General features: G+C 58.3%; 343 protein-coding genes, 10 tRNA genes and 5 pseudogenes (1 of these 358 running past the window's edge). 168 read left to right on the top strand and 190 right to left on the bottom strand.

Annotated features, from left to right (window positions below):
* Positions 1-76: 76 nt before the first annotated feature.
* Together BUB72_RS06075 and BUB72_RS18770 are read right to left on the bottom strand one after the other, a co-directional pair.
* A complete protein-coding gene (locus BUB72_RS06075) occupies positions 77-976 on the bottom strand; it encodes a recombinase family protein (RefSeq protein WP_073141635.1) in 900 nt (299 codons plus the stop codon).
* On the bottom strand, positions 960-1232 hold the full coding sequence (locus tag BUB72_RS18770; RefSeq protein ID WP_073141633.1) for a hypothetical protein: 273 nt from the start codon (positions 1230-1232) through the stop codon (positions 960-962). The genes BUB72_RS06075 and BUB72_RS18770 overlap by 17 nt, the downstream gene beginning before the upstream one ends.
* Before the next feature lie 441 nt (positions 1233-1673).
* On the opposite strand from BUB72_RS18770, the pseudogene BUB72_RS19260 reads away from it, so the two are divergent.
* A pseudogene (locus BUB72_RS19260) lies at positions 1674-2744 on the top strand (recombinase family protein); the annotation flags it as partial.
* 510 nt (positions 2745-3254) lie between these two features.
* Here the strand turns inward: BUB72_RS19260 and BUB72_RS06050 are convergent.
* A tRNA-Ser gene (locus BUB72_RS06050) sits at positions 3255-3344 on the bottom strand.
* 179 nt (positions 3345-3523) lie between these two features.
* On the opposite strand from BUB72_RS06050, the gene BUB72_RS06045 reads away from it, so the two are divergent.
* Positions 3524-4345, top strand: a complete 822-nt coding sequence (locus BUB72_RS06045) for a DUF2059 domain-containing protein (protein WP_073141629.1) — start codon at positions 3524-3526, stop codon at positions 4343-4345.
* Here the strand turns inward: BUB72_RS06045 and BUB72_RS06040 are convergent.
* Complete coding sequence (locus tag BUB72_RS06040; RefSeq protein WP_073141627.1) at positions 4342-4734, bottom strand: hypothetical protein; 393 nt, start codon at positions 4732-4734, stop codon at positions 4342-4344. The two genes, BUB72_RS06045 and BUB72_RS06040, sit on opposite strands and share 4 nt — an antisense overlap.
* A gap of 141 nt (positions 4735-4875) precedes the next feature.
* Between BUB72_RS06040 and BUB72_RS06035 the strand changes: the two genes are divergently transcribed.
* The 7 genes from BUB72_RS06035 to BUB72_RS06005 all read left to right on the top strand — a co-directional run bounded on the left by BUB72_RS06035 (position 4876) and on the right by BUB72_RS06005 (position 10576).
* Positions 4876-5580, top strand: a complete 705-nt coding sequence (locus tag BUB72_RS06035; RefSeq protein ID WP_073141624.1) for a 50S ribosomal protein L21 — start codon at positions 4876-4878, stop codon at positions 5578-5580.
* A gap of 11 nt (positions 5581-5591) precedes the next feature.
* Entirely contained in the window at positions 5592-5861 is a 270-nt protein-coding gene (gene rpmA, locus BUB72_RS06030; RefSeq protein ID WP_073141622.1) for a 50S ribosomal protein L27, read from the top strand.
* An 81-nt stretch (positions 5862-5942) separates the two neighbouring features.
* Positions 5943-6542 carry a LysE family translocator gene (locus BUB72_RS06025; protein WP_073141620.1) on the top strand — a complete coding sequence of 200 codons (600 nt, stop codon included), beginning with the start codon at positions 5943-5945 and terminating at the stop codon, positions 6540-6542.
* On the top strand, positions 6542-7078 hold the full coding sequence (locus BUB72_RS06020) for a GNAT family N-acetyltransferase (RefSeq protein WP_073141618.1): 537 nt from the start codon (positions 6542-6544) through the stop codon (positions 7076-7078). The genes BUB72_RS06025 and BUB72_RS06020 overlap by 1 nt, the downstream gene beginning before the upstream one ends.
* A gap of 55 nt (positions 7079-7133) precedes the next feature.
* Positions 7134-8171 carry a GTPase ObgE gene (obgE, locus tag BUB72_RS06015; RefSeq protein WP_073141616.1) on the top strand — a complete coding sequence of 346 codons (1038 nt, stop codon included), beginning with the start codon at positions 7134-7136 and terminating at the stop codon, positions 8169-8171.
* Positions 8159-9277, top strand: coding sequence for a glutamate 5-kinase (proB, locus tag BUB72_RS06010; protein ID WP_073141614.1), 1119 nt, complete (start codon positions 8159-8161; stop codon positions 9275-9277). The genes obgE and proB overlap by 13 nt, the downstream gene beginning before the upstream one ends.
* 33 nt (positions 9278-9310) lie before the next feature.
* Positions 9311-10576 (top strand): glutamate-5-semialdehyde dehydrogenase, encoded by a 1266-nt coding sequence (locus tag BUB72_RS06005; protein WP_073141612.1) that lies wholly within the window; start codon positions 9311-9313, stop codon positions 10574-10576.
* On the opposite strand, the gene BUB72_RS06000 is transcribed toward BUB72_RS06005, so the two are convergent.
* A complete protein-coding gene (locus tag BUB72_RS06000) occupies positions 10573-10974 on the bottom strand; it encodes a hypothetical protein (protein ID WP_139250614.1) in 402 nt (133 codons plus the stop codon). The genes BUB72_RS06005 and BUB72_RS06000 overlap by 4 nt on opposite strands.
* A gap of 138 nt (positions 10975-11112) precedes the next feature.
* Between BUB72_RS06000 and BUB72_RS05995 the strand changes: the two genes are divergently transcribed.
* The 9 genes from BUB72_RS05995 to BUB72_RS05955 all read left to right on the top strand — a co-directional run bounded on the left by BUB72_RS05995 (position 11113) and on the right by BUB72_RS05955 (position 20374).
* Positions 11113-12138, top strand: a complete 1026-nt coding sequence (locus BUB72_RS05995) for a sensor histidine kinase (protein WP_073141608.1) — start codon at positions 11113-11115, stop codon at positions 12136-12138.
* Between the two features lie 141 nt (positions 12139-12279).
* On the top strand, positions 12280-13260 hold the full coding sequence (locus BUB72_RS05990; RefSeq protein ID WP_073141606.1) for a PstS family phosphate ABC transporter substrate-binding protein: 981 nt from the start codon (positions 12280-12282) through the stop codon (positions 13258-13260).
* Between the two features lie 61 nt (positions 13261-13321).
* The gene (gene pstC / locus BUB72_RS05985) at positions 13322-14698 is read left to right on the top strand and encodes a phosphate ABC transporter permease subunit PstC (RefSeq protein WP_073141604.1); all 1377 of its coding nucleotides are present in this window, start codon (positions 13322-13324) and stop codon (positions 14696-14698) included.
* Positions 14699-14718: 20 nt separating this feature from the next.
* Positions 14719-16488: a phosphate ABC transporter permease PstA gene (gene pstA / locus BUB72_RS19240; protein ID WP_083588594.1), complete on the top strand. Its 1770-nt coding sequence runs from the start codon at positions 14719-14721 to the stop codon at positions 16486-16488.
* A 2-nt stretch (positions 16489-16490) separates the two neighbouring features.
* Positions 16491-17294: a phosphate ABC transporter ATP-binding protein PstB gene (pstB, locus tag BUB72_RS05975; protein WP_073141600.1), complete on the top strand. Its 804-nt coding sequence runs from the start codon at positions 16491-16493 to the stop codon at positions 17292-17294.
* Positions 17295-17305: 11 nt separating this feature from the next.
* The gene (phoU, locus tag BUB72_RS05970; RefSeq protein WP_073141598.1) at positions 17306-18025 is read left to right on the top strand and encodes a phosphate signaling complex protein PhoU; all 720 of its coding nucleotides are present in this window, start codon (positions 17306-17308) and stop codon (positions 18023-18025) included.
* A gap of 1 nt (position 18026) precedes the next feature.
* Positions 18027-18713: a phosphate regulon transcriptional regulator PhoB gene (phoB, locus tag BUB72_RS05965; RefSeq protein ID WP_073141596.1), complete on the top strand. Its 687-nt coding sequence runs from the start codon at positions 18027-18029 to the stop codon at positions 18711-18713.
* A gap of 459 nt (positions 18714-19172) precedes the next feature.
* The gene (gene aroQ / locus BUB72_RS05960; RefSeq protein ID WP_073141594.1) at positions 19173-19616 is read left to right on the top strand and encodes a type II 3-dehydroquinate dehydratase; all 444 of its coding nucleotides are present in this window, start codon (positions 19173-19175) and stop codon (positions 19614-19616) included.
* On the top strand, positions 19613-20374 hold the full coding sequence (locus BUB72_RS05955; RefSeq protein ID WP_073141592.1) for a LuxR family transcriptional regulator: 762 nt from the start codon (positions 19613-19615) through the stop codon (positions 20372-20374). The genes aroQ and BUB72_RS05955 overlap by 4 nt, the downstream gene beginning before the upstream one ends.
* A 396-nt stretch (positions 20375-20770) precedes the next feature.
* Here the strand turns inward: BUB72_RS05955 and tsf are convergent, their stop codons facing one another.
* Positions 20771-21646 (bottom strand): translation elongation factor Ts, encoded by an 876-nt coding sequence (tsf, locus tag BUB72_RS05950; protein ID WP_073141590.1) that lies wholly within the window; start codon positions 21644-21646, stop codon positions 20771-20773.
* Positions 21647-21725: 79 nt separating this feature from the next.
* Complete coding sequence (gene rpsB, locus BUB72_RS05945; RefSeq protein ID WP_073141588.1) at positions 21726-22535, bottom strand: 30S ribosomal protein S2; 810 nt, start codon at positions 22533-22535, stop codon at positions 21726-21728.
* A 292-nt stretch (positions 22536-22827) separates the two neighbouring features.
* Between rpsB and BUB72_RS05940 the strand changes: the two genes are divergently transcribed.
* The 5 genes from BUB72_RS05940 (at position 22828) to BUB72_RS05920 (ending at position 26267) form a co-directional block, all read left to right on the top strand.
* Positions 22828-23244 carry a hypothetical protein gene (locus BUB72_RS05940; RefSeq protein WP_073141585.1) on the top strand — a complete coding sequence of 139 codons (417 nt, stop codon included), beginning with the start codon at positions 22828-22830 and terminating at the stop codon, positions 23242-23244.
* 45 nt (positions 23245-23289) lie between these two features.
* A complete protein-coding gene (locus BUB72_RS05935; protein WP_073141583.1) occupies positions 23290-24165 on the top strand; it encodes a PfkB family carbohydrate kinase in 876 nt (291 codons plus the stop codon).
* Entirely contained in the window at positions 24162-25079 is a 918-nt protein-coding gene (locus tag BUB72_RS05930) for a pseudouridine-5'-phosphate glycosidase (protein ID WP_073141581.1), read from the top strand. The genes BUB72_RS05935 and BUB72_RS05930 overlap by 4 nt, the downstream gene beginning before the upstream one ends.
* Before the next feature lie 84 nt (positions 25080-25163).
* The gene (locus tag BUB72_RS05925) at positions 25164-25868 is read left to right on the top strand and encodes a DUF502 domain-containing protein (protein ID WP_073141579.1); all 705 of its coding nucleotides are present in this window, start codon (positions 25164-25166) and stop codon (positions 25866-25868) included.
* A gap of 54 nt (positions 25869-25922) precedes the next feature.
* A complete protein-coding gene (locus BUB72_RS05920) occupies positions 25923-26267 on the top strand; it encodes a VOC family protein (RefSeq protein WP_073141577.1) in 345 nt (114 codons plus the stop codon).
* Positions 26268-26405: 138 nt separating this feature from the next.
* On the opposite strand, the gene BUB72_RS05915 is transcribed toward BUB72_RS05920, so the two are convergent.
* Both BUB72_RS05915 and BUB72_RS19175 read right to left on the bottom strand, forming a co-directional pair.
* Positions 26406-28217: an extracellular solute-binding protein gene (locus BUB72_RS05915; protein WP_073141574.1), complete on the bottom strand. Its 1812-nt coding sequence runs from the start codon at positions 28215-28217 to the stop codon at positions 26406-26408.
* Positions 28218-28454: 237 nt separating this feature from the next.
* Positions 28455-29342, bottom strand: a complete 888-nt coding sequence (locus tag BUB72_RS19175; protein ID WP_083588579.1) for a calcium-binding protein — start codon at positions 29340-29342, stop codon at positions 28455-28457.
* A 128-nt stretch (positions 29343-29470) separates the two neighbouring features.
* On the opposite strand from BUB72_RS19175, the gene BUB72_RS05905 reads away from it, so the two are divergent.
* From BUB72_RS05905 to BUB72_RS05890, 4 genes are read left to right on the top strand one after another with little or no spacing between them, the layout of a single operon-like run.
* Entirely contained in the window at positions 29471-30256 is a 786-nt protein-coding gene (locus BUB72_RS05905; protein ID WP_073141571.1) for a 3-hydroxybutyrate dehydrogenase, read from the top strand.
* A gap of 16 nt (positions 30257-30272) precedes the next feature.
* On the top strand, positions 30273-31301 hold the full coding sequence (locus tag BUB72_RS05900) for a patatin-like phospholipase family protein (RefSeq protein ID WP_425435153.1): 1029 nt from the start codon (positions 30273-30275) through the stop codon (positions 31299-31301).
* 60 nt (positions 31302-31361) lie between these two features.
* Positions 31362-31826 (top strand): arsenate reductase ArsC, encoded by a 465-nt coding sequence (locus BUB72_RS05895; protein ID WP_073141567.1) that lies wholly within the window; start codon positions 31362-31364, stop codon positions 31824-31826.
* Positions 31823-32476, top strand: a complete 654-nt coding sequence (locus BUB72_RS05890) for an aquaporin (protein WP_073141565.1) — start codon at positions 31823-31825, stop codon at positions 32474-32476. The genes BUB72_RS05895 and BUB72_RS05890 overlap by 4 nt, the downstream gene beginning before the upstream one ends.
* A gap of 53 nt (positions 32477-32529) precedes the next feature.
* Here the strand turns inward: BUB72_RS05890 and BUB72_RS05885 are convergent, their stop codons facing one another.
* Entirely contained in the window at positions 32530-33153 is a 624-nt protein-coding gene (locus tag BUB72_RS05885) for a helix-turn-helix domain-containing protein (protein WP_073141562.1), read from the bottom strand.
* A 57-nt stretch (positions 33154-33210) separates the two neighbouring features.
* Here BUB72_RS05885 and BUB72_RS05880 point away from each other — a divergent pair, with 57 nt between their 5' ends.
* Genes BUB72_RS05880 through BUB72_RS05855 form a run of 6 tightly spaced genes read left to right on the top strand, consistent with a single transcriptional unit; the run spans position 33211 to position 37990 of the window.
* On the top strand, positions 33211-34698 hold the full coding sequence (locus BUB72_RS05880; RefSeq protein ID WP_073141560.1) for a class I adenylate-forming enzyme family protein: 1488 nt from the start codon (positions 33211-33213) through the stop codon (positions 34696-34698).
* Positions 34691-35335 (top strand): DsbA family oxidoreductase, encoded by a 645-nt coding sequence (locus BUB72_RS05875; RefSeq protein WP_073141558.1) that lies wholly within the window; start codon positions 34691-34693, stop codon positions 35333-35335. The genes BUB72_RS05880 and BUB72_RS05875 overlap by 8 nt, the downstream gene beginning before the upstream one ends.
* Positions 35332-35808: a metal-dependent hydrolase gene (locus BUB72_RS05870; RefSeq protein WP_073141556.1), complete on the top strand. Its 477-nt coding sequence runs from the start codon at positions 35332-35334 to the stop codon at positions 35806-35808. The genes BUB72_RS05875 and BUB72_RS05870 overlap by 4 nt, the downstream gene beginning before the upstream one ends.
* Positions 35805-36992 carry a multidrug effflux MFS transporter gene (locus BUB72_RS05865; RefSeq protein ID WP_073141554.1) on the top strand — a complete coding sequence of 396 codons (1188 nt, stop codon included), beginning with the start codon at positions 35805-35807 and terminating at the stop codon, positions 36990-36992. The genes BUB72_RS05870 and BUB72_RS05865 overlap by 4 nt, the downstream gene beginning before the upstream one ends.
* 42 nt (positions 36993-37034) lie before the next feature.
* Positions 37035-37571 carry a peroxiredoxin-like family protein gene (locus BUB72_RS05860; protein ID WP_073141552.1) on the top strand — a complete coding sequence of 179 codons (537 nt, stop codon included), beginning with the start codon at positions 37035-37037 and terminating at the stop codon, positions 37569-37571.
* Between the two features lie 20 nt (positions 37572-37591).
* Entirely contained in the window at positions 37592-37990 is a 399-nt protein-coding gene (locus BUB72_RS05855) for a hypothetical protein (RefSeq protein ID WP_073141550.1), read from the top strand.
* Between the two features lie 237 nt (positions 37991-38227).
* Here BUB72_RS05855 and mfd read toward each other — a convergent pair whose 3' ends face one another.
* Both mfd and BUB72_RS05845 read right to left on the bottom strand, forming a co-directional pair.
* Complete coding sequence (gene mfd, locus BUB72_RS05850) at positions 38228-41674, bottom strand: transcription-repair coupling factor (RefSeq protein ID WP_073141549.1); 3447 nt, start codon at positions 41672-41674, stop codon at positions 38228-38230.
* Positions 41675-41705: 31 nt separating this feature from the next.
* The gene (locus BUB72_RS05845; protein WP_073141548.1) at positions 41706-42227 is read right to left on the bottom strand and encodes a component of SufBCD complex; all 522 of its coding nucleotides are present in this window, start codon (positions 42225-42227) and stop codon (positions 41706-41708) included.
* 173 nt (positions 42228-42400) lie between these two features.
* Between BUB72_RS05845 and hemB the strand changes: the two genes are divergently transcribed.
* From hemB to BUB72_RS05825, 4 genes are all read left to right on the top strand, one after another.
* Entirely contained in the window at positions 42401-43405 is a 1005-nt protein-coding gene (gene hemB / locus BUB72_RS05840) for a porphobilinogen synthase (protein WP_073141764.1), read from the top strand.
* Positions 43402-43788 carry a hypothetical protein gene (locus tag BUB72_RS05835; protein ID WP_073141547.1) on the top strand — a complete coding sequence of 129 codons (387 nt, stop codon included), beginning with the start codon at positions 43402-43404 and terminating at the stop codon, positions 43786-43788. The genes hemB and BUB72_RS05835 overlap by 4 nt, the downstream gene beginning before the upstream one ends.
* Positions 43789-43916: 128 nt before the next feature.
* Positions 43917-44474, top strand: a complete 558-nt coding sequence (locus BUB72_RS05830) for a lipid-binding SYLF domain-containing protein (RefSeq protein ID WP_073141546.1) — start codon at positions 43917-43919, stop codon at positions 44472-44474.
* Between the two features lie 64 nt (positions 44475-44538).
* Entirely contained in the window at positions 44539-46176 is a 1638-nt protein-coding gene (locus BUB72_RS05825; RefSeq protein ID WP_073141545.1) for a caspase family protein, read from the top strand.
* Between the two features lie 41 nt (positions 46177-46217).
* Here the strand turns inward: BUB72_RS05825 and BUB72_RS05820 are convergent, their stop codons facing one another.
* The gene (locus BUB72_RS05820; RefSeq protein WP_073141543.1) at positions 46218-47093 is read right to left on the bottom strand and encodes an NAD(P)-dependent oxidoreductase; all 876 of its coding nucleotides are present in this window, start codon (positions 47091-47093) and stop codon (positions 46218-46220) included.
* A 101-nt stretch (positions 47094-47194) separates the two neighbouring features.
* Between BUB72_RS05820 and BUB72_RS05815 the strand changes: the two genes are divergently transcribed.
* Together BUB72_RS05815 and BUB72_RS05810 are read left to right on the top strand one after the other, a co-directional pair.
* Complete coding sequence (locus BUB72_RS05815) at positions 47195-49657, top strand: penicillin acylase family protein (protein WP_073141541.1); 2463 nt, start codon at positions 47195-47197, stop codon at positions 49655-49657.
* Complete coding sequence (locus tag BUB72_RS05810; RefSeq protein ID WP_073141540.1) at positions 49654-50190, top strand: histidine phosphatase family protein; 537 nt, start codon at positions 49654-49656, stop codon at positions 50188-50190. Before BUB72_RS05815 ends, BUB72_RS05810 begins: the two co-directional genes overlap by 4 nt.
* Positions 50191-50202: 12 nt before the next feature.
* Here the strand turns inward: BUB72_RS05810 and BUB72_RS05805 are convergent, their stop codons facing one another.
* The 12 genes from BUB72_RS05805 to dusB form a co-directional block, all read right to left on the bottom strand.
* The gene (locus BUB72_RS05805) at positions 50203-50649 is read right to left on the bottom strand and encodes a hypothetical protein (RefSeq protein ID WP_073141538.1); all 447 of its coding nucleotides are present in this window, start codon (positions 50647-50649) and stop codon (positions 50203-50205) included.
* Complete coding sequence (locus BUB72_RS05800) at positions 50646-51674, bottom strand: agmatine deiminase family protein (protein ID WP_245814731.1); 1029 nt, start codon at positions 51672-51674, stop codon at positions 50646-50648. Before BUB72_RS05800 ends, BUB72_RS05805 begins: the two co-directional genes overlap by 4 nt.
* A gap of 114 nt (positions 51675-51788) precedes the next feature.
* A complete protein-coding gene (locus tag BUB72_RS05795) occupies positions 51789-52196 on the bottom strand; it encodes a DUF2177 family protein (protein WP_073141533.1) in 408 nt (135 codons plus the stop codon).
* Between the two features lie 67 nt (positions 52197-52263).
* Entirely contained in the window at positions 52264-53550 is a 1287-nt protein-coding gene (gene hflX, locus BUB72_RS05790) for a GTPase HflX (RefSeq protein WP_073141531.1), read from the bottom strand.
* Positions 53534-53773, bottom strand: a complete 240-nt coding sequence (gene hfq / locus BUB72_RS05785) for an RNA chaperone Hfq (protein WP_021100213.1) — start codon at positions 53771-53773, stop codon at positions 53534-53536. Before hfq ends, hflX begins: the two co-directional genes overlap by 17 nt.
* A gap of 153 nt (positions 53774-53926) precedes the next feature.
* A complete protein-coding gene (locus tag BUB72_RS05780; RefSeq protein ID WP_073141529.1) occupies positions 53927-55474 on the bottom strand; it encodes a potassium transporter TrkG in 1548 nt (515 codons plus the stop codon).
* A 2-nt stretch (positions 55475-55476) separates the two neighbouring features.
* Entirely contained in the window at positions 55477-56853 is a 1377-nt protein-coding gene (trkA, locus tag BUB72_RS05775) for a Trk system potassium transporter TrkA (RefSeq protein WP_073141527.1), read from the bottom strand.
* A gap of 76 nt (positions 56854-56929) precedes the next feature.
* Positions 56930-58354, bottom strand: a complete 1425-nt coding sequence (ntrX, locus tag BUB72_RS05770) for a nitrogen assimilation response regulator NtrX (RefSeq protein ID WP_073141525.1) — start codon at positions 58352-58354, stop codon at positions 56930-56932.
* 25 nt (positions 58355-58379) lie between these two features.
* On the bottom strand, positions 58380-60638 hold the full coding sequence (locus BUB72_RS05765) for a sensor histidine kinase NtrY-like (RefSeq protein ID WP_073141523.1): 2259 nt from the start codon (positions 60636-60638) through the stop codon (positions 58380-58382).
* Positions 60639-60724: 86 nt separating this feature from the next.
* Positions 60725-62095 (bottom strand): response regulator, encoded by a 1371-nt coding sequence (locus tag BUB72_RS05760; RefSeq protein WP_073141520.1) that lies wholly within the window; start codon positions 62093-62095, stop codon positions 60725-60727.
* Positions 62096-62121: 26 nt separating this feature from the next.
* Entirely contained in the window at positions 62122-63198 is a 1077-nt protein-coding gene (locus tag BUB72_RS05755; protein ID WP_073141518.1) for a two-component system sensor histidine kinase NtrB, read from the bottom strand.
* Positions 63195-64172 (bottom strand): tRNA dihydrouridine synthase DusB, encoded by a 978-nt coding sequence (dusB, locus tag BUB72_RS05750; protein ID WP_073141516.1) that lies wholly within the window; start codon positions 64170-64172, stop codon positions 63195-63197. Before dusB ends, BUB72_RS05755 begins: the two co-directional genes overlap by 4 nt.
* A 171-nt stretch (positions 64173-64343) precedes the next feature.
* On the opposite strand from dusB, the gene BUB72_RS05745 reads away from it, so the two are divergent.
* The 8 genes from BUB72_RS05745 (at position 64344) to BUB72_RS05710 (ending at position 70196) form a co-directional block, all read left to right on the top strand.
* Entirely contained in the window at positions 64344-65483 is a 1140-nt protein-coding gene (locus tag BUB72_RS05745; protein ID WP_073141514.1) for a bifunctional 2-C-methyl-D-erythritol 4-phosphate cytidylyltransferase/2-C-methyl-D-erythritol 2,4-cyclodiphosphate synthase, read from the top strand.
* A gap of 4 nt (positions 65484-65487) precedes the next feature.
* Positions 65488-65976, top strand: coding sequence for a phosphatidylglycerophosphatase A family protein (locus BUB72_RS05740; protein WP_073141511.1), 489 nt, complete (start codon positions 65488-65490; stop codon positions 65974-65976).
* On the top strand, positions 65969-66439 hold the full coding sequence (locus BUB72_RS05735; RefSeq protein WP_073141509.1) for a CinA family protein: 471 nt from the start codon (positions 65969-65971) through the stop codon (positions 66437-66439). Before BUB72_RS05740 ends, BUB72_RS05735 begins: the two co-directional genes overlap by 8 nt.
* Positions 66440-66596: 157 nt before the next feature.
* The gene (locus BUB72_RS05730) at positions 66597-67778 is read left to right on the top strand and encodes an ammonium transporter (protein ID WP_073141507.1); all 1182 of its coding nucleotides are present in this window, start codon (positions 66597-66599) and stop codon (positions 67776-67778) included.
* Positions 67779-67917: 139 nt separating this feature from the next.
* Positions 67918-68331 (top strand): DUF2852 domain-containing protein, encoded by a 414-nt coding sequence (locus BUB72_RS05725; RefSeq protein WP_073141505.1) that lies wholly within the window; start codon positions 67918-67920, stop codon positions 68329-68331.
* Between the two features lie 75 nt (positions 68332-68406).
* Positions 68407-68856, top strand: a complete 450-nt coding sequence (locus tag BUB72_RS05720) for an RDD family protein (RefSeq protein WP_073141762.1) — start codon at positions 68407-68409, stop codon at positions 68854-68856.
* Positions 68857-68979: 123 nt separating this feature from the next.
* Complete coding sequence (locus BUB72_RS05715; RefSeq protein WP_073141502.1) at positions 68980-69807, top strand: arginyltransferase; 828 nt, start codon at positions 68980-68982, stop codon at positions 69805-69807.
* Positions 69804-70196: a VOC family protein gene (locus BUB72_RS05710; RefSeq protein ID WP_073141500.1), complete on the top strand. Its 393-nt coding sequence runs from the start codon at positions 69804-69806 to the stop codon at positions 70194-70196. Before BUB72_RS05715 ends, BUB72_RS05710 begins: the two co-directional genes overlap by 4 nt.
* Here BUB72_RS05710 and BUB72_RS05705 read toward each other — a convergent pair.
* The 4 genes from BUB72_RS05705 to BUB72_RS05690 form a co-directional block, all read right to left on the bottom strand.
* The gene (locus tag BUB72_RS05705) at positions 70193-70885 is read right to left on the bottom strand and encodes a Crp/Fnr family transcriptional regulator (protein ID WP_139250613.1); all 693 of its coding nucleotides are present in this window, start codon (positions 70883-70885) and stop codon (positions 70193-70195) included. The two genes, BUB72_RS05710 and BUB72_RS05705, sit on opposite strands and share 4 nt — an antisense overlap.
* Positions 70886-71125: 240 nt before the next feature.
* Positions 71126-73480 carry a TRAP transporter large permease gene (locus tag BUB72_RS05700; RefSeq protein WP_073141495.1) on the bottom strand — a complete coding sequence of 785 codons (2355 nt, stop codon included), beginning with the start codon at positions 73478-73480 and terminating at the stop codon, positions 71126-71128.
* Positions 73481-73492: 12 nt separating this feature from the next.
* Positions 73493-74419, bottom strand: coding sequence for a TRAP transporter small permease subunit (locus tag BUB72_RS05695; protein ID WP_073141493.1), 927 nt, complete (start codon positions 74417-74419; stop codon positions 73493-73495).
* Between the two features lie 130 nt (positions 74420-74549).
* Positions 74550-75635 carry a TRAP transporter substrate-binding protein gene (locus BUB72_RS05690; RefSeq protein WP_073141491.1) on the bottom strand — a complete coding sequence of 362 codons (1086 nt, stop codon included), beginning with the start codon at positions 75633-75635 and terminating at the stop codon, positions 74550-74552.
* Positions 75636-75860: 225 nt separating this feature from the next.
* Here BUB72_RS05690 and BUB72_RS05685 point away from each other — a divergent pair, with 225 nt between their 5' ends.
* From BUB72_RS05685 to BUB72_RS05675, 3 genes are read left to right on the top strand one after another with little or no spacing between them, the layout of a single operon-like run.
* Positions 75861-77300, top strand: a complete 1440-nt coding sequence (locus BUB72_RS05685) for a cache domain-containing protein (RefSeq protein ID WP_073141488.1) — start codon at positions 75861-75863, stop codon at positions 77298-77300.
* Entirely contained in the window at positions 77297-77941 is a 645-nt protein-coding gene (locus tag BUB72_RS05680) for a response regulator transcription factor (protein ID WP_073141485.1), read from the top strand. Before BUB72_RS05685 ends, BUB72_RS05680 begins: the two co-directional genes overlap by 4 nt.
* 60 nt (positions 77942-78001) lie before the next feature.
* Positions 78002-78493 (top strand): ClbS/DfsB family four-helix bundle protein, encoded by a 492-nt coding sequence (locus BUB72_RS05675; protein WP_073141482.1) that lies wholly within the window; start codon positions 78002-78004, stop codon positions 78491-78493.
* Between the two features lie 184 nt (positions 78494-78677).
* On the opposite strand, the gene BUB72_RS05670 is transcribed toward BUB72_RS05675, so the two are convergent.
* From BUB72_RS05670 to BUB72_RS05640, 7 genes are all read right to left on the bottom strand, one after another.
* Entirely contained in the window at positions 78678-79487 is an 810-nt protein-coding gene (locus tag BUB72_RS05670; protein WP_073141480.1) for a MauE/DoxX family redox-associated membrane protein, read from the bottom strand.
* A gap of 18 nt (positions 79488-79505) precedes the next feature.
* On the bottom strand, positions 79506-80027 hold the full coding sequence (locus BUB72_RS05665) for a DUF305 domain-containing protein (protein WP_245814729.1): 522 nt from the start codon (positions 80025-80027) through the stop codon (positions 79506-79508).
* A 176-nt stretch (positions 80028-80203) separates the two neighbouring features.
* On the bottom strand, positions 80204-80566 hold the full coding sequence (locus BUB72_RS05660) for a Lin0512 family protein (protein ID WP_073141478.1): 363 nt from the start codon (positions 80564-80566) through the stop codon (positions 80204-80206).
* Positions 80563-80910 (bottom strand): Lin0512 family protein, encoded by a 348-nt coding sequence (locus tag BUB72_RS05655; protein WP_073141476.1) that lies wholly within the window; start codon positions 80908-80910, stop codon positions 80563-80565. The genes BUB72_RS05660 and BUB72_RS05655 overlap by 4 nt, the downstream gene beginning before the upstream one ends.
* 38 nt (positions 80911-80948) lie before the next feature.
* Positions 80949-81440, bottom strand: coding sequence for an isoprenylcysteine carboxyl methyltransferase family protein (locus tag BUB72_RS05650; protein ID WP_073141474.1), 492 nt, complete (start codon positions 81438-81440; stop codon positions 80949-80951).
* Between the two features lie 10 nt (positions 81441-81450).
* The gene (locus tag BUB72_RS05645; protein ID WP_073141758.1) at positions 81451-82491 is read right to left on the bottom strand and encodes a type III polyketide synthase; all 1041 of its coding nucleotides are present in this window, start codon (positions 82489-82491) and stop codon (positions 81451-81453) included.
* A gap of 82 nt (positions 82492-82573) precedes the next feature.
* Positions 82574-82951, bottom strand: coding sequence for a bleomycin resistance protein (locus BUB72_RS05640; protein ID WP_073141472.1), 378 nt, complete (start codon positions 82949-82951; stop codon positions 82574-82576).
* A gap of 297 nt (positions 82952-83248) precedes the next feature.
* Between BUB72_RS05640 and BUB72_RS05635 the strand changes: the two genes are divergently transcribed.
* From BUB72_RS05635 to ilvN, 4 genes are all read left to right on the top strand, one after another.
* Positions 83249-85009 carry an acetolactate synthase 3 large subunit gene (locus BUB72_RS05635; protein ID WP_073141470.1) on the top strand — a complete coding sequence of 587 codons (1761 nt, stop codon included), beginning with the start codon at positions 83249-83251 and terminating at the stop codon, positions 85007-85009.
* A 42-nt stretch (positions 85010-85051) separates the two neighbouring features.
* A complete protein-coding gene (locus BUB72_RS05630; protein ID WP_175549126.1) occupies positions 85052-85645 on the top strand; it encodes a hypothetical protein in 594 nt (197 codons plus the stop codon).
* Positions 85645-86013 (top strand): hypothetical protein, encoded by a 369-nt coding sequence (locus BUB72_RS05625; protein WP_073141466.1) that lies wholly within the window; start codon positions 85645-85647, stop codon positions 86011-86013. Before BUB72_RS05630 ends, BUB72_RS05625 begins: the two co-directional genes overlap by 1 nt.
* Before the next feature lie 90 nt (positions 86014-86103).
* Positions 86104-86667, top strand: coding sequence for an acetolactate synthase small subunit (gene ilvN / locus BUB72_RS05620; protein ID WP_073141463.1), 564 nt, complete (start codon positions 86104-86106; stop codon positions 86665-86667).
* Between the two features lie 102 nt (positions 86668-86769).
* Here the strand turns inward: ilvN and BUB72_RS05615 are convergent, their stop codons facing one another.
* Positions 86770-87006: an EF-hand domain-containing protein gene (locus BUB72_RS05615; protein ID WP_073141461.1), complete on the bottom strand. Its 237-nt coding sequence runs from the start codon at positions 87004-87006 to the stop codon at positions 86770-86772.
* Between the two features lie 350 nt (positions 87007-87356).
* Between BUB72_RS05615 and BUB72_RS05610 the strand changes: the two genes are divergently transcribed.
* The 3 genes from BUB72_RS05610 to BUB72_RS05600 all read left to right on the top strand — a co-directional run bounded on the left by BUB72_RS05610 (position 87357) and on the right by BUB72_RS05600 (position 89573).
* Positions 87357-88511 (top strand): aromatic ring-hydroxylating oxygenase subunit alpha, encoded by a 1155-nt coding sequence (locus tag BUB72_RS05610; protein WP_073141460.1) that lies wholly within the window; start codon positions 87357-87359, stop codon positions 88509-88511.
* Entirely contained in the window at positions 88508-88714 is a 207-nt protein-coding gene (locus BUB72_RS05605) for a hypothetical protein (RefSeq protein ID WP_073141458.1), read from the top strand. The genes BUB72_RS05610 and BUB72_RS05605 overlap by 4 nt, the downstream gene beginning before the upstream one ends.
* 274 nt (positions 88715-88988) lie before the next feature.
* A complete protein-coding gene (locus BUB72_RS05600) occupies positions 88989-89573 on the top strand; it encodes a hypothetical protein (RefSeq protein ID WP_175549125.1) in 585 nt (194 codons plus the stop codon).
* Between the two features lie 211 nt (positions 89574-89784).
* On the opposite strand, the gene BUB72_RS05595 is transcribed toward BUB72_RS05600, so the two are convergent.
* The 5 genes from BUB72_RS05595 to pdxH form a co-directional block, all read right to left on the bottom strand.
* Positions 89785-93474 (bottom strand): vitamin B12-dependent ribonucleotide reductase, encoded by a 3690-nt coding sequence (locus BUB72_RS05595; protein ID WP_073141454.1) that lies wholly within the window; start codon positions 93472-93474, stop codon positions 89785-89787.
* Between the two features lie 705 nt (positions 93475-94179).
* Positions 94180-94256, bottom strand: a tRNA-Pro gene (locus tag BUB72_RS05590).
* A gap of 45 nt (positions 94257-94301) precedes the next feature.
* On the bottom strand, positions 94302-94832 hold the full coding sequence (locus BUB72_RS05585; RefSeq protein WP_083588577.1) for a DUF192 domain-containing protein: 531 nt from the start codon (positions 94830-94832) through the stop codon (positions 94302-94304).
* Positions 94768-95298 (bottom strand): cold-shock protein, encoded by a 531-nt coding sequence (locus tag BUB72_RS05580; RefSeq protein ID WP_073141754.1) that lies wholly within the window; start codon positions 95296-95298, stop codon positions 94768-94770. The genes BUB72_RS05585 and BUB72_RS05580 overlap by 65 nt, the downstream gene beginning before the upstream one ends.
* 159 nt (positions 95299-95457) lie before the next feature.
* Positions 95458-96063, bottom strand: a complete 606-nt coding sequence (pdxH, locus tag BUB72_RS05575) for a pyridoxamine 5'-phosphate oxidase (protein WP_073141452.1) — start codon at positions 96061-96063, stop codon at positions 95458-95460.
* A 222-nt stretch (positions 96064-96285) separates the two neighbouring features.
* Here pdxH and fabI point away from each other — a divergent pair, with 222 nt between their 5' ends.
* From fabI to trpE, 6 genes are all read left to right on the top strand, one after another.
* Complete coding sequence (gene fabI, locus BUB72_RS05570; RefSeq protein ID WP_073141752.1) at positions 96286-97089, top strand: enoyl-ACP reductase FabI; 804 nt, start codon at positions 96286-96288, stop codon at positions 97087-97089.
* Entirely contained in the window at positions 97086-97700 is a 615-nt protein-coding gene (locus tag BUB72_RS05565) for a LysE family translocator (protein ID WP_073141450.1), read from the top strand. The genes fabI and BUB72_RS05565 overlap by 4 nt, the downstream gene beginning before the upstream one ends.
* A 13-nt stretch (positions 97701-97713) precedes the next feature.
* Positions 97714-98214 (top strand): xanthine phosphoribosyltransferase, encoded by a 501-nt coding sequence (gene gpt, locus BUB72_RS05560; protein ID WP_073141448.1) that lies wholly within the window; start codon positions 97714-97716, stop codon positions 98212-98214.
* Positions 98215-98251: 37 nt separating this feature from the next.
* Positions 98252-99424, top strand: a complete 1173-nt coding sequence (locus tag BUB72_RS05555; protein WP_073141446.1) for an aminotransferase — start codon at positions 98252-98254, stop codon at positions 99422-99424.
* Between the two features lie 67 nt (positions 99425-99491).
* Entirely contained in the window at positions 99492-101348 is a 1857-nt protein-coding gene (locus tag BUB72_RS05550) for a peptidylprolyl isomerase (RefSeq protein WP_073141444.1), read from the top strand.
* 2 nt (positions 101349-101350) lie between these two features.
* A complete protein-coding gene (trpE, locus tag BUB72_RS05545; RefSeq protein WP_073141441.1) occupies positions 101351-102862 on the top strand; it encodes an anthranilate synthase component I in 1512 nt (503 codons plus the stop codon).
* An 18-nt stretch (positions 102863-102880) separates the two neighbouring features.
* Here trpE and BUB72_RS05540 read toward each other — a convergent pair whose 3' ends face one another.
* Positions 102881-104422: a divergent polysaccharide deacetylase family protein gene (locus tag BUB72_RS05540; protein WP_073141438.1), complete on the bottom strand. Its 1542-nt coding sequence runs from the start codon at positions 104420-104422 to the stop codon at positions 102881-102883.
* A 183-nt stretch (positions 104423-104605) separates the two neighbouring features.
* Here BUB72_RS05540 and BUB72_RS05535 point away from each other — a divergent pair, with 183 nt between their 5' ends.
* The 6 genes from BUB72_RS05535 to lexA all read left to right on the top strand — a co-directional run bounded on the left by BUB72_RS05535 (position 104606) and on the right by lexA (position 109449).
* A complete protein-coding gene (locus BUB72_RS05535) occupies positions 104606-105199 on the top strand; it encodes an anthranilate synthase component II (protein WP_073141750.1) in 594 nt (197 codons plus the stop codon).
* On the top strand, positions 105196-106215 hold the full coding sequence (trpD, locus tag BUB72_RS05530; RefSeq protein ID WP_073141435.1) for an anthranilate phosphoribosyltransferase: 1020 nt from the start codon (positions 105196-105198) through the stop codon (positions 106213-106215). The genes BUB72_RS05535 and trpD overlap by 4 nt, the downstream gene beginning before the upstream one ends.
* The gene (gene trpC, locus BUB72_RS05525; protein WP_073141432.1) at positions 106212-107027 is read left to right on the top strand and encodes an indole-3-glycerol phosphate synthase TrpC; all 816 of its coding nucleotides are present in this window, start codon (positions 106212-106214) and stop codon (positions 107025-107027) included. The genes trpD and trpC overlap by 4 nt, the downstream gene beginning before the upstream one ends.
* The gene (gene moaC / locus BUB72_RS05520) at positions 107028-107510 is read left to right on the top strand and encodes a cyclic pyranopterin monophosphate synthase MoaC (RefSeq protein WP_073141430.1); all 483 of its coding nucleotides are present in this window, start codon (positions 107028-107030) and stop codon (positions 107508-107510) included. It abuts the gene before it with no gap.
* Positions 107507-108679, top strand: a complete 1173-nt coding sequence (locus BUB72_RS05515; RefSeq protein ID WP_073141428.1) for a molybdopterin molybdotransferase MoeA — start codon at positions 107507-107509, stop codon at positions 108677-108679. The genes moaC and BUB72_RS05515 overlap by 4 nt, the downstream gene beginning before the upstream one ends.
* A gap of 83 nt (positions 108680-108762) precedes the next feature.
* Positions 108763-109449 (top strand): transcriptional repressor LexA, encoded by a 687-nt coding sequence (gene lexA, locus BUB72_RS05510; protein WP_073141426.1) that lies wholly within the window; start codon positions 108763-108765, stop codon positions 109447-109449.
* Here the strand turns inward: lexA and BUB72_RS05505 are convergent.
* A complete protein-coding gene (locus BUB72_RS05505; protein ID WP_245814727.1) occupies positions 109443-111455 on the bottom strand; it encodes a ComEC/Rec2 family competence protein in 2013 nt (670 codons plus the stop codon). The genes lexA and BUB72_RS05505 overlap by 7 nt on opposite strands.
* Before the next feature lie 209 nt (positions 111456-111664).
* On the opposite strand from BUB72_RS05505, the gene gltX reads away from it, so the two are divergent.
* Together gltX and BUB72_RS05495 are read left to right on the top strand one after the other, a co-directional pair.
* Positions 111665-113068, top strand: coding sequence for a glutamate--tRNA ligase (gltX, locus tag BUB72_RS05500; protein ID WP_073141424.1), 1404 nt, complete (start codon positions 111665-111667; stop codon positions 113066-113068).
* A 116-nt stretch (positions 113069-113184) separates the two neighbouring features.
* Positions 113185-114474: a citrate synthase gene (locus BUB72_RS05495; protein WP_073141422.1), complete on the top strand. Its 1290-nt coding sequence runs from the start codon at positions 113185-113187 to the stop codon at positions 114472-114474.
* Positions 114475-114535: 61 nt separating this feature from the next.
* On the opposite strand, the gene BUB72_RS05490 is transcribed toward BUB72_RS05495, so the two are convergent.
* From BUB72_RS05490 to BUB72_RS05450, 9 genes are all read right to left on the bottom strand, one after another.
* On the bottom strand, positions 114536-115312 hold the full coding sequence (locus BUB72_RS05490; RefSeq protein ID WP_073141420.1) for an enoyl-CoA hydratase-related protein: 777 nt from the start codon (positions 115310-115312) through the stop codon (positions 114536-114538).
* Between the two features lie 84 nt (positions 115313-115396).
* Complete coding sequence (locus BUB72_RS05485) at positions 115397-115873, bottom strand: holin family protein (protein ID WP_073141418.1); 477 nt, start codon at positions 115871-115873, stop codon at positions 115397-115399.
* A complete protein-coding gene (locus tag BUB72_RS05480) occupies positions 115864-116475 on the bottom strand; it encodes a holin-associated N-acetylmuramidase (RefSeq protein ID WP_073141416.1) in 612 nt (203 codons plus the stop codon). The genes BUB72_RS05485 and BUB72_RS05480 overlap by 10 nt, the downstream gene beginning before the upstream one ends.
* 57 nt (positions 116476-116532) lie before the next feature.
* Complete coding sequence (ccmE, locus tag BUB72_RS05475; protein WP_073141413.1) at positions 116533-116979, bottom strand: cytochrome c maturation protein CcmE; 447 nt, start codon at positions 116977-116979, stop codon at positions 116533-116535.
* A 12-nt stretch (positions 116980-116991) separates the two neighbouring features.
* Positions 116992-118023, bottom strand: coding sequence for an N-acetyl-gamma-glutamyl-phosphate reductase (gene argC, locus BUB72_RS05470; protein ID WP_073141411.1), 1032 nt, complete (start codon positions 118021-118023; stop codon positions 116992-116994).
* Between the two features lie 55 nt (positions 118024-118078).
* Complete coding sequence (locus tag BUB72_RS05465) at positions 118079-118891, bottom strand: glutamate racemase (RefSeq protein WP_073141409.1); 813 nt, start codon at positions 118889-118891, stop codon at positions 118079-118081.
* Between the two features lie 71 nt (positions 118892-118962).
* Entirely contained in the window at positions 118963-119904 is a 942-nt protein-coding gene (speB, locus tag BUB72_RS05460) for an agmatinase (RefSeq protein ID WP_073141407.1), read from the bottom strand.
* Entirely contained in the window at positions 119904-120872 is a 969-nt protein-coding gene (gene speB, locus BUB72_RS05455) for an agmatinase (RefSeq protein WP_073141405.1), read from the bottom strand. The genes speB (BUB72_RS05460) and speB (BUB72_RS05455) overlap by 1 nt, the downstream gene beginning before the upstream one ends.
* On the bottom strand, positions 120872-122254 hold the full coding sequence (locus BUB72_RS05450) for an aminotransferase (RefSeq protein WP_073141403.1): 1383 nt from the start codon (positions 122252-122254) through the stop codon (positions 120872-120874). The genes speB (BUB72_RS05455) and BUB72_RS05450 overlap by 1 nt, the downstream gene beginning before the upstream one ends.
* A 118-nt stretch (positions 122255-122372) precedes the next feature.
* Here BUB72_RS05450 and BUB72_RS05445 point away from each other — a divergent pair, with 118 nt between their 5' ends.
* On the top strand, positions 122373-122876 hold the full coding sequence (locus BUB72_RS05445) for a flavin reductase family protein (RefSeq protein ID WP_073141401.1): 504 nt from the start codon (positions 122373-122375) through the stop codon (positions 122874-122876).
* On the opposite strand, the gene BUB72_RS05440 is transcribed toward BUB72_RS05445, so the two are convergent.
* Complete coding sequence (locus BUB72_RS05440; RefSeq protein ID WP_073141399.1) at positions 122873-124033, bottom strand: M20 aminoacylase family protein; 1161 nt, start codon at positions 124031-124033, stop codon at positions 122873-122875. The two genes, BUB72_RS05445 and BUB72_RS05440, sit on opposite strands and share 4 nt — an antisense overlap.
* 58 nt (positions 124034-124091) lie before the next feature.
* On the opposite strand from BUB72_RS05440, the gene mazG reads away from it, so the two are divergent.
* Entirely contained in the window at positions 124092-124901 is an 810-nt protein-coding gene (gene mazG, locus BUB72_RS05435; protein ID WP_073141745.1) for a nucleoside triphosphate pyrophosphohydrolase, read from the top strand.
* Here the strand turns inward: mazG and BUB72_RS05430 are convergent, their stop codons facing one another.
* Positions 124902-126458 (bottom strand): helicase HerA-like domain-containing protein, encoded by a 1557-nt coding sequence (locus BUB72_RS05430; RefSeq protein WP_073141397.1) that lies wholly within the window; start codon positions 126456-126458, stop codon positions 124902-124904.
* Positions 126459-126883: 425 nt separating this feature from the next.
* On the opposite strand from BUB72_RS05430, the gene BUB72_RS05425 reads away from it, so the two are divergent.
* On the top strand, positions 126884-127570 hold the full coding sequence (locus tag BUB72_RS05425; protein ID WP_073141395.1) for an invasion associated locus B family protein: 687 nt from the start codon (positions 126884-126886) through the stop codon (positions 127568-127570).
* 81 nt (positions 127571-127651) lie between these two features.
* Here BUB72_RS05425 and BUB72_RS05420 read toward each other — a convergent pair whose 3' ends face one another.
* Both BUB72_RS05420 and BUB72_RS05415 read right to left on the bottom strand, forming a co-directional pair.
* Positions 127652-127924: a hypothetical protein gene (locus tag BUB72_RS05420; RefSeq protein ID WP_175549124.1), complete on the bottom strand. Its 273-nt coding sequence runs from the start codon at positions 127922-127924 to the stop codon at positions 127652-127654.
* A 50-nt stretch (positions 127925-127974) separates the two neighbouring features.
* Positions 127975-130749 carry a bifunctional [glutamate--ammonia ligase]-adenylyl-L-tyrosine phosphorylase/[glutamate--ammonia-ligase] adenylyltransferase gene (locus tag BUB72_RS05415; protein WP_073141743.1) on the bottom strand — a complete coding sequence of 925 codons (2775 nt, stop codon included), beginning with the start codon at positions 130747-130749 and terminating at the stop codon, positions 127975-127977.
* Between the two features lie 78 nt (positions 130750-130827).
* On the opposite strand from BUB72_RS05415, the gene BUB72_RS05410 reads away from it, so the two are divergent.
* Positions 130828-131298: a YbaK/EbsC family protein gene (locus BUB72_RS05410; protein ID WP_073141392.1), complete on the top strand. Its 471-nt coding sequence runs from the start codon at positions 130828-130830 to the stop codon at positions 131296-131298.
* Between the two features lie 7 nt (positions 131299-131305).
* Here BUB72_RS05410 and lpxB read toward each other — a convergent pair whose 3' ends face one another.
* The 16 genes from lpxB to pyrH form a co-directional block, all read right to left on the bottom strand.
* Positions 131306-132484 carry a lipid-A-disaccharide synthase gene (gene lpxB, locus BUB72_RS05405; protein ID WP_073141390.1) on the bottom strand — a complete coding sequence of 393 codons (1179 nt, stop codon included), beginning with the start codon at positions 132482-132484 and terminating at the stop codon, positions 131306-131308.
* The gene (locus tag BUB72_RS05400; protein ID WP_073141388.1) at positions 132481-133344 is read right to left on the bottom strand and encodes an LpxI family protein; all 864 of its coding nucleotides are present in this window, start codon (positions 133342-133344) and stop codon (positions 132481-132483) included. Before BUB72_RS05400 ends, lpxB begins: the two co-directional genes overlap by 4 nt.
* The gene (gene lpxA / locus BUB72_RS05395; RefSeq protein WP_073141386.1) at positions 133344-134129 is read right to left on the bottom strand and encodes an acyl-ACP--UDP-N-acetylglucosamine O-acyltransferase; all 786 of its coding nucleotides are present in this window, start codon (positions 134127-134129) and stop codon (positions 133344-133346) included. Before lpxA ends, BUB72_RS05400 begins: the two co-directional genes overlap by 1 nt.
* Positions 134126-134581: a 3-hydroxyacyl-ACP dehydratase FabZ gene (fabZ, locus tag BUB72_RS05390; RefSeq protein ID WP_083588575.1), complete on the bottom strand. Its 456-nt coding sequence runs from the start codon at positions 134579-134581 to the stop codon at positions 134126-134128. The genes lpxA and fabZ overlap by 4 nt, the downstream gene beginning before the upstream one ends.
* A 67-nt stretch (positions 134582-134648) precedes the next feature.
* A complete protein-coding gene (locus BUB72_RS05385) occupies positions 134649-135242 on the bottom strand; it encodes an OmpH/Skp family outer membrane protein (protein ID WP_175549123.1) in 594 nt (197 codons plus the stop codon).
* A 32-nt stretch (positions 135243-135274) separates the two neighbouring features.
* Positions 135275-137626 (bottom strand): outer membrane protein assembly factor BamA, encoded by a 2352-nt coding sequence (bamA, locus tag BUB72_RS05380; RefSeq protein ID WP_083588574.1) that lies wholly within the window; start codon positions 137624-137626, stop codon positions 135275-135277.
* Positions 137627-137765: 139 nt separating this feature from the next.
* Positions 137766-137891 carry a hypothetical protein gene (locus tag BUB72_RS19170; RefSeq protein WP_281250184.1) on the bottom strand — a complete coding sequence of 42 codons (126 nt, stop codon included), beginning with the start codon at positions 137889-137891 and terminating at the stop codon, positions 137766-137768.
* Between the two features lie 64 nt (positions 137892-137955).
* Positions 137956-139290 carry an RIP metalloprotease RseP gene (gene rseP / locus BUB72_RS05375; RefSeq protein WP_073141379.1) on the bottom strand — a complete coding sequence of 445 codons (1335 nt, stop codon included), beginning with the start codon at positions 139288-139290 and terminating at the stop codon, positions 137956-137958.
* 32 nt (positions 139291-139322) lie between these two features.
* The gene (gene dxr / locus BUB72_RS05370) at positions 139323-140498 is read right to left on the bottom strand and encodes a 1-deoxy-D-xylulose-5-phosphate reductoisomerase (protein WP_073141377.1); all 1176 of its coding nucleotides are present in this window, start codon (positions 140496-140498) and stop codon (positions 139323-139325) included.
* Positions 140498-141292, bottom strand: a complete 795-nt coding sequence (locus BUB72_RS05365) for a phosphatidate cytidylyltransferase (protein ID WP_073141375.1) — start codon at positions 141290-141292, stop codon at positions 140498-140500. The genes dxr and BUB72_RS05365 overlap by 1 nt, the downstream gene beginning before the upstream one ends.
* A gap of 32 nt (positions 141293-141324) precedes the next feature.
* On the bottom strand, positions 141325-142050 hold the full coding sequence (gene uppS, locus BUB72_RS05360) for a polyprenyl diphosphate synthase (RefSeq protein WP_073141373.1): 726 nt from the start codon (positions 142048-142050) through the stop codon (positions 141325-141327).
* An 86-nt stretch (positions 142051-142136) separates the two neighbouring features.
* On the bottom strand, positions 142137-142700 hold the full coding sequence (gene frr, locus BUB72_RS05355; RefSeq protein ID WP_073141371.1) for a ribosome recycling factor: 564 nt from the start codon (positions 142698-142700) through the stop codon (positions 142137-142139).
* Positions 142701-142769: 69 nt separating this feature from the next.
* A complete protein-coding gene (locus BUB72_RS05350) occupies positions 142770-143516 on the bottom strand; it encodes a hypothetical protein (protein ID WP_073141369.1) in 747 nt (248 codons plus the stop codon).
* Between the two features lie 12 nt (positions 143517-143528).
* A complete protein-coding gene (locus tag BUB72_RS05345; protein ID WP_175549122.1) occupies positions 143529-144257 on the bottom strand; it encodes a Tox-REase-5 domain-containing protein in 729 nt (242 codons plus the stop codon).
* Positions 144258-144367: 110 nt separating this feature from the next.
* Positions 144368-144631 (bottom strand): hypothetical protein, encoded by a 264-nt coding sequence (locus BUB72_RS05340; RefSeq protein WP_073141365.1) that lies wholly within the window; start codon positions 144629-144631, stop codon positions 144368-144370.
* A gap of 58 nt (positions 144632-144689) precedes the next feature.
* Entirely contained in the window at positions 144690-145415 is a 726-nt protein-coding gene (gene pyrH / locus BUB72_RS05335) for a UMP kinase (RefSeq protein ID WP_073141363.1), read from the bottom strand.
* 135 nt (positions 145416-145550) lie between these two features.
* On the opposite strand from pyrH, the gene miaA reads away from it, so the two are divergent.
* From miaA to BUB72_RS05305, 6 genes are all read left to right on the top strand, one after another.
* A complete protein-coding gene (gene miaA / locus BUB72_RS05330) occupies positions 145551-146429 on the top strand; it encodes a tRNA (adenosine(37)-N6)-dimethylallyltransferase MiaA (RefSeq protein WP_073141361.1) in 879 nt (292 codons plus the stop codon).
* Positions 146430-146535: 106 nt separating this feature from the next.
* Positions 146536-147318, top strand: a complete 783-nt coding sequence (locus BUB72_RS05325) for an AraC family transcriptional regulator (protein WP_073141359.1) — start codon at positions 146536-146538, stop codon at positions 147316-147318.
* A 274-nt stretch (positions 147319-147592) separates the two neighbouring features.
* A complete protein-coding gene (locus BUB72_RS05320; RefSeq protein ID WP_073141357.1) occupies positions 147593-149266 on the top strand; it encodes an ABC transporter substrate-binding protein in 1674 nt (557 codons plus the stop codon).
* 134 nt (positions 149267-149400) lie between these two features.
* On the top strand, positions 149401-150450 hold the full coding sequence (locus tag BUB72_RS05315) for an ABC transporter permease (protein WP_073141355.1): 1050 nt from the start codon (positions 149401-149403) through the stop codon (positions 150448-150450).
* Positions 150450-151910, top strand: a complete 1461-nt coding sequence (locus BUB72_RS05310) for an ABC transporter permease (protein WP_073141353.1) — start codon at positions 150450-150452, stop codon at positions 151908-151910. The genes BUB72_RS05315 and BUB72_RS05310 overlap by 1 nt, the downstream gene beginning before the upstream one ends.
* An 89-nt stretch (positions 151911-151999) precedes the next feature.
* The gene (locus BUB72_RS05305) at positions 152000-154087 is read left to right on the top strand and encodes a dipeptide ABC transporter ATP-binding protein (RefSeq protein ID WP_073141351.1); all 2088 of its coding nucleotides are present in this window, start codon (positions 152000-152002) and stop codon (positions 154085-154087) included.
* A 73-nt stretch (positions 154088-154160) separates the two neighbouring features.
* Here the strand turns inward: BUB72_RS05305 and BUB72_RS05300 are convergent, their stop codons facing one another.
* The 3 genes from BUB72_RS05300 to BUB72_RS05290 are packed head-to-tail and all read right to left on the bottom strand — an operon-like array spanning position 154161 to position 157599.
* Positions 154161-155630 (bottom strand): carboxypeptidase M32, encoded by a 1470-nt coding sequence (locus BUB72_RS05300; RefSeq protein ID WP_073141349.1) that lies wholly within the window; start codon positions 155628-155630, stop codon positions 154161-154163.
* 4 nt (positions 155631-155634) lie between these two features.
* Entirely contained in the window at positions 155635-156771 is a 1137-nt protein-coding gene (ctaA, locus tag BUB72_RS05295) for a heme A synthase (RefSeq protein ID WP_073141347.1), read from the bottom strand.
* A gap of 54 nt (positions 156772-156825) precedes the next feature.
* Positions 156826-157599 carry an RNA methyltransferase gene (locus tag BUB72_RS05290; RefSeq protein ID WP_073141345.1) on the bottom strand — a complete coding sequence of 258 codons (774 nt, stop codon included), beginning with the start codon at positions 157597-157599 and terminating at the stop codon, positions 156826-156828.
* 114 nt (positions 157600-157713) lie between these two features.
* Between BUB72_RS05290 and BUB72_RS05285 the strand changes: the two genes are divergently transcribed.
* Positions 157714-158355, top strand: coding sequence for a thiamine phosphate synthase (locus BUB72_RS05285; protein ID WP_073141343.1), 642 nt, complete (start codon positions 157714-157716; stop codon positions 158353-158355).
* Here BUB72_RS05285 and olsA read toward each other — a convergent pair.
* From olsA to BUB72_RS05270, 3 genes are all read right to left on the bottom strand, one after another.
* Positions 158315-159166, bottom strand: coding sequence for a lyso-ornithine lipid O-acyltransferase (gene olsA / locus BUB72_RS05280; protein ID WP_073141341.1), 852 nt, complete (start codon positions 159164-159166; stop codon positions 158315-158317). The genes BUB72_RS05285 and olsA overlap by 41 nt on opposite strands.
* Complete coding sequence (gene olsB, locus BUB72_RS05275) at positions 159163-159945, bottom strand: L-ornithine N(alpha)-acyltransferase (RefSeq protein WP_073141339.1); 783 nt, start codon at positions 159943-159945, stop codon at positions 159163-159165. The genes olsA and olsB overlap by 4 nt, the downstream gene beginning before the upstream one ends.
* 79 nt (positions 159946-160024) lie before the next feature.
* The gene (locus tag BUB72_RS05270; protein ID WP_425435152.1) at positions 160025-160174 is read right to left on the bottom strand and encodes a DUF3553 domain-containing protein; all 150 of its coding nucleotides are present in this window, start codon (positions 160172-160174) and stop codon (positions 160025-160027) included.
* A 25-nt stretch (positions 160175-160199) separates the two neighbouring features.
* Between BUB72_RS05270 and BUB72_RS05265 the strand changes: the two genes are divergently transcribed.
* The gene (locus BUB72_RS05265) at positions 160200-160850 is read left to right on the top strand and encodes a histidine phosphotransferase family protein (RefSeq protein ID WP_083588573.1); all 651 of its coding nucleotides are present in this window, start codon (positions 160200-160202) and stop codon (positions 160848-160850) included.
* Here BUB72_RS05265 and BUB72_RS05260 read toward each other — a convergent pair.
* The 3 genes from BUB72_RS05260 to BUB72_RS05250 are packed head-to-tail and all read right to left on the bottom strand — an operon-like array spanning position 160847 to position 162899.
* On the bottom strand, positions 160847-161374 hold the full coding sequence (locus BUB72_RS05260) for a gamma carbonic anhydrase family protein (RefSeq protein WP_073141335.1): 528 nt from the start codon (positions 161372-161374) through the stop codon (positions 160847-160849). The genes BUB72_RS05265 and BUB72_RS05260 overlap by 4 nt on opposite strands.
* On the bottom strand, positions 161371-162012 hold the full coding sequence (gene gmk / locus BUB72_RS05255) for a guanylate kinase (RefSeq protein ID WP_073141333.1): 642 nt from the start codon (positions 162010-162012) through the stop codon (positions 161371-161373). Before gmk ends, BUB72_RS05260 begins: the two co-directional genes overlap by 4 nt.
* A 2-nt stretch (positions 162013-162014) precedes the next feature.
* A complete protein-coding gene (locus BUB72_RS05250; protein ID WP_073141331.1) occupies positions 162015-162899 on the bottom strand; it encodes a YicC/YloC family endoribonuclease in 885 nt (294 codons plus the stop codon).
* A 188-nt stretch (positions 162900-163087) separates the two neighbouring features.
* Between BUB72_RS05250 and BUB72_RS05245 the strand changes: the two genes are divergently transcribed.
* Positions 163088-163786 (top strand): PAS domain-containing protein, encoded by a 699-nt coding sequence (locus BUB72_RS05245; protein WP_073141330.1) that lies wholly within the window; start codon positions 163088-163090, stop codon positions 163784-163786.
* Positions 163787-163835: 49 nt separating this feature from the next.
* Here BUB72_RS05245 and BUB72_RS05240 read toward each other — a convergent pair whose 3' ends face one another.
* Entirely contained in the window at positions 163836-165206 is a 1371-nt protein-coding gene (locus BUB72_RS05240; RefSeq protein ID WP_073141329.1) for a class II 3-deoxy-7-phosphoheptulonate synthase, read from the bottom strand.
* A gap of 172 nt (positions 165207-165378) precedes the next feature.
* Here BUB72_RS05240 and BUB72_RS05235 point away from each other — a divergent pair, with 172 nt between their 5' ends.
* Positions 165379-166380, top strand: a complete 1002-nt coding sequence (locus tag BUB72_RS05235) for a GlxA family transcriptional regulator (RefSeq protein ID WP_073141327.1) — start codon at positions 165379-165381, stop codon at positions 166378-166380.
* Here the strand turns inward: BUB72_RS05235 and BUB72_RS05230 are convergent.
* The 4 genes from BUB72_RS05230 to BUB72_RS05215 all read right to left on the bottom strand — a co-directional run bounded on the left by BUB72_RS05230 (position 166373) and on the right by BUB72_RS05215 (position 170641).
* Complete coding sequence (locus tag BUB72_RS05230) at positions 166373-167584, bottom strand: beta-ketoacyl-[acyl-carrier-protein] synthase family protein (protein ID WP_073141325.1); 1212 nt, start codon at positions 167582-167584, stop codon at positions 166373-166375. The genes BUB72_RS05235 and BUB72_RS05230 overlap by 8 nt on opposite strands.
* 3 nt (positions 167585-167587) lie before the next feature.
* The gene (locus BUB72_RS05225; RefSeq protein WP_073141323.1) at positions 167588-167854 is read right to left on the bottom strand and encodes an acyl carrier protein; all 267 of its coding nucleotides are present in this window, start codon (positions 167852-167854) and stop codon (positions 167588-167590) included.
* A gap of 66 nt (positions 167855-167920) precedes the next feature.
* Positions 167921-168985 carry a UDP-3-O-(3-hydroxymyristoyl)glucosamine N-acyltransferase gene (locus BUB72_RS05220; protein ID WP_073141320.1) on the bottom strand — a complete coding sequence of 355 codons (1065 nt, stop codon included), beginning with the start codon at positions 168983-168985 and terminating at the stop codon, positions 167921-167923.
* A gap of 72 nt (positions 168986-169057) precedes the next feature.
* Positions 169058-170641: a L,D-transpeptidase family protein gene (locus BUB72_RS05215; RefSeq protein ID WP_245814726.1), complete on the bottom strand. Its 1584-nt coding sequence runs from the start codon at positions 170639-170641 to the stop codon at positions 169058-169060.
* 359 nt (positions 170642-171000) lie between these two features.
* On the opposite strand from BUB72_RS05215, the gene mepK reads away from it, so the two are divergent.
* Positions 171001-171570, top strand: a complete 570-nt coding sequence (mepK, locus tag BUB72_RS05210; RefSeq protein ID WP_175549121.1) for a peptidoglycan L,D-endopeptidase MepK — start codon at positions 171001-171003, stop codon at positions 171568-171570.
* A 140-nt stretch (positions 171571-171710) separates the two neighbouring features.
* Here the strand turns inward: mepK and BUB72_RS05205 are convergent.
* The 10 genes from BUB72_RS05205 to iscR form a co-directional block, all read right to left on the bottom strand.
* Positions 171711-171787: transfer RNA gene (locus BUB72_RS05205), tRNA-Arg, on the bottom strand.
* Between the two features lie 72 nt (positions 171788-171859).
* Entirely contained in the window at positions 171860-173080 is a 1221-nt protein-coding gene (locus BUB72_RS05200) for a cysteine desulfurase (protein ID WP_073141316.1), read from the bottom strand.
* Complete coding sequence (locus BUB72_RS05195; RefSeq protein WP_073141314.1) at positions 173073-173669, bottom strand: Yip1 family protein; 597 nt, start codon at positions 173667-173669, stop codon at positions 173073-173075. Before BUB72_RS05195 ends, BUB72_RS05200 begins: the two co-directional genes overlap by 8 nt.
* Positions 173669-174157: a YIP1 family protein gene (locus tag BUB72_RS05190; RefSeq protein ID WP_073141312.1), complete on the bottom strand. Its 489-nt coding sequence runs from the start codon at positions 174155-174157 to the stop codon at positions 173669-173671. The genes BUB72_RS05195 and BUB72_RS05190 overlap by 1 nt, the downstream gene beginning before the upstream one ends.
* 3 nt (positions 174158-174160) lie before the next feature.
* A complete protein-coding gene (locus BUB72_RS05185; RefSeq protein WP_073141310.1) occupies positions 174161-175438 on the bottom strand; it encodes a SufB/SufD family protein in 1278 nt (425 codons plus the stop codon).
* A complete protein-coding gene (sufC, locus tag BUB72_RS05180; RefSeq protein WP_073141308.1) occupies positions 175438-176193 on the bottom strand; it encodes a Fe-S cluster assembly ATPase SufC in 756 nt (251 codons plus the stop codon). The genes BUB72_RS05185 and sufC overlap by 1 nt, the downstream gene beginning before the upstream one ends.
* Positions 176194-176272: 79 nt before the next feature.
* Positions 176273-176839, bottom strand: a complete 567-nt coding sequence (locus BUB72_RS05175; protein ID WP_073141306.1) for a hypothetical protein — start codon at positions 176837-176839, stop codon at positions 176273-176275.
* 112 nt (positions 176840-176951) lie between these two features.
* On the bottom strand, positions 176952-178478 hold the full coding sequence (sufB, locus tag BUB72_RS05170) for a Fe-S cluster assembly protein SufB (RefSeq protein ID WP_073141304.1): 1527 nt from the start codon (positions 178476-178478) through the stop codon (positions 176952-176954).
* A gap of 17 nt (positions 178479-178495) precedes the next feature.
* A complete protein-coding gene (locus tag BUB72_RS05165) occupies positions 178496-179539 on the bottom strand; it encodes a cysteine desulfurase family protein (RefSeq protein ID WP_073141302.1) in 1044 nt (347 codons plus the stop codon).
* A gap of 2 nt (positions 179540-179541) precedes the next feature.
* Positions 179542-180003: a Fe-S cluster assembly transcriptional regulator IscR gene (gene iscR, locus BUB72_RS05160; protein WP_073141299.1), complete on the bottom strand. Its 462-nt coding sequence runs from the start codon at positions 180001-180003 to the stop codon at positions 179542-179544.
* 173 nt (positions 180004-180176) lie between these two features.
* On the opposite strand from iscR, the gene BUB72_RS05155 reads away from it, so the two are divergent.
* The 7 genes from BUB72_RS05155 to BUB72_RS05125 all read left to right on the top strand — a co-directional run bounded on the left by BUB72_RS05155 (position 180177) and on the right by BUB72_RS05125 (position 185210).
* Positions 180177-180833 carry an alpha/beta hydrolase gene (locus tag BUB72_RS05155; protein WP_073141297.1) on the top strand — a complete coding sequence of 219 codons (657 nt, stop codon included), beginning with the start codon at positions 180177-180179 and terminating at the stop codon, positions 180831-180833.
* Positions 180834-180849: 16 nt separating this feature from the next.
* Positions 180850-181980, top strand: a complete 1131-nt coding sequence (locus BUB72_RS05150) for a glycosyltransferase family 2 protein (protein ID WP_217653841.1) — start codon at positions 180850-180852, stop codon at positions 181978-181980.
* 1 nt (position 181981) lies between these two features.
* A complete protein-coding gene (locus BUB72_RS05145; protein WP_073141293.1) occupies positions 181982-182230 on the top strand; it encodes a hypothetical protein in 249 nt (82 codons plus the stop codon).
* A 27-nt stretch (positions 182231-182257) separates the two neighbouring features.
* The gene (locus tag BUB72_RS05140; RefSeq protein ID WP_073141291.1) at positions 182258-182836 is read left to right on the top strand and encodes an HD domain-containing protein; all 579 of its coding nucleotides are present in this window, start codon (positions 182258-182260) and stop codon (positions 182834-182836) included.
* A gap of 115 nt (positions 182837-182951) precedes the next feature.
* A complete protein-coding gene (locus BUB72_RS05135; protein ID WP_073141289.1) occupies positions 182952-184160 on the top strand; it encodes an NADP-dependent isocitrate dehydrogenase in 1209 nt (402 codons plus the stop codon).
* Between the two features lie 124 nt (positions 184161-184284).
* Complete coding sequence (locus tag BUB72_RS05130) at positions 184285-184620, top strand: DMT family transporter (protein WP_073141287.1); 336 nt, start codon at positions 184285-184287, stop codon at positions 184618-184620.
* Positions 184617-185210, top strand: coding sequence for a nucleotidyltransferase family protein (locus BUB72_RS05125; protein WP_073141286.1), 594 nt, complete (start codon positions 184617-184619; stop codon positions 185208-185210). Before BUB72_RS05130 ends, BUB72_RS05125 begins: the two co-directional genes overlap by 4 nt.
* A gap of 27 nt (positions 185211-185237) precedes the next feature.
* Here the strand turns inward: BUB72_RS05125 and BUB72_RS05120 are convergent, their stop codons facing one another.
* The 3 genes from BUB72_RS05120 to BUB72_RS05075 form a co-directional block, all read right to left on the bottom strand.
* Complete coding sequence (locus tag BUB72_RS05120) at positions 185238-187022, bottom strand: Hint domain-containing protein (RefSeq protein ID WP_073141284.1); 1785 nt, start codon at positions 187020-187022, stop codon at positions 185238-185240.
* Positions 187023-187269: 247 nt separating this feature from the next.
* On the bottom strand, positions 187270-194340 hold the full coding sequence (locus BUB72_RS18510; RefSeq protein WP_083588569.1) for a cadherin-like domain-containing protein: 7071 nt from the start codon (positions 194338-194340) through the stop codon (positions 187270-187272).
* A 1055-nt stretch (positions 194341-195395) separates the two neighbouring features.
* Positions 195396-195479, bottom strand: a tRNA-Leu gene (locus BUB72_RS05075).
* A gap of 157 nt (positions 195480-195636) precedes the next feature.
* On the opposite strand from BUB72_RS05075, the gene BUB72_RS05070 reads away from it, so the two are divergent.
* On the top strand, positions 195637-196155 hold the full coding sequence (locus tag BUB72_RS05070) for a glutathione peroxidase (protein ID WP_073141283.1): 519 nt from the start codon (positions 195637-195639) through the stop codon (positions 196153-196155).
* Here the strand turns inward: BUB72_RS05070 and BUB72_RS05065 are convergent.
* The 3 genes from BUB72_RS05065 to ypfJ form a co-directional block, all read right to left on the bottom strand.
* The gene (locus BUB72_RS05065) at positions 196152-197504 is read right to left on the bottom strand and encodes a TRAP transporter large permease (RefSeq protein WP_073141282.1); all 1353 of its coding nucleotides are present in this window, start codon (positions 197502-197504) and stop codon (positions 196152-196154) included. The genes BUB72_RS05070 and BUB72_RS05065 overlap by 4 nt on opposite strands.
* Positions 197501-198085: a TRAP transporter small permease gene (locus BUB72_RS05060; protein WP_073141281.1), complete on the bottom strand. Its 585-nt coding sequence runs from the start codon at positions 198083-198085 to the stop codon at positions 197501-197503. Before BUB72_RS05060 ends, BUB72_RS05065 begins: the two co-directional genes overlap by 4 nt.
* 125 nt (positions 198086-198210) lie before the next feature.
* Complete coding sequence (ypfJ, locus tag BUB72_RS05055; RefSeq protein ID WP_073141280.1) at positions 198211-199071, bottom strand: KPN_02809 family neutral zinc metallopeptidase; 861 nt, start codon at positions 199069-199071, stop codon at positions 198211-198213.
* A 119-nt stretch (positions 199072-199190) separates the two neighbouring features.
* On the opposite strand from ypfJ, the gene BUB72_RS05050 reads away from it, so the two are divergent.
* The 6 genes from BUB72_RS05050 to gluQRS all read left to right on the top strand — a co-directional run bounded on the left by BUB72_RS05050 (position 199191) and on the right by gluQRS (position 206066).
* Positions 199191-199766 (top strand): YqaA family protein, encoded by a 576-nt coding sequence (locus tag BUB72_RS05050; protein ID WP_073141278.1) that lies wholly within the window; start codon positions 199191-199193, stop codon positions 199764-199766.
* Complete coding sequence (locus BUB72_RS05045; RefSeq protein ID WP_073141276.1) at positions 199763-200227, top strand: disulfide bond formation protein B; 465 nt, start codon at positions 199763-199765, stop codon at positions 200225-200227. The genes BUB72_RS05050 and BUB72_RS05045 overlap by 4 nt, the downstream gene beginning before the upstream one ends.
* 132 nt (positions 200228-200359) lie before the next feature.
* The gene (gene gyrA, locus BUB72_RS05040) at positions 200360-203116 is read left to right on the top strand and encodes a DNA gyrase subunit A (RefSeq protein WP_073141274.1); all 2757 of its coding nucleotides are present in this window, start codon (positions 200360-200362) and stop codon (positions 203114-203116) included.
* 89 nt (positions 203117-203205) lie between these two features.
* Positions 203206-204564: a methylenetetrahydrofolate--tRNA-(uracil(54)-C(5))-methyltransferase (FADH(2)-oxidizing) TrmFO gene (gene trmFO / locus BUB72_RS05035; protein WP_073141725.1), complete on the top strand. Its 1359-nt coding sequence runs from the start codon at positions 203206-203208 to the stop codon at positions 204562-204564.
* 21 nt (positions 204565-204585) lie between these two features.
* On the top strand, positions 204586-205197 hold the full coding sequence (locus tag BUB72_RS05030) for a class I SAM-dependent DNA methyltransferase (RefSeq protein WP_073141272.1): 612 nt from the start codon (positions 204586-204588) through the stop codon (positions 205195-205197).
* On the top strand, positions 205194-206066 hold the full coding sequence (gluQRS, locus tag BUB72_RS05025; RefSeq protein WP_073141270.1) for a tRNA glutamyl-Q(34) synthetase GluQRS: 873 nt from the start codon (positions 205194-205196) through the stop codon (positions 206064-206066). Before BUB72_RS05030 ends, gluQRS begins: the two co-directional genes overlap by 4 nt.
* 47 nt (positions 206067-206113) lie before the next feature.
* Here gluQRS and hisI read toward each other — a convergent pair whose 3' ends face one another.
* Entirely contained in the window at positions 206114-206476 is a 363-nt protein-coding gene (gene hisI / locus BUB72_RS05020) for a phosphoribosyl-AMP cyclohydrolase (RefSeq protein WP_073141268.1), read from the bottom strand.
* A gap of 79 nt (positions 206477-206555) precedes the next feature.
* Here hisI and BUB72_RS05015 point away from each other — a divergent pair, with 79 nt between their 5' ends.
* Positions 206556-207008: an iron-sulfur cluster assembly scaffold protein gene (locus BUB72_RS05015; protein WP_073141266.1), complete on the top strand. Its 453-nt coding sequence runs from the start codon at positions 206556-206558 to the stop codon at positions 207006-207008.
* Positions 207009-207183: 175 nt separating this feature from the next.
* On the opposite strand, the gene BUB72_RS19165 is transcribed toward BUB72_RS05015, so the two are convergent.
* From BUB72_RS19165 to sciP, 5 genes are all read right to left on the bottom strand, one after another.
* A complete protein-coding gene (locus BUB72_RS19165; protein ID WP_281245115.1) occupies positions 207184-207306 on the bottom strand; it encodes a hypothetical protein in 123 nt (40 codons plus the stop codon).
* Positions 207307-207427: 121 nt separating this feature from the next.
* Positions 207428-209518, bottom strand: a complete 2091-nt coding sequence (gene recG, locus BUB72_RS05010) for an ATP-dependent DNA helicase RecG (protein ID WP_073141264.1) — start codon at positions 209516-209518, stop codon at positions 207428-207430.
* Positions 209519-209523: 5 nt separating this feature from the next.
* A complete protein-coding gene (gene ligA, locus BUB72_RS05005) occupies positions 209524-211665 on the bottom strand; it encodes an NAD-dependent DNA ligase LigA (RefSeq protein WP_073141262.1) in 2142 nt (713 codons plus the stop codon).
* A gap of 149 nt (positions 211666-211814) precedes the next feature.
* Positions 211815-212534: a response regulator transcription factor CtrA gene (gene ctrA / locus BUB72_RS05000; protein WP_073141260.1), complete on the bottom strand. Its 720-nt coding sequence runs from the start codon at positions 212532-212534 to the stop codon at positions 211815-211817.
* Positions 212535-212616: 82 nt separating this feature from the next.
* A complete protein-coding gene (sciP, locus tag BUB72_RS04995) occupies positions 212617-212910 on the bottom strand; it encodes a CtrA inhibitor SciP (RefSeq protein WP_073141258.1) in 294 nt (97 codons plus the stop codon).
* 131 nt (positions 212911-213041) lie between these two features.
* Between sciP and mnmA the strand changes: the two genes are divergently transcribed.
* Complete coding sequence (gene mnmA, locus BUB72_RS04990; RefSeq protein WP_073141256.1) at positions 213042-214190, top strand: tRNA 2-thiouridine(34) synthase MnmA; 1149 nt, start codon at positions 213042-213044, stop codon at positions 214188-214190.
* A gap of 274 nt (positions 214191-214464) precedes the next feature.
* On the opposite strand, the pseudogene BUB72_RS19035 reads toward mnmA, so the two are convergent.
* A pseudogene (locus tag BUB72_RS19035) lies at positions 214465-215034 on the bottom strand (glycosyltransferase); the annotation flags it as partial.
* A gap of 131 nt (positions 215035-215165) precedes the next feature.
* Entirely contained in the window at positions 215166-215621 is a 456-nt protein-coding gene (locus tag BUB72_RS04980; RefSeq protein ID WP_073141253.1) for a type II toxin-antitoxin system RatA family toxin, read from the bottom strand.
* 76 nt (positions 215622-215697) lie between these two features.
* Between BUB72_RS04980 and hpt the strand changes: the two genes are divergently transcribed.
* From hpt to BUB72_RS04960, 4 genes are all read left to right on the top strand, one after another.
* Positions 215698-216234 (top strand): hypoxanthine phosphoribosyltransferase, encoded by a 537-nt coding sequence (gene hpt, locus BUB72_RS04975; RefSeq protein ID WP_073141252.1) that lies wholly within the window; start codon positions 215698-215700, stop codon positions 216232-216234.
* Positions 216231-216410 carry a hypothetical protein gene (locus BUB72_RS04970; RefSeq protein WP_073141251.1) on the top strand — a complete coding sequence of 60 codons (180 nt, stop codon included), beginning with the start codon at positions 216231-216233 and terminating at the stop codon, positions 216408-216410. Before hpt ends, BUB72_RS04970 begins: the two co-directional genes overlap by 4 nt.
* A 99-nt stretch (positions 216411-216509) precedes the next feature.
* On the top strand, positions 216510-216974 hold the full coding sequence (locus BUB72_RS04965) for a cytochrome c (protein WP_073141250.1): 465 nt from the start codon (positions 216510-216512) through the stop codon (positions 216972-216974).
* A gap of 3 nt (positions 216975-216977) precedes the next feature.
* On the top strand, positions 216978-217880 hold the full coding sequence (locus BUB72_RS04960) for a cytochrome c (RefSeq protein ID WP_073141249.1): 903 nt from the start codon (positions 216978-216980) through the stop codon (positions 217878-217880).
* Here the strand turns inward: BUB72_RS04960 and lipA are convergent.
* The 5 genes from lipA to BUB72_RS04935 all read right to left on the bottom strand — a co-directional run bounded on the left by lipA (position 217877) and on the right by BUB72_RS04935 (position 222068).
* Complete coding sequence (gene lipA, locus BUB72_RS04955) at positions 217877-218836, bottom strand: lipoyl synthase (protein ID WP_073141248.1); 960 nt, start codon at positions 218834-218836, stop codon at positions 217877-217879. The two genes, BUB72_RS04960 and lipA, sit on opposite strands and share 4 nt — an antisense overlap.
* Positions 218837-218949: 113 nt before the next feature.
* The gene (locus BUB72_RS04950) at positions 218950-219309 is read right to left on the bottom strand and encodes a hypothetical protein (RefSeq protein ID WP_139250610.1); all 360 of its coding nucleotides are present in this window, start codon (positions 219307-219309) and stop codon (positions 218950-218952) included.
* A 107-nt stretch (positions 219310-219416) separates the two neighbouring features.
* Positions 219417-220118 (bottom strand): hypothetical protein, encoded by a 702-nt coding sequence (locus BUB72_RS04945; RefSeq protein ID WP_073141246.1) that lies wholly within the window; start codon positions 220116-220118, stop codon positions 219417-219419.
* A 3-nt stretch (positions 220119-220121) separates the two neighbouring features.
* A complete protein-coding gene (locus BUB72_RS04940) occupies positions 220122-221072 on the bottom strand; it encodes a DUF4123 domain-containing protein (RefSeq protein WP_073141245.1) in 951 nt (316 codons plus the stop codon).
* Positions 221073-221156: 84 nt separating this feature from the next.
* On the bottom strand, positions 221157-222068 hold the full coding sequence (locus BUB72_RS04935) for a DUF6456 domain-containing protein (RefSeq protein WP_425435149.1): 912 nt from the start codon (positions 222066-222068) through the stop codon (positions 221157-221159).
* A gap of 495 nt (positions 222069-222563) precedes the next feature.
* Between BUB72_RS04935 and BUB72_RS04930 the strand changes: the two genes are divergently transcribed.
* Positions 222564-222887 (top strand): DUF6477 family protein, encoded by a 324-nt coding sequence (locus tag BUB72_RS04930; RefSeq protein WP_073141243.1) that lies wholly within the window; start codon positions 222564-222566, stop codon positions 222885-222887.
* Positions 222888-222894: 7 nt separating this feature from the next.
* Here BUB72_RS04930 and BUB72_RS04925 read toward each other — a convergent pair whose 3' ends face one another.
* On the bottom strand, positions 222895-224436 hold the full coding sequence (locus BUB72_RS04925) for a trimethylamine methyltransferase family protein (RefSeq protein WP_073141242.1): 1542 nt from the start codon (positions 224434-224436) through the stop codon (positions 222895-222897).
* Between the two features lie 176 nt (positions 224437-224612).
* On the opposite strand from BUB72_RS04925, the gene guaA reads away from it, so the two are divergent.
* Positions 224613-226190: a glutamine-hydrolyzing GMP synthase gene (gene guaA, locus BUB72_RS04920; protein WP_073141241.1), complete on the top strand. Its 1578-nt coding sequence runs from the start codon at positions 224613-224615 to the stop codon at positions 226188-226190.
* 1 nt (position 226191) lies between these two features.
* Here guaA and BUB72_RS04915 read toward each other — a convergent pair whose 3' ends face one another.
* Complete coding sequence (locus tag BUB72_RS04915; RefSeq protein ID WP_073141240.1) at positions 226192-227616, bottom strand: FGGY family carbohydrate kinase; 1425 nt, start codon at positions 227614-227616, stop codon at positions 226192-226194.
* Between the two features lie 293 nt (positions 227617-227909).
* Here BUB72_RS04915 and BUB72_RS04910 point away from each other — a divergent pair, with 293 nt between their 5' ends.
* The 14 genes and pseudogenes from BUB72_RS04910 (at position 227910) to BUB72_RS04850 (ending at position 241032) form a co-directional block, all read left to right on the top strand.
* On the top strand, positions 227910-228419 hold the full coding sequence (locus BUB72_RS04910) for a TRAP transporter small permease subunit (protein ID WP_073141239.1): 510 nt from the start codon (positions 227910-227912) through the stop codon (positions 228417-228419).
* Positions 228419-229744 carry a TRAP transporter large permease gene (locus BUB72_RS04905; RefSeq protein ID WP_073141238.1) on the top strand — a complete coding sequence of 442 codons (1326 nt, stop codon included), beginning with the start codon at positions 228419-228421 and terminating at the stop codon, positions 229742-229744. Before BUB72_RS04910 ends, BUB72_RS04905 begins: the two co-directional genes overlap by 1 nt.
* Before the next feature lie 69 nt (positions 229745-229813).
* Positions 229814-230854: a twin-arginine translocation signal domain-containing protein gene (locus tag BUB72_RS04900; protein WP_073141237.1), complete on the top strand. Its 1041-nt coding sequence runs from the start codon at positions 229814-229816 to the stop codon at positions 230852-230854.
* A gap of 126 nt (positions 230855-230980) precedes the next feature.
* Entirely contained in the window at positions 230981-231844 is an 864-nt protein-coding gene (locus BUB72_RS04895) for a DMT family transporter (protein ID WP_073141722.1), read from the top strand.
* Positions 231845-231994: 150 nt separating this feature from the next.
* On the top strand, positions 231995-233119 hold the full coding sequence (locus tag BUB72_RS04890; protein ID WP_073141236.1) for an OmpP1/FadL family transporter: 1125 nt from the start codon (positions 231995-231997) through the stop codon (positions 233117-233119).
* Between the two features lie 106 nt (positions 233120-233225).
* Entirely contained in the window at positions 233226-234137 is a 912-nt protein-coding gene (locus tag BUB72_RS04885) for a DMT family transporter (protein WP_073141235.1), read from the top strand.
* A 53-nt stretch (positions 234138-234190) separates the two neighbouring features.
* Positions 234191-235054 carry an ATPase gene (locus tag BUB72_RS04880; protein WP_073141234.1) on the top strand — a complete coding sequence of 288 codons (864 nt, stop codon included), beginning with the start codon at positions 234191-234193 and terminating at the stop codon, positions 235052-235054.
* A 41-nt stretch (positions 235055-235095) separates the two neighbouring features.
* A complete protein-coding gene (metA, locus tag BUB72_RS04875; protein ID WP_073141233.1) occupies positions 235096-236016 on the top strand; it encodes a homoserine O-acetyltransferase MetA in 921 nt (306 codons plus the stop codon).
* Positions 236009-236971, top strand: a complete 963-nt coding sequence (locus tag BUB72_RS04870; RefSeq protein WP_175549118.1) for an alpha/beta fold hydrolase — start codon at positions 236009-236011, stop codon at positions 236969-236971. The genes metA and BUB72_RS04870 overlap by 8 nt, the downstream gene beginning before the upstream one ends.
* Positions 236972-237016: 45 nt before the next feature.
* Positions 237017-237892 carry a polyphosphate kinase 2 gene (ppk2, locus tag BUB72_RS04865; protein WP_073141232.1) on the top strand — a complete coding sequence of 292 codons (876 nt, stop codon included), beginning with the start codon at positions 237017-237019 and terminating at the stop codon, positions 237890-237892.
* Positions 237885-238502 (top strand): TetR/AcrR family transcriptional regulator, encoded by a 618-nt coding sequence (locus BUB72_RS04860; protein ID WP_073141231.1) that lies wholly within the window; start codon positions 237885-237887, stop codon positions 238500-238502. The genes ppk2 and BUB72_RS04860 overlap by 8 nt, the downstream gene beginning before the upstream one ends.
* Positions 238503-238615: 113 nt before the next feature.
* Positions 238616-238951 (top strand): calcium-binding protein, encoded by a 336-nt coding sequence (locus tag BUB72_RS04855; RefSeq protein WP_073141230.1) that lies wholly within the window; start codon positions 238616-238618, stop codon positions 238949-238951.
* Positions 238948-239118: pseudogene (locus tag BUB72_RS19255) on the top strand (calcium-binding protein); the annotation flags it as partial. The gene BUB72_RS04855 and the pseudogene BUB72_RS19255, both read left to right, overlap by 4 nt.
* Before the next feature lie 15 nt (positions 239119-239133).
* Positions 239134-241032: a calcium-binding protein gene (locus BUB72_RS04850; RefSeq protein WP_073141229.1), complete on the top strand. Its 1899-nt coding sequence runs from the start codon at positions 239134-239136 to the stop codon at positions 241030-241032.
* Positions 241033-241111: 79 nt separating this feature from the next.
* Here BUB72_RS04850 and rpsI read toward each other — a convergent pair whose 3' ends face one another.
* From rpsI to BUB72_RS04830, 4 genes are all read right to left on the bottom strand, one after another.
* Positions 241112-241606 (bottom strand): 30S ribosomal protein S9, encoded by a 495-nt coding sequence (gene rpsI, locus BUB72_RS04845; protein WP_073141228.1) that lies wholly within the window; start codon positions 241604-241606, stop codon positions 241112-241114.
* Between the two features lie 2 nt (positions 241607-241608).
* Entirely contained in the window at positions 241609-242070 is a 462-nt protein-coding gene (gene rplM / locus BUB72_RS04840; protein WP_021100505.1) for a 50S ribosomal protein L13, read from the bottom strand.
* Between the two features lie 153 nt (positions 242071-242223).
* The gene (locus BUB72_RS04835; RefSeq protein ID WP_073141227.1) at positions 242224-242520 is read right to left on the bottom strand and encodes a hypothetical protein; all 297 of its coding nucleotides are present in this window, start codon (positions 242518-242520) and stop codon (positions 242224-242226) included.
* Positions 242521-242525: 5 nt separating this feature from the next.
* Positions 242526-242951, bottom strand: a complete 426-nt coding sequence (locus tag BUB72_RS04830) for a PaaI family thioesterase (RefSeq protein WP_073141226.1) — start codon at positions 242949-242951, stop codon at positions 242526-242528.
* Between the two features lie 69 nt (positions 242952-243020).
* Here BUB72_RS04830 and BUB72_RS04825 point away from each other — a divergent pair, with 69 nt between their 5' ends.
* The gene (locus tag BUB72_RS04825) at positions 243021-243806 is read left to right on the top strand and encodes an enoyl-CoA hydratase (RefSeq protein WP_073141225.1); all 786 of its coding nucleotides are present in this window, start codon (positions 243021-243023) and stop codon (positions 243804-243806) included.
* On the opposite strand, the gene BUB72_RS04820 is transcribed toward BUB72_RS04825, so the two are convergent.
* From BUB72_RS04820 to BUB72_RS04795, 6 genes and pseudogenes are all read right to left on the bottom strand, one after another.
* Positions 243803-244762 carry a DUF3179 domain-containing protein gene (locus BUB72_RS04820; RefSeq protein ID WP_073141224.1) on the bottom strand — a complete coding sequence of 320 codons (960 nt, stop codon included), beginning with the start codon at positions 244760-244762 and terminating at the stop codon, positions 243803-243805. The two genes, BUB72_RS04825 and BUB72_RS04820, sit on opposite strands and share 4 nt — an antisense overlap.
* 75 nt (positions 244763-244837) lie before the next feature.
* A complete protein-coding gene (locus tag BUB72_RS04815; protein ID WP_139250620.1) occupies positions 244838-245398 on the bottom strand; it encodes a peptidylprolyl isomerase in 561 nt (186 codons plus the stop codon).
* Between the two features lie 55 nt (positions 245399-245453).
* Positions 245454-245957: pseudogene (locus BUB72_RS04810) on the bottom strand (peptidylprolyl isomerase); the annotation flags it as partial.
* Positions 245958-246053: 96 nt separating this feature from the next.
* Positions 246054-246545, bottom strand: coding sequence for a pantetheine-phosphate adenylyltransferase (gene coaD, locus BUB72_RS04805; RefSeq protein ID WP_073141223.1), 492 nt, complete (start codon positions 246543-246545; stop codon positions 246054-246056).
* 149 nt (positions 246546-246694) lie between these two features.
* Positions 246695-247129: a CBS domain-containing protein gene (locus BUB72_RS04800; protein WP_073141222.1), complete on the bottom strand. Its 435-nt coding sequence runs from the start codon at positions 247127-247129 to the stop codon at positions 246695-246697.
* Positions 247130-247199: 70 nt separating this feature from the next.
* Positions 247200-248099, bottom strand: coding sequence for a LysR family transcriptional regulator (locus tag BUB72_RS04795; RefSeq protein ID WP_073141716.1), 900 nt, complete (start codon positions 248097-248099; stop codon positions 247200-247202).
* A 98-nt stretch (positions 248100-248197) separates the two neighbouring features.
* Here BUB72_RS04795 and BUB72_RS04790 point away from each other — a divergent pair, with 98 nt between their 5' ends.
* From BUB72_RS04790 to mmsB, 4 genes are all read left to right on the top strand, one after another.
* Positions 248198-249697, top strand: a complete 1500-nt coding sequence (locus BUB72_RS04790) for a CoA-acylating methylmalonate-semialdehyde dehydrogenase (protein WP_073141714.1) — start codon at positions 248198-248200, stop codon at positions 249695-249697.
* A gap of 77 nt (positions 249698-249774) precedes the next feature.
* A complete protein-coding gene (locus BUB72_RS04785; RefSeq protein WP_073141221.1) occupies positions 249775-250914 on the top strand; it encodes an acyl-CoA dehydrogenase family protein in 1140 nt (379 codons plus the stop codon).
* Positions 250911-251942 carry an enoyl-CoA hydratase/isomerase family protein gene (locus BUB72_RS04780; protein ID WP_073141220.1) on the top strand — a complete coding sequence of 344 codons (1032 nt, stop codon included), beginning with the start codon at positions 250911-250913 and terminating at the stop codon, positions 251940-251942. Before BUB72_RS04785 ends, BUB72_RS04780 begins: the two co-directional genes overlap by 4 nt.
* Positions 251939-252811 (top strand): 3-hydroxyisobutyrate dehydrogenase, encoded by an 873-nt coding sequence (gene mmsB / locus BUB72_RS04775; RefSeq protein WP_073141219.1) that lies wholly within the window; start codon positions 251939-251941, stop codon positions 252809-252811. Before BUB72_RS04780 ends, mmsB begins: the two co-directional genes overlap by 4 nt.
* A 116-nt stretch (positions 252812-252927) precedes the next feature.
* On the opposite strand, the gene BUB72_RS04770 is transcribed toward mmsB, so the two are convergent.
* The 9 genes from BUB72_RS04770 to BUB72_RS04730 all read right to left on the bottom strand — a co-directional run bounded on the left by BUB72_RS04770 (position 252928) and on the right by BUB72_RS04730 (position 257200).
* Positions 252928-253004: transfer RNA gene (locus BUB72_RS04770), tRNA-Asp, on the bottom strand.
* Between the two features lie 34 nt (positions 253005-253038).
* A tRNA-Asp gene (locus tag BUB72_RS04765) sits at positions 253039-253115 on the bottom strand.
* A 37-nt stretch (positions 253116-253152) separates the two neighbouring features.
* On the bottom strand, positions 253153-253728 hold the full coding sequence (locus BUB72_RS04760) for a GNAT family N-acetyltransferase (protein ID WP_073141216.1): 576 nt from the start codon (positions 253726-253728) through the stop codon (positions 253153-253155).
* 47 nt (positions 253729-253775) lie between these two features.
* Positions 253776-253851 (bottom strand) — tRNA-Val (locus BUB72_RS04755).
* Positions 253852-253928: 77 nt separating this feature from the next.
* Positions 253929-254510, bottom strand: coding sequence for a histidine phosphatase family protein (locus BUB72_RS04750; protein WP_073141214.1), 582 nt, complete (start codon positions 254508-254510; stop codon positions 253929-253931).
* Positions 254511-254569: 59 nt separating this feature from the next.
* Positions 254570-254644, bottom strand: a tRNA-Val gene (locus BUB72_RS04745).
* 19 nt (positions 254645-254663) lie between these two features.
* On the bottom strand, positions 254664-255119 hold the full coding sequence (locus BUB72_RS04740; protein ID WP_083588565.1) for an HU family DNA-binding protein: 456 nt from the start codon (positions 255117-255119) through the stop codon (positions 254664-254666).
* Between the two features lie 87 nt (positions 255120-255206).
* A complete protein-coding gene (locus BUB72_RS04735; protein ID WP_073141211.1) occupies positions 255207-256397 on the bottom strand; it encodes a class I SAM-dependent methyltransferase in 1191 nt (396 codons plus the stop codon).
* Complete coding sequence (locus tag BUB72_RS04730) at positions 256394-257200, bottom strand: heme-dependent oxidative N-demethylase family protein (RefSeq protein ID WP_245814723.1); 807 nt, start codon at positions 257198-257200, stop codon at positions 256394-256396. The genes BUB72_RS04735 and BUB72_RS04730 overlap by 4 nt, the downstream gene beginning before the upstream one ends.
* An 84-nt stretch (positions 257201-257284) precedes the next feature.
* Here BUB72_RS04730 and dddP point away from each other — a divergent pair, with 84 nt between their 5' ends.
* Together dddP and BUB72_RS04720 are read left to right on the top strand one after the other, a co-directional pair.
* A complete protein-coding gene (gene dddP, locus BUB72_RS04725) occupies positions 257285-258625 on the top strand; it encodes a dimethylsulfonioproprionate lyase DddP (protein ID WP_073141209.1) in 1341 nt (446 codons plus the stop codon).
* A gap of 101 nt (positions 258626-258726) precedes the next feature.
* Positions 258727-259935, top strand: coding sequence for a bifunctional alpha/beta hydrolase/OsmC family protein (locus BUB72_RS04720; RefSeq protein ID WP_073141207.1), 1209 nt, complete (start codon positions 258727-258729; stop codon positions 259933-259935).
* Positions 259936-259946: 11 nt separating this feature from the next.
* On the opposite strand, the gene BUB72_RS04715 is transcribed toward BUB72_RS04720, so the two are convergent.
* The 9 genes from BUB72_RS04715 to BUB72_RS04675 all read right to left on the bottom strand — a co-directional run bounded on the left by BUB72_RS04715 (position 259947) and on the right by BUB72_RS04675 (position 273246).
* A complete protein-coding gene (locus BUB72_RS04715) occupies positions 259947-260312 on the bottom strand; it encodes a hypothetical protein (protein WP_073141203.1) in 366 nt (121 codons plus the stop codon).
* The gene (gene uvrA / locus BUB72_RS04710) at positions 260309-263191 is read right to left on the bottom strand and encodes an excinuclease ABC subunit UvrA (RefSeq protein WP_073141201.1); all 2883 of its coding nucleotides are present in this window, start codon (positions 263189-263191) and stop codon (positions 260309-260311) included. The genes BUB72_RS04715 and uvrA overlap by 4 nt, the downstream gene beginning before the upstream one ends.
* Positions 263192-263280: 89 nt before the next feature.
* The gene (locus BUB72_RS04705; protein ID WP_073141710.1) at positions 263281-264417 is read right to left on the bottom strand and encodes an MFS transporter; all 1137 of its coding nucleotides are present in this window, start codon (positions 264415-264417) and stop codon (positions 263281-263283) included.
* Between the two features lie 129 nt (positions 264418-264546).
* The gene (gene lpdA, locus BUB72_RS04700; RefSeq protein WP_073141199.1) at positions 264547-265944 is read right to left on the bottom strand and encodes a dihydrolipoyl dehydrogenase; all 1398 of its coding nucleotides are present in this window, start codon (positions 265942-265944) and stop codon (positions 264547-264549) included.
* 112 nt (positions 265945-266056) lie between these two features.
* On the bottom strand, positions 266057-266752 hold the full coding sequence (locus BUB72_RS04695; RefSeq protein ID WP_073141197.1) for an SGNH/GDSL hydrolase family protein: 696 nt from the start codon (positions 266750-266752) through the stop codon (positions 266057-266059).
* A 12-nt stretch (positions 266753-266764) separates the two neighbouring features.
* Positions 266765-267343 (bottom strand): DUF924 family protein, encoded by a 579-nt coding sequence (locus tag BUB72_RS04690; RefSeq protein ID WP_073141195.1) that lies wholly within the window; start codon positions 267341-267343, stop codon positions 266765-266767.
* A gap of 87 nt (positions 267344-267430) precedes the next feature.
* Positions 267431-268726 carry an MFS transporter gene (locus BUB72_RS04685; protein ID WP_073141193.1) on the bottom strand — a complete coding sequence of 432 codons (1296 nt, stop codon included), beginning with the start codon at positions 268724-268726 and terminating at the stop codon, positions 267431-267433.
* 109 nt (positions 268727-268835) lie between these two features.
* Entirely contained in the window at positions 268836-269873 is a 1038-nt protein-coding gene (gene queA / locus BUB72_RS04680) for a tRNA preQ1(34) S-adenosylmethionine ribosyltransferase-isomerase QueA (RefSeq protein WP_073141191.1), read from the bottom strand.
* Positions 269874-269883: 10 nt separating this feature from the next.
* On the bottom strand, positions 269884-273246 hold the full coding sequence (locus tag BUB72_RS04675) for a YhdP family protein (RefSeq protein WP_073141189.1): 3363 nt from the start codon (positions 273244-273246) through the stop codon (positions 269884-269886).
* A 113-nt stretch (positions 273247-273359) separates the two neighbouring features.
* Between BUB72_RS04675 and bcp the strand changes: the two genes are divergently transcribed.
* The 5 genes from bcp to BUB72_RS04650 all read left to right on the top strand — a co-directional run bounded on the left by bcp (position 273360) and on the right by BUB72_RS04650 (position 278168).
* Positions 273360-273821: a thioredoxin-dependent thiol peroxidase gene (gene bcp / locus BUB72_RS04670; RefSeq protein ID WP_073141187.1), complete on the top strand. Its 462-nt coding sequence runs from the start codon at positions 273360-273362 to the stop codon at positions 273819-273821.
* A 2-nt stretch (positions 273822-273823) separates the two neighbouring features.
* Positions 273824-274636, top strand: a complete 813-nt coding sequence (locus tag BUB72_RS04665) for a ferritin-like domain-containing protein (RefSeq protein WP_073141185.1) — start codon at positions 273824-273826, stop codon at positions 274634-274636.
* A 174-nt stretch (positions 274637-274810) separates the two neighbouring features.
* Positions 274811-276157 (top strand): M23 family metallopeptidase, encoded by a 1347-nt coding sequence (locus tag BUB72_RS04660; RefSeq protein ID WP_073141183.1) that lies wholly within the window; start codon positions 274811-274813, stop codon positions 276155-276157.
* Positions 276147-276686, top strand: a complete 540-nt coding sequence (locus BUB72_RS04655; protein WP_073141181.1) for a bactofilin family protein — start codon at positions 276147-276149, stop codon at positions 276684-276686. Before BUB72_RS04660 ends, BUB72_RS04655 begins: the two co-directional genes overlap by 11 nt.
* 84 nt (positions 276687-276770) lie before the next feature.
* Positions 276771-278168, top strand: coding sequence for an MFS transporter (locus tag BUB72_RS04650; protein WP_175549116.1), 1398 nt, complete (start codon positions 276771-276773; stop codon positions 278166-278168).
* Between the two features lie 7 nt (positions 278169-278175).
* Here the strand turns inward: BUB72_RS04650 and prfB are convergent, their stop codons facing one another.
* From prfB to BUB72_RS04630, 4 genes are all read right to left on the bottom strand, one after another.
* Complete coding sequence (gene prfB / locus BUB72_RS04645) at positions 278176-279303, bottom strand: peptide chain release factor 2 (RefSeq protein ID WP_073141177.1); 1128 nt, start codon at positions 279301-279303, stop codon at positions 278176-278178.
* Positions 279304-279412: 109 nt separating this feature from the next.
* Positions 279413-281935, bottom strand: coding sequence for a penicillin-binding protein 1A (locus tag BUB72_RS04640; RefSeq protein ID WP_073141708.1), 2523 nt, complete (start codon positions 281933-281935; stop codon positions 279413-279415).
* Positions 281936-282056: 121 nt separating this feature from the next.
* Entirely contained in the window at positions 282057-283253 is a 1197-nt protein-coding gene (locus BUB72_RS04635; RefSeq protein ID WP_073141174.1) for an N-acetylmuramoyl-L-alanine amidase, read from the bottom strand.
* Positions 283254-283314: 61 nt separating this feature from the next.
* A complete protein-coding gene (locus BUB72_RS04630) occupies positions 283315-284451 on the bottom strand; it encodes a pyridoxal phosphate-dependent aminotransferase (protein ID WP_073141705.1) in 1137 nt (378 codons plus the stop codon).
* Positions 284452-284531: 80 nt separating this feature from the next.
* Between BUB72_RS04630 and BUB72_RS04625 the strand changes: the two genes are divergently transcribed.
* On the top strand, positions 284532-285875 hold the full coding sequence (locus tag BUB72_RS04625; RefSeq protein WP_073141172.1) for a M48 family metalloprotease: 1344 nt from the start codon (positions 284532-284534) through the stop codon (positions 285873-285875).
* Positions 285876-285923: 48 nt separating this feature from the next.
* On the opposite strand, the gene BUB72_RS04620 is transcribed toward BUB72_RS04625, so the two are convergent.
* The 8 genes and pseudogenes from BUB72_RS04620 to purC all read right to left on the bottom strand — a co-directional run bounded on the left by BUB72_RS04620 (position 285924) and on the right by purC (position 295526).
* On the bottom strand, positions 285924-288707 hold the full coding sequence (locus BUB72_RS04620) for an Rne/Rng family ribonuclease (RefSeq protein ID WP_073141703.1): 2784 nt from the start codon (positions 288705-288707) through the stop codon (positions 285924-285926).
* A 453-nt stretch (positions 288708-289160) separates the two neighbouring features.
* Entirely contained in the window at positions 289161-290492 is a 1332-nt protein-coding gene (locus BUB72_RS04615; protein WP_073141170.1) for a sigma-54-dependent transcriptional regulator, read from the bottom strand.
* A 27-nt stretch (positions 290493-290519) separates the two neighbouring features.
* A pseudogene (locus BUB72_RS04610) lies at positions 290520-292360 on the bottom strand (sensor histidine kinase).
* 52 nt (positions 292361-292412) lie between these two features.
* Positions 292413-293081, bottom strand: coding sequence for a phosphoribosylformylglycinamidine synthase subunit PurQ (gene purQ, locus BUB72_RS04605; protein WP_073141168.1), 669 nt, complete (start codon positions 293079-293081; stop codon positions 292413-292415).
* Positions 293082-293095: 14 nt separating this feature from the next.
* Positions 293096-294133, bottom strand: a complete 1038-nt coding sequence (locus BUB72_RS04600) for a zinc-dependent alcohol dehydrogenase family protein (RefSeq protein WP_073141166.1) — start codon at positions 294131-294133, stop codon at positions 293096-293098.
* Positions 294133-294363 (bottom strand): phosphoribosylformylglycinamidine synthase subunit PurS, encoded by a 231-nt coding sequence (purS, locus tag BUB72_RS04595; protein WP_073141164.1) that lies wholly within the window; start codon positions 294361-294363, stop codon positions 294133-294135. Before purS ends, BUB72_RS04600 begins: the two co-directional genes overlap by 1 nt.
* Before the next feature lie 13 nt (positions 294364-294376).
* The gene (locus tag BUB72_RS04590) at positions 294377-294751 is read right to left on the bottom strand and encodes a ribonuclease E inhibitor RraB (RefSeq protein WP_073141162.1); all 375 of its coding nucleotides are present in this window, start codon (positions 294749-294751) and stop codon (positions 294377-294379) included.
* 13 nt (positions 294752-294764) lie between these two features.
* Positions 294765-295526 (bottom strand): phosphoribosylaminoimidazolesuccinocarboxamide synthase, encoded by a 762-nt coding sequence (purC, locus tag BUB72_RS04585; RefSeq protein WP_073141159.1) that lies wholly within the window; start codon positions 295524-295526, stop codon positions 294765-294767.
* Between the two features lie 195 nt (positions 295527-295721).
* Here purC and BUB72_RS04580 point away from each other — a divergent pair, with 195 nt between their 5' ends.
* Positions 295722-296036, top strand: a complete 315-nt coding sequence (locus BUB72_RS04580) for a DUF1476 domain-containing protein (protein WP_073141157.1) — start codon at positions 295722-295724, stop codon at positions 296034-296036.
* Positions 296037-296247: 211 nt separating this feature from the next.
* Complete coding sequence (gene bmt / locus BUB72_RS04575) at positions 296248-297261, top strand: betaine--homocysteine S-methyltransferase (RefSeq protein ID WP_073141155.1); 1014 nt, start codon at positions 296248-296250, stop codon at positions 297259-297261.
* An 11-nt stretch (positions 297262-297272) separates the two neighbouring features.
* Here bmt and BUB72_RS04570 read toward each other — a convergent pair whose 3' ends face one another.
* A complete protein-coding gene (locus BUB72_RS04570) occupies positions 297273-298376 on the bottom strand; it encodes a PA0069 family radical SAM protein (protein ID WP_073141153.1) in 1104 nt (367 codons plus the stop codon).
* Positions 298377-298533: 157 nt separating this feature from the next.
* Here BUB72_RS04570 and BUB72_RS04565 point away from each other — a divergent pair, with 157 nt between their 5' ends.
* From BUB72_RS04565 to BUB72_RS04555, 3 genes are all read left to right on the top strand, one after another.
* Complete coding sequence (locus tag BUB72_RS04565; RefSeq protein ID WP_073141150.1) at positions 298534-299238, top strand: corrinoid protein; 705 nt, start codon at positions 298534-298536, stop codon at positions 299236-299238.
* 114 nt (positions 299239-299352) lie between these two features.
* Positions 299353-299544: a hypothetical protein gene (locus BUB72_RS04560; RefSeq protein ID WP_073141149.1), complete on the top strand. Its 192-nt coding sequence runs from the start codon at positions 299353-299355 to the stop codon at positions 299542-299544.
* Positions 299534-300163: a DUF1638 domain-containing protein gene (locus tag BUB72_RS04555; protein ID WP_073141147.1), complete on the top strand. Its 630-nt coding sequence runs from the start codon at positions 299534-299536 to the stop codon at positions 300161-300163. The genes BUB72_RS04560 and BUB72_RS04555 overlap by 11 nt, the downstream gene beginning before the upstream one ends.
* Here the strand turns inward: BUB72_RS04555 and BUB72_RS04550 are convergent.
* A complete protein-coding gene (locus BUB72_RS04550) occupies positions 300160-300567 on the bottom strand; it encodes a SufE family protein (protein ID WP_073141145.1) in 408 nt (135 codons plus the stop codon). The two genes, BUB72_RS04555 and BUB72_RS04550, sit on opposite strands and share 4 nt — an antisense overlap.
* A gap of 138 nt (positions 300568-300705) precedes the next feature.
* On the opposite strand from BUB72_RS04550, the gene BUB72_RS04545 reads away from it, so the two are divergent.
* Positions 300706-301164 carry a hypothetical protein gene (locus tag BUB72_RS04545; protein WP_073141142.1) on the top strand — a complete coding sequence of 153 codons (459 nt, stop codon included), beginning with the start codon at positions 300706-300708 and terminating at the stop codon, positions 301162-301164.
* Positions 301165-301173: 9 nt separating this feature from the next.
* Here the strand turns inward: BUB72_RS04545 and rnd are convergent, their stop codons facing one another.
* From rnd to BUB72_RS04525, 4 genes are all read right to left on the bottom strand, one after another.
* Positions 301174-302334, bottom strand: coding sequence for a ribonuclease D (rnd, locus tag BUB72_RS04540; protein WP_073141701.1), 1161 nt, complete (start codon positions 302332-302334; stop codon positions 301174-301176).
* 113 nt (positions 302335-302447) lie between these two features.
* Positions 302448-303038 carry a phosphoribosylglycinamide formyltransferase gene (gene purN / locus BUB72_RS04535; RefSeq protein ID WP_073141141.1) on the bottom strand — a complete coding sequence of 197 codons (591 nt, stop codon included), beginning with the start codon at positions 303036-303038 and terminating at the stop codon, positions 302448-302450.
* Entirely contained in the window at positions 303035-304087 is a 1053-nt protein-coding gene (gene purM, locus BUB72_RS04530; RefSeq protein WP_073141139.1) for a phosphoribosylformylglycinamidine cyclo-ligase, read from the bottom strand. The genes purN and purM overlap by 4 nt, the downstream gene beginning before the upstream one ends.
* A gap of 60 nt (positions 304088-304147) precedes the next feature.
* Positions 304148-304606, bottom strand: coding sequence for an ABZJ_00895 family protein (locus tag BUB72_RS04525; protein ID WP_073141138.1), 459 nt, complete (start codon positions 304604-304606; stop codon positions 304148-304150).
* Positions 304607-304719: 113 nt separating this feature from the next.
* Between BUB72_RS04525 and BUB72_RS04520 the strand changes: the two genes are divergently transcribed.
* Positions 304720-304796: transfer RNA gene (locus BUB72_RS04520), tRNA-Ile, on the top strand.
* 8 nt (positions 304797-304804) lie between these two features.
* Here BUB72_RS04520 and BUB72_RS04515 read toward each other — a convergent pair.
* A complete protein-coding gene (locus BUB72_RS04515; protein ID WP_073141135.1) occupies positions 304805-306124 on the bottom strand; it encodes an ATP-binding protein in 1320 nt (439 codons plus the stop codon).
* A gap of 41 nt (positions 306125-306165) precedes the next feature.
* On the opposite strand from BUB72_RS04515, the gene BUB72_RS04510 reads away from it, so the two are divergent.
* Together BUB72_RS04510 and BUB72_RS04505 are read left to right on the top strand one after the other, a co-directional pair.
* Entirely contained in the window at positions 306166-307077 is a 912-nt protein-coding gene (locus BUB72_RS04510) for an MBL fold metallo-hydrolase (RefSeq protein WP_073141133.1), read from the top strand.
* 60 nt (positions 307078-307137) lie between these two features.
* Positions 307138-307212, top strand: a tRNA-Asn gene (locus BUB72_RS04505).
* Between the two features lie 74 nt (positions 307213-307286).
* On the opposite strand, the gene BUB72_RS04500 is transcribed toward BUB72_RS04505, so the two are convergent.
* The 3 genes from BUB72_RS04500 to BUB72_RS04490 all read right to left on the bottom strand — a co-directional run bounded on the left by BUB72_RS04500 (position 307287) and on the right by BUB72_RS04490 (position 324494).
* Positions 307287-308276 carry an MBL fold metallo-hydrolase gene (locus BUB72_RS04500; RefSeq protein ID WP_073141132.1) on the bottom strand — a complete coding sequence of 330 codons (990 nt, stop codon included), beginning with the start codon at positions 308274-308276 and terminating at the stop codon, positions 307287-307289.
* A gap of 63 nt (positions 308277-308339) precedes the next feature.
* Complete coding sequence (locus tag BUB72_RS04495; RefSeq protein WP_083588563.1) at positions 308340-311897, bottom strand: porin family protein; 3558 nt, start codon at positions 311895-311897, stop codon at positions 308340-308342.
* A 12-nt stretch (positions 311898-311909) separates the two neighbouring features.
* Entirely contained in the window at positions 311910-324494 is a 12585-nt protein-coding gene (locus tag BUB72_RS04490; protein ID WP_073141131.1) for a DUF7507 domain-containing protein, read from the bottom strand.
* Between the two features lie 558 nt (positions 324495-325052).
* On the opposite strand from BUB72_RS04490, the gene BUB72_RS04485 reads away from it, so the two are divergent.
* Positions 325053-325382 (top strand): TfoX/Sxy family protein, encoded by a 330-nt coding sequence (locus BUB72_RS04485; protein ID WP_073141129.1) that lies wholly within the window; start codon positions 325053-325055, stop codon positions 325380-325382.
* Positions 325383-325448: 66 nt separating this feature from the next.
* Here the strand turns inward: BUB72_RS04485 and ndk are convergent, their stop codons facing one another.
* Positions 325449-325871, bottom strand: a complete 423-nt coding sequence (gene ndk / locus BUB72_RS04480; RefSeq protein WP_073141126.1) for a nucleoside-diphosphate kinase — start codon at positions 325869-325871, stop codon at positions 325449-325451.
* A 106-nt stretch (positions 325872-325977) separates the two neighbouring features.
* On the opposite strand from ndk, the gene BUB72_RS04475 reads away from it, so the two are divergent.
* Positions 325978-327819: an ABC-F family ATP-binding cassette domain-containing protein gene (locus tag BUB72_RS04475; RefSeq protein WP_073141697.1), complete on the top strand. Its 1842-nt coding sequence runs from the start codon at positions 325978-325980 to the stop codon at positions 327817-327819.
* Here the strand turns inward: BUB72_RS04475 and BUB72_RS04470 are convergent.
* Positions 327816-328862, bottom strand: a complete 1047-nt coding sequence (locus tag BUB72_RS04470) for a zinc-binding dehydrogenase (RefSeq protein WP_073141124.1) — start codon at positions 328860-328862, stop codon at positions 327816-327818. The genes BUB72_RS04475 and BUB72_RS04470 overlap by 4 nt on opposite strands.
* Positions 328863-328927: 65 nt before the next feature.
* On the opposite strand from BUB72_RS04470, the gene BUB72_RS04465 reads away from it, so the two are divergent.
* Positions 328928-329554: a MarC family protein gene (locus tag BUB72_RS04465; RefSeq protein ID WP_073141123.1), complete on the top strand. Its 627-nt coding sequence runs from the start codon at positions 328928-328930 to the stop codon at positions 329552-329554.
* A 21-nt stretch (positions 329555-329575) separates the two neighbouring features.
* Positions 329576-330154, top strand: coding sequence for a retropepsin-like aspartic protease family protein (locus tag BUB72_RS04460; protein WP_073141121.1), 579 nt, complete (start codon positions 329576-329578; stop codon positions 330152-330154).
* A gap of 1 nt (position 330155) precedes the next feature.
* Here BUB72_RS04460 and BUB72_RS04455 read toward each other — a convergent pair whose 3' ends face one another.
* Both BUB72_RS04455 and BUB72_RS04450 read right to left on the bottom strand, forming a co-directional pair.
* Entirely contained in the window at positions 330156-330617 is a 462-nt protein-coding gene (locus BUB72_RS04455; RefSeq protein ID WP_073141119.1) for a DNA polymerase III subunit chi, read from the bottom strand.
* 2 nt (positions 330618-330619) lie between these two features.
* Positions 330620-332092 carry a leucyl aminopeptidase gene (locus BUB72_RS04450; protein ID WP_073141117.1) on the bottom strand — a complete coding sequence of 491 codons (1473 nt, stop codon included), beginning with the start codon at positions 332090-332092 and terminating at the stop codon, positions 330620-330622.
* A 123-nt stretch (positions 332093-332215) separates the two neighbouring features.
* On the opposite strand from BUB72_RS04450, the gene lptF reads away from it, so the two are divergent.
* The 6 genes from lptF to rsmA are packed head-to-tail and all read left to right on the top strand — an operon-like array spanning position 332216 to position 339675.
* Complete coding sequence (lptF, locus tag BUB72_RS04445) at positions 332216-333343, top strand: LPS export ABC transporter permease LptF (protein ID WP_073141115.1); 1128 nt, start codon at positions 332216-332218, stop codon at positions 333341-333343.
* Complete coding sequence (gene lptG / locus BUB72_RS04440) at positions 333340-334437, top strand: LPS export ABC transporter permease LptG (protein WP_073141114.1); 1098 nt, start codon at positions 333340-333342, stop codon at positions 334435-334437. The genes lptF and lptG overlap by 4 nt, the downstream gene beginning before the upstream one ends.
* 1 nt (position 334438) lies before the next feature.
* Positions 334439-336595 carry an LPS-assembly protein LptD gene (locus BUB72_RS04435; protein WP_073141112.1) on the top strand — a complete coding sequence of 719 codons (2157 nt, stop codon included), beginning with the start codon at positions 334439-334441 and terminating at the stop codon, positions 336593-336595.
* A 17-nt stretch (positions 336596-336612) separates the two neighbouring features.
* Positions 336613-337869, top strand: coding sequence for a peptidylprolyl isomerase (locus BUB72_RS04430; protein ID WP_073141110.1), 1257 nt, complete (start codon positions 336613-336615; stop codon positions 337867-337869).
* Complete coding sequence (pdxA, locus tag BUB72_RS04425) at positions 337866-338831, top strand: 4-hydroxythreonine-4-phosphate dehydrogenase PdxA (RefSeq protein WP_073141108.1); 966 nt, start codon at positions 337866-337868, stop codon at positions 338829-338831. Before BUB72_RS04430 ends, pdxA begins: the two co-directional genes overlap by 4 nt.
* A gap of 1 nt (position 338832) precedes the next feature.
* Positions 338833-339675, top strand: a complete 843-nt coding sequence (gene rsmA, locus BUB72_RS04420; protein ID WP_073141106.1) for a 16S rRNA (adenine(1518)-N(6)/adenine(1519)-N(6))-dimethyltransferase RsmA — start codon at positions 338833-338835, stop codon at positions 339673-339675.
* On the opposite strand, the gene BUB72_RS04415 is transcribed toward rsmA, so the two are convergent.
* The 3 genes from BUB72_RS04415 to prfA form a co-directional block, all read right to left on the bottom strand.
* Positions 339676-340320, bottom strand: coding sequence for a DUF4167 domain-containing protein (locus BUB72_RS04415; RefSeq protein ID WP_073141105.1), 645 nt, complete (start codon positions 340318-340320; stop codon positions 339676-339678). It abuts the gene before it with no gap.
* A gap of 222 nt (positions 340321-340542) precedes the next feature.
* Positions 340543-341319 carry a peptide chain release factor N(5)-glutamine methyltransferase gene (prmC, locus tag BUB72_RS04410; protein WP_073141102.1) on the bottom strand — a complete coding sequence of 259 codons (777 nt, stop codon included), beginning with the start codon at positions 341317-341319 and terminating at the stop codon, positions 340543-340545.
* Complete coding sequence (gene prfA, locus BUB72_RS04405; RefSeq protein ID WP_073141100.1) at positions 341316-342368, bottom strand: peptide chain release factor 1; 1053 nt, start codon at positions 342366-342368, stop codon at positions 341316-341318. The genes prmC and prfA overlap by 4 nt, the downstream gene beginning before the upstream one ends.
* Positions 342369-342421: 53 nt before the next feature.
* Here prfA and BUB72_RS04400 point away from each other — a divergent pair, with 53 nt between their 5' ends.
* Positions 342422-342655 (top strand): hypothetical protein, encoded by a 234-nt coding sequence (locus tag BUB72_RS04400; RefSeq protein WP_073141098.1) that lies wholly within the window; start codon positions 342422-342424, stop codon positions 342653-342655.
* 3 nt (positions 342656-342658) lie between these two features.
* Here BUB72_RS04400 and BUB72_RS04395 read toward each other — a convergent pair whose 3' ends face one another.
* The 5 genes from BUB72_RS04395 to BUB72_RS04375 form a co-directional block, all read right to left on the bottom strand.
* Positions 342659-343108, bottom strand: coding sequence for a DUF1499 domain-containing protein (locus BUB72_RS04395; RefSeq protein ID WP_073141096.1), 450 nt, complete (start codon positions 343106-343108; stop codon positions 342659-342661).
* A complete protein-coding gene (ispG, locus tag BUB72_RS04390) occupies positions 343109-344239 on the bottom strand; it encodes a flavodoxin-dependent (E)-4-hydroxy-3-methylbut-2-enyl-diphosphate synthase (RefSeq protein ID WP_073141094.1) in 1131 nt (376 codons plus the stop codon). It lies immediately after the preceding gene.
* A gap of 93 nt (positions 344240-344332) precedes the next feature.
* On the bottom strand, positions 344333-345538 hold the full coding sequence (locus tag BUB72_RS04385) for a helix-turn-helix domain-containing protein (protein ID WP_073141695.1): 1206 nt from the start codon (positions 345536-345538) through the stop codon (positions 344333-344335).
* A gap of 116 nt (positions 345539-345654) precedes the next feature.
* Positions 345655-346878, bottom strand: a complete 1224-nt coding sequence (gene hemA / locus BUB72_RS04380; protein ID WP_073141093.1) for a 5-aminolevulinate synthase — start codon at positions 346876-346878, stop codon at positions 345655-345657.
* Positions 346879-346995: 117 nt separating this feature from the next.
* A complete protein-coding gene (locus BUB72_RS04375) occupies positions 346996-347460 on the bottom strand; it encodes a 5-aminolevulic acid synthase (protein WP_139250609.1) in 465 nt (154 codons plus the stop codon).
* Positions 347461-347760: 300 nt separating this feature from the next.
* Here BUB72_RS04375 and BUB72_RS04370 point away from each other — a divergent pair, with 300 nt between their 5' ends.
* Positions 347761-349134 carry a M20/M25/M40 family metallo-hydrolase gene (locus tag BUB72_RS04370; protein WP_073141089.1) on the top strand — a complete coding sequence of 458 codons (1374 nt, stop codon included), beginning with the start codon at positions 347761-347763 and terminating at the stop codon, positions 349132-349134.
* A 35-nt stretch (positions 349135-349169) separates the two neighbouring features.
* On the opposite strand, the gene BUB72_RS04365 is transcribed toward BUB72_RS04370, so the two are convergent.
* Positions 349170-349631 carry an Lrp/AsnC family transcriptional regulator gene (locus BUB72_RS04365; protein WP_073141087.1) on the bottom strand — a complete coding sequence of 154 codons (462 nt, stop codon included), beginning with the start codon at positions 349629-349631 and terminating at the stop codon, positions 349170-349172.
* Between the two features lie 137 nt (positions 349632-349768).
* On the opposite strand from BUB72_RS04365, the gene cysG reads away from it, so the two are divergent.
* The 6 genes from cysG (at position 349769) to BUB72_RS04335 (ending at position 355149) form a co-directional block, all read left to right on the top strand.
* Positions 349769-351148, top strand: coding sequence for a siroheme synthase CysG (cysG, locus tag BUB72_RS04360; RefSeq protein ID WP_073141085.1), 1380 nt, complete (start codon positions 349769-349771; stop codon positions 351146-351148).
* Complete coding sequence (locus tag BUB72_RS04355) at positions 351145-351447, top strand: DUF2849 domain-containing protein (protein WP_073141082.1); 303 nt, start codon at positions 351145-351147, stop codon at positions 351445-351447. Before cysG ends, BUB72_RS04355 begins: the two co-directional genes overlap by 4 nt.
* Positions 351447-353111: a nitrite/sulfite reductase gene (locus BUB72_RS04350; protein WP_073141081.1), complete on the top strand. Its 1665-nt coding sequence runs from the start codon at positions 351447-351449 to the stop codon at positions 353109-353111. Before BUB72_RS04355 ends, BUB72_RS04350 begins: the two co-directional genes overlap by 1 nt.
* Positions 353101-353820 carry a phosphoadenylyl-sulfate reductase gene (locus BUB72_RS04345; protein ID WP_073141079.1) on the top strand — a complete coding sequence of 240 codons (720 nt, stop codon included), beginning with the start codon at positions 353101-353103 and terminating at the stop codon, positions 353818-353820. The genes BUB72_RS04350 and BUB72_RS04345 overlap by 11 nt, the downstream gene beginning before the upstream one ends.
* Positions 353817-354230 (top strand): DUF934 domain-containing protein, encoded by a 414-nt coding sequence (locus BUB72_RS04340; RefSeq protein ID WP_073141077.1) that lies wholly within the window; start codon positions 353817-353819, stop codon positions 354228-354230. The genes BUB72_RS04345 and BUB72_RS04340 overlap by 4 nt, the downstream gene beginning before the upstream one ends.
* Positions 354231-354303: 73 nt before the next feature.
* Positions 354304-355149, top strand: a complete 846-nt coding sequence (locus BUB72_RS04335; RefSeq protein ID WP_073141075.1) for a ferredoxin--NADP reductase — start codon at positions 354304-354306, stop codon at positions 355147-355149.
* A 107-nt stretch (positions 355150-355256) separates the two neighbouring features.
* On the opposite strand, the gene BUB72_RS04330 is transcribed toward BUB72_RS04335, so the two are convergent.
* Positions 355257-356189, bottom strand: coding sequence for a hypothetical protein (locus BUB72_RS04330; protein WP_073141074.1), 933 nt, complete (start codon positions 356187-356189; stop codon positions 355257-355259).
* A gap of 232 nt (positions 356190-356421) precedes the next feature.
* Between BUB72_RS04330 and infC the strand changes: the two genes are divergently transcribed.
* On the top strand, positions 356422-356937 hold the full coding sequence (gene infC / locus BUB72_RS04325; RefSeq protein WP_245814721.1) for a translation initiation factor IF-3: 516 nt from the start codon (positions 356422-356424) through the stop codon (positions 356935-356937).
* A gap of 66 nt (positions 356938-357003) precedes the next feature.
* Here infC and BUB72_RS04320 read toward each other — a convergent pair whose 3' ends face one another.
* From BUB72_RS04320 to BUB72_RS04300, 5 genes are all read right to left on the bottom strand, one after another.
* Complete coding sequence (locus BUB72_RS04320; protein ID WP_073141070.1) at positions 357004-358002, bottom strand: molybdopterin-binding protein; 999 nt, start codon at positions 358000-358002, stop codon at positions 357004-357006.
* Positions 358002-358967 carry an XdhC family protein gene (locus BUB72_RS04315; RefSeq protein ID WP_073141069.1) on the bottom strand — a complete coding sequence of 322 codons (966 nt, stop codon included), beginning with the start codon at positions 358965-358967 and terminating at the stop codon, positions 358002-358004. Before BUB72_RS04315 ends, BUB72_RS04320 begins: the two co-directional genes overlap by 1 nt.
* Entirely contained in the window at positions 358957-359421 is a 465-nt protein-coding gene (locus tag BUB72_RS04310) for a DUF1203 domain-containing protein (protein WP_073141067.1), read from the bottom strand. The genes BUB72_RS04315 and BUB72_RS04310 overlap by 11 nt, the downstream gene beginning before the upstream one ends.
* A 68-nt stretch (positions 359422-359489) precedes the next feature.
* On the bottom strand, positions 359490-360740 hold the full coding sequence (locus BUB72_RS04305; RefSeq protein ID WP_073141064.1) for a vWA domain-containing protein: 1251 nt from the start codon (positions 360738-360740) through the stop codon (positions 359490-359492).
* A gap of 71 nt (positions 360741-360811) precedes the next feature.
* On the bottom strand, positions 360812-361717 hold the full coding sequence (locus BUB72_RS04300; protein ID WP_073141061.1) for an AAA family ATPase: 906 nt from the start codon (positions 361715-361717) through the stop codon (positions 360812-360814).
* 110 nt (positions 361718-361827) lie between these two features.
* Here BUB72_RS04300 and BUB72_RS04295 point away from each other — a divergent pair, with 110 nt between their 5' ends.
* Both BUB72_RS04295 and BUB72_RS04290 read left to right on the top strand, forming a co-directional pair.
* A complete protein-coding gene (locus BUB72_RS04295; RefSeq protein ID WP_073141059.1) occupies positions 361828-363048 on the top strand; it encodes an acyl-CoA dehydrogenase in 1221 nt (406 codons plus the stop codon).
* A 183-nt stretch (positions 363049-363231) separates the two neighbouring features.
* Complete coding sequence (locus BUB72_RS04290; protein ID WP_073141057.1) at positions 363232-364254, top strand: extracellular solute-binding protein; 1023 nt, start codon at positions 363232-363234, stop codon at positions 364252-364254.
* A 50-nt stretch (positions 364255-364304) separates the two neighbouring features.
* Here BUB72_RS04290 and BUB72_RS04285 read toward each other — a convergent pair whose 3' ends face one another.
* From BUB72_RS04285 to BUB72_RS04275, 3 genes are all read right to left on the bottom strand, one after another.
* A complete protein-coding gene (locus BUB72_RS04285; RefSeq protein ID WP_073141055.1) occupies positions 364305-365954 on the bottom strand; it encodes an ABC transporter permease in 1650 nt (549 codons plus the stop codon).
* Positions 365955-366019: 65 nt separating this feature from the next.
* A complete protein-coding gene (locus tag BUB72_RS19250; RefSeq protein ID WP_425435151.1) occupies positions 366020-367111 on the bottom strand; it encodes a glycosyltransferase family 2 protein in 1092 nt (363 codons plus the stop codon).
* Between the two features lie 1168 nt (positions 367112-368279).
* Positions 368280-369311, bottom strand: coding sequence for a glycosyltransferase family 2 protein (locus BUB72_RS04275; RefSeq protein ID WP_073141053.1), 1032 nt, complete (start codon positions 369309-369311; stop codon positions 368280-368282).
* A 138-nt stretch (positions 369312-369449) separates the two neighbouring features.
* Here BUB72_RS04275 and BUB72_RS19030 point away from each other — a divergent pair, with 138 nt between their 5' ends.
* The 3 genes in view from BUB72_RS19030 to BUB72_RS04260 are tightly spaced (each overlapping or abutting the next) and all read left to right on the top strand, a layout consistent with a single transcriptional unit that may run on beyond the window.
* A complete protein-coding gene (locus tag BUB72_RS19030) occupies positions 369450-370985 on the top strand; it encodes a class I SAM-dependent methyltransferase (protein ID WP_245814719.1) in 1536 nt (511 codons plus the stop codon).
* A complete protein-coding gene (locus BUB72_RS04265; protein WP_073141051.1) occupies positions 370982-371992 on the top strand; it encodes a glycosyltransferase family 2 protein in 1011 nt (336 codons plus the stop codon). The genes BUB72_RS19030 and BUB72_RS04265 overlap by 4 nt, the downstream gene beginning before the upstream one ends.
* On the top strand, positions 371989-372787 hold the 5' portion of the coding sequence (locus BUB72_RS04260) for a hypothetical protein (protein ID WP_073141048.1). It continues 164 nt past the right edge of the window; only the first 799 of its 963 coding nucleotides appear in the window; it begins with the start codon at positions 371989-371991; its stop codon lies beyond the right edge, outside the window. Before BUB72_RS04265 ends, BUB72_RS04260 begins: the two co-directional genes overlap by 4 nt.

Genomic DNA, 372787 nt, shown 5'->3' with positions numbered 1-372787 from the left:
GGCCACTCGCGCAGCTGATCCGACCGTCAGTCTTGAAAATGACCACAAAATCCATCAAAATCCGTCAGAACAGGCATCACTTGGGAAATGTCAGCCGAGGATTATTTCTCTTGAGCCGCTGCTGAACTTGCTCGAACAACTCTGCATCAATGATTGCGGGCACCTCGACTATGATCTGGTCATCTGCAGCCTTACCTTTTCTGAAAATGAACTCGCCAATGTAGACTGTATCATGGAGAACAAGGTGAACTTGGCCTGTTGTCCATTTCGCGCCGCCTCGTCTCGAGAACGTGTTTTCGTTCAGGTAACAGGCAATTTTTTTGATGCCCATTGGCCCATTTTTACCGTCACCTTCGAGATAAAGATTGTAGATCAATCTCACGTCTTCGGCTTCGGCTGGGTGCACCGCTAACTTTTTTTTTACAGTTTGCCCGCGATGCCCAGCTTCAACGGCGCGATAACCGAAAGGTGGAGTTCCGCCGTTCCAGAATCCTTGGCGAGCGTTTTCACCCATACTTCGAATGACATGTTTTGATGTCTCGAGCGAGAACTGCTCGTCCATCAAGTTGATTATTTTTCGAAAAATGCTCGCGCCGGCCGTGTCTCCGACATCTTGAGTAATGCTTATAAGCTTTACACCCAGCCTTTGAAGTTCTCTTCGGAAAAGTTCAAATTCAACGGAATCGCGACCCAAACGGCTGAAAGAGTGAACCAAAACGACCGAGATTACGCCTGGATTAGCTTGGATAAGCTCTCTCATTTCGTGCAACCCGGGACGGTCAAAACTTGTTCCGGTATAGGCATCACTAAACTCACGTATGCATTCGAGCCCGTTCGCACTGCAATACCCGTGCATCTTGAGGAACTGATCAGGTATCGACAGATCTTTCTCAGCCTGCCTTCCTGTCGAAACCCGTGCATACAGAACTGCGCCGCCTAAAGGAGCAGACTTGGTCGGTTCAGACTCGCGCTTCATATTCACTCTCCTGCTCGTTCCGAACCGCTTCACGCTCATCGCAGGGGGTCCCTTTAGGAGTGTCTTTAGTAGTGAGAAGCTGGCTGAGCTCAGCCCAGAAGTGCGCTTCAATTGCGCGAATTTCATCATTCGAAATTTGTGTGACAGCTTTCAGCCCGTTGACTACGACGAACCGAGATTGACTGCCCAAAGTGGATGAGGACTTCGAAATCTCCGAACGAAGGCCGCCCGGCTGTTTGATTGGTGGTTGCATCATTGCATCTCCATACGAATGGCAATGTCGCTGCACGCGATTTTGCCGATTGTCGTAGAGTTTGAGCAGACACTCAAACCCGCCCAAGCAATGCGTCGCACAGCTTGGCACAAGAGATGGAATCGAGACCTGTCCCGATCATCTGATGGTTAGAACATACTCAGGCCCCCGCGAATTTCAACCTATAAGCATCTGTTTTATTTTATTTTTTATCCCTTCTGATTTCGTCGAAAGAGCCAATGTTATCCGAGTCAAAGTCGCGCAGTTCGTTTGTGATCAGGGTGTTCAACGGAAATCACCCTGGTCAGAAACGGACTGACCGAACTCAGGCGCCAACGGGAACAAAGGTGAACAAATGCTTGAAAATTCGTCGCCCATATCGATAATCAAGAGACTGCTATTTCGTTGTTACCAACGCTGCAGGGCTCTTTGAAAGGTTGTTTAATGATAGCTGACAATTCAGCGGCACCTGCCGGTAGCCGCGCTGTAACTTACACTCGGGTCTCCACAGGGCGGCAAGCGGAAAAAGATTTGTCCGTTCCCGATCAGCGGAAGCAAATCAATCGACATTGCAAAAACCACGCATACATCGTTGTTGCCGAATATAGCGATGCGCGAAGTGGGCGGACAAGCAACCGACCTGGCTTTCAAACGATGATCGACGACATCATCTCCGGTGCCCTGCCTTGTGATGTCATCGTTGTTCATTCTTTCAGCAGGTTCTTTCGAGACAACGCCGTATCCGAACTAACGATACGCGCACTCGCTAAGCGCAAAGTCCGCGTGATCAGCATCACTCAAAGAATTGAAGAGAGTCCGGAAGGCAGACTACTTCGCCAACTCATTTCCTTATTTGATGAGTTCACCTCGAATGAGATTTCTAAACATGTCACTCGCGCACACCACGAAAATGCGCTGCAGGGGTTCCATAATGGCTCGGTTCCGATTTACGGATATCGATCTGTAACTGCGGAAATTCGGGGCGGAACTCACAAGAAAATATTGGATCTGGAGCCAGACGAAGCCGCGGTCATGCGCATGATTTTCGATCTGGCACTGGAGGGCGACGGCACGACCGGTCCGATGGGGGTCAAGGCTATTGTGAAATGGCTGAACGATCGCGGATACAAGACGCGCCAAGGAAATGCTTGGGGCGTCAGTGCGCTCCACAGACTTTTGAGTTCCAAAACCTACGCAGGGATAAGGACTTTTAATAGCAATTTCGACGGTGGGCGAAAAATAACTACAAAAGTGAATTCGATTATCTCGGAAGCGGAATTCGAGCAACTCCGAGAAATGATGGATGCCAAAAACCCAAAAAGTATGCCGCCGCGCGTTGTCACCGGCGACGTTCTTCTGACAGGTTTGGTTACCTGCCCAGAATGCGGCAATGGAATGACGACAAGCACTGGCAAGGGCGGACGCTATCGCTACTACGCTTGCTCAAACAAGATGCGGACGGGAACTTGTAAAGGCCGACGTGTTCCTATGGAGGAGTGCGATGCCTTAGTCGTTCAGCACTTGAACGACGAATTCTTGAACATCGAAAATATCGACGGCTTACTGAAGCCATTGCGAACCCGTCAGGAGCGATCTTCCAATGCATTGAAGAAACGACTCGTGGCCCGTGAGAAGGAAGTTCAGTCAGCAAAGCGGGCGCTCGATAATCTTTATTCATTGCTTCAAGCGGATCTCGTCGATTTAGATGATCCAGAGTTCAAGGAGCGCTTTCTTGCGGCTAAGGAAAATCACAAACGCGTTCACAAAGAGCTGGATCAAGTGACGGCCGAACTATCGCCGGAAGCAAAGGTAACTCACGAAAGCGTTGCCCGATTTGTAGAGACACTGAAGAACGCACTTTCAAACTCGACCACGTTGGAAAAGCGAAGCTATCTTCGTTCGATCGTTGATGAAATTGTCGTCGGAACAGATAAGATCACGATATGTGGTCGTCATGCTCAGATTGAAAAGGCCATCGTTGCCCGACAAGTTGAGCGTTCAGCGGTGCCCACTTTTGTTCGGGAATGGCGGAGAGACAGGGATTCGAACCCTGGGAACCCTCTCGAGCTCAACGGTTTTCGAAACCGTCCCGTTCGACCACTCCGGCACCTCTCCGCAAAGGCTGACATGTGATCAGGTGCGCGGGGTTTAGCGGGCAACTTGGCCCGCTGCAAGCCCATCCGTCAGGTTTTCCGCGCAAGACGCCGCCGGTCGCGATAAATTCAACGGCGCGGGCATTGTAGCGCAAGGGATGGAGGCTTATCGTCAAGGGAACTTGACCAAAAGGAAACGTAATGCGCCTTCTGACTGCAACCTTCACTGCCTTGATGATTTCTGCCGCTGCGGTGTCTGCGCAAAGCGCGTCGATGCTGGACCGGTATTTCACCGCATTGGACATGGAGACCGTTTTTGAGGTGCTGCGCGACGAAGGCGTGACTGCGGGGCAGGATATGTCCGGCCCTGAAGGCGTCAGCCCGTCCCCTGCATGGACCGCGCGACTGGAACGGATTTACGAGCCGGAAAAGGCAAAGCAGTCGTTCCTTGAGGGGATGTCCTCAATTGACGATCTGGAAGCTTCGGAAGAGGCGCTGGCGTTTTTCGAGACCGATCTTGGCGCGCGCATCGTGCAAATCGAGATCGAGGCACGCAAAACGCTGAATGAAGAAGGCGGGGAAGATGCGGCGGCCAGGAATGTCGCGACGATCCGCAAGGAAGATCCGGCGCTGTATCTGATGTATCAGGAGTTCATCAAAGTGAATGATCTGGTGGAAAGCAATGTCGCGGGGGCGCTGAATTCCAATCTGGCGTTTTACCGTGGCATGGCAACCAGCGAGAGCTATGCCGAAGGGCTGTCGGAGAGTTTCATGCTGAATTCGGTCTGGGAGCAGGAGCCGGAAATCCGTCAGGAGATGGAGGAGTGGACGATCAACTTTTCCTCGGTGGCCTATAGCGGGCTGACCAAAGCCGAGTTGCAGCGCTACATTGACATCTCGAAAACGCCTGCGGGGCAGCGGTTGAACAGTGTGCTGTTCGCGGGCTTCGACAAGATGTTCGAGCAGCAGAGCTATGAGTTGGGGCGGGCGACCGCCGAGTTCATGATCGGTGAAGACACCTAAACCCCGTGCACCATGAGACTCACGGTGAACGCTTCGGGGTCTTTCGCGAGGTTCGGCTCCTCCGCAAGCATACGGGTCAGGGCAGGGCGCGTTTCGGCCTTAACTCCTGCCAGTTGATAGGCCATTTCCAGAACTGGCCCGCCGCCGTCTCGAAGGTCTTGATGCAGTGCCTCAAAGTTCTGCGACACGTAGGTTTTGACCTTCGAGCGGCGCGCGTTGTAACTGGCGTTGTGAATGGCATTGCCAACCGCATAGGCTGGCAAAAGAACCGGATTGGGCAGGTGTGACGGGGCGCTCGGACTACATCCCGCGAAGGCCAACACAATAAAGCCGATCGCGGTGCGGATATTCGGCCAGAGCCTGTTGACAGAGGGGCGCAATTCCAACATAAGCCCGCATCTGCGCATGATGCGTGGATTTTTGCAATGACGTCCCGATCCGGGGGCGCGCTGTCCGAGGTGGCCCAATTGGGCCCATGAACGCCGCGAAATGCGGGGCCACAGGGCGCGGAAGATAAAAGGGTATGCGATATGTTCGCGGTTCTAAAAACCGGCGGCAAGCAGTATAAAGTCGCCTCAGGCGATGTTCTGCGTGTCGAGAAACTGGATGCCGCCGCTGGCGACAAAATCCAATTCAATGAAATTCTGATGGTCGGGGGCACTGTAGGTGCTCCGTTGGTCAAAGACGCAGGCGTTCAAGCCGAAGTCATCGACCAGATCAAAGGCGTGAAAACGATCAACTTCGTTAAACGTCGCCGTAAGCACTCTTCGAAGCGCACCAAGGGCCACCGTCAGCAACTGACGCTGCTCCGCATCACGGACATCCTTGAAAAAGGCGCAGACAAGTCCGGCGTGAAAGCTGCCATCAATGGCGCTGGCGTATCGGTTGCTGCAATCGAAGCGGCTGCTCCGGCCAAGAAAAAAGCCAAAGCCGCTGCCAAGCCAGCTGCGAAAGCTGAAAAAGCTGCTGCTCCGAAAAAAGAAGCTGCACCAAAGAAAGCCGCTGCTCCTAAGAAGGCCGCAGCGAAATCCGAAGGCGCAGATGATTTGACACGCATCAGCGGTGTTGGTCCGGTTATCGTGAAGAAACTTCACGCGCTGGACGTTACCACATTCGCCCAGATCGCAGCATGGACCCCAGAGGACATTGCTGATATGGACGAGAAACTGAATTTCAAAGGCCGCATCGACCGGGACAACTGGCTCGAGCAGGCTGCAGAACTCGCTAAAGGTTAAGGAGAAGCACAATGGCACATAAAAAAGCAGGTGGTTCATCCCGGAACGGTCGCGACTCAGCGGGTCGTCGTCTTGGCGTGAAAAAATATGGCGGCGAGCTCGTCATTCCCGGCAACATCATCGTGCGTCAACGCGGCACTGTTAAGTGGCCTGGCGAAGGCGTCGGCATGGGCAAGGATCACACGATCTTCGCGAAAGTCGAAGGCAACGTGAAGTTCCACAAAGGCCTGAAAGGCCGCACCTTTGTCTCTATCGTCCCGATGGCCGAGGCCGCCGAGTAACCGAGACCCACAAGGTTTGAAAAATTTGAGGGATCGGTTGAAAGACCGGTCCCTTTTTCTTTTGCTACGTTAGGGCTGACCATGAGTGTCGCCGCCGCATCATTTGCCATATTTGCCGCCTCTCAGGTTGGCACGCCGGGGCCAGCCAACATGGCCCTGCTGGCAACAGGCGCGCGCTATGGCCTGCGTCGTGCATTGCCGTTCGTGGCAGGCGTGGCGCTTGGCAAGCAATTGGTCATCTGGCCTGTGGGTTTCGGGTTGATGCAGCTGGCAGACAGCGCACCTTGGGTGTTCCAAGCGCTGAAATGGATGTCGGCGGCCTACATCATCTGGTTGGCATGGCGGGTCGCAAATATGCGCCTGAATACCAATATAGAAGCAAAGGCCCCGGGTTTTGCGGCTGGATTGATCGTCCATCCCTTGAACCCGAAAGCATGGGCGATGATCACGGCGGGCTTCACCGCGTTTACGGAGCCCGGGACACCAAGTCTTGAAGCGACCGTGACAATCGCCCTGATATTGCTAGGAGTGCAACTTATTTTGCACCCGATTTGGACTTATGGCGGGGAGCGCATAGCGCGCAGCGTGGCTGGAACGCCCGCCGAGAAATATTTGATGTGGACCTTGGCGGCGCTGACCGTTGCAAGCGTCTTTTTTGTACTATTTGCGGGAGGCAAATAATGAGTTTTGAAGGAACCTACACACAGCCGATCATTGAGGCTGATGGTTTTGTGCTACGCCCTGTGAGCCAATCCGATACCGGCCAGATCGGCCTTTATGCGGCGGATGAGCGGATTGCAAAGGCGACATCGTCGATCCCGCACCCGCTGCCCCCCGGCACGACTGAAGGCTTCATCAAGCGCTCGCTTGCCGAAGGCCGCGCGGAAGATGTGTGGGTCATTGACCCGTCGGATGACGGCTCTCAAGTGTTGGGTCTGATCGGCTTGAACCGCATGGACCGCGAGCAGTCGGAGATTGGTTATTGGGTGGCACCGCAGCTGTGGAACAACGGCTTGGCCTCCAAGGCGGTCGAAGCACTGGTTGCAGCGAACCCGCAGGCCTGCCGCACGCTGTTCGGCTCGGTGTTTCAGGACAATCCCGCTTCGGCGCGGGTTCTGAGCAATGCGGGTTTCGAGTATATCGGTGACGCGGAGACGTTCTCGGTGGCACGGAATACGAATGTGCCGACTTGGACCTATATCAAGAAGCTGGATTGAGCGTAGCGGACGGGTGCGGTAAGGCTGCGCCACTCCGCTTGAAAGGCCAAAGACTATGAAATTTCTCGACCTCACAAAGGTATATGTCCGCTCTGGCGGCGGCGGGGGCGGAAGCATCAGCTTCCGGCGCGAGAAATATATCGAATATGGTGGCCCCGATGGCGGCGACGGCGGCAAGGGCGGCGATGTGATCGCCGAAGCGGTGGAGGGTCTGAACACCCTGATCGACTTCCGCTACCAGCAGCATTTCTTTGCCAAGTCCGGCCAAGGCGGCATGGGCCAGCAACGCACCGGCAAAAGCGGGGAGGACATCATCCTGCGCGTACCCGTAGGCACCGAAATCCTTGATGAAGACGAAGAAACCGTCATCGCGGATGTGACCGAAGTGGGCCAGCGCGTCGTGCTGGCGCAAGGCGGCAATGGTGGCTGGGGCAACCTGCACTTCAAGTCCGCCACCAACCAAGCACCACGCCGCGCCAATCCGGGCCAGCCGGGGGTGGAGCGGACCTTGTGGCTGCGCCTGAAGCTGATCGCGGATTCCGGCCTGTTAGGCTTACCGAATGCGGGTAAGTCTACGTTCTTGGCCGCGACGTCGAACGCGCGCCCGAAGATTGCCGATTACCCGTTCACCACACTGCACCCCAATCTGGGCGTGGTTGGCGTAGACAACGCCGAATTCGTCATGGCCGATATTCCGGGCCTGATTGCTGGGGCCTCCGAGGGCAAAGGCATCGGGGACCGCTTCTTGGGCCATGTGGAGCGTTGCGCGGTGCTGTTGCATCTGGTCGATGGCAGCTCGGACACGGTGGCCGAGGATTACCAAACGATTATCACAGAGCTCGAAGCCTATGGCGGCGAGTTGGCGGACAAGCCGCGTGTGACTGCGTTGAACAAGATTGACGCGCTGGATGACGACGAGCGGGCCGAGAAGAAAGCCGAGCTGGAAGCTGCGTGCGGTGGTCCGGTGATGATGATGTCCGGCGTTTCCGGCGAAGGTCTAACCGAGGTGCTGCGCGCGGTGCGCTCCGAGATTCAGGAGGATCGTCTGCGCATCGCCAAAGCCAGCGAGGAGCCTGAGCCATGGCGCCCGTAGCGACAGATCTGCGCAACGCAAAGCGTGTCGTCATCAAAATCGGCTCTGCCTTGTTGGTGGACCGCGACACAGGCGCGCTTCGCGAAGACTGGCTTCTTGGCCTTGCACAAGATGTTCTGCGCCTGAAACGGCGTGGGCAGGACGTGGTTCTTGTCTCCTCCGGCTCCATCGCGCTTGGGCGCACGGTGCTGGCGCTTGGGGCGGGGCCGTTGCCGCTGGAACAATCGCAGGCCGCCGCTGCCGTCGGTCAAATCCGCTTGGCCCGCGCGTATGAAGAGGCGCTTGCCCCGCACGAGATTACCACGGCGCAAGTTTTGGTGACGTTGGAAGACAGCCGCGATCGCCGCCGCTACCTCAATTCCCGCGCGACGCTGGAGCAGCTTTTAAGCATGGGGGTCGTGCCGATCGTGAACGAGAACGACACCATCGCGACGGACGAAATCCGCTATGGCGACAATGACCGCTTGGCCGCACAGGTGGCGGTGACCGTCGGGGCCGATCTGGTGGTGTTGCTGTCCGATGTGGACGGACTTTACACCGCTAACCCCAGTGAGGATGCGACCGCCACGCGGCTGGAGGTGATCACCGAGATCACCCCCGAGATCGAAGCCATGGCAGGGGACGCAGGGTCCGGCCTGTCCAAAGGCGGGATGAAAACCAAAGTCATGGCGGCGAAAACCGCAATGGCTGGCGGGGCCGCGCTGGTGATCACCGAGGGCTCCATCATGACGCCGCTGGATGCGTTGGAAAACGGTGCCAATGCCAGCTGGTTTGTCCCGCATACCGATCCGCAACTTGCCCGAAAGCGCTGGATTTCCGCGATGAAACCGCAAGGCGCACTTATACTGGATGATGGTGCGGTCGCAGCCTTGGGTCGCGGGAAATCCCTGCTACCAGCAGGGGTTACGCAGGTCTCGGGCCAGTTCGACCGCGGTGATCCTGTATCGCTGCAACGACCGGACGGCACGAATATCGGCGTCGGCCTGTCGCGCTACACTGCCGAGGAGGCGGAGCTTCTCAAGGGCCATCAGTCCTCCGAGATTGCCGACCTGCTTGGCTACCCCGGTCGCGCCGCTCTTGTGCACCGCGATGATATGGTGCTCTAAACGCACTCGAAATTTCCCCGAAGGTCCCACCCCATGACCCAAGACGTGAACATCCCTGCAATGATGGCCGAGATAGGCCAACAAGCCCGTGCCGCCGCCGCCGAACTGTCCTTTGCCAGCGCCGAGCGCAAACATGCTGCCCTGATCAGTGCCGCAGACGCCGTTTGGGCCAACCGCGACAAAATCATCGCGGACAACAAGCTGGATCTCGACTATGGCCGCGAAAAAGGTCTGTCACCCGCCATGATGGACCGCTTGATGCTGGACGAGGACCGTATCCGCGCGATGCAGGACGGGCTGCGCGCGGTGGCCGATCAAAAGGATCCTGTGGGCGAAGTGATCACCGAATGGGATATGGCGTCTGGTTTGCACATCAAGCGGGTGCGCACGCCTTTGGGGGTCATCGGCGTGATTTATGAAAGCCGTCCTAACGTAACGGCCGATGCCGGCGCGCTGTGCCTGAAGGCCGGAAATGCGGTGATCCTGCGCGGCGGCTCGGAAAGCTTTCATTCCTCCGGTGCCATTCACGCCTGTCTGGTGCAGGGCCTGAAAGATGCAGGGCTGCCAGAGGCCGCAATCCAGCTTGTGCCAACCCGCGACCGCACGGCGGTGTCGGAAATGCTGACGATGACCGACTATATCGACGTGATTGTCCCGCGTGGTGGCAAGGGGCTGGTCGGCCTCGTGCAACGCGAAGCCCGTGTTCCGGTTTTTGCTCATCTCGAAGGCATCGTTCACATCTACATCGACAAGGCGGCAGACCCTGTGAAAACGCTGAACGTAGTGCTGAACGCCAAGATCCGCCGCACCGGGATTTGCGGCGCGGCGGAGTGTTTGTTGATCCACGAAGATGTGGTCGACACGATCGGGCAAGGCGTCATCCGCGCGTTGCTCGACAAGGGTGTGACCGTGGATGCCGATATGAAGCTGGCGAAAATTGATGGCACCAGTCCGGCGAACTCCGAACACTGGGGCCGCGAATTCCTCGACATGGAGATCGCCGCCAAAACGGTGGGCAGCGTCGAAGAGGCGATGGATCATATCCGGCAATACGGCTCCAACCACACCGATTGCATCATGACCGAGGATCAGGCGACCGCTGATCTGTTCCTGACGCGGCTGGACAGCGCAATCCTGATGCACAATGCCTCGACCCAGTTCGCCGATGGCGGGGAGTTCGGGATGGGCGCTGAGATAGGCATCGCGACGGGCAAAATGCACGCGCGCGGCCCTGTCGGGGCGGAGCAGCTGACGTCGTTCAAATATATCGTCACCGGTGACGGAACGATCCGCAGCTAAACACCGGATTGCACGGGGATTTCGAGCAGTTGCACATCAATATCGGGTGCGACGCTTGATATCTCTGCGCGAACCATGGCGGGGCGAGGCAGGGCGGTCGTCAGCACCTGATATTGGCCCTCGTATTTCAGGTCCGCCAATCGTCCCGCAAGATCAACAGCGTCAGAGCCACGTGACACCAGCCCAGAGATGATCGTCGTTGGCTTCAACTCGGCCAGAACTTCGCCATCCAACGCGCTAACTGGCGCGAAATGCACCAGTGCGTTCGGTGGTATCGTGCCGGATGGCAAGCGGATCAGGTCAACGTGGTTCAGCCCCAAGACAAGTATCACAGGCGGGTATTTGGGATGCCTGTTCGGGGATACCTGGCAGGCCGGTTGCGAAAGTCTGCTGTCCAATATGCGTCCTCCCGGGTGGTTTTGTACGCTACACGTCACCTCTCTAGGCTATCAGCGTCGCCAAACCGCACAAGACAGGTTTCCCTGTCCTCGGGCTGCGGTTAGATGTAGCGATGGCGGCGTGATCAAGAGGCCAGAATGACACTCGAAGCAGTCCTGGAAGGCATCCCGATGCCTGTGTTGCTGATTGGCGATGACAGCCGGATCAGGTTGGCAAACTCTGCCGCGTCGGAGATGTTCAACCGTGATCTGGGGGGTGCAAGTGTCGTGTCGCTGGTGCGGCAAGCGCCTGTGCTGGCCGTGATCGACGCAAGCTTGACCGCTGCCCAAGCGGGGCAGGCACGGTTTCTGCTGTCCGGCTTATCGGGTGAAAACACCTATATCTGTCGAGCGAACCCGTTGCCGGATGGCGGTGCGATGCTGAGTTTCGAAGACCAAACGCAGCAAGAAGACAGCGAGATAATGCGGCGTGATTTCGTCGCCAATATCAGCCACGAGCTGCGTACGCCGCTGACCAGCCTCATTGGGTTTATCGAAACCCTGCGAGGCCCTGCGCGCGGAGATGTCGATGCTCATGACCGTTTTTTAACCATCATGGACCGCGAAGCGCAGCGGATGAACCGGATGGTCTCCGACCTGCTGTCGCTTAGCCGCGTCGAGGTGGATGAACGTATCCGCCCGCGCGATCAGGTGGATTTGGCGGCGGTGCTGCGTTCGGTGGTCGCGACGCTGGAAGGTAAGCTGTCAGATGCGTCAGTGACCGTTTCTGCGGACGCTTTGAGGGACAGCTTTCCCATCCTTGGAGACCGTGATCAGCTGACCCAGTTGTTTTTGAACCTGATCGAGAACGCGATCAAATATGGTGGCACAGGGAAAACCATCCATATTGGCGTTGAAAATCTGGATCGGGACCTGGCTTTGCGTCAACCGGCGGTGCGGGTCGACATTCGCGACGAGGGCGAGGGAATCGATGCGATACATTTGCCCCGCCTGACCGAACGCTTTTACCGCGTGGACGACCACAGAAGCCGCGATCAGGGCGGAACGGGCCTTGGTTTGGCGATTGCCAAACATATCGTCTCCAGACATCGAGGTCGGCTGAAAATCACGTCAGAACAAGGCATTGGAAGCTGTTTCTCGGTGTTTTTCCCGCGCGCGCAGTGACATTTCTTCGGAACGGCTGCCCATTGTCATGAAACTGTTACGAAAGCTTCACAAAAGGTCAGCACGGCGTCTTTAGACCGCCGGTCATGCGCTGCCACCAAGGGGGTGGGGGCGCGCACATGACACCAAAGGAGTGACCTTATGTCGTTCGTCAAAACCGTGGCCTCTGCCGCAATCCTCGCTGCAGCTGCAAGTGCTGCCGATGCTCGTGATCAAATCCGCGTCGTCGGTTCGTCCACCGTATTCCCGTTTTCCACCACAGTTGCCGAGCAATTTGGCCGCTCGACCGACTTCCAGACACCTGTTGTCGAATCTACCGGCTCCGGCGGCGGTCTGAAGCTGTTCTGCGCAGGCGTCGGCACCGAGCATCCCGACATCACCAACGCATCGCGTCGCATGAAGGCGAAAGAGTTCAAACTTTGCGCCGACAATGGCGTGACCGAAGTGACAGAAGCCATCATCGGCTATGACGGCATCGTCATTGCCAACGCCAAGGGCGGACCCGTCCTGAACGTCACCCGCGAACAACTGGTCACAGCACTTGCTGCCCAAGGCCCGCTGCCCGAGATGTGGTCCGACGTTGACCCGTCGCTTCCCGTGATCAAGATCGAGGTACTTGGCCCGCCCCCATCCTCCGGCACCCGTGATGCGTTTGAAGAACTGGTCATGCATGAGGGCTGCGAAGGCGCAGGCATCGCATGTGAAGGCATCACCATTCGCGAGGACGGCGCCTATATCGAGGCTGGCGAGAACGACAACCTGATCGTCTCCAAGCTGGAAGCCAACCCCAACGCGATCGGCGTGTTCGGCTTCTCGTTCCTCGACCAGAACTCGGACGTGCTGCAAGGCTCCAGCGTGGACGGGGTCGAGCCCACCTTCGACAACATCGCGGATGGCGCCTATCCGGTGTCCCGCTCGCTCTACTTCTACATCAAGAACGCGCATGTGGGTGTGATTCCCGGCCTGCAGGAATTCGCGGACGAGTTCATGTCCGACGCGGCTGCCGGTGAAGAGGGTTATTTGGTCGACAAGGGTCTGATCCCGCTGCCCGAAGACGTGTTCGAGACGATCTCGGGCAATGTCAAATCGTTGAGCCCGATGACGGGCAACGAGTGGAACTAGACGCAAACTCAGGGCAGGGGCAGCAACTCGCGGCCCCTGCACCAGTCCTTCGGGGGAACGGATGCTGACACTGACTTTCTTTGCGATCCTTGCACTGGCGCTGGCGTTTTTCGTCATCGGGCGCAGTCGTGCGGTGGCTGTGGTGCACGGGGACGTGCGCCTTTTGCATTCGCGTCCGAACTTCCACGGCATCCTCGCACTTCTGCTCTCGGCGATTTGCGGCATCGCAGTGTTGCTGCTGCTGGGAACCATGGGGGCGGTGTGGATCGAGACGCATCTGCTGTCCGCGATCCTGTCCGCCCAACCCGACATGTCCCCGATCGAGGCCGAGTTGGTTCTGTCCGACGCCCGTGCGCTGGCCTCCGGTGGTATCGCCTCAAAATCCGATCCGCTGCGGTTGGAGATCGCGCAGCAGGTCGCACGTCTAGGCGCGCTGCATCACTGGGGCACAGTCATCGTTTCGCTTGTCGCGACGCTGGTTGCCGGGCTTTGGGCGCTTGGCAAGATTTCATCCGACTGGCGGGCGCGCAATCGGTCCGAGACGATCATCCGCCGCATCCTGATGCTCACCGCCGCCATTGCAGTGCTGACCACGGTCGGCATCGTCCTGTCGCTGATCTTCGAGACGATCAACTTCTTCAACAATATCGACTGGCAGGTCCACAAATTCTTGTTCGGCACCACATGGTCGCCGCTGTCAGGCGTGCAGGCGGGCAAGCTGGACCCCGACAAGGTTGGTGCGGTGCCCCTGTTCGCAGGCACCCTGATGATCACCGTCATCGCCATGTTGGTCGCTGTCCCTGTGGGGCTGTTTTCCGCAGTCTACCTGTCCGATTTTGCCAGCCCTCGCGTCCGTGCGTGGGCCAAGCCAATGCTGGAGTTGCTCGCCGGTATTCCCACGGTCGTCTACGGCTTCTTCGCTGCGATCACGCTGGCACCATTCATCCGCAACTCTGGCGAGGCGATCGGGCTGACTATCGCGTCCGAGAGCGCATTGGCGGCGGGCATCGTCATGGGGATTATGATTATCCCCTTCATCTCGTCGCTCAGCGATGACGTGATTAACGCCGTGCCGCAGAGCTTGCGTGATGGCTCCTACGGGTTGGGGGCGACCAAGGCGGAAACCATCCGTCAGGTCGTGCTGCCCGCCGCCTTGCCCGGCATTGTCTCCGCCGTGCTGCTGGGCGTGTCCCGCGCGGTGGGTGAGACGATGATCGTGGTCATGGCCGCAGGGCAGGGGGCGAACCTGACCGCCAACCCGCTGGAGGCGGTGACGACCGTGACCGTGCAAATCGTCATGCTGATTACCGGCGACACAGAGGCGTCCACCGCCGCAGGCCCTGCCTTCACCTTGGGATTCACGCTGTTCTGCGTGACCCTGCTGATGAACATCGCGGCGCAGCGTGTGGTGCGCAAATACCGCGAACTGTATGACTAGGGGCTTGGCAAATGGTTGACATGACAACACTCAGCGCGCGCCACGGGGATGCGGCCTCGACCAAGCGCGTGCGCAAGCGCCGCGCCGCCGAGACGCGGCTGAAGGCTTACGGCATTATCGCGCTGTCACTGGCGGCAGCGGCGCTGGTTGCGCTGTTGGGGTCGGTGTTCACCAAGGCGGGCGGGGCTTTGACCGAGACCTATCTGACGATGCCGATCACCTTGGAGGCGTCCGAGATTGATCCCGACGGCACGGGCGATCCCAAGATTATCCGCCGCGCGGACTTCTCGGGGCTGACCAAGGATATGCTGAAAGAGCAGTTTCCAAACGCCAAGGGCCGCACGACGCGACGCGAGCTATACGACCTGACCTCGTCGGGTGCCGCGTTCGAGTTGGCCGACAAGGTCGCCGCCGACCCGTCGCTGGTGGGCCAGACCATCGACTATCCGTTCCTCGCCTCTGACGTGACCGACCTGTATCTGAAAGGTGCGTTCGGGGAGTTGGTGTCGAAGCCGGTCACAGGCAATCTGACCCTTTCCCGAGATGGCGACACCTACATTGTGTCCTCGACCGCCGATGATTTCGGCAAAGCACTGGACCGCGTGAAAGAGGGTCTGACCGTCGAGGCCGCCAAACTGCGCGGTCAGGCGCGGTTGCAAGATAACGGCGTGGTTGAATTCACCCGCCGCGCCGAAGCGGCAGACACCGCCGAGGAGCGCGAAAAGAACGAAAAGCTGGCAGACGCTCGCGCCGCCGCCCGCGACGCGCTGTTGGCCGAAGCCGATAAGCTGGAAGCCCGTGCAGCTGCACAAGGCGGCGACGAGGTGCTGGACGAAAACAACCGCTCGGTGCTGATCAACGTCGCCGGTGGCTGGCTGAAGATGACCCGCATTACACCGAACGGTGGTCTGGCCGAAGCGGTCGTGCCGATGGAGCGCGCGGTGAATGCTACGAATTCCTGGGGGCTTCACACCACCGACCTGCCGGAAGCCTCGCGTAAAGTGTCTGATAACCAGATCATCTGGATCGAGCAGCTCAAGGCGCAGGGCAGGGTAGATGTGGTCTTCAACACCCGCTTCTTCACCGCAGGCGACAGCCGCGAGCCGGAGCTGGCGGGCATCTGGGGGGCGGTCGCGGGCTCGTTCTGGACCATGCTGGTGACCTTCCTGCTGGCCTTCCCCACGGGCGTTCTGGCGGCGATCTACCTTGAGGAATTCGCGTCGAAAAACAAGCTGACCGACTTCGTGGAGGTCAACATCAACAACCTCGCCGCCGTACCGTCCATCGTGTTCGGCTTGCTTGGTCTGTCGGTGTTCTTAGGTGTGCTCGGCGTACCACGGTCCGCGCCCTTGGCGGGCGGCATCGTGCTGGCGCTGATGACGCTGCCCACGATCATCATCGCCGCACGAGCCGCGATCCGCGCGGTGCCGCCGTCAATCCGCGACGCCGCCGTGGGCCTTGGCGCGTCACCGTTACAATGCACCTTCCATCATGTGCTGCCGCTCGCCATGCCCGGCATCCTGACCGGCACGATCATCGGCATGGCGCAGGCTCTGGGCGAGACCGCGCCGCTGATCATGATCGGCATGGTGGCGTTCATCGTGGATATCCCCGGCTCCATCACCGACAGCGCGTCGGTGCTGCCGGTGCAGGTGTTCCGCTGGTCCGACTTCCCCGAACGCGCGTTCGAGGCCCGCACTTCTGCGGCGATATGCGTGCTGCTTTTCTTCCTCGTGGTGATGAACGCCATCGCCGTGATCCTGCGCAAAAGATTTGAAAGACGGTGGTAGACATGCTCGATACAACCCAGACCCTTTTGACGGAGCGGACCATGTCCAAGGATATCAAGATCAGCGCAAAAGGCGTGGACGTGTTCTACGGCGATACCCATGCGATCAAGAACGTCGACCTTGAGATCGAAAACAAGGCGGTAACTGCTTTTATCGGGCCGTCGGGATGTGGCAAATCCACCTTCCTGCGCTGCATCAACCGGATGAACGACACGATCGATATCTGCCGCGTGACGGGGGACATCCTGCTTGAGGGGCAGGACATCTACGCCAAGTCCGTCGACCCTGTGCAGCTGCGCGCCCGCGTCGGCATGGTGTTTCAGAAGCCGAACCCGTTCCCCAAGTCGATATACGATAACGTGGCTTATGGCCCAACCATTCACGGCTTGGCGAAGAACAAGGCGGAACTTGATGAAATCGTTGAACAATCCTTGCGCCGCGCCGCGATTTGGGATGAGGTAAAAGACCGCCTGCACCAGCCCGGCACTGGCCTGTCCGGCGGCCAGCAGCAGCGCCTGTGCATCGGCCGCGCCATCGCCACAGCGCCGGAGGTTTTACTGATGGACGAGCCATGCTCTGCCCTAGACCCCATCGCCACGGCGCAAGTGGAAGAATTGATCGACGACCTCCGGCAGAACTACACTGTAGTCATCGTGACCCATTCCATGCAGCAAGCCGCGCGGGTCAGTCAGAAAACCGCGTTCTTCCACTTGGGAAACGTCGTAGAATACGGCGATACGAATAAGATTTTCACCAACCCCGAAGACAGCCGGACCGAGAGTTACATCACCGGACGGATCGGGTAGGGAGCAGGGATATGATGGACCAGGAACATATAGCCTCCGCCTTTGACCGTGATCTTGAGGGCGTTCAGGCGCTGATCATGCAGATGGGCGGACTGGTGGAGACGGCGATTTCCGACGCCGCACGGGCGCTGGAAATGCGTGACACAGAGCTGGCCGAGCAAGTCCGGCGCAACGACAAGCTGATTGATGCGCTGGAAGAACAGGTGGCGTCCGAGGTGGCCCGCGTGATTGCCGTGCGCGCGCCGACAGCGGGTGATCTGCGCACGGTGCTGTCGGTGCTCAAGATTTCCGGCAACCTCGAACGCATGGGCGATTATGCCAAGAACCTTGGCAAACGCACCTCGGTCCTGTCAGAAATGCCCGCTATAACGGGAACGGGCGGTGCGCTGCGCCGGATGACGCAATTGGTGAATGTGATGCTGAAAGACGCGCTGGATGCGTATATCCAGCGTGATGTGGAACTGGCCGAGGATGTCCGCCAACGCGACAGCGAAGTGGATCAGATGTATAATGCGCTGTTCCGCGAATTCCTGACCCATATGATGGAAGACCCGCGCAACATTACGGCCTGTATGCACTTGCATTTTATAGCAAAAAACGTGGAACGCATGGGCGATCATGTAACTTCAATATGCGAGCAGGTGGTCTATCTGGTGACCGGTGACATGCCGGACGAAGGTCGCGAAAAACAAGATCGGACATCGACAGACAGCGCGCTAGGTAAGGTTTAGGATTGTGCCGCAACCTGTTGTTCTTGTTGTTGAAGATGATCCCGCGCAACGCGAGGTTCTCGCGTATAATATCCGCGCCGAGGGCTATCTGGTCGAGACTGCCGAAAACGGCGATGAGGCACTGTTGATGGTGCAGGAACACGCGCCGGATGTGGTCGTGTTGGACTGGATGTTGCCAAACGTGTCGGGCATCGAAATTTGCCGCCAGATCAAGGCAAAGTCTGAAACCAGAGACATTCCGGTGATTATGTTATCTGCGCGCTCCGAGGAAACAGACCGCGTGCGCGGGTTGGAGACGGGCGCGGATGACTATGTTGTTAAACCATATTCTGTCGCAGAGCTGCTGGCGCGCATTCGCACGCAGTTGCGTCGCTCACGGCCCTCGGCGGTGGGTCACAGGCTTGAGTTCGAAGACGTTGTCATGGATGTCGAAGAACATCGCGTGTTCCGCAGTGATGTAGCGCTGAAGCTTGGCCCGACGGAGTTCCGGCTTCTGGCGACATTCATGGAGCGGCCGGGACGTGTGTGGTCACGCGAGCAGTTGCTGGACCGAGTTTGGGGCCGCGATATCTATGTCGACACACGCACGGTCGATGTTCACGTCGGCAGATTACGAAAAGCGCTGTGTGCGAACGGTGGCAGAGATCCGGTGCGAACGGTCCGTGGTGCGGGCTATGCCTTGGGGTGAGGCACAGCGCTGTCCGGTAACTTGATATTAGTATCAAGCACTTAAAGGTTATAGCTATCAGGTCGCCGTTTCTACATTAACTAATTATTTACATAATACTGATTATAGGTAAATCGTTTGTTAGGAAGTGAACCCCTGCAAACCGTATATCCTTACCGAAACGTCCGTCTGTCACATTGCACCCCTGCCGATGTCTCGACTTGCACCCGCGACTTATATTCACCCGATGCGCGCAATTGGAATGACATATGACCAACGTCAAGCGCACCGCTCGGAAGATCGGACCCGATGACGAGCACAATTTAGCGGTCCCTAGCCTTATTCGGCAGCGTGAAACGTGCGTTTGACAACACGACCTACAGCGTGGTCTTGTGAAGTATTGGAAGTTTAGCTGTAAAATACTCGACAGGGCCTGTTTCGCGTCCTAGGTAGTTGTTCGGTATTCTTAAGGAACCGTCGATGACGTCTGTGCTAGTCCTCAATGGGCCAAATTTGAATTTGCTGGGAACCCGTCAGCCGGAAGTATACGGCTCCGTCACATTGGCTGACGTGGAGGATTTGTGCGAAACGCACGGTAAGTCCTTGGGAATAAAGGTAAGCTGCCTGCAATCCAATCACGAAGGTGTGTTGATCGACGCGATCCATGATGCCAAGGGTACCCATGGCGGTATCGTCCTGAATGCAGGCGCGTTCACCCACACGTCGGTGGCGCTGATGGATGCAATCGCCTCGGTCGAGCTGCCGGTGGTCGAAGTGCACCTGTCCAACATTCACGCCCGCGAGGCGTTCCGGCACAAATCCTTTATCGCCCCCGTCGCATTGGGCCAAATTGCCGGCTTCGGTGCGAAAGGATATGTGCTGGCGCTTGACGCGCTTGCAGCCCACCTTGGTACGGGATCATGATACAAGAGCATCTCAGCGCTCTCATTGCCAGCAACTCGCTGGAGGACGTCTGGTCGCTGCACACGGCTAAAATGGCGGAATTCGGCTTTGACCGCATCGTCTACGGCTATACGCGATTTCGCACCGGCACCACGCTGGGCGATCTGCAAGATGCGTTGATCCTGACCAATCACGACCCCGCCTATGTCGAGCATTTCGTTGGTGACGGTGCCTATTATCAGGGTCCGATGGTCGCTTGGGCGGCAGAAAACGTGGGCGCGTGCAGCTGGCGGATGATGCAAGAGCTTGCCATGACGGGAAAACTGTCCCCTGGCGAGATGGAGGTCGTCGCACTCAACCAACGGCTGGACGTCACCGCGGGCTACACTGTCAGCTTCCACGATGTGTCCATGCGCGCCAAAGGGGCAACCGGTCTGACGGCGCGGCGCGGGCTGTCACAAGACGACGTGGACGCGGTTTGGGACAAATACGGGGATGATCTGGAACTGGCCAATAAGGTCATGCATCTCAAGGTAACGCAATTGCCCCACACAACCGGACAGCGCCGCCCCCTCACCGCGCGTCAACGCGAAGTTCTGGAATGGGTGGCCGACGGCAAGACCATTCAGGACACGGCGACGATCATGGGGCTGAACCCCGCAACGATCGAAAAGCACCTCAGGCTGGCTCGCGAAACTTTGGACGTTGATACGACCGCGCAAGCGATCCTGAAAGCGTCGAGCCAGAACCAGTTCTTCCTGATCGAAAACTCGTCCTAACGCCCCCCTGCTCTGCCGAAATCCCTGCCTGTTTCCCCGGCGTCGCTTGGTCGACAGGGTCGGCGAATTTTGATGGTGTGCGGGTGCGCAATGTCGAGGTATGGAAAGCCGTACTTTGATTTTCCGCACCGCGGCGTAATAGTTTTGCTATGCCTTAGAGTGACGGTTTCGGCCGTGAGGCATATGTTAGGGTGCACCTTGCATTTCCAAGGGTTGTTGCCGCTCGGGGTTGCCCCGTTTGGCGCACGTTCGCAGAAGGTCTCGACAGCCTTCGGTGAATGCTACTCTCCTCCCTGTCGGGCCCGCATCATCCCCAGCGTGGGGGTCTGACCATAAAGAAACGGCGCGTCGGGTTTGTCCCGCGCGCCGTTTTCAATTTCAAAGATTGGAAAAGGCTTAGCCTTTCAGCGTTGCCGCCACTTCTTCTGCGAAGTTCTCTTCTTTTTTCTCGATGCCCTCGCCCACTTCCAGACGCACGAAACCGGTGATTTCCACGCCAGCTTCTTTGGCCGCCGCAGCGACGGTCAGGTCAGGGTTCACAACAAACTGTTGGTTCAGCAGGGTCACCTCGGCCATGAACTTCTTCATGCGGCCAACGATCATCTTCTCGATTACCGCTTCAGGCTTGCCGCTCTCACGAGCGATGTCCATCTGAACGGTTTTCTCTTTTTCAACAACAGCCGGGTCCAAATCAGCTTCGGACAGCGACGCAGGGTTCACAGCGGCCACGTGCATGGCGACCTGCTTGCCGAACGCTTCGTTCTCGCTGGACAGGGCAACCAAAACGCCGATTTTGCCCATGCCGTCCGCAGCAGCATTGTGCACGTAGGACACGACCGAAGGGCCTTCCAGACGGGCCATGCGGCGCAGGGACATGTTCTCGCCGATGGTGGCGATCTTGGCGGTGATGACGTCGGCGACAGATTTGCCACCCATGTCGGCAGCAGCCAGCTCTTCGGTGTTTGCAACGCCGATCGCCACGTCAGCCACGCCAGCAACCATGGCCTGGAATTCGGAGTTCTTACCAACGAAGTCGGTTTCCGAGTTCACTTCCACAGCAACGCCAACGCCGTTTGCAACTTTGACGGCCACAAGGCCCTCGGCGGCGGTACGGCCGGATTTCTTGGCAGCTTTCGCCAAACCTTTGGTGCGCAGCCAGTCTACAGCGGCTTCCATGTCGCCATCTGTTTCGGTCAGCGCTTTTTTCGCGTCCATCATGCCTGCGCCTGTCGAGTCGCGCAGTTCTTTCACCATTGCAGCGGTAATCGCCATCTTGGTTCTCCTGAATAGAGGTGGGTTGATCCCGAAGGCCGCGATCGGCCTTCGGGCAATAGATTAGCGTGCGAAAGCTTTAGGCTTTTGCAGGGGCCTCAGCGGCGGCAGCTTCAGCAGCAGGTGCCTCGGCAGGCGCAGCAACAGCTTCCTCAGCCGGAGCTTCTTCCATAGCACCTAGATCAACGCCAGCAGCGCCCATTTGCGCTTGCATGCCGTCGAGCGCCGCACGGGCCACCAGATCGCAATACAGGCCGATGGCGCGCGATGCGTCGTCATTGCCCGGGATCAGGTAGTCGATGCCGTCTGGCGAGCAGTTGGTGTCGACCACGGCAATCACCGGAATACCCAGCTTTTTCGCTTCCGCGATGGCCAGATCTTCTTTGTTGACGTCGATCACGACCAGCAGGTCAGGAACGCCGCCCATTTCGCGGATGCCGCCGAGGGAAGCCTGAAGCTTGCCTTGGTCACGTTCCATGCCCAGACGCTCTTTCTTGGTCAGGCCGGTGAAGCCGTTTTCCTGAGCTTCGTCGATGGACCGCAGACGGTTGATCGAGTTGGACACGGTTTTCCAGTTGGTCAGCGTGCCGCCAAGCCAACGGTGGTTCATGTAGTATTGGGCGCATTTCTCTGCGGCTTCGGCTATCGGGCGTTGTGCCTGACGCTTGGTGCCGACGAACAGAATGCGGCCGCCTTTTGCTGTGGTGTCGCGCACAACTTGCAGCGCTTGATCCAGCATGGGGACGGTTTGGGTCAGGTCCATGATGTGGATACCGTTCTTGGCGCCGTAGATATACGGGGCCATACGCGGGTTCCAGCGTTGGGTTTGGTGACCAAAGTGAACGCCAGCCTCAAGTAGCTGACGGAGCGAAAATTCTGGCAAAGCCATGTCCGTTTTCCTTTCCGGTTTAAGCCTCAGCGGGGTGTCAGAGGCGTTTGCCTCAACCGGTGGACGTCATGGGATTTCTCCCCCAATCGGCCCGACCCCGCCTGCGAAGTGAGCGCCAGATACCCCAAGCCCCCCTGTGCTGCAAGCCCCAAAGGCCCGTTTGGGGACCAAAAGGTGAGTGATGCGTGAGAACAGGGTGAAAATGCCATGCATTCGACGCCCGCACCCTAGTCAACGCAGCTGTGCGGGCGCAGCGTGATTGGGTTCTTAACCCGTATTTGGAGTAATTATAATGAAAACTGTCATTCTCGCGATCTTCGCCGCAGCGGTCTCCACCGCTCCTACCTTTGCCGTGGATGCCATGCGTTGCAATGTCCAAACCAGCCCCGGCGTCTACGAGCCAGTGCTCCGTATTGTCACCCAAGGCAGCTCTCGGGATATCCGCTTGGGCTCGGAAGGGCTGACCCGTAAAATCTTCTACCGTGACCGACGTGTTGTGGCCTATCTGGCCAGCACTGTGGGCGTCGCGCCACATGATCTGCCAAGCCATGTCTCCCGAGTCTGTGGCGCGGTCGAGGAAGCTGCGTCGCGCGCGGCCCCTACCGCGGCTGCGATTGCAGCGCCTCCTCCTCCGGCAGCGAGCGAAACTGTGGCAGAAGCGGTATCTGAAGGCCCGACCGACGACCCGACTGACGAGCCGGTTTACTAAGATGCCCTCTTGAACCCCCGCTCATGGCCTGATTTGAAGATGGCCATGAGCAAGACACCTGACATCCTGTGCATCGGTGCGGTCCTGTGGGACATCATCGGACGCCACGACCACGAGATGGAGCGCGGTCACGACCGCCCCGGCCGCATCACCCGTGTGCCGGGCGGTGTCGCGATGAATATCGCCATGGCGTTGCAAGCCTATGGCATGACCCCTGCCCTGTTGACCGCGATCGGGCGTGATGCCGAAGGCGACGAGCTTCTGCGCGCCTGTGCGGGTATGGGGATGGTCACCGACCACATCCACCGCCCCGACGATTTGCCCACCGACCGCTACATGGCCATCGAAGGCCGCAACGGGCTGATCGCCGCCATCGCCGACGCCCATTCACTGGAGCAGGCAGGTGATGCGATCCTCGCTCCGATGACTTCTGCCTTGTCCGGCTGGACCGGGCTTGTGGCGCTGGACGGAAACCTGACCGTCGACCTGCTCACCCAGATCGCTGCGGATGCTGCGTTCGCCAAGGCCGATCTGCGCCTCGCGCCCGCCTCCCCCGGCAAGGCCGAACGCTTGCGCCCGTTTCTGGCCCATCCAACCGCCACGCTTTATGTAAACCTTGAAGAAGCGGGGCTGCTGCTCGACACCACCTTCACCGACAGTGCGACCGCTGCCACGGCCCTGCTTGCCCAAGGGTTGCACCGCGCGCTGGTCACCAACGGCGCAGAGGCCGCATCGCTGGCCATGGGCAACAAACTGTTAACCTTCACGCCGCCCAAGGTGCAGGTGAAGCGCATCACCGGCGCGGGCGACACTTTCATGGCGGCGCATATTTCAGCCGAAGCCAAAGGCGCTACACCCGAAGCGGCGCTGCAAAACGCCATGACCGCAACCGCCACCTATATTTCCGGAGATAGCTATTGATCCCCTTGCATTACGCCCCCGAGGTTGAAGCCGCCCAAGCCGCAGGCACGCCGGTCGTGGCGCTTGAAAGCACGATTATCACCCACGGCATGCCCTACCCGCAAAACGTGGAAACCGCGCGCAAGGTCGAGCAAACCATTCGCGACCAAGGGGCCACGCCCGCGACCATCGCGGTTATCGCAGGCCAGCTGCATATCGGGCTGACCTCCGACGAGCTGGAGACGCTGGGCCAAGCCAAGGATGTTGCCAAACTGTCCCGCGCCGACATGGCCGCCTGCATCGCCACGGGTGGAACAGGCGCGACCACCGTCGCCGCCACGATGATCGCCGCCCGCCTCGCCAGTATCGAAGTGTTCGCCACGGGCGGCATCGGGGGTGTGCATCGCGGTGCGGAAAACAGCTTCGATATCTCCGCTGACCTGCAAGAATTGTCCCAAACCGCGGTCACCGTGGTTGCTGCGGGGGCGAAGGCCATTCTTGACCTGCCGAAAACGCTGGAGGTCTTGGAAACCCTCGGGGTGCCGGTCATCGCTTATGGTCAAGACACCCTGCCCGCGTTCTGGTCCCGCGAGTCCGATCTTGCGGCGCCCCTGCGCATGGATAGCGCCGCCAGCATCGCCAAAGCGCATCGGATGCGGGGTGCTCTGGGGTTGCCCGGCGGGCAGCTGGTAGCCAACCCGATCCCCGCCTTCGCCGAAATCCCCGCCGCCACCTTGGCGCCGATCATCGCGCAAGCATTGCAAGAGGCCGCAGAGCAAGGGATCGACGGCAAGTCCGTCACGCCGTTTTTATTGGGACGCATTTTCGAGCTAACCAATGGCGCGTCGTTGGAGGCAAATATCGCACTTGTGCTCAACAATGCGCGTTTGGCAGCGGAAATAGCGCGCAACCTGACCCAAATCGGGGCGAATTGACGACTTGTTTCACTGGCTGCTTGTCGGATGGCATGCGGAACCATACATACGTTAACGCAACACTAAGAAAGACCTGACGCGCCGATGCTGCTGGACGATTTGGACCCTGACCACAAAAAGCCTCCTCGCAAGGCGAGTTTGTTCGCGCGCATGCGCGGCAACTTTTTGGCCGGGCTGGTGGTGATTGCCCCTATCGGGCTGACCATGTGGCTGACTTGGAGCGTCGTGGGCTGGATCGACAGCTGGGTTCTGCCCTTCGTCCCCTATCACTACCGCCCCGAGCAATATATCGGCATCAACCTGCGCGGTGTCGGGGTGGTATTCTTCTTGCTGTTCACCATGGTGATCGGCTGGATGGGCAAGGGCATTCTGGGCCGGTCCCTGCTGCGGTTCGGCGAGAACCTCGTGGACCGCATGCCCGTCGTGCGCTCCATCTATAACGGTCTCAAGCAAATCGCCGAGACGGTGTTCTCGCAGCGCGAAACCTCGTTCGAGAAGGCCTGTCTGGTCGAATATCCCCGTCGTGGCATCTGGGCGATTGCCTTTATTTCCACGAGCGCCAAAGGCGAGGTTGCCCGTGGCATCCCGACCGAGGGCGGGCTGATGTCGGTCTTCCTGCCGACCACGCCGAACCCGACCTCAGGTTTCCTGCTCTTCGTGCCGAAATCGGATATCATCGAGTTGGACATGAGTGTGGAAGACGCGGCGAAACTGGTGATCTCGGCGGGGCTGGTCTATCCGAACAAGGAAGACCCGTCGAAGCCTCCGGCGGAACTGGCGGCGCAGTAGATAGTCTGAGGCCGGGCAAGGCCGTCGCCCAATTGAGAGTGAAGGGCGAAAAGCATGGAAATTGCACAACCAACCCCAGAATTATCTGTCCCGGACGTTCTTGCGGCGCAAGAATACTACCGCGACTATCTGGGTTTCGAAATATCTTGGCATGACGAAGCAGGCGGCATTGGCGCAGTAAGCCACGGAAACTGTGCCAACTTTTTTCGAAAAGAAGTCGGGAATATCCAAAACGGTGTGTTCTGGATATTCACCGAGGACGTTGATGCGGCCTTCGCGGAGCTTACGCGCTCAGGTGCCAAAATCACCGATCCAATTCGGAATACGACGTGGGGTATGAGGCAGTTTACCGTGGAGGATGCCTACGGCAACGTCTTCTACTTTCACCACGATCTTTAGGGGCTTTTAGGACTGACCATTTCTAAACGCGACAATTAGAGCTGTCAGCGGCTAAGCCCTACAAATTCTCTAACGCTCACAAAGTCATCTGTGTCAGGACAGTCCTTCCCGGTTAGCAAAAGTCTTTTATAATTCGTCCTACTCCGACCACCACACATCCGGCTGGAACCCGATCCAGTCGCCGTAAACCGGCAGCTTGTCAGGGAACTTCAGGTTCGCGTCATGCGCCAGCATCGAGACGTTGGAATACCACAGCGGCACCACATAGCGCCCTGCCGTCAGGATACGGTCCAATGCTTTGACCGCCGCGCGGTAGTCCTCTTGGCTCTCGGAGGTCAGCATGGTCTGGATCATCGCCTCCGCCGCAGGGCTATTCATCCCCATCAGGTTGCGCGATCCGGGGCTGACCACCCCGTCACTGCCCCAATATGACATCTGTTCGTTGCCGGGGCTTAGGGACAAGCCGCGAATAAAGTGCGTCATATCAAAATCATAGGCGTCGGTACGCTCTCGATATTGCGCGCTGTCGACCACGGTGATCGTCGGGAAGACGCCCAAGCGTTCCAGATGCTCTTTGTAGATATTGGCGATGGACTGATGCTCCGCGCTGCCTTGCTTGAGCAGGATATCAAAGACGAACGGGTGGCCGTCCGGCCCCGTCAACACGCCGTCTTTCACCACCCAGCCCGCCTCTTCCAGCAGGCGGGACGCCTCGCGGATGCCAGCGCGGTTGCGGGCTGATCCGTCGCCTGTCGGCAGCGCGTAGCCTTCATATGTCCCCGGCAACAGCGTGGTTTTGTAGGGCTCCAGAAGTTCTGCGACCTTGCCGGTCGCCTCGCCGTTCTCCATCGCCAGGACGGAGTTGTGGAAATAGGACGCGATGCGTGGCAGCCCCTCTTCGCCGTTCAGCTTCTCGTCGATGAACTCGTAGTTGAACGCCTGCAACATCGCCTCGCGCACGCGCCAGTCCTTGAAGATGTCGCGACGGGTGTTCATCACAAAGCCGTTCATGCCCGTGGGGCGCTGATGCGGGATCTCGGATTTCACCACCTGCCCGTTGGTGACACGTGGGAAGTCGTATTGTTGCGCCCATTTGGCGGTGCTGGTCTCGCGAATGGTGTTCAGCTCGCCCGCCTTGAACGCCTCGAACATGGCTGTGGCGTCGCCGTAGAACTCCATCCGCAGCTCGTCGATATTGTTGGTCCCACGCCGGAACGGCACATCATTGCCCCAATAGTCGGGGTCACGCTTGAGCGACACGAAGCGGCCCGCCTCGAAGTCGTCGATAATGTAGGGGGCGGAGGAAATCGGGATCGTATCAAGCCCGCTTTCTTCAAAGCTGACACCGTCCCATTGCGCTTTCTTCAGGATCGGACGCATGCCCATGATCAGGGCAAGTTCGCGGTCCGGCTCTTTGAAGGTGAAGCGGATTTTGCCGTCCGGCGTTACTTCCGATGTCTCGATTTTGGCCCAGGTTCCGGCATAGCGCGGATGGCCAATGGTGCCCAAGGTCTCGTAGGACCAGATCACGTCCTCGGCGGTCACGGGGCTGCCATCCGAGAATCGGGCCTCGGGCCGCAGCTTGAATTCCACCCAGAGATTCGTCGAATCGGTCTCCACGGTTTCCGCCAGTAGCCCGTAAAGGGTGAAAGGCTCGTCCCAAGACTGACCCATCAGGCTTTCAAATGCGAGGAAGCGAAGCTGCCACGGCACCCGTCCTTTGCGGATAAACGGATTGAGCGAATCGAATCCGCCGACCTCGCCGGTGACGATCTTGCCGCCTTTGGGCGCATCGGCATTCGCGTAGGGCAAAGACACAAAGTCTGGTGGAAGCGCGGGGTCGCCATACATAGCTATGCCATGCTGTGGCTCGGCAAATGCGGCGCTGGCCGCAAGGATCGCGGCGCTGGCCAGTCCATTGCGCACGGTTTGGAAATAGTTTGACTTCATTTCGGTAACAATCCTTCGACGCCCTGCTCTGATTGAGGATCATGCTACGCAGGGTTTCCAACCTTTTCAAACTTTTAGCTTGGCGGGTGGCGGTCAAATGCTTATAAAGGTGTCACTGCTCGATAGGTTTCTTGCCTGTATGAAACCTGCCTCAATAACTTAACGCCAGCTTCGTGCTGGCGTTTTTTTTTGGCTTTGCCTAGGCGGAGCGATGTGGATGGAGCAGTTGGCTGCAGGTCAGAACAGGCTGGTCTCCAGCCCTAGAAAATCATCCACCGTTAGCGCGTCCAGTTCAACGCCGCGCAGGCGGATGGTCAGGCTGGTGTTCGGTGCCAGCAATTCGCCCGGCATCTCGAAGACCACGCTGGGGCCCTGCTGCGTGGCATGGGCCATAAACAACGCCATCACATCGACCGCCGCTTCGTCCATGGTAATTTCCAGCGCCAGCCGGTCCTCGCCATGGGTGAAGTCGTTCACGATCATTTCGCTGTCACCTGTCAGCCCGTCGCTGACAAAGATGAAATGATCCGCGCCCGCACCGCCTGTCAGGGTATCGCGTCCGCCAAATCCGTAAAGCGTGTCGTCGCCAGCGCCGCCATTCAGCCGGTCATTCCCTAACCCCACGCGCAGCACGTCATCTCCGGCGCCGCCGTTGAGGCGGTTATTTCCCGCCGTGTCGGTCAGTACGTCGTCGCCTGCCTGCCCGTACAGGCTGTCATCGCCGCGGTTGCCTTCCATCGTGTCATTGCCCGACCCGCCATACAGCCGGTCATCACCCGATCCGCCGCGCAGCGTGTCGTTGCCCGCGCCGCCTGCCACAAGGTCGTCTCCGTCGCCGCCATCAAGGTTGTCATCGCCATTTCCACCATTCACACGATCGTGGCCGGTCCCGCCTTGGATACGGTCATTGCCGTTCTGACCCCAAATCTGGTCATCCCCGGCCAAGCCGCCAATCACGTCGTTGCCATCACCGCCACGGATCGTCTCGCCAGCCTCGGTTCCGGTTAGAATGTCGTCATCGCCCCCGCCAGTTTGCGTGACCCCCGCGCTGCGCATTTGCGCTATCGAAGGGATTACATCAGGCACCAAAAGCGCGGTGAAGTCGGGATCAAACGGGTTTTTCATGCCCGCATCTAACAAGGCAAAACTCCAAGATTCGGTAAACTCCGCGAGACCACCGCCTTTCGCCCTTCATTTCGCAGGTGCAGCAATATATGTCAGGGGCAACACATTGCGCCAAAAGGACCACGCCCATGACCCTCCCTGCCCCGCTCCAAGGTAAAACCGCTGTCATCACCGGCTCCAACTCCGGCATTGGTCTGGGAATTGCCCGCGAACTGGCCAAGGCCGGCGCGAATGTGGTTTTGAACTCCTACACCGCCAACAAAGAAGATCACGCGCTGGCCGACGAGATCACTCAAGTCACCGGCAACGAGGCCCGCTATATTCAAGCCGATCTGTCCAAAGGCGACGATGCCCGCCGCCTGATCGAGACCGCAGGCAAGTGCGACATCCTCGTGAACAACGCAGGCATCCAGCATGTCGCCCCCATTGACGAGTTTCCGGTGGAAAAATGGGACGCCATCATCGCCATCATGCTGAACTCCGTGTTCCACACCACCGCTGTCGCTCTGCCGATGATGCGCGCGGCGGGCTGGGGCCGGATCATCAACATTTCCTCGGCCCACGGCCTGACCGCCTCGCCGTTCAAATCCGCCTATGTCGCCGCCAAACACGGCGTTGTCGGCATGACCAAGGTCGTCGCACTTGAAACCGCCCGCGAGCCGATCACCGCCAACGCCATCTGCCCGGGCTATGTGATGACGCCATTGGTGGAGTCGCAAATCCCCGACACGATGAAGAAATACGACATGGACCGCGAGACCGTGATCAAAGAGGTCATGCTGGAACGCCAGCCGTCCAAAGAGTTCGCCACCACTGAACAGTTGGGCGGTGTGGCGACCTTCCTGTGCTCGGACGCGGCGACGCAGATCACAGGCACCACGATTAGCGTCGATGGTGGCTGGACGGCACTTTGATAAAAGCCACCTCATGATCCCCAAACGCATCAACCTCGCCCTGCAAGGCGGCGGCGCTCATGGCGCCTTCACATGGGGCGTTCTGGACCGCATTCTGGAGGACGAGCGGCTGGAGATCGCTGCGATCACCGGTACCTCTGCTGGCGCGCTGAACGGTGCCGCGTTGAAATCCGGTCTGATAGAAGACGGCGCGGACGGGGCCAAGGCCAAACTCGACTGGCTATGGGCCGAAATCGGCGGCTCGGACCAGTCACATCTGCACAGCTGGATGCACGGTGTCACGCCCGGCTCGGTCAGCCACGCCGTTGAATCCTCGCCGTTTTATCAGGCCATCGACATCTTCAGCCGCATGGCCAGCCCATATAGTTTGGGGCTGCTTTACAGCCATCCTTTGCGCCCGATTGTCGAGCAGATGAATTTCAACGAAATCTGCGCCACCGAAGGGCCGGACCTGTTCATCTGTGCGACCAATGTTCGCTCCGGCAAGATCCGGATATTCGACCGGCACGACACCGATACCGACGCTATTCTGGCCTCCGGCTGCCTGCCGACGATCTTTCAGGCGGTGGAGATATTCGACCCCAAAACCGACCGTGTCGAGGCCTATTGGGATGGCGGTTATATGGGTAACCCTGCCCTGTTCCCGCTGTTCGAGCCGGAGTTTCCGGCGGATGTGGTCATCGTCAACATCAACCCGCTCTACCGCGAAGCGCTGCCGCGCAAGGCGACGGAAATCCAGAACCGCATCAACGAGATCAGCTTCAACGGCTCGTTGTTTCGCGAATTGCGGGCGGTGCAGTTCGTGCGGGACCTGATCGCCAGTGGCAAGGTCACGCGCGGCACGATGAAAGACGTGCTGGTGCATATGATTTCCGATGACGCGCTGATGAACAAGCTGTCGGTGGCCACCAAAACCGTGCCAACCCCGTTTGTGCTGCACGAGCTGAAACAGGCAGGGCGCGACGCCGCACACGGCTTCCTTGATACGCATTTCGATGATCTGGGCGACCGGTCCTCCGTCGATTTGCGGGCGATGTTCGACTAGTCTTGATCGCGTTACAGGCGCAGGGTACGCCATAGCGACTGATTTCGGAGGCTCCATTCCATGAACATCCTCGTCCTGTGTACCGGCAATTCCGCACGCTCCATCCTGCTGGAGGCAATTCTGGCCGATCTGGGCTATAACAGCTTTTCTGCCGGCTCCAGGCCCGCAGGTCAGGTGCATCCCGTCGCTTTGGAGACGCTTGAACGCCACGGCATCACGCCGAAGCACCCGCGCTCCAAAAGTTGGGACGAATTTGCCATACCGGATGCGCCGGAGATGGATCTGGTCATTACAGTTTGCGGCAATGCGGCAGGGGAAACTTGCCCTGTCTGGCCCGCCAAAGACGGGGTTGTGCCCTTGCGAACACATTGGGGCGTTGAGGATCCCGCCGCCGCCAGTCCGAAAGATCAGCCCGGTGCGTTTGAGACCGCGTTTCAAGTCCTGCGGCGTCGCGCCTTGGCATTTGATGCGCTGGACGACAAACGCGACAGACGCGCACTGGCCGCGATCGGAACCCTGCCATGATCGCGCGCCAAATTGCCGCCGAGGCGCTCGGCACCGCGCTGTTGCTGATCTCCGTCGTGGGCTCCGGCATCATGGGCGAAAGCCTCGCGGGCGGAAATACTGCCATCGCGCTGCTGGCCAATGCCATTGCAACAGGCTGCATGCTCTATGCGATCATCACCGTGCTCGGCCCGATCTCGGGGGCGCATTTCAACCCGGCGGTGACGCTGGCTTTTCTGATGCGGTGGGAAATCACCCCGAAGCTGGCGTTGGCCTATGTCGTCGCACAAGTTGCGGGGGGCATACTCGGCGTCTGGATCACCCATCTTATGTTCGACCTGCCAATCTTGCAGCTCTCTACAACGGCACGCGCAGGCATTGGCCAATGGAGCGCCGAGGCGGTCGCCATGTTCGGCCTGCTCTTTGTGATTTTCGGTGGTTTGGCCGCCCGCGCGGACTCGGTGCCGACGCTTGTGGCCCTCTACATCACCGGTGCCTATTGGTTCACGGCCTCCACCAGCTTCGCCAATCCGGCGGTCTCCGTCGCGCGCAGCCTGACGGACACCTTCGCAGGCATACTGCCCTCTCACGCGCCGGGGTTTGTTGCGGTGCAACTGCTCACCACCCTGATCGCCATTCCCCTGCTCGGCTGGCTCTTCGGGCGCAAATAAGACCACCATATAGTTTCATCTTGGCAAAAATATTCCCCCCGGAGGGTCCGACCTCACCCCAGCGACGTCACCCAGAGGATCAGCGCGTCCTCCGCACTGGTCGACACCACGTTGTGCCCCATTGACGCGTCATAATACGAACTGTCGCCGCGCTTCATCTCCACCGGCTCATAGAACTCGGTGAACAGGCGCACGGAGCCTGTCAGCACATACAGAAACTCTTCCCCGTCATGGCGTACCCAGCCGTCGAATTCGTCCATGCTGCGCGCGCGGATGCGGGCGCGATAGGGCAACATTGCTTTCTTGGTCAGCCCGCTCGCCAGCAGCTCGTGCTCATAAGTCGGGGTCACATGGGTGGCTCCGGTATCCGACCGCGTCACATCCATCCGGCCATTGACCTGCGCCTTTTGCGGCGGGGTGAACAGCTGCGGCATCCCGATGCCCAGACCTTCGGCCAGCTTCTTCATCAATTCGAAGGTGGGCGACATCTGCTCGTTTTCGATCTTCGACAGGGTCGAGCGCGCCAGCCCCGCCTGCTGCGCCGCCTGCTCCAGCGTCCAGTTGCGCGCCTTGCGCAGCTCTCGCACCCGTGCGCCAAGGTTCAACGGCTCCACGGGGCTGTTCTCGCCGCTTTCGCGGGCAAGGCGGATCAGGCTGGGTTCTTGTTTTGCTGTCATGGGCGATCTCATAGCGCCCCCTTGCGGCTTCTGGCAATGGGGGCTAGCCCTCTGCCCATGCAATTCTCTGTCTTTGATCACGGCCCGCCAACGCCCTGCCCGTCGCCGTTCAACATGGCTGCTTATGTGCTGTCCCATGCCACCGCTTTGGGCGACAAAACCGCGCTGGAAGTCGTCGGTGGAGCGCCTGAAATCCTGACTTACCGCGCGCTGCTGACCCGTGTCACCCGCGTGGCAGGCGGGCTGCGTGCGCAGCGCCTCAGAGAGGGCGACCGCATCTTGTTCCGTCTCGGCAACACGCCGGACTTCCCCGTGGCCTATCTGGCCTGTCTCTGGGCGGGTCTCATTCCCATTCCCGCTTCGTCGCAACTGACAGTCCCCGAGGCGACGGATATCGCGCAACAAACCGATCCCGCGCTGATCCTGCACCAAAGCGGCGTGTCCCTGCCCGACCACCCCGCGCCGGTCCTGACGACGCTGCCCGAGGCCGACCCGATCTCACCCGTCATGGGTGATCCGAACCGGCTGGCCTATATCATCTTCACCTCCGGCACCTCGGGCCGGCCCAGCGGTGTGCGCCATGCCCATCGCGCCATCTGGGCGCGGCGGATGATGTGGCAGGGCTGGTATGGCCTGACGCCTGACGACCGGATGATGCATGCAGGCGCGTTCAACTGGACCTATACGCTCGGCACCGGCCTGATGGACCCGTGGAGCATCGGGGCCACGACGCTGATCCCCGCCTTGGGGGTGCTGTCCTCCGCCTTGGGCGATCTGGCGTCTGAACACAGCGCCAGTATTTTCGCAGCGGCACCGGGCGTTTACCGGCAAATGTTAAAGTCACCCTTGCCATCCTTGCCTCAACTGCGCCACGGGCTGTCCGCGGGTGAAAGCCTGCCCGACGCGCTGCGCACGCAATGGCGCACGCAGACCGGCACCGACATTCACGAGGCGCTCGGTATGTCGGAATGTTCCACCTTCATCTCCGGTTCGCCCGCTCTGCCCGCCAAACCAAGCACGTCCGGCAGGCCCCAACAGGGCCGTCGCATCGCCGTGCTGCAAGACGGCAAACCGGTGCCGCCCGACACCCCCGGTCTGCTGGCCATCCACCGCGACGATCCGGGCTTGATGCTGGGCTATCTCGACGCGGACCTGCCGGACGGCGACTGGTTCACCACCGCCGACACCGTGAGCATGAGCGCCGAGGGTGACATCACCTATATGGGTCGCAACGATGACATGATGAACGCGGGCGGCTACCGCGTGTCGCCACTGGAGGTCGAAGCCGCCTTCAACGACTTTCAGGGCCTCACCGGATGCGCCGCCACAGCCGTTGAAATCAAGGCCGACACGCAGGTGATCGCCCTGTTCTATACCGCAGAAACACCCATCGACGAAGACACTCTGCGCGCCCATGCACAGAGCCTGCTCGCTCGCTACAAGCAACCGCGCCTTTACATCCATCGCGACACGTTGCCTAAAGGGGGAAACGGCAAGCTGAACAGGCGCTTGCTGCGCGACGCATTTGAGGCCCCCAATGATTAAACTCGACATAATTTCCGACGTCATCTGCCCGTGGTGCTATATCGGCAAGGCCCATCTGGACCGCGCGCTGGAGGCCGCTCCGGACCACCCGTTCACCATCGAATGGCACCCGTTCCAGCTGAACCCTGCGATGCCCGAGGGCGGCATGGACCGCCGCGAATATCTGGAGCACAAGTTCGGTGGCAAGGAAGGCGCTGTGCGCGTCTATGGCCAGATTGCGGAGGCCGCAGAGGCCGCAGGTCTCGATATTGATTTCGGGGCCATTCAACGGACGCCCAACACCATCAACGCCCACCGCCTGATCCATTGGGCAGGGCTGGAGGGGCGGCAAACGGCCGTGGTCTCCAAACTGTTCAAGGCCTACTTCAAAGAAGGCCGCGACATCGGCAACACCGAAGTGCTGCTCGACATTGCCGAGGCCGCCGAGATGGACCGCGAGATGGTCGCTCGCCTCATGGCGACCGATCAGGACGTGGACGACATCCGCGCCCGTGACGCCAACGCCCGCGAGCGCGGTGTCACCGGCGTGCCGACCTTTGTCGTCGCAAACCAGCACGTCCTGCCCGGCGCGCAGCAGCCCGACCTGTGGGCCAATGTGATCACCGAGTTAAACACGCAGCTTGCTGATCAGGCATGATCACCGCCCATCTCCCCTCCGGCTATATCCTTGGCCGCACGGCACAGCGTTACGGCGTTCACCCGTGGTTGATGCCCGCGGCATTGCTCGGGGCGGTGCTGCCTGATCTGGACCTGATCTGGTTCTACCTTGTCGACAACCGCGCCATTCACCACCACCATTATTGGATCCATATCCCCTTCTTCTGGTTTGTCGTCTGGCTGCCCACAATGCTGGCCCTGCGCCGCTGGAAGCCGCGCTGGCTACCACCTGCCCGCGCCTTCTTTGCGGGCATTTTGCTGCACCTTCTGCTCGACACCGTTGCGGGCGATATCGCGTGGGGGGTACCCTTCACCGACCAGCTGTTCCATCTGTTCACCGTCCCCGCCACGCAAAGCCACTTCGTCATGTCGTTTATCCTGCACTGGACCTTTTCGTTCGAGCTGATGATCTGGGCGCTGGCAATCTACCTCTATGCAAAGGCCAAGCTATGAACCGCCCCACACGGCGTCTGTCGCAGCCCGAATTCATTGCGATGATCGCGGCGGCCATGGCCCTGACCGCGTTCAGTATCGACTCGATGTTGCCCGCCCTGCCCGAAATCGCGCAGGCCCTGACCCCCGACGCGCCCAACCGCGCGCAGCTGGTGCTGACCAGCTTTGTGCTGGGCATGGGAATCGGAACCATTTTCACAGGGCCGCTCTCTGACAGCTTCGGTCGCAAGCCGGTGATCCTTGGCGGCGCGCTGCTTTATGTCATCGGGGCCACGCTGGCGGGGCAAGCCGAAAGCCTCGAGACCATGCTCGCCAGCCGTATCATCCAAGGCTTGGGCGTCGCAGGCCCGCGCGTCGTCGCCATCGCCATCGTGCGTGACCTGTATCAGGGCCGACCAATGGCTTCGATCATGTCCTATGCCATGATGATTTTCACCTTGGTGCCAGCCGTCGCGCCGCTTCTGGGCAGCTACATCATCGTCAGCTTCGGCTGGCGCGCTGTGTTCTACAGCTTCGTGTTGTTCGCCACGCTGGTGATCGGCTGGATGATGATCCGCCAGCCCGAAACCCTGCCCTTAAAGGCGCGGCGTCCGTTCCGGCCCACGGCAATTGTCGCGGCGACCAAAGAGTGCTTTTCGCACAAGGTTTTCACCCTCTCGACGCTGTTGCAGGTCCTGTCCTTCGGGATGCTGTTCGGCTGCCTCAGCTCTACCCAGCAAATCTTCGAGACCAGCTTCGGGCGCGCCGACACCTTCCCGCGCTGGTTCGCCCTCATCGCCCTTATCGCCGGCACTGCGTCGATCCTGAACGCGCGGCTGGTGGTGCGTTTGGGCATGCAGCGGATGATCTCGGTGGGCTTCGGGATGCAAATCTTCTTTTCGGTGTCCGTCCTGATCGCGGGCTTCTTCGCCACCGTTCCCTTCGCGCTCTATGTGCTGTGGACTACGTCGCTGTTCTTCATGGCGGGGTTGGTGATCGGCAACCTGAACGCCTTGGCGATGGAGCCTGTCGGCCATATCGCGGGCTTGGCGGCGTCGGTCATCGGGGCTGTCGCGACAGTCCTTGGCGCGGCCATTGCGGCCCCCATCGGCCTTGCCTTTGACGGCACCCCCTTGCCCTTGGCCATCGCCACCTCGACGCTGTCGGTCCTCGGTTACGTAATTGTGAAACGTGGTCTGCGCTAGGGCTGCTAACCAATCCTAAACACACTTCAAAAGGAAAAACCCATGCTGATGCCACGCCAGAAGACCCCCAACCTGACCGTCCCGCTTGCGGGTGGCGGACAGTTCGATCTTGCCAGCGAAGGGTCCGAGCGCGGCACCGTTATCTGCGTCTATCGCGGCCTGCACTGCCCGCTTTGCGCGACCTACCTCAAGGAGCTGGAGAAGCTGACACCGGAGTTCAACGCCCGTGGCGTCGGCACCGTCGGCATCTCCACCGACCCGCAGGACCGAGCGGAGGATATGGTGACCAAGATCGACGCCAAAAACCTGCGCATCGGCTACAACCTGCCTTTGCAAGACGCCCGTGACTGGGGCCTCTATATCTCCACCTCGAAAGGCGCGTCCTCCATCGGCATCGTGGAGCCTGATCTGTTTGCCGAGCCCGGCTTGTTCCTCGTCCAGCCGGACCGGTCGCTGTATTACATGTCCGTGCAGACCATGCCCTTCGTGCGCCCCCATTTCTCCGAGCTTCTGTCCGCCGTCGATGGCGCGATGAAATCCGGCTACCCTGCGCGCGGTGAATACACAGGCGCGGTCTGAGACTTGTTAAGAAATTAACCGTGCTGGCGGCGATCTTCGTGGCGCCGCCCGCACTCCTGTTCGGCATGTTCGTCTACGCATTCTACGAGAACTACGCGATCTGGCCCTACAGCCCCGTCTCCTATCTGGTGATGGCCCCCGCCCTGCGTTCGATTACGCCCATCGCGCAATGCAGCCCCTTGGTCTACCAGCGTTATTTTCAGGAATGTGGCGGCATCTGCGGCGAACAGCAGCGCGTGTGGTTCGGCACCACCGCCACGCTGGACATCTTGCAAAACACTTACGATCTCGACGATCTACGCGCGCAGCTGGATGGTTTCGACGAGGTGTCCTTGCACATGTCCACCGGTCGCCCCGGTTTGCCTGAAGGCTGCTCCGAGGCCTCCATTTCCGCCTATGACGATTACGCAATCGACTGAGCAGCGCACGCAGGGTTAACGCGCTTGAAAGCCTTGGTGGCTTAAACCCCCGCTCGGATATCCAACGACGACAGAAGATCAGGGTCTCCCGATTTCCCGAAGATCACCCCGAGACAGGGTGCAGGGGGTAAGGGCCGATCCGTTTTGCGCAAGACGGTATATGATCCGCCTCAAACCGGCGGCCGCCGACCTCTCTTTCAGATCAACGCATTACCGAGACGCAAAACCCCGCAAGGATCAGGCTTTCGCCTTCTTCGCCGGTTTGAACGTGCCCGCATGTTCCGCCAGATCGCGGGCAATGGCGAAGGCACCCTTGATCTTGTCCGCTTCCTTGCTCCAGTCCCGCTGCACCACGACCTTGTTGTCGCGCAGCTTGGCGTTGTTCTTGGCGTCTTGCAGGTACTCCACCAGCCCTTCCGGCTTGGCGAATTTGTTGTTGTGGAACTCGATCGTCGCCCCGCGCTCGCCCGCGTTCAGCTTGGCGATACCGGCGCGTTTGCACATCGCCTTGATCCGCACCACCAGCATTAGCGTGTTCACCTCGCGCGGCAGCTTGCCGAAACGGTCGATCAACTCGGCGGCGAAGCCTTCCAGCTCCACCTTGGTGGTCAGGCCCGACAGGCGACGATAGAGGCCCAGTCGCACATCCAGATCAGGCACGTAATCCTCTGGGATCAGCACCGGCACGCCAAGGTTGATCGTCGGTGCCCATTGGTCGTCATCGTCGGTCAGACCTTCCATCTGGCCGGAGCGTATCTTGGCCACGGCCTCTTCCAGCATCGACTGATACAGCTCATAACCAACCTCGCGCATATTGCCGGACTGCTCCTCGCCCAGAACATTCCCTGCGCCCCTGATATCAAGGTCTTGGGAGGCGATGTTAAAGCCCGCCCCTAAGCTGTCAATCGACCCCAGCACCCGTAACCGTTTCTCGGCAGTCGGCGTCAGTTTCTGGCGCGGCTTGGTGGTCAGATAGGCATAGGCCCGCGTTTTCGAGCGCCCCACCCGTCCGCGTATCTGGTAAAGCTGGCTCAGGCCAAACATATCCGCGCGGTGGATGATCATCGTGTTGGCGGTCGGAATGTCGATGCCGGATTCGATGATCGTGGTCGCCAGCAGAACGTCATACTTGCCGTCGTAAAAGGCGTTCATCCGGCTATCCAACTCGCCCGGCGCCATCTGCCCGTGGGCGACCAGATAGGTCACCTCCGGCACATGCTCTTTCATCCACGCCTCGATATCCGGCAGATCGGTGACGCGCGGCACGACGTAGAAGCTTTGCCCGCCGCGATAGTGTTCGCGCAACAGCGCCTCGCGCATGGTGACGGTGTCAAATTCCGACACATAGGTGCGGATCGCCAGCCGGTCGATGGGCGGCGTGCCGATGATCGACAACTCCCGCACGCCCGACAGGCTCAGCTGCAACGTGCGCGGGATCGGGGTGGCCGACAGGGTCAGCACGTGAATGTCCGAGCGCAACTGCTTCAGCCGCTCTTTATGTTGCACGCCAAAGTGTTGTTCTTCATCAATAATCAGCAGGCCAAGGTTCTTGATATTGACCTGTTTCGACAGCACTGCATGGGTGCCGACGACGATATCCACGGTGCCATCCGCCAGCCCTTTACGGGTCTCGGCGGCCTCCTTGGTCCCGACAAAGCGCGACAATTGCCGCACGTTGATCGGGAAGCCGCGGAAGCGGTCTTTGAAGCTTTGCGTGTGCTGGCGCGACAGCAGCGTCGTGGGCGCGACAACCGCCACCTGCAAGCCCGACGCCGCCGCGATGAAGGCCGCGCGCATGGCGACTTCGGTTTTTCCGAAGCCCACATCGCCGCAGACCAAGCGGTCCATCGGGCGGCCCTTTGCCAGATCGTCCATCACCGCCTCGATGGTGGTCAACTGGTCCTCGGTTTCCTCGTAGGGGAAGCGGGCGCAGAAGGCTTCCCACATATCCGCAGGGGCTTCCAGAATTGGCGCACGGCGCAGTTCGCGTTCGGCGGCGATGCGGATCAGGCGGTCGGCCATATCGCGGATGCGCTGTTTCAGGCGGGCCTTCTTGGCCTGCCACGCACCGCCGCCCAGCTTGTCCAGCAAGCCTTCCTCGTGGCCGTAGCGCGACAGAAGTTCCACGTTCTCGACCGGCAGATACAGCCTGTCCCCGCCCGCATATTCCAGCAGGATGCATTCGTGCGGCGCACCGGCGGCGGTGACGGTTTCCAAGCCGATATAACGCCCGATGCCGTGGTCCACATGAACGATCAGCTCTCCCAGCGACAGCCCTTGCGCTTCGGTCAGGAAGTTCTCCGCCCGCTTGGTTTTCTTGGCGCGGCGGATCAGACGGTCGCCCAGTACGTCCTGCTCCGAGATCACGGCAAGACCCGCAGCGGTGAAGCCCTGTTCCAACCCCCAGACCGTCAGATGAACGCCGCTTTTGCGCACATCCTTGAACGACGAGACCAGCTTGACGTCGTGGATATCCTGATCTTGCAGCAACCCGTGCAGCCGCTCCCGCGCCCCGTCCGAGAAGCTGGCGATGACCACTGCACGCTCTGCCTTGAGCGCATTTACATGATCCGCCAAGGCGCTGAATATGTTGCGGTCTTCGGCTTGGCGCTCCGGCGCGAAGTTGCGCCCGATGCGCCCGCCTGCATCCACGACACCTGCGCCCGTCGCTTGCGGCAGAACCGCCAGTTGCAGCACGCGGGTATTGGATAACGCTTTCTTGAACGCAGAGTCGTCCAGATACAAAAGCTGCGGCGGCACGGGTTTATAAACACTGTCCATCCGCGCTTTGGATTTCAGCGCCTCGGTGCGATTTTCATACTGGTCGGCAATGCTCTCCCACCGCGCCAATCGTGCGGGCGCAGTCTGGTCGTCCAGCGCCACAACGGCGTCGGGCAAATAGTCGAAGATGGTTTCCAGCTTCTCGTGGAAGAAGGGCAGCCAATGCTCCACGCCCTGATGCTTGCGCCCCGCCGAGACTGCTTCATACAGCGGGTCATCCGTCCCCGCCGCGCCGAATTCAATCCGGTAGTTCTGGCGGAACCGCGTGATCGCCGCCTCGTCCAGAATGATTTCGGAGACAGGCGCTAGCTCCACCCGCGTCAGCTTCTCGGTCGTGCGTTGCGTCGCCGGATCAAACCGCCGCGCGCCGTCCAGCACGTCGCCGAACAGGTCCAGCCGCACAGGGCCGGATTCGCCGGGCGGGTAGATGTCGATGATGCCGCCGCGAATGGCGTAGTCGCCCGGCTCCATCACCGTGGGGCTTTGCGAGAACCCCATGCGCACAAGGTATTCGCGCAAGGCGGTTTCGTTGATCTGGCGGTCCACCTCGGCCACGAAGGACGCGCCCGCTAACACCTCCCGCGCAGGCACATATTGGGTCGCGGCGTTCAGCGTCGTCAGCAGGATGAACGGCCCCGGAATGCCACCCGCCAACCCCGCCAAAGTCGCCATCCGCGCGGCGGCCACATCGGCGTTGGGCGACACGCGGTCGTAAGGCAGGCAATCCCAGGCGGGGAAATCCAGCACCGGCACCTCGGGTGCGAAAAAGGCCAAGGCCGTGCGCATCGCGGCCATGCGCTTGTCGTCGCGGGCCACATGCACCACGGGGCCGCGCTTCAACTCTTTGAGCAAGAGTTGCGCGTCAAAGCCCTCGGGGGCGCCGGAAATTGTGATCATATCCATGGCGGCTGACCTAAGTTATCGGGGGCGGGTGTCAACCGCCCAGCACGCCCACGGACAGGTTGTGGAACATCCCCCACATCGACGTCACAAGGATCGACAGCATCCCGATCACCTGAATGGTCAGCCTCTGGCGGCGCAGTTTCAGGCGAATATCGGCAAGCGAGCTGTGGTTGATCCGCCGCGCGCAACGCACCGACAGCGCGAACACCAGCGACATTGGCGCAAAGATCAGGAACAGCGCCTGCGAGAACTCCAGCCCGTAGTAGAAGCCCAGCAGGGCCAGTGCGGTCAGGGCGAAAAAACCAAACCCTACCAACCAGTTACCAGCCGTGTCTGCGATATAGGTCAGACGGTTGGCGTTGACGCGGACAAGGTCTTTCAGGTCCTGTTCCACCTGCCCGCCATATTTCACAGCGCGGGCAACCACGTCATAAGGCACACCGATCACGTAATGCGACGCAGCGCTCCACGCGTAGGCCAGCATGATCCAGAACCACAGGTTGGAGAAAGAGCGCATGTCGATCAGCTCGAAAGCGGTTGAGTAAAAATCCACGCTTGAGGCGCCTCTTTGGTCGGAGTTGTCGTGAGCGCGCACCCTAGTCGCGGATTAAGGCGATGGAAAGACCAAGGCTGCGGGTTTTCAGGCACCGATTGGGGCGTGGGGCTTGAGGCGGTACGGATATCATGCGACCACTGGCGAAATCCCACGACGAAAGCCGTTCTGCCATGTCCCTCACCCCCATCAACGCGCCCTTCCCGTCCACCCGCTTGCGCCGTTTGCGGCGCAATCCTGCCTTGCGTGGGCTGGCCGCCGAGAACGTGCTGTCGGTGGATGATCTGATCTGGCCGATCTTCGTGATGGAGGGCGACAACGACGCCCATCCCATCCCCTCCATGCCCGGCGTGTCGCGCCTGACGATTGACCGCGCGGTGAATGCGGCCAAGGAAGCCCGCGATCTGGGTATCCCCGCAATCTGCATTTTTCCCTATGTGGAAGCGTCGTTCAAAACCGAAGACTGCAAGCTCGCATGGTCCGCCGACAACCTGTCCAACCGCGCCACGGCAGCGATCAAATCGGCGGTGCCGGAGGTCGTCGTGATGACCGACGTGGCGCTGGACCCGTATAACGCCAACGGCCATGACGGCATCGTCCGCGACGGGGTGATCGTCAATGACGAGACCGTAGAGGCCTTGGTGAAAATGGCGCTGGCACAGGCGGCGGCGGGCTCGGACATCCTCGGCCCGTCCGACATGATGGATGGCCGCATTGGCGCCATGCGCCGCGCGCTGGAGGCTGACGGTTTCCAAGACATAGCGATCCTCAGCTATTCGGCCAAATACGCCTCTGCCTTCTATGGTCCGTTCCGGGATGCCGTGGGCGCGTCCGGCGCTTTGGTTGGGGACAAGAAAACCTACCAGATGAACCCCGCCAATTCCGACGAGGCCCTGCGCCTTGTGGCCCGTGATCTGGCGGAGGGCGCGGATATGGTGATGGTCAAGCCGGGCATGCCCTATCTGGACATCTGCCGCCGTGTGAAAGACCAGTTCGGGGTGCCGACCTATGCCTATCAAGTTAGCGGCGAATACGCGATGATTGCGGGGGCCGGGGCCAATGGCTGGATCAATGAAGAACAAGTGATGATGGAAAGCCTGATCGGCTTCAAACGCGCAGGGTGCGACGGCATCCTGACCTACTTTGCCCCCCGCGCCGCAAAGCTGTTGAACGGATGAGTTATGCTGTCGGTCAGGTCTGGACTTTCCCCGAGACGCAAGAGCACCCGCAACTGATCGTCACCATCGGGCGCATCGACACCGCCACCGATCTGGGGGCGGATGCGTCCAACTCGGCGGTGCTGTCGGTCTCCATGACCCCCGACGAGGACGCGCGCAAGCTGGACTGGCCGGACGTCGACCACACACCGATTGCCGAAACCGCCTTCAACGCGGATGGCACGGGCGAGTTGGTGATGGACGGGGTCTCGCCCTCCGAGGGGTTCGCCGAAGGCTACCAGACATGGCGCGCCGCGTTTGATGCGGGCAATGCGGGCGTATTCACGATTGCCCCGCCCGAGGCCTACGCCGCGATCTTGCAAATGTTCGCGGACCGCGACTAAGCACGCTCGGCGGTCCCCCGCCCATAAGGGGCGCAATTTGCGTGACATCGCGCACGGCTTGCCGTAATTTATCCACAAGGCCCGAATTTCAGAGGTCAACGGCAGTAAATTAAATATAGGCGGATCCCATGAGCATTCTCACTCGGCGCAATTTTCTTGCGACTTCCGGCAGCGCAACCATGTTGGCGGCCTGCGGCAATGGCGTAAACTCCCAAGGTGGCTCGAAAATCGACGCCCGCGTGGATAGCGCGTTTGACTTTATGTATAACAATGTCGGCGGAACGACCGACCTGTCCAACAAGGCCACCGGCATTTTGATGATGCCGCTGGTCTCCGAGGCGGGCTTTGGCGTTGGCGGCTCCTACGGGCGCGGCGCGCTGCGGGTCAATGATGTGACCGTGGATTACTACTCGACCACCGCCGCCAGCTTCGGCTTCCAGATCGGGGCGCAGCAATATTCTCACGCCCTGTTCTTCATGACCGAGCAAGCCCTGTCCGACTTCCGCCGCTCTCCCGGCTGGACCCTGGGCGCGGATGCGCGGTATGCGGTGGCCAATGACGCGGGCAATCTGGGTGTCGACACGACAACTGCCCTGACCCCGGTGATTGCCGTGGTCTTTGGCCAATCCGGCCTGATCGCCGGCGCACAGGTTGAAGGCAACAAGTACAACCGCATCATTCCGTAAGCGGTTAAACCCTCCGGAATTAAGGTTCTTGGTGAGATATGGCCTAGCGTGTTACGCTAGGTCAATGAGGACCGGCGTTACCCAGTTTGCACGACATTTCACCCGCGCGCTTCGGCGCGTGCGGCTTTTGGCTGTTCTGGCGCTCGCCCTGTTGCTGTCGTCGCAAGCCCAAGCGCAGGACGGCAGCGCCGAAAAACGCATTGCGCTGATAATCGGCAACGCGGCCTACAAGAACGTGGCGGAGCTGAAAAACCCGCGCAACGACTCTCAGGATATGGCCGCCGCCCTCAAGCAGGTCGGCTTCGAGGTGCTGCTGCACACCGACCTGACCCAAGGCACCATGCTCGACACGCTGCGGGGCTTTCGCCGCCGCGCCAGCGAGGCAGATGTGGCCCTGATCTATTTTGCAGGCCACGGCATCGAGATCGACCGTGTGAACTACCTGCTGCCGGTGGATGCCGTTCTGGAAACCGATTCCGATATCAATTTCGAGGCGGTGAAGTTGGAAACCATGATCTTTGCCGCCAGCGGCGCGGACCAGTTGAGCATGGTCATCGTGGATGCCTGCCGGAACAATCCATTTGCCGCGTCGATGAAACGTAACAATCCCAACCGCTCCATCGGGCGCGGGCTGACGGCTGTTGAGCCGTCGAAGAACACCCTTGTCGCCTACGCCGCCAAGGAAGGCACGACCGCCGCCGACGGCAAAGGGCGCAACAGCCCCTATGCGGATGCGCTGATCTCCTCGCTGAAGACGCCCAAGCTGGAAGTCGGGCTGATGATGCGGCAGGTGCGCGATAAGGTGCTGGCCTCGACGGGCGGGCAGCAGGAGCCTTTTGTCTACGGCTCGCTTTCTGCCGACGAGATTTATCTTAATGATCCGGATGGCGGGAACGCCACGCAACCCGCCTTTGTGATCATGGAAGATGTGGTGGAGGACGTGCCGGATACCAGCGCCGCCGAGATTGTGTTCTGGAAATCCATCTCCGACCAGCATGCGGTGGAAGAGCTGCAAACCTATCTACAGAAATACCCCGAGGGCTTCTTTGCCGAATTGGCCCGTGCCCGTATCGCGCGGGCGGGCGGCGAGGTTCTGACGCCCGAGGAGCCGCAAGTTCGGCTTCAGCCGAAGGCGCAAGAGATCGACCGCGCCCTGACCCGCGACGAGATCGTGGAATTGCAGGAACGCTTGTCGGCCCTCGGACACAGTCTGGGCCGCGCCGACGGGGTGGCCGGCCGCAAGACCAAGGCCGCGATCCGCGTGTTCGAGCGCGAGGAAGCGTTGCCGGTGCGGGGGCAGCCGACATTGTCGCTGATAACGGCGTTGCGTGCGCGGATCGGGGAAGAAGAGCTTGCCATCTGGCGCAACACCCAGGCCTCGCGGGTAACCCCGCCGAAACCAGCCGCGACGCGGACCAAAACCAAGGCGAAAACGCCGGTCAGAACCCGCCCGAAACCCGTGGCGGCGGCACCCAAGGCGGCCCAGCCTGCGCCAGCCCCGGCTCCCAAGGTGGTCCAGCCAGCGCCCGCCCCGGCCCCTGCGCAAACGAAAGTCTCCAAGCCTGCGGCCAAGTACAAGCAATTCTGCGCCGCCAACCGCCAATGCGCCACCCGCACCTGCCGCCGCGGCTCGCAGGGCAACTTCTTCAGCAATGCCCGCAATTGCAAATTCTGCGATCTGTATGTGCAGCGTTGCCAGTAGGCGTGGAAAACAGTCACGGTTAAGTTGCACGACCGAGGCCCCTACCCGTCCAGCGCCCTTAGCCGCTTGATCAGCGACGACGTGTCCCAACGTCCGCCGCCCAGCTTCTGGACGTCCTTGTAGAACTGGTCCACCAGCGCCGTCACCGGCAGGGACGCGCCGTTTTCATCCGCCGTGTCGAGGCAAATCCCCAAATCCTTGCGCATCCAGTCGACCGCGAAGCCGTGGTTGAATTCGTCGTCGATCATCGTCTCGAAGCGGTTCGACATCTGCCATGATCCTGCCGCGCCTTGGGAGATCACCTCGACCACCGCTTTTCCGTCCAGCCCCGCCTTGTCGGCGAAATGCAGCGCCTCGGACAGGCCTTGGACCAGTCCCGCGATGCAGATCTGGTTGACCATCTTGGTCAACTGCCCTGCCCCGTTTTCGCCCAGTCGCTTGCAGGCCTTAGCATAGGCGTCGATCACAGGCTCCGCGCGGTCATAAGCGCCTTGGTCGCCGCCGCACATGACACCCAGCTGGCCGTTCTCGGCTCCGGCTTGCCCGCCGGACACCGGCGCATCGACAAAGCTGATCTGCTTGGCGTCTGCCACGGCATACAGCTCGCGGGTGACTTTGGCGGACACGGTGGTGTGGTCCACAAAGATCGAGCCGGCGGACATGCCTGCGAACGCCCCGTCGTCGCCCAGACACACCGCGCGCAAATCGTCGTCATTGCCGACACAGGCCATCACGAAATCCGCACCCTCTGCCGCTTCGCGCGGGGTGGCTGCAAAGCTGCCGCCATGCTCGGACGCCCATTTCTCGGCCTTGGCCGAGGTGCGGTTGTAAACGGTCACCTCATGGCCCGCCTTTGCCAGATGCCCCGCCATCGGGTAGCCCATGACGCCCAACCCTAGAAAACTAACTTTGGCCATGTGAGGGCCCTCCCTGTTTCATCTGTTTGATTATGCCTGCCAACCGATGTAACGACAGGGGCTGAGGCGTCAATAGCAAGGCGCATAAGCATGGCGGGTCAATGGGTCTGATATTCAAATGGTCGTTGCGGCTTTTCATGCTGCTTGCGCTGCTGGCGGGACTTGCTCTGGCGGCGGTGTACTACCTCGCGTCGCGGTCTCTGGTGGACTACAACGCCGAGTATTCCGTGCCTGCGATCAGCGGTGAGGTCGAGATTATCCGCAACAATTCCGGTGTTCCGCATATCTTCGCCGACGCGGATGAAGATGTGTATTTCGGCCTCGGCTTTGCCCATGCCCAAGACCGTTTGTGGCAAATGGTCATGCTGCGCCGCACCGCACAAGGTCGCCTGAGCGAGCTGTTCGGGGAGCGTACGTTGAATGTCGACAAGCTGATCCGGCGGCTTGATCTTTACGGCCTCGCGCAACGCTCGGTCGCCGCGCAGGATGCGGATACCACGGCCGCGCTTGAGGCGTATTCGGCAGGTGTCAACGCATGGCTGCGCACGGTGAACCAACAGGCCTTGGGCCGTGGCGCACCGGAGTTTTTCATCTTCTCGCCACAGATTGCCCCGTGGCAGCCCGCCGACAGCATCGCCGTCATCAAGATCATGGGGTTGCAGCTGTCCGGCCATCTGGAGGAAGAAGTCATTCGCGCCCGTGCCTCGCTGCTGCTGACACCGGAACGGGTGCGTGACCTGCTGCCCGACACCCCCGGCAAGGGCATTGCCGCGCTGGATTACGCGGGTCTGATGCAAGGGCTTGGCCTGCCGCGTTATGCCGCCAATACCAGCGGGCCGAAAGACCCGCTGTCGCCTTTCCCCGAGCGTGAACTGGCCGGCGCATCGAACGCCTTCGCCGCTGCACCGGAGCGGTCTGCTGCGGGTGGCACATTGCTGGCCAACGATCCGCATCTGGGCCTGTCGGCCCCGTCGATCTGGTATCTGGCGCGGCTGGATCTGGCCTCGGGCGGCGTGATTGGCGGCACCATTCCGGGGATGCCAGTGGTGCTCACGGGGCGCTCCGACAAGGTGGGCTGGGGGCTAACCACGGCCTATGTCGACGATCAGGACCTGCTGATCGAAAAGCTCAACCCCGACAACCCGAACGAATACCTGACACCGGACGGCTACAAGCCGTTCCGCACCGGCCAGTCGATCATCGAGGTCAAGGACGCGATGTCCGAGACCATCAGCCTGCGCTGGACCGATAACGGCCCCGTGCTGCCGGACACGCATTACAACCTTGGCACGATCACACCCTTGGGCCATGAGGCTGCGCTAAGCTGGACCTTGCTGACGGACGAAGACACCTCCATTCAGGCCGCGCTCCGGATCATGCGGGCGGGTAGCGCTGCGGAGGTGATTTCAGCGGCGTCGGACTATGTCGCCCCGGCGCAGAACCTGACGATCGTGGACCAGAACGGCATCGCGCTGAAAACCATCGGCCATGTGCCGCGTCGCACCCCCGCGCACCAGTCGCGCGGGCGCATCCCTGCGCCGGGCTGGCTGGAGCAGAACCGCTGGCTGGGGGTCATGCCCTACGCGTCGAACCCCGAGTTTACCCGTCCGGCGGGCGGCATTCTGGGCAACACCAACAACAAGGTGATCGAACGCCCCTTCCCCGACCATGTCAGCTACACCTATGGCGACACGCAGCGCGTGCAGCGCTGGCGGCGGCTGATGCTGAACCGTCAGGTGCATACCCGCGACAGCTTCGTCGAGGCGCAACTGGACACGGTCTCGTTCACCGCGCGCTCCTTGTTGCCGCTGATCGCCGCCGATTTGTGGTTCACCGGCGAGGCTGCGCCCGATGGCACGCCGGAACGGCAACGGCAGCGCGCGCTGGACCTGATGGCCGAATGGAACGGCGAGATGTCAGAGCATTTGCCCGAGCCCTTGATCTACGCCGCGTGGCTGCGCGCGCTGCAATCGCGGCTGATCCGCGACGAGCTTGGCCCGCTTGAGTCCGAGTTCACCCATGTGGAGCCGCTGTTCATCGAACGCGTGTTCCGCGATGCGGACGGGGCCTCGGTCTGGTGCGACGTGTTGCAATCGGCGCCCGTCGAGACCTGCAGCGATATCTCGCGTCTGGCCTTGGACGATGCATTGGTGTGGCTGAGCGACAAATACGGCACTGCCATTGAAAGCTGGCGGTGGGGCGACGCGCATGAGGCGACCCATGATCACCAAGTGTTGGGCAGTATTCCGTTGCTGTCGGCCTTCGTGAATATCCGTCAATCGACCTCGGGCGGGGACAACACATTGCTGCGCGGGCGGACCTCCGGCAAGGGGCCGGAGCCGTTCCAGAACGTGCATGCGGCGGGCTATCGCGGGGTCTATGATTTCGGCGACCCTGACAGCTCGCTCTTTGTAATGGCGACGGGTCAATCCGGTCACCCGCTGTCACGCCATTACGACGATCTGGGCGTGCTGTGGCGGCGCGGGGAATACATTCCCATGTCGCTGGACCCCGAACTGGCGCGCGCTGGCGCAGTCGGCACGATCACATTGCAGCCGGAATGAGCATTCACCTGATCCGCCACGGGCAGTCAGCCTTTAATGCGGTCTTTTTCGGCGGTGCCGACCCGATGATCTTTGACGCCCCGCTGACGCAGCTAGGCGCAAGCCAAGCGCAGGAAGCACGTCACAAAGTGGTGGAGTTGGGTATCCGAGAGGTGGTCTGCTCGCCCCTGACCCGCGCGCTCCAAACCGCGCGGCTGATCTTCCCGACCGAGGATATTCATGTGGTCGCCGAGACGCGGGAGCATCTGGGGCATAGTTGTGACGTGGGCCGCGCACCTGCCGAATTGCAGGCGGTGTTTCCGGATATTCCTTTCGCGCATCTGCCTGATATCTGGTGGCATCAAGGGGAGCTGAATGCCGTCGGGGTGCCGGTTGAGCCCGCGGATGTGTTCGAGGCGCGGATGGTGCTGCTTGCAAGCGCTCTGCGCGCCCGCGATGCCCGCCCGCTGGCCGTGGTCTGCCACGGTCATGTGATTGAAGCGCTGACAGGCACGCATCCCGACAATTGCGGCATTGTGGAACTACGGGACTAGATACGCTGCCCGCTAGCAGGACGGCGTTGCAGGACAGTTCGCCGCGCGGAACTGGTTGAGCAAGGTCGACATGGCATCCGTCTCGCCCAGATGCTGGCCCACGGCGCAGATCGCGGCCTGATGCGGCATAAGCGCGTCGGTGAAGGTGGCCTCCCAGCCTTCGCTGACCTCCAGCATCTGCTCGGCTGAGTAAAGCAAGTGATCCACGAAGGCGCGATAGGCCCCTGCCGTGTTGCCCTCCATCAAGGCACAGGCATCGACGGGCGCTGCAAAATCCGGATGGCTGACTGACAACGTGAGGTGGCTGCGATATGCCTCGCGGGCAGAGGTCGCGGCGGCGATGCGGTCGGCCTCGTCCAGTTGCACTTTCACGCCGATCAGCGCGATCACTGCAACGCAGGCGGTGACGATTGCCGCCCCCGCCTCGATCCCTTCGGCGTTCCGTTTGAACCAGCTCATATCGCGGGCATCTGCTGGGTCGCGCAGTGGATGCCGCCGCCCAATTCGCCCAACGGATCAACATTCAGCGTGATGATTTCCCGCCCCGGATAGTGCCGCTTCAGAGCCGCGACCGCCTCCGCATCAGCTTGCTTGTCGCCGAACTGTGCGGCGACCACACCGCCGTTGCAAACGTAGTAATTGGCATAGGACGCAACGAAGTCGGCGGATTTGACCCGACGGCGGTCCGGCTCGTAGATCACGTCCACATCCAGCCCTGCGGCTTCCAGCGCGTCATGGGTGTCGAGGGCGGCCATGTGGAACGGGTCGGACTTGTCCGGTTCTGCGGGCAGGTTGATCAGGACCCTGCCCGGTCCGGTGAACCGTGCCAGACTGTCGATATGGTAGTCGGTGATATCCTCGCCCCAGACGCCTTCGGACCAGATCATCCGGTCGGCTCCGTAGGCGTCCAGCAACGCGGCTTCGATCTGGTCGCGGCTCATAGCGGGGTTGCGGTTGTCATTCACCCACGAGCTTTCATGGGCGGCCAGCAGCCCGTGCCCGTCCTGCTCCACGCCACCAGCCTCGCCCTTCAAGGGCGTGGGCAACAGCGGCAGGTCGAGGCGAGCGGCCACGGCTTCGGCAATACGGGCGTCGCGGGTGTTGACCTGCTTTTCACCCCAGCCGTTGAACTGGATATGGCGGATGGCCAATTGCTTGCCATTGGTGACGAAGATCGGGCCTGCGTCGCGGCACCACAAATCCTCGGTCGGGATGTCCCAAAGTTCGACCTTGGCGGACAGCATCTTGCGCGCGCGGGCATGGTCAGATTTCGCTGCCAGCATGGTCACAGGCTCGAATTCGGAAATGGCGTTGGCGATCCGTGCGATTGCGTCTTGCGTCATGTCCAGAAAGACCGGATCGGGATGGACCTTCCGGCTGACGGGCCATTGCATAAACGTCCGTTGATGCGGGCTTTCCTCTGGTGGCAAGTAGAAGCCGTCGCCGGCCAGAACGGATGTGGGCAATGAGGCGGCGAGAGTCATGGCGGCCCCTCCTTTAAGTGCTTGGCGTCGGTTCATAAATCATACCCTCAAGATCATTTTCGACCGTAGGGCTGACCAGTTTCCGCGTCAAATACTCCCGTGCGAGAATGCCCCCTAGCCGACCGCCCGCGTGATCATGACGCCAAGGGTGGCAGAGGTCGCGGTCAGCAGCGTGCCCCAAGTCAGATCGGTGGCGACCATGGTCCATGTCCAGCCCTTCATCACCGCCAACGAGGTGAATTCGTAGGTGCCATAGCCGAACGCCCCCAGAAGGGCGGCGGTGCCGAAGACCCAAAGCAAGGATTTGTCCTCTGACAGCGCGGGGATGGAGACGAACCACAGCAAGGCCACGATGTAGAACGCATAGAACAGCAGCGCGGGGCCGTAGCGGGGCTGATCCAGAAGCAGGTCAGGAATATAGCGCTCGAAGACGGGTTTAATGAGGTAGCTCAATCCGATGTAATCAAGGATCAAGAACAGCCCGAAGGTTGCTGCGTAGAGGATCAGGTAGGTGCTGGCCATATGAGAAAATGCTCCTTTGCGTTACCTGACGCATATAGAGCGGGAAACGGACAGGGCCACGCTTGGGCTACAGTTTTTCGAACTGGCCTTTTTGGGCCGCATTCCATGTCACCGTCAGGTTGAATCCGGTCTCTGTCTGCTCCTCGTTGTCCACGACTTCCTGCCCGAACAACCATGCGCGCGCCTTGCCGTCGGCGAAGCCCAGCTCGATCACTTCGGTGGTTGAGCCTGCGCGCAGCAAGGCCGTGACCGCGTCCAGCAGCCCGTCGACCCCTGCCCCCGTGATCGAGGAGGTCAGGAAGATATGCTCGTCACGGTCCGCCTTGTTGGTCGCAGCTTCCAGCGCGTCGGTCGCCAGCTTGTCGGACTTGTTCCAGACCTCCAGCACCGGCACGTCCTTGTCGACGCCCAGATCGGTCATGATGGCGCGCACGTCGCGGGCTTGGCCTTCGCTTTCAGGATGCGAAATATCGCGGACATGGAGGATCAGATCGGCTGATAACACTTCTTCCAGCGTGGCGCGGAAGGCGGCGACAAGCTGCGTCGGCAGGTCCGAGATGAAACCCACCGTGTCGGACATGATAATTTCCAGCCCGTCCGGCAGCTCGACCGAGCGCATGGTCGGGTCCAGCGTGGCGAACAGCATGTCTTTGACCAGCACCTCCGCCCCTGTCAGGCGGTTGAACAGCGTGGATTTGCCCGCGTTGGTGTAGCCCACGAGGGCCACCACCGGATAGGGCACCTTGGCGCGGGCGGCGCGGTGCAACTCGCGGGTTTTGACGGTTTTCTCTAGCTGGCGGCGGATGCGCACGATGGCGTCGTCGATGGCGCGTCTGTCGGCCTCGATCTGTGTCTCGCCGGGGCCACCGACGAAACCGAGCCCGCCGCGCTGGCGTTCAAGGTGGGTCCAGGCGCGGACAAGGCGGGTGCGCTGGTAGCTGAGGGCGGCCAGTTCGACCTGCAACACGCCTTCGCGGGTAGCTGCGCGGTCGGAGAAGATTTCCAAGATCAGGCCGGTGCGGTCGAGGATCTTGACCCCCCATTCCTTTTCCAGATTGCGTTGTTGCACGGGCGAGACAGGGCCGTCGATCAGAACAAGCTCGACCTCGGCCTCTTTCAGGCGGTTCTTCAACTCGACGATTTTGCCGGTGCCGAACAGCGTGCCAGCTTTGACCTTCGGCAAAGGCACAATTTCAGAGCCCGCGACTTCCAGTCCGGGCAAGGCGTCGGCCAAGGACACGGCCTCAGACAGTGCCATGCTGGACAGCCTGCGGGCCTTAACGTCTTTAATGTCGGGGTGGATCACCCAAGCGCGGGTGAGGCCAGCTTCCTCGGTTTCAAGAATTCTCTTCACCGTCGTAAAGGTTGATGGGCTGCGATGGCATGATCGTGGAGATCGCGTGCTTGTAGACAAGCTGCGACTGTCCATCGCGACGCAGGAGCACGCAGAAATTGTCAAACCACGTGATGACGCCCTGCAATTTGACGCCGTTGATCAAAAAGATCGTAACTGGAATTTTGGTTTTCCGAACGTTATTCAAAAATGCGTCTTGAAGGTTTTGCTTATCAGCGGCCATTTTTTATTGCCTTTGTTTTTGCGCTTGCTGTGCGAGTGCCTGTGAAGTGGGCACACTGTCCCTGATGAATTGGCAGTATGTCTTGGGATTTCTGAGAGGTCCAGCCCCGAAATAAAGGTTTTCCGGCAGGTTGTTGCCCAAAAATCCCTGACCTTAGCGCCGCCAGAAGTCGGGGTTGAACAGCGCGATGATGGCAAGGGTTTCCATCCGGCCCAAGACCATCGCCGCGATCAGGATGGATTTGGCCTGAACGGACAGGTCGGCGTAGCTTGCGCCGTTATCCAGCGCCACGTTCACCAGCGGCCCCGTGGTCGATAGCGCCGCGATGGCGAAAATCACCGCGTTCTCGAAGCTGAGGCCTGCAAAGGCCAGCGCCACGACTACGGCGGCAATCGACAGCGCGAACAGCATGAAGAATATCCACGCGATAAATGCGCCCTCGCGGCGCATACCCCGCCCCAGCCTGCCGCCGCCACCGACTGATGACGGGTGGACCAGCCGCTCCATCTCGCGCAGCCCGTGTTTGTAGAGCGCGTAGAAGCGCAGCAGTTTCACCCCGCCCGCCGTGGTGGCCACCCCGCCCCCCATGATCGCCAACCCTGCAAGGATCAGCCCCGGTGTGGGCAGCGCGGACCAGTCCCGCGCGGCTTCCCAATCGGTCGAGACGAAGCCGGTGGTGGTCAGGAAGGATAGCACGGTGAACATGGCGCCCCAGAAGGCCCGCACCGAGGCGAGCACGTCGGCCTCCTCGTTGACTTCAATCGCGCCAATGAAATGGCGAAACCACAGGGCCAGCGGAACGACGACCACGAACACCAGCGCCACCCGCATTTCGGCGTCTTCCTTGAGGCTGGGCAGGTAGTGCTTGTCCAGCGGCAGGGCGATGGCCTGACGGGTGACGGCAACCAGCATGAAGGCAAAGATCACCACCTCGCCCGGCACCGACATTCCGACGTCAATCATGGTTTTCAACGGCAGGATGCCACTGGTCGACATGGTCGCCAGCGCGATCATCAACCCGTGGAAACTGCCGGTGCCGCAGATGACTTGCAGGAGCCAGATGATCACGGTCAGCGACAGATAAATCGGCAATATCTTCGCGGTGTAGCGCGCGATGCGCTGATTGGGTTCGGTCGCTTTTGCAAGTTGCGCGCCGGAGCCCGGACGCCCGCCGCCAGAGGCCGTCGGGCGCAGAACCTCAAACCCGCCTAGGGTCATCGGGGCCAGCACGGCGACGGCGGCCACAATCACCAGAAAACCGCCCATCCAGCCGACCAACCCGCGCCACAGATGCACCGGATCAGGCACGACGCGCGGGGTGTCCAGAATGGACGCGCCGGTGGTGGTGATACTGGAGACCATCTCGAAATAGGCGTTGAAGAATGACATCGAGGGCCGCGCCTCGTGCAGCGGGATGGCCAGCATGACGGGCAACACCAAAAACGCGGCGACAAGGGTCAGAAGCTGGCTGCGGGCGACGTTGCGGACGGGCTGGCGAAAGGTGGCCAGCGCGATCAGCGCGGATAGGGTCAAAAACAGGATGGCCCCGTAGAAAAACGGCTGTGCCACGCGGTGCTGGTTCAGCGAAAAGGCGTGGATGGCGGGGATCAACATGGCTGTGGCCCCTGCCCCCATCAGCTGCACAAACAAAGGCAGGCGGAGCAGCACGGGGATTGTTGAGGCTTTGGAAGTCTGGCCCATGATCAGAAGAAGTCGACCGAGACCTGCAACAGCCGCTCCACCTCCGGCACGTCGGCGGCCAGTGCGAAAATCACGATGATGTCGCCCTCCTCGATCCGTGTGCCACCTTCGGGGCGCACGATCTTTTGGCCCTTCTGGATCGCGCCGATCAGCACGCCTTCAGGGAAGTTCATGTCACGGATGCGCTGGCCGGAAATTGGCGATGTGGACAGCACTTGCGCTTCGATCACCTCGGCCTCGGCGTCGCCGATGGAGTAGATCTGGCGCACGCGGCCATGGCGGATATGGCGCAAGATTGACGACACGGTGGTGGCACGCGGGTTGATATAGGCGTCGACGTTCAGCGGCTCCATCAACGGCACCAGCGTCGGGTCGTTGACCAGCGCGATGGCCATGGGACAGCCTTCGGCCTTGGCGCGCACGGCGGCCAGCAGGTTGGTCTTGTCGTCATCGGTCACGCAGAGCACGGCGTCGGCGCGTTTGATGCCGGCCTCGTTCAGCAAGTCGGCGCTTAGCCCGTCGCCATGCAGCACGATGGTGCGCTCCAGCAGGTTGGCGGCGCGTTCGGCGATGGTGCGGTTCTTCTCGATCATCTTGGCGCGGATGCGGTCGGTGCGCGCCTCTAGTGCCTGAGCGACCGCAAGGCCGACATTGCCGCCGCCGATGATGACCACACGCTCTTGTTTGGACTGGGTCTTGCCGAAGATTTCCATGGTGCGCGGCACGTCTTCACGATGGGCGCAGACATAGACCTGATCGCCGTCAAACAGCTGGTCATTGGGGTCTGGCGAGAACAGCGTACCTTCACGCCGTACACCGACGACCACCGCGCGCAGGGTCGAGAACAACTCCGTCAACTGGCGCAGCGGCGTGTTAAGAACGGGGCAGTCTTCTTCAAGCTGGATGCCCAGCAATTGTGCCTGCCCCGACAGGAAGTTTTCGGTGTCAAAGGCCGCGGGGTCGGCAAGGCGTTGCAACGCGGCCTCGGCCACTTCCTTTTCGGGGCTGATCACCACGTCGATGGGCATGTGATCGCGGCGGTAGAGGTCGGAATAGATCGCGGTCAGATAGCTTTGCGAGCGCAGACGCGCGATCTTGCGGGGCACGGAAAAGGCCGAATGCGCCACCTGACAGGTGACCATGTTGACCTCGTCCGAATGGGTCGCGGCGATGATCATGTCGGCGTCGCGCGCGCCTGCACGGTCCAGCACGTCGGGGTAGCTGGCAAAACCGGTGATGCCTTGCACGTCCAGCGTCTCGGTGGCGCGGGCGACCAGTTCCGGGTTGTTGTCCACGACGGTGACGTCGTTTTTCTCGCTCGACAGGTGGCGGGCAATTTGCCAGCCGACCTGACCGGCCCCGCAGATGATAACCTTCATCAGATAAACCCCGTTAATTCGAGTGCCAAGGCATGGCAGATGGCCGAGCGCCGGTCAATTGGATAGCGCATGGCCGTTACGTGTCGGAACCCGTATCGGCCATGTCTTCGTCCTGTACCTGAGCCACCCGCGCCCCCGCTTTATTGGAGGTCACGACGCCCAGGGATTTGAGCTTGCGGTGCAAGGCGCTGCGCTCCATGCCCACAAAGGCGGCGGTGCGGGAGATATTGCCGCCAAAGCGGTTGATCTGGGTCATCAGATACTCGCGCTCGAACAATTCGCGGGCCTCGCGCAGGGGCAAGGTCGCCAGATTGCCGCCAATGGTCACGCCACTTTCGCTTGCGGGCGCGCCTTCGGATTGCGGCAGTTCCTTGGCTTCGATTTCGCCCTTGTCAGGGCCAAGGATCAGCACCCGCTCGATCACGTTCTTGAGTTGGCGGATGTTGCCGGGCCATTGCATGGTTTGCAGCAGGGTAACCGCGTCGTCGGCCAGTTTGCGCAGGGGCAATCCTTGCGATTTGTTGAAGGTCTCGATGAAATAGGAGGCCAGCGTCGGGATGTCCTCGCGACGCTCCTCAAGGTTTGGAACGGCGATCGGAACCACGTTCAGGCGGTGATACAGCTCCTCACGGAAGGTGCCTTCCTTGATCGCCGTCTCAAGGTCGCGGTTGGTCGAGGAAATCACCCTCAGATCGACGCGCACCATGTCGTTGCCGCCGACGCGCTGGAACTGCTGCTCCACCAGAACCCGCAGGATTTTGGACTGGGTGCCAAGGGGCATGTCCGCCACCTCGTCAAAGAAGATGATGCCGCCATGGGCTTGTTCCAACAGGCCCGGCTCGATGCCGCGTTCCTTGCTTTCGCGGCCGAATAGCACCTCTTCCATGCGCTCGGGCTCGACCGTTGCGCAGTTGACGGTGACGAACGGTGCCTGCGCACGGTTGGAATTGGCGTGGATATAGTGGGCGGCCACATCCTTGCCAGCCCCTGCCCCGCCGGTCAGCATCACGCGGCCATTGGAGCCTGTGACCTTGTCGAGCTGTGCCTGAAGTGTCTTGAAGGCGGAGCTTTCGCCGATGATTTCAGCCGATGCGACTTCGCCGCGTTTCAACTGGTTGTTCTCGCGACGCAGCCGCGAGGTTTCCATGGCGCGGGTGATCACGACCATCAGCTGGTCAATGTTGAACGGCTTTTCGATAAAGTCGTAAGCGCCTTGCTTGATGGCGGCGACGGCGATCTCGATATTGCCATGGCCGGAGATGATCACCACCGGCACATCTGGATTGTCGCGTTTGACGTGCTTGAGAATGTCGATCCCGTCCATGGCGCTGTCTTTGAGCCAGATGTCGAGGATCATCAGCGCCGGAGGCTCGGCGTTGATTTCGGCCATGCACGCCTCGGACGTGCCAGCCAGCCGCGTGGTAAACCCTTCATCAATGAGGATGTCCGAGATCAGCTCCCGAATGTCCCGCTCGTCGTCTACGATCAGAATATCGCCCATATTTCTGCTCCTTAATAAACGGCCCTCAGGCCACGTTTTTGCGTTTAGCGGCTGACAGGCGCGGCAGTTTTACCACTGCCTTTGCGCCCTGATGGCCTGTGTCGTCGAAGGGATCGGCGTCGCGCAGCACAAGACTGCCACCATGCTCTTCGATAATCTTCTTCACGATGGGCAGGCCAAGGCCGGTGCCCTTCGCGCGGGTGGTTACATACGGCTCGAACAGCCGCGCGCGGTCTTCCGGCAGACCGACGCCATTGTCCGAAATGGTCAATGTCACGTCCTTCTCGCTGGTTTTGACCGCCAGTTTGATTTGCGGCGTGTGGCCCTCCGGCGCGCCCGCTTCCTGATAGCTCTCGATCGCCTCGCCGGCGTTCTTGATCAGATTGGTCAGCGCCTGCCCGATCATCGTCTGGTCCAGTTCCGCGAGAATTTCTGGCTCGCTGCTGTCCAAAGTGATTTCAACGCCGGGCTGGCCGGACTGTTGAAGCACCACAGCGTCCTTGATCAGTTTCATCAGATCAGTCTCGCGCAGTTCGGGTTCCGGCATTCGCGCGAATTTCGAGAATTCGTCAACGATGCGCCGCAAATCGTTGGTTTGGCGGATAATCACGTCGGTGTATTGCTCTAGGCTTTCCAGTTGATCACCTGCAAGCGGGGTAAACTTACGCTTGAGCCGCTCGGCGGACAGCTGGATCGGAGTGAGCGGGTTCTTGATTTCATGGGCAATCCGGCGGGCCACATCGCCCCAGGCCGCCATCTTTTGCGCGCTGACCAGCTCCGACACGTCGTCAAAGGCCAACACGTAGCCTTCCAGATCGCCGTATTCGGAAGTCCGTGTGGCAATGCGCACAAGCAGGCTTTCCAACTGGCCCCGGCGGGTGACCTTGATCTCTTCTTGCGCTGTTTCAGCACCGGTTTCGATCAGGTTGGTCAGCACCGATCCGAATTCCGGCACCACGTCATCCAAGGTCGATGAAAGGTCGGTCTCGTCCTCCAGATCAAGCAGGCGCAAGGCGGACCGGTTCATGAATGTGATCTGGTTGTCTGCGTCGAGGCCAATCACCCCGGCGGTCACCGAGGATAGCACCGAGTCAAACAGTCGGCGGCGACGCTCAATTTGTTCGTTCGTGCTGAGCAGCGTGTCTCTTTGGACTTTAAGTTCGCGGGTCATCTGATTGAAAAGACGCCCCAAAAGGGCAATCTCGTCGTCGCTTTTCGCCTCGATGACCTGCACATCCAGATCTCCCGCGCCGACCCTTTGCGCGGCACTTGCAAGCTGGCCAACAGGCCGCGCAAGGCGTTCCGCAAACCACAGGCCAAGCCAGATTGCGGCGAGGATCAGGATCAAAGCAAAGCCCAGATAGATCAGACCGAACTCGAACAGCAGCCTGCCCCGGTCGTTTTCCAATTGCTGATACAGACGGACGGTTTCTTGCGTTTGATCCAGCAAGCTGAGGATTTCGCCGTCCACCGTGCGACTGATATAGAGATAGCGGTCGGGATAGGCGGTCAGGCGCAACAGGGACCGGAACTCGTTATTCGGCCAGTCTTCGATGACCACGGGTTTATTGTTCTGCGCTTCCTTGAACGCGGCTTCCGGCACCGGCTCGAAATCGAAGCGGTACGATCGGTTGCCGCGCGCTTTGAGGTTGCCGGCCCCGTCGACAATAAACGCTTCTTTCAACCCGCGCTGCACTTGTTCCTGCGCTTGGGTCAACACCTGCCGGAGGTCAGAATCTGAAATGAAATTCGTGGTTTGCTTGGCGATATTCATGTAACCCGCCAGACGCAATGCGTCCTCGCTGAGGTCGTCATGCTGCTCTTGCTCATAGGCCTGCGCGGCAGATAGTGAAGTGCCGACGACGTTTCTTACACGATCCGAAAACCAGCCCTCCAAGCCGAAATTGAGGGTCACCACTGCAAAAATTGCCACCAGAATGGTCGGGATCAGGGCGACGAGGGCAAAAACCCCTGTGAGGCGCAAATGCAACTGCGATCCGGCAGAATTGGCACGGCGGGAAGCGACAATTTTCCCGACCTTCTGCGCCACCAGCGTGGCCACGGCGAGGACGTAGACCAGATCGGCCAAAAGGATCAGGCGGATGCCGTGGGATGTCGGGTCCAACTCGAACGGGCCAAGACCCATATAGGTCAGAACGGCCAGCACAGGACCCATTGCAACAAGCCCGAAGGTGGCAAAATTCTGCACCCGGCGTTGCTTGCGCAACCGATTCAGCCTGTCCCAAGTCGCAGCGCGACTGTGGTTCCCGTTTTGGGTTTTCATCTGTTTTCTTACCGCCTTGCCACGTCTTGTTGATGTGATCGTTGGACCGTCCATGCGGCTCAATCGTCACGGTGACTGTTGCGGTTTTACATCAACTTGCGGCGCCGTGTCACGCGAATATCGAGGTCTGTCACCTTTTTTCTCAAGGTATTGCGGTTGATGCCAAGTAAATCGGCACATTTAGCCTGATTTCCACCTGTGGCTTCCAAGGCGATTTCCATCAATGGCAGCTCCACCTCGCGCAAAATGCGCTGGTACAGGCCGGGTGGTGGCAGCACGCCGCCATGCAGATCGAAGTAGCGCCGCAGATGGAGGGCGACCGACGCAGATAACTTGTCGGCCGTGGCACCACCCATCAAGGGTTCGGTCTCGGGCTGACTGCCGAGAACCTGCTCGACATCGCTGCGCCCGATCTCGTCCTCGGCGGCGGTGACCATCAAACGGCGCACGGTGTTTTCCAGCTGCCGCACATTGCCGGGCCAGCTGTAAGTGCGCACCATTTCCAACGCATCGTTGGAAAATTGTCGCGAAGGTGTGCCGTCGCGTTCAGCTTTCAGCAAGAAATGCTGGGTTAGAAGCGGAATATCTTCGACTCGTTCGCGCAAGGAGGGCACGTTCACAGTCACGCCGCAAAGGCGATAAAACAGGTCTTGCCGGAAGTCACCGGATTCCATTTTGGCCATCAGGTCCTGCTGTGATGTCGCCAGAATGCGCGGTGCGTCATCCGTTAAGCTGTCGAGCATCCGTACGATGCGCGCTTGGGCGTCGCCATCAAGATCGGACACTTCGTCAAACAGGATCGAGCCACCACGGGCGCGGCTGAGCATGGTTGCAGGCCCCTCCATCGCGGCCAGATCACTGGGCGTGGCGGTCACCAGCGGCAGATTGCGCCTGTCGGAAAAGTCATGAATGGCGCGGGCGATCAGGCTCTTGCCAGTGCCGTTTTCGCCGGTGATCATCACCGACAGATCGGTGTTCATCACGCGGGCCACCAGACGGTAGAGCTCCTGCATGGCCGGTGTACGGCCCACCAAGGGCAAGTCGCTGCCTTCGCTGCTGGGCTCGTCCGCGTTGCGCGGTTTGGAGACGACCCGCTTGCGGTCCAGCGCACGCGCCGAGCGCTTCATCAGATCTGGCAGGTCGAATGGTTTGGGTAGATAGTCATAGGCATCAGCCTCGGTCGCCTGAATGGCGGTCATGATCGTGTTTTGAGCCGAGATAATGATCACCGGCAAGGACGGACGCTGGTCGCGAATGGCGGGTAGCATTTCCAGTCCGTTCCCGTCCGGCATCATCACGTCGGAGATTACCAGATCGCCCTTCCCCTCTCCGACCCACCGCATCAGCGTGGTCAGCGACGAGGTGGCGTGAACCTTGCACCCTGCCCGCGTCAGCGCTTGGGTTAAAACAGTGCGAATGGTGCGGTCGTCATCTGCGACAAGTACGGTGCCGTCCATGGGTCAGGTGCTCTCTTTCGGGTGGGTCATAGGTCGTGCTGTTTCGGGGCGACGGGCAGCGAGATGCGGAACACTGTGCGCCCGGGAACGGAGGAGACGGAAATCCAGCCGTCATGCTCCGAGATGATTTTCGAGACCAGCGCCAGCCCAAGGCCGGTTCCGTTTTCGCGGCCAGAGACGAATGGCTCGAACACCTCGCCTACAAGGTCTTGCGGCAGTCCGGGGCCGTCGTCGATGATTTCGACCTGTAACGGCACTGCGGCGCGGGTGCCGTCGGGGCGCTCCACGCGCAGGGACATCTCGTAAAAGGTGCGGATTTCGATCGTGCCGCCGGATTTGTCTGCGGCCTCCGATGCGTTTTTCAGCAGGTTCTGGAAGACCTGAAGCAGTTGGTCGGAATCGGCAAAGGTGGACGGCAGCGACGGGTCGTAGTTTTCCTTGATCTTCATATGTGCAGCAAAGCCTACGGCGGCGCTTTTTTGCGCGCGATCAAGTACATCATGAAGGTTAACGGCGGTGCGCATGGGCGGGCGCAGATTGCCGAACTGTTCGACTTGTTCGAGCAGTTTCACCACACGGCGGGATTCCTCGACGATCAGATCGGTCAACTCAACGTCATCGCCGCTCAGGTTCATACCCAGCAACTGCGCGGCACCGGTAATGCCAGCCAGCGGGTTCTTGATTTCATGGGCCAGCATTTCGGCCATGCCGATGGCAGAACGGGCCGCACTTTTGGATTGCAGGTCGCGGCCCATTTTATGGGCGATCTCGCGCGGCTCAAGCAGGATCATGATGTAGCCGGGGCGATCGACGATGGTGGTCAACTGCACGTTGCATTGCACAGGGGGCTTTTCGCCCGACCCGACATCGACCGTGTTCACAAACAGGGCAGAATTGTCTCGACGCACACGGGTGACGGCTTCGTCCAGTGGCGCGTCGACATGCAGCTTGTCCCAGACCGGAGCGCCGCGCAGGGATTTGGCGGAGGCGTTCATGAAGGTCTCGCCCGCCGGATTGATCTCGGCGATGTTGCTTTGGCCGTCGATGACCAAACACGGGATCGGAAGCGAAATCCACAAGGTGTCAAAGAAGCTGGCGGTCATGCGGCGGCCCCGTTTTGCAGTGCCAGCGGCAGCAACTTGAGGACATGTGCGGCGGATTTTGCGGTGAGCACCTCGCGGCGCTGCGGGGCGGCGGTTCCTGCCACGTCCATATACCAGCCTAAATGCTTGCGGGAGACGCGCAGCCCAAGCTCGGGGCCGTAGAAATCGAGCATGTCCTCGTAATGTGCCGCGACCATATCGGCCAGCGCGGTGCCTTTCGGGACGTTCGGCGCGTCGGTGCCATGAAGCTTGTGCGCCACCTGTGCCAAAGCCCAAGGGCGGCCCTGTGCGCCCCGCCCGATCATCACCCCGTCCGCGCCGGACGCGTCGAGGGCGGTGAAAGCCGTGGCGGCATCTGTTATATCGCCATTTGCCACGACGGGGATGGTGACCGCGTCCTTTACCGCGCGGATGGCTGTCCAGTCAGCGCGGCCTTTGTAGAACTGGCAGCGGGTGCGGCCATGGATTGTGATCATCTGGATCCCTGAATCCTGTGCACGGATCGCCAGCGTCGGCGCGTTCAGCAGCGCGTCATCCCAGCCAAGGCGGGTTTTGAGCGTCACGGGAATGTCCACCGCCGCGACCACCGCGTCGATCAGCGTCAAGGCGTGGTCGAGGTCTTTGAGCAGCGCGGAGCCGGAATAGCCGTTGGTGACCTTCTTGGCGGGGCAACCCATGTTGATGTCGATAACGCGGGCGCCGTTTGCGGCGACGACACGGGCGGCCTCGGCCATCCAGCGGGCTTCGCGGCCCGCGAGTTGCACGGAGGTGTTGGCAAATTCCATGCCCAGCTCGGCCTTTTCGCGCACGCCCGGTTTGGCCTGCACCATTTCCTGACTGGCGACCATTTCCGACACCACCAGCCCCGCGCCGAAGCTCGACACAAGCTTGCGGAACGGCAAATCGGTGATCCCCGCCAAAGGGGCGAGCAATACCGGAGGGTCGATCTGATGATTTGCCAGTTGGATGTGCAAACGCCTAATCCTTGTGCATTTGATCACTTGGCTACCCGCTTCGCAGGGTGCTGGCAACGTGTGGGGCAAGGGAATTCGCGATAACACGCCGCTTTATTTGAGTTTGCCTAAAAATTAGGCGGTGGTAACGGGGGCATTGTTCTCCGGACGCGCACATCATAGACAAATTTCATGGATTTGAACCGCCCCTCTGTGGCCGCCGTGATCGTGGCGGCAGGTCGTGGCACCCGCGCGGGTGGCGAAATTGCCAAGCAATGGCAAGCGCTTGGGCGTCGTCGCGTCATCGACTGGACCTGCGCCGCCTTCGCCGCGCACCCGTTTGTGGACGAAATTGTCTTGGTCGTCCCTAACGACGCGCCTGCGGACTGGATGCCGGACGGGGTTTGCGTGGTCGTTGGTGGGGATACCCGTGACGCCTCGGTCCTGAACGGGTTGCAGACTGTCGAGGACCGCTTTGATCTGGTGCTGATCCATGACGGCGCGCGGCCTTTGGTGAGCGCTGACGTTATTGACGGCGTGTTAGATGCGTTGGGCGAAGCACAAGGCGCGGCCCCTGCCTTGGCGGTGACGGATGCGCTGTGGCGCGGTGACGGCGGCAAAGTTTCCGGTACGCAGGACCGCACCGATTTATACCGCGCACAGACCCCGCAAGGGTTTCATCTGGCGGACATTCTGGCGGCGCACCGCGCACATACCGGAGGCGCGGCCGATGACGTGGAAATCGCCCGCGCGGCGGGCTTGGACGTGGTCATCGTGGCAGGCAGCGAGCGGAACCTGAAGATTACCACGCCCGAGGATTTCGCGCGGGCCGAGCAATATATGGAGAACACCGTGGATATACGGGTTGGCAACGGGTTTGATGTGCACCGCTTCGGAGACGGCGATCATGTGATGCTGTGCGGGGTCGAGGTGCCGCATGGACGCGGGCTGCAAGGCCACTCGGACGCCGATGTGGGACTACATACCATCACGGACGCGATTTACGGCGCCTTGGCGCAAGGCGACATCGGGCAGCACTTCCCGCCAAGCGATCCGCAATGGAAAGGCATGGCCAGCCATGTGTTTCTGGAACACGCGCGGGATCTGGCGGGCGAGATGGGGTTTGCGATCTCCAACGTGGATTGCACGCTGATCTGCGAGGAGCCGAAGATCGGGCCGCATGCTTTAAAAATGCGTCAGAAGGTGTCGGAACTGCTGGATATTTCGCTGGACCGTGTAAGTGTCAAAGCCACCACCTCCGAGCAGCTGGGCTTTACCGGCAGGCGCGAGGGCATTGCCTGCATGGCGTCTGCCACGCTGATTAAAGGATAGCTGAATGTTCTCTGTCTCGAAATTCTGGGCGACCTTCTTCTATGTGGGCCTGTTGCGCCCTGCCCCCGGCACTTGGGGCTCGGCGGCAGCGGTGATCGCGGCGTGGGGCATCGTGGAATGGCGTGGCTACACGGCGCTGGCGGCGCTGACGGTGATCATGTTCGTTCTGGGCTGGTACGTCACCGCGCTGGAGACCAAAGGCAAGGACGACCACGACCCCTCCGAGATTGTGATCGACGAGGTCGTGGGACAGTGGATCGCGCTTTTGCCCCTCGCCGTCGGCCTGAGCCATTCCGGCGCGTCGTTCTGGACCCTGTGGCCCGGCGTGGTGACGGCGTTTATCGCGTTCCGGTTGTTCGACATCTGGAAACCCGGCCCCGTGGGTTGGGCGGACCGCAAGGAAGGGCCGTTGGGCGTGATGCTGGACGACGTGATTGCGGGCCTGCTGGCGGCCATCGTCGTGGCAATTGGCGCGTGGCTGGCCCATGGCTGACGCGGCACAGGTCTTGCAGGCGGCGCGCGCCAAAGGCTGGCGCATCGCCACAGCGGAAAGCTGCACGGGCGGCCTGATCGCGGGGGCTTTGACCGAAATTGCAGGATCATCGGACGTGGTGGAGTGCGGGTTTGTGACCTATTCCAACGCGGCCAAGCAAAAGATGCTGGGCGTGACCGAGACGTCGCTGGAAGCGCATGGCGCGGTGTCCGAACAGGTCGCGCGGGAAATGGCGGAAGGCGCGTTAAGGGCCTCCGGCGTAGAACTGGCGGTGTCCGTGACGGGGATTGCGGGACCGGGTGGCTCGGAGTTCAAACCCGAAGGCATGGTGTGCTTCGGCGTGGCAACGGCGCGTGGTGTTGTGACCGAAACCGTGCAGTTCGGCCCGCTTGGACGGGCGCAGGTGCGACAGGCGACTGTGACACACGCGCTGGATTCGTTGCTGAAAGCTGCGCTTTCGTAACCGCCCTATTTCAAAGCATCGCCCGTGGTTTCAGCCTAAAAATGTAGCACTACTGGAATCGCTCAGGTTTTCAGCAGTGCGCGGGCCACTTGCCTCTTTATGTCGCGCCCGCTGCCCTGTTTCTCCCCTGTAACGGATAAATACGAGGGATGAACTCATGAACGGAGCGGATACCGCCTGGATACTCGTCGCAACAGCCTTGGTGTTGTTTATGACCCTGCCGGGGCTTGCCTTGTTTTATGGCGGGCTTGTGCGGGCACGAAACGTGCTCAGCGTCTTTATGCAATGTTTCTCGATCGCCTGTGTGATGAGCATCCTGTGGCTCGTCGCCGGTTATTCCATCGCTTTCGGCGAAGGCAACGCGTTTTGGGGTGGCTTGGATAAGGCGTTCCTGAACGGTGTGACAGCGGACAGCCTGTCGGGGACGATCCCCGAAGTGCTGTTCTTTGCGTTTCAGATGACCTTCGCCATCATCACCCCTGCCCTGATCGTCGGCGCCTATGTGGAACGGATCAGCTACGCGTTCATCATGGTGTTCTCGTCGCTGTGGATGCTGATCTGCTACGCTCCGGTGGCGCATTGGATCTGGGGCGGCGGCTTGCTGGCAGGCGCGGAATGGTCGCTGTTTGAAGACGGCGTCAACGATTTTGCGGGCGGCATCGTGGTGCACCAGACCGCAGGCATTGCAGCGTTGATCCTTGCGGTCTTCCTTGGGCCGCGCCGCAAGGCCACCACCCCGCCGCATAATCCCGGCATGGTGATGATCGGGGCGGCGATGTTGTGGGTCGGCTGGTTCGGCTTCAACGGCGGCTCGCAACTGGCGGCGGATGGCGGTGCGGCGATGGCGATCACGGTCACGCATATCTCGGCAGCGATGGCGTCTATAACTTGGGCCGCTTGGGAGCGGTTCCGGTTTGGCAAAGCGTCGCTGGTCGGCATGGTGACCGGTACGATTGCGGGGCTGGCGTCGATCACGCCTGCCTCCGGCTCGGTCGGGCCGATGGAGGCCATGCTGATTGGCGGCGTCGCGGGTATCATGTGCCAAGAGCTATGCGGCGTGGTGAAGAACCTCCTCAAAATCGACGATACGCTGGACGTTTTTGCGGTGCATGGTGTGGGCGGTATCTTCGGCATCATTATGCTGGCGGTGTTCGGTCACGCAAGCTGGACCGCGCAACTGGGCGGGTTGCTGGTCGTTGGCATCTGGACGGCTGTTGTGACCGCCGGTTTGGTGGTTCTGGTCAGGATGATCCTGCCAATCCGCGTGTCGGAAGAGGACGAAATCACCGGTTTGGACCTCGCGTCGCATGGGGAACGGGCTTACGAGCTGACCTCCTAAGCTGAAATATCTAAACAAATTCAATGAGGGCGCGGGAAACTGCGCCCTTTTTTGTGTTTTTCGACTGATAATACTTGAAAGCGCGCCAGCAATACCCAAATATGTAAATGTAAATAACATTCACATAAAGGAGCGACAGATGACCCCTACCCCAACAGCCACCCACACGATGCCCCGCATGGGCTGGTTCGCCCGGGCTGAAGCCTGGCTGGACGAGCGCGGTAAGGGCGCATGGATCGCAGCCATGGTCTTTGGCTTTATCTTCGTGTGGCCCGTTGGCCTCGCCATTCTTGCATATATGATCTGGAGCAAACGCATGTTCAACTCTTCCTGCCGCAGCCGCGCCATGGCGCACCGTTCTAGCCACGGGTTCAAAACCTCCGGCAACACAGCGTTTGATTCCTACAAGGCAGACATGCTGAAACGCCTTGAGGATGAGCAGCACGCGTTCGAGACCTTCTTGGAGCGTCTGCGTGAGGCCAAGGACAAATCTGAGTTCGACGCCTTCATGGATGAGCGTGCAGACGCCGCTAAATCCAGCGAAGACGCCTGAACCTACCCGCTGCGCCCCTGTTCGGGGCGCGGCACCCCCTTTTAAATCCGGAGACGCACCCCCATGTCTTTCACTATGAATGACACCTTCGACGCCCTGCCCGACCCGCACACCCAGCCCGCCTTTTATGAAGGCGTCGGCGTTAAACGCCTGTTGGCGTGGGTCGTGGATACGGTTCTGATCGGCATAATTGCTGCCGTGATCGCCAGCATCCCGCTGTTTTTGCTATGGTTCGTGTTCCCGCTGGTGTTTTTGGTGGTGTCTCTGGTCTACCGCATCGGCTCGATCCGGGCGGCCTCGGCCACACCGGGCATGCGCTTGTTCAACATTGAGTTGCGCGCCCATGACGGCCAGCGACTGGACGGGTCTGCGGCGGCTTTGCACACCATTGCCTTCATGATCGCCAGCGCCTTCTTCATCCCGCAAATTGCATCGGTGTTTTTGATGCTGATGACCGAACGCGGGCAAGGTCTGCATGACATGTTTACCGGCGTCGTGGCGATCAACGCGCCCAGCCGGTACTAAAGAGACCTTTTCTCCGCACAGTTCAAAGAAATGACGGCTGTGCGGAGACCCTCCCCAAAAAGCATTTGTGAGTCGCGAGGGGCATTGGTAGGCTCTGGTCGAACTGCTCTTGCCCGAGGCTCCATGCGCCACACACTACCCATTGCCCCCCAGTTCTACGTAACGGCCCCGCAGGCCTGCCCGTATCTGGACAAACGCCGCGAACGCAAGTTGTTCACGGCGTTGCAGGGCGAGCACGCGAATACCTTGAACAATACCCTGAGCAAGCAAGGCTTCCGGCGGTCCCAGAACGTGCTGTACCGCCCGTCTTGCGCTGATTGTTCCGCCTGTTTGTCGGCCCGCATCCGAGTGGCCGATTTCAAGCCAAGCCGGAGCCAGCGCAGGTGCCTGAACCGCAACAAGGTGCTGGAGCGCGAAGCGACATCGCCTTGGGCCACGGAAGAGCAATACGAGCTGTTCCGCCGCTATCTGGATTCGCGTCATGCCGATGGCGGCATGGCAGATATGGATATTTTCGAGTTCGCCGCGATGATCGAGGAGACGCCGGTCAAAAGCCGCGTCATCGAATATTGGGACCGCTCCGGCGATAGTCCCGAGCTGATTGCGACCTGCTTGACTGATGTGCTCGATGACGGGTTGTCGATGGTCTATTCGTTCTACGACCCCGATTGGGCGCGCAATTCGCTTGGCAGCTATATCATTCTGGATCATGTGCGGATCGCGCAAGAAGCGGGCCTGCCCTATGTCTATTTGGGCTACTGGGTGCCCGGCTCCCCGAAGATGGGCTACAAGGCCGGTTTCGGCGCGCTGGAGATTTTCCGCGGCGGGGCATGGCAGTCGATGACTGACGCCGAGGACTATGACGAGGACACGCACCCGCTATCCGTGGACCCGATCGCCGAACAGGTCGCCCGCATCAGCCTGCCCGACACCCGCGCCCCGAAAGAATGAGCCGGCATATCTCGGCCTTCGCCATTGTGGTGCCGAGCTATGATGACGGGATTGCATTCTATGTGAAGCGCGCTGGCTTTTCCCTGATTGAAGACACCAACATGGGCGACGGGAAGCGGTGGGTGTTGATTGCCCCCTCGCCCGACGCCGAGACCCGCATTTTGCTGGCGGAGGCCAAGGGAGACACGCAGGTCGCTGCCATTGGCAACCAAACCGGCGGGCGTGTCGGGTTCTTCCTGCACAGCGATGATTTCGACGCCGACTTTCAACAGATGTCAGCCGCAGGCGTCATCTTCGAGGAAGCCCCGCGTGACGAGCCTTACGGCAAGGTTGCCGTGTGGCGGGATCCTTGGGGCAACCGGTGGGATTTGCTCCAGCTGAAATCCTAGCCCGTACCGGTGGCTTTGGGATCGCCCAATTCCGAACAGCGATCCGACAGGGCATTGATATCCAGTATCGTGATGCCCGCTTTGGTCAACTCGATGATCCCGCGATCACGCAAACGCCCGAGCTCCTTGTTCACGGTTTGACGCGAACAGCCCGTGACATCCGCCAGATAACCTTGGCTTTCCGTGAACACGGTGCCGTCTTGCGACAGCTTTTCCAGATAGACGCAGATTTTCTGCTCTGCGCTGAAGAACTGGTCGACAGACTTGAACCGGTTGTCATGGGAAAGGACGTCGTGCAAATCGGCTGCAAAATTCCGGACGAACACCTTGGAGGTCATTTTCTTGATCAGGTCGGAGCGTCGGCAAACAAGAACTGTGGTGTCGGACAGTGCTTTACAGGTTCCCGCACAGGGGCGCTCTGACAGGGTTTCGACCATCCCCAAAACATTGCCGGAAAAGGCGTGGTAAATGATCGAGTGATGCCCCGTTTCATTCACATAGCTGACCTCGATGCGACCCTCCGCGACGATCAACATGCTATCGGTTTGCTCGCCTTGGCAAAGCATGGTTTCGCCAGCTTTGAAGGTACGGCGTTTGCAGCTGTCGAGAAAAAACTCCTGCGTTTCGCGCGGCAGGTCGCAAAGGAGGTTGGCGTTTAGCAGATGCGGGAAGCGAGCAGAATTTCTCAAGGCCAATTGCTACCTTTTAGGGTCCTATCCCGCTCAAAATGCCTGACTTGACGCATCCGAAGCAAGAAAATGGGGAAACAAATCACTCGTTACCGAACAGTTTCAGCATATACGGGTCTCAATGCAAGGCGTTGTCGGCTAGTTGACAGGAGCAGCCCGTTTTCTAAGCAATTCCAAGGAATTAATCATTCCGTTGTGTCACATCTGCCACCTCGGCCCAAGGTGGCAGATGCGCAAGCATTAGTTCCCGATCAGGTTCGGAAGGATAGTCACGACCGACGGGAACAAGGCCAAAAGGCCCAATGCCATCACCTGGATCAGCACGAAGGGGATGATGCCACGATAGATATGTCCCGTCGTGACCTCTTTCGGGGCGACGCCGCGCAGGTAGAACAGCGCGAAACCGAAGGGCGGTGTCAGGAACGACGTTTGCAGGTTCACCGCGATCATGATGGTCACCCATTTCGGGTCCATCGTACCGCCGTAGATCACCGGCCCGACAATCGGGATCACGATGTAGATGATCTCGAGGAAGTCGAGCACGAAGCCCAGCACGAACAGCACCAGCATGACGATGATGAAGACCTGAAGCTCGCTGTCAAAGGACTTCAGGAACTGCTGGATATAGTGCTCCCCGCCGAAGGAAATCACCACAAGGTTCAACAGCTGCGAGCCGATGAGGATGGTGAAGACCATGGATGTGACCTTGGCCGTCTCCCGCACCACAGGGCTCAGCACGCCGTAGTTCCACAACACGTAGCAGGCGAAGAACAACCCGAACATGGCGAACAGATAGGCGGCTTGGGCGACGAGGAAGGCCAGCGTGTTCTCGAAGCTGACCACCTCGATGTTAACGCGCAGGTCAAAGTTCACCCCGACAAGGATCATGATGATGATCGCGAAGGTCGTCAGGATCACCATGCGCCCCGACCGGCCCTCGTCTTGCAGCTTGCGGTAGGCGGCGAGCATGATTGCCCCGCCTGCCCCGAGTGCCGCCGCGGGTGTCGGGTTGGTAATCCCGCCAAGGATCGAGCCCAGAACGGCGACGATCAGAACCAGCGGCGGGAACACCACGCGGATCAGGTCGTTGCGCCCGAGGATTCCGGCGGCGTATTTGGCCCCGTACAGCATCAGGCCCAACGGGACGAGCAACAGCAAGAAGGTCGTGCCGGGTGATGTCGTTGGCGCAATCAACAGCGTGTCGACCAGCATCGCCAGCAAGACACCCGCGACACCCACAATCAGCGGCACCGGATCGGCGGTCGGGGATACGCCACGTGCCACGACGATCATCAGGCTGATCAGAAGCAAGCCCACAGCGATACCTGTACCAATGGGGGCAGCTGCGGCGACTTTGGTGTCGATGGCGGTGGCCAGCTCTTCCTCGGTCAGTTTGACCGATTGGGCGACACCGCCAGCGGCGTTGATGACCTCTTGTTCGGCCAGCGCGGTGGCCCACGCCTCTTCGCCGTGCAGCTCGATCATCGCCCCTTGGCATTGCTCCGACACATTGGTGCGCAGCGATGCTGTTTCACCGGCGTCAGAGAAGCTGTCCACCTGGAAGTTCTGCGACCCGATCACATTCACCTGCATCAGCAGGATCAGGCCGACAATCAAACCGATAGGCGCGAACAGGAACCATGTCAGGGCCTCGGACCGGCGGATCGGCTCGGCATTGGCAGCGCCAAGCTCGACCGCGGGGGCCTTGGACGGGTTCAGCACCGCGTACCCGAAGGCGTATAGCGCATAAAGCAAGGCCAGCATGATGCCGGGCAGAAGCGCTGCTTGGAACAAGGTGCCGACGGACACCACCGCAGGCTCGCCCAGATAGGTCAGCGCGTCGGAGCAGCCGACCTCTTGCGCGCGGGCTTCCTGTGCGGCGGAATAAAGATCACCGGCCAATGTGCCCAAAAGCACAATCACGATGGACGGCGGAATGATTTGCCCCAGCGTACCGGAGGCCGCGATCACACCCGTGGCAAGCTCCGGCGAATAGTTGTTTTTCAACATGGTCGGCAGCGACAGCAGGCCCATGGTGACAACCGTGGCCCCCACGATCCCGGTGGACGCCGCAAGGAACGCGCCCACAACAACCACGGACACGGCCAGACCGCCGGGCAGCGGGCCGAAGACGCGGGCCATCGTTGTCAGCAGGTCGTTGGCGATCTTGGAACGTTCCAGCGTGATGCCCATCAGCACGAACATCAACACGGCCAACAGCGTTTCGATGGACGCCCCTGCCAGCACACGCTCGTTGATGCGGTTCACGATGAACGACACGTTGCGGTCCAGTGCGACTTCCCAGCCTTGCACGAAAACCGGCTCCGCCAGTCTTGGCAAGTCGGGGTATCGGAACATGGATATGGTTTCGGGTTTCAGCCCTTCCGCCACCAAGGCGGCGTATTCGGCGGAGCCTGTGTCAATCGCTTGGTGGATCAACAACCCGCCCGAGTCGAGCGCCGCGATGATCGCGAAGGAAATGATCCCCGCGCCACCGATTGCAAAGGCCACTGGAAAGCCAGACAGGATCCCGCCAAACAGGCAAAGGAACACGATAATCAGGCCGATTTCGACGCCATCTAATCCGAAAAGCATTGGTTCAGCCCCTTAGTGAATATTTGCGACAAGCTCGGCGTCTTCGTCGCCCAGCAGGTCTTTGTCGAGGTATTTGCCCTCACTCTCCGGACCTTCCTTGCGTTCCAGATAGGAGCGCATGAAGAAGGCGATCGCTTGCAAGAACACCAAGGCGGTGAACATGCACAGCAGGATCTTGAAGAGGAAGTATGCGTTGAAGCCGTTGGGCGAGAACCCGATGGTCTCGATATTCCAGCGCAAGGCGCGCGATTTCAGCATCAGCTTCTCCAGCGCGTCGGAGGCCGACGGGTTCGGCACCACCAGATGCCGCCACAAGAAGAACCAGCCATAAAGCCATGTCAGCGCCGCGACGGGCATCATGAACAGCAGCGATCCGACCATGTCGATGGTCTTTTTGGTGCGGTAGCTGACGGCGGAATAGACCAGATCAACCCGCACATGCCCGCCTTGGACAAATGTATAGGTGACGCACAAGGCCACCACGAGGGCGTTGTAGAGCTTCAGCTCCTCCGCCCACCAGCTGATGTCCTTGGAAAAACTCATACCGAAGCCCATGGAGATTTCGGCGCGCGCAAAAATGCGCTGCATGAAGATGATGACGATTTGTTGCAGGACCATGATCAGGCCCGCCCAAGCGGCGATCCGGCCGATGAAATTGGCAAAACCTTCCAAGGCCCGCACGCAGCCCCACATGAACGCGTTGCGCCACAGCCCGATGGCCAGCAGCACAAGAAACGCGGTGATGACAACGAAGAACAGCTCCACCGAGGCACCGTAATAGATGAAGCGCATCAGCGCTTCCTTATGCTCGGTCGTTGGCAAGGATTGGTTGATATAGGGCACCCAAGACAGCCATTGCCCGGGATGCGTAACCGCATAGGCAAAGTTGTAGAATGACATGGCGATGTTGGTGAAAAACCAGACGATTGCGTCCAGCATGGCGTGCCCCCCCTGATGTCCCCGTACCCGCCAATCCCCATGGCGGCTTGGTTGGCGTTTCGGCCCGTTCTCATGACAAGAACGGGCCGAAACAATATTTAAATCAGTGCCTTATGTGGCAATGCTGACCTTAGCCCAATACGCGGTCGCGCTGCGAACGGTAGGCGCTTTCAGATTTCTGGATCCAGCCCGAAGAGGCTTTCATTGACGCTTGGTAGTCGTCGAAGATCTTCTTGTAGAGCTCGTCGCCCATGTTTTCCTGATGCACTTCATCGGACGCCTTACCAAACGCATCCCAAACGCTGTCAGGGAATTCCAGCGTTTTCACGCCGGCCGACTGCAGGCGCTGCAAAGCCGCACCGTTGTTGTTGAGGAACTGCGCGAGGTTCCACTGGTGGGCCTCGGCGGATGCGATCTCGACGATCTTCTGATGTGCAGGCGACAGCGAGTCGTAGACTTCGCGGTTGGTTGCGATCGACAGACCTGCACCCGGCTCGTGGAAGCCTGCGGTGTAGTAGGTCTTGGTGATCTCTTGGAAGCCGGCTTTCTCATCCGCCCATGGGCCGATCCACTCGGTGCCGTCGATAGCGCCGGATGCCAGCGCTTGGTACACTTCCGCGCCGGGAAGGTTCTGCACGGATGCGCCGAGTTTACCCAAAGCCAGACCGCCAAGGCCGGGCATACGGAATTTCAGACCGTTGAAGTCTTCGGGGCCGTTGATTTCCTTGCGGAACCAGCCACCAGCCTGCGCGCCGGTGTTGCCGCCGAGGAAGGATTTCAGGCCGAAAATTTCGCCCAGCTCGTCATGCAAAGCTGCGCCATTGCCGTGGTAGTACCAGTTGGCCAGCTCTTGCGCCGTCATGCCGAACGGCACGGAGGTGAAGAACGCATAGCCCGGGTGCTGGCCTACGAAGTAGTAGTCCGCGCCGTGATACATGTCAGCCTGACCGGAGGTCACGGCGTCAAACACCTCGAACGCGCCAACCAGCTCGCCTGCGGCTTTCACGTCGACGGTCAGGTTGCCGTCGGACATCGCGGTGATGCTGTCAGCAGCGTGCTGAGCGGCGTCGAACACGCCTGCAAGGCCACGTCCCCACGTGGTGACCATGGTCAGCGTGCGCTTACCTTGCGCATAGGCCGGTGCGGCCAGCGCAGTCGTTGCTGCCGCTGCGGTGCCGCCAAGTGCGGATGTTTTCAAAAAAGAACGACGATCCATAGGTGTCTCCTCCCAAAGGTTTCATCGGGTCACAGGCTACGCGGTGACTCGACGGATCGTTACAAGTGTCGCGACCTTACGCAGGCTTTTCAGGAAGCTAAATACCCATCGCTGGGTAGATTGAAAAAATAATTCGCTGAATGCGCAGGCTTATCGCCCCTCATTGACGCGAATTGCGCCGTGGCGCATCTTGCAATGGCCATCTCAGGGAGGGACGGTCAGCAAATGTCCCGATTGTGGACCTCTATCAAAAAGCGTTTTGCGCTGTCTTACCGTCAGAAGATTTTTCTGCTGACCAGCCTGCCGCTTGTGCTGGCCATGGCTGCGATTTCGGTCATGGTGACCGTGCAGTCGCGCCAGCTTGCAGAGCGCGAAATCCGCGAGCTTGAAAGCCAGCTGATCGAGGCAAAACGCGCGGAGCTGAAGAACTACCTGTCATTGGCACGCACCGCCATCGGGTCGATCTACGGCAACGCAGCCCCTGACGACGAGGCGGCTAAACTTCAGGTAACCCAGACACTTAGCGCGATGATCTATGGTCAGGACGGGTTTTTCTTTGTCTATGATTACGACGGGAACAATCTGGTCTCGCCCCGCCAGACCTTCCTGATCGGCAAGAACTGGAAAGGGCTCAGCGATCTGAACGGCGTGCCTGTGGTCGACACGATTATCGACACCGCGCGCTCCGGCGGGGGCTATCATGCCTATGACTGGGCCAAGCCCTCGACCCGCGAGACGGCGCGGATGGTCACCTATGTTATCGGGCTTCAGGATTGGAAATGGGCTCTTGGGACGGGTATCTTCATCGACGATGTCCTCAGCACGGTGGCCGCCGCCGAGGCCGAGGTGCAGGCCCGCATCCAGAAAACCTTTGTCTATATCGTGCTGATCACCAGTCTTGCTCTGTTCGGGGTGTTCGTTGCGGGGTTATTGCTGAATTTGCGCGAACGCCGCCTTGCGGATGCCAAGCTGCGGGCGCTGACCGAACGGATTATCGACACGCAAGAGGAAGAGCGCGGCCGCGTGGCGCGGGAGCTGCATGACAGTATCAGCCAGATTCTGGTCGGCGTGCGCTACACGCTGGAGCTGGCCGCAAAGCGGGTCATGGGTGGCGATCCGCGGGCGTCGGAAAGCCTCGACAAAGGCATTGGCGGGCTGACCGAGGCCATTCACGAGGTGCGCCGCATCTCTGCCGACTTGCGCCCCGGCGTGCTGGATGATCTGGGGCTTGGTCCGGCGCTGAAATCGCTGATCGAGGAGTTTTCCCGCCGCACCGGAACCGAGGTCGAGTTCAAAACCGTGGTGTTCCGCAACCGGCTGGACAAGGACGCCAAAATTGCTTTGTATCGGATCGCGCAGGAAGCGCTGACCAATGTGGAGCGTCATGCGGATGCCAGCCACGTGTCAATCGAAGTGTTCGGTCATAGGTCGGGGGCTACCATGCGGATCACCGACAACGGCACCGGCATCGCGGCGCGCCCCAGCTCAGAGACCATCGGCGGGCTTGGCCTGCGCAACATGCAAGAACGGATCGACCAGCTCAAAGGCACGCTGCGGGTCCTGTCGAGCGATAAGGGTACGATTATCGAGGCCTCGGTCCCGCTGACCCATATGCTGTCGCCCGAGGCCAAGCCCCCTGCCCTCAAACCAAGGAAATCTGCATGAGTGACGCTGTAAAAGTGCTGGTGGTCGACGATCACCCGATGGTGGCCGACGGGATATGCGCCATTCTGGAAAGCTATGACGACATCGAGGTGGTCGCGACCTTAAGCAACGGTCAGGAAGCGCTGGACCGTGTGGACGAGCTGTCGCCGGACGTGATTTTGATGGATCTGAACATGCCGCAGATGGGCGGACTGACGGCGACGGAGTTTTTGCTGGAGCGCAAACCCGATATCCGCATTCTGATCCTGTCGATGCATGATGCGCCGGAATATGTTTCCACAGCAATGTCGCATGGCGCGCGCGGCTACCTGTTGAAAGACGTGCCAACGGATGAAATCCACCGGGCCATTCAGGCGGTAATGCGCGGGGAGACATATCTGTGTGGCGGGGCAACCGCCTCGCTGTCCCCGAACACGAACGACGGGCGCGAGTCGCTGACGGCGCGCGAGCAAACGATCCTGCTGCAACTGGCACAAGGCAAGTCGAACAAGGAGGTCGCGGTCGATCTGGATATTTCGGTTCATACCGTCGAGACGCACCGCAAGAATATCAAGCGAAAGCTGGGCATCAACTCTACGGCCGGACTGACCCGCTACGCGATGGAACATGGCGTTCTGCAAGGAACGGGCGTGGAGTTTTGACCAAGGTCAACGCGGATTGAGGGGGATTGTGGCTAGGATGGTCGTCAAAGGAGACGGATCATGCCAGCAGCAACCGACAAGGCGGCGCTTCTTGCCGTCACTGAAAAAGAATACGAAAAACTTGAAAAACTGATCGCGCCGTTGGATGCGGATCAGGCGGCGGCCGGCGAGGATGGCACGTCGATCAAGGATGTAATCGGCCATCGCGCACATTGGATCGCGCTGTTTCTGGGCTGGTATGGCGACGGTCAAGAGGGCAAGCCGGTGTTCTTTCCCGCCGAAGGCTACAAGTGGAACGATTTAAAGCGCTACAACGCGGATTTGCGGATGCGGCAGGCGGGGTTGAGTTGGGATGAGGTCAGGACACTGCTGACAGATCGAAAGCGCGCATTGGTGGGGCTAATCAACAGCTTGTCCGAGGGCCAGCTTTATGGCGGGCCGATGAAAGGTGGCAATAACGCATGGACGACGGGACGCTGGGCGGAAGCTGCCGGAGCGAGCCATTTCCGTTCTGCCGCGAAGTTCATTCGGGCGGTGATGCGCGCGGGGTAGCTGTATGGGTTTGGCCATATGTCGCCGTGCCTTCGGCCCGTCGATCCGCCGGGGAGGCGCTGCCTCCCCGGACCCCTCCGAGGTATTTTTGAAGCAATGATGGGGTTGGTTGGGGTTTCCGGCGTTTGATATGGCGGATTTAGGTGGTCTCGGCAGTATGTCGGCTTTGAGGACAGGCCGCGCTTTACGTGGGCAGCATCCAGACACCCATCCCCAGCATGATCAGGTTTTCACTCAGCGAGATGGCCCCTAAAGGCACGTTCGACGCGCCGCCGACACACGCACAGGTCGGCTCTCGCCCGTCGATATACACCGCCTTGATGACAGAGACCGCGCCGATGGCACCGATTGCAATGCTCACCGGTGCAACAAGCCAGATCAACGGACTGCCTGCCCCGATTAGAGCCATCATTCCGACGCCTGCGTAAAGTTCCAGAAACGGGTATGCATATCCATAAGGCACGTAGCGCCGCGCCAGCAGGTCATAACCCAGAAAGCCGTTCACGAAACTGCCGACATCCTGTAATTTCTGAATGGCCAGCGCGACCATCGACATGGCGAAGAACCATTTGAGCCAGATGAGCGGCGCGAAGCTGTCATACAGGTTGATCATCAGGGCCAAGGCCATGAGGGCGGTCGCGCCGAAGATGGCCATGACCGGGCGATAGGTGGTCTCGTCCTTGCCTAAAACGCGCAGGCCGAGATGCTTTTTCAGCGCGGCGTACCCGCCGACCCGTGTGCCCGAGATAAATGTCTGGGGCGTCGTATCCACATCATGCCGGAGCATGAAGGCGTCCACCGCGTCGCGGGTGGTCAGCAGGTGGTCTTCGACGGTGTAGCCCTTTCGTGTCAGCAGAGATTTGCTTTTGAGGCCGAACGGGCAGAGGTGGCCTGGCATCGCCATGCGGTAAAGCGTAGCCCGCTTCGGGCTATCGCGGGTTGATTTTTTTCGACCGTCGCTTTGGACAACGGTACTGGCGCTGGTGTCGGTCATGCTGTCCTCCGTGCCATTTTAGTTGTCTGTTGTGCGTGGCGTACCCGGTGCGGCGTCGCCATTGGTTTCGATGTCGGCGATGTAGCGCTTCATCTCGGCGATCTCACCGCGTTGCGCCTCGATAATCGCGTCAGCCAGAGCTTGCACCCGTGGATCCGAGATTTCGGCGCGCTCGCTGGTGAGAATTGCGATGGAGTGATGCGGGATCATCGCACGCATCCACGCGAGGTCGTCGACGGTCTGCTGGCTACGGACCAGCCAAAGCGACAGGGCGAACACAATCGCAGCACCGATAAAGATTGCCCCGTTCACAGCGCGGTTGGTATACATGCCCAACATGAAGGCAAGCATGATGATCGCCATCACCGCCCCCATGTAAAGGGCCATCCACATGCGTGTTTGCGAGTAGAAGACGTGATCAAGCGCGTAGGTGTTGAGATACATCAAGGCGTACATCACGATGGTCGAGGTGCCGATCATCGCGAAGAATCGCCCGTATTTCATGGAATTGCCGTGCTGTTTCGGATCGTGTTCGGGCATGTTGCCTCCGGTCGGTCGCGGGTGTGCCTCTCCGGTTAAACGCGGCAAATGCGGTCTTTGTTCCTGATGGCGTAGTGGCAGGGTTGAGATTATCGCCGTGCCTTCGGCCCGTCGATCCGCCGGGGAGGCGCTGCCTTCCCGGACCCCTCCGAGGTATTTTTGAAGCAATGATGGGGTTAGGAGAGTTTCCAGTCTTTCGCGTTTATTGGCACGAAAGCCTCGATCGCGGCTGTGGCGATGACATGGGTTTGGTTGTTCTGGGCATCGTGCACGTCGAGGCCGCCTTTGACCGCTGTGACTTCGGCGCGGCCTCTTGGTAATTCGGCGGTGAGCGCCTTGAGGTCAAGCTGGTCGGGCTGTTGCACCGCGATTGTGACCTGCACCCGCATCTCGGTGTGATCTATGCCGAGGGATTTAAACATCACGATGGAGGAATGATGCAGCGCGTCCTGAATGGCACGCTTGGCGGCTCTGGTATAATCGCGGCCGTAGAGGTCGTTGCCGGTGCCCATTTCCAAGATGATGCGATGCTCCATCACGCGGCCTCCATGTCCAAGCTGACCATGATGGCGGCGTTGACGATGACTGTGACGCCGGAGCCGTCTGGCTTCGGGATATCGAGGCCGCCGTGTTTGACCGTGATCGCGGGTGTGCCATAGGGAAAGATGCCCAAGAGTTTTGACGTGTCCACCGCGTCGGGATCCTGTGCGCCGATTTCCACGTCGATGATCATGTCGGATTTGTCGAAACCAAACGCCTCGGCCAGATTGACCGAATTGTGCCATAGCGCGTCACGGATGGCGCGGGCGGCGGCCTCGGTATAGTCGCGACGGCGCAGCGACGTGCCCATGCCGAATTCATGGATCATGCGGGTTTTGGGCATGGCTCTGCTCCTCAATTAGGTCTTTGGCGGTTGTGGCCCTAGTCCCGTTGTGGCGCAAGCCCTGCGTTCTCGGCGCTGATCCGGACATAGAGCATGGCCGCGTTCAAGGCCGTCCAGACCACGGCCACCCAGACCAGGCCCAGCACCATCGGGGCGACGATAATTTCGGCCACCACCAGCGTATAATTGGGGTGACGCAGGTAACGGAATGGGCCAGTGGTGACCAAGGGCGTGTCGGTGAGGATGATGCGCGTGGTCCAGCGCGACCCAAGCGTGGCGAGGATCCAGAGCCTGAGCCCTTGCAGGGCCACAAAGACCACCAGCCACGGGATCGAGACGGGGTTTTGCCAGCCGAAAACCACCAGCGCCGCGATCCACGCGGCGTGCATCGTGACCATCGCCGGATAATGTGCCGCGCCGATCTCGGTGGCACCGTCCGCCATAAGCCGCGCGGTATTGCGCTTGGCGATGACCAGCTCGGACAGGCGTTGTGCGATGATGAAGGCAAGGAACAGAATGGCGGGGCTCATGTGACCTCCCTCATTTGATCTTCAGTGGCAGGAAGGCACCGGTAAAACCGGGACCGAGGGCGGCCAACATCATCTGGCCTGATTGATTGCGCTCCAACACCTGCTTTAGCACAAACAAAACCGTCGGCGCGGACATATTGCCGAAATCGCGCAGCACGTCCCGCTCTGCCGTCAGGCTATCGGGCGCCAAGGACAGCGCTTGCTCGATGGCCGTGACGACCTTCGCGCCGCCCGGATGGCAGACGAAGCGTGTGATGTCCTTCTCGCTCAGGCCGCTGAGGCCCAACGCCTTGAGCGCGGCTTCACGCAGGTTAGACGTCACGAAGTCAGGGATAGAGCGGTCGAAGATCACGCCAAGGCCCACCTCGTCCACGTCCCAGCCCATGATGTCCAGCGTGTCGGGCCACAGGATCTGGCGCGCAACTCCAAGCTCTGGCCCCTGCCCGTCTGTGGACAACACCGCGGCGGCGGCCCCGTCGCCAAACAGCACGGTTGCGATAATATCGGCCTTTTGCATCCGGTCGGTGCGGAACGACACCGAACAGGCCTCGACCGAGACCATCAGCACGTTGGAGCCGGGGCTGGCCGCGGCCAGTTGCTGCGCAATACCAAGCCCGCTGACGCCACCCGCGCAGCCGAGGCCGAAAACCGGCACGCGCTGGATGTCGCGGCGAAAGCCCATGCGGGTGAAGGCGCGCGCCTCAAGCGTTGGCGTGGCGATGCCGGTGGTCGAGACTGTCACCACGGTGTCTACCTGATCCGCACGCAGCCCTGCGTCGTCAAGGGCTGCACGGGCGGCGTTGATGAACAGCTCGGTGGCCCCTTCGACATAAGTAGCGCTGCGCTCGCGCCAGCCTTTGTCATGGGTGAACCAGTCGATGGGCACCACGGAATAACGCGTCTCGACGCCGGAGGTGGCGAAGCTGGGTGCCAGTCGCTCGAATTGAGAATAACGCGGGCCCAACAGACGCCGTGCGGTGTCTTCAGCGAGTGTCTGGGGCAGGATGTGGGGCGGCACCGCTGTGCCAAGCCCGTTAAGATATACCGTCACGCACACTTGTCCTCTTTAGGTCATTAACTACCTAACGCGCCGGACACGAAAGGGTTGCGGTTTCACAGGAATGTGCGCGGCTCTACGCCGAAGGCTCGATGCCCTGACCGAACAGAAACAGGCACGCGCCTTCGTCGCTAACGTGAAATTCGCGTTGGTTATAGGGCTGGTTGAACGGCGCGCGCGCCCTGCCCTCTGGCAGCTTGGACAAAGCCGGTTCCAACTCCGCCCAAAGCGCGTCGACATCATCGACGTCTATATACACCATCTGCTGGCGCGCCGGATCGTCGAGGTTGAAATCGACCTCCAGCAAGCGTACGGCCACATTGTCGCGCCGAAGGAATGCGTAGTTGTCCGCCTGAAAGCCGCAGGTGAAGCCGAGCATGTCCTCGAAGAAGCGCCTTTGCGCCGCAAGGTCACGGCAGTTTACGAACGGGGTGATCTGGGTCATTTCGGCCATTTTGCGCCTCTCGTTTTGCGAACCTTCCCCGTTGAGGGGTGTTTGTGAAAGAAAAATACCAAAAAACCGCACCCAGAGACACAAAATTCAGCCAATTGGCGGTTGACCCCCCTGAATCGGCTGGTAATGTCCCCGCACACTCACGAAGGAGCATCTGGCATGGCCGATGTAGTCGTCATTCTAGTCAAACGGTGCATGGGTCGGTAACGACACTCCATACTGGACCCCATGCGCCCCCGCCAAACACGGGGGCTTTTTTGTGAGCAGATGAAAAGATGGATAGCTAAGGACAGCACGATGGCGAACAAGCAAATGACCGGCGCGGAGATGGTGGTTCAGGCCCTGATTGATCAAGGCGTGGACACGGTATTCGGATATCCCGGTGGCGCCGTGCTACCGATCTATGACGAGATTTTCCAGCAGGAGAAGATCAACCACATCCTCGTGCGCCACGAACAGGGTGCGACCCATGCCGCCGAAGGCTACGCGCGCTCCACTGGCAAGCCGGGCGTTGTTCTGGTGACCTCCGGTCCCGGCGCCACCAACGCGGTAACCGGCATGACCGACGCGCTGATGGACAGCATCCCGATGATCGTGCTGACCGGTCAGGTGCCGACCTTCATGATCGGCAATGACGCCTTCCAAGAAGCTGATACCGTCGGCATCACGCGGCCTTGCTCCAAGCATAACTGGCTGGTGAAGGACACCGACCAGTTGTCCAACGTGATCCATCAGGCGTTCCATGTGGCGACCAGTGGCCGCCCTGGTCCCGTTCTGGTGGATATTCCAAAGGATGTGCAATTCGCCAAAGGCACCTATACGCCACCGAAAGCCGCCAGCACGCAGCACTATGCGCCCAAAGTGAAGGGCGACATCGAGAAGATCACCGAGCTGGCAGAGATGATGGAAAAGGCGCAGCGCCCGATCCTCTATACCGGCGGCGGCGTGATCAACTCCGGCGACAGCGCGACCGCGCTGCTGCGCGAGTTGGCGAAGGAAACCGGCTTCCCCGTGACCTCCACTTTGATGGGTCTGGGTGCATATCCTGCGTCCGGTGACCAATGGCTGGGCATGCTGGGCATGCACGGGCTTTACGAGGCTAACATGGCGATGCATGGCTGCGATCTGATGATCAATATCGGCGCGCGGTTCGACGACCGGATCACGGGCCGCGTGGATGCGTTTTCGCCCCAGTCCAAGAAGGCGCATATCGACATCGACGCGTCCTCCATCAACAAGATCATTCATGTGGACGTGCCAATCATCGGCGACGTGGCGCATGTGCTGGAAGACCTGCTGCGGGTGTGGAAATCACGCGGGCGCAAGACCCATAAAGAAGGGCTGGCCAAGTGGTGGACCAAGATTGAAGAGTGGCGCACAAAGCGTTGTTTGGAATACAAAAATTCCGAAACCATCATCAAGCCACAATACGCTCTGCAACGGCTGGAGGCCCTAACCAAGCACCGCAAGGACCGCTTCATCTGCACCGAAGTGGGCCAGCACCAGATGTGGGCGGCGCAGTATCTGGGCTTCGAGGACCCGAACCACTGGATGACCTCCGGCGGCCTCGGCACCATGGGCTATGGCCTGCCCGCCTCCGTCGGCGTGCAGGTGGCGCATCCCGACGCGCTGGTGATCAACGTGGCGGGCGAAGCGTCATGGCTGATGAACATGCAGGAAATGGGCACCGCGCGGCAGTATAACCTGCCGATCAAGCAGTTCATTCTGAACAACGAGCGCCTTGGCATGGTCCGCCAGTGGCAGCAATTGCTGCACGGCAACCGCTACAGCCATTCATGGTCCGAGGCCCTGCCCGATTTCGTCGTTCTGGCGCAGGCTTTTGGGGCGAAAGGCATCAAGTGCACCGACCCGTCCGATCTGGATGACGCGATCATGGAGATGCTGAACCATGATGGGCCAGTTGTGTTCGATTGCGGCGTCGAGAAGCACGAAAACTGCTACCCGATGATCCCCTCGGGCGCACCTCATAACGAGATGCTCATGGGCGAGGACACCGGCGAGGACGCCATAGGCACCAAAGGCGCGGTGATGGTGTAATCCATGCTCGAACCGGCTGACGGAGTGACATTTCGCCAGACCTTGGACACCTATGAGCTGGTGTTCGAGGATGGCGAAGTCTTGTCTGCTCCCAAGGAAGGTTTGAAAATAGTCACTCCTAAAAAGAGCGGGCCATGGGACAAGATTTATGCGGCCGCGTCCTTTAGACGCAATGGCGAGCGTTGGCGCTGGTTTTACTTGTGGACGGACGGAGCCGTGACCGAGGAAGGTTGTCTTGCTTGTGAGTGTGGGCTGCCGTTGACCCGCGCCACGCTGAGCAAAAATGGCTATCGGGATGAGGCAGGAAAGCTCACCGAAGGCGCGAGACAAGGCTGTTTTCAGTTGGTGAAAGCCCTATACCTACCCGTACGAGAAGAAGACATCGAAGCCGCATTGGATGAACTGATGGCACAGTTCCCGAGCGACAAGTTTCTGGGCAATGATTTGGTGTCTCACACATTCGAGTGCCAGACCTGCAAAGCTATGGTCGACATTGGTGCAAACACATATCGGGGACCGGCATTTGTTGAACGCACGACAGTTGAGGAGGCTAAGTTGCAAGCCAGAGAAGAACTCGAAAGGTTCACCACTCATAAAAGCGAACAGAAATTCTACGAGCCGGGCGGGTTTAACTGATGTTCGAGTGGCTCACCTCCCTCTTCGCTGCCGCCCTGCCCCCGGCGGTGGTGCCGGACTTCGACCTGAACCGCGACGTCTACCAGCAGGAATTGCGCTTCGCTCAGGCCGCCGAGGTCTGCGTTTGCGGCGTGGGATGTCAAGATGCACCCGACGGCGGCTATCTGGTGACGGCCACCGCAACGGGCTCGGGGGATGCGCAAGTGTTGCATTTCTCGGACCGGATCGAAATTGACGGCCTGCCCGTGACCGTGAGGCCCGCGAGCATCTGCCTCGACAAGCCAGCGCAAGAACCGCTGCGCCTGACACTCCTGACACAAGCGGGCTATCCGGCCAAATCCGGCACCCCCGTGATCGACATAAGATAGAAAAATGCGACGCACACACAGACACACTTCATGCCATACGTTTTGCAGACGCATTGCAGACAGAAATCAGACACCGAAAAGAGGCCCAAAATGTCCCCGCTGAAAATCAAAAAAGGCTCGTCCAAGCATTCGGCCTATGACCTCAAGGACCCAAACGCCGACTATATCGAACGCCACACGCTAGCTTGCGTCGTCACCAACGAGGCCGGGGTTCTAGCACGGGTAATCGGGTTGTTCTCGGGACGCGGCTACAACATCGAAAGCCTGACCGTGGCGGAGGTGGACCATGAAGGTCACCGCTCCCGCATCACGATCGTAACCGTGGGGACACCCGCCGTGATCACCCAGATCAAGGCGCAGCTGGAGCGGATGGTGCCCGTCCATGACGTCCACGATCTGACCGAAGAAGGTGCCAGCGTCGAGCGTGAATTGGCGCTGTTCAAGGTCACTGGCACTGGCAGCGACCGGATCGAAGCGCTGCGTCTGGCCGAAATTTTCCGCGCCAATGTGGTGGACAGCACACTGGAAAGCTTCGTCTTCGAGATGACGGGTCATTCCGAAAAAATTGATGCTTTTGCTGACCTTATGCGCCCTTTGGGCTTGGTCGAGCAGGCCCGTACCGGCGTCGCGGCGCTGTCGCGCGGCGCCAAGTAGAGCGATCCGCGCCCCTGCAACCCGAGGCAGATCGAGTAAGTACAGGGGCACGGACCTTTCGCCACGACGAACAGTGCTGGCTCTCGCCGTGGCGAAATTTGGTTAGGCCTCGGGGATCAGGCCGCCTTCTGTTGCTGCTGTCAGCTCCTCTTCGTCCACAACGCCGTCACCATTGGTGTCGACTGCGGAAAAGCCTTCCTCGGTCAGGGTTGGATACACGGCCAGCATCTCGGTGAAGGACACGACGCCGTCGCCGTCGCTGTCCAGATCAGCCACAGCGGCGAATGCCGAGGTGCCCATTACAGTTGCGGTAGTCAGTGCAATAAGAGCGGTTTTCATTGAACTCTCTCCATTTGGTCGTTTCAGGTTTAGGCCCGTCCTTCTGGGCCGAGCCACCTCGTTGGTGGTCTCGGGACTGTAGATGGACCCTGCCCCGTCCGATGGGGAGAGGTCCGTGCTAAACCGCTGAAAACAAGCCATTCGCTGCCGTTTCGCTGCGTGGACGCAGGCATGGGATTGCCGAGCAAGCCCCCTCATAAGCCGTTCGGCGGGAACCTTCCTACGGCTCGCACCAGTTTCGGCAGGAAGCCGTTCACGCGTCGCGGTGAGGCAAACCATGTCGCAGTGATACAAGTGATCTGGCCCCGAATCTGGGAGGGTTTTCCAAATTCAGTTGTTGGGAGGCCGCTATGTCTACTGATCTCACCGCCGTTATAGCACCCATTGAACAGGCCCGGGGCCTGCCGAACGCCCATTACATCGACGAGGCGACTTTTGCCGAGGAAACCGCCGCTGTCCTGCACGCCACTTGGGCGGGATTGGCCGTAGGGGCTGACGTGCCGGAAAACGGCGATGCGAAACCGATGGAGTTTCTGGGCCTGCCGCTGCTGCTGATCCGCGACAAGGACGGCGATGTGCGGGTGTTCCAGAACACCTGTCGCCATCGGGGGATGATTTTGGTCTCCGAGCCACGCAAGATCGAGGGCGCCATCCGCTGCCCCTACCATTCCTGGTGCTATTCGACCAAAGGCAAACTGGTGGCGACCCCGCATGTGGGTGGACCGGGGATGAATACCCATGAGGCGATAGACAACGCCACGCTGGGGCTGATCGAGGTCCGCTCCCATATTTGGCGCGACGTGGTGTTCGTGAACATCTCCGGCACCGCCGCCCCGTTCGAGGAGATGCATGCCGACCTGATCGCCCGTTGGTCCGAGTTCGACCAGCCGATGTATCACGGCGGTGCGGACAGCAGTTTCACGCTGGCGGCCAACACCAACTACAAGCTGGCGGTGGAGAACTACTGCGAAAGCTACCACCTGCCTTGGGTCCACCCCGGCCTGAACAGCTATTCGCGGCTGGAGGACCATTATAATATCAACGAACCGGACAAGTATTCGGGCCAAGGCACCTTGGTCTATCGCCAGTTTGAAGGCGAAGGTGGCAAGCGGTTCCCAGATTTTAAAGGCCTGAGCGAGATGTGGAACGAGGGCGCGGAATATATCACGCTCTACCCCAACGTGCTGCTCGCCGCACAGCGCGATCATGGCTACGCGATCATTCTAGAGCCGAAGTCGATCAACCAGACGCTGGAGCATGTTCATATCTACTACGCCGCCCCTCAGGTGGATGATGCGATGCGGGTGAAGAACACCGCGCTTTGGAAGGAGGTGTTCGAGGAGGACATCTTCGTGGTCGAGGGTATGCAGCGCGGCCGTTACGGACCGGGCTTTGATGGCGGGCGGTTCTCCCCCGCGATGGACGGCCCGACCCATTGCTTCCACGCATGGGTGGCGCAGCGGATACTGGATTACCGGCAAAGCCACGCCGTCGCGGCGCAGTGAGCCTTGATGCCGAGTTGCTCGCCGCGCATGCGGCGGGTGATGTTGAGGCATTGATCACGCTATATACGCGGGCCTCGGAAGAAGCTGTGAAAGACGTCGCACAGGGGTTCTACTTGACCCACGCCTATGTGTTTGCGCTGGAGGCAGGTGACGCGCGGGCCGAGGGGCTGGCGGAGAGACTTCGTGTGCAGGGGCGGTTGTAAACCTAACGCTCCCCCCGCGTGTTTCGAAAATCTCTGAAATTGACGTAGGGCAACGCGGGCGATCTGTTTTTCTTGTATCCTATTCCCATCGTTCTTGCCACGAATCCCATGGATACTCAAAAAAGAAAACAGGAATTCGTGAGGCTAAACAGAAGAAGGGATTGTAAGAAACGCGAGGTTATTGATGCGACGAGGTCTATATTGCTGGGCTCTTCTTGTTCCGTTTCTGGCGTCTATCGCTGTGTCGGAAACGCTCCTTTGCGATAACCCCAACGTGAGTGTCAGATTCCACCAACGAGACATTGCCGAACTGACCTGCAACGCCGTTGAACAAGCTGAAGCATTATTTGATCAATGTGACCTGCCACCGCTCAGTCGACCTTTGAGAATAGACATTGTTGAAGACCTGAAACCGGGATGCGTCGCGCTATATCATTGCGGGAAAGACCGGATTGAGGTGCTTGAGCCTCAGAAGATGCAAGCCCGGCGAAGCCCCAAAGATGCCTTTGCGTTTCTCGAGATCACCCCATATTTTCAGAGCGTTATAGTGCATGAACTAGCGCATTCGAACTTTGACGATGCGCCCTGCCCGTTTGAATCGTGTATCGCTGCGGACGAATATATCGCTTATTCCATGCAGATCATGTCGCTGACTCCCCAGCAAAAAGCCGAATTCGTAGCGAATTCTGACTTGGACCGGAAGATTACACGCGATGAATTAAGTGCGATAATTCTCTTTATGGCCCCTACCCTGTTCGCCCGAAAGTCATGGGCGCATCTCTCACAACGCAATGATCAGTGTGGGTATCTTCGAAAAATTCTCGATGGGACAATTTTGTTCGACTACGAACGGTTCTAGCGGACCGCGCCGACAAATTGCGGCGCAATCGAGCGCGAACAACTACCTAATAAGAAAAAGGCCCCTTCCGAAGAAGGGGCCGAGGTTCACTGATCAGGCTCGTAATTATACCGCTCAAGTTTTTTTGCCTGCGGCCTGATCTGCGTCAGGGGCGAGCGCACCCGCCCCGGAACCCGAGCACCGCCCCGCAGGGGCAGCGCCGGTATCTTGTTTAGCTACAGCCGGATGTCCCGCCGCAGGTGTTGCACTTCATGCAGGTGCCGTTGCGCACCAGCGTGTAGTTGCCGCATTCGCCACAGGCTTCGCCTTCATAGCCTTGCATCTTCGCTTTGGTCCGTGCGTCCAAGGACGTGGCTCCAGAGGCGATTGCGTTCGTGACTTCCGGCACCAGCGTTTGCAGGGCTGCAACCGGATCGGCCGCACTATCGAGCGCTGTGGCCCCCATCGTCGCGTGCCCCATGCCCATGCCGCCTTGCAGCACTTTCAACTCTTGCGGCACGCGCTTGCGCAGGTAGCCGGTGGAGCTGATTTGCTTCAACACTTCAAGCGATTTGGACGCTGCACTTTCCGACAGATCGTCGATGTTCTGCAGGTTCTCGTTCTCGCCGCGACCGATGTCATCGAAGGTAGCGCCCGTTGGCTTCACATGGGCCAGATCGGTGCGGTCCAGATAGGACACCGCCAGTTCGCGGAAGATGTAGTCAAGGATCGACGTGGCGTTCTTGATGCTGTCATTGCCTTGGACCATGCCCGCAGGCTCGAACTTGGTGAAGGTGAAGGCGTCCACGAACTCCTCCAGCGGCACGCCGTATTGAAGACCAACGGACACCGCGATGGCGAAGTTGTTCATCATGGCGCGGAAGCCCGCACCCTCTTTGTGCATGTCGATGAAGATTTCACCCAACTGGCCGTCCTGATACTCACCGGTGCGCAGGTAAACCTTGTGCCCGCCAACGACAGCCTTTTGGGTGTAGCCCTTGCGGCGCTCCGGCATCTTGGTGCGTGCAGTGGCTTTTTCGACTTCGCGGATGATGATCTTCTCGATCACCTTCTCGGCCAGCACGGTGGCTTTCTCGTGGTTTGAGCCGCTCTCGAGGATTTCGGCTGCCTCGTCATCGTCTTCGACAAGTGCTGCGGCCAGAGGTTGCGACAGTTTGGAGCCGTCACGGTAGAGCGCGTTGGCCTTGATGCCCAAGGACCAGGACAGCTCGTAGGCTTTCTGGCAGTCCTCGATATTGGCGTCGTTCGGCATGTTGATCGTCTTGGAGATCGCACCCGAGATGAAGGATTGCGCTGCTGCCATCATGTAAATGTGGCTGTCGACGGACAAGAAGCGTTTGCCCTTCTTGCCGCATGGGTTGGCGCAGTCGAACACTTTGTAGTGCTCTTCTTTCAGGTGCGGTGCACCTTCCAATGTCATCGTGCCGCATACGTGGTCGTTGGCGTGCTCGATCTGCTCTTTGCTAAAGCCCAAGTGGCGCAGCATGTCGAAGCTGGGGTTGTTCAGCTCTTTCGCCGGGATGCCGAGGGTCTGCGTGCAGAACTCCTCGCCCAAGGTCCACTGGTTGAACACGAAGCGGATGTCGAAGGCACTTGGAAGTGCTGCTTCGATCTTCGCCAGCTCGGCCTCGCCGAAGCCGTGACCGACCAGCGAGGTGTGGTTGATGCCCGGCGCGTTGCCGATTGTGCCATGGCCCACTGCGTAGGACACGATTTCTTCGATCTGATTGCTGGCATAACCGAGGTTTTCCAGCGCGCCTGTCACACCGCGGTTGATGATCTTGAAGTAGCCACCACCGGCCAGCTTCTTGAACTTCACCAGTGCGAAGTCAGGCTCGATGCCCGTAGTGTCGCAGTCCATGACCAGACCGATGGTGCCGGTCGGCGCAATCACGGTGGATTGGGCGTTGCGGTAGCCGTGCTTCTCGCCCAGATCCAGTGCTTCGTCCCATGCGGCCATTGCGAGGTTGACCAGGTCTTGGTCAGGGCAGTTCGCGTGGTCCAGCGCCAGTGGCTTGATGTCCAGCTTCTCGTAGCCTTCATCATTGCCATAGGCCGCGTTGCGGTGGTTGCGGATCACTTTGAGCATATGCTCGGAGTTTTTCGCGTAGCCCGGGAAAGGCCCCAACTCTTTGGCGATCTCGGCGGAGGTGGCGTAAGACACACCTGTCATCAGCGCGGTCAGGGCACCGCACATCGCGCGGCCCTCTTTGCTGTCGTAGCCGTAACCCATGTTCATCAGCAGACCGCCGATATTGGCGTAGCCCAGACCCAAGGTGCGGAAGTCGTAGGAGCGTTGCGCGATCTCCTTGGACGGGAATTGCGCCATGGTGACGGAGATTTCCAGCGTCAGTGTCCACAGGCGGCTGGCGTGCATATACAGCTCTGCGTCGAACTTCTGGTCCTTTTGGTAGGTCAGCAGGTTCATCGAGGCGAGGTTACAGGCCGTGTCGTCGAGGAACATATACTCGGAGCACGGGTTGGAGCCGCGGATCGGGCCATCTTCGGGGCAAGTGTGCCACGCGTTGACGGTGTCGTGGTACTGGATGCCCGGATCGGCGCAGGCCCATGCGGCATGACCGACTTGTTCCCACAGGTCGCGAGCCTTGATGGTTTTGCAGACCTTGTTGTCCTTGCGGTTGATCAGGTCCCAGTCGCCATCGGCCTCGACCGCCTTCAGGAAGGCGTCGGTAACGCGGATGGAGTTGTTGGAGTTCTGACCGGAGACCGAGTTATACGCTTCAGAGTCCCAATCGGTGTCGTATGTCGGGAACTCTATCGACGTGTAACCCTGCTTTGCATAATCCAGAACGCGTTTGACGTAAGTTTCTGGGATCGCGACTTTCTTCGCTTCGCGAATTGCGTCTTTCAGCTGCTCGTTTGCCTTCGGGTCCACGGCGTCTTCTAGCTTGCCGTCCCAACCTTTGATCGCCTGGAAGATCACATTGAGCTTCTGCTCGTGCATTTTAGAGCCTGCGACGATGGACGCCACTTTCTGCTCTTCAAGAACCTTCCAGTTGATGAACTCTTCGATATCGGGGTGATCCGCATCGACGATCACCATCTTGGCCGCGCGGCGTGTTGTGCCGCCAGATTTGATCGCCCCTGCTGCGCGGTCACCGATTTTCAGGAAACCCATCAGGCCGGAGGATTTCCCCCCGCCTGACAGGCTTTCGCCAGCAGCACGCAGGGAGGAAAAGTTTGTGCCAGTGCCGGAACCGTATTTGAACAGGCGCGCCTCGCGGACCCACAGGTCCATAATGCCGCCGTCATTGACCAGATCGTCAGAAACGGACTGGATGAAGCAGGCGTGTGGCTGCGGATGCTCGTAGGAGGATTTCGACTTTGTCAGCTTGCCGGTCTGGAAGTCGACATAGTGGTGGCCTTGAGCCGGACCGTCGATGCCGTAGGCCCAGTGCAGACCTGTGTTGAACCATTGCGGGGAGTTCGGAGCGGCCATCTGTTTGGCCAGCATCACGCGCATTTCGTCGTAGTAGGCAGACGCGTCGGCTTCGGTGGTGAAGTAGCCACCTTTCCAGCCCCAGTAGCACCATGCGCCAGCCAAGCGATCGAACACCTGCTTGGATGAGGTCTCGCCGCTAAAACGTTGATCTTCGGGAAGTTTATTGAGCGCAGCTTCGTCAGGGACGGAGCGCCACAAGAACTCGGGGACGTTCTTTTCTTTGACCTTCTTGGTGGCCGCTGGAACACCTGCTTTGCGGAAGTATTTCTGTGCGATGACGTCGGAGGCGACCTGGCTCCATCCTGCGGGGATTTCGACGCTATCAAGCTTGAAAACGATCGTACCGTCTGGGTTGCGAATCTCGGACGTTGTGGTGGTAAATTCCAGCGCCGTGTAGGCGTCTTGTCCGGCTTTCGTAAGCTTGCGGTCGATCTTCATTCGTCTGTTCCCCGATACCCAGGCGCAACATTGCGCGTAATAAATCCGTTTGACCTGCCTCATGCGGGCCGTGGTGCCGGATCGGAGACAAACTCTCTCGTCCCATGCATGAGCATGGGCTGACATCTTGCGATGTAATGTGTCTGGAGTGTTGCCCCGTCCCGTTGCTGCTACCCGCCACTATATGTGGTGGCTTGGGCATCAGCCTGCACAACCTGACGTATCGACCCCCATCGGGTCAACGGAATTTTTACCAGTTTAGGGGACAAAAATCTGTTGACCTTTGGCTGGTCGGGGTTGCCGCGATTCTCTGGCTCCATGAGGCCCAAAAATGTGCACAGGCGTGCCAAAAAGAAAAACCAATCAAATTGGCCAACTTACCACTTTAAGCTAGGGTATTGAGTGAACTATCCACAGGCTTATCCACAGCGCTCGGAACACATTTCGATGCAATGGCCCCACATGTAGGGGGTGATGAAAGAATTTGCATCTATATGTAGCTGAGTGGAGTTTTTTGCGATTATGTCACGCCCAATTGGGGTTAAACGGCATTTGGAAACAGAATCGCTCCGGACGCGTGGAGGCACCAGATCGCGCCACGTGACTGTCACGCCAAACATGACGCTAGGGAAGCCTCCGAAACGGGCTCTAGTATTGATGCTTGAATATGGGGGTAATTTTACTCTGATGTTTCAGAGCTTTAGATGGTCGGGGCGAGAGGATTCGAACCTCCGACCCCCTGTACCCAAAACAGGTGCGCTACCAGGCTGCGCCACGCCCCGACGATCTGAGGGCTTCCTAAACACCTTCTTCGGGTTTGAAAAGCCCTAACCGCAGGGCCAAAGCGCTTCATTTTGATTAAAGCTCGAATGCTGCAAAATATCGCCTGTCGAAATGCCAAATTTAGCAGCCAGACCGCCGCCGATCTCCAGAACATGAGTCAAACCATCCCCACCTTGAATGGGCGTTTCATCATGCGGAACCGCGTTGGCATGTATATGCGCAATGCGACCTGTCGGTTCGACGAAAATGAGATCAAGCGGAATCAGCGTGTTTCGCATCCAGAACGCCAGAGGTTGAGGGCGCTGGTAAACAAACAGCATTCCGGCGAGCTTGGGCAGCGTTTCGCGGTTCATCAAACCAACAGCCCGTTCGCGTGCGTCGTCTGCGATTTCGACACGGAACGAGATTGAACCGAAACCACCCTTGATGCTGACGCGGTTTTCCGAGCATGCGGCCGCAACAGAGCCTACACCGATAAAACCGGTTAGGATGATCGCAAATGCGGCAGCTTTAGTTGTGGTTGATAGCGTGGTCCCAAGCGTGGATTTCCGCAGCCATCTGGCCACGTTCTCCATCGACGACCCGAACGCAGACGGCTTCACCCGCCAGAAGATCGGCAAGGCCGCATCTGCGCAGAACCTCGACGTGAAGGAAAATGTCCTCGCTTGAACCATATGCATTGGCAAATCCGAAGCCTTTGCCCTTGTCAAACCATTTCACCCGGGCCGGTATCATTTCTACGTTATCATAGTCGGCGATGACGTTGGCGATGCCCGTGTCGTTCGGATCTGTTTCCGGTGGCGTGAGCGACAAAACTTCGACGGCTTGCAGCCCGCGATCGGTTTCCTGCACGCGCAGCTCTACCTTGCTGGCATCCGCGACGGAGCCTTGGCCAAAGTTACGCAGCACATTTGCATGGAGCAAAATGTCGGGACCACCCTCGTCGGCGACAACAAAGCCAAAGCCTTTCACCGCGTCGAACCACTTAACCTGACCCACGACAAATCGCGTGGTATCAGCAACTTCACTATTCTGTGTCATCCACACTGCGTCGAATTTTTCGACGCCTCCAAGACTGCCCATGGAGTACTCCCAACTAATGTTGGGTCCACGTTCTCACATCGAGAGGTTTCAAGATAGGTAAGGGTTTCCTGCCCTCACCCCTTACGTGTACGTCAATTTTGTATATTTATGACGTAGTTACGGGCTCAACCGCGAGGTTTTCCACGGACTTTCCGGATCATTGCGTGTCCAGCGGAATCGGTCGTGGAGCCGCGCAGGCCCATCAGCCCAGAATTCAATTTCAACGGGTTGGATTCGAAACCCGCCCCAAAACGGCGGCCTGTCGGGGTTTAAACCCTTCTCCGCCGTCACTTTCGCAACTTTTGCCATCAAAGCGCCACGCGATGACAAAGGTTGAGATTGCTTCGATGCCCAAGCCCCCAACCGGCTTTTGAGCGACCGCGACTTGTAATAGACGTCCGCTTGTTCACCGTCTTCGCGCGACACTATACCACGAACACGCACCTGACGGCGCAAAGATTTCCAATGCATCACGAAAGCAGCGGTGCCGGAACTGTCCAACTCGCGCGCTTTTGCACTTTCAAAGTTGGTATAGAAGACGAAGGCGTCGCTTTCGATGTCCTTCAAAAGCACCATACGTGCGTTCGGCAGCCCGTTTGCATCCACGGTCGCCAACGCTATTGCGTTTGGATCGTTGGGCTCGACCTTCTCGGCCTCAGTGAGCCAATGACGTGCGATCTCAAAAGGATCTTCGCCTGCGAATATTCCTGATCTGTCAGTCACTCTATATTCCCACCGTGTTTCATCGCCGCACTATCGCCAATGAATTAAGGGCTCAACCCTGACGCGGCGTCGTTTTTGACCAATTGGCAAAATTATGCCTACGCCAGCAATGACGCAGTTCTGTTTCATATCTGCGCCTGAAGGCTCTGCCGCGACTTGATGCAGCCTGTGCTTTCGCCTAAACCATCCCAAACAAAACAAGAAGTGGCCCTGGGGGACAATATGTCAAATGGATTGATGGCAGGCAAACGCGGCCTGATCATGGGGGTGGCCAATGACAAGTCCATCGCATGGGGAATCGCGAAAGCTTGTGCCGACCAAGGCGCCGAGATCGCATTCTCGTACCAAGGGGATGCGCTGCTTAAGCGGGTCCGCCCGTTGGCCGACAGCATCGGATCGAAACATGTCCTGCCCTGCGATGTGGGCGATGGCGCGTCTATTGACGCCTTGTTTTCAACGCTGGAAAAAGACTGGGGCGGCTTGGACTTCGTGGTTCACGCCATCGGGTTCTCCGACAAAAACGAACTGCGCGGCCGTTATGTCGACACCAGCGCCGACAACTTCCGCATGTCGATGGATATCTCTGTCTACTCTTTCACAGCAGTCGCGCAACGTGCCGAGAAGCTGATGAAAAACGGCGGATCTTTGCTGACGCTCACCTATTACGGCGCCGAAAAGGTCATGCCGCATTACAATGTCATGGGCGTGGCCAAGGCTGCGCTGGAAGCGTCGGTCAAATATCTGGCCGAGGATCTGGGCAAAGACAACATCCGCGTTAACGCGATTTCAGCCGGTACGATCAAGACGCTTGCTGCCTCGGGCATTGGCGACTTCCGCTACATCATGAAGTGGAACGAGTATAACTCGCCACTGCGCCGCACAGTGACACAAGAAGAGGTCGGCAAGTCCGCCCTGTATCTGTTGTCTGATCTCAGCTCGGCGGTCACCGGCGAGGTTCACCACGTGGACGCGGGTTACCATGTCGTCGGCATGAAGGCCGTAGACGCGCCGGACATCGAGAAATGACATTAGCGGGCTTCGTTAGCGTCGCCCTTATCCATTTGCTTGCGGCGATCTCGCCGGGGCCGTCTTTCGTGTTGAGCGTCCGGTCCGCCGCGTCCGAAGGTCTGCGAACGGCGATGGGGCTTGCTGTCGGGTTCGGCCTTGCAGCGACACTTTGGGCGGCGGCTGCCTTGCTTGGCCTGTCCTTGCTGTTTGAAGTGGTCCCTGCCCTGTTCACCGCGCTGAAAGTCGTGGGCGGGTTGTTCCTGACCTATATCGCATGGAAGATGTGGCAACACGCCTCCGAGCCTTTGCCCGTTATCGCCGAAGGCACCGCGCCACGGTCTGTATTCGGGGCGGTTTGGCTGGGTCTCATAGCGATGCTTGCCAATCCCAAGCCAGCCGTGTTTTTCGGTGCAGTTTTCGTCGGCTTGGTGCCGGTTGAGGCCTCCTTGGCGGACAAGCTTTTTGTCTTGTTCAATATCTTCTGGGTCGAAACCGCGTGGTATATGTTTGTGGCGCGCGTCTTCTCGCTGCCCCGCGCCCGCACGGCTTACGGCCGCTTCAAATCGAAACTGGATCGCAGCTTTGGCGGTCTGATTGCCGTTCTAGGCGCCAAAATTGCCATCACCTGAGGGAACCTGACCAATGACCGACCGCCTGCCCCACGAAAAAGGCTTTCACATCAGCTGGGATCAAATCCATCGCGACAGCCGCGCGCTTGCGTGGCGTCTTGACGGGCATGGACCGGATAACGGCGCATGGAAGGCCGTGGTCGCCATCACCCGAGGCGGCATGGCCCCTGCGATGATCGCCGCGCGGGAGTTGGACATCCGCACGGTGGACACGATTTCGGTGAAATCCTACGACAACCAGACCCAGTCCGAGGCCAGCGTTCTGAAGAAGCCGGACGACGCCTTGATGGGGGACGGCACAGGTATCCTGATCATCGACGATCTGGTCGACAGCGGCAAAACGCTGGAGATCGTTCGCGACCTCTATCCCAACGCGCATTTCGCCACCGTTTACGCCAAGCCAAAGGGTCGCGCGCAGGTGGACACGTTCATCACGGAGGTCTCGCAGGACACATGGATTTTCTTCCCGTGGGACATGGCGATGCAATATGTGAAGCCCTATCGCGGCGAATAAGCTTTCGGCTCTAACCCTCTATACGGAATGTTAAATCATGCGTCTCAATCCGAATATGGCCGCCACCTTTCCGCCTCCGGTGATGGAGGCGCGGCGCTGGATTGACGGGGTTGAATTCCCGGCAGATCGCCCGCTGATCAACGTCTCGCAGGCCGCACCTGTCGATCCGCCCCCTGCGCCCTTGCGCGAAGCGATGTCGAAGTTCGTCCTCGAGGATGACGGCACGCATCTATACGGCCCCGTTCTGGGGTTGCCAGAACTGCGGGCGGAGGTCGCATCGCAATGGACTACGGCCTATGGTGGGAAGGTCGCAGCCGAGCAGGTCGCAATCACCTCCGGCTGCAATCAGGCGTTTGCGTCGATGATCGCGACCCTCTGTGCTGCGGGGGACGAGGTGATCATCCCGACCCCGTGGTATTTCAACCATAAGATGTGGCTTGATATGGGCGGAATTTCTTCGGTGGCGTTGAAGACAGGTGCCGGATTGCTGCCGTCGGTCGATGAGGCCGCAAAGCTCATCACATCAAAGACGCGCGCTATCACGTTGGTATCACCAAACAATCCAGGTGGCGTGGAGTATCCATCCGACCTGCTTGGCGCATTTTACGACCTGTGCGAGGCGCACGGCATCGCGTTGATCGTAGATGAAACCTATCGCGACTTTGACAGCCGCAGCGGTGCACCACATGACCTGTTTACCCGTCAAAACTGGGACGAGACGCTGATCCAGCTTTATTCCTTCTCCAAGGCCTACCGGCTGACGGGGCACCGTGTCGGAGCGATGGTGGCCTCGGTCGCCCGTCTGGCAGAGGCGGAGAAGTTTCTGGATACGGTGACGATCTGCCCCAACCAGTTGGGGCAACGGGCCGCTTTGTGGGGGATGCAGAACCTTGCCGCGTGGCTGGGGGAGCAGCGTGCCGAAATTCTCGCCCGCCGCGCGGCAATCGAGGACCAATTCCCCAAGCTCGCCGCCAAAGGCTGGACGCTTCAAGGCAACGGCGCGTATTTCGCTTATATGACCCACCCGTTCGACGAGCCGTCCAATGAACTGGCCCAGCGAATGGTGCGTGACATCGGCGTTTTGTGCCTGCCCGGGACGATGTTCGTTCCCGAAGGCGATCCGTCCGGCGCGACGTCGCTGCGCATCGCGTTTGCCAATATCGACGCGGACGGCATCGCAGAGCTGTTTACACGCATGGAAACCCTCTGATCCGCTTGCCCCTTTGGGGGGGACGGTTTAACAGGTTCCAACTGGTTTTCTTCTAGGAAGGTGAGACATGGCCAAGTCAGGCAAATCTAGCGCATCGCGCATCGCGGTGTGGGGTATTTTGCTTCTGTTGGTGGCAGGGTTGGCGGGCTTTGGCTCCGGCGGTCTTGGCGGCAACATTCAGACCGTCGGCAGTGTTGGCGATACGCCAATCACCGTTCAGGAATACCAACGCGGTCTGCAACAGGAGCTGGATTTCGAAACCCGCCGTCGCCAGCAGCCGGTCTCGATGCAAACCGCTTTGCAAGAAGGTCTGGATATCCGCGTTCGTGAACGTCTGGCGGCCTCCACCGCGTTGACCGAGGAAGCCCGCGTGATGAGCCTGTCCGTTGGTGACGCCGAAGTGCTGCGCCAATTACAACAGGTTCCCGCGTTCCAAGGGCCAAGCGGCGCGTTTGACCGCGACGCCTACGAGTTTGCGCTGGAACGGAGTAGCCTGCGCCCTGCCGACTTTGAGGACGACCTGCGCAAGACTGCCGCACGCGAGTTGTTGCAGCAAGCGGTGACCGGTGGGCTGACCCTGAATAAATCCTACGCCGAAACGCTGTATGGCTATCTTGGCCAGCGCCGGTCTTTCCGGTGGGCCGAGTTGAATGCCGATCTGCTGGCATCCCCGAACGCCGCGCCGACCGATGCCCAATTGCAAGCGTTCTATGACGAAAACGGAACCCAGTTCGAAACGCCAGAGGTGCGGAAGATCAGCTATGCTTGGCTGACACCGGATATGCTGGTTGACGACATCACCCCTAACGAGGACGAGCTGCTTGCGCTTTATGAAGAGCGCTCCGGCGAGTTCAACCAGCCCGAGCGCCGTATTGTGGAACGTCTGGGCTTTGCCGACACAGATGCTGCGACGGCCGCCAAAGCGGCGATTGATGCGGGTGAGACCAGTTATGACGACCTCGTGACAGAGCGCGGCCTGACCTTGGAAGATGTGGACCAAGGCGAAGTATCGCGCGACGATCTGGACGGGCCGATTGCCGACGCGGTTTTTGCACTGACGGAACCGGGTATCACCGATCCGGTCGAAACCTCGCTTGGTCCCGCGCTCTACCGTGTGAACGCCGTTTTGGAAGCACAAGAAACCAGCTTCGAGGAGGTCCGCGATGATTTGGTCGCCGAAGCTGCAGAGGATCAGGCACGTCGCGCAGTTCTTGATAAACTGACCGAAGTGGAAGACCTGCTGGCCGGTGGTGCGACTTTGGAAGAACTGGGCACGGATACGGAACTTGAGTTTGGCCAAATCAACTTCTCTGACGACGAACACGAAGGGATCGCGGGCTACGACAACTTCCGCGAAGAGGCTTTGTTGTTGCGCGAAGGTGACTTCCCCGAGGCGCGCGAGCTGTCTGATGGCGGCATCTTTGCTGCGCGTCTGGACGAGGTGGTGCCACCCGCCCTACCCCCGTTGGCCGATATCCGTGACGATGTTGCGGCGGCTTGGGATGCGGCGGAAACCAAGCGCCGGTTGAGCGAGTTGGGCGAGAGCTTGAAAGCGCAACTGGATGCAGGCACCGCGATGGAAGCTTTGGGCCTTGTGGGCCGCACAGAAACCGACCGTGGCCGCACAGAGTTCATCGAAGGCACGCCCCCAGCTTTGCTGGTCACTGCGTTTGATCTGGAAAAAGCCTCCGACACGGCCCTGATCCCGACGGATGATGGCGCGATATTGGTGGAGCTGCTGGACATCTCGGCTGCCGACCTTTCGGCTGATGAGGCGCAAAACTTCCTAACACAGCTGTCCCAACAGGGCAGCGCGGGCCTCGCGGCGGATGTGTTCGAGTTGTACGGTCAAGCGGTGCAAGCACGCCACGGCCTGAGCCTTGACCAAGTTGCGATCAATGCCGTGAACGCGAGCATGCGCTAAGCATGGCCTTGTTTCCGGAATATGACGGTTTCGCCGAGCGGTACGAGGCAGGCGAAAATCAGGTGGTCTACACGCGGCTTGCCGCTGATCTGGATACGCCGGTCTCTTTGATGCTGAAGCTGACCGCTGCGCAGCCCGACAGTTTCGTGCTGGAATCGGTGACTGGCGGCGAGGTGCGCGGACGGTATTCGATTATCGGCATGAAGCCCGACCTGATCTGGCGTTGTCGTGGCGAGACGAGCGAGCTGAACCGCTCCGCCCGCTTCGACCCCGATGCGTTCGAGCCATGCGCAAGCGATCCGTTGACCGCGTTGCGCGAAGTGCTGGCCGAAAGCCGGATTGATCTGCCGGAAGGTTTGCCTGCGGCCTCTGCAGGGCTGTTCGGCTATCTGGGCTATGACATGATCCGGTTGGTCGAACATCTGCCCGATGTGAACCCCGATCCGTTGGGGCTGCCCGACGCGGTGATGCAGCGCCCGTCGGTCGTGGTGGTGTTGGACGGTGTCAAAGGCGAAGTGATCGTCGTCAGCCCTGCGTGGGTGGCCTCCGGCTTGTCCGCGCGCGCAGCCTACGCGCAAGCGGCTGAACGGGTGATGGATGCGGTGCGTGATCTGGACCGCGCGGTGCCCACAGATGCGCGCGATCTGGGCGAGGAGACTGCGGTCGCTGATCCGGTCTCGAACTTCACCCATAGCGGCTATCTGGATGCGGTCGAGAAGGCCAAGGATTACATCCGCGCGGGCGATATTTTCCAGGTTGTCCCGTCACAGCGCTGGACGCAGGATTTCCCGCTGCCGCCGTTTTCGCTGTACCGCGCGTTGCGGCGCACCAACCCGTCGCCCTTCATGTTCTACTTCAACATGGGCGGGTTCCAGATCGTCGGGGCCAGCCCTGAAATTCTGGTGCGGGTCTTCGGGCGCGAGGTGACCATCCGACCGATCGCAGGTACGCGACCGCGCGGAGCCACGCCGGAGGAAGACCGCGCGTTGGAAGCCGATTTGTTAGGTGATCCGAAAGAATGTGCAGAGCATCTGATGCTGTTGGACCTTGGGCGCAACGATACCGGCAAGGTCTCGAAGATCGGCACGGTGACACCTACAGAAAAATTCATCATCGAGCGCTATAGCCACGTGATGCACATCGTCTCCAACGTCACCGGAGAGCTGGCTGACGACCAAGACGCCCTGTCTGCGCTGCTGTCAGGACTGCCTGCGGGCACCGTGTCCGGTGCGCCGAAGGTACGTGCGATGGAGATCATCGACGAGTTAGAGCCGGAGAAGCGCGGCATCTATGGCGGCGGCTGCGGATATTTCTCGGCCAATGGTGACATGGATATCTGTATCGCGCTGCGCACGGGCATCGTGAAGGACGAGAAGCTCTATATCCAAGCGGGCGGTGGTGTTGTGTATGACAGTGACCCGGAGGCGGAGTTTCAGGAGACCGTCAACAAGTCCAAGGCACTACTTATGGCGGCGAAAGAAGCCGGATTGTTCCTGCGCGACGGCAATGGCTAACCTTTAGGGACTTAAGCCCTACGAGCCTTCACCCGCCAGCATCACAGCCGAGACCGGAACCATGGCGATCCCCGCCTCTTTCTTCTCGAGCACCCATTCCACCAGCCCTTTGATCGTTTCGGGGTAGCTGCGCCCGACAACCACGACCGCGCCATCGCGGTTGGCATTAAAGGCGGCGCGATCCAGATAGCGTTTTATTCTGGGGCTTTCTTCCAGCTCTGCGTCCAGCACGCGGAAAACCGTGGCGGCAGGAATATCCTCGCGGCGGGCGGCTTGTTGCGCGGTATTCAGCCCGCGATCATATGTGACCAAGCCGTGGCCGCTGTTGCGGATGGCCCCAAGGACCGGTTGCAGCAAGGATCGGTTGGACTGGATGCGCCCGTCGAGCGGATCCATCAGGCCGACCGCCTGATCCAGAATCGAGAAATACGCCTCGACCGCTACCGCGACATCGCTTGGCGACGAGGCTGTGGGCAGCTCGTTGGCAATCGCGATGACTTCTATTCCGGCCGCGCGGTAGTCCGCCATGATGCGGGCGGCGTCAGGCGCTGTGGGGTCTAGCGCGATGGTCACGGGAATGGACAATTTCATCAGGTCCGCGCGCGGGATGCCGTCCTCACCGCTATCAATCAGGATAACGCCGAAAAGGGATTTACCCTCTGCCCCTTCAACCTTGGTGCCAAACGCCTGCAATGCGCCAAGATCGGTCGGCGCGGCGGCGGGCTCGGTCGGGGTGTCGTCTTGCGGGGCGGGTGTGACAAGCGATGTTGCCCCGCCAGTGCCAACGCTTGGAAGACGGTTTGTCACCACGCCCGCATCAACCTGCGGCAGCGTGATGGGCGTGTCTGCGGAGGCCACTTCGACCGCTTCCTCTTGGGCGTTGCCAATCGTTGGCAGGCTGGACACGCGCGGTTTTGCAGGCGCTTCGCTGTCCACGACCTTTTCGGTACCGGTGATCGTTGGCGAGGGGAGTTCAGACGGCTGCACGGTTGTTGTTTCCGCGTCGACGGTCGGCTCTACATTCGGCGACGCATCCGCGGTTGGGGTCTGAACCCCGGGATTCACCTGAGTGACCGGCTCCGGCATGGGATCGGCGCTGGCAATGATAATTTCGTCATTGCCTTCGGCCTGAACGGTTGGCGCTTGCGGGATAAGCTGGGCCACCTGAGCGTCGGAGGTCGCGATCTCGGCGGTGGGGCTGTCGGTATCAACTGCGCTGCTGCTGTCCAGCTGCGGCGTGGTTGCTTGCACGACGGGCGCGTCTTGCTGCTGTTCGGGGACAGTGACGCTTTCGCTTTCGGTAACGGCGCTGTTCTCCGTGACAGGAGTTACAGTGTCGGAACTGGTGGTAGTTGCGGCGACTGACGGCACTTCATTTGCTTGCGGAGTGGTCTCGGTTACTTGCGGAGTGACGGCCTCCGAGGGCGTGGTTTCAACCTCGAGTTTCGGGGCGGCGTCAATCCGGTCCTGCGGCAGCGGCGCATAAAGCGACAACATCGTCATCACCACCACGCCTACAAACCCACCTGACACAATACCCGCGCCTATACCTTTGCCCATCGTTCTGATCCTCGCCCGACCACTTGTCGTTTTCACCCCAAAGCGCACTTCTTACGAGGCTTTTGCCCGTCTTGTTGTATGTGGGGTCCAGATAAGCGGCCTTGACCCCGGCGCGCAGCTCTGGGCATTTATACCGCGACACGGAAGGCGGTGGAAAGCCCTTTCGGAGCAAAGGGTAAGATGATGCTGCTATTGATCGATAATTACGACAGTTTCACCTACAATCTGGTGCATTTCTTCGGCGAACTGGGCGCGGATATGAAGGTTGTGCGCAATGACGCCATTGATGTGCAAGCTGCGATGGCTCTGAATCCCGAGGGTATTGTTCTAAGCCCCGGCCCCAAGACGCCTACTGACGCGGGTATTTGTCTGGCGCTGACGGCGGCGGCCGCAGAGACCCGAACCCCGCTGTTCGGGGTGTGTCTGGGGCACCAGACCATTGGCGAGGCCTTTGGCGGCAAGGTGGTTCGGCATACCGAAATCGTTCACGGGAAAATGGGCAGCTACATTCATGAAGGCAAAAGCGTTTTCAAAGGCTTACCCTCTCCCTTCGACGCGACGCGCTATCATTCACTGGTGGTCGAGAAAGACACGCTGCCGGACTGTCTGGAGGTGACGGCAGCACTGGAAAACGGGACAATCATGGGATTGCAACATCGCGAATTGCCCATCCATGGTGTCCAGTTCCACCCCGAGAGCATCGCCTCGCAACACGGGCATCAGATGCTGCAAAACTTCCTTGATGTTTTGCCCAGCAAAACAGGAGTTGCCGCATGAGTGAGAGGCTGAAACCACTGATCGGAATTGCCGCCGAGCGCGCATTGACCCGCGACGAAGCGGAGGTCGCTTTCCAAGCGCTGTTCGAGGGCCGCGCGACGCCCAGCCAGATCGGCGGATTTTTGATGGCGCTGCGCACGCGGGGCGAAACGGTCGAGGAATATTCGGCCGCGGCGGCTGTGATGCGGTCCAAATGCAACCCTGTCGTCGCACCCGAGGGCGCAATGGATATCGTCGGCACAGGCGGTGACGGGAAGGGCACGCTGAACATCTCGACTGCGACTGCGTTTGTCGTGGCTGGTGCGGGCGTGATTGTGGCCAAGCATGGCAACCGAAACCTGTCGTCCAAATCCGGTGCTGCGGATGCGCTTGGGGCCATGGGGATCAACGTCATGGTGGGCGCCAATGTTGTAACCCGCGCGATCCGCGAGATTGGTATCGGCTTTATGATGGCGCCAATGCACCACCCCGCCATCGCGCATGTGATGCCAACCCGTGCAGAGCTTGGCACGCGGACGATCTTCAACATCCTTGGGCCATTGACCAACCCTGCAGGGGTCAAACGTCAACTCACCGGCGCGTTTTCGGCTGATTTGATCCGACCCATGGCGGAAACACTGTTGGCGCTCGGCTCCGAGAAAGCGTGGCTGGTCCATGGTGGCGACGGAACCGACGAGCTGGCCATCTCTGCGCCGTCGAAGGTTGCGGTGCTGGAAAATGGCGCAGTGCACGAGATGGAAATCGCCCCTGAAGACGCAGGCCTGACGCCACACCCGTTCGAGGACATCCTTGGCGGCTCGCCGTCCGAGAACGCCATCGAGTTCCGTGCGCTTCTTGAAGGCGAGAAGTCCGCATACCGTGACGCGGTGCTCCTAAACTCCGCCGCGGCTTTGGTCGTGGCTGACAAAGCGGCCAACCTGCGCGAAGGTGTGGACATGGCCCGCGCCAGCATCGACAGTGGCGCAGCCAAAGCCAAGGTTAATGCCTTGGCAAAACTGACATCGGAGGCCGTATGAGCACCCCAACCGTTCTGGAAAAGATCAAGGCCTACAAGCTGGAGGAAATCGCGGCGCGCAAAGCCGAGCGGAGCCTCGCTGACCTTGAGGCCGACGCGGCAAACGCCCCGGCACCGCGCGGCTTTGCCGACGCCTTAACCGACGCGGCTATCAGCGGGTACGGCTTGATTGCGGAAATCAAGAAAGCCAGCCCGTCAAAAGGCGTGATCCGCGAAGATTTCGACGTCCCGGCCTTGGCCAAAGCCTATGCGGATGGCGGGGCGACCTGCCTGAGTGTGCTGACCGACGGGCCCTCGTTCCAAGGGGCTGACGACTATCTGGTGCAAGCGCGCGAAGCCTGCTCCCTGCCCGTCTTGCGCAAGGATTTCCTTTATGACCCGTATCAGGTTGTCGAATCCCGCGCGCTTGGTGCCGATTGCATCCTGATCATCATGGCCTCTGTCGATGACAGTCTGGCTCACGAGTTGGAAGACACGGCGATCCGGCTGGGCATGGATGTGTTGGTTGAAGTCCATAATGACGAAGAACTCCAGCGCGCCTTGCATTTGAAAAGCCCGCTTCTGGGGATCAACAACCGTGACCTGCACACCTTTGATGTAACCTTGGACACCACCCGAAAGCTGGCGCGCCAAGTGCCGGAGGACAAGCTGATCGTGGCCGAGAGCGGTTTGTTCGAGCCAACCGACCTGTCCGATCTGGCCCGCTATGGCGCACGCTGTTTCCTGATCGGCGAAAGCCTGATGCGGCAGGAAGACGTGACTGCCGCAACACGCCACATCCTCAGTGATAAACCAATGACTGGCGGGCTTTAAATGTCGGAGCTGACCCATTTCGACGGCGACGGCCATGCGCATATGGTGGACGTATCCGACAAGCCTGTGACCTCTCGTGTTGCGGTGGCAGAAGGCTGTGTGAAAATGCAGCGCGAGACGTTTGATCTGATCACCGAAGGTCGCGCCAAGAAGGGCGATGTTCTCAGCGTTTCACGGCTGGCGGGGATCATGGGGGCGAAGAAATGCTCTGAGCTGATCCCGCTGTGCCATCCCTTGCCCATCACCAAGGTCGCCGTCGAGCTGACGCCTGATGCGTCCTTGCCGGGCATTCGCATTGAAGCGACGGTCAAGACGACGGGTCAGACCGGTGTGGAAATGGAGGCGCTTACCGCTGTGTCTACCGCTGCGCTGACGATCTATGACATGGTGAAGGCTGCCGAGAAAACCATGGAAATCAGTGATATACGGCTGGTTCTGAAAGATGGTGGCAAGTCAGGCTTGTTCGAGGCCCCGCGCGGATGATTTCGGTTGCTGATGCTTTGGCAGCGGTGCTGAAACTCGGATCGCCCGTTGACGTTGAACTTGTCCCGCTCATTGATGCTGACGGGCGCGTGTTGGCGCAAGACGTCGCTGCGACACGGGACCAGCCCCCCTTTTCCGCCTCCGCAATGGATGGCTACGCAATCTCGACCGTTGATGTCGCCGCGGGAGATACCTTCACGGTGATTGGAGAAGCCGCGGCGGGCCACCGCTTTGACGGCAAGATCGACGACGGGCAAGCCGTGCGGATATTCACCGGCGCCCCGCTGCCCGTTGGTGCCCAGCGGGTTATCATTCAAGAAGACGTCACCCGCGCAGGATCGTCGATAACGTTGAGGGAGAATATCGACAAGGGCCACCACATCCGGCCTTCCGGCGGCGACTTCAAAGTCGGTGATCTGCTAACCGCCCCGCGCCGTCTTGGCCCGTCGGATGTGGCATTGCTGGCGTCGATGAATGTCGCCCTAGTCCCCGTGCGCCGCCGCCCTGTTGTGGCGATCATCGCCACGGGGGACGAATTGGTTAGCCCCGGAGAGACACCGCGCGACGACCAGATCATTGCCTCCAATTCGCTTGGCCTCGCCGCGATGTTCCGCCGCGCGGGCGCGCAGACGCGGTTGCTTCCAATCGCGAAAGACACCGCCTCCTCACTGGAAATGGACCTGTCACTGGCCGAAGGCGCTGACCTGTTGGTGACCATTGGCGGTGCGTCTGTCGGTGACCGTGATATCGTGGCCGAAGTTGCCGGAACGATGGGGCTTGAGCGGGATTTCTATAAGGTCGCGATGCGGCCCGGAAAGCCCTTGATGGCCGGGCGTATCGGCAAAATGGCGATGATCGGTCTGCCGGGCAATCCGGTCTCGTCCATGGTGTGCGGGGAGCTTTTCATTCGCCCCTTGCTGGATCACTTCCTCGGCTTGCCCGCAGGACCACGAGCACGGATCAGTTTGCCCTTGGCTCAGCCGCTCGACGCCAACAGCCAGAGGGAGCATTATATGCGTGCGAACATCGAAGACGGCGCGGTGCGGGCTTTTGATCGCCAAGACAGTTCGTTGCTGACTGTTCTGGCCCAAGCCAACGCCCTGATTGTCCGGCCACCGAATGATCCGGCCCGTGCGGCGGGTGAGCGGACCGAGGTCATTGCGCTCTAAGCGTTGACACAAAACAGGAACAGCGGTAGAACATCGGAGAACATGGCGCGAATAATGCGCCGCCATCAGGGAGTTCTTAGCCGATGCTGACCAAGAAACAGCTGGACCTGTTGAAATTCATTCACGGACGTATTCAGCGTGACGGGGTGCCGCCCTCGTTCGATGAAATGAAGGATGCGCTGGATTTGCGTTCCAAGTCAGGCATTCACCGCCTGATTACGGCGTTGGAAGAACGTGGCTTCATCCAACGGCTGGCCCACAAGGCGCGGGCGCTGGAGATCGTGAAGCTGCCTGACGCGATGGAGAATAGCGGCTTTAGACCGCGTGTGATTGAGGGCGACCGCCCTGCCCCGAACCCTGCCGCCATGGCGCTTGAAGGGGTTCACGCACTGGAATTGCCTGTGATGGGACGGATCGCCGCCGGTACACCGATCGAGGCGATCAGCGAAGTGTCACACCATGTGGCTGTTCCGGGCTCGATGCTTGCGGGCAGTGGTCACCACTACGCGCTTGAGGTGAAGGGTGATTCGATGATTGAAGCGGGCATCAATGACGGCGACGTCGTTGTGATCCGCGAGCAAATCACTGCAAATAATGGCGATATCGTTGTGGCATTGGTCGAAGATCAGGAAGCCACGCTGAAACGCTTCCGGCGGCATGGCGCCTCCATCGCGCTGGAGCCCGCGAACTCTGCCTACGAGACGCGGGTTTTGCCGGACCATATGGTGAAGGTCCAAGGTCGTCTGGTCGGATTGATCCGCTCTTACTGAGTGCGTTTGCGCTGATGTGAGACCCACAGCCGGTTGCCTTGTCGCGATCGGCTGTTTTCGTATCTGAGACCCGTTTCGGTCGTGTAAATCGCGACAGCCCCGCCTTCGCTGAAATCTAGGGCGGTCCAGCCCGCGCAATCTTCCGGCAGCTTGGATTCGACACGTGGCAGCACAACGATGTCATGTGACGCGCAGGCCTCCGAGATGTCGATTTTCTCGGGGTTGGCGGCGTTAAAACCCAACGTGCTTCCCGCGACCTGCGTGCGAATGTGATTGGGGCTAAACCCTGCGCGCGTTGCGGCTTGTGCCTGATCAGCAGTATCTCCATCGTTTTCCAGCCAAACTCTGGCAGAAAACCCGTCACCCTTGGGCTTGTTCAAGGCCCGTTCCTCATTTTGCACGATCCCAATCAGGCGGCCAGTTTCGGAGATGAGCACCTCAGGGCGCTCAACATTTTGCCAAAGACCGAACGCCACGATAACGGGCACAAGCCCGACCAATCGCCCTGCTCCTTGCCAGATGCAAAGCATCAAGCCGCCCAGCGTCACCAAGGGGAGCACTGCCGGACCCGGCGCGACAATCGCGCGGGTGCTGCCGTCCAAACCTGATACCAAGTCCGCGACGCGCAGTATCCACGCCAAACCAAGCTCCATTCCCCATAGACCGATGCCCTCCAGTCCCAAGGGCGCCAGACATCCGGCCAGAAGCGCGCCGGGCATCACGACAAGTCCCATCACCGGCACCGACAGCAAGTTCGCCAAAAGGCCGTACTGTGCCACTTGGTTGAAATGCGCCGCCCCGTAAGGTGCGGTCGCAGCCCCTGCAATAAACGACGATAGCAGCAAGGCCGCCGCGCCCGAGAGCCATTTCGGGAGTATCAGGAACAGCCCCCGATCGCGGATCACAGCGAAGACAGCAACCAAGGCTGTGGTCGCCGCGAACGACATTTGAAATCCCGGGCCGACAAGTGCCTCTGGCGTGATGATCAGAACGATAAACGCCGCGATCGCAACCGCCCTGAGGGACAATGCAGGCCGCTCCACGCAGATCGCGAGCAACATGACGGTGACCATGATGAACGCCCGCTGCGTTGCGACATTTGCGCCGGATACTCCGAGGTAAAGCACGGCGGCGAACAACGCGCCTACAGCCGCAACCTTTCGAAGATTGAGCCGGACAGCCAGTTGAGGCACCGTGGACAGACCAATGCGGATCAACGCGAATACCGCGCCCGTCAACAACCCCATATGCAGGCCGGAGATGGCCAGAAGATGTGCCAGATTTGACGCCCGAAGGCGGTCTAGCAACTGGGGATCAAGATCGGCCCGATCCCCGGTAATGATCGCGGCGGCAAACGGCCCTTCTTCGTCGGACATTCGGGCCTTGATCGCGGCGGAGAGGCTCAATCTAAAGGTGTATAGCCACAGTGAAAATCCTTGTGCGCGCCCTGCGGGTTCCAGTCGCAACATGGGATTGCGGGTGTAGCCGAGCGCGCCGAGTTGCTGGAACCACAGATGCCGCTGGAAGTCGAAGCCACCGGGCTCCACCGGCCCGGCGGGTGGCCCCAGATGTCCGGTCGTAAGCACCGTGTCGCCGGGCGCAAAGTCGATCCCAAGATCATCCCCGTGAAGCGACACGCGGACGCGGAGTGGTGTGCGGTGCGGCGGCACCCGTGACAGACGGACGTGATCAAGCGTCAGGCGCATTTTCTCTGACGCGGATTTGTCGATCGAGACAATGCGCCCCTCGATCGGCCCGTAATAGCGATAGGACAGCACCGGAGCGGCCACGGCTTTTGCCCGAAGGCTTGCAACCGTGGTTCCAACGAGGACCAAGGTCAGCAGCCAGAGCGTGACGGATACCCAGCGGCCTCTGTGTTGGCCGAAAGCGTAGGCTACAAGCCACAGCGCGCTTAAGGTTGCGGCGAGCATTATCAGGTGCCACGTCACCGGCTCTGACGAGGCCGCGAAATACAGCCCGATCCCTGCGCCTAAACATACGGGCACCCATGGAAACAAATGCGATTGCTGCCGTGCAAAGGTCGCGAAAACAGCTGGCCCTAGGCGCGGTGATTTGGGCTCTGCCCTGACGTTACCCGCCCTTGTCTCCATCACTGTGATTGCCTAAACCTGAGCGCAAATGGGCCAGTACGACTGGTCCAGCCTGAATTGGGCCGATCCTGCCCGAACATGCTTTCCAAAAGGTTAAACATCCTATGACAGACGCCCCTGTGGTCACCCGCTTCGCCCCTTCTCCGACCGGATACCTGCACATCGGTGGCGCACGCACCGCGCTGTTCAATTGGCTCTATGCACGCGGACGTGGCGGGAAGTTTCTGCTTCGGATCGAGGACACCGACCGCGCGCGCTACACGCCTGAGGCGACGCAAGCCATTCTGGATGGCCTGACATGGCTGGGGCTGGATTGGGACGGCGACGCAGTGAGCCAGTTTGAAAGCGCCGACCGGCATGCCGCTGTTGCGCATGAAATGTTAGCTGCGGGGACGGCGTATAAGTGTTTCGCCTCGCAAGACGAAATCGAGGCGTTTCGTGAGGCCGCACGGGCAGACGGGCGCTCGACCCTGTACCGCTCCCCGTGGCGCGACGTGCCTGAAAGTGAACATCCCGACGCGCCTTTCGCCATCCGGATAAAAGCGCCGCAGGAAGGCGATATCACCATTCAGGATGCCGTGCAGGGCGACGTGACCTGGAAGGCTGACGCGCTGGATGACATGGTTTTGCTACGTTCTGACGGCAGCCCCGTTTATATGCTGGCCGTTGTGGTTGATGACCACGACATGGGCGTCACCCACGTCATTCGCGGCGATGACCACCTTGCGAACGCGGCGCGTCAATCGATGATTTACACGGCGATGGGTTGGGACTTGCCTGTCTTCGCCCATATTCCGTTAATCCATGGACCAGATGGCAAAAAACTCTCCAAACGTCACGGGGCGTTGGGGGTCATGGAATACGCAGCCATGGGCTACACGCCCGCCGGAATGCGCAATTATCTGGCGCGTCTGGGCTGGAGCCATGGCGATGACGAGGTGTTCACCACCAAGCAGGCTCTGGAATGGTTCGATCTGGACGGCATCGGCAAAGCGCCTGCGCGGCTCGATTTTAAGAAAATGGAAAACATTAACCGTCATCAGATCGGGATAAGCGATTCTGAAACCATGGTGCGAGACGTACAAAGCTATCTGACTGCAGTTGGTCAGCCCGTGTTGTCGGATGACGAGGCAAAGGCGTTTGCAGATGCGTTTGATAAACTCGACGTCACGGACAAAACCGTGGGGGATTTACTGGCAAAATTTGCGTTTGTGCTCGATAAGCCACCGTTCACCTTGGATGAAAAAGCGGAAAAACTGCTTGATCCGGTATCCCGTGGTATACTGACGCAATTGACGCCGCAGTTGCAAACTGCTAGCTGGAACCGTGAAGCGTTGGAGCAAACCGTGATGGAGTTCGCCGAGGCGCAAGATCTCAAATTCGGGAAACTTGCTGGCCCCCTACGGGTCGTGCTTTCAGGCCGTGCAGTTTCACCCAGCGTCTTTGACATGATGATGATCATCGGACGTGACGAGACCCTCGCGAGGCTGGCGCATGTCGTCGGTTAATACCCTCGCCGCGCCGCGGCCGGGAGCTTAAAAGAACAAAACGACATGGCATATCATGCCATATATAACAGGAGGTTACGACCGCGTTACCCTCCAGACACACGAAAGGTGAATGTATGTCCGACAAATCCGCACGACTGATTATTGGCAACAAGGAAATCGAGTTGCCAATCCATACCCCGACTGCTGGACCCGATGTCATCGACATCACCAAACTCTACGCCCAAGGCGATGTGTTTACCTATGATCCGGGCTTCACCTCCACGGCGGCTTGCGACAGCACGATCACCTTCATCGACGGTATCAAGGGTGAATTGCTGCACCGCGGCTATCCGATCGACCAATTGGCTGAAAAATCCCACTTCCTCGAAGTCTGCTACCTGTTGCTTTACGGTGAACTGCCATCGGCAACCGAGCTGGAAGACTTCGAAGCCCGTGTTACCAATCACACGATGGTGCACGAACAAATGCACAACTTCTTTCGTGGTTTCCGGCGTGATGCGCATCCAATGGCGACGCTTGTGGGCGTCGTGGGTGCCATGTCCGCATTCTATCACGACAGCACCGACATCAATGATGACTGGCAGCGTGAAGTGGCCGCCATCCGACTGATCGCAAAATTGCCAACAATTGCTGCGATGGCTTACAAGTATTCGGTGGGCCAGCCCTTCGTCTATCCGCGCAATGACCTCGATTATGCCGCGAACTTCCTGCACATGTGCTTCTCGGTTCCAGCCGAGAAATACGAGGTTGATCCGATCCTTGCCCGCGCAATGGACCGTATCTTCACTTTGCATGCCGACCACGAGCAGAACGCGTCGACATCGACGGTTCGTCTGGCATCATCATCCGGTGCAAACCCATTTGCGTGTATCGCGGCTGGCATTGCGTGCTTGTGGGGTCCCGCACATGGCGGCGCGAACCAGGCTTGCTTGGAAATGCTTAAAGAGATCGGCACGGTTGACCGCATCCCCGAGTTTATCGCGCGCGCTAAGGACAAGAATGACAGCTATCGCCTGATGGGCTTTGGCCACCGCGTTTACAAAAACTTCGACCCGCGCGCGACAGTACTTAAGCAATCCGCCGATGAAGTTCTTGAGTTGCTGGGCGTTGAAAACAACCCGCTGTTGCAGGTCGCCAAAGAGCTTGAAAAACAAGCCCTGAATGACCCGTATTTTGCAGAGAAGAAATTGTTCCCGAATGTCGATTTCTATTCGGGTATTATTCTGGAAGCGATGGGTTTCCCGACCTCGATGTTCACCCCGATCTTTGCCCTTGCACGGACCGTCGGGTGGATTTCGCAATGGAAAGAGCAGATTTCGGACCCGAACCTGAAAATCGGGCGTCCGCGCCAGTTGTATACAGGTGCGACGAAGCGTGATTACACAGACATCGAAAACCGCTAACAAAAAAGGCCACCCTCGGGTGGCCTTTTTCTTAACAAACGCGGTTTAAAGCATTCCCCCTTTAACGCCCTTCGTAATTCGCGGCACGCTTGTCCAGAAATGCCAGAACACCCTCCCGAAAATCATGGGTCTTTCCGCATTCACCTTGGAGCTTGGCCTCTAATAGAAGCTGCTTTTCCAAGTCGTTCTCGAAGCTGGAGCGAATGATCTTTTTAACCCGCGTGTAGGCCTCGGTTGGACCATTCGCCAGATAAGTTGCGCGGTCCAGCCAATGCTGGGCAAACTCCTCGTCGGCAACGGCCTCCCAAATCATTCCCATTGCGCTGGCCTGATCCGCCGTTATCGGCTCTGCAAACAATGCGGCCCCCATCGCTTTGGCCATACCCACCTGTCGCGGAAGGAAGTAGCTGCCGCCTGCATCAGGAATAAGCCCGATGCGAGTGAACGCCTGTAAGAACACCGCGGATTTTGTGGCTATCACGACGTCGGCGGCCAGTGCCAGATTGGCCCCTGCCCCGGCGGCCGGACCGTTTACAGCGGAAATCGTCGGGATGCGGCAATTGTAGATGGCCATCAGCATCGGCACATATTCGTCGCGCAAAGTTCGCTCCAAATCGGTCGACGCAACACTGGCACGGTCGCCAAGGTCCTGACCGGAACAGAAGGCCCGCCCCTTTCCGGTCAGAACCAAGACCCGTGCGCTTGCCTCTGCGGCTTTAACGGCATGCAATATTTCGGCGCGCATTTGCGTGTTAAGCGCGTTCATCACCTCGTCGCGGGTGAACTCGATCACCGCCACGTTGTTGCTGACAGTCAGTCGCAGGGTTTCGTATTGCATCGCTGGTCTCCAATTCGCGTGTTGAGCGACACGATAACGAACCGGTCAGTTTAGAAAAGCGAAACGCGCCGTCATTTCAGACTTTTATCCACCGCGCTTTGCCCGCCATGCCTCCAGTGCCGGATTCGTGCTGGGCCGCTGCGGTCGCGTGGCGGGTTTCGGTGGTACAAGCGGCGCGCGCCGGTAGTGCAATTCCCGTGCGCCGAAATAGAAACTCACAATGGCCCCCAAAAGCCACCAAAGCGGTTCCGGCACATAGGCTAGCCCACGCATACGCTCGGCAAATTCCAGCGGATTCACCATCGCGTAGATGAACAATCCCAAAGTTCCGAGAGCCAGCATCGGGCGCGGCAAACGGTTCAAGCCGTTCATGGCTCGGTCGAACCATCCGAGCCGCCCGTATTGAAACTCCGCCCCGTGTTGCGTCAGGGCTGCGGTGAACGCCTCATGGCCAAGCTCCATCTGGCGGGTCGCATTGGGGCGAAACACTTCGGCCACGTCCACGACCGCACCAGCGACCCCAGTGACGCCACCCCTGAGCACTTGCGAGATCAGCCCCATGCCGCCACCCGTTTGCGGTGTTCGGTGGCCGACAGGCGGTAATGCGGTGACAAGAACTCCTCGGCCCGCTTGATCCAGCCGCCTTTGCTGCCGTCCCGTCTGCGCGCGTATTTTCGCGAGGCAGGTCGGCGATCTGCTAGCGCGTAATAGTAGTCGCGCCGCGCGATGCCATAGGCGTCAGCCATGTGGTCAGGCGCATCCTGAAAGGCGGCATAGGTCGCGCGGATCGTGTGCGGTCCGATCCTGCCATCAACCGACACGTCCTGCCCCATGTCGTTCAGCAGGCGTTGCAGCAGTTTGATGGCATTTGCCCCTGCGTTCACATTCATATCGAACACGCTCGCCTGTAGCGGTTGCGGCAGGGCGTCGATGCGCGGCTCACGAAAGTAGTGGTCAATGAAGATCTCGACCGCCTGAGCCTGCGTTAACGCCCGCACATCTGCGCGGGTTACGGTCCCGTCGCCATTCAGATCAAGGCCCAGCCGGCGCATGGTGTGAATGGTAACACCGTGATTGGTTGGGCCACCGGGATCGTCGGGATCGTTCACATAGCCGCCTTCACGGCGAACAATGTCTTGCGCAATTTCGAGAACTGTTTGCATCTTTGGCCTCCGCTGCAACACGGGGCCAAAGTTGCGCTTATTTGGTTAACGGAGCCTCTAGCTACCGTTCGCCTCTTTATACACGCCTTGTTCTTTCAACGCGTCGATGACTTCGACCGGCATGTATTTTTCGTCATGTTTGGCAAGGATTTCCGAGGCTTGGAAGACGCCTTCAATGTAGCGTCCGGTGCCGACCATCCCCTGACCTTCTTCGAACAGGTCAGGCAAGATACCCTTGTAGGTGACCGCGACAACCGCGTTTCCATCGGTCACATTAAAGGTGATCTCTTGCGACTCGTTGACTTTCAGGCTGCCGTCTTCGACCAACCCGCCAATACGAAACGTCTCGCTCTCGCGCGGCGGGGTTTCGACAACTTCCGTGGGCGAGCGGAAGAAGTTGATCCCGTCTCGCAGGGCGTATCCGATCAACGCGGTAGACACGAGCAGCGCCACCGCAGCGACTGCGATGACCTGAATGCGGCGTTTTTTCTTGAGGCCTTTCATGGCGCGGATCCTTTACGGGAACAGCGGGGCCATCATCAGCCCCTCGGTCTCTTCTAGACCTAACATCAGATTAGCATTTTGCAACGCCTGACCGGATGACCCTTTCGTAAGGTTATCAAGGGCTGCGATCACAATGGCGCGGCCTTCTATCCTGTCACCAGTGACGCCGATATGCACGAAGTTGGAGCCGCGTGTCTCATGGGTCGATGGCGCTTGCCCAAAGGGCAGAACCTCGATGAAGGGCTCGTCGCTATAAGCCTCGGCCAGCGTCGCGTGAATTTCTGCGGCGTCACCTTTGACATAAACGGTCGCAAGAATACCGCGGTTCATTGGCACCAGATGCGGGGTAAACTGCACCTTAACAGACCGACCGGAGATGGCAGAGAACTCTTGGTCGAACTCGCCCAGATGCCGGTGCGTGCCACCGATTGCATAGGCGTTGCTACCCTCGGACAGTTCCGCATGCAGCAGGTTTTCCTTCAAGGACCGACCTGCCCCAGACACACCGACTTTAAGGTCAAGGATGATGTCGTCCAGATCAATCACCCCGCCCGCAATCAGCGGCCGCAGGGCGAACTGGCCCGTCGCCGCATTACAGCCGGTGCCGGCCACGAGCCGTGCCTTGGCGATATCATCGCGGTAGAATTCCGTCAGGCCGTAGACCGCTTCGCCCTGCATATCCAGCGCTGCGTGGTCGTTTCCGTACCATGTCTTATAGGCCTCAGGGTCGCGCAGCCGGAAATCAGCGGACAGGTCGACAATTTTCAGGGTCTTAGGCAACAATTTGGCGATGACCTCTTGCGACGTCTTGTGTGGTAAGGCGCAAAAGCATAGGTCAATGTCCGAGAAGTCGATCTCGTCGATGGTCACCAAAGTGGGCAGGTCCAGATGCCGAAGATGGGGGAACACCTCGGCCATCTCCATGCCTGCTTTGCGGTCAGCCGACAGGGCCGCGATGGAAAGAGAGGGGTGCGTTGCAATCAACCGGACGAGTTCCGCTCCGGTATAACCGGACGCACCAAGGATGGCGATTTTATGGGTCATGACAGACTCCGTTTGAATTCACAGATGGTTTAGAAGAAAGACAGGCGCGCGGCAATCATGCCGCTTCGAACTGGATCTTTCGTCGCAGGAACTGCGTGGCGCGGTCGGTGACCTGTGCCGGATCGCCCGTGGTCAGGAACTTGGTCTCGGACCCTTGGCCCAGCATATTAGGGTGCCGCTTGAGATAATCAGCAAGGCTCGCCGAAACCAGATTGGCTTGCGAAAATACCTTTACGTCTTCTCCCAAAGCATCCTGAAACGCCTTTTGCATCAACGGATAATGCGTGCAGCCCAAGATCGCCGCCTGCGGATGGGGCATCCGCCGCTTCAGCGCGTCGACATGCGAGCGTACCAAGGCCTCCGCCAGCATCTCGTCGCCGTCTTCAAGCGCATCCACCAGACCGCCACAGGGCTGCGTTTCGACATCGACGCCAATGGCACGGAACGCCAGTTCACGCTGGAACGCCCGCGACGCAACGGTCGCAGGGGTGGCGAATAGGGCCACGTCCCGCACGTCCACTTCACGCGGCGGGGAATTGTCGCCCCAGTTGCGCTCGGTCAGGGCTTCGATCATCGGCACGAACACACCAAGCACGCGCTTGTCGGTTGGTACCCAGTTTTCCTGCATCCGCCGCAAAGCCGCAGCAGAGGCGGTGTTGCACGCAAGGATCACCAGATCACAGCCCGCATCGAACAGCGACTGCGTGGCCGCACAGGTGAGGTTGTAGATGTCGTCAGCGGTGCGCACGCCGTAAGGTGTGTTCGCACTATCGGCAAAATAGCATACTGGCAGATCGGGCATATCAGCCGCGATCTGGTCATAAACGGTCAAACCGCCCAACCCGCTATCAAAGATACCTACTGCCATTCGTCTGCGCCATTTCCACGATTTGCCACGTTGTCGTTCAATTCTCGCCCATAGTCCACTGCGATTTGTGGTTAGCGATACGGAACTCCGGGCAACACCGACAGCATCTCGAACATGATATTCGCCGCGGTTAGCGCGGTGTTGCCGGAAGTGTCGTAAGGTGGTGCAACTTCGACCAGATCGCAGCCCACAATGGGCAACCCGCGCAGCCCCCGGATCAACTCCAACGCTTGCGGCGTTGTCAGCCCCCCTATTTCAGGCGTGCCTGTGCCCGGTGCGATGGAGGGGTCAAGACTGTCGATATCATAGGTGATGTATACCGGCCCCGCGCCCATGTTCTTTCTGATCTGCGCCGCCAGCGGCACCGTTGATTTATGCCAAACCTCCTGCGCGAGCGTTAGGTTGAAACCCCATTCGCGCGGCTCGTCGAAATCTTCGGCGGTGTAGCCTGTTCCCCTCAGACCGATCTGGTAGACGTCCGTTGGGCGAAGCAGCCCTTCTTCATAGGCCCGGCGGAACACCGTTCCATGGCACTCGCGCTCGCCAAACATCTCGTCATTTACATCCGCATGGGCATCCACGTGTACAAGGCCCACTGGCCCGTGTTTCTTGGCGATGGCGCGCAGGATTGGCAGGGTGATCGTATGATCCCCGCCGATGGTCATTGGAATGACATCTTGCTTCAAGAGTGCGTCGTAATACTCTGTAATAATACGAATACTTTCGCGAAGGTTGAATGTGTTGATGGCCACATCACCAATATCCGCACATTGCAGCGCATCAAACGGGGCGGCACCCGTCTGGACCGCATAGGGCCGGATCATCGAACTTTCGTTTCGAACTTGGGCCGGTCCGAACCGCGTACCGGATCGCCAGCTGGAGCCGTGATCCATTGGGATGCCAACAAACGCCACGTCGAGCCCTTCGGCATTTTCAACCTTTGGAAGACGCATAAATGTGCCCTGTCCGGCAAAACGCGCAAGGTCGTTCCCTGAAACCGGTTGGTTTGGCATCACGCGCGCTCCCGTTTGTTATAGCAGTAAAGGCACATCAATTCGGTCGCCACATGTGCACCCGCAACAGCGGTGGCGTTGCCAACGTCGAACGGTGGGGAAACCTCCACGACATCGCCGCCGACCATATTCAAACCCTTAAGGTCGCGCAGGATGTGAAGCGCTTGCGCCGAACTCAACCCGCCCGAGACAGGCGTACCGGTTCCCGGCGCGAAGGCAGGGTCGAGGCAATCAATATCGAAGGTCAGATAGGTTTGATGGTCACCGATGATGGATTTGATCTTCTTCACCACAGCCGCCGTCCCGTCTTCATGCACTTCGCGGGCATCTATGACGTTCACGCCCATATAGTCCTCGCAAACGGTCCGGATGCCGACCTGCACCGAGCGTTCCGGCACGATCAGACCTTCCTTCACCGCCTTATAAAACATGGTCCCGTGGTCAACACGGGCCATGTCATAGTCGGGCCAGGTGTCGGAATGGGCATCGAACTGCAACAAGGATAGAGGCCCGAATTTCTTCACATAGGCCCGCAAAATCGGGAATGTGATGTAGTGATCGCCACCAAGACACAGAGAACCTGCTCCTGCGTCAAGAATACCGGATATGTGGTTTGTAACTGCTTTAGGAAAGGCAGGTATGTCTGCGTAATCAAACGCTAAATCTCCGTAGTCTGCAACATTGAAATCCACCATTGGATCAATGTCCCAGCCATAAGGCGGATCGCAGGCCTGCAACGTCGAGACCTCCCGAATGGCGCGCGGCCCAAGACGCGTGCCGGGACGGTGCGTGACGGCTTGGTCGAACGGAATTCCTGTTACGGCTAGGTCAACATCCGTGAGGTCCTTGCTATAGGTTCGGCGCAGGAAGCTGAGCGCACCGCCAAAGGCGTTCTCGAAGCTATGCCCCCGAAAACCGTCGCGCGTTAACGCATTGTCTACGTCGTTTGCTGCATCAGTAAGTGCCATTATCCGATCCTTATCCCATCGCGCACCAGCTGGTCCGTCACTTCTTTGATCGCCAATTCAAGGGTTTCCGCGACGAAGTCCACCTGCGATTGCGTGATCACCAATGGCGGTGACATGACATTCAGATGCCCCATCGGGCGCACCATCAACCCGCGCGCCTCTGCGGCGTCAGCGATGCGCTTGCCCACGTCAAGATCGTCCGGCAACAATGCTTTTGTGGCTTTGTCAGCTACGTTTTCGACACACAGCATCAGCTTGCGCCCGCGAACATCGCCAACCATCGGCAGGTTTTCCAGTTGCCCTAAGCGATCTTCGAAATACTGGCCGACCTTTGTGGCATGCGCGAGAAGGCCCTCGCGCTCGATAATCTCGATATTCTTCAGCGCCGCCGCACAGGCTACCGGATGCCCCGCATAGGTAAAGCCGGATGCGTACCAGCGATCCCCTTGCATCGCGTCCCATATCCGGTCGGAAAAGATCATGGCACCAATGGGTTGGTAGCCGGAGCTAAGGCCCTTGGCGCAGCAAATGATGTCCGGCTGCACCCCGAATTCGTCCCACGACGCGAACCAGTGACCCAAGCGCCCGAACCCCGTTACCACCTCATCCGCGATGAACAGAATATCGTGCTTCTGGCAAACCTCTGCCATGCGTTTCAGGTAGCCTTTGGGCGGCACCACGACGCCTCCGGACGCTTGAATGGGTTCCGCGAAGAAACCACCCACTTTGTCGGGGCCGATTTCGTTAATCTTGGCTTCGAACTCCACAACCAGATCATCGCAGAACTCCGCCTCGCTCCGCTCCCCTATCGCGCGGTAGCAGTCTGGTGCGCTGACGTGGTGAATTCCCTCTGATAGGTATTCAAACTCCGGCATCTTGTCGCCGGACCGTTTGCCGATTGAAATCGTCGCAAAGCTGGAGCCGTGGTAAGAACTGTCACGCGCGATGACATGGGTTTTGTCCGGCCGACCGGAGCAGCGCTGATAATACGCAACCATGCGGTAGGCGCTGTCGACAGCGGTGGAGCCGCCAGTTGTCAGATGGACGTGGTTCAAATCACCCGGAGCCAGTTCCGCCAGCTTGGCGCTTAGCAAGGCGGACGGTCCGTTGGTCATGTCCACGAAGGTGTTGGAGAAGGCCAGTTTCTCGGCCTGTGCGGCGATGGTTTCGGCCATTTCGCGGCGACCCAAACCGATATTTGTGCACCAAAGCCCACCGACCGCATCCAGATATTCCCGTCCATCGCTATCCCACAGGGAACAGCCGGATCCGCGCTCGATCACCAAGGGTCCGTCGCGGACGAAGCTCTCGAAATGGGTCCAAGGATGCAGCGCGTGGGCCTTGTCCAGCGCTGCAATGTCGAGGTTGGTGTCAGCGCTCATGATCGCTCCTTCGTCAATTATATCGCCAACCTGCCCCCGCGTTCGTGACAATGCAAGACTTGCGCCTAAGTTCATGCACAGGCAGACAGGAACTACAGCGCGAACCAAGAAGGCGACCATGACAACACCTGAACGACTCCAACTTCGCGACAAGTTTGTGGATGCGATGAGCCAGCTGGTCTCCTCGGTGACAATCGTGACGACCGATGGTCCTGTTGGTCCCGCTGGGGCGACCGTTTCGGCGATGACATCCGTGTCCGCGGACGGGGATGCGCCGACCATGCTGGTGTGTTTGCACCACGAAACCACCGCGGCACCTGCCATCCTGAACAACCGCTGTTTTTGCATAAACCTCTTGGGGGCGGATCAGACCGACATCGCCAATGTCTTTGCCAGCCGCACCCCTGCGCCGGGCGGTGACAAGTTCACCGCCGGACAGTTCGAACCTATGCGGAGCGGCGCGCCGGGGTTGGTCACAGCATTGGCACGCTTCGATTGCAAACTGCTGTCAGACGAGCGTATCGGCACCCATCACGTCATGATCGGCTCGGTCTTGCAGGTGGCCTGCCTTGACGGGCCACCTTTGTTATACGGCAATCGGGCGTATCAAAACCTCGCCTAAAGCGGCTGTGCGGTTTCCACCAGTTTCGCAAAGAAGGACGCACCGATCGGGGCGACCTCGTCGTTGAAATTGTAGTTGGGGTTGTGCAGACCTGCGTCGGTGCCTTGGCCAAGGAACAGGTAAGCTCCGGAGCGTTTTTCCAGCATGTAGGAAAAATCCTCAGCCCCCATCTCGCGACCGCCTTCGTCATTCACCGCCGTATCGCCCGCGATCTGGCGCGCAACATCTGCAGCAAACGCAGTTTTGCGCGCATCATTTACCGTCGCAGGATAGCCGCGTTCATATGTCAGACGCGCCGCCACACCATAGCTTGCCGCCTGCCCGGCCACGATCTCTGTCAAGCGACGCTCGACCATATCCTGCACGGTTGGATCGAAGGTACGCACGGTGCCGTTGATATAGGCTGTATCTGGAATGACATTGTCAGCCGAGCCAGTGTGGATTTGCGTCACCGAGACCACCAGATCATCTAGCGACTTATGGTTCCGCGATACGATGGTCTGGATTGCGTTGCAGATGCCCAATGTCGCGACCACAGGGTCTTTCGTCTCATGCGGGTAAGCGCCGTGCCCGCCAACGCCGTCGATATGAATGTGGAACGTATCAACCGCCGCCATGATCGGGCCGGGCGTTGTCACAAACTCGCCAAACGGAACGCCGGGGTTGTTGTGCAGCGCGTAGACTTCGCTGATGTCAAAGCGCTCCATGATGCCTTCCTCGACCATGACGCCCGCACCGCCGCCGCCTTCCTCCGCAGGCTGGAAGATTAACGCGACTCGGCCCTTGAAATTCCGCGTCTCGGCCAGATACCGCGCCGCCCCAAGAAGCATCGTCGTATGCCCGTCGTGACCACAGGCGTGCATTTTGCCTTCTACGGTAGACGCATAGTCCAGCCCCGTGGCTTCCTGCATCGGCAAAGCATCCATGTCTGCGCGTAGTCCAATCGTTGGACCGTCACCCTGCCCTTCGATGATCGCCACGACGCCGCTTTGCGCGATGCCTTCGTGAATTTCCGTGATCCCGAACTCTTTCAGGCGCGCCACCACGAACGCCGCCGTTTCGTGGCACTCGAACTGCAATTCGGGATGCTGGTGCATCCATCGGCGCCAGGCTTTCATATCTTCAGCGTAGTCGGCGATGCGGTTCACGGGTGGCATGCGGGCGTTCCTTCTGGTTATCTGCGCGCAACGATCCTCCAAACGTAAAGACACTGCAATGCCTGATCTTGTCCATGACGCCTCACAGCCCATGCCCCGCCTGATTGAAATCATGCGCCGTCTGCGGGACCCGAAATCGGGCTGTCCTTGGGACATCGAACAGGACTTCGCTTCCATCGCGCCCTACACCATCGAAGAAGCCTATGAGGTCGCTGACGCCATCGAACGCAGTGACTGGAAAGAACTGGAGGGGGAGTTGGGCGATCTGCTGCTCCAGACGGTTTACCACACTCAAATGGGCACCGAGGCAGGGCTGTTTGACTTCGCCTCCGTCGCCAACGCGATTTCGGACAAGATGATTGCCCGCCATCCCCACGTTTTTGGCGATGAAAGCCGTGATAAATCCGCCGAACAACAAGTGGCGGACTGGGAGCAGATCAAAGCTGCGGAGCGCGCGGGCAAAGCGCAAGGCGGCACGCTGGATGGCGTCGCTGTGGGCCTTCCCGCCTTGTTGCGGGCTTTGAAGTTGCAAAAGCGGGCCGCACGGGTCGGCTTCGATTGGCCTTCAACGGATGAAGTGCTCGACAAGATTGTCGAGGAGGCCCGCGAATTGGTCGAAGCACGCGATACCTTCACCCAAACCGAAGTCGAGGAAGAGTTCGGGGATTTACTCTTTGTCATGGCAAATCTTGGCCGCCATCTGGGGCTGGACCCCGAAGCAGCTTTGCGGGCCGCAAACGCGAAATTCACCCGCCGGTTTGAAGCGGTCGAGGCGAAGCTGGCAGCGCGTGGCAAAACCCCGTCCCAGTCGGACTTGTCCGAAATGGACGCCCTGTGGGACGAAGTGAAGGCGGAAAGCAGACGGTAGTTATCGTGCCTTGAACAGGCTTCCCATAATCCCGCGCACAAGTGCTGTGCCGGTCTTTGTCCCAAGCGAGCGCATCATGGATTTGGCAAACGCCTCCCCCACACTGTCGCCGCGGCGCTTTCGCGTTTTCGTCTTGGAGGTGGACCTTTTGACGCGCGTGCCCGAATACCGGCGACCTGTTTGATATTCCCGCTCGCGGGCTTCCAACTCGTCTTCTTTGGCCTCGGCCTCTTCAGCGGCTTTTGCTGCCGCTTCTGCGCGTTGTGCCAACATCTCGAACGCTGATTCACGGTCCAATGCAGTCTCGTATTTTCCTGCGACTGGGGAAGCCGAGAGGATCGCGCGACGCTCTTTGCTGGTGATCGGTCCAAGTTGCGAGGACGGTGGGCGGATCAAGGTGCGCTCCACCACGCCCGGAACGCCTTTTTTGATCAGGAACGAGGTCACGGCTTCACCGACCCCAACTTCCTTGATCGCATCCTCGACATCAAAACGCGGATTTTCGCGATACGTATCCGCTGCCAACCGCAAATCTTTTTGATCCTTGCGGGTAAAAGCCCTCAATGCATGCTGCACGCGGTTGCCCAGCTGCCCCAGAATATCTTCCGGCACATCGGCGGGCTTTTGCGTGATAAAATAGACCCCTACGCCCTTGGAGCGGATCAGGCGCGCGACTTGCTCGACCTTGTCGACCAAAGCTTTCGGCGCGCCGTCAAACAACAAATGCGCCTCGTCAAAGAAAAAGACGAATTTCGGCTTGTCGGGATCCCCGATTTCCGGAAGCGTCTCGAACAGTTCCGACAGCATCCAGAGCAGGAAGGTTGCGTACAGTTTCGGGGCGGACATCAGCTTGTCGGCGGCAAGGATGTTGATCTGCCCGCGCCCGTCCGCGTCGACATGGAACATGTCCTCAAGGTCCAAAGCTGGCTCCCCGAAGAAATCGGCAGCGCCCTGGTTTTCCAATACCAACAGTCGACGCTGGATCGCGCCAACCGATCGCGAGGAAACGAAGCCATAGCGCAGCGCCAGCGATTTCGCATTCTGCCCGATCCAGACCAGTAAGGACTGCAAATCCTTGAGGTCCAACAATGGCAGACCTTCTTCATCGGCCACGCGAAAGGCAATGTTCAAAATGCCTTCCTGCGCCTCCGAAAGCTCCAAAAGGCGGGACAAGAGCAGCGGGCCCATTTCGCTGACCGTTGTGCGAACAGGATGCCCACTTTCACCATACATGTCCCAAAAAGTCACCGGGAAGGAATCGTAGCTAAAATCCGAGAAGCCGATCTTGGCTGCACGTTCCATGAACGCACCATGCAGCTTGTGAGTGTCTTTTCCTGCAACCGCCAGACCGGACAGGTCCCCTTTTACATCGGACATGAAAACCGGAACACCTGCGTTGGACAGGCTTTCCGCCAAAATCTGCAAAGTCACGGTTTTGCCCGTCCCCGTGGCGCCCGCGATGAGGCCATGGCGGTTGGCGTATTTCAGCAAAAGCTCTTGCGGATCCGCGTAACTCTCGCCGCCACCGCCTACAAAAATGCTACTCGTTTCTGCCATGTTCGCCCCTAACTGCACTCGATCGGTTTTTATGTCGTGCCACAATAGCTTGTTAACGTCTATGTGCCAGTATCATCGTCATGCTGATGTGGCTGTCTTGGCAGCACATTGCATGACTTCCTCCCTGTCGACTGGGCCGTGTCTTCGCGACACGGCCTTTTTTTGCCGATAGGAATGTGAACAAATTGTCGCAGGTTTACAGTTGACCGAAGCGCTTTGGACGCCTAAAGTTTGCCTCATAAGTCGGCCTAGTCCGACGGGGAGAAAAATTCGGAAGAAGGGCCTGCTTGCGGGCCCTTTTTTCATTGGCGCTGATTCTCGGCGGAAATTCCCCTGCTCAGAGGCAGAATTGCGTTTTCCGACCTGACACCCCTGCACGCGCGTGTTAAACCCCTGCCAATATCAAAATTGAGTAGCAGGATCACATGTCTGAGTATTTGAAATCCCTGATGATTGGCGCCGCATTGAGCGCTTTTGTTGCTGGCGGCGCGTTGGCGCAGACTGCAACCGATACAACCACCGAAGCCGCAGAAGAAACTGCGACCGAGGCCCCCGCAACCGAAGCTCCGGCAACTGACGCCCCGGCGGCCGAAGCTGAGGCCGAGACCCCGCGTGCTGACGGCCTGAATACGGGTTCCGAAGTGGTGGAAGTTGGCAAGACCTATAAAATCTCCGATCACGGTGATTGGGAACTTCGCTGCATCAAAGCCCCCGAAGGCACCAAAGACCCTTGCCAGCTGTACCAGCTGCTGGAAGACCAGCAAGGCAACTCGGTGGCCGAGATCAATCTGTTCAACCTGCCCGATGACGACAAGCTCGCCGCGGGTGCAACGATTGTGACGCCTCTTGAAACCCTGCTGACGCAAAATGTTCTGCTGTCGGTGGATGGTGGCAAGGCCAAGGTCTACCCGTTCACCTTCTGCACCACGATTGGCTGCTTCTCTCGCGTTGGCTTCACGGCTGGTGATGTCGCGGCCTTCAAGGCAGGCAACTCCGCGAAAATTGTTGTGGTTCCGGCACAAGCGCCAGACCAACGTGTAGAGCTGACCATGTCCCTGAGCGGGTTCACCGCTGGTTTCGACGCTGTGAAAGCCGCAACCGAAGCTGAGTGATCGCCAGATCATCTGAAAAACTGAAACGCCGCCGCTCCGGACTGGAGCAGCGGCGTTTTCTTTTGGGCCGTGCGTGTCGGCCTACGTTTCTTTCAGCCGTGCCTTTCGACCACCCCGCCGCTTCGCTTCCGGCTTTGCCGCCAGTCCTTCACGAAGGACGAGCGTCATCGGGTGCGTCTCCGGCATGGCGCTATAGGCATCCAGCAGTCCGGCAATCGCGGCGGAGCTGTCTTGCCCGTCAGGCAAGTTGAGTGCCCAGTCCAGAAAGATCGAGCGGCACTCGCTTTCGGTGATCCCCTCGATCCGGTAGGCCTCGCGGATCAGGCCCTTCCGGTCGATCATTTTCAAATCCATCTGGTGCTCCATCAGATCATTGGTAACGCCCAGTTAACCCGAAACCTGCGTCATTGCAGAAGCTGTTCTACGACTTCGGCGGCTCTTTTGCGACACTCGGCGACGTCGTCAGCAAGAATATCTACCGTCTCGCGGTTACAATCGCGCAAAAGCATGGCAATCCCGCCTGCGCCCATGTCTTCCGGTGTCAGTGATTTGGTGGACATCAAACGTGCGGCCATCTGGATTTTGGAGAACAGCGCGTGGGCGCTCAGAAGATGCTCATACTGCTCGTCCGATAGTAATCCCGCCTGTTTGGCATCGCTCAATTGCAGGTCAATCTTGCGCGCGGTGCCATGGCTAATGAGACTGAGCGCCTGACTGAGCAGTTCGATATCCTGCCGCCCGCCAGCGCCTGATTTCACATCCCAAGGCTGGGGCGCGCCAGACGCCTCGGCCAGCCTCACCCGCATCTCCCGGGTTTCGCGTTTCACCTGCTCTGCTTCAAATTTGCTGGCGAGTGCCTGACAGCGCACTGCCTCCACATCCGCTTGTAGCGACGCATTACCAGCAACCGCCCGTGCGCGAGTCAGCGCCAGATGTTCCCACACCCATGCATCGTTCATTTGGTAGTTTCTGAATGCCTCCAGCGACGTCGCGACGGGCCCAGACTGGCCGGACGGACGCAAACGCAGGTCGACCTCGTATAACCGCCCTTCCGCCATCGGGGCCGTCAAAGCCGTCACAAAGGCCTGTGTCAGGCGGGCAAAATAGGTGCGCGTTTCCAGCGGGCGGCGACCCTCACTTTGCTCGACGCCTTCGGGGTCATAGATGACGATAAGATCAAGGTCCGAATCCGCCGTTAAGGACGCCGCACCAACAGAGCCCATTCCCAACACAACAGCCCCGCGCCCGGGTGCTGGTCCATGTTTGCGGGCGAACTCCGCTTCGACCACGGGCAATAGTGCTGCCAAGGTCGCCTGAGCCAAGTCGGCATATTGAGCGCTCGCGTCTTCAGGGCTGAGCAATCCTTGCAGATGATGCACACCAACGCGGAAATGCCATTCCTTCTGCCAGCGCCGCGCTGCATCCAACTGCCCTTCGTAATCGCCGATTTCCTGCATCTTTTCGATCAGGTGTTCCGTGAGGCTCTCCACATCTGGCCAATCAGCGAAGAAATCCCCCCCGATCACCGCGTCCAGCACGCCTGCGTTCCGCGACAGATAGGTCGCCAACGCAGGAGACGTGGCGCAGATATCCACGATCAGCTTGGTGAGTTGCGGGTTGGAGTCGAACAACGAGAAGACCTGAACACCTGCGGGCAACCCCGACAGGAAGCGCTCGAATTCGGCCATCGCCTCGGCGGGACGTGTCGCCTGCCCCATCTGTCGCAGGATGGTCGGGAACACCCGTTTGAACAGCGAGACCGAGCGCTCCGAGCGCAAGGCAGGCAAGCTGCGCCATTGCTCCAGATATGTGCTGGGCGGTGCCAGCCCTTCAGTCTCCGGCGCTTCTTCGGCGTCGTCGGGGGCGAAAAAGCTGTCGGTGACTTCTGCAACTTCTTCAAGCCGTGCAAGCAAGCCCGCGCGAAACTTCGCGATGTCCTCTTCCCCCATGAAGCGCGCCAACCGCTGGAACCCTTCTTCGTTCTTGGGCAATTCATGGGTTTGGCTGTCGCCAATCATTTGCAGCCGATGTTCCACCTCGCGATGCGCCACATAAGCTGCCTGCAACCGGTCCGAGGCGTCTTTGGGCACCCAGCCCGCTTCAACCAGTTGATCCAAACCCTCCCGCGTGCCGCGGACCCGAAGATGCGGGTCGCGGCCCCCCGCGATAAGCTGCCGGGTTTGCGTAAAGAACTCGATCTCGCGAATACCGCCTGCCCCCAGTTTCATGTTGTGCCCATCAAGCTGCATTTGCCCACCAAGCCCTTTATGGCTGCGGATCTTCAGCCGCATGTCATGAGCATCCTCGATGGCTGCGAAATCCAGATGTTTGCGCCAGATGAACGGGCTCAGGCGATCAAGGAACCGCTCTCCCGCCTCCAGATCACCCGCACAAGGCCGCGCTTTGATGAATGCCGCGCGCTCCCATGTCCGGCCAACGCTCTCGTAATACCGCTCCGCTGTTTCCATCGCGATACAGACGGGCGTCACCGACGCATCGGGGCGAAGTCGCAAGTCCGAGCGGAACACGTACCCGTCAGCCGTGACATCCGACATCAGGCTCATCAAGGCGCGAGTGATTTTTATAAAGGTCGTCCGCGCCTCAAGGTAGTCGTCAGGCTGGAAACGGGTTTCGTCAAACAGACAAATCATGTCGATGTCGGACGAATAATTAAGCTCGTAGGCCCCCATCTTCCCCATCGCCAAGATACACATACCCGCCCCGATTTTGGCATCGGCTTCAGTTTGGCCGGGCAGCTTCCCGCGTGCGATTTGCGCGGCGGTCAACTCGGTCAAGCCACGCTGCAAACACCGATCTGCCAGCTCCGTGAGGGCATGGGTCACCATCTCAAGCGGCCAGACACCGCCAATGTCCGCAACAGCTGCCAGCAATGCAATCCGGCGCTTGGCCTGCCGAAAGACGACTTTCATATCCCCTTCGCTCTGCTCGATATCCTGCCAAACCCCGTCGCGCAGGTCTTCTGCCTCACGGGTTGCAAGCTGGGCAATCCAGTCCGCTTCGCGCTCCATCAGCCCCGCCAGATACGGGCTGCATCCTGCCGTGGTTTCCAGAAGCGTTACCAACGCCTCAGGCAGTTCCCCAAACAGGCGACGCACGTGTGCACACCGTTCGGTGTTATGGGGAAGCGGGTGACGGGTGATGCGATCATGAAATGCCATATCGCCACGATGAAAGGCCCAGCGTCCGCCGTCAACAAGCGCTTGCAGCAATGCCCGCTATGCGTAAGGTCGCACCCCATGAGTAAAAGCCTAAAACGCGTGACCAAGGCCCTCGCCGATGCGGGGATCGACGCGCAGATTGTTGAAACCTCGGATCAAACCCGCACCGCAGAACAAGCCGCCGCGCAGGCTGGCTGCGTGGTGGATCAGATCGCGAAGTCCATTATTTTCAAAGGTGAAGACAGCAATCTGGCTGTGCTTTTCATCACCGCCGGCGGTAATCAGGTGGATGCGGCCAAGGCCAGCACCGTCGCGGGCGAGGTGTTGGGAAAGGCAGATGCAGTTCTCATTCGCGCCCAGACCGGATTTGCCATTGGCGGGGTGTCACCTGTCGGGCACCTCAACCCCATCCGCACATTCATCGACCCGCGCTTGACGGAATTCGATGTGATCTGGGCCGCCGCCGGAACGCCAAGGCACATCTTCTCGCTCGCGCCTTCTGATTTGATCGCCCTGACAAACGGCCAGTTGGCTGACTTCACAGGTTGATCCGCGATTACACCTGATCTTCAAACCCGGCGATCCGCGCGACCACTTTAGCCGCCCGCAAGCCCGGTGGTTCGTCGCCGCGGCCAAGCCGCTCCATGGTGATCTCTGCCGCCGCAGCTTGGGCCGACCGCTCTGGTCCGGGCTTGAGCACCTGTTCCAGCGCCCGCGCAATATCAACGGGCTTGCACGCATCCCCCAGAAACTCTGGCACGGTGCGGGTTTCGGACACCAGATTGACCAGAGTTACCGTATCAATCTGCAACATCGCGCGGATCAGTTTGCGTGAAAACCAGTTCATGTCATAGGCAATCACCATCGGCACGGTGTTCGCCGCAAGCTCCAATGACACCGTGCCGGACGCCGCCAATGCCACGTCCGCCGCAGCAAAGGCCGCGCGTTTTTCAGCCAGTGCCGCGTCTGGATTCATGCCGCGTGGGTCAAGGATAACCGGCTGCCCCGGCCAGCCACGGGTCTGATCATAGACCAATCCCGCAACCGGAGCCGCAGCCGGAATAACCACACGGATGTCTGGACGTTGAGCGGCAAGTTTGTGCAGGCTTTCACCGAATATGCTCGCCAACCGTGACACCTCGCCCCGCCGGGATCCGGGCAAGGTAAGAACAACCGGCGCATCGCTTAGACCATGGGTGGTGCGAAAGGCCGACGCATCCGACGCCTCGGCCAGTGGTTCCGCCACAACGGGGTGCCCAACGAAGTCGCAAGGCAGCCCTGCCCCCTCCATATAGGGTGGCTCGAACGGAAGAAGCGCCATCACATGATCGACGATCCCGATCATCCGCTCCGTGCGTTTCGGGCGCCAAGCCCAAACCGAAGGTGCCACGTAGTGAACCGTCGGAACCGCAGACAGCTCGCGCAGTTTACGCAAGACCCGCAGGCAAAAATCGGGGCTGTCGATTGTTACAACCACATCCGCGCCCGAGCCGATAATATCCTCAACCGTCTCATCACGGCGTTTGAACAGGCCGCGCAATTTTGGCAGCACCTCCGCCAGCCCCATGACCGACAATTCGTCCATGGGAAACAGGGAGGTCATGCCTTGCGCCTCCATCAACGGGCCGCCGACCCCTTGAAACCGCACATTCGGGTTCAGCTGTTTCAGGCCCTCCATCAAGGCCCCACCAAGCTTGTCGCCCGACGGCTCGCCCGCGATGAGGTAGACCTTCACTCGCGCACCCAGATGAACAGGCCGTGCTTTTCGGCTAGTTTGGTGCAAAGAGCGGACTGCAACACGATGACACGGCCTGCTTCCACCACGATGCCGTCCAGCCCGACCTGAACGGCGCGCAGGATGGTATCCGGACCGATGGTCGGCATGTCGATGCGCAGTTCTTGCCCGGGCTTCGCCGCCTTGATCATCACGCCGCCCTTAGGTGGCAGGCCTTTCGCGCGCGGGCTTTTGAGTATGCCAAGCGGGGCTTTGCCCCAAGGCAGATTAGCCCGCTCATGTAACAGGCTTTGCATCATGAAATCCGTGCCGGGCTGGGCCTCGATCACCAACGGCTGCCGTTCATGCACGATACACGCTTGCCCGACATCGGCGGCGGCCATTGCGGCGATCACCTCGATGCCGCGGTCGGCGTCGCGCGCGTGTTGTTCTGACGGGCGATGACTGCCCAGATATCCGGCAGGCGGCAAAATGTCGGGCTGTATCTCGTGGGCGCCAACAGGGCGAATTCCAGCCTCCTCGAAGAAGCCCAAGACCAACCTGAGGGCGGCGTCATCCCCCACCTGCAACGCCTGCATCATGCGCGGCACAAGGGGCATGGTTTCGGGGTCGATCTTTGAGGGGTCAAGCGGAGGACGGTCAACGCGGCCCGCAAAACAAATGCGGTCCACGCCTTGGTCTTTCAACCAAGTGATAAAGCTGCCCAAGGTTTCGATACGGAATTTGCGGACCGGTTGGTCTCCGCGCGCGTCGGAGCCTTGCCATTCCATTTGGCACAGATGATAGGGCGTGTTTGTGTCTGCCAGATGCTCCAACAGAAGCTCCGGCAACGCGCCCTCACCTACAACCAGTGCCAGCATCAGCGCGGCGCAAGGAACGACCGGCCGCTGTCGCCCAGAATAAAGTCGACAACCTCGCGCACATATTCGCTGTCTGTTTCTTCGGCCAGCCTGCGGGCGCGATCCTGAAATGCGCCATCGCCTTGGCGCAACATTTGATAGGCGGCGCGAAGGGCGGTGATATCCGCCCGTGAGACGCCCGCGCGCTTCAGCCCGACGTAATTCAACCCGTCCAACTCGCCACGTGGGGCTTGTACAAGGCCGTATGGAATGACGTCATTGGTCACCATGGTGACCGCGCCGATAATTGCGCCGCGCCCGATGCGCACGAACTGGTGAATACCTGCAAGACCGCCGATGATCACCTTGTCTTCGATGATGCAATGCCCCGCCAATGCGGCTTGGTTGGCCATAATCACACCATTGCCGACAATGGCATCGTGGCCGACATGCGCGCCGGTCATAAACAGGCAATCGTCGCCGACCTTGGTCAATCCACCGCCGCCGGACGTTCCGGTATTCATCGTCACACCTTCGCGTATGCGGTTGCGGGCGCCGATTTCCAGACGGGTTTCTTCGCCGTCAAATTTCAGGTCCTGCGGAATCTCACCGATCACGGCGAAGGGAAAAACAACCGTCCCCTCCCCGATCGAGGTCTTGCCCGTCACAACAACATGGCTCTTCAGCTCGACACCAGTCGCAAGCGACACATTCGCCCCCACCGTGCAAAACGGGCCAACGATCACCCCGTCGGCAAGTTGCGCGCCGTCTTCAACGAACGCCGAAGGGTGGACTGTCGCACTCACTTCGGCAGGTCCATCATCGCGGTGAATTCGGCCTCCGCCGCCATTTCACCCTCGACCGTTGCGACGCCTTTGAACTTCCAGACCTTCGCGCCAGCCTTGCCACGTGTGACCTGCACATCAAGGTGCAGAACGTCACCCGGAACAACCTTGCGGCGGAATTTGCAGCCGTCGATTGCCATGAAATAGACCAGCAGGTCTTTGTCAGCCATGTCCATGGTCACACCGACCATCACCGCGGCGGTTTGCGCCATGGCTTCGATAATCGTGACCCCCGGCATGATCGGAGCCCCCGGAAAGTGGCCTTGGAAATGTGGCTCGTTGAACGTTACGTTTTTGATGCCACGCGCGCTTTCGCCCGCTTTGATATCCACGACCTTATCAACCAGCAGGAACGGGTACCGGTGCGGGATGATCCGCTGGATCAGGTCAATATCGGCAGTGGTGGTGGTCATGGATATATCCTTTGGCCTTTAGCTCATTTGGGTAGCACCAGCCTACGCGCGGCACAAGTTTGGTGGGTTAGTTATCTGTGGAGCTATCGTCAGTGTCATCAATCGTTTCTGCGCCTTCAGGATTTGGGCGCGGCAATGGCAGCGGGCCCGGGTCAACCGGTCTTGGTGATGCACCGATGGCCGCGTCGATCCGCTCGATCGCAGCATCCGTGATGTCGATCTGGCGCACCGAGAAAATAACCGCTGAGTTGTTGAGAATTGCAACTGCGCCTGTTTCCTCGACCAACTCCAACAAGACCGGAAAAGCCGCCTCGAAAAAGCGGACGCGTTCAGCCTCGGCCTGTCGCCGGATGCTCTCGGTTTTTGCAGCCTGAGCACGGCGGATACCCGTAACGCGTTCATCGAAATCGACAGCCAGCTTCTGGAATTCTTCGGCAGACATCCCTTCGCGCTCAACCGTCAAGCGGCGCTCTTCTTCCTCAAGCGCAGCCTCGATCTTGCGGTTCTCCTGCGACAGGTCCGCGGACTGCTTTTGCAGGTCCTCCTGCACCCGTTTCCCAAAAGCCGACGCCGCATAAACGCGGTCCTGATCCAAGGTGAGGACCGGACTGGGCTGAATGCTCTGCGCCACAATCGGGGTGGCAGCGCAAAGCGCTACCATACACGCGCTTAATGCACGCCGCGAGACCATGATCAGAACTTCGTGGAGACAGTGAGATCGAACGACCGTTCTTTGTCGTAGTCTTCCTTGACCAGCGCCTTGGAGAAGTTAAAGCGCAACGGACCAATCTGAGTATCCCAAAGCAGGGATACGCCAATGACCGAGCGGATTTTGAAGCCATCGTCGACAGCCGCCCCGGGAACGGCATTCGTTCCGGTGTTGGTGTCATCCAGCCCCCAAAGCGAGCCTACGTCAAAGAACACGCCGCCTCGGATGCCGTATTCTTCCGGCAAGCCCAGTGGGAAATCGGCTTCCAAGCGCGCGACTGCGAAGTAATTCCCACCAAGTGCGTCCTGATTGGCACTTGTGAGGTCCCGAGGTCCCACACCTGCCCCGTCAAACCCACGCAGCTTGCTTGACCCGAGGAAGAACCGCTCGGTAATGCGGCTGTTCCCTGTCAGGCGCGTATTCGCCCCGAACTCGAACTGCGCACGCAGTGTTACTTCTTCGCGCGCAACCCTGGTTTCCGCAGAAACCAAACCCGTGGTTTGCAGGTACTTCAAACCGCCACCAACGCCAGCGATTTGTTGCCCGAACCGCAACAGCACCCCGCCATTCGGGTTCAGTCCCGTACGACGCGTGTCGTAGGAATAAAGAACACCAAGTGCAGATGTGAACGCAGAGCTTTCGTCACGACGAATGATGTTAGAGGTTGTGGCGTTGACGTTTTTGATCGAGTCTTTCGAAATCCGATAGCTCAGGCGCAAACGCCCATTTTCGGAAACGGGGAATTCGATGCTGGGCTCAAACCCGACATTTTGCGTATCGTAATCTGCGTATTGGCTATCCGTGGTGCGATAATAGGCGTTCAAGCCAAGTGACAGATCGCGCCCCAAGAATGAAGGTTCGATAAAGTCTACCGACGTATTCTTGTTGTCAGACCCGGTATCAAACGAGAACGAAAGGGTTTGTCCGCGTCCGAGGAAGTTTCTCTCTTTGAAGTTCACACTCAAAGACGCGCCCGCATCGGCACCGTAGCTGACCCCGAAACCCAACGATCCTGTCGTGGTTTCTTCGACATCAACGTCAACGACAACCTGCTCCGGCCCGCTGCCTTGACGTGTGTTCACATCCGCCGTCGAGAAATATCCCAAGGCGCGAATGCGTTCGGCAGCGTCGCGAATTTCGCGTGGGTTGAAGGGGTCGCCCTCAACTGTATTGAACTGACGGCGGACAACGCGGTCCAGCGTCGTCGCGTTGCCCTCGATATCGATACGCTCGACGAAAACACGCGGTCCGCGGATCAGTGCGAATTCTACATCCAGTGTGACATCGGCGTCATTGCGGGTGATGCGTGGCTCGACGCGGACGAAGTTTAGCCCCTGGCGCAGCGCAAGACGCTCCATGCGGGTGATGGTGTTTTCGATTTTTGCCGGAGAGTACACCTCGCCGTCTTTCAGACGGGCAACCTTGTGATATTCGTCGGCATCAATTTCCGGCAAATCGGAATAGGTGGTCACCCGCCCGACTTTAAATTGCTGGCCTTCCCTGACCTTGAAGCTCACGAAATACCCGTCACGCTGGCGCGTCAGCTCCGGTGTTGACGATAGAACCTGAAAATCCACGTAGCCGCGTGACAGGTAGAAATCCCGCAGCAGCTGGCGGTCAAACGCGATGCGATCACCTACAAACGTGTCCGATTGAATGATCGAGCGCAGGAACCCTGCTTGTTTGGACTCGATCACACGGCGCAAGCGACGGTCCGAATACGCGCGGTTGCCGATGAAGCTAATACGCTCGACCTCGACGACGTCCCCTTCGGCGACTTCGAACACCAGATCGACGCGGTTGTTGGAACGTGGGATAATCCGCGGCGTCACGGTCGCAGCGATACGCCCGGCCTGGCTGTAACCTTCGGCCAGCAACGCGGCGTCGGCCTCTGCCGTGGCGGGGCTGTACACCCTGCGTGACTGCGACTTCAGCAGTGGAATAAGGTCCGCGTCCTTCAGACGCTTGTTGCCTTCAATGTTCACACGGTTGATCGTCGGATATTCGGTAACCGTCACGACCAAGCGGTTCCCGACCGGAACCACATCCACGGTTTCGAACAGTCCCGAGCGTTGCAGACGCTGGATCGCATCATTGAGCTCGCCCGCAGTGGCACTTTTGCCGCGTTCCAAGCGCAGGTAGCTCAGAATCGTTGCATCTTCGATGCGCTGATTGCCGTCGATCTGGATCGAGGAAATCGGGAAACTCTGGGCAAATGCTGGCGTCAAAGGCACCGCGCTGCTGACTGCGGCGATGGCGAGCCCGGACAAAGCTGCCCTAACGCACTGAATTTGAATGAATTGACGTGCGTTCTGCGTCGCTTTTGCGATCTTCATGTGTTTGGGTCCCGCTCTGACACTCTATATTGTGTGTTCGGTCTAGCCCGAGTCTGCACACTTGTCAAAACGAAGCCCAAAAAAGACACGCTGAAAACAGGCGTCTTTTATCTCGGTTTGTTACAGATATTTCAGCGGATCAAAGTCCGGCGAGCAGTCCTGCTGTTGCAAGTGCTGCGACGATGGCAACCGGCCATAGCAGGCGGTCCCAATTGAGGCTGATCAAAAGGCTCAGGCCTTGATAGCTGCTTTGAATGTGTTGCATGGGTCCGTTCCCTCACGAATACGGACCCTTTTTGCCCTTCAATTGTGGCGCCAATACGGCAGCTTCACGCGCAAAAGAAGTCATTTGTTAAGGCAAACACCATCAAAGACAGCAGCAAAACCAGCCCGCCCATCATCATCGCGTTCAGCGCTTTGTCGCTTGGCGGACGCCCGACAACGGCCTCATAGGCGTGGAACACCAGATGCCCACCATCCAGCACAGGTATTGGGAAAAGGTTAAGCAATCCAACCGCGGTGGACAGAACCGCAATAAACCAGATGAACTCGGCCGCACCTTGCGAGGCCATATCACCGGAGGTTTGTGCGATGCCAATCGGGCCCTGGATATTGCACGAACTGATCGCTCCCGTAATCATATGCCACATGCCCGACAGGCTCGATTGCGCGATGAACCACGTCTGGCGCACGCCACCCCAGAGCGCGTCCCCTGCCCCAAGCGTCTGACGGGTCGGCTCGAAAAATGCCCCGCCGGAGAAGCCGATCAGCCAGCGCGTCTCGAATCCGTCAGCCGTGGGCAAATCACGTTGGCGCGGTGTCAGTGTTTTCTCCAGCACCTCCCCATTGCGCCAAACCAGAAGGTCCAAAGGCTTGTCCTCGTTGCTTTGGGCGGCGACTTGCACTTCGCTCAGCGCAAAGACAGGTGTTCCGTTGACCGATTGGATGACATCGCCCACTTCCAAACCACCATCCATCGCGGCCGATTTCGGCTGCAACTGGTCAATAACCGGTGGGAACGGGAATACGCTGTCAAAACTCACCACTTGCCCGTCGCGTTCGACCTCATAGGAAACCGTCGGTGCGGGTGCGGCGTCACGGGCCGCAAGGTAGAAGCCCTCCAAATCTGTGATTTCGGCGTCGCCAACACGTAAGATTCGGTCGCCTTCTTGGAACAGTTCAACCTCGCCAGGCAGCGGTTTGAGTTTGCCGATGATCGCTTCATCCGTCGTGGTGCCTGAAAACAGGAATATGCCCGCAAAGACCAGAATGGATAGAATAAAGTTGAAGACAGGGCCTGCCGCCACGGTCGCCGCACGTCGCCACAGATCGGCCCCGTGCATGGTGCGTTTCCGCTCGGTCTCGCTTAGCCCGGTGATCGCGTCGCCATCCTTGCCGGATGCCGCGTCCGAATCCCCCAGAAATTTGACATATCCGCCAAACGGCAAAGCCGCGATCTGCCAACGGGTGCCGCGCTTGTCGACGCCCGAAAACAGCACGGGACCGAACCCCAACGAGAACACTTCCGCATGAATGCCGCACCAGCGGCCCACGATGTAATGGCCGTATTCGTGAATCGCTACGATCACGCTCAACGCCACGACAAAGGCGACCAACGAGCCGACAAAGCCGCCAAACGACGGAAGCATCCCCAAAATATCCATAAACCGCCCTTTCGCGTCTCGTTTTCCGGTGTCTAGCGCACCGTTGCGTCTTGCATCATGTCTTGTGTGGTCTTGCGTGCCAAATGGTCCGTGGCAAGCACCTTATCAAGGGTGAGTATGTCGCAACTAAGACCATTACGCTGCTGTAAACGGTTCAAAACTTTGTCAACAAGCCGCGCCATATCCTGAAATCCGATCTTGCCCGCAATGAACGCGTCCAATGCGGCCTCTTTGGAGGCGTTGAAGGCAGCGCCGGACAACCCGCCCGTTTGCATCACATCGCGCGCGATGCGCAGCGCGGGATATCTGTCTTCGTCGGCGGGTCTGAAATTCAGGCTTCCGATCTGCGCCAGATCTAGCCGCGCGACAGGGACATGCCCGCGATCGGGCCAGTGCAGCGCATAGCCGATGGCATGGCGCATATCGGGCGGTCCAAGATGCGCCATCAGCGCCCCGTCGTTGAAACCAACCAGCGCATGGATCAGGCTTTCAGGATGCACGACGGCCTCAATCTTATCCGCATCGACACCAAAGAACTCTTTTGTCTCAATAAGTTCCATCGCCTTGTTAAACATCGACGCGCTGTCGATGGTGATACGTTGCCCCATATCCCAGTTCGGATGCGCGGAGGCCTCCGCCAAGGTCGCCGTCTCCAGCGCTTGTAGGGGCCAATCGCGAAAAGCGCCGCCGGAGGCGGTGATAATAATGCGCTCGACCGCTTTCATATCCTCCCCCACAAGGGCTTGGAAAACGGCGGAGTGTTCGCTGTCCACGGGCAGAATGGTCGCCCCGTATTTCCGCGCCTCGGCCATCAGATACGGCCCCGCTGTGACAAGGGATTCCTTATTGGCCAACGCCAGAATTGTGCCATGACGCAAGGCGCGAAGCCCCGGCACCAAACCGGCGGCCCCGACGATCGCCGACATGAACCAATCCGCCTTGCGGTCCGCCGCGTCCGCCAAGGCAGCTACACCTGCGGCAACTTCGATCCCTGTTCCGGAAAGTGCGGCCTTCAAATCGTCATAGCAGTCGTCAAACGCCGTCACCGCAAGCTCGGCGTTGAGCGAAATCGCCTGCTCTGCCAAACGCGCCACATTACGCCCGCCTGTTAATACCACCACGTCATAGTGCTCAGGTGCACGCGCGATCAGATCGACCGTGTTTTCCCCGATCGAGCCGGTGGAGCCAAAGATCGTGACTTTGCGCATCAGCCAATCAATGCCGGTGGAAAATCAACGACTTGCTCGATCAGCAGCAAGAACACCGACGCGCCCAGCATCCCGTCAAAGCGGTCGAACACGCCGCCATGACCGGGGATCAGGTTCGACGAATCCTTCACGCCCATCTTCCGCTTCACAGCGCTTTCAGCGATGTCCCCCATCTGCGATGCCATGGAGATGGCCACCGATATGCCCAATATCTCGAGCCCCACCCCCGGGACCGTCATGAATGCCGCGCCCACCAGCGCCGCCGCAACCCAGCCCGCTACGGTGCCGGACCATGTTTTCTTGGGGCTGACGCGCGGCCAGAACTTCGGGCCGCCGAATATCCGCCCCGCAAAATAGCCCAGCACGTCGGTGGCGATAACCACCAAGGCCAGCCAAAGCATCCAGACAAAGCCGAAATCAACGCGGAGGATCGCAAGCCCGTAGCACGAAATCACGATCAACGCAGCAAACACCATGTAGAGCGTCCGGTTGCTCGACAGCAACGCGATGCCCGCCATTGCAGGGACCAGAATGAACGGCAGTCCTAGGCCCGGTGGCAACAAGCTCACCGCCAGAAACGATCCAGCCGCCAATGCCCCCATGGTCAAAGCGCGGTTTTGCCCTGCCCCCAGCATGCGGACCAGTTCCCAAACCAATGCCCCGCACACAACCGTCAGCAGCGCCATGAACCAGAAGCCACCCGCCCAGACGGCACCGATCCCGACAACGGCCATGACAGCGGCCGAACTCATACGGGCCGCTAGATCAGAAAATTTTTCAGATGATGCGCTCATGTCGCCTCCCTAGAATTGCAGGCGAACGGCCTTCAGGCCTTCACAGCGCCAAAGCGACGGTCGCGACTGCCATAACGGGCCACAACGCTGGTGAACACCTCTGGCGTGAAATCAGGCCAGTGGGTGTCGATAAATTCATACTCGGCATAGGCCGATTGCCATAGCAGAAAGTTGGAAATACGCGCCTCGCCGGAGGTGCGGATCACCAGATCAGGATCCGGCAAAACATAGGTATCGAGGAACGAGGCCAGAACTTCCGAATTCACCTGCTCCGGCAATAGGCGCTTTTCCGCGATTTCCACGGCCAAACGCTGCGTGGCACGGGTCACCTCGTCCCGCGCGCCGTAGTTCAGCGCAATCGTCAGGTGCGTCGTGTCGTTCTTTTCGGTCAGCTTTTCAAGGTAATCCATCAACGCTTGAAGCTTCTTGTCCAGCTTTTCGCGGTCCCCGATGAAGCGGACCCGCGTGCCGAGGCGGTGCAGATAATTGGCCTCGCGCTGGATATAGCGACGGAACAGCGCCATCAAACCCGACACTTCGGATTGGGTGCGCTTCCAGTTCTCGGTCGAAAATGCAAACATTGTCAAGTACTTGACGCCCAATTCAGGGCAGGTCTCCACGGCCTGACGGACGCGTTTCGCACCCGCTTGGTGGCCGAACAGCCGGGGCCGGTTGCGCTGCGTCGCCCATCTGCCGTTGCCATCCATAATGATGGCAACATGTTTGGGCCCATTCGGATTGATATCCACAGCGCTCATTTCGTTACCTCAATTTATTATTCGTTAATCTTCTTTATCAAAAATGCCCGCACGTGTCAGTCGATCCGTTGCGGGGAATTTCACATCTAAACTTGCATGATCTCTTCTTGCTTGTTCTCTAGCGCCTGATCCACCAGCTTGATCTGCGCGTCGATCATGTCCTGAACTGCGGACTCCCAGAATTTCTGGTCGTCCTCGCTCATCCCGTCAGCCTTGGCCTTTTTGATCTGATCCATCGCGTCACGGCGAATGTTGCGGATCGCCACACGGGCATGCTCTGCGTATTGGCCCGCCACCTTGGTCAACTCGCGGCGGCGCTCTTCGTTCAATTCAGGGATCGGCAGCATAATAATCGTGCCGTTTAGTTGAGGATTGATCCCCAAGCCACTCTCCCGAATGGCTTTTTCCACTTTTCCGACAAGTCCCTTGTCCCACACATTGATCGTCACCATGCGCGGCTCCGGGACGTTCACCGTACCCACTTGGTTGATCGGGGTCATGGAGCCGTAGGCATCGACCATCACCGGCTCCAGCATTGATCCCGATGCGCGCCCGGTGCGCAGCGAGCCGAATTCGGTCCGCAAGGATGCCATCGCGCCGTCCATACGGCGTTGAATATCGTCGGTGTCGAGCATGAAGTCTTCAGACATGGGAATGGTCTCGTCTATTTGTTCTTTGCCAATTGTCTAAACCAACCCACACGCCATGACCAGAGGTCCCTAGCGTCCCCAATCGCCACGTTCCAGTTCCACTGATGTGGGCAACACCCCCAACTGGTTCAGACGAAGGTCCAAGGCTTGCGCACGCGCAATTGCATCCGCGTTTTTTTGAGGGCCGGATGCTGCCCAATAGTCTGCTTGAGACGCCACAAATGTGCCCCAGGACATCGCATTTATGATTTCAGCCTCTGGGAGGTTGCCTCGGGCTACTTCAAAAGGAACCCATCCAAGCCATCCTACTCCCAAGCGAGCGACATCCAGCGGATGGTATTCCGCCCGGTAGCGCGTCGGCATTCCGTTTATGTGCATAGGACGTTGCCAGTCAATTATCGCCGCGCAGACATCTCTCATAAGGGCCGCGGTCAGTCCGCGTTGAGGGTGTGGGGCGAAAATGTCGAAGGTCAGCCCACTTTGGCCGAACTGGGCATCCCAAGACAGTTGTAGCTTGTAACGTCGCGCGGTTTCGGCGCCTCCCGACGCGTAGACCGTGCGCGGCCCCACGCGGTCCTCACCATCGAAGATCATCGCTTCACGCTCTTCGAACCAAGCGACCAGATCGGACACCTGCCCCAATGCATCAAGGCGGGCATCATCCCCTTCCCCGCGCGGCGTTTCGACCCACCAGGTATCCTCGCAAAACGGTGTCTGGCTCAGCGCCTGCAATAGCTGTTGGAACGCTGATACCGCGTCAGGCAGCGCCCATCTTAAGGGCGCGTACACGGCGTTTATGGACAGGTCGATACTCATATTGCGCTCCGATCACAGAATTTGGGTTTCGATAACCAGCGACATATCGCCCGGCGTCAACGGCCCAATGAAGAACTCATACATGAAGATTTTGAAAACGACTTCGCTGAAGACCCATACGAGCGTGACATCCGGATGAACGGGACGCACGACGCCATAGTGCCGCACAGCCTCCTCAAAGATTTTCGGCATAAGTACGTTCTCGATGAACTGGTCTCGGATCGTCGGGCGCCCGCCTTCGCTGAAGGCATCCCTAAACCAGCTATCATGGCCCCATTTGGCTTCTAGAAGCCTGCAAATATGCGGCACTAGCCCATCGAATTTCACGCCAGCATATATCCATTCGAAAATAGTCCCCGTAGCCGGGTCATGAGGGAAGAACTGACCTACACCTTTGGCACGGATGACCCGGTTTTGGTACCTATACCCAAGAACTTGCGTCCTCTGCGTTGTGGAGTACGTGCGCTGAAAGATGGTGCCTGCCTGTGCGGCGATGCAGTCGACGCATCCCTCGGTGCAAATTTCTGTTCTGGTGTCGGCCGATGATTGAGCCTCGATATCAGCGCCCGTATCGGGTCCGGCATCCACGTCCGGCAAATCCACTGGCGGCAAGTCAGGCCCGATCTCGGGAAACTCGACAGGCGGAAGGTCTGGCGCGGGCGGCGGCGGCCCTACACAAATCTCAAGGATCGCGCCGGGGAGCGGGACTTCAATACATCGTGCTGCCGCAGGTCCCGCCATCCTACCACCAAACCTCAGCACCGCGACCGGCATCGGTCAGCATCAGTTTCATACATGCGCAAACGTCACCAAACCGGATATCGGCAGAGCCGGTTTTTGCGGTCAGGGTCTCAATACACGGCTTCGTTGCGCCAGAAGTCGGGGGCAAGGCAGGTGTGTATCATAACCCAGCGGGCGCGCATCAAGGGTGCTTGCACGCCAAAGGATGCGGCAATCCTGCGCGCGTAACCGACCTGCTCGGAAAGCTGCGTGTCGCTAATTGCCTCAAACCGCGATGGCGACCAATCTTTGAGCCGAAGCGCGAATTGGTGGTCGTTCTTTTTGTGTGCTTCGTCATTCAAAGCACTCTTCATCTCAGGTGTTAGTGTCAGCATGGCATCGGAAAATCTCGCGAAATAATAACGCAATGCTGTCCCGACCGACCATCACCTGTCAATCCGCGACGATCGTATACGTCCCCTCGCCCGCCAGAATGCCTTTGAAGCCACCCGGCTCGTCCAGCGAGAATACGATGATCGGCAGGTCGTTGTCGCGGGCCAGTGCGATGGCGGACGCGTCCATCACGCCAAGACGCTTTTGCAGGACGTCATCAAAGCTGACCTTGTCATAGCGCACCGCGTCGTCATGCTTGGCGGGGTCTTTGTCATAAACGCCGTCGACCTTGGTGCCCTTGAAGATCGCCTCGCACGACATCTCGTTGGCGCGCAGCGTCGCGGCGGTGTCGGTGGTAAAGTAAGGGTTCCCCGTTCCGGCGGCAAAGATGCACACGCGCTTCTTCTCCAAGTGCCGCACGGCGCGGCGGCGGATATAGGGCTCGGCCACCTCGTTCATGGTGATCGCCGAAATCACCCGCGTGTGGATGCCTAGACTTTCCAGCGCACCCTGCATCGCCAGCGCATTCATCACCGTGGCCAGCATGCCCATATAATCCGCCGTCGTCCGCTCCATCCCCTGCGCGGAGCCCTGAAGCCCGCGGAAAATGTTGCCGCCACCAATGACCATGCAGATTTCCACGCCCATTTCGTGGACCGATTGCACCTCGCGGGCGATCCGTTCCACCGTTGGGGGATGCAGCCCGAATCCCTGATCCCCCATCAATGCCTCGCCGGAGATTTTCAACATAACGCGTTTGTAGGTCGTCTTGGAGGCATCGGTCATGGCGGGCAGCCTTTCTGGGGGTACGATTTGAGCAGTTGCAAATTGGTGGCAAAGTGTCGGAAAACGCGGCAAGTTTCAACGGCCAAGCGCCGACCGCCCGCGACAAACTGTTAATAACTGGAAACCCACCGCGCGATGTTGCCTTTGCTTGAACATATCGGAGCCGAACAGCCGGTTTTGATCGCCGGACCAACTGCCTCCGGCAAGTCCGCGCTGGCCTTGCAGATCGCAACCAAGCTGGGCGGCACGATCATCAACGCCGATGCGTTGCAGGTCTTCGATTGCTGGCAGCTTTTGTCGGCCCGCCCCGATGCAGGCGAATTGGCGCAGGCAGACCACACGCTCTACGGGCACGTGCCTTACCGCGAGACCTATTCGACCGGACATTGGCTCCGCGATGTGACGACAGAACTCGCCAAGCCGTCCCGTCCGATCATCGTCGGGGGGACCGGTTTGAACTTTACAGCCCTCACCCAAGGCTTGGCCGATATCCCCGCTATTCCTGTTGAAATACGCGCAGCGGCCGAGCAATTGACCCGCGAAGATATGCTTCAGGATCTGGACCCCGAGACCACCGGACGCATCGACGTTCTGAACCGTGCGCGTGTGCAACGTGCGTGGGAGGTTCAGAACGCCACAGGTCGCTCGATCAGCGCGTGGCAGTCCGAAACGCCGCCGCCCATCCTGCGCCGTGAAGATTGCACCGCGATTGTGCTGAATGCCCCCGTCCCGTGGCTCGACGACCGGATCATCCGCCGGTTTGACCAAATGCTGCAAAAGGGCGCGCTGGACGAGGTTCGGGTGCTGCAATCTGATTGGGACATCCAGCGCCCCTCCGCCAAGGCCATCGGCGGACCTGAGCTTATGGCGCATCTAAATGGCGAAATTCCGCTGTCAGAGGCCCGCGACCGCGCGATTATCGCTTCGCGTCAATATGCCAAGCGTCAACGAACTTGGTTCCGCGCCCGGATGAAAGACTGGACGCAGGTTTCCGCCGATGAAATGCGTTTCTGACACAGAATTGCCTTAATTCGACATTTGACAGCTTGGAGGCGGGCAAACTACTACTCGGATTGTCTATATTCGACGTTCCGGCACGACAGCATTCGCAGGACATTTTATGACCCGTCAAATTCTACCCCAAGTAGAGACCCTTGCGACCCACCAGCGGTCTGAAGCATGGCGGACTGACGCGGCGCAATCGTTGGACCATCCGATCCTGTTCTGGATCACCCGTGGTCAGGGGCGCATCATGGTGGATTGCCGGATGCGTGGCATCGGGCCGAATACCGCGATCTTTATCCCGCCCCATACGCTGTTCAGCTACGAGATGTTTGCAAGTCCGCAAGGCATGGTCGTCTCGCTTCCGCGCGACGATACCTCCGGACTTCCGCGCAAGCCCGCGCTGCTAAAAGCTTCGAGCGTGCAGATGCAAAGCGAGATCACGGGGCTCATCGACGCCTTGTCGCGCGAGTTGGGTGAATTGCGCCCGGGGCAACGCCGCGCCGTCATGGCCTATGTGATGATGCTTGGCGTCTGGATTGACCGCGCGTTGACCGGACAGCCTCAGGGCGAGCTTGGGAAATCGGAACGCGTGCTGCAAAAATTCAGCCATGTGGTCAGCATCGGCCACCGTGATGGCAAATCGCTGGGCGAATTCGCCGCCGACTTGCAGGTCACCCCGACCCATCTGACACGCTTGACGCAAAATGCCGTCGGCAAGCCGGCCTCCGCGCTGCTGCAAGAACGGGTGATTCAGGCCGCATGCGAGGCCTTGCTTCACACCGACCGCCCTGTGCAGGACATCGCCGAGAAACTCGGTTTCTCCAGCCCCGCCTACTTCACGCGGGCCTTTCAGGCACATACGGGAAAAAGCCCTTCTGCGTTTCGCAAGACAAGGTAAACCTCCCGACATATCGCGATTTTGCAATACGTTCGCCGGATCGCACCGAATTCAGCTTCAATAAATGTCGCTTTTTGACATTGCGAATGTCGCTTTTATACCCCAGTCTGACGGTTCCAACCGTTGACGCGCCCTGAAAATTGGTGCGCTATGCGAGCCGGAGCGTCGAAGGGGAGACGCAAAGGCCGAAGACAATCAGCCATAAGCCAGCTGGACCGGGCGTGCTCGGTCAAACGTGCTGCAAAAAAACGACATAGTCTACAGGGAGACAATTATGACAAAACAAACCTTTACTGGCGGACCGGTTCACCCCGCCGTCGATATGTATGTAAAAGAACACAAGGCAGGCCAGATGGACCGCCGCGAGTTCATGACACGCGCAACCATGCTGGGTGTCACCGCGACAGCCGCATATGGCATGATCGGTGCCACACCTGCGAAAGCTGCGGCGCACGCCCAGCAAGGCGGCACTCTGCGCATGCAAATGGAAGTCCGTGCGCTGAAAGATCCGCGCACATTTGACTGGACGCAGATCGCATATTTCACCGCCGGGTGGCTGGAATATATGGTTGAGTACAACTCCGATGGCTCTTTCGAGCCGATGCTGCTGGAGTCGTGGGAAATCAACGACGACGCGACCGAGTACACATTGAATGTTCGCAAGGGCGTCAAGTGGAACAACGGTGACGACTTCAACGCGGACGATGTGGCGCGCATGATTGCTGCATGGTGTGATAAAGACGTCGAAGGCAACTCGATGGCGGGTCGTTTCTCGGTTATGATCGACGCCAATACCAACAAAGCTGTTGATGGAAGCATCACGGTTGTCGACAGCCACACGGTCAAACTCAACCTGCCAGCACCTGACATCACATTGATCGCAGGCATGTCCGACTACCCTGCCGCGGTCTATCACAGCTCCGCCACGGGAACGCCGGAAGATATGCTGGCCAACCCGATCGGCACCGGCCCTTACAAGCCAGAATCTCTGGAGGTCGGTGTTAAAGGTGTCATCGTACGCAACGAAGGCTTCGACTGGTGGGGCTATTCCGCTGGCAAAGGCGCGTATCTCGATCGCATCGAATATATCGACTACGGCACTGACCCTGCAGCTTGGGTTGCAGCGGCTGAAGCCGAAGAAGTCGACATGTTCTACGAAACTGTTGGCGAATTCGTGGACGTCATGGACGGTCTGGGCTGGGAAAAGTCGGAAGTGGCCTCTGCCGCGACCATCGTTATCCGTCCCAACCAGCAGGCTGAAGACGCCAACGGTGTAAAGCCTTACGCAGACGTTCGCGTCCGTCAGGCCATCGCCAAGGCCGTTGATCGCGGTGTTTGCCTTGAACTGGGCTATGCGGGTCAAGGCATTGTCGCGGACAACACGCATGTTGGCCCGATGCACCCGGAATATGCAGATGTTCCTGGCATGGAGTATGATCCAGCCGCCGCCAAGGCGCTGCTCGAAGAGGCCGGCATGGCCGATTACGAGTTCGAGCTGATCTCCATCGACGATGACTGGCGCAAGAACACAACTGACGCCGTTGGCGCTCAGCTGCGTGATGCGGGCTTCAACATCAAGCGGACGATCATTCCGGGCACCACGTTCTGGAACGACTGGACCAAATACGGCTTCTCGTCGACCAACTGGAACCACCGCCCGCTTGGCGTCCAGATCCTCGGTCTTGCTTACCGCTCCGGCGAAGCATGGAACGAAGCTGCGTTCTCGAACGCCGAGTTCGATGCAGCCTTGGCCGAAGCCAACTCGATTGCCAACGATGACAAGCGTCGTGAGGTAATGGTGAAACTGCAAACGATCATGCGCGACGAAGGCGTGACCATCCAGCCCTACTGGCGGTCGCTCTATCGCCACGCCAAGCCGGGTATTGTCGGCGGGGACCAGCACATCGCTTACCTGCCGCAAATCTACAAATACGGCTTCGCTGCGTAAATCAATTCAGGTCAGGGCCGCATCTTCGGGTGCGGCCCTTTCTTCCTCAATAACCGCGCTGCCAGGACTGCCTTGGCTCCAGACGCCCATAAGGGCGCACATGTCGCGGCCAAACAGACAGGGACCCCAATCACATGGGAATGTTCATCCTACGACGTGTAGGCGTGATGCTGCTGACGGCTTTTTGCCTGACCTTCATCGTGTTCTTCATGACGAATCTTTACCCCAACCTTGAAAAGCTCGCCAAAACCCAAGGCAACTTCCGCATGTCCGACGAGGCCGTGGTCAGCTACCTGACCCGCGAGGGCTACATGGCCCCCCTGCCCGTCAAATACGGGCGCTGGCTGGGTGTGTTGCCGAACCATGTCACCACCAACGATGAGGGCGTGACCACCGGCAAGTGCATCCGCGAAGGCGTCAACACCGCCGAGACAGCACCGCGCTATTGCGGTGTGTTGCAGGGTGAATGGGGCTATTCGTCGGTCTTCAAGGATGACGCAGGTTCGATTATCGCGAAACGCTTGGGGCTGACCGGATGGCTCGCCCTGCTGGCCTTCGCCGTGATGATCCCCGCAGCCCTGATTATCGGCGTCCTTGCAGGGATGCGCGAAGGCAGCCGGATGGATCGAACATTGTCCACCTTCTCCATCGCCTCGTCTGCGACGCCCGAATATGTCTCCGGTGTGATCTTCATCGCCGTGTTCGCCTCTTCCGCCTTCGGCCTGAAATGGTTCAAGGGCTCCGCCACCTCCGCGATGGAGGACTTCACATGGGCCAACATCACCCTGCCTGTCGCGACGATCGCGCTCTACGGGGTCGGTTATGTCGCCCGCATGACCCGCGCCTCCATGGCCGAGGTCATGACCGCGCAATATGTCCGCACCGCGCGGCTAAAAGGTGTCAGCTTCGGCAACATCGTCGTCAAGCACGCCTTGCGGAACGCCTTGATCGCGCCGTTTACCGTCATCATGCTGCAATTCCCGTATCTGCTGACCGGCGTCGTCATCACCGAGACCTTGTTCAACTACAAAGGCTTCGGCTGGATGCTCGTTCAGGCCGCCTCGAACAACGATATCGACCTTCTGCTTGGCGGCTCCGTCGTCGCGGTGATCGTCGTTCTCGTAACGCAGCTGATTTCGGATGTCGGCTACGTGTTCCTCAACCCACGCATTAGGATTTCATAATGGAGCCGCTCACTTGGACTGGTGCGCTAGGCACCCTTTTGAACCCTCTCTTCGCACTTGCTGTGTTGGGACTAATCCTCACCGTGGCCGGCTACTTGCTGGTAAGCGCTTACGAGAACGTACAAGCCGCGTTCAGCACCACCACCTCTGGTGCGGTTACGATGAGTGCGCCGCATTCTGAATCCTTGGCGCGGTTCATCCTACCGACTGCCGTCGCGACATTGGGGCTCGGTATGATCTACCTGCTCGCAGGTATCGTCACGCCCTATGGAACCGCTGGTATCCTTGGCGAGCTGGGCGTGCGTTTCCTGCCCGTCTGGATCGCACTTGCGGTGACCTTCTTCCTGTCGATCACCTACAAGCGCAAGCTGGGCCTCTATGGCAAACTCTTCGACAGCCCAATCGGCATGTTCGGCTTCGCCATTGTGATGTTCTGGGTCTTCACCGCGATCTTCGTCGCGATGGACCTGATCATCACCCATGATCCGCTGGGTCAGGTCTCTGGCATGAAGAACAAGCTCCCCGGCACGCCTTTGAGTGGCGCGGAAGACGGCGACTACACCCATTACCTGCTTGGCGGCGACAACCTCGCGCGTGACGTGTTCTCGCGTATGGTCAAAGGCTCTCAGGTGGTGTTGGTCATCGCACCGGCAGCCACATTGTTCGCCTTCATGGTCGGCATTACGCTGGGGCTTCCTGCGGGCTATTTCGGCGGCAAGCTCGACACCATCATCAGCTTCATGGCGAACCTGGTTTTGGCCTTCCCTGTGATCTTGCTGTTCTTCTTGCTGGTCACACCGGAAATCCGTGCCGCCGGCATCGCGATCCCCGGAACGGAGTATATCTGGCGCGTGCCAACCATCCTCGCCTCGATCCTGTTCTTGTTCCCGCTGGTGTTCCTCGTGGTGCTGTTCGACTCGCGCTACTTCACCCAGCCCCCCAAACGGAACCTCTATGTCGGGCTGACCATCCTGATCGGTGGATACATCTATCTGGGCATGGCGTGGGATGCAGACCCGTTCGGGCTGATCTCCATTGATGGCGGCGTGCTGATCGTGTTCGTCTCGGTGGTCTTCGTGAACTCCCCCACTGTGTTCCGGATTGTGCGCGGCCTCGTGCTCGACATCAAAACCCGCGACTACGTGGCGGCGGGGCAAACCCGTGGTGAAGGCCCGTGGTACATTATGCTGTGGGAAATCCTGCCCAACGCACGCGGCCCGCTGATCGTCGATTTCTGTCTGCGCATCGGCTACACCATCATCCTGCTGGGTACCTTGGGCTTCTTTGGCCTCGGGCTGTCGTCGGAAAGCCCCGACTGGGGCACGACGATCAACGCAGGCCGACGCTTGCTTAGCATCTATCCGCATCCCGCGATCGTGCCTGCCATCGCCTTGATGAGCCTCGTTCTGGGGTTGAACCTGCTGGCCGACGGGCTGCGCGAAGAATCCCTGAAGGACTGATATCATGCCCGACAAAAAGCCGACACTTTGCCGACGCTTTGCCGACCGGCCTTCAGAGCCGAAAAAACCAACTCAGGGAGGCCGCAAAAATGGCTGACGCAGAGACCTATTCCGGCCCGATTCTAGAGATCGACCAATTGTCGATTTCCTTCTTCACCCGCCTTCGCGAGATCCCAGCCGTGATGGATTTCTCCTGCATCGTGCAACCCGGCGAGGCCATGGGCCTTGTCGGCGAGTCCGGTTGCGGCAAGTCCACAGTGGCCCTTGGCGTCATGCAAGATCTGGGCGTCAACGGCCGCGTGGTCGGCGGCTCCATCAAGTTCAAGGGGCAGGACCTTGGCCAGATGAGTCCGGAGGAATTGCGCAACATCCGCGGCTCCGAAATTGCCATGATCTATCAAGAGCCTATGGCGTCTTTGAACCCCGCCATGCGCATCGGCAAGCAGCTCATGGAAGTGCCGATGATCCATTTCGGCACCTCCGAAAAGGAAGCCTACGAGCGCGCTTTGGAAGTGGTCACCGACGTAAAACTGCCCGACCCCAAGCGCATTCTCAACTCCTTCCCGCACCAGCTATCCGGTGGCCAGCAACAACGCATCGTGATCGCTATGGCCTTGATGTCAAAGCCTTCCTTGTTGATCCTCGACGAGCCAACAACCGCGCTGGACGTGACCGTGGAGGCCGCCGTGGTCGAACTGGTCAAAGACCTTGGCAAGAAATACGGCACGTCCATGCTGTTCATCTCGCACAACCTCGGGCTGGTGCTGGAAACCTGCGACCGCATCTGCGTGATGTATTCCGGCGAGGCGGTCGAGACCGGCTCCATCGAAGATGTGTTCGACGACATGCAGCACCCCTACACGCAGGCGCTGTTCCGCTCGATCCCGCTGCCCGGGGCCGACAAGAACTCGCGCCCGCTCGTCGCCATCCCCGGCAACTTCCCCCTGCCCCACGAGCGTCCTCAGGGCTGCAATTTCGGCCCGCGCTGCGACTACTTCCGCGAGGGTCTCTGCGACCAGGGCGACATTCGGATGCAGAAGATCAAAGGCAACGACCGCCACGGCTCCCGCTGCCTGCGCATCGAAGAAATCGACTGGAACGCACCGATCGAGATCGGGGCGCAAACCGAAAAGCCCGAACCTGGCGAAGTCGTTCTGAAGATGGACAACCTCAAGAAGTATTACGAGGTCGCCGCCTCAGCCCTGTTCGGCGGGGCGAACAAGAAAGTGGTGAAGGCCAACGAAACCCTCAGCTTCGAGGCACGCGAGTCTGAAACCCTTGCAATCGTTGGGGAATCCGGTTGCGGCAAGTCCACCTTCGCCAAAGTTCTGATGGGGCTGGAGACCGCCACCGAAGGCAAGATCCTGCTCCATGGCAAAGAGATTCAGGACGTCTCGATTGAAGATCGCGACACCAAAACAATCTCCAACGTGCAGATGGTGTTCCAAAATCCGTTCGATACGCTGAACCCATCAATGACCGTTGGGCGTCAGATCATTCGGGCGCTGGAGATTTTTGGCATCGGCGACACCGAGGCGGCCCGCGAGACACGGATGCTCGAATTGCTGGACCTCGTAAAACTGCCCCGCGAGTTTGCCACCCGCATGCCGCGACAACTGTCCGGTGGTCAAAAACAACGCGTCGGCATCGCCCGCGCCTTTGCCGGTGACGCCAAGATTGTGGTGGCAGATGAACCCGTCTCCGCGCTCGACGTGTCGGTTCAGGCGGCGGTCACCGATCTGCTGATGGAAATCCAGCGCGAGAACAAAACGACGCTGCTCTTTATCTCTCACGACCTGAGCATCGTCCGCTATCTCGCCGACCGCGTTATGGTCATGTATCTTGGCCATGTGGTCGAATTGGGCACGACAGATCAGGTCTTCCAGCCGCCTTATCACCCCTATACCGAAGCGCTGCTCTCGGCTGTGCCCATCGCGGATACCTCTGTCGAGAAACAGCATATCGTACTGGAAGGCGACATTCCCTCGGCCATGAACCCGCCCCCCGGATGTCCGTTCCAGACGCGCTGTCGCTGGAAGGATCAGGTGCCGGGCGGGCTATGCGAGAAAGACGTGCCGCCCGTGCGGACCTTGGCGGAAGGCCATCAAGTCAAATGCCACCTCGCGGATGACATCTTGGCCCGCATGGAGCCCGTCATCAAAATCGCCGCCGAATAAACAAATACCGCGCCTCCAATCGGGCGCGGCATCCCCTATCATTGCTTCAAAAATACCTCCGCCGGAGGCTCCCTCAGACGCCGTAAAGCGTGCCGAATTTGTCTTCGAGATACGCCAGCAACGGCTCCTCTGTCGGCACAAACCCACAAGCATATTCGATGGTGTCCCGCGGTGCGCGCAGTCCGCCATATTGTTGCAAGCAATCTTTCAACCACGCCGTTGCCGCAGATGTATCCCCACGAGACAGGTCCTGATCCAGCGATGGAACCGCCCCGCGCAAAGACGCATACAGGCACCCCGCATAGACATTGCCCAAGCTGTAAGTCGGAAAATAGCCGAAAAGGCCAAACGACCAATGCACATCTTGCAGAACACCGTTTGACGGCTTGTCGACGGAAACGCCGAAATCAGCTTCAAACCGCGCATTCCACGCATCTTCCAAATCCGCGACGTCCAATGCGCCGGAAATCAGCTGCCGCTCCAGATCAAAGCGCAACATGACGTGCAGGTTATAATGCACCTCGTCGGCCTCGGTCCGGATGTAGCCAGACCCCACACGGTTCACGACGGCATAAAACGCCTCCTCATCCGCGACCCCGAAGTCGCCGAACTGGTCCCGCATCTGGCCGTAGAGCCATCCTGTGAACGCGCGCGAGCGGCCAAGCTGGTTCTCGTATATCCGCGACTGGCTTTCGTGCACGCCCATCGAAACACCAGCCCCAAGCGGCGTCAGCGCATAATCGGCCCGCACCCCTTGCTCATAACAGGCGTGGCCCACCTCGTGAATCGTGGAGTAAAAGCAGTTGAACGGGTCGCGCGGACTGGTGCGGGTGGTGATCCGCACATCAGTGCCGGAACCACTGGAGAACGGGTGCACCGCTTTGTCGATCCGCCCACGTGACAGATCATATCCGAAGGTCTCCGCCAGCTTGGCGGACAAGGCCATCTGCCCCGCCTCGTCAAATGTATGCTCCAGTGGTGCAGGCGCCTTCGCCGCAAGAACACGGGCGCGCAGATCGACCAGCCGCGGGCGCATACGATCAAACAGGCCCTGCAGTTCTGCGCCAGTCATGCCGGGCTCGTAATCGTCCAGCAATGCGTCATAGAGATCGCCACCGCCTGCAAGGCAGGCTGCCTCTTCGCGCTTCAAATCAATCATCCGGCTAAGTGTTGGCGCGAAGCTTTCAAAATCGTCCTCGGCCCGCGCCTTGGCCCAAATCCCCTGCCCCGCAGAGGTGTGTCGCGCGATGTCGGTGGCAAGCTTCTCCGGCACCTTGGTGTTGCGCATGTAGGAGCGCTTCAACTCCCGCAGGGTCGCCGCACCGGTCTCGTCTGGCGCTTCAGCCTTCGACAGCCAATCCCCGATCCGCCCATCCGTGCGCCGCGCGTGCAGGACAGCCTCTAACGCGGCCATTTCCTCGGAACGCAACTCAGCGGCACCCGCAGGCATCACCGTTTCCTGATCCCAGCCCGTGCGGCCCGCGACCGAGGCGAGGGCTTGCGTCGTTCGGTCATGGGCCATCAGGTCTTCATATGCTGACATGGAGTTAAGTCCTTACAGATTGGGCGGTGGGATAAATGCTCAAGAACCGAGCCCGCAGGATCAGGCAAATCAGGACCACCGCACCAAGTTGGTGAATGATCGCCAGATGCCAGGGGGCCGCATACAGAACCGTCCCGATGCCCAGAACCAGCTGGCCGAACATCATCACGGCAACCCAGTCAAAAGCCTGTTTCACCGCGCGGTTGGCCGCGCTGCGCGAACGCCACCAGATGAACATGCTGAACAGGAACAGGATGTAACCCAGCGTGCGGTGGTTAAATTGAACCAGCGCCTCGCTCTCGAAGAAGTTCCGCCACACAGGGCTGTATTCGAACGCCAGGGTCGGAAAGACGTCTCCGGCCATCAAAGGCCAGTCGGTATAGGTGCGCCCCGCGTCGATACCCGCGACCAACGCCCCGACGATGATCTGCAAATAGGCAACCGGAATAAGCCAGCTGGTGAGTTTTGTCAGTGTGGGGGACCCCGACCGGCGGGCCTGCATCAGCTCGGCATCCGTGCGCCCGAGCATGAAAACATACCACGCGATCAGACCAAGGATGACAAAGGCCAATCCCAGATGCGTGGCAAGCCGGTAGGACGCGACATCCAGCATCTCGCCCGTCAGGCCAGAGGACACCATCCACCAGCCGATTGCGCCCTGAAGCCCACCAAGCGCCCCGATCCCGACCAAACGGCCCGTCCAACCTGTGGGGATCTGTTTGCGCACCAGGAACCAGAAGAAGCCCATGGCCCAGACCAACCCGATCACCCGCCCAAGCTGGCGATGGCCCCATTCCCACCAGTAGATGGTTTTGAATTCCGACAGGCTCATGCCTTTGTTTTGCAACTGGTATTCCGGGATCGCGCGGTACTTCTCCAGCTCCGCCTCCCATGCGGCTTCCGACATCGGCGGCATGGCACCCGTCACGGGTTTCCACTCGGTGATGGACAAGCCGCTATCGGTCAGGCGGGTCAGCCCGCCGACGACGATCATCACCACAACCATCGCGAACAGCACCATCAGCCACGCGCGTATCCCGCGTCGGTTTCCACGGCTGGCCGCACGGTCAATCGCACCCGGTTGCGCTGTGGGTTTTTCGGCCGTTTCGACCTCTTCGAAAATGCTGCGTTTGCCTGCCATGTCGTGCCTCGTTAGTTCGTCATCAACCTAGGCCGCAAGGCCCAGCCCGACAAGTCAATCGCCGCGTTCTTTCCACCGCACAAACTGTCGCAGCATTCCGTGGAAAGTTTGGATGTCGGCCTGCGTCATCGGCAGACGTGACAACATGTTGCGCAGATTGAGCCGCATGGAATCCGCTTTGTGATCAGGGTAGAAGAATTTCGCCGTGTCGAGCCGTTGAACGAAGTGCTCGTAGAGCTTCTCGACCTCAACTTGTGTGGCGAATTCCGTTCCGGCCATCTCCACCACCTCCGGCGCGTCCTTGCCCGATTGGCGGCGCCATTCATAGGCGACCAGCAAAACGCATTGCGCAAGGTTCAGCGACGCAAAACCGGGGTTTACCGGAACCGAGATCAGCGCGTTGGCCTGCGCGATGTCGACGTTTTCCAAACCTGCCCGTTCTGGCCCGAACATGATGCCCACTTGCTTTCCCGCTGATGTCATCGCCCGTGCATGCTCCATCGCGCGTTCTGGCGTCATCACCGGTTTGGTCAGGTCGCGGGACCGTGCGGTGGTGGCAAAAACATAGTCCATGTCGGCCAATGCATCCGCTGTGCTGTCGAAAACACGCACATGTTCCAGAACCCGCGACGCACCCGAAGCCGTGGCGACGGCGGCAGGGTTCGGCCAGCCATCGCGCGGGGTGACCAGCCGCATCCGTTGCAACTCGAAGTTCCACATCGCCCGCGCGGCGGAGCCGATATTCTCGCCCATTTGCGGCGCGATCAGCACAACGGTCGGTTGCGCGCCGCCCCACGGGGCTTGGCATTGGTGGTCGGTACCGGACATGTGGCCTCTATCAATAGGTGAGGCAGGGTTTAGGGCTGCACGCGCTGCCCCGCAACACCCTTGTGAGCGCCCGCAGCCCCCGCTATGACGGGCCAAACAACGGCGGAGACGACCATGGCCCAGAACCAAACTGCCCAAGAGGGCCCGGAAACCCCACAGGTTTACCTGATCACCCCGCCCGAATTCGAGCTGTCGAGCTTTCCGGACACCCTGTCGCGAGTGCTGGATTCTTGCGAGACCGCGTGCCTACGTCTAAGCCTTGCCACCAAGGACGAAGACAAGATCGCGCGCGCCGCTGATCTGATCCGCGAACAAGCCCATGCCCGTGACATTCCCTTGGTGATCGACAGCCATTTCCTGCTGGTCGAGCGGCTGGGTCTTGACGGGGTTCACCTGCTGGATGGCGCGCGCTCGGTGCGCTACGTGCGCAAGGAAATCGGACCAGACGCGGTGATCGGTGCGTTCTGTGGGCCATCGCGCCACGAAGGCATGAGCGCCGGCGAAAGCGGTGCTGATTATGTGTCTCTTGGCCCGATTGGGGAAACTGTCTTGGGCGACGGCCAGATTGCCGAGACCGAGGCGTTTGAATGGTGGTCGCAAATGATCGAACTGCCCATCGTGGCCGAAGGTGCGGTCAACATCGCGGCTGTCGAGCGGCTGGCCCCCTACACCGATTTCTTTGCCATAGGCGAAGAGATTTGGCGGGAAGACAATCCTAGCGCTGCGTTGAAAGCTTTGCTTGCGCCTCTGGGTTAAGTTTCAGCCCAGACCGGACGATTTTCTCACACGCGGCTGCAAGGTCTTTCCGGCTGTCGAACTCGGAGACCTTAAGCGGGCCATGATAGGTGACCATAATCTGTCCCTGAGGAGATGCCGCCAGCGTTTGCAAAAGATGCGGTGCGAACTCCATATCGCCCCACCAACCGTATAGCCGTGGATCGGCACCGTTCGGCGCCTGATAAGACAGCGTGACGGGTTGTACATATAAAACATCGCGCAGTTCTGGCGTGAAGAACGCCGCGAAGAGCGTTGATTTAAATGTTAATATTCTAATTCCATCCGAGCTTGTGCCTTCCGGAAAGAACAACAGCTTGTGTCCTGCCAACAGCCGTTTCTCGAACAGTTCCTTTTGAGCATGCGCCTGTCGCGGGTCGCGGTCGATAAACACGGTGCCCGTTGAGCGTGCCAGCCAGCCGATACCGGGCCAGCGAGCCACCTCGGACTTGGAGACGAAATAGACACGCTTTCGCGCGTTCAGCGAGAAGATGTCGAGCCAGCTGCAATGGTTGGACACGACCGCGCCGCGCTCTGCCATCGGCTGACCTTCGGAGCGAAACTTGATGCCCAGCAGGAAAAAAGACGTCCGGCAGACGATCCGGGTGATATGCGGTGTCCAAGGGCGGTGGTATCCATGGATGGGACGCTCGATCAGCCGCACAAGAAGCAAGATCGCAAGGCCGCCAAACACCAGCAGTGCAAGCGGTACGCCGCGCAAGATCACCCGAATCCACGCAAAAAAACCTATCCGCAGGTTTGGCGGTGCTTCGCCGCTGTCCCACGTGCTCATAAAGCACCTTTGCTGTCGCGATCACGCGAATAGATATCTCGGTGCTTTTGCGACATGCGCGCCGTGTCCATCACCAAACAGACATCTATCGTGTTGAATTCATGATCAATAAACGCACCGTCGCCCACCATACCCCCAAGTCGCAGATAGGCTTTGATCAACGCCGGCGTATCCCTCATCGCCTTCGGGCGGTCGATATCGTCCGGCGCGACGAGGTCCATGCGTTGATGAACCAATGCGCGTGGACGCAGGTCCGGCGGGGCCAGATGCGTGTGATGCAGGTGGGACATGGATTGCGCGACCGCCTCGACATCCGTTCCATGGTAAGATGCCACACCGAAAAGCACCTCGATCCCGTGCGTGTCGATATACTGGGCAAGCCCTTGCCACAGGTGGAACATCGCGGCTCCGCCACGGTAATCGGAATGCACGCAGGAGCGCCCAAGCTCCAGCAGCCTGCGTCCGGTGGCCTTCAGGGGGCCAAGATCGTACTCGCCCTCGCTGTAAAACGAGCGGCCTTCTGGCAGCGCGTCAGATCTAAGCAACCGGTAAACGCCCACCACCTGCCCGGCACTGACGCCGCGGGCATGATCCAGCAGGATCAAATGGTCGAAATGAGGATCGAAAGCGTCCCGTTCCAGCTGGGCTTCGTGGTCGACATGCTCGCCATCGCCGCCGAGTTCCTCGACAAAAACCTGGTACCGCAAATGTTGCGACGCCCGCAGGTCGGCTTCGTCTTTGGCTAGACGGGTTTCAAACTGCGGGGCTGCTTGGGTCATATGCCAGACTGCTTGGTTTCAGGTGCTTCTAGCAAATATGCGCCCCCGCCCCCCAAAGCAATGCTGCAAGGGCAATGCATTAACTGTTGAATTGGAGGGTTAGTGCAATATTGGCACTCTCTAATGTCATCTTGCCCATATTCTCAAAATTAACCGTAAGTTTACCGTTTATGTTAGATTGAACTTGTCCAAGGCCCCAATCAGGCTCGGCCGGATTGCGCACCAGCATTCCGGGTTCCAACAAGGAGTTCATATTGTCCGACAAAGCTCACCCCCACGTCGTTGATCAAGTTTCGCAGCCAGAAGGCCTTCGGGACACCGCATCTCTTCTGGCCTCCCGCATCTGTCATGACCTCATTAGCCCGATCGGCGCAATCAGCAATGGCATGGAACTGCTCATGATGTCCGGTTTGCCTCCGTCTCCGGAGCTTAGCCTGATCGAGGAGAGCATCGCAAATGCCAATGCCCGCGTTCGCTTGTTTCGGCTGGCATTCGGGGTTGCGAGCGGTGGGCAGCGCATGGCGCGCGGTGACATCGTCAAATTGCTAAGCGATTGTTACGGCACCGGACGCATTCAAGTCATCTGGGAGCCAACATCGGATGTCAGCCGCATGGAAGCCAAAATCGCGCTGCTGGCCGTGTTGTGTCTGGAAGTGACGCTTCCGGCAGGTGGGAAAATCGTTCTGCGTTGTGATCGCGGCCAATGGCAAATGCAGGCCTATGGCAGCAAAATCCGCTTTGATCCCGCGACGTGGAATTTGTTGATCAATCCAGCACCCGACGCATCAGAGCTTCAACCTTCGCAAGTGCAATTCATCTTGCTTCGAGACGCATTGGCCCATCTTGGAAAAACTGCGCTGGCTGGACATTCCGACAGTGCAGTCTCGTTGCGATACGAGTTTTAGAGCGCTTTCAAACCATCGCCAAACCGCCGCATGTTTGCCTGATAGCCCAAGGCCGAGTTGATCAGCCCTTTCTGGGCCTGATCATCAAGTTCCCGCACGACCTTACCCGGTGCGCCCATCACCAAAGATCCGTCAGGGATGACTTTGCCTTCGGTGATCAAGGCACCCGCCCCAATCAGACAGCCTTTGCCGATCTTCGCGCCGTTCAGCACCGTGGCCCCCATGCCGATCAAAGACCCCTCGCCGATCACGCAGCCGTGCAACATGGCCTTGTGACCAATAGTGCAGTTTGCGCCAATCACCAGCGGGTATCCCATATCGGTGTGCAACACGCAGTTTTCCTGAATGTTGGACCCGCGCCCGACCGTGATCCGCTCGTTGTCACCCCGCAGGGTTGAACCGAACCAGACGGACGCTGCCTCCTCGATCAGGATATCCCCGATTAGGTTCGCGTCCGGCGCGATCCAGAAGTCATCGCCCTCTGGCAGTTGCGGTGAAACACCGTCTAGAATGTAGAGGGTCATTGTCGGGCCTCGTATTCATCGTTCAGCTTGCGCACCAAAGTCATCAATCCCGGCTGGCGCGACCGCTTCAGGCGTTCGGCGGTCAGGATCGCCTTAAGCTCTTGTTCAGCTTCGTCGATATCATGATTGATCAGGCAGTAGTCGTATTCAGCCCAATGGCTGATCTCGTCGCGGCTTTTTTTCATACGGGCCGCGATCACCTCGTCGCTGTCCTGCGCGCGGGAGCGCAGCCGCTTTTCAAGCTCCACTATGGACGGCGGCAGGATGAAGATCGAGACCACATCCTCGGCCAACCCCGAGTTACGCACCTGTTGCCCGCCTTGCCAGTCGATGTCGAAGATGACGTCCCGCCCGTCGCTGATTGCGGCCTCGACCGGTCCTTTCGGGGAGCCGTAGAGGTTGTCGAACACTTCGGCGTGCTCCAGCATTTCGCCATCATCAACCATCTGACGGAACTCGTCATGGGAGCGGAAGAAATATTCGCGACCGTCCTGTTCGCCATCGCGCGGGGCACGGGTGGTTGCAGAGACCGAAAACGACAGGCTGTCATCCCACTTCATCAAGCGCCCAGCCAGTGTGGACTTCCCTGCCCCAGAGGGCGACGAAAGGATGATCAGAATTCCGCGCCGGGCTGTCATGGCTACTCCACGTTTTGAACTTGTTCACGCATCTGGTCGATCAGGGCTTTAAGGTCAAGGCCCACCCGCGTCAGCTCTGGCGAGCCTGACTTAGAGCACAAGGTATTCGCCTCGCGGTTGAATTCCTGCATCAGGAAGTCAAGCTTTCGTCCGACGGGGCCGTCACTGCCCAGCAAAGCCTCCGCCGCAGCCACATGTGCGGTCAAACGGTCGATCTCCTCCGAGACGTCCGCTTTCACGGCCAGCAGCGCCAGTTCCTGCGCAATGCGGTCCGGGTCGGCACCGTCCACATTACCCATGATCCGCGCCAGGTTCGTTTTAAGGGTCGCCGCAACCTGATCTTTGCGGGCCTCCGCGCGCTGTGCGGCCTCGGATGTTAGCGCTGCGATCTGTGCCAGTTGCTGGCGCAACACCCCATCGAGCGCTGCTCCTTCGGACGCCCGCATCGCCGAGAACCCTGCGATTGCCGCATCCAGACTTTGCATGATCTCGGTCTCTGGCAGCGGGCCGTTGTCCATGTCGGTACGCATAACGCCGCGCAACCCAAGATAGTCAGGCGCGCTTGCTTCCGTCAGCTTCAACCCTTTGTTCTTTGCCATGGACCGCACGCGGATCGCGGACAGGATGTAGCTTTCCAGCACATGTTCATCCAGATGCACCGGACTGGCGGAGGCATCCTCATCAAGGCGCAGGGTCATGCTGATATTGCCACGGGAAAACGCCTTGGTAAGTTTCGCGCGGATCGCTTGCTCTTGCGGCATCAGTCGTTCGGGAAGGCGCAGACGAATATCAAGCCCCTTGGCGTTCACGCCCCTCATCTCCAGCACCCAAGATGTTTGGGACGCTTGGCCGGTTTCAGAGGCGAAGGCGGTCATGGATCGGATCATAGCGGGTTAACCTATTAACACTTTAGAAACCCACTTAGGGCAACCTATGTGCCATATTAAGACAACGGTAATGATTAGCAACTTCGGGGTAGCAAGCCACGAGGTCAACAACAACCGACGAGATTGAAAGGTACAGGTGTGCCATGTGGCCGGGGGGCCATGTCGCAGACCGCTGCTGGGGTAGACAGATGACGCAACACCAAAACACCACATCGCCAAGCGCCGAGATCGTTTCGCTTTGGCAGCATCAAGCCAAGCGCGACATATCCGCAATCGGCGAGATGCGCGGCTACTGGGAAAGCCTGCGTGGAGGGCGATTGGTTCCCCTGAGGTCCGAGATTGACCCGCGCGAAATCACGGGCGCTTTGGAATACGGCTTCATTCTGGAGCGCCTTCAGCCTGGCGCGATCCGGTTCCGCCTTGCGGGGATGCATCTTTGTGACCTGATGGGGATGGAGGTGCGTGGCATGCCGCTGCGCTCGTTTATTTCGCCAACCAGCCGTGCCCGTTTTTCCGCGATGTTGGAGCGGGTTTTCACCCAGCCTGAAATTCATGAATACGTAATGGTCTCCGAGGATTCGAATGGGACATGCCTGCGCGCGCGTCTGTTGATCCTGCCGCTGAAAAGCGATGGAGGCACCGTCGACCGGGCGATTGGGTGCTTCACGACTGAAGGTGTTGTCGGTCTTGCGCCAAGGCGCTTTCGAGTGTTGGAAACTCGTGTCACCAGCCTTATCAATGGCGCGCAAACGCGTGAGTTCGAGGCTGACGAGATGCCAGTTACGCCCGCACCGTTGCGTGCCGGATTTGCCGAGACGCAAGAAGCGTTTGATGCAGAGCCCCGACCGCAGTTGCGGCTTGTGGTGACAGATAATCCGGACGCATAAAAAAGCCGGACACAGAGGCCCGGCTTTTTAGACTTTTGGCAAAAGGCGGTTAGCCCGCTGCGCGTTCTCTTGCTTCACGCAAGGACGACAGCTCCTCTGACACCAAGAACGCAAGTTCCAAAGACTGGGACGCGTTCAGGCGCGGGTCGCAAGCTGTGTGGTACCTATCCGACAGGTCCTCGTCTGTGACTGCACGGACACCGCCAGTGCATTCCGTTACATCCTTGCCGGTCATCTCGAAATGCACACCACCCGGGATCGTGCCTTCGGATGCGTGGATTGCGAAGAACTCGCGTACTTCGCGCAGCACAGATTCGAATGGCCGCGTTTTGTAGCCGGTCGACGATTTGATTGTGTTGCCGTGCATCGGGTCACAAGTCCAAACGACGTTTGCCCCCTCTTCCTTCACGGTTTTGATCAGGCGCGGCAGGTGTTCGCCAACATTGCCCGCGCCAAAGCGTGCGATCAGCGTCAGACGACCCGCCTCGTTTGCAGGGTTCAGCTTGCTCATCAGAACCTTGAGGTCTTCTGGCGTGGTTGTCGGGCCGCATTTCAGACCGATCGGATTTTGAACACCGCGCGCAAATTCGACATGCGCCCCGTCAGGCTGACGAGTGCGGTCACCGATCCAGATCATGTGACCAGAGCCCGCAACCGGAAGGCCGGAGGTGCTATCGATCCGACACAGCGCTTCTTCATACTCCAGCAAAAGCGCCTCGTGGGACACGTAGAAGTCCACCGATTGCAGGGTGTGGGCCGTTTCCTGCGTCACACCAGCGGCTTTCATGAAGTCCAGCGCGGCGGAGATATTGTTCGCCATCTCGCGGTATTTGGCAGCCTTCTCACCCTCGGTGAAGCCCAATGTCCAAGCATGGACCTGATGCACGTCGGCGTACCCACCTGTCGAGAATGCACGCAGCAGGTTCAGGGACGCGGCGGCCTGTGTGTAGGCTTGCAGCATCTTGCTGGCATTCGGGATACGGGCTTCGGGTGTGAAGTCCAGCTCGTTGATGATGTCACCACGGTAGCTGGGCAACTCCACGCCATCCTTCACTTCCGTCGGGGCCGAGCGTGGCTTGGCGAATTGACCCGCCATGCGGCCAACTTTTACCACGGGCACCTTGGCGCCATAGGTCAGGACCATCGCCATTTGCAGCATCACCTTGAAGGTGTCGCGGATCGTGTCGGCAGAGAACTCGGCAAAGCTCTCCGCGCAGTCACCGCCTTGAAGCAGGAACGCTTCCCCACGCGAGACCGCGGCCAGCGACGATTTAAGCTTCCGCGCCTCGCCTGCAAAGACCAGTGGCGGATACTTGGCAAGTTGGGCCTCGACGGCCCCTAGGGCGTCTGCGTCCAAATAATCGGGCATCTGCACGCGTGGTTTGTTGCGCCAGTCCGACTTAGTCCAAGCCTGTGCCATGGTCATATGCTCCATCTATGATAGCGTTACCAGTATTGAGCCCTGTGTATAACCGCACAGCGAAGGGCTTGCCAATGTCGAAAACTCAGCTAAGGCTTGAGTTTCGGAATCGACATGCCAAGGTCGTTTTTTGGCCTCTAGAAAGAGGCCTCAGGATTGGGAGGTCCGCTGCGTGGCTCATACTGACACATTGGGCACGGCTCAGACGGGACGACTAAAGCCGCGACGCTACGTGTTCGTGCTGATGGAAAACTTCACGATGCTCAGTTTTGCCGGTGCCGTGGACGCCCTGCGCATTGCAAACCGCATGAGACCTGACAGTTACGAATGGGTCTTGGCGGGCGAAGGGGGGGATACGATCTCCTGCTCGTCCGGTATCAGCTACAAGTTGGACATGGACCTTATCGAAGTTCAGCGCGACGACACCCTAATCTTGTGCGGTGGTACGCATGTTCAAGATGCCACGACCAAACGCCTGTTGAACTGGATTCGTCGTGAAGCACGGCGCGGGGTTGTTATCGGTGCCCTGTGTACGGCGTCTTATGTCTTGGCCCGCGCAGGGCTGCTGGATGGCAAGCGCGCGACGATTCATTGGGAAAATCAGGACAGCTTTACCGAAGAGTTCGAAGATGTGGAGCTGACCAAATCCGTGTTCGTTGTGGACGGCAACCGGATGACGACTGCGGGCGGGACGTCCTCCATTGATTTGATGTTGAAGATCATCGCCTCGGACCTTGGGGAAGACGTTGCCAGCATGGTGGCCGACCAACAGATTTATTCTTCAATCCGGACCGACCAAGACCAGCAGCGGCTGTCGATCCCCACACGGATCGGTGTGCGTCATCCGAAATTGAGCCGCGTTATCCAGATGATGGAAATCAACGTCGAAGAGCCGATCAGCCCCTCCCTTCTTGCCAAAGAGGTCGGCATGTCGACACGGCAACTGGAACGGCTGTTCCGGCGCTACCTGAACCGGTCTCCCAAGCGGTATTACATGGAAATCCGGCTGCAAAAGGCCCGGAACCTGTTGATGCAGACCGATATGAGCGTGATCAATGTGGCGCTGGCCTGCGGGTTTGCGTCACCATCGCATTTCTCGAAATGCTATCGCGCGCATTATGACACGACACCGTATCGCGAACGCGGCGCGCAAGCTGCGCGTCCGCTCAGTTAGGTTTTCGCAGCGCCAGAACCGCATTCATGCCGCCAAAGGCAAACGCGTTGGACAAGGCAACATCGACCTTCGCATCGCGCGCCTCGTTCGGGACGACATCAAGGGCGCATTCCGGATCGGGTTCTTCATAATTTATTGTCGGGGCAACGACGTCTTCACGCAGCGCCATGATGCAGGCCAGCAGCTCGATCGCCCCTGTTCCCCCGATCACATGGCCATGCATCGACTTGGTGGACGACATCATCAAGCGATCCGCATGCGCACCAAACACATCCGCCACAGCGGCACATTCGGTTTTGTCATTGGCCGCGGTCCCCGTGCCATGGGCGTTGATATAGGCCACGTCGGACGGGTTAAGCCCTGCGTCAGTCAACGCGCCCGAGATCGCCCGCGCCGCCCCTTGCTTGGACGGCATCACGATATCGGCCGCATCCGATGACATCGCAAACCCGATGACTTCGGCCAATATGTCGGCGCCACGGGCCTTGGCGTGCTCGTATTCCTCGAAGACAAAGATCGCCGCCCCCTCGCCCTGCACCATCCCGTTGCGATTGGCCGAGAACGGGCGGCAGGCGTCTTTGGACATGACCCGCAAGCCCTCCCACGCCTTCACACCGCCAAAGCACAGCATGGATTCGGAGCCGCCAGTGACCATCGCCTTGGTCATACCCGACCGCACGAACTGAAACGCCAACCCCATCGCGTGATTTGAGGAGGCACAAGCCGTGGCGACCGTAAAGGACGGGCCCTTTAAATTGTACTGCATAGACAGATGTGCAGCTGCCGCGTTGTTCATCAGTTTGGGCACCACAAACGGGTGGACGCGGTTTTTGCCCTCTTCGTAGACGGCGCGATAATTCTCGTCTTGGGTGTTCATCCCGCCGCCCGCTGTGCCCAACACAACGCCGGCTTGCGCCGCCAATTGATCGGAGAAGGTCAGCCCCGACTGTGCAATGGCTTCACGCGCGGCAAGCAAGGAGAACTGGGTAAAGCGGTCGTAAAGGGCAATCTGCTGGCGGTTGAACTCAGCATTCGGGTCGTAATTCTTGACCTGCCCGCCAATCTGGATTGCCAAACGATCGACGTCGCGAATGTCCAGCGCGCCAATCCCGCAGCGCCCCGCCTTGAACGCGTCCAGCGTTTGCGCGACGTCAGCCCCCAAAGCATTGATGGTGCCCTGCCCCGTGATAACGACCCTATGCACGCACTAGGTCTTCTGCTGCGCCACGAGGCCTTCGACAGCACCGACGATGCTCTTGACTGTCGAGATATCAAATTCGCTGGCGGACGGGTCGTTTGCGTTGAACGGCACCGAAATGTCGAACGCCTCCTCAATGGCAAAGATGCTTTCAACGAGGCCCAAGCTATCGATCCCAAGATCTTCCAGCGTGGCGTCCATATTGACGTCGCCTACCTCCAGAACAGCTTGTTCGGCAATGATGGCGATCACCTGATCTTTGACGCTCTCGGCCATAAGGCTACCCTCGGTCTTATTCGCGTTGCCGAAGATTTAAGCATTCGGGGTGCGATTTACTACAATCTATTTGTCTTGTTTCAAAGACTTCATAAACCGGGGGAGTCGTCTTAAGGACTTTTGCATCTCGATATGGGTTTCCATTTTTACCGCTGGATAACCCAGCAAAACCCGCCCCGCAGGTGCGTTGGTAAATATCTTGGTGGCCCCGCCTGCAATAACATCATCCCCGACGAAAATGTTATCGTTCACCCCGCATTGCCCTGCCATCACGACGCGGTTCCCGATACGCGAGGAGCCCGCAATTCCCACCTGCCCGCAGAGCAGACAATCGTCGCCCACTTGGACATTATGCCCTATATGGACGAGGTTATCGAGCTTGGTGCCGTTCCCGATGCTGGTATCGCGAATCGTGCCGCGGTCGATTGCACAGTTCGCGCCGATCTCTACGTCGTTGCCGATGCGAACCCCGCCAAGCGAGTGAATGCGCGTCCAGCTTTGTTGTACAGCCTCGCCCTGATCACCTAGGGACTTTCGCACGTTTTCAACGCCGCTCTTTTCAGGTGTGACGAAAGAAAAGCCGTCAGAGCCAATTACGCAGCCCGGCTGCGCTATGAAGTTGTCACCGATATGAACGCGTGAACCAACTCGAACTCCCTGCAATATCAGGGCATTGCGACCAATAGTTGATCCTTCCGCAATAGAGACATGCGACGCGATGCGGGCATCTGCCCCGATGGTCACGTCGCGACCGATCACTACGAACGGTCCAACCGCCGCCCCATCCACAATCTTTGCGCTTCGGTGGACAACTGCGGTGGGATGAATGCCCGGCTCGATTTCCGGGCCCGGGTCCATCAACGTGGTCAGGCCCGACATCGCGTAACGCGGGCGTGGCACAAAGATTGCGGCCTTCAGCCCAAGCGCCTGCCAGTCTGCCCCTTGCCACAATATCGCGGCCTGTGCTGCGCCTTGTGCAAGCCCGTCGCCGTATTTCGGGTCCATTGCCAAAGCCAAATGGTGCTTACCAGCCGACGCTGGCTCAGCCGCGCCAGATACGCGAATTTCGCCGTCGCCTTCTAACGTAGCGCCCAACGCTGTCGCGATTTCGCTCAGGGTAAATTCCGTCATGACATGCTCCGACAAAAGAAAAGGCGCGCTGCGGTTCTCCCGCAACGCGCCCGAAAACCTGTAGTTATCGGTTTAACTTGCTACCGAGCGCAGCGAAACCCCGGCGCGGCTCAGCGCCGAGAAAATCTGTGCGTCGCGGTTATAGACGTCATTGCGGTAATGCGCCTGCCCCTTGGCGTCGACCCATGCCGTGTAATACGCGATATGCACCGGCAACGGCTCACGCAGGTCAACGCGGCGTTCCCGCTTGGTGCGCAGCGCAGATTGGAAGAACCCTTCGGGGTCCTTTTCCTGGGAGGCGAGCAGCGCATAGGCGAAGTCGAACGGCTTGTGAACGCGGATACACCCGTGGCTAAACGCCCGGGACTCACGGCCAAACAAGGACTTGGACGGCGTGTCATGCAGATAGATGTTGTGCTTGTTTGGGAACATGAACTTTACCAACCCCAAAGCGTTGCCCTTCGAGGGGGGTTGTTTCATCGAATACGGGAAGTTCTTCGCGTTATACTGCGAAAAGTTGATCGAACTGCGGCTGACAGGTTTGCCATTGCGACCAATGATTTGAAGCTGGCCAGCAGCGCCTTTGTTGCGTTGCATCAGTGGCAAATATTCTTTGGTCACGATCGAGCGCGGAACATACCAGCTTGGGTTGATGATCATGAACTCCATCGTGTCGGAAAATTCCGGCGTCCGGCGATCAGAGGTGTTCTTGCCCACAACCACACGCGACCGGAAGGTCGACTTACCGTTTTTCATAATATCGACGTGGAAGTCGGGAATGTTTACCCAAACATGTTTCTTCTCCAGCGGGCGACTGTTCCAACGCTGACGCTCCATTGCTACCAGCACCTGCTGTAGGCGGTCCTGCGCATCCTTGTTGACCTGCGCAATTGTCGATGCACCTGCAACGCCATCTGGTGAAAGCCCGTGGTTGATTTGGAACTTTTGAACCGCGGATTGCATCTTCACATCATAGCTTTGCGTCGCGGATTTTCGCATATATCCCATACGGATCAAACGGTTGCGAAGCTGAACAACTGCGCCACCGGACTGACCGGGCTTCAAAGATTTTGCCTGAACCTTATCGCCCCAACCGCCCTTGCCGAGCAGTTTCTCCAACTGAAGTTTTTCCTTTTGCAAGCGGACATATTCCGGTTTGCGCGGAGCCATCTTTTTCAGAAACGCGGCGGGGTTTGATTTGGAGAATGCGTCGATGGTGGACGCGCGGTCGTAGCGAGGCACATCCATCACCAACAGGCTATCAATGCGGCGCGGGGTCAGGACACCGGACCGCAGGTGATCTGCATAATCCAGCATCCGGGTTGCGGCCATCACTTCTACGCGACCACGATCACTTGGTGTTTTCGCAGCTTTCATCGCGGCCTTCAGGCCAGCGGCGTCATAGGCCCCTATTGGCAAACCGTGATCGCCAGCAGAAGCAAGCGCTTTGAGCAAGGCTCCACGGCGACGTCCGTCCCCGTTCCCAACGAATACCGGCTTGTAGTTTCGTTCGCGGTAGAAAGCGGACAGCGCCTCATCTTTGGCGGCGGCTTCGGCAATCGCTTGCTTGAGCGCCGTTACCGCAGCATCTGCACGGCTTGCCCCAACGAAATTTGGCAAGACGAATCCAACCGCGCCCGCGGCTATCAGCTTCATCGTCGAGCGTCTGGTCGGAGAAAGGGTCATGGCAGTTTACCTCAAAATACAAAAAACAATTTCGTCAGACTACATTTCAGCACCCTCCGAGAGTCCATTCACAATCCAGAGGAAAAGCTGCCTTTTTTTTGCCACGTTGCGATAAGGTCACCGTTTGGGTCCTTGTTGGGCAGTCTTATGACTTGATGCAGCGCAAAGACAGATGCGCAAAATTTCGCCTATTTCCACCTTATTAATGCCTCTCTTTCAGAGTGTACTTGGTAAAAGAATCAAGGTGTGGCATAGGGTTCCCATCTGGGGACCAAAAAAGACGACGGCCGTGGCAGCGGTCTAGGGTAACTACGGGACAGGCAATAACCATGAGCAATACCAAATCCGCATTAATCACGCGGCGTGCAATCTTGGGCGCATTCGCAGCAACGACACTTACGGCTGCACCAGTCTACTCCAAAGCTTTCGGTTTCCTCAAAGGCGCAGGTGATGTCCGTCGCCTGAAAATGTATTCAGGCCGCACCGGTGAGAAGATCGACATGATCTACTGGATCGAAGGCGAATACATCAAAGAGTCCCTGAAAGAGATCAATTATTTCATGCGTGACTGGCGGCAGAACAGCTCCATCAACATGGACACCCGCACAATCGACATCATGACCGCCTCCCACAATTTGATGGGTATTTCCGAGCCCTACATGCTGCTGTCTGGCTACCGCTCCCCTAAAACCAATGCGATGTTGCGGTCCCGCTCGCGTGGTGTTGCCAAGAATTCCCTACACATGAAGGGTCAGGCTGCCGATCTGCGCCTGTCTTCACGGTCAGTTGGCCAGATTTCACGTGCTGCTGCATCGTGTTCGGCTGGTGGTGTAGGCCGTTATTCCAGCTCCAACTTTGTCCACATGGATTGCGGTCCTGTTCGGTCTTGGGGCCGGTAGATTAAAGCTACCCGCATCTGCTCTACAAAGCCGGCCTCGCGTGAGGGCGGCTTTTTTTATGCGAAGCATCTAGCTTTGAATATCCCGATCCGCGTTGGAGCGCTGACAAAAAACTACGTCCGAGTGACAGTTGATGAAAATGGTGCACCCGAGAGGATTCGAACCTCTGGCCTCTGCCTTCGGAGGGCAGCGCTCTATCCAGCTGAGCTACGGGTGCCTGCGCATGGCTATACAAGCGCGTTCGAGCTGCCGCAACGCCAAATAAGAACTTCTTCGGCTTGGGGTCAAATCAGGCAAACAGCTCGTGGCACAGCTCTAACGCATCAACCAGCGCATCGACCTCGGCTTGCGTGTTGTACATCGCAAAAGACGCGCGGCAGGTGGCCGTAAGCCCCAAATGCTCCATCAAAGGTTGCGCGCAATGCTGGCCAGCCCGAACCGCGACACCTTTTTTGTCCAGGACGGTCGAGATGTCATGAGCATGGGCCGCTCCGTCCAAGGTGAATGAGAAGATAGCGCCCTTACCTGCCGACTGCCCCTGCACGTTCAGCCAGTTCAACCCATCCAGCCGCGAGCGCGCGTAGTCCCGCAAGGTGCGTTCGTGGGCGGCAATGTTGTCCATGCCAATCCCCGTCATGTAGTCAAGCGCGACCCCCATACCGATCATCTGGACAATTCCGGGGGTTCCAGCCTCGAATTTCATCGGGGCGTCATTGTAGATCACTTCGTCTTTATGGACGTCGCGGATCATATCGCCACCGCCGATAAACGGCTGCATCTCGGCCATCCGTTCGGACTTCACATAGATCGCGCCAGAGCCCGACGGACCATAGAGTTTGTGACCGGTGACAGGATAGAAGTCGCAGCCCAGATCAGCGACGTTAACGGGCATATGAACCGCAGCTTGGGAGCCGTCCACCAGCACGGGAACACCGCGTGCATGCGCCCCGTCACAGATGGTTTTCACGTCGACCACCGTGCCCAACACGTTGGACATATGTGTGACGGCGATCAGTTTGGTGCGCGGGGTGATCGCGTCGATCACCTTTTGCGGGTCAAGATCTCCGTTTGTGTCCACATCGACCCAGACCAGTTTCACACCTTGGCGTTCACGCAGAAAATGCCAAGGAACGATGTTTGCGTGGTGCTCCATCACGCTCAGGATGATCTCGTCACCGGCTTCCATACGAGGTGCTGCCCATCCGTAGGCCACCATATTGATGCCCTCGGTGGTTCCGGAATTGAAGATGATTTCGTCCTCGGACTTCGCCCCCAAGAACGACGCGACTTTGCCGCGCACAGCCTCGTATTTGTCCGTCGCCAGATTGGACAGATAGTGCAAGCCTCTGTGAACATTCGCGTATTCATGGGCATAAGCTTGGTTGATTGCGTCGATCACAACTTTCGGTTTTTGCGCCGATGCCCCGTTGTCGAGATAGACCAACGGCTTGTCATTCACCGTCCGGCTCAGGATGGGGAAGTCTGCCCTTATTTTCTGGACGTCATACATTTGCACCCAACTCCAATCCGAAAATTCCTGCAATCAGGCCTATCGCCAGCGCAATGCCGAACATCAAACCGATCAGGGAAACAACAGCCCCGGCCAAGACCAATCCCAGCGATCGGAACCCATGCAATGCCCGTACAAACTCGAGAAAAATATAAAACACATACAGCGCGCCGACCCAGCCAAACAGGATCGCAATCACCGGAGAGATCAGGAAAAGCGCGATCTGCACGACCTGTAAGGCCAACAGAACGACCTGCATCCAGATTACGGTTTTCAAGCTGTCTTTTAACTCACCACGACCGTCGAAGGCACGGCCAATATAGTGAGTGATGAACACCGAAACGACCAACAAGCCCCAGATCACCAGCCCGAGCAGAAGCGGGCTGCTTGGAAACGGTCCATCTTCAACGATCATCTCGGACGGGACAAACAGCATCGTGAACTCGGTAAACAGCACCGAGACGACTGACACCAATCCAAGCGCGGACCAAAGCGCGTTGCGATCCAGATCAAGTGCAAGCACAGTTTCCGCGGCGCGTTTCGGTCGGCGCAAAGTTTGGCCGACGAGGTTCAGTAGGAATGAAAACATCAGGGTGCGCCTTCCAGCTCGATCAGGCTATTCAGCCAGACCCAAAGAAAAACCATAAAAGACGCAAGAGCCACAAGTGTGGCTTGTTGCCCTGGCCCGATCAGCGCGGCCACAAGCCCTTGGAACAAAACGACAGGGGCAGAGGCAAGCAGCCCCCAAAACATCGCCAAGCGCGCGTCAGTGATGCTCCCCTGCCCTCCGAGCGCATTTGCCATGAAATGGCTGAGGCTGGCCAAGACGTAAAAGAGAATTGGAGCCAACAGCATCGTCCCGAAAAACGTACCAAGCGCCAAACCAAATAACGGCATCTCCCCGTCGCTGAGATGCGACGTGCGCGACAAGCCGGGCAACTGTGCGATGAAGAACAGGATGCAGGCGGCAAACAACCACCCCAGCCCTGTGGCCTCATCAGCCCCCGCCGCGCGAAAGTCCCGCGCGACCGCACGCGGGGCGCGGTAGCTGCGGAATATGGCTTGTGCCGTCGACATCGCTTAGGTGCTGTGCCGCGAGAACCACGCCTCAAGACGGCTTTGCAGGTCTGCGGCCAAGTCTTCGTTCTCGATCTCGTCCAACGCCTCGCCAAGGAAAGCAATGACCAACAAGTTCTGGGCCTCCTTCTCTGGCACACCACGCGAGCGGAGATAGAACATCGCATCCTCGTCAATCGCGCCAGAGGTCGACCCGTGAGAGCAAGCAACGTCATCCGCGTAGATTTCCAGTTCCGGCTTTGCAAGGAACTGGCTATCGCCATCCAGCAACAGGGCTTGGCTGATCTGGTAGCCGTCGGTTTTCTGCGCCCCTGCTTTCACAAGAATCTTGCCTTGGAACACACCAGTGGCCCCGTTGCGCAGCACCTTTTTGAACACCTGACGGCTTTCGCAGTTCACCGCGTCATGGGTGATAAAAACCGTGTCATCGTGATGGAACGCGTCGCCGTCACCGACACAAGCACCGCCAACATGCACTGCCGCGTCATCGCCAACGATTTCGGTGACGATCTCGTTGCGGGTCAGCTGCCCGTTGAGCGACAGCGTAAAGGACTTCAAGGTCGCCTCGGTTGCAACGCGGGCAAAAAGATGTGTCGCGACATGACGTCCATGCGCCCGACCTTGCGGGCGTACGTGGTGTAGTGTGCCGCCATCGGCAATATCGACCTCAAGAACGACGTTGCTGCGTGCGCCCGGAGTTCCGGTTTCCAGCAGCGTCAATTCTGCGCCCGCTTCGACCTTGATCACATGATGCAAGATCGCTTCGGACGTTTTGGAGGATTGCCGGTAGGAGATGTGCAAAGGCTTTTCCGGCTTACCGGTGACACGCACCAACATACCTTCGGTCGCCTGCGCGGTGTTCAGAGCGGCCAATGGGCGCGCGACAGGGCTTTGCCCCGCCTCTTCAAGTTTGCCGTAAAGGCCCTGCGCCCAATGCAAATCCAGATCATTCACTTCGAACAAGCGCGTGATTTCCACGCCGGCCAATTCAGGGGCATCGGATTGATCCGCGTCAAACACACCATCCACGAAAACGAGGCGCGTTTTGTCGACCGTCCCGAAAATCGGTGTGCTGGTTTGCAACGGATCGCAAGGCAACGGAGCCTCACAGACCAAAGCCGAAGGATCAGTGTAGCGCCAGTATTCATCACGCTTTACGGGCAAGCCCATTGTCTGCAAACGCATCAATGCACTGGACCGCGCGGCTGTCGGCCAGCCACCTGCCGGAACCGTCAAGCCGTCTAGGCGCGGGTCGGCCGCAATTTTGGAAGCAACTGTCATCAGGCCACCTCTGCCAGCAAATCGGCATAACCGTTGTTTTCGACTTCCAAAGCAAGCTCCGGCCCACCGGATTTGATGATCCGACCATCCGCCATGATATGCACCACGTCAGGTTTGATATGGTCGAGCAAGCGCTGGTAGTGCGTGATCACAAGGAAGGACCGACCTTCGGAGCGCAGCGCGTTCACACCCTCGGCCACCAGCTTCATCGCATCAACATCAAGGCCGGAATCCGTTTCATCCAGGATGCACATCTTCGGCTCAAGCATCGCCATCTGCAGGATTTCATTGCGCTTTTTCTCACCACCGGAGAAGCCGACATTGACGGGGCGTTTCAGCATGTCAGCGTCGATCTTCAGGCTTTTGGCCTTTTCGCGAATGAATTTCAGAAAGTCTCCCGCGGACATTTCATCCTCGCCACGCGCTTTGCGTTGCGAGTTCACCGCCGTGCGCAGGAATGTCATGTTGCCAACACCCGGAATCTCGACGGGATACTGGAAGGCGAGAAACAGGCCGGCTGCGGCGCGTTCTTCCGGGTCCAAATCGAGCAAATCCACATCGCCCAACATGGCCGTGCCATCGGTGACTTCGTAGCCGCTTTTGCCAGACAGAACGTAAGACAGCGTGGATTTTCCAGAGCCGTTTGGCCCCATAATCGCGTGCACTTGGCCCGCGCCAACCGTCAAATCCACCCCTTTGAGGATCTGCTTGTCTTCATCTTCAAGTTGTACGTGCAGGTTTTTGATTTCCAACATGATTTTTCTCTCTTTCAACAGGAGCAACCCCACATGGGAAACCCATGTGAGGCGCGTGTAAGTGCATTCGATGTTTCGTTTATTCTGTGACGGCAAGTTCCGGCGGTGGAGCTAAGCCCCACTGCGTGGTTTGCGCGAAGGCTTTGAATTTTAGTGCGTCGGCATATTCCACCGAATACATCTGCGTCCAAACGCTTGGTGCTGCGCGCGCCATATGTGGCTCGGCGAAGTGTGTCGCGAAGAAGCCTGCGATGATGACGCAGACCAGCATGAAGGACCGCAGGCCCGACACGTAAAGCAGGAAAAACGCCAGTATCGCGGACATGCCTAGCGGCCCCAAAGCTTCTACCAGCAGGCGGAAGTTGTCGAAGTCCGTGGCCACACCTTGGGTCGCATGAAACGTCGCCAAGGTTCCGCCGAAGAACGAAATCACCCCCAGAATGAGGGCGACGACAACCTTCTTGACCGGAAACTTCTTCTTTTCCTGAATCCCCAAGGTCGCAACCGGAACCGGCCCCTTGCCATTCTGCTGGCGCGTGCGAATTTTGTTCAACTCGCCCGTGCCCAATAGCCCCTCGGCCACATAACCTTGGCCCGAGCTGATCCGATCCAACCGTGCCTGAAAGCTTGTATCTGCCATGCTCATAGGTCGCCCCTCCATCCGTAATCACGGACAAAGCTAGGGGGGCAACCGGGCCAGAATATGGCAAGAAACTGGAGATTTGATGCATCCTTTAAGACGATTTTGCTGGCAGGGTTTACCCCACCGACCCTTCCAACGAAATCGCGACCAACTGCTGCGCTTCCATGGCGAACTCCATCGGCAATGCTTGCAGCACTTCTTTGGCGAAGCCGTTTACGATCAGCGCGACCGCGGCCTCCTCATCCATGCCGCGTTGGCGGCAGTAGAAGACCTGATCGTCATCGACCTTGGAGGTGGTTGCCTCATGCTCGACCCGCGAAGAGTTGTTTTTCACCTCGATATAGGGAACCGTGTGCGCGCCGCATTTGTCGCCGATCAGCAGGCTGTCGCATTGCGTATAGTTGCGCGAGTCCTTGGCCTTCGGATGCATGGAAACCAGCCCACGATATGTGTTCTGCGCCTTGCCCGCTGAAATCCCCTTGGACACGATGCGCGACTTGGTGCGCTTGCCCAGATGGATCATTTTGGTGCCGGTGTCGGCCTGCTGGAAATGGTTGGCGATGGCGATGGAATAGAACTCGCCCTGTGAGTCGTCACCGCGCAGAATGCAGCTTGGGTATTTCCAAGTCACCGCAGAGCCGGTTTCCACCTGCGTCCACATCACCTTGGAGCGATCACCACGGCAATCCGCACGTTTGGTGACGAAATTGTAAATTCCGCCCTTGCCTTCTTCATCGCCCGGATACCAGTTCTGGACAGTGGAATATTTGATCTCGGCGTCTTCAAGCAGCACCAGTTCCACCACTGCCGCGTGCAGCTGGTTGGTGTCGCGCATAGGTGCCGTGCAGCCTTCGAGGTAGGAGACGTAGGACTCCTTGTCGGCGATGATCAGCGTGCGCTCGAATTGGCCGGTGTTTTCAGCGTTGATACGGAAATAGGTCGACAATTCCATAGGGCAGCGCACGCCCGGCGGGATGTAGACGAAGGACCCGTCCGAGAACACGGCAGAGTTCAGCGTCGCGTAAAAGTTGTCCGACTGCGGGACGACCGAGCCGAGGTATTTCTTCACCAGCTCAGGATGCTCTTTGATGGCTTCCGAGATGGAGCAGAAGATAACGCCCTTCGACTTCAATTCCGCTTGGAATGTCGTTCCGACAGACACGGAATCGAACACGGCGTCCACGGCCACCTTGCGCGGGGCCTCGGTCAATTCTTCCGCGCCTTCCACACCCGCAAGGATCATCTGCTCTTTCAGTGGAATGCCCAGCTTCTTGTATGTTTCCAGCAGCTTGGGGTCGACATCATCCAGTGACTTCGGTTTCTCGGCCATGGATTTTGGCGAGGCGTAGTAATAGAGGTCTTGGAAGTCGATTTGCGGATAATGGACCATCGCCCACGTTGGCTCGGTCATCTTGACCCAACGGGCATAGGCCTCAAGACGCCATTCCAGCATCCATTCCGGCTCGCCGTTTTTCTCGGAGATCAGGCGCACGATGTCTTCGCTCAGGCCTTTCGGCGCGTAGTCCATCTCGATCTCGGTTTCCCAGCCGTATTTATACTTGCCGCCCACTTCGCGGACCGCATCTACGGTGTCCTGATCTACGCCCTCTTTGACGTTGTCTACGACTTCCTCAAGCGACATGTCTGTCTCCTTGCTTATCACGCCGCCTTGGCGTGAAATTTTCGTTCTGCCTTCAGCCACGCATCCGCGAAGCGAAGAATTTGTTCTTCCGTCGTCTCGGGTCCAAGCGAGACGCGCAACGTGCTTGTTGCAACCGTCTCGTCGTATCCCATGGCCGCCACCGCTTGACTGGCTTTGACCTTGCCGCTGGAGCAGGCTGATCCGGCAGATACTGCGTAACCAGCGAGATCCATAGCCATCACCTGCGTCTCACCCTTCCAGCCCGGTGTCGCGAAGCAGGAGGTGTTTGGCAGCCTTTCCGACTCATTCCCGACAAAAATAGTATTCTTTGCGGAAGCCTCAATGGCCTTTTCTAGAATATTTCTAAGTTCCGCAACCCGGTCCCAGACTCCATCGGCCAATTCACGCACTGATTTTTCAGCCGCGGCACCAAATCCTGCGATGCCGATGACGTTTTCCGTGCCGGAACGACGCCCCATTTCCTGCCCGCCGCCTTTGATCTGACTTTGAACATCAAGCCCCTGACGCAGGACCAGAGCCCCTATCCCCTTCGGGCCGCCCAACTTGTGGGCCGAGATAAGCGCCATCTGCGCGCCGGACCAAGAAAAGGCGACGGGTATTTTGCCAAATGCCTGCGTCATGTCCGAAAGCGCTAAGCCTTCTGGCAGGCCTTGCAAAACCCCCGTCTCGGAATTGGCAAGTTGCAGCGCGCTGTTGGTCGGATCAGACACGGTAACCTTACCTTTTGCATCAACAGGCAAGTCGCAGGACGTCCAAGCGCCAACTGCATCATGTTCGACAGCCGCGCTTTGCAAGTTGCGCCCTGCGCAAGCAAGGGCCGCGGCTTCGGTTGCAGACGACGTGAACACGATATCGGCACCGGACGCGCCAAAGGCGTCAGAAACTTGCGCGCGCGCACGCTCAACGACGGCCTTCGCAGCACGCCCTTCGGCATGGACGGAGGACGGATTACCGGCCACGTCCATCGCCGCGATCATCGCGTCGCGGGCCGCCTGCACAAGCGGCATGGTCGCGTTGTAGTCAAGGTAGACGCGCGACATGCTCAGACCTCGTCCACCACAGTAAACAGGGTTGGTACAGCCGGACACGGGGTCAAATCGTTCTCGATGACATCTGACAAACGTGTCTGGTGCAGGAACACGTAGACATGCGCCGACAGGCTTTCCCACAAACGGTTGGTCATGCTTTGCGCCTTGGAACCGGATGAGGCACCGGAGGCCCCCGCACCCGTGTGCATGGCGCTCACGGTCTCGTCCACCGCCTCCAGAACTTCGGACACGCGGATGGCGTTGGGAGACTTCGCCAGACGGTACCCGCCCCCCGGACCGCGCACGGATTCAACCAAACCAGCACGACGCAGCTTCACAAAAAGTTGCTCAAGATACGGCAGCGAGACATCCTGGCGTTTGGAAATTTCACCTAACGAGACCAGCCCGCCATCCGTGCTTTGGGCAAGGTCGGCAAGGGCGACCATCGCGTAGCGGCCTTTAGTGCTGAGTTTCATCGCGTAATCCCTCGAAAATAGGCGAATTTCGTTGACGATAGCAGGCTCAGACCTTAACTCAGTTTGACCTGTCCAGCGACTTCGCTCGGGCAACTTAGAATAATTCTAGATTACCTGAGCAATCTCGTCAACTATATGGGGCAGCTCTTAATCTGACGCAAGGAAAGACGCCAATGCCCGAAGTGATTTTCCCCGGACCGGAAGGCCGTCTTGAAGGCCGCTACCACCCCCACAAAGGCAAGCGTGACGCCCCTATCGCGATCATCCTGCACCCGCACCCGCAATTCGGCGGCACGATGAACAACCGCGTGGTCTACAACCTGCACTACACGTTCCATAACATGGGCTTCAACGTGCTGCGGTTTAACTTCCGTGGCGTTGGCCGCAGCCAAGGTGAATACGACCAAGGCATCGGGGAGCTGTCCGACGCGGCCTCTGCGCTCGACTACCTTCAGTCGATGAACCAGAACGCCAAGCACTGCTGGGTTGCTGGGTTCAGTTTCGGCGCGTGGATCGGCATGCAGCTTTTGATGCGCCGCCCGGAGATCACGGGTTTCATCTCGGTCTCGCCGCCCGCTAACATGTACGACTTCTCCTTCCTCGCCCCCTGCCCGGCTTCCGGCCTGATGATCAACGGCCTCGGCGACCGCGTAGCACCGCCGCAGGACACGGTTAATCTGGTGAACAAGCTGCACGAGCAGAAGGGCATCACGATCACCCACCAAGAGGTTGAAGGCGCTGGCCACTTCTTCGAGAATGATCACATGGACACGCTGACCGGCTCGGTCGAGGAATACGTCCAACGTCGTCTTACAGAGAATACCAGATAGCCCTGTGAAGCATCCGTTGGTTACCACGATAGGCAAGCGTTTCAACTCAACTTTTTCAAAGGTGTTTACACGGAAGCAGCCTGCCAAGGAACCTGTGGCACTGGTGGCGATTGCGGCCAATGAGGCAGCGCATATCGCGCAGTTCATTTATCATCACCTTCAGATGGGTTTCAGCCCTATTTGCATCATTACCAATAATTGCACCGATGCAACGCCGGCAATCGTAGATGCGATTGCAAGTGGTCAACGCGGAGTGATGCGCTTGAACGGAGATGCATTCCCGACGAAGCCGAAAGAAAGGTTTTTCCAGCGCGACGCTTACTCGCGCACCTTGTCCATGCTGGAGCGACGTTTTGGCAAAGCTGGATATGGGATGTTTCTTGATATCGACGAGTTTTGGGTTCCGCTCAATGGTACAGTGTCAATTCAAGACTACATCGACAGTCAGGAACGCCCTGACCTTATTGCTTTCAATTGGGTTTTACCCTTCACCGACGCACGGACCTTCACCCTGCCCTTGGGTGGCCCTGTCGACGCGGTCTGCGCAATGCACATCAAGAGCGTTTGGCGTCGTGATCTGCCGCGCACCGGTCTCAATCCTCACCACATTACAAGTTCTGCGATCAAGACGCAGATCGCTGCGTCGGGTTTTCCCCTCGATGATGATTGCAACATGACCACGGGACGCCCTCCGACGCCCGGTAGCGCAGCTGTGATTCACCAAATGTTTAGAAGCCAACCGGAGTACCTTGCCGCGCTTGCGCGAGGCAGGCCAATCGACACGCTTCCTTTTAAGACGAATCGGCCAGGCTACCGGTCGACCATGGTTGCAAGCACCGCCGCTCCTTTGAAACTAGCTCACTCACTGATGGAGCCGTGGGCTGAAGGCTTCGAAGCGTTCGTCGAAAAACACAAATTGGCCGAGGCCATTCAAACTGGTAGGCGAGCAGTCCTTGATCGTGCCCGCACCGCTCTGAAAATCTACAACTCCATGGCTCCGGATGAGAAGGCAACCTTCCAGACGGTATTTCAAGATGTCGACGAACCCCGCGTCTTGGCTGACATTGAGTTTGCAAAGTCCGCAGGACTGTTGGACGGTATTTTTAAAACTGTTCGTCCCACGCCACCCAACCCTCTGGAGGACTAATATGGGCATCACCGAAGACATCGCCGACAACCTTGCCAAGAAAGCAATCGCTGTCGAAAACGAGCTGGATGACGAAAGCGTCATTCCGCATGTCGCGACCCTGATCGGTGCATCTTCGCAAACCACCCAAGAGGCTTTTCTGACCGCCGTGCGTGTCCGCAAAGCCGAAGCGCGGGCTGTGAAGTTCCTGAAGGACAAGCTGGCTGGCAAGCAAGGCGAGAAGCTTCCGACCAGTGGTGATAAGGGCTAAGGTGCGAAGCCTACCGATGGTGATCTTGTGAGCGACAAATTATCCCGGCAATTCGCCTTTCTGAACGAGGCGGACAAACTCAAATCCGTTTTACGTGGCACCACACTTTGCGACAGCTCGCGACAGGAGAACTCGGGCGAGCATAGCTGGCACATAGCTCTTTATGCGATGGTCTTGGCTGAACATGCGGAACGTCCGGTGAATACCGACCGCGTGATAAAGATGCTGCTGCTCCATGATCTGGTGGAAATCGACGCCGGCGACAATCCTATTCACGGCAATCATGATCCCGTCGAGATGGAACGCGTGGAACAAGCCGCCGCCGATCGGATATTTGGCCTGCTCCCTGCCCTACAGGCCGCGGAGTTTCGCGCCCTTTGGAACGAGTTTGAAGCCGCTGAGACGGACGATGCGGTCTTTGCCAAATCCATTGACCGCGTTCAGCCCGTTGTCGCCAATCTTGAAACTGGCGGCGGCACGTGGCCTGAATACAAAGTCACACCAGAACAGCTTGATCGTCGCGTCGGGGTGAAGGTACGTCGTGGTGCGCCTGCCCTTTGGAATCACCTGAAAGCACGCATTGACGCCTGGTTCGACGCACATTAGCGCGATAAACCGCCCGACCTGCGTCATTTCCGTATACAATGGCATACCGTCTTCCCAAGCCATGCAAGGTGCGCTATGAGACGCGCAGTAGATTCCCCATTTGCCGGAGGCGCACATGTCTAAAATTAAGGTAGAAAACCCCGTCGTCGAACTCGACGGTGATGAAATGACCCGCATCATCTGGGACTTCATCAAGAAAAAGCTGATCCTGCCCTATCTGGACGTCGACCTGAAATACTACGACCTTGGCATTCAGGCCCGCGACGACACCAATGACCAAATCACTGTTGATGCCGCCGAAGCGATCAAAAAATACGGCGTTGGCGTCAAGTGTGCGACGATCACCCCTGACGAAGCCCGCGTCGAAGAGTTCGGTCTCAAAGAGATGTGGCGCTCACCCAATGGCACGATCCGCAACATCCTAGGCGGCGTGATCTTCCGCCAGCCGATCATCTGCTCCAACGTGCCGCGTCTGGTTCCCGGCTGGACAAAGCCAATTGTTGTTGGCCGTCACGCATTTGGTGATCAATACCGTGCGACCGACTTCAAATTTCCGACCGGCGGCAAGCTGTCACTGAAATTCGTCGGCGACGACGGTGAAGTGATCGAGCGCGAAGTCTTTGACGCACCGGATTCCGGCGTGGTGATGGCGATGTATAACCTCGACAAGTCGATCATCGACTTTGCCCGTGCGTCGATGAATTATGGTCTGTCGCTGGGCTGGCCGGTCTACCTGTCCACCAAGAACACGATCCTCAAGCAATATGACGGTCGCTTCCTTGAGCTGTTCCAGCACATCTACGAAACAGAGTTCGAAGATAAGTTCAAAGCTGCGGGCATCACCTACGAGCACCGCCTGATCGACGACATGGTCGCTTGCGCCATGAAGTGGAATGGTGGCTATGTCTGGGCCTGCAAAAACTACGACGGTGACGTTCAGTCCGACACCGTTGCACAAGGCTTCGGCTCGCTTGGCCTGATGACATCCGTGCTGATGACGCCAGATGGCAACACCGTGGAGGCCGAAGCTGCGCACGGCACAGTGACCCGTCACTACCGCCAGCACGAGAAGGGCGAAGCCACCTCGACCAACTCCATCGCGTCGATCTATGCGTGGACAGGTGGCTTGAAGCACCGCGCCAAACTGGACAACAACACGCAACTGCAAAACTTTGCAGAAACGCTGGAGAAGGTTGTCGTGGACACCGTAGAAAGCGGCTTCATGACCAAAGACCTCGCCCTGCTTGTGGGTCCGGATCAAAAATGGCTGACCACCGAAGGCTTCCTCGAGAAGATCGACGAGAACCTCAACAAGGCCATGTAAGCTGTTACAATATAACGGAAAAGGGCTAGCGGAAACGCTGGCCCTTTTACACATTCGGGTGGTGGTATTCCTTAAAAATCCGCACTAGCCTATTGGAATTGACCCTTAGCGCGGAGAATTCCAAATGCCCAAGCACTACATCTTTCTGATCGTTGCCGTGCTTGCCGAAACGGTCGGAACATCCTCGGTGCAAGCCTCGCAACAGTTCACCCGATTTTGGCCGTCCGTGCTGGCTTTGGGAAGTTTTGCCATCGCGTTTTACTTCCTGTCCCTCACGCTCAAGGTTTTACCGGTGGGCATCATGTATGCAATGTGGTCGGGACTTGGGATCATTTTCATCGCCATCATAGGCTGGCTCTATTTTGGCCAGAAGCTGGACCTTGCCGCTGTATTCGGCATGTCTTTGATCCTTGCTGGTATCCTCGTCATCAACCTCTTTTCAACTACGGCAACCCATTGAGAATCGCAGCTCTTCTTCTTGCAGGTGGCGCATCCTCACGGATGGGATCACGTGACAAGCTGATGGAAGACATCGAAGGAATTCCACTCGTCCGGCAACGCGCGATAACCTGCATTGCATCATTGGCTGATCGGGTGCGGGCTGTGTTGCCTCCGGATAAGCCATATAGAGCCGAGGCACTCGAAGGACTGGACATCGACATCATCTACAACGAGGGCGCAGAGCATGGGATTTCGCATTCTTTGCGCTGCGGGTTGGTCGGAATTGATGCGGAGGCCGTGCTGATTGTTCTGGCGGATTTGCCTGATATCACAACGGCGGACCTAGATAAGATTATCAAGGCGGCCAAGGCCCACCCGCTTGCAACCATCCTGCGCGGGGCTGATGGCAACGGCAAAGCCGGCCATCCTGTGTTGATCCGGAACGCGTTGTTTGAAGACCTCAAGCAATTGGAGGGCGACACAGGTGCGCAGCCTGTCCTTCGACAGCACAAATCCGACACCGTTCTTGTACCAATTGGAACCGCCGCCTTGCGCGATTTGGACACCCCGGAAGACTGGGAAGATTGGCGTGCCGAACAAGAGACATAGCTGGCCAAGCCTTAGAAAGTCAGCGCCTCAAAGCAGCTTTGCCTCATGTGCTTTCAACACCAATCGGGCAGATCCGTAGGCCGCTTGCCCGACGGTGTCGCCTAGATCAGGGAACAGCTCGAAGATTTCGCTTCGTTGTGCCTGCCCCACCCCTTTGAGCGAATAGTCACCGGGCTGGAAGCTTTCGCTCCACGCGCCGTTGGACAGGATCACCTCGTGATTGTCGAATAGGATATGCCAGTAGGTCACGCCCGCAGATGCTTCTAAGATATCCACCCCATCACGCTGGCACAGGTGCTTGGCCGAGGAAAGCACTTCACGTTCCTCGAACAAAACGCCGACTTGCTCGTTCATCAAAAGGACGCGGTGGTTCGGGGAGAGCAGAAGATCGCGCTCCGGCATTCCATGCCCAAGCGATCCGGCCTGCACCAGAACCGGGCGCAAATGCGCATAACGTTGAAGCGCTTTCGCGCCCACGGTCTTTTTGCCAATCCAGCGGATTTGCTGCAAACCATTGTCACGCGTGATGACACGGTCGCCCTCGCGCAGGGCTTCCACCGGCACCTCACCTTTGGGCGTGGCAATCAACGTACCGGACGTGAAGCAGGGGATGATCTGTTCGATCTCCGAGAATTGCAATCGGCCAGACACATTGCCGTTGGTGTCAAGGAACTCCACGGTGCCCGACTGGCTGTCGCCATCGGCATCGGTTGTCAGGTTCACAAAACGTAAAGGACCGCTTCCGGTCAGATCCAGCGTGTCGAAATCGTCGCCATCAGTCCCGCCGTCAATTCGGTCGCCGGAGCCATCTGCCCCGCTTGAAACCACAAATGTATCGCGGTCGTCGCCACCACTGAGTTGGTCTCGCCCTGCACCACCTTCAATCAGGTCATTGCCTGTGCCGCCATCGACGCGGTCGTTGCCTTCGCCGCCGTAAATTGTATCGTCACCAGAGCCGCCATCAATCGTGTCATTCCCTTCACCACCAGAGATGGTGTCGTCGCCTTCTTGGCCGAAGATCACGTCGTCGCCAGTGCCACCATCAATGGTGTCGTCACCCGGTTCGGTCGGAACGATAACCACGTCTTCAATCAAGTTGCCATTCATCGAATAGCCGGTCTGCCCACCGCGTGCGGTCAAGGTGAACTCGATAAATTGCTGCCCTTCGATTTGGGTCGAGAACCACGCATTCTGATCTGACGGGTTCGTATCCCGTCCGCCGGAGGCCGAGATAGTGTTCGCGCCATCCTGGACAATAAGATTGGAATTCTGGGAGATCCCGAAGCCGCTGACGAATTGCTTGGAGATGGTAACGTTTTCGGTGCCATTGCTTGCGCGATCCAAATCCCCAAATGTCCCGACCGTGTTCAATGTCACTGGCTCTCCGGTGTTCTGATTAAAGAACTCCATGCGGATTTCGACAGTTTGTCCGCGCATCGAAGCGTTAAACACACCGTTCAGCAGAATTTCAAACCCGTCTCCTCCGGTCAGATCTACCGTGAGGTTCGGGTTGGACTTCGACAGAAGGGTCAGCTTGACCTTGATCGGCGTACCGTCTTCCAACGTAGTTGCGTCAAGATACTCGACGCTGGTGCCGTCGGCGCTTTCGTTTTGGGCGTTGGCAAACTGGAGCTGCAAAGGGTCCGCATCCTGCGCACCATTGCCGGCGCCGCTGGGACCATAGTCACCATAAACGGTGTCATTGCCGTCGCCAGCATTGATTGTGTCATCTAAACCGTTTCCGGTAATTGTATCGTCAAGATTTGTTCCGTTCAGAACGTCGTCGTTTTCTGTGCCATTGATAGTAGCCAAAACGTATCCCCCAAGGATAAGCAGACATGGCGCGTCAGGAAAATGAGGCGCCTCTTCGTTTAAAGTAGCTCGAATCCATGATTAATCACTAGGTCAAAGCAGTCGAGAGTTTCCCCGTCAAAGCTATGTGAGCCGACTTGATTTAGCCAAATCAAACGAGCAGAGGCCCCAATCCAGGAATGGGGCCTCTCTTTAACACTCGTCGCGTTTCGGGCAGTGCAACCAAGCGCTGCCCGATATCTACCGCTTACTTAAACAGCAGTTTAGCTTCGTGCTTTTTCAGCGTCAGGCGGGCGGAGGCATAAGCCTCACGACCAGCCTCACCCTGCAGCTCTGGGAACAATTCGAAGATTTCGTTCCGCTGCGAGTTGCCGATGCCTTTCAGGCTGTAGTCACCCGGCTGGAAGCTCTCTGTCCACGCGCCGTTCGACAGGACAACTTCGTGGTTGTCGAACATGAAGTGGATGTAGGTGGTTCCCATCGACGCGATGGTCTGAACACCTTCCGACGGGTTGACCAGGTGCTTGGCCGAAACCAGAACCTCGTTCTCGTCGAAGTAAAGAGCAACACGGTCGTTGTTGACCAGCATCCGGTGGTTCGGGCTAACCAGCATATCACGCTCTGGCAGGCCGTTCCCGAGAGAGCCCTTCTGGATCAAGACAGGCTGCAGATGCGGGTTGTTTTGCAACTCGCGACCGTCCATGCGCTTAGCGCCAATCCAACGGATTTCCTGAATGCCGTTGTCACGGGTGATGATCTTGTCGCCGACCATCAGGTCCTCGACAAGGATTTCACCACGTGGCGTTGCAATCGACGTGCCCGGCGTGAAGCAAGGAACGATGCTTTCGATCTCGGAGAACTGAAGCGATCCGATTACCGCACCGCCAACACCGTCGAGGAACTCGACCGTACCGGAAGTGGAGTTTCCGTCTGCATCTGTGGTTTGACCCACAATCCGCAGCGGACCGGAGCCTGTCAGGTCAAGGATGTCGAAATCATCCGCATCACCCGGGGCCGTGGAGCCAGTGCCACCATCGATAACGTCGCCGATGCCATCTTCGGCACTGCTGACAATGATCGTGTCACGATCGCCACCACCATCGATTGTGTCAGCTCCCTGACCACCGATCAGCGTATCGTTTCCGGTGCCACCGTTGATGGTGTCATCGTCCACGCCGCCGTCGATATAGTCATCGCCCGCGTCGCCGTTGAGGATGTCGTCGTCGTCAGCGCCAAAGATCGTGTCGTTGCCGTCGCCGCCATTGACCACATCCTGACCGTTATCTGTCACCAGATCGCCATCATCATCAGCAATGTCGAGGTTATCAGGCAGACCCAAATCGGGGTCGATACCGGCATAAATGGTGTCGTCACCGTCACCACCGTCGATGGTGTCGGAGCCTTCGCCACCCACGATCCGGTCGTCGCCGTCGCCACCATCAATGGTGTCGCGATCCAGACCGCCGTCGATGATGTCGTCACCCTCGCCACCGAAGATGACATCGTCATCGTCGCCCGTCGTGATGGTGTCGTTACCAGCACCGCCGTCAACGAAGTCTCTGTCGTCGTTCGGGTTTGGATCGCTTGGGAACAGACCGGGGTAGCCCAGATCAGGCAGCGGTGAATGGCCGGAGGTGTTGATGACATCGTCGCCATCGCCGCCCTCGACAGTATCGTTACCGTCATTGGTGGTGATGTTGTCGTTGCCAGCGCCACCAAACACGGTGTCGTCGCCAGAACCAGCTGCAGTGACAGTGTCGTCGCCGTCGCCCAGATCAATCACGTCATCGCCAGAGCCGCCAAGGACTGTGTCGTCCCCGTCACCTGCGTCGATGGTGTCATTGCCCGCCCCGCCGGAGATGGTGTCATCCCCTTCGTTGCCTTGGATGTCGTCGTCGCCGTCATTGCCTTCGATGGTGTCATTGCCCAGACCACCAACAACCGTATCGTCACCGTCGCCAGCTTGGATCGTGTCGTCGCCCTCGCCACCGTCGATGATGTCGTTGTCGTTGCCACCGCCGATGGTGTCATCGCCAGCGCCGCCATCGATGATGTCTTCACCCTGATTGCCACGGATAACGTCGTTACCGTCGTTACCCTCGATGGTGTCGTTGCCTGTCCCGCCGATAATTTCATCGTCGTTATTGGCCCCGATCAGAGTATCGTCGCCAGCACCACCATCCAGCAAGTCGGTTCCCGGCCCGCCCAGAAGCGTGTCGTTACCATCTTCACCGAACAACTGGTCAGCGCCTTGGCCCGCATCCAGCGTGTCGTCGCCGTCGCCACCATAAATAACGTCGTCGCCTTCGCCACCGGACAAGTAATCGTCGCCGGCTTCACCGTAGAGGGTGTCGTCACCTGCTTGACCGTAAACCTCGTCGTCACCTTCGCCAGCCAGCACAGTGTCGTTGCCGTCGCCTGCCAGCACGATGTCGTCCTGTGGGCCTTCGCCCGGCAGGAATTCATCGTTGTTGTCGATCATGTCCCCTTCAGGGTCATCCATGTAGTTGACGTCGATAAGATCGTCACCGGCAGTGCCTTCAACAATGCCGTCGTTCACCTTTACAGTGACAGTCGCGGTATCGAAGCCACCATTGCCATCGGTGATCGTGTAGGTGATCGTCGCCACACCGCCAAAGTCGGCTTCTGGTGTGTAGGACAGAGTGCCATCAGCATTGATAGTCACGTCTCCAACATCCACAGATGCCTCGGTCACGGTCAGATCGTCATTCTCCGGGTCCGTGTCGTTGGCCAGAACCGGGATCACAACAGGCGTCACGTTATTTGTAGACGCTTCGTCATCCACAGCATCGGGGCCGTCATTGACACCCGACACCGTGAAGGTGATCGTTGCCGTGTCGGTGCCGCCATTTCCGTCGGAAACGGTGTAAGTCACGGTGTCTTCACCCGCGAAATCATCATCAGGCGTGTAGGTGATCGTGCCATCGGCATTCAACACCGCTTCGCCGTTTTCGGGCTCCGTGATCTCGGTGATGGTCAGCGTATCGCCATCGACATCCGTGTCATTTTCCAACGGCGAGACGGTGATCTCGGTGTCTTCATCCATGGAGTAGGCATCATCATTCGCAACCGGATCGTCGTTCACCGGTGCCACTTCGATCGTGTGAACCGCGGTGTCTGTGCCGCCGTTGCCGTCGGAGATTTCGTACGAGATCGTCGCTGTGCCGTTGAAGTTTGGCGCGGGCGTGAAGGTCACCGTGCCGTCGCCATTGTCGACCAGCGAGCCTTGATCCGCAGGGACCGTGGCGTTGATGACTGTCAGGTCGTCGCCGTCGTCGTCGGAATCGTTGGCCAGCAGATCAACAGTGACCGGCGTGTCCTCGTCGGTCACGTCGCTGTCGTCTTCAGCCACGGGACCGTCGTTGACTGCACCGACCGAGACGACGGCCTGGCCTTCGTCTTCGCCGCCCTGGCCGTCAACAACCGTGTAGGTGATGGTCGCCGGGCCGTTGAAGTTCGGGGCCGGAGTGAAGGTCACCGTGCCGTCGCCATTGTCGACAACTGTGCCTTGCTCCGCAGGGACCGAGACCGACCCGACGCTCAGCGGGTCGCCGTCAACGTCTGTGTCGTTGGCGATCAGATCAATCGTGATCGCCTCGTCTTCGTCCGTGGTTTCGATGTCATCAACCGCAATCGGGTCGTCGTTCACAGGTGTCACTGTCACGATGACTTCGCCGATATCCGCGCCGCCATTGCCGTCGGTGATACCGTAGGTGATGGTCGCTTCGCCGTTGAAGTTCTCAGCCGGTGTGAACACCAATTGGCCGTCTACAACCTCAACCGTGCCTTGATCCGCTGGAACGCTGGCTGTCGTGATGCTCAGCTCGTCACCTTCGGTGTCAAAGTCGTTGTCCAACACGTCGATCGTAACCGGTGTGTCTTCGTCGGTGGTCGCCGTGTCATCAACAGCCTGAGGGCCGTCATTTACGCCGATAACCTCGACATTCACCACTGCCTCGCCGCTGTCTTCACCACCTTGGCCGTCCTGGACCGTGTAGGTGATTTGCGCGGGGCCCGTGTAGTTCGGGGCCGGAGTGAAGGTCACCGTGCCGTCGCCATTATCGACGACCGTGCCTTGCTCGGGCGGAACCGAAACGGTGCCGATGTTCAACGGATCGCCGTCGACATCTGTGTCGTTGCCGATCAGGTCGATCACAACGGCTTCGTCCTCGAAGGTCTCTGCGATATCGTCAACCGCCACTGGCGCGTCGTTTACCGGGGTCACGTTGACCACATGGATCGCTGTGTCCGTGCCGCCATTGCCGTCGGTGATCGAGTAGCTGATGGTCGCCGTGCCGTTGAAGTTCTCGGCAGGTGTGAACACCACTTGGTTGCCCACGATCTCGACCGTGCCCTGCTCTACAGGAACAGTCGCGCCGGTCACTGTCAGGTCGTCGTTCTCCGGGTCCGTGTCGTTGGCCAGAACATCAACCGTGATCGGTGTGTCCTCATCCGTGGTGCTCTCGTCGTTCACAGCGTCGGGGCCGTCATTGACCGAGCCGACGGTGACCGTAACGGTTGCAGTGTCAGTGCCGCCATTGCCGTCAGAGACGGTGTAGGTGATGGTCGTCTCGCCGTTGAAGTCGTCCTCTGGCGTGAAGGTCAGCGTGCCGTCAGCGTTGATCACAACGTCACCGTCCGGGCTTGTTGCGTCCGTCACTGTCAGATCATCGCCATCCACATCGGTGTCATTGCCGAGCACGGTGATGTCGACAGATGTGTCCTCGTCGGTCGAGGCCACATCATCATTCGCAACCGGATCGTCGTTCACCGGAGTGACAGTGACGTTGACCGTCGCTGTGTCGGTGTTTCCGGCCTCATCTTCAATCGTGTAGGTGATTGTCGTGTCACCATTGAAGTTTTCAGCAGGTGCGAAGGTGATTGAACCATCAGCATTGATTGTCACTTCACCATCTGGCGAGGTGGCATCAATGACAGTCAGGTTATCATTCTCCGGATCTGTGTCGTTGCCCAGCACGTTAATCGTAACGCTGTCATCTTCGTCGACCGTGGCCGAGTCATCGATGGCATCGGGGCCCTGATTGACCAGATCGCCGATGATTTGCTCAATCTCGGTGAACTGAAGGGATCCTGTGACATCGCCATTGCTGTCGAGGAATTCGACCGTCCCCGAGGTGCTGTCGCCGTCAGCATCAACGGTTTCGTTGACGATGCGGAACGGGCCTTCGCCGGTCAGGTCCAGAATGTCGAAGTCGTCACCGCTTGTGCCACCGTCGACCGTATCGCCGTCGTTGCCACCGAGGATTGTATCACGACCAGACCCACCAAGGATCGTGTCGGCACCTTCGCCACCAGTCAGGGTGTCGTCGCCAGCGTCGCCGTAGAGACGGTCATCGCCTGTGCCACCGAACAAGGTGTCGTTGTTGTTCATGCCTTCCAGCACGTCATTGCCAGCGCCACCCGTCAGGACGTCGTCGCCGTCATTGCCGCACAGAATGTCATCGTCGTCGCCGCCGTCGATGGTATCGTTACCGTCGCCGCCAATCAGGAAGTCTTCGCCAGCACCACCTTCGATGGTGTCGTCACCGCCTTGGCCGAAGATGTCGTCATCTCCGGTACCGCCGGACAGGGCGTCGTTGCCCTCGCCGCCTTCGATGCGGTCGTCACCACCTTCACCGAAGATCATGTCATCGCCAGCGCCGCCGTTCAGCGTGTCATTGCCGGATTGGCCGTGGATCCAGTCGTTCCCGTCGCCACCATCAACGGTGTCGTCGCCAGACCCCATCCAGATTTCGTCATTGCCAGCACCACCGGTTGCAGTGTCGTTGCCCGCACCGCCGATAATTGTGTCATTGCCGTCGCCGCCATCCAGCGTGTCATCGCCAGCACCACCTTCGAGTCGGTCATTGCCGCCTTCGCCATAGATGGTGTCATTGCCGTCACCACCGCGCAGCGTGTCATCGCCGTCCGGGCCGTTGTCGACCACTGAGGTATTCGTGTCGAAGAACATGTCCGTGATGCGGACGCCCGAGTTGTTGCCGCCATCTTGGGTATGCTCGACAACGATCCGTGCAACCGGGCCAGCAATACTCACCTGAAGGTTGTACAAATCAGAGTTCGTGTTCGCGTATCCACCGTTGCTGTCGGCGGTGTCGACCCCATTCACACCATCCGAATCGATGAGCGTCAGATTGCTACCACCGGAGAGCTGTACGGGGATCTCGTTGCCATCAGCATCGTACGCCGTCACTTTGACCACGCCGTCGCCGTCGATGTCGTTGATGTTGAAATCTACATCGGTAACCGCGGACGAGAACTCCCACTGGAATTCGCCCCGACCGTTCGAGCCATTGGTGATGGAGGTCAAGCCGCTGTCGGTGTCGACAACTTCGGAGCCGTCGTCAATGCCGTCCACATTCAGCTGTTCATCATTCAGATAGCTATCATGATTGTTTACGTCAGCCGTGCGTGTGAAAGTGACTTCAACATTTCCGGTGTCCTGAACGAATGTAGAATCCACTTCATTCTCGGATTGCAAGTCCCACTCGAAGCTCTCGCGCACAGTCGTGCCTGCGCCAGCGCCGCTGTAGTTGCTATCGCCATAGATGATGTCATCGCCAGTCCCGCCATCGACGGTATCGTCGCCGGAGCCAGCATAGACTTCATCATTGCCTTCGCCCGACGAAATCGTGTCGTCGCCACCGAAGGCGTCCACGATATCGTCATTCGGGCCTTCGCCCGGCAGAATTTCGTCATTGGCGTCAATCATGTCGCCATCCGGATCGCCATCATAGGCCGCGTCGATAACATCTGCACCGGCAGACCCTTCGACAACGCCGTCAAGCTCGTCGACGGCTTCTGGTGTCACGTAGCAAATGTTGTCGATCGCACCCGAGCCGCACAACACTACTTCCATGCGCGCAACGCCGTCTGCATTGATGTTCACAGTCACTTGGCCGTTGTTTGATGTGCAAGGGATTTGAACCGTTTTGATCAACTGACCTGCTTCGTTGTAAAGGCGAACGGTTCCGCCCTCCTCAACGTCGAGCGCGCGGAAGTTTACGACTTCGGAAGGCTCATCAAACTCGAAAATGAATTTGCCGCCACCTGCGTTGTCGTCTGGGTCGTTGCTGTCGCCATCTTCCGACAAAATCAGGACATTGCCCAAATTGTTGGTGTGGAGATCGGAATCTCCACCCGTCGGGTTGTCGGAGTCGAACACCATAGGAGGTGTGGCAGGGTTGCCCGAACTGATGGTCACCCCATTGCTGTTGTATTGGCCGTTAACAATGTCACCGGCTTGCAGGTCTTCAAACGTAAGCAGAACGTTAGGCATTTTCAGTCTCCTATGACTTCACGGATATCGGTCGATGCGCAACCGACCCCGTGAATTCGACAAACTCGTTAGCGCGCACGCGTGAAATCATCCCAACGGAAAAAACGGCGCTAAACGCCGTCAAAACACCCATCAGTACAATCGCTTCAGCCATGAGTAATCCCTTTGGCATCGTGCATTTCGATCTCACCCGTGACTGAGTGAAGACGCCATAACAGCGGCCACACGCCGACGCGGTGCCTAAACAAGGGGATAGTTCGGGCATCCATGCCCAATGTCGGTGACGGATTACGTTCTGCGCCCGTTGTAAACCAACGCGCCACGCAAGCGATCACACGACGTCCCTCGCATCTGGCAGAGATGCGTCATCGTGCGGCCGCCCCCGTGGCCTATGTCTTCACCCCCCAGTTGGGCGTAGTTTGTGATACCGATTAGACAGTCGGGCAAAAAGCAGAATGTTTTGAAGTGGACACAAAAAAGTCCTTTTTTCGGGATGGACCTTTGTTCGAGACCTACTGTTTCAAGGGCGATTAACGCACTGAATGCCAGAGGTCGTATCGAAGCGAGTCGGTCCTTGCGAGAAAGCAGAATGACTTAATTCATAATGTTTTCATTCTGCTAACACCTTCACGCATGGTCGAAACTGCACTTTGCGCCTGCTATAACTCCAGCTACACGAGAGTAGGTAATTTCATACTTTTTGCCCCATTTATGGTTTCTTCCCATTATCTTTTCCCCTTATGAAACGGTGAGACAATCACGCCAGAACCCAAAGGATTGTTTATTAAAAGTTCGATTTCCTCAATTCCTCGAGTCCGATTCGGGGAAGCTGCCCTTGCGGCACCTGAGTCAGCACCTGCCCTATCGTTCTCATAATAGAAACAATCAGTTCCAGCGCGTCAGAATTGTTTCTAAAATCTGCGGCCAGCCCGAATCCCGCCATACTGTTGGCAAAGTCTGCACATCATTTGGTTAACCGACCAGATTTCAGCGAATTCTAACTAGCCTGTGGATAAGTCCACGGTCATCTGGCTGATAAATGTCCGGGGAAATAATGGTACCCGAGGTCGGACTCGAACCGACACGCCTCTCGGCAACAGATTTTGAATCTGTCGTGTCTACCATTCCACCACTCGGGCCCCTTGTCTCGTATGGCAGCGCGGTAGTCGCCACCAGAGGTGCGTGCGGTGTAGCCAAAGCGATCAGGCGCGTCAATTCGTGGAACGCATTATCGTGACGTTTTTGATACTTCAATTTTGAGACCTACCTATAATGGTAGAAACAGGAGACACGACCATGCGCACCCTACTCAGCTTCACCGCCGCCCTAATGTTGCAAACAGGCGCTGTACTGGCGTTTACCTTCCCGAACATTGATGGCGGCGAGATCGACCTTGATAAGTGGGCGGGTCGCCCGGTGCTGATCGCGAACACCGCATCCCTGTGTGCGTTCACCAAGCAATATGACGATCTCCAAGCTCTCTATGACACCTACAAAGCAAAGGGATTGGTCGTCCTTGCTGTCCCCTCGGACGATTTCAAGCAGGAACTCGCAAGCTCTGAAGAGGTGAAAGAATTCTGTGCGGTTAATTTTGCGCTGGATCTGCCAATGACCCATGTCACACATGTCCGCGGCGCGCAGGCGCACCCGTTTTACAAGGACGTTAAAGCCCAGACCGGTTTCACTCCACGCTGGAACTTCAACAAAGTACTTCTGGACGGATCAGGCAAAGTCGTCGCGACATTCGGCTCTGGCGCTAATCCGATGGGGCGCAGCATTCGCAGCCAGATTGACGCGTTGCTCTCCGGCTCCTAGAACATCACCCCGACCAGCCACAATGTGAGGCCGGGAAACGCCACCAGCACGACGACACGCACCAGATCGGACGCAACAAACGGCAAAACGCCGCGATAGGTCTGCGAAATCGGAATGTCCCTGCCCACTTGATTGATGATGAACAGGTTCATCCCCACCGGAGGCGTGATCAACCCCACCTCAACTACGATCAGCGCAAGGATCCCGAACCAGATCGCCGTTTGCTCTGCCCCCATCCCAAAGTCCAGCGACTCGATGATCGGGAAGAAAATCGGGATGGTCAGCAAAATCATCGACAGGCTGTCCATGACACAGCCGAAGATCAGGTAACATAGCAACATCGCAATCAGCACCGTCATCGGCGCGAAGCCCTGCACCGAAACCCACTCGGCCATCGCCTGCGGGGCTTGAGTGAAGGCAAGAAACGAATTGAACACCTGTGCTCCGAAGATGATCAGGAAGATCATCGCCGAGGATTGTGCCGTCTCCAGAATGGAGGCCTTGAAGCCATCCCAATCCAGGCCGCCTGTGGCGATGCCATATAGTCCAGTCGCGACCGCACCGACAGCGGCCCCTTCCGTTGGTGTGAACAGGGCCTGAACTCCCGGCTTGAACCAGTTCCAGTCCGCCGCAATTCCCCCCATGACGAGCACAAAGATCAGCACAACCGGCCATACCTTGATCAGTGTACGAAACCGTGCCTTGATCGGCTTGCGCTCTGCAACCGGGCCGGATCCGGGTTTCACCCGCACATAGATGGCGACGGTCAGCATGTAGCCAAGGGCCGCAAGTATACCGGGGATCAGCGCGCCGATGAACATTTTCACAATGTTCTGCTCTGTCAGGATGGCGTAGATCACCAGAATTATCGACGGCGGGATCAGAATACCCAACGTGCCCCCGGCGGCCAACACGCCTGTGCTCAAAGCGTCGGAATAGCCGCGCTTGCGCATTTCAGGCAGGGCGACATGACCCATCGTGCTCGCGGTGGCCAAGGACGAGCCGCAGACAGCCCCGAACCCGGCACAAGCCCCGACAGCCGCCATGGCCACCCCGCCCTTTCGATGTCCCAGCCAGTCGGAAGCTGCGTTAAACAAGGCGGAACTCATGCCCGACTTGGTGGCAAACTGCCCCATCAACAAGAACAGTGGCACGATGGTCAGCGAGTAGCTGGAAAACGTGTCGTAGGTTAAGGTCTTCATCTGACTGAGTGTGGCAGAGGGTCGGCCCAGCACCACCCAAGTCCCCAGAAAACCTGCCGCAAACATCGCAATACCGATGGGAATGCGCAGGAAGATCCCCACAAGCATGAGGCCAAAGCCGGACAGGGCCAGTTCCAAGCCGCTCATATCGCGGTTTCCCTACCGGTCAAAACCCAGTTCAACGCCCGCCACACGGTGTAGAGGCTGACGACAAAGAACAACGCCGCTCCGATTGTTGACAGCCCGAAGGGGATCCAGACGGGCAGCTGCAATTCATAGGTTGTTTCAGGATAGTAGGGTTTGACCCCCATGCCGAAGGCGGTGCGAAACGTCTCTGAACCGTATGGGAATTTCTCCGCAAACCCCAAATAGAGCCGCCAGAATATCAGCCCCGCGACCACAGCAACGGCCAGATCACCTATCAAGCCGAATACGGCCTTCGCTCGCGCAGGCATCCGGTCAACCAAGACGTCGACCGTAACGTGGCCGCGGTTTAGCTGGCACCACGGCAGAAATGCAAAAATTGCGATCGCGCAGGCGGTTTCGACCAGCTCGAAATCGCCCCTGACGGGTCCTAGCCCTGCAAACAGGAAAAACCGCCCGATAATGGAGGCGACGGTCACCAAGGCTGCGCCGACAAGCACTAGCCCGCCGACAATCGCCAACATACGGCATACTGCCTCAAGCACGCGTCCCACGCGGGTTTCGAATTCTGAGGCTAGAGCCATGCGTTCCTCTTACATCCGCGCAAGACTGCGAGCGCTATGCGCGGAGCTAAGGGGTATTTTCGCCCCGGTGAGGTCACGATGCGACATAGGATTGTTGATTTGCGCGATGACGCCAATCCCTTGCGTTAAAGACGGTCGGTGCTGAACGTATCGCAGCTTTGCACCGTCGCCTTCTCATAGCCTGTGGCGAACCAGCGCTGGCGCTGCTCCGACGTGCCATGCGTGAAGCTGTGCGGATTTGGCCTGCGGCCTGCGTTACGCTGCAACGTATCATCACCGATCTGCTTTGCTGCATTGATGGCCTCTTTCAGGTCACCTTTTTCAAGCGAGTTGAACCGCGCTTGCGCATAGCGCGCCCAAACGCCTGACAGGCAATCGGCCTGAAGCTCGATACGCACCGAAATTGCGTTGCTCTCTGCCTGGCTCACTTGTTGCCGGATTTTGTTTGCCTGCCCCAGAATGCCCAGCTCGTTTTGAACATGGTGGGCAATCTCGTGGGCCACGACATAAGCGGCAGCAAAATCACCCGATGCGCCCATGCGGCGCGACAAGGTCGTGAAGAATTCGGTGTCGAGATAGGCTTTCTTGTCTGCGGGGCAGTAGAACGGTCCCGATGCGCCGGATGCGCCACCACAGGGGCTTTGCGTACCGCCTTTGAACAGAACCAGCGTTGCGGGCTTATACGGACGCCCCACCTGCTCGTTGAAAATCTCGGCCCAGACTTCTTCGGTATCGCCCAAAACAACCGATACAAACTCACCCGCCTGTTTGTCGGCTTCGGTGATCTCTCCGCCCTGAGACGCAACCTGCCCGCCGCCCGAACTTTGCAGCAGAGGCGTGACATCGACGCCTAGGAAATACCCGATCACCAGAACCGCGATGATGCCAACGCCGCCGATGCCACCGGCTTTGCCGCCACGCCCCATGCCGGATTGCATACGGCGGTCTTCAATATTGCGGCTGGTTCGCCGACCTTTCCAACGCATCTGAGCGCTCCTCTTACTAGACTTGGCGTCTTTCTAGGGCCATGGTGTTACGAAGGCAAACTACCCGTAGGCAGCGCGCATATATAAGCGAGCGCTTTTGAGGCGAAGCAGGACTTGAGATGAAGCGACTATATCACTGGACTCTGTCCCTGGCGGATCATCCATACGCTATATGGGCGCTTATCGTCGTGGCGTTCGCGGAAAGCTCGTTCTTCCCTATCCCCCCTGATATCTTGATGATCCCGATGATTATCGCGCGTCCGAACAAAGCGTTCCTGATCGCGGGCATCGCAATGGCCGCTTCGGTCACCGGCGGGCTGTTGGGATATGCCATCGGGGCGCTCGCATTTGAGCAGGTCGGACGCCCAATTCTCGAAGCGCTAGGAAAAGGCGACACCGCGTTGGAATTCAACGCCCGCTTTAACGATATGGGATTCTGGCCCGTCCTTATCGCGGGGCTGACCCCGTTTCCCTATAAGGTCATCACGATAATGTCAGGGTGGACCGGGATGCCTTTGGGTACGTTCCTTGTTACCTCCATCATCGCTCGCGGCGGTCGCTTTTTCATTGTCGCCGGTTTGCTGTGGAAATTCGGCGACCCCATTCGCGACTTTATCGAGAAGCGACTGGGGCTGGCCCTCACACTCTTTCTTCTCGTCCTATTGGGCGGCTTTGCATTGGTGAAATTCATATGAGCATGACACGCGCACAGATCGTAACCACGGCCGCTGGTGGCTCGGTGCTGCTTTTAGGCGGGGCGTTCCTGTTTCAGATTGCCGGTTACCCACCTTGCGAGATGTGTCTGTGGCAACGCTGGCCTCATGCTTTCGCTTTCGTCATCGGTATTGCATTTCTGGTGATCCCAAATCGCTTGCTGGCCTTGCTGGGGGCCTTGGCAGCCGCAACGACGGGCCTGATCGGTATGTATCATGCAGGTGTCGAGCAGAAATGGTGGAGTGGCCCGTCCACCTGCACATCCGGCGACATTTCAAATTTGACGCCAGAGCAACTGCTGGAACAAATCATGGCAGCCCCCTTGGTGCGGTGTGACGAAATCCCGTGGGCGTTGGCCGGCATTTCAATGGCGGGTTGGAACGCAATTATCTCGCTGTTTCTGGCAGGGCTTTGGATCGTCGCGGCCCGCAGAAGCGACTGACCCAAGCCTTCCGGAGCATGCGCAAGGCTCATTCGGGCCACCCCCATTGCACCCTAAACCTAGGTTGGGCTATAGTGCCGACAACTAGATATAGACGCCTTGAGGCGCTTCCAACACGAGATCGGACGCAACGTGAACGACACGCCGGAAACCCCTGAAAACGAAGAAGAAAACACGCCGCAGCGGATGCATCACGACGGGCCGCAGATCAATATTGCCGACGAGATGAAAACCTCGTTCCTAGAATATGCAATGAGTGTGATTATTTCGCGTGCGATTCCCGACCTGCGCGACGGCCTCAAGCCGGTCCACCGCCGTATTCTTTACGCCATGCACGAGACCGGCAACACGCATGACAAATCTTACAAGAAATCCGCCCGACCGGTGGGCGACGTCATGGGTAAATACCACCCGCACGGTGACAGTGCGATCTACGACGCGCTTGTGCGGATGGCGCAAGATTTCTCCATGTCGCTACCGCTTCTGGATGGTCAGGGCAACTTCGGGTCCATGGACGGCGATAACCCCGCCGCGATGCGCTATACCGAAGTGCGCATGGACAAGCCTGCGGGCTCCCTGCTCGCTGATATCGAAAAAGACACCGTCGACTTTCAAGACAATTACGACGGCAAGGACCGCGAGCCGACCGTTCTTCCGGCGCGTTTCCCGAACATGCTGGTTAACGGCGCGGGCGGTATTGCCGTGGGTATGGCGACGAACATTCCACCGCACAATCTGGGCGAGGTGATTGACGCGACGCTGGCGCTGATTGAAAGCCCCGATCTGGACGAGCATCAGTTGATGGAATACGTCCCTGCCCCCGACTTCCCGACGGGTGGCATCATTCTTGGCCGCTCGGGCGCGATCAAGGCGTATACCGAGGGTCGCGGCTCTGTCATCGTCCGCTCCAAAACCCATGTGGAAGAAATCCGCAAAGATCGCTTCGCCATCATCATCACCGAGATCCCGTATCAGGTGAACAAAGCGACGATGATCGAGCGGATCGCCGAAACAGCCCGTGACAAGAAGATCGAAGGCATCAGCCACGTCCAAGACGAATCCGACCGCGTCGGTGTTCGCGTTGTTGTGGAGCTGAAACGCGACGCAACTGCCGAGGTTGTGCTGAACCAGTTGTTCCGGTTCACCCCGATGCAAACCAGCTTTGCCTGCAACATGCTGGCGCTGAATGGTGGCAAGCCCGAGCAACTGACCCTGCGCACGTTCCTGACAAACTTCGTGGCCTTCCGTGAGGAAGTCGTCGCCCGCCGCACCGCGTTCGAGCTGCGCAAAGCACGCGAACGCAGCCATATCCTGTGTGGTCTAGCCGTCGCCGTGACCAATATCGACGAAATCGTTGCTACGATCCGGTCCTCCAGCGACGCTGCCGAGGCCCGTAGCCGCCTGATGACCCGTGCTTGGCCTGCCGCTGACATCGCCCAGTATATCAAGCTGATCGACGACCCGACCCATACGGTCAACGAGGACGGCACTTATCATCTTTCCGAGACCCAGGCCCGCGCCATTCTGGAGTTGCGTCTGCAGCGCCTTACCCAGATTGGTGTCAAGGAAGTCACGGACGAGTTGGAAGAGCTTGCCAAGAAGATCACCGAATACCTCGCCATCCTGCGCTCCCGCGAGCGGATCATGGAGATCATTAGCGACGAGCTGAAAGAGGTCAAAGAGCAATTCGCCGTCCCCCGCCGCACCGAGATCGTGGACTGGTCTGGCGACATGGAAGACGAAGACCTGATCGAGAAAGAGGACATGGTCGTCACGATCACCCAATCGGGTTGGATCAAGCGCACCCCTCTGGCCGAATTCCGCGCGCAACGTCGCGGCGGCAAGGGCCTGTCAGGCATGTCCACCAAGGATGACGATGTGGTCACGCAATTGTTCGTAGCCAATACCCACACGCAACTGCTGTTCTTCACCACGGACGGCATGGCCTACAAGCTCAAGACATGGCGCTTGCCGCAAGGCGGTCGCACCGCCAAGGGCAAGGCCATCGTCAACATTCTGCCGATACCGACCGGTGTGTCCATCGCGGCCATCATGCCGGTGGACCGCGACGAGGCGGACTGGGGCGACCTGCAGATCGTGTTTGCAACGACCGCAGGCGATATCCGTCGCAACGCGCTGTCGGACTTCACCAATGTCATGCGCAACGGCAAGATCGCGATGAAGCTGCCCGAGGGTGTGGAATTGGTAAACGCCCGCATCTGCGATGAAAATGACGACGTCATGCTGATCACCAATGCGGGCCGTGCGATCCGCTTCTCGTCGACGGATGTGCGGGTCTTCTCGTCGCGCAACTCGACAGGTGTGCGGGGCATCCGGCTGAAAGACGGCCAGCGCGTTGTCTCCATGTCGGTCATCCGGCACTTTGAGGCAGACCCGTCCGAGCGCACTGCATATCTTAAAATGCGGCGTGCAATCATGGGCTTGGCCGATGATGCTGAAGTAGAAGATGAAGAAGCACCGGCAGGCGACATCACGCCGGAACGCTACGCCGAGATGTCCGCCTATGAGGATTTGATCCTGACCATCACCAAAGGCGGCGCAGGCAAGCTAAGCTCGTCTCACGACTACCCTGTGCGTGGTCGCGGCGGCATGGGCGTCACAGCCATGGACAAGGCGATGCGCGGTGGTGAGATCATCGCCTCCTTCCCGGTCGAGATGGGGGACCAGATCATGCTGGCAACCTCGAAAGGCCAGTCGATCCGCTGTCCTGTTGACGGTATTTCGTTCCGCTCCCGCTCTGCGGGTGGTGTGAAAGTCTTCGATACTGGCAAGGGCGAAGAGGTCGTCTCTGTCGCCTACATCGCTGATCAGGGTGACGAAGACAGCGACGCGGATGAGGCACCGGAGGCCACAACCGACGAAAGCTAAGCGCTTCTCAACGATTTCGCAGATGGCCACCTTAATCGGGTGGCCATTTTGCTTTTGTGCTTGGCTCCGCGCTGCGCTACATCCCCCTCATGACAGATAGCATCCTCAACATCATCGGTGGCGGCATGGCGGGTTCCGAAGCCGCTTGGCAGGCCGCGAATATGGGCGTCAAAGTGGTCATCCACGAGATGCGCCCCAAGGTCGAAACCTTCGCCCACCGCACCGGCGATCTGGCGGAGATGGTGTGCTCCAACTCCTTCCGCTCCGACGATAGCGAGCAGAACGCCGTGGGGTTGCTTCATTGGGAGATGCGTCAGGCCGGTGGCATCATCATGGAGATGGCCGATAAACACGCCCTGCCCGCTGGTGGCGCACTGGCCGTGGACCGCGACCCGTTTGCACAATCCGTCACAGAGAAGCTGAAAAGTCACCCCAACATTTCGGTGTCTTACGAACCGGTTAACGAGTTGCCGATCGATGGAAGCTGGATCATCGCGACGGGACCGCTGACATCGCCGGAATTGGCAAACGCGATCGCGGCTGAAACGGGTCAAGATGCCTTGGCCTTCTTCGATGCCATCGCACCAATTATCTATTTCGATACCATTAATATGGAAAAGGCGTGGTTCCAGTCCCGCTACGACAAGGGTGAAACAGAAGAAGACCGCACGGCCTATCTCAACTGCCCGATGGACAAAGAAACCTACGAAGCCTTCATCGACGCGCTTCTGGCGGCAGAGAAGACCGAGTTCAAAGAGGGCGAAACCGCAGGTTATTTCGATGGCTGCCTGCCTATCGAGGTGATGGCGGAACGTGGTCGCGAAACCTTGCGCTATGGGCCGATGAAGCCGGTCGGGCTGACCAACCCGCACCAGCCGACCATCAAAGCGCATGCCATTGTGCAGCTGCGCCGCGACAATGCGCTTGGCACCTTGTTCAACATCGTAGGTTTTCAAACCAAGATGAAATACGGGGCTCAGAAAGACGTGCTACGGATGATCCCCGGCCTAGAGGACGCTGAGTTCGCGCGCCTTGGCGGCATTCACCGCAACACCTTCATCAATTCGCCCACCCTGCTGGACGCGCAGATGCGCATGAAGTCGAAGCCAAATCTGCGTTTTGCCGGTCAGATCACTGGCGTCGAAGGATATGTTGAATCCGCCGCGATGGGCCTTCTGGCAGGACGTTACGCCGCCGCAGAGCTTCTGGGCCGCGAGTTGAGCACACCTGCGCCGGAAACAGCAATGGGTGCACTGGTGACGCACATCACAGGCGGCGCGGAGGCGAAGACTTTCCAGCCGATGAATGTAAACTTCGGCCTCTTCCCACCTGTGGTTGATGCCAAAACAGGCCGCAAAAATCGCGCTACCCGCTATAAAATGTACACGGATCGCGCCAAAGCAGCCTGGACAAGCTGGCTCGAAGACGCCCGGCTGGACGCGGCCTAAGGAATTTGCCACGCTAAGCGGATGGCAGACAAGTTTCTTGATAAAGTCTATGGCACCACCGACGCGGGCGCGACGCGCAAGCTCTACGATGATTGGTCGGAGAGTTACGATATCGAGATCGCAGAGAACGGCTATCAGACGCCTGCACGCCTCGCCCGGGCAATGGCGCAAAATTGCCGTGATTTGAACCAACCGCTTCTGGATTACGGATGCGGCACCGGATTATCTGCGGGTCAGCTTCAGACCGCGGGGTTCTCTACGATTGACGGTGCCGACCCTTCTGCCGGAATGCTCGCTCAGGCACGAAAAACACGCCATTTCCGCAATCTAATCAAGCTGGACCTGTCACAACCTTTACCGTTCGACACGGGCGACTACCACGCAATCACAGCTATCGGCGTGATCTCGACCGGGGCCGGGCCAGCCTCGTTGATGGATACGTTGATGGACAAGCTACCTTCGGGTGGCCTGTTCGGGTTTTCCTTAAACGATCATGCGCTTGAGGATGCTGAGTACCTTGCGGGCGTTGCGCGGTTGCAAGACGCCGGCCATCTTGCGCGCGCTAAGGAATACGGCGAGCACCTGCCGAAGTTGGGCCTGAAATCCATGATCTACGTGTTCGAGAAAAAGTGACCTTCCGCACGCGCTTTGCTCCGTCACCCACAGGGCCGCTCCATCTCGGGCACGCCTATTCTGCGCTATTGGCCTATGATTTAGCGCAAGCGCAAGGCGGCGAATTCCTGCTGCGGATCGAAGATATAGACCAATCCCGCGCCCGTCTTGAATGGGAGCAACAGATCTATGATGATCTGGAATGGTTGGGGCTGTCATGGACGACGCCAGTGCTGAAACAGTCAGACCGTTTGAACCTGTATCAGGAGACGCTGACCGATCTCTGGAGGCGTGGAGTGGTTTATCAATGCCATTGCAACCGCAAAGATATTCTCGCCGCCGCCTCGGCCCCCCAAGAAGGCGGTGAGCCAACCATGGGGCCGGATGGAATCATCTACCCGGGAACATGCCGCCCCAATACGTCTTTGAATGACACAATGCCATTTCCCGAAAACGCGGCCTTGCGGCTGAACCTGTCTGTTGCAGCCACAAGCTCTCGATTGTCGTTCACTGAGCTAAGTGAAGGACCGAACGGTGAGACCGGATTAATCGAATTCAGCGCAGACGACCTAAGGAGGTCTATCGGTGACGTGGTACTTGCACGCCGCGATATTGGGACGTCTTACCACCTGTCTGTTGTGTTGGATGACGCATCGCAAGGGATCAGCCATGTCGTTCGAGGACATGATTTGTTTGAAGCAACCAAAATTCATGTCGCCTTGCAACAGCTCTTGGGATTGCCAACACCCGTTTACCATCACCACAAACTGATCCGTGACGATGCAGGTAAACGCCTCGCCAAACGCGATGATGCGCGCGCGCTTTCTAAATACCGGGCTGATGGCTACACGCCTGACGACATTCGCCACATGACCGGCCTGCCAGTCTAGGTGCTCCGCCCCGTCTCCATTTGGTCAAAAATACTCAAAATAGAACGTCACGCCTCGGGCGCCATCAGCTCGATTTCAGCGCCGTCCTTTAAGGACGTATAAAAACACACGCGCCGGTTGGTATGGCACGCAGGGCCCGTTTGACGCACAATCGCAAGCAAGCAGTCACGATCACAATCGACGCGCAAATCTACCAGCGTTTGAACATGGCCCGAGGTTTCACCCTTGACCCAAAACGCTTGCCGTGACCGCGACCAATAGGTCACTTTCTTCGTCTCCAGCGTTTGTGCTACCGCTTCCTGGTTCATCCATGCCAGCATCAGGACCTCTCCGCTGTCATGATCCTGTGCAATCACGGGCAGCAATCCCTGTTGGTTGAATGTCAGAGTCTTTGGGTCGAAGCGGGTCATGGGATTTACCTTTTGAAAACGCAGCACTAGGACTTATCTATTGTTCTGACCCCGTTGAAAAGGCCGATAGGAGCGCGAGATGTCTGAGAATACCGACCTTATCAAACTCTATTCGGGCCAAATCCTGGCGCTGGCTGCGGAAATTCCGCACACGGACCGGCTGGACTCCCCGCAAGCTACGGTCAAGCGGCGCTCGCCCTTGTGTGGCTCAACCGTGACCGTTGATATCACCATGAATGGGGATCGCGTTTCCGAGTTTGGTCAGGACGTTAAAGCCTGCGCCTTGGGGCAAGCGGCGGCCTCCGTCGTCGGTGGTGCCATTATTGGACGCACCGAAGATGAAATCCGGACCGCGCAAAGCCAGCTCAAGGCCATGCTGAAATCAGGCGGCCCTGCCCCTGATACGCCGTTCGATGGCTTGAAAGTTCTGCTACCCGCCAAGGAATTTCGCAACCGCCACGCATCTATCATGCTGGCGCTGAATGCCAGCGTTGAAGCGATAGAGCAAATTCGCAAAGCCAATTGCGCATAAAAAAAGCCGCCACGTCCGGGCGGGACGCAGCGGCCAGTCAGCTTGTCTAGTCAGGTCAGATGCGCGAACCGGGAAAGAGGCAGCCGGTAAAGTTGGGGACAATGCACATCCTGCGGTGGGTTACGGGACAAGAAACCCATCCGAGCCTAGGGAAAAGACAGCAGGCAGTTAACTCTTAGAATAGCGTGGGCATGTAAAGGGCGACGGTCATCATCACACCGATGGCAGCAATGCCCGCAGCGTCTTGCGCAAGGGCTTTGGGGGATCGGGCCAGAATGTCGCGTAGATCGTTGATCATGATGAATACTCCCTCAAGTTGTTCTCTTTGTTGCACCTTTGTTCTCATTTATCCTTAGTGCTGTAAAGAACTTTTTAAGAACATTTGCGAACAAAACGGGACACTCTTTCGAAATGTTCACCTAACCCACTGTAATTAAACGAATTGCCTTATCTTGCTCCATCAACCACAAAAGAACACGCGCCGCTTTCCCACGAGGAGAGCTCAGCGAAGGATCATCTGCCAGAAGTTTTCGCGCATCGCTTTGGGCCACGGCCATCAATGCCGACTGCCTTTCCAGGTCTGCAATTCTGAAGCGTGGTAATCCACTTTGCGCGGTGCCAATCAGATCCCCCGCACCACGAATAGCCAAATCTTCTTCCGAAATCCTGAACCCGTCCTCGGTCTCCCGCATAATGCTGAGCCGGCGTTTCGCCGTCTCCGACAACGGGTCTTGGAACAGCAACAAGCAGGTTGATGCGGCATCCCCGCGACCAACCCGACCACGCAACTGATGCAACTGGGCCAGCCCGAAACTTTCCGCCCGCTCGATCACCATGATCGTTGCATTAGGTACGTTCACCCCGACTTCGATGACTGTCGTTGCCACCAATACCGAGGTCTCACCCGCCACGAATTTCGCCATGGCAGCATCTTTCTCGGCAGGAGGCATCTGCCCGTGGACCAACCCGACCACGTCCTCACCAAGCGCTGCCCTGAGACGTTTGAACCGGTCTTCGGCTGCGGTTTTGTCGCTCAGCTCGCTTTCTTCCACTAGCGGGCAAACCCAATAGGCTTGCCGCCCTTCGGCGATGACACCGCGAAGCTTGGTGACCACCTCGTCAATGCGGCCAACCGAAACGGTCGCGGTGGTAATTGGCTTCCGTCCGGGTGGCTTTTCGTCCAGCACCGAAATATCCATGTCGCCATACTGCGCGAGCGTTAAGGAGCGTGGGATTGGTGTTGCGGTCATCACCAAGATGTCGACCGCCTTGCCTTTGGCACCCAGCTCGGACCGTTGGTTAACCCCGAAGCGATGCTGCTCGTCGACCACCGCAAGCCTGAGATCGCTGAAATCAACATCCTTCTGGAACACCGCATGAGTCCCGACCAGAACATGGATTTCACCTGCGGCCAGCGCTTTTAGTTTAGCTGCCCGATCCGCTCCTTTGTCGCGACCCGTGAGCAGTTCCAAGACGATCCCCGCATCTTCCGCCAAAGGGACAAGGCTTTCGTGGTGTTGGCGCGCAAGAATTTCGGTCGGAGCCATCATAACGCCCTGCCCGCCCGCCTCCACAGCGATCAGCAAAGCCATAAACGCCACCAGCGTTTTACCCGCCCCCACATCGCCTTGCAGCAAGCGGTTCATGCGCGTCCGTGCTTCCATGTCTGCCGAAATTTCGGCAATGGCACGTGTCTGGGCATTTGTCGGGCTGTAGGGCAACGCCTTCAAGACGCGGGACTGGTACTGTCCTGTTGCCTTGCTTGAAATCCCCGGCTTCGCGCGCACGGTGGCACGCGCCAATCCCAAGGTGAGTTGATGCGCGAACAATTCGTCATAGGCCAGCCTTTCGCGCACCGGATGGGTCGAGGTGATCTCTGACAATTGCGCAGGGCTATGCGCCGCACGGATTGCGTCGCCCCAATCCGGCCAACCCGCTTTTTTCTTTTGAGCTGGATCTACCCATTCTTCCAGCACTGGCACGCGGTCCAAAGCGGATAAGGCGGCTTTATGTATCACCCGTTGGGTGATGCCATGCGTCAGGGGATATACCGGCTCGAACGCTGGGATTTCCGCACCCCGATCCACTGGCAACATGTAATCAGGATGCACCATTTGCGCCTGCCCATCGAAAATCTCCACTTTACCCGACACCACGCGACGCTGTCCGGTCGGCAGTTGTTTTTGCAAGTAGTCGCCATGCGCGTGGAAGAACACCAGCCGGAACTCCAGTTTCTCGTCGCGGACATGCACATGATACGGGCGCCCGCGGGAGCGTGGCGGGACATGCATTCCAATTTCGACCTCGACCGTTACGACAGCGGGCAAGACCGCATCCTGAACCGAGGCTTTGACCGCACGGTCCACACCTGACTGTGGCAGGGTAAACAAAAGGTCACGCGGCTTCTCGATCCCAAGCTGCTCAAAATGCTTGGCCGTCTTCGGGCCAACGCCCTCCAACTCCGTCAGCGCGGACAATAGCGGGAATAGAATTTCGGGACGCCCCGCCATGATATTCAAGCGTCGCCGATAAGGGCGAGCCACTCGTCCTCGTCGATCACTTTGATGCCCAAACCAGCCGCTTTCGTCGCCTTGGACCCCGCACCGGGGCCTGCCACCAGCAGATCGGTTTTTGCCGAGACGCTGCCCGAGACCTTAGCCCCAAGTGCTTCGGCACGGGCTTTCGCCTCGGCCCGCGTCATCTTTTCCAAGGTGCCGGTAAAGACCACCGTTTGACCTGCGACAGGGCTTCCATTATCCGCAGGGCGGGCCACAGGCTGGATGTCCAACTCGGCGACCAAACGGGTGATCGAGGCATATTCCGCCTCTTGTGCAAATGCTTGTGTCAGGGACGCAGCCATCACTGCTCCGACACCGTCAATCGACAGCAAATCGTCCCACGCAGCACCCTCTTGTGCAGCAGCGTCGCGCATCGCCTGATCGAAATCGGGCCAATTGTTATAGTGCCGCGCCAGAAGGTTCGACGCGCTTTCCCCGACATGCCGGATGCCAAGGGCAAAGATCACGCGGTTCAACGGGATGCTCCTGCGCTCGTCAATGGCATCAAACAGGTTTCGCGCAGATGTCTCCCCCCAGCCGTCGCGGTTTTTCAGCTTGGTGAGCGACTGCGCATCGCGCGCGCGCATCGTAAATATGTCTGCGGGTTCGTGGATTTTCAGCTGGTCGTCATGGTAGAACGCTTCGACCTGTTTGGCACCAAGCCCGTCAATGTCGAACGCGCCACGGCTTACAAAATGTTTCAGCTTCTCAACGGCTTGTGCAGGGCAAATCAGCCCACCCGTGCAGCGCCGGACCGCGTCGCCTTCCTCACGGACGGCATCAGATCCGCATTCCGGACAGGTTCTGGGAAACTGGTACGGCACGGCTGTCTCCGGACGCTGAGACAGATCAACATCCGCCACTTTCGGGATCACATCACCAGCGCGGTAAACCTGCACCAGATCGCCCTCCCTGATGTCCTTGCCAGCGCGGATTTCCGCGCCATTGCTGTCCAGACCTTTGATGTAATCCTCGTTGTGCAGCGTGGCGTTGGACACTACAACGCCGCCAACGGTCACAGGCGCAAGCCGCGCCACAGGTGACAGAGCCCCCGTTCGCCCGACTTGTATCTCGATCGCTTCCAACCGGGTCCACGCCAGTTCAGCGGCAAACTTGTGGGCGATGGCCCATCTTGGTGTCGTCGAGCGGAAGCCGAGCCGACGTTGAAGCGTAAGGTCGTCCACCTTGTAGACCACCCCGTCAATATCATAGCCAAGATCGGGCCGCGCAGTCTCGATCGTTTTGTAATGCGCCACAAGTTCTGTCGGCCCGTTGCAGGTTGCGGTCAATGGGTTGATCTGGAAGCCAAGCGCGCCCAACCGCTCGATTGCTCCCATCTGGGTGTCATGCAGCGGTGCAGACAAGGCGCCCCATGCATACGCGAAGAAGGTCAAAGGGCGTGATTTCGTGATGTTCGGATCAAGCTGCCGCAACGAACCGGCGGCTGCATTTCTAGGGTTGGCGAAGCTCTTGGCACCCGCTGCTGCTTGTGCTGCGTTCAGCGCCGCAAAATCGGCGTGGCTCATATACACCTCGCCGCGCACCTCCAAGATATCCGGAGCGCCGGTTAAGCTTTGTGGGATGCTGGCAATTGTTTTGGCATTGGCGGTGACGTTTTCACCAACTTCGCCATCTCCGCGTGTCGCGGCATAGATCAGTTGCCCCTTCTCGTAACGCAGGGACAACGACAAACCGTCAATCTTCGGCTCTGCCGTGTAGGTCAAAGGGTCGGTGTCTCCCAACCCCAAATACTTCCGGATGCGCACATCGAACTCGACCACATCTTCGTCACTGAACGCATTTCCCAGCGACAGCATCCGGACTCCATGGCGAATTTTGGAGAATCCTTCCGCCAACGGCCCGCCGACCTGATCGCTTGGGCTATCGGGGCGTTTTAAGTCGGGAAACCGCTCCTCGATCACCGCGTTCCGTCGCTTGAGGGCGTCATATTCGGCGTCACTGATCGCAGGGGCGTCTTTCCCGTGGTAGTCGAGATTGGCCTGCGCCAGAACTGTCGCAAGTCGGGCCAGTTCAGCAGACGCCTGATCAGAAGTAAGATCCGCTGGCTCGATCGCCTCAACTTCGCTCGCTTGTCCCACTGACCATCCCCGATGTTTGCACCATTTGTAGATATGGCGAGAATGACAGGGCGTCCAGTGGATCGCGCTATTGAAGGGGTTTCCGACTTCGCTTAAATGCGAAAAGGCGCACCCGTGGAGGCGCGCCTTTTTAATCAATCCGCTATCGCTTAAGCACTCGCTGCGATGCGCTTTTGCCCTGTGTCTATACTCGGTTGAGGATCCCGCAATACATAGCCCCGCCCCCAAACGGTTTCGATATTACTTTCGCCGCCGGTCGCTGTGGCCAGCTTCTTGCGCAGCTTGCAGATAAAGACATCAATAATCTTGAGTTCCGGCTCATCCATGCCCCCGTAAAGATGGTTCAAGAACATCTCTTTCGTCAGCGTGGTTCCTTTGCGCAGGCTCAACAGTTCCAGCATCTGGTACTCTTTGCCAGTCAGGTGCACAGGTGCATCGTCTACTTCGACGGTTTTGGCGTCAAGATTCACGGCAATGCTACCGGTTTGGATGATCGACTGGGAATGACCTTTGGAACGCCGGATAATCGCATGAATCCGCGCGACCAGCTCTTCGCGGTGGAACGGTTTCGTCAGATAGTCATCCGCGCCAAACCCGAAGCCTTTCAACTTGCTTTCGGTATCATCTGCACCGGACAAGATCAGGATTGGCGTTTCAATGCGCGCCTGACGCAGTTGGCGCAGCACTTCGTGACCTGTCATGTCGGGCAGATTCAGATCAAGCAGGATCAGATCGTAGTCATAGAGCTTCGCAAGATCGATACCTTCCTCCCCCAAATCGGTCGAGTAAACATTCAGATTTGCGTGAGTCAGCATCATCGAGATGGACTTGGCCGTAGTTGGATCGTCTTCGACGAGTAGCACTCGCATTATGGTGTCTCCGGTTTTCGTCCCCTCAAGTCTGTTAACTCTAAAATCGAAAAGGTTAATGTGAGGTTACCACGGGATGCCTTTATCTCTTTTCCACACTGTTTTGTCTATAATTCTGCAGTGACGTCGCGCGAAGTGCCTTTACACCGTGATCAGCGACCGCGCTGCGCCACGACTCCAACTCTTCTTCCGACAAGCCATATAACTCACAAGCCTCTTCTTCCGAAATCAAGGTGGCCTCGACCGCGCGCACTACCAATGCCTTCCGGCTGGCGACCCAACGCCGGGTCGTGCGATCCGGTAAATCCGCACGGCTCATGGTGGTGCCATCTTGCAAAGTGACCATACGCGGGCCTGTTTCTCGCTTTAGATACATCTACAAATCGTCCCGAATACTTATCTACAGATGCCTTTTTCGCAGCGATGCCTTAAAGGGAGGTGAAGCAAGATCTTGTGACTAGCTAAGATTTTCCTATATTCTCGACTATCCCTGCAACGGAGGCCGTTATGGCACTGGACTGGACACCTGGACGTCTGAATTCGCTTGGCTTTGCCAAGCCCCCTTCCAAGACCCGCGTCGTTGTGGCGATGTCCGGAGGCGTTGACAGCTCCGTCGTTGCCGCTCAATTGGCCGAGGAAGGCTACGACGTCGTCGGCGTCACCTTGCAGCTTTACGACCACGGTGCCGCCTTGGCCAAAAAGGGGGCGTGCTGTGCAGGCCGTGACATTCACGATGCCCGCCGCGTGGCCGAAGATATGGGGTTTCCGCATTATGTGCTGGATTACGAAAACGTCTTCAAAGACGCGGTGATCGACGAGTTCGCCGACAGCTATCTGGGCGGCGCAACTCCCGTGCCCTGCATCCGCTGCAACGAGCGTGTAAAGTTCAAGGACCTGTTGGAAACCGCCAAGGATCTTGACGCGGATTGCATGGCAACGGGCCACTATATCCAGCGCAAGATGGGTGAGCACGGGGCGGAGCTGCATTCGGCGGCAGACGCAAACCGTGACCAAAGCTATTTCCTGTTTTCCACCACGCCCGCACAACTCGACTACCTGCGCTTTCCGTTGGGCCATTTGGCCTCGAAAGCGGAAACACGGGCCTTGGCGTCGAAATACGGGCTGTCGGTGGCCGACAAACCCGACAGTCAGGACATCTGTTTCGTGCCGAATGGCGACTACGCCTCGGTCATTGAAAAACTGCGCCCCGGTGCGGGTGAGCCAGGTGATATTGTCGACATGAACGGCAAGGTGCTTGGCAGCCATAACGGCGTGATCCACTACACCATTGGCCAGCGCCGCGGGCTTGGTGTCGGTGGGCTGGCGTCGCCGCTTTATGTTGTGAAGCTGGACGTGGACAAAAAACACGTGATTGTCGGCCCGAAAGAGGCATTGGCGACCCGCACGATACCCGTGCGCGAAATCAACTGGCTTGGAGACACTCCTTTTGACAGTCAGACCGAATGGCATGTTGCCATCAAAGTCCGCTCGACGCGGCCACCTGCCCCTGCCGTCATTCGTCCGATCTCAGCCACCGAGGCCGAGGTTGAACTTTTGACGCCGGAAGAAGGCGTGTCACCGGGACAAGCCTGCGTATTCTATGACGAAGGCTCGTCTCGCATCTTTGGTGGTGGCTGGATCTGGCGCGGTTACTAAAGCGTTTAGCCGTCTTCCGCATCCGCACGACACCGTCGACATCCACAGGTTTTGGTAAGGGTCGGTCATCGACTACTGGAATGTCATGCGGCAAGCGCAACACTCCGAAGTCCTGCTGCGCTTGCGCCAGCACCTGTTCCTCGATGGGCGGCATCTGCTGTGCCAGTTTGCCCGTCACGATGCGCAGGCAATTAAAGCGTTTGGTGCGGATCGAGACATGTGGAAATTTCACACCCAAACCATCAGGGTTAATAAGCGCAGGATTGTACCGGCTCACCGCGCGCGCCACGAGGCTAAGACCGAACGGTGTTTTTCGCAGGGCCGTTGGTTCCAGGCCAGTAATCTTTTTGCCCTGCATGCGAAGGTTCAGCCCGCGCCGGAATGACATGAATGTTCCTTTTGAGGCTGCGCGCTTATCCTCTTGCGCTTCGGCCGACCAGTTTTCGATGGCGTGTTCGCGAAGGGTTCGCACAAAGCGCTCGCCGAAGGCGTCGCCATCCAACACTTGCGTTTGGATCACCGGCTCCTGACCGCGTGCGTGTTGCTGCATGAAATGGCGAAACACCCGTCCCGGTATCAGTGGTTGTGCGTACAAGACCTGCGATCGGCCCGGTAGGTAGTGATTAAGCAACCATGTCAGATGATCCTTGCACGCATCCGGCATACGGTCGCTGCTCAACAAAACCAGCCTGAACGCTGGGTCTTTTTGGTCACGCAATGACGGCAGGGTCAGCCGCTCCAGCATCTCGAACTGCTGTAAAACGTCGTCTTCGTTGAACTTTCGGGATTGCCGCGCCTTACGGTTCACAAGCCCCGTGGGCTTTCCACAATAGGAAAACCGCATCTGGAAAAATACTTCCATACTCTCACCACTAACTACTACTCGGGGGCTTCGCCCCTGTTTTGATTATGTGATGAGGGTGTCCGCTGGTCGCTTGCAGATCAACTGGTTAACGTTAGGTAAAGATGCAGGTGTTACCCGCTTACACCATACAGATCAGCCGCACGGCTTTCAAAGGCGCGGACCACGCGCTGCATGGCTTCGTTGAAAAACAACCCTGCCGCACCTTGCAAAATGCGGTTCTTGAATTCGAAATCCACAAAGAACTCGACTTCGCAAACGTGTGGACCGAGGTCATGAAATTCCCATGTGCTTTTGAGAAACTTGAACGGGCCATCAAGGTATTCCGTGTCGATCTGCATATCTTCGGACCACAGCGTTACCTTGCTTCCAAAGCGTTCGCGAAAGACTTTGAAGCTTATCACCAGATCGGCCAGCATAACTTCGGCGGCACCTTCATCAACGCGCGACCGGATGCGTGCAGCCGAGCACCATGGCAAAAATTCGGGGTATTTTGCGACATCCGCGACTAGGGCATACATCTGATCTGCACTATAGGGTAACTTGCGTTTTTCGCGGTGACTTGGCATAGGCGTCAGGGGCTCTGCTTGCTCTAAGGTTGATGGGGGGTGTCCCTCAATCGCGCGTAAATTTCAAGGGGATAACATGTCTCATCCAGCCTATGTCATCGACGAGCTGATTTCGGCGAAGTCTATTGCGGCCCGTATCGAGACGCTTGCCCGCGAAATTCACGACCGGTTCAAGGACACAGACAAACTCGTCGTCGTCGGTCTTTTACGCGGATCTTTTGTGTTCATCGCGGATCTCGTACGCGAGTTGGACCTGCCGGTGGAGGTCGATTTTCTGGAAGCCTCCAGCTATGGCGACGGCATGGAAAGTTCCCGTGAGGTCCGCATCCTGAAAGATCTGCGTGGCGAAATTGGTGGTCGCGATGTGCTGGTTGTCGAGGACATTGTCGACACCGGGTTTACCCTGTCCCACGTGCTGCACCTGCTGGAAAGCCGCTCCCCTGCCCGCATCGAAACGATTGCGCTGCTCGACAAGCCCACGCGCCGCGAGGTCGACATTAAGGCGACATGGACAGGGTTCGAAATCCCCGATGAATTCGTCGTCGGCTACGGCATCGACTATGCGCAGCGCAACCGCAACCTGCCCTATATCGGCAAAGTCCGCTTTACATGAGTTGGAGGTGGCTTTGGCGTGCGTCTATCTGGGCACGGCGTCCACCATCAGATCGTCGGGTGAAGCTGGTGGTCGGGTTGATTGTTGCCTGCATCGCCATCGCCTTGATCGAACACTATATCGGCTGGCCTGACTGGGCCCAAATGGAGCGCAGCCCGCGCGCGCCGCGGTACTAAGCCGACCGATCACGGTTTCGGCACTGGACTGAACGCAATCTCTAAGACAGATTAAAGCTACCTTACTTAAAGTCAGCCAACCTGTTCTTAGGAGCCAATATGTCCAAATCAGCATTCGCAGCCGCTTTCATCTTCGCAACTACCGGACTTGCCTTCGCAGGGCCTGACCATGACGATCTTCCGGCAGAGGTTCAAGCCCGTCACGGTCTTATGGCAAACTACGCGCTCAACTTGGGTGTTTTGGGCGACATGGCCAAAGGTAAAACCGATTACAACGCCGAGGTCGCGGGAGTTGCCGCTGCAAACCTTGCGGCATTTGCGAACACGGACCAGTCGCTCTTGTGGCCAGCCGACACGGACACAATGTCCATTGAAGGAACACGGGCGCTTCCAAAGATTTGGGATGACAGAGCAGATTTCGACGCCAAAGAGGCTGATATGGCCAAAGCCGCAGAAATGGTTGCCAGTGTCGCGGGAACCGACCTTGCGGCCCTGCAAGGGGCTATGGGTGGTGTCGGCGGCGCATGCGGCGCTTGTCACAAGCTGTACCGCGAACCCAAATAGGCGATGCTCAAGCGCACTATAACCGCCGTCGCCCTTCTGGGCGCCGGTGTGGCTTGGTGGGTCACCGCCCCCGACTATCTGTCTCATGCAGCTGAAACGGCGTTGATGACGGCCGAGCCTGACACTGATCTGGGAGAGCAGGTATTCTGGGCCGCGGGCTGCGCATCCTGCCACGTGGCACCGGCCACTGAGGAAAGCGATGCACCTATCCTGTCAGGTGGGCAGGCGTTCGCCAGCGATTTCGGTACGTTCTACGCGCCGAACATTACCCCGTCTCCGGCGGGGATCGGTGGCTGGACGCTGCTGGAATTCGCCAACGCCGTGCAATCCGGTATCAGACCCGACGGCGCGCATTACTACCCTGCCTTTCCCTACACGGCCTATGCCAAGGCAAAGCCCGAAGATATCGCGGCGCTCTATGCCTATATGCAAACCCTCCCCGCCGACGCGACAGCGTCCCGCCCTCACGAGGTCGGGTTTCCGTTTAACATCCGTCGCAGTCTTGGAGGGTGGAAGTTCTTGTTCGGCACGCCAGATGGCCCTGATCTAGCGGCCAACTCCCCGTCAATCGAGCGTGGCACCTATCTTGTCGAGGCATTGTCGCATTGCACGGAGTGCCACACCGAACGCAACGCATTTGGCAGGCTGGACACCAGCCGCTGGCTGGCCGGCGCGCCCAACCCGAATGGCAAAGGGCGCATCCCGAACATCACCCCCGCGTCGCTGGACTGGTGCGAGATTGATCTGATGGCCTACTTCACCACAGGGCTTACCCCCGACTACGACAGCGCCGGAGGACACATGGCATCAGTTGTGCAAAACCTGGCCCGCTTGCCAGAGACAGACAGACAGGCGGTCGTCGACTATTTGAAAGCCCTGCCCCCGATCGCCGATAGCACGCCTTAGGCTTGACCCATCTTGGCCAAACGCGCCTCGCGCAATTTGGCGAAATCGTCGCCCGCATGGTAGCTTGACCGGGTCAGGGGCGTTGCCGAGACCATTAAGAAGCCCTTACCGAACGCGGCTTTCTCGTACGCTGCAAATTCGTCAGGTGTTACGAAGCGGTCGATGCGGTGGTGCTTCGGGGTCGGTTGCAGGTATTGCCCGATTGTCAGGAAGTCGATATCCGCCGCGCGCATGTCTTCCATAACCTGCATTACGGACTGACGGTCTTCCCCAAGGCCGACCATGATGCCGGATTTGGTGAACATCGTCGGGTCCAGCTCCTTCACCCGCTGCAACAACCGTAACGAATGGAAGTACCGCGCGCCGGGCCGAACCTCTGGATAAAGGCCGGGCACGGTCTCCAGATTGTGGTTAAAAACATCTGGCCGTGCTTCAACAACGACCTCCAACACTTTGGGATCACAACGAATAAAGTCAGGCGTGAGAATTTCAATCGTGGTCGACGGAGACTGACGCCGAATGGCGCGGATCGTCTGGGCAAAATGCTCCGCACCGCCATCTTCGATGTCGTCGCGATCCACCGAGGTGATCACCACATGGTTCAACCCCAGCTTCTTCACGGCATCTGCAACGCGACCCGGCTCGAACACGTCCAGATCTTCTGGCGGCTTGCCGGTCGCGATGTTGCAGAAGGTGCAGGCCCGCGTGCAGACCTCGCCCATGATCATCATCGTGGCGTGTCCTTGGTTCCAGCACTCGCCGACATTCGGGCAACCCGCTTCTTCGCACACGGTGGTCAGCTTGTGATCACGCATGATTTTGTGCGTTTCTTTGTATCCTTCGCCGACAGGCGCTTTCACCCTGATCCAAGTCGGTTTTTTGGGCTGGGCATTGTCTGGACGCTTCGCCTTTTCGGGGTGGCGCTGGCTTGGGATTTTCAGGTCGCGGGTGGCCATGAGAAAGCGGCTCCTATAAAGATTGCCCAGCATATAGATGGAGAATTGGTTTAACACTAAACGATCTAGTGTCGCAGGGGCAACCGCGCCCGATGCAACACAGCTACCCGCTGTTATCCCTCGTGATCCTGAACCACCAACTTTGCTGCCAGTTTCGGGCGCTCTGACACGTAGGCCAGAAACGCCAAACGGCAGTCCGGCAGCACATTATACAAATTGAGTTGAGTGTTCCGAGTAACCTCACTGCTCAGCGTGATGTCAATCCTAGTTGGCGTTACGGTGAACTGTTCAACGAATTCTGTCTCATTCGCAAACTTCGTGCCTTTGCCAAGTATGCTAAATGCATCTCCGTCCTCAATAAACGAGAATCTGAAGGAAGAAGGGAACTCGTATTTTTTCGGATCCTGCTGCATCACCAGCCCGAACCAGTCATCTTCATAGCGGCAGGTCGTAAAGACGTTTTCGTTATCCATGAAAAGCCTATTCCTTTCTCGTTGGACCGATGCAGGTCCAAATGTGTACTCATAAAGCGCAAACAATCCAATCGCGAGCAACATTGAACCTAGAAGTATCCGCCAGTTCAAAACGGACTCCATCCTCGTTCAATGGCACGCATATTGCGGTTCCACTCCTCCGAGATCGATCGCGTGCCCTGACTGACGTTTTCCTTCGCCTCCCGCGCGCCTCGGATGGCATCTCCGGTAACTGGTAAACACTCATAGGGCGGAAAATCAGCGGCAGGCACATGACGACCAGAAAGCACAGTGAACGTATAAGCCGGGCGCACCGGCCCATTTGGAGGAATATACTCCCGTATAGAAATGCCCGCGCGGGTGAGTATTTCCAGCGCAAAATTATTACATTGCCGCGACCAAAGCGAATACTGACCTGGTGAAGCGGTGCGATCGAAGATCAGCTTGTGGGCGTTTCGTGCCTCCTGAAAGCCTATGGTCCAAAGCTTGTCAGCGTAGAAACTGCCACCACTTTTATAATATGCGGAATCGTTGCGCACCTGTCCCGGCGCAGAAACCACGCGGCCCGAGCCTTCGGTAAACACGCTCCGGTAGTCTTGATCCGTCTTGGGGTAAAACCCCACAATGACCTTTTCACCAGTGTTTGAACCGTCCTCCGCCATCCCGTCGATGGCGATAAAGGAGTGTCCGACATAGTCGCAACGATCGGACAGGATTGCACAAAGCTCGATATCGAATGTGTCACAAACGGCGCAGACGTCAGTGCCGCTGCCGGGTTCAGCACTCGGGTTTACATGACCTCCACCCATTCTCTAAGTCTCCACCAATTGCTCGACAGGCGCACGGTTTTGCAAGGCTCGGGCACGTGGCATCTGTCCCGAATAGTTCGGTGACCGCAATGCCTTAGCGGCCCAGTCCAGCCGGCTGTCAAAATCATCGCCAAAGCGCATCGCCATATCAACAAATACCTTCTGCGGCCCACGCTTAGTCAGCCCATAGCTGCCATGGGCGCGGCGTAGCAGATCGTCCAGCCGCGCCCTGAGCGCTTCATCATCGCCAGCGTGTTGCACCGCGCCTTCATGCTCGGCGCGCACATAGGCCACCATTTCGAGAAGGAACCGCATCCATGACACGGCGGAAAATGCGTGAAAATGTTCAGGTCTCAGCGGAAAGCTACGCTTTGCAACGGCTTCGCTGGCATCCTCAAGTCTGAGGTCAACCAGTGTGTCACCCTTGGCTATTGGCAGCATCAAGCGCGTGAACAGCGTGCCACCGAAGAACCCTTCGAGCTCTTCATCGCTACATACTTCAAGAAATCCCAAGAGCATATCCGGCTCCCAAAACCGGAAGTAATACCCCTTGCCTAGAACATCCACCATTCGAGTAAACTTACGCCAATGTGCCTGAACCGCATCGCGCGAGGCGTGGGATGACATCAAGATCATCCCACCCTTTCCCCACAAATGCCAAGGGGCGTCAGACGCCGTGATCACATTACCGGCGAAGCGGTTGGTCTGATCCAGCCGGTGAACATACGGCGCCTGATCGCGCATCTCATTGGCAAGTTCGCCTGTGAACAGGCATGCACCGACATTGCCTTGCGCTTCAGCCAATTCGACCACGTTAATCAGCACACCAGAGTCGAGAACAGCGTAACATGCACCAACCTCATCATTGGCACCGTCTGCCCCAAATAAGGCGCACCGCTTCTCTGCGTCCAACTCAAGAACGCCAGTATAATCAACACGAGTAAGTTTCGACATCGACAAAAATTTCCTAACAATGCCGTCACGCTATCAAGCAAAGTTTGTTCTGTCTATCGAAGCAGTCGCGGCGCGGTTTCCCGCCTATCCGATCATCGCGCTAACATGCCCGTTCGCATCCATGTAGTGGCGGTGCAATCGCTGAAGTGCGATCCGCAAAACAACCTTCCCGGACCGCGCGGACCAACCCATGCGTTTTTCAGCGGCCTCAAGTCCTTCCAAAAAGCAGCAGCACCGCATGATGATATCGCTCAGCCCCGGGCCCAGCTCGTCCAATGCGCTGAGGATACGTTCTCTCGCCGCTTTCGGAGCCTCCGCAATCGTGGCATCACCCGAAAGCTCTGTGCGATCTCCAGAGACCATGAAGCGGTCCCACCGCAACGCTGCACCCTGCCCCATCTGCGCGAGCTCATAATCCTCGCGGAACCGCTCCCCTGCCTGCACTAGGTCAGGTGCCAAGAAGGTACGGCCATCCTTGTCGCGACGTCGGGCCAACATAGCCAACGGGCTTTCCGCCATGCTGGAGCGGCCCACACCTGTCACAGTGCTTGCGCCCAGCCTTTGGTCCCAGTCCGATTGCGAGTCGCGGAACGGGCTCGCCCCATCCTGCGCCCCTTTCATTCGCCGTTTGCGAGTGATTTCCTCGTCAAGATATTGCTTCAACGCGGCGCGACCTGCCGTGGTGATGCTGTAACTTGCAACCCGTCCCGTACGCGTGCAGTTGATCCAGTCTTTCAATGCGAAGGCCTGTGCGACCTCGCGAGAGACGACCGCCGTACGGGTTGGCGGGCCGTCCTTGAACGAGCGCAACACCACGGCTTTATCCATGTCCGAGGCCAGCGCCAGAACCGCACCAGTTTCGCACAACCGACGAAGGACGCGACGCGCCTCCCGCGCCAGCGCGTCTTCGTCGTCCAGAAGGGCTGGCCCTTTGGGCTCACTCGCCTGGTTTGCTTTGGAATAGGTTTCGGAATGGTAACGAGCATGTGCGGTCATTTTTGGCAGTCCTTGTAGAGTATCGGTCGGTTCACGGTGGATGAAATTGCGGCTTAGGCGATGCAGGGCCTCGTCGACCAACGGGTCATCCCGTCGGTTTTCAAAGCGGCGTACCTGCCGCAAGATCGTCGAGGCGTGGCAACCTTCTCGCCGTGCTAAATCCCTGAGAGACAAGCCCTTTTCTGTGTGAAACAAATACCGTCGAGCTGCGTCCGGAATCCATGTTGGCAGCAAACGATCCGGTGGCAATGTGGCAGTAGAAAACATGTGAGACGTCCCCCAGGTCAGCAGGGCAAAGGCGGCAAAAGCCCCTAAGCAACTCGCACAACTTGAGGTTGTATTGCTTACGAGTTGGTTAACAACGTCGGCATTCGCGTAATTTTGTTTCCAAATAGTAAACAGCCGATTGCGCAGCGGTCGCTCGGCTGATTGTCGCGCAACAGCGGCGTTCGCAGCCGTAGTTTGGCAAGGTAAATTGAACTCCGGAGCACTGCCATGACCGACCTGACCACCCAAATCACCGACCTTCGACGCCCCCGCCTTTTGGTGCGCGCGGCCCGTCATGGGATGAGTGCCTACCGCCGAAGCCGCGATCTGCGCCGCATCACAGGGCAGTCACACTCGACCTCGCCACGCGTGGTGGTGGAGACCTTGTTGCATCAAGAAGAACAGGTCGAGCAGATACGTCTGGCGCGCGACGGCACCTATAACGTCAACAAACATGTTGAGCTGCTCATCGCCTTGATGGCCGAAAGCCGTTGCCTGCCGTTGGAAACACGCCAAACGGGCCGCCCGGGCTGGCGACCCAAACTGGTGTGAGGGAAACCTAAATAAAGGAATCCTGCATGCTGTCTTTCTTCTCACGGACATAGGCGCGCAGCGCTTCGTCGATAGCAGGGTCCAGATGCGGTTGCTGATAGTCGTTCAACTGTTTCTCGACCCGCGCCGTCGCAAGCGCCACGGTATCGCGTTCGCCCTCATCCGCCCATGTCTCGAACGGCTTGTAGTCGAACAGATCGGACCGCCAGAACGCTGTCTTGAAGTTGTTTTGCGTGTGCTCGCAGCCCAGGAAGTGACCACCCGGCCCGACTTCGCGCAATGCCCCCATGGCTTGCGCGTTTTCGTCAATGCTCACGCCCTTGGCGAAGTGATGCAGCGTGCCAAGTTGATCGGCGTCCATCACGAATTTCTCGAAAGACGAGACCAGCCCGCCCTCAAGCCAGCCGCAGCCGTGAAGCATGAAGTTCACGCCGGACAGCAGCCCCATATTCAAGCTGTTTGCAGTCTCATAGGCTGCCTGCGCGTCAGGTAGCTTGGAGCCGCAGAACGATCCAGCGGAGCGATATGGCAGACCAAGGCGACGCGCCAACTGCCCTGCCCCGTAGGTGATGTGGGACGCTTCCGGCGTCCCGAATGTCGGCGCGCCGGAGTTCATGTCGATGGATGTCACAAACGCACCCATGATCACGGGCGCCCCTTTGCGCACGAGTTGACTGTAAGCCACGCCAGCCAGCACTTCCGCCAGCACTTGCGTCAAGGTTCCGGCAACAGAAACCGGTGCCATCGCCCCGCCAACAATGAACGGGGAGATAATGCACGCCTGATTAGCGCGCGCATAGACTTCCAGCGCGCCCATCATGATCGAGTCAAATGTCATCGGAGAGTTGATGTTGATCAGCGACGTCATCACCGTGCGCCCGTCAAGGCCGCCAAACAGAATCTCGCACATATCGACAGAGTCCTGCGCGCGCGAAGGCTCTGTCACCGACCCCATGAACGGCTTGTCGCTCAGCGACATGTGCGCGTAGAGCATATCCAGGTGACGCTTGTTTACCGGAACATCCGTAGGCTCGCAGACCGTTCCGCCGGAATGGTGCAGCCACTTGGACATATAGCCCAGCTTCACGAATTTGTTGAAATCGGCCATCGTCGCGTAGCGGCGTCCGCCCTCGGCGTCACGCACGAAGGGCGGCCCATAGACCGGTGCGATAACAAGGCTCTTGCCGCCGATCTCCACCGAACGCTCCGGATTGCGGGCGTGTTGCGTGATCGTTGACGGGGCGGTCTTGCACAGCTCGCGGGCCAAACCGCGTGGGATGCGAACGCGCTCACCATCAATTTCGGCCCCCGCTTCGCGCCACAAATCCAACGCGTAGGGGTTGTCCACAAAGTTCACGCCGATTTCGGCCAGCACCGTTTCCGCGTTTGCTTCGATGATTTGAAGCGCTTCTTCCGTCAGCACTTCGAAGTTGGGAATGTTGCGTTCGATATACTTGGCTGTCTCGACCGAGACCGCCGTGCGCTCGGCGCGACGGGCAGCACCACCGCCTCCACGGGTACGTCGACGTGGTGTATCTGTATCGGACATAGCGGGCTCCCTCAATTCGTTACCAGTGTGATTACCCCAACATGCGCCGGACCAAGGCCAGAAACCGCCCCTTGCGGCGAAAAAGCGACATGGCGCAACAATTATGGTCTGGCAGGTGGCCTCTACCCCTCGTCAAGCCTCTTGCAACGCGAGGCTCAGCCTCATAATCAGCGTGCATGACAGATCATCTCATTGACCCCGCCGCCACCCATGAAAAACTTCTGATCATCGACTTCGGGTCGCAGGTCACCCAACTCATCGCGCGCCGCCTGCGCGAGTTGAATGTTTACTGCGAAATCCATCCCTACCAAAAAGTGGACGACGCGTTTCTAACCGAGTTCGCACCCAAAGCCGTTATCTTTTCCGGCGGACCGTGTTCGGTCATTGATGAAGGTTCTCCGCGCCCACCGGAAAGCGTTTACGATTTGGGCGTGCCGATCTTGGGTATTTGCTACGGCCAGCAGGTGATGATGCAAGGTCTTGGCGGGCTGGTGGAACGGGGCCATGGCACCGCAGAGTTCGGCCGCGCTTACGTGGTTCCCCGCGGGGAACTTGAGCTGTTGCAAGGTTGGTTTTTGACTGACAAAGAACAGGTCTGGATGAGCCACGGCGATCACGTCTCGAAAATCGCACCGGGGTTCGAAGTTTACGGCACCTCGCCAAATGCGCCGTATGCGATCACCGCCGATGTGAGCCGCAATTTCTACGCCGTGCAGTTCCACCCCGAGGTTCACCATACACCGAACGGTGCTAGGCTTTACGAGAACTTCGTGCGCATGGCGGGCTTCAGCGGCGACTGGACCATGGGCGCATATCGCGAACAGGCGATTGCGGCGATCCGTGAACAGGTCGGCACCAGCCACGTCATTTGTGGCCTGTCCGGCGGTGTGGATTCGTCCGTCGCCGCGGTGCTGCTCCACGAAGCTATCGGCGACCAGCTAACATGCGTCTTTGTTGACCACGGGTTGCTGCGTAAGGGTGAGGCCGACGAGGTCGTCACCATGTTCCGCGACAACTACAACATGAAGTTGATCCATGCTGACGAGCAGGAATTGTTCTTGGGCGAGCTGGATGGCCAATCCGACCCCGAAACCAAGCGCAAGATCATCGGCAAGCTGTTCATCGACGTGTTTCAGAAATATGCCAACGAGATCGACGACGCCAAATTCCTGGCCCAAGGGACGCTTTATCCTGACGTGATCGAAAGTGTCAGCTTCTCTGGTGGCCCCTCGGTGACGATCAAGTCGCACCACAATGTTGGCGGACTGCCCGAAAAAATGGGCCTGAAGCTGGTCGAGCCACTGCGCGAGTTGTTCAAAGACGAGGTGCGCGCGCTTGGCACCGAACTGGGCCTGCCCAAATCGTTTATCGGTCGGCACCCTTTCCCCGGACCGGGTCTTGCCATTCGCTGCCCCGGCGAGATCACCCGCGCCAAGCTCGATATCCTGCGCGAAGCAGATGCGGTCTATATCGACCAGATCCGCAAGCACGGGCTCTATGATGATATCTGGCAAGCGTTCGTTGCGATCCTGCCTGTTAAGACTGTTGGCGTCATGGGCGACGGTCGCACCTATGACTATGCCTGCGCCCTGCGCGCGGTGACATCGGTCGATGGTATGACCGCCGATTACTTCCCGTTCGATCACGACTTCCTCGGGGAGACCGCCACGCGGATCATCAACGAAGTGCCGGGCATCAACCGCGTCACCTATGACATCACCTCGAAGCCTCCGGGCACGATCGAGTGGGAATAGGCTAGGTTTTTACGAAGTCTTTTGACGCCGCGACCGCGCGGTGGAATCGCTCGACCGGAAGGGATATTCCCGTCTCTGGCTGAATTGAGCCGAATTGCGAGGTCGGTTGTAGGTCGATCCCCATCGGAACTGCCGCGAGACCGATCGTTCCTAACCCCGTCAGCTCCGGCATTGCAGCAGGCCGGATTTCCCGTTTGGTCACATCCGCCAGAAATTGGGTGAAGTACGGATTCTGGCTTATGCCACCATCAATGGCCAAGGCACCAGATAGTGGGATGCAGGTGTTCATGGCGCTCACCACCTCTGACGCTCTTAATGCGACACCTTCCAGAATGGACTGCACCATTTGCGCAGGGCCATGGTCAATGGAAAGTCCCAGCCAGATGCCGCGTGCATCGGGGCTCCAATGTGGGCAGCCCAATCCGGCCAACGCTGGTACGAAAACAAGGCCTTTTTCAAGTGCGGATGGTCGTGCGAAATCGTTAATCTGGCCGAAATCCTCGAACAATCCGAGTGACTTGGCCCAGTTAAGAGCAGCACTGGCGGTGTAGACCCCGCCATCCAAAGCAAAGACCGGTTTTTCACCGTCTAACTGCCATGCGACCGTTGGAAGCAATCCCATTTCCGGTTTGTTAACGATCTCAGCGCCCGTTACCATCAACGCGAACGCCCCTGTGCCGAACGTGATCTTTGCGTCGCCTGTGGTGCGACACCCGAACCCGTAGAGCGCCGCTTGCTGATCGACGACGCTGGCCGCCACCGGTACCCGTCCATGCGCCGTTTCAATCGCGCCGAAATCACCGGTCGTCGGAACAATCTGCGGCAAACACTCCATCGGGACGCCGAACAAGTCGCACAGAGTTTCATCCCATTCGAGCCGCTCCAGATTCATCAACGATGTGCGGCTTGCGGTGGTCACGTCGGTGACGAAACGGCCCGTCAGCCGATCGAGGAAAAACGCGTCTGTTGTCCCGAGCCTTAGGGTGCCGCGCCTTATCGCCTCCTGCACAGCTGAACTGTTTCGGACGATCCATCCCAATTTGCTGGCGGAGAAATATGGATCGAGCGGCAACTTGGCACGTGCCATCACCTCGGCTTCGTGGCCGTCTGCTTTGAGGGCGGCGATCTGCCATGATGTGCGATTGTCCTGCCAGACGAGGACCGGCGTCAGCGCTTCCTTGGTCACCGCATCCCATGCCAAGCAGCTTTCACCTTGGTTATCGATGCCGATGGCGTCAATGGGACCAACCGCGTTGATGCAGGCCCGAATGTTGGCGATCAGTTCTTCGGGATCATGCTCCACCCAACCTTCGTGTGGATAGAATTGCTGGTGCTGGATTGCGTGAACGACCTGAGGCACGCCGTCCGGCGACAATGATAATATGCGCGTGCTGGTCGTGCCCTGATCGAGTCCTGCGAGTCTCATACATCCCTCTCCGTCGTCACCACCCAGCCATAAATTCCCGACCTGTCAAGCGGCGGAGATCACTCCAAGCCAGAGAATCCATGCAAGGTTTGCCCGTTACTGCTCTGTTTTTGATCATATTTTGATTATTTTTGACCATTTGGTCACCGATTTGTTTACAAGTTTCAACACCTTGTTACAGTTGATGCAGGTAGCTTGTGGGGGATGCCGCGTGTCGAGGACTAAATTACTTAGCAAGATAAACGGGTTGATCGCTCCATGAGCGTCGTAGTCCTACAGCCGTCCGGCGCTCCATGCTGAAAATTGCCACGACCTACGTGCGCGTTGTCGACCGAGTGAACTACGTCCTCGGTCGGATCATGATGTATAGCCTGTTCGCGATGATCGCGATTTTGCTGTGGTCGACAATTTCCAAACAGATGTTCGTCGTCCCGTCATACTGGACACTGGAAATGGCCCAGTTTGCATTGGTGGCCTATTATCTGGTCGGCGGCCCCTACTCTATCCAGATGGGATCAAACGTGCGGATGGACCTGTTTTATGGCGAATGGTCCGACCGCAAGAAGGCGTGGGTCGACAGCTTCACCGTGCTGCTGCTGATCTTCTATCTGGGGGTGCTGCTTTATGGCGGGATCGATTCCACGCGTTATTCCCTTGAATATAACGAACGCGCGCCCACCCTTTGGCGGCCCCTGCTGTGGCCGGTCAAAACTGTCATGTGCTTCGGCATTTTCATGATGTTACTTCAAGCGGTTTCCGAGCTGATCAAAGACATCGCAAAACTCCGCGAGGTCGAGCTTTAATGTCCTATGAACTGATCGCCATTTTGATGTTCTCGTCGATGATGCTGATGCTGATGACGGGACAGCGGGTGTTTGGCGCGATTGGTGGCATCGCCTCGATTGCGGCGCTGACTTTGTGGGGGACCGGTGGGTCCGACATTCCGTTTTCCGCCGCCATGAAGGTGATGAAATGGTACCCGATGCTGACCCTGCCGATGTTCATCTTCATGGGCTACGTGCTGTCGGAAAGCCGCCTTGCCGATGACCTATACAAGATGTTCCACGTCTGGATGGGGCCGATCAATGGCGGGCTGGCCATCGGCACCATCGGGCTGATGGTGCTGATCTCGGCCATGAACGGATTGTCGGTGGCTGGCATGGCCATCGGGGCGACCATTGCCTTGCCCGAACTCCTCAAACGGGGGTATGACAAACGAATGGTGACCGGCGTTGTGCAAGCCGGATCATCTTTAGGGATTTTGGTGCCGCCCTCGGTCGTGTTGGTACTTTACGCAATGATCGCGCGCCAACCGGTGGGGCAGCTTTGGCTGGCGGGCATCCTTCCCGGATTGATGATGGCGGGGCTGTTTATCCTCTACATCTACATTCGTTGCCGCATTCAACCAGAACTTGGCCCTGCCCTTAGCGAAGAAGACGTGAGCAGCGTGCCGCGGGCAGAGAAGATACGTCTGTTGAGGTCCGGCCTGCTTCCGCTGACGATTTTTGCGTCCATGATGGTGCCGTTCCTGAATGGCTGGACAAGTCTTGTCGAAAGCTCCGCCATCGGCGCGCTGGCGGCCTTCATTGCAGCGGTGCTGAAAGGCCGGATGACACGCGAGGTGTTCGAGACCTCAACCCGCATGACTTTGGCGATTTCGTGCATGTTCATGTGGATCGTGCTGGCTGCTTTGGGCTTTGGCGCTGTGTTTGACGGCTTGGGTGCCGTAAAGGCTATCGACAACCTGTTTACCGAACAACTTGGCCTCGACCCTTGGGTAATCTTGATCCTGATGCAGTTGTCGTTCCTGCTGATGGGGACCTTCCTTGATGACACAGCCATGCTGGTCATCGTGGCACCGCTATATGTGCCGTTGGTCAAGGTGCTGGGGTTCGATCTGATCTGGTACGGCGTGCTTTACACCATCACCACGCAGATCGCCTATATGACGCCGCCCTTCGGCTACAACCTGTTCTTGATGCGGGCGATGGCGCCGCCGGAGATCGGGATCAAAGACATTTATTCCTCCATCATTCCCTTTGTCTTGGTGATGCTGGGGTCCCTCATCCTGATCATGGTGTTCCCGCAGATTGCCATGTGGCTCCCCAACTACGTGTACGGAAAATAACAAACCCAATTCGAGAGGCAGTCCATTTTTGCAAACGACCCCTGAGCAAGGTCAAACAAGGAGAGTACTATGACTTCCAGACGTAAGTTCCTGACGACAGCGACGATAGGTGGCGCAGCCGCCCTTGCCGCTCCGAGCGTGGTCAAAGCGCAAGCCCCTATTAAGTGGCGGTTACAAACCTACTCCGGCGCGCCTCTTGGGGCCCATGTGATCAAGCCGCAGATCGAGGCGTTCAACAAGGCGGCCAATGGCGAGATGGAGATCGAGCTGTTTTACGCAGACCAACTGGTGCCAACGGGCGAGTTATTTCGTGCCTTGCAAAACGGCACACTCGACGCGGTGCAATCGGACGATGCGACCATGGCGTCGCCTGCGGATATCTCCGACTTTGGCGGCTACTTCCCGTTCTCTTCGCGCTACAGCCTTGACCTGCCTGTGCTGTTCAACCGCTACGGTCTGAACGAAATCTGGCAGGAAGCCTATGACGACATTGAAGGTGTCGAGTGGCTGGGGGCCGGTGCGTGGGATCCGCTGCACATCTTCACCACCGAAAAGAAGATTGAATCTCTTGATGACATGCGCGGGCTGCGTGTGTTCGGCGTGCCGACCGCAGGTCGCTTTCTGTCGCGCTATGGTATGATCCCTGTCACGGTACCGTGGGAAGACGTGGAAGTCGCACTTCAAACCGGCGAGCTGGACGGTGTTGCATGGTGCGGCTTTACCGAGGCCTATGAAGTCGGCTGGGCGGATATCTGCAAATATGCGCTGCTGAACAACGTGACCGGCGCGTGGTGCGGGTCGTATTTTGCCAACAGCGACAGTTGGGCCAAGGTGCCACCGCATCTGCAAGAGCTGTTCAAAATGTCGATGGACCAGTCGCACTACTATCGTCAGGTTTGGTACTGGGGTGGCGAAGCCGACCTGCGGGTCAATGGTGACAAGTTGGAGCTGTCGACCATCCCTGCCGAGGAATGGGAAACCGTTGTCGGCGATGCGGCTGGCTTCTGGGACGAACTGGCGTCGCGCAACGAGCGGTCAGCCCGTGTCATCGAGATTTTCAAAAAATACCGTGACACGATGCAAAAGGCGGGCGTTCCTTACCGTTATTAAGTGTAAAACCTTCGAGCGGGCTGCGTGACTGGCCCGCTCGTCTTCCCCTCCTCCATTGCAATTCGGCTTGACCATTCTTCCGGAAGCAGCTTTGCAGTCGGGATGACGATTTTACCCCGCTCAGATATGCGTTTGGCTGCCCTGTGGATGACGGGTGCGATTGTGTCGTTTTCGGCTATGGCCGTCGCCGGGCGTAAAGTCACTGCGGAGCTTGATACGTTCGAGCTGATGACCTACCGCTCGATAATCTCGTTGGTCTTGGTCTTGGCCATTGCTGCGTTCGCAGGAACGCTTAATCAGATAAACGCCCGCAGTATTCGCCTTCATACAATCCGGAACCTGTCGCATTTTGCAGGCCAGAACATGTGGTTTGCCGCGATCACGATGATCCCGCTGGCACAGGTGGTGGCGCTTGAATTCACCTCTCCGATCTGGGTGGCCTTGTTGGCCCCGTTATTTCTGTCAGAGCGCCTGACCCCGCTCAGGATATTTGTCGCGATCCTTGGCTTCATCGGTGTGCTGGTCGTCGCGCGTCCGGATTTGAGCCATATCGAGTTAGGCTCCTTGCTGGCATCAGGGGCTGCGATCGGGTTTGCGGGCTCCGCTATTGCAACGAAGCGTTTGACGCGGCACGAGTCAATCACCTGCATCTTGTTTTGGCTGGCGCTTATGCAGGCCGTTTTCGGGCTTGTTACTGCGGGTTGGGATGGTCAGATCACTGTTCCTTCCGTGAAGCTGCTGCCTTGGGTCGCGCTTGTTTCTGTTACCGGACTGGGTGCGCATTTCTGCCTAACGACCGCGCTAAAGCACGCCCCTGCGGTCATCGTTATGCCGATGGATTTCGCCCGTCTGCCGCTTGTTGCGATGTTGGGAATCGCCTTCTTTTCGGAAACGGTCGATATTTGGGTCTTCGTCGGAGCAGCAATTATTTTTGGTGCCAACTACCTGAATATCGCCGCAGAGGCGCGGCGCAACAGGGCGTTGACCTAGGGGAAATGTGCGCTTTTGGCCACGTCTGAGGGACCGCGCCGCAAATTCTGCAGGCAAAATGGTTGTGACGCTGGGTCACAAATTGACGTGAGCGGAATGTCGCCCCTAGGGTGGGTTAAAGTCATATTCAAGTGTTTCGGGGAGGAAACCATGAAGAACTTCGTAAGCGCCGCAGCAATACTCGCTGCAAGCACATCCATCGTTTCGGCGGGCGGTCTCGACCGTTCCGGTCAACCGATTGGCATCATTTTTGAGCAAGGCAATCGCGTCGAGTTGAGCTTCGGATATACGAAGCCGAGCGTCGGTGGCACGGATGTTCTTACCAACTCGATCAGCAGCGTGGCTAGCAACTACCTGACTGCAGGCGTTGCCTTGAAGTATGATTTTAACGACAAGATTTCGTTCGCCCTGATTGTTGACGAACCTTACGGTTCCGATGTTACCTACCCGGGTTCTTCGGCGACAACGATGCTAGGCGGAACACGCGCTATTGTAGACAGCTACGCAGTCACTGGTATCGGTCGCTACAAGTTCAACGAGAATTTCTCGGTGCATGGTGGCATACGCTATCAAGAGATTTCTGCCGGTGTTACGCTCGGCGGTTTGGCGTATGCTGGACTTAACGGATACAACGCTGAATTTGCCAGCGATGGTGCTTTTGGCTTCCTTGTCGGCGGCGCATATGAACGCCCCGACATCGCACTTCGTGTGGCATTGACCTATAATTCGAAAATCACGCACAATTTAGCGACACAAGAAACTATCGGCGGGGCGCCTGTTGCCGCTCCGGGGTCGACAGAAGTCGTTGCACCGGAAAGCATCAATCTTGACTTCCAAACCGGTATCGCCAAAGACACCTTGCTCTTCGGGAGCATCCGCTACGCAAGACATAGTCAGGTAATTGTTTCGCCCGCATTTTTTGACACGGCGCTTGGCCCTACCCCTGGTGACAGCTTGACCAGTCTCGAAAATAGCTTGGATTTCACGGTCGGTATTGGGCGCAGGTTTAACGACCAATGGTCGGGCTTTGTATCCTATACTCAAAATTCCAAGGGTGACGACGACCTAGTATCGCCACTTGCCCCGACAAATGGCTCCAAGGCGATCACTATTGGTGGCAAATACACCATGGACGCGGTCGAAATCTCGGGTGGCATTCGTTACACCAAGCTAGGTGATGCACGACCTGAGACAGGCACTCCAGACGTTGCACGAGCCAATTTCACGGGCAACAGCGCTGTATCCGCCGGCCTGAAGATCGCCTACAAGTTCTAGGCTTTCATATTACTCTAGAAAAGGGTCCAAACTCATGAGTTTGGGCCCTTTTTATTGCGCATACTTCGGGTCGCCCTGACCGGCCAATTCGCGCAAAAGGCACAATATGAACGCTCAAAAAACAATGTCCGGCCAAGCATGGGTCGAGATGGCGCTACTTGCCGTCATCTGGGGCGGCTCGTTCCTGTCCATACGCCTTGCGCTGAATGAAATTCCGGTCATGACCGCTGTCGCACATCGGGTGTTTTGGGCGATGTTGGTGCTTTGGGCCTATATCCTGCTCCGCAAGCTCCCCGTGCCGCGAAGCTTGAGGATTTGGGCGGCCTTTCTGGTCATGGGATTGCTGAACAATGTCATTCCCTTCGTGCTTATGGCGTGGGGACAGCTGCATATCGAGACCGGGCTTACCTCCATCCTGAACGCCACCACTGCAATTTTCGGTGTGGTCGTGGCCTCCGTCGTTTTTGCTGATGAGCGCCTGACGCTGAACCGTGCCGTGGGCGTCGTCCTCGGGTTCTTTGGCGTGGCGACTGCAATCGGGCTAGAGAACTTGGCGAATTTTGACATTCGCTCCACCGCGCAACTTGCTGTTTTGGCTGGAACTTTGTCATACGCGTTTGCTGGCGCTTGGGCGCGACGGATGCTCTCAGGTTTACGGCCACAAGTGGCGTCTGCCGGAATGCTGACCGGATCCGCCCTTGTCATGGTGCCTTTGGCGATTGCGGTGGACGGCACACCATCGTTCCAACTCAGTGCCACGGCTTGGGGGGCCATCGGGTATTACGCAGTTATCGCCACGGCATGCGCCTACCTGCTTTATTACCGTATCCTCGCGATGGCAGGCAGCGGTAATCTGATGATTTGCACACTGCTTGTCGCGCCCGTGGCGATCATACTCGGCGCAGTTGTGCTGGGTGAGGAACTAGCTCCTAGAGCCTATGCCGGCTTTGCACTTCTTGCCTTGGGTCTGCTGGTGTTGGATGGCCGCATCTTGGCGTTTTTCCGCAAAGCCCCCTAGCAAGCGCGCGTTTGCCCCGCTACCTATTTGCGCGAGGACAAGGAGCGACGCGCATGATCTATAATTCTGGCCAGGACTGGCTGCAAGCCGACGGAAAGAAAGTGCTGTTCTTCGGCATGTCCGGCCTTGGAAAAACGCATATATCCAACATGTTGCGCGCCTCCGGCGACTGGTTTCACTATAGCGCTGATTACCGCATCGGCACACGCTATATGGGCGAATACATCACTGACAACTTCAAACGCCGCGCGATGCAGGATCCGTTTCTGGCGGAGCTTCTGCGGTCGGACAGCATCTATATTGCGTCGAACCTGACCTTTGAAGACTTGTCGCCCTTGTCAACTTATCTGGGCAAGCCCGGCAACCCTGACTTGGGCGGCCTCAGCTTCGCAGAATATCAAAAGCGTCAGGCACAGCATCACCGCGCCGAAGTCGCGGCCCTGTATGACACGGCGCATTTCATCGACCGCGCCAAGGACCTTTATGGATATAGCAATTTCGTGTGCGACAGTGGTGGCTCAACCTGCGAGGTTGTTGATCCCTTCAATCCTGAAGACCCGTTGCTGGCCGAGCTTTCCAAGAACCATCTCATGGTCTGGATTGAAGGCTCTAACGACCATGAGGCGGAACTGGTGCGTCGCTTTAAACGCGCACCGAAACCGATGTGTTACCGTCCGGAGTTCCTGAAGGAGTTGTGGCAAGAGTATTTGGACAATCACAAATGCGCCGAGGAAGAGGTTAATCCGAACGATTTCATGACCTTCACCTATGCCCGCGCCATTTCGCAAAGAGAGCCGCGCTACCGTGCGATGGCCGATAATTTCGGGATCAAGGTTTCTCACACCGATCTGGGAAAGGTCACCACGCCCGAAGGTCTCGACGAGTTGATCGCGGCGACCCTTGGCAACAAAGCCTGATCGACCTAGTTAACAAAGCCCAAACATAGCGGACGCATTTTATGCCCATCAAGCTGCCCTCTTCTGCTCTTCCAGCCTATACCGTGCTCTCGCGCGAGGGCGTGAGCGTGATGAGCGAGGATCAGGCAGCACGTCAGGACATCCGGCCCTTGCGGATCGCGTTGCTGAACCTGATGCCGAAGAAAATCCAGACGGAAAACCAGTTTGCGCGGTTGATCGGGGCGACGCCGTTGCAGATCGAGCTGTCGCTCATTCGCATGTCAGAGCATCAAACCAAGACCACCGCGGCCGAGCATATGGAAGAGTTTTACCGCCCTTTCCAAGAGGTTAAGGATGAGAAGTTCGACGGCCTCATCATCACCGGAGCCCCGATCGAACACCTGCCCTTTGAGGAGGTCACGTATTGGGACGAGCTTCGGGAAGTCATGGACTGGACGCAGACCAATGTGCACTCCACCTTCGGCGTGTGCTGGGGCGGAATGGCGATGATCAACTATTTCCACGGCGTGAAAAAGCACCTGCTGGATGAAAAACTGTTCGGCTGCTTCCGTCACTCCAATTTGGACCCCGCTTCGCCTTATCTGCGCGGGTTTTCGGATGATTGCGTGATCCCCGTGTCCCGCTGGACCGAGATGCGCCAAGACGAAATCGACGCCGCCGACGGGTTGACGACCTTACTTGGCAGCGAAACCGCCGGGCCTTGTTTGGTGGAAGACCGAAAGCACCGCGCGATATATATCTTCAACCACTTCGAATATGACAGTGGCACGTTGAAGGAAGAGTATGACCGCGACGTCGAGGCCGGAACGGCGATCAATGTACCACGCAACTACTACCCTGACGACGATCCGACCAAGAAGCCGATGAACCGTTGGCGCAGCCACGCGCATCTGCTTTATGGCAACTGGATCAACGAGATATACCAGACAACGCATTTTGATCTGGACGATATCGGTGCTTAAGTTTGTACTGATCGCATTGGTTCTAGGTGTCGCTGGTTGCGGGATCGCTTTGGACAAGCGGATCAAAGCCCGCACGGCCAAGGCACTGGTGGAACATCCGCCCACAGGCCAAATTCTGGATGTGAATGGAACTTCTGTCCACGTGCATGTGGAGGGCGAGGGCCCCGATGTGATCTTGATCCACGGGGCTGGCGGGAACTGGCAAGACTTCACATTCTCATTGATCCCTAAGCTAAAGGGCGAGTTTCGGTTCATCGCAATCGACCGCCCTGCCCACGGCCATACGGGCCGGATTGCCAACCGGACAGGCGACGTGGAATCCCTTAACGAACAGGCCGATCTGATACATGAAGCAGCCCAGTTGGTGGGTGCCAAGAAGCCGCTTATTCTGGGCCAAAGCTATGGTGGAGCCGTTGCACTGTCCTACGCCCTCAGACATCCGGACGACAGCGCGGGCCTGCTGATCGTGTCAGGCGTGTCCAACCCCTGGAATGGTGATCTGGATATCTGGTATCGCCTCACGGACAGCTGGTTCGGGCGAAATGTGCTTATTCCAATGACTTCAGCCTTCGCCAACGACCAAAAGGCAAATGAGACGCTGGAAGCCATTTTCGCGCCCGATCCAGTACCGGAAGGGTATCTGGAGCATATGGGCTACGGTCTGGCCATTCGCCCCAGTCAATTGAAGACCAACGCGATGATGGTGAACACGCTCTTGCCGCAGATCAAAGAGCAGTCCCGGCACTATGGCGACCTCAAGCTACCGGTTGAGATCATTCACGGGACGGCAGATACCATTGTCGGCCACGACATCCATGCACTTCCACTGTCGAAACAGCTGCCGGATGCGCGGCTGACGACACTTGAGGGCGTTGGCCACATGCCTCACCACGCGGATGAGCCAAGCACAATCGCGGCGCTGCGCAGATTGGCAAAACGCGCTGGTCTGCAATAGCTTAAAGCTTCATAGTACAGCCGAATTCAAAAGAACGAGGCCTCTATGACCCTGCCTTTCGACGGTGCCATTTCGAAATTCTACAACGAAGAAATCCCCGAAGGTGTTCGCGACGCGATACGTAACGCGGAAAAAGACGATATTCTGGCGCAAAGCTATCCCTATGAGCAGCGCATGGACCGCGACGACTACGACGACACCATGAAGCGGCTTCAGGTGGAATTGATGAAGCTACAGGCATGGGTAAAAAAAGAAGGCAAGCGGGTTGCCATCGTGTTTGAGGGCCGAGATGCATCGGGCAAAGGCGGGACGATCAAGCGGTTCCGCGAGAACATGAACCCGCGAAATTGCAAGATCGTGGCCCTGTCCAAGCCGACCGAGGAAGAGCGTGGTCAGTGGTACTTCCAGCGATACGTCAAACATATGCCAACCGCAGGGCAAATCACCCTGTTCGACCGCAGCTGGTACAATCGTGGCGTCGTTGAAGACGTGTTCGGCTTTTGCGCCGTGCGCGAACGGCAGCATTTCTTTGCGCAAGTTCCCGACTTCGAAAAGATGCTGGTTGATGACGGGATCATCCTGATCAAGCTGTGGTTGAATGTCGGTCGTGCAGAGCAGCTCCGCAGGATGCTGGCCCGCGAGAAAGACAAGCTCAAGCAATGGAAACTCTCCACGATTGATGTGGAAGGCCTGCACAAATGGGACGCGTATTCCGAGGCCATTTCCGAGACGTTTGAGGCTTCCGATACGTCACATGCGCGGTGGACGGTTATCCGGTCCGACGACAAGCGACGCGCGCGTATCTCGGCGTTGCGCAAGGTGTTGAATTCGATCCACTACGCCAACAAGGATGACAGCATCGCGATCCGTCCAGACGACTCCATTTGCGGCGGCGTTGATATGTGGAATCCCAATGCCTAAACGCGGCTATCACCACGGCAACCTCAAGCAGGCGCTTGTAGAGGCCACCTTGCGTCTGATCGAGGACAAGGGACCAACGGGCTTTACCGTGGCGGAGGCAGCCAAACTCGCGGGTGTCACACCCGCTGCAGTCTACCGCCACTTTGAAGGCCGTGAGGCGTTGATTGCGGAATGCGCTTTGCAAGGGCACCGGATTTTTGGCGATCTGATGGAGCATGCCTATGCCGATGGCCGGCCCACCGCGCTCAAGGCGTTCGAGGCGACGGGGCGCGCCTACCTTGCCTTCGCCCGAAAGTTCCCCGGCCACTACATGGCAATGTTCGAGAGCGGCGTGAACCTTCAAGCCAACCCTGCGCTGGCCACAGCCGCCGACCGGTCGCGCGGTGTGCTGGAACGGGCCGCGCAGAAGCTGTCAGAACGCATCCCCGAAGACATGCGCCCCCCTGCGACGATGTTCTCAAGCCATATTTGGGCACTCTCTCATGGCGTGGTGGAGCTGTTCGCGCGTGGCACCCCCGGCTCTAAATCTCCCTACCCGCCCGACGACTTGCTGGAGGCTGGTATAGGGATCTATTTGCGCGGGTTGGGGCTCATTGAACCGGACAGTTAAAGCCCCCGTACCGAATTGGAAACAATGCGTTTCTGCTGGCCTCATGCTTTGACAATTCCCTGCAAAAATAAGAAATTAGAGGCAGAAAATTCTGTCTGCTCAGAGGTATCTCAATGATTTCTGCACTTCTGCTTGCCGCGATTGGTGGCACTTATGCCTCCAGCTTCATTGACTTGGACAGACAAGTGATCGGTGACAACGACATCTTTGGCACCGATGAAGATGAATACGCTAATGGCGGGTCTGGTGATGACTTCATCTATGGCGGCGGCGGCAACGACCTTCTGATTGGCGGCACGGGCGATGACATCATTGACGGCAGCAACGGAGATGATGGAATTGCTGGTGGCGAAGGTGACTATCGCCTGTTTGGAGGACGCGGCAATGACGAGATCGCCGGAGGCAACGGCGTCGACTACATTATTGGTGGCCGTGGTGCTGACCCCTGATCGGTGGGTCGGGTCACGATACAATTTTTGGCCAACGCGAAGACGACGGCATTTATGGAGGATCTGGTGACGACTACATTGGTGCCGGGCGCGGAAACGATCTGGTTGTTGGTGGTGCGGGTGACGACCAGATTGACGCCAATCTAGGCCACGACACGGTCTACGGCGGGTTTGGCGATGACGTGATCTATGGCGGGCAAGGCAACGACGTACTGGCTGGCAATGAAGGCGACGACAGAATTACCGGCGGCGCAGGCAACGACGAGATCAGCGCGGGTGCCGGTTTTGACGACCTCAACGGTGGCCGCGGCGATGACATTTTACGCGGCGGTGAAGGGACGGATTACCTTGATGGCGGCAAAGGCAATGACATCCTTGTAGCCGGGGTTGATACCGATTGGCTGGAAGGCGGCGATGGCAACGACATTTTGGTTGCCCTGAACGGTGGTGGCGCGGACGAGCTTTTTGGTGGTGAAGGGGAAGACCTTTTCGTCGTTGGCGCGGAGAGTTCTGCGACGATCTACGACCATGAGCCCGGAGACCGCATCTTCGTCAACTACGATCCGACCGATGGCCCTGCCCCATTGATCGAGCTGCAAGATGCCGGAGACGGCTCTTTCGACCTTGTTGTTGACGGGGTGTTTTCCACGAATATCTTCAGCTCCGACCCTGAGCTTTCAGTTGCCGATATCGAGCTTGTAGACGCCTTGGGCGGCGGCGTGAACTACGCGGCGATGACAACAGGGGCCGCCGATGGCGTCGCAGTCGATGTGAGCTTTGTCCCCGAACCGCAATCTGGTGAGAATATCATCGAAGGCACGTCTGACAGCGAGTGGCTGAACGGGACGTCCTATGACGACACGATCCTTGCCTTTGATGGGTTCGACACAATTCACGGCGAAGGCGGCGATGATGTGATCGATGGCGGTGGGGGTGATGACTATCTCTACGGCGAATCCGGGAATGATATTCTTGAGGGTGGCACCGGCGCTGACTTCGCTTACGGGCAGGAGGGAGACGACCTTCTTCTGGCGAACAGTGATGGTGCCACTGATGTTCTGATCGGTGGTGAGGGTCAGGATATCTACGTTCTTGACGGGTTTGCAGACGAAGAAGAAATACAAAGCTTCGACATTTATCAGGACCAGATCATTATCGACTACCCTGCTGATGCCGTTCTTCCGGTTATCGAAATTCAACCCATCGGGTCCGGTGCCCAGATACTTGCCAACGGGGTCGAGGTTCTTGAGATATTTGGCAATGTCGAAGGTCTGACGCTCGAGCATATCGTTTTCAAAGATCTCTCGGAGGTTGAGACAACCTATGCCGCCATTGATGCCGCAGCGGGTCAGACTGGTCAGCCTTATGTCCCACCGCCGCCACCACCACCGGGGATCACGCTGTCGGGTGACAGTGGTGACAACACGCTAACCGGAACCGAGGGCGACGACGTCATTGACGGCCAAGCTGGTGACGATGAAATCAATGCGCTTGGCGGCGATGACTTCATCAAAGGTGGTTCTGGTGCTGATACGATAAATGGCGGCGACGGGGATGATATCATTTCTGGCCGCGCTGGTAATGACGTCATTGATGGCGGTGCCGGGAATGATACCATTGACGCGGGCACTGGTACAAATTCCATCCATGGCGGTGATGGCAACGACATCGTCGCGGCCACCGGATCTACCAGTGGTGGGCTTTATGGGGATGCTGGCGATGACATCCTCATCAGCGGCAGTAGCGATATTTATAACACCATGGGAACGCGTCTGTATGGCGGCGAGGGCAATGACATTTTTGTCTATGCCGATGACACCCACTCAAGTTCAATCGGAGGGTTCGAGCCAGACAACGACTTAATCGTCATCCATTTGGATTCAGGTGAACCAGAGCCGGACATTACCATCGACAATAGCTCCCCGTGGAATCGCCTTGAGATTGATGGCATGTATTCAATCAGCATTCTGATGGACGAAAACGAGGACGGAACTGAGCGGTATCTGACGCCTAATAACATCGTATTCCGAGACCTGTCAGAGACGGGCTACGACGCTGACGCCCTAAGAGGCGGCGCATAACGGGCCCCTCCCCATGCTAAGCCAACAAAAAAGGCCACCCGCTTGGGTGGCCTTTTCCGATTTCGCAAGAACTCGAAGCTTAACGCTTGGAGAACTGGAAGCTCTTACGGGCTTTCGCTTTACCGTATTTCTTACGCTCGACCACGCGGCTGTCGCGGGTCAGGAAGCCAGCGGCCTTCAGGGCGCCACGCAAGGACGGATCGTAGAGTTGCAACGCTTTGGAGATGCCGTGCTTAACCGCACCAGCTTGACCGGACAGACCGCCGCCTTTGACAGTTGCCATAACGTCGAACTGATCTTCGGTGCCGGAGACGGTGAAAGGCTGGCGCAGGATCATTTGCAGCACGGGGCGTGCAAAATATGTGTTCTGCTCTTTGCCGTTCACGATGACCTTGCCGGAACCAGGTTTGATCCAAACGCGGGCAACCGCGTCTTTACGCTTGCCGGTTGCATAGGCGCGGCCCAGTTCGTCACGAACGGGTTCACGGGCGATGGCTTCTGCCACGGCTGCTGCCGGGGTGACGCCTTCTGCGATGGTGTTCAACTCATCGAGGGATTGGATTTCGTCAGCCATTCTTATGCGCTCCGCGTATTTTTCTTGTTCATGGCTTTGACGTCCAGAACTTCGGGGGATTGAGCTTCATGCGGGTGATCAGCCGATGCGTAGACACGCAGATTGGTCATTTGCTGACGCGACAGGACGCCACCGGGAAGCATACGCTTTACGGCTTGGATCACAACGCGCTCGGGGTGCTTGCCTTCAAGAATCTCGGCGTTCGTGCGGGACTTGATGCCGCCCGGGTGGCCAGTGTGCCAGTAGTTCGGCTTCTCGCGCTTGTTGCCGGTCAGCTGGATTTTGTCAGCGTTGATGATGATCACGTTGTCGCCCATGTCCATGTGTGGAGTGAAGGACGGCTTATGCTTGCCACGCAGGCGCATGGCAACGATCGATGCGAGACGGCCCAGAACAACGCCTTCAGCGTCGATCAGGATCCATTTCTTGTCGATATCGCTAGGAGTAGCGGTAAAGGTTTTCATGGGTTTTCCTCAAGAATTACGGCCATGGGGCTAAAAGCCCCTTGGGATGGCGTGGTTCTATAGGAACTGAGAGCGCAGTCAACGCCTTACTTCGGTATTTAACTGTTGCAAAACAGTATGTTATAAATAAGGTATTAAATTACCCCAACTAAATCATGTCACGTAGACCATACTCGGCGTGAGGGCCATGCCGCAAAGCCAGAACACCACCCACAATACGACACCCAGTGCCGCCAAGCACGCGAGCTGTTTACGACCTTTTGATACCGCAAAGATCAACAGCGGCAGCTGTGCAATTGTCAAAAGGAAGCCCCCGAGCGTCAGGAACAGCTCAACACCTACAACAAATCCCACCATCCCCACATCCGTTGCCAACGTGTTTCGCGTCAGCAGAACAAACAGCGCGAAAGCAGCCCCCCACACAGCGGGCGAAATCGCGAGGGCGTCCAACCGGCTCACACCCCGACTGGGGGAATGGAATAGGTCAGTGAAGCGCGCGCCACGGGTTTATCGGGCTCTGCCTCCGAATAGAGCCGCCCCTCGGTCACTGCCAGCACGCGCCCCAGTTTGAGCAGCTCCATCCGGCATAGCAATCTCCCCGGCGCAGGTTTTCGCATGAAGTCGATGGAGCAATTCGTCGTGACCGCCAAGGCGACCGGCCCCAGCACTGACAGGATGCAAAAATAGGCGCAAACATCGGCCAGCGCGAACATGGAAGGGCCGGAGACCGTACCGCCCGGCCGCAGGTGCTTCTCGGACGCTGACAAGGCCATGGTCACGAAAGGCGGCGCGATCTCGACAAACTCGAAGTCGTCCGCCACTTGCGTGAAGTCACGCAACAGGAACGCCTCCAATGCGGCCTTGTCCATCTTCACTTCCATACTTCCCCCCTGCCCCAGTTCGTCTTAGGCTTTGTGCTTACCGGACCAGATCAAGGGTGGAATGACAAGATGAACGATGCGTTAGTTTTACGCGCCGATGAGGGCGCTGTTGCACGGCTGACCCTGAACAACCCGTCCAAATTGAACGCATTGTCTGATGCGATGCTGGCCGCGTTGCTATCGGCTTTGGATGAGGTGGCAGAGGATAAAGCTATCCGCGTTGTCATTCTAAATGGCGCTGGCAAAGTGTTTTGCGCAGGCCATGACCTGAAGGAGATGCAGGCGGCCCGTTCCGATCAGGACAATGGTCGCGCAGCTTGGCTGGACCTGTTCGCGCGCTGCTCGGCAGTGATGGCCCGCCTCCAAAGCCTTCCGCAACCGGTGATCGCGCAAGCACACGGAATCGCTACGGCGGCGGGATGTCAGCTGGTGGCGACATGCGATTTGGCGGTCGCGGCGGAAGGCACTAAGTTCGGCGTGAATGGTGTAAATATCGGATTGTTCTGTTCCACACCAATGGTTGCGCTCAGTCGCAATATCCACCGCAAGCAAGCATTCGAGATGTTAACAACCGGTGAATTTATCGACGCGGAGCGCGCGCGGGAAGTCGGGTTGATCAACCGCGTCGCAACAGGTGATCTGGCCGAAGAGACCATGAAGCTTGCGAAGACGATCGCCGCCAAGCTTGGCTCGGCAGTGCGCATCGGCAAGCAAGCCTTCTACGAGCAGGCTCAAATGCCTGTGGCTGAAGCCTATGCCTATACAGGAGAAGTGATGGCGGTAAACATGGCACTGGATGACACGGATGAAGGCATCAAAGCCTTTTTGGAGAAGCGGAAACCAAACTGGAGTTAGTGCCACGTCCCTTTGGGATGGAAGGCGTGGAAGGCAAACGCGAACATCACATCGTGGACGATGTCACGCCCCTGCCCGTCGCGCACCCGAACGGCCCCTACATTGCGTCCTTTGCCAATCTGGCGACTGTCCAAAGCAGAAGCCTGCTCGCCCTGCCATGACAGCTCAATCCCATGCTCGCGGATGGTTTTTTCGCGGCGCAGACGATCCATCGTCCATGCACGGGTGCCGACGCGGATGACGCGGGCCATCGGGTCGATGCCGTTGGGTGGCAGCGCTCCGTCATAAAGGAAAGGCCGCGCGGATGTGTCGTATTTCACGTACGGGTTTGAGCCGTAATTGTAGCCCGCAAGCGGAGCGTTCAACACAAGTCCGTCGGGGTTTCTGTCTTTGAACGCCTCCCAGCTTTCCATCCAGCTTGGAATTTGCTTGAGAGTGCGCCCTGCAAGTTGGCCCACGATGCCCTCGCCCACCGCTTGCTGCCACCAGCTTTCGGTTTGGCGGTCATACATGACCATGTCCGAGTTGCGTAGATTTCCGGACACCCCGAATGACAGAGTTCGTCCTGTGAGACGTCGATCAAAAACCACACCCGAATTGCAAAGCGGGCAGAAGGTCACGGCGATTGGTATGCCGCCCAGCACGTCATTTACGATCTCGTGCACCATGAAATAGCGGATCGGATAGGCGCGCGGACGCTGCCCCGCAAGCTCGACCGTCATGACCGGTTCACGCGGGCCGATGCGGCGCTCGTCCGAGACTTTGAGGAATGTCGGGGAATCAACCGCAGGAATGCCGTCCTTTCCGGGGCCACCGGAGCGGATTTCGCCTAGATCCACAGTTGTTTTGGAAAAGTCGGTGTTTGGCCATCCTGCCGTCAAATACGGGCTTTGGGCATGTCCGACGGACGCCAACACCATCCAGATTGCGGTTACGACAAATGAAAAACGGGCCATGCTAACTCCTCCCAAAGTAGCATGGCCCGTTCACCGCGGCCTGAACAGTCCCGCTCACGCGGGGTTGATGGCGCGTTAGTCGATGACGCGGACGGCCTTCATTTGATCAGGTGCACCAAGCACAGAGCCGTTGGCCCCCTTGCCCAGCTTGATCTGGTCAACCACCTCCATGCCTGAGGTCACTTTCCCCACAACGGTATATTGCCCATTCAAGAAGGAGCCCTCGTCAAACATGATGAAGAACTGGCTATTGGCTGAATTCGGGTTTTGGCTGCGTGCCATGCCAACGACGCCACGATCAAAATTGAGATCGGAAAACTCCGCCGGCAGGTCGGGACGGCTTGATCCACCACGCCCCGCACCGCTGGTGTCGCCACCAACTTTTCCGAACTCAACATCACCTGTTTGCGCCATGAAGCCTTCAATTACGCGGTGGAATACAACACCGTCGTAAGCACCTTCACCGGCCAGCGCTGTAATCTGCTCGACATGTTTCGGAGCCACATCTTCGAACAAGTCGATGACGACTGTTCCATTGGCATCACCGGCGACGTCGATTTCCAGTCCTGTTGCAAAGGCGGGGCTGGCAACCAGAAAGGCGCATGCTGCGAGGAGTTTATTCACCGTCGCCACCATCTGCGTCTGCTTCGGGCTCTGCGGCATCATCTTCAACCGGAGCAGCGGCGCCACCTGCATCTGCTGCAACCACCACGGAAATCATGCGGTCCGGGTTCATTGGCGGCTCGCCCCGTTGGATCGCGTCGACATGTTCCATGCCTTCGATCACGCGACCATAGACTGTGTACTGGCCGTTCAGGAAGTTGTTGTCCGAGAAATTGATGAAGAACTGGCTGTTCGCCGAATTCGGGTTGGCCGAACGGGCCGCGCCGATTGTTCCGCGATCATGCGGCAGCTTCGAGAACTCCGCAGGCACGTCAGGCATGTCGGAGCCGCCGGTTCCGGCCATACGGATGTTGAAATCCTTCTCCATGTTGCCGTTTGCAACGTCGCCTGTTTGCGCCATGAAGCCGTCGATGACACGGTGGAATGCCACGTTGTTATAGGCACCGGAACGCGCCAGTTCTTTCATCCGCGCAGTGTGCTGAGGAGCGACGTCAGGCAGCAACTCGATCGTGACGGTGCCACCGTTAAGTTCCATCAGGATTGTGTTTTCGGGATCTTTAATATCGGCCATTTTAGGGCGCTCCTAAGCGTTTTGATTTGGCGACAAACTAGACCAGTGACGGGCGGTGTAAACCCCCGCCAGAAAACGTGGTGATAAGGTTTATTGTTAACCCAAACGCTCGAGCAAAGCAGCCTTGACCGAAGGTGTGACGAACTTCGACACATCCCCTCCCAAACGTGCGATTTCCTTGACCAGCTTTGATGCAATCGCCTGATGCTGTGCTTCGGCCATCAAAAACACAGTTTCGATGCTGTTATCCATGGCGCGATTCATACCAACCATTTGATATTCGTATTCAAAATCGGCTACCGCGCGCAGCCCACGGATGATGACAGTTGCCCCGACATCCCGGGCGCAATGGATCAACAGGTTTTCAAAGGGATGAACGACGATCTCACATCCTGTCTCGCTGCTGATTGTGGCGCATTCTGCCTCGATCATTGCGGTCCGCTCTTCCAACGAAAACAATGGCCCCTTGTCACGGTTTATCGCGACCCCGATGACCAACCGGTCCACTAAAGAGCACCCGCGGCGGATAATATCTGAATGTCCAAGCGTAATTGGATCGAAAGTTCCGGGGTATAGTCCAATACGCATAGGTTGGGCCTTTGTTGGTCATCAGCACAGGCACGCAACAATATTGCGTGACAGATTGCAAGACGATTGCTGTTCCAATCGCCCTCGTGGGTCACAGGCACTGATACGGAAACCGTCGCGCTTTGGCGCACTGCACCGCATAAACGCCATTAGTGCCCCATTATCATGCCTTCTAACGCGTCTTTTTCCATGGCCAATTCGCTTAGGCGTGCCTTCACGACGTCACCCAGAGTTATCAAACCAACCATTTCGCCATCTTCGATCACCGGCATGTGGCGAAAACGACCATCGGTCATTGTACTCAAAATGGAGTCAGCGCGATCGCTTTTGGAACAGGTGACAAGCTTCTTGGTCATCATGCTGTCCACGGTTTCAGACAGGCAGCTAGCACCGCGCTTTCCGATTTCACGCACGATGTCGCGCTCTGACAGAATGCCCAGAGCCGTTTTGCTGTCCGAGGACACGACAACGGAGCCTATGCGGCGTTCAGACAGCATACTGGCCGCATCGGCGACCGAGGCCTCTGGTCCAATCGTCACAACCCCGTCATCCGCTTTTAGCTTCAATATGTGGCTCACCAACATGTGCGCGACTCCTCTTCTCTTCAAACATTGCGATCTATTCCACCACTGTCGTCGCAACCCTAGCTTTGCGTCAAGTGCGACCTTCCAGCCGCGACACTTCATGCCGCACCCTAACCCCCAGTTCTTGGGCAAAAAATCGAAGGCGGGAAATATTCCGGTCATCCGCATGGCGCACCAGATAGAAGCTCCGCTTCAATGAAAACTGATCAGGAAGCACCCTTGTGAGTTCGGGCGCAAAAGGCAGCGCAAAGTCGTGACCAATCACCAGCCCCGCCCCGACCCTTGCCCAGTTTAGCTGCACAGATGCTGAATTCGATGCGAAATTGGTACGCGGGCCGCCAATTTCCGACAGATAGTCCAGCTCAGCGTCAAAGATCAGATCGGATATGTAGCCGATAACCTTGTGGGCCTTGAGGTCTTCCAGACTGTTCAACGGTGGTGCTTTAGCAAGGTAGTCCCGGCTCGCCATCAAATGCAGGTGGTAATCCGCAAGTTTTTGACTGGTGAGCCTGCCCGCCGTCGGAGGAGATACGGTGATCGCCATATCCGCCTCGCGCTTTGACAGGTTTAGCACGCGCGGGAGGGCCACGATTTGCACTTCCAGCCCGGGATGGTCCGCGCAGATCGACGCACAGACCTGCGGAAGCAGGTAGTTGGCGCACCCGTCTGGCGCACCGACCCGTATTTGACCCGTCATCGCCTCCGCACCGCCTGCCGCGTCGTCATGGGCGTTTAGAATCGTCGTCTCAACCACCTCTGCGCGCGAGGCCAGACGCTCTCCGGCTTGGGTCAACGCGTAGCCCTGTGGGGATTTCATAAACAGGGTAACGTCGAGCGCCTCTTCCAGACGTGCAATTCGCCGTCCGACGGTTGCAGGGTCCAACCGAAGAGCTTTGCCGCCGCGCGACAAGCTTTCGGCGCGCGCGACGGCAAGAAAGACCCGCAAATCGTCCCATTTTGGCTCCGCCATAATCATACCTACATTTTTGCAAAATGGTTTTGGGAAACTGGCTCTTTTTCTTGCATAAATGCAAGCCTAAGCTGGTGCCGAAATTCAAGGAGGATTCCATGCAAGAGCTTACCCACTATATCAACGGTGCCCATGTCAAAGGCACGTCCGGTCGCTTTGCCGATGTCTACAACCCTGCGACGGGTGAAGTGCAGGCCAAGGTTCCGTTGGCCTCCGTCGACGAAATGGACCAAGCCGTGCAGGTTGCGGCTGCGGCTCAACCCGCTTGGGCGGCGATGAACCCCCAACGTCGCGCCCGCGTGATGATGAAGTTCGTGGATCTCCTGAACCGCGATATGGACAAGCTGGCTGAAGCCCTGTCCCGCGAGCACGGCAAAACACTGCCCGATGCCGCTGGCGACGTGCAACGCGGTCTTGAAGTGGTCGAATACTGCATCGGCGCACCAGAGTTGCTGAAAGGCGATTACACCGACAGCGCAGGCCCCGGCATCGACATGTATTCGATGAAGCAGGCTTTGGGCGTGACAGCTGGTATCACCCCGTTCAACTTCCCGGCGATGATCCCGATGTGGATGTTCGCTCCGGCAATCGTGTGCGGCAACGCCTTCATCCTGAAACCGTCCGAGCGTGACCCGTCGGTTCCGCTGATGTTAGCCGAGTTGATGGAAGAAGCTGGCCTGCCCAAAGGTATCTTGCAGGTTGTGAACGGTGACAAGGAAGCCGTGGACGCGATCCTGCATCACGACGTGATCCAGTCCGTGGGCTTCGTCGGCTCCACCCCGATTGCCGAGTATATCTACAGCACAGGCTGCGCCAACGGCAAACGCGTGCAGTGCTTTGGCGGTGCGAAGAACCACATGATCATCATGCCCGACGCCGACATGAACCAAGCCGCTGACGCGTTGGTTGGTGCCGGTTTCGGCGCTGCGGGCGAACGCTGTATGGCGATCTCGGTTGCGGTTGCGGTCGGTGATGACACCGCAGACCGGTTGCTCGAAAAGCTGGTGCCGAAAGTGGAAGCCCTGAAAGTTGGTCCCTACACTTCCGGCAAAGATGTCGACTACGGCCCCGTGGTCACAGCGGCCGCCAAGGCCAATATCGAGCGTTTGGTTCAAACCGGCATCGACCAAGGCGCCAAGCTGGTTGTCGACGGTCGCGACTTCAAACTGCAAGGCTACGAGGACGGCTTCTTTGTCGGCCCGCATTTGTTTGACGGCGTGACCACGGACATGGACATCTACAAGCACGAAATCTTCGGGCCAGTTTTGTCGACCGTGCGTGCTGAAACCTATGAGGACGCGCTGAAAATGGCGATGGATCACGAATACGGCAACGGCACCGCGATCTATACCCGCGATGGCGATACCGCGCGTGACTTCGCGAACCGGATCAACATTGGCATGGTCGGCATCAACGTGCCGATCCCCGTGCCACTTGCCTACCACACCTTCGGTGGTTGGAAGAAATCCATGTTCGGTGACTTGAACCAGCACGGGCCGGATGCGTTCAAGTTCTACACACGCACCAAAACTGTCACCTCGCGCTGGCCCTCGGGCATCAAAGAAGGCGGCGAGTTCTCGATCCCAGTGATGGAATAAAGGGATAATTTGCGCCCTTGCCTTTTGCTGGCCGGGGCGCAAAACTAAACAGACGTTCAGTTCCACGGGAGGAAGACATGGATTTCGCGCTATCCGATGAGCAAACCGCCATTTTCGATATGGCCAAAGCCTTTGGCGACGAGTTCATCGCCCCCAACGCCCTCCAGTGGGAAAAAGACGAGAATATTCCCAAAGACTTGTGGCCTCGATTGGCCGAGCTAGGGTTCGGCGGTCTCTATGTGTCAGAGGAAAGCGGCGGCTCTGGCCTGTCCCGCCTTGATGCCACGCTGGTGTTCGAGGCCCTGTCGATGGCCTGCCCGTCCGTGGCGGCTTTCCTGTCCATACATAACATGTGCGCGGCCATGATTGACAAGAACGGCTCCGCTGCGCTCAAGGCGAAATACCTTGAGAAAGCGATGAGCATGGAGACGTTCTTCTCTTATTGCCTGACAGAACCCGGTTCCGGCTCTGATGCGGCGGCGCTGAAGACCCGCGCAGAGCGGACCAACGAGGGTTTCGCCTTGACGGGTACCAAAGCGTTCATCTCTGGCGGTGGCTATTCCGACGCCTATATCGTCATGGCGCGCACTGGGGATGCTGGTCCTAAAGGCGTCTCGGCAGTTGTCGTCGATGACGGCGCTGACGGGCTATCGTTCGGAGGCCTAGAGGACAAAATGGGTTGGCGCGCGCAGCCGACCCGTCAAGTGCAATTGGACAATTGCAACATTCCTGCGGAAAATTTGCTGGGTGATGAAGGAAAAGGCTTCACCTATGCAATGCAGGGCCTGAACGGCGGTCGTTTGAATATCTCCGCCTGTTCGCTTGGTGCGGCGCAGTCTGCATTGGACAAAACACTGGCCTATATGGCCGAGCGTCAAGCCTTCGGTAAATCCATCGACCAGTTCCAAGCCCTGCAATTCCGCCTCGCCGATATGGAAATCGAGCTGCAAGCCTCCCGCGCCTTTCTGCGCCAGGCAGCATGGAAACTCGACACAGGCGCGCCAGACGCAGTGCAACACTGCGCCATGGCGAAGAAGTTCGTCACAGAGGCCGGATCGCGCGTGGTCGACGGCTGCCTACAACTGCACGGCGGATACGGATATCTGGCCGATTACGGCATCGAAAAGCTGGCACGAGATTTGCGCGTGCATCAAATTCTCGAAGGCACAAACGAGATCATGCGCGTGATCGTGGCCCGCCAGATGATTGCCTCATGACTGATATCTCCATCCGCATCGAAGGCCGCGCGGGCCGGATCACCTTGCAGCGTCCGAAGGCGTTGAACGCCCTCACCTACGATATGGTCTTGGCAATCGAGGACGCGCTGGACGAATGGCGCGCGGCTGACATCGACCTGATACTACTCGACGCCGAAGGAGAGCGCGCCTTCTGCTCCGGTGGTGACATCGCCGATATGTACAAATCCGGCCAAGAGGGCAATCTGGATTATGGCCGGCAATTCTGGCGCGACGAATACCGACTGAATGCCAAAATTTTTGAATACCCCAAACCCGTCGTCAGCTTCCTGCAAGGCTTCACCATGGGCGGTGGGGTTGGCGTGGGCTGCCACGGTTCGCTGCGCATTGTGGGCGACAGCAGCCAGATCGCCATGCCCGAATGCGGCATTGGACTGGTCCCCGATGTGGGAGGATCGTTGATGCTGGCCTTGGCACCGGGACGTGTGGGCGAATATCTCGGCCTCACCGCATCGCGCATGGGGGCGGCGGATGCGATCTTTGCAGGTTTCGCCGATGCCTATGCACCGGAAGTGGATTGGCCTGAGTTGAAGGCCGGCATGATTGAAACCGGCAAACTGCCAACACTGAAGACCGCAGTTCCTAAAGGCAGTCTGGAGGACCTAGTTCCTCAGATCGACACCCATTTCGCGGGTGAGACCCTTGGCGACATCGCGCGATCTCTCGCGAATGACAGCAGTGACTTCGCGCAATCAGCCTTAAAGGCGCTCAACCGCAATGCGCCGCTGGCGATGGCATGCTCGATGGCGATCATTCGACGTTTGAGATCAGCCAACTCGATACGTCAGGCGCTCGATCAAGAGTTTCGCTATACCTACCGCGCTGTCGCACAGGGCGACTTCATCGAAGGTATCCGCGCGGCGATCATCGACCGCGACCGCACGCCCAAATGGGCGCATGCCGGTCCGGAGTCAGTGACCGAAATGGATGTAAGCCAAATGCTGATGCCCCTCGGCGGCAATGCTTTGAACTGGAAGGAAATGCCATGAAGATCGGATTTATCGGACTTGGAAATATGGGGGCTCCTATGGCCTCGAACCTCGCAGCAGCGGGCCATGAGATCACCGGCTTTGACATTGCCAACACCCCGCCTGACGGGGTGGCTGCTGCGAAATCGGTTACTGATGCAGCCACTGACATGGACGTGGTGATCACCATGCTGCCCAATGGCGCAATTCTGCGCAGCGTTGCCGATGATGTCATTCCCGCCATGAAGCAAGGAGCCACATTGCTCGACTGCTCCACGGTCGACGTGGACAGCGCGCGCGCGGTCGCAGACAAGGCGCAAGCGGCGGGCTTGCACGCCGTAGATGCACCAGTGTCAGGCGGTACCGGGGGGGCTGCGGCGGGTACGCTCACCTTCATGGCAGGCGGCTCTGAGGACGGGTTTGCGGCGGTTTCCCCCTTGTTCGATATCATGGGTCAAAAAGCGGTCCATTGCGGCCCTTCCGGCAACGGACAAGCGGCAAAGATATGTAACAACATGATTCTCGGCGTCACGATGATCGGGACCTGTGAGGCCTTTGCACTTGCCGACAAGCTTGGCCTTGATCGCCAAAAAATGTTCGATGTGGTGTCCACCTCATCCGGCTACTCTTGGGTGATGAACGCCTATTGCCCCGCCCCCGGCGTCGGCCCCCAAAGTCCCGCTGACAACGATTACAAACCAGGCTTTGCAGCTGAACTCATGCTCAAGGATCTGCGACTAAGTCAACAAGCCGCAGAATCGTCGGATGCGGACACACCGATGGGCGCCCGCGCAACAGAACTTTATAAGCAATTCGTAGAAGAAGAAGACGGCGCAGGGCAGGATTTCTCAGCCATGCTGCCACGGTTTGTGTCGCGCCGACGCGGCTAACCTATCATTGCTTCATAAATACCTCGGGGAGCGCGAGGGGCTGGCCCCTCGCCCGCCTCACCACAAATCACAGCAATCGCATTAAAGCGTCGTGTGATCTTCTAACTTGGGAAAAGTGGCGCGGTTGACGGGGCTCGAACCCGCGACCCCCGGCGTGACAGGCCGGTACTCTAACCAACTGAGCTACAACCGCGCATCAGCCTGAATGGGTTCTAAAAGTGCAGCGGTGGCGCGGTTGACGGGGCTCGAACCCGCGACCCCCGGCGTGACAGGCCGGTACTCTAACCAACTGAGCTACAACCGCCCACTGCACGCCTGAACCCTCAGGCGTGGGGGTGGTATTATGTCCCTGCCTCGCCCCCGTCAAGCGGCGATACGACCTGCCGTGCGTTTTTCGACAATTCTGTCAAATCGCTCCAGTAAACAGGGAGGCTGACGACGGCATTCCCGAACATCTCATCTGCTTTTGCCTCACCTTCCCGCCCGCCCAACCGGTTGTAGAAGGCTCTGGCGCGCAAATTGCTGTCCACCACAGTTAACCAGAGATCTCGCGCGCCTATCTGGATTATCGCGTCTGCGACGTGAGCCATAAGCCGATAGGACATACCGCTTCCCCGCGCCTCCTCAAGGACATGCAAATTATCAAGGTAAGGAGCCTTACCCAAACGCACCGCAGCGAATCCCAACAGGGTGCCAGCGTCGTCGACAGCCCCCCACAGCGCATCCAAAGGTGTCAATCCTGAGGACCATCGCCGTTCGATGTCAGACGCCATAGGCACTCCTAAATATTCATCTGGTAGAACACCTGCATAGGTGCCGCGCCAGCTTTTCAGCTGAACGGAAGCCACGGCGTTCAAATCACTGTTGGCCAATTGGCGAAACGTAACCGTGTCAGCAAAGATTTTCTTGCTCGTCATACAAAACTCCGTTGCTGGAATTGGAGCAGTCAGTGCGGGCGGGGGAATGGTGGGTCGTGAGAGGCTCGAACTCCCGACATCTTCGGTGTAAACGAAGCGCTCTACCAACTGAGCTAACGACCCGACTGGCGTTCAATTACCGGAAAGCAGGTAACAACCGCAACCCCAAAACTGGACAGGGTTTCGTGCTTTTTGCAGATTTATTGCAGAACCTCATGCGCACCGTTGGAAATGTGAAACACGACGCCCTGCCCGCCCGGCAAATCCAACATTCCATCCATGGGCAACCCCAAGGCCACGACGCGCAACATGCGTGACGTGATCCCGTGGGTAACGAGGACCGCAGGGCTTTTCAGTGACTGCAAAAACATCTCGCAACGACCGCGCAACGCGTCGAACCCCTCCCCGCCCTTGGCTTGCTCATAAAACGCCAAGGGACCGTCGTCGGTCATCTTCGCGTCACCTTCAATCGTCAGCTCGGCGCGCATCCGACCTTGCCAGTCACCGACATCGACTTCACACAACAGCGGATCGGTCCGGATTTGTGCAGCCGAAAGTGCAAAAATCTCTATCGCAGTATGCAGCGCGCGTGTTTGAGGGCTTGAGATAATTTCAAATCCGGCCAGATCGACGGCCTCCAGAATGCGTTTCTGGGTGTGGGCCTGTTCAATCCCCTTAGCCGTCAGCGGCGAATGTAACCGCCCTTGCATACGTCCCGCCACATTCCACTCCGTCTCGCCATGGCGCAGGACATAAAGCTCGGGGAAGCTGTAAGACGACATAACCAAACCTCATAAATGAAGAACGCGCCCTACGGACAAACCGCGGGGCGCGTCAATTCTGGTGGGTGATAAGAGATTTGAACTCCTGACATCTTCGATGTGAACGAAGCGCTCTACCACTGAGCTAATCACCCGTTGGCGGGCGGTTTAGCTTTACTCTGCAGCCTCTGCAAGTGGGTCTTTTGGCGTCTCGGAAGCGGGCTCTTTCAGCTTCGCGCGTAGCACGACCATTTTGCCATTTGGCGTATCTTTCGTCCGTGCAATCTTGATCTTACCCAAAGGAGCCAGGGACAGGTTGTTGCCTGCACGCAGTGCAGTCGCCAATGCTTCCATCGTTGCTTCCAGTGCGCGACGTGCATCCCCTTTTTTCATGCCGCTTTGCGACACCATGAGACCAACCATCTCTTTCTTGGTCATCTCGGGCGCATCAGACTGTCCGCCCGCCTGACCACCGCTTTCGGAGGTCGATGCTGTTTTGGTGGACACGACCTTTGCTTTGGGTGCGGTATTGGCCGCCGCTTTGGGCGTCGTGCTTGCTGCGCGCGTGGTGGAGCGTTTCGTTTTTGTCGTGCCTGTGGATTTGGACTTGGTCGCCATAAGATTGCTCATTTCCGCAATTGAATAATTAACGCAATGATACTGCGTTATCGCAAACAGTGCCACATCATTGTTTCCAAATTGGAAATACTGTGGGTTTTAAGCCAACAACCGCGAGTACAACAAAAGCCCGAATTGTTCCAGTTTTCGCGACGCTTCGGGCCATGCAGATGCCCAAGACAGCCCATCCAGCCCCGAGCCCGCCTTCAATGCAGCAAGGTCACGCCGACCATCAACTCCGGCCAAAACCGCCGCTGCCTGTTTTGGAATTTTCACGACGTGTTTCACCCCGTTCAAGTTAACCGGTATCTGCCCCTTTGCTGCGACAGCCTTCGCCAATGCGGCACCGGACACGCCCTTCAGATGTGGAATGGAGCGATCATCTTGCCCTGCCAGCCGCTGCACAGCGCCGCTTGGGCGTGCATAAACAACATGGGTTTTCATCGTCCCGTCCAGCTTTTCGGCCAGCGCCATGGATTCTACGTCGTCCAAGCTGACTGGACGCGGCGCGAAGCGGCTCAGGTCATAGAGATATGGCTGCGGCACACCTGCCAATGTCAGCCCGGCCGAGTTCAAAGCCGCGACAAGCTGGTCAATCTTGAAAGGGCGATCTTGTGAATGAAGCAAGAGATCATAAAACCCCGCGTCGCTTTGCTTGTGATCCACAAGGTTGGGGTTCAGCTTAAACGGGTGACTGTCCGGCAACGCTTCAAACATCGATTTAGCACGGGCAAGCTGTTCTTTGGGCGGCAATCCTTTTGTCAGTGCGCCGAAGGCTTCTTGCAAGGGATATACACCTGAACGCCCGTAAGGTGCGTAAACCATGAGGCCGATCCCGCCCTCGGGAGCCAGCGCCGCCGCAAGCGCATTGAACCCGTCTTGCGGCTCCGGCAAATGATGCAGCACGCCGCAACAATCAATATAGTCGAAGGTGCCATAATCCGGCGCATCAAGTAGGCTGCCAGTCACAAAAGTTATATCCTTCAACCCGCGCGCCTGAACGCGCGCCTCAGCTATTTCTCGCGATGCTTCGGATAGATCGATATAGGTGATTTCGTATTTTTTTCCTACACTTGTGAGGATTTGTGAAAGTTGGATGAGGGCATCACCAGTACCACCGCCTGCAACCAAAATTCGCGTTGTTCCCGACCAATCCCTCTGCCCGCCAAATAAGTGATGATCCAACTCCAAAGGATGCGACGGCGACCCCGTGATCAGTCGTTTCTTCTCGTCGTCCGGTTTTCGCTCGGGATACGGGTACGCCTCGTATTGCGCTTTAACGTCACTCATGAAATTGCCTCTTCACGGGTTATCGGGTGGGTCAAAAGTCCCACCGCTTGCTCTGGCGTCAGGTCCGCTTCGCGCACCAGATAGGTATGAATGGAGAACACGACGGCCTGCGTTTCAGGCAGCCGCACCATGCATTGGCGTTCCGAGCGGATAAAGCCCGCCTGCCCCGCATCCCGCAGCTTGTCCGACCCGCGATGTGGGTGATGCAAATCCGGGTCCGCATAGACCAGTGCGTTGCTGCGCATCAAAGGTTGCTCCGCACGGATTGCCGTGAACATACGCTCAACGCTGCGCGCGATGCTGTCGCCGTATTCAGCGACCGGATCATGGATCGCTGTCAAAGGTTTGTTAAACTTTTCGGCCAAAGACCAGCTTGCCGGAAAACACAGCAACGCGCCACTCAGCACATGCGCATCACCTTGCTTTTGCAGAATGACGAAGTCTTCCTGAAATAGCGTTGAAAGCGTCTCGAACGGCGCTTTAAAGTCAGGCACCACCGTGCGCCCGTCCGGACAGGTAATCACATCTCCCGCGCCGAAACCGTGGGGTAGATTGCCCAGTGCAACCTTCAAAAGTTCCCGAGCCGCCTCCAGACAGGACGGATCAACCATCAAGACCGCGTCTCGTCGCTCCGCCATTAGTTTTGCTTTGTAAGCCAGCTGCGCCGCATAGGCGTCATCCACCTTCAACCAGTCATCATAGGTCAACGGCATCACCCCCGGTAGACGACGCGCGCGCGGATCAAGCCATGGGGCAAACGGGAGATGGGATTGCAAAATCGGGTCCATGTTGCCTTTAACCATCCAAATTCGACATAATCCATGACGTTTTCGAAACAGCGACGTGCCTGAGCTGTCCCCAAACTGGAGGCAACAGGGAGATGCAGGATGAACGAACATTACCGCGACGCGCGCAAGATCGACCCGACGAAGGGCGCTCGATTGGGTGACGGCAATCTCAACGACAACGACCGCGTCGAGATCGGGCCAACCCTGCTGGCCTATGGCGAATGGGAGAAAGCGGGCCTTGCCCTACCCAATCTGGAGCGGATGCGCGAATACCGCTGGAAGCGATTGACCCAGCACATCGTTGACCGAGACCTTGGCGGGCTTTTGATGTTCGACCCGCTGAATATCCGCTACGCCACTGACAGCACCAATATGCAATTGTGGAACACGCATAACCCGTTCCGCGCCGTCCTGCTTTGTGCTGATGGATACATGGTGATCTGGGACTACAAGAACTCGCCCTTCCTGTCGGAGTTCAACCCGCTCGTTCGCGAACAGCGGTCGGGCGCGTCAATGTTCTACTTCTCTAACGGCGACAAGGTCCAGCAAGCCGCATCCACCTTTACGGCCGAGGTAGAAGATCTGATGCGGGAGCATGGTGGAAACAAGCGCATTGCCGTCGACAAGATCATGGTCGCAGGTCTCCGCGCGCTGGAAGCCCGCGGCTTCGAGGTCCACGAAGGTGAAGAAGTCACCGAACATGCCCGTTCCGTAAAAGGCCCCGACGAAATTCTAGCCATGCGTGCGGCCTGCCATTCCTGTGAAATCGCAATGTACGAGATGGAGGATTTTGCGCGCACCCACGGCCCGACGGGGACGGTCTCGGAAGACGACATATGGGCCGTCCTCCATGCAGAAAACATAAAACGGGGCGGCGAATGGATTGAAACGCGATTGTTGGCGTCTGGTCCGCGCACGAACCCGTGGTTTCAGGAATGTGGTCCGCGTTTGATCCAGAACAACGAGATTTTGGCGTTCGATACCGATCTTGTCGGGGCCTATGGCATCTGTTGTGACATCTCGCGAACGTGGTGGATCGGTGACCGGAAGCCCCGCGCTGATATGATCGAGGCCATGAAGCATAGCGTGGAGCATATCCAGACCAATATGGAGATGCTGAAACCGGGTATCTCGCTCAATGAGTTATCCGCAAATACCCATGTCCTTCACGACAAGTATCAGGCCCAAAAATACGGCTGCTTGATGCATGGCGTGGGCCTATGTGACGAGTGGCCGCTGGTTGCCTATCCTGACAAGCACGTGGACGGGGCCTTTGACTACGAGTTGCAACCTGGAATGACCCTCTGCGTCGAGGCTTTGGTAGGTGAAGTTGGTGGTGATTTCTCGATCAAGTTGGAAGATCAGGTCCTGATCACCGAGGACGGGTACGAAAACCTGACCAAATATCCGTTCGACGCGGCATTGATGGGTGAAAGCTGACACAACTGCTCACCTTGCTGTGACAATCGCCTTCCGAACCTTGTTTGGAGGGCTCAGGAGTTACATTCATTTGGGTATGTAAAACGAGCAGGAGCGTGTCTATGGGCATTGAACGCATAAACTTCACCGGCCATTCCGGTGCAACGCTGGCTGCGCGTCTGGATATGCCGGATGGGCCGCATCTGGCGACGGCGCTTTTTGCGCATTGCTTCACCTGCTCCAAAGACATTGCAGCGGCCAAACGCATCTCTGCGCGTTTGGCGGGCATGGGGATTGCTGTGCTCCGGTTCGACTTCACTGGCCTCGGCCATTCTGACGGGGAATTCGAGAACACGACGTTCACCTCGAACGTGGATGATCTTTTGCTGGCGGCAAAGCATTTGGACAGCATGAACATGGCCCCAGATCTACTGATCGGTCATTCGCTGGGCGGGGCTGCAATCTTGAAAGCCGCGCCGAAGATCGCCTCCGCGAAGGCTGTCGTGACGATTGGCGCGCCGTTTGATCCTGACCATGTCACGCATAATTTCAACGATGCGCTTTCCGAGATAAAAGCGAAAGGCGTCGGAGAAGTGATGCTTGGCGGCCGTCCAGTCCGTATCGGGCGGGACTTTGTGGAGGACGTCTCTGCCGAAAGCATTGCCGACTCCATCCGGAACCTGAACAAATCACTTTTGATTTTGCACGCCCCGCTCGACAACACCGTCAGCATCGACAATGCGGCGCAAATTTTTCAACACGCCAAGCACCCGAAAAGCTTCGTCACGTTATGCCATTCGGACCATCTCATCACCCGCCCTGAAGATGCAGAATATGTCGCCAACGTGATTGCTGGCTGGGCCTCTCGCGATCTGGATTTACGCCCGCCTGCCCCGCCAATCGGTGCGCCGGAAGGTGTAGTGCGGGTCACCGAAGCCGATCCAGACGGGTTCCTGCAAGACATCAATTCAGGGCCGAGCCACCACCTGCAAGCAGACGAGCCGCTGGCCTATGGTGGCACCAACCGCGGTATGTCGCCTTACGGGTTGCTGGCCTCTGGTTTGGGGGCTTGTACGTCGATGACGATCCGCATGTATGCGCGGCGCAAGAAATGGCCGCTGACCCGAGTGTGGGTGGATGTAACTCACAACGCCATGCACGCACAGGATGCGGGCGGGCCGTCAAAGATCGATCGCTTCAATCGTGAGATTCATCTGGAAGGCGACCTCGATACAGATCAACGGCAACGTCTGCTGGAGATTGCAGATAAATGCCCCGTTCATAAAACTTTGGAAAGTGGCGCTGAAATCAAGACCGTGTTGGCAGACTGATCGACCAGCGGTCAGTCGCGCCAGAACCGCAGGTAGTAAAAGGCGAACACAGATTCAACGGCCACGGCTAGAAGTATTCCGATACCGGCCGCACCACGAACCAGTTCAAACAACCCCAGAATGGCCAGTGCCGCCATGGTCACGGCAAACGAGAGAGAGACGACCTGCCTGACCTCGTCGTTTTCGGTTTCTGCTGTGATCAAAGCCAACACCGATAGCCCCGCAAACAGCATTGCTGCGCGCCGTGCAATGAAGTCCACAGACGGCCCACCTTCAAGGGCGAATAGCCAGTAAATCAGACCTGGAAAGAACAAAAGAACCACGAATAGAGCTGCAAAAATGACAAACGCAATTCTATTCAAAACCTCGAAAGTCATTCAGCCGCGACCTTCTTCTTTGCTTTGTTCGGCAGTGGTTTTTTCGCCTGCAACATCGGCTTGAGATAGTATCCGGTATAGGAGCCCTCGACCTCAGCCACCTGCTCTGGCGTGCCGGTTGCCACGACCTGCCCTCCGCCATCGCCACCTTCAGGACCAATATCAATAATGTGGTCAGCCGTTTTGATCACATCCAGATTGTGTTCGATTACAACGACCGTATTCCCCTGGTCCACCAGTTCATGCAGCACTTCGAGCAGCTTTTTCACGTCCTCAAAATGCAGGCCAGTCGTCGGCTCGTCCAGAATATAAAGGGTGCGTCCTGTGGAGCGCTTTGCCAGCTCCTTGGACAGCTTCACCCGCTGCGCCTCACCGCCCGAAAGCGTCGTGGCCTGCTGGCCCACCTTAATATAGCCAAGGCCCACACGCATGAGCGCGTCCATCTTTTCGCGGATGGACGGCACCGCTTTGAAGAACTCTTGCGCGTCCTCAACCGTCATATCCAACACATCCGCGATGGACTTGCCCTTGAATTTCACCTCCAAAGTCTCGCGGTTGTAGCGCGCACCTTTGCAAGTTTCACATTCCACATAGACGTCCGGCAGGAAGTGCATTTCAATCTTGATGACTCCGTCCCCCTGACAGGCCTCGCAGCGACCACCTTTCACGTTGAAAGAGAACCGGCCCGGCTTGTAGCCCCGCGTCTTGGATTCCGGCATGCCTGCGAACCAATCGCGGATCGGGGTGAAGGCCCCCGTGTAGGTCGCCGGATTTGAGCGCGGTGTGCGCCCGATGGCACGTTGGTCGATATCGATAACCTTATCGAGATGTTCCAGCCCTTTTATCGTCTCGCAAGGCGCAGGGGTTTGGCGCGCACCGTTGAGGGTCATCGACGCGGTCTTGAATAGCGTCTCAATCGTCAGCGTGGACTTACCCCCGCCCGAGACACCGGTCACGCAGACAAACTTGCCTAACGGGAACTCGGCGGTCACGTTTTGCAGGTTGTTGCCCGTGGCCTTGACGACAGTCAACTTCTTCTTGTTGCCTTTACGGCGCTCTGCCCTAACAGGAATTTCACGCACACCCGTCAGGTAGTCACCGGTGATCGAGCCGCTGGCCGCAACCTCTGCAGGCGTACCATGTGCTACGACTTCGCCGCCATGCACCCCTGCCCCCGGGCCGATATCGAAGACGTAGTCGGCCTCGCGAATGGCTTCTTCGTCATGTTCCACCACGATCACGGTGTTGCCCTGATCGCGCAGATTTTTCAACGTCGTAAGCAAGCGGCCGTTGTCGCGCTGATGCAGCCCGATGGACGGCTCGTCGAGAACATAAAGCACGCCGGTCAGACCTGAACCGATCTGTGACGCCAGCCGGATGCGCTGGCTTTCACCGCCCGACAGCGTACCCGCGTTGCGCGACAGCGTCAGGTATTCCAGACCTACATTGTTTAGAAAGCCCAAACGCTCGCGAATTTCCTTGAGGATTGCACGGGCGATTTCGTTCTTCTGCTTGGTCAGCGCAGCTGGAACCTTGTCACACCAATCAAACGCTTCCTTGATCGACATCTCGACCACTTGACCCGCATGCAGCCCAGCAATTTTCACCGCCAGAGCTTCGGGTCGCAAACGATAGCCGTCACAGACCCCGCATTTGCGGTTGTTCTGATAACGCTCAAATTCTTCGCGGATCCAGTTGCTATCGGTCTCGCGATAACGGCGTTCCATATTGGGGATGACTCCCTCGAAACTGCGGGTGACCTGATAAACCCGCCCGCCTTCGTCATAGCGGAACGGAATTTCTTCGTCACCGGAGCCATAAAGGAACACCTGCTGCACATGCGCGTCGAGATTCTTCCATGGTGTGTTTTTGTCAAACTCGTAGTGGTTGGCAATGGCTTCGATGGTTTGCAGGAAATACGGGCTTTTGCCTTTCCGCCAAGGGGCCAGCGCCCCGTCATAAAGCTTCAAGGTCTGGTCCGGCACCACAAGACGCTCGTCAAAGAACAGCTCGACACCAAGGCCATCGCATTCAGGACAGGCCCCAAAAGGCGCGTTGAACGAAAACAACCGCGGTTCGATCTCTGGGATGGTAAAACCGGACACCGGACAAGCGAACTTTTCCGAGAAGGTGATGCGCTCCGGCTCGCCCTCTTTCGGGGCCGTCTCAAGGATGGTTATCCCGTCAGCCAGATCCAGCGCCGTTCGGAAGCTGTCCGCCAAACGCGTCTCCAATCCTTCACGCACAACGATCCGGTCCACGACAACATCAATGTCGTGGCGGAACTTCTTGTCCAAGGTGGGCGCATCCTCCAGCTCGTAAAACTCGCCATTAACCTTGACCCGCTGGAAACCCTGCTTTGCCAGTTCCAGGAATTCCTTGCGGTATTCGCCCTTGCGATCGCGAATGATCGGCGCCAGCAAATACCCCCGTGTCCCCTCTTCCATCGCCATGACGCGATCGACCATATCCTGCACTTGCTGCGCTTCGATGGGTTTGCCAGTGGCCGGACTGAACGGAGTACCCACACGCGCAAACAGCAAACGCATGTAGTCATAAATTTCGGTGACAGTGCCAACTGTCGAGCGCGGGTTCTTTGACGTCGTCTTCTGCTCGATCGAGATTGCAGGCGACAGGCCGGATATGTGATCCACATCCGGCTTTTGCATCATATCAAGAAACTGACGGGCATAAGCCGACAGCGATTCCACATAGCGACGCTGCCCTTCGGCATAGATCGTATCAAAGGCCAGCGACGATTTCCCCGAGCCGGATAGGCCGGTGATCACCACCAACTGATCGCGTGGAATGTCCACATCGATGTTTTTAAGATTGTGCTCGCGCGCGCCGCGCACTTCGATGTTTTTCAACTCGGCCATGGTCCACCCCGGATGCGTTGCGCCACACATAAGCCGTCTGGCGGCAGGTTCCAATCGGTTATCAGAACATTAAGGGAACATCTACAGATTTATTTGATCCTCGCGCGCAAAAGGACCGTGCAGCCGATCCCGATCGCACAAAACAACGCCATAACAAAGCAAACGCCCGCCAACCCTGCTTGATCAAACACCAGCACAAAGATCGGTGTTCCGGCGGTCGTACCGACATTCCCCAGCTGCGCGATCCCGCCCGTTGCGCGTGCGCGATCTGTTGGTGCCGCGTTGAAATACGGGATTGCCGCAAATGAGGCCGCAGGGATAAGCGCCATCACAAAGAACAAGCCAAACAGCGGCCAAATCGAGGGGCTTGCCAGATAGACAATACCACTCGCACCAATCGTCAGGACAAATCCTGCAATCACCAGCTGGTCCGGTGGAAAACGCTTGCCGAGGAACCCACCCCACAAAGTTCCGACAATGCTAATGAGTGGCAGTGCGGTAATCACCCAAACCGGCAGGTTCAACGCAACAGGCAAAACGGCCAGTAGGGAAATGTAGAGGATCGTATACCAGACGAACCCGCCTCCCGCGATAAGCAGTCGCGGCGTTGAATAGATCGTTTGATGTTCTGCGAAATATGAAATCGGTACCGGCTTGGCGATCCGCTCTTTGGGCAGAAGCGGGTATAACAGTACGGCTATCGCCAGCATGCCCGCACCATGCGCCACAAAGACAACTGATAATCCACCCAAAGCCAATAAGCTCGGCAAAAATACGGCCGTGAGCGCCATCGATATTCCAAAGAACGAAGCCCAGATCGCCATCACAACCGGACGATCTTTGTCAGCGGCAATGCTCGCCATCAGTGTCGGTGTCGCGACGACTATTGCCAGATGCGACAGGCCTTCAGCCGTTCTGAGCATCGCGAAAAGAGTGATATGCGGTAAGGTGGCCTCCAACAGAGATAACACCCCTCCGGCCAGCAAGGCCCCCGTCAAAGTCCGTGCCACACCAATCCGTGCAACCACCGAGCCGGCCACAGCGCCAAGAAGAATACCGACCATCCCGACGATGGAGATCAGGACTGGAACGAACGCACCACCTTCAGGATAGGTTTCCCGCAGCACAGGCAGGGTGAGCGTCAGCTTGCCGAACTGCGCAGCAGCAAAAAGCCCTGCGACAAGCATGGCAAATACCAAAACCCAATTTGTTTTTTGAGACGTCATGGCGTCTTCCTGAGCTGCATCGCGGATCGCGTCAATCTGCATCTACGCACATGTAAAGCGCGCAGGTTTCCCCGCGCGCCAAATAAAATATCATGCGCCGCGCAAGCGGCTCCTTTATGTCAAGGTTGACTAAAAGTGAATGGCCCGTCCGTAGGCGTCCAGCACGGACTCGTGCATCATTTCGGACAAGGTCGGATGCGGGAAGACCGTGTTCATCAGGTCTTCCTCGGTCGTTTCCAACGCACGGCCGACAACGTACCCCTGAATAAGCTCGGTCACTTCCGCGCCGATCATATGCGCGCCTAGCAATTCTCCGGTCTTCTCGTCGAAGATCGTTTTGACCATGCCCTCCGGCTCGCCCAAAGCGATTGCCTTGCCGTTGCCGATGAACGGGAAGCGCCCGACCTTGATCTTGTAACCGGCTGCTCTGGCTTTCTCTTCAGTAAACCCGACCGAAGCGACCTGCGGGTGACAATAGGTACACCCTGCGATGCTTTCAGGGCGCACAGGATGCACGTCATTTTTGCCAGAGATCAGTTCAGCCACCATAACGCCTTCGTGGGACGCCTTGTGCGCGAGCCATGGCGCTCCTGCAATGTCCCCAATCGCAAAAAGGCCATCGACACCGGTGCGGCAGTATTCATCAACGGTCACATGTGTGCGGTCAATTTTCACGCCAAGGTCTTCAAGGCCAAGCCCTTCAACATTACCGACAATGCCAACAGCCGAGATCACCGTGTCGAACTCGACCTTCTCAACCTTGCCATTTGCCTCGATATGCGCAGTCACCTTGCCTTTGCCACGGTCCAGCTTTTTGACCATGGTTTTCTCCATGATCTTCATGCCCTGCTTGACGAATTGCTTCTTGGCAAATGCCGAAATTTCGGCGTCCTCCACGGGAAGAATGCGGTCCATAACCTCGACCACCGTCGTGTCGCAACCAAGCGTGTTGTAGAAACTTGCAAATTCGATCCCGATAGCCCCCGACCCAATGACCAGCAGCTTTTTTGGCATCCGTTTCGGGGTCAGCGCGTGCTTATATGTCCAGACCAGATCACCATCGGCTTCCAGCCCGGGCAGTTCGCGCGCCCGTGCGCCGGTGGCCACAACGATGTTCTTGGCCGTCAGCTCTTCGGTCCCTTTGTCGGTCTTAACCGAAACCTTGCCTTTTGCGGGGATCGTTGCTTCGCCCATGATGGTGGTGATCTTGTTCTTCTTCATCAAGTGACCAATGCCACCCGATAGCTGTCCCGCCACGCCACGAGACCGCTTAACCACTGCGTCGAGGTCATAGCTGATCTTCTCTGCCTTCAGTCCGAAGTCCTTCGCGCGCTCCATCAGGTGAAATACCTCGGAGGATCGCAGCATCGCCTTGGTCGGAATGCAGCCCCAATTCAGACAGATGCCGCCCAGATGCTCACGCTCGACAATGGCCACATTCAAGCCCAACTGGGCGCCACGGATTGCAGCGACGTAACCGCCGGGGCCCGCGCCAATTACGATCATATCAAAGGATTTAGCGGCCATGTTTTCTCACTCCAGCGTCGAAATCAAAATAGTTTAACGCTAAACTACTTTTTTGATCCGCATAACGCAACGTGAGAATCTGCCGCAACGTCATGCCTGCCACGCATGGCTGTTAGGGTCGCCGCGCCTCTAGCTGCACGAGCGTTTGCGCCAAGAGTGCCCCGACCCGTCTGGTTCCCTTTCGCGACAAATGAAAGCCATCCAACGCAAAGTGGCTGCGGTTCTTAGGATCAATCGCGGCCTTGGTCCGGACAAGCTCCACACCACGCAGGCGGCTGGCCAGCCGTCGCTGCCGCTTGGTCAGCTCCTTTACCACCTTCTCACAGCGCGAAAACAGGTTCGGGCGCACATTGCCTTCATAGTAGGCGAGCAAAATCACACGCGGACCGTCGTCCCGGATTTGCTTGGCAAGGTCTGGCAATACTCCGCTCGATGCATCTTCGGAGATCAACTTATCCAGAACGCTGTCGCATCGAGAGCACCCGCATTTGGCCAACAGATCATTCGCGCCGCCGTTCACGACCACCCAATTCCAGTTTCCCTTGGTGTATTGGGTCGGAATTACGCTTCGCGCGTTTCCTTCGGCGCCAGTCAGAAAGAGCTTCGCACCAGAGGCCGCGCGGTTCTCGACATTGCGCTTCGTCCGTTTCGCAAGAACCTGAGGGATCGACGCCCCTTTAAAGCTTTGCCATTCCAACATGCTGTCACCGATGACAAGAATGTCGTCCTTGGCGTCTGCTTCGGCAGGCAACAAAACGGATACGGCAGCGCAGGCCGCCAAAAAAAGGTCACGAATTTTTGAGATCACTTGTCTAGAATCCTAGCCCGCAGCTTTTAAAGCTTCGACGGTCATCCCGTACCCGCCATCATTGATATAGGCGTCTTCAATCTGTGTTGTGCGGCGGTGAAGGGCGTCATTTCGGTACGGAAAGCGGCCAAATTTGCGAATAACCTCGCGATGGGCTTTTGCATGCAGCAAATTTTCCTCGCCCGACTTTGGCATTCGGGTCAAGAACAAGCGCACGCAGCGCTCTTGGTCTGTCACGCTTTCGGAATGCATGAGCGGCAAGTAGAAGAATTGCCGCGCGGGTTCGTCAATCTTCAGGTCCCAGTTCTTGCTGATCACCGTTTTAGCCACCGAAAGCGCCAAACGGTCTGATGCGAAGGCTTTCTCTGTGCCGCGGAACATATTTCGCGGAAACTGATCTGTCAGAATAATGTAGGCCAGCACACCACTGGGATAGGTCATCCAAAGAGAAAGACCGCCTTCCATGGCGCTCTGCCATAAAGGCTCAAACCGGTCGCGGATTTCGGCGTCCAAAGCCTCACCTCCAGCGTACCAACCCTTTTCCCCCTGCTCATCCAGCCAAAATGCAAGGACGTCCTCAGGTGTAGACATGGTAGTTCCTTCCGTGTCGCGGCCCCCAAGTGTTAACAAAAGGTTACAAGCTGCTGACGAGACCGCAAGTCATTTTTCTGGACTTGATTAACTCGAGGACTCCTCGGCAACACCTTCCGAAGCCTCCGCAATTTCTTCAGCAGCTTCGACGTAAACTTCTTGCGCCAGCTCAGCCAGATAAGGCGTCGATCCCGGGCGCACCGGCGTGTATGGCACCGCCTCGTATTCGTCTTCTTCTGCATAGGCGGATTGGCGACGCGTCATGCGATAGGCCGCATAGGCCGACGTGGCGGCCATCGTCACCATAATGATCAGCCAGAACCCTTGAGGACCAAACTGCGTCATCAGCCAACCCGTCAACACCGGACCCGCAATTGCGCCCAACCCGTTCACGAACAACAACCCGCCTGAGGCCCCTGCCATGTCATCCGCGTCCAGATAATCATTGGTATACGCAATCAGCAGCGCGTAGAGCGGGTTGGTCATTCCACCGATCACGAAGGAACATGCCAGCAAAACGGGGAAATAGCCCCCGAAAATCCAAGCGACCCCGGCAGCTGTTGTCGCCACGACCGACACGCCGAGGATCAAAATACGTCGATCCATGCGATCCGAGAGCCACCCAATCGGGTATTGCAAGATCATGGCCCCAACGAAAATCGAAGACACAAAGACCGAAATCTGCGCGACGCTGAAACCGGCTTGGGTCCCATATACCGCGGACATTCCGAATTGCGCCGAAAAGACGCCGCCAAGCAGCAGCATTCCCACGACCCCGAGGGGCGAGATTTTATAAAGGTCAGAGAAACTCAGTTGCCGCGTTGTCCCGAACGCGGGTGTCGGAGCAACCGAAAGCAAAATTGGCGCGAAAGAGATTGAGACCAGCACGGACGGGATGACAAATAGGATAAACCCGCCCGGATCAGCCACGTTCAGCAAGCCTTGCGCCGCGACAATACCGACCATCTGCACAATCATATAAAGCGACAACGCCTGCCCGCGTGTTTCGTTTGACGAGGCATGGTTGAGCCAGCTTTCCGCCGTGACGTAAACACCCGAAAAACAGAACCCAATTATCACGCGCAGAATAATCCATGCGATAGGATCGGTCACGGTTGGATATAATATCAGGGCTGCAGAGATAAACGACCCGAGTGCGGCGAACACACGCACATGGCCAACCCGTTGAATAAACCCAGGGGCAAGCCGAGAACCACCCAAGAAACCCAAGAAATAGCCAGAGGTAATTAGCGAAAGCTCGAACGTGCTGAAGCCCTCAATCCCACCGCGCACACCGATCAGCGACCCTTGGAGGCCATTGCCAACCATCAAGAACATCATGCCCAGCAGGAGCGCCCACGAGGATTTTAAGACTTCAAACATATTTCGATCCAAATCCTGAAAAGGGCTAAGAAGTTTGTGCTGGGATAGCTGAACATCAGGGCGCATAGCCCCCTATCACCGACGCTGCAAGGTTCACGCGCGTCAAAGCCTATGGCAACAACAACGATGAATCCCCGTAGGAAAAGAATCTATACTCCTGCGAGATGGCGTGGTCGTATATCTGCCGCACCCGCTCCTGCCCCATCAATGCCGATACCAGCATCATCAGAGTAGACTTTGGCAGGTGGAAATTTGTCATCAGTGCATCTGCAATCCGAAACGCATATCCCGGGTATATGAAGATTTCTGTCTCCCCCTGCCATGGCGCGATTACTCTGTTTGACGTAGCTGCGCTTTCAATCAGCCGGAGCGCGGTTGTGCCGACAGGGATCACCCGCCGTCCTTCGGCTTTGGCGGCATTGATCCGCTCGGCAGCATGTTTGGACACCTGCCCCCATTCAGCATGCATCTTGTGGGTTTTAACATCATCGACCTTCACCGGAAGAAATGTGCCTGCCCCGACATGCAAGGTCACGTGTACGAATTCGACGCCAATTTCGGTCAACCGACTTAGAAGATCATCATCAAAATGCAAAGAAGCCGTCGGCGCCGCAACGGCACCGGAAGTCTTGGCAAAGACAGTTTGATAATCCGTCTTGTCTTGCGCATCTGCGGCACGCTTGGCTGCGATGTAGGGTGGCAATGGCATTTGTCCCGCAATCGCCAGCGCATCATCGAACGCCTGACCTTCCAGATTGAACCCCAAAACCGCTTGCCCGTCGGTGCGGGACAAAACCTCTGCCTCAAGTCCTGCCGCAAACGTAATCGCTTCTCCGTCACGAACTTTTCGAAGTGGTTTTACCAACGCCCGCCAACGTCCATCCGTGGTGGGTGACAACAGCGTGACCTCCATCTTCGAGATATTTCCAGCCCGCTCCCTGTGGCCAAACAGACGCGCGGGAATGACCTTCGTATCATTCAAGACCAGCACGTCGCCCGCATTCAGGTAATCGACAAGATCGGTGACCACGCGGTCCTCGATCCGGTCAGGTGTCGCGACCAGCAGCTTGGACGCACTGCGCGGCACCGCAGGGCGTGTCGCAATCAGCTGCTCTGGCAGGTCGAAGTCGAAATCGCTCAATTTCATAAATGCTGTCTCAGTTTTGTAATTTTGGAGGCGGCTGGCGGAATATCTCCCGGAAGATGCCCGGCGTTAGGACTGACAAGGGATTCACACCCACCTTCGGCCCGTCCGCCGATCCTTTAAGTGTATAGTTGAAACCGAATAGTCCTTCGCCCTTTCGAGGTGCGAATAACGCTCCAAACAGGCCATTCACCGCATAGATCGGGGAAACCACTCCGCGCATATCCATTCGCCGCGTTCCCGTGTTGTAAATTCCGTCCATCGTGATCCCCATCGAAGGCCCGACGGCGGACGAGCTTCTGAGCGTCACACCGCCCGGCGTCAACAAAAAACGTGCTTCGGTGTTGGTGAACAGAATGCCATCTCCGGTCAGCTGTTCAAGCAGGCCAATCACGCTAATCGCGGACAACAAATCTGCCAACGCCGGAGCCTTTTTCACGCGTGTATTGGTAATCTTAAGCGCGCCGTCGAACTGACCCGGCTTCCCATTAGGCTGCAACGTCAATGACATCTCCCCACCATTCACGTTTTGCAGGATGCCTGTCGCAGATATGACCCTGCCCCCGTTGTCCGATATGATGCGCACCGCTGGCCCTTTTCCCGTTGGGATAACCGTGCCTGAAATTGCAGCCTTGCCGTTCAGGTTCGCTTTGAAGGTGCCGTCGATCCCCCTGTCATTGCGAAAGCTTCCGCGGAACTGATCCATCGCGATGGTATCGGTCACCACCAATCTGTCGAGCGCGAATTCCAGTGGTGGGCCGCCCGCACTGCTCCCTCCGGTCGTGACGCCAAACTTGCGAATGTCGATCGTTCCGCCCTTGATCACCACCAACGGTTGCCGGTTCGCCCCGCGCCCGACGATCTCGACCTGCGAGTTGAGACGCCCGGCAACTTTAAGCGGCGTGAACACGGCCTTATCAAGTCCGCCGCCATTGGGTTTCAACGAAACAGAGCCGCGCGCATCCAGACCGCTGACCTGAACACGCACATCATTGACCTTTGGCGTGTCGCCCATGGTCAAATCCAAGCTCAACGAACCTTTGGAGGCGCGGGATTTCGCCCACCCCAATGCCGGAATGGACAATCCGACGCCTCTGAGGTCCGAGGTCAGCTTCGCTTGCGGTGCCGCCCCTTTCGCGAGCTGGATCTCCATTTTAGCAGATCCTTTCCCCGACACGCTGCCCTTGGGCAGACCGACGTTAAACGCCTCAAGCATGCGGGATGACAGTTCGATGCTGCCGTCGACCTTACTGGTTTTTCCGGTTCCTTTGCCGATTTTGCGAGACCAGACGACATCCATCGGGATGCCATCAATTGTGCCCTTCCCCTCAATCGACAAGGCACCATCGCCTGCAGACACCTCCATATTGTCAGAGCGCAACACACGTCCTTTGATCAGGGTCTCCGATACAACATCGCTCACCTCTGCCGAGACCACGTAGCCGACGTCCTCGACTTCGACCTTCGGCTCAAGTGGAACCGTCAACCGTGTGGAGACGATCGCGCTTCCGGTTGCCACGTCGGGGGAAAGGTCGGATTTAGACAGGAACTCGAACGGCTCCATATCCAACAAGTAAAGTGCGGCGGGCAGCGGTCCGTCCAACGTTAGATCAAAGACCGCGACAGCAGGCTTAGCTGCCATATCCGGGATTTGCATAACCGACCCGCCGGCCTGCAATGCACCGCCGCTGGGGGCAGTGATTAGCCCCTCCGTCACGCTGAGGTTAAAGGAGTTGCCTGATATGGATGCAAAACCATGTGCGCCCTCAATCGGTGGCAAGGTCTTCAGGTAACTCACCTTCGCCTCTTCAAAATCGAAGCTAACGGCGGCCTTAACGGGTTCTTCCGGGACAACGCGAAGTGCGGCATGGGCATGCTTCACACGCCCGCCCTCGATGTTCTTGATCAACCATTCACGCGTTTTGTCCACCGCGTTCTCTGGCCACAAGGCCATCAGACGGACATGGTCTATCTCGTCGATTCCAGCATTAAGGGCAACCGACCACCCCGCTGGCAACACGTCAACTGATCCTTCCGCCACCAGCTCCGCCCCTTCGTTGCGCAGCACCAACTGGCCTATATCCAGCGCAAGCTCCGCCGGACGATAGCGCAAATCCAGCGCACCTTCCTTGAAGGTCACCGGGGCTTCGAACATTCCTTCGGGTGCAAGACGGACATTCGTAAAGCGAAACTGCCCCAAAAGAGTTTGCGGGATACCCGCCTTAAAATCGAGCAGATCGGCATGGCCGGTGGCACTTAGTCGAAGCTGTGGGGAGTCCAGTGCAATCTGATCAAAGATCAAGCGCCCCGTAGCCGCTTCGTACCGGATATAGCTTTTAGAGGAATTGAAAGGCACCGGCTTCGCCTGCTCTGTCGGGCGCAACGCCCCTTTGGCAAGGTCCAAGGTTCCAGCCAATCCGACGACTTGTCCCGCCGCATCAATTTCAGCCGTCAGCGAACCGGAAGCGGGCGCATCCAACACGTTAAGAAAGTTCAGCGCTCCGATTTGGGCCGCTAGGTCACGAGCGCGCAAATCATTGAACTTCCCGACAAGCCGTGCCCCTTCGGAGCCTTTGGCTTTATCGGCAGAAAAAAACAGCCGCGCGGGCGGGCCACTGGGCTGGTCAAGGTCAAAGGCAACATTCAGACCGATCACATTGTCGCCATTGGTCAGCTTCAACTGCCCCTGCTCGACAATTGTAACCTCGCCAGTGCGCTGATCAGACAGCCGGATCGTCAACGCCTCAGCGCTCGCCTCTTCCATCTCTTCCATCCACGGCGCATCAAGCCAGTCATCAATCTGCTTCATCACCTCGGCCATCGACCCGGCCTTGACCTGAGCGCCACCCATCTGGGTGCCAAAGGCAAGTTCGATCTGACCGTTCTCGTTGCGGTTCAACTCAAGGATAGCGCCCTGAACTTCGACCGTTTCAAGTTTGATGCGACCAAGCAGCAACTCGGACGTGTCGAGCTTGCTGCGCAGTTTAGGCAATGCCAGTATCGGTGCGCCGCCCGCATTGTAGACTTCGATACCGGTGAAATCGACTGTCGGGCGGTACGCGTCGTCCCGCAATCCGACCGCAATCGTGGCCAAGGCGATCCGTTCCCCGTCCAGCTCGGTGTTCAAGCGTTGCTCAACCTGCTCGACGGCCCATTGCGGCAGCTCAATACTGCGGCCCATCACCGATAGTAAGGCAATGATCACAAGGAAAAACGTGAATGTCAGAAGCGTGCCAAACACCGAGAAAAACATCATGACCGCCCCCGGCTTGCGGTGGCGCCACTTGGTGCGAGGAGGTTGTGCGGTATCGCCCCCTTCGGCCTCTGCCTCGGGGGGGAGCGAATCTTCCTCGATTTGCGTGGCGTCGTCGGCCATGCCACCTCGTCTTTCGGTCGGGGCCCTCAGACAGTTGTACTCGCCCCTTTATCTTTACATACAGCGCCCTACTCTCGACGACACATCAAATCGACATCAAAGGACAAAGCCCTATGACACAAATTGGCGAGCTTGCCCCCGACTTCACCCTTCCTCGTGATGGTGGCGATACCGTCACGCTTTCCACGCTCCAGCCCTCGAAGGTTGTTCTGTACTTCTATCCGAAGGACGACACGCCGGGCTGCACCAAGCAAGCCATCGGGTTTACCGAACAATTGCAAGCTTTCAAGGAGGCAGGATGCGAAGTCATCGGTGTTTCCAAAGACACGGCCGCGAAGCATGACAAGTTCCGCGACAAACATTCTCTGGGCGTCATCCTCGCCTCAGATGCAGAAGGGGATGTCTGCAAACAATACGGAGTGTGGAAAGAGAAGAGCATGTACGGGAAAACCTTCATGGGCATCGAGCGCTCGACTTTTTTGATCGGCAGTGATGGCAAAATCCTGCAAGAATGGCGCAAGGTTCGCGTGCCCGGGCATGTTGAAGCGGTACTCGAAGCGGTGCAATCCACATGAGCATGAGCTTGCGCGAGATGGCGGTCGCGGTGCTCAACACGGCTGATCCGCGCCAGAAGACCGCGCTCTCGCGCCGCTTTGCTGAAGAATGGCGAACAACGCGCAAGGATGGCCGAGAGATCGAGTTGGGCATAGCGCAACCACCCGATATGCCCGCACGCCCGTCAAAACCTGAATTGTTGAGCCCCCGTGACGTCGCACAGCGCAAACCCGGAACGCCGGAGGGTCGCATCGCAATGTTGCACGCCATCGCGCATATCGAGCTTAACGCCGTAGACTTGCATTGGGACATTATCGCCCGCTTCCCTGATGTGGATTTCCCGATGGGCTTCTACGACGACTGGGTTCAGGCCGCCGACGATGAATCCAAGCATTTCAACCTGATGGCGGACTGTCTTGAAGCTCGCGAAAGCCACTACGGCGCGTTGCCGGCACATGCGGGTATGTGGATGTCGGCCAGCGAAACCGCGAAGGATATCATGGGGCGTCTTGCCGTTGTACCGATGGTATTAGAAGCGCGAGGATTGGACGTGACGCCGGGCATGATCAAGCTGTTCAAACAGGCCAAGGATCACGCTGCCGTCGACGCACTGGATGTCATCTACTCCGAAGAAGTGGCCCATGTCGCATACGGATCGCGATGGTTTCACTTCCTTTGCGGTCGCGAAAATCTGGATCCGACACCGACATTTCACATGCTTGTCCGGCGCTACTTTCATGGTCAGCTAAAGCCACCATTCAACGAGGAAAAACGTGCCGAAGCGGGGATCGCGCCCGACTTTTACTGGCCTTTGGTTGATCAGCAAAAACCCTGAATGCGCCGCTATCGGCAAGATACCGCCAAAAACACGCGGAAATGACGCAGGTTGTCACATCCGTCGGCTTAATTGTTGCGTGGTTTACGCTCAAAGTTTAAGCAACTCCAAGTTGACAGAACGGTGGGGACCCGCAGTCAGCTTTGATGTCTGGGGAAAACGGGAAATAGAACTGTGAAAACACGCCTTTTCAGCGCACTAGATCATGCACTTGAACGCAAGTTGCCTGAACAACGCCTCTTTCTGAAATCGGAAGAAGGTACGCGCTTCATTCGCTTGCGCCCGACCATGCAGGCGGGGATCGTCCTTGGTGGCGCTGCAATCGCATGCTGGACGTTTGTCGTTACCGCAATTTTCCTGATGGACACGATCAGCTCTGGCAATGCCCGTGAGCAAGCGCAGCGCGAGCGCGCGATTTACGAGGCCCGTTTGAACGCTCTGTCCAACGAACGCGATGACCGCGCCGTCGAAGCCTCGGCGGCCCATGCACGTTTCTACGTGGCGCTTGAACAAATATCGGAGATGCAGTCGTCCCTACTTGCTTCCGAAGACCGTCGCAACGAACTGGAAACCGGTATCGAGGTGATCCAGACGACGTTGCGCAAAACCATGAAAGATCGCGACGCAGCCCGTGACGAGTCGGAAGTCCTGCTGGCGCAGATCAACGCCGATGGCGATCCCAACGCCCCTCTTCTTGCACGCGCCAAAAGCACTGACGGCTCGGTTTCGTTCCTGACCGAAGCTTTGGAGCAAACAGCCGCAGAGCGTGACCAGATTGCCCGCGACGCCCAAGATGCTATTGATACCGCCGCTGAACTGCGCTTCACGCTGAAGATGAATGAAGACCGCAACGAGCAGATTTTTACCCGGCTGGAGGAAGCAGTCACTGTATCCTTGGAGCCGCTTGATAAAATGTTCCGCGCTGCAGGAATGCCGACCGAGAGCATCCTGCGCGAAGTGCGCCGCGGATATTCCGGCCAAGGCGGTCCGCTTCTGCCCGCAACAATGTCCACATCCGGTGGCGGTACTATAACCGACAAGACATCCACCCGCGCGAACCGCTTGCTCAAAGAGCTGGACCGCATCAACCTGTTCCGCATCGCAGCCGACAAATCGCCCGTAGCGATGCCGGTCAAAGCCGCCTTCCGTTTCACGTCGCCCTTCGGCTATCGCAAAGACCCGAAAGGGGCTGGTCGCCGGATGCATGCAGGCGTCGATTTTGCCGGCTCACGTGGTACACCGATCTATGCAACCGCTGACGGAGTTGTGACTCACGCAGGCTGGCAATCGGGCTACGGCCGCCTTGTGAAGATCAAACACGCCTTTGGTATTGAAACCCGCTATGCCCATAACTCGAATATTCGTGTAAAAGTCGGTCAAAGGGTATCGCGTGGGGACCGTATCAGTGATATGGGAGCCACTGGCCGTGTCACCGGCACCCATCTTCACTACGAGGTCCGTCTCAACGGAACTCCGGTCAACCCGATGACCTATATCAAGGCAGGACGCGATGTTTTCTAAAAGCAAAATCAACGACCCAAGCGCAAAACCGGCAGAGGACAGCTCGGCACCAGCCAAGCCATCCCCCTCGTCTTCCAGCGCTCCAAAGCCAGACTTCTCTGCGTCGGCACCTCGTCCAAAAGCGCCGCCATCGTCATTGTCGACAGACCTGACGATCACCGGCAATATGAAGACAACAGGCGACATCCAAGTCGAAGGCAACGTGGAGGGCGACATTCGCGCCCACTTGCTGACAGTAGGTGAAACCGCCGTGATTAAAGGCGAAATTGTCGCTGACGACATCGTTGTCAACGGTCGCGTCATTGGTCGTGTTCGTGGTTTGAAGGTGCGCCTGACATCTACGGCACGTGTCGAGGGTGATATCATCCACAAGACAATCGCGATCGAAAGTGGTGCCCACTTTGAAGGCTCCGTTCAACGTCAAGACGATCCGCTCAATACGGGTGCCAGCAAAGGTGCGGGTGGTGCTCCAGCGGCCAAGCCAGCAGCCTCTCCGGCCCCTGCTTCGACTGAAACACCAAAAGCCTAGAAGCTTATGGTCGAAAAGGCGTCCTTGGACCAATCTGATCCGAGGACGTTACCTCTTTGCGCACCCGAAAGTCGTCCCTACCTGTTGGCCGCAGCGATTCTTGCGTCCTCTCTTGGGTTCATTGACGGCTCTATAGTCGCAATCGCACTTCCTGCGATGCGCATGTCACTCGGGGCTTCTCTGGTTGAAGCGCAGTGGATTTCCAACGCCTACATGCTCACCCTAAGCGCCTTGATCCTCGTTGGCGGGGCCGCCGGCGACCGGTTGGGCCTTGCACGGGTATTTGGCGGCGGCATTGCCCTGTTCGTGCTTGCCTCGATGGCCTGCGCCTTTGCACCGACTGCCAGCTTTCTAATTTCGGCCCGCGCTGTACAAGGGTTGGGCGCAGCCTTCATGGTGCCGGGCTCTCTGGCGCTCATCAGCCGTGCCTACCCGAAAGAAGAACGGGGGAAGGCGATCGGCACATGGGCCGCTGCGGCGGCAGTGACCTCGGCACTCGGCCCGATCATTGGCGGCGTCGCCTTAACCGTTGGCGGTCCGGATGTCTGGCGCTGGATATTCGCCGTTAACTTACCCTTGGGTTTGCTCGCCCTCTACTTCCTTTTCATTAAAATCGAGCAGGACCCGAGCCAGCCGGAGCGTGGCATCGACATTCCGGGCGGGGTTTCGGCGGTTTTGGGTCTTGGATTAATCGCTTGGGCGCTTAGCGGTGCCGAACATGGAGAGGCTGTCTCCAAAGCATCCCTTTATCTCGGATTGGCGGGCGTAGGCGTCCTGTTTGTGTTTCTGCGCATCGAGGCGCGAAGCCCACACCCTATGATGCCACTATCCCTTTTTCACAACAGTGGCTTTACGGTCGCCAACGTCGCGTCTTTTGGCATCTACTTTGCCTTCTCGGCCATCTTGATGTACCTGCCCATGGTTGTTATCGGCGGCTGGGGCGAGTCAGAAATCACCACATCAGCTGCCTACGCACCACTCTCCGTATTTATTGCCCTGCTGTCGGGGTTTTCCGGCAGGTTGGCGGGACGTATCGGTCCTGCGTCATTGCTTGTGGGAGGGTCGCTCGTGCTGGCCGCAGGTTACGCGGCACTTGCACTGGTCATCCCGACCCAAAATTTTTGGGGGGCCGTGATGCCGGCGATGTGCCTTCAGGGCATCGGTATGGGCTTGGTTGTGGCGCCTCTGTCGACTGCTGTGATGGGCTCTGTCGCACCACATGCGACCGGCACGGCGTCCGGTATCAACAACGCGGTGATCCGCATGTCCAGCTTGATCGCAGTCGCGGCTATGGGAAGCGTCGTGGCAATCGGGTACGGCGCTGCCGACGGGCCTGCGACCTTCGGGGAAATTATGCAAGACCCCGGCCATGCCGCGGCCTCGAACGCAGCTTTCATTAAGGTTGCATGGGCGGCCTGTGTGATTTGCCTGACATCTGCGGTGATCACCGCTATCGGCGGGCGAACTGCTGCGCGTGGCTAAGGCGGGCTTAGTCTTCGGCCTGTGCCTCTGCGCGGGACTTGCCGGACACATCTAACGCAAGCGTTGCACCCATGAACCCGTCAAGATCCCCGTCCAGCACACCTTTGGTGTCTGACGTCTCGTGGTTGGTGCGCAAGTCTTTCACCATCTGATAGGGCTGTAACACATAGGACCGGATCTGGTTGCCCCAGCCTGCGTCTCCCTTGTTTTCATGCGCTTCGTTGATCGCCGCATTCCGGCGGTCCAACTCCATCTGATAGAGGCGGGATTTCAGGGCCTTCATCGCGATATCACGGTTCTGGTGTTGCGACTTCTCTGACGACGTCACGACGATACCTGTCGGCTCGTGGGTAATACGTACGGCTGAATCCGTGGTGTTCACGTGCTGGCCGCCCGCGCCTGAGGATCGATATGTATCAATGCGAATGTCAGACGGGTTGACGTCAATTTCGATGTTGTCGTCCACCACTGGATAAACCCAAACAGAGGTAAACGACGTATGCCGTTTGGCTGCGCTGTCGAATGGCGAAATGCGTACCAGACGATGCACGCCTGATTCCGACTTCAACCAGCCATATGCGTTATGGCCGCTGATTTTGTAGGCTACGGATTTGATCCCTGCCTCGTCACCCGGCGACATAGATTGCAGCTCCACCTTGTAGCCACGCTTTTCAGCCCATCTGGTATACATGCGCGCCAGCATGGACGCCCAGTCGCAACTCTCGGTGCCCCCTGCCCCGGCGTTGATCTCCAGAAATGTGTCGTTGGCATCCGCTTCGCCATTCAGCAGCGCTTCCAACTCCGCTGCTGCAGACCGCTCTTTCAGCTTCACAAGCGCAATCTCGGCTTCAGTGACGACATCAGCGTCACCTTCCATCTCACCAAGCTCGATCAGCTCGACATTATCGTCCAGCTCTTGCTTCATGCTCGAATAGCTGTCGATCGCATCAACCAGTGATTGACGGTCCCGCATCAGCTTTTGGGCTGCCTCGGCATCGTCCCAAAGGTTCGGGTCCTCGACCCGCGCGTTGAACTCTTCAAGGCGGTACGCAGCTGTTTCCCAATCCATCCGCTGGCGTAACAAAGCCAGGGATTTCTCGATAGCATCCACATTGTTCTGAGCGTCCGCGCGCATAAGGAAAGTCCTGCAATTTTAGTTAGATCAAGGTGATAGGCCACAGCCCGCCGCCACGCAAGCGGGCTTCATCTTGGCAAAAATATTCCCGCCGGAGGCTCAGGTGGATTTAGTACAACCCGCCCGCGCTCAAAGTGCCGAAGTTTGCCCGCTTTGGAATAACCGCTTTCTTGCCTGTGGATGTCGTCACCTCGGTCACCGCCGTCACATCGTCGGTTCCGCGTGTAAACAGGTTCAGGTTGGACCCCATGGCAAAGCCGCCGTCGATGATTGCGCCAAGCCCGTATGCCGGCTCTTCACCATCGCGGAAATACTCGACCACGACATGGTCGCCACTTGCGTTTGCAGGCAAGACGGCACCAGTAAAGCGGTCAATCTTGACGAAATAACCACCCGGTGGCACGTCGAACTTCCCGCCGCCATATTTGGCCGTTGCCTTCTTCATGAACCGGTTGAACACTGGCCCACACATGCCACCACCGCTTGCCCCACGGCCAAGGCCGCGCGGTCGGTCATAACCAATATAGCACCCTGCCACGATGTTAGAGGTAAAGCCCACAAACCACACGTCTTTGGCGTCGTTTGTAGTGCCGGTTTTACCGGCAGTCGGCACGCTCAGGTTCACAGTTTTCCGAGCCGTCCCGCGCTGGACAACGCCCTGCATCATCGAGGTCAGCTGATAGGCGGTAATCGCATCCATGACCCGCTCGCGGCTGGACGTGATGGTTGGTGCAAAATTCGCGTCAAGTGATGCAAGCTGGCAATCCTCACAGGACCGTTTATCATGCCGATACACCGTGCGGCCCCAGCGATCTTGCACGCGGTCGACCAAGGTCGGCTCGACCCGCTCACCGCCATTGGCGAACATCGCATAAGCCGTCACCATCTTCATCAAAGTTGTTTCCTGCGCCCCTAGGGCATTCGACAGGAACGGGTTCATGTCGTCATAAACACCAAACCGCTCTGCATAGCTCGCGACCGTATCCATACCGATTTCCTGAGCCAGACGAATGGTCATCAGGTTCCGCGATTGCTCGATCCCCGTGCGCACAGGTGCCGGACCGTAAAAGCGGTTGGAGGCGTTCTTTGGACGCCACAAGCCCTGAGGTGTGTTAATCTCGATCGGGGCGTCGACGATAATCGTATTCGGTGAAAACCCACTGTCCAAAGCAGCAGCATAGACGAACGGTTTGAAGCTTGAACCAGGTTGGCGCGTCGCTTGCGTCGCACGGTTGAACACCGAAGCCTGGTAGGAGAAACCGCCCTGCATCGCCAGAACACGGCCCGTGTTCACATCCATCGCCATAAAGCCGCCCTGCACTTCCGGCACCTGCCGCAGTGACCACGTGCCATCGTCACTTGGGCGGACATGGATGATGTCGCCAACATCCAACAGATTGTCTGCATTGGCTGACGCTTTGCCCAGTTTGCCGTCTTCCAGCCTTGGTCGCGCCCATTTGACGTCTGCGCCCAGAATTTGACCCTCATCGCTAACACCTTCCACGCCGACGGTCGCATTCGACTCGTCGAACCCCAGCACCACGGCAACGCTCCAGCCTTCGATGTCCCGAGGGAACACGGTGTCGTTCAAAGCTTCGCGCCACCCGTCACCTGCCAGCTTTTCCGGCTCGATCTTCGCCTTTACGCGGTGAAATACGCGGCGGCCCCGGTCATAGCTTTCAAGCGCACGGCGCAGAGAACTTGCAGCCTCTTCCTGCAATTCGCGATCAACCGTGGCGCGGATTGTCAAACCACCCCCAAAAAACTCCTCTTCGCCAAAGTCTTTGGACAGCTGGCGACGGATTTCATCGGTGAAGTAATCCCGATCGGGCAGTTCTGACTTGAAGTCCGCAAAGCTGCCGCTTTGCACGGTCGACAACGGTTTTTCGCGAGCGAGCTTGTAATCATCTTCCGAGATGTAGCCGTTCTCGAACATTTCACGCAGCACGAAGTTACGCCGTCCGGTCGCGCGTTCGGCTTCCCGAACGGGGTGATAGCGCGATGGAGCTTTGGGAAGAACCGCAAGATAGGCCGCTTCTTCGACATTCAGCTCAGACAGCGTTTTGTTAAAGTAGGTCTGGGCTGCAGCTGCTACGCCGAAACTGTTCTGACCAAGAAAAATCTCGTTCAGGTAGAGTTCCAGAATTTTATCTTTGCTCAGTGTACCCTCAATCCGCGACGCAAGGATCAATTCCTTGATCTTGCGTTCAGCGGACCGGTCGCCAGAAAGCAGGAAGTTTTTCATGACCTGCTGCGTGATCGTTGACGCCCCACGAAGACGCCCCCCCTGCGCGGCATCCAACGCAGCCTTGGCCATCCCCAGAGGATCATAGCCCTTGTGCGTGTAAAAATACTTGTCTTCTGCCGAGATGAACGCCTGTTTCACGATGTCAGGAATCTCATTCGCAGGTGCAAACAAACGCCGTTCCTGGGCAAACTCGTCGATCAATGCGCCCTGACCCGAATAGATGCGACTGATGGTCGGCGGAGAGTATTGCGCCAACGTATCAGTGTCGGGCAAATCGCGCGAATACATAAAGAAGATCGCGCCAATCAGCAGCGCTACCGCGAAGGCACCGATGCAGATCAGACTGAAGATCGACCCGAAAAAGGAAAGAATCGCGCGCAGCATTAGTTCTGCCCCCAAAAGCATGTTGAACAACATATATGTGTAGTGCCGCCCAAGGTCAAAACACCCAAGCGGGGAAAGCAGGCTGAAACCGGCCAGTTTCGATCACGTTTTGGCGCGATCATCATCGACCTGCCGCGATTGCGTCGTCTTCCAGCGCCCAAAGGTCAAGCGCATCAACGATTCCTGCCGCAGCCTGACTGCGCCACACCTGATCTTGCAGCCGGTCCAGATCCCTTTCGGAAGACATAAAGCCCAATTCGATTAGAACCGAGGGAATATCAGGGGCCTTTAGCACCGAGAAACCGGCCTCCAGACGGGGCCGCTTGTGAAGCTTGCCCAATGTATTTCGCAACCCGTCAACCAGCGCTTCGGCAAGCCGGTCGGTGCGCGGCGTCGTTTCGCGCCGCGCCAAGTCCATCAAAACGGTTGCGATCTGGTCGTCCTGCGCTGTCAAATCGACACCGGCAAGAATGTCCGTGCGGTCCTGCCGCTCCGCCAGATTGGCGGATGCCTCGTCGGAGGCCTCGTCGGACAAGGTGTAAATCGTCGTTCCCGTAGCCCGCCCCTCGGCCAGCGCATCGGCATGCAGTGAGATAAACACATCCGCCCCCGCCGCGCGCGCCAGCGACACCCTCTGAGGCAGGGAGACAAAGCTGTCATCCTCTCGCGTCATGATGACATCGTAGCGTCCGGAGCGCAGCAATTGCTCGCGCAGTTCCCGCGCGAATTGAAGCATGAGATCGGCCTCATCCACACCCGCCCGCTGCGCACCTGGGTCCACTCCGCCATGGCCCGGATCAACGACAACCATTCGGCGGGTATCGCCATTGGACGTAATTTGCTCCTGCTGCCATGCCGTCAGCTTTGTCACTGTGGATTTTGCGTGCTCCGAGAAATCGCTTTGGGTGGCCGGGGCAAGGGTTACCGTGATGACCGCGTCCCCGTCTTGAGGGTCGGTTTGCATACCTGCGTTCTCGACCAGCATCGGTTCGGATAACTCCATCACGAGGCGCGACCAGCCATCGCGGATCGTTCCGGCGCGAAGTTCAGCGATGCGGTCTGACCGATCCAAACCTGACAGATCTGGCTCGAAGGAGACTTCGCGAAAATCCACCGCAATCCTGTTGGGCGCGTCGAAAACCTGAACGCGGTACGGCACCGCTTGCGTCAACGCCAGAGACAAGGTTGTGCTGCCACGGCTGTCAGTCACGCGCGACGCATCCATGTCGACACGCGCAAGCGCGCGCAGGTCTTGCGACGCTGCGCTCATGGTCATCCCAAGGGACGCCAGTGCAATGAGTGAGATCAGCCTGCTCATGACCGCCTTTATTATTTTGAAGTTATCCTAACAGGATTCCCCAGACGGGCGAAGGGCCGAATTAACCGCGCTGCGCCATAAACGATGTCAGGCGCTTTATGCCCTCGGCGATATCGTCTGTGCTGCGCGCGTAGGAAAACCGCAAAGTTGTGTGGCCACGCATCGGATCGAAATCCAGACCCGGCGTGACCGCCACTCCGGCCTGCTCCAAAATCTCGGCGGCGAAGGCGCGGCTGTCCTGCGTCAGGTCCGATACATCCGCGTAGATGTAGAAGGCCCCGTCCGGCGGCGCGATCTTGTCGAAACCCGCCTTGGGCAGCCCGTCCAGCATCAAGCGGCGGTTTTCCCCGTAATCCGCAAGCATTGCTTCGGTTTCGTCCCGTGCGCCCAAAGCACCGAGCGCTGCGATCTGGGCGGCGTGCGGTGCACATATGAACATATTCTGAGCCAACCGTTCGATCCGGCGCACGTGATCTTCGGGGACGACCATCCACCCCAAGCGCCAGCCGGTCATTGAAAAATACTTGGAGAACGAGTTGATGACATAGACGTCGTCCGACAGCTCCAACGCAGAAACCGCGCGGCCTTCGTATTGCACACCATGGTAGATTTCATCCGAGATGAAGGCCGTGCCTTTGGCCTGACAGGCGGCAATCAACGCGCCAAGGTCATCTTTGGACAGCATAGTTCCGGTCGGGTTGGCAGGCGACGCCACGATCAGGCCCGCAAGGTCAGCGTCTGGCAGAGCGGGGACGTGTCGGTCGGCGGCATGCGTTGGAATGGCATAGGGGTCCAAGCTCAGCGCCTTGAGGATTTGGCGGTAGGACGGGTATCCCGGCTCAGTAACGCCCACCTTTTCACCCGCCTCGAACAGTGCGGTGAAGGCCAACACGAACGCAGCAGATGACCCCGCAGTAATCACGACGCGCGCGGGGTCCAGCTTGACGCCATACCAGTCCGCATAGAGCGCGGCGATGCCCTGACGCAGCTCCGGCAGGCCAAGGGCGACGGTGTAGCCGAGTGCATCGTTTTCCATCGCACGCGCCAAGGCTGCGCGCGCAGCCTTGGGTGCAGGTGTTCCGGGTTGTCCCACTTCCATGTGGATGATCGATCGACCCGCTTGCTCCAGACGGCGGGCTTGTTCCATGACATCCATAACAATGAACGGATCGACGTCGCCACGACTTGAACTTCGCATGATATCCTCGCAGGGTTGCGGTGTTTCGCGCTTCAAACCAGTCCCCGCCCTCGGGGTCAATCACTGGAAGGGACTCTGTATTGAAACTTTTGCGCCACCTGCTGTTGGTTTTCGTCGCCACACTAACGTCAGTGCCTGCCTATTCTGCCAGCCTGATCCGCGATGCCGAAATCGAACAAGCGCTCCAGCAACTTGCAAAACCCGTATTACGATCTGCTGGATTCGGGTCGGGCCGCATTCGGGTTTTGGTGATAAATGACCCGAAACTCAACGCATTTGTGGTCGACGCAAATCACGTCTTTATCCATTCGGGGCTGATCATGAAGCTCAACCGCCCCGAAGCCCTGCAAGCGGTGATTGCGCATGAACTGGCACATATTGCGAACGGCCACCTTACCCGCCGCGCAACCAATGCGCGCGTTGCTGGTCGTGTCACGGCTATTGGTATGGCCTTGGCTGCGGCCGCAGCGATTGGCGGGAATGGGGATGCAGCTGTCGGGCTTGCCGCAGGAACCAGCAGTTCCGCCGCGCGCAGGTTCTTCGCCCATACCCGTGCCGAGGAATCGTCTGCGGACCAATCCGCGATGCGCTATATGGGCAGTGCCGGGCTGGACCCTTCTGCAATGGTCGACATCTTACAGATATTCAGAGGTCAGGAGGCCTTGCGCCCGGGCAGGCAAGACCCCTATGCGCGAACGCACCCGCTGACCCAAGATCGGCTTCGTGCGGTAAAGGGCTTTGCGGCAAGCTACAAGAAGCGCTCCCAACCGACCACGCCCGAGGCCATCTATTGGTACGCGCGCATGTCGGCCAAACTCAACGGGTTCCTGCGCAATCCGCGTTCCGTTTTGCGCCGCAGCGAGAGCAAGGGAAATGGCGAGATCGCCACATTGCGACGCGCCATTGCCTATCACAAAACACCAAACCTGAAGAAGGCATTGGCCGAGATGAATGCCTTGCTGAAAATGCGCCCGCGTGATCCCTACTATCATGAGCTTAAGGGGCAAATCTTGTTAGAGGCCCGCCAGTTCAACGCCGCCGTCGGCTCCTACAAGCAAGCCTTGGCATTGGCGCCACGGGAGCCGTTGATCGAATCCGGATTGGGTCGCGCGCTGCTTGCGCAGGGCTCCAGTGGTGCAGCCAAACAGGCACTGACTATCCTGACCCGTGCAAGGTCACGCGATCCCGGCGATCCACAGATGCTTCGCAACCTTGCGCTGGCCTATGCAAAAAACGGGCAGAACGCCATGGCATCCGTTGCAACGGCAGAGCGCTATGCCGTGCTGGGTCGGTTCGATGACGCAGCCATTCACGCGAAACGCGCTCTCGGCGCCCTGCCCCGCGGCTCGTCCGGCTGGCTACGCGCGCAAGATATTCTTGCCTCTGCTGAAGCGGCTCCCAAACGCAAGAAGAAGCGCAAATAAAAAAGGCCGGGCAATTGCCCGACCTTTTCTCATCTTGAACTGCGTAGGTTAGCGCCCGAGGGACCACCAGCCTTTGCGCTTCGGCTTATCAGCCTCCGCCGCGGGTGCTGCTTCCGCGACCTCCTCAACAGGCTTCGGCTTCGAAACCCGTGTGCGGGTCTTCTTGGGCTTGGGCTCCGCCGGAGTTTCCTCAGCTGCGACAATCGTAGAGGGTTCAGCCGCTGCGGGCTCTGCTGCTATGGGTGTCGTTGCCTCATCAGTCTTCGTCTTGGTCGACTTCGCACGCGGTTTGCGCGTGCTGGTCTTTTTCGGCTTCTCAGCAGGAGCATCTTCCAACGCCTCAACAGCAGCCTCTGCGACAGGGGAATCCTCGGTCTTTTTGGAGCGAGATCGTGAGCTGGTGCGTTTCTTCGGCTTCGTCTCAGCTTCAGCTTCGATTTCAGGTGTCGGTTCCGATTTCGCATCTACGCTTTCGGTCACGGCTTCCTCAGCCTTGGCCTCTTCAGCTTTGGCGGAAGATTTAGACCGGCTGCGCGAACGTGACCTTGGTTTCGGCTTCTCGCCATCTTCCGGCTTGGCCTCATCCGCGACATCCGCTTTTGCCGCTGGGGCGTCCGCCGTGTCACCATCGGCTTTTACGTCGCCATTGTCTTCACCGTTCTCTCCGGAGCCATCTTCGGAACGATTGGAAGATGACTTGGAGCGGCCACGCCCACCCCGACGACGACGGCGCTTTTTCTTTTTCGGATTTCCGTTTTCATCCAGCTCCGGCGCATCCGCTTCAGCGACGACCTTAGCTGCTTCAACTTCACTTTCAACTTCGACCTCGTCTTCCATCTCGTCGATATCGGACATGTCGATGCTGTCCATCGACACGACGTTCGAGGCAATAGCGTTGATCACCCGTGTCGCAGTTTTGAACTTCTCGATGGTGTAGTCGGGGCTGACCAGATGCGCGTCAGCTTCCAGACGCACGGCCATGTTGTAACGGCTTTCAATCTGGGCCAAATGCTCGCGCTTTTCGTTCATCAGATAGTTGATGACCGCAATCGGCGCTTTGAGCAGAACTTCTTTGGACCGCTTGCGCGTGCCCTCTTCTTCCAACTGGCGCAGGATGGTCAATGCAAGGCTGTCATCAGAGCGGATCAAGCCAGTCCCATGACAGGCAGGACAAGGCTGTGTGGAGGCTTCCAACATGCCCGGACGCAACCGCTGACGCGACATTTCCAAAAGGCCAAAGCCGGATATACGTCCAACCTGAATGCGGGCGCGATCCGTTTTCAACTTGTCTTTCAATAACTTCTCAACGGCAGTGTTGTTGCGACGTTCATCCATGTCGATGAAGTCGATAACAATCAGGCCTGCGAGGTCACGCAAACGCATCTGACGGGCGACCTCTGCGGCGGCCTCCAGATTGGTCTTCAGTGCAGTCTGCTCGATGGAGCCTTCTTTTGTGGCGCGTCCGGAGTTCACGTCAACCGCGACAAGCGCCTCGGTGGTGTCGATCACGATATAGCCACCAGACGGCAATTGAACCGTTGGATTGAACATCCCTGACAGGTACGATTCCACCTGATGACGTGCAAACAACGGCATCGGATCGGTATAGCGTTTCACGAATTTCGCATGAGACGGCATAATCATGCGCATGAAGTCCTTGGCCACGCGATAGCCAGCTTCACCTTCGACGAAGACCTCGTCGATGTCTTTATTGTAAAGGTCGCGGATAGAACGCTTGATCAGATCGCCTTCTTCATAAATCTGCGCCGGAGCAATGGATTTCAGCGTCAGTTCGCGCACCTGCTCCCATTGGCGTTGCAGGTATTCATAGTCGCGCTTGATCTCGGTCTTGGTGCGTTGCGACCCAGCCGTGCGCACAATCAAACCCGCACCCAAGGGCACATCGATCTCGTTGGCGATCTCTTTGAGTTTCTTGCGATCGGCAGCGTTGGTGATCTTGCGGGAAATGCCACCGCCACGTGCGGTGTTCGGCATCAGGACGCAATACCGGCCAGCCAAAGACAGGTAGGTTGTGAGTGCCGCGCCTTTGTTGCCGCGCTCTTCTTTAACCACCTGAACCAGCAGGATCTGACGAACTTTGATAACTTCTTGGATCTTGTACCGCTTGGCGCGTGGTTTGCGCGGCTGGCGGATTTCCTCAGTCACATCTTCCTGAGCGACACTTTCGATATTGTCGTCTTTTTCCGAGGCAGAGGTTTCTTCGTCGTCATCATCGTCGTCGTCGCTGGAATCAGCGTCGCTGTCCAGATCAACCACATCCATTCCGGGAATCGCCGGTGCCACTTCGGCTTCGGTCGATGTGATTTCCGCTTCGCTGGCCTCAACCGGAGCCTGAGCTTCTGCATCAGGCGTGCTGGCATCAGCTTCGACAGCGTCCGTTGTGGCCTCGTCCGAAATTGGGTCCTTGACCTCTTCGGTCACCACCGCATCGTCAGTCTTGGACTTCTGTGACCGCGAGCGGGACCGAGACCGGGAGCGCGAAGACTTCTTCGGCTTTTCGTCCTCTTCCGCTTGTTGGCGGGCATATTCCAGTTCCTCGTCGATCAGCGCCTGACGGTCAGCCATCGGGATCTGGTAGTAGTCCGGATGAATTTCCGAGTAAGCAAGGAAGCCATGGCGGTTTCCGCCATAGTCCACAAAGGCCGCCTGAAGCGACGGCTCTACCCGGGTAACTTTTGCAAGATAGATATTGCCAGCTAGCTGGCGTTTGTTTTCCGATTCAAAGTCAAATTCATCAACTTTGTTTCCGTCTGCCACCACGACGCGGGTCTCTTCCGCGTGGGTGGCGTCGATAAGCATTTTCTTAGCCATGTTTTCCGATTGCATCTGGCCAACGACAAACACGCCCCGGGGGGCGCGGCATTGTTAACGGGATGTCTTGTTTGGGCGAGCCTGGACGCGGATGGCTGCAAAACGGCATGTGACGAGAGGACTCCCCCGCCATTATGTCCGTTGCTGTGCCTGTCGCGTCTCATCGCGTTCTTGTCTCCGACCCGGGCCAATTATTGGTGGCGCAGGCCTTACGAATGGTGCCACGGCGCGTTTTGCGAGCCAGCGGCGATGGCCCAAAGGGCCGTCAATCCTGCGGTGCTTGAGCTCGTTTTGTCCTTCGAGCATAGCTGCAGTGAAACTCTAACCGTCCAATGCGCCTGTTCGGGGCACCGAGCCGTCCTCAACACATAGTATTGTTTGCATGTCGATTACAATGAACAATCGCTGTTGTGACGGATTACTCTCAATTCATGATCGCATGTCTTAGGCTGCTTAGACATAGTCTGCCCTTTGCAATCCGTACTTTGCCATCTTTTCGTTCAAAGTCCGGCGCGGCAAACACAACTCGTCCATAACACTCGCGATGGAGCCTTTGTGACGGCGCATCGTGTTGTCGATCAACATCCGCTCGAACGCTTCAACGTACTCCTTGAGAGGTTTGCCTTCCGTCGTCACCACCGGCCCCATCTCCGAGTTGTCGGCCATCAGCAGGGACGCAATCGAGCCTGAACCGCGGCGGTTTTGCAGAACGGCGCGTTCTGCGACGTTGATGAGTTGGCGCACGTTGCCGGGCCATGGAGCCTGCAACAGCTGTGCCGCTTCCTGCGCGGAGACTTCCGGTGCGTCAGAGCCGTATTCCTCGCCGAATTGCTCTCCGAAGCGGTTAAACAATGTCAGAATATCCTCGCCTCGCTGGCGTAGCGGAGGGATAGTGATCTTCATTGCAGCTAGACGGTAATACAGGTCGGCACGGATCAAGTCTTCGCAGGTTTTATCCTGCTCTTGGGTGTTGCAAATCGCGATGATCCGCGTCTCGGCGGGGCTGCCCTGCTCGTTGATCAGTTGCAGCAACCGCGCTTGCAGCGTTCCCGGCAGCGCCTCGATATCTTCAAGCACCAAGGTCCCGCCGCGCGCTTGCTCGACTAACGGAAGCTCTTCACCTTCGATGACAGGGTCAAACAACTTCTTCGACAAAGAGGCCTCATCAAAAGCGGCACAACTTAGGGTTACAAACTTCTTACCTGCGCGCGGTCCGACTGCGTGAAGCGCATGAGCAATCAGCGTCTTGCCCGTTCCGGTTTCGCCGTCAATCAGCACATGACCATCGGCCTGCCCCAGATCGAGAACATCCTCGCGCAGACGCTCCATCACGGGCGAGGAACCGATCAACTTACGCATCAAGGCAGCGCCATCCGATAGTTCCCGACGCAGCGCGCGGTTGTCCAATGTCAGGCGTCGCGAAATAGTGGCGCGCTTGGCAAGTTGGGTCATACGGTCGGGGTTAAACGGCTTCTCAAGAAAGTCGAATGCCCCGACGCGCATCGCCTCCACCGCCATCGGAACATCGCCGTGGCCGGTGATCATGATAACGGGCAAGGCGCTGTCCTGGCTCATCAGACGTTTGAGGAATTGCATACCGTCCATGCCGGGCATCTTGATGTCGCTCACCACGATACCGGGATAGTCGCTGCCAATGCCCTTCAACGCGTCCTCCGCGCTAGAGAAGGTCTCGGTGTCGTAGCCGGAAAGCGCCAGCCACTGGGAAATCGACTGACGCATGTCCTGTTCATCGTCGACAATTGCAATTTTCAATGCGTTGGCCATGTTCTGGCTCCTTTTGCTGTACTGCGCCTATTCGGCGGCCTCAACTTTGCTATTTGAGGCGGGTAATTGTGTCGGGGGTTGGGTCTTGATCGCGTCTTGACCCAAAATTGGTAGCTGCACTTCGAACACCGCGCCGCCAGCCTGACCGTTGCGTGCTGTCAAACGACCACCCAAATCGGCAACGATACCGGACGAGATTGCGAGACCAAGACCAACGCCCTCCCCCGGTTGTTTCGTCGTGTAAAACGGCTCGAACAGTTCATCGAGGCTTTCGAGCCCCTCACCGTTGTCCCGCACGCTGAGCACTGCCGTTTCACCGGAGTTCAGTAGTATTTCAACCTGAGGCTTCAGCACGCCCTTGGTCGCATCCAAGGCATTGCGAAACAAATTGATAATCACCTGCTCAAGCCGCACGCGATCTCCCAAAACCAGCACGGGTTCGTCGGGCAATGTCGATATCACCCGCACATCGCCGCGCTTCAACTGCGGCTCCATCATCGACAAAGAGCCGCGAACTGCGTCGCGAAGATTACCGGCTCCAACGCGTCGCCACCCTTGCGGGCGTAGGATTTCAGCTGCTTCGTGATTGCTCCCATCCGCTCGATCAAGTCGTCTATGCGTTGGAAGGAAGCCTGCGCTTCCTCGGGGCGGCGTCGTTGCAGCAGCAACTTTGCGCCTGCAAGATAGGTTTTCATCGCGGCCAGCGGTTGGTTCAACTCGTGGCTCACGGCGGCGGACATCTCGCCCAATGCCGCAAGTTTTTGCGATTGTGCCAATGACTGCTCCGCGACTTCAAGATTCTTTTGAACCTTTTGACGTTCAGCAATTTCGCGGCTCAACCTCAGGTTCAAAGCCCGCAATTCTTCACTTTCGCGGCGGAAAAAGCCTGCCTGTGTTTGAGCACGTCGCGAAAGGACATAGAATGCCAACGCCAGCAAAATGGCGAAGGCCATAATTTCAATGGCAAGCACACCGTTCACACGTTCCCGCACGCTTGCGTAAGTCGAGAAGGACGTGATCCGCCACCCGCGGAACGGGATACGGCCAACCATTTCCATCACCGCCTCTCCGCGGAAATAGGCGTCCGGTTGTTCGATGTCGAACAGGCCGCCTGTTGCCTCGAATGCACGCCTCAACGCGCTGTCCGGCGTTCGTTTCTCCAACGCCTCCGCAATATCCAAGCCCCGCCAGCGCGGGTCGGTGGCGATGACGATCTGTCCTTCCGAGTTGGCGACCAGAACCGCCTCCGATGGTGAGCGCCAGCGTGTCTCAAATTGCCGCAAATCGACGTCGACCACGATAACACCGATTCCTTGCTTCTCGGATTCAATCCGGCGGGCATAGGTGAATTTGTAGGCGCCACTTTCCAACTGCGTCGCATTGAACACCGTCTCGTTGGTGCGCAACGCATCTACGAAATAGGGTGAATTGCGAAACGCCGCGCCCAACTCGTTTCGGTCAGACGACGCCACGATAACCCCGTCTTGATCCAGCAGACGCAGCCCAGCCGCGCCGATCTCTTCCGAAAACGAAATCAACCGACGGGATGTGGCCGAAAAATCATTGGAGTTCAGCGCAGAGATCATCACCGGATCACGCGACAACAGCAAAGGTACGACGCGGTTGCGCTGCAACTCGGAGGTAATGGCGTTGGAATAAAGGGCGAGCCGGATTTCGCCCCTGTTACGGGTGGTCTCAGTAAAGCGATCGGTGAGCCAAAGGTTGGATATCCAGATGATACCAACTGCCAAGGCGATCAACCCCAGAACAACGCCTCTTATCAGCCAAGTCGCTTTACGCGATGGCCGTGTTTGAGGGGGCGTGACCGTTTTGATGTCGGTCCCACCAGTGGGAGGCGTCGTCTTCATGTGCCCAGATTAGGTCAGTGACCGCGTACTCTCAAGCGCACCTTAGGCGGATTCACGCCAGCGCCAAAACCTCGGTTAAGGATTTGAAAACCCCCTGCCCGTCGGTGCCACCATGCGCAGGCTCGCTTGCCCGCTCCGGATGGGGCATCATTCCAAGAACACGCCGGTTTTCACTGAGAATACCCGCAATATCGCCGGTTGAGCCATTGGGATTGCCGACATAGCTGAATGCCACGCGGTCTTCGCCGCGCAATCGGGAGAGCAAATCCGCGTCGGCGGAAAAGTTCCCATCGTGGTGCGCAATCGGCACCATGATCTTGTCGCCTTTGCTGTAAGCGTTGGTGAAAGGGCTGTCTGCTGTCTCGACACGAAGCGTTTGCTGGCGGCAAACAAATTTCAGCCCCGCATTGCGCATCAACACGCCAGGCAGCAGGCCTGTCTCGCACAGCACTTGGAAACCGTTACAAAAGCCCAGCACATGCCCGCCTTTATGGGCGTAATTCACAACCGCACGGCAAATAGGCGACTGGGCTGCAATTGCACCGCACCGCAGGTAATCCCCGAAAGAAAAGCCCCCGGGAATGCCGATCACGTCCACGCCCTTGGGCAGGTCGGTGTCTTTGTGCCAAACCATGGACACCTCGAACCCCGCTTGGCGGAACCCTTCGGCAAGATCGCGGTCGCAATTGGACCCGGGGAAAACGATGACGGCAGCTTTCATGACAAACGGTCCCTTTAGCTCAGAAAATCAGTGATGACGGCCACACCCGGAGGGGTTGGCCCGTTGAAGGCGGCAAGCTCGTCGGAGACGCCCGACAGCCCTATTTCGCGGGCGATAAGCGGCGTCATGTCGATACGACCGCTGGTGATCAGCGCCAGCAAGCTCGGGTATTTCCATGGCGGCATGCCGCGTGTGCCGTACAAAGCAAGATTGCCAAGATAGACGGCGCTCATGTTGATTTCCATCGTCGCGGTATGACCCACAGGCATGCCGACTTGCACATGGCGGCCCAAGGGGCGCAGGCATTCAATTGACGCATTCGTCGTGACAGGAAGCCCGAGCGCCTCGACCGACACATGTGCGCCGCCTCCGGTGATCTCTTTGATCTTCGCAGCGACGTCACCATCCGTAGCATTCACCGCAGCTTCGGCCCCCAAGCCTTTGGCATGGATAAGTTTTTCCTCGACTATATCAACCACAATCACCCGAGCACCCATTGCGATGCCAAGCAACAATGTCGACAAGCCGATGCCCCCCGTCCCGTGAACCGCGAGCCATTCACCCGGCTGCAACGCGGCGCGTCCGGTTAACGCATGCCAAGCGGTTGTGACCCGGCATCCAAGACCTGCCGCAACGGTTGGTGAAAGGTTTTCCGGCAGATGCGCCAGATTATGGTCAAATGGGACGGCAACATATTCCGCAAAAGCGCCGGGCTCGATAAACCCGGGAAGTCGTTGGTTCGGGCAGGTATTTTGATTGCCCTCTTGGCAAGACGGGCATGTTCCGCAGGCAAGAATGAACGGTGCAATCAGCTTGTCGCCCAGCTTATGCGTCGCCAACGGCCCCGCCTCTACGACTTCACCGCAATACTCGTGACCGCCAATTTGCCCGGGCTTCACACGAGGATGCTCTCCCGTCCAACCATGCCAGTCAGAGCGGCATACCCCGCACGCCATGACCTTCAGAACGACGCCGTCTTCAGGGCAAGCGGGTTCTGCCACGTCCTCGATGGACAGCGGTGCGTTGTATTCACGAAGGACGGCGGCGCGCATTAGGCAAGCTCGATCGTGTAGCTTTCGATCACCGTATTTGCGAGAAGCTTCTCGCACATATCCTTGACGGAAGCCTCAGTGGTTCCGTCGGCCAGATCCAGCTCGATCACCTTACCTTGGCGTACACCGTTTACACCGTTGAACCCCAGAGTTCCAAGGGCGTGGCGCACGGCCTCACCTTGCGGATCCAGCACCCCGTTTTTCAACATGATATGGACGCGTGCTTTCATGATCTTAGCTCCCTCAGCTTTTCAGAACGGCGCATTCCCAGCCGTCGTATTCCCAGCCTATGCGCGCAAACTCGTCGCGCAGGCTGTCGGTCAATTGGTCGAATTCTTCGTTTGCCACCGCCGCGTAATGCTCGCCCAGGACGCCGTCTCGGTACTGGGTTTCGGACACATCTAAACCGGCCTCGGCAAGCAGCTCGATGGCTTGGTCGCGACCGGCCGAGCTTGCGCCGCGCATGGGGTAGGCAAAGTGGCGGACGTGACGCTCTTGCGTGCCATCGTCACCTTGCTCTGCAATCTGCGCCAGAACCAGCTTGTTGGCTTGCGGGCTACCCAATTCCAACGGTTTGCGAAACCGCACGACGATGGAATTGAGCAAACGTAAAATCACGGGGCGATATCCGTTAGTTAATCAGAGTGGGCTTGCCCAATGGCGCATTGTTATTTGGCAATACCCCAAGACGCCGAGCAACTTCGGTATATGCGTCAGCCAGATTACCAAGATCGCGGCGGAATACATCTTTGTCGAGCTTCTCGCCGGTTTCCATGTCCCACAAGCGACAGCTGTCCGGGCTTATCTCGTCTGCAACGATCAAGCGTTGGAAGTCGCCATCAAACTGTCGGCCAATCTCGATTTTGAAGTCGATCAGCTTGATGCCAACGCCATACATCACACCAGACATGAAGTCGTTGACCCGCAGGGCAAGTGCTACGATGTCGTCCAGATCCTGCTGGCTCGCCCATCCCAAAGCGATAATGTATTCCTCCGGCACCAGAGGATCGCCCAATGCGTCATCTTTGTAGGAAAACTCGACAATGGGGCGCGGCAGCATGGTGCCTTCTTCCATCCCCAGACGTTTCGCCATGGACCCAGCTGCGTAGTTTCGCACGATGACTTCCAGCGGAATTATCTCGACCGCGCGGATCAACTGCTCGCGCATATTGAGGCGCTTGATGAAATGGGTCGGAACACCGATATGGCCGAGGCCGGTCATAAAGAACTCGCTCAGGCGGTTGTTCAACACGCCCTTCCCCTCGATGATGCCATGCTTTTCAGCATTGTTTGCAGTCGCATCATCCTTGAAATACTGGACAAGTGTACCGGGCTCAGGGCCTTCATACAGTGTTTTAGCTTTGCCTTCGTAGATCTTCTTACGGCGTGCCATGAGCATCTCCTGTGGCGCGGCGTCCCGCGCGGGTGCGGGACTCGCATCCCTTTGTTAGCCGAGCCTATACGTCACCCGCGCGGGTCAGACAAGCAATGCAAGCCGCGTCACTTCACCCCGCGAACGCACCAACCCCTTGCGTCAGCGCGAAAGCATGGGCATATCAAGAGGAACAGACATCCACAGGAGCCTTAAATGACCACCTTTGATGACCGCGAGAATGCGTTTGAATCGAAATTCGCCCATGACGCAGAAATGCAGTTCAAAGCGGAAGCCCGCCGCAACAAGCTTCTTGGCTTGTGGGCCGCAGATTTGATGGGCAAGTCCGGCGATGAAGCCGCAGACTACGCCAAAGAAGTGGTTCGCGCCGACTTCGAAGAGGCGGGCGACGAAGATGTTTACCGTAAAGTTGCAGGCGACCTTGGCGATAAGGCAACGGAAGCGACCATTCGCGCGAAGATGGCGGAATTAATGGCGCAGGCTAAATCCCAACTCCTGTCGGAAACTTAACACGTCTTTCAACAAGTGCTTTTATTGGCCGCCGGAGCATTTCCGGCGGCCTTTTTTATTGCTCCGCCTTACGCTTTAGCAAACTCGACGAGTGCCAGACCTCCGCACATGGCCTGACTCATGATCATTATGATGATTATCAATTTGATTCATCTGCGCGCCCATGTGATCAGGCTCGCTGACGGACTCCGATTCAGGACAGGACCAACCAATGACCAATTCCGACGCCCTTAGCCGCCTACTTGCAGAGCGCGACTGGATTCTCGCAGACGGGGCGACCGGTACCCAGTTGTTCAACATGGGACTAAGCGCGGGCGAACCTCCGGAGCTTTGGAATGTCGATCACCCCGACCGGATCCGTCGGCTGTATAGCGATGCGGTTGAAGCGGGTTCCGACCTGTTCCTGACCAACAGCTTTGGTGGCAACGCCTCTCGCCTCAAACTACATGACGCTCAGGATCGCGTCTTTGAACTCAACCGCCTTGCGGCCGAGATTGGACGCGAAGTTGCTGACGCTTCAGGACGGACCGTCATTGTAGCAGGCTCGATGGGTCCGACCGGCGACATCATGGCTCCGATGGGAACCCTGACCCATGAAAGCGCGGTGGAGATGTTTCACGAGCAGGCCGAGGGCTTGAAAGCTGGTGGTGCTGACGTGCTGTGGTCCGAAACCATTTCCGCACCCGAAGAACTGAAAGCCGCCTCAGAGGCCGCGAAACTCGCTGATATGCCATGGTGTGGCACCATGAGCTTTGACACCGCTGGCCGCACCATGATGGGGCTAACCTCGGCAGGGCTGGCGGCTTTGGCAGGGCGACTGGCACAAAAACCGCTGGCCTTTGGTGCGAACTGTGGTGTCGGGTCGTCAGATTTGCTGCGCACGGTGCTTGGCTTTGAAGGGACGAACATTCCCGTCATTGCGAAAGGCAACGCTGGCATTCCAAAATACCATGACGGCCACATTCACTACGATGGCACCCCCGAATTGATGGCGGACTATGCCTGCCTTGCACGCGATTCCGGTGCCACAATCATCGGCGGGTGCTGTGGTACGACGCCAGATCATCTGCGCAGCATGCGTGCAGCTCTTGAGACCCGTCCGCGTGGTGATCGTCCGACGCTGGAGCAAATTACTGAAAAGCTTGGTGGCTTCTCGTCGGAGAGCGACGGCACAGATGGCGCCGGACCCGCCCCGCGCATCACACGCCGCCGCGCCCGCACTTGAACGGTATCAGCTCAGAACAAGCTGAGCTGATCCCCGTCTTGCGTTGGTCGCATAAACAAATCCGTTCGAAGGCGCTGAAGATGCTCCGTCAAACCAATTCGTTTACATGCAGATTTAAATCGTCGCCGCATCAGGTCGGCATGGGCGCCCTGCCCCCTCATGCGGTGACCGAATGTCGGGTCATAGTCGCGGCCGCCATGCATCTGGCGCACCCGCGCCATAACCTTTGTGGCATGCCCCGGCAGTTCACGCGCCAGCCAATCCTGAAACAGGTCGGACACCTCACCCGGCAACCGCAAACTGATGGTACTGGCCGCGACTGCGCCGGCGTCGTGGGCCTTTTGCAGAATGGTTTCCAACTCATGATCGGTCAGCCCTGGGATCAGGGGCGACACGCTCACACGGACAGGAATACCCGCCGACGCCAAGCGTTCGATAATCTGCAAGCGGCGCGCGGGAGACGGCACTCTCGGCTCCATCGTGCGGGCAATCTTGGCATCCAATGTGGTGATGGATATCGACGCCGAGGCCAGTCTGTCAGCGGCCATGTCTCCCAAAATGTCGATGTCTCGCTCGATCAAGCTTCCCTTGGTCACAATCGCCACGGGATGCCTGAATCGCTGCAACACGTCCAAAACGCCACGCATGATGCGCCGGTCTCTCTCAATCGGTTGGTAGGCGTCGGTGTTGGTGCCAATCGCCAAAACATCAGGGGTGTAACTCGGGCGACGAAACTCCCGCTCCAAGGCTTGAGCCGCATTCGGACGCGCAATCAGCCGCGTCTCGAAATCCAGGCCCGGCGACAGCCCCAGATATGCATGGCTTGGCCGCGCAAAGCAATAAATGCACCCGTGCTCGCACCCTCGGTAAGGATTGAGGGACCGATCAAACGGTACGTCCGGAGACGTGTTGCGCGTTACCGCTTTGGTAACCTGTTCACAGGTGACCTGCGTTCGCAGCACAGGCAGATCGTTTTCAGGACTATCCCAGCCATCATCGGCCGCGACGCGCGCAAACCGTTCAAAGCGACCAGCAGCATTTTGCACCGTGCCGCGGCCTTTTATCCGACCGGTCAGCCGCTCCGATCTCTGTGCAGTTGCAGCATTATTTTCCATCACACCAAATTGGAACAATGCGAGAACATTTGCAAGGGCAAGTCGGTGCAAGCTTTTGCTATGTCGCAAAACGTCGCGCCCGAAACACCGCAGCGGCGCATCACTTTATTAACGCAAGACCACGACGCCTACGCGCGTGTTGAGGAGTTCTAAACCTATGTCAGACGAAGAAGACGATATCATCCTGTCGGAACTCGACGATGAAGAGCTTGTCGCGCAAATGTTCGACGACCTTTACGACGGTCTCAAAGAAGAGATCGAAGAAGGCGTTAACATCTTGCTAGAGCGCAAATGGGAACCCTACGACGTGCTGACCAAGGCCTTGGTCGGCGGGATGACCATCGTTGGCAACGACTTCCGCGACGGCATTTTGTTTGTTCCGGAAGTTCTTCTGGCTGCCAACGCCATGAAGGGCGGGATGGCAATCCTCAAGCCGCTGTTGATCGAAACCGGTGCCCCGCGCGTCGGCAAAATGGTGATCGGCACGGTAAAGGGCGACATCCACGACATCGGCAAAAACCTTGTCGGCATGATGATGGAAGGTGCCGGCTTTGAGGTTATCGACCTCGGTATAAACAATTCTGTTGAGGCGTATCTTGACGCTCTGGCGGCAGAGACACCGGATATTCTGGGCATGTCCGCCCTGCTGACAACGACGATGCCATATATGAAGGTCGTGATCGACACGATGGTCGAAAAGGGCATCCGTGACGACTATACCGTGCTGGTTGGTGGCGCACCGCTGAACGAAGAGTTCGGCAAAGCCATCGGTGCCGACGCCTATTGTCGTGATGCAGCTGTCGCGGTGGAGACGGCGAAAGAGTTTATGTCCCGCAAACACAACCAAATGGCCGCTGGCTAAACAGTCGATTAGTGCAGTGCATGGCGGGCCCTGCGGGGCCCGTTTCCTATTATGCTAACGCTTGACGTCCCGCGCACTCAGAGCAATCATGCCCGTCTTTCGAGGACACCTGCCATGCCTTTCACGCGCCTTGCCCTGATTTTGTGCTACGTGGTCGTGGCCGCCGGGCTAACCGTATTCGTGTTTTCACAGATGCAACCGCAGGGTCAGGCGGCGCGAGCAATTCCTGCTCTGCTGCCGCTGGCGATGCTTGCGGGTCTGTTGATCCGCGCCCTTCACAAAAGGCTCGACCGAGATGACACCTGACGACAGCACGCTTCGCGACCAAGGCCTCGCACCACAAGGCGCGGGCAAGGTTTTGCTGTTGGCCTGCGGGGCGCTTGCACGGGAGATACTGGCGGTAAAGGAAGGCAATGGCTGGGACCACATGACCCTCGCCTGTCTTCCAGCTATTTTGCACAACACGCCGGAAAAGATCGTGCCTGCCGTGCGCGACGCGGTCGCCAAGCACCGTGACAGTTTCGACAAGATATTCGTCGTCTATGCCGATTGCGGCACAGGTGGTTTGCTGAAAGCCGCATGTGACGAGATGGGTGTGGATATGGTCGACGGGCCCCACTGCTACAGCTTTTACGATGGCAACGCGGCTTTCGAGGCGCGTAACGAAGTCACATCGTTCTACCTAACCGATTTTCTGTGCCGCCAGTTCGATGCATTTGTGACCAAACCCCTAGGGCTCGACCGCCACCCCGAGTTGCGCGACATGTATTTCGGCAATTACGAAAAGCTGGTCTATCAGGCCCAAAGCCGCGATGCAGCCTTGGAGGAAAAAGCCAAAGCCTGTGCCGAATTTCTGGGGTTGGAATACGAGTACCGCTTTACCGGATACGGCGATCTTGAAACTGCGTTAACGTCGCAGGCTTAAGCGGCCGCAGCTACTGCGCGGATGCGTTCGACCATCGCGCGCACGCCGTTGGAGCGTTGCGCGGACAAATGCTCGTTCAGCCCAAGGCGGCCCAATTCGGCGACGGCGTCAACTTTGGCGACATCGGCAACGGCCAGCCCTGAATACAGCCCCTTCAGCACAGCAATTAGGCCACGCACAATCATCGCGTCGCTATCGCCGACAAAGGTGAACACGCCCTGCTCTACCTTTGGGTGAAGCCAAACTTGGCTCGCACAACCGTCAACCTTGGTTGCAGGAACCTTCAGCACGTCATCCAGCGGGTCCATTGCCTTGCCCATGTCGATCACATGACGATAGCGATCTTCCCAATCATCCAGAAATTCAAAGGTCTCAACTATGTCTTCAAACGCCTCTTGCGCCATGGTCTGTGCACCTTTCGATGAGTGTTCCTCTGCAGTTAACCCGCTGGTTCCACGTCGTCCAGTGCAGGCCGGACTTTTCAAGTCCTCTCGGTTGCGCTACTCCATTGGGAAACACAGGCGCTGGCGGGGACTCGAGCAATGACACGCACCATTTTAGCAATTCTGGCGATAAGCCTGACCGTGAGCGCATGCGGACGCATCCGCGACTCACGTGTTAATCCGTTCAACTGGTTTGGCCGCGACCGCGCCGAGACCGTAGCCGTCACCGACGAAGCCCTTTTGCGTGATCCTCGTCCGTTTGTTGCTCAAGTTGTTTCACTGAAAGTGGAACCAACGCCGGAGGGCGCGATTATTCGCGCCGTCGGGTTGCCGTCCTTGCAGGGCTACTGGAATGCTGAATTGCTGGAGGTTGATCGCGACGACCTCAGCACGCTGACTTACGAGTTCCGCGTCTCGCCACCTGTAACTCAAACCCGTCAAAGCACACAGCGCTCTCGCGAGATTTTCGTGGCGCGGGCTGTTTCGACGAACAGGTTGAACAAGGTGCGCACGATTACGGTCATCGGCCAAAGCAACCGGCGTGCCGTGCAGCGTTAACAACTGCGCTTAAAGCTCTATAATCTTTACTGAACTTCCGGAGCACGAGAGCGCTAGTTCTCCCCCGCAAAGGCGCAATGCGTCCAGTCCGAACACTTCTGATCGCCAGCCCTTCAGGGCTAGAACGTCGCGTTCGCCCAAGGCGATGTCGTCCAGATCGGATGCTGTTGCGATCAGCTTCTGAGCAATTCCAACCTCCTCAGCTTTCGCTTTCAGCATTACGCGCAGCAGGTCTGCCAAGGCTGAATTCATGCTTGATCGATCCCGCGCAGGCGGAACTTTCGGCATGTTATCAGGCGGGCAAGATACACCGGCAGCTACAGCAGCTATGATACCATCCGCAATCGGCCCCTTGCGGGCATCACGCAGCAACAAGCGGGATTTGCCAATGTCGCGTTCATCTTTTGGCTTTGTGGAGGCAAGCTCAAGCAACGCGTCATCTTTGTAGACGCGGCTTCGCGGTATGTTTCGTTCCTGCGCGTAAGTTTCACGGAACTTGGCCAATTCCCGCACAATGGCAAGGAATTTGGGCGCGTTCGAGCGCACTTTGACCCGGCGCCATGCGGCCTCTGGGTCCACGACATAGGTCTCTGGTGCGCGAAGAATTGCCATTTCTTCCTCGACCCAAGGCTTGCGCCCCGTGCGTTCAAGGCGTTTGGACAGATACTCGTAGATGTCGCGCAGGTGGGTCACATCAGCCAAAGCATACAATTTTTGCGCATCGCTGAGTGGACGTCGGGACCAATCCGTAAAGCGGGACGACTTGTCGACCGTCGCTTTCGCAATCTTGCGGACCAACGTCTCGTAGCCGACCTGTTCGCCAAAGTCGCACACCATCGCGGCGACTTGCGTATCGAATAATGGTTTCGGAATCACGCCGCCTTCGACGTAGAAAATCTCAAGATCCTGCCGCGCTGCGTGGAATACTTTCACCACGTTCTCGTCCCGGAATAGATCGTAGAGCGGCTCCAGCGACATGTCCCCGCCCGCGATCGGATCGACAAGAACAGCGTCGTTGCGGTCGTCCCCGGGAATGGCCAATTGAATCAGGCACAACTTCGCATAATAGGTGCGTTCGCGCAAAAATTCCGTATCGACGGTGACGTAAGGGAAGCCCCTTGCCCGCTCGCAAAATGCGGACAATTCTTCGGTGGTCGTGATCGTAATGATGTCTGATGGCATGTAAGTTCTTCGGGTAATCGCTTGTTGTTGTTGTTCTTTGTAGACCGCCCCCGAGCCTGCTCTTTATTAGGCCGTTTAGGCGCAAAAGGGAAGCCCAAGCCTCACGTCAACTCCAGAACCCCTTGTTCACCTTCTGCGAAACGGCGCAAAACGGCGGGGTAAAGCCGATGTTCCTGCACAAGCACTTTGGCCGCCAAGCTTGCAGCTGACTCGCCTGGTTCAATAGTAACGCGGGCCTGCCCAAGGATGGGGCCGTCATCGAGTTCCGGTGTCACCACATGGACCGAGCACCCCGCCTCTGCATCACCGGCTTCCAGCGCACGGGCATGGGTGTTCAACCCTTTGTATTTGGGCAAAAGTGAGGGATGGATATTGAGCATCCGTCCTGCGTAACGCTCAACAAAGCCCGCGGTTAGCACCCGCATGAAACCTGCAAGGCAGATGATGTCAGGCCCGACCGCATCTAGATGCGTTATCAGTTCAGCCTCGAATGCTGCGCGGTCTTTTCCAAATTTCCGGTGATCCACGGCAGCCACGCTTAGCCCGCGCGCAGCGGCATATCTCAACCCTTTCGCACTGGGGTCGTTTGACAGGACCAATACCGGTCTCGCCGGATGGTCACCCACCATACTGCTACACAGTGTCAGCATGTTCGAGCCGCCACCTGACACCAGAATGGCTACTTTTTTCAAAGCAGGCGGCCCGAATAGCGAACGCCTTCGCCCGGCGTGACCGCCCCGATGCGGAACACTGTCTCGCCAGCATCCTGCAATACGCTGGTCAGCGCTTCTGCCGCGTGTGGGTCAACGGCCAACACCATGCCGACACCCGAATTGAAGGTCTTCAACATCTCGGCTTCTTCGATGCCCGCGACACCTGCCATCCAAGAAAACACGCCGGGCAGCTCCCATGTGCCAAGGTCGATCTCAGCCCCCAAACCTTCAGGCAAAACCCGTGGCAGGTTCTCGGTCAGACCTCCGCCGGTGATATGGGCCAGCGCATGCACGCCCCCTGCCCGAACCGCAGTCAAGGCAGATTTCACATAGAGGCGTGTCGGGGTCAGCAGAGCCTCCCCCAAGGATTGCCCTTCTGCGAACGGAGCGGCATCGTTCCAGCCGTGACCGGAAGTCTCAACAACTTTGCGCACCAAAGAATACCCGTTGGAGTGAACACCGCTCGATGCGAGGCCCAACAGAACGTCCCCTTCTGCCACGCCTTGCGGCAAGGCAGTCCCGCGCTCCATTGCGCCGACCGAGAATCCGGCCAGATCGAAATCACCCTCGCTATACATGCCGGGCATTTCGGCGGTTTCACCACCGATAAGCGCGCAGCCGGAAGCCTCGCAGCCCGCCGCGATCCCGTTGATGATCGTCGTGGCCGTATCAAGGTCCAGCTTGCCAGTTGCGAAGTAGTCGAGAAACAACAGCGGTTCCGCGCCTTGGCATACCAGATCATTGACGCACATGGCGACCAGATCGACGCCGATGGTGTCATAATGGCCAGTGTCGATGGCAATACGCAGCTTGGTCCCGACCCCGTCGGTGGCAGACACCAAAATCGGGTCCTTGAACCCTGCATCTTTTAGGTCGAACAATGCCCCGAAACCGCCCAAGCCCTCCATCACGCCAGAGCGTTTGGTGGCAGCGGCAGCGGGCTTGATCCGGTCGATCAGCGCGTTGCCAGCATCAATATCCACACCAGCGTCGGCATAGGTTAAACCGTTCTTCGGGGTTTTGGTCATGGGGTCACATCCGGCAGCAGATTAGAGTTGCGCCGACCTAGCAAGCCAGCGGGCACGTGTCTATGGCTGCTTCTTCGCCGCCAGCTTTTCTTGCATCTTCAGCTCGTTTTTCGCGCCAAATCCGAAGAAAAAGCGGCTTGCGAGCCAATAGATCGCAAATGCGATGGCGATAATGATGACCCAACCGACAGGACCTACTCCGCTCAATAACTCGGACACATCAGCCAATCCGCCGAACGCCATGACAAACACCAACGAGAACGCGAGACCCAAAGCGGCGTTGATCACCACGAAAACCGCCGAAAGTTTCCACGCGAACCCGCTTTCGGGCTGCTTCTTAACACGGCGCGCGTAGGTTTGGCCTGCATCCATGGCGGGAACAAGTGCGGTGGCGATTGAACCGCCTGAGCCTATGTCGAACCCCACGAACACTTCCAGCAGGTACGAGATAACAAGCACCGCGAACATGGTGATTACAGAGACCACGGCGTAGCGCTTCAGAAGATAACCGGTATCCATCACATGTTCCTTTTGATTTCGGGTTTGGTTTAAAACACCCGCCGCACTTTCGCAATTGATGCGCCTAAGAGACTTGACGCGGGCGTTCGGTCTGGTAGCCATCCGTTCCTAGGGGGCCTGTAGCTCAACTGGTTAGAGCAGAGCGCTCATAACGCTTTGGTTGCGGGTTCAAGTCCTGCCGGGCCTACCACTTCTCCCCTATCGCGGCAGCACCAGTTCCGCTTTCAACCCACCGAGGTGATCGCTGTCACCCAGCCGCAATGTGCCGCCATGGGACCGTGCCACATCCGCCGCGATTGCCAGTCCCAGCCCGACACCGGAGCCTGCATTTTGATTGCGTGATGCATCCAGCCGCGAAAAGGCTTTTACCGCCTGCTCGCGCCGTGCCTCGGGAATACCTGGACCGTTATCCTCGACACTGATCCGCAACGCTGTTTCCAGCACTGCGATTTCCACCTGCGCTACCGTCCCGTACCGCACTGCGTTGTTTATTAAGTTTTCGACGGCGCGACGCACGGAAAGCGGGCGAAGCTTCATGTCCACAGCGTCGGGAATTTCTCCTGCGAGTTCAACCGACTTGCCTGACCTTTGTGCATTCGCAACAAGGTCCTTGACCAAAGCGATGGGATCAGCGCGCTCCAACTCTTCTTGCGCGTCAGCTTTGGCGAAATCCAGAAATGCCTCGATCAATCGCTCCATTTCGTCGACGTCGCCAATCAAATCCTTGATCTCTTCAGTGTCCGGCTGCATCGACAGCCCCAGCTTCAAGCGGGTGAGCGGCGTGCGCAGATCGTGGCTTACGCCCGACAACATCAGCGTGCGCTGCTCGATTTGCCGCTCGATCCGTGCACGCATGTTCAAAAAGGCAGCACCAGCCGAGCGCACTTCCAACGCCCCACCCGGATAGTATGGCTCGTTCCGGCCCTTACCAAACGCCTCCGCCGCACGGGCCAGACGTCGGATCGGACGCAGCTGGTTGCGCAAGAACAGATATGAGATCACCGTCATCAACACAGCCGTGAACAACATCAACACCAGCAATTGATGCGGGTTGGAGACAGCCACCCGTCGCCGCGAGAACGCCACTTCGAGGACGCCCTTCGACGTCTCCAAGCTGGCTTGAACGGTTTTGTCGAGACTTACCAGATCAACCGCACGCAGTGTCTCAAATTGCTGGTCGAGTGTCTCGCGGATCGCCCGTCCGGACAAATCCGTAAAGCGACGTCTCTCTTGCACGTCTGCCCCCGGGAATGTCACATCAATATCCAAAGCGTTCGCAGTCTGGACCAGTTTCGTGGCCGCTTCTTCGACGTTGCCGGCGCTTTCGACGATGTCCAGCAACAACTGTAACTCCACCGAGATGTTCTGCGTCATCTGCGCGGTGACGTCCTCATAAAGGCGCTGGATAAAGGCGAAGGACACGACCAGCTGGATCGTCACGATCGGCACCAACAGGATCAGTGCCGCTCGCCCGTACAGGCTGCGTGGAAGGTAGCGCTTGATTGAGAACCGTGCCATGTTCCGGACCGTAAAGCCCCTTCGCCGAAAGGAAAAGAGCGATGGCACGTTCCGAGCAAGACACGCGCAAAGCGGGGCAGCCCGTGACCCTTTCAGCGGGGCTGCGCTGCATCCTTGCCCCGAACGCCTCGCCCATGACCTACACAGGCACCAACACATATCTGCTTGGCACGCGGGATATTGCCGTAATCGACCCAGGCCCGCCGGATGAAGAGCACTTGGCCGCTATTCTTTCTGCGCTAGAGGCACATCAACGCATCAGCCATATCTTCGTGACCCATTCCCATATCGACCATTCCCCGTTGGCGATGGTCTTGGCGCAGATCACTGGTGCGAAGGTTTACGGATTTGGGAGCAGCGCTGCCGGACGTGCGGAGGTGATGGCCTCGTTCACAGATTTGGGCGGCGGCGAAGGCATCGATTCGACCTTCCTGCCCGACGTCACCCTTGCCCATGACACCCGTGTTGACGGGTCCGATTGGAGTCTCACCGCGCTCCACACCCCTGGCCATATGGGAAACCATCTGTGTTTCCACTGGCATCAGGGAGATGCAATTTTCAGCGGTGATCTGGTGATGGGTTGGGCGACATCCATGGTGTCCCCGCCCGACGGGCATCTGACGGATTTCATGGCCTCTCTGGAGATGCTGGCGAAGCGCGATCCGGTTGCGACCTATTTTAGCGGCCATGGAAAGCCCGTGGATAACCCGTCTGCCAGACTTCAGGAATTGCTCACACATCGGCGAATGCGCGAATCCCAAATACTTGCCTCTTTGAAATCAGGGCTTCAAACACCAAAGGAGCTTACAGCGCGGATCTATACAGACGTAAACCCCGCACTTCTGCCCGCAGCCGAGCGAAATGTCATTGCCCATCTGATTGATCTTTCAGAGCGCAAACTTGTGAAACCCGAGCACAAACTCAGCGCAACAAGCCGGTTTTCAGTTATCTGAATTATTTGGGCAAAACCCTCTTTACGACCGGAATCGCGCTTGCTATACGCGCCTCACCGTTCCGACGTAGCTCAGCGGTAGAGCAGTTGACTGTTAATCAATTGGTCGTAGGTTCGATCCCTACCGTCGGAGCCATTTTCCCCTTTGAAGACAAGCAGCACATTGCATTTGCGCTTGGCATAAATGCTGTGGCGAACATCCTGTTCGGATTATCGGGCCGTCTGCATTGAATAAACCTCGCCGGGTCCAAACGCAGGAAATCGCTCCGGGTTTATCCCTGCTTCAAGCACACATCTCAGCAACAGTTCTTTAGGTGCCTCGCGCGCCTCGTGGGTCAACTGGAACGTCCCCCAGTGGAATCCGAGCGCTTGCTTAGCACCAACATCACGGAAAATGCGCACCGACTCCTCGGGGGCGACATGTTGGTTCGACATGAACCAGCGTGGCTCGTACGCACCAATCGGGATCAGGGCGATGTCAGGCGAACCGTGTCGGCGTCGAATGTCGTGGAAAATCTTCCCATCCCCATAGCCTGTATCCCCTGCAAACCAAATCTGAGCCGCCGGACAATCAATCCAAAAACCGCTCCACAAAGCCATGCGTCGGTCACGTACCCCGCGCGATGACCAATGGTTAGCGGGTGTCAGGCTAACGGACACCTCGGGCGACAGGGCGATCCTGTCGTTCCAGTCGTTGCACGCTATCCGCGCGGTTCCGATGGCATTGCGGACGGTCGCGTCTGTGCCAAGCGGCATCACTATCAGCGGGCGGTGCTGTGCCTCCAGACGCCTGAGTGTTGAAAGGTCCAGATGATCGTAGTGGTTGTGGCTCAGCAGAACCGCATCGATCTTCGGCAGATCGCCAAAATCAATCCCCGGGGCGGTGACGCGTTTGGGGCCGAGGAAGCTCAACGGGCTTGCGCGGTCGGACCAGACGGGATCTGTTAGGATGTTCACGCCCGCAACTTGGATCAATACCGACGCATGGCCCACCATTGTCAGATGCGGCAAGTCGCTGTTCGCGGGAGGCTTCGACGGGGTCACTGGTACGGATTTGGGCCAGCGCGCACGCCCGCTTTCGCGCTGCCACCGCAGCAGATCACGCAGCGAACGATCAGGCGAGGGCTGGCCGGGAGAATAGAACCGCACGCCGTCGAAATGGTCACTCACCGGGCCGGAGTAGTATTTGTTTTTTGGCATGCGCGCCTTCTCAATCGCTATCGGTCGATCATCCTCAGTCAGTAGGCCACTGCTGCGCCCTGATTAGAACTTCGCGATCAGGTTTATGAACATGCCCTTGTCGTCATAGGTCAGATCCGTCAGATCATCCGAGAACTTCCCGAAATTATACCCGACACCTACCTTGTAGTTGTTCCCGATATGGCGATACGCGGCACCTAAAACGCCGTATTCCGTGACGCCCGCCTGCTCTGCCCGCAAAGCGCGCCCTTCGACCAAAACGTCCCATTTATGGGTCAGGTGATACCGCGCATTGGCCACGGCCAGCCACGCATCATTGTCCTGAAACGCCGTCGTTGCATCCGGAGAGCTTTGCGACCAGCGGCCACCCAGCTTGCCGCCCAAGGTCCAATTACGGTTCAGGTCGTAGGACGCATCCAAAGACAGCACATGGCTTTTTTGGCGCGGGCCGGGGTCATTGGTGCCGTCCACTTCCTGCCCGTAAAGGTCATGCAGATAGGTGTATTTGAGCAGCACGTTCAGCCGGTCGTTTTCAATGGGGCGATAGGCATAACCCAAAGTCAGCTCCGCATAGCGCCCGTCAGGAATCGAGGAGCCGTCAGTGTCGGTGTAGCTGCCATCAAAACTGAACAGCAACCGTTGCTCTTCATCGATTTTGTAGCGCAGCGTCGAGACCAGAGCGATCGTGTCACCGTCACGGCTGGTGTTGTTGTACACCCCGCGGTCACGTCGGTATTCCAAGCGCGCGGTGCCTGTTACACCCGTCTGGTTTTCGTACCGCACGCCAAAGGACAGCGCGGTGCGATCAAAGTCACCGTTCGCTCTATCGTCCACGCGGCCAACCTCCACAGAGGCCGAGTAGCGCAGGAATTCGGACCGTGCGTAGTTGATCCCGTAAGTCGAGGTTAGCGACCGGTGCTGCCCGAACAGATCATATGTATTCTCGGCATAGACATCGACCGCTTGGCTCATGCGGCGGGTACCACCAACCACGAACTGACCTCGGTCCTTTCCGCTCAGGTCCACGCCGTTATAGCTGCGGCCGGGATCAAGGGTGTATCCGAAATAGGCAGTGCCATCCTCGCCATTGTCATACGACAGCAGCGCCAAGGCCCCTACCCCGCGCGACCCGTCGGAGATTTCGCCCTCGAAGGTCCAATTCTGTGCGAACTGGTACTTCACACCTGCACCAACACGGTGATTGCGGGCCAGCCCGCCAGAGCGAGAAACCGTCGCTTGACCGAACACGGAGTATTCCAACTGCGGGTTCACCGTGACCGTCGCGCGCACAGCAACGTCGGTGCGGTTGCCCGTCTCGTCGGCCGCACCCGCAGGTGTCACCTTGTCGATATGCTCGATGCCGAAATCGTAGGTCAGGCGTTCGCTGACCTTATAGGTCACTTCCAGCCCGCCCTCGCGAGCGACCTTGCCCGCGTCATCGGTGAAATCATCATAGTAAAGACGGTAAGACAGCCGCTCGGTTGGGGCGTACTCGCCGTAAACGCCCCAAAGTTCCTCATCAACGGTGGTTTGGTAATCCAGCGTCGAGAAGCCTGCCCGACGCTTTTCGTAATAAGCACCAAGCTGGCCGTTCAGGTCCGGATTGAGGTCTTTCAGATCGACCTGCCCACGGGCCATATAGGCCTCGCCCGTACCACCAACTGCATTTGTGTTGGTCACGATCAGCCCACCATCAGACGAGTAGCTGGACCCGAACCCAGGCCCCTCTGTGCGGGCATATTCAAGCTCCAGGAATGTGGTGTCGGAAATCTCGTAGCGCATGTCCGCGCCGTAGGCCGTTTGGTCGGCGATGTCTGTCTGCTCGACCAGGCCCGTCGCGCCGAACCGCAGATTATCGGTTGCCCAGAATTGCGCCCGCCCACCATAGGCGTAGCCATCGATGGTTCCTGCGGTCGGGGTGAACTCGTAGTTTACCGTCAATTGAACGGTGTTCTCGCCCAACGGGTCAGTGATCACCGTGCCACCGCCCGTAGCCCCCGTTAAAGGCCGCGTCAGCGTGATGACACCTTGCAAGTAGTTGATGTCATAGTCGCGCCCGTAGACCAGAACCTCGCGACTGGTCACGCGGCCCGTGTCAGGGTCGCGGATTTCGATGGCGATGGTTTCAGAGCCGATGGACAGGTCTTGGCGTTGCAGGAAATAAACCGAGCCGCCAGTGCCACGGAACACATCCCGACCCGGCAACGTATCTGGCTGCGCGGCATACAAATCCAACTCTGCCCGAGGCTCGCCTTTGGACGTCGTCGTTTGTGTCTGCACATGTCCTTGGAAGCCGTACAGCGTGCGTTCGTTGCGCAGGAAATGCGATCCGTTGACCTGACCTTTGTAGTTCCCCCAAAGGGCGAAATTACCCTCCCGCTCGGCCTTGAAGTAGAACTTGCCAGAGGTCGGCGCGTCCTCGACGATCGTGCTGTCATCGCCATAAACCGGATAGGCCTTGTCACTGTCGAGCCGTAGCAGAAGGTGGCGCGGGTCTTTCTTGTCGAGGTTGCGGAATATCTCGCTCAACTCGTCTTCACCCGTGTCGGCACTGGCGGTGATGTTCCAGCCCTTCTGCGTTTTGCCTTTCACGTAGAAGGCCAAACGTCCGCGGTCGTAATACTTGTCGACGGCACCGCCCGCAGTGTTCTTGCCCGCGTCCTCACGGTAGCCGAAAGTCAGATCAACCGTCGCCACGCCGAACCATTCAGAGCGTGGAATTTCGACCGAGCGTTGCAGGTAAATATCCTCACCCGCCCCGCTGATCCGCACCTCAACATCGCGTTCGCCCGCAGGCAGGATGCGTTGCACGACGAAGCTGCCATCCGCATCCGGCTGAACAGTCTCTCCCAAGGTTCGCACATTTGCACCTGCGCGCACGCCTTTCCCGTAGACGGTAATCGCTCCACCGGAGACCGGGATACCACGCACACGGGTGGCGTCGGTGCCTTCCTCAGCTTGCGTAAACAATCCGCGGTCGTCACTTCCTTGTAGGGAAAGAGGTTCAGTTTCGTTGTAGCGCCCGCGTGCGTCATACACCCGATGAATGGCAACAACGTCGCGGCCTTCGGGGATCGCCACAGAGACGGAGCCGTTTGGTTGCACCGGCACCACGACCAATGTTTTCGGCCCCGCTGCGTTGCCAATGTCCACCATGCGCACCTCGCCGCGCGACAGGTAGGCAGGGTAGTTGGTCCGCGAGCGGAATGTGACAACGTCACCGGCTTCGAAAGCTTCGGTTTGATCGACGGCAACAAGGTCAAGACGCGGCACCGCACCCAATCCGTCGAACTTCACCTGCACATCGGCATTCGACAGCGCGATGTCTGTCTTTCGGATTTCGTCTTCCACCCGCGTGTCACCGATGACAGGTTGGCCGTCGATGGAGATCAGGAAGCCATCACCGCCCACTGCGGCGTTGCCGCGATCCAGCTCGTTGTTCTCTCCCGCAGGGACAACAACGACTTCGGACGCGTTGTCTTGCGTACAATTGGCAGGAAGAACGCCGTTGACCAATGCGCAAGAGGTTTCAAAATCCGCTTCTTGAGCAGTTACCGCCCCGCCCCACACCATGGAAGTAGAGGCAATCAAAACGGCGCGTAAGGTATTGTTCATTTTCATAATCCCGCTCCCCTACTGCACACGCTTGATGCTGCGTTCGATGTTGAGCTTGTATCTGCCGGAGCCTTTCCAGCGCTCCCGGACTAAGCTTTCAACCGCCTTCAAACGGGCATTTGCCAGTTTCCGGTCTTCGCCTTTCAGAATGTAGCTGAGCCGCAGTACCGATGGGGTCGATTTGATCTGCCCGATCAACCCGTCGACACCACGTTCCAACGCCGCTGACGGCTCGGACGAGTTTCCAAGGAAGGCCGCAGCGGTCAGGTCGATATCGACCACATTGGACAGTGACGCGCCGAAGTTCAGCTTGGCGAATTTACCAGCCGTAACGCGGATCACACGCGGGTTCTCCGTGGTCACGCGGTAGCCCGTGGGTAATGTCCGCGTGTCGAGTTTCAGCGTGAAGTTGGAGCCGATATCTTTTGGAAGCTCCGCACAAGGCACGTGATACCGGCCATGCTCGTCAGTGGTAATCAGCAACCCGCGCACAGTCGCCAGCCGCACGCCGGGCAAGCCCGGCTCGCCCTGATCCTGATAGCCGTTCTGGTTCTTGTCATCAAAGACCTTGCCAATGATGTCGGAGCAATCAAACACATGCTCCGGCTCGACCCGCACGACAGCCGTGGCGACGTTTGAAATCGGCGCACCAGCGGCGTTGGCAAGGAACCCTCTGTTGGTCAGATCACCGAAAGAGCCGTTCGCCACCACCCGCGCAGAAAGGGTCAGGTTGATGGTTTGTCCCGGCGTCACGGTCTGCCCCGGCCATTCTAGCCGCAAGCCTGTCACGGTGGGCTCGACCGCGGCCCCATCCACGCGCGCGGTGTTGGGGGTGTAGAGCATACCGGCTGGCAACAGGTCGACCAATGTCGCGTTGGTCACTGTCGTCGGCGTATTGTTGGTGAAGGTCAGCGTAAAGTTCACCGCCTCGCCGAACACAGCCGAATTGCGGTCGGCAACTTTGGTTGCCTGCAAGTCCGGCGTTCCCGCGCAGTTTTCCAGCGGGATATTGTTGTTCAGGATGAACGGATCGCCCGCCTCGAAGGTCAAGGTCAGGTAGAACGGGTTCGCCCCTGCGGAGAAGTCCGCAAGACGGTCCGTGGTGCCAAACTCCGAGGACCCGATAGAGGCCGGATTGGCCGGAAGCAAGCTGGTCGCGTCGAGCGTCGGGTTTGCCAAACGGCTTGTCGACACAGCTCCGGACGCAGGATAGGTCGGATTGATCGTGTAGGTGCCAGCGCGGGTGACAAAGAACTGGAACTCCCCTGCACTGCCATCCCGCACGATGGTGATGAAGTTGCTGGTTCCGACACCGGTTTGTGTGCCGAATGGCCCCGTAACCGAGATTGAGCCACCCGCAAGAATGCGTCCGTCATCCTCGCAATAGAAATAGCCCGTCGGATCGTAATCGTTTGCGTCAGGAATGCCGTCTCCGTCACGGTCCGCTGTCGCTGATTCTAGGGAGTCTGGCACCCCGTCCCCGTCACTGTCCGTCACGGCCACACTGGCGGTCGCATTTTGCGGGCTTGGCAAAAGACCGGAGGTCAGATTTGCCACGTTGTCCGCTGGCACGCCCGCCCCTTCGGTGCTGTAGACCACATCAATTTCAACCGTTCCGGTTTCGCCCGGTGCAAGGGTCGGATCCCCGCTCAACGTCGCGGTGTCGCCTGCCCCATCAAAGGACGGATTGACCGCCGCGTTGGTAAAGCCGCTGGTGCGAACCGACAGTCCGAACGGCGCATCGCGCAACACTTCCGCCGAGCCCTCAAAGGCGCTCAGGTCATCCGCGATCTGGTAGCCCTCTTGGGTCACATTGCCGGTATTCTCGACCGTCAGAGTGAACGTCACCTGATAGATCATCGGGAAGAGCGGCACGGGTTGCGACGCCGTTTTGACGAAAGTATTCGCCGGAGCGGCTTCGATCGTCGCGATCGTCGGGTCGTCCTCATCATTGCCATCCGATGGGTCGTCATCGCGGGACACATCAGAGAGCGGGCCACCGAGCGGTGTTGTCGCTGTCGCAGTAACCGAGTTGCTCACCCCGCCCGCATCGACATCGTCTTGCGTCAGGATGTAACTCACGGTGTAGGTCGCTGTCTCACCCGGGATCAGCGTCCCTTCGCCCGAACCTTCGGTGGCACTGTCAAAGCTTACGCTGGTCGGTGTCAGCGCTGCGCCGTCCAGCCGACGCAAGTTCTCGATCAAGGCAACGCTGCTCAGGGTCACGTTGCCGGTATTGGCGACTTCGACCGCGAACTCGACGCGGCCACCGTCAAACGGCTCATCCGCCGAAACCACACGTTTTAGCACGTCCAAGGTTGGCGCCGCCGGAATGATCACAACGGTTGGATCATCCTCGACATTGCCATCGAAGGGGTCTCCGTCAGCTGACAGGTCGCTCACTGCGCTACCATCAGGGCCGGTGCCTGAAACGGTCGCGGAGTTGGCGACGCCACCCGCATCAATGTCCTCTTGCAGCAGCGTGTAGGTTGCATCCCAGGTGACCTGCTCGCCTGCTCCGATAAAGCTGGCATCGCCCACCGGAGTTGGCCCCGTGGTCAACGCCAGCGCGCCGCCACCGTTTCGCGTCAGTTGGTCGTCGATCGTGACCCCATCAATATCGACATTGCCGGTGTTGGCCGCAGTGATGCGGAAGACCACTTGCTCGCCTGCAATGGAGCCTGCCGATACGACGTCTTTGGTTACCACAAGGCGCGGGTCCGACGTGATCGAAACCACGGTCGGATCATCCAACATGTTGCCATCACCATCGTTGCCGTTGTCCGATGTGTCGGTCACCGGCGTGGCACCCGGCCCTTCGGCATCAACGACCACCGTGTTCGATACGCCCTGAGCATTCAAATCCGCTTGGGTCAGCGTGAAGGTCGCGGTGTAGACCCAAGTTTCATCCACATCTAACCGGCCATCACCATCCGCATCGCTTGACGCGACCAGTGCAAACGGGCTGTCTAGCGTAACCCTGCGCCCATTCAGGTTTCGCGTCATCAAGTCGGTCACGTTCACATTATCAAGGGTGACGTTCCCGGTGTTCTCGACCTGCAAGGTATAGCTGGCCACATCGCCGACAGCGACACCGCTAAAGCTGACCACCTTTGTGGCCTCAAGTGACGGCGCTTGCATCGGGCCAGTCGTGGTAATTGTCGCCGTGGCATCTGCTGGGTTGCCCAGTTGATCCGTAGCGGTGACGTCAACAGTGTTGGTTACGCTGCCCGCATCGACCAGCGCCTGATCAACCTCAAGCGTGAACGAACAACTGCTATCCGTAGCCCCGACATTCAGCCGCGCGATCTCGCACGCAGGACCGCTGTCCAGGCTGTCATCGACCGCGACATTGAACAGCGTCACGTTGCCGTCATTGTTCACGTCAAATGTGTAGGTGACAGAGCTGCCTACAGGGCCAAAGGGCGACACGCTCGGGCGCTTAACCACTGACATAAGCGGATTGGCAGCCGGCATTATCGTCGTCTCTGCGCTGGTCTCTTCCAGTTCGCCACCTTGCGGTGTCTGTGCCGTGGCCGTCGCCGTGTTCAGCACTTCGCCTGCATCAATGTTGTCTTGCGTGATTTCATATGTCGCGGTGCAAGTCAGGCTGTCCCCGCGCAGCAATTCCGGCGCGGAGCAGACCAGCGTCGGAAAGGCGGGATCGCTGACGCTTACCGTGTTGAGGGTCTGGTTCCCTGTGTTGGTCGCCGTAAACGTATAGGTAATATCTGTGCCAACAGCGCCTGCAGGGTTCGGGCTCGACACTTTGGAGAACGTCAGATCCGGTGCTAAATCCGCCGCAACGGTCACGTCTACCGGTGTTGAGCTGACCGGAGTGTCAGCCGCCCCGAACAGCGTTTGTGCATAGGCCTCGTTGGTCACTTCACCCGCGTCCAAATCCTCTTGCGTCACTTGGTCGGTGCCCATGCAAGTCAGCACCTCACCCGCGCGGAAATCGGGGTCGTTTGTCGGATCTGCAGCGGGATCGAAGCAGATGATTTCGCCTAGACGGTTGTCATAGACCGTCACAACGGAGGCAAAGGTTCGCGTCCCCGCATTGAGAACTTCGAATGTGTAGGTGATCTCGTCACCCACCTCCGCAAAAGTCGCACCTGCTTCGGCAGTCTTGGTGATCTCCAGCAAGGGGGTCGCGGTATCAGGGATGGTTTCCGTGACGGTCGGGCTGGGTGTGGTGCCATCGGTCGCATTCGCAGTGTTGGTGACCTGTCCAAGATCCGCATCGATGGCCGTTACAAAGTAGGTGCCCGTACAGACATAGGTTCCGTCCGGAGCGATCCCTTCCGTTGGGAAAGGTGTTGGGCAAACCACCGTATCAATCAGGTTATCCTCGACCGTGATCGGATCGAAGATTGTCACGTTGCCCGTATTGGTCACCGTGTAGGTGTAGGTAATTTCGGCACCGGTGAAGAAGTCCGTTGCCAGAACTTCCTCGGCTTCTTTCAAAAGCTCCATCGCCGGGTTCTGCACAGATGGCACTGTCAACGTCGCCTCGGGGCTAGTTGTGGCACCACTGGTTGCGGTGGCTGCGTTGTCGACACCTCCGGCATCCACGTCAGATTGCAGAACCTCATAGTCCCCGAAACAACTGATGCTTTCACCCGGAGCAACTGGTGGCGCAGGACAGGTGATCGTACCCCCTGCATCGGTGATCAGGGGGTCGTTGATCGTAATCGCGTCGGTCAGCGTTACGTTGGACGCGTTGGTCACCACGAATTCATATCGCAGGATGGCGCCATCTTCGGTGAAATTCGCAGGTTCGCCATCCACCAGTTGTTTAACCAGCTCAATCGCGCGATCTTCGGGAATGTCCAGAACCGTCGGATCGTCGCCGGTATCCCCCGCTCCAGTGTCTCCGTCATCGGATGTATCCGTAACGGGAACACCGCTTAGGGGCGTGCCGCTGACCTCCGCGGTGTTCGAAATACCACCCGCGTCGATGTCAGCTTGGGTCAAGGTGTATTGCGCGGTGTAGGTCGCGACCTCGCCCGGCAGAAGCGTTCCCTGAGGCGACCCATTGTCAGCGCCCGCGAAAGCCACCGGCGCGTCGAGCGCCAGAACAGTTCCATCCGTACGCGTCAGCGTATCGTCAACACTCACACTACTCAGGGTGACATTGCCGTCGTTTGTAACGGTGATCTGGAACGTCACCACCTCATCCACGGCGACCGTGCTTGAGGTTATGGTTTTCAACGACGAGATTTGTGGATCAACGTCGATGTCGAACGGCGTTGGGCTGTCTTCGCCCCCGGGCAAGCCGTTGCCAGATCGGTCTGAAACGGGCGTTCCGTCCGGTGACGTGGTAGTTACAAGCACCGTGTTGTCGATCCCTCCGGCATCCACATCGGCTTGGGTCAGGGTGTAGCTCGCCTGATAGGTCCAGACTTCGCCCACATCGAGAGTAGCCAAGGGTGCGGCATTCCCGGACGCAAGGGTGGGACCCGTGGTCAAAGCGAGAACAGCGCCCCCGTTTCGGGTCAGATCGTCGTCGAGAACCGGTGTTGCGAGCGTTACATTACCAGTGTTGCGAACAACGATCTCGAAACTCACGACGTCATCAGCGGCACTGCCGGTGCTTCCTGTCACTGTCTTTTCAACGTCAATACCCGGGTTTGACACTTCGACCGGCACATTGACCGTTACGCTGTCACTTGGCGGGGTTGTCCCGGCAGGGCTGGACGTGCTGACGCTTGCGGTATTGGACAACACCTGCCTCGCGTCGATATCGGCTTGCTTGACCGTATATTCGGCACTGAATTCAACCGCATCACCAGGTGCGAGGCTATCCCATATACCGTTAGCTTCCGCATCGGTCGAGTCGTTGGCAATACCCGCATCAACGACTTGCACATCGCCAGCGATGCTCAGGGGCGCTGTGGTCGTGGCGCTGGAATGCGTATCCGCCATCGTCACCGCATCAAGGGTCACGTTGCCTGTGTTGCTCACACGATAGGTGTACTCGATTACGTTACCGATTTGTGCGTCTGCTGTAATCGACGGTGTTTTTGTCAGGCTCACACCCGGCGTGCGCGTGCCAGTGGTTGTTGCGCTAGCGACTTCAGGCGTCGGGGCTTCGGTGCTGGTGGCACTCGCGTTGTTCGTAATCGTTCCCGCGTCCACGTCGGCTTGCGTGACGGGATAATCCCGCGTGCACGAAACAAACTCCTGCGGCGCAAGGCCACCTGCCGGAATTGTGCCACAGGCGAAGGGGGCAGGCTGAATCGTCGTATCAGTCACAAAAGGCTGCGCGAACAGCGTCACGTTGCCCGCGTTGGCGACCGTAAACGTATAGGTGATCACGTCACCTGCCGCCGAGAAGTCGGTCACATTGGCTTCTTTGTTAAACGCAATGGCAGGTTCCGCGGGCGGTCCGAGAACCAATACATCGTCGATCCCGACTGTCGGACCGGTTCCAGCACGTGGTGTGCCCGATGCCGTCGCCTCGTTGGTGAACGAACCGGCATCGACCTCGTCTTGCATCACTGTAAGGGTGAACACACAACTGCTGTTACTATCCCCAGGCGCCAGCGTGCCGACATTACAGGTCCCTGCGATCAGGTCGTCGGTGACATTGATGTTGTCGACCGTGATGTTGCCCGTGTTTTCAACCTCAACGATGAATGTGACCACTTGACCCGGTTGGGTATAGGCTGGGTCGGTTCCGCTGATCGGCGCAGGGCTGATCCGTTTCGTGATAGTAAGCTCGTCATTCGGAGCATCGACTCCCAGTACATTTTCGGTATCAGCTGAGACGATCGACCCGTCAGGGGCGGCGCCGCGCACATTTGCGGTGTTGCGGACTTCCTGATCATCGACCATTGCCTGCGTTACGGTCAGCGACCCCGTACAAATCAGCGGGTCGCCGTTCGGGTCAAGGTCTGCACTGGTAACACTCGCACCAGATTGCAGGCAGCTGAGAGATGAAAGCAACGGATCGGAAATCGTAGCGCCCAAAATGGTTTGGTTGCCCGAGGCCGTCGCGGTCAGCGTGTAGGTCAATATATCGCCTGCGGACGCTGGCGTGGTCGGTGACACCTCTTTGGTCAGCGCAACCAGAGCCTCAACATCGCCATTGACGGTAAGTGTGGCAGGTTGGGACTGCACCGGATCACCCGCAAAGCTCGTCGTCGCAGAGGCGACGTTAGTTACACTTCCCCGATCAAGGTCTTCCTGCGTCACGATGTAGGTTCTGGTACAGATTGCGATTTCCGTCGGCTCGTCGATTATGCGTGCGAACGTGCCTCCCGACGGGTCAACGCAGGTGATGGTTTCACCCGGAAATTTGTCATCCGTCACGGTCCCTGGGGATGGCAAGCCGGTATTGCCCGTATTGGTCACCTCGTAGACGTAATCAATCTCGTCATTTACCGCCGCAAAGGTCACACCCGTTGCCGGTTCGGTGCGTTTGAGCACGGACACCGCGGGCGCTACGTTCAATGGATAGATTGCACTGTTCGGCGCAGACAGAATTTGACTGGCGTCAGGCAGTGTACCCGTTGCGGTCGCCACATTGACAGCGGACCCAAGAATGATGTCGTTTGCCGTGACGGTGTAAGGCGACGCCGGACCTGTGCAGGTATAGGTGTCAGATGGCTCCAGTACCGTTGGTATTCCGGTGCAGGTGAACGGGCCGATCTTCGGGTCACTGATGACCGTCGCAGGATCAACGGTGATCGAGACATTCCCGCTATTTGTGACGACGAAGTCATAAGTGAGCTCTTGCCCCTCGAAGAAACCCGGATTTGAAACCGGCAGCCCCGAGGCCGAGACAAAGTTCTTTTCAACAACCAAAAGCGGATTTTGCAACGCTGGTACAGTCACGCTGTCGCTGTTGGAGCTGAGTGTTGCGGCTCCAAGGTTAGGCCCCGTATAGGCGGTGGCGGTGTTGGTCACCTCGCCGTCATTCACGTCACCTTGGGTTGTACTGTATGGCTGTTCGCAGATGATTTGCGCTGTTGGGGCCAAATCGGCAGTCGTACAAACCAAATCCGTGCCAAAGCGGTCGTCGTTGATTTTTATGTCGTCCGTGATCGTCGTGTTCCCGCTGTTGGTCACGACATATTCATAGGTAATCGGTGCGGCCGCTGCCGAAAAGCTGACGGCTGACGTGCTTTTCAAGCGCTTGTCCAAGGTCATGGCGAAATTTTGGTCAGCGTTCAGTGTAAGCACAACGTCCGGCGACGTGACCGAGCCCGCCGTTGTCGTTGTAGTCGCGCTCGCAGTGTTGGTCACGAAGCCTGCATCAATATCAGGTTGCGTGATGGCGTAGGTTCCCGTGCACGTGACAACCCCCATCGGTGGCAGCCCGCCTGCGGGAAGGGCATCACAAGTAACCGAAGTGATTTTGTTATCCGCGACGGTGATTGCATTCGGCAGGGTCGTATTGCCGGTGTTGGTCACATCGTAGCTGTAGGTTATCATCTGGCCAAGCGTGTCGAAGTTACCGGTCAGGTCGCTTGTTTTCACAACACCCAACGAGCGGGTTTGTACCGGACTGTCCAGCTCGACTGTTGCACTATCCGTAGCGGTCGTACCATTGATCGTTGTACCGGATGCGCTTGCGGTGTTGCTCAACGATCCGCGATCAACATCCGCTTGGGTAATCGTGTAGCTGCCCGTCATCGGAACGGATGCCCCACCACCGACGGGGTCACAACTGGTCGCAGTGGCGGAAGGAGCCAAGGTCGGCACGATACAATCCAGCCCGATCAGCGCATCGGTGACAGAGATATTGTTCAGGGTGACATTGCCGCTATTGATCACCGAAATGGTGTAGCTCTCGGAGGTGAGCGGTAAACCGAAATCACCGCTGGTGTCATCTTCGACTTTTGTGACCGTCAATGCAGGCGCTTCAAGCGGACCTGTGACGGTTTCCTGTGGGGTCACGGTTAGCGGTGTCCCGTCCGCACCTGTACCCGTGACAGTCGCGGTGTTTACAACACTGCCCGCATCCACATCGGCCTGAGTAACAAGGAAGGTAAACTGGCACGAATTGTCGACCTCACCCGGCTCTAGCGTTCCGATCGTCGTGCACACTTGACCACGGTCGGAAACCTGAACACCGTTGATGCGCACGTTGCCAGTGTTGGTCACGGTAAAGCGATAGGTGATTGAATCACCGTCAACAGTATAGCCGGACAGCGCGTCTTTCACGGCGGTGAAACTCGCGTTTCGGGTGGGTCCCGGAATGGTCAAACCAGATGTTTGAGACGCGGCACCAGAACCCGACGCGGTCGCAAGGTTGACCACTTGACCAGCGTCGATGTCGTCTTGCGTCACGACATGCGAGAAAGTGCAGCTGCTGCTGGACGCGCCCGGGGCGAGGGTCGGAATGTTACAGCTATATGCCGGATCAAGAACGTCCGTGACAGTCAGGTTCGTCAGGGTTTGCAACCCGTCATTGGTCACCTCGATTGCATAGATCAGCTGTTGCCCGACCGCCGTGAAGTCCAAGCGGTTGGCAGTTTTGTCGACGCTCAATACGCGGTCGGTGGGTTGAGCCGCGCGCGTCGCGGTAGAGCTATCGGTTTGCGTGTCTTGGCTGCCCGAAGCGGAAAGGCCCGTCACGCTGGCACTGTTAAGTACAGTTCCCGCGTCAACGTCCGTTTGGGTGACTGTATAGCTGCCGGTACAGGTGGTGGACGCAGACGGTGCCAAGCTGCTCACCGGGCAGCTTGCGTTGCTAATCAGGTCATCGGTCAGCAAAAAGGACGTCATCGTGACATTGCCGGTATTCTCGATGTCAAAGCTGTAGCTCAACACCTCACTCACATTGATGAAGCTCGCAGGTCCGGTCTTGGCGAAGGTGAACTGCAAGTTCTCCGCAATCGGTGTCGTCGCTGTTGCGGTGTCCGATGTAATCGTCTGCACGCCGGAGCCGTCGTTGAACGGGAAGGACGCCGACGCCGTGTTCACGACCTCGCCCGCGTCAATCTCCGCCTGCGTTAAGGTGTAGCTCGCCGTGCAGTCGAACGACTCCCCTGCCGTAAGGAGTGTCGGCGCATCGAGCGTTGCAGGTTGCGCCGAGCAATCGATCGCTCCGACCTTCGGGTCATTGACCGTGATCGGGTTGGTCGCCAACAGCAATTGCGCCGTACCTGTGTTTTGGACGTTGAACGTATATGTAACGGAGGTCACGCCAGCGGGAATGGGCGAAGGCGATGCCGTCTTGGTCAGCGTCACTTCGGGCGTGTCGCTGTTGGAAACGGTTGCGCCATCGCTGGGCGATGTTACACCACCGCCACTTGCGGTCGCAGAGTTTACGACCAAGCCGGACAGCAAATCAGCCGTGGTCAGTGTGTAATCGCGCGTACAGCTTTGCGCAGTCCCTGCAAGCAAAGGCCCAGCGAAGCACTCGAATGGCGCGCCAAGTTTGCTATCTGTGATGGTGATCGGACCCGGATTGTCGACATTGCCGTCGTTCGTCACATCGAATGTGTAGGTGATCGTCGCGCCAAGGCTAAAGCTGGGGGCTGGCGCACCGGCGCTTTTTGCCAGTGCCAAAGATGGTGTCTGGACGGCTGGCACCGTCAGCTCTTGCTCCACGCTTTCGACAGCGACGGTCTCGCCGCGCGGGGTGGCGGATGCTGTCGCTTTGTTTGTCACGCCACCATCGTTCACATCCTCCTGCAAGGTGTTGTAAACTGCGGTGCACACGATCTGGGACATCGGAGCGATCACGGATGCGGGGCAACTCACAGTCGTTTTGTCATCAACAACGCCGACGGCCTCAAGCGTCACATTTCCCGTATTCCGCAGAACATATTCGTAGCTGAGCGTGATCGCGTCTGCCGCGAAGCTTGTCGGGCTGGTGGACGCCAAACGCTTGGTCAATGTCAGTCCGGTCGAGCGCGTGGCTGTCACCAAAGCGCTGTCACTCTCAGACAGGTTAACGCCTGCAATCGAGATTTCTGCGGTGGCGGTATTGTCGATCTGACCGTCATCAATATGAGGCTGCGTCACGGAAATTTCCGCCGTGCAGGTGATCTGCCGTCCTGGCGCCATGGCGCCAGCGGGACACGTCACCGGAATCCCCAAGCTGTCGGTCACAGATGGCGGCGCAGGAAAGGTGATGTTCCCAGTATTCGTTACATCAAACGCGTATTGGACGACATCACCGACGCTATCATACGTCCCGGTCAAGGCACGCTTTACGATGGTCAATGCGGGCGCTGCCGCTGGGCCGGTTAATTCCACAAAGTCCGTATCCTGTACGACCCCACCTGTCGCCGCGTCTGCGGTGACCTCGGCATCGTTTCGAAGCAGCGTGCCCGCGGCAAAATTGTCCACGTCGGCTTGCAATACCGTGTATGTTCCCGCGCAAGTTTCGACAGCGTCCGGCAACATTGTGGCAAAGGTGCATGACAGACCGGGGATATTCGGGTCCGTGACCGTGATGTCCGTCAGCGTGACGTTGCCGGTATTCTCGACGCTAAATTCATAGGGAACGGTTGTATTCGCCGCTCCGAACGCCGCACTTATTGTTGTTTTTTCGAGGGAAATCGAGGGTATTGCAGGTGGGCCGGTGACAGTCTCGGTATCCGTAACAGCTCCCAATACACCAAAATCGGGGGTGCCTTGTGTTGTTGCAACGTTGGTGACCTGCTCGGCCTCGATGTCAGCCTGCGTAACTGTATACGTTGCACGACAAATCGTTTGAAACGGTTGGGCAGCACCGGACGGGCTGTCCAAAATGTCCTGATCGTCGCAGGTGACGCTTCCACCCTGCGCGCTGATCCTGTCATCAATAACGCCTACATTCCTGATCGGAACGGAGCCGATGTTTTTCAAAACAAAGGTGTAAGTAATTTCGTCCCCGACATCGTCATAGGTGGTCGGGCTGGCAGACTTCTCGATCGTCATGCCTGGAGCAACTGTTTGGATGTTCGGGTTCTGTAAGCTGGGTCCGCGCTGGAAATCCCAGTAGTTGTCGTTCGGGTCGTCGTCGAAAACCTGAATGGTTGTCTGACCTGTCGGCCCCGTGTTCAGAAGCGACTCCATTAATCCGGAGTTGGAGGACGTGAACCAACCCGTATTAAACGTGTTGTTCCCGAAACCGGTTCTAAACCCGAAGGACCGCGTACCGCTATCATTGGTCCGTTCGGTCGTCAGGCCGGACCAACTCCCCACGTTGAATCCGTTCAAACGCAAAGTGATATCATTCTCGTCGAAGCCGCCGGGCTGGGTGTCGCCATCATAGGCCGAGAACCGGATATGGACCCGTGAAAGCCCACCCCCGAAATAGTCCCGACAGTCTGAAAAGCCGCAATCAAGCGGGATCGGATCATTCACGGTGAAGGGATTGCCGCCCAGCTCCGGACGATTGGGGCGGTTGTTGAAGCCGACAAACGCGTTGGCGGGATCAGAGAACTGGTAATAGATGTTACCGTTCAGGCCAATCATGACGATCGCGACGCCGCCAGCCTCAGGGTAATCGTCGGGCAAGGTGATCGAAGTTCCGGGAACAGTAGATGTGAAGGTCGTGGCCTGTGCGGATGTCGCGGCCAATCCGAGCCCTATCCAAATGACCGATACCAAGACTAGAATTGGTGCCGCAAAAAAGCGGGAGGCCCAGATCTTCATGCAATTGTCCCCGTCTCGAAACGCTGCGCGCACTCGCAAAAGCACGCGCCTTAAAATGAGATTTTGCGACAAGGTTTGCCCTGCTCGCGTGTTCTTGGGATAATTCGACCCGCCTCGGCGACCATTTCTTTGTGACCGCTCCTGCCAGTTTCGCAAAAGAACGCACGGCCCTCAATCGCTAATTGACCTCGAACAGGGGGGAAATCCGTGGCAAATTTGCAAAATATGGGTATTTCTTATCGAACCTATCAACATGTTGCGGTTCACATAGGCATTCGTGCCGATAGTGATTCTTAACTGTTGCCTGAACTCCCCGTCACATTTCCGCCTCATTTTTGACACCCGAGCGTCAAAGTGCTATGGTGGATTTGTTCATAGTTAGTTTAAATTTTTAAATAGGAGGCCGCTAAAATGGCCTATGAAGCACCCCCCCCGACTCCAAACCCGCAGCCGCAGGACACCAAATCTCCGCGACCAACGCCGCCTGCCGGCTTTTCGGATTGGGCCAGCCTGTAAAGGCCCTTTCCTCTGCGATACCGATGAGTCTAAGCAGGTTCTATGACCGAGTCTGTTTCTTCAATTCGCAACCTTGGCCCCGCCTACGAGGCCAGCTTGGCCCGAGTGGGCATTCGGTCAGCCGAGGCGTTGCGTGACCTCGGAGCCGATGCGGCCTACGCTAGGCTTCTGGAAAACGGCGACCGCCCTCATTTCATTGGCTATTACGTCTTGGTTATGGCCCTTCAGGGTAGACCATGGAACGATTGCAAAGGTGCGGAAAAAGATGCGCTTCGCGTCAAGTTTGATACGTTGAAGGCCAAGCATTTCAACAAAAATATCAGTGCGTTAGAAGCTGATCTTGATGCGATTGGCGTTGGCCTGCGTCGCTAGTGCAAAGAAAAAGGCCGCCCAACCTGAAGTTGCACGGCCCTTCCCCAAATTTCTGTGACCGAAGTCTTAGCCAACCAGCTCTAGGCCGGAGAAGAAGAACGCGATTTCTTCTGCAGCGGTCTCTGGCGCGTCAGAGCCGTGCACGGAGTTTTCGCCGATGGACAGCGCGAACTCTTTACGGATGGTGCCGTCTGCCGCGTCCGCAGGGTTGGTTGCGCCCATGACTTCGCGGTTTTTCGCGATGGCGTCTTCGCCTTCCAGAACCTGAACGACGATCGGCTCGGAGATCATGAACTCACACAACTCGCCAAAGAACGGGCGCTCGGAGTGGACACCGTAGAACTGCTGCGCTTGGGCCAATGTCAGTTGAATGCGCTTGGAAGCAACGATGCGCAGGCCGGCCTCTTCGAACTTGGCAGCGATTTTGCCAGTCAGGTTGCGTTTTGTGGCGTCTGGTTTGATGATCGAGAATGTGCGTTGGATAGCCATGATGCGGGTCCTTACCAAGAGTGAATTTGAGGCGCACCTAGCATGGTGGTCTGCTCATGAAAAGCGCCCAATTGACACCCCTGCCCGCATAGGCGAAACGCAGGGCATGTTAAGCATGTCAGAACTCCGCTACGCCGTCGAAGGCCGTTCCTTGTTTGAGGGCGCCTCGGCCAATATCCCTACGGGTCACAAAGTGGGCCTTGTGGGGCGCAACGGGACGGGCAAAACCACCCTGTTCAAATTGATCCGTGGTGAACTGGTTCTGGAGAGTGGCGCAATCACCTTGCCGGACCGCGCCCGCATCGGCGGGATCGCCCAAGAAGTGCCGTCAAACGAGGTCTCGCTGCTCAACACCGTTCTGAACGCGGATAAAGAGCGCGCAAGCCTGATGGCCGAGGCCGAAACGGCCACAGACCCCAACCGCATCGCCGACATCCAGACCCGTCTGGTAGATATCGACGCTTGGTCCGCCGAAGCGCGGGCCTCCTCGATCTTGGTCGGTCTTGGTTTCACGCCCGAAGAAACACACCGGCCCTGCTCCGACTTCTCGGGAGGCTGGCGAATGCGTGTGGCTTTGGCCGCGGTTCTTTTCTCCGAGCCAGACCTGCTGCTGCTCGATGAGCCGACCAACTATCTCGATCTTGAAGGCGCGTTGTGGCTTGAGCATTACCTGACACGCTATCCGCATACGGTCATCATCATTTCGCACGACCGCGAACTCTTGAACCGCTCGGTCAACGGTATCCTGCACCTCGAAGACAAACAGCTGACGTTCTATTCCGGCAACTACGACCAGTTCGCCCGCCAACGCGCTGCCCGCCGTGCGGTGCAGGCTGCGGCCGCCAAGAAGCAGGATTTGCAACGCGCGCATCTTCAATCCTTTGTTGACCGTTTCAAGGCCAAGGCTTCCAAGGCCAAGCAGGCCCAATCCCGCGTGAAAATGCTGGAGAAGATGGAAACAATCACCGCCCCCGAAGACGCGGCCCGTGTGGTGTTTACCTTCCCTGAACCGGAAGAGCTGTCACCACCGATCATCAGCACCGAAAGCGCATCGGTTGGCTACGATGGCAAAGCCATTCTGAGCCACCTGAACCTGCGCATCGACCAAGACGACCGTATCGCGCTTCTGGGCCGGAACGGTGAGGGAAAGTCCACTCTTGCCAAGATGTTATCGAACCGTCTTGAAGTTATGGGAGGGCGCATGTCGACCTCCAACAAACTGCGCATCGGCTTCTTTGCCCAGCATCAAGTGGACGAGCTTTTCGTTGACGAAACCCCGCTGGAACACCTTATCCGCGAACGCGCCCATGAAGGGCAATCCAAGCTGCGCGCCCGTCTTGCCAGCTTCGGCCTTGGCCCTGATCAGGCGGACACGGAAGTGGGTCGTCTCTCCGGTGGGCAAAAGGCACGCTTGTCGTTGCTATTGGCCACCCTGCCCGCACCGCATCTGTTGATCCTCGATGAGCCGACGAACCACCTTGATATCGAAAGCCGCGAGGCCTTGGTGCAGGCGCTGACCGCCTATTCCGGCGCGGTCATTCTGGTGTCCCACGACATGCACTTGCTGTCCCTCGTTGCCGACCGTTTGTGGCTGGTCAAAGACGGTCGCGTGAACCCGTATGACGACGACCTGCCCAGCTACCGAAAGCTGCTTCTGGCGCCACCAGAGAAGCCCCAGAAAGACAAGCCTAAGGCCAAGACCGCATCACGCGATGACATCTTGGCCCTTCGTTCGGACGTGCGGAAATGCGAGGCCCGTGTCGCCAAGCTGTCGGAAATGCAGAACGAGTTGGCAAAGCGTCTTGGCGACCCGAAGGTCTATGAAGACCACATGGCCGACAAGCGCGCGGTCTGGCAAAAGAAGTATTCCGAGGTCATGGACGCCATGGACCGAGCAGAGGCCATGTGGGTCAAGGCGCAGTCCAAACTGGAAAAGGCGGAAAGCTAGGTTCCGCCCGCCACATCAATCGCGATTTTACCGACATGTGTTTTGGCAGCGAATGCCGCTTGGGCCGCCTTCAGGTCTCGCAGCAGAAATGTTGCGGTCACTGCCGGACGCAACCGCCCAGCCTCCACATAACCGATCAAATCGGGCATGATATTGTCCGGTTGAAAGGTTGACCCAAAGAAACTCAGGTCGCGCAGATAGAGCTTTCGCACGTCCAACTCGACAATCGGACCTGCGATAGCACCAGAGCACACGTAGCGCCCGAAATCGGCCAACCCGTCGAGCATGTCGGGAAAGCCGGGGCCGGCCACCAAATCCACCAGCACATCGAATGCACCGCGCGGCGGGGTTTCATCGCGGGTTAAGATTGCGTCCGCACCCAATTCTCGCACGGCATTCGCTTTAGAAGGTGTTGTAACCCCAGTCACATGCGCCCCACGCATTTTTGCCAATTGCACTGCCGCAGCCCCAACGCCGCCGGATGCTCCCGTGATCAACACTCGCTCCGCCTTGAGGGATGCGCGTTGCAACATGCCCTCTGCCGTGGAGTAGGCGCAGGGAAGCGTGGCCAGTTCCAGATCGCTCCAACTGCTGTCCACCACAATGGCATCATGGGCGCGTGCCACGCAGAATTGGGCAAAGCCGCCATCGCATTCCGAACCCATGGTCCACACGGCGCCATCATGATTTTGCATGGTCCGCACTAAAACTCGCTCGCCAATTCGGTTCGGGTCAATGTCGCGCCCGACCCGCGAAATCCGGCCACACACATCAGCACCCTGAATACGTGGTAAGCCAAGGGGCGTGCCAGACCATGACGCATCCGCGTCCGAGGTTTCGCTGACCGCATCGGTCGCCCCGCGTACGGTCTGGGAATACCAGCCTATCCGCGTGTTGATATCGGTATTGTTGACCGACGAGGCCGCCACTTCGATCAGCACCTCATCGGGTTTGGGTGTAGGAATAGCCATATCGTCCCGCCATTCCAGCATATCAGGGCCGCCATGACCCGTCAGGACCACGCCTGCCATCACATTCGTCATGTCAATTCTCCCAGATATGCCGACAAAGGGTTTTCCTTCGTGAAACAAACATATAGGGCGAGGAAATGGAACCCTCTGTCGCAATCACCGCCTTTGTCACCCTGTTCGTGGTGATCGACCCGATCGGGCTCGCACCGCTTTTCGTGGCGCTTACGTCTGGCATGGATTTCCGCAACCGCCTTAGGATCGCAATCCGGTCGTGTCTGGTCGCGGTATTTTTGCTGACGCTGTTCGGGTTGGCAGGCGAGGCGCTTCTGGACTTCATCGGTATATCAATGGCGGCTTTCCGCATCTCGGGGGGCGTTCTATTGTTCGTGACTGCGCTCGACATGCTATTCGAGCGTCGCACCCAACGCCGTGAAGATCAGGCTGATGGCCCGGGAGACGAAGACCCTTCGGTCTTCCCGCTGGCCACGCCTTTGATTGCAGGTCCGGGCGCGCTGGCGACGATGATCCTTTTGACCGGCACACCGGGCGCGGACTTCACCTATGTGGCCGCTGTGCACGGTGTGATGCTGTCCGTGCTTGCCGTTGTCTTCGGCATGTTCTTGATGGCAGGCCTGATGGAGCGCGTTATCGGCGACACAGGGATCAAGGTGATCACGCGTTTAATGGGGATGTTGCTGGCGGCGCTGTCGGTACAATTCGTCCTAGACGGCTTGCGCGAGTTTGGAGTGGTGGCAGGCACCTGACCTAGCCCCTATATTAATGCTATGGATAGCGAAGACACCGCCCGCCTCATCTACCTCGTTCTGCTCGGCTCCGTTATTGCGGGGTATTTTTTGATTTCCAATCGCGCCCGAATGGGCGAGATGGCGCGTCAAGCCGCGTTGTGGGGTTTCATTTTCGTTGGCGTCATCGTCGCTTACGGGCTTTGGAATGACGTGTCCAAAACCGTCCTTCCCCGCCAAAGCACTTTCGAGAACGGACGCATCGAGGTGCCCGTTCGTAGTGACGGGCATTATCACCTGACGTTGCATGTGGGCGATGTTCCGGTGGAATTCATCGTCGATACCGGCGCAAGCAGCGTTGTGCTGACCCAAGAAGATGCGGAGCGCGTCGGGATCGACACAGAGGCTTTAATCTATGGGGGCCGCGCCAGCACCGCGAATGGCGAGGTCCGCACCGCGCGTGTAACATTGGAGAATGTGCGCTTGGGTGAATTGGACGAGGGCAGAGTTCGGGCGTTCGTTAACGAAGGTGAACTGGACAGCTCGCTGCTGGGCATGGCCTACCTGCGCAGGTTCGGTCGTGTCGAAATCACACCCGATACCTTGGTGCTGGAGCGATAGCCTAACCTTCGCCGCTTTCGGCTTTTTTCTCCCAACGACCGCTTTCTTGCGACCAGTACTGTGCCGCGCATCCGGCAGTTGTCAGCGCCTTCCATTGCTCGCGCGCGCGGGCAACCGCATCACCATCGTTGCCGTCGAACAGGATCATCGTGCGGTCTGATCCATTGACCTCTTCAGGCGCGATCTCTGCCCCATCGAGACTGACAAGACAGCTTGCACCGTTCGGTGCCTTGACCGCATCGGTCAACAAAATCGGCTGTTCCGCGTCATGCGGACCACCTGCGCGACCATGGGCAAGAAACCCGTCCGCTTCCCACAGCTTCCCGTCCAAATGATCCAGTCTTTCGACATCGCGGCCCCTGATCGCCACACGCCACCCCGCCCCGCGTGCCTTGCCCAACAGCATGGGCAAGGTCACGTCTACGGGCTGCGTGGTCATGTGGTAGAAAAAGGCGGCTCCCATGCTTACTCGCCCTCGAAGTTGTCCATGATCAGGCGGTTCAACGCACGAACACCCCAACCAGTGGCCCCCTTGGGTGCAAAACTGGTTTCTTCTTTCACCGATGCCACCCCTGCGATGTCGAGATGAATCCATGGGGTTTCCGGCTTCACAAAGCGTTGCAGGAACTGCGCCGCGGTGATGGAGCCTGCCGGGCGGCCACCGACGTTCTGCATATCCGCGATCCGAGATTTCAGCTTATCGTCATAGGCCTTGCCCATTGGCATCCGCCATGCGCCTTCCTCCTCGACATTGGCAGCCTTCAGGAATGCATTGGCCAGCGCGTCATTGTTCGAGAACACGCCGGCATTCTCGTGCCCCAGACCGATGACAATCGCCCCTGTCAGTGTGGCGAGGTTGATCATGCCCAGCGGCTCGAACCGCTCTTGCGCATACCAAAGCACATCCGCCAGAACCAAGCGGCCTTCGGCGTCGGTGTTGATCACCTCTATCGTGTCGCCTTTCATCGAGGTTACCACGTCACCGGGACGAACGGCATTGCCCGACGGCATATTTTCGACCAATCCGACAAGGCCAACCACATTTGCTTTGGCCTTACGCTTTGCGATCGCTTTCATAACGCCCGCGACCACGCCAGCACCGCCCATATCCATCGTCATATCTTCCATGCCAGCGGCAGGCTTCAGCGAGATGCCGCCCGTGTCGAAGACCACGCCCTTGCCGACGAAGGCAAACGGCTTGTCCCCTTTTGAGCCGCCGTTCCATTCCATGACAACAACCTTCGACGGGCTGTCGGACCCTTGCCCCACGCAAAGCAAAGAGCCCATGCCGAGTTTCTCGAGGTCTTTCTCCTCCAGCACTTCGACCTTAAGACCAAGGTCTTTCAGGTCAGATAATTGCTTGGCGAACTCGGTCGTGGTCAGCACGTTTGCGGGCATGTTCACCAAGTCACGGGTGAAGAATACGCCTTCGGCCAAGGCGTCCAGTCCATCGAACGCCGCTTTCACATCGTCGGGCGCATTGACCACAAAGGAAGCACCCTCATGGGCGGTTTTTTCGGCGGTTTTCTGGTCGGTATACTCGTAAGCGCGCAAGATCATGCCATAAGCCAACTCGTGGGCGCGGCGCAGGTTGCCACACAACGCATGGACCTTGGTCGTTCCCGCTTGCTTTGCCAGCGTAGCTCCCGCTTTGCGGGCCTCGCCCACGGTCGGGCGACGCGCCAGTTTTACGATGATAACTGCTTCGGCAGGGATATTCACCGGATAGGACAGAACCATCGCCGCGCCGTCTTCCAGCTTTTCAAACGCATCACCGGATACCGCGCGGGCAATCGAGCCGCGGGTCAACCGGTTGACCCGTTTGGCCGTCGCATCGAGCGTGCCCGCTGGGGGCACGAAAATGGCCAGACGACCCTCCATGTCCTTGATGGCATCAATGTCGGTGGCGGCGAAGTCTACTGGGATCAAAGCGGTCATGAGTCTGCCTATATTGGAGGGTTTCCCCATTGCTAGCGCGGGCAGAGAGCAATGACCAGAACCCCCTGTTCCACCCCCAGATTTTGCGCTAAAAAGTCACTCAACAACTAGGGAGGACAGAGTTTGGCACGATTCGACAGATACATGCTGTCGCAATTGTTGATCCTGTTCGGCTTCTTCTCTCTTGTTTTGGTATCCGTATATTGGGTGAACCGCGCAATTGGCTTGTTTGACCAACTGATCAGCGATGGCCAGACCGCATTGGTGTTTCTGGAGTTCACCTTGCTCACCTTGCCATATGTCATCCTGATTGTACTGCCGATTTCGGCATTCGTGGCCGCCGTATATGTCACAAATCGCCTCAGCTCGGATTCGGAAATGGTGGTTTTGCAAACGGCGGGCGCTTCGTCGTTGCGGATCGGACGGCCTGTAATTTATTTCGGCGTGTTGGTTGCCGTTCTGGTCGCGGTGCTCGCGCATGTTCTTGTTCCCGCGGCGCGCACCGAGCTTGCAGGACGCAGTCAGGAAATATCCAAAGACATCACAGCGCAGTTCCTGAAAGAAGGCCAGTTCCTGCATCCGACCTCCGATATCGCCGTATATATCCGCAACATTACGGAACTGGGCGAACTTGACGAGCTGTTCTTGGAAGACAGCCGTGATCCGACGGCGGTGGTTACCTACACGGCGGAACGCGCATTTCTGGTGCGCGCGGTGTCCGGTCCAAGGCTGGTAATGCGCAACGGGCTGGCCCAAACCTTTCATAAAGACACTGGCCGATTGTCCACCGTCGCCTTCGAAGACTTCGCATACAATATCGGGGCCTTGATTGGCCCAAGCGGCGCGCGAAATCGCGACCTCAGAGAATTGTCCACACCGGTGTTGCTCAACCCGTCCGAGGCGGATCTGGCCTCGGCCCATGGCGACTTGCCCGACTTTTTGTTCGAAGCGCATGATCGCTTTGCCAAATCACTTCTGGCAATTGTGGTTCCGCTCATGGGCTTTGCCACTTTGATGCTGGGGGGCTTCTCGCGCTTCGGGGTCTGGCGGCAAGTCGTCATCGCGGTTGTGCTGATTATTTTGGTGCAAATGGTTTCCAACGTGGCCGAAGAAGCGGCCCGCAAGGACGCGGCATTGTTCTGGCTGGCCTATGCTGCTCCGGCCGTGGGGGCATTGATCTCGGCACTTTTGCTTTACTCGACATCAATGAAACGCATGCGTGGGCGCACCCCGAAAGGGATACCGGCATGAGGCTTGATATCTATTTTGCCCGCCGCTTCGCGTGGTCGTTCACACTGGTGTTCGGGGTGTTTTTCGGTATCGTTTTGTTGATTGATCTAGTCGAGCAAATGCGCCGCTTCGACAGTGATCAGGTTGGCGTCATGGAAGCAGGTCAGCTTGCATTGCTCAACGCCCCCGCTGCCATGTACCGCATGCTTCCGCTGTTGGTTGTGCTTGCAACCATCACACTTTTCCTCGGGCTCGCGCGAACATCGGAGCTGGTTGTGACCCGTGCGTCGGGGCGTTCTGCGCTGCGTTCGCTGGCGGCCCCTGTTCTGACATCTCTGGTTTTTGGCGCACTTGGTGTCGCTGTGCTGAACCCAATTGTTGCGGCCACGTCCAAACAATTCGAAGTTGTCTCTAGCCGCTACGCCAACACGGGCGGGTCGGTTAGCTCCGTCTCCGAAGAAGGTCTGTGGCTGCGTCAGGCCAGCGCCGGAGGTCAGGTGGTCATCCGCGCAGAGCGCTCCAATCTGGATGGGACACGGTTTTTCGGGGTCACCTTTTATGGCTTCAACGGCGACGGGTCGGTCAGTTATCGCATCGAAGCTGCCGAGGCGCTGCTGGAGCCAGGGAGCTGGGTTCTATCCAAGGCAAAACGGTGGACTTTTTCCGATCTGGAGAACCCCGAAACCGGCGCTGTGCTTCACCCGCAGATCAATGTGAAATCCGATCTAACCCGTGATCAAATTCGAGACAGCTTCGGAAGTCCGGAGTCGATTCCGATCTGGGACCTGCCAAGGTTCATCCGGCAACTGGACCGAGCGGGGTTCTCTGCCCTGCAACATCGGGTCTGGCTGAATATGGAGCTTGCGAACCCTGTATTGTTGGCTGCGATGGTGCTGATCGGGGCTGGCTTTACGATGCGTCATACCCGCTTCGGGCGCACTGGTCTTATGGTGTTGTTCGCGGTCCTCATGGGGTTTGGCATTTTCTTTTTGCGAAACTTTGCTCAGGTGCTTGGCCAGAACGGGCAAATTCCGGTACTGGTTGCCGCGTGGGCCCCGCCGCTTGCAGGAATCTTCCTGTCGCTGGGCTTGTTGTTGCACACGGAGGACGGCTGACATGCGTGCGGCCCTGTTTGGTTTATTTATGGCTGCAAGCGCCGCAGCCCCCGGCTTTGCACAGCAGCAAGCCGTGGAAACCGCGAGCCTTGTGGCGGACAGCGTCGTCTTTGCAAGCGGTACTCAGGAATTGCGCGCCTCCGGAAATGTGGAAATCCTGCAAAACGGGGTGCGGCTTCGAGCGCAATCAATTTCGTATAATGGCGAAACCGATACCTTGGTGGTCACAGGCCCGATTTACATCATCGACCAAACAGATACCCTAATCGTCGCCGACTTCGCGCAATTGTCCGGTGACCTGCGGGACGGTGTGTTGAAAAGCGCCCGTGTGGTTTACGCGCGGCAGCTTCAGGTCGCCGCAGCTGAAATTCGCCGCACCGAGGGGCGCTACACCCAGTTTTACAAAACCATCGCGTCCAGCTGCCACATCTGTGAAAGCGATCCGGTGCCACTTTGGGAAATCCGCTCGAAGCGTGTTGTTCATGACGCGACCGAGCGCCAGATCTATTTTGATGAGGCAACGCTAAGGGTCCTTGGTGTTCCAGTTTTCTATACTCCCTATCTGCGTCTGCCTGACCCGACTGTGAAGCGGTCAAACGGATTTTTGTTTCCCGAACTCCGCTCCAACGGCGATTTGGGTGTTGGTTTACGCACACCGTATTTCTTTACGCTGGGGGATCATGCCGATCTGACCTTAACGCCATGGGTGACCAGCAAAGGTGCGAGAACACTGGAAGCGCGATACCGCCAGAAATTCGCGAAAGGCGAAATCGAACTGAACGGTGCGGTGACCGATGACAATGTGACCAACCTTGACGCGCGCAGCTACCTGTTTGCCGACGGCACATTTGCATTGGGTCGAGGCTTTACCGGCAAGTTTGATGTCGAACTGGTGTCAGACCCAGGCTACCTGCTGCTTTACGGCTATTCCGACAAAGACATCCTCGACAGCGCGATCTCGGTCGAGCGCGCCAGTCGCGACGAGTATATCGGCGCGGAGCTGATCCACTACAAATCGCTCCGCGATGGCGATGACAACCGCACCCTGCCGACACTTGTGGGCGATGCGACATACATAAAACGATTTGCCCCGTCGTCTCTTGGCGGAATTGCAACTTTGACGGCTCAGACCCACGGGCATTATCGTCGCGCGGACTCTGACCCGACAAGCGCGGGATTATCACGTGATGTGGTGCGCATTTCCACCTCGGCCGAATGGCGCAGGGATTGGTTATGGAGCAACGGGATGATGGTCGCGGCCGAGGGCGCGATTTTTATCGACGGCTACAAAATCCGCCAGCCCCGCGCGAACCCGACACTTGCTTTTGACGACACCGTGGAAGTCACACCTTATGCCGCGGTAGAATGGCGCTGGCCGATGTTGCGCCAGGGCGCGCGTGCCAACCATCTGCTGGAACCGGTTGTTCAACTGGTCTTGTCGAAAAACAGTGTAAGCGGTGAAGTCGACAATGAGGACAGCCTGCTGGTCGAATTCGACGAGGCAAACATCTTCGAGTTTTCACGCGCACCCGGTGTGGACAACCGCGAGCTTGGCAACCGGCTCAATCTCGGCCTGACCTACACGCGCGAAAGCCATTCCGGATGGAAGCTTGGCCTGACAGTCGGGCGAATCTTGCGTCGCGACGACCTAAATCAGTTTTCCAATTCGACCGGTCTGACCGGCTCGAAGTCCGACTGGCTTGTGGCGGCCCAGTTGAAGGTCGGCGAGAGCTTTGATCTGATCAACCGCGCCATCTTTGACGATCAGTTTTCTTTCGCGCGCAACGAAATGCGTATGGGCTGGACGACGGACACGTTCCAACTGGCCTCGACCTTTGCTTGGTTAGAGGCTGATGTGGCTGAGGGTCGGCCTACGGATACCTCAGAACTGGCCTTTGAAGGTGCTTACCGCGTGTCGCGGCACTGGACCTTGTCCAGCGAGCTACGCTACGATTTTGTGAATGATCGCACCACCGAGGCAGGGCTAGGGATTAGCTACCAGAACGAATGCGCAAAAATGGACCTTTCGGTCTCGCGCCGCTTCACGACTTCGACTAGTGTATCGCCAACGACGGACCTGAGCCTGTCGGTCCAGCTTGCGGGCTTCGGCGCGCGGGGGATCGGCGGAGGAAGCTTCGCCAGACAGTGCAACGGATAAAGAACAGAGCAGATAATATGATGCCGAAACATGCGCTCCTGACCCGGATTTTTGCTTTCACCCTTACAGCACTGGCCTTTCTTGCGCCTGCCGCGAGTGCGCAGCAGCAAGGGCTGTTCCAGACCGCCATCACGGTGAACGATCTGGTCATCACGAATTACGAGCTTCAACAACGCGAGCTGTTTCTCAATGTGCTCCGCGCTCCCGGAAACGCAAAAACCGAAGCCCGCAAGGGGCTGATCGATGACAGATTGCGCCTGATGGAAACGCGACGCGCGGGAATTACCCCGACAGAAGAACAAATCGTCGAAGGCATGGAAGAGTTCGCGTCCCGCGCAAACCTGACTGCTGATGAGTTTATCAAGGCCGTGAGCCAAGCCGGCGTGTCGGCGGAAACCTTCCGCGACTTCGTGATCGCGGGGCTTGCATGGCGCGAGTTGGTACAGGGCCGTTTTGGCGCACGTAGCCAAGTGTCGGAACCAGAGGTCGACCGCGCGTTGGCTCTTCAAGGCACAACGGGCGGCGCGCGGGTTCTGTTGGCCGAAATCGTTTTGCCACTTGCCCCCCAGACTGCGGAGCGCAACCAAGCGCTGGCGCAACGCCTGTCAGAGACTATTTCGTCTGAAAGCGCATTCAGTGCCGCCGCACGGCGCTACTCCGCCTCCCCCACCCGTGGGCGTGGCGGGCGTCTTGAATGGCTTCCTTTGGGCAATGTCCCTCCGCAAATCCGTGCCGCCGTGCTGACACTTGGACCGGGCGAAGTGAGCGAACCGCTGAACCTTGGGAACGCCATCGGTGTGTTCCAACTGCGCGGTCTCGAAGAAACCGAGGCAGGATCACCGGAAACCCAAGCATTGGAATATGCGACTGTACTTTTCCCAGGTGGTAGGACAGCCGAAACATTGGCGCAAGCCAAAACCTTTGAAGAGCGTTACGACACCTGCGACGACCTCTATACACCTGCGAAAGACCTGCCGCCGGAGTATTTCGAACGCACTGTCTTACCCACCGCCGACGTGCCCGGAGACATCGCCCTCGAGTTGGCAAAGCTCGACAGCAATGAAGTTTCCACCGCGCTGACCCGCCAGAACGGCCAGTTCTTGGTTTACCTGATGCTATGCGGCCGGACGCTGGATATCCCGCTGGACGAGAACGGTGAAGAAGTCGACCTACGCAGCCGCGTTCGTGAGCAATTGTTCAACCAGCGCATCACCTCCTATGCGGACAGCTTTCTTGAAGAACTGCGCGCCGACGCTATCATCGTCGAGCAATGAGCCAGCACCCTCCCGTCGTGGTAAGCTGCGGCGAGCCTGCGGGCGTTGGCCTTGAGATCGCCCACACTGCCTTTGCGGCGGTACGTGGCGAAGTGCCGATGGTGCTTCTTGCCGATCGTCGGCACGTCACAGGGCCCGTATTTGAAGTGACGTCTCTGTCAGAAGTCACTGGCCAAGAGACCACCCTGCCCTTGCTGCACCATGATTTTGCTGGAGACGCCACACCGGGCGTTCCCGATCCGCGCAACGCGCAAGGGGTGATTGACGTGATTGCGCGCGGGGTCGAACTGGTGCGCTCTGGCGCGGCGTCGGGACTTTGTACTCTGCCAATTCATAAAAAGGCTCTCAAAGACGGCGCGGATTTTGCCTATCCTGGGCACACGGAATACCTTGCAGCCTTGGCCGGTGTCGAACGCGTGGTGATGATGCTTGCCTGTCCCGATTTGCGGGTCGTTCCGGTGACCATCCACATCGCCGTGGCCGATGTTCCCGATGCCCTTACCGCCGGGTTGTTGGAAGACACACTTCGCATCACCCATGCGGCACTAATCCGCGACTTCGGGATCGCGGAGCCGCGTTTGGCCGTTGCAGGACTGAACCCTCATGCGGGTGAAGGCGGCGCAATGGGAACCGAAGAGATCACGCTTATTTCCCCACTCATGGAACGCTTGTCGCAAAATGGAATGCGCCTGTCCGGCCCGATGAGCGCTGATACGATGTTCCACGCGCAAGCCCGTGCTGGATATGACGCAGCGATCTGTATGTACCACGACCAAGCCTTGATTCCGATCAAGACAATCGACTTTTCGGGCGGGGTCAACGTGACCCTCGGACTGCCGTTTATCCGCACCTCCCCCGACCATGGCACAGCTTTCGACATTGCGGGCAAAGGCTTGGCCGATCCTACCTCCACGATCGCAGCCCTGCGCATGGCGTGGGACATGGTGGGCAAGCGAGGATGACATGGCGCAAATAGACGGGCTTCCCCCACTCTCGGACGTGATCCGCGACCATGAGTTGTCGGCAAAGAAAAGCCTTGGCCAGAACTTCCTGCTGGATCTGAACCTGACCGCGAAAATCGCACGCCAAGCGGGTGACCTGACAGGTTGCGATGTGCTTGAGGTTGGTCCGGGGCCCGGTGGCTTGACCCGTGGCCTGTTGGCTGAAGGGGCGCGGCGCGTACTTGCCGTCGAGAAGGACCCGCGCTGCTTGCCTGCACTAGCAGAAATTTCCGCCGCCTATCCTGGCCAATTGCACGTAATCGAAGGCGACGCGCTGGAGATTAACCCCCTAGAGCACCTGACCCCGCCGATCCGCGTGGCAGCGAACCTGCCCTATAATGTCGGTACCGAATTGCTAGTTCGGTGGCTGACCCCAAAAGACTGGCCGCCCTTCTGGCAAAGCCTGACTTTGATGTTCCAGCGCGAGGTGGCCGAGAGGATCGTCGCAGCACCCGGAAGCAAAAAATACGGGCGGTTGGCGCTGCTGGCCCAGTGGCGGGCGGACGCCCGTATTGTGATGGAATTGCCCCCTGAGGCGTTTGTGCCAGCACCAAAGGTGCATTCGGCTGTGGTCCATTTAACCGCGCTCGAAAAACCACGGTTTGAAGCAGATGCCGCGGTGTTATCGAGAGTGGTCGGAGCTGCGTTCAATCAACGTCGCAAAATGCTACGTGCCGCGTTGAAAGTCATGGGACCAGAGATTGAAGACCATCTTCGGGCCGCAGGCATTCCGCCGACAGAGCGGGCGGAACAGGTTTCTTTGGAAGCGTTCTGCGCATTAGCACGCGAAATCGCCCGCAGCTGATTACTCAGCTGCGGGTGTTTCATCCGTCGAAGCTTCGGTCGGCTTGGCTTTGGGCTTGCGTGTCCGAGGCTTGCGGGCTGGCTTTGGCGCGGCTTCAGCCGTCTCGACCAAGCCGCTTTCACTGGAATCGGCATCACCGGAAAGGTCGATCACATCAGGTTGATTGCCACCGCCTGCACGAGCCTCTGCCGCTGCGGCAAGTGCTGCAGGTGACATATCATCGACCCGAACATCCGGCTGCTGGTCTTCGCTGCGATCGCGCGATTGGTCACGGCTCTGGTTTTGAGGCTGGTCACGATTCTGATTCTGATTCTGGTTTTGGTCGCGCTTTTGCTGCTGCTCACGCTGCGCCTGTTGCTGTGCTTCTTGCGCCTCGCGGCGGGCCTCTTGCTCTTTCATCGCTTCGCCAAGCATCCGCGCATAGTGTTCTGCGTGTTGCGAGAAGTTTTCAGCGGCAACGCGGTCATTCGACAGCTGCGCATCACGGTGCAACTGCTGGTATTTCTCAATAATTTGCTGCGGGGTGCCGCGCACTTTACCTTCAGGGCCAGAGCTGTCGAACACCCGGTTGACGACATTAACGCCAGATCGGTTGTTGTTGTTATTGCGGCTCTTTCCGCGCGAGCGGGACTTCGATGATCTCATGTGTTTTGGGTTCCAGCCGTTTGAGCTTTGGTCCTGTTTTTCGATCCTATCCGCTTCCAAGCTGGCGGCGTCCCCATGACGTTAGAATCGAGACCTTATTTTGGGCTTAAGCGTAGGAGGCGCTTAAAACGCCTGCGACCTACTGCAAAAGACAAAAGCAGCCAAGCAGGTCATTTGCAAGCTGATTCTGCTATGTAACGCGGGAAATTGCCTGTTTATCAGCTATTCCGGTGCTTTTGCGCGGATCACACGATCTTTGCTGTTGAGGTCGGGGATGCAAGCGACGTCGCGCCAGCCGTGTTGTTTGAAAAGAGACAGCACACTTGCTCCCTGATCATAGCCGATCTCCACCAGCACAAAGCCATCTTCGCTAAGAAACTTGGCGCCTTCTGCCGCTATGACACGGTATGGGTCCAACCCGTCCCCGCCCGGTGTCAAAGCGATGCGCGGCTCGAACCGGTGGACCGTTGGATGCAGGTCGCGATAGGCAGCCTCGGTGATATAGGGCGGGTTGGAGACAATGAGATCAAAGCGCCCCTCCACCTCCTCGAACCAGTTGCTTTCGATGAATGACGCGCGCGCTTGCGTGCCAGTCAGCGCCGCGTTGCGTCGTGCCACTTCGAGGGCATCCGGCGAGATATCCGTACCCGTACCGGTCGTCGAAAGACGCTCCGCCAGTAAAGAACACAAGATACAGCCCGACCCCGTACCCAGATCCAGCACGGTATCGAAAGGCAGTGTTAACGCAGCTTCCACCAGTGTTTCGGTGTCAGGGCGCGGGTCGAGAACTGCGCTGGAAACGAAGAACTCATGGGTCCAGAACGCGCGGCGTCCGGCTATATGCGAAAACGGCTCATGGGTCACACGACGCGCGACAAGTTCAGCGAGGTCCACGTTTTGTTCAGCAGCCAGCGCCTCGAGACGGCGTGCTTCATTGGATGGATCGGGAATGCAGGCCTCATGCAAGCGCACGATGGCCGAAGACAGCGCGTCACTCATAGCCCCTGTTCGGCCAGCATCTGTGCCTGCGCGTCAGCTGTGAGTGCGTCGATAACCTCGTCCAGATCGCCCTGCATGATCTGGTCAAGTTTATACAGCGTCAGGTTGATACGGTGATCTGACATACGGCCTTGCGGGAAGTTATAGGTGCGGATGCGCTCCGAGCGGTCACCGGTGCCTATCTGGCTTTTGCGCGTGGCAGAGCGTTCGTCATCCAGCTTCTGACGCTCCAGATCATACAGGCGCGTGCGCATGACCTGCATGGCAATCTCGCGGTTACGGTGTTGCGACTTCTCGGCACTGACGACGATAATCCCCGTCGGGATGTGGGTGATGCGCACAGCAGAGTCTGTGGTGTTGACGTGCTGGCCACCTGCCCCAGACGCGCGCATGGTGTCGAGCCGGAGGTCGCTGGCGGGAATGTCGATATCGACTTCCTCTGCTTCCGGCAGCACGGCCACGGTTGCCGCAGACGTGTGCACCCGCCCGCCGCTTTCAGTCACCGGCACCCGTTGCACTCGGTGAACACCGCTTTCGAACTTCAATCGAGCAAACACGTTTTGCCCTTTGATGTGGGCTGTGACTGCCTTAACGCCGCCCAACTCGCTTTCTTGGTATTCGATCAGATCAAACGTCCAGCCGCGCGCTTCTGCGTAGCGGCGATACATATTTAACAAGTCACCGGCAAACAGCGCGGCTTCGTCGCCGCCCGTTCCAGGGCGAATTTCAAGCATGGCGGGCCGCGCGTCGGCGGCATCCTTGGGCAGGAGCGCCAGTTTGATCGAGTCTTCGGCCTCCGGCAGCCGGGCTTCTAGAGCAGGCAATTCCTCTTGCGCAAGTTCGCGCATTTCAGGGTCGCTCATCATCGCCCGCGCATCTTCTATATCGGTAATTAATTGGCGATAGGCCGCCACTTCGTCTGCGACAGGCTTAAGCTCCGAATACTCACGCGAAATGCCTGCAAAATCTTCCGTGTCACCGGAAGCGAGCCGCGCCTCAAGATACTCAAACCGTTCGGTGATTTGCTGAAGTCTGTCCAATGGAACCATGTGGCGTTGATGAACATTTGGAGGTGTGGGGTCAAGTGTGCTAATCTTGAGCAATGTGGAAATATGCTCTGGCTTTCGCCGTGCTGACCCTACCAATCAGCGCTGATGTGACATCACCCTCTGGTAAAGCAGTGGAATGCTACTGCACGGACAAATCTGGCGCGCGGGTCGAACTGGGCGAAAACCGCTGCCTGAGCGTCGGCGGCCGCGTCTTTATGGCCCGCTGCGAGATGTCCTTGAACGTGCCGATGTGGCGTGAAACCGGCGGTAGTTGCGTGACGGGCTGACGGTTAACCTTTCACCGCCCCCAACCAATGACGTACTCGCGCTTCGTTCACTCCGAAATCCGCTTTCCCGTACACCAGTCGCGCAGCCATATGAACGGCAGTTTGGTCCCCCATCGGTTCCAGCTTGATATTGGTGACGTCGGGAAACCCCCAGAATTTGGAGCGCGTGATATAGGTGGCAAAACCATCGTTCAAATCGCCCGCCAACAACGTCGTGCCAGGGGTCGCCTGAATGCGGACCTGCAAGGCATCGGCAACCTCTGATACGGTGCCTTCGACCACGTAGGGTGCGATATCTCCGCCTTTGGTAACTGCAAAGTGCCCCGCCTCCTCCTTACTGGCGACGGTCTCGGGATCGACATGCCACGTCTCAGGAGTGATCGGGCGCAGGCGTACGATTGCAGCCAAGGCGATCACCGCCAAGATGAGTGCGAAAGCTAGATATTTAAGCATTTATTCAGCTGCCTCAGCGGCCATTTCTGCCTCGATCACGCTTGCGCGCTTTTCAACTTGCTCGACGATATGCTCAACCATCTGGTCATTGCTCAGCTTGTGGCTTTGCTTGCCCGCGAGATACACCATGCCGGACCCTGCCCCGCCGCCGGTGAATCCGACATCCGTCATCAGTGCCTCGCCCGGCCCGTTGACCACGCAGCCGATGATGCTGAGGCTCATCGGTGTCTTGATGTGCTCCAGACGTTTCTCCAGTGCCTCAACCGTTTTGATCACGTCGAAACCTTGCCGTGCGCAGGACGGGCAGGAAATGATGTTAACGCCGCGATGGCGCAGGCCCAGTGATTTGAGAATTTCGTAGCCGACTTTGACTTCCTCGACAGGGTCAGCTGACAAAGATACCCGAATGGTGTCACCGATACCGCTCCACAGCAGGTTGCCCAAGCCAATGGCGGATTTTATGGTGCCGGAAGTCAGTCCGCCGGCCTCGGTAATTCCCAGATGGATAGGTGCATCCGTGATCTCCGCCAACCCTTGATAGGCGGCAGCGGCAAGAAAGACGTCGGAGGCTTTGCAGCTGATTTTAAATTCGTGAAAATCGTTGTCTTGCAGGATGCGGATATGATCCATCCCGCTTTCGATCATAGCCTCAGGGCAAGGTTCGGCATATTTATCAAGGAGATGTTTCTCCAAAGAGCCTGCATTCACCCCGATCCGGATGGAGCATCCGTGGTCTTTCGCGGCCTTGATCACCTCGCGCACACGCGTCGCATCGCCGATATTGCCGGGATTGATCCGCAGGCAAGCCGCGCCAGCCTCGGCGGCCTCAATGGCGCGCTTATAGTGGAAATGGATGTCGGCCACGATCGGCACGGGGCTTTCCTTGACCACCTCTCGCAGGGCCTTGGTGGAGCTTTCATCGGGCGTGGATACACGCACGATGTCCGCCCCTGCCTCAGCACATGCCTGCACCTGCGCAACAGTCGCTGCTACGTCGGAGCTGTCGGTGTTGGTCATGGTTTGCACCGTGATCGGCGCATCCCCCCCGACCGGCACATTGCCGACCATAATTTGGCGGGATTTGCGGCGGTCGATCTGACGCCACGGGCGTATGGAATGGAGGGAGGACATGGGCCTACTAGCCTTGTGCGATTGCTGCTGTTCTTTGGTGATATAGCCCCCACCGATGAGGGTCGCAACGTGTCGTCCGGAATTATCCGGTGACTATTCGGTCGCGGGGGCGTTCGGGTCGATCACAATTGGTGTCGTCGCCATCGCAGTCAGGACCTCTGACAACAAGGCGTCAGTGGTGTCGGCCACGGCATAATTCTCGGTTATGACATCAACCCCAAGCGGTACATTCTTCGCCACAGAGGTGCCGGGACCAGCGGGGCCGTAGGTTTGGCCCTTGATATTGAAGAACAACGATCCGGAGTTGCCCGCGCGCAAAGTTGGCTGCTCGTCGGTTTGTGGCAAGACATACGTTTCGCCCGCGTCGAGGATTTTCTCGAACAGCACCGATCCGTCCGCGTTGGAGATGCGCACCCATGCTGGACGGGTTGCGAATAAAACTACATCCTCGGCGTTTTCAGCCAGAACCTGTGGCGTGGCGAGCGCTGGCGCGTCGTTGGCAGTGCGGCTTAGGGCGGACGACGCAAATCGTGGATCGTCTTCAACCACAAATGCCCCGTTGGAATTCGGGTCCAGCGCGGCGATGGGACCATCACGTGCCGTCAACACCGGAGCCTCAAGAGCTTGCGGGCGGTACAGACGGTCAAGCGCATCTGGTGCAGGGGCTACGAAACCCGTCGCAACTTCCGTTTGAGGGAGCGTCGTGGAGAGCGATGCGACATCCGTCGACAGGCTCGGGGATTGATCCACAGGCGCGAATTCCACACGCTGGATTTCCTGAAGCACCGAATAACCGCCATAGCCAATCAGCCCGATCAGACCAAACAGCACCGCGATGGAGCCGATGGCACCCGGTTCGATCTTGGAGAAAATGCTTTCACCCGAAGGTGCATAGGGGGCAACGGGGCGGATTATCGCCTCTTCCCCCACCGCTTTCACGCGGGTCTTGTTCTCTTTACGCGAAGATGCGGATGTTCCCGACAACCCTTCGACACCAGCAAATCCGCTTTCTTTGCAGAACCGCTCAAATGCCCAATCAGGGTCCATCCCCAAGTAACGCGCATATGAGCGGACATATCCGGCAATAAAGCCAGGTGTTTCGAAAACTGATGGATCAGAATTTTCGACGGCAGCGATGTAGGTGGCTTTGATTTTCAGCTCGCGTTGCACGTCGAGCAAGGATTTGCCTAAGGTCGCACGCTCGCCGCGCATCATGTCGCCGAGGCGCATTTCAAACGCGTCGAAACCCCGAGTCTCCTCGGTCTTTTCCGATTTGGGCTGTTTGTTTCGCCCCAACATCCGCGTCTGCCCGCTTTTATCCGTTATCCCAAAATGCGGCATCGATTCGTCCCCACGCCGCCGCATTGCAAGAACCGTAGCACATCACACCCGCGTGTTGCAGTGCAGAAAAGCGGCTAACCCGCCATCTCGGCGCGATTCAGCGCACAATGGGACCACAATTCGTCCAGCGCATGAACCAGCGCATCAACCTGTTTTGGGCCATGAACCGGAGACGGGGTGAACCGCAGTCGCTCTGTCCCGCGCGGGACCGTCGGGAAGTTGATCGGCTGGACATAGATGCCGTGGTCATCAAGCAGCCGATCAGAAATCATTTTGCACTTCACCGGATCGCCGACATGGACAGGCACGATGTGCGAGCCGTGGTCGATGAGTGGTAAGCCCAACCCCTTCAAGCGCAGCTTCAACGCAGCCGCCCCGTCTTGGTGTTGCTTGCGCAATGTCGTGTCGGTTTTCAAATGCGCGACCGACGCTGCGGCACCGGCCGCAACGGCAGGAGGAAGCGACGTCGTGAAGATGAACCCCGGCGCGTAAGACCTTATCGCATCACACATTTTCGCGGATGCCGCGATATACCCGCCCATCACGCCATAGGCCTTGGCAAGGGTGCCGTTGATGATGTCGATACGGCTCATCAACCCGTCCCGTTCAGCCACACCGCCACCGCGGGGGCCGTACATGCCAACGGCGTGGACCTCGTCGATATAGGTCAGCGCATTGTATTCATCAGCCAGATCCAGAATTGCTTCGATTGGCGCGAAGTCACCATCCATCGAATAGATGCTCTCAAAGGCGACAAGCTTCGGCAGGTTCGCGGGAACAGCTTCCAGCTGGGCGCGCAGGTCGTCCAGGTCATTATGCTTGAAAATACGCTTCGCACCGCCGTTGCGACGAATGCCTTCAATCATAGACGCGTGGTTGAGATTGTCGCTGAGGATTACCAATCCGGGAAAAAGTTTAGGCAAAGTCGACAGAGTGGCATCATTGGCAATATAGGCAGAGGTAAACAACAGCGCCTCTTCCTTGCCATGCAGGTCGGCCAGTTCGGCCTCCAAACGCTTGTGATACACGGTCGTGCCCGAGATATTGCGTGTCCCGCCAGAGCCCGCACCAGTGGCATCCAGCGCCTCGTGCATCGCCGCCAGCACTACAGGGTGTTGGCCCATACCCAGATAGTCGTTGCCGCACCAGATCGTCACGTCTTGCGTCGTTCCATCAGGCTTGGTCCAAACCGCATGAGGGAAGTTGCCGCGCGCGCGCTCCACATCAATAAAGGTCCGGTAGCGGCCTTCGTCGTGCAAGCGTTGCAAGGCGGTGTCGAGCGCAGAGTCATAAGTCACAGGTTTGGCAGCCTTTTTGCTGTGGCATTAGAACAGTTCTACCGCGTTTAACGAATTTTGGCATCCTAGAATAGGCTACATTTTGCCACCCCACGAAAAAGTCAGGGGGTGGGCCGGTCAATCCGCCACCACCACGGTGCAATCTTTCGCCCCGCCACCCGACTTGGCACAAGCTGACAGTGCCCTCGCGCCGTCCCCGCCAGCAAAGCCAAAGGTGCCCTGACTTGGGGAAATGGCAAAGGCTTTGGGTGCCTTCAATTTACGATACTCCCCCCTTAGCGCATCTGCGGCCTCGGCGGACAGGCTCAGGGGCGCATCAGGTTTCGCACCCTTAGGTGACACCTCGAGAACCACGACACATTTGGCCGATGATTTCTTCCGGTTGGCCTCGCAATGTTTGAGCGCTGCCGCGCGTGCAGCATCAATTGAGTGATGTTGCGCCGAGGCATTCAACCAATCGACAAACAGCCCCTCATCCGGGGTCAGCGCCAGCGCGCCGAAGTAAGGAATGGTATCTTTGAGCGACAACACGATTGCTTGCTGCTTCTCGTCCAAAAAGGAGGTGTCAGGTAGTTCGGCCACGGTGCGGTTTCCCTTCGGCAAAGCCCGCCGGGCGTCCTTGTATGAAAGCGACTCAGCGGCCACGCTTGTCGCCGATTCAGCCAGAATAATTGCTACCGCTACGCTACGTAGAGTGGAAACCATGGAAAATACCTCAACATATAGATCATTGTTAACCGACATTACGCGCGAAATTGACCCTAGTCTCAAGGGGGAATTGCTATTGTTTCGATACTCGCGAAAACCGGCCCTTGGTGCTGGACAGCACGGTCGTGACTGTTAACCTTATGGCCAAATATTTCGGCATGGGGGCTGAGGAACATGACACTTGACGCTGTATTGAATCAGGTCGACGGGGATCTGGAATCCGCCGTCGCCAGACTACTGGAACTTCTTCGCATACCGTCGATTTCGACGGATCCTGCTTACAAGGGGGATTGTGACGCCGCTGCCGACTGGTTGGTGGACGACTTGCAAAGCATCGGCTTTGACGTCTCCAAACGCCCAACTCCGGGCCATCCGATGGTCGTCGCGCATGCCGAGGGCGAAGGCCCGCATGTGATGTTCTACGGCCATTATGACGTGCAGCCCGTTGATCCACTGTCGCTCTGGAACAATCCGCCATTCGAGCCGCGACTGGAAGACACCGACAATGGTCCCGTCATCCGTGGCCGTGGCTCCTCCGATGACAAGGGGCAGCTGATGACCTTTGTCGAAGCCTGCCGCGCTTGGAAAGTCGTTCACGGCGCGCTTCCAGCAAAAATCTCGCTGTTCTTTGAGGGCGAAGAGGAAAGCGGCTCACCCTCCCTCGTACCCTTCATGCAAGAAAACGCGGACGAGTTGAAAGCCGACATCGCGTTGATTTGCGATACCGGCCTGTTCGGAGACAGCACCCCTGCGATCGTCACACGGTTGCGTGGTTTGCTCGGCGAGGAACTCACGATCACCGGCCCCAGCAAAGACCTGCATTCCGGCATGTATGGCGGCATCGCGCGCAATCCGATCCGCGTATTGGCCAAGATCATCGCGAGCCTGCACGACGCCTCCGGCCGCATCATGGTGCCTGATTTCTATGACGGGGTGGAGGAACTTCCCGCCGACATCGCTCAACAATGGAACGATCTGGGCTTCGACAACAGCGAATTTCTGGGCGAAGTCGGCCTTGGCGTACCTGCGGGCGAGGACGGTCGCACCGGGCTGGAAATGATCTGGTCGCGGCCCACCTGCGAGGTAAACGGGATTTCCGGTGGGTATCAGGGCGACGGGTTCAAAACCGTGCTGCCATCAAAGGCTAGTGCGAAAATCTCCTTCCGTCTGGTGCCGGGTCAAGACCCGCTAAAGCTACGCGAAAGCTTCCGCGCCTTCGTACAAGCGCAGCTGCCCGAAGATTGCACCGTTGAGTTCAAAGGCCATGGCGCAGGATCGGCATCCGAGATGTCGACCGATCACCCTGCTTTCGAACAAGCTCGTGCCGCCTTGTCGGACGAATGGCCGAACCCTGCGACCTTTGTCGGCTGTGGTGGCTCGATCCCGATTGCAGGTCACTTCAAGGACATTCTGGGCATGGATGCCATGCTGATCGGCTTTGGCAAGGATGACGACCAGATCCACTCCCCCAACGAAAAATACGACTTGTCGAGCTTCCACAAGGGCATCCGGTCTTGGGTGCGTGTGCTTGACGCTATGTCGAAATAAAATGCGGCGGCGGCCTTATGGGCCGCTGCATTGCATCACAAAGGAAGCGCCGTCGTTGACTTGATTTCCTCCATCGACAGCAATGCTGTGACGTTGAATATCCGCACTTCCGAAATCAAGGCCTGATAAAACACATCATAGGCGCGCGCGTTAGCCACCCTCACCTTCAGGATGTAGTCGATGTCACCTGCAAGCCGATGCGCTTCCAGCACCTCGGGTCTCGCCTGAAGCGCGTGCAGGAACTTCTCCTGCCAATCGCTTTCATGCTCCGACGTGCGGATCAGCACAAAGAAACACGCCTCCAACCCCAGCTTTTCCGGATCAAGCACAACGGTGTCCTGCTTGATCACCCCCGCCGCCCGCAACTTCTTGATTCTGTTCCATACAGGCGTCTTGGAAGAGCCTGTTTTTCGGGCAATTTCATCAAGACTCTGTGAAGCATCCTCTTGCAGTTGCGCGAGTATGTTCCGGTCCATTGCATCTATCTGTGCTGCCATTCCCGTTTTCCTTTCGTTGCGAAACATACGTTCCCCAATTCACCTAAAAACGAACATTATTCCTTATTGTGCTGTATGGGTAGGCATTATTAGGAAATTTTTCTAAATATGGGAGCAAGCAACGAAGGACGCCTCAGATGAAGCACTTTCCGATTTTTATTTCCCTCGAGGGTCGTCGCGTCGTCGTCTCCGGCGGAGGCGAGGCCGCACTCGCCAAGCTGCGCCTGCTTCTCAAGACAGAAGCCAACTTGACCGTGGTCGCCAGCGATCCCGCCCCCGAGATCGTATCTTGGGCCGCCGAGGGCCGTTTGACCCTGATCGCACGCCCAATGGAAGTAGGCGACGCCCTGTGCGCCCGCCTATTCTATGCGGCGAATGAGGATGATACCGAAGACGCCCGCGTTGCTGACATAGCAAATCGCGAAGGCGCGTTGGTGAACATCGTCGACAACTTAGAGGACAGCCAGTTCATTACGCCCGCCATGGTTGATCGCGATCCTGTGGTCGTGGCAATCGGCACCGAAGGTGCTGCCCCTGTGCTGGCGCGTGCAATCAAGAAAGACATCGAAGAGCGGTTGTCCCCACGGCTGGGTCTTATGGCGCGGATCGGTAAAGCCTTTCGCACCAAGGCCGAAGCCCTGCCCTTCGGCGTCAAGCGCCGCGAGTTCTGGGCCGAGTATTACGCCAAAGACATCGCGACCAGCGAAGATGCCAAAACCACGTTGGACGCGTTGCTCGACAAACACCTGTCCGCACACGCGAAAGAGGGACGTGTTGATCTGGTCGGTGCAGGCCCCGGGGACCCAGAACTAATGACATTGAAGGCCCGCAAGGCTTTGGATGAGGCCGACGTGGTGATCTATGACCGCCTTGTCGCCCCTGAAATTCTGGAATTGGCCCGCCGCGAGGCCATTATGCTGTCCGCTGGCAAGGAAGGCTTCGGCCCGTCAGTCACGCAAGACGCGATCAACGAGATGATCGTCAGCCACGCCCGCAATGGTGCGCATGTGGTGCGCCTGAAGTCCGGTGATCCGACCGTCTTCGGACGCCTCGACGAGGAAATCGAAGCCTGCGACGCGTCCGGCGTCGCGTGGAGTATCGTGCCCGGCATCACCTCTGCCTCTGCGGCGGTTGCGGCCCTCGGCCAAAGCTTCACCAAACGCGGTCGCAACTCTGGTGTGCGCTTCATCACGGGCCATGACACCAAAGGCTTTGCCGATCACGACTGGAAGACCCTCGCCCGCGCAGGCGAAGTCGCTGCGATTTACATGGGCAAAAAATCCGCCCGCTTCATCCAAGGCCGTCTGTTGATGCACGGCGCAGACGCACTGACGCAGGTGACGGTGATCGAGAACGCGTCCCGCCCTGACCAACGCATCCTCGCCACCACCTTGGGCGAGCTGGAGCCAACCCTAACCCAAGCCAACCTGACCGGCCCTGCGCTGGTCTTCCTTGGCCTCGCCCCCCGCGCGGCACTCAACGCCGCACAGCAACACGAATTGGAGGCTGCGATATGAGCAAGCCCTTTACCCCGAAAGTCGTCACCGCCAATGCCCTGCTGGAAGGTGACGTGGTTTATCTGACTGCTGACGATCAATGGTCGCGGAATCTGTCAGACGCCGAAGTGATCGAGGACGCGGCTCATGGCGACCTGCGCTTGCTGGACGGCAGCTCGCAGCCCGATGTGGTCGTCGGCGTCTACCTGATCGACGTGGCGCTGGAAGACGGCATCCCGCAGCCCACACATTTTCGCGAAGAGTTCCGCACCCGCGGCCCATCCAATTACAACCACGGCAAACAGTCGGAGCTGGTTTAATGTATCAATACAATGACTTCGACCGCGATTTCCTCGCGGAACGCAACGCACAATTCCGCGCTCAGGTGGAACGCCGCATTGACGGATCCCTGACCGAGGATGAGTTCAAGCCGCTGCGTTTGATGAATGGTTTGTATCTGCAATTGCACGCCTACATGCTGCGCGTGGCCATTCCTTACGGCACTCTGAATGGCGGCCAGATGGACGTATTGGCCGACATCGCAGACAAATGGGACAAGGGCTATGGCCACTTCACCACGCGCCAGAATATCCAGTACAACTGGCCCAAACTGAAGGACGTGCCGGATATGCTGGACGTCTTGGGCGAGGTTGGCATGCATGCCATCCAGACCTCCGGCAACACGATCCGCAACGTCACCGCCGACCATTTTGCAGGGGCTGCGAAAGACGAGGTTGCGGACCCGCGCCCGACGGCGGAACTGCTGCGCCAATGGTCCACCGACCATCCCGAATTCCAGTTCCTGCCCCGCAAGTTCAAGTTGGCCGTGACCGGCTCTGCGAATGACCGCGCCGTGATCAAGGCCCATGACATCGGCATTCGCTTGCTGACTCGTGATGGTGCAGAAGGCTACCAGATCATCGTAGGCGGCGGCTTGGGTCGCACGCCGATGATCGGCAAAGTGCTTCGCGAATTTTTGCCGAAGGCGGATTTGCTGCCCTATTGCGAGGCCATCGTCAGCGTCTACAACCTGCTGGGTCGCCGCGATAACAAGTACAAAGCTCGCATCAAGATCACCGTTCATGAGAACGGCATCGAGACCATTCGTGATTTGGTGGAAGAGCGTTTTGCCCTACTGAAACCTCAGTTCGGTGGCGTTGATCAGAAGATGCTCAAAGACATCGAGGCACAGTTCGCCTTGCCCGAGTTCAAGACCGGTTCTGTCGCGGTGTTCAAGGACGCTTATCACAGCGATCCGGTGTTCCGGTCTTGGGCGGATACCAATCTGACGGCACATAAAAATGACGACTATTCCATCGTGTCGATCTCGATCAAAAAACACGGTGCAACACCGGGTGATGCAACCTCCGCGCAGATGCGCGAGATGGCTGCGATCGCGCGCGAATTTGCACATAACGAACTTCGTATCAGCCATGAGCAGAATGTTATCCTGCCCCACGTGCACAAATCGCACCTTCCTGCGATCCACGCCCGCTTGAAGGCCGTTGATCTGGCGACCGCGAATATCGGCAAAATCTCCGACATCATCGCCTGCCCCGGCATGGATTACTGCGCGCTGGCAACGGCCCGCTCGATCCCCGTGGCGCAGCAAATCGCGACACGGTTTGACGAGTTAAAGCTGGAGCATGAAATCGGGGATCTGAAGATCAAAATTTCGGGCTGCATCAACGCCTGTGGGCACCACCATGTGGGTCATATCGGCATCCTTGGTTTGGACCGTGCGGGCGTGGAGAACTACCAGATCACGCTGGGCGGCGACCACACCGAGACCGCGGCCGTAGGGGAACGCGCCGGACCGGGCTTTGCCTATGACGAAATCGTACCTGCGATTGAACGTCTGGTCGGTGCCTATTTGGAAAACCGTGAGGATGAAAACGAACGCTTCATCGACGCCTATCGCCGCCTCGGCCTCGCGCCGTTCAAAGCCGCCCTGTATCCGGAGGTCAAAGCCGATGCCGCTTAAGGAACTCGCCGAACGTCGTAACATCCTGCACCGCAAAAGCGGCGCTGAGACGATCTTGAAACATGCTTTGGATGATGTGCAAATCGGGCGCGTTGCCATGGTTTCCAGCTTCGGCGCGGAAAGCGTTGTGCTGTTGCACATGGTCAGCCAGATCGCACCGGACACGCCCATCCTGTTTCTGGACACCGAAATGCTGTTTCCGGAGACGCTGACCTATCAGCGCGAAGTCGCGGAGCTTTTGGGGCTCACCGATGTACGGGTCATCCGCCCGTCACGCGCAAAACTGCTGGAGAGCGACGTCGACAGCATTTTGCACACCATCGACCCTGATGCCTGCTGTTCCCTGCGCAAAACCCAGCCGTTAGAAGAGGCGCTGGCAGAATTTGACGGCTGGATCACCGGTCGCAAGCGGGCGCATGGTGGCGCACGTGCACAGCTCCCGCTCTATGAAAAGCAGGATCGCAAAATCAAGGTGAACCCACTGGCCAGCTGGGATACGACTCAAATCGCCAGCTATTTGGACAAACACGACCTGCCCCGCCATCCATTGGTGGCGCGCGGCTTCACTTCCATCGGCTGCACGCCGTGCACCACCAAGGTCGCCGCAGGGGAAGACCCGCGCGCAGGCCGCTGGCGGGGTATGGAAAAATCAGAATGCGGCATTCACATTGTGGATGGCAAAGTCATCAGACGGGAGAACGCAGCATGAGTGTTATCATCACAGACACCGGTTTCGTCCCCGATACGTGGAACCGAGGCTTCACAGATTTGGCCGATCTGCCTGCCAATGACACGCCGTGTTGCATCGACATCCCGTCCGATGCCGACCCAGCGGGGATTGCCAACCGTTTGAGCAAAATAGAAATGATCCGCGTTGATTTTCCAAGTTCAGCCGACGGTCGCGGTTTCAGCATCGCGCGCCGCTTGCGCCTGATGGGGTTCAACGGACGTCTGCGCGCACGGGGACATGTCATTGCAGACCAGTATGCGATGGCCCGTCGGTCCGGCTTCGACGAGGTCGAAATCGACGACGATCTCGCAGCGCGCCAACCCGAGGATCAATGGCTCGCGCGGGCCGATTGGGCCGCCCATAATTACCAAGCCCGCCTGCGCGGCTGATCGTCCCATTTAACAATCGCTCCAAGAGCAGTAGAAGGGCCGGAGAGGGAAGATGCCTCTCCGGATAATTGCCATGAATGAAGTTACCGCTATGAACGCACCCGTAAAAGCCGTCCCCACCCTTCCCGACGCCCAAACCGTCACTGAGGTGAAGCATTGGACCGACCGCCTGTTCTCTTTTCGCGTGACGCGCCCTGCGTCTTTGCGCTTCCGCTCCGGCGAGTTCGTGATGATCGGCCTAATGGGTGACCCGAACCCCGACACCGGCAAGCAAAAGCCGCTGCTGCGTGCCTATTCCATCGCCTCCCCCAGCTGGGACGAGGAGTTGGAGTTCTATTCGATCAAGGTGCAGGACGGCCCGCTGACCTCTAAGCTGCAACACATCAAAGTGGGTGACGAGATTATCCTGCGCCCCAAACCCGTTGGCACGCTGGTCCATGACGCTTTGCTCCCGGGCAAACGGTTGTGGTTCTTTGCCACCGGCACCGGATTTGCGCCTTTCGCGTCCTTGCTGCGCGACCCGCAAACCTACGAGGACTATGACGAGGTCATCATCACCCATACCTGCCGCGAAGTTGCAGAGTTGGAATATGGCCGCCAGTTGATCGAGGAAATCCGCACAGACGAGTTGCTGGGTGAATTGATCGGCGAGGAAAACCTCAAGAAGCTGGTCTATTACCCGACAACCACGCGCGAACAGAGCCCGAAGATGGGCCGCGTTACGGACAAGCTGCGCTCGGGTGAGCTGTTCGAGGAGCTGGGCGTACCCCCCATGGCACCCGAGACTGACCGCGCGATGGTCTGTGGCTCCATTGGCCTGAATATGGACCTCAAGGAAATCTTCGAAGGGTTCGGTCTGGAAGAAGGTGCCAATAGCGATCCCAAGCATTACGTGGTCGAAAAAGCCTTTGTGGGCTGAGACTTAAGACACCCTCGAAAATTCAAAACGCCGCGCCGGGATATCCGACGCGGCGTTATTTTGTCACCGCCAGGTTCCCCACGGGGAACCGGTGAGAGTGATAGGGCTTATTGCCCCAACGCTGCTCTAAGCTCTTCCAGAATGCTGGACAACCTATCGGGATTGTCGCGGGCTTGCTCAAGGCTGGTTTTCAGCGTCGTTTTTGCCAGCGGGTTCAAATCAGCGTTCTCAACCATTTCGACGACTTTGTCGTAGTCGAACCCTTCCATGGTCAGTGCCTCCGGCGTTGCTGCGTCGGCTGCAGCGTCCGCAGCTTCTGTGGTTGCGGTCGCAGCGTCGGCTGCCGTGTCGGTCGCAGCGTCAGTAGTAGCGTTCGCAGCATCTGTTGTTGCGTTCGCAGCGTCGGTTGCAGCTTCCGTTGTGGCGTTCGCAGCATCGGTTGCTGTATCAGTTGCAGCTTCGGTCGCCTCGGTCGCGGCTTCTCCAACGGAGTTCGCGGCATCAGTCGCAGCTTCCGTTGTGGCGTCGACAGCGTCAGAAGCAGCATCCGTTGCATCGGAAGCAGCATCAGTCGTCGCTTCGGTTGCGTCCGAAGCTGTGTCGGTCACAGCGTCAGCGGCATCATTGGCCGCATCCGTTGTGGCGTCGACAGCTTCACCAGCCGTCTCGGTCACAGCATCAACCGCGTCGGACGCAGCGTCGGCGGCTTCTTCAGCCGCGCCTTCAACGGCGTTTAATGCATCGGACGCAGCTTCTGATGCCCCTTCGACGGCGCCTTCAACAGCACCCTCTACGGCGTCTGCAGCTTCGGCTGCGGCTTCTGTTGCGCCTTCAACGGTTTCGGTCACAGCTTCGGTTGTGGCTTCTGCAGCATCGGACGCAGCTTCGGTGGTCGCATCAACGGCCCCCTCAACTGCGGATGTCGCGTCGCCGGTCGCTTCTTTTACAGCGTCCATGGCGTCGCCATCTTTGTTCATCCAAACATAACCGCCCACACCAATCAGTGCGAGCACGACGATGATGATAATTCCACGTTGCATAATTCTAATAGTCCCTTTGGTTTCGCAGGGATTCCCCCGCCTGCAGCGACGAGCTATGGCATAGGAATGCCGTTTACAACGGGATTTCGCCATAGTTTTTCCCCGTCTGGCCCAAATGGGCGGAAAACCGACTTGTAGGACGGGCCGCGCCCCTCTATTTTGATGTCTCGAAACAATTGAAACCAAAGAAGGACTTCAGGCCATAGCCCGCAGACCACACAATGCGCCACCCGTGCGTGAAACCGGACCGCGCGTCAACGACCGCATCCGCTCTGATGAAATTCGCCTTATTGGCGCAGAAGGCGAAAACGTGGGCGTAGTCACGCCCGCCCGAGCAATGGCCATGGCAGAAGAAGCCGGGCTTGACCTCGTCGAGATTTCGCCAAACGCCAGCCCGCCTGTTTGCAAGATCATGGATTTCGGCAAGTACAAGTACGAAACCCAGAAGAAAGAGGCCGAGGCCCGCAAGAAGCAAAAGATCATCGAGATCAAAGAGGTCAAGTTCCGCCCGAACACTGACACCAATGATTACGACGTGAAAATGCGCAACGTGTTCAAGTTCCTAGAGAACGGCGACAAGGTGAAGGTCACCCTGCGCTTTCGTGGTCGCGAGATGGCGCACCTTAATCTTGGCCGTGAGCTGCTGGAACGAGTCGCTGACGACATCGAAGGCCACGGCAAGGTCGAGAACTTCCCCAAGATGGAAGGCCGCCAGATGATCATGTTGATCGGCCCGCTGAAGACGTAACACCGTCCTGTCTGCCCCAATTTGAAAAGCCCCGATGCCCGAACGGCCCTCGGGGCTTTTTCTTTGTCAGGTGCGTTTCGGGTCGCGTGGCTGTGGCCTCGAGGGGATTTCTTTCAACAGACCACCGACCCCCATTCCCATAATGTCTTTAGCCGTCACGGGGATACCGCAAATCAAACGCTCCAACACCCAATCGGCCCCGTTTAACGCCGGCGATCGGGCGCATCCAGGCAGGCCGATCACAGGCTTGCCCGCTAGATCGCCGAGGAATAACAGATTGCCGGGGTCCACGGGCATCCCGAAATGCGCCACTTTCCCCCCCGCCGTCCGCACCGCCTCAGGTGCGATGTCTCGCAGGTCGGAAGTGGCCGAGGCGGTCAGGATCAATACCATATCCCCCGTCGCCCGCCGCAATGCGTCTGACAGCGCCGAGATATCATGGGCACATCGCACCGGCTCATCCATTCGGGCGCCGAGGGCCTCCACCCTGTCGCGGATCGCGTTGGCCCCTTTGGACGACATCGGATTGGCGAGCGTCGTCTCGATAAAACTGACACGCTCCATACTGGCCACCGCCACCCTTAGCGCGGCCTTGCCGACCTCCAACGTTCGCGCCAATGCGTCTTTGGGTACCGCATAGGAAATGATCTTCACGGTCGCGACCATTCCGCCCTGCTCCATCCGGTGCTGCTGCGGCACCGTGGCGACTGTGATCATCGGATGGATTGCGTTCAGCGCGTTGATTGCGTCCGCGTCAATCTGAACCACGCCCGGTGCTGTCGCAAAGATGTTGCAACGCCCCGTCCCGACCGCACCCAATCGCAGGTAGGCAGCGGCCTCGTCCGGCACCAATGCCAGCGCCAGCGCCAAGGCCGCGTCGTCTTCATGCACATCCTCCGCCGCCAATCGGGCAACGGTCACTTCCGTTTTTCCAGCCTCGACGAGCGTATATAGATGGGACTGTTCCAACACCAACCCTTTGCGCAACCGCTTCCCATTGGCCTGAACTGAATGGGCAAGGATCGCACCAAGGGCGGAGGATGTCGGGACTGGTCCGAACTCCATCACGATTGCCGCAGGGTCTGGATGATCTGCGCCATGATGCTGACCGCGATCTCCGCCGGAGATTTCGCCCCAATATCAAGACCGACCGGTGCATGGATGCGCGCAATCTGTGCTGGGGTAAAGCCAGCCTCGGTCAGCCGTGCCTCGCGCTTGGCATGGGTGCGGGTCGAACCAAGGCAACCAAGATAGAAGCAGTCCGACCCTAGCGCCGCTTGGATCGCGGGATCGTCGAGTTTCGGATCATGGGTCAAGGTCACGATGGCGGTGCGAGTGTCGATGCCGAACTCCGCCAAGGCGGCATCCGGCCAGTCATGACGCAACGCCGTCTCGGGGAAACGCACCGCGCTGGCGAACGCTTCACGCGGGTCGATCAACACAGGCGCGAACCCCGCGGCGCGTGCCATTGGGAGCAGGCTTTGCGCGATGTGCACGCCGCCGATCACCGCCATACGCAAGGGCGGGTTGTGCACCGCAACAAACAGACTGCCTTCAAAGCCGGATTTATCCGACCGGAAGCGTTCGGGGAACGCGTCCGGGGCTGCCAACCCGCGCGCCCAGCTTTCAGTGTCAACGGTGTAGGCAATCGGCTTGGACGCTGCGCGGGCCTCAACCAGATCGGAAAGCATCTGGACGGGGATCGCCGCCCCGACAGGCTCGACCAACACGCGGATCGTGCCGCCACAGGCCAAGCCCACGGCAAAAGCCTCGTCGTCAGAAACACCGTATTCCAGCAATCGCGGTGCGCCGTCATCCAAGGCGTCCATCGCTTCAACCACGACGGCCCCTTCGACGCAGCCGCCCGAGACCGACCCCATGATATCCCCCTGCCCCGAGATCGCCAGCTGCGAGCCCACAGGCCGCGGGGCCGAGCCCCAAGTCTCGACCACCGTTGCCAAAGCCGCACCGGTGCCAGCGCGATGCCATTTCAATGCTATGGCGGGTATGTCGTTGAGATCAGTCGTCACGATATATCCTTGTCAAAAAACAGTTGTTCCGGCTGGATCGTACATCAACGTAAGCAACATCGGCGCGTTCGAAAAGCGTCGACGCGTACGGCTCCACCTGCGCGGCGGGCGTTATCTGGCCTGTTCCGTAGATAATTCGGTTGTCTTGGGAATAGGCTTTGAGCAGGTAGTCCGGCGATGTGCTCAGGATTGGCGGACTACCTGCGTCTTGATAGGGTATGCACGCCTCTGCGCAAAGAAAGATCGGCCCCAACTCTGCGTAGGGCTGGGGTTCAGGAAAGGGCCGCGCGGCGAGGATCAACATGATTGCACCGTCCGGCACTTGATCGAGGCAGCATCGGCAGGGCTTTCCTTGCCCGTCGCTGACGACACGTTCCGCTGCTTGGCCGTTGGCGTCAGGGCCGCCTGCCCGCACTGCGTCGACAAAAGCTTGGTCATAAGATGTATAGCGCATAATGGTCTCCGTTTTTGCTGCGCTTGAGTTTGGCCCCACTGATCTTCCCAATCGACCCGCTCCTTGCGCTAAAGCAGCGCCATCAGGCGCGCTTTTTCGCCCACATCATCGGGACGTGAAATGGCTTCGGCCAAGGCCTCCAGCGCTGCGATATTGTGGCCGGCACGAAAGCTGTCGACATGGGGCAGCATGGCTTTGATGCCGCGGGCCTTTGGAGCGAACTCTTCCCACCGCAACAACGGGTTCAGCCAGATCACCTTTCTGGCGCTCAGATGGAGGCGGCGCATCTCGTGAGCAAGCGCATCGGGATCATCGCGGTCCAAGCCATCTGTGATCAGCAACACGACCGCCCCATTGCCCATGACCCTACGCGACCAGTCGCGGTTGAACTGGTGCAGACAGGTGCCGATCTTTGTGCCACCCTCCCAATCTTGGGCTTGTGCACCCGCTGCGGCCAACGCCGCATCGACATCCCGCGTGGCCAGATGGCGGGTGATATTGGTGAGTTGCGTGCCAAAGGTGAAGGCATGGACCTTGGCCCAGCCCGCGCCCTTCTCGTTGCTGACCGCATGTAAGAAATGCAGCACCGCACGGGAGTATTGCGACATGGAGCCCGAAATATCGCACAGCGTCACGAGGTTCGGCCACCGCTCGCGCCGCGTTTTCAGGGCGAAGTTTTGTAATTCACCGCCTTGGCGCATCGCCGCACGCAGCGTTGCCGGCCCGTCGATCAGACGGCCGTTCCGGGTCAGTCTGGTGCGCCGCGAGACGAGTGGTTTAACCGGTAGTGTCAGCTTCGCGAGCATGCGCTTGGCGGCGGCCATCTCGGCGTTGCTCATCAGTTCGAAGTCGAGACTGCGCAGCCGTTCCTCGCCCGACATGGTGCGTGAGGCGTCGATCTCGATCTCTGTCTCTTCGCCCTCTTCTTCGTTGCGCGGGATCTCCCGTGTGACACCTTCCAGCAAGGCTTCAGCGGCACGTTTTTCGGCGGGCTTGGCTTTGTGCTCTTCTTGGACGCCGCGGATCATCGGGCTGAGGGCAGCGATCATATGCTCCAGATATCGCGGGTCCCGCCAGAACAAACGAAAGACTTGAGCGAAAATCAGGCGGTGTTCGGGACGCGACACGAAGCACGCTTGCAAGACGTAGAAGAAATCAGGCTTGCGGGAAAAACCGACGGCCTCCACCGCGCGGGTGGCGTCGATCACACGACCAGAGCCGACAGGAACGCCCGCCGCGCGCAGCGCGCGCGCGAACCATGTGATGTTGTCGGCAAGTTTGCCGTCGGCGGGGATATCAAGAGGCGGATAGGCAGACATTCAGGCGTGCATTGGGGGCCAGGCCCCAAACCCCCGAGGTATTTTCGAAGCAATGATAGGAAAGTGACGTCTCATACCAATTCTTCGCGCAGGTCTTCTAGGATGCGCTTGGCCTCGGCACCCTGGATTTTCTGGATGTCGTCCTGGTATTTTAGAATTGCGCCAAGGGTGTCGGCGATGACTTCGGGGCTCATGGCGATGACGTCCAGCGCGAGCAGGCACTTGGCCCAGTCGATGGTTTCCGCCACGCCGGGGGATTTGAACAGATCCTCCTTGCGCAGGCGTTGCACGAAGCCGACGATCTCGCGGCTCAGGGCCTCTTGGGCTTCTGGTGCACGGGCATGGAGGATCGCTATTTCGCGATCGAAATCGGGGTAGTCTACCCAATGATACAAGCAGCGGCGCTTGAGCGCGTCGTGGACTTCGCGGGTACGGTTCGAGGTCAGGATTACGATCGGCGGTTCCGCGGCCTTGATGGTGCCCAGTTCCGGGATGGTAACTTGGAAATCAGACAAGGCCTCCATCAGAAATGCCTCGAACGGGGCATCCGTGCGGTCCAACTCATCGATGAGCAGAACCGGCGGGCCGCCTTCTTGCGGTTGCATCGCTTCCAGAAGCGGGCGTGCGGTGAGGTAGGCGTCCGAGAAAAGCTCTGTCTGCAAGGCATCGCGATCCGTGGTGCCCGTCGCCTCCGCCGTGCGGATTGCGACCATTTGCGCGGGGAAATTCCATTCGTAGACGGCCGAGGACGCATCAAGCCCCTCATAGCATTGCAGCCGGATCAGACGACGGCCCAGTGCGGCGGCGATGGCTTTGGCAATCTCGGTTTTGCCCGTCCCCGCCTCGCCTTCCAGAAACATCGGGCGCCCCAATTTGAGCGACAGGAACACCACCGTGGCCAAGGCCCTGCCGCAAATATAGTCCTGCTTTGCCAAAAGTTCGATCGTCTCGTCGATGGACTGGGGTATTTGGATCATGCGAGGCTCCTTCCTGCGACATAGCTGCATCTAGGATCACCGCCGTCAAGCATTGCCCCCCACCAAGCGCGACTATAGTCTAAGCCAAACGCTGCATTTGGAGTTGCCCCATGAACGTCACCACCCAAATTTCCGCAAAAGACGCCCCCGACATGGCGCGTTTTGACTGGGAAGACCCGTTTCGCCTTGAGGACCAATTGACCGAGGACGAGCGCATGTTGCGCGACGCTGCCCGCAGTTTTGCCGACACCGAACTGGCCCCGAAGGTAATAGCCGCCTACCGCGATGAGACCGTTGATCCCGGCATGTTTAAGGCCATGGGGTCTGCGGGGCTGTTGGGCCTAACGGTGCCAGAGCAATACGGCGGCTTGGGTGCGTCTTATGTGACCTACGGGCTGGTGGCCCGCGAGATCGAACGGGTGGATTCGGGGTATCGCTCGATGATGTCGGTACAATCCTCTTTGGTGATGTACCCGATCTATGCCTATGGCTCCGAGGAGCAGCGCCAGAAATATTTGCCGGGTCTTGCATCGGGCGATCTGATTGGCTGCTTCGGGCTGACCGAGCCAGATGCGGGCTCCGATCCTGCGGGCATGAAAACTGTCGCAAAGAAAACCGACACCGGATATGTGCTGAACGGCGCGAAGATGTGGATTTCAAACTCCCCCTTTGCAGATGTGTTTGTGGTCTGGGCCAAATCCGAGGCCCATGGCGGCAAAATCCGCGGCTTCGTGCTGGAGAAAGGTATGGACGGGCTGTCGGCGCCGAAGATCGGCGGCAAGCTGTCCTTGCGCGCCTCCACCACCGGCGAGATCGTGATGAAAGATGTGGCCGTGGGCGAAGACGCGCTGCTGCCGAATGTCGAGGGGCTGAAAGGTCCGTTCGGGTGTTTGAACCGTGCGCGCTACGGCATCTCTTGGGGTGTTTTGGGGGCTGCAGAATTCTGCATGCACGCCGCGCGTCAGTATGGCCTCGACCGCAAGCAGTTCAACAAACCGTTGGCTCAAACGCAGCTGTATCAGAAGAAACTAGCCGATATGCTGACCGAGATTTCGCTGGGGCTGCAAGCCTCCTTGCGCGTTGGCCGTCTGATGGACGAGGGCCGCGCCGCGCCCGAGATGATCTCGCTGGTCAAACGCAACAACTGTGGTAAGGCGCTGGATATGGCACGCATGTCGCGGGACATGCATGGCGGCAACGGCATTCAGGAAGATTACCAGATCATGCGTCACATGCTGAACCTTGAAACGGTGAACACCTATGAGGGCACGCATGACGTGCACGCGCTGATTCTGGGCCGCGCCGTGACCGGGCTTCAGGCATTTTTCTAAAAGCTAAGCATTAGAACTTGAAACGGGGCGGTCGTTTGGCCGCCCTTTTTCGTTCTCGGATCGGATCTCTTAGCGGTCGAATGTTATTTCTGATCCTTTTAGTCAGAAACACTTGCATCCCTCGCGGGATGTAGTAACCAATAAAAACAGTAAGAAATACCAACCCAAACTGGATCGCTAAAAATGACCAAAACGACCGCAACCTTCCCGATGATCTTGGCCGCCACCCTTGGCGCTGCCCTGCCGGCACTCGCAGCCGAGGAGCTTAACCTGTATTCGGCCCGACACTACGACACGGATGAGCGCCTCTATTCCGACTTCACCAAGGCCACAGGCATCACGATCAACCGCATCGAGGGCAAGGCAGATGAGCTGGTGACCCGCATGAAGGCAGAAGGCGCGAACTCTCCGGCGGATATTTTGATCACCGTTGACACCTCCCGCCTGAAACGCGCCAAAGACGCAGGCGTGCTGCAATCGGTGGACAGCGAGCTGCTGGAAGCCGCCGTTCCTGCGAACCTGCAAGACAGCGACAACCAGTGGTTTGGCGTCTCCCAGCGTGCGCGGATCATCTTCTACGACAAGGCCGCCGTCGCGAACCCGCCCGCCACCTATGCCGACCTCGCGGACCCTGCCTATAAGGGCATGGTGTGCATCCGGTCGTCGTCCAACACCTACAACCAGACGCTGCTCGCCTCGATCGTTGAGCATGAAGGCAAAGAAGCTGCCAAAGCTTGGGCGCAAGGCGTCGTCGACAACATGGCACGCGCGCCTCAGGGCGGTGACACCGATCAGCTGCGCGGCATCGTTTCTGGTGAATGTGCCATCGCGGTCTCTAACACCTACTACTTTGCCCGCGCGATCCGCACCGACGTGGACGGCGTATCCGCTGACATCGAACGTATCGGTTGGGTTTTCCCTGACCAAGACGGCAACGGCGCGCATGTGAACTTGTCCGGCGCAGGCATCGCGAAGCATGCGCCAAACCGCGACAACGCGGTGAAGTTCATGGAATACCTCGTCTCCGAGCAAGCGCAGAGCTACTTCGCTGACGGCAATGACGAATACCCCGTCGTTGCGGGTTTCAAAGGTAACGCGGCTGTTCAAAAGCTGGGTGTATTCAAGGCTGACGAGGTGGATCTGTCTGCCGTGGCGACCAAACTGCCAGTGGCACTCGAGATTTTCAATCAGGTTGGCTGGGAATAATCCCACCCCTACAAACACTCAAAGGCGCGGCGGGAAACCTCCGTGCCTTTTTATTTGCGGCGGACTTGTCGGCAGATCAGGATGACGGGCAGCAGCCCGATGGCCACAATCACCAAAGACGGGACCGCCGCCCCCTCCAACCGCTCGTCAGACGCCAGACGGTAGGCTTGCACCGCCAGCGTGTCATAGTTGAACGGGCGTAGGATCAAGGTTGCGGGTAGTTCCTTCATCACGTCCACAAACACGATCAAAAGCGCCGTCAAAAGGCTGGGCCGCAAGATCGGGAAATGCACGCGCCGCAGGGTGCCAAAGGCCGTCTGCCCCAAAGCCCGCGACGCCATATCCATATTCGCGTTCACCGCCACCTGCCCGCCCTCATAAGCGCCCAAAGCGGCGGCGAGGAAACGGATCATATAGGCCGCAATTAGCAACCAGATGGAGCCGGTGATCAGCAGGCCGGTCGAGATGTCAAACGTGGCCCGCATCCACGCATCCAACGCGTTGTCGAAATTGGCGAAGGGCACCATCAGACCCACCGCAATCACTCCGCCGGGCACGGCGTAGCCCAAGCGGGCAATCGACGTGGACAAACGCGACAACAGCCCATCATCAAGGCGCTGCAAATATCCAAGCGTCACCGCCGCAGCGAGCGTCACGAAGGCCGCGATCATCGCAAGCGTGATCGAATTCAAAGCAAACGATACATAGCGCGGCGAAAACAGGTTCTGCTCGCTGCCAAACCCCATGATCAACAAGGCCGCACCCGGAACGACCCAGCCAAAGATCACCGGGATAGCGCACAGCGCCATCGCCCCCCATTTTGCCCAGCCTTCCAGCTCGATTGCCGCCATCGGCTCTTGGCGTTTGGAGCTGTCGTGGTATTTCGCCCGTCCGCGGCTGGACCGCTCCAGCACCGCCAGAACCAGCGCCACCATCAAGATGCCAAGCGCCAGCTGCGCCGCCCCTGCCCGATCCCCCAGCGAGAACCAGCTGGTGTAGATACCCGTCGCAAAGGTTTGAACGCCGAAATAGGCAACGGTACCGAAATCAGCAATCGTCTCCATCACAGCAAGCAGAACCCCCGATGCAATCGCAGGCCGCGCCATTGGAATCGAGACGCGCAAAAAGGCCTGCCACGGCGTCTTACCCAAGGCGCGTGCGGCCAGAAAGGACGTCGCACTTTGTTGCAAGAACGCGGCCCGCGCCAGCAGGTAGACATAGGGATACAAGACCAAGATCAGCATGACCGCTGCACCGCCCAAAGAGCGTATTTCAGGGAACCAGTAGTCCCGCGCGCCCCAGCCGGTCACATCGCGCAGTGTAGATTGCACGATGCCGGGATGGTCCAGCAAATGGGTGTAGGCATAGGCCAGCACGTAAGCCGGAAAGGCCAGTGGAATGACCAACGCGATCTCAAGCAGCTTGCGACCGGGAAACTCTGTCATCGTCACCAGCCACGCGGCACCGGTGCCGATCATCAGCGTCCCGATGGACACCATCAGCACCAACAGCGCCGTGGTGGCCGTATAACGCCCCAACACCGTATCCGCGAGATGCTCCAGCGTCTCGCTTCCTCCGGTCAACGCGGCCAAGGCCACGGCAATCATTGGCAGCAGGCACACAGTCGCCAGCACGACTGCCGCGCGGCGCAGGCTTTTGGGACCGGTGATGGTCTGACGAGGGCGGTTCAGCTTCAACATTGCACCCCGTCTCTACAATCGCAGGCTGGTGATGGGAAGGGATGGCTTACAAAAACGCTCAGGCACTAATGCGTCGTTTTGACCTTTTCGACGGTGAAGAAGAAATCCTCGGGGATGTCGTCTTTGAGCGCAACTTCATCAGGGATCACATCGGGACCGGCGAGAAACACATTTGCCCCGAAATAATTGTGCATCCGCGATAGGCGCTCCATCCGTGAGCCAGTCAGGTCGTTGTAGAAGTTGGAATAGTTCTCCGTGGCCTTCAGCTCTTCGATTTTTTCGCGGTGCTTGGCGACCGAATATTCATGCGCGGCGCGCAGCTCGGGATCGGCCATCAAGCGGTCAAACTCGGCTTGCAGCAGCGGCAGTTTGGTTTGGGCCGAGGTGTTCTCTTCCCAGTTGTTATTCATTCGAAACCAATAACTTAGCCCTTGATCCCGATCCACATGGTTCACCCGCCCACGGTCACGCTTGACCAAGAAACTTTCGGCAGAGCGCACGGCGTAATGGTTCAGCGTCACCAGATCATACCCGTAGCTGTCTGTGGTTGAGCGCCAGCCGTTGCGGATCAGTTTCTTCGGCATCGGCTTGCCGGATCCGTTCACCCATTTGATCTTGTCCCACAAGTCAGGCTTCAGGCCCTTGGGCCGATGCACGCCCATCTTCTTGTAGATGCCTATATTGCGGAACAGGGTCTTGAATCCCCATGCCTGATGCGGTTTTCGGCACAGTTCCGGTGCGCATTGCGTAAACTGGTAGATCAGGAATTCGTCTTTATATTCATGCACATCCGCATTGCCAAACAGCCGCCATGTCAGCGAAATCATGTTGGCATCTCCGACGGCCTTATACAAATCGTCCAGCTTGCCCTCGCCCACATGGATGTTGATGAATTCATCAACATCCATCGAAATCGCCCAACCCGCGTTCTTGAACACCTTTTCATTGTCAGCGGCATCCAGCGCCCAGTGCTGGGGCTTCAGATCAGTCCCCGCGAATTTGTTGTCACGACGTTGAAGAATGCCGCGTTCTTGCAGCAGGTCCAAAAGCTCGTCTGTGCCGTCGTTGCAGTCGTTGGTGTAGACAAGGAAATCATCCACCCCGATGGCGCGGTGATAGGCGATCCATTCCAGAATGAATGGCCCCTCGTTCTTCATGCAGGTCACGATGACCGTGCGCCCACCATCAATGGCTTTGCCCGCAGGCTCCTCCATCTTGCTTTCGGGGGGGCGCACGGGCTTGTGGTCCCAGACATCTTGCGCCAGCGCCAGCAAATGCTCGTCTTCAATCAGCGATGTTTTCGGCACCAATTCCGCGGCCGAGCTGTTCGGGTGCCGGATCGCCATGGCCCGCGTAAACGTCATGATTTCATCAGGTTGCGGCTCGGCATCAACAATCCGCACGAAGCGCCAAACCTTGTCACTGCCCAAGCGGGACGGCGCGATGCACCAGCGGCGGTTGGCACGAGGATTGTCAAACTGGCGACAAATATGATCCCCGAAAGTCGGCTTCTTCTTAGGGCGAACCCGCCAAGGATAAATGCGCTGCCCGATAAGCTGGATAACCCCTGCGGAAGTTTCATGAACTGCGTCGAACGGCTTGCTCTCCAGCGCCAGTATATCCGTCAGGTCGATATTCATCACCGCCCGCGCACGCCCTAGAAACCGCCACTTGGCCCATTCATACAGCGACAGCTCGGCCATGGGCGAGGTTTGCGGCTCTTGAGGCAAATCCTCCATCCGGTCTTTACCCGGAGCGTCAGCGGCATTGAACGGGTGTGAAGCAGACGGCAGCGTCGCATCCCCAAGCGGTACGGACGACTTCACATGCACCAGACGTTTCAATTCCAGCTTCGACGCGAGTGCTTTAAGTTTCTTCTCGAACCCTTTCTCAATCTTAGGTTTTTCACGGTCGATGACGAGGATCGCTTCAAGCCCATGCCCCGACATATGGTACTGCAGCCACTCTTCGATCACCTCGATGGGCTCGCCATTCCGCTCGACCATGCAGACATTCATGTCTTCGAACAGATCGGTTTCCGGCTGTTGCACTGGCAGCGTCAACGACCCCTCTTTCAGTGCAATCTTGATCTGTGCAGACGGCTCTGCCGCCACTCCGACAAACATGGGCCCGCCGTTGATCAGACGGGCTTCGCTGAAAGTCGCGCAACCGTCACGGGGCTTCGGCTCGAATGCCTCCATAGGCGTTCCGGTTTTGAAAAACACCCGAAGCCCCATACCCCCGATAGGGTCTTCCCATCCGATACAATCAAGAGCCACAAGGCCTTGATCTTCAACAACATTCAATTCGCGTTTTTGGTAGATATCAGTTTGCGCCATGGACCTGTCCATAACGCCTGACCAGATCAAGCGCCACCGTTTCCGGCAAATGCGCGGCACCCCCTGCCAGCAGCAAGCGGCCAAAGAGCTTCAACTCGTCCGGATCTTGCATCACGGCGTCAAATCGCGCGCGATGCCATGCACGGCTTGTCGCCAGCGCATCCGCCACACCGTCCAATGCCAGCAGTTTTTCAATCTCGGTCTTGGTCGCAGGTGCCATACAGGCAATCGAGAGGTCTTCGACAGAGTTGAAGTTCCGCTCGACCCAATAGGTCAGATCAATCTGTTTTTGTTGATGATTGGGCAGACCGCGACCGCGCTTGAGCATGAAATCCGCCGCAGACCGAACTGAATAATGGTTCAACTGAACCAAACCGCGCGCAATCGGCTGCCCCCAAAGCATGATCTGCCCTTCATTCCCCGCCACCGCGTCAGTGACGGGCGCGCCGGAGCCATCGACGATGCGGGGCAAGCCGTGACGCTCTGGATTCTTTTGCTTGGGCCGGTGAACGCCTAACTGGCGGAACGGTCCGTCGCGTCGGAACAAGGATTTAAAGTAGCTTCCAATCGCCGGATAGAGCAGGTTTACCGGTGCTGCGCGGGTAAAACGCTCGGTCGTGAGATCGTCTGATAGCCCCACCTTACCCGAGTGGCCGAACAGGCGCCACGGCAACAAGATCATGTCGGCATCCACTTGGGAAATTAGATTAGGAAGGCTGTGTAACCCATTACCAAGATTGATAAACTCGTCGCAATCCAGACAAGCGACCCAATCTGCGGCAACCACAACCGGATGATCCCAAGCGGCTTTCAGCGCCCGCCACTGGGGTGGTTTCTTGCCCTCCTCCAACGGCACATGGGTCACGTCAGGGAGCAGCTCCAGAAGCGCTTCGGTGCCGTCCTCGCAATCGTTGGTGAAGACTAGGAAATCGCTCACCCCCGCAGCGCGGTGATGGGCGATCCATTCGAGCAGATGCGGCCCCTCGTTGCGCATGGTTGTGACGAGTGTGATTTTCATATGACGCCTGTTGCCCTTACGACCCGTTATTCGCGTGAAGCGAATCAGTTTTCCTTGCGTTTTAACCCCTCCTTTGCGAGAATCGAAACAATCATAAAGAGATGGCGGGGATTAACCCCGCTCACGAGAGGCAGAAACGTGTCCAAAGACTATGCAATTGCCCAGCTGTGGATCGGCGGCAATCTTTCCTACATGGAGCAGCTTTGCGCCGTGTCATTCCGCGACGCCGGCCATCACGTCAAAATGTATACCTATGGTGACGTAGGCAATATTCCCGACGGCATCGAGATTTGCGACGCCAACGAGATCATGCCGCTTGGCAACGTAATCGCCCACAAGCGCACAGGCTCCCCCGCCCCGCAGGCGGATAAGTGGCGCTATAACATGCTGGCCAAGACTGACGACCAGATCTGGGCCGACACCGACGCTTATTGCGTGAAGCGGTTTACGACGCCCAACGGGCATTTCCACGGCTGGGAAAGCGCGCATCACATCAACAACGGCGTGGTGGGATTGCCTGCCGACAGCGACACGCTGGCGGGACTGATCGACTTCACCTCGGATGAGTACGCCATTCCCGATTGGTTCTCCGAAGACCTGAAGGCCGAAATGCGAGCCAAGAAGGAGGCCGGTGATCCGGTCCATGTCGGCGAGCAGTCTTGGGGCGTCTGGGGCCCGCAAGCCTTGACCCACTTCCTGCACAAAACCGGCGAGCACAAATACGCCATGCCGATTGAGGCCCTGTTCCCGATCAGCTTCAAAAAGCGTCGGATGATGCTGAAGCCGAACATGGACCTGAGCCACTATATCACCGACAACACGCTCTCGATCCATTTCTGGGGTCGCCGGATGCGCATGCGCATTATCGAGCGCGAAAATGGCGAGCCGCATCCTGACAGCCTGATCGGCAAGCTGATCAAGAAGCACAAGATCGTGCCGTCGGATGCGCCTTTGCCGAAGTCCAATCCGCATCGCCCAAAAGAGCCGAAGATGATCCCCGGCACGGCCATCCCGGAGGTCACGAATGTCGACCGCAAAGGGCGCGGCATCGTGAACCTGACCGATCTGGCGGATGAGCGCGGCTTGGATCAAGGCTCCGGCAAGCACCGCTTTTCGGAACTCTATCAGATGTTGTTCAGCCCCCTGCGTGACCGCGCCATTCACATGGGACTGCTCGGCCTCAGCGAGCCTGCGGCAGTCGAGATGTGGCTGGAATACCTGTCCAAAGCCAAGCTGACGGGCATCGACGCAGAGGTATATGCTGGCAAGAAGGATGCGCGTCTCAAAACCATTCATGCGTCGTCCGACAGCATAGAATCGCTGGACAGCGCGACAGCCAAGTCCGATCCGTTCGATGTCGTCCTCGATGACGCGTCCCACGCATCGCACCACCAACAACATGCTTTCACCGCCCTGTTTCCGAAGGTAAAACCCGGCGGCCTCTATATCATCGAGGACTTGCGGTTTCAGCCCAAGGCGCTGGAAAACTCCGGCTACCCGCGCACTGCGATCCTGTTCCAAGCCTATTTGCGCGAAGGTGGCTTTGCCCATCCGAACTCGCATATCCAAGACGCCTTGAACGGCTTTCGTGCCGACATGTCGGGCTGCTTCATCTTTCAGGCGCAATGGCACAAAGACAAACGTGACCAAGTGCTGGTGGTGCAAAAACGATGAGCCAAAAGCACCTGATCCTGACATGTATGAAGAACGAAGGCCCCTACATCCTTGAGTGGGTCGCCTATCATCTGTCGATCGGGTTCAACCACTTTCTGGTCTACACAAACGACTGTGAAGACGGCACCGAGAAAATTCTCCGCCGACTGGAAAACTTAGGGCTTGTCACCCATCGCCGCAATCCGGCCCGCGAAGGCGCCCGCGCCTCGCATCAGGTGCGCGCCTTCCGCAAATCCACCAAGGAACAGGTCTACAAGGATCACGACTGGGTTGCGGTGATCGACGCCGACGAGTTCGTGAATATCCATGCGGGCCGCGGCCAGATAACCGACCTGACCGCCGCCGCCCCTGATGCCAAGTGTATATCCTTGGCATGGCGGCTGTTCGGCAGCGCTGATGTGACCTCTTTCCATGACGGCTTTCTCACCGAAACCTTGCGCCGCTGCGCACCCCAGCATTGCCCCAGCCCTGCGCAGGCTTGGGGGATCAAGTCGATCCATCGCACCGACGCGGTGGGGCTTGTCGGCTGTCACCGCCCCAAATCAGTGCCGAATGACGATTGGGATGCGCTGAACTGGACGGGTCCTGCAGGCACCCCGCTACCCGAAAGCTATCATAGCAGCAGTTGGCGCTTGAACCGCGAGACCATTAGCTACGAGCTGGGCCAGATCAACCATTATGCAGTGCGCACGCGCGAAAGTTTCCTGCTCAAATCTGCTCGCGGCCGCGCCTTCGGCGAGGGTCTGCGCGGGGCCGATTACTGGGCGGATATGAACCGCAACGAGGCTTATGATGCAACCATTCAACCAAAGCTGGGCGCGATGAAGGACATTTACGACGATCTGATTTGCGACCGCAAACTGGGCCTGCTTCATGACCGCGCCGTTCAATGGCATCGCGACCAAATCCAGTTGCTGATGGAAACCGACACCGGACGCGCATTGTTCGAAGCCATTTCGCCGTCACTCGACCTGTTCCCCGGCCTTCGCAAACGGGTTGCCGCATGAGCAGCGCCATAGACCTCAAAGCCCCAACGGACAAAATGGGCCGGAAAGCCTGGAATGCGGAATTGCGCGCTTTGGGCGAGGATCACGGTTTTTTCGAGGAACTTGGCGCAGATCACACTGCCCTGTTCGTCAAATCCGGCAAAACCCTGATCGTGACCTTCGAGAACCTCGACCACGTGTTCGAGCATGGAAACCGCCTGCCATGGGGCTTTGACTTCGTGCAAAAGCAGGGTTGGTCGATCCTTGGCCTGATGGCACATGACTGGACATGGTACCGAGACAATGACGTGATCGCGTTCTTCAACCGGCTGAAAAAAGAAGATTTCTTCTCGCAATTCGACACGGTCGTGTTCTACGGCGCGTCCATGGGCGCCTATGCGGCCTGCGCTTTCTCCGCCGCCTGCCCCGAAGCCACTGTGGTGGCAATCAGCCCACAGGCGACTTTGGACAGGGATGTTACCTCTTGGGAAACCCGTTACCAGAAGGCATGGAAACGCAACTATAACAACGACTTTGGCTACGCCCCCGACATGGTTGCGACGGCCAAAGACGTTTTCATCCTTTATGATCCGCTGGAGCCGGCAGACGCCATGCACGCGGCGCTGTTTCGCGGGCCAAATATCACCAAGCTGAAATGCCGGTTCCAAGGTCATCGCATCGCGTCCGGCCTGATCCAGATGGGACTGCTGAAACCCGTGGTCGGTGGCTGCGTCGACGGCACGCTGACACGCACCAGCTTTTACAAAATGCTTCGGGCACGGCGCGATTTTCGCCGCTACCTGCGCGAATTGATCC

The sequence above is a fragment of the Litoreibacter ascidiaceicola genome (assembly GCF_900129235.1).
Classification (GTDB): domain Bacteria; phylum Pseudomonadota; class Alphaproteobacteria; order Rhodobacterales; family Rhodobacteraceae; genus Litoreibacter; species Litoreibacter ascidiaceicola.
Note: the sequence above shows the minus strand (reverse complement) of the source record. Positions and strands in the feature narration are given on the sequence as shown.

Bases quoted from the DNA above. Each gene is read 5' to 3' on its own strand.
- bmt (WP_073141155.1), top strand. From the start codon at position 296,248: ATGACCAATTCCGACGCCCTTAGCCGCCTACTTGCAGAGCGCGACTGG.
- BUB72_RS04335 (WP_073141075.1), top strand. From the start codon at position 354,304: ATGAATGAAGTTACCGCTATGAACGCACCCGTAAAAGCCGTCCCCACC.
- BUB72_RS04600 (WP_073141166.1), bottom strand. From the start codon at position 294,133: ATGCGCGCCGCCGTCCTTCGTGAATACAACGCACCGCTGTCCATCGAG.
- BUB72_RS04970 (WP_073141251.1), top strand. From the start codon at position 216,231: ATGAGTTGGAGGTGGCTTTGGCGTGCGTCTATCTGGGCACGGCGTCCA.
- BUB72_RS05240 (WP_073141329.1), bottom strand. From the start codon at position 165,206: ATGGCACAGGCTTGGACTAAGTCGGACTGGCGCAACAAACCACGCGTG.
- rplM (WP_021100505.1), bottom strand. From the start codon at position 242,070: ATGAAAACCTTTACCGCTACTCCTAGCGATATCGACAAGAAATGGATC.
- BUB72_RS05875 (WP_073141558.1), top strand. From the start codon at position 34,691: ATGATTAAACTCGACATAATTTCCGACGTCATCTGCCCGTGGTGCTAT.
- BUB72_RS04550 (WP_073141145.1), bottom strand. From the start codon at position 300,567: ATGGCGCAAGAGGCGTTTGAAGACATAGTTGAGACCTTTGAATTTCTG.
- speB (WP_073141405.1), bottom strand. From the start codon at position 120,872: ATGGCACTTACTGATGCAGCAAACGACGTAGACAATGCGTTAACGCGC.
- BUB72_RS05580 (WP_073141754.1), bottom strand. From the start codon at position 95,298: ATGACACAGAATAGTGAAGTTGCTGATACCACGCGATTTGTCGTGGGT.
- BUB72_RS04290 (WP_073141057.1), top strand. From the start codon at position 363,232: ATGACCAAAACGACCGCAACCTTCCCGATGATCTTGGCCGCCACCCTT.
- pyrH (WP_073141363.1), bottom strand. From the start codon at position 145,415: ATGACCGATGCCTCCAAGACGACCTACAAACGCGTTATGTTGAAAATC.
- dddP (WP_073141209.1), top strand. From the start codon at position 257,285: ATGAACGAACATTACCGCGACGCGCGCAAGATCGACCCGACGAAGGGC.
- metA (WP_073141233.1), top strand. From the start codon at position 235,096: ATGCCCATCAAGCTGCCCTCTTCTGCTCTTCCAGCCTATACCGTGCTC.
- BUB72_RS04900 (WP_073141237.1), top strand. From the start codon at position 229,814: ATGACTTCCAGACGTAAGTTCCTGACGACAGCGACGATAGGTGGCGCA.
- BUB72_RS04800 (WP_073141222.1), bottom strand. From the start codon at position 247,129: ATGTTGGTGAGCCACATATTGAAGCTAAAAGCGGATGACGGGGTTGTG.
- fabI (WP_073141752.1), top strand. From the start codon at position 96,286: ATGTCAAATGGATTGATGGCAGGCAAACGCGGCCTGATCATGGGGGTG.
- BUB72_RS05675 (WP_073141482.1), top strand. From the start codon at position 78,002: ATGCCAGCAGCAACCGACAAGGCGGCGCTTCTTGCCGTCACTGAAAAA.
- BUB72_RS05385 (WP_175549123.1), bottom strand. From the start codon at position 135,242: ATGGTAGCGCTTTGCGCTGCCACCCCGATTGTGGCGCAGAGCATTCAG.
- ndk (WP_073141126.1), bottom strand. From the start codon at position 325,871: ATGGCTATCCAACGCACATTCTCGATCATCAAACCAGACGCCACAAAA.
- BUB72_RS18510 (WP_083588569.1), bottom strand. From the start codon at position 194,340: ATGCCTAACGTTCTGCTTACGTTTGAAGACCTGCAAGCCGGTGACATT.
- BUB72_RS04945 (WP_073141246.1), bottom strand. From the start codon at position 220,118: ATGGGTGGAGGTCATGTAAACCCGAGTGCTGAACCCGGCAGCGGCACT.
- BUB72_RS05695 (WP_073141493.1), bottom strand. From the start codon at position 74,419: ATGCTGGACGCAATCGTCTGGTTTTTCACCAACATCGCCATGTCATTC.
- mazG (WP_073141745.1), top strand. From the start codon at position 124,092: ATGCCTGATCTTGTCCATGACGCCTCACAGCCCATGCCCCGCCTGATT.
- ilvN (WP_073141463.1), top strand. From the start codon at position 86,104: ATGTCCCCGCTGAAAATCAAAAAAGGCTCGTCCAAGCATTCGGCCTAT.
- BUB72_RS04925 (WP_073141242.1), bottom strand. From the start codon at position 224,436: ATGTCCGATACAGATACACCACGTCGACGTACCCGTGGAGGCGGTGGT.
- BUB72_RS05345 (WP_175549122.1), bottom strand. From the start codon at position 144,257: ATGGCGGGACCTGCGGCAGCACGATGTATTGAAGTCCCGCTCCCCGGC.
- BUB72_RS05305 (WP_073141351.1), top strand. From the start codon at position 152,000: ATGGCTGACGCAGAGACCTATTCCGGCCCGATTCTAGAGATCGACCAA.
- BUB72_RS04490 (WP_073141131.1), bottom strand. From the start codon at position 324,494: ATGAAGATCTGGGCCTCCCGCTTTTTTGCGGCACCAATTCTAGTCTTG.
- BUB72_RS05990 (WP_073141606.1), top strand. From the start codon at position 12,280: ATGTCGTTCGTCAAAACCGTGGCCTCTGCCGCAATCCTCGCTGCAGCT.
- trkA (WP_073141527.1), bottom strand. From the start codon at position 56,853: ATGAAGGTTATCATCTGCGGGGCCGGTCAGGTCGGCTGGCAAATTGCC.
- BUB72_RS04615 (WP_073141170.1), bottom strand. From the start codon at position 290,492: ATGGCCAACGCATTGAAAATTGCAATTGTCGACGATGAACAGGACATG.
- BUB72_RS05015 (WP_073141266.1), top strand. From the start codon at position 206,556: ATGTCTGAGAATACCGACCTTATCAAACTCTATTCGGGCCAAATCCTG.
- BUB72_RS04320 (WP_073141070.1), bottom strand. From the start codon at position 358,002: ATGGAGTTCGGACCAGTCCCGACATCCTCCGCCCTTGGTGCGATCCTT.
- iscR (WP_073141299.1), bottom strand. From the start codon at position 180,003: ATGAAACTCAGCACTAAAGGCCGCTACGCGATGGTCGCCCTTGCCGAC.
- BUB72_RS05445 (WP_073141401.1), top strand. From the start codon at position 122,373: ATGACAACACCTGAACGACTCCAACTTCGCGACAAGTTTGTGGATGCG.
- BUB72_RS04350 (WP_073141081.1), top strand. From the start codon at position 351,447: ATGTATCAATACAATGACTTCGACCGCGATTTCCTCGCGGAACGCAAC.
- BUB72_RS04565 (WP_073141150.1), top strand. From the start codon at position 298,534: ATGTCAGACGAAGAAGACGATATCATCCTGTCGGAACTCGACGATGAA.
- BUB72_RS05915 (WP_073141574.1), bottom strand. From the start codon at position 28,217: ATGAAGTCAAACTATTTCCAAACCGTGCGCAATGGACTGGCCAGCGCC.
- BUB72_RS04830 (WP_073141226.1), bottom strand. From the start codon at position 242,951: ATGGAAGTGAAGATGGACAAGGCCGCATTGGAGGCGTTCCTGTTGCGT.
- BUB72_RS04760 (WP_073141216.1), bottom strand. From the start codon at position 253,728: ATGACGAGCAAGAAAATCTTTGCTGACACGGTTACGTTTCGCCAATTG.
- pstB (WP_073141600.1), top strand. From the start codon at position 16,491: ATGCTCGATACAACCCAGACCCTTTTGACGGAGCGGACCATGTCCAAG.
- BUB72_RS04485 (WP_073141129.1), top strand. From the start codon at position 325,053: ATGACCGAGTCTGTTTCTTCAATTCGCAACCTTGGCCCCGCCTACGAG.
- BUB72_RS05155 (WP_073141297.1), top strand. From the start codon at position 180,177: ATGCCCGAAGTGATTTTCCCCGGACCGGAAGGCCGTCTTGAAGGCCGC.
- BUB72_RS05485 (WP_073141418.1), bottom strand. From the start codon at position 115,873: ATGGGGCTGATCTCGCAAGTGCTCAGGGGTGGCGTCACTGGGGTCGCT.
- proB (WP_073141614.1), top strand. From the start codon at position 8,159: ATGGCGCCCGTAGCGACAGATCTGCGCAACGCAAAGCGTGTCGTCATC.
- BUB72_RS05410 (WP_073141392.1), top strand. From the start codon at position 130,828: ATGAGTAAAAGCCTAAAACGCGTGACCAAGGCCCTCGCCGATGCGGGG.
- BUB72_RS04785 (WP_073141221.1), top strand. From the start codon at position 249,775: ATGGATTTCGCGCTATCCGATGAGCAAACCGCCATTTTCGATATGGCC.
- BUB72_RS05350 (WP_073141369.1), bottom strand. From the start codon at position 143,516: ATGAGTATCGACCTGTCCATAAACGCCGTGTACGCGCCCTTAAGATGG.
- BUB72_RS05670 (WP_073141480.1), bottom strand. From the start codon at position 79,487: ATGACCGACACCAGCGCCAGTACCGTTGTCCAAAGCGACGGTCGAAAA.
- rsmA (WP_073141106.1), top strand. From the start codon at position 338,833: ATGGCGCAAATAGACGGGCTTCCCCCACTCTCGGACGTGATCCGCGAC.
- BUB72_RS04620 (WP_073141703.1), bottom strand. From the start codon at position 288,707: ATGGCTAAGAAAATGCTTATCGACGCCACCCACGCGGAAGAGACCCGC.
- BUB72_RS04685 (WP_073141193.1), bottom strand. From the start codon at position 268,726: ATGTTTGAAGTCTTAAAATCCTCGTGGGCGCTCCTGCTGGGCATGATG.
- BUB72_RS05995 (WP_073141608.1), top strand. From the start codon at position 11,113: ATGACACTCGAAGCAGTCCTGGAAGGCATCCCGATGCCTGTGTTGCTG.
- BUB72_RS05185 (WP_073141310.1), bottom strand. From the start codon at position 175,438: ATGACAGTTGCTTCCAAAATTGCGGCCGACCCGCGCCTAGACGGCTTG.
- olsB (WP_073141339.1), bottom strand. From the start codon at position 159,945: ATGACCCAAGCAGCCCCGCAGTTTGAAACCCGTCTAGCCAAAGACGAA.
- BUB72_RS05680 (WP_073141485.1), top strand. From the start codon at position 77,297: ATGAGTGACGCTGTAAAAGTGCTGGTGGTCGACGATCACCCGATGGTG.
- BUB72_RS05885 (WP_073141562.1), bottom strand. From the start codon at position 33,153: ATGACAGCAAAACAAGAACCCAGCCTGATCCGCCTTGCCCGCGAAAGC.
- trpC (WP_073141432.1), top strand. From the start codon at position 106,212: ATGAGCACCCCAACCGTTCTGGAAAAGATCAAGGCCTACAAGCTGGAG.
- frr (WP_073141371.1), bottom strand. From the start codon at position 142,700: ATGTCTGAAGACTTCATGCTCGACACCGACGATATTCAACGCCGTATG.
- BUB72_RS04460 (WP_073141121.1), top strand. From the start codon at position 329,576: ATGGATAGCGAAGACACCGCCCGCCTCATCTACCTCGTTCTGCTCGGC.
- BUB72_RS04430 (WP_073141110.1), top strand. From the start codon at position 336,613: ATGATGCCGAAACATGCGCTCCTGACCCGGATTTTTGCTTTCACCCTT.
- BUB72_RS05895 (WP_073141567.1), top strand. From the start codon at position 31,362: ATGAACATCCTCGTCCTGTGTACCGGCAATTCCGCACGCTCCATCCTG.
- mmsB (WP_073141219.1), top strand. From the start codon at position 251,939: ATGAAGATCGGATTTATCGGACTTGGAAATATGGGGGCTCCTATGGCC.
- BUB72_RS04640 (WP_073141708.1), bottom strand. From the start codon at position 281,935: ATGCTGCGCGCGATTCTTTCCTTTTTCGGGTCGATCTTCAGTCTGATC.
- BUB72_RS05495 (WP_073141422.1), top strand. From the start codon at position 113,185: ATGTCCGACAAATCCGCACGACTGATTATTGGCAACAAGGAAATCGAG.
- BUB72_RS04345 (WP_073141079.1), top strand. From the start codon at position 353,101: ATGCCGCTTAAGGAACTCGCCGAACGTCGTAACATCCTGCACCGCAAA.
- BUB72_RS05710 (WP_073141500.1), top strand. From the start codon at position 69,804: ATGAGCCGGCATATCTCGGCCTTCGCCATTGTGGTGCCGAGCTATGAT.
- BUB72_RS05810 (WP_073141540.1), top strand. From the start codon at position 49,654: ATGAGCATTCACCTGATCCGCCACGGGCAGTCAGCCTTTAATGCGGTC.
- BUB72_RS05780 (WP_073141529.1), bottom strand. From the start codon at position 55,474: ATGGGCCAGACTTCCAAAGCCTCAACAATCCCCGTGCTGCTCCGCCTG.
- prfA (WP_073141100.1), bottom strand. From the start codon at position 342,368: ATGGTTCCATTGGACAGACTTCAGCAAATCACCGAACGGTTTGAGTAT.
- cysG (WP_073141085.1), top strand. From the start codon at position 349,769: ATGAAGCACTTTCCGATTTTTATTTCCCTCGAGGGTCGTCGCGTCGTC.
- sufB (WP_073141304.1), bottom strand. From the start codon at position 178,478: ATGTCGCTTGAGGAAGTCGTAGACAACGTCAAAGAGGGCGTAGATCAG.
- BUB72_RS05550 (WP_073141444.1), top strand. From the start codon at position 99,492: ATGGCCAAGTCAGGCAAATCTAGCGCATCGCGCATCGCGGTGTGGGGT.
- BUB72_RS05535 (WP_073141750.1), top strand. From the start codon at position 104,606: ATGCTGCTATTGATCGATAATTACGACAGTTTCACCTACAATCTGGTG.
- lpdA (WP_073141199.1), bottom strand. From the start codon at position 265,944: ATGGCCGCTAAATCCTTTGATATGATCGTAATTGGCGCGGGCCCCGGC.
- purC (WP_073141159.1), bottom strand. From the start codon at position 295,526: ATGGCACGCCGTAAGAAGATCTACGAAGGCAAAGCTAAAACACTGTAT.
- BUB72_RS05745 (WP_073141514.1), top strand. From the start codon at position 64,344: ATGGATTTGAACCGCCCCTCTGTGGCCGCCGTGATCGTGGCGGCAGGT.
- BUB72_RS04825 (WP_073141225.1), top strand. From the start codon at position 243,021: ATGAACGATGCGTTAGTTTTACGCGCCGATGAGGGCGCTGTTGCACGG.
- BUB72_RS05765 (WP_073141523.1), bottom strand. From the start codon at position 60,638: ATGAAAACCCAAAACGGGAACCACAGTCGCGCTGCGACTTGGGACAGG.
- fabZ (WP_083588575.1), bottom strand. From the start codon at position 134,581: ATGACCACCACCACTGCCGATATTGACCTGATCCAGCGGATCATCCCG.
- BUB72_RS05300 (WP_073141349.1), bottom strand. From the start codon at position 155,630: ATGTCAGCATATGAAGACCTGATGGCCCATGACCGAACGACGCAAGCC.
- lptG (WP_073141114.1), top strand. From the start codon at position 333,340: ATGAGGCTTGATATCTATTTTGCCCGCCGCTTCGCGTGGTCGTTCACA.
- BUB72_RS04330 (WP_073141074.1), bottom strand. From the start codon at position 356,189: ATGCAACGTGGAATTATCATCATCGTCGTGCTCGCACTGATTGGTGTG.
- BUB72_RS05940 (WP_073141585.1), top strand. From the start codon at position 22,828: ATGAAAACTGTCATTCTCGCGATCTTCGCCGCAGCGGTCTCCACCGCT.
- BUB72_RS05135 (WP_073141289.1), top strand. From the start codon at position 182,952: ATGTCTAAAATTAAGGTAGAAAACCCCGTCGTCGAACTCGACGGTGAT.
- BUB72_RS05175 (WP_073141306.1), bottom strand. From the start codon at position 176,839: ATGAGCATGGCAGATACAAGCTTTCAGGCACGGTTGGATCGGATCAGC.
- BUB72_RS05050 (WP_073141278.1), top strand. From the start codon at position 199,191: ATGAAGCGACTATATCACTGGACTCTGTCCCTGGCGGATCATCCATAC.
- BUB72_RS05555 (WP_073141446.1), top strand. From the start codon at position 98,252: ATGCGTCTCAATCCGAATATGGCCGCCACCTTTCCGCCTCCGGTGATG.
- gpt (WP_073141448.1), top strand. From the start codon at position 97,714: ATGACCGACCGCCTGCCCCACGAAAAAGGCTTTCACATCAGCTGGGAT.
- BUB72_RS04340 (WP_073141077.1), top strand. From the start codon at position 353,817: ATGAGTGTTATCATCACAGACACCGGTTTCGTCCCCGATACGTGGAAC.
- BUB72_RS04500 (WP_073141132.1), bottom strand. From the start codon at position 308,276: ATGCCAAAAAACAAATACTACTCCGGCCCGGTGAGTGACCATTTCGAC.
- BUB72_RS05030 (WP_073141272.1), top strand. From the start codon at position 204,586: ATGGCAGACAAGTTTCTTGATAAAGTCTATGGCACCACCGACGCGGGC.
- BUB72_RS05880 (WP_073141560.1), top strand. From the start codon at position 33,211: ATGCAATTCTCTGTCTTTGATCACGGCCCGCCAACGCCCTGCCCGTCG.
- BUB72_RS05650 (WP_073141474.1), bottom strand. From the start codon at position 81,440: ATGAGCCCCGCCATTCTGTTCCTTGCCTTCATCATCGCACAACGCCTG.
- BUB72_RS05795 (WP_073141533.1), bottom strand. From the start codon at position 52,196: ATGGCCAGCACCTACCTGATCCTCTACGCAGCAACCTTCGGGCTGTTC.
- BUB72_RS04935 (WP_425435149.1), bottom strand. From the start codon at position 222,068: ATGACCGCACATGCTCGTTACCATTCCGAAACCTATTCCAAAGCAAAC.
- lexA (WP_073141426.1), top strand. From the start codon at position 108,763: ATGCTGACCAAGAAACAGCTGGACCTGTTGAAATTCATTCACGGACGT.
- BUB72_RS04450 (WP_073141117.1), bottom strand. From the start codon at position 332,092: ATGACCGCTTTGATCCCAGTAGACTTCGCCGCCACCGACATTGATGCC.
- BUB72_RS06005 (WP_073141612.1), top strand. From the start codon at position 9,311: ATGACCCAAGACGTGAACATCCCTGCAATGATGGCCGAGATAGGCCAA.
- recG (WP_073141264.1), bottom strand. From the start codon at position 209,518: ATGGCGGGGCGTCCCGAAATTCTATTCCCGCTATTGTCCGCGCTGACG.
- aroQ (WP_073141594.1), top strand. From the start codon at position 19,173: ATGACGTCTGTGCTAGTCCTCAATGGGCCAAATTTGAATTTGCTGGGA.
- BUB72_RS04310 (WP_073141067.1), bottom strand. From the start codon at position 359,421: ATGCGCTATACATCTTATGACCAAGCTTTTGTCGACGCAGTGCGGGCA.
- BUB72_RS05440 (WP_073141399.1), bottom strand. From the start codon at position 124,033: ATGCCACCCGTGAACCGCATCGCCGACTACGCTGAAGATATGAAAGCC.
- BUB72_RS05905 (WP_073141571.1), top strand. From the start codon at position 29,471: ATGACCCTCCCTGCCCCGCTCCAAGGTAAAACCGCTGTCATCACCGGC.
- BUB72_RS05480 (WP_073141416.1), bottom strand. From the start codon at position 116,475: ATGCAAACAGTTCTCGAAATTGCGCAAGACATTGTTCGCCGTGAAGGC.
- BUB72_RS05515 (WP_073141428.1), top strand. From the start codon at position 107,507: ATGATTTCGGTTGCTGATGCTTTGGCAGCGGTGCTGAAACTCGGATCG.
- BUB72_RS05415 (WP_073141743.1), bottom strand. From the start codon at position 130,749: ATGGCATTTCATGATCGCATCACCCGTCACCCGCTTCCCCATAACACC.
- BUB72_RS04705 (WP_073141710.1), bottom strand. From the start codon at position 264,417: ATGACGTCTCAAAAAACAAATTGGGTTTTGGTATTTGCCATGCTTGTC.
- BUB72_RS06045 (WP_073141629.1), top strand. From the start codon at position 3,524: ATGCGCCTTCTGACTGCAACCTTCACTGCCTTGATGATTTCTGCCGCT.
- BUB72_RS05610 (WP_073141460.1), top strand. From the start codon at position 87,357: ATGTCTACTGATCTCACCGCCGTTATAGCACCCATTGAACAGGCCCGG.
- BUB72_RS04965 (WP_073141250.1), top strand. From the start codon at position 216,510: ATGTCCAAATCAGCATTCGCAGCCGCTTTCATCTTCGCAACTACCGGA.
- BUB72_RS04960 (WP_073141249.1), top strand. From the start codon at position 216,978: ATGCTCAAGCGCACTATAACCGCCGTCGCCCTTCTGGGCGCCGGTGTG.
- queA (WP_073141191.1), bottom strand. From the start codon at position 269,873: ATGAAATTGAGCGATTTCGACTTCGACCTGCCAGAGCAGCTGATTGCG.
- BUB72_RS05225 (WP_073141323.1), bottom strand. From the start codon at position 167,854: ATGGCCGAGAGCGTCAAAGATCAGGTGATCGCCATCATTGCCGAACAA.
- BUB72_RS05820 (WP_073141543.1), bottom strand. From the start codon at position 47,093: ATGGCCAAAGTTAGTTTTCTAGGGTTGGGCGTCATGGGCTACCCGATG.
- ypfJ (WP_073141280.1), bottom strand. From the start codon at position 199,071: ATGCGTTGGAAAGGTCGGCGAACCAGCCGCAATATTGAAGACCGCCGT.
- BUB72_RS05145 (WP_073141293.1), top strand. From the start codon at position 181,982: ATGGGCATCACCGAAGACATCGCCGACAACCTTGCCAAGAAAGCAATC.
- BUB72_RS04465 (WP_073141123.1), top strand. From the start codon at position 328,928: ATGGAACCCTCTGTCGCAATCACCGCCTTTGTCACCCTGTTCGTGGTG.
- BUB72_RS05165 (WP_073141302.1), bottom strand. From the start codon at position 179,539: ATGTCGCGCGTCTACCTTGACTACAACGCGACCATGCCGCTTGTGCAG.
- BUB72_RS04355 (WP_073141082.1), top strand. From the start codon at position 351,145: ATGAGCAAGCCCTTTACCCCGAAAGTCGTCACCGCCAATGCCCTGCTG.
- BUB72_RS06075 (WP_073141635.1), bottom strand. From the start codon at position 976: ATGAAGCGCGAGTCTGAACCGACCAAGTCTGCTCCTTTAGGCGGCGCA.
- BUB72_RS05640 (WP_073141472.1), bottom strand. From the start codon at position 82,951: ATGGCCGAAATGACCCAGATCACCCCGTTCGTAAACTGCCGTGACCTT.
- BUB72_RS05465 (WP_073141409.1), bottom strand. From the start codon at position 118,891: ATGGCAGTAGGTATCTTTGATAGCGGGTTGGGCGGTTTGACCGTTTAT.
- guaA (WP_073141241.1), top strand. From the start codon at position 224,613: ATGACAGATCATCTCATTGACCCCGCCGCCACCCATGAAAAACTTCTG.
- BUB72_RS06020 (WP_073141618.1), top strand. From the start codon at position 6,542: ATGAGTTTTGAAGGAACCTACACACAGCCGATCATTGAGGCTGATGGT.
- BUB72_RS05320 (WP_073141357.1), top strand. From the start codon at position 147,593: ATGACAAAACAAACCTTTACTGGCGGACCGGTTCACCCCGCCGTCGAT.
- BUB72_RS04545 (WP_073141142.1), top strand. From the start codon at position 300,706: ATGACACGCACCATTTTAGCAATTCTGGCGATAAGCCTGACCGTGAGC.
- miaA (WP_073141361.1), top strand. From the start codon at position 145,551: ATGTTGCCTTTGCTTGAACATATCGGAGCCGAACAGCCGGTTTTGATC.
- hemB (WP_073141764.1), top strand. From the start codon at position 42,401: ATGTCCCTCACCCCCATCAACGCGCCCTTCCCGTCCACCCGCTTGCGC.
- obgE (WP_073141616.1), top strand. From the start codon at position 7,134: ATGAAATTTCTCGACCTCACAAAGGTATATGTCCGCTCTGGCGGCGGC.
- BUB72_RS04720 (WP_073141207.1), top strand. From the start codon at position 258,727: ATGGGCATTGAACGCATAAACTTCACCGGCCATTCCGGTGCAACGCTG.
- BUB72_RS06025 (WP_073141620.1), top strand. From the start codon at position 5,943: ATGAGTGTCGCCGCCGCATCATTTGCCATATTTGCCGCCTCTCAGGTT.
- olsA (WP_073141341.1), bottom strand. From the start codon at position 159,166: ATGAGCACGTGGGACAGCGGCGAAGCACCGCCAAACCTGCGGATAGGT.
- bamA (WP_083588574.1), bottom strand. From the start codon at position 137,626: ATGAAGATCGCAAAAGCGACGCAGAACGCACGTCAATTCATTCAAATT.
- rseP (WP_073141379.1), bottom strand. From the start codon at position 139,290: ATGGATATTTTGGGGATGCTTCCGTCGTTTGGCGGCTTTGTCGGCTCG.
- BUB72_RS04980 (WP_073141253.1), bottom strand. From the start codon at position 215,621: ATGCCAAGTCACCGCGAAAAACGCAAGTTACCCTATAGTGCAGATCAG.
- BUB72_RS05215 (WP_245814726.1), bottom strand. From the start codon at position 170,641: ATGAAGCTGATAGCCGCGGGCGCGGTTGGATTCGTCTTGCCAAATTTC.
- BUB72_RS04880 (WP_073141234.1), top strand. From the start codon at position 234,191: ATGATCTATAATTCTGGCCAGGACTGGCTGCAAGCCGACGGAAAGAAA.
- BUB72_RS05835 (WP_073141547.1), top strand. From the start codon at position 43,402: ATGAGTTATGCTGTCGGTCAGGTCTGGACTTTCCCCGAGACGCAAGAG.
- BUB72_RS05655 (WP_073141476.1), bottom strand. From the start codon at position 80,910: ATGCCCAAAACCCGCATGATCCATGAATTCGGCATGGGCACGTCGCTG.
- trpE (WP_073141441.1), top strand. From the start codon at position 101,351: ATGGCCTTGTTTCCGGAATATGACGGTTTCGCCGAGCGGTACGAGGCA.
- moaC (WP_073141430.1), top strand. From the start codon at position 107,028: ATGTCGGAGCTGACCCATTTCGACGGCGACGGCCATGCGCATATGGTG.
- sciP (WP_073141258.1), bottom strand. From the start codon at position 212,910: ATGTATCTAAAGCGAGAAACAGGCCCGCGTATGGTCACTTTGCAAGAT.
- BUB72_RS04385 (WP_073141695.1), bottom strand. From the start codon at position 345,538: ATGTTGGGGCGAAACAAACAGCCCAAATCGGAAAAGACCGAGGAGACT.
- BUB72_RS04795 (WP_073141716.1), bottom strand. From the start codon at position 248,099: ATGGCGGAGCCAAAATGGGACGATTTGCGGGTCTTTCTTGCCGTCGCG.
- BUB72_RS04285 (WP_073141055.1), bottom strand. From the start codon at position 365,954: ATGTTGAAGCTGAACCGCCCTCGTCAGACCATCACCGGTCCCAAAAGC.
- BUB72_RS19175 (WP_083588579.1), bottom strand. From the start codon at position 29,342: ATGAAAAACCCGTTTGATCCCGACTTCACCGCGCTTTTGGTGCCTGAT.
- BUB72_RS05070 (WP_073141283.1), top strand. From the start codon at position 195,637: ATGCGCACCCTACTCAGCTTCACCGCCGCCCTAATGTTGCAAACAGGC.
- BUB72_RS05730 (WP_073141507.1), top strand. From the start codon at position 66,597: ATGAACGGAGCGGATACCGCCTGGATACTCGTCGCAACAGCCTTGGTG.
- BUB72_RS05450 (WP_073141403.1), bottom strand. From the start codon at position 122,254: ATGAGCGCTGACACCAACCTCGACATTGCAGCGCTGGACAAGGCCCAC.
- BUB72_RS05735 (WP_073141509.1), top strand. From the start codon at position 65,969: ATGGCTGACGCGGCACAGGTCTTGCAGGCGGCGCGCGCCAAAGGCTGG.
- BUB72_RS05285 (WP_073141343.1), top strand. From the start codon at position 157,714: ATGGCCCAGAACCAAACTGCCCAAGAGGGCCCGGAAACCCCACAGGTT.
- BUB72_RS04715 (WP_073141203.1), bottom strand. From the start codon at position 260,312: ATGACTTTCGAGGTTTTGAATAGAATTGCGTTTGTCATTTTTGCAGCT.
- lipA (WP_073141248.1), bottom strand. From the start codon at position 218,836: ATGGCCACCCGCGACCTGAAAATCCCAAGCCAGCGCCACCCCGAAAAG.
- BUB72_RS05130 (WP_073141287.1), top strand. From the start codon at position 184,285: ATGCCCAAGCACTACATCTTTCTGATCGTTGCCGTGCTTGCCGAAACG.
- BUB72_RS05400 (WP_073141388.1), bottom strand. From the start codon at position 133,344: ATGCTGGCACTGGTTGTAGGTGAGGGCGCGTTGCCGGAGCTTCTGTTG.
- BUB72_RS04940 (WP_073141245.1), bottom strand. From the start codon at position 221,072: ATGTCGAAACTTACTCGTGTTGATTATACTGGCGTTCTTGAGTTGGAC.
- BUB72_RS04415 (WP_073141105.1), bottom strand. From the start codon at position 340,320: ATGAGATCATCGAAGTCCCGCTCGCGCGGAAAGAGCCGCAATAACAAC.
- BUB72_RS04690 (WP_073141195.1), bottom strand. From the start codon at position 267,343: ATGTCTACACCTGAGGACGTCCTTGCATTTTGGCTGGATGAGCAGGGG.
- BUB72_RS05665 (WP_245814729.1), bottom strand. From the start codon at position 80,027: ATGCCCGAACACGATCCGAAACAGCACGGCAATTCCATGAAATACGGG.
- BUB72_RS05490 (WP_073141420.1), bottom strand. From the start codon at position 115,312: ATGCAATACGAAACCCTGCGACTGACTGTCAGCAACAACGTGGCGGTG.
- BUB72_RS04815 (WP_139250620.1), bottom strand. From the start codon at position 245,398: ATGGTGGCGACGGTGAATAAACTCCTCGCAGCATGCGCCTTTCTGGTT.
- BUB72_RS04885 (WP_073141235.1), top strand. From the start codon at position 233,226: ATGAACGCTCAAAAAACAATGTCCGGCCAAGCATGGGTCGAGATGGCG.
- rpsB (WP_073141588.1), bottom strand. From the start codon at position 22,535: ATGGCTTTGCCAGAATTTTCGCTCCGTCAGCTACTTGAGGCTGGCGTT.
- BUB72_RS04300 (WP_073141061.1), bottom strand. From the start codon at position 361,717: ATGATCCAAATACCCCAGTCCATCGACGAGACGATCGAACTTTTGGCA.
- BUB72_RS04860 (WP_073141231.1), top strand. From the start codon at position 237,885: ATGCCTAAACGCGGCTATCACCACGGCAACCTCAAGCAGGCGCTTGTA.
- BUB72_RS04820 (WP_073141224.1), bottom strand. From the start codon at position 244,762: ATGGCCCGTTTTTCATTTGTCGTAACCGCAATCTGGATGGTGTTGGCG.
- BUB72_RS05200 (WP_073141316.1), bottom strand. From the start codon at position 173,080: ATGTATGACGTCCAGAAAATAAGGGCAGACTTCCCCATCCTGAGCCGG.
- pstC (WP_073141604.1), top strand. From the start codon at position 13,322: ATGCTGACACTGACTTTCTTTGCGATCCTTGCACTGGCGCTGGCGTTT.
- BUB72_RS05045 (WP_073141276.1), top strand. From the start codon at position 199,763: ATGAGCATGACACGCGCACAGATCGTAACCACGGCCGCTGGTGGCTCG.
- tsf (WP_073141590.1), bottom strand. From the start codon at position 21,646: ATGGCGATTACCGCTGCAATGGTGAAAGAACTGCGCGACTCGACAGGC.
- BUB72_RS04365 (WP_073141087.1), bottom strand. From the start codon at position 349,631: ATGGCAGCACAGATAGATGCAATGGACCGGAACATACTCGCGCAACTG.
- BUB72_RS04675 (WP_073141189.1), bottom strand. From the start codon at position 273,246: ATGGCCGACGACGCCACGCAAATCGAGGAAGATTCGCTCCCCCCCGAG.
- trmFO (WP_073141725.1), top strand. From the start codon at position 203,206: ATGACAGATAGCATCCTCAACATCATCGGTGGCGGCATGGCGGGTTCC.
- BUB72_RS19250 (WP_425435151.1), bottom strand. From the start codon at position 367,111: ATGAAGAACGAGGGGCCATTCATTCTGGAATGGATCGCCTATCACCGC.
- BUB72_RS05420 (WP_175549124.1), bottom strand. From the start codon at position 127,924: ATGGATTTGAAAATGATCGACCGGAAGGGCCTGATCCGCGAGGCCTAC.
- speB (WP_073141407.1), bottom strand. From the start codon at position 119,904: ATGCCAAACCAACCGGTTTCAGGGAACGACCTTGCGCGTTTTGCCGGA.
- BUB72_RS05190 (WP_073141312.1), bottom strand. From the start codon at position 174,157: ATGTCGACGGCACAAGCCATATTCCGCAGCTACCGCGCCCCGCGTGCG.
- BUB72_RS18770 (WP_073141633.1), bottom strand. From the start codon at position 1,232: ATGATGCAACCACCAATCAAACAGCCGGGCGGCCTTCGTTCGGAGATT.
- BUB72_RS04525 (WP_073141138.1), bottom strand. From the start codon at position 304,606: ATGGATACCGGTTATCTTCTGAAGCGCTACGCCGTGGTCTCTGTAATC.
- mepK (WP_175549121.1), top strand. From the start codon at position 171,001: ATGAGCAATACCAAATCCGCATTAATCACGCGGCGTGCAATCTTGGGC.
- purS (WP_073141164.1), bottom strand. From the start codon at position 294,363: ATGAAAGCACGCGTCCATATCATGTTGAAAAACGGGGTGCTGGATCCG.
- BUB72_RS04790 (WP_073141714.1), top strand. From the start codon at position 248,198: ATGCAAGAGCTTACCCACTATATCAACGGTGCCCATGTCAAAGGCACG.
- BUB72_RS04275 (WP_073141053.1), bottom strand. From the start codon at position 369,311: ATGAAAATCACACTCGTCACAACCATGCGCAACGAGGGGCCGCATCTG.
- BUB72_RS05715 (WP_073141502.1), top strand. From the start codon at position 68,980: ATGCGCCACACACTACCCATTGCCCCCCAGTTCTACGTAACGGCCCCG.
- BUB72_RS04580 (WP_073141157.1), top strand. From the start codon at position 295,722: ATGACCACCTTTGATGACCGCGAGAATGCGTTTGAATCGAAATTCGCC.
- BUB72_RS04905 (WP_073141238.1), top strand. From the start codon at position 228,419: ATGTCCTATGAACTGATCGCCATTTTGATGTTCTCGTCGATGATGCTG.
- BUB72_RS05195 (WP_073141314.1), bottom strand. From the start codon at position 173,669: ATGTTTTCATTCCTACTGAACCTCGTCGGCCAAACTTTGCGCCGACCG.
- ispG (WP_073141094.1), bottom strand. From the start codon at position 344,239: ATGTCCTCCCTCCATTCCATACGCCCGTGGCGTCAGATCGACCGCCGC.
- gltX (WP_073141424.1), top strand. From the start codon at position 111,665: ATGACAGACGCCCCTGTGGTCACCCGCTTCGCCCCTTCTCCGACCGGA.
- BUB72_RS05740 (WP_073141511.1), top strand. From the start codon at position 65,488: ATGTTCTCTGTCTCGAAATTCTGGGCGACCTTCTTCTATGTGGGCCTG.
- BUB72_RS05825 (WP_073141545.1), top strand. From the start codon at position 44,539: ATGAGGACCGGCGTTACCCAGTTTGCACGACATTTCACCCGCGCGCTT.
- BUB72_RS04435 (WP_073141112.1), top strand. From the start codon at position 334,439: ATGCGTGCGGCCCTGTTTGGTTTATTTATGGCTGCAAGCGCCGCAGCC.
- BUB72_RS05540 (WP_073141438.1), bottom strand. From the start codon at position 104,422: ATGGGCAAAGGTATAGGCGCGGGTATTGTGTCAGGTGGGTTTGTAGGC.
- BUB72_RS05720 (WP_073141762.1), top strand. From the start codon at position 68,407: ATGAATGACACCTTCGACGCCCTGCCCGACCCGCACACCCAGCCCGCC.
- BUB72_RS06040 (WP_073141627.1), bottom strand. From the start codon at position 4,734: ATGTTGGAATTGCGCCCCTCTGTCAACAGGCTCTGGCCGAATATCCGC.
- BUB72_RS04950 (WP_139250610.1), bottom strand. From the start codon at position 219,309: ATGGATAACGAAAACGTCTTTACGACCTGCCGCTATGAAGATGACTGG.
- pdxA (WP_073141108.1), top strand. From the start codon at position 337,866: ATGAGCCAGCACCCTCCCGTCGTGGTAAGCTGCGGCGAGCCTGCGGGC.
- BUB72_RS05340 (WP_073141365.1), bottom strand. From the start codon at position 144,631: ATGCTGACACTAACACCTGAGATGAAGAGTGCTTTGAATGACGAAGCA.
- BUB72_RS05325 (WP_073141359.1), top strand. From the start codon at position 146,536: ATGACCCGTCAAATTCTACCCCAAGTAGAGACCCTTGCGACCCACCAG.
- rpmA (WP_073141622.1), top strand. From the start codon at position 5,592: ATGGCACATAAAAAAGCAGGTGGTTCATCCCGGAACGGTCGCGACTCA.
- ctaA (WP_073141347.1), bottom strand. From the start codon at position 156,771: ATGGCAGGCAAACGCAGCATTTTCGAAGAGGTCGAAACGGCCGAAAAA.
- argC (WP_073141411.1), bottom strand. From the start codon at position 118,023: ATGACCCATAAAATCGCCATCCTTGGTGCGTCCGGTTATACCGGAGCG.
- BUB72_RS05565 (WP_073141450.1), top strand. From the start codon at position 97,086: ATGACATTAGCGGGCTTCGTTAGCGTCGCCCTTATCCATTTGCTTGCG.
- dxr (WP_073141377.1), bottom strand. From the start codon at position 140,498: ATGCGCAAAGTCACGATCTTTGGCTCCACCGGCTCGATCGGGGAAAAC.
- BUB72_RS04730 (WP_245814723.1), bottom strand. From the start codon at position 257,200: ATGGTTAAAGGCAACATGGACCCGATTTTGCAATCCCATCTCCCGTTT.
- BUB72_RS04305 (WP_073141064.1), bottom strand. From the start codon at position 360,740: ATGTCTGCCTATCCGCCTCTTGATATCCCCGCCGACGGCAAACTTGCC.
- BUB72_RS04735 (WP_073141211.1), bottom strand. From the start codon at position 256,397: ATGAGTGACGTTAAAGCGCAATACGAGGCGTACCCGTATCCCGAGCGA.
- ntrX (WP_073141525.1), bottom strand. From the start codon at position 58,354: ATGGGCGATATTCTGATCGTAGACGACGAGCGGGACATTCGGGAGCTG.
- trpD (WP_073141435.1), top strand. From the start codon at position 105,196: ATGAGTGAGAGGCTGAAACCACTGATCGGAATTGCCGCCGAGCGCGCA.
- prmC (WP_073141102.1), bottom strand. From the start codon at position 341,319: ATGAGTGACGCGCTGTCTTCGGCCATCGTGCGCTTGCATGAGGCCTGC.
- BUB72_RS04930 (WP_073141243.1), top strand. From the start codon at position 222,564: ATGACCGACCTGACCACCCAAATCACCGACCTTCGACGCCCCCGCCTT.
- BUB72_RS05635 (WP_073141470.1), top strand. From the start codon at position 83,249: ATGGCGAACAAGCAAATGACCGGCGCGGAGATGGTGGTTCAGGCCCTG.
- BUB72_RS05935 (WP_073141583.1), top strand. From the start codon at position 23,290: ATGAGCAAGACACCTGACATCCTGTGCATCGGTGCGGTCCTGTGGGAC.
- BUB72_RS05270 (WP_425435152.1), bottom strand. From the start codon at position 160,174: ATGCTGGTGCGCAATCCGGCCGAGCCTGATTGGGGCCTTGGACAAGTT.
- BUB72_RS04560 (WP_073141149.1), top strand. From the start codon at position 299,353: ATGCCTTTCACGCGCCTTGCCCTGATTTTGTGCTACGTGGTCGTGGCC.
- BUB72_RS05955 (WP_073141592.1), top strand. From the start codon at position 19,613: ATGATACAAGAGCATCTCAGCGCTCTCATTGCCAGCAACTCGCTGGAG.
- BUB72_RS04370 (WP_073141089.1), top strand. From the start codon at position 347,761: ATGACACTTGACGCTGTATTGAATCAGGTCGACGGGGATCTGGAATCC.
- BUB72_RS05700 (WP_073141495.1), bottom strand. From the start codon at position 73,480: ATGCTTTTCGGATTAGATGGCGTCGAAATCGGCCTGATTATCGTGTTC.
- BUB72_RS05430 (WP_073141397.1), bottom strand. From the start codon at position 126,458: ATGGCAGAAACGAGTAGCATTTTTGTAGGCGGTGGCGGCGAGAGTTAC.
- BUB72_RS05725 (WP_073141505.1), top strand. From the start codon at position 67,918: ATGACCCCTACCCCAACAGCCACCCACACGATGCCCCGCATGGGCTGG.
- BUB72_RS05290 (WP_073141345.1), bottom strand. From the start codon at position 157,599: ATGTCCGGTACCGACCACCAATGCCAAGCCCCGTGGGGCGGCGCGCAA.
- BUB72_RS04630 (WP_073141705.1), bottom strand. From the start codon at position 284,451: ATGCGAAGTTCAAGTCGTGGCGACGTCGATCCGTTCATTGTTATGGAT.
- coaD (WP_073141223.1), bottom strand. From the start codon at position 246,545: ATGCGTATTGGACTATACCCCGGAACTTTCGATCCAATTACGCTTGGA.
- BUB72_RS05595 (WP_073141454.1), bottom strand. From the start codon at position 93,474: ATGAAGATCGACCGCAAGCTTACGAAAGCCGGACAAGACGCCTACACG.
- sufC (WP_073141308.1), bottom strand. From the start codon at position 176,193: ATGTTGGAAATCAAAAACCTGCACGTACAACTTGAAGATGAAGACAAG.
- BUB72_RS04570 (WP_073141153.1), bottom strand. From the start codon at position 298,376: ATGGAAAATAATGCTGCAACTGCACAGAGATCGGAGCGGCTGACCGGT.
- BUB72_RS04890 (WP_073141236.1), top strand. From the start codon at position 231,995: ATGAAGAACTTCGTAAGCGCCGCAGCAATACTCGCTGCAAGCACATCC.
- BUB72_RS05800 (WP_245814731.1), bottom strand. From the start codon at position 51,674: ATGACTCTCGCCGCCTCATTGCCCACATCCGTTCTGGCCGGCGACGGC.
- BUB72_RS05815 (WP_073141541.1), top strand. From the start codon at position 47,195: ATGGGTCTGATATTCAAATGGTCGTTGCGGCTTTTCATGCTGCTTGCG.
- BUB72_RS04910 (WP_073141239.1), top strand. From the start codon at position 227,910: ATGCTGAAAATTGCCACGACCTACGTGCGCGTTGTCGACCGAGTGAAC.
- BUB72_RS04655 (WP_073141181.1), top strand. From the start codon at position 276,147: ATGTTTTCTAAAAGCAAAATCAACGACCCAAGCGCAAAACCGGCAGAG.
- BUB72_RS05860 (WP_073141552.1), top strand. From the start codon at position 37,035: ATGCTGATGCCACGCCAGAAGACCCCCAACCTGACCGTCCCGCTTGCG.
- BUB72_RS05865 (WP_073141554.1), top strand. From the start codon at position 35,805: ATGAACCGCCCCACACGGCGTCTGTCGCAGCCCGAATTCATTGCGATG.
- BUB72_RS05220 (WP_073141320.1), bottom strand. From the start codon at position 168,985: ATGACGGAATTTACCCTGAGCGAAATCGCGACAGCGTTGGGCGCTACG.
- BUB72_RS04470 (WP_073141124.1), bottom strand. From the start codon at position 328,862: ATGACGAATGTGATGGCAGGCGTGGTCCTGACGGGTCATGGCGGCCCT.
- mfd (WP_073141549.1), bottom strand. From the start codon at position 41,674: ATGGATATGATCACAATTTCCGGCGCCCCCGAGGGCTTTGACGCGCAA.
- BUB72_RS05245 (WP_073141330.1), top strand. From the start codon at position 163,088: ATGACGCAACACCAAAACACCACATCGCCAAGCGCCGAGATCGTTTCG.
- BUB72_RS05060 (WP_073141281.1), bottom strand. From the start codon at position 198,085: ATGGCTCTAGCCTCAGAATTCGAAACCCGCGTGGGACGCGTGCTTGAG.
- BUB72_RS04635 (WP_073141174.1), bottom strand. From the start codon at position 283,253: ATGAGCAGGCTGATCTCACTCATTGCACTGGCGTCCCTTGGGATGACC.
- gmk (WP_073141333.1), bottom strand. From the start codon at position 162,012: ATGACAGCCCGGCGCGGAATTCTGATCATCCTTTCGTCGCCCTCTGGG.
- BUB72_RS04495 (WP_083588563.1), bottom strand. From the start codon at position 311,897: ATGAAAATGAACAATACCTTACGCGCCGTTTTGATTGCCTCTACTTCC.
- mnmA (WP_073141256.1), top strand. From the start codon at position 213,042: ATGGCACTGGACTGGACACCTGGACGTCTGAATTCGCTTGGCTTTGCC.
- BUB72_RS05365 (WP_073141375.1), bottom strand. From the start codon at position 141,292: ATGAGCGCATCATCTGAAAAATTTTCTGATCTAGCGGCCCGTATGAGT.
- BUB72_RS05260 (WP_073141335.1), bottom strand. From the start codon at position 161,374: ATGACCCTCTACATTCTAGACGGTGTTTCACCGCAACTGCCAGAGGGC.
- prfB (WP_073141177.1), bottom strand. From the start codon at position 279,303: ATGCGCGCGGACGCTCAGAACAATGTGGATGCTATCGAGAAATCCCTG.
- BUB72_RS19165 (WP_281245115.1), bottom strand. From the start codon at position 207,306: ATGATCAACGATCTACGCGACATTCTGGCCCGATCCCCCAAAGCCCTT.
- BUB72_RS04750 (WP_073141214.1), bottom strand. From the start codon at position 254,510: ATGTCGTCTTACAGCTTCCCCGAGCTTTATGTCCTGCGCCATGGCGAG.
- BUB72_RS05925 (WP_073141579.1), top strand. From the start codon at position 25,164: ATGCTGCTGGACGATTTGGACCCTGACCACAAAAAGCCTCCTCGCAAG.
- purM (WP_073141139.1), bottom strand. From the start codon at position 304,087: ATGACCAAAACCCCGAAGAACGGTTTAACCTATGCCGACGCTGGTGTG.
- pstA (WP_083588594.1), top strand. From the start codon at position 14,719: ATGACAACACTCAGCGCGCGCCACGGGGATGCGGCCTCGACCAAGCGC.
- BUB72_RS05310 (WP_073141353.1), top strand. From the start codon at position 150,450: ATGGAGCCGCTCACTTGGACTGGTGCGCTAGGCACCCTTTTGAACCCT.
- BUB72_RS04915 (WP_073141240.1), bottom strand. From the start codon at position 227,616: ATGAGACTCGCAGGACTCGATCAGGGCACGACCAGCACGCGCATATTA.
- BUB72_RS05805 (WP_073141538.1), bottom strand. From the start codon at position 50,649: ATGAGCTGGTTCAAACGGAACGCCGAAGGGATCGAGGCGGGGGCGGCA.
- BUB72_RS05615 (WP_073141461.1), bottom strand. From the start codon at position 87,006: ATGAAAACCGCTCTTATTGCACTGACTACCGCAACTGTAATGGGCACC.
- BUB72_RS04780 (WP_073141220.1), top strand. From the start codon at position 250,911: ATGACTGATATCTCCATCCGCATCGAAGGCCGCGCGGGCCGGATCACC.
- rpsI (WP_073141228.1), bottom strand. From the start codon at position 241,606: ATGGCTGACGAAATCCAATCCCTCGATGAGTTGAACACCATCGCAGAA.
- BUB72_RS04740 (WP_083588565.1), bottom strand. From the start codon at position 255,119: ATGAGCAATCTTATGGCGACCAAGTCCAAATCCACAGGCACGACAAAA.
- BUB72_RS05830 (WP_073141546.1), top strand. From the start codon at position 43,917: ATGAGCATTCTCACTCGGCGCAATTTTCTTGCGACTTCCGGCAGCGCA.
- BUB72_RS04455 (WP_073141119.1), bottom strand. From the start codon at position 330,617: ATGGGAGCCGCCTTTTTCTACCACATGACCACGCAGCCCGTAGACGTG.
- bcp (WP_073141187.1), top strand. From the start codon at position 273,360: ATGACACAAATTGGCGAGCTTGCCCCCGACTTCACCCTTCCTCGTGAT.
- ccmE (WP_073141413.1), bottom strand. From the start codon at position 116,979: ATGAAAGGCCTCAAGAAAAAACGCCGCATTCAGGTCATCGCAGTCGCT.
- BUB72_RS05870 (WP_073141556.1), top strand. From the start codon at position 35,332: ATGATCACCGCCCATCTCCCCTCCGGCTATATCCTTGGCCGCACGGCA.
- BUB72_RS05315 (WP_073141355.1), top strand. From the start codon at position 149,401: ATGGGAATGTTCATCCTACGACGTGTAGGCGTGATGCTGCTGACGGCT.
- purQ (WP_073141168.1), bottom strand. From the start codon at position 293,081: ATGAAAGCTGCCGTCATCGTTTTCCCCGGGTCCAATTGCGACCGCGAT.
- BUB72_RS04395 (WP_073141096.1), bottom strand. From the start codon at position 343,108: ATGCTTAAATATCTAGCTTTCGCACTCATCTTGGCGGTGATCGCCTTG.
- BUB72_RS04515 (WP_073141135.1), bottom strand. From the start codon at position 306,124: ATGGCACGGTTCTCAATCAAGCGCTACCTTCCACGCAGCCTGTACGGG.
- hpt (WP_073141252.1), top strand. From the start codon at position 215,698: ATGTCTCATCCAGCCTATGTCATCGACGAGCTGATTTCGGCGAAGTCT.
- BUB72_RS05690 (WP_073141491.1), bottom strand. From the start codon at position 75,635: ATGGATCGTCGTTCTTTTTTGAAAACATCCGCACTTGGCGGCACCGCA.
- BUB72_RS06035 (WP_073141624.1), top strand. From the start codon at position 4,876: ATGTTCGCGGTTCTAAAAACCGGCGGCAAGCAGTATAAAGTCGCCTCA.
- ppk2 (WP_073141232.1), top strand. From the start codon at position 237,017: ATGACCCTGCCTTTCGACGGTGCCATTTCGAAATTCTACAACGAAGAA.
- uppS (WP_073141373.1), bottom strand. From the start codon at position 142,050: ATGAGCGCTGTGGATATCAATCCGAATGGGCCCAAACATGTTGCCATC.
- BUB72_RS04895 (WP_073141722.1), top strand. From the start codon at position 230,981: ATGCGTTTGGCTGCCCTGTGGATGACGGGTGCGATTGTGTCGTTTTCG.
- BUB72_RS05920 (WP_073141577.1), top strand. From the start codon at position 25,923: ATGGAAATTGCACAACCAACCCCAGAATTATCTGTCCCGGACGTTCTT.
- phoU (WP_073141598.1), top strand. From the start codon at position 17,306: ATGATGGACCAGGAACATATAGCCTCCGCCTTTGACCGTGATCTTGAG.
- hfq (WP_021100213.1), bottom strand. From the start codon at position 53,773: ATGGCCGCTGATAAGCAAAACCTTCAAGACGCATTTTTGAATAACGTT.
- BUB72_RS05250 (WP_073141331.1), bottom strand. From the start codon at position 162,899: ATGATCCGATCCATGACCGCCTTCGCCTCTGAAACCGGCCAAGCGTCC.
- BUB72_RS04510 (WP_073141133.1), top strand. From the start codon at position 306,166: ATGGCACGTTCCGAGCAAGACACGCGCAAAGCGGGGCAGCCCGTGACC.
- ctrA (WP_073141260.1), bottom strand. From the start codon at position 212,534: ATGCGAGTGCTACTCGTCGAAGACGATCCAACTACGGCCAAGTCCATC.
- BUB72_RS05585 (WP_083588577.1), bottom strand. From the start codon at position 94,832: ATGGAGAACGTGGCCAGATGGCTGCGGAAATCCACGCTTGGGACCACG.
- BUB72_RS05425 (WP_073141395.1), top strand. From the start codon at position 126,884: ATGTCTGAGTATTTGAAATCCCTGATGATTGGCGCCGCATTGAGCGCT.
- hisI (WP_073141268.1), bottom strand. From the start codon at position 206,476: ATGACCCGCTTCGACCCAAAGACTCTGACATTCAACCAACAGGGATTG.
- BUB72_RS04265 (WP_073141051.1), top strand. From the start codon at position 370,982: ATGAGCCAAAAGCACCTGATCCTGACATGTATGAAGAACGAAGGCCCC.
- BUB72_RS04555 (WP_073141147.1), top strand. From the start codon at position 299,534: ATGACACCTGACGACAGCACGCTTCGCGACCAAGGCCTCGCACCACAA.
- BUB72_RS04400 (WP_073141098.1), top strand. From the start codon at position 342,422: ATGTGGAAATATGCTCTGGCTTTCGCCGTGCTGACCCTACCAATCAGC.
- BUB72_RS05890 (WP_073141565.1), top strand. From the start codon at position 31,823: ATGATCGCGCGCCAAATTGCCGCCGAGGCGCTCGGCACCGCGCTGTTG.
- uvrA (WP_073141201.1), bottom strand. From the start codon at position 263,191: ATGGCCGAGTTGAAAAACATCGAAGTGCGCGGCGCGCGCGAGCACAAT.
- BUB72_RS04295 (WP_073141059.1), top strand. From the start codon at position 361,828: ATGAACGTCACCACCCAAATTTCCGCAAAAGACGCCCCCGACATGGCG.
- BUB72_RS05625 (WP_073141466.1), top strand. From the start codon at position 85,645: ATGTTCGAGTGGCTCACCTCCCTCTTCGCTGCCGCCCTGCCCCCGGCG.
- BUB72_RS04475 (WP_073141697.1), top strand. From the start codon at position 325,978: ATGTTAAGCATGTCAGAACTCCGCTACGCCGTCGAAGGCCGTTCCTTG.
- BUB72_RS05760 (WP_073141520.1), bottom strand. From the start codon at position 62,095: ATGGACGGCACCGTACTTGTCGCAGATGACGACCGCACCATTCGCACT.
- BUB72_RS05685 (WP_073141488.1), top strand. From the start codon at position 75,861: ATGTCCCGATTGTGGACCTCTATCAAAAAGCGTTTTGCGCTGTCTTAC.
- BUB72_RS05755 (WP_073141518.1), bottom strand. From the start codon at position 63,198: ATGACCGCCAGCTTCTTTGACACCTTGTGGATTTCGCTTCCGATCCCG.
- BUB72_RS19170 (WP_281250184.1), bottom strand. From the start codon at position 137,891: ATGCAACACATTCAAAGCAGCTATCAAGGCCTGAGCCTTTTGATCAGC.
- BUB72_RS04665 (WP_073141185.1), top strand. From the start codon at position 273,824: ATGAGCTTGCGCGAGATGGCGGTCGCGGTGCTCAACACGGCTGATCCG.
- BUB72_RS04855 (WP_073141230.1), top strand. From the start codon at position 238,616: ATGATTTCTGCACTTCTGCTTGCCGCGATTGGTGGCACTTATGCCTCC.
- BUB72_RS05065 (WP_073141282.1), bottom strand. From the start codon at position 197,504: ATGAGCGGCTTGGAACTGGCCCTGTCCGGCTTTGGCCTCATGCTTGTG.